Here is a 461,373-nt window from a genome sequence, read left to right as displayed (position 1 = left end):
CGAGAAACGGATCCAGATATCCACTGTTTTTTTAGCGAGGCACAACGATGATCGCTGGCTGGTCTCTTTTCTTTAATGACCTGACTGAACAACTGCCACTTGTTGTGGACGGTATTAAAGAAACCTGTAAACTTGCGCTGATTGTTTCCATCACCGGTTTTTTGTGGGGAATTATTATTTTCTTTCTGAGCCTGAGCCATCGCCCCGTGGTAAAAGCCATAACTCGGCTGTACATGGATTTTTTTATCGGTACGCCACTCATTCTTATTCTGTTTGTTATCTATTATGGTTTACCTCAATCTGGCATTCACCTGTCCTCTTTTACCGTGGCGGTTACAGGTTTTACCTTGAATGTCGGCGCATATAATGCCGCGTACATGACAACGGCCTATAACGCATTGAATAAGTATGAAACGGAGGCAGCAGTCGTTCAGGGGTTGAACAAACGGCAGGTCTTTTTGTGGATTATACTGCCTCAGGTATTGCTGTCTTCCATTCCAGCCTTAACGAATCAGGTGATTAATAACCTTAAAGACAGCACCATCGTTTTTCTTATCCAATATACTGAGTTTTTCGCGCGAATTCAGGAGGTTGCTGCAACTAGCTTTAAATTCTTCCATGCTTACCTTTTTGCCGCCATAGTGTATCTTATTGGCGTTACCTTTATCGTCGGTTTGACCCGGTTTTTAGAGCATAGACTGCTTCGCCATTACGGTCAGGATGACTGAGTTGCACTGCACTATTCTGATTAATTCATCGCTGACATTATCAAAGTTATTTTTATTTAGTGTTGGTTAAGATTTTAACCTTCATTATTGCGTTAGGTGTCCATTCTGGTCTAAGTCTTACTCCATTGAGGATATTATGGCGCTACCACAACTATCAATATGGCAGCCCGGAGATGGGTTAAGAAAAATAAAGTATAAATATCATATTTGTCTCATTGTCATATTCTCCGTCCTTATACGGTTGCTGTTTTTAACTGACCGCTACCTTTGGTGTGACGAAGCGTCCAGCGTGCTGATTAGTCGACATAGCGTAGATAATCTGCTATTCCATGCCGCTTTTGACGTGCATCCCCCGCTTTATTATCTGTTACTGCATGACTGGATGATATTATGGGGTGATAGCATTGCAGCGGTACGCTCTCTCAGTCTACTCTTTGGGATCCTGACAGTTGTGCTGGTTATCGCACTTACGCGATGGCTGGCAAATGAACGTACAGCCTTATTGGCGGGATGGTTCGCCGCCCTGATGCCGATGGCAGTTCATTACAGTCAAGAAACGCGCATGTACGCGTTAATGGGAATGCTAACGCTCGCTGCCGCGTTAGCATTGATGATGTGGATAAAAACACCCACCCATAATCGCTATCTTGTCGCGTATGCTTTACTTATGACGTTCAGCTTTTACACCCATTATTTCACCCTATTTGCACTTATTGCCCACTGGATCGCAGTAACAATATTATCCTGCCAAAGCCATAAAACGGTCTGCTACCTTAAACTTCCTGGCTGGTGGTTTGCTAACCTGGCGATTGCTGTCGCTTATCTCCCCTGGTTGCCCGTATTGTTTAATTTACTGACTCATCTGGCGCAGTTGAGAGCCGGTAATGATATCGGTTGGATTCCCCCTGTAACCTGGCGTGATCTGCCTGCGATGTACTGGCATTTTTTTACCGGAAACAACGGACAGGGTTTTCCGTCGTTCATTCTGTGGCTGGCTGTGGGAGGTTTTATCGGTACTGTGGGGCGAATATCTTTATGCAACGGAGAATATGAAAGATATCAGCTGATATTATTTTGTAATCTGGTCATCCCTGTAATACTGGTCTTTATCATTTCCTGGTGGATGCCGTTATTTATCGATCGTTATTTTTTCTTCTCATCGCTGAGCATTCCCCCCCTGCTCGCGGTATTACTTACCCGCGCAAAAAAAGCGGTTTGTGGCTTCTGTTTTATCTTATTCACCTTATTATTCGGCTATGGTTTCTATCATAATAACCCTGAGCACATAGACGAGTTTAAACCACTGGTAAACTATATTAATACCCGTCACCAGCCTAATGATGCCGTGGTAGTCAGTAAAATGTTCGATTATTTAAGTTATGTGTATTATAATAAGCGAGATTATCGTACGTTTCTTTATACACCGCCTAACGCACACGGAACATCAGGCAGACCGAATGCCTATGGCTTTGGTTCACTGTTTTATGCGCAAGCCGATCAGACATATATTGATACTCTGACAACGCTTTCAAAAAGTTACCATCGTGTCTGGTTGGTAAGCGGCGGTAACTTTAGTCAGGATTACCCCTTGCCGTCAGAATGGCAAAATATCGCAAAATTCAGAAGTGGTAGATTTCAGGTACAATTATTTGTAATACCAACTCAACAGGCGCGTCAAATGCAATGATTACCGTTTTCTATCCAGTGCAGTGATAAACAGTACTGCCACTGCCAGACCGCCTAAAAGTAAGGTCCAGCCAAACGCTTCAAAAACCTCAATCATATCGCCTCCAGGTAGGTGATATTAAATAAAGATGGCTATCTCAGCGTAACATTTAAAATATCAATTAATGTGCAATAATCGCTTTATGTGTATGAATAAATATTGTTCCTCATGCATTTAATTGCATTGCTATTATCATAAGGCTTAATATATTTATATTAACGATTATTAATTATCAACTTATAACAATATGACTGTCCAATTCATTTATCAGCTATTATTATCCTCTATCTTCTTTAAGATAACCGCTTAATTCATAATATCGCCTTTATTCGTCGCATTAAATTACTCACTCACCTGATTAATGCTTGCCTAACGATTGCTTCGTTGTTTTAATTCCAGCGCGAAATTATTTAGTGAGAGAACAATGAAGCATACACAACAATCAGGCGCAAAAGTCTATAACCCATTCACGCTTAGCTTATATGACTGGTGGGTACTCAATATCTCAAACAAATATGCCTGGAAGTGTCCTACTGATACGCGACTACTTCCTTTCTTCCTGCATCACATGGGCGAGACTCACCTGGATATTGGCGTAGGTACAGGTTATTACCTGAAACATGCACCTGCGACTCATGCCATTTCGCTGATGGATTTAAATCCGGATAGCCTGAAAATAGCCGCCAGCCGAGTGGGTAATACGAAAATCCGCGCCACACTACAACACGATGTTTTCGACACGTTCCCGGCGGACTGGCACGGGCGCTTCGATTCCGTTTCGATGTACTATCTTCTGCACTGCTTACCCGGTGAGATGACAACAAAAGCGAAGGCAATTAAAAATGCCGGTATGGCGCTTAAACCCGGCGGCACACTTTTTGGCGCCACGATTCTGGGCAAAGAGGTTCCTCACAATGCTTTTGGTAAGAAATTAATGGCTGTTTATAACAAGAAAGGAATATTCAGTAATACCAATGATTCAGCCGATACGTTACGCAGCGTGTTGGACGAACATTTCGCTAAGGTGACTTTGGAGCAACATGGCGCCGTTGCGCTATTTTCCGCCACTACGCCACGCTCATCGTAAGTACAGGCAGTTCCGAGCGGTCGGCAGCGCGATCATGTGGGTTTAACCCGTTGATTAAACATTGGATTACGGAATAGCAATTGCTTATTTTATTTGTCATACAAATAAGTATAATACCCGCTTCCGATGTAGACCCGTCCTCCTTCGCCTGCGTCACGGGTCCTGGTTAGACGCAGGCGTTTTCTGTATGGAATACGCCATCCCCTCTGATAGATGCCTTGTTTGCCTGAAGCAGTTAACCCCGCCTGTAGCAAACGTCATACAGGACGGTCAGTTACGCTTACGCGGCATCATCCGTAACAGCGTATTGTCTTTCCAGAAATAGTGATGCATCAAAGCAGCGATGGCATGAAGTCCAATAACAAAATAGCCCAGATTCGCCAGCGTGACGTGCCAGGATTTCAGCATATCTACACGTTCAAAGTTAGCTTCGGCGGCATGCGGCATAGTAATGCCAAATGCGACCCAGGGATTGCCGCGGTTATACATCATGACCAGACCAATAACAGGCAGCGCGATAAATAACAGGTAAATCACCAGATGTCCCAAATGCGCCATTCCGGTCATCATCGGTTTTGGACGAGGAACAATGGGCGGCGTGGGATATTTCAGCCGAATAATCAAGCGCGCCACCATTAAAAGCAAAATAGTGATGCCACATGAAACATGCGTCATATTAAACCAGGGCCGATAACTACGCGGCGCAAAACCGCGTAGCTCCATCGCGGCGTAAGCCACAATAACCAGAAAAAAGACTAACCAGTGAATACCAATTTGCAGGCCGGAATACTTATTGCCCATAGCGCGTCCTGAATGAAAACCGTAAAGCGACAACATAACCAGCTTTTATAAATAATTCATCAAATTTATGAAATGGTGGTCGCACTTGCCCGTTCACCCTCGCAAACGGGCGATTTTTAGCGTAAAGCTCTCTGTTCTAACGCACTGCGCAGCGTCGTATCTGCCTGCAATACCTGCCATGCCTTTTCAATATCGCGTGGGATATCAACGTGAATGATAAAATCTTTACCACGCGGTCCATACCCTGTTTCATCGTCACGCAAACGTGGCAGCTCGCCGGCAATCAGAGACAGATAACGCTCCACCGTCCAGATGCCCTCTTCAACGTTGGCAAAACGTGTACCTCCGTTAAGGTGGCGCAGTACCGGAACAAAACCAGGAAAACTCAGCCAGCGCGGCGCATCGGTGTCGTCGTTTGTCACGCGCCGAAACGCCGCGATAGTGCGCCGCTGCATGGTGGGGTCTTGCACAACGATAGCCGTGTTAATGTTTTCTTTCGCCTGACGGATCAGTGCGCAGGAGAAACGGGCATTTTCGCCGCAATTAGTTGACCGATCTTCCAGCCAAATTTTCTCAGCCGGAATATGCCAGAACTGGTTCGCGATATCCGCGAGGATAGCGGCTTCAGCGCGTCCGGTTGTGCGAATAGTATGGTAGCGCGGATGCCGGGCAATCACGGCGTACAAAAACGGCGTTGAATGACCTATACCGCCGCTAATCAGTAAAGGAACGCCTTGCGCTTTGGCGATGCGACAGGCCGCGTCGATAGTGGGGATCACCGCATTGCCCGCCAGGACGACGCAATCCGACGAATAAGGTTGTTCGCCGGAAAAATCATTTTGCGCCAGCCACTGTCCGACGGTATTCACCGCCAGCAATGTTTCCGCAGAGAGCGCCGGAAATGGCGTTGTATTCATAATTCCTCCTTTTTGTTCCGAACTTGTACCGGATCTCTTTGAAAGACATCGTCGCCTGGCTTTTTAGGCCGTAATCTGATCCATGGCCTGTAAAATACGCTTATCGGAAATAGGATAAGGCGTACCGAGCTGTTGGGCGAAATAACTGACACGCAGTTCTTCAATCATCCAACGGATCTCTTTAACATCATCATCTTCGCGACGCGCTGGAGGCAATTTATTTATCCATTGTTGCCACGCCTGCTGGACGCTTTCGACTTTCAGCATTTGCGCCCGATCGCGGTGCGGATCGACAGCCAGTTTCTCCAGCCGCTTTTCAATTGCCTGCAGATAACGCAGCGTATCGCCGAGACGTTTAAAGCCGTTGCCAGTCACAAAACCACGGTATACCAGACCGCTCATCTGCGCCTTGATATCGGAAAGCCCCAACGCCATGCTCATATCCACCCGCCCTTTCAGACGCTTATTGATATTGAATACGGTCGTCAGGATGCGCTCAACCTGCTTCGCGATATCCACCACAGTATCATTCAGCTCGGCGCGTACCTTTTCGTGCAGCGCGGTGAAACCTGCTTCGCTCCACACCGGCCCGCCGTTGGCATCTATCAGTTTATCTACCCCGCAGGCAATACAGTCATCAATCAATTCCAGTACTTTGCCGTACGGGTTAAAGTACAGCCCCAGCTTGGCTTTATTCGGCAATTTCTCATGCAGATACTTAATCGGTGAAGGAATATTGAGCAACAGCAGACGGCGTAAACCGCACCACATCGCCTGTTGTTGTTCCAGCGGATTATCAAACAATTTGATAGCGACGCTGTCACGCTCATCCACTAACGCCGGCCACGCCTTCACTTTATAATTACCGCGTTTCTGTTCGTAGCTTTCCGGCAGCTCGCCGAAACTCCAGATATGCAGCCCGCTCTGCTCAATGCCGTCATCCGCCACCGCCGAGAGCGTCTCCTGCACTTTGCCTTTCAGCGCATTTTTAAGCTCGGCGAGCGAACGCCCTTCCTGCAGTTTCTTGTTTTTGTCATTCACCACGCGAAACGTGATTTTCAGATGCTCGGGCACCTGATCCCAATGCCAGTCTTCCCGGTCGACCGTGACGCCGGTCATCCGGCGCAGTTCACGCTCCAGAGCGTCCAGCAGCGGCAGCTCCAGCGGCGTTACGCGACCTAAAAAAGCTTCAGCATAGTTTGGCGCCGGAACAAAGTTGCGACGTACCGGTTTTGGCAACGATTTAATCAGCGCAATAACTAATTCACGGCGCAGCCCTGGGATCTGCCATTCAAAACCGCTCTCGTCAACCTGGTTAAGTAGCGGCAACGGAATATGGACGGTCACGCCGTCAGCATCCGCGCCCGGTTCAAACTGATAGCTCAAACGCAGCTTGAGATTGCCCTGGTGCCAGAAATTCGGGTAATCCAGTTTGCTGATTTTTTCCGCGCCTTCTTTAATCAGCATACTTTTTTCAAAGTTGAGCAGATCCGGCGTCTCGCGGCTGATTTTTTTCCACCAACTATCAAAGTGGCGGGCGGAAATAACGTCATGGCTAATACGCTGGTCATAAAACTCAAACAGGGTATCGTCATCCACCAGGATATCGCGGCGGCGAGATTTGTGCTCAAGTTCCTCGACTTCCGCACGCAATTTTAGATTCTCACGGAAGAAGGCGTGACGGGTTTGCCAGTCCCCCTCCACCAGCGCATGGCGGATAAACAACTCGCGACACAACGCCGGGTCAATCTGGCTGTAATTCACCTTGCGTGCGGCGACAATCGGCAGACCGTAGACAGTAACCTTTTCCGTCGCCATCACCGCGCCTTGCGCCCGCTCCCAGTGCGGTTCGCTATATGAACGTTTAATCAGGTGCTGGGCTACCGGTTCCACCCATTCTGGCTCAATGCGGGCAGCGATGCGCCCCCACAAACGGCTGGTTTCCACCAGCTCGGCGACCATTGTCCATTTCGGCGGTTTTTTGAATAAACCGGATCCGGGGAAAATAGAGAATCGGGCGTTACGCGCGCCGGTGTACTCTTGTTTATCGGCATCTTTCATCCCGATATGCGACAACAGCCCCGTTAACAACGCAACGTGAATTTCCCGGTATTCTGCGGGTTCGCTGTTTACCGGAATCCCCAGTTCTTTTACCACCTGACGCAGTTGGGTATAGATATCCTGCCACTCACGCACGCGTAAATAGTTCAGATAGTCGGTGCGACACAGACGGCGGAATTGATTCGACGACAGGGCCTTTTGTTGCTCGCCGAGGTAATTCCACAGGTTAACAAACGCCAGAAAATCGGATTCCTTATCATGGAAACGCCGGTGTTTCTCATCGGAAGCCTGCTGCTTATCCACTGGGCGCTCGCGCGGATCCTGAATAGAGAGTGCGGAAGTAATGATCATCGCTTCGCGCACACAGCCATGTTTTTGCGCTTCCAGAACCATACGCGCCAGGCGCGGGTCGACCGGCAGCTGAGATAATTGTCGGCCCAGCGGCGTCAGCTTATATGCCGTTTGCTGTTCGTCGGCGGTAATCGCCCCCAGCTCTTCCAACAAACGTACGCCATCCTGAATATTGCGCTTATCCGGTGCTTCGACAAACGGGAAGGAGGCGATGTCACCCAGCCCCAGGGCGGTCATCTGCAAAATAACCGACGCCAGGTTGGTACGTAGAATTTCCGGGTCGGTAAATTCCGGACGTGACAAAAAGTCATCTTCCGAATACAGACGAATGCAGATCCCTTCCGATACGCGTCCGCAACGCCCTTTACGCTGGTTGGCGGAAGCCTGTGAGATCGGTTCAATCGGCAGGCGCTGCACTTTAGTGCGGTAGCTGTAGCGGCTGATGCGCGCAGTGCCAGGATCGATCACATACTTGATACCCGGCACCGTTAGCGACGTTTCCGCCACGTTAGTCGCCAGCACGATACGGCGTCCGCTGTGCGACTGGAAAACGCGGTTCTGTTCGCTGTTCGACAAGCGTGCATACAGCGGCAACACTTCGGTATGCCGTAAGTTCAGCTTGTTCAGGGCGTCGGCGGTATCGCGGATTTCCCGCTCTCCGCTCATAAAAATCAGAATATCGCCGGGACTTTCACGCCCCAGTTCATCGACAGCGTCGAAAATTGCCTGTAGCTGATCGCGTTCAGTGTCGTCAGCCTCTTCCACAATGGGGCGATAACGAACTTCTACGGGATACGTTCGGCCAGAGACTTCAATAATCGGCGCGTTATTAAAGTGGCGCGAGAAGCGTTCCGGGTCGATGGTCGCAGAGGTAATAATCACTTTCAGATCGGGGCGACGCGGCAGAAGCTCTTTCAGATAGCCGAGCAAGAAGTCAATATTCAGGCTGCGTTCATGCGCTTCATCAATAATGATGGTGTCATACTGCATCAATAGCCTGTCCTGCTGGATTTCCGCCAGCAGGATACCGTCCGTCATCAGTTTGACCATGGTGTTGCTACTGACATGATCGCTGAAACGAACTTTATAGCCGATGCAGCCGCCAAGCTCCGTTTGCAACTCTTCGGCAATACGGTTAGCGACGGTGCGCGCCGCCAGGCGACGCGGCTGAGTATGTCCAATAAGTCCTTTAATTCCGCGTCCCAGTTCCATACAAATTTTCGGCAACTGGGTGGTTTTACCGGAACCGGTTTCCCCTGCTACGATCACCACCTGATGATCGCGGATCGCTTCCAGAATGTCCTGTTTCTTCTGGCTAACAGGCAGATTTTGCGGATAAGTGATTGAGGGGCGCGCCGCTTCGCGGAGGGCGACCTGCGCCGCAGCCTGTTCAATTTCTTTCGCCATCGTCTGGAAAATGGCCTGTTGCGCATCAGGATTTTTTACTTTCTTTACGCCATGCAGGCGGCGCGCAAAGCGCTGTTTGTCGCGCAGCATCAGTGCATCCAGCCGCTGCTGTAACACCTGAAGCGTCAACATAGATTGTTCAGTCATAAAGCTCTTGGGCAGCATTCTGCCTGTTTAAAATCGTTTTAAATGATAGGTATAGAGTACCACATTGGGGCTTTTTTTGTGTTGTTCAATAATTTCGAACAAAGGGTTCGATATATTGCGCTATCCCTGCGACATATTTGTGAATAAAGTGTCAACAAGCAACGGGGCACGCCCCTTCAAACACATAAAAGGAAACACCCATGAGCAAGGTATTAGTTCTTAAATCCAGTATTCTGGCAGGGTACTCTCAGTCTGGTCAGTTGACTGACTATTTTATTGAACAATGGCGCGAAAAACACGTCGCAGATGAAATTACTGTCCGCGATCTGGCGGCCAACCCTGTTCCGGTGCTGGATGGCGAGCTGGTGGGCGCGATGCGTCCGGGCGATGCGCCTTTAACGCCACGTCAGCAGGACGCTCTGGCGCTGTCTGATGAACTCATTGCTGAACTGAAAGCCCACGACGTCATCGTTATTGCGGCGCCGATGTACAATTTCAATATCCCGACGCAGCTGAAAAACTACTTTGATCTGATTGCCCGCGCCGGTATCACTTTCCGCTATACCGAAAAAGGCCCGGAAGGTCTGGTAACCGGTAAACGCGCGGTGGTTCTCTCCAGTCGCGGCGGTATCCATAAAGACACCCCGACGGATTTGATTGCGCCTTACCTGAAAGTGTTCCTTGGTTTTATCGGTATTACCGACGTGAATTTTGTCTTTGCCGAAGGCATCGCCTACGGGCCGGAAGTGGCGGCTAAAGCTCAGGCTGATGCAAAAGCCGCGATTGACAGCGTCGTGGCCGCTTAAATATTTTTGCCTCCCGTTTCGACGGGAGGTGACTTCTTCGGTTCGTAGCGCAAATATCCTACCACGCCGCTACTGCCGCCATCGCTGGGATGCGTTACCCCATCATTGACTTCAACGCAGGCGAAATCAAAAGGCGACACATTTTCGATGCACGCCACATTGACCCCATATTGATCGGGATTGGATCGGCGCTGATGAAAAGTATATATCCCGCATACCGAACAGAAAAAATGCACCGCCTTGCCCGTATTGAAGCGATATTCGGTAAGCTTATCCTGCCCTTTTAGCACTTTAATACCCGACAGCGGCGCAGACACTGCCACCGCTCCGCGCATCCGGCAAAACGAACAGTTGCAGCGCCTGGCGGTATGAAAGCCATCGCTAAGTTGAACGGTAAACACGACGCTGCCACAATGGCAGGCAGCAGATAACTTTTCAGACGTCATACCTGGTTACTCTCGCGAATAGTGATACCAGCCAACAGTATAGAAATAGCCTTCCGGTTCGCCTAATGTAAATACGACCTTCGTATTCAAAAATTACCCATATAAAAATGCATTCTGCGGTAAAAAAATTGTCGGGAAGCGGTTATTTACGCATCCATTTGCCATTAATTCCCTGGACATATTCTCCCGGCCTGGCGCGCTCAACCAGTTTTTGCCCTGCCATCTTCGCCACCTCGTCCACGGGAAGATGATTGCTATCCGCTAACTGCTGATAACTGGCGCGGCGGGCATGATTAATATCAAGCACCAGTTTCTGGGTTTCGGCATCATTCTTTAAGGCCACCAGATAGCCATTCAGCGTTTCCCCGACCCGGCCCTGCGTGCGCGCTTCGTCCAGGGTTAAGGCCCACACAGAAGGTGTGAGCAAGCTCAGCGTCAGCACCCATAGCATTAAATACTTTTTCATTATGGCCTCAGAATAGATCGCTGCGTGATTTCAGGAGTTCTTCAACATCTTTATCGACTTTGATATGTATTTCATGCTCGATCTTTACATTCATGTTGATGGTAATCGGCTGTTCCGGCGCGGCGACTTCAATACGTGGCGTGCAGCCCACCACGATAAATGACGCAAGCGCTGACAGCATGGCAATACTCATTTTCATTATTTATCCTCACAGTCCTTGTCTTTCCGGCAAGGAGGTTGCGGCAACGCTGTATTTTGTTCAAGCCATGCCTGTAAATTGTCGCCAAAACGCAAACTGCGCCACAGCGTAAACACATTTTCTTCATGGGTATAGTTCAAGTTAACGATCGCGGTTTTACCATCTACCCGGCTTTTGCCGGTAATAGCCGCCTGCATCGTTAGTACGCCCAGGTTATCAACGTTAATTTTCGTCCACGAATGCGTAATCTCCATATAACGTAGCCAGTTGATCGCCGAGCCTGCCGTGACATTATCCTTCACCACCGCATCCGCAGTATCTTTATCGATGCGCAACGTCATTGGCCCGGGATTCGTAAGCCAGCCATCTTTGATTATCCATTTTTCATTGTTCAGCCACAGCGGCAGCGCGCCGCTGACCGGACCAGACATGGCGAATTGCTTTGGATTTATGGCGCTAATCAATTCGCTGGATGAAATATTTTGCACCCGCAAAAGCGCCGGGTCGTGCTGCGGCATTCGCAACTGTTTCATAATGATTTGACCGCCCAGCACGTCTACGCTGACATCGCTTAGCAGTAATGGATTCGACTCGCTCCAGGGATAACCGCCCTGTAAATCAGCGGTGATATTTTTCGCCGTGACCTGGTTAACTATCCCGGCAATACGCAGCGAGACAGGCCCGCGCGTCCCCAATTGCCACGCGCCGTTGTGGAAGCGAAATGGCAGAATGAAATCGACGCCGTTGATTTTGTTATCCGGCATCCAGGCGCTACCGCCTTTTAACACGCCGTGTCCACCTGCTTCAAACCCCTGCCCCTGTGCGGCGGAAAAAGCCACCTGCGCATACAGTGAGCCTTCGCGCAGCGTCATTTTCCAGTCCGGTGGAAGCAACGGCTGAAAAACGATAAGCGACTGCTTCGGCCACCAGGCCTGTCCGCGAAGGCGTTCGCCATCCCAGCGCCCATTCAGCCGTACCGGCCCTATCGCCCCCGCCCGAAGGTCGCCTTTAAACTGGAACAGGGTTGGCTCGCGCCCTTCAACGCTAAAATTAATGGTAGAAGGCGGCAGCACGCTCCCGCTGGTAAATACGGTTTTTCCCGCCTCCAGAGACAGCGCGCCCTGTAGCGACGGCGTTGTGGCGTCGCGAACCCAGACAATAGGTTTATTCAGCGCCAGTCTTGGCGATGTGACGGTCATTGCGCCATAGTGCAACTGATCAAAACCGGTGGACAAACTGGTCAACCTGATGGTGTTATCATGCCATTCGCCCTGTCCGGCAATATCCCAGCGGGCGCGCATTGGCGTAAAGCTTCCTTGCCCCCAATAGCGCCACCGCCAGCGACCAGCATCAGGGAGAAAATCATTCGCCAGGCCATCAAGATGAAGAACGAAATCGCCCATCTCATTTTCGTGCGCCCGTAAAATAGCCTGTAATCGACCATCAACGCCGCGCGGCGTCACCTTAACGCCCGCCAGCGGCCAACGAATTTCATCAATATCTAACGCATCAATCACCCGTCCGCGCGAGCGTAGCAATGCGCCAGGTGCAAAGGTGAGCTGCGGATCGGCCAGACTGCCGCGGAACATAGCGGGCAATACGGCATAAAAGATTAAATCCTTCTGTTTAGCCTCGCCGGTAAGCTGTAGAGGCATCTCACTGCTATCCATGCTGAGTTTTCCCGGGCCGATAGTCAGTACAGCGTTCGCTTTACCGGCATCGCCCTGGGTCAGAATATTCAGGCGTCCGCTGACTCGCGCATTATCCGGCCCGGCTTGCCAGTTATCGATATTAAAAGCCAGACGTCCGCTCAAGGGGAATCCCTGATATGGCCAGTTCCAGCGGCCATCGCTGATGGTAAGCCGCTGACGCGTTACCGCCCAGGGGAGATCGAGAATCGGATCAGGATTACCTCGCGCCATCACGATGAGCTGTCCGGCATTATCACGCCACTCCAGTTCCGCATCCATCAGCGACGGTTCCTGCGGCAGACGCAAGGTCGCTGCCGCATGACCGCTGACCGGCAGGCCATCCGGTACCAGCGGCAACACAAATTCCCCCACCAGGCTAACGGGAGGCTGGTTGGCCAGCGCGGCGATCTCCAGTTGGCTCACCGTCAATGCCTGACCGCGTAGCTGCCCTTGAAATTTTACTTTTTCGCCCTGATAACGTATCTGCTGAATGATCGGCGTCATGGAGATCGCCAGCTTGCCCTGCCATTCCGGCCAGGGCGCGAGAATAACATTATCGATGTTAATCCAGGTATTGGGCAGCATTGACTGCCACTGCGCCAGCGTACGCGGCGCGGCGGGAGAAGCTTCCGTAGCGGGCAGTTTCGCCAGGCACGCGGCATCCAGTTTGAGGCTTTTAATATTCAGCAACCAACGGCTGGGATGCGTCAGTTCCGCCTGGGTAATATGCGCTAACGAACAATCATTGACCAGATAGCGAAGATCGGGAATCACTAACCCATGACGTGTCAGGCGTGGACTTTGTTCCAGAGCGATACGGGTACCGACGGGTAGCCAAATTCCCGCCAGAGTGGGAACCCACAGCCCGAGGGTCATCAGTAGCGTCAGAGGGACAAGAATCAGCAGTAACAGTAGCGCAAGGGCGGCTTTATATTTACCCTTCATGGGCCATTAATTTCCTGATTTAACGAAAAATTCAGTCGGCTATCTCTTTATTTTGGCATGATTGCCCGTACATAGCCTAATAGTTCATGTTGCAGGGGCGCCCTCCGGCTATTTGAGGCGTTGTGGAGAATGATAACCTAAAATTATTCATTATATGTATGACTATCAATTATTTTTGATTTTTTGTAAGATAATTTTATGCATATTTGTGTGATTCAAACATCACTGGAGAAGGTCATATGAAACTCGCCGTCTATAGTACCAAACAGTATGACAAGAAATATCTACAGCAAGTGAACGAAGCGTTCGGTTTCGAACTGGAGTTTTTTGATTTTCTGCTGACCGAGAAAACGGCGAAAACCGCCAATGGATGTGAAGCAGTTTGTATCTTCGTGAATGACGACGGGAGCCGACCGGTACTGGAAGAGCTGAAAAAACATGGCGTGAAATACATCGCGCTGCGTTGCGCCGGATTTAATAATGTCGACCTGGATGCCGCTAAAGAGCTCGGTTTGCAGGTGGTGCGCGTACCGGCTTATTCTCCGGAAGCCGTCGCTGAACATGCGATTGGCATGATGATGACATTGAACCGCCGTATTCACCGCGCTTATCAACGCACCCGCGACGCTAACTTTTCCCTTGAGGGACTGACCGGCTTTACCATGCACGGAAAAACCGCTGGCGTCATTGGTACCGGTAAAATCGGCGTCGCCGCGCTGCGTATCCTGAAAGGCTTCGGAATGCGTTTACTGGCGTTTGATCCCTATCCCAGCACCGCCGCGCTTGACCTCGGCGTCGAGTATGTGGATCTGCAAACGTTGTTTGCCGAATCGGATGTCATTTCTCTGCACTGCCCGCTCACGCCGGAAAACTACCATTTACTGAACCATGCGGCATTCGACCAAATGAAAAATGGCGTTATGGTCATTAATACCAGTCGTGGCGCGCTGATTGATTCCCAGGCGGCTATCGAAGCTCTGAAGAATCAGAAAATCGGCTCGCTGGGGATGGATGTGTATGAAAACGAACGCGACCTGTTCTTTGAAGATAAGTCAAACGATGTTATCCAGGATGATGTTTTCCGCCGTCTGTCGGCCTGCCATAACGTACTGTTTACGGGGCACCAGGCATTCCTGACCGCAGAAGCGCTGATCAGCATCTCTGAAACCACGTTACAAAACTTAAGCCAGCTTGAGAAGGGCGAAGCCTGCCCGAACGCGCTGTTCTAATCCTGTCGCTCCCCTGCGCTCAGGGGAGCATTTTCGGATAACCCCTGAAGATCTATCCGGTCATATCATTACTATAGTCAGTGTTAACTATCAGATTACAGAGAATATCAATGAAGAAAATCGTCACGCTGGTCGCCCTGAGCATCATAATCACAGGGTGCGTGAGCAGTGGAAAAGTGTCCGTCAAACGCGAGCAACTGGAGCACCACCGCTTTGTTCTGGAAAGCGTAAACGGTAAAACGGTCACCGGCCCGGAGCTCAGCTTTGGCGAGGACATGACGGTATCCGGCAAAATGTGCAATCAATTCACCGGCGAAGGAAAACTGTCGGACGGCGAATTAAAAGTGAAAAATTTAGCGATGACCCGAATGATGTGCGCCGATCCGCAGCTTAATGCGCTGGACGGCACCCTCAGCGAGCTCTTCAGCAAAGGCGCGCAGGTCGATTTAACCGCGAACCAATTAACGCTGGCGACGGCAGAAACAACGCTAATGTATAAACTGGCGGATTTAGCGCACTAAGCCATTAAGTGAAAAGTTATACGCGTCAGGCGAAACGCCGCGCTTAATAACTCCCGCAATTTCCGGCAGCAAGCGACTGTTCGCTACAACGTTTGCCGTTGGGTAGCGCGCACATACCAATTACTGAACCATCAAGCTGCCGGGCCGCTGAAAGCGAACCGCCAATCATAGCGCAATTCGCTTCGCCGGCGCTGGACATCGCCGCTTTCATCCCTGGCGAAACATGCGCCGCAGTTGCCTGCTGAACAGGCTCGCTACTGCAAGCCGACAATAATAACGCGGCACATCCCACCCAAAACGCTGCGCGCATTTCTCTCCCCTCTGTTTATTCATCCAAACGACACCGCCCTAAATAATAGGCAGCAGAAACTGACGCGTCGAGAGGCAAAGCGCGCATTTATGCGCTTCATTAACATTTATTGGCAATTTTTTACGTCTTTTCGGCAAGAAATCGCCATTCTCCTCCCGCCAGGGACACAAAAGCGAAAATGGGGCTTGAAGGGCTTTGCTAAAATAAAAGGATAACTACAGGATGCGCTCACGATTATGCGTGTCCCTCTTTTTTGCGCAATGTAAGGGTGTCATATGCAAACAATTGACGGTAATGGCGCGGTAGCGTCGGTGGCGTTCCGTACCAGCGAGGTTATCGCCATTTACCCGATTACGCCCAGTTCAACAATGGCTGAACAAGCGGATGCCTGGGCCGGTAATGGGCTTAAAAATGTCTGGGGCGATACGCCGCGTGTGGTAGAGATGCAGTCGGAAGGCGGCGCGATCGCCGCCGTTCACGGTGCGCTACAAACCGGTTCGCTTTCTACGTCATTTACATCATCGCAGGGACTGCTGCTGATGATTCCAACGCTGTATAAACTGGCGGGGCAGCTCATGCCGTTTGTACTGCACGTTGCCGCGCGCACCGTCGCCACACACGCGCTTTCTATTTTTGGCGACCATTCCGATGTGATGGCGGTCCGCCAGACAGGCTGCGCGATGTTATGCGCCGCCAGCGTTCAGGAAGCGCAGGATTTTGCGCTGATCGCGCACAGAGCTACGCTGAAAAGCCGCGTTCCGTTTATTCATTTTTTTGATGGCTTCCGTACATCGCATGAAATCAACAAAATTATACCGCTAACGGATGAAACCATTCTGAACCTGATGCCGCAGGCGGAGATCGACGCTCACCGCGCCCGCGCGCTGAATCCGGAACATCCGGTGATTCGTGGAACTTCAGCGAATCCGGATACCTACTTCCAGTCTCGCGAAGCGACCAACCCGTGGTACAACGCCGTTTATGATCATGTTGAAGAGGCGATGAAGGCATTTGGCGACGCTACGGGCCGTCAGTACCAGCCATTTGAATATTATGGCCATCCCCAGGCTGAACGCGTCATCATAATGATGGGCTCCGCCCTCGGCACCTGCGAAGAGGTCGTGGACGAGCTACTGATACGCGGAGAAAAGGTCGGCGTTCTGAAAGTCCGTCTGTTCCGCCCCTTCTCCGCCAAACATTTGTTACAGGCATTACCGGAAACCGTTCGCGCTATCGCCGTGCTGGATCGCACCAAAGAGCCTGGCGCGCAGGCCGAGCCGCTTTATCTGGACGTGATGACCGCACTGGCGGAAGCCTTTAATAATGGCGAGCGCGAAACGTTGCCGCGCACCATTGGCGGCCGTTATGGACTATCATCCAAAGAGTTCGGCCCGGCGTGTGTACTGGCGGTCTTTAATGAACTCAGCCGTGCGAAACCCAAGCCACGGTTTACGGTGGGCATTTATGATGACGTTACTAACCTCTCGCTGCCATTACCGGAAAATACCCTGCCCGGCAGCGCTAAACTTGAAGCGTTATTTTACGGTCTGGGAAGCGACGGCAGCGTATCCGCCACGAAAAATAATATTAAAATTATCGGTAATTCTACGCCGTGGTATGCGCAAGGTTATTTCGTTTATGACTCTAAAAAAGCTGGCGGGCTCACGGTATCGCACCTGCGCGTCAGCGAAAAACCCATTCGTTCCGCTTACTTAATTGCTCAGGCGGATTTTGTCGGCTGCCATCAATTACAGTTTATCGATAAATATCAGATGGCGGAGCGTCTAAAGCCCGGCGGTATCTTTCTGCTTAATACGCCGTACAGCGCCGACGAGGTCTGGTCGCGTCTGCCGCAAGAAGTTCAGGCGGTGTTGAATCAGAAAAAGGCGCGTTTTTACGTGGTTAACGCGGCGAAAATCGCCCGCGAATGTGGACTTGGCGCCCGCATCAATACCGTCATGCAAATGGCTTTCTTTCACCTGACGCATATTCTTCCGGGCGATAGCGCCCTGGTTGAGCTGCAGGGCGCGATTGCCAAAAGCTATAGCAGCAAAGGTCAGGATCTGGTTGAGCGTAACTGGCAGGCATTGGCTCTGGCGCAGGAATCGCTGGCGGAAGTGCCGTTGCAGGCGGTTAATCCGCACAGCGCGCATCGCCCGCCGGTCGTCTCCGACGCCGCGCCGGATTTCGTGAAAACCGTTACCGCCGCCATGTTGGCGGGCCTCGGCGACGCACTGCCTGTTTCCGCCCTGCCGCCGGACGGAACATGGCCGATGGGCACCACCCGCTGGGAAAAGCGCAATATCGCCGAAGAGATTCCTGTCTGGAAAGAGGAACTGTGTACACAATGTAATCACTGCGTCGCCGCCTGCCCTCACTCGGCAATTCGTGCGAAAGTCGTTTCCCCGCAGGCGATGGAGAACGCGCCAGCCAGTCTGCATTCGCTGGACGTGAAGTCCCGCGATATGCGCGGCCAGAAATATGTGCTGCAGGTCGCTCCGGAAGACTGTACTGGCTGTAATTTATGCGTAGAGGTCTGCCCGGCTAAAGATCGGCAAAATCCACAGATCAAGGCGATTAACATGATGTCGCGCCTTGAACATGTGGAAGAAGAGAAAGTGAATTATGACTTTTTCCTCGACTTACCGGAAATCGATCGCAGCAAACTGGAACGAATTGATATCCGCACATCGCAGCTTATTACGCCGCTGTTTGAATATTCCGGCGCCTGTTCCGGCTGCGGTGAAACGCCGTATATTAAACTGCTGACTCAGTTATATGGCGACAGAATGTTAATCGCTAACGCCACGGGGTGTTCCTCTATTTACGGCGGTAATTTACCCTCAACGCCTTATACCACCGATGCCAACGGACGCGGCCCGGCATGGGCGAATTCGTTATTTGAAGATAACGCGGAATTTGGCCTCGGTTTCCGTCTGAGCGTGGATCAGCACCGGGCGCGCGTCATGCGTTTACTGGCGCAATTCGCCGATCGCATTCCGGCGGAATTAAACGATGCGCTGCATGCCGAAGCAACGCCTGACGTTCGGCGTGAGCAGGTCGCCACATTACGCCAACATCTGAAATCGGTTGCGGGCGCAGAGGAACTGTTAAAGGATGCTGATGCGCTGGTAGAAAAATCAATCTGGCTGATTGGCGGCGATGGTTGGGCATACGACATCGGCTTTGGCGGTTTAGACCATGTGTTAAGCCTGACGGAGAATGTCAATATTCTGGTTCTGGATACGCAGTGTTACTCCAATACTGGCGGCCAGGCGTCGAAGGCGACGCCGCTTGGCGCGGTCACCAAGTTTGGCGAACATGGCAAGCGTAAAGCCCGTAAAGATCTTGGCGTCAGCATGATGATGTATGGTCATGTTTATGTCGCGCAAATTTCGCTGGGCGCGCAGTTAAACCAGACGGTGAAAGCCATCCAGGAGGCCGAAGCCTGGCCAGGGCCGTCGCTGATCATTGCCTATAGCCCCTGTGAGGAACATGGCTACGATCTGGCGCTAAGCCATGACCAGATGCGCCAGTTAACGGCGACCGGTTTCTGGCCGTTATACCGCTTTGATCCCCGCCGTGCGGATGAAGGCAAGCCGCCGCTGGCGCTGGACTCTCGGCCACCGTCTGATGCCCTGGCGGAAACGTTGCTTAATGAACAGCGTTTCCGTCGCCTGAATGCGCAACAGCCTGAAGTAGCTGAACAATTATGGCGAGATGCCGCATTGGATTTGCAAAAACGCTATGACTTTCTTGCCTTGCTGGCAGGAAAAGCGGAAAAACCCGGCGCAGATTAAAAAATATTCTAAGGATTAGCCTGGAAACAAAAAAAGCCCGAACATCCGTTCGGGCTTGTCAATTTATACGCTGGAAAGCAAAGGTTAACGCAATGGCCCAGCGACAAAATGAATATGTGACAATAAAGGCATATAACAGGCGTAGAATATCGTAACCGAATGATATTGTATAATTTTTATTTCGTATAATACTCCCAAAAGCATTCGTATAAATTATATCTATTTCACTGCGAATTATTTCATTAATTATTGAATTAAACGGTAACATCTCTTTTTAGGTCTTTCCTGACAAGGCAGAAATAACGTTTTAACGTCAACTCGCTGATTATTTACGGGGAATGCGCTTAATATTACGCCGTCCTCCCCTGTTGGTAGTCCCCGCAGAGTATCGTGGAGCAGCACCTAAAATGTGACGTATGTCATTGTACATAAAGTGCCTTTAGGGAGTAGAATTTCAGTGGATACTTAAACAGGAGGTTTTATGAACAGAACGATTCTTGTACCCATCGATATTTCAGATTCAGAATTAACTCAACGCGTGATTTCACATGTTGAAGCCGAAGCAAAGATTGACGACGCTAAAGTGCACTTTTTGACTGTAATCCCGTCTTTGCCCTATTACGCTTCACTGGGACTGGCTTATTCAGCAGAGCTCCCCGCAATGGACGATTTGAAAGCCGAAGCCAAATCTCAACTGGAAGCGATTATCAAGAAATTCAACCTTCCCGCGGACCGCGTGCAGGCGCACGTTGCAGAAGGCTCTCCTAAAGATAAGATTCTGGAAATGGCAAAAAAATTACCGGCCGATATGGTGATTATCGCCTCGCATCGTCCGGATATTACTACCTATCTGTTGGGTTCCAACGCCGCAGCCGTTGTGCGTCATGCGGAATGCTCCGTACTGGTGGTGCGCTAAATACCCGAGCCCGCATAAGAGAGTGCGGGCTCAAATCAACCATCATCATCGCCTAGTGACTGACGCTTTTTGAAAACAGATTGATTACGATTACGCCGCAGATGATAAGCAACATGCCAATAATAGCCGGCACATCCAGTTTTTGGCCAAGAAACAACCATCCTATCAATCCAATAAGAACAATCCCTACCCCAGACCAAATGGCATAAATGATACCAGCAGGGATGGTTCGCATTGGGATGGTAAGGCACCAGAACGCGATACAATATCCGATGATGGTAACGAGGCTCGGTACCAGACGCGTAAAACTATCCGATAATTTTAATGAGATCGTGGCGATAACTTCTACCACGATGGCGATAAATAGAAAGATTACAGCTTCTTTAGTCATACATCTCTTCGTTCCGATATTTTTCGGGTCGTGGTGACATCTTAATTAATACGGATGACAGAATAAAGACGCTTTTGACCCGTTGCGTATCTCGCCATAACATACTTCAGGTTGCATGTGCTGCGGCTGCGTTCCCTTACCCCAGTCACTTACTTGAGTAAGCTCCTGGGGATCCGCTCGCTTGCCGCCTTCCTGCAAGTCGAATTATTTAAAGTATAAAAGCAATCTTTCATACACAAGAGATAAAAACAATAAACTTGTTCAGGATTTATGATTACTTAGAAGCGTTTGCCTGCCCCGTATTTTCTGCTTTACCATATGTCCTGTCAATTATACCAACAGGGTCCACTGGTGTGTTTTTTGGCATAACCCAGCCGCTTTCGCTGACACTACCTCGTGTAAGATATCTGACTTTTACCTTAACGATAATAAGAAAATGCTCCCTGCTGAACCTGTCTGCAACACTAAGTTCCGTGGTATATTCAGGTACGATTCTTCCACTTCTAACCTGCTCTTTGGCTATTTCAGCAGAGACAGGCAATACCTCTACATCGCCCCCCTCAATACCGCCTGCTGTTTTAAAACTAACAATATTTTCAGCCTGCGGACCTATTGTACCTCGGCATAATACAACTTCGGTCTCCCCTGCTGCTACATCCCCACTCCGGTATTTCTTATAAATACTTTGTACATTTTCTTCTGATGTAGGGTATAAATCTTCTGACAGGGAGGCCAGTATATCTTCCAGTAAGGGGGAATCATCCGTTATATCCAGCAGTTCTTCATCATAACCCGCGTCTCCTTCTCTTAACTCTGAATAAGGCTTATCAATATGGCGAATAAGCCCCCCACCTTTCAGCCCTGACGCTTGATAAAATCTTCCATCAGAAGATCGGTAAAATGTCATGGCTGAATTTTTTCCGCTATCCGAATAGGTTGCCTGATACGTTTCTGAATTTGGTTCTTTAGTTAAAACGAGCTCTCTGTCGCCATATTTTATCGTATTAGGCGCTTCCGATGACAGCGGTGGATATGAGGCCTGTTTTCTGTAAAAGCCTTCTCCTGACGGTTTGTAATAACCATACGTTTCTTTATCAAAACCGGTAGCGCGATAGAGCCCATCGTTTCCCGCTGGACCTAACTCAAGAACTTTCTGATTAGTTTTTTGATAAATAAAATCTGTATTTTCTATTGACTCTATAATTTTATAATTACTCCCCTTTTGAATCGGCGCTCGTACTACACCTCTTTGTATTTTATTTTCAACAAATCGGAGGCCCGTATACTTTGCATTTGCCGCTCTTTCTGTGAACTTCGCTCCAGCAACAGGAACAGCCTCCATACCGATACGAATAATATCCTGTACGTAACCGCATACATCCGCAGAGTTTTCCACAACAGCCCGGTTAAGAATACTGCTGGTACCAGCCAGAGCGTTAAAACCAGGGATAAGCCCCATTACAATATTCCAGACCGTTCCTAAGAGGTGAAGTCCTGCTCTTGCAGCCGGACTTAATGAGGAAGTTGTGCGATGATGTATAGTATCATCAAGATCAAAACTCAGCTCAATTAATCCTCCCAACCCCTCCTGAATAATCTTATTAAATGCATAAACGAATTCTTGCCCGCCATTCATGGAGGAAAGCTTCTCCTTGAACGATTCGAGAGCCTGAACCTGTCTCTCATGTTGTTCTTCTAATGTCAGCCAACTGCTTTGCGCAATATCACTGATCTCGTGAATAAGCCCAACAACGGCCTCTTGCACCATTTTGTTGATGTCCATTAGTCCTAAGATATCACACTCCTGCATATGTTCCTTCATATGAGTCTCTGCTCGATAATATTTCTCCGCCCAGTTTAGCTGTTTATTGATCGCAGCTTTCATTAACAATATTAAAGGATCGTTACTTTTGGGAAGTGTTGATTTAACACCTTTGGTAAATTTATTATTAACCACAATTTTTCTTGCTATTGTGTCTATTTTTTCATCATTAATTGGCCCCGTTATATTTGCACACCAAAAAATAATATTACGCATAATAATAAAATTATTTTTTATGCCTTCAGGGCTAAGCAATACTCTATCACCACCATTGCTGGATAAATGGTGTATCACTAATTGAATCAGCTTAAAAAGATGATTCATCCTTTTTTTATTAAAAGCGCTCTTTCCTCTTTCCTGTCTATTGAAAGATACTATTTCTAATGCTGTAATAATAGCATCCTTACCATAGAAAACGTCAAAGCTTGAACCAGAAATAGCAGGAAACTTTTCATACAGGACTTTCGCATAGTGGCTTTCCCTTGTCCATAAAGGCCTGTCTATCATGAGTGGTTCAGGCTCAGTACTGAAATGCATAGGATGAACCAGCATATCACGCGCCATTAGCTCATATATTTTATATTGATGTTGAATATTTTCTCTTACAAAAGATAGAACAGAAATGAAACTTCCCTCACCGAGAACAATGAGACGATCACTTAAATGAACTAAAAGACCTTTGAACATATATTCAGCGGCAATAGCTCTCCCATCATGCGTCCACTGCCCAGTTTGAGAAAACGCAAGTAATTCATGATAGCCTCTTTTATAACTATTTGCCTCTTGTTCTTTTACCAGTAGTTTGAGTATTGAGATAAGGCGTCCTCCCGCCATAGATGTAAAGTGTTCAAATAGGCCATCTAACACCTTACCTGCCAGGTTAGGCTCCGTAGTTGGGGCAGGATGATCCTCCGGGAGAGCCCTTTCATATCTCTGTAATTCTTTAACGGGTAAAAAATTATTCTCACCTTCTGAATTACCATTTTTTATCCTATAATCACCAGATGTTACTGCTAATCTTGATGATAATAACAAACCAGTTACTGCAATGTTTTTAATACTCCTGTCCATTTTATGAATGGTTACTGGCTGAAGATGATTGCTGCTATGGGAAGATAAGAAAATTTGCCTTTGAATTTCCTTTCCCTCAGATATAATTTGCTCAGTACTTTTAGGTGGAACAGTTACGCTATCTACATTAAATAGCTCATGTTCACCACTCATCGTTACCTGAGAAAAACACGACGATGTATGTGCAATTGCAGCAGGATCAATCTCTTTATAAATAACATTGGCGTAAACGTTTGTAACTTCACCGTTTGCATTTAAATGATCGTGCAAAATATGTTTTAGAAATAGATCTAACAACAATTTTTCTGATGTGATTCCATTCACACAGTTGTGAAAGTCAGGGGGAATTGGATAGCCGTTTTGATCAAATGGAAGCGATAAATATCCTCGCCCCCCATCAATATTTTCGTAACTGTAATTTAGAGATATCTTTACCTCGCATTTATTGGTATCTACATCGTCATTGATACTGCGCTCTACTTTATAATTAACCAGCCTACGGAAGGTTGCGCTATTTGAATAATAAAAATCCAATGTTGACTTAATATCTTCATATATAATTTCATGTGTTGGCTCAAAGAAGAAGTCGTAAATATTTAATCTGTTCTTTTCTTCATCTTTGGCCATCTCATCCAGCTTAATATATTCTCCTGGTAAATTAGACACTTGCTCATGAAAGATATCGTCCTGATAAAGTCCATCCAACATTGAAAGGTACGGTATGGTATCCCAACTTCTGATAGCTTGTATCTGTACCGTCTGCTGTGATTCTCTGGTTGATATATCACTTACTGTTATACGCATTACGTTCTCCAGCCAGAATTATGGTATGCTTCATAAGGTGTAGATATCAGGTAGCAATTCTCATCGCAAATAATTTGTCTGAACTGTACATATGATACAGGCTATTTTTAATTCAATACGACCACCAGAATAAACAAGAAAATTTTAAATAGTATACGGTAAAATGATCTTACCCAACGATAATTAAACACTCTGCACTATCTCATTAGATAATAAAATACTGATACGTTATTTTATATCACCAATAAAAGAGCAAAAAGGGTGTGCCGAATATCATTTTACACCAGTCCCGGTTCACTCCACGAAACCACTTGAAACGTACCATCATCAGGACGCAGCAGCGCCTGAATTTCAGTTGAGCCCGTCACTTCTTAACGGACCTGGCTGCATGATGTATACAGTTGACAATATCCGAAGGTACTATCTCTATTAAAACGTGCTGGCATTCGTCGCCGTAATCCGTACCATACGCGACATACTTTTGCCTGCTGGCTGTTGACGGCAGGAGCGAACCCGGCATTTATCGCCAGCCAAATGGGGCATGAAACTGCGCAGATGGTGTATGAAATTTACGGTATGTAGATTGATGACATGAACGACGAACAAGTAGCGATGTTGAATGCGCGGTTATCGTAGTTGCAAAGTTCGCCCCATTTAGTACCAGAGAACTGAAATAATGCAAGAAATTCAAAAGAATACAAAAAAAGAGCAATACAACCTCAACAAGTTGCAAAAGCGCCTGCGCCGTAACGTTGGCGAAGCGATTGCCGATTTTAATATGATTGAAGAAGGCGATCGCATTATGGTTTGCCTTTCTGGCGGCAAAGATAGCTATACGATGCTGGAAATTTTACGTAATTTGCAGCAAAGCGCCCCGATCAATTTTTCACTGGTCGCCGTCAACCTCGATCAAAAGCAGCCAGGTTTCCCGGAACATATCCTGCCAGCCTACCTTGAGCAGCTGGGCGTAGAATATAAAATCGTCGAAGAAAACACCTACGGCATTGTGAAGGAGAAGATTCCGGAAGGAAAAACCACCTGCTCGCTGTGCTCGCGTTTGCGTCGGGGTATCCTGTATCGTACGGCGACTGAACTGGGCGCGACTAAAATCGCCCTGGGCCACCATCGCGACGATATTCTGCAAACCCTGTTTCTGAATATGTTCTATGGCGGAAAAATGAAAGGGATGCCGCCGAAGCTGATGAGCGATGACGGCAAACATATCGTGATCCGTCCGCTGGCTTACTGCCGCGAGAAAGATATTATCCGTTTTGCTGAGGCCAAAGCCTTCCCTATCATTCCTTGTAATCTGTGCGGTTCGCAACCCAACCTGCAACGCCAGGTGATTGCCGACATGCTACGCGACTGGGATAAGCGCTATCCTGGACGGATCGAGACGATGTTTAGCGCCATGCAGAATGTCGTGCCGTCTCACCTTTGTGACACTAACCTGTTCGATTTCAAAGGGATCACTCACGGTTCCGAGGTCGTCGACGGCGGCGATTTAGCGTTCGATCGTGAAGAGATTCCCTTGCAGCCCGCTGGCTGGCAGCCGGAAGAAGATGACACCGCCTTAGAGGCGTTGCGGCTTGATGTTATCGAAGTGAAATAATCTGCAGGCGTCTCAGCACTCCGCTGAGACGCCATACTATCGATCATTTTAATAGTCGTACCCGGCATGACTTGCCTTTGATCTTCCCGTTTTGCAACTGCTTCCAGGCTTTTTGCGCTACTGCTTGACGTACGGCGACGTAAACGTGCATGGGATGCACGTTAATTTTGCCGATATCCGTCCCGTCTAATCCAATATCGCCGGTCAGCGCGCCCAAAATATCTCCCGGACGCATTTTCGCTTTTTTGCCGCCGTCAATGCATAGGGTAGCCATCTCTGCGGCCAGAGGGAGTAACGACTGCCGGGCGGGCGCATTCAGCCAGTTCAGCTTGAGTTGCAGCATTTCTGAAAGAATATTCGCCCGCTGCGCCTCTTCCGGCGCGCAGAAACTGATCGCCAGGCCGCTGCTTCCCGCGCGCGCCGTACGGCCAATACGATGGACATGCACCTCCGGGTCCCAGGCCAGTTCATAGTTAACCACCAGTTCGAGCGATTTAATGTCTAACCCTCGCGCGGCAACGTCGGTGGCAACCAGAATGCGCGCGCTGCCATTTGCAAAACGCACCAACGTCTGGTCGCGGTCGCGTTGTTCCAGATCGCCGTGGAGCGCCAACGCGCTTTGTCCTACCGCATTAAGCGCATCACAAACGGCCTGACAATCTTTTTTGGTATTGCAAAACACCACGCAGGACGCTGGCTGATGCTGGCTAAGCAACGTTTGTAGCAGCGAAATTTTTTCATGCGCAGACGTTTCGAAGAACTGTTGTTCGATAGCCGGTAGCGCATCTACCGTATCGATTTCAATACGTATTGGCTGCTGCTGTACACGACCGCTAATCGCCGCAATGGCGTCAGGCCAGGTTGCTGAAAACAATAACGTCTGGCGCGTCGCAGGCGCAAAGCGGATCACCTCATCAATGGCGTCACTGAATCCCATGTCCAGCATTCGGTCTGCTTCATCCATTACCAGAATGTGCAGCGCATCCAGCGATACGGTTTCTTTTTGTAAATGATCCAGCAGGCGCCCCGGCGTCGCGACAATGATATGCGGAGCGTGCTGAAGCGAGTCGCGCTGTGCGCCAAAGGGTTGCCCGCCACACAAGGTCAGAATTTTGGTATTTGGCAGAAAACGGGCCAGGCGACGTAACTCTCCGGCAACCTGATCCGCCAGCTCCCGCGTCGGACAAAGCACTAACGCCTGTGTCTGGAACAAAGTGACGTCAATTCGATGCAAGAGCCCAAGACCAAACGCCGCCGTTTTGCCGCTACCGGTCCTGGCCTGCACACGCACATCATTTCCCGCCAGAATGACGGGTAATGCTGCGGCCTGAACAGGTGTCATCTCAAGATAGCCCAGCTCAGTAAGGTTATTGAGCTGGGCGGCGGGCAAAACATTCAGGGTTGAAAAAGCGGTCACAATTTACTCTCGCGGTAACGACTCATAGTCAGCAGGCGCGTATCCTCGCAGATCCGGGCGTTTGATGCGACATTTTAATCGGTTCTTCGTCCGGCGGCGGGTCGGGCATCGGCTGAGGACGGGGAAGCGGCTCAGGAATGGGAACAGGGTCAGTGGGAATCGGGTCCGACAAGGACGAGTGTAGATATAATAAGGTCAAAAGACAGCTCATATTACCCTCCAGAATGTCATTCAGACTCTTAAAGGGTAGACGCAGATAGTCTACAGGCAAAAAAAAGCCGACTAATCTAAGTCGGCGTCGTACGAATCAATTGTGCTATGCAGTAATTCAAAAAAGGAAGTAAGACAATATGGAGCGCAACGCCCATCGCTTGACGTTGCATTCACCTGCGAGAGAGATATTGCCCCGAATAGGTAGATGGTTTATTGACTTCGCTCAAATTTCTCGGCGTTTTTTCACCCGAAATGGTCTGAAAAGCGCTTTTGTTACAACCATTTACTGCGATGCAACCATAAAGTAACACCACCGATCAGGACAACTAACAGAATACAAAACAGAGAAAAGCCGAACCGCCATCCGCCGCCGGGAATACCGCCCAGGTTAACGCCAAATAACCCCGTTAAGAAGGTGCTGGGCAGAAAAACCATCGCCATAAGCGACATGGTATAAGTTCTGCGCGCCAGAGACTCCTGCATCACCTGGGCAATTTCATCCGCCATGATACCAGTACGCGCGATACAAGCGTCAATCTCATCCAACCCCCTTCCCAGCCTGTCGGCGATATCCTGCATTCTGCGCCGGTGATCGTCGCTCATCCACGGCAGCCGTTCACTCGCAAGCCGGGCATAGACGTCGCGCTGCGGCGCCATATAGCGGCGCATAACAATTAGCTGTTTACGTAGCAATGCGAGGAAACCGCGCGGTGGGATTTGCTGGTCGAGAAGATTATCTTCCAGATCGATAATTTTATCGTGTAGCTCTTCAATAAATTCACTGGCGTGATCGGTTAACGCATCGCACACATCCACTAACCAGCCGCCGCAATCTACGGGCCCGGTGCCCTCCTGCAAATCACTGACCACATCGTCCAGCGCCAGAACCTTTCGCTGACGGGTAGACACAATGAATCGCTCGTCCATATATAAACGCATTGCCACTAATTGATCCGGGCGTTCGTCAGTACTGCCATTAATACAGCGCAGCGTAATGAGCGTCCCTTCCCCCATACGACTTACGCGCGGGCGCGAGCTTTCACCAGCCAGCGCATCACGCACGTTATTGGGGAGTAAAGGCGTTGAAGCCAACCAGCGGGCGCTGTCCGGGTGGGTATAATTAAGATGTAGCCAACAGGGATGCTGACTATCGATCACATCATTATCTTCGAGCGGTTTTACTCCACCACGACCATCCAGTAGCCATGCGAAAACGGCATCCGGCACGTTCACATCCGATCCCTTAATGGCTTCCACAGCGCCTCCACGTTACAACTCTCATGCCGTTAGTCTAGCTTTCGGGAAAGGTTAAGCAATCTCTCATTTTCTCATTGCGCAAAAAGAATGACGGGAACGTGCGAAAAAAGCGCCTTAGCAACAGGCGCTTACCAAACATGTATTATCAGGCCTGGCCGCGCCTGGTGATGGTCGAAAGAGGTGATACATGAGAGCGCGACAGAACATGTTCACTGTAACCCGGCAGGCTTAAACGAAATTTGTCAGTTTTAGTCTGTAACTCGATCACCTGCGCCTTTAAAACATCCGAAGAAGCAGATAACGCTTCAACCATTAAAACATTGCTATGGGTTGCGCTTTCCAGATCGCTCAACGCCAGGGTTATCTGGTTAATGCCTTTTTCCTGCTCCCGCGTAGTGGTGGAAATTTCACTCATCAGCACGTTTAATTGCCCGGAGCCGCCAACAATCTCCCGCATATTTTTTTCAGCCTCCTGCACTATGGCGGCCCCCTGCCGCACATTGTCATGCGTAACGTCGATCAGCGCCTTGATACTTTTTGCCGCCTCGGCGCTACGATGCGCCAGATTACGCACTTCCCCGGCCACCACGGAGAAACCTTTTCCATGATCGCCCGCCCGCGCAGCCTCTACCGCCGCGTTAAGCGCCAGAATATTAGTCTGGAATGCGATACCGTCAATCAATGAAATAATCTCCGTCATCTGCGAGGCACAGTCGGTAATAGAACGCATATTTTCTGTAACCCGCACCATTAATTCACCGCCTTTACGGGCGCATTGGGTTGCACAATCCGCCTGTATGCTCGCCATTCGGGTATTATCCGCATTGTTTTTGGTACTCGCCGCCATTTCATCCATACTGGCGGCAGTTTGAATTAGCGAGGCCGACTGCTGTTCCGTCTTTACGGATAGCGACAGACTGCGCGCCGCCAGTTGTTCGGAAAGGGTCATTGCCGTTTGCGAAGAGGATCTGATTTCACGTACCAGCGCGGAAATATTCTCCGACAGGCTATTAATCCCGGGGATGAGTCGTCCGGCGCAATTATTGCCAAATTCGGAGATATGAATAGACAAATTTCCTGCTGCGACCTCTTCAATACTTTTCTTCACCGTATTAATCGGCACTACCAGATAGCAGGTCATATACCACCAAAGCAGTAATGCCGAGATCAGATAAATGATATTACACGTAATTAAAATAGGGAAATCGTGCAGAAAAGCTATTTGTAAAGTATCCACTAAAAGAAACGTACATACCATGAATAGAATAATGCATGTCCTGACGCTGATATTTCTCAACATTTTTGACGGCCTACAACCAGGATAGGAGACAGGTTTTATTTTTATAGCATTTCAGATATCTATTGCCATTCGTTTCTTTGACATTCTCCATATTCAATACCAGACCATCGCCATTTCCCTTAGTGCAACAGATAAAATCACCTATATTCGCTATGCCAGGATATTCATCCATCCATATTGACAAGTGATGTACTTATCACCATTTTCTGCTTAATAGTTAAGTCGAAAGCCAGTATATTTTAATAGACGCTTAAATAAGCGAATGACTGTTTCTCCGTGTTATTACCGCGGACAGCGTTATCGCCCGTTCTCTTGCAGAATCCTGAGCGTTTGGATGAGGCGTTATATCAGGCATAAAATCGGGTTCGCGCGAGCTTGCGCTGGCGGTCCTGTCCGCCAGCGGCAACGATTTACCGACTACGCTTCGCATGGCGCTCCCAGTTATCCTGTTTAGCCTGCACTGTTTTACGTAACGCGACATAACATGCCCCGCCGCCGCCATGGTGCGGCAGCGCCGAACAATAAGCCTGTACATCCTCAAACTCTGTCAACCAACGGGCCACATAGCTTCGGACGATATTGGCATGCGACTTCGCCTCTCGCCCTTTACCATGAATGATCAGGACATTACGCAACCCCTCTTTCTGCGCCTCCAGGATAAAACGAAACAGCATTTTTCGGCACGTTTCGACCGGCTGGCGTAACAAATTGAGGCTGGCTTGCTGAGGGTATTTCCCACTGCGTAACTTGTCGATGACACCCTGCTGCAATCCTTCCCGACGAAATTCCAGCGGTTCATTCAGCGGCAGAATATCCAGAAAGCCCGTCGTCAGGAAATTATCAAGCTGAAGCGTGTCGATACGCTGGGGCGTTTTAAGATTACGCGTTGGCTGCCAGTGTACATCAGTATGGCGTTTCAGCGGCTGGACATCCTCCATGGCGTCAAGAAACAGCGCTTTATCGTCAAGGTTCATGGTTCATCCTCCAGCGTTTTTGCGACTGCCGTTATCATAACCGTGCCCTGTTATACCGACAACGGTTTACAGTTATTTCCAATAACAGCGACAATGTCAGGCAATTAACCGCCTCGCCCGGCTCTCTTTTTCTCCACCAACGATATTACTGGCGCTAAATGTGTTATCCCTGACTATCTTTTAAGGAGTATGGTTGCGGGTATTCCTGGCATGATATCTTGTCTCTTACGTTAGATTAAGACGATGTGAGAGAACGGATGCTGAGATTACTTGAAGAGAAGATAGCCACGCCATTAGGTCCGTTATGGGTGGTTTGCGATGAGCAGTTTCGACTGCGGGCCATTGAGTGGGAACAGTACCGCGATCGTATGGAGCAACTGCTAAATATCCACTACCGTCACGAAGGCTATGAACGCGTTTCCGCGACTAACCCCGGTGGACTCAGCGATAAGCTTGCAGATTATTTTGCAGGCAATCTCGCCGTAATTGATACCCTGGAAACCGCCACGGGGGGCACACCTTTTCAACGGGAAGTATGGCAGGCGTTGCGCGCTATCCCCTGTGGGCAAGTGATGCACTATGGTCAGTTGGCGGCGCAACTGGGACGACCGGGCGCCGCACGCGCAGTGGGTGCTGCGAATGGCGCTAACCCCATCAGTATTGTTGTTCCCTGCCATCGCGTCATTGGGCGTAACGGCACTCTGACCGGATACGCAGGCGGCGTGCAGCGAAAAGAGTGGCTATTACGCCATGAAGGCTATCTTTTATTATGAAAATACAGGCAAAAAGTGCCTTATCGGTCACACTTTTATGTAAAGCAACAACAAATAAATTACGTGTTTTCAAATAGATAAAAGTATTCATCAAACTTATACTTGAATTATTCCTTCTCCGGGATAGCTCAGACTTACGCGCTCACCAAAAAGATGTTAAAATTGACAAATATCAATTACGGCTTGAGCAGACCTATGATCCCGGAAAAGCGAATTATACGGCGCATTCAGTCTGGCGGTTGTGCTATCCATTGCCAGGATTGCAGTATCAGCCAGCTTTGCATCCCGTTCACACTTAACGAGCATGAGCTTGATCAGCTTGATAATATCATCGAGCGCAAAAAGCCCATTCAGAAAGGGCAAACTCTGTTTAAAGCAGGTGATGAATTGAAATCGCTCTATGCTATCCGCTCCGGAACGATTAAGAGCTACACCATTACCGAGCAAGGCGATGAGCAGATTACTGGATTCCATTTAGCAGGCGACCTGGTGGGTTTTGACGCCATTGGCAGCGGTCATCATCCGAGCTTTGCACAGGCGCTGGAAACCTCAATGGTATGTGAAATTCCCTTTGAGACGCTGGATGACCTGTCCGGCAAAATGCCTAACCTGCGTCAGCAAATGATGCGCCTGATGAGCGGTGAAATTAAAGGCGATCAGGATATGATCCTGTTATTGTCGAAGAAAAACGCCGAAGAACGTCTGGCTGCGTTTATTTACAACCTGTCCCGCCGCTTTGCGCAGCGTGGTTTTTCACCGCGTGAATTCCGCCTGACGATGACCCGTGGCGATATCGGCAACTATCTGGGCTTAACAGTCGAAACCATTAGCCGTCTGCTGGGGCGTTTCCAGAAAAGCGGTATGCTGGCGGTGAAAGGTAAGTATATTACTATTGAAAACAGCGATGCGCTGGCGGCCCTCGCCGGTCATACCCGCAACGTCGCTTAAACGTCAGCTAAACCATTGATGTTATCTTCTGCCATATCGTTAAATTTTTCTCATTTATTGATCTGGCAGAAGCGCTTCCTCTGTTTCATTCACCATATTTGAGTTACTCTTTAGTTACAAACTGCGATGACAGTTGTAAGGAGACCCTGTATGGCTATGTATCAAAATATGCTGGTGGTCATCGATCCCAATCAGGACGACCAACCCGCATTACGGCGAGCAGTTTATTTGCATCAACGGATTGGCGGCAAAATTAAAGCTTTCCTGCCTATTTACGATTTCTCGTATGAGATGACCACCCTGCTTTCTCCTGACGAACGCACCGCAATGCGTCAGGGCGTAATAAGCCAACGCACAGCCTGGATACGTGAGCAGGCGAAATATTATCTTGAAGCCGGTGTCCCCATTGAAATTAAAGTGGTCTGGCACAATCGTCCCTTTGAGGCCATCATCCAGGAGGTCATCGCCGGCAGTCACGATCTGGTGTTGAAAATGGCGCATCAGCACGATCGACTGGAAGCGGTCATTTTTACCCCTACCGACTGGCATTTGCTGCGTAAATGCCCAAGCCCCGTGTGGATGGTCAAAGATCAGCCGTGGCCAGAAGGCGGCAAAGCCCTGGTTGCCGTGAACCTGGCAAGCGAAGAGCCCTATCACAATGCTCTCAACGAAAAGCTGGTAAAAGAGACCTTACAATTGGCGGAGCAGGTTAATCATACCGAAGTACACCTGGTCGGCGCCTACCCCGTTACGCCAATCAATATCGCCATTGAGCTGCCGGAATTTGATCCCAGCGTGTATAACGACGCCATCAGAGGCCAGCATTTACTGGCGATGAAAGCGCTGCGCCAGAAATTCAGCATTGATGAAAAAGTTACGCATGTAGAAAAAGGCTTGCCGGAAGAAGTTATCCCGGATCTTGCCGAACACCTCCAGGCGGGGATCGTTGTGCTTGGCACCGTTGGACGTACCGGACTCTCGGCCGCGTTTCTGGGGAACACGGCCGAACAGGTCATTGACCATCTGCGCTGCGACCTGTTAGTCATTAAGCCTGATGAGTATCAAACACCGGTTGAACTGGACGACGAGGACGATTAATCCCTCTTCCGTCCTGCCGGATGGCGCAGCCATCCGGCCAATACCCTATTCCTGTTACTCATCTCCACCGAGGAAATAGATCCCCAAAGGAATCGCCAGCAGAATAGTGAACACCAGACTGTAAACGAAAATCATTGCCGACTGAATGGCATACATAGAGCTTGTCCACTCGGACAGTGGAATATGATATTGCTCAATCACACCGCCGATAGTCGCGCGCGTTACCACCGATGCCGCAACGATAAACACTGCCAGCAGGCATAACAGAAATTTTTTCCCCTTCGCCGATTTCAGCTTCATCATGATCATAGTATTGTCCTTTACAGATGACTTTGTTACCTGATAGCAACAATACCATGACAATCACGCGATGTCTGCCCCATAAAACGTGACATTGTATTTACATAAAAAGTAAACCGCTGAGATTAAAGCTGATAGCACTATTTCTTCTTTTTACTTATCGATGATCTACGCGTTTATCCTGGGTAAAATACCTGTTAATCAGGTCATTCTGAGCTGTTATCGTAGGAAGGAGCGGAAAACAATAATGTTCACTGAATTTTTTCTCAAAAACGCATTTAATCTGGCGATACTTTTCAGTTGCGGTATGGCGTTGCTGGTCGTGAGATTTTGGCTCAGCCGTAACGTACAGTGGAAGAAAGGATTCACGTTCCATGCGGCACAGTTTTTTATTTACGCGATTATTATTGGAACCATCGGGAGCATCCTGAATAATGCTATTGAAGATTATAATTTGCGTTTTATCTCTTCCGGGGTCATTGATTTTATCTGCACCTCGCTCATTGCGCTTATTCTGACGATAAAACTTTTCCTGATTATTAACCAATTTGAAAAAGCACAGGTCAATAAAGGTAGAGATGTGACCAGTACCCGTATTCTGGCACGGGTCATAAAAATAACCATTATTGTCGCGATTGTCTTACTGTATGGCGAACATTTTGGCATGAGTCTGTCCGGTCTGCTGACCTTTGGCGGTATCGGCGGTATCGCTGTTGGTATGGCGGGCAAAGATGTCCTGAGCAATTTTTTCTCCGGTATTATGCTCTATTTCGATCGCCCCTTCAGTATCGGAGACTGGATTCGTTCTCCTGACAGAAATATCGAAGGTACGGTCGCCGAAATCGGCTGGCGAATTACGCGAATTAACACATTCGACCACCGCCCGTTGTACGTGCCTAATTCCGTCTTTTCATCCATTAGCGTTGAGAATCCGGGACGGATGACCAACCGTCGAATAAAAACGGTTATTGGATTACGTTACGAAGATGCCGACAAAATTGGCCTCATTGTTGACGCTATCAGAAACATGTTGCAGGCGCACAGAGATATCGATCAGAAACAGACGCTGTTGGTCTATTTTAATGAATTCGCCGACTCTTCGCTGAATATTATGGTGTATTGCTTTACCAAAACAACAGTATGGCAGGAATGGCTTGCCGTACAGCAGGATGTTTACCTGAAAATTATTGCGATTGTCCAGGAAAACGGCGCTGACTTCGCCTTCCCAAGCCAGACGCTCTATATCGATGACCCGGAGGCCGCGCCTGCGACAAAATAAAAGATAGCCGGTGCCCGATAACGCTTATCGGGCACCGAGGCTTCCCTGTCCGGATGACGGGTTGTTAGCGCCTTACGGTGATCAACGGCTCTTTTCATTCACCGTCATGGTAAATTCAAGCACCTCATTAGTGTCGTTAACGTAGGCATGAGGCATGTCGGTTCTGGCTACAGCGGAGCAGCCCTCCCGAATAATAAAGCGTCTACCATTAACTGTTAATGTCAGTGTTCCCTGATTAACAAACAGTAATTCACAGGTGTCTGCCGGATGCCCTGGCGATTCAAACTGTTCACCAGGATGCATTATCCATTGCCAGAGTTCCAGCATATCCGGCCCGCTGGTTCCCGCCATCAGTTTTGCGCTGCCGCCTTTCTCGCCGCGCCACAACACCGGAATAGCATCCCGGTCGATAAGATGGACCATCGGCTCGCTGGCGACGTTGACAACATCCGCCACGGACACTCCCATTGCCGCCGCGATCTTACATAACAGCGCAATGCTTGGATTGGCTTTACAGCCTTCAATTTCCACCAGCATTCCTTTACTGACGCCGGAACGCCGCGCAAGCTCATCCAGCGACATCTTTTTTTGGCTACGAAATTGTTTGATACGTTGGGAAACAGCTTCATTTATTGTGCTGACGTCGGCGCCCGCCGTGGTCGATAAGTTGACTTTTTTGGTCATTGGTCGATATCATAGAATAAAATAGTCATTACAGGATTATGCGATGTCTTCTATGTTACCGTCAATCAGCCCGGAACTGGCCCGTATCGCTCCCGGCTTTCGTGCATTAAGTATTAATGTTATTGCCGCTCCGATTCGCGATGCGCAGGTCGGAGAAATCGCGTTAAAAGAGGCCTGTCAGGCCGTAATTAACGGCCAACCGGCGTGGGCACAGGCGCATATAGACGCCTGGAATGCGGTGTTTAAAGCATTCGGCGCAAAACCAAAGCGCACCCCCTGCTCGGCTGAAGCGCTACGAAAACGCGTGCTGAAGGATGGAACAATGGCGTCGCTGGACCCGGTCGTTGATCTTTATAACGCCGTGAGCCTGCGCTATGCCGTACCGGTAGGCGGCGAAAATAGCGCGGCTTATTGTGGATCGCCGCGGCTGGTTTTCGCAGACGGTAGTGAAACATTTGATACCCTGAAAGAAGGACAACCCGCCACCGAGTCGCCAGAACCGGGCGAAGTTATCTGGCGCGATGACAGAGGCGTCACCTGTCGGCGCTGGAACTGGCGTCAGGGAGTACGTACCCGACTAAGCGCTTCAGATAAAGCGATGTGGTTTATCCTTGAAAGCTTGCCGGAAATGCCGGTTGATGAATTGTACGCGGCAGGAAACATGCTGACTGACGGCCTTGAAAAAATGATGCCGGGTTTACGTTTTGAATCCACGTTGATGGGTGTTTGATTGATATTGCGTAACAGGAGAAATACCATGTCGCTGTTTCTGACAAGTTTTATTTTCGAAAAAAAAGAGTATGACGAAGAGTTTTATCAACTGGATGGCTGGATTGAGCGCTATACGCAGTCTATTGATGGCTATATTGGGATGGAAAGCTATACCGATGCCGCCAGCGGAAGAATGGTTAATAATTATTACTGGCAGACCCGCGAATCAATGGAGCTATTGATAAATAATTTACAGCACCAGCAGGCCAAATCACAAAGTCATAAGTGGCTTTCCGGTTACCAGACGATTATTGCAGAAATTCAGGGGTGCCATAACGTTAACCTGCCCCATCCGCTGGCATCATTTTCAGTTCCTTATGCGTGATGCAATAGCATATATATTAAATGTGGGGGCACACAAGAGAATGCCTGCGCCCCTGCATTGCCGGTTATTCGGTTCTCTGTGCAGGGGCGGTGCTGATATAAGTGATTAGTAAACAGGAAGATGAGTGATATCTCGTGGTACACTAACACGCGTAACCACATTGTTTTCATCGCACTCTATCAACGCTCTGGCAAAAATACTGAGCTCATTAATTTTCAGCCCGGAATTATCCAAAAACTGGCGGCAAGCGTAGTCAGAAACAAAAATTATGCCAGGATGAATATCATGTTCCCGAATAAAACGGGCCTGAGCAAATGGCGTATCCATACTCAGCACATATACCGCCCGGTTTGAGTGGCTACCCGCTGATTTAAGGCGGTCACTATAGTCTTTTACCTGCCATTCACAAACCGGCGTATCCAGTGACGGGACGACAATAATCCGCTTTTTTATCCCCGGGATACAGTAACCCGGTAATAAATTATGGCTCACCAGCCCCTTTGTGCAGGGTAATGGTTCGCCTTCAGCCAGTATACCGGGTTTGAGGGTCAGTTGCGTTTTGCCAAAGGTGACAGCGTGTTCCTGACCCAATGAGATATAATCCTGTGTTGTTGTTGGCGTCATAAAAACTTCTCCTTTTAACGTTTGTATTATTTTAGCCATAATAATTATTTAGCAATCCGCTAAAAAACCAGGTGAACATCCATAATAAGATGATGGTGATAAAAAGAATTATATTAGACATAATAATTAATATAGTTTTATAGTCTTCCTCTGATGGAAATTTCTTTCGTGAAACTCATTGCATATTGAAAAGATATGTCAATACGTTCATTACTATGCCCACGATAGGTTATAACTTGTGTATATTTACCTGGAACATTTTCTTTCTTAAGAGGGCCATAATCCCATAAGCCTTTTAAATTTTCACGCGCTACAGTCTTATTAATGTGAACTTCATTTACAGGATTCCCGTCGATATCCTTAACAATAGTTGTGATGGTGGCACTTTCACCCGGCGATAATACAGACTTATCTATACTCATAACTGTTAAATCTGGGCTTAGCGTATTAGATATAGTTTCTGTTTCAATATACTGGAACTCAGATACCGATGGCACAGGCGTGTACCCTGACGCTGAAGCCATATCCGTTTCATTATAAATTTCTAGTTTAATCTTTGAACCCCGATGTTCCTTTTGGATATTAAATTTATGCTCACATGGCTTTTCACGTTTAAGTATATGCTGAGAGTTATCTTTATTGATCTGATAATACGTACATACTGTAGTAAAAGTTTCCGCAGACTGATAGTTATTATCCGGATCTCTGATGCCTACATTTCTGGCATTCCTCGCAATAGTCATTCCCGGAAAAGGTGTATACTTTTCAATAGAAAAGCCAAGTCCATTAAACCGCAATTCGTAGGTATCACGAGGTGTTCCAGGCCTGTGCCCAACGCTCGGCGCCGTAGGAGGAGAAAACATCCCGACGGTTGCCGCGGACGTTGTTGGCGAATCCGCCAAGACGCTTATCGGCGCAGCCGCCAGAAGCAGGCTATAGATAATAAGATTATGTTTCGACATACACACTGTTGATCCTTTTTAAAACATTAATTCGCATCAGATGCTGCGGTAGAACTCTTGGCATTTTCTTTATCAGAAATAATTCTGACGCGGATATATTTATTCTGAAGCGATTCCCCATTAAGACTATAAGGAAGAAGCCAGGTGGCCTTTGTCGCCCCCGGTACGGATTGCCAGGATTTCATTTCATCCGAGATTTCCCACTGATAATTAAACGCATCAGTACAGTCCGTGTTATTTACACAAAGCGTTCTGGCTCGCATTTCTGTTCCGACGACTGGCGCAGTAACGCTTCCGTTGGCTTCTTCAGTACCCGGCGTAAAAAGCACCTCCACAGAAGTGACCTTCCGCGCAATACTGTCTGACTGCGCTTGTAGTAGTACGGTACCCTTCACCGGATGTTTATCGTCTGGTCCGCTTGCTTCAATATGTAATTTGAGCGAGCGGGCATCATCGCCGATATGGGTCACCAGAACCCGTTCAACCCAATGGCCGTCACGCTCTGTACCACCGAGCGCTTTAAATGCCAGACCCGGCATATCTGATTGATACTTAATATGACGTGGTTTGAGCGACGCCCACTCCTCTTCAGAACGCTCGCGCACGTAGTGCCACTCAATAACCTTCCCCTCTTCTCCGGCAGGAAGCGGCGTACTGATAACAAAGTTGCCGTCCTCAACCTGAACATCGTCATTGATAACATTTATCCAGGAACGGAAACTGGTCTCATCCTGTGTCACCCTTACCGGGATACGCTCGGAGGTCACGCGAGTACCCCGGCTGTCAGTCACCGTTAAATAAAGGCTATACTCCTGACCGTCGGTCGCCGTCAGCGGAAGTTGAGGAAGGATAAGGCCGCTGCCCAGACTCCCCTGAAGCTGAAGTCCGGCGAGAAGCTCCGCATCACCCGACCACTCAACTTTCTCAATCGGGTAACGGCTATCTACCGTCGCCATTAATGTCACCAGCGTCCCGGACAGGCCTGACACCGGCATTGCCATAATGCGGATTTTACTGGTCTGCTCCCGATACGCCATGACGATATCGTAATTACGATCGACAAAGGCATGCCGGTTAGTCGTATTCGACGGCGCCCCAACGTTGCGGTAATCAAGCTGTTCATGTAACGGCGTACCGAAGGAATAGTTGACTCTCAGACCGCCCTCTGCCTGCGATCCGCCGTTACCGGCGTCCCGATATCCTGCTCTGACCTCAAGCAAGGGGACAGGATTCCAGACCAGAGCCGCACCTGCGGCGCGGGGATTCCGGCTTAATGTACCGTTACCCAATAGATCAACTTTATCCCCGTAATACTGTTCATATGTCAGCTCGCCACTGAACCAGGGAAAATCGGGAAGCGTGCCTTTTGTTCGCAGATCAAAGCCATATGCCGGACGCTCATCATGTAACTCATGCGCTGCTGACGTTTTCCAGCCGGTGAGAGGGAAATAATAGTTGCCGGAAAAGGCCAGACTGTCTTTATAGACTTCCCCGCCAATGCCGCCACGTAAGTGGGAATAACGGATGTCGGCATCCAGAAACGTATTGACGCCGAGCAGCCATCCATTGACCTCCTGGCGGTAACCCATACCAACGTTAACATAGGTGCGGCCATCGAAACTGCTGCTGTCGTGGTCGCGAAAGCCAAGCTGGCCAAAGAGTAAAGACGATGTCGTTTCCTCGACGGGAATAAACATATCGAACTCTGATGAGCGATATTTCGCGCCATCTTCAAGATTGACGCCACCACGGAAAATAATCTCCGGAAAAGCGCTCTTCATCCCCTCGTTCACCAGATGATTAGCGGCTTGCCCTGGTAATGCCTTTATTTTTCCTTTGACATAATCCTCCAGCGTCCCCTCCTGCAGATGCGGAGAAATAGACGATGCCGTCCCTGCAATCCATGACTGAATTTCATTATCGCTATCAGCGATGACCGGGAGTGAAATCTGACTGGTAACAATGGCCCAGGTTATATATTTAGTAATAGGTTTTTTAGAAAAAACCACTTTATTGTCTCCTGCTATATCCCCCTGCCTGGCAGAGGGAGTATTTAAATAAGATGTTTATTTGGCGATAACCATCAGCGACGGATAGCGCGTTTATTCTCCGGCGTGGCTTTCGTCGTTTTAGGCGTAACGTGGACACGGAACAGTTTATTCTGCTCAGTTCCCTTAATAATATATTTATGTTTTTCAGCGTTGGTATTATTCAGATCGGTGAACTTATCTGGTGTCCCGGCATCCGCCATCTGCCAGGTAAAGTTATAATTACTGACCTCACACTCAGCCGCCGCTGTGGCGGCACATTCCAGTACCGCTTCAAGGGTGCCGCCTACCACTGGAGTGTTGGCGTCATTGGTACCGTTGAGTTCTGGAGTTGGCTTGTTGTTTTCGTTCACGACTTTGATAGTGACAGAACGTAGCTTATTAGAAATCGTACCGTCTGCGGCGGAGTCGCCGCCCACCCCAGAAGATGCAGAAGTTAATAAGACAGTGGCAGGCAAGAATGCACTATCCGGCGTCCCCGTTGCCGTCTTAATCCGGTAAACGATTTTAATTTTTTTACCGCCTGCATCAGCAGGAATGGTAAAAACCGTCCCGGTTGCCGCCGGGGTTCCAGAAGGATCGGCGGCCTCATTATCCACCAGATACCATTTAATATCGTCGGCATTATTCATTTTATCCAGCGATAAGGGATCCCCATCCTCATCCCCAATAAAAACATCCGCTATCTGGAGAGTTGAACCGGTGGTCAGTTCCCCAGACACTTCTATTTTTTTTGTATCCTTGGTTACCACAGGACGGTGACCAACAGAAGCAGGTGTAGCAGAAGAAGCCATATCATTGGCTCTGCTATTCGCCACCGCCTCTACTGAGACCACGGATGCACAAATCGCTAACGTTAATAAAGATCTTTTGAAGTACAAAACAATTCCCTTTTATTAAATCATTAGAAATAATTACGAGATTTATAATCTCACGGGCTAAAAATTCAGGATTATTCAATCATTTTAACCGCCTGTGAAATTATGCCCTTCGCCATGCTAATTACTTAGCTTTACTGGCAAAAGCCGATCTCCAAGTGTAAAGTTTATTCAGAAACGTCAAGCAATTTAAATCTTTCTTGTTTTGCCAGAAAAGCTAACACCCCCCCACTGGTTTAATAACACAGTATGTCAAACACCTTAAATGTTTATATTTTCGGCTTCAACAAAGAGGAATGATGATGAAAAGAGCCATAATAGTCTCAGTATTAGAGCAAATAGAAAAAAATCTTGAAGAAAGGATTGATATTGAAAAGTTGGTTGTTATAACAGGTTATTCGCGAAGGAGTTTGCAGGATTTTTTTAAAGAAAAGTGTGGCGTCTCTATCGGAAAATATATCAGACAACGCAAGTTGAGCAGAAGCGCCACTCTGCTAAAGCTGACCTCTCAGTCGGTCACAGATATCGCGTTCAGAATGGGGTTTGATTCAGTGCAGTCCTATAGTCGAGAGTTCAAAAAAACATTTGGCGTCAATCCCAATAACTATCGCAAGGCTGATTTCTGGGATCTCAGAAACCTACGGCCTCCCTACTGGCTTGACTGTGATGAGCATTATCAGTTCGAAATTTGTCAGCTTACGTCAAAAGAAATTTTCGGATTTCAAACATCTCATCAGATCGCAACAAATGACCTTCCTAAAAAAGCGTCGCCTATAAAATGGAAAATCATTCATGAGACGCTCAGAACGTGGGGCGAAAATGTGTATTGTCTCTCGTCTTTTAAGCCGGATAATACCAAAGACCAGGTCATCGCCGTAAGCAGTTTTTTTGGTATGGAACATAATTCCGTCGATGGAGGCAAAATCCCCATGTCGAGGGTAATAAAATGTGGTAAATATGCAAAATTCCATTTCGTTGGTCATAAGGAACAATATCAACAATTTTCCAATACAATATATATGTGTATATTGCCAAAACTGAATCTTATCAGGAGAGAAGGAGAAGATATTGAATACTTCCATTTGGCATCCGTACAAAAGCAACAGAATAATGAATCCATTGTCGATCTTTATTATTACATCCCTGTACTGTAATGACTTCGTACCATCCACGCATTTCATCTGAAAAGTCTTCTCTTTTCAGAACGGTAATAAAACTCTCAGTATTGATTCTGGTAAAATAAGTGACTATTAATATAGTTAACGTTTTGAAAGAATTGAAAAAAATAAATTGCGTGCACGCGCCACCGGAGACAGATTACTGACAGTACTGTACGGTGTAGTGATCAGGTAATATTAGCTACAGTTTACGGTAAAAGCAAAGTCCATACTTTAACTATTAATGGGAGTATGCTGGCCGGGCGGCTTGCGGGGCCTTCATGCTCCCACATTTACAATGTTGGTATGATTACATTCTCTCTATACTTTACTGTGCTAACCTTTTATCTCGTTGAGATAACGTTTAATTAAAATGCTCTCTTTTTGATGTACATTATAAGAGGAGACATTATTCATATTTTCGAAATCAGGGCAGACGATATGTATACAACCATCAGAAACACAACGCTAGCAATGGTAGCTTGTTTTTCGTATATCGCACATGCCAGTACCCACCCTCCTCTTATTATCACCAGGGGAGCCGGAGGAGACGCCTCCGGAGCCGCAGTCATTCATGATAATTGGCGGCATGGCACTCCTGACCTGGTCAATCTTACCGATATCCCCATAGATAAAATCAGACCAGAAAAATACCGTTGCGTACTGATTATTGGGCAAGGAGCTATAAAAGAGATGCTTCTTGCGAACAATGCCTCAGCAATACTTTCCGGAAAAACGGTTGGTCTTTATACTCATCTGATCGATCAGAACACGCTCAGATTACTTCGGCAATTGCAGAACAAAGTGAGATTCAATCTCTTTTTTACCCGCTCGCAGATAACTCTACTAAAACTAAGGAACATTTCAGAATATAATTTTTTGAGTTCTAAAGTAAATAATGTCTGGGGACAAGACTCACTAGCAATTGAAACAGTGGCACCTGACAGGGGTAATATACCGGAAAAAGCGCTTCCCCTCAAAACAACGGATTATGTGATCTGGCTGGGTGGAAACTATACTACCTCTTCTGGTACGCAGCGTATCTTCACAAACGATCAGATTGTTGTAGCCCTGAAACCACTACATAATGTTATTTCATCAAATGCATCGATTGCTATTATGCTTTCACCACGTTTTTTCGATAATAGCATGAGTAAAGAAGCAAAAGTTAAACGACTGAAGGCAGTGCTTAACACCTTTTCGCGAAACAGGGTCACATTTTATATGAGTAAGGAGATGCTTGCTAATCTGAAAGAATTTGATTTGCCTGTTCAACTATCCCCTTCTTACGCAGAGCTGATGCGAATGCCCTGGGCCAGCGCTACCCAGCATTTTGCCTCTGTGGATCAATATAACCTCTTTGCTGATCTCATACCTAAAGTCACGCCGTTTCTTCTTGAACCGAATGATGCCGATCAAGCTCTCTATGCGACGGATTATCTTAATACCCGGCGTGTAAGTCTGACCCAAAATATTCTTAACCACGGTTGTGACTAAATAAAACGCGCAGAATCCGGGATAGTTAACAATCCAAAACAGACCGTTAGCCATGAGTACTGTTTACCTTCAATATACAGGGAACAACCAAATAACTGACGACACAAATCAAGCCGAGACCCGGAATTCGGCTATACAGGCACTCTATTCAATTCAGGCCCAGAAACTGTCCGGTACCCATACAGGACACGGCCTCCCAACTGCTTTAGCGCATTACCAGTCCAGTTTCGATGCGCCGTCTGTCGTCTGCACTATTTCACTGGTTTTAATGACGCGATGATAACCATAAGCATCAGCGTATTTCGTCATTCCGGTTGCGGTGTCAACCTCCGGCTTACCCTGCGTTTCAATAATCTCTCCCGTCCGGGTCGTCATGGTATAGGTCGTTGTACATCCGGCTAGCATCAACACTGATAAGCTAAGTACCGTAATAAGACTACATTTTTGCATTTCTCGTTTCCCTGACACCTCTATTTTTGATGTACTTTACCGAATACCGCAACGGCAAGATGGATGATTAGGGCTATTGCTCTCTGTTTGCCCGTATCTGATTGGCTCAGGTTTTTTGATGCGCTGCGTTAATCCGGCAGTAATCGCTCCAGCACATCCCCAGCCAGAAGCACGCTCTCCTGAAGACGCTCCAGGCTATACCCCGCTCGCGCCTTGGCGGAAAGTCCCGCCATTAACGTCCCCATAAAGTCCGTCGTCCGGTCAGCCTCTTGCGGATACCGCATGGCGACATAAGTGCGAATCAGGTTTTCAGCAGCGATGTAAAACTCGCAGGCGGCCTCTCGTGCCGGTTTATCGTTACAATGAGCGCCCTCCAGAACCAGACACCCAGTGGCATCAGGATCGGCAGCGTAACGTCTTGCCGCTTCCATCAGCACATCGATAAGGCACTTCGCGGTCGGGCGATCGTGACGCAGAAGCGCCCCGAGTGGAATCGCGTCGGTCATCCTGTAACGCTTTAATACGCGAGTATACAGCCCCAGCTTGCTGCCAAACGCCGCATAGAAACTGGGAGGATTGATCCCGAACGCTTTTGTCAGATCTGCTACGCTCACCGCGTCGTAGCCGCGCGAATGAAATAAGTGTTGAGCGGTTTCAATGGCTTGCTCCGGATCGAACTGGCGAGGGCGACCCGGCGTTCGGCTATGTTTTGTAGTCATTACTACATAACTCCTTGACGGCATGATTTCATTACGCATATTGTAGTGGCTACTACAATATCATAAAGGACATCCTGATGATGCTATTTCGCAACAAATCTGTACTGGTTTTAGGGGGAAGTCGTGGTATCGGCGCGGCTATTGTACGACGCTTTAGCGCTGACGGCGCATCGGTCGTTTTCAGCTACGCCGGATCGCGTGAAGCCGCCGAAAAACTGGCAGCGGAAACCGGAAGCACCGCCATCCAGACGGATAGCGCCGATCGGGATGCCGTCATCAGCCTCGTGCGTAAGTACGGACCACTGGATATTCTGGTCGTCAATGCGGGCGTGGCTCTCTTCGGCGATGCGCTGGAACAAGATAGCGATGCGATAGATCGTTTGTTCCGTATTAATATCCATGCGCCTTACCATGCGTCAGTCGAAGCAGCCCGCAATATGCCGGAAGGTGGACGCATTATTATTATCGGTTCCGTGAATGGCGATCGGATGCCCGTACCGGGAATGGCCGCGTACGCCGCCAGTAAATCAGCCCTGCAAGGGCTGGCGCGCGGCCTGGCCCGTGATTTTGGCCCCCGCGGGATTACGATAAATGTGGTGCAGCCAGGTCCCATTGATACCGACATCAATCCGGAAGATGACCCCATGAAAGAGCTGATGCACAGTTTCATGGCGATCAAACGACACGGAAGACCTGAAGAAGTGGCTGGAATGGTGGCATGGCTTGCCGGTCCGGAAGCTTCTTTCGTCACTGGCGCGATGCACACCATCGATGGTGCCTTCGGAGCCTGACGGCCAGGCGAATATCACACGGTTGCCGTCTACGCTCCGGCAACCGTGTTAGAAGCTGTTCATGCGAGAAAACATCCGCAAGCGCCGGGATCAATCGTGGATTTTAACGCCAAGACAACCGCGAACAAATTCAGGATTAAAATGCTTCACCGCTTCGCCAACGTAGCCTAAATCAAGGGCGTTGATTTGAGCCATTTCATTATCCGTTAGTGAGAAATCCCAGATGGCAAAGTTCTCTTCAATGCGTTCCTGTCGAGTGGATTTAGGAATAACCGTGACGCCACGCTGCACGTTCCAACGCAGGACAACCTGCGCGATGGTTTTTTGATGGGCATCGGCAATCCTTTGAAGCATGACATTTTCATACGGTTTATGTCTCCCGCCGCCTAACGGCGCCCACGCTTCAGGCTGAACGTTATAATGCTTCATGGTTTCCAGCGCGGCGGGTTGTGCAAAGTATGGATGCAATTCGACCTGGTTTACCATTGGCGTAATTCTGACGGTTTCACAGAAGTTGGCTAACACATGCGCATAGAAGTTGGACACGCCAATGGCTTTTAGTTTACCGGCTTCATAAGCGTCTTCCAGCGCGCGCCACGCGCTAAAATAATCGCCCATTGCCTGATGCAATAAATAGAGATCAAAATAATCTAACCCGGATTTTTTCAGCGACGCTTCAATACCTGCTTTGGCCAGATCGTAGTTAGCCATATCTTGCACCCACAGTTTAGAAGTAATAAATAACTCCTCACGGGTACACAGACCTGTCGCGATGGCTTCACGAACAGCGTCACCAACGGCATCTTCATTGCCGTATACCGCAGCGGTATCGATAAGACGATAACCGCTGCGAATAGCGCTTAACACTGACTGCTGACATTCTTCTTTGTCGGTTACCTTAAAAACGCCAAAACCCACCATAGGCATTTTAAGGTTGTTACTTAATATTGAATATTCCACGCTAAAGCACCCTTTCGTCGTAAAGACGCCATGATAAGAGCAAAATACAGGTACAATGAGTATTGTTAAATCCGATTATATTTATACAAAAAGTTCATTAATAACAGTTGTACAGATTTTTTATTGCATCCAAACGTTCAGTGCTTGCTATATCCTCGCCGTGTAGCCCCCTGTTTGATAATGCCTTTTTCTTATGCGTCAAAACCAGTACCGTCATTTTGAACGTCTGTGGAAAAGTTTTCTGAACAGGCAATGCGATATCCGGAATAATATTTTTTAGCGAAGAGGCTCCGACTGGCTCAGCGCCGTTTTGCACCAGTCATAAAAAGCGCGTACCGCAGGCGGCAGAAACCTGTTTTGCGGATAGACCAGCGCAAGCGGCAAATCATAAGAAGGGTTGTCCATGCAGGTCACCAGCGCCCCGCTGTGCAGATACGGCGCAACCAGATAGCTGGCGACGCGAATTAACCCCAGCCCCTGTATTCCGGCCTGAATATAAGCGTCCGTATCATCGACAACCAGCGTCTCCTGCATCCGCATCGCGTAATCCTCCCCCTCACGCGTAAAAAACCAGTCGGTGGTACGCCCGGTGCGGTGGTTCAGGTAGCCGACCGCATGGTGTTTTTGCAGATCATCTAAATTTTCAGGGCTACCGTAACGCTCAATGTAAGTGGGCGATGCTGCTATCACCCAGTTAAAACTGGCGAGCGGACGGGCAACCAGCGTGGTGGAATCATCGATCCTGCCGGCCCGAATCACGCAGTCATACCCTTGAAGGATAATATCCTCCACGCTATCGCTGGAACAAAGTATCAGCTCCAGCTCCGGATACTGGCGCAAAAAGGCCGGGAGCGTAGGAATAATGCAATGCCGGGCGAGAGATTGCGGCATCCCCACTTTAAAACGCCCTTTGGGTTGTGCCGCCCGGCCGGGAAATGACGACTCCATGGCCGCGATATCTGACAGCACTCTTTTGCACTCTTCGTAGTAACGCCGCCCCTCTGCGGTCACGCTAAGTTTGCGGGTTGTACGTTGCAAAAGTTGAATCTTAAGCCAGGATTCCAGTTCTTTAACCACTCGCGATACCGTTGAGCGCGGCACGCCCAGCACTTCGGCGGCTCTGATAAAACTATGGGTATCCACCACGCAAACATAGACCTGCATCGCTTCCAGCTTGTCCATTTTCCCCCCGCCAATTATCCCATTTATCAGAACAGTCTAACCCGTCTTCGGCGTCTTATCGAACGCAGATCCCTGACGTAATCTCTATCTACAGGTGAATTAACACAGAGAGGGGCAAATGAAACAATCCAATAATCAGGTGGGTGAAAAAGTATTGGTGCTGGGCGCGGGACAACTGGGGGCGTCAGTGCTGGCGTCGTTGGTTCCGGCGGTCACACAGCGTAATGGTTCCGTTTGCGTTATTGTGTCAGGGCGATCCAGGGATAAACAGAGCAAACGACGTTCCAGCATTCATCAACAACTGGCGGATGCCGGTGCGCGGTTTATCCCGGTCGACATCGCAGACAGTTCGGTTGCAGCGTTAAAAGATCAATTCCACGGTTTTGATACGATCATCAATTGTATGGGGTTTGTCGCCGGTGCGGGTACCCAGATAAAAATCACCCGCGCGGTACTGGAGGCGGGCGTTAAGCGCTATTTCCCCTGGCAGTTTGGCGTGAATTACGATGTGGTCGGCAAAGGCAGCGGCCAGCCGGTGTGGGACGAACAGTATGACGTCAGGACGCTTTTGCGCGAGCAAAACGTCACAGAGTGGGTGATTGTTTCAACCGGTTTATTTACCTCTTTTCTCTTCGAACCGGCCTTTGATGTGGTCAACTTAGACCAAAAAACCATCAATGCCCTCGGCGGATGGGAAAGGCAGGTCACCGTCACGTCGCCTGCGGATATTGGTCGCCTGACCACTGAAATTTATCTGCATCAGCCGCGTATCACTAACGAAGTCGTCTTTGTTGCGGGGGAAACGACCTCTTATGCAAAACTGGCGGAAACGGTCGAACGCGTGACGCAGCAAACCTTTACCCGAGGTGTATTGACGCTACCTGACTTACAGGAGCAACTCCGTTTACATCCGCATGACCCAATGCTGCGCTATCGCGTCGCCTTCGCGCGTGGTGACGGTATGTGGTGGCCGATGAGTGACACCTGGAATGCACAACATCATCTGCCGACACAGGATATTGCCGCCTGGCTGAAAACACAGCAATGAGAACGGCGGCATCAGGCGCTCGCTTAATCCCCATGCCTTCTGCCAGCATCAGGCGGCGGGCGTGGCTACCTTGAGTTAACAAGAAACCAGTACGCATCAGTGCCTGGTTATGTGCTCCTGCTGTAACACCATGTCTGATAATGCTTTTTTTTATCTGCAAAAACTGATGCCGACATTTTTACCGTAGGGAAAATAGTTTTCCGTTTTGTGATCTAACGATGCTTTTAACAAAACGCTTTAATCCATAGAGATAGCGTCACGAATAGCTTCCGGTTCCGGCCCAAAACTGAATGCGCCCTCAAGAATAAAGGAAAGAATGATACTAAAGTGCTCTCTTGTTCTCATCACCCCAGAGATAAACACTAAAAAGCCACAGCTTGAATTGCGATTGCGGGTGTCGTTCCTCTTATTTTGCCATAACTTACACCGGTTACCTTCCTGACACTGAGGTAAATATTACTCATGCTTTACGACAACTGTCTTGTGACTCCTTTTTAAGATACACAGAAATGCAATGCCAACAGGGATAAGTGACCCCCATAATACGGCATTCCAGCCATAAAGATTCAGCAACGCACCGGATGAAAACGACCCGACAATCATTACGCCAAATACCACAAAATCATTCAGGGACTGCACCTGAGTCTTCTCTTCGGGGCGATGATAATCAATGATCTTCGCTGAAGCGCCGGTAAAGCCAAAATTCCAGCCAACTCCCAGTAATATCAAAGAGAGCCAGTAGTGGAAGATATCTGTTCCGCAGAGCCCGGCAAGAACAGAACCTGCCGTAATAAGCAATCCAGTTGCGGAAATCCGCAGCGCGCCGAAACGGTTAATTAACCTACCGGTGAAGAATCCAGGCCCATACATAGCAATAACGTGCCATTGAATACCCAGATTGGAGGCTTGTTGAGAAATTCCATGCATATGCATTGAAAGGGGAGCTGCGGTCATCAGGAAATTCATCACCATATACGCAACCGCGCCGCTAAACACGGTCTTCAGGAAACCCGGCTGCCGAACAATTTCCTTCAGAGAACGCCCTCCTGATTTGGCTGCCACGGCTGGCTCGGCAGGAATTACGCCCTTAAGAATGAAAGCTGAAATGGTTGCTACCAGAGCCTGAGCTATAAAGGTAATAACAAATGTGTGTGGTGGCAGAAGATTCATTGTTCCCGTCACCAGCATTGGTCCAATGACACCAGCTACCACACCGCCCCCCATTACCAGGGATAATGCACGCGCTCGCCTTTCGGATGTCACTCCATCCGTTGCAGCAAAGCGAAAACTAAGTGCCACTGCAGCGTAAGCCCCTCCCAGGAAAGCGGCAAGGCAAAATAGCAAAAATGAACTAATAAAAACCGCAAGGGCAGCAATCAAGCCAGTAATCACTCCGGCCCCCGTCCCGACCATAAATGCGGCTTTACGTCCCTTTTTTTTCGCCAGTGCGCCAAAAGGAAGAATGCAGGCGGCCATGCCCAGGACAAATATAGTGATGGGGAGTGTGGACAGAGCACCACTGGGAGCTATGGCATTACCAACAATGGCACCGGTAGCGTAGAAGACTACAGAGTTAGCCCCGGCAAGCGCCTGAGCTAAAGATAAGCGAATGATATTATTATTCTGCGCAGCTACTGGCAGCGTGTGTTCCAATGTCATTAGTTAAATTATCCTGATTCATGGCGAGTACAATTTGATAACGTTCCTTTCCTGCTTTTAGCTTGTAAAGTGCGTCTTTGCCCCAGCTCGGAATTAAATCGCCCTCAATGTTATGTTTTGTGTCACAAACCATCTATTTAGTGAGGCATTAATAACCCAGTAATGGCTCTCCTCAAACTAATGGATATTTCCACAGACACGAATAACGTACTTAATCTTGTTAGTGTTATTTTCTGCGTATGATTGGCAACATATGAATAAATTTATCATGCTTCCTCCGCCCAACACTTCTGGTTCATCCGCATCAATGACATAATGTGAACAGGATTGAATCTGCTCCCTAATAACCACACACGGTTGTCCGCGTGCGGCCTTGTTATCAGGCGTTACGACCAGCCATCACACCACCGTCGATATCCCAAATCGCGCCACTAACCCAGCCTGTCTTGTCAGACAGCAGGAATGCTACCGTTTCAGCTATATCAACCGGTGTCCCCACACGACCAATCGGATGGAAGCTATCAAAGCTGTTCATTACATCCTTCACATCGTCTTTAGGGATAAAACCTTCGTAAATCGGTGTATGTACGACCGCAGGAGAAACTGCGTTCACACGAATCCCGTTACTGCCCAACTCAATCGCCAGATTTTTAGTCAACGCATGAAGACCCGCTTTTGCCATGGAGTAAGCTGAAGACGGTGTAGCGCCTATAGCTTGCCGTGCCCACATAGAGCCAATATTGACGATAGATCCCTTAATACCTGCCTCAACCATATTGCGCACAACATCACGGGTAATGAAGAAAGTGGCACGGTTAATGCTCATATACATGTCGTAATCGGAAGGTTCGTGCTCGGTAAACGGTTTTGGGAAGAACACGCCAGCCGCATTCACCAGCAAGCTAACGTCTTTATGCTCCGCATTGATGGTATCCAGCACATGTTTCATTCCTTCTTCTGTCATCAAATCGGCAACAATAATGGCAACCTGACCTTCTGTCGCCAGAGCCTGACGGGCTTGCTCTGCTTTGTCCTGGCGATTGCCAATCAGCACCACGCTACCACCGTTTTTCAATACCCGTTTCGCTGTTTCGAAACCCATACCGCTGGTACCACCTACTACTAACAATTTTTTACCTGTAAATAATGCGCTCATCGTTAACCTCTTAAATAATTGATTACTGCTTTTATGTGAACTAATGATGGCTTCAACGACGAGGACTGACGAATCAGAAGATTTTGCTGGCCGCTAAAGAAAATCTATCTCGCAATTAGCAACATCTAAGAGCCAGATTCTCTCTTAGATGTTATACCGTTTAATGACTTGTAAAACCTTTATTTTTCAAGGAGCTTAAATAATGGCGATACCACCAGCATAAAGCCCATTAGTGATACGAAAATTACCGCAGGGGATTTATATTTTTGTAAAGATGGCACTCGCCAGATCAGATAGCACGGAATAAGGCAAGAAACTAATCCAAAGGTTCCCACAGTCCATTGGAGTAATGCCATTGTAGACACATCGGCAACAACCCATCCCCAAAGAAGCACGATCGCAGTAAGTGTAACCAAATAAGGGAGAAAATTATTAAATTTCTTACCACGTACAATGAAGCGGTCTGCAATATTAATAATAATTCCTGATAATGCATCGTAAAAACCGAGATAAATACCAAAAAAAGAAGTTAAAATAGCAGAAATGCTTAGTAAAACCGAAAGTACTGGTATAAATCCGCCAGTGTTTTCAGGGATAATCTTTGCCATCAGCGCCAGCGCTGATGTATTTTGAGAAATCCCCATCTTTGCTTGTTCCGGGGTGGTTGAAAACATAAATGAAAACGCAAAAAACAGAACAGACACAACAAGGATAATATATGCTATCCGACTTGCCCTAAGAGCGCGAAATGTTGCGACTTTAGGGTCTGATTCAATTTTCCTGAATGCAATATTCATTGGATTAAGAACCTGAATAAATACAATCGAAAATAATGCAAAAGGGAGAGAAACCAAAACATCTCTCATTAAATCAATTAAACTGTCAGGGCTTGCCATGCTGACATTATTCATGTTCCAATAAGGGACCATCAATGCACCTAACACAATTATAATCATGAGTTTAAATACAATAAATGGCCCGGAAATTTTAAAGAGCAAACGTTCCCCACGGGAGGCAACCAGAACCATTGCTACCAACAATACCAGAGGAAACCATAACGTATCGGATAGTGAATGTTGAGTAACACCAAAACGCTGCAAATAACTGGAAGTATCATTAGTTATAGTAGCCGCATAACCCAGCATCCCCTTCAATATTGTAAAAAAATAGAGGAAGCTCAAAAAAGCCCCCCAGTTTCTCCCTAAATATTGCGTTATAGTCCCCGCATAATCTGTCTGTTTCGTTTCTGAAAGAGAGGTAATATACAATTTTGTTAATAGATAAACTATAGGATATGTAATAAGTAATGCAATCGCAGTTGCCCAAAAACCTTTAACACTCATTTGCAATGGCATAAATACAATTCCGGAGCCAATTGCCATGCCGATACACATTATTACCCAACCGACATCATAAGAAGTAAATGGGATTTTATTTTTTCCAACATTTTCCTTAACATTGTCTAATGCCATTTCTTGTTTCATTTATTGATAAACTCCATGACAGATGTTCAGTAGGCAAAGCTTTATATTAGATCTTATTAGTTAGATCATATGGGAAGAAAAGATTCTGCTGTCAGATCTATTTCCCCCATACTATTTAGTTAGTAGAATTCATTTCACCAATAATTATTTTTCACAGATAGTTACTATATTCATCCGTTTTTCAGCATCTTTTCTAAGTGTCATACCAAAACCGGGTGTTACAGGAACAGCAATTTTTCCATTTACTGGCTGTAAATCTTCTTCAAACAACTCCCGGTTACAAGATTTAAGATTAAAAGAGTGGTGCTCATGGATCTCAAAATTTGGAATAGCTGCTTCAAATTGTAATGCCATCGCGATAGCAAGTGGCGAACCACAATTATGCGCCTGAACCCCGACGTCAAAAGCATGTGCCAAATGAGCAATCTTCATACCTTCTGTGATACCACCAACCAGGCCAATATCAGGTTGAATCATGTCGATGGCACCTTGTTGTAGATACGGCAGGAATCCCCATCGGGTATATAATCGCTCCCCTGTTGCAACAGGAATGGATGACTCCCTGGAGACTTTTATTTGCGCCTCTGGACTATTGTAGTGGGTAGGTTCTTCCATGAACAAAATATTTAAATCAGAAAAGTAATCGGCTAGCTGTAACGCTCCGGAGGTTGAAGTAAGTGAATTCCATTCGATAATGATGTCACACTCCTCACCAATTCCTTCACGGACCGCCTCCATACGAGAACGCGCCAGTTTGCGTTCGGCTGGAGTAAACACTCCCCGTTTACGAATACGTTCCCCATTAGCATCAACATAAACAGGACAAAGCTTCACGCAATCATAGCCTTCAGCTCGCGCAATTTGTGCTGTTTCTCGAAATTCAGCAGGATCGTTAAGCATCAATGATTCATCGGTCCAACCAAAATGAAGCTGGCTCGCATAGCAACGCAAAGGTGCTGGTGTTTTTGCTCCCAGCAGGCGATGAACCGATAAGCCTGCGGCTCTGCCTTTTATATCCCAAAGTGCCGCATCCAAAGCGCTCATAGCCCCAAATATCACGGGGCCTCCCCCTAAGGCCCAAAATGAACGCTGTCGCATGATTTCCCATAGTGTTTCAGTATCATTAGGGTCCTGTCCCAGAAGAAAACGTTCAGCAAGTATACGAATCATCGGAGCAATAGCCTCTGATGCCGTACCATAAGCAAGGCTCGCTTCCCCCATACCAGAGATTCCTTCATCGGTATGTATTCGCACGTAAATTGGTCGCCACAAATCAAGTCCATTTTGCCCGGACAGATCAATTTCAAGTGTTTCTATCTTCGTAATCTTCACTCTAAAAACTCCTTTAGATAAATTTTTTCATCTGGCCGAATTTATCGCCCTGACTTTTGTTATTACTAAGTTCTTTCATTTATATATTATTTGGTACCGAAAATTCTATACGCCTGATAGCTAGTTTGTCATTTCTAAAAAAAGACAAATGATGTAGAGTAGCCGCCATTTATGTTACAGCGAAAAATATAAAAATTAACATACTTATTCAGTGAGTGAGGTAAGTCACATTTATAAAATAAAACTAATACCTTCTCTTCATATAATCCAGAGGAGCATGTCCCATAGTAAGATGAAATGCATAAACAAATGCAGAACTCGAGCTATATCCTAAGTCTATAGCTATTTCTGTTACTCCTTTACCACAGTCGAGTAACTCAATAGCTTTCATTAATCGCAGGCGTTTTTTCCAGGAACGTAAACTCATTCCTGTTTCGATAGTAAAACGTCTTGATAATGTACGCCCCGACATTCCCAGTTCATGGCACCATTCTTCCTGTGATCGTGTATCCGACGGGTTTTCGCATAATGATTCACATATTTTTACCAATGATCGATTTTGAGGCCAGGGTAAAATAAATTGAGCGCTACGAACATTTCCCAGATGGTATAAAATTAACTGTATTAGTTTCTCTATATAAACTTCATCATTTATTCTTCTGTCTGATATTTCTAAGATAAGCGCCTTAAGGAATGGGGAAACATCAAAAATGGTAGGTTCCGACATGTCAAATTGATTATGAGCATCGTTAGCTATCCATAAGCTATTAAAATAAGCCCCTTGTGATGAGCCAACCTGATGTTGAGTTCCCGCAGGCAACCAGACAGCCTGTAATTTCGGTGAAATCAAAAATGATTGTTCAATTGTTTTAACCATTAAATCACCTGCTGTTGCATAAACGACCTGATGCCATTTATGCTTATGTTCAGGAAAACAATGAGCTGCAGGTATAAATTCTTTCCGTATGGCTAACGGATTCGGAGCGGTGATATGGTGCGCTATATTCAGTGAAGTCCATTCCATAATATCGCCTAAAATATAAAATTATTACATTAAATATACTGTCACTGTTAATGAATGAACACCAATGAAAAAATATTTCAACATCAAATAGAATAAATTCCTTGACGGAGCAAAAAAAACACGCTAAAGAGATTTTTGTATCGGCATTACTGATGCCAGAAAAAATCATCATAAACAAAGAAATAAATCATCAGCTTATTATCTTATTCAAGATAAGCAAAACAACGTTTATCCGGTTCCGCATGAGTATTTACATTGAAAATTGAGGAAGAAAATCTATCTCGATCACGTATACTAGTTCCATTGTATGAGATGGAGAATAAAATGCGTTCGCTTAATCGCTTGAAATGGCTGCACGCTTTTGAAGCAACTGCGCGTCATGGTAGCTTCACAGGTGCAGCCAAAGAGCTAGGCGTCACCCCGGCAGCCGTAGGACAACTGGTTCGGGCACTTGAAGACTGGGTAGGCCACCCCCTTTTACACCGTACACGTTCTGGTAAAGAAAGGCTCACGCTCGTGACTGAGGCTCAGGATGCGCTAAAAGAGATCACTCAAGGGCTCGATAGCCTTGAGTCAGGACTTAATAAACTGCGCGGTCGTCAGGCTCGATCCGTCGTCATTCTCACGGCCTCACAAGTTCTGGTGATGAACTGGTTAATGGAAAAATTAAATCGTTTTTCCGAAACGCATCAAAATATCGAGCTACGCCTGAATGTGACGGAAAAACTCATGGATGTGGCTCACGGAGAGGCAGATATTGGTGTTCGTTGTGGCAAAGGAGACTGGTCGGGAGTAAATAAGACATGGTTAATGGATGAGGAAGCTGTTCTGGTATGCAGCCCACGCATTGTACCGCCTGAGAAAATTACGTGCGGCGAATGGCTGGCAGAACAAAAACTCATCCATGATGATACCCTGCACCCTGGTGCAAATTTTCCTTCATGGGAAGAAGTCTTAGCCGCAACGCAAGCTCCAGCTACGCGTTATACAGGATTGCATATTAACTCTACCTCAGCGGTTATTATGGCTACGCTTAGCGGCCAGGGTGTAGCAATTGTCCGCCGTGCGCTGGTTGAACAGTTAATTGCAACAGGACAACTGATACAACTTCATCCAAATATACGCTGGCCGCTAACATGGTCCTATTACATTGTTACACCACAAAAAGCAGTGATGCGTCCTGAAGTAAAAGTTTTTCATGACTGGTTAATTAATGATATTTTGATTAAAAATAGCCCAACCTCCTGAATTTCAGGAGGTCATCCTTTTAATTTTAGTGACTAAAGCCATCAAAGGCTATTTTTCATACACTTAAGATAGAAAATCTTTACTGCTACTAAAGTTTATCTCCCTTGCCCGTGCCATTATCCACTTCGATAATACCCACAATGAAGTAAAGGGTTCGTTTTCAGAATAGAGAAAAATTTGAATTTTACCCGTCAGGTAAATAGCTCAAACTTTCTTCGCCCTTAACTCATATATATTATATAAAAGCCAGCCTAATGTTAATTAATATCATTCATTATTACACAAAAATGAATATTCATATTTTAACACTGGCTATTTTTGTATGCTTTTTAAACAATATCATAATAACAGGTGAACGTAATGGATCGTTGCGAGGAAGAACGGTTAATCGAAGTTCCTGTCTCCCGGAGAAAGCTAATTCAGGCTGGGGCAACAACAGGACTAATGGCCGCAGTGGGAGGATTATCATTACCATTCAGTTTCACAAGTCAAGCCGCGAACAAAACCGCTATCGTCGAAGATAAGGCCGTCTGGAGTTCCTGCACAGTAAACTGTGGAAGTCGCTGCCTGCTTCGATTGCATGTAAAAGATGATTCTGTTTATTGGGTAGAATCTGATACCACAGGCAACGATGAGTACGGAAACCATCAGGTCCGGGCCTGCCTTCGTGGACGCTCCATTCGTCGTCGTATGAATCATCCTGATCGATTGAAATATCCCATGAAACGCGTTGGTAAGCGTGGTGAAGGTAAATTTGAGCGGATATCCTGGGATGAAGCACTGGATACTATCGCGGATAATCTGAAACGAATTATTGCAAACTATGGCAATGAAGCAGTACATGTTATTTACGCCACAGGTGTCGCTGGCGGAAATATTACTAAATCATCAATGCCCTTCCGCCTGATGAATTCCTGCGGTGGCTTTTTAGGTCGTTACGGTACCTATAGTACTGCACAAATCACAGCGGGCATGAATTATCTCTATGGTGGCAGAAGCGGAAACAGCCCGGATGATATCGCTAATACTAAATTGGTTGTAATGTTCGGAAACAATCCAGCCGAAACACGTATGAGCGGCGGTGGTGTTACCTATTATGTTGAACAAGCGCGCGAACGCTCCAATGCGCGGATGATCGTTATCGATCCTCGCTACAACGATACCGCAGCCGGACGAGAAGATGAATGGTTACCCATTCGTCCTGGAACGGACGCCGCCTTAGCTGCAGCACTTGCCTGGGTTCTCATCACCGAAGATATGGTCGATAAACCTTTCCTTGATAAATATTGTGTAGGCTATGACGAGGTTACGTTACCAGCAAGCGCACCAAAAAATGGTCATTATAAAGCTTATATACTCGGCGACGGTCCGGATGGTATAGCAAAAACACCTGAGTGGGCAGCTCAAATCACAGGTATTCCGACAGACAAAATTATTAAGCTGGCGCGTGAGATTGGCCAGGCGAAACCAGCCTATATTTGCCAGGGATGGGGGCCACAGCGTCAATCAAACGGAGAACAAACGTCAAGAGCCATTGCAATGCTCGCCATTTTGACCGGCAATGTCGGTATTTCTGGCGGCAACTCTGGCGATCGAGAAGGCACCTTTGATCTCGGTGTTGAAATGTTTTCCCCTCTAAAAAATCCTGTTAAAACTGAAATATCCTCCTTTACCTGGACCGAAGCTATTGAGCGCGGAACTGAAATGACCTCTACTCGTGATGGCGTACGAGGTAAAGACAAACTGGATGTGCCAATAAAATTCATGTGGTGCTACGCCAGCAACACGCTGATAAATCAGAACAGCAATATTAGTCGCACACATGATATTTTGCAGGATGAAAATAAGTGCGAAATGATTGTCTGCATTGACCATTTCATGACTGCCTCAGCAAAATATAGCGATATTTTACTCCCTGACCTGATGCCTACTGAGCAGGAAGATCTTATCCCGCATGAAGAGGCCGGGAATATGGCATATGTTATTCTGGGACAACCATCAACATCGCCAAAATTTGAACGCAAGCCTATTTACTGGACAATGAGTGAAATAGCAAAACGTCTTGGACCTGATGTTTACCAGACTTTTACCGAAGGCCGTACACAACATGAATGGGTTCAATATCTTTGCGCCAAAACGAAAGAACGTCATCCCGATATGCCGGCTTATGAAGAGATGAAAACGGCAGGTATTTATAAACTTAAATGTCCGGATGAGCATGTTGTCGCATATAAGGATTTTCGCAAAAACCCTATTGCCAATCCCCTTAAAACACCATCGGGAAAAATAGAAATCTATTCTGAACGACTGGCCAATATCGCAAAAACATGGGAACTGAAGCCTGATGAAGTCATCGATCCTTTACCCATTTACACTCCAGGCTTTAATGGCTGGGAAGATCCAGCCCGTCGCGAGTATCCATTGCAAATGACCGGGTTCCACTTTAAAGGCCGCGTGCATTCCAGCTACGGCAATATTGATGTTCTGAAACAGGCCTGCCGACAGGAGATTTGGATAAACCCTATTGATGCCCGGGATCGCGGAATCAAAAACGGAGACACCGTTCGGGTATTTAATCAGTATGGCCAGACGTTGATTCCCGCAAAAGTCACACCTCGTATCATGCCTGGCGTTACTGCTATGGGCGAGGGAATGTGGCTGAATGCCGATATGTTTGGTGACAAAGTCGACCACGGTGGCTCAATTAACATTCTGACAACACATCGCACTTCACCGCTGGCAAAAGCTAATCCTTCGCACAGTAATCTCGTTCAGGTCGAAAAGGTATAAGGAGTAACCGATGACAACCCAGTATGGATTTTTTATTGATTCCAGCCGTTGCACCGGTTGTAAAACCTGCGAACTGGCCTGCAAAGACTACAAAGATTTGACCCCGGATGTCAGCTTCCGCCGCATTTATGAGTATGCGGGTGGTGACTGGCAGGAGAATAACGGCGTCTGGCATCAGAATGTCTTTGCCTATTATCTCTCCATTTCGTGCAACCATTGTGCCGACCCGGCATGTACCAAAGTCTGTCCGAGCGGAGCGATGCATAAGCGGGAAGACGGTTTTGTGGTGGTGAACGAAGAGGTCTGTATCGGCTGCCGCTACTGCCACATGGCCTGCCCGTACGGCGCGCCGCAGTACAACGCCGCCAAAGGTCATATGACCAAGTGCGACGGCTGCCACGACCGGGTGGCGGAAGGCAAGAAGCCGATTTGCGTCGAATCCTGCCCGCTGCGCGCGCTGGACTTCGGGCCGATTAACGAGCTGCGTAAGAAACACGGCGAGCTGGCGGCGGTAGCGCCATTGCCGGGTGCGCACTTCACCAAACCGAGCATAGTGATTAAACCTAATGCCAATGCACGTCCGTGCGGCGATACCACTGGCTATCTGGCCAATCCGAAGGAGGTGTAAAATGGGAAATGGATGGCATGAATGGCCGCTGGTACTGTTTACGGTACTGGGACAGTGTGTCGCGGGTGCGCTGGTTGTCAGCGGACTTGGTTGGCTGGCGGAAAAAAACGATCTGCCCGCCAGGCAGCGTATTGTACGCGGTATGTTTTTTCTTTGGGTGGTGATGGGGCTGGGCTTTCTGGCGTCAATCATGCATCTGGGTTCACCCATGCGGGCGTTCAACTCGCTCAACCGCGTCGGCGCGTCCGGATTAAGTAATGAAATTGCCGCAGGGTCGATCTTTTTCGCTGTCGGCGGTTTCTGGTGGCTGGTGGCCGTTCTGGGGAAAATGCCAGAAACGCTTGGTAAACTCTGGCTGCTGATCAGTATGGTGCTCGGTATCATCTTCATCCTGGCGATGACCCGCGTTTATCAGATTGAAACCGTCCCCACCTGGTATACTGGGTATACGACTCTCGCCTTTTTCCTGACTGCATTCCTCGGCGGCCCACTGTTTGCCGCACTCCTGTTCCAGGCATCCAGAGTCCCCTTTAACAGCACGATATTTTCCAGCATCAGCTTACTTGCTCTATTGGTCTGTATTGCTGTCATCGCGTTACAGGGTATGGCTCTGGCCAGCATTCATAGCTCAGTACAGCAGGCCAGCAGTCTGATACCGGATTATGCTGTATTGCAGGTCTGCCGTGTGGCACTTCTTGTCATCGGCCTGGGCTGCTGGATCTGCCCATTGGTACGTCGCAAAGAGCCACATATTGTTGGGTTACTACTGGGTCTTATCCTGGTGCTTGGCGGCGAAATTTTAGGCCGCGGCCTGTTTTATGGGCTACATATGACTGTCGGTATGACAGTGGCAGGTTAACAAATTAGTGCGGGGGAACCCGCACTTTACGGAATGGTTTTATGACTGATTTCACACAATGTGACAATTTTTCCATGACGGCACGCGTACTGGGCGCCCTCTTTTACTTTGCGCCAGAGAGTGCTGAAGCCTCTCCGCTGGTTTCAGCATTCACATCTGATGAATGGCAAACACAATGGCCGCTGCCGTCGGAGGAGTTGCCTCAACTGGCAAGAATGTTTAAAGATGGCGGCGATGACTCTCTTACTGAGTCCTTTCAGCGTTTATTTATCGGGCCTTATGCCTTACCGTCACCGCCATGGGGCTCCGTCTGGCTGGATCGTGAGAACGTTTTATTTGGTGAATCCACACTGGCGCTGCGCCAGTGGATGCGGGAGAACAGTATTCAGTTCGAGATGCAACAAAATGAGCCAGAAGATCACTTTGGTTCTTTATTACTGATGGCAGCCTGGCTTGCAGAGCAGAGTCGACACAGCGAATGTGAACAGTTACTGGCATGGCATCTGTTCCCATGGTCATCCCGTTTCCTCGGGGTGTTCATTGAGAATGCCGGACATCCTTTTTATCTGGCTTTGGGAAAACTGGCGAGTTTAACACTGGCAAAGTGGCAAACCATGTTATCAATCAATACTAAAAACCTACCTCTCCACCGCTAATATTGCCTATACAGGGGGCTTTATTCAAAACAAATATTCTAATGAGGCCTCCATATTCCAGACTCACCCAAGTGAATTAAGTCCTCGTCAGGACAATACACAACATAGAAAATCTTCTCCGCAACACAAGAATATGTGATTTGTTAGATCAGACGGTCATGTTGATAATTTCCCTACTGTCATTCGTCAATGACTGTGAATACTCTGCTTATCTCGGTCCCTTTTGAAGGAGAATACTATGGCTTACTTACAAATCACCCTGAATATCAGCAACCACAACCGCCCTGCCGCAGCAAATGTTTATCAAAAATATAAAGCGCCATTTTTAAATACCATTGCCGGAGCGACCTCAAAAGAATTGCTTATTCGGGATGAAGACGTGCAAGTTTTACATGGCTTTGAAACTACTGCTCAAGCGCAGGCGTATCTTACCAGTGAATTATTTACAAAAGACGTTGTGGAAGAATTGAAGCCTTTTCTGAACCAGGCACCAGATATTCGCATTTATTATGTGATCTGAATACACAATCCTCTAATATAAAACAGGAACAGATATGCTTTCAAACTGGAATGAGTATCGTAGTGGCCTGCTGGCTGCCATTGGTAAATTTGCCACATTGCAGCCGGAGTTCATGAAAGGCTTTCAGCAAATGGACAAGGGGACTTTAGAAAATGGGCATCTGGATCCCAAAACACAGGAATTGATTGCGCTGGCCGTGGCGGTTACTACCCGTTGCGATGGTTGTCTGGCAGTGCACGTCGATGCGGCCGTGAAACATGGCGCAACCCGGGAAGAGATTTCTGAAGCATTGTCCGTGGCTATAAAAATGAACACTGGGGCAGCCCTCACCTACACAGCACGCGCACTGGATGTGTACGACAACCTGCCGAATAAATAACGGTATCTCTGCTCTAAGCTACCGCCATTTTAGGGGAAATGGATGGTACTATTCGTAATTTAGTGCAACCGTTTTTCCTTGAATACGCCAGTAATACTGTCAGGAAAGTACAGTTTCAACTTTAGCAGGAGATGGTCAGAAGAAGAAACTGGCGCTGCAAGCCGCGCCAGTTCTGAGTTTGGCAGTGGTTACCTTTCATCAAAAGGTAACCAGTACGCATCAGTGCTTCACGATATACATTGTACGGCTATAGGCCACATCTTCCGGGTTAGTAATGGGGTATCCCTTTACCCACGGTTTAATTAACCGGCCATTGGTATACTGATAAATAGGCGCTATAGGCGCTTGTTCCGTTAAAATTTTCTCCGCTGCATTGTAATCCGCGTTACGTGCTTCGGCGGTATTTTCCATCGTCGCTTGCGTCAGGATTTTGTCATAAGTCGGATTAGTAAAGCGTGAAATATTCCCCGTATGCGTGGACGTTAATAAGGATAAGAAAGTCGACGGTTCGTTGTAATCACCCACCCAGGAGGCGCGAATAACATCAAAATTACCGGTATTACGGCTGTCGATATACGTTTTCCACTCCTGGTTTTGCAATTTCACATCCACCCCCAGATTTTTCTTCCACATTGACGCCACCGCAATCGCGATTTTCTGATGGTTTTCTGAGGTATTGTAAAGCAGAGTTAATTTAAGCGGCTTCTGCGATCCGTAGCCTGCTGCACGCAGCAATGTTTTCGCCTGGGCGTTAAGTTCTTCCTGGCTCATTTGTTCAAACGGTGAAGGATCGGGCTTAAATCCTGCCGTAACATCCGGTGTAAAATGCCAGGCCGGTTTTTCACCGGTACCTAAGACTTTTTCCGCCATCAAACGGCGATCAATGGTCATACTTAGCGCCAGACGAACGCGGGAATCCGCCGTCGGCCCTTTCTGCGTGTTAAACGCATAATAATAAGTCCCTAATTGCGGCGGCGTATAAACTTGCCCTGGAATATCCTTTAATAATTTCTGGTACATATTTTTAGGGAAAGATTCGGTGATATCAATATCACCGGCAAGGTAACGTTTCGTCGCAGCCGATTCCTGGTTAATGGGTAAAAATGTCACTTTTTGCAGTACCGTTTTCGCGTTATCCCAGTAATGCGTATTAGGCTCGACCACCAGTTTTTCATTTACCACGCGCTCTTTAAGCACATACGCGCCATTGCCGATCAGTTTTCCCGGCTTCATCCAGTCTTTGCCGCTTTCAACATTCGCTTTTTGGACCGGATAAAAGGCAAAACTGGCGGTCAGACTGGCAAACCAGGGCAACGGCTTGTCAAGCTGAACACGCAAAGTGTGCGCGTCCACGGCACTGACGCCAAGCTGATCCGGCGTGACTTTACCGTCGATAATGGCTTGCGCATTAGTGATGCCAGCCAGAGCGGCAAACCAGGCGAAGGGGGAAAGCGTTTTGGGATCAACGAGGCGTTGCCAACTATAGACAAAATCCTGGGCGGTCACCGGCGTTCCATCGGCCCATTGCGCATTATCCCGCAACGTAAACGTCCAGATACGATTATCATTGCTCTTCCACTGGCTGGCGACGCCAGGAATAATTTCACCCTTTTCGTTCTGGTTAACCAGCCCTTCAAACAGATCGCGGATCACCTGAATTTCAGGCAGCCCAACGGCTTTCGCTGGATCTAACGAAGCGGGCTCATCTTTGATATGACGCACCAGTTCTTGTTTCTCTGCCAGTACCGTTCCGCCGGGAACATCCGCAGCATATGCCAGGGAAAAGCTGCTAACCAACAGCGCACAACAGGTTACTGAAACAGAATGCCTCATAGAAGTTCCTCAAAGATGAGTTAAATGACAACGTAATTATTTGTTTCAGCAGAAAGAAATGCAATTATCTTCCGCCAGAAAGTTGATATCGCGCCATACAAGAGGGTAAATAGAAACCATTTGATAATCGGCGGGTTTTACACAACACTACGATGATTACCCTACTGGTCTCAGCTTCGGGAAACGCGTATGACTGTCACCCGCCCCCGTGCCGAGCGCGGCGCATTTCCGCCAGGCACTGAACATTATGGACGTTCGCTACTAGGCGCGCCGCTAATCTGGTTTCCGGCGCCTGCCGCCAATCGCGAAAGCGGTCTGATACTGGCTGGCACCCACGGGGATGAAACCTCATCCGTGGTGACGCTCTCCTGTGCGTTACGCACCTTAAATCCAACCCTTCGCCGTCATCATGTCGTACTTGCCGTTAATCCTGATGGCTGTCAACTGGGGTTAAGGGCAAATGCGAATGGCATTGATCTAAACCGTAACTTTCCCGCCGCCAACTGGAAAGCGGGTGAGACAGTTTATCGCTGGAATAGCCGCGCGCAAGAGCGTGATGTCGTGCTGCTAACCGGCGACCATCCCGGCTCAGAACCGGAAACCCAGGCGCTTTGCCAGTTAATTCATCGACTCCAACCCGCCTGGGTCGTCTCTTTTCACGATCCGCTAGCCTGCATTGAAGATCCACGTCGCAGCGAGCTAGGCGAGTGGCTGGCCGATGCTTTTGCGTTGCCGCTGGTGACCAGCGTAGGTTACGAAACGCCCGGTTCGTTTGGCAGCTGGTGCGCCGACCTCAACCTGCACTGCATTACCGCCGAGTTTCCCCCTGTTTCCGCCGATGAAGCCAGCGAAAAATACTTGCAGGCGATGTCGAATCTGCTCCGCTGGCATCCTAAAGATGGAGTTGACCCGTCGTAAAGCGTAGCGCGGGCTCAACATCAACCGCCAGCCATGTTGGGCCATCAAGATCGGCGAAGCTCACCTGCGGCATAAGCGGCAGCGCGGCGCTAATCGCTCTTGATGTACAGAGCATACAGCCCAGCATCAGGCCGAATCCTTGCTCCCGCGCCTCCGTTGCCAGCGCCAGCGCCTCGGTCAGACCGCCGGTTTTATCCAGCTTAATGTTGATCATATCGTAGCGCCCCGTCAGGGCTTTCAGACTACTGCGAGTATGGCAGCTCTCATCTGCACAAATGGGCAACGGATGAATAAAATTTTCCAGGGCGGCGTCATCCTGCGCGGGCAGCGGTTGCTCCAGCATCGCGACATTCAGATCCGCCAGTAACTGGCAACGCGCCGCCAGCCCCTCCGGACGCCACGATTCATTGGCGTCCACAATGAGCGTCGCCTCCGGCACCGCCGAGCGGATCGCCACCATACGTTCGCTAATCAGACGAGCATCGAGTTTGATTTTCAGCAACGTCGCCCCTTTTTCCCATAGTGCCGCCGCACTGGCTGCCATCTGTTCCGGCGTACCTATCACTACCGTTTGCGCGGTAGTAAAAACCGGGGCCAGCGTCACGCCGAGCAGCCCGGCAAGGCTTTGCTGCCGCTGGCGGGCCTGCAAATCCCATAAGGCGCTATCCACCGCGTTGCGCGCCGCGCCTGCCGGCAACAGTTTCTGCAATGCTTCGCGAGTCAGCCCGTTTTCCAACTGAGGCACAATACTCATGATTTGCGCCATGACCGAGGCATCACTTTCACCATAACGTGGATATGGCGTACATTCCCCGATGCCTTTTACGCCCTCTTCTTCCAGTTCGACAACGACAACATGCGCTTCGCTTCGGCTACCACGCGCAATAACAAAAGGCGTATGTAACGGCCAGGTTTCCTCATATACCTTAACAGATCTCATCTCTTCCCCTCTGATAGCGCCGGACGCGGCTTGCTACAAATAGTATTTGCCGTGTTAATGAATAATGACTTAAACTGGATTTCGACGTTAACTATAAGTAAATAGGAACATAATTATGTCACAGACTGTACATTTCCAGGGTAACCCGGTCACCGTTGCCAACGTTATTCCGCAGGCTGGTAGCAAAGCACAGGCTTTTACTCTTGTCGCAAAAGATTTGTCTGACGTTTCCCTCAGCCAATATGCAGGCAAACGCAAAGTGCTGAATATTTTCCCAAGCATTGATACTGGCGTATGCGCCGCATCAGTTCGTAAGTTTAATCAACTGGCCACAGAAGTGGAGAATACCGTCGTATTGTGCGTTTCTGCTGACCTGCCTTTTGCACAGTCGCGTTTTTGCGGCGCGGAAGGCCTGAGCAACGTTATTACGCTTTCCACTCTGCGTAATAACGAGTTTCTGAAAAACTACGGCGTCGAAATCGTTGACGGCCCGCTGAAAGGTTTGGCGGCGCGCGCAGTCATCGTGCTTGACGAAAACGACAACGTTATTTTCAGTCAGTTGGTGGATGAAATCACCCACGAGCCGGATTACGACGCCGCGCTTAATGTCCTGAAGGCATAAGCCAGCGCCTGCTGGCGCTACGTTTGTCAGTGCTACAGGCGGTGCTCTTTTGTCACAAGAAGGCCTCTATCCGGAGGCCTTCTTTTTTTCTACTCTTCACCCTTCTTCTGGCTCAGACCATATTCACGCAGCTTATTGGCAATCGCGGTGTGCGATACCCCCAACCGTTTCGCCAGTTTACGCGTACTCGGATAGCTACGATAAAGCTGGGTCAGGACAGAACGTTCAAAACGACTGGTAATGTCATCCAGCGAACCTTCCATCGAATCCTCGCCGACTGCCACCGTCGCGGCATCGTAGTCAGGCAGCAGGATATCCTGCGGACGCAGCTCATACCCTTCCAGTTGCGTCAGCGCCCGGTATATCGCATTTTTAAGCTGGCGAACGTTACCCGGCCAGCCGTAACGAGTGAGGACCGTACTCAGATCGGCAGACAGTTTCGGTCGCGGAACGCCCTGTTCGTCGGCAAAACGCGCCACGAACAGTTCGGTCAACGGCATAATATCCTGCGGACAATCGCGCAACGGCGGCAAATTAAGCGTCAGAACGTTAAGTCGATAATAGAGATCTTCGCGGAACAGTCCTTTTTGCACCAGCTCCACCAGATTTTTCTGCGTGGCGCAGATAACGCGGACATCAACATGAATTTCGTGATCTTCGCCGACGCGACGGAACGTACCATCATTGAGAAAACGTAGCAGCTTCGCCTGCATACGCGGCGACATTTCGCCAATTTCATCCAGCAGCACCGAACCGCCATTCGCCTGTTCAAAAAAGCCTTTTTTACCTTCCGGCGCATGGCCAAATAGTTCGCTTTCTACCGCATCTTCCGGGATTGAAGCGCAGTTGAGCGCCAGATACGGCTTCGCTGAACGAGGGCTTGCCTGGTGACAGGCATAGGCGAAAAGATCTTTGCCGGTTCCCGTATCGCCGGTAATCAGCAGCGGCGCGCTGAGCATCGCCAGTTTGCGCGCCTGCTCAACGACGTGCTTCATCTTTGCGCTCACGGCAATAATCTGACTAAACGCGCTCAGATCCTGCGTGGACAAATTCTGTAGCTGCTGCCCCATACGAATCGTGGAACGCAACATCACTACCGCCCCGGTCAACACGTATTCGTCATTTTCGTTTTGTAAATGTACCGGCGTAATCTCCATCAGGAAGTTTTGCCCGTTGATCACGACATGTTCGTTATGGGAGCTTTGCGGGTTACCGTCCAGCCAGCGCTGAAAATTGAAGCCGTTGATTAATTGTGCGGCGGTATGGTGCCGCATTCGCTCCTGGCTCTGGGCAAAAAGCTGACAACTCGCCGGGTTCGCCATCTCCACTTTACTCTTCATATCCAATGAGAGCACCGGCTCCGGCAACGCCTCAAGCAGCGCGCTCAGGGCCAGATGTTCACGTTCGGACGGCATCCAGGGAACGGTACGGACATCCGTTACGCCGGAAATACGGCGGATTTCGGCCATCAGGCTGCTGAAGTCGGTGAATTCCAGCTCAGCAAAATTAAGATAAATTCGCCCAATGGGATCAATCTCGATTCCGCGTAAATCAATGCTACGTAACACCAGTAAATCAAGTAATTCGCGGGTCAGACCAAGTCGGTCTTCACAAAAGACTTCCAGACGCATGGGAACCTTCACCTGAATAATGAACCATTAAATAGATGATAAGCCACTATTCGGCTGGCAGGAAGGATTCTGTCAACAAATATTGACAGCATGACGGAAAAACGGGCGCTGCGGCGTAAAGCCAGGCAATCAGCGCCCTGTGGAAGGTCATTTCTCAGGCGACGACTTACTCTTTTGCAGCGTCTCTTTTAGCTGACCGATAAGCTGACGACGAAAATCACCGAGACGTGGTTTATCGTTATCGATCCACGGCAATGGTCGACATAGCTCCATCGCTTTTATTCCCAGTCGAGCGGTAAGGAGGCCTGCGCCAATCCCCTGCGCCGCGCGCGTGGACAAGCGTGCGGCCAGATCCTGAGACATCCAGTCCATACCGACTTCACGCACCAGCTCACTGGCCCCCGCGAACGCGATATTCAGCAACACCAGACGGAACAGACGAAGGCGGCTGTAATAACCAAGTTCAATGCCATACAGCGTTGCGATACGGTTAATCAGGCGTAAATTACGCCAGGCAATAAACGCCATATCCACCAACGCTAACGGACTGACGGCGATCATCAGAGTCGATTCCGCGGCGAAACGGCTAATCTCACGTCGCGCCTGCGCGTCAAGTACCGGCTGTACCAGATGCGCATACAAACCGACGATTTCCCTGTCGTTTTGCGTTTCGTGAATAGCGGCATACCAACGTTGTAATGCCGGATGTGATTGATCAATCCCCGCCTGCTGCGCCAGTTTTTCGCAAAATGCGCGACCTTTCCCGACGCTATGGCTATGTAACAGTTCACGCGCTTCATCGCGTTCATGCGCTCGCTGGCGCAAGCGCCATAATCGCCGCCACTCCGTGACCACCGATCCCACGCCAGCGCCAACGATCAGCGCGCCTGCGGCACAGCCGCCTAAAGCGACCCAGTCCTGAGTTTGCCAGGCATTCATTGTCCACTGTACGCCTTGCCCGACCACGCTCGCGCCAAACAGCGCCAGCCCTCCCATCACCATTTTACGCCACAGGCTGCGTTTGGGGCGCAGCGCGGCATCGACCGCCGCTTCTGCCACGCCTTCGTCTTCCGGGCGCTCATCGATAGCCGCAGGCGCAAATGTACGCGACTCCGCTTCGCTGAAAGTTTGCTGCGCTTTGAAGGCCGACGTAGGCTCCTCCTTTAGCGGTTCTGCAAAATCAATACGCGGTTTTAACGGTTCGCTCATCGCAGCTTATCTCCTATTAAAAACTCCAGCGCAGCGTCCAGACGAATATGCGGTAACGGTTTATCAACATCCATCACCTGCGGACGAAAAGCTTCGAACTGAAAACCCTGACTATCCCAAAACGCTTGCCCCGGCAAACGCGAAGGCACTTCGCCGGGGTACACGGTTAACGGCGCGCCGTCACTCAAACGGTTTCCACGTAAAGCCGGGATTTTTTCGCCGTTGACCTCAATCACGCCGCTGGTGGTCGCCTGTACCGACGCCAGCCCCAGGCAATCCATACTAATGCCTTCAAACGCGGCATTTTGCCAGGCATCCTGAATAAGCTGCTGGAGCAAGGCCACCATATTGGCATGTTGGTCGAGGGTGACATGGTCGGCTTTCGTCGCGGCGAACAGCAATTTATCAATCACCGGCGAAAACAAGCGGCGAAACAGAGTCCGCTGGCCATAGTGAAAACTTTGCATCAGCTGCGTTAAAGCGAGACGCATATCATTAAACGCCTGCGGCCCGCTATTAAGCGGTTGCAGACAGTCGACCAGCACAATCTGGCGATCAAAGCGTAGAAAATGATTTTTGTAGAACCCTTTGACCACTTTTTCGCAATAGTAGTTAAAGCGTTCGCGCAGCATTCCAGCGTTGGTCTGTTTATCCGCCTGCGCCAGTTTTGACTCGCCGAAGGCGTCCACATCCGGCCACGGGAAAAACTGCAACGCTGGCGCGCCCGCCATATCGCCCGGCAAAACAAACCGTCCAGGCTGAATAAAATGCAATCCCTGCGATTTACACTGATGCAAATAATCCGTCCAGGCGGCGGCAATCTCCGCCAGCCGGTTTTCATCGGCGGGCGCCAGCGGATCGAGCCCGTCGCAAAGTTGCCGCCATTTTGCGGCCCACTCAGCGCGTTGCCCTTGCAACAAGCCGTTCATCTGACGGGACCAACTTAAATAATCCTGAGCCAGCATGGGCAGATCGAGTAACCATTCCCCTGGATAGTCCACAATCTCCAGATACAATGTCGAGGTATCTTTAAAATGGCGCAGCAGCGAGTCGTTTGAGCGATAGCGCAACGCCAGCCGAATCTCACTGACGCCGCGCGTCGGTGTGGGCCATGCGGGAGGATTGCCATAAAGCTGAAGTATCCCCTCATCGTAGGTAAAACGGGGAATACCAAAATCACGTTGAGGCACGCGCTTTACGCCAAGCAGGCGTTCTTCGCGTACCGCGCTGAGCAACGGTAAGCGCGCGCCCGCGTGGACATTAAGCAACTGGTTAACCATCGCCGTGATAAACGCTGTTTTACCGCTGCGGCTCAACCCGGTTACGGCAAGACGCAAATGCCTGTCTACCCCACGATTGACCAGCGCGTTGAGTTCAGTTTTAAGTCGCTTCATTGACATCCTGTTGAGCCTGAAGAGAAGAAAAAATAATAACGAGCCTGCGTTATAGATATGTGCAAAAACGTTATTATCAACTACCCGGAGAGATCAACAACGGCGCATTAAGCGCCGCGGTTAGTATGAGTATTGAGCAATAGATTATCTATTTTTTTACTTTCGGCATATCAAGACGACTGATGCCGCCCATATTCATCGCGTGCGTATACCCCATATCAAGCAACATTTGTTTTGCCATGCCCGACTGTCGTCCGGAGTTGCAATATAACTTTACCGTATCGTTCCTGTCTGGAACTACCGTTTCGATATGAGATTTAATCTCCTGCAATGGGATATTAATCGCGCCCTGAATATGCTCTCGCTGATATTGTTCCGGAATGCGGACATCTATCCAGTATTCTGCGGCATAAAGCGGCATGGCTATGAATAACGCTAACGCAAATATTCCTTTTTTCAACATACTTCCGTCCTGACACGTAATGTATTTCGCACACACTATACGCCAGAGCTTAACGAAATATTATGACCAGACTCGCTATTTGTAACGCTGCGAAATTTTATTCGCCGCCTTACGAAGTACTGGCTCCAGCGCAAACGCCAGCAACATTTTTAGCGGACGACGGGCGACGGATTTTACCGCCCATCCCGCCACGCCGGCAGGCCCGTAGCGTAACGCGGTCAACAGAACCAGCTTACCTGCTATTTTGAAGCCGGGCTTCACCTTCTGCCCGGCGCGTTGCCAGCGAGTATTCATCTTCACCTTCCCGATATAACACTTAAAGTTGACGGAAACGACTACGCAGTGTGAACGTATCTGACGTGACGTAGCGTTCCATTTCTCGCAAACGCTTTTCGCCTGCGGCAAGCTCTCTGTCTACGGTATCCAGCAGTTCGCCGCTGGTCGGCTGCGGTTTGCCTGCGGCCAGATTATCCGGCATAGGGTCCAGTACAAAAGACAGAACGATATAGGCCACTACGGTAAAAAACGCCAGCCCAAAGAAAATCGACAGCACGACCAGAATACGCACCAGTTTTACCGGTACATCAAGGTAGTCGGCGATCCCGGCGCAAACGCCACGCACCATGCCCTTTTGCGGCATACGCCATAGTTTTTTATTCAGATTGATTCCACCCATTAGCGCTCTCTCCAGTTCGGATGCTCTGCATCAAGAATGTCTTCCAGCGCCTGAATGCGCTCGCGCATACGTTGCGCATCGTCTGTGAGTTGCAGTAAGCGTTGCTGCTCGCTTTGCGACAGTTCTCCCCGACCGGCACGGTTGCTGTAATGCAGCCACAGCCAAATCGGTAACACAAACAACACAAAAATGGTTAACGGGATGGCCAGAAATAGCGCGCTCATGCGTTCTCCTTACACCTAAAGCTGATGAGCGACGGCGCGTACCGGCGCCGCCATTGTCATTATTGATTATCTTGCTTCATTTTGGCTTTCAACTGCGCCAACTGCTCGCTGATTTCATCATCGGCTTTCAGGTTGGCAAACTGTTGGTCCAGCGATTGCTGCTTACCAAAACGATGGCTTTCCGCTTCCGCTTCCATTTGATCGATACGACGTTCAAAGGATTCAAACCGCGCCATGGCTTCATCCAGTTTGCCGCTGTCAAGCTGACGACGGACATCGCGGGAAGAACTCGCCGCCTGATGACGCAGCATCAGCGCCTGCTGGCGAGCGCGCGTTTCGCTGAGTTTGTTTTCCAGCTCGCCAATCTCTTTCTTCATGCGCGCCAGCGTGTCATCCACCAGCGTGACTTCCTGTTCAAGCGTAGCAATTAAATCAGTCAGCTTTTGTTTTTCAATCAATGCGGCGCGCGCCAGATCGTCTTTATCTTTGCGCAGAGCCAGTTCCGCTTTTTCCTGCCACTCGATCTGCTGAGCCGTAGCCTGTTCAATACGACGGGATAACTGTTTCTTTTCCGCTAAAGCACGCGCGGAGTTCGAGCGAACCTCCACCAGCGTATCTTCCATCTCCTGAATCATCAGGCGCACCAGCTTCTGCGGATCTTCCGCTTTTTCCAACAACGCATTGATATTGGCGTTCACGATGTCGGCAAAACGAGAAAAAATACCCATAATTCAATCCTCACATAATGTTCTGATAACGGGCGATGCCCTGCTACATGGTTAATACAATTTGCGTGCCAACTTTTTATATCACTGATAGTAAAGGAATTATTTCGTTTTACCTCGCCAGCAAAAAAGGATAAAGTGGTGAAAAACACTAACAAGTGGCGATTTTCATCATGGCTGAATTTAAAGATAACCTGCTCGGCGAGGCAAACCGTTTTCTTGAAGTACTGGAACAAGTCTCCCGGCTCGCGCCGCTGGATAAGCCAGTGCTGATTATTGGCGAACGCGGTACGGGTAAAGAACTTATCGCCAATCGCCTGCACTATCTCTCTTCACGCTGGCAGGGGCCGCTTATCTCGCTTAACTGCGCGGCGCTTAACGAAAATCTGCTGGACTCCGAACTGTTTGGTCATGAAGCGGGCGCTTTTACCGGGGCGCAAAAACGTCATCCCGGTCGCTTTGAACGCGCCGATGGCGGCACGCTGTTTTTGGATGAACTGGCGACAGCGCCGATGCTGGTACAGGAAAAGCTACTGCGGGTGATTGAATATGGCGAGCTAGAGCGCGTCGGCGGCAGCCAACCGTTACAGGTTAATGTGCGATTAGTATGCGCCACCAACGCCGATTTACCCGCCATGGTGAAGGAAGGGACATTTCGTGCCGATCTGCTCGACAGGCTGGCTTTTGACGTTGTACAACTGCCGCCGCTGCGCGAACGCCAAAGCGATATCATGCTGATGGCCGAGCATTTTGCTATTCAGATGTGTCGTGAGCTACGTCTGCCCTTATTTCCCGGTTTTACCGATCGGGCAAAAGAAACGTTGTTGCATTACGCCTGGCCGGGTAATGTCCGCGAGCTGAAAAACGTAGTCGAACGTTCAGTGTATCGCCACGGCAGCAGTGAACATCCTTTGGATGAAATTGTTATCGATCCTTTTCAACGCCATCCCGCCGAACCGCCCGCGCCCGCCCTGCCATCGGCATCCGCCACGCCTGACCTGCCGCTCAACTTGCGGGAGTTTCAACTGCAACAGGAAAAAGCGCTGCTGCAACGTAGCTTACAGCAGGCGAAATTTAACCAGAAACGAGCCGCCGATTTGCTGGCGCTCACCTACCACCAGTTTCGCGCCTTGCTTAAAAAGCATCAGCTTTAGCTATTTCTCCGGCTAATTGACGACATTTACGCCAGTTATCCACCGACATTTTTACGTGGCGGGCCGAAGTGCGATACACTTTGCAAATTGAACTTCAAAAACTTAACTATTATGCGCCTGGTTTTATCGTCTCTGATCGTGATAGCGGGTCTACTGAGTAGTCAGGCTACGGCTGCGGCTGCGCCCGAACAAACTGCGAGTGCAGATATTCGCGATAGCGGCTTTGTGTATTGTGTCAGCGGGCAGGTCAACACCTTTAATCCGCAAAAAGCGAGCAGCGGCCTCATCGTCGATACCCTGGCCGCCCAGTTATATGACCGTCTGTTGGATGTCGATCCCTATACTTATCGTTTAGTCCCAGAGCTGGCAGAAAGCTGGGAAGTGCTGGATAACGGGGCAACGTACCGTTTTCACCTGCGCCGAGACGTTTCCTTTCAAAAAACCGCCTGGTTTACGCCGACCCGAAAACTCAATGCTGATGATGTCGTCTTTACCTTTCAGCGGATTTTTGATCGTCGGCATCCGTGGCATAACATCAACGGCAGTAGCTTCCCCTACTTTGATAGCCTACAGTTCGCCGACAATGTAAAAAGCGTGCGTAAGCTGGACAATAACACCGTTGAGTTTCGCCTGACGCAGCCAGACGCCTCCTTTTTATGGCATCTGGCCACACACTACGCTTCCGTCATGTCCGCTGAGTACGCCGCGCAGCTTAGCCGAAAAGATCGCCAGGAACTGCTAGACCGCCAACCGGTCGGCACCGGGCCTTTCCAGCTTTCGGAGTACCGTGCCGGGCAGTTTATTCGTCTCCAGCGCCACGATGGGTTTTGGCGCGGCAAACCGCTGATGCCGCAAGTGGTGGTGGATTTAGGCTCCGGCGGTACCGGGCGTTTATCGAAATTACTGACCGGTGAATGCGATGTTCTGGCCTGGCCCGCCGCCAGCCAGCTAACTATTTTACGCGACGATCCGCGTTTGCGTCTGACGTTGCGCCCGGGGATGAATATCGCCTATCTGGCCTTTAACACCGATAAGCCGCCGTTGAATAATCCCGCAGTGCGCCATGCGCTGGCCTTATCGATCAACAACCAGCGCCTGATGCAGTCGATTTATTACGGCACGGCGGAAACCGCAGCCTCCATTTTACCGAGAGCCTCATGGGCTTACGATAACGATGCCAAAATTACGGAGTACAATCCGCAAAAATCGCGCGAACAGCTAAAAGCGCTGGGCATTGAGAATCTTACGCTGCATCTCTGGGTGCCGACCAGTTCTCAGGCCTGGAACCCAAGTCCGCTAAAAACGGCGGAGCTTATTCAGGCGGATATGGCGCAGGTTGGCGTAAAAGTGGTCATTGTGCCGGTTGAAGGTCGTTTTCAGGAGGCGCGCCTGATGGATATGAATCACGATCTGACCTTATCCGGCTGGGCCACGGACAGCAACGATCCGGATAGCTTTTTCAGACCGCTGTTAAGCTGTGCGGCCATCAATTCGCAAACCAATTTCGCCCACTGGTGTAACCCTGAATTTGACAGCGTGCTGCGTAAAGCACTGTCGTCGCAGCAGTTGGCTTCGCGCATAGAAGCGTATGAGGAAGCGCAGAATATCCTGGAGAAAGAGCTGCCGATACTGCCGCTGGCATCATCACTACGCCTGCAGGCTTACCGCTACGATATTAAAGGGCTGGTGTTAAGCCCGTTCGGCAATGCGTCTTTTGCCGGCGTCTCCCGCGAAAAACACGAAGAGGTGAAAAAACCATGATTATCTTCACCCTGCGTCGGTTATTGCTGTTGCTGGTGACGCTCTTCTTTCTGACCTTTATCGGCTTTAGCCTGAGCTATTTTACGCCGCACGCGCCGCTACAAGGCGCATCATTATGGAATGCCTGGGTTTTCTGGTTCAACGGTCTGCTGCACTGGGACTTTGGCGTGTCCAGCATTAACGGCCAACTGATTTCCGAACAGCTTAAAGAGGTGTTTCCCGCCACGATGGAGCTGTGCATTCTCGCCTTTGGTTTCGCGCTGATGGTCGGCATCCCGGTCGGGATGCTGGCTGGCGTGACGCGTAGCAAATGGCCGGATCGTTTTATCAGCGCGCTGGCGCTATTAGGTTTCTCAATTCCGGTTTTCTGGCTGGCCCTTCTGCTCACACTGTTCTTTTCGCTCACGCTGGGGTGGCTGCCGGTATCCGGGCGCTTTGACCTGCTTTATGAAGTTAAACCGGTTACCGGTTTCGCCATCATTGATGCCTGGATTTCAGATTCGCCGTGGCGTGATGAAATGGTGATGAGCGCCATACGACATATGGTTTTACCGGTGCTCACGCTTTCCGTCGCGCCGACCACAGAAGTGATCCGCCTGATGCGAATCAGCACTATTGAGGTCTACGATCAGAACTACGTTAAAGCGGCGGCCACGCGCGGCTTGTCGCGCTTTACGATTTTACGCCGTCACGTGTTGCATAATGCGCTGCCGCCGGTCATTCCCCGTCTTGGTCTGCAATTTTCAACCATGTTAACGCTGGCGATGATTACCGAAATGGTTTTCAGCTGGCCAGGGCTGGGACGATGGTTAATTCACGCCATTCGTCAGCAGGACTATGCCGCTATTTCCGCTGGCGTGATGGTCATTGGCTCGCTGGTTATTGTGGTCAATGTGATTTCCGATATTTTGGGTGCTATGGCTAACCCTCTGAAACATAAGGAATGGTATGCCTTACGATAGCGTATACAGCGAAAAGCGCCCGCCAGGCACCCTGCGCACTGCCTGGCGCAAATTTTATAGCGACGCGCCTGCGATGGTGGGTCTGTATGGATGTGCCGGTCTGGCGTTGCTGTGTATTTTTGGCGGCTGGATCGCGCCCTATGGTATCGATCAGCAATTTCTGGGCTATCAGCTACTGCCGCCCTCCTGGTCACGCTATGGCGAAGTCTCCTTTTTTCTGGGGACTGACGATCTGGGGCGCGATGTGCTGAGCCGCCTGTTAAGCGGCGCGGCGCCCACGGTCGGCGGCGCGTTTATCGTAACGCTGGCGGCTACGCTATGTGGATTAGTCCTCGGCGTAGTGGCAGGCGCGACTCACGGTTTACGCTCTGCCGTACTGAACCATATTCTGGACACGCTGCTTTCCATCCCTTCGCTCTTGCTGGCGATTATCGTCGTGGCATTTGCCGGCCCACATCTGTCACACGCGATGTTTGCCGTCTGGCTGGCCCTGTTGCCGCGAATGGTACGTTCCGTCTACAGCATGGTGCATGATGAACTGGAAAAAGAGTACGTCATTGCCGCCCGTCTGGATGGCGCGACAACGCTGAATATTCTGTGGTTCGCCATTTTACCGAATATTACCGCCGGTCTGGTCACCGAAATTACCCGGGCGCTGTCGATGGCGATTCTGGACATCGCCGCGCTGGGATTTTTAGATCTCGGCGCGCAGCTTCCCTCTCCTGAATGGGGCGCCATGTTGGGGGATGCGCTGGAGCTAATCTATGTCGCGCCGTGGACCGTTATGCTACCCGGCGCGGCGATAACGCTCAGTGTTTTACTGGTAAACCTGCTCGGAGATGGGATTCGTCGTGCGATTATTGCGGGGGTGGAATAATGCCGTTACTGGATATCCGCAATCTCACCATTGAATTTAAAACCAGCGAAGGTTGGGTAAAAGCGGTCGATCGCGTCAGTATGACATTAAGCGAAGGCGAAATTCGCGGCCTGGTAGGTGAATCGGGTTCCGGAAAGAGCTTGATTGCTAAAGCTATTTGCGGCGTCGCGAAAGACAACTGGCGAGTCACTGCCGACCGTATGCGTTTTGATGATATCGATCTGCTGCGCCTCTCCTCTCGTGAACGGCGTAAGCTGGTCGGGCATAATGTGTCGATGATCTTCCAGGAGCCGCAGTCGTGCCTTGATCCTTCCGAACGCGTCGGCCGCCAGTTAATGCAAAATATTCCCGCCTGGACCTATAAAGGCCGCTGGTGGCAGCGTTTAGGCTGGCGTAAACGGCGTGCTATTGAATTACTGCACCGGGTGGGAATTAAAGATCATAAAGACGCGATGCGCAGTTTTCCCTATGAACTGACCGATGGCGAGTGTCAGAAAGTCATGATCGCTATCGCGCTGGCGAATCAACCGCGACTCCTGATCGCTGATGAACCCACCAACTCAATGGAACCGACGACGCAGGCGCAAATTTTTCGCCTGTTGACCCGACTGAATCAAAACAGTAATACCACCATTCTGTTGATTAGCCACGACCTGCAAATGTTGAGTCAGTGGGCTGACAAAATCAACGTTTTATACTGCGGCCAGACGGTAGAAACCGCGCCAAGTAAAGATCTGGTGACGACGCCACATCATCCTTATACGCAGGCGCTTATCCGTGCGATTCCGGATTTTGGCAGCGCGATGCCGCATAAAAGCCGTCTCAATACGCTGCCGGGCGCGATCCCGCTACTGGAGCAGTTACCTATAGGTTGTCGTCTGGGGCCGCGCTGCCCTTATGCGCAACGAGAATGCATTATCACGCCACGCTTAACCGGCGCGAAAAATCATCTCTATGCCTGTCATTTTCCGCTGAATATGGAGAGAGAGTGATATGGTGGAAACTCTGCTTGAAGTGCGCAACCTGAGTAAAACCTTTCGCTACCGGACAGGATGGTTTCGCCGCCAGACCGTCGACGCCGTGAAACCATTAAGCTTTACGCTTCGTGAGCGTCAGACTCTGGCCATTATCGGCGAAAACGGTTCCGGCAAATCCACGCTGGCAAAGATGCTGGCCGGCATGATTGAACCCACCAGCGGCGAGCTTCTTATTGACGATCATCCCCTGCATTACGGCGACTATTCGTTTCGAAGCCAACGTATTCGAATGATTTTTCAGGACCCCTCAACGTCACTGAATCCACGTCAACGTATTTCACAGATCCTTGACTTCCCCCTGCGCCTTAATACCGATCTGGAGCCGGAACAGCGGCGCAAACAGATTGTCGAGACGATGCGTATGGTGGGTCTATTGCCCGATCACGTGAGCTACTACCCGCATATGCTGGCACCGGGGCAGAAACAGCGTCTGGGCCTGGCCCGCGCGCTGATTTTACGCCCTAAAGTCATTATCGCGGACGAAGCGCTGGCTTCGCTTGATATGTCCATGCGCTCGCAGCTCATCAATCTGATGCTTGAATTGCAGGAAAAGCAAGGCATCTCCTATATCTATGTCACGCAGCATATCGGCATGATGAAACATATTAGCGATCAGGTATTAGTGATGCATCAGGGGGAAGTGGTTGAACGCGGCAGCACCGCCGATGTGCTCGCCTCTCCGCTACATGAGCTTACCCGCCGTTTAATCGCAGGCCATTTTGGCGAGGCGCTGACCGCTGACGCATGGCGAAAGGATCGCTAAGCGAAACAAATACCCTCAGTTCGATTCTCTGAGGGTGTTCATGCGACTGCCCAACAGCAATGTTTCAACCTCTTCTAACGCAACGGAAGGAAATAACGTGCCCTGGGTTGCCCAAATGCCTGCCGTTTTTAACGCCGACAAATAGCGTGCGTTTTCCTGGCCACCCACCACAATCTTGTCACAATAATGCCGGATATGTTTGACGAGCAGCGGAAACGTCATTTTTTCAATTTGTGAGACAAAAAAGCTGCGGTCAAGTTTTACGCCGCTAAAACACCCGCAAACTAATGGCGCAGCGGTTGCGTTCCCTACGCCCAGGTCGCCCAGCCATAATGGATTAGGTTGCTTATGAAGCGCGTGTATTAAAGGATCGATTAAGGCGTTATCTTGACATGAAAAATGTTCAGCGACCTGCAGCTCCACAAATAGCATGGCGTGTAGTAATGCGCGAATATCTTTGTCCTGAAGGACAAACTGCGCCATACCCCGATCGATATTTATGATACAGAACAGGCCGTGGCGTAGAAACCAGCCATGTTTGGCCGCGATTGCCCGCAACAGATCAAGCAGAAAACGGCGCTTCTGCGAATTGTCCCATGACGAGATAACAAACTCAGGGTGTAGCGGACGAGCTGGCGACGATGCAAAATGGGTAATAATTTCGACACCCAGTAACTCCCCCTCCATTGCCCTTATCGGCTCTGCCATAAAAAAATAGCGCATGTGACCACTCCACTTGATCTTAACTCCCTGATAATGCGCTTTTAACGCAAATCAATCAATAAAAACGATCAATATATAAAAAATGATCGAAAAAAACAATATATGTTAACTTCATGATAACTTGCTAATTTTATGTTTTGAGAATGTTCTTCTATTGCTATAAGGAAATTTACATACTACGCCGAACAACGCTAATACGACGGCATGAGACCATCCGTAAAGCCAGGTTTTTCTTGTCAGGCAGAGGGGAAAAATCAAGGCGAGTTAATGGTGTTGCACCATCGCGTGGCATTTCACCCACTATGGCAGCGCGGCATCGCCAACCCTAATGGCGAGTTGCATCTCCGCTACAGGCTGTCCAGATCCCCCGAACGACCTTTAAGCGAATAGCAACTCTCAATAATTGATCGGCAAATCTGTAGCGAATGAGCCCCCGGCGATTCGCAGAAAAGAACTGAACTAAATGCTATTTTTTTAATTCATTCTTTAATACCTTAGCCACAAGAGTCCCTTCCTCAGGCGCGGCTAGTTTAAAACGTCTTCCTGGCGCAGGTGTCTGTTCTTCCTCTCCGATTAACGCATCAAGATCCGCAATAAGTGACTTATAATATTCAATATCTTCAGTATTTTCTTCGGTCTCTGCCCGCTTTAATTTTATCAGGTGATGGGCCTTAATTTGCTCTTCCAGTTGCCTTGTTGCAAGAGAAACGCTTCGCTGTTGCCGGGATTCTTGTGACAACACGATTTGATCGCCATCCACAAAGAAAAGAACCCCTTCTTTAATCAGAATATTACCTAAGATATTTATATCATGCATATAACCCCCCCGGGATTTAAGAAGCGCCTCCGCCATTCGATAGTTATCTTCATCTTCAACATCTAACTCCCGACCTTGAATATATTTTGAAACTAAAACCGTAACGTCTTTACCATTAATATTCATGATGGCCGAACGAGAAAAATTCTTGTCGCCATTGGCCATATTCAAATACTTACTGACACGATCAGGATGACAATTACGATGTTCCGGAGAGTTAACATCCACTTTTATTCCCCGCTCATTAATTGGAATTTTAACAACAAAGTCTTCATGTAACCGATAGACTGTCCCATAACTTCCGCTACCTATTTTATTTTTTTCAATATCACGCATGCGAATATTTTTCTGAAACTCCGGCGAGTTAATAAACGCCTCTATTGCCGCTGGTTGTGATGCATCCGTCTGATCAGTAGCGCAGCTCTCATCACCAGACGCCGTGGCGGGCGTGGTCAGGAAGTCTATCAAACGATGCTCAAAAGCCTCATAGATCCCATTACTACCAGCTTCGCTCGGCGTCAGGTGATTATTACCCAAAGCGGCAAGCGTAATTTCCCCGGAATTATAATTAAACATCGTTTCTTTTAAAAAATCGACGCAACGCTCAGAACACTCCGTCTCGGTCACTAATACTCCATCGTAAAACAGTTTTAGTAGTAACGTATTTTCTTGATACGCTAATACCTCTACAGTGTATTTATCTATTGTTTCAGGTCTGGAGGCATCAATAAGTTTAATATATCCAAGAAGGGGGCGCCATCGTGTACAGTCTTCATCTCGCCTCGAAAATGGTCGTAGCGAGAAAGGCTTCGTAATATCTGGACGCTCGTTTTTTTGGCACAGTAGATTATATATCTCTCTATAATCAGAAATTAAACTTCGACTGGTAAATATATTTCTGAAAAAATCTATGAATTTCTCATACGTTGAAAAAACATGCTCTCTTTTATTATCGATGATATCTCTTAAATACTTTTCTGATATCTGACAACTATGATTTCCGATATGAAATGTAAACGGCATATGTCTCATCCTCTGAAAATTTATTATAATACACATGCAAACATATAAAAACCTGATTTGTAACTACTGTAATCACCTGATTTCCAAAATTTTTCATATCCAGTATTACTCTGCATCAATAAATAGAGAAAACTTACAGCGCCTAAAAAAGAAATTATTTTTGTTAAGCATTTGCTGGTTAAAATTACATGTCTATACCCAAAATAATTCGAGTTGCTTACAGGCGGCAAGGGAGTGAGTCCCCAGGAGCATAGATAACTATGTGACTGGGGTGAGCGAGTGTAGCCAACACATAAGCAACTTGAAGTATGAAGGGTATATAACATCGCTAATAGGTGAGGTAAACCATTCGGATGAATATTCTGGCTTCCTACAGAACCTTTATTTGTCTGGTGGAAGGCGCATCGCTATCGTACTTGCTATCCGTCCCTGTGTCTCTGGTTGGATGAGGCGAACCTTACACCAGCTGGTATACTGCACCGTAGGGCCTGTCCCATTAGACTCTTTGATTTGCCAGTTTGGCCCTGGGGAGTGCTCAAAATCCTCAGGGACTTTGTTACCGTGTGGTTTTAGAACGTCACCTGCCGGAGATAGCGGCGGAAAAATAGCGTGACACACGGGGCCAGGAGTGGGATATAATTTCAGACTAATTTCGAATAATGTTGAAAAGTTGCTGTTAACCATTGTTCGTAAAAGCAAAAAATAAGCAATGACTATAAGGATTAAAGCTATGGGTTTTCTTTCCGGTAAGCGCATTCTGGTCACTGGCGTGGCCAGTAAACTGTCCATCGCCTACGGTATCGCACAGGCGATGCACCGCGAAGGAGCTGAACTGGCGTTCACCTACCAGAACGACAAACTGAAAGGCCGCGTAGAAGAATTTGCTGCCCAGCTGGGTTCCAGCATCGTTTTACCGTGTGATGTCGCTGAAGATGCCAGCATTGACGCTATGTTTGCGGAGCTGGGTAACGTTTGGCCGAAATTTGACGGTTTCGTACACTCGATCGGTTTCGCGCCTGGCGATCAGCTGGACGGCGATTATGTTAATGCGGTTACCCGCGAAGGCTTTAAAATCGCTCACGATATTAGCTCTTACAGCTTTGTTGCCATGGCGAAAGCCTGCCGCACCATGCTGAATCCGGGTTCTGCGCTGTTGACCTTGTCTTATCTGGGAGCGGAGCGCGCCATCCCGAACTACAATGTCATGGGTCTGGCGAAAGCCTCTCTGGAAGCCAACGTGCGTTATATGGCAAACGCTATGGGACCGGAAGGGGTTCGCGTCAACGCCATCTCTGCGGGTCCAATCCGCACGCTGGCGGCGTCCGGTATTAAAGACTTCCGTAAAATGCTGGCGCATTGTGAAGCCGTTACGCCAATTCGTCGCACCGTGACCATTGAAGATGTGGGTAACTCAGCGGCGTTTCTGTGCTCCGATCTCTCGGCAGGCATTTCTGGCGAAGTCGTCCATGTTGACGGCGGGTTCAGCATTGCGGCAATGAATGAACTGGAACTGAAGTAAGCGCATTAAGTTTATTAGCGGGCAGCACGGCTGTGCTGCCCCATTCCCCTCACTCACCGCTCATCTCGTTATATAGCGTTCTGATATTTGTTATCACCTAACAATCTTTCATCCCTTTCCCGCATACGCTAGGATAATCCAGCATAAACGATCCGACGCCGAATCATTATCGATCGCCATTTCATCCTCGGGAAACCCTATGGAACAATGCCGAAAAGCGGGTAAAAGCCACTGGTATCATGAAACACAATCCACTATGTCGTCACAAACCCCGCTTTCGCTAATGCCGGAAGCCGCGTATGTTAACGATCGATTTTTACTGGATTTAGCGGTAGCAGAAACCGCGTTGACGCCTTTTGAACCATGGTTAAAGCCCGCTCGCCAGTTGGCGGATGTCTTATTTCCCCGCACGGTTCTCAACGACCGGCTTCATACGTTTAGCGCCTATGAACGTATGAGCACCGCGCTGACCGCCGCTCAGGTATTTGGGGTTCAGCGTTTGTGCCGCTATTATGCCGCGCGTCTGGCGCCGCTACCTGGCCCTGACGCCTCAAGAGAGAGCAATCAACGGCTGGCGCAAATTACGCAATACGCTCGTCAGCTTGCCGGCTCCCCCTTCGTTATCAATACGCGGGCCCGCGAACAGCTTGCAGAGGTGGGATTAACCGCCCGGGATACCGTACTCATCAATCAGATCATTGGGTTTATCGGTTTTCAGGCGCGGGTAGCGGCGATATTTCAGGCGTTTTGCCGTCTGCCCGTGCGCGAACTGCCCGGCCAGGAGATGCAGCGCTTTGCCAGAGCCGCGCGGTTTCAAAACCCCCAGACGACATGGCGGCCCGCCGCCAGTCTGGTAGAATATCCTCCCGCCCATACCAAAGTTCGGCGGCAATATTCGTCTTCACAATGCCAAATGATGGCGCCGGTACTCATCCGCGATCCGTCTTCATTCGCGTTACTCGAACGCATACTGACCAGCACATTACACACCTCGTCGCCCCCTTCTTTACTTCCACTTATCACGCTCCTCACATCACGTATCAACGGCAGCGCCGCCTGCTTTAACGAACAGGCAACCCAACCTGGCGCGTGGCGCCGCGCTGTTATCACGTTACGCCAGGAAGACGACGATATCGCTCGTTGGGAGCTTGAGCCTGCGCTGACACAGGCGATACAATGGCTCACCAGAGCGCCCGATCGCTTTAGCGCCGCGCATTTTTTCCCGCTACTCACCAGGGGAGTTTCATCGGAGCAGGCCATTAATATGTTAGGCTGGTGCGGCGTGTGCGGATGGTTAAATCGTTTAAAAATCGCGTTGGGCGAAACCTATTAACTCATCCATTACAGAAAGAGCGCTTGCTGCGCCAGGCAGAATCGCGTAAAACTGTCAGCCGCTCTTTTGGCTACGAAAATAGACGAATATGTTTCAGGACAACCCGCTGCTAGCGCAGCTTAAACAGCAACTGCATTCCCAGACGCCACGCGCTGAAGGGGTCGTAAAAGCCACGGAAAAAGGCTTTGGCTTCCTTGAGGTTGACGCGCAAAAAAGCTATTTCATTCCTCCGCCGCAGATGAAAAAAGTGATGCATGGCGATCGTATCGTCGCGGTCATCCACACGGAAAAAGAACGTGAGTCTGCCGAGCCGGAAGAACTGATCGAACCGTTCCTGACGCGCTTTGTGGGAAAAGTTCAGGGTAAAAATGACCGCCTGTCCATCGTGCCGGATCATCCGTTGCTGAAAGACGCGATTCCCTGCCGCGCCGCGCGCGGCGTTCAGCATGAGTTCAAAGAAGGTGACTGGGCGGTTGCCGAAATGCGCCGCCATCCGCTTAAAGGCGACCGTTCGTTTTACGCCGATTTAACGCAGTACATCACCTTTGCCGACGATCACTTTGTTCCCTGGTGGGTTACGCTTGCTCGCCACAACCTGGAAAAAGAAGCGCCGAACGGCGTAGCGACGGAGATGCTTGACGAAGGGCTGGAGCGTCAGGATCTGACCGCGCTGAATTTCGTCACTATCGATAGCGCCAGCACTGAAGATATGGATGACGCGCTTTATGCTGAGGAATTAGCGGACGGCAGACTCCAGCTTACGGTGGCTATCGCCGATCCTACCGCCTGGATTGCCGAAGGCAGTAAGCTGGATAACACAGCGAAAATTCGCGCCTTCACCAACTACCTGCCGGGCTTCAATATTCCTATGCTGCCGCGTGAGCTGTCTGACGATCTGTGCTCACTGCGCGCCAACGAAGTGCGTCCGGCGCTCGCCTGTCGCATGATAATCGCCGCGGACGGCACCATTGACGATGATATCGCCTTTTTTGCGGCCACCATCGAATCGAAGGCCAAGCTGGCGTACGACAATGTCTCCGACTGGCTGGAAAATAACGGCACCTGGCAGCCGGATAACGAAGGCATTGCCCAGCAGATTCGTCTGTTGCACCGTATTTGTCTAAACCGCAGTGAGTGGCGTCATCATCATGCGTTAGTCTTTAAAGACCGCCCGGATTACCGCTTTGTGCTTGGCGAAAAAGGCGAAGTACTGGATATTGTGGCGGAACCGCGCCGTATCGCTAACCGTATCGTAGAAGAGTCGATGATCGCCGCTAACCTTTGCGCCGCGCGCGTACTGCGCGATAAGCTCGGTTTCGGTATTTACAACGTACATACGGGCTTCGATCCCGCGAATGCCGACGCGCTGGCCGCACTGCTTAAAACGCATGGTCTGCATGTCGATGCCGAAGAGGTGCTGACGCTGGAAGGCTTCTGTAAACTGCGTCGCGAACTGGATGCGCAGCCCTCCGGTTTCCTTGACAGCCGCATTCGTCGCTTCCAGTCTTTTGCGGAAATCAGCACCGAGCCGGGGCCGCATTTCGGTCTTGGCCTTGAGGCTTACGCCACCTGGACCTCTCCCATCCGTAAGTATGGCGATATGATTAACCATCGCCTGCTGAAAGCGGTCATCAAGGGGGAAGCTATTGCGCGTCCGCAGGAAGATATCACCCAGCAAATGGCGGAACGCCGTCGCCTGAACCGCATGGCGGAGCGCGATGTCGGCGACTGGTTATATGCACGCTTCCTTAACGATAAGGCGGGGACAAATACCCGTTTCGCGGCAGAAATTATTGACGTCAGCCGCGGAGGTATGCGTGTGCGACTGGTCGATAACGGCGCTATCGCCTTTATCCCTGCCCCGTTCCTGCACGCCGTTCGCGATGAACTGGTATGCAGCCAGGAAAACGGTACGGTACAGATTAAAGGTGAGACGGTTTATAAAGTGACGGATGTCATTGATGTCACTATTGCGGAAGTTCGCATGGAAACCCGCAGCATTATTGCCCGACCGGCAGCGTAACCACGTTGAGCTCGCTTAACGGCCTTTGCTGAGAAGGCAAAGGCCGTTTCTTTTCTTCTTCTCCCTTCCGTCATGCTCTAAGTTTAATCTTATTCAAGCGCCCCATTTCTTGTTATTTTTAGCTGGCGACTATGCTTTTTCCAGAATCTGGATTACATATGAATACATAGATAAAACAATACGTTCAGCCATAATTACCCTTATTTATAACATGGCTAACCTTTCTTTTCGGGCACCTGGCGCTTAAATGGGATGGTACGCATGATGAAACAGATTCAGGAACAAACGGCGCTAAATCCCCTTCACTCTCACTGGCGTCTGGCTGATGACCGCAACGTGCTGTATCTCTCCCCGACAGGTGAAACGGATGCAGAAAAAACGGTTGAGCTATCGCCGGAGCAAGCCGGGCGTATCCGGGAAATAACGGCGATTACGTCCAGTCTGCTGATAACGTTGTTGATAGAAAAACAGGTTACCGCTGTGCACCTGGTAGGCCGTAAGATTAATAACCGTGAATGGGCTGGCAGCCTGGCAACCTGGCCTGATACGCCTGCCGTCGCGCCAACGCAGGCGCAGGAACTCTCTTTTGCCGAGCAAATCGTATCAGAAGCCAACTCAGTCATTGCGATACTGGATAGTCGGGGAAAAATCTGTCGATTTAATCGGTTATGCGAAGAGTACACGGGCTTAAAAGAGCGAGATGTAATTGGTCAAAGCGTCTTTAAATTATTTATGAGCCGCCGGGAGGCGGTTGCCTCCCGGCACTACATTGAGAATTTTTTTCGCAATGGCAATGCCTATGAAATCGAACGCTGGATAAAGACCCGTAAAGGCCAACGCCTGTTCTTATTTCGTAATAAATTCGTCCATAACGGTAGCGGAAAAAACGAAATTTTCCTGATCTGCGCAGGCACGGATATCACCGAAGAAAGGCGGGCTCAGGAGCGTTTACGCATACTGGCGAATACAGACACCGTCACCGGCCTGCCCAATCGCAATGCTATTCATGAATTTATTAATCATGCTATTGCCTCGGCTGGCGAGTCGCAAGTGGGTATCGTTTATCTCGATCTGGATAACTTCAAGAAAATTAATGACGCCTATGGGCATATGTTTGGCGATCAGCTCTTACAGGCCGTTTCGCTGGCGCTGTTGAGTTGTCTGGAGGAAGATCAATTGCTGGCCAGACTGGGGGGAGATGAATTCATTATCCTCGCTGCCCATACGTCTCAGGCCGCGCTGGAAGCAGTAGCCTCACGAATCCTTACCCGTCTGCGGCAACCGTTTCGTATTGGACTTATTGAAGTTTACACGGGATGCGCCATTGGCATTTCGTTGGCCCCCCGGCACGGACAGGACAGCGAAAGTCTCATTCGCACTGCCGACACCGCAATGTATAACGCCAAAGAAGGCGGCCGCGGTCAGTTCTGCGTTTTTTCGCCGGAAATGAATCAGCGCGTATTTGACTATCACTGGCTGGATACAAACCTGCGAAAAGCGCTGGAAAACGACCAGTTACTTATTCACTATCAGCCCAAAATTACCTGGCGCGGCGAAGTACGTAGCCTGGAAGCGCTGGTACGCTGGCAATCGCCGGAACGCGGATTAATTCCGCCGCTGGAGTTCATCTCATACGCCGAAGAGTCAGGACTCATCGTCCCGCTGGGCCGCTGGGTGATTCTGGATGTAGTTCGCCAGATTGCGAAATGGCGCGATAAGGGGATTAACTTGCGCGTAGCCGTTAACTTTTCGGCGCGACAACTGGCCGACCAGACGCTTTTTACTGCGCTTAAACAGGCTTTGTACGATCTGAATTTTGAGTATTGCCCGATCGATGTCGAGCTAACGGAAAGCTGCCTGATCGAAAACGACACGCTGGCGCTATCGGTTATCCAGCAATTTAGTCAGCTCGGCGCCCAGATTCATCTGGATGATTTTGGCACCGGGTATTCTTCGCTTTCTCAGCTCGCCCGGTTCCCTATTGATGCCGTTAAACTGGATCAGGCTTTCGTCAGAGATATCCATAAGCAACCGCTGTCGCAATCTCTGGTTCGGGCGATTGTCGCGGTGGCTCAGGCGCTAAATTTACAAGTGATTGCCGAAGGCGTAGAAAATGCTAAAGAAGATGCCTTCCTGACAAAAAACGGCGTCAATGAACGACAGGGCTTTTTATTCGCCAAACCTATGCCCGCCGTTTCTTTTGAACGCTGGTACAAACGTTATCAGACGAAAAAAATGCGTTAATGGCGGCGATAATAGGGAGAACAGCCTGTGCAGACAGGCATAGCCCTATTTTTCCCTTCTCTTTTCAGATTAATTTCTGCATCATGAATTGAAACCTTTTCTGACATTAAGGATGACAAACATGTCTGATATCGAAGCACAACGAATTGCCGCACGCATTGATACCGTGCTGGATATCCTTGTTGCTGGCGATTACCACTCGGCCATCAATAACCTTGAAATATTGAGAGCAGAGCTGTTAGATCAGGTTAAAGACGGTATCTCGCCATCCCAGGCTCCCGGGTCGCCCTGGGAAATCTGATAGCGATTATTTGTCCGGGATGGCCGTTAGCCCTTCCCGGCTCTCTGACTGTCTGTTGACTCCTCTTAACGTATAAAATTAATACTATGAACTCCCGACAACAATCAATTTTGCAAATGGTGGTTGATAAAGGCCAGATGAGCGTTGCTGAACTGGCGAAAATTACCGGCGTATCTGAAGTCACGATTCGTCAGGATCTGAATACCCTGGAAAAGCAGAGCTATTTACGCCGTGCGCACGGTTTCGCCGTTTCGCTTGAGAGCGATGACGTAGAGACTCGCATGATGACGAACTACACGCTAAAACGCCGACTGGCGGAGTTCGCCGCCTCGCTGGTCAGTCCAGGGGAATCCATTTTTATTGAAAATGGCAGCAGCAATGCGCTATTGGCCCGGACGCTGGCGGAACAAAAAGATGTCACGATCATCACCGTGAGCAGTTATATCGCGCACCTGCTCAAAGAGACCCCTTGCGAAGTCATTCTCCTCGGTGGAATCTATCAGAAAAAAAGTGAAAGCATGGTAGGGCCGTTGACGCGACAGTTTATCCATCAAGTGCATTTCAGCAAAGCATTTATCGGTATTGATGGCTGGCAGGCTGATACCGGCTTTACCGGACGCGATATGATGCGATCGGATGTGGTTAACGCTGTTCTGGAAAAAGGCTCAGAAGCGATTGTCCTCACCGACAGCTCCAAATTTGGCTGTGTGCATCCCTATCCCCTGGGCCCGCTTTCTCGCTTCCATCGTGTCATTACGGATTCCAGAATTTCCGCCAGCGCTCAAATGCAGTTAGAACATGCGGGGCTGCTAGTCAATGTTATTGGCTCATCCGTTTAAAATATTTCCCGATGGTTTGCCCTATGGCAAATCATCCTCTCTCTAAGACTTTTCTGACATCCCAATTAAGACTATTTACCTGTTGTAACGAGCGTAACGTCGTAAAATTAATATTAGCGAAATAACAGGAAGTGACTATCACCTGCGTGATATACCCCTGCGCAATCAGGTTTTACGGAAAATCTCTTAACAGGTTTTATTTTAACTATAGTTATAGTGAGCTTAATTCCGTGAATCGTTAATTCAGGAGAGAGTATTATGTTTATGACGAGCAAAAAAATGGCCGCTGCTGTGCTGGCAATCACCGTAGCAATGTCTCTGAGCGCCTGCTCAAACTGGTCCAAGCGCGATCGCAACACGGCTATTGGCGCAGGTGCGGGGGCGTTAGGCGGCGCAGTGTTAACGGACGGCAGTACATTAGGCACCCTGGGCGGCGCGGCGGTCGGCGGCGTGATTGGTCACCAGGTTGGAAAATAATCCAGACGTTTAAATATTGAACGGCTCAAAATAATACGTTTATTCTTTTCAGGTCTGGATTACAAAAATAGACAAAGTTGACTTTTACGCCACGGTAATTTACAACCGTGGCGTTTTCATTAGCCGCCAGCTAATTTTACTTTCATTCCTTTAGCTTCCAGCAATGATTTTATCAAGTCGCGTTTATCACCCTGAATTTCAATAATCCCTTCTTTTACTGCCCCGCCACAGCCGCATTTTTTCTTCAATTCAGCCGCCAGTTTGGTTAATTCCGCATCATTCATCTCGATACCGGTAATCAAACATACGCCTTTACCCTTACGGCCACTGGTTTGACGCTGAATGCGAACGATACCATCCCCTTTGGGACGAACCGGCGCCGTTTTAGGTTCTTCAATGCGCCCCGTCTGTGTTGAATAAACCAGACGACTATTGGAATCGCTCATCATGCCTCCCGTTTTAGTGACGCGTTAATATCCTTCAGCGTTTGCGCCGGATCTACCGATTGCGTAACCGGGCGGCCAATCACCATATAGTCGACGCCGGCGGATAATGCCTGTTCGGGCGTCATAATGCGTCGCTGGTCGCCTGCCTCGCTGCCTGCTGGCCGAATGCCCGGCGTCACCAGCTTAAATGCAGCGCCAAAGGCCTGTTTAAATCTGACCGCTTCCTGAGCGGAACAGACCACGCCATCCAGCCCGCATTGCTGCGTCAGGCGCGCCAGCCGCTCCGCATGTTCCGCCGGTGACAACGTCACGCCCAGATCGCACAGATCGCTGGTTTCCATACTGGTCAACACGGTCACGGCAATGAGCAACGGCGAATCTTTACCGAATGGCGCCAGCGCGTCGCGCGCTGCGGCCATCATTCTCGCCCCGCCAGACGCATGAACGTTTACCATCCAGACGCCCAGGTCTGCCGCTGCGGCGACCGCCCGGGCCGTGGTGTTGGGAATATCATGAAATTTTAGATCAAGAAAGACATCAAACCCACGTTGCTGGAGATCCCGAACGAGCTGTGGACCAAACAGCGTAAACATCTCTTTGCCCACTTTTAAGCGACAATCGCGAGGATCGATTTTATCGACAAACGCCAGGGCTTTATCGCGTTCATGGTAATCCAACGCCACAACGACAGGCGATTCAGTAATAGCGCAGGAAGAAGATGAAGCAGTAAACGTCATGACCAGACCTTCTTGATGATGGGCACCGGAAGTGGCGCAAATTGGATAAACGGCGTGCATTCTACCTGCGGCGCAGGGAAATTAACAGGTTCGATTGACAACCTGATAAGCCCTGGCCGCCGATGCCAGCGTCGTTTCTAGTTTTACATCATCAAGTATGTTGTAACTAAAGCGAAGCTTTTTTTATATACTACTGCCCATCAAGTCCGCGAATAGGTTTAATGGTCGACCATGCCCGGCAGGACGGACAGTGCCAGTACAAGGTATAGGCGGTAAAACCGCATTTCTGACAACGATACCGCGGTTTACTGCGCACCTGCTCGCCAACCATATCACGCAGTACCATCAGGCTTTCTTTCGCTCGCCCTTCTTCCGCCTCGTTGAGATGGTAATCCATCAGCTTATGGAACACCCGCATGGTAGGATGTCGCTGTAGCTGACGCGTGATATAGACTTGAGCTGCGTCACTACCTTCACGCGCTTCCAGAATATCGGCAAGCATTAACTCAGCGCCAGCACCGGTATTCTCCTCAACGGCGCGGCGTAAAAACTCCGCCCACTCGGCATTTTTACCGAGCTGTTGATAACAGGTTTGCAGCATCTCCAGCGTTTCGCTGACCAGCTCTTTATCCTGAACGATCACACGTTGCAAGCTTTCGACCGCTTTGGCGTAATCCCCTCTCGCCATATAAACGCGACCCATCATGATAGACACCCGGGCGCTATTTTTATCTGCGGCGGCACCTTTTTTCAGTAACGCCATCGCGCGATCCATGTCGTCGTTGCCCATCTGCTGTAACGCTAACTCACAGTAAAAGTGGGCGATTTCGATACGTTGTTTATCTTTGCCCAGTTTCACCAGCCGTTCTGCGACTTCGATCGCCTTTTGCCAGTCGCTGGTTAGCTGATAGATTTGCAAGAGCTGCTGTAACGCGCCTACGCGAAATTCCGTTTCGTCGGTAAGTTGGTTAAACATATCTTCCGCGCGGTCATATAAACCGGCGGCCATATAGTCGCGCCCCAGTTGCTGAACAGCCAGTAAACGCTGTTCATAGGTCAATGAAGCGCTTTCCATGAGCGTTTGATGAATACGAATGGCGCGATCGACTTCGCCGCGAGAGCGAAACAGATTACCGAGAGTGAGATGAGCCTCAACGGTGCCCGTATCCTCTTTAAGCATATCGAGGAACAGATCCACCGCTTTATCTTGTTGGTTACTCAGCAGGAAGTTAACCCCTGCGACATAATCGCGCGACAGGCGGTTAGCTTCATCCTGTTTTGTTTGTTGCGCACTTCTGCGACCCATATACCACCCATAGGCAGCGGCTACAGGCAACAGCAGAAATAACAACTCCAACATAAATGATTATTCCTTTACAACCGACGAATCGGCAGGGACCGCAACGTCGGTTGCTGGCGAAAGCTTGTTTTCCAGTCGTTTAATTTTACGTTCAGCACGGGCAAGGGAAACGCGGACCCGCAGCCAGAACAGGCCGCAAATCAGCCAGCCAATCGCAAAACCGACGGCGAACAACACAGCAAGCAACGTGGAGATACGATACTCCCCTTGCGCCAGCAGGTAGTTAAACGTCACCTGTTGATCATTCTGCGCGCCCAGCGTCACCGAAATAACAAAAATCGCCAATACCAGTAAGAAAATGAGTAAATATTTCACATTACTTCCCGTTATGTGGTTTGCGCGAATAAATCGTGTCCAACTTACCGCATCCAGCCTTCTAAATTACCATTTTCCCGCCTCGCGCGAAATGGAAATGCGCCCGCCATCAGATGATTTAAGGGCAATAGTCAGAAAATCAACCGTTGTCAGCTTTCCTGCTCGCGTTCAGCAATTTCTTGCGCTTCTTCACGAGGCGGCATAAGCGGCCCGCAAATTCGCTGCGCCAGCCAGGTCGCCAGGGTAACTAATAGCCAGGAGATAAGCGTGGCGACCACTAAATCTCGCGGCCAGTGCATTCCCAGAAGCAAACGGCTGCCCATTACGCCGGTCGCCCAGACTAACAAAAACGCGATGGTGAAAGTCCGTCTGCGCGGCCATAACAGACCCACGGCCAAAAGCGCCCAGCTCGCTGCAAACATGGTGTGTCCGGAGGGAAACGCAAAGCCCGTCTCTTTTTGCCAGTGCTGACGCAGGAAAACGGGGATGTTCTGTTGCCCGGCCAACTGCTCTTTCACTAAATGTCCGCGTTCTGTACGCTTTAAAGTGTAGAACTCATCGACGGGAATATGGTGCGTTTTTTCAAGCCAGACCACAAATGGCCGCGGCTCCTGTACGCGCTCCTTTACCCATGACTTCACGCCCTGCCCGACGATAATCGCCCCACCGAGAATCGCAAACAGCATAATGGCGGCGCGCAGGCGAAATCGCAGGCACCATAAGAACCATCCACAAAGAATCACATGCGTGATAACGCCCCAGGGTTTGGTCACGGTTTCCGTTATCCAGAATAGCGTTTTTAGCCACCAGACCTGATGTCCTGGCTGCCACTGCCAGCCTGATACCCATACGGCAAGCGGCATGATAAGCAACAGGGCGGCGCCTGCCGCGGTGCGCCTCGCAATTGAAAGCATGGATGCTCCTTTTATAAGTAAGTATCACAATCATAACTGAAAATTCTCGCCGGACTGGAAAATTGACAAATTTGTGCCATTCCTGAGCAATTACGTGGTAGTGATTAGGTGATGTCCGCCGCCTTATGGCAAAATAGCGGGATACAAGCCAACAGGCGACGACACCGCAGGCGTCAGCATAATCTGGAGAAATACATGCAGCTTAAACGTGTGGCAGAAGCCAAACTGCCAACCCCATTGGGTGACTTTCTGATGGTGGGATTTGAAGAACTGGCAACCGGACACGACCATGCCGCGCTGGTTTTTGGCGATATTTCAGGTAAAACGCCAGTACTGGCTCGCGTTCATTCCGAATGTCTTACCGGGGACGCGCTTTTTAGTCTGCGCTGTGATTGTGGTTTTCAACTGGAAGCCGCGCTGACGCATATTGCGGAAGAAGGACGCGGTATTCTGATTTACCACCGTCAGGAAGGCCGCAATATCGGCCTGCTTAATAAAATTCGCGCTTATGCGTTACAGGATCAAGGCTATGACACGGTGGAGGCCAATCATCAGCTCGGCTTTGCCGCCGATGAGCGTGATTTCACCCTGTGCGCGGATATGTTCAAATTACTCGGTGTAGATGAAGTTCGCCTGCTGACCAATAATCCGAAGAAAGTCGAAATACTGACCGAGGCGGGAATTAATATCGTCGAACGCGTTCCGCTCATTGTGGGTCGTAATCCAAATAATGAGCATTATCTCGATACTAAAGCGGCCAAAATGGGCCACCTACTAAGCAAGTAAGCCACCGGTATTAAAGCGCGGGCCTGCCTGTTTACGGCAGGCCCGATAAACGGCTTTAGTTCAGCATATTTCTAATGACATAGTGCAATATGCCGTCATTCTGGTAGTAAGTCAGCTCGGTGGCGGTATCAATGCGACAGCGGCAAGGCACCGTTTCTTTGCTGCCGTCCGCTCTCGTTAACATAACCGGAATGGTCGCGCCAGGGCGCAGATTTTGCAGATCCGCGATATCAATCACCTCTTCCCCGGTCAGTCCCAGCGTTTTACGCGTTACGCCCTGTGGAAACTCCAGCGGCAGGATCCCCATCCCAATCAGGTTTGAGCGGTGGATACGTTCGAACGACTCGGCGATCACCACGCGAATACCTAACAGCCGCGGACCTTTTGCCGCCCAGTCACGGCTCGATCCCGACCCATACTCTTTCCCGGCAATTACCGCCAGCGGCGTTTTTTCCTGCTGGTAGAGCATCGCGGCATCATAAATCGACATCGCTTCCGTACCCGGCAAATGCCGCGTCATCCCACCTTCGACGCCGGGCAGCATTTCGTTGCGAATACGAATATTGGCGAACGTACCGCGCATCATCACTTCATGGTTGCCGCGCCGTGATCCATAAGAGTTAAAATCCTTCCGCTCAACGCCGTGGTTTTGCAGATAACGTCCGGCGGGACTGTCCGGCTTGATACTGCCGGCCGGAGAAATATGGTCGGTCGTTACCGAATCCCCCAGCATCGCCAGGATACGCGCGCCGTGGATATCTTTGACTGGCGCAGGCTGGGCCTGCATTTCATCAAAGAAAGGCGACAGGCGAATATAGGTTGAATCCGACTGCCAGCCGTAGGTATCGGACGATTCAACCTGAATCGATTTCCATTCTTCCGTGCCCTCAAACACTTCCGCATACTCTTTACGGAACATATCCGATGATACCAGTTCAACGGCGCGGGCAATTTCCTGCGCTGAAGGCCAGATATCCTTCAGGTATACCGGATCGCCTTTACGATTGTACCCCAGCGGGTCTGTCGCGAGGTTAATATTCATGTTTCCGGCCAGCGCATACGCGACCACCAGCGGCGGCGACGCCAGCCAGTTCGTTTTCACCAGCGGATGGATACGCCCTTCAAAATTTCGGTTACCGGAAAGCACGGCCCCTACCGTCAGATCGCCTTTTTTAATCGCGGTCTCAATAGGCTCCGGCAACGGACCAGAGTTCCCGATACAGGTCGTACAGCCATAACCGACCAGGTTAAAACCGAGCTCATCCAGATAAGGCGTAAGTTTGGCCTGCGCCAGATAGTCAGATACCACTTTTGACCCCGGCGCCAGAGAAGCCTTGACCCACGGTTGACGCTTCAACCCCAGCGTTACTGCTTTTTTCGCCAGTAATCCCGCCGCCATCAGCACGCTGGGATTCGAGGTATTCGTGCAGGAGGTGATGGCGGCAATGACGACAGCGCCATCCGGAAGCTGATATGGCTGTCCGTTCATCGTATAGTCAACCGGCTGGCGATCTCTTTGCGCGGTATTCAGCTCCAGCTCGGCGCTGGCGGCAAAGGCTTTCGGCACATCGCCTAACGCCACGCGATCCTGCGGGCGTTTCGGCCCGGCCAGGCTGGCCTCGACATCGCCCATATCCAGTTCCAGCGTACTGGTAAATACCGGTTCGTCTCCGGGATTACGCCACATTCCCTGCGCCTTCGCGTAGGCTTCAACCAGCTCGACCAGATCGTCGCTACGCCCGCTTAATCGCATATATTCCAGGGTGATGGCGTCAATGGGGAAGAAACCACAGGTGGCGCCATATTCCGGCGACATATTAGCGATGGTCGCGCGATCCGCCAACGGCAGCGAATCCAGACCATCACCATAAAATTCAACAAATTTACCCACGACGCCATGCTTACGCAGCATTTGCGTGACGGTGAGCACCAGGTCAGTGGCGGTGATCCCCTCCCGAAGTTTACCGGTTAACTTAAAGCCGACGACATCCGGGATAAGCATCGACACGGGCTGACCAAGCATCGCCGCTTCCGCTTCGATACCGCCCACGCCCCACCCCAATACGCCCAGACCATTAATCATGGTCGTATGGGAGTCAGTCCCCACCAGCGAGTCCGGGTAAGCAATCCACTCCCCGTCCTGTAATTCGCTCCAGACGGCTTTACCCAGGTATTCCAGGTTAACCTGATGGCAAATGCCGGTGCCGGGCGGTACCACGCTGAAACGGCTGAATGCCTGCTTTCCCCATTTCAGGAACATATAACGCTCATGGTTACGTTCCATTTCCAGCCGCACGTTTTCTTCAAACGCATCGTCATCGCCGAAATGATCGACCGTCACAGAGTGGTCAATAACCAGATCAACCGGCGATAACGGGTTCACTTTCGACGTATCGCCGCCGAGGCGTTTAACGGCTTCACGCATCGCCGCCAGGTCGACAACGGCAGGCACGCCGGTAAAGTCCTGCATCAGGACACGGGCGGGCCGCCAGGCAATTTCACGATCGGCATGGGCATTTTTAAGCCAACCGGCCAGCGCCTGAATATCTTCATCAGTCACAGATTCGCCGTCCTGCCAGCGCAACAGGTTTTCCAGTAACACTTTAAGTGATTTGGGCAAACGGGCGATATCGCCCAGGGATTTGGCAGCCAGCGGCAGACTGTAGTAATGATACGTTTTATCTTTGGCCTGCAATGTATCCTTACTGGCTTCTCGTAGGGTTGACGACATAGCTCCTCCTTAAATGACAGGGTTGCGTTACCCTGATTCTCCACAGGGTTGTATTAAAGATAACACAAACAAAATGTAACGTTTTGATAACAACCCAAATTGCTAAAAGAGGAGAAACCTAACAGGCGAGGAACGAAGATGAAAAAGCCCGATAAATAACGCATTATCGGGCTTTGACGAGATTAGACGGCAATCCAGATTAACTCGGCCCAGAACAGTAGCGATAATATAAACGCGCCAGTCCATGACCAATACTTTATATTTGACGTTAACATAGGCGACACCAACTGTGTTTAATCAATACTGAGAAGCGCTCAGCACACGGTTGCTGCGGTGTAATAAGACAGCGTTAATAAAACAGTAACGCCAATAAAAAGACGAATATTATTTTTGTGACACCTCGTCAGCAAAAGCATCAATAAATGCCCGCTGCTGCGGTGTGAGCGTCCAGTGTTGCGGAACAGACCGAAAAACGGTCGTATCCGGGGTGTTATCATCGTCACCAGATTGAATCGGGGGCGCGACCACGCGCTCGCGTTCCGACGTAATGCTCACTTAGCCCCACCAATGCCAGATAACAAGCGCTACCACTACCCAGAACAACGCAGAACCCACAAAAACCGCCAGCCATGCTTTACGTTTGAGCTCAGGGTCGCGGCGCGGTTCCTGGTTTTCAGAAGGCATTACTAACCTCATGCTATCGGTATCACTTATCATTTCAGCACCAAACAATCGGTACAATTAATCATCAGATGAGACAAATCCTAAATAAACTTTAGTCAAAAATCCAGTCAATTTACGAATCGTTGCCAGTGAATAAATCAATCTTTTGACTCAAGATAACTATTTGGAAAAAGAAACTGGCGGGACGGGTAATTCAACACTATTTTGCTGATCATTACCCGTAATACTTCGAGGGATATTGCAAAAGGCGGCTTTGTCTGCCATGCCACTACGGCGCAAACCGACGGTGATATTACTTTTCAGGCAGCTTTATATCCTGAAACATCGCTTCAATTTCTTCATTAGAACGCAACGCCACCGCCGTATCCACCACATCACGCGTCAGATGCGGCGCAAAACGCTGGATAAAATCATACATATAGCTGCGTAAAAAAGTACTACGACGAAAACCAATTTTTGTGGTGCTGTGGCTAAAAATATCGTGCGCGTCAATCCGCACTAAATCAGGATCGGCAAGCGGATCGACCGCCATGCTGGCAATGACGCCAACGCCCAGTCCCAACCTGACATACGTTTTAATCACATCCGCATCGGTTGCAGTAAAGACGATCCGCGGCGTTAATCCTGCGCGATTAAAAGCGGTATCCAGTTCGGAACGCCCGGTAAAGCCGAAGGTATACGTCACCAGCGGATACTGCGCCAGCGCTTCAATCGTTACGGAAGACGTTGCCGCCAATGGATGATCCGGCGTCACCACTATCGAACGGTTCCAGTGATAGCATGGCAACATCACCAGATCGTCATATAAATGCAGCGCTTCCGTGGCAATCGCGAAATCGGCGTTCCCTTTCGATACCGCTTCCGCAATCTGCGTTGGCGACCCCTGGTGCATATGCAGCGAAACGCGCGGGTAACGCTCGATGAAGCCTTTAATCACGCCTGGCAATGCGTAACGCGCCTGAGTATGGGTAGTGGCAATATAGAGCGAGCCTTTATCCGGCCAGGTATGCTCGCCGGCGACCGACTTAATGGCATCGACTTTGGAAAGCACCTCACGCGCAATACGAATAATCTCCTGACCTGCGGGCGTCACCTGAGTCAGATGCTTACCGCTGCGGGCGAAAATCTGGATGCCAAGCTCATCTTCCAGCATCCTAACCTGCTTACTGATCCCCGGCTGGGAAGTATACAACCCCTCAGCGGTAGAGGAGACGTTAAGGTTATGATTAACCACTTCAACAATGTAACGAAGCTGCTGCAATTTCATAATACATCATCCAGATTAGCGCCATCAGGCCATCGTTTATCTGCAGACATCATTGGGCTGCTAATACGATTTAATAATAAAAAAGGTGTTAACTATAACCACTATATCATTTATATCTGAACTGTATAGCCGACGCGATAAAATAATAAGCCCGCTATACCCAAAATAATTCGAGTTGCTTAAAGGCGGCAAGAGAGTGAGTCCCAAGGAGCATAGATAACGATGTGACTGGGGGGAGCGACAAATCTGCCGGGAGCAGATTTGAACGCCGCGTGCGACGGCCCGTCAGGGCGAGGCCCATGGATGGGGCGAGTAATCCGTAGCCAACACATCAGCCACTTGAAATATGAAGGGGATATAAAAAAGGGCCGCTTACGCGGCCCGCTTGACTATAGTGACGACAGGCAGGGGTTATTTCTTGCCTTCAACCCACTTGCCGTCGACGAAGAACGCTGACCATCCCGTCGCCTTCCCGTCTTTTTCCGCCGCAACGTACTGCTGTTTTGTTTTGCGGCTAAAGCGAACAACGGTTTTATTACCTTCCGGGTCCTGCTGCGGCGCATCCGCCAGATAACGCAGTTTTTCCGGCAGGCGATCGCGGAACCGGTAAAGCTCCTCGACTAATGGCGCGCGCGTTTCACGTGATTTCGGGAACGTATTGGCCGCCAGGAATATCCCTGCGGCGCCGTCGCGCAGCACAAAGTACGCGTCCGATTTTTCACACGGCAGTTCCGGTAATGGAACAGGATCTTCCTTCGGCGGCGCAACTTCGCCGTTACGCAAGATCTTACGGGTATTTTTACATTCGTCGTTAGTACAGGCCATGTACTTACCAAAACGCCCCATTTTCAGGTGCATTTCGGAACCACATTTCTCACACTCAACGATCGGGCCGTCATACCCTTTGATGCGGAACTCGCCTTCTTCAATCTCGTAGCCGTCACAGGTCGGGTTATTACCACACACATGCAATTTACGCTTCGGATCGATCAGATAGCTGTCCATCGCCGTACCGCACTTCTGGCAGCGACGCTTGGCGCGCAGGGCGTTGGTTTCGGCGTCGTCGCCTTCCAGCACGTTCAGAACTTCATTTTCCGGCACCAGGTTAATGGTCGTTTTACAACGCTCTTTCGGCGAAAGCGCATAACCTGAACATCCAAGGAAAACGCCCGTACTGGCAGTACGAATTCCCATTTTACGGCCACAGGTTGGACAGTCGATGCTGGTCAGCACCATCTGGTTAGGACGCATCCCCCCTTCTTCCGGATCTTTCTCGGCTTTATCGAGCTGCTGAGTAAAATCGCTGAAGAAGTTATCCAGTACCGCTTTCCACTCGGCCTGGTGATTCGCAACCTGATCCAGACTATCTTCCATCTGCGCGGTAAAATCGTAGTTCATCAATTCGCGGAAGTTTTCTTCCAGCCGATCGGTGACGATTTCACCCATTTTTTCCGCATAGAAGCGACGGTTTTCAACGCGAACATAGCCGCGATCCTGAATGGTCGAGATAATCGACGCATAGGTAGACGGACGACCAATACCGCGCTTCTCAAGCTCTTTAACCAGAGAAGCCTCGCTAAAACGGGCTGGCGGTTTAGTAAAGTGCTGAGCAGGCGTCAATTCAAGTAGCGTCAGCGCATCGCCCTTATTCACGGCAGGCAATGTGCGATCTTCATCGCCTTTACGCAGCGCCGGCATCACTTTTGTCCAGCCGTCAAAGCGCAAAATACGCCCACGCGCTTTCAGACGGAATTCGCCTGCGCCAACGGTAAGCGTAGTGGAGTCATATTGTGCTGGCGTCATCTGACAGGCGACAAACTGACGCCAAATTAGCTGATACAACTTCTGCGCGTCAGCCTCCATGTCTTTCAGCGACTCCGCCATGACAGCAACGTCGGAAGGACGGATCGCTTCGTGCGCTTCCTGAGAGTTTTCTTTGCTGGCGTACTGGTTCGGGTTATCCGGCAGGTATTTCTTGCCGAAATTATCGCCAATATAACCGCGCACCATGTTGACCGCATCCTGACTCAGGTTGGTGGAGTCTGTACGCATATAGGTGATGTAGCCCGCCTCATACAGACGCTGCGCCATCATCATGGTTTTCTTCACGCCAAAGCCCAGCCGGGTGCTGGCCGCCTGTTGTAGCGTGGAGGTGATAAACGGCGCGCCAGGTTTGCTGCTGGTCGGTTTGTCTTCACGCTCCAGTACGCTATAGCGCGCTTTTTCCAGCAAGCTGACGGCGGCAAGCGTCTGCTCGCGATTTACCGGCCGGAATGGCTTGTCGTTCTGATGCGTCACCTGTAGCGGTAGCGCCTCGCCAGACGGCGTCGTCGTATTAGCGTCAATTTCCCAGAACTCTTCCGGAACAAACGCTTTAATCTCGCGCTCGCGTTCAACGACCAGACGGACCGCGACAGACTGAACGCGACCTGCCGACAAACCACGGGCGATCTTTTTCCACAGCAGCGGCGAGACCATATAGCCTACCACGCGATCCATAAAGCGGCGCGCTTGCTGGGCATTGACCCTGTTAATGTTCAGCTCGCCCGGCTGTTCAAACGCCTGGCGAATGGCATTTTTGGTTATTTCGTTAAAGACTACGCGACTGTAGCGCGCGTCATCGCCGCCGATCACTTCCCGCAGGTGCCATGCAATGGCTTCCCCTTCGCGGTCAAGGTCGGTTGCGAGATAGATGTGGTCGGCTTTTTCCGCCAACTGTTTCAGTTCAGAGACGACCTTCTCTTTACCGGGCAGCACTTCATAGTGCGCATCCCAGTTGTGCCACGGGTCAACCCCCATACGGTTGACGAGAGCGCCACGTTCATCCTTTTTGGGCTTTTTAGCCGTTTTGGTGGAGGTAGAGTCGGCGCTCTTTTTAGCTGCTGAGCCACTGGTCGGCAAATCACGGATATGACCCACGCTGGATTTCACCACGTAGTCATTACCCAGATACTTGTTGATCGTTTTGGCTTTTGCCGGGGACTCAACGATGACAAGAGCTTTACCCATATTCACCTTTACCTAAGTTGATTCTTCCAGGAATGCGTCGCACGTTGATTCACCTTCCACTGGCGACGAGACAACGATATATGGTCTCTGCGTCTGCGGATATCAACCCCTTGTACTGGCTTTGTGTACGAAATGTAACCCTCAGGTGACTGAGTTAACAGGCTTTTTTGCACACACGCGCTATAGCACGACGGAATTTTGGTCGAATGTCAAGCAATTCTGTTGCCAGATTGACGAAAGCGTCACACTGTACCTGATAAAATTCGATACGCAACTTTATTAGCATGCAAAAACAAATCTTGCCAGTGAACGCAACATGACAAATCCATCAATTTCCTGTGAGAATATTTGCCCATCAGAAGTGCTCAGCGTAGACTAATCTCCTTGTTTAAGGAGTAAAAAATGCATAAAGAGACGCAACCTATCGATCGCGAAACACTGTTGCTTGAAGCCAACAAAATTATTCGGGAACATGAAGACACGATGGCAGGTATTGTCGCCACCGGCGTAACGCAGAGAAATGGCGTGCTGGTTTTCAGCGGCGATTACTTTTTAGACGAGCAAGGGTTACCGACCCCTAAAAGCACCGCGGTATTTAACATGTTTAAACACCTGGCGCATGTGCTGTCTGAGAAGTATCACCTGGTGGATTAATCCATGCCGGATGGCGCTGAATGCCATCCGGCAATAGCGGTTTACATCAATGGCTTTTGTCCACGCTGCCACCAGCGCAGCAGCAGCCGATCCGCGCTTTCCGCCGCGCTGCCGGTAACACGATCGATCAGTTTTTTACGCTGCATATAGCGCACATTCAGCACCTCGCGCCCTTCCATCAGGCCGAGGATAACCTCATCGCTGGTGTTAATCTCATCAACCAGTCCTTTCTCCAGCGCCTGCTGACCGTACCAGTGTTCGCCCGTGGCGACCTGTTCAATGTCCAGAGCCGGACGCATCCGCTGCACAAACTCTTTGAACAGATGGTGCGTTTCGTTGAGATCTTCACGAAACTTCTGCCGCCCTTCTTCCGTATTCTCGCCTAACAATGTCAGGGTACGTTTGTACTGCCCTGCGGTATGCAGTTCAATATCAATGTCTTTACTTTTGAGAAAGCGGTTAAAGTTCGGAATTTGCGCGACAACACCAATTGACCCCACAATAGCGAACGGCGCCGCGATAATTTTTTCCGCCACGCAGGCCATCATGTAACCTCCGCTTGCCGCGACTTTATCCACCGTCACGGTCAGCGGAATATTTTTATCGCGCAGGCGCTGCAATTGCGATGCCGCCAGGCCATAGCCATGCACAACGCCACCGGGGCTTTCCAGACGCACAACCGCCCGATCGCCGGGTTTCGCCACTGCCAGCACCGCCGTGACCTCTTCGCGTAACGCATTAACTTCGTGAGCATCCATACTGCCTTTGAAATCTATCACCCATACGCGCGGTTTGTCCGATGTCGCAATGTCCCCCAGCTTCGCTTTCGCTTTGGCGGCTTTCGCCTCCTGCTTATGCTTTTTTTTCTGCGCTTTATGCCACAGTTTTTGCTGATGGCCATCCATCAACGCCGCAGCAAGGTCATCCTTCATCTCCTGATACTGCTCGCTCAAATTGGTCACGCGCAGCTCGCCGCGCTGACGTTTGCGTTGCGTAGCATTCACGATCAGCAGCACAATGACGGCAATGGCCACCACAACGGTGACGATTTTTGCCAAAAATAAGCCATATTCAGACAACAATTCCACGACTCCCACCTTGATTAAATAACGCGACTTGCGCTCAGTGTACAACAGGCATCGAAGTCAGTCTCTCTTCATCCGTATGCCTGTTGAGGAAGAAAAAGTATGACAAGACGTTCATTTTACGGCGTTATCGCCCCTGTCTGATTGAAAAAAAAGGCGCTTTCAGGCATAAACCCGAAAAGTTAACGCGAAGATAAGACAACCTGGCAGGACGGTGCACCACGCCGTTGAGGAGTAGCCATGCATTACCAACCGAAACAAGATCTATTGCAAAACCGCATTATTCTGGTCACTGGCGCCAGCGATGGCATTGGGCGGGAAGCCGCGCTCACGTATGCGCGTTACGGCGCAACGGTGATTCTGCTGGGACGTAACGAAGAGAAACTGCGTCGGGTCGCGCAGCACATTGCTGACGAGCAACATGTCCAACCACAGTGGTTTACGCTCGATCTGCTGACCTGCACCGCTGAAGAGTGCCGGCAAGTGGCCGACCGCATCGCCGCGCACTATCCCCGCCTGGATGGCGTCCTGCACAATGCCGGGTTACTGGGGGAAATCGGTCCAATGAGCGAACAAGATCCGCAGATCTGGCAGGATGTCATGCAGGTAAACGTTAACGCCACCTTTATGCTCACCCAGGCGCTGTTACCGTTATTGCTGAAGTCCGATGCCGGCTCGCTGGTCTTTACGTCATCAAGCGTTGGCCGTCAGGGACGCGCCAACTGGGGCGCCTATGCCACCTCGAAGTTTGCTACTGAAGGAATGATGCAGGTGCTGGCGGACGAATACCAGAATCGTTCTCTGCGTGTTAACTGCATTAACCCGGGCGGCACGCGCACCAGTATGCGCGCCAGCGCCTTTCCGACGGAAGATCCACAGAAATTAAAAACGCCTGCCGATATTATGCCGCTTTATCTGTGGCTTATGGGCGACGACAGTCGCCGTAAAACCGGTATGACCTTTGACGCCCAACCGGGCCGTAAACCAGGAATCGCCCAATGAGTGATGAACGTTATCAGCAGCGCCAGCAGAAGGTAAAAGATCGGGTTGACGCCCGTGTCGCCCAGGCACAGGAAGAGCGCGGTATTATTATCGTGTTTACTGGCAATGGTAAGGGCAAAACCACGGCGGCTTTCGGGACTGCCGCCCGCGCCGTAGGACACGGTAAAAGCGTAGGCGTGGTGCAATTTATTAAAGGCACCTGGCCCAACGGCGAGCGTAATCTGCTGGAACCGCATGGCGTCGAATTTCAGGTGATGGCAACGGGATTTACCTGGGAGACGCAAAATCGCGAGGCGGACACCGCAGCATGTATGGCCGTTTGGCAGCATGGGAAACGGATGCTGGCCGATCCGCTGCTTGATATGGTGGTCCTGGATGAGCTGACCTATATGGTGGCGTATGACTATTTGCCGCTGGAAGAGGTCATAAGCGCGCTAAACGCGCGCCCTGGTCACCAGACGGTGATTATTACAGGTCGCGGCTGTCACCGGGATATTCTTGATCTTGCGGATACCGTCAGCGAACTGCGTCCGGTTAAACATGCTTTCGACGCGGGCGTAAAAGCCCAGATGGGAATTGATTATTAACCGTAGGCCGGATTAAGGCGTTTGCGCCGCCATCCGGCACAAACCCTCTTGTCTGATGATTCTCGGCCTATAGACCGCGGTAGAGATTACCCGTTGTTATTACGCCCACCGGAGCGGCGTCCGCCAGCTATCTGGCTGTGGCGTTTTACCGCCCGACGGATCTGGTTCGCTTTCATACGACGACGGTCTTTTTCGACGGCAACCTTCGACGAGGTTTCCGGCGGGAGCTCTACCAGACCACGCAGATAGTTCGTTTGCGCGAGGTCGAGCTCAGTCCAGCCGCCGCGCGGCAGGCCTTTCGGCAGCGGGATATCGCCGTAACGAACGCGGATCAAACGGCTGACCTGAACGCCTACCGCTTCCCACAGTCGGCGAACTTCGCGGTTCCGCCCTTCCGTCAGCGTCACGTTATACCACTGGTTAATGCCTTCGCCGCCGCTGAATTTAATGGTCTTAAATGCCGCCGGACCATCTTCCAACTGTACGCCACGGCTTAAATCACGCAGTTTCGATTCATCCACCTGACCGAACACGCGCACGGCATATTCACGTTCAACTTCGCGACTAGGATGCATCAGGCGGTTCGCCAGTTCACCGTCGGTGGTAAACAACAATAGCCCGCAGGTGTTGACATCCAGACGTCCTACCGCAATCCACCGCGCGCCGCGCAGTTTCGGTAAGCGATCAAAAACGGTTGGCCGCCCTTCAGGGTCATTGCGGGTACACAGTTCACCTTCTGGTTTGTAATAGGCCAGAACGCGGCAAATTTGTTCCGCCGACTCTTTCACCGAAATCAGGTGACCGTCGATACGGATTTTCAAACCGGGAGTGACTTCAACACGATCGCCAAGCGTGGCGATTTTACCGTCAACGCTGACACGTCCCGCTTCAATAATGGATTCGATTTCACGGCGAGAGCCGTGGCCAGCGCGCGCCAGCACTTTTTGTAACTTTTCGCTCATAGAGCTTCCTTCAGGTGTCGCCTTCACAGGCGTCGAACAGGAGAATGAACGGCGCGTTGCCGCGCCATTTTAAGGCCGCGTAGTATACAGGCTTACGCCCTTATAAGAAAGGTGTAACGTCGCCGACGCCTTCGCGCAGCACCACCGGGGAGTCATTGGTCAAATCAATTACCGTGGTAGGCTGTTGACCGAGGTAACCGCCGTGGATGATCAGATCCACCTGCTTCTCCAGCCGATCTTTAATCTCCTCCGGGTCCGACTCGGTAAAGTCGCTGCCAGGCAGCATCAACGACGTCGAGAGCATCGGTTCGCCCAGCGTATCCAATAACGCCAGCGCAATCGGGTTTGACGGTACGCGCAGGCCGATAGTTTTACGCTTTTCCTGCAACAGACGGCGCGGCACCTCTTTTGTCCCCTTCAGGATAAAGGTGTAATTACCCGGCGTATTGTTTTTCATCAGACGAAATGCCACGTTGTCGACGTAGGAGTAGGTCGACAACTCGGACAAATCGCGGCACATCAGCGTGAAGTTGTGGCCGTCCGGCAGATGACGGATGCGGCAAATGCGCTCCATTGCGCCTTTGTCTTCAATTTTACAACCAAGGGCATAGCCGGAATCGGTTGGATAAACAATAACACCGCCTTTACGCACAATGTCGACGGCCTGATTAATTAGCCGTTGCTGTGGGTTATCCGGATGGATATAAAAAAACTGGCTCATACTTCCCTCACTGTGATATTTGCGGCTGTTCCCATGTCTGCCATACGCCTTCAACGCCAGCGGGCAGCCAGAGTTTACGCCCCAACTCAATCCACGGGCAGGGCTGATGGAAATCAGATCCAAGCGATGCCCATAAATGATGCTGACGCGCAAGCGTCGCCAGTTGGGTGCGTTCATTGGGCGATTGTTGGCACTGCGCCACTTCCATCGCGTCGCCGTGATGGTCGGCAAAATATGCCACTAATCTTTTCAGCCACTTAGCGCTAAGATCGTAGCGTCCCGGATGGGCCAACACCGCCTTACCGCCAGAATGATGAATGACATCAATAGCTTGTTCTATTGTACACCACTGCGGCGGAACGTAACCGGTTTTCCCACGCGCGAGATATTTTTTAAAAACATCCGCCATGGTCGCGGCTTTGCCGCACTCCACCAGAAAGCGGGCGAAGTGGCCGCGCGTCACCGCGCCGCCATTGGCCAGTCTCAATGCCCCTTCCCACGCGCCGGGAATATGGGCTTTTTCCAGACGCTCCGCAATGAGCCGACCACGCGCCTGACGCCGCTCTGTCTGCTGCGCCAGAAAATCGCGCATTGCCGGGTGCGCAATATCAATATTCAGACCCACAATGTGAATCTCATGATTCTCCCAGACCGTTGAAATCTCCACGCCGGAAATAAGATTCAGGGCCAGCCCGCAACGTGAAATTTCTTCTCTTGCCGCAGGAATCGCGGCTGTGGTGTCATGATCGGTAATCGCCAGCGTGCCGACTCGCATCTCTACCGCACGGTGTACTAATGTTTCTGGCGTCAACAGTCCATCGGACGCCGTGGTATGACTGTGCAGATCGTAAATCACTGCGTAATTCGTGTCGCTCAAGGCGGCTCCCATAGAGATAAAGGTATGTCATGTACATCATAACGGTTCCGGCAAATATACTGAAATAGGTGTTGACATTATTCCATCGAACTAGTTAACTAGTACGAAAGTTCACATGAAGAGGGTATCTAAAATGGCAGCGACATTTGCATTACACGGTTGGTGGCGCACTTCCTGATAGCGGGCGGTGTATGAACAGCTGTAATCAGCCAAACGATACCCGGCCCGCCTGTTAAGCGGGCTTTTTTTTGAACAAAATAATGAGAATAACCATGCAAACACCAAAACCCACGCTCGAACTATTGACCTGCGATGCCGCCTACCGGGAAAACCCAACGGCGCTTTTTCACCAGGTCTGCGGCGATCGCCCGGCAACGCTGCTGCTGGAATCCGCGGATATCGACAGTAAAGACGATTTAAAAAGCCTGCTGCTGGTAGATAGCGCGCTGCGCATTACCGCTTTAGGTGACACCGTCACTATTCAGGCGTTATCTGATAATGGCGCCTCGTTATTGCCGCTACTGGATACCGCCCTGCCCGCTGGCGTGGAGAACGAAGTCCTGCCTGCCGGTCGCATTCTACGCTTTCCGCCCGTCAGCCCATTATTAGATGAAGACGCCCGTTTATGCTCTCTGTCGGTATTTGATGCGTTCCGTCTGTTACAGGGAGTGGTGAACATACCGACGCAAGAGCGGGAGGCTATGTTTTTCGGCGGTCTGTTTGCCTACGACCTGGTCGCTGGCTTTGAAGCGCTGCCACACCTTGAGGCTGGCAATAACTGCCCGGACTACTGCTTTTATTTAGCGGAAACGCTGATGGTGATAGATCATCAGAAAAAAAGCACCCGTATTCAGGCCAGTCTGTTCACCGCCAGCGACCGGGAAAAACAGCGTCTGAACGCCCGCCTGGCGTACCTTAGCCAACAGTTAACCCAGCCTGCGCCGCCGTTGCCGGTGACGCCGGTGCCGGACATGCGCTGCGAATGCAATCAGAGCGATGACGCGTTCGGCGCGGTGGTACGCCAGTTGCAAAAAGCCATCCGCGCGGGGGAGATATTTCAGGTGGTGCCGTCGCGCCGCTTTTCACTGCCCTGCCCGTCGCCGTTGGCTGCCTACTACGTGCTGAAAAAGAGCAACCCCAGCCCGTATATGTTCTTTATGCAGGATAATGATTTCACGCTTTTCGGCGCGTCGCCGGAAAGCTCGCTGAAATATGACGCCGCCAGCCGTCAGATTGAGATTTACCCCATCGCGGGTACCCGTCCACGCGGTCGCCGCGCTGATGGTACGCTGGACAGAGATCTCGACAGCCGTATTGAGCTGGATATGCGTACCGACCATAAAGAGCTTTCCGAACATCTGATGCTGGTCGATCTGGCGCGCAATGACCTGGCGCGCATCTGTACGCCGGGCAGTCGCTACGTTGCCGATCTGACAAAAGTTGACCGCTATTCGTACGTGATGCATCTGGTTTCCCGGGTGGTGGGCGAACTGCGTCACGATCTCGACGCGCTGCACGCCTATCGCGCCTGCATGAACATGGGCACCCTGAGCGGCGCGCCGAAAGTACGCGCCATGCAGTTGATTGCCGATGCGGAAGGACAGCGCCGCGGCAGCTATGGCGGCGCGGTCGGTTACTTCACCGCCCACGGCGATCTGGACACCTGTATTGTTATCCGCTCCGCGCTGGTGGAGAACGGTATCGCCACCGTACAGGCGGGCGCCGGAATTGTGCTGGACTCTGTTCCGCAGTCTGAAGCCGATGAAACCCGTAATAAAGCGCGCGCCGTATTGCGTGCTATCGCCACCGCGCATCATGCACAGGAGACCTTCTGATGGCTGATATTCTGCTGCTCGATAACATCGACTCGTTTACCTGGAACCTGGCAGATCAGCTACGGACCAACGGTCATAACGTGGTGATTTACCGTAACCATATTCCGGCGCAGACGCTTATCGATCGCCTGGCGACAATGAAAAATCCGGTGCTAATGCTCTCCCCCGGTCCGGGCGTTCCCAGCGAGGCAGGCTGTATGCCGGAGCTGCTGACCCGACTACGCGGCAAGTTACCGATCATCGGCATTTGTCTGGGGCATCAGGCGATTGTCGAAGCTTACGGCGGTTATGTCGGTCAGGCGGGAGAAATCCTGCATGGCAAAGCCTCCAGCATTGAGCATGACGGTCAGGCGATGTTCGCCGGGCTGGCGAATCCGCTACCGGTCGCGCGTTATCATTCGCTGGTCGGCAGTAATGTTCCTGCCGGGCTGACCATTAACGCCCATTTCAACGGCATGGTGATGGCGGTACGTCATGATGCGGATCGCGTTTGCGGTTTTCAATTTCATCCTGAGTCCATCCTGACGACGCAGGGCGCGCGTCTGCTGGAGCAAACATTAGCCTGGGCGCAGCAAAAGCTGGAACCGACAAACACCCTACAGCCGATTCTGGAGAAACTCTATCAGGCGCAAACTCTGACGCAACAAGAGAGCCACCAGTTGTTTTCGGCGGTCGTCCGCGGCGAACTTAAGCCTGAACAGCTCGCCGCCGCGCTGGTGAGCATGAAAATTCGCGGCGAGCATCCCAATGAAATTGCCGGCGCCGCCACTGCGTTGCTGGAAAATGCCGCCCCGTTCCCGCGCCCGGACTATCTGTTTGCGGATATCGTTGGTACCGGCGGCGATGGCAGTAACAGTATCAATATCTCTACCGCCAGCGCCTTTGTCGCGGCGGCCTGTGGACTGAAAGTGGCGAAACACGGCAACCGTAGCGTGTCCAGCAAATCGGGGTCATCCGATCTGCTGGCGGCGTTCGGTATTAATCTGGATATGAACGCCGATAAATCACGTCAGGCGTTAGATGAACTGGGCGTCTGTTTCCTGTTCGCGCCGAAATATCACACCGGATTCCGTCACGCGATGCCGGTTCGCCAACAGTTAAAAACGCGAACCCTGTTCAACGTACTCGGCCCGCTGATCAACCCGGCGCATCCGCCGCTGGCATTGATTGGCGTCTATAGCCCGGAACTGGTGCTGCCGATTGCGGAAACCTTACGGGTACTGGGCTATCAGCGCGCGGCGGTGGTACATAGCGGCGGCATGGATGAGGTTTCGCTCCATGCGCCGACGATTGTCGCGGAGCTGCATGACGGCGAAATTAAAAGCTATCAACTTACGGCGGAGGATTTTGGCCTGACGCCTTACCATCAGGATCAGTTGGCTGGCGGCACGCCGGAAGAAAACCGTGACATTCTGACGCGGTTATTACAAGGTAAAGGCGATGCCGCGCATGAGGCCGCCGTCGCCGCCAACGTGGCGATGCTGATGCGTCTGCATGGTCAGGAAGATCTCAAGGCCAACGCGCAAACCGTGCTTGATGTTCTGCGCAACGGCACCGCATATGACAGAGTCACCGCACTGGCGGCAAGAGGGTAAATAATGCAAACCGTTTTAGCGAAAATCGTCGCAGACAAGGCGATTTGGGTAGAAGCCCGCAAACAGCAACAGCCGCTGGCCAGTTTTCAAAATGAGATCCAGCCAAGTACACGCCATTTTTATGATGCGCTCCAGGGCGCGCGTACCGCCTTTATTCTGGAGTGTAAGAAAGCATCGCCATCAAAAGGCGTGATTCGCGATGATTTCGATCCGGCGCGTATTGCCAGTATTTATCAACATTACGCCTCGGCAATCTCGGTGCTCACCGACGAAAAATATTTTCAGGGGAGCTTCGATTTTCTGCCGGTCGTTAGCCAAAGCGCACCGCAGCCGATTCTGTGTAAGGATTTTATTATCGATCCCTATCAGATCTACCTTGCCCGTTACTATCAGGCCGATGCCTGTTTACTGATGCTCTCGGTTCTGGATGACGAACAGTATCGCCAACTCTCCGCCGTCGCGCACAGTCTGAAAATGGGCGTGCTCACGGAGGTCAGTAATGACGAAGAACGGGAGCGCGCGATAGCGTTAGGCGCAAAAGTGGTAGGTATCAACAATCGCGATCTGCGCGATCTGTCGATTGATTTGAATCGCACCCGCCAGCTGGCGCCAAAACTGGGCCACGGCGTGACTGTCATCAGCGAGTCCGGGATTAACACCTATGGTCAGGTACGCGAACTGAGCCACTTCGCCAACGGTTTTTTAATTGGCTCCGCGTTAATGGCGCATGACGATCTTAACGCCGCCGTCCGTCGCGTGCTGCTTGGCGAGAATAAAGTCTGCGGCCTGACCCGCGCCCAGGACGCTAAAGCTGCCTGTGACGCTGGCGCAATATATGGCGGGTTGATTTTTGTGCCCTCATCTCCACGCGCGGTGAGCGTTGAGCAGGCGCGAGAAGTGATAAGCGGCGCGCCATTGCAGTATGTCGGCGTTTTCCAGAACGCTGATATCGCCGATGTTTGCCAGAAAGCCGCCGTCCTGTCGCTTTCTGCCGTACAGCTACATGGCAGCGAAGACCAGGCGTATGTCAACGCGCTGCGCGAGGCGTTGCCGCGCAATGTGCAAATCTGGAAGGCGCTGAGCGTTAGCGATGCCCTTCCCGCACGCGATTATCACCATGTCGATAAATACATTTTCGACAATGGGCAAGGCGGCAGCGGGCAGCGCTTCGACTGGTCACTGCTACAGGGGCAACCGCTGGATAATGTGTTACTGGCGGGCGGGCTGGCGGCCGATAACTGCGTCCAGGCGGCGCAAGTCGGCTGTGCCGGTCTCGATTTTAATTCAGGTGTGGAGTCACAGCCGGGCATCAAAGATGCTCGTCTTCTGGCCTCGGTTTTTCAGACACTGCGCGCATATTAAGGAAAAAACATGACAACACTTCTCAACCCCTACTTTGGTGAATTCGGCGGCATGTATGTGCCGCAGATCCTGATGCCTGCGCTGAACCAGCTTGAAGAGGCCTTCGTCAGCGCGCAAAAAGATCCTGAATTTCAGGCGCAATTCGCCGATCTGCTAAAAAACTACGCGGGACGCCCCACCGCGCTGACGAAATGCCAGAACATTACCGCCGGTACGCGTACCACGTTGTATTTAAAGCGCGAAGATTTACTGCACGGCGGCGCACACAAAACCAATCAGGTACTGGGTCAGGCGCTGCTGGCCAAACGGATGGGTAAAAGCGAGATTATCGCTGAAACCGGCGCCGGTCAGCACGGCGTCGCCTCTGCGCTCGCCAGCGCCCTGCTGGGTCTGAAATGCCGTATCTATATGGGCGCCAAAGACGTTGAGCGCCAGTCGCCGAACGTCTTCCGTATGCGTCTGATGGGCGCTGAGGTTATCCCGGTTCATAGCGGCTCCGCTACGCTAAAAGATGCCTGTAACGAGGCGCTGCGCGACTGGTCCGGTAGTTACGAAACCGCGCACTATATGCTCGGCACGGCGGCAGGACCGCATCCCTATCCCACCATCGTTCGCGAGTTCCAACGCATGATTGGCGAAGAGACGAAAGCGCAAATCCTCGACAAAGAGGGCCGTCTGCCAGATGCCGTTATCGCTTGCGTCGGTGGCGGCTCAAACGCTATCGGGATGTTTGCGGATTTTATTAATGATACCAGCGTCGGGCTAATAGGCGTTGAACCTGGCGGTCACGGTATTGAAACCGGCGAGCATGGCGCGCCGCTTAAACATGGTCGCGTTGGCATCTATTTCGGGATGAAAGCGCCGATGATGCAAACAGCGGACGGGCAAATTGAAGAGTCCTATTCCATTTCCGCCGGGCTCGATTTCCCATCCGTTGGGCCGCAACATGCGTACCTGAACAGCATCGGACGCGCGGATTATGTCTCCATTACCGATGATGAGGCGCTGGAAGCCTTCAAAACGTTGTGCCGCCATGAGGGAATTATCCCGGCGCTGGAGTCCTCCCACGCGTTGGCGCACGCTCTGAAAATGATGCGCGAGCAGCCGGAAAAAGAACAACTGCTGGTGGTCAATCTCTCTGGCCGCGGAGATAAAGACATCTTTACCGTACACGATATCCTGAAAGCGCGAGGGGAAATCTGATGGAACGCTACGAAAATTTATTTGCACAGCTCAACGATCGCCGGGAAGGCGCTTTTGTCCCCTTCGTAACTCTGGGCGACCCTGGCATTGAACAGTCACTGAAAATTATCGACACACTGATTGACGCTGGCGCCGACGCTCTGGAACTGGGGGTTCCCTTCTCCGATCCGCTGGCCGATGGCCCTACCATCCAGAATGCGAACTTACGCGCCTTCGCCGCTGGCGTCACGCCGGCTCAGTGTTTTGAAATGCTGGCGCTGATTCGTGAAAAACACCCGACCATTCCGATTGGCCTGCTAATGTACGCGAATCTGGTGTTCAATAACGGCATAGATGCATTCTATGCCCGTTGTGAACAGGTTGGCGTAGATTCCGTGCTGGTCGCAGATGTCCCGGTTGAAGAGTCGGCCCCCTTCCGCCAGGCGGCGTTACGGCATAATATCGCGCCGATCTTCATCTGCCCGCCAAATGCGGATGACGATCTTCTGCGCCAGGTCGCATCTTACGGCCGCGGTTATACCTACCTGCTTTCGCGTTCGGGCGTCACCGGCGCGGAAAACCGTGGCGCATTGCCGTTGCATCATCTCATTGAGAAGCTTAAAGAGTACCATGCCGCGCCTGCGTTACAGGGCTTCGGTATCTCCTCTCCGGAACAGGTGTCTGCGGCCGTGCGTGCCGGGGCGGCTGGCGCTATCTCCGGCTCAGCCATTGTCAACATTATCGAGAAAAACCACGCGTCTCCCGAACAGATGTTGGCGGAGCTCAGGTCCTTTGTCTCAGCGATGAAAGCCGCCAGCCGCGCATAACGTGTTAAGCCGTCAGCATAACGCTGGCGGCTTAATGAGAGCTTGGCGCCGAACCAGAATCACGATTCAGACGTAGATCATCAATCTTTTTGGTGTTGTTCCCTGTCCAGCTTTCAAAAAGTCTGAAGTCAATTTTTGCTAAGAAAACTCCTAATCACGCCGAAAAATTTAGCGTTTTCACGTCAATTTCCCCCGCCTTTATGTAAAGAAATGTCAATAAACAATGCATTAACGTTTCTATGGCCGCAGATAGTGACGCTTGTTATTAATAGTAATGCAAAGCATTTTCTGTTAAATCGCTTATTCTAAAAGAAAATATAGAATATATTATCTCTAAACCATTTTTTGTGCGTTATTTACGCGGTAAATCACAACTATTTCCGTCAATTTGACTAATCGGTTTAACCAACTAATTTTAATAGGGTGTCGACACGGTTAAAACCGATTTTTTCAGCAAGCAACGAGACAGGAGAAATAATATGGCCGAACATCGTGGTGGTTCAGGAAATTTCGCCGAGAATCGTGAAAAAGCATCTGAAGCGGGCCGCAAAGGCGGTCAGCATAGCGGTGGGAATTTCAAAAACGATCCGCAACGAGCTTCTGAAGCCGGTAAAAAAGGTGGTCAGAATAGTCACGGCGGACGTAAATCCGATAATTCCTGATTTACTGTAATGTAAATATAACACATGCTTTTATCAAGCAATCTGCGAGTCTTCTGGCTCGCAGTATTTTGCCCAGGAGAATTAGATTTATGAATATTAAAACCGTTGAAGACCTTTTTATCCATCTACTTTCAGATACCTATAGTGCAGAAAAACAATTAACCAAGGCTCTTTCTAAACTAGCCAGAGCCACGTCCAATGAAAAATTAAGCCAGGCCTTTCAATCTCATCTTGAAGAAACCCAGGGTCAGATTGAACGTATTGATCAGATCGTCGAATCTGAATCTGGCATTAAACTGAAAAGAATGAAATGCGTCGCTATGGAAGGGCTGATTGAAGAAGCCAATGAAGTCATCGAAAGTACGGAGAAAAACGAAGTACGCGATGCAGCGCTTATCGCCGCGGCGCAAAAAGTCGAGCATTACGAAATCGCCAGCTACGGCACGCTAGCCACCCTGGCCGAGCAGCTCGGCTATAGCAAAGCATTAAAACTGCTCAAAGAAACCCTCGACGAGGAAAAACAAACTGATTTAAAACTTACCGATTTAGCAGTCAGCAATGTTAATAAAAGTGCTGAACGCAAATCGAAATAATATTTTTAATTATCAGCTTGCATGATTCCGATTTTATTATCGGAGCAGATTATCACGCATTGAGGAATGTAAAATGAATTATACTGAACATTATCATGACTGGCTTCGTGACGCCCATGCCATGGAAAAACAGGCAGAATCGATGCTTGAATCTATGGCCAGCCGTATTGAAAATTATCCTGATATAAAAGCCAGAATTGAACAACATATTAGTGAAACCAAACATCAAATTACCATGCTCGAAGAAGTGTTGGACCGTAATGGCATTTCCCGTTCGGTGTTGAAAGACTCCATGAGTAAAATGGCAGCAATGGGGCAATCTATCGGTGGCATGTTCCCTTCCGATGAAATTGTCAAAGGTTCAATTAGCGGTTATGTTTTCGAGCAGTTCGAAATTGCTTGTTATACCTCCCTGCTGGCGGCGGCAAAAAAAGCTGGCGACACTGCCTCAATTCCAACGATTGAAGCCATTCTGAAAGAAGAAATGCAAATGGCTGACTGGCTTATCAAACATATTCCGCAGACAACGGAACAATTTTTGCTGCGATCTGAAGCAGATGGCGTTGAAGCCAAAAAATAAATAATAAGCAGGAGGCAATATGTTTCGACACGTAAAACAACTTCAATATACTGTGCGAGTGAGCGAACCTAATCCTGGATTAGCGAACCTGCTGCTGGAACAGTTTGGCGGCCCGCAGGGCGAACTGGCGGCCGCCTGCCGCTACTTCACGCAAGGTTTAAGCGATGATGATGCCGGTCGTAGAGAGATGTTAATGGACATCGCCACCGAGGAGCTGAGTCATCTGGAAATTATCGGCTCACTGGTAGGAATGCTTAATAAAGGCGCTAAAGGCGAGCTGGCGGAAGGCACCGAAAGCGAAGCGGAACTTTATCGCTCGCTGACGCAGAATGGTAATGACAGCCATATCACCTCTCTGCTGTATGGCGGCGGCCCTGCGTTAACAAACTCCGGCGGCGTACCGTGGACCGCGGCTTATATTGATACTATCGGCGAAGTTACAGCCGATCTACGCTCAAACATCGCGGCAGAGGCGCGAGCGAAGATTATTTATGAACGCCTGATTAATCTGACCGATGATCCTGGCGTAAAAGACACGCTCAGTTTCTTAATGACCCGTGAAGTCGCACACCAGCTCTCTTTTGAAAAGGCGCTGTATTCGATTCGTAACAACTTCCCGCCGGGTAAATTACCGCCGGTAGAACAGTATACCGACGTGTACTACAACATGTCGCAAGGCGACGATCCGCGAGGTAGCTGGAATAGTGATGAGAACTTCAACTATGTCGCAGAACCGATGCCTGCTGTTGATGGCGGCGATGGCCTGGCGACAGTGAAATTGCCGCGCGAGCAGTTGGCGCTGCTCAAAGCGATGGCAGAAAGAACGAAATCGGACCCCACCGTTGATCCTCTCACTGGCGCAGAACTAGGCTGCGGCGAACCGAAAGAAGACAAGTGAGTTCCGACAAGTAAAATCCGTGTGTCATGTCCTTTTTTGACCCCGCCTGGCGGGGTCTTTTTTCGTCACAACATCACGCGATTAGAAACGATAGCCTGCCGAGAACATAAATACCCATGGGTCCAGACGCACGCTGTCATGCTGCTGCCACGCCGCCCATTTTATAATTGGCGGTAGTATCAATATCCATGTACCAGACAGAGGCGCCAATTAACCAGTCGCGGTTAATCAGGTAATCTACCCCAACTTGCCCTGCCGCGCCCCAGGAATCCTTAAAGCTCAGATCGGACAGCCCGGTCTTTTTACCATTATCGTTAAAGTCGTTATCGAAGAAGGTGGTGTAGTTCACCCCCACGCCGACATAAGGACGCACTTTGCTGCTGGAATCGCCGAAGTACCACTGCGCCATTAACGTTGGCGGTAACAGGTGGACCGTGGCGATATCGCCCGTCGCGCCCGTACCCACCTTATGGCGGAACGGCGTAGCCGCCAGCAATTCAACCCCGATATTGTCCGTCGCCATGTAAGTGAATGTCAGGCCGAGTTGCGTGTTATTACTCACATCAAACCCGTTTAAATGCCCCAGCGTACCACCCGCCCCTTCTGTAGGTCTGACGGTTGCCGGACCTGCACGCATAAAGAATTCTCCGGCTTCGTGCGCGAACGCGCTGCCTGAGAGAAGAGTTGTTAACGCCAGTGCCGCCACTGTAAATTTTTTCATACCCGCTCCATCGTTATGGTTATAAAAGCGTGATGAATATACCCACAATGAAGTAATAAGTGATCTAACACAGATCACATTTGTTCTTATAATTTAACATTTATTGATCCAGATTAATTTAGAACTTGTATTGAAAATCCTGGTTATAGGAATTCAGATCAATTTTGACATATTCACGCTATGCAAATATTTGTCTGCTCCTGTTGCCCTGGCGATAAAGGCTGGCTAAGGTAATCAATGTCCCGCAATGGCGCGTGGCGTTAAGATTCGCGAACACTGCGGGACAGATTAATTTCCGTTGTAATCTATTGATACGTGAGTTTTTTGCAGGTGAATCATGAGCGTTCTTAACCCATGCATGACATGCGGTGCCTGTTGTGCCTATTTTCGTGTCTCCTTTTATTGGGCGGAAGGCGACGACGCCAGCGGACGCGTTCCGGCGTCATTAACCGAGCCTGTTACCCCTTTTTTACGTTGTATGGCCGGCACCAACCAAAAACAGCCGCACTGTAAAGCGCTAATTGGCACGCCGGGTGAAAACGTCAGTTGCGCTATTTATGAAAACCGCCCTTCAACCTGTCGCGAATTTTCGATATCGGGCGAAGGAGGCGAAGTGAATGAGGCGTGTAATCGCGCCCGCGCGCGATACGGATTACCGCCGCTTTACAAAGATATGCTTTTCCATACAACTGCTGATGCTGCCACTGTAGAGTTATCCAGGGTACAATTGCCCGCAAATTAACACCTGCAAAACTCAAGGAGAGTGCATGTCTATCACGGCGAAGTCCGTTTACCGTGACGCCGGAAATTTTTTCCGAAATCAATTTATTACTATCTTGCTGGTTTCGTTGCTGTGCGCATTTATCACGGTGGTCTTAGGTCATGCCTTTTCACCCAGCGATGCGCAAATCGCGCAACTCAGTGAAGGAGAACATCTGGCAGGCAGCGCTGGCCTGTTTGAGCTGGTACAAAATATGACGCCGGAGCAGCAGCAGATCCTGTTGCGCGCCTCTGCCGCCTCGACGTTTTCCGGGCTTATCGGCAACGCTATTCTGGCCGGCGGTATCATCCTGATGATTCAGTTAGTTTCAGCGGGACATCGGGTTAGCGCGCTGCGCGCTATCGGCGCCAGCGCCCCTGCATTGCCTAAACTGTTTATTCTCATTTTTCTGACTACCCTGTTAGTGCAAATCGGTATAATGCTGATTGTCGTTCCGGGGATTATTATGGCCATTGTGCTGGCGCTTGCGCCAGTGATGTTGGTTGAAGAGAAAATGGGCGTGTTTGCCGCAATGCGCAGCAGTATGCGTTTAGCCTGGTCTAACATGAAACTGGTCGCGCCCGCGGTGATAGGCTGGTTACTGGCTAAAACATTGCTATTGCTGTTCGCGCCCAGCTTCGCTGTACTGACCCCAAATGTAGGCGCTGTACTGGCGAATACGTTGAGCAATCTGATTTCCGCAGTATTGCTTATCTACTTATTCCGCCTGTATATGTTGATTCGCCAATAATCCGCAATGCGCCGTTACGCGGCGCATTCGACGCTCGTTGATGATGGAATCGAAGAATGAAGCAGTTTCTGGATTTTTTACCGCTGGTTGTCTTTTTTGCGTTTTATAAACTTTATGACATCTATGCGGCGACCTCCGCACTGATTGTCGCGACGGCAATCGTGCTGATTTATAGCTGGGTGCGCTATCGGAAAATAGAGAAGATGGCGCTGATTACCTTTGTTCTGGTTGCCGTCTTCGGCGGTCTGACGCTCTTCTTCCATAACGATGAATTTATTAAATGGAAGGTGACGGTTATTTATGCGCTGTTCGCCGGCGCGCTGTTAATAAGCCAGTGGGTGATGAAAAAACCGTTAATCCAACGTATGTTAGGTAAAGAACTGGCGTTGCCGCAGCAGGTCTGGTCAAAGCTGAACCTGGCGTGGGCGCTGTTTTTTATTGCGTGCGGTCTGGCTAACATTTATATCGCCTTCTGGTTGCCGCAAAATATCTGGGTCAACTTTAAGGTCTTTGGACTCACGGCGCTGACGCTCATTTTTACCCTGCTGAGCGGCGTCTATATCTACCGGCATCTGCCACAGGAAGATAAATCATAACCCTCCCGTGACTTATCATCGCCAGACTGCGAACGCCTGGCGATATTTTCTCCGCCTTTACGCCCTGCGCTTTCCCGTCAGTACCTTTATTCCCACTATTCTCCACACAAAATTCATAGTAGCATCGCGGCTGTAATTTTTTCTGATAGTCGGTTTTACAATGACAACAATGGATAATACTCCTCAGGGCGAGCTGGTTTTACGTACATTGGCCATGCCTGCCGATACCAATGCGAACGGCGATATTTTTGGCGGCTGGCTGATGTCGCAAATGGATATTGGCGGCGCGATACTGGCCAAAGAGATCGCGCACGGTCGGGTTGTAACCGTACGCGTGGAAGGAATGACATTTCTGCGCCCCGTCGCGGTTGGCGATGTCGTATGCTGCTACGCGCGCTGCGTTAAACGCGGTACGACGTCTATTAGCATCAATATTGAAGTCTGGGTGAAAAAAGTCGCGTCAGAACCGATTGGACAGCGCTACAAGGCCACCGAGGCGCTGTTTATTTATGTTGCCGTCGATCCGGACGGTAAACCTCGCCCGCTCCCGGTTCAGGGTTAAGTATACCCGCTTACGCCGCCAGCAGGTGATGGTATATTCCTGGCTGGCGGCGCCAGAGATTACTCAATCTGCGCCGTACCGTTCAGACGGAAGATAATATTGACCACCAGCCCGGAACCCGGCTTGCCTGCTTCATAGCGCCATTTGCGCATCGCATTCTTAACTTCACGCTCAAACATATTGGCTGGCTGCGCGGACAGAATCTGTACATTTTCCACTCGCCCAGCAGAGGTCACGTCAAACTTCACCTTTACGCGGCCTTCAATACGTAACGCCTGTGCTCGCGCCGGATACTGCGGCTGGTTACGGCTCAGAGCGCGAGGTCCAGTGGGCACGCTCACCGCCGGCTTGCTGGTCGCCGACGCGGTGCTGCTTGTTGGCCGCGCCGGGGCGCTATTTTCAAACGGTGAGGCAGGACGCGGCGCGGCCGGTTTGACTTCGCGCTTCGGCTGCTCTTCAACCTTTTTCACCGGTTTCGGCTTCGGCTTGGGTTTTGGCTTAGGTTTGGGTTTCTCAATCACCACGGGCGCTTCTTTAGGCGGTTCAGGGATCGGCTCTGGCTCCGGTTCGGGTTCAACCACCGGCTCCGGCGGCGGCTGAACCGCCTGGGGCGGCTCCAGGTCGGCGGGTGAAACCATTGTCACCGTGATAGGCTGCGCTGGCGCAGGCAATTCAATAACCTGATGTACCGAGGTATAGAGCAAACCTGCCACTACAGCACCATGAATGCCTACGGAAAGGAGTGTCGGCCAGGGAAAGCGACGAGGTAAATCAAGGGTCATTGAAGTCATAATCGTTTCAGTTGAAAAACCAGAGCTGAATTTTAAATGCAAATAGCAATCATATTCAATAAGGCATTGCCGATAGCGACATTTAAAAGATGATATCGCGCAAAAACACCACACAAAATGTGCATGTTTAACAAAGTCGGTATCTTTACATTGCAGTTAAATGCCCTTTCCAATAACGTAATCAGCAACTTTTACCGATTAAGGAGCTCTACCCGTGCTGTATGTTAATTACGCTCAGGATAATGCCAACTCGCTTGAAAAACGCCTCTCGGTACGGCCCGCGCATCTGGCGCGCCTGCAACTTCTGCATGATGAAGGGCGATTATTAACTGCCGGGCCGATGCCCGCAGTGGACAGTAACGATCCTGGGGTAGCCGGATTTACCGGGTCAACGGTGATTGCTGAATTTGAATCTTTAGAAGCGGCGCAATCCTGGGCTGATGCGGACCCCTACGTCGCAGCGGGCGTCTATGCGCAGGTTTCGGTCAAACCGTATAAGAAGATCTTTTGAAAAGGATGGCCTGTTGGGCACCGCATACGGTGCCCTTTCTGGCTCACACACCGTGAATCGCAAAGAGTAATGAATTACGCTGACGATTAAAGATGCATTTCCTGATAGTATGGATACGCATATTACGGCGTGATTGCCCTTCAAGCCAACGCGCTTTACGGCGGCTCGCCTGACGTAGCATTCGCCAGCGCCCCACTTCCGTTCTACTACGCTTCATGTTTACGACTCTCACTGTAACAGAAGCGCCATTATACCCCCTCGCCGGATGCAGACCAGCGCTTTTCCCGTGTTTTTATTTGCCATGTGAATCCTGACGCGTAAACTCTTAACAACACGCTTTCTAAAGGATTTTTAAAGTTATGACAACCTTCTACACCGTGGTGAGTTGGCTGGTCATTTTGGGATACTGGGTTCTCATTGCCGGCGTCACATTACGTATTCTAATGAAACGGCGCGCAGTTCCCTCCGCAATGGCCTGGTTGTTAATCATCTATATCCTTCCGCTGGTCGGGATCATCGCCTATTTGTCCGTGGGCGAATTGCATTTAGGCAAACGTCGCGCCGAGCGTGCCCGCGCCATGTGGCCGTCTACCGCCAAATGGTTGAATGACCTCAAAGCCTGCAAACACATTTTCGCGCAAGAAAACAGTAGCGTCGCATCGTCCTTGTTTAAGCTGTGCGAACGACGTCAGGGGATTGCGGGCGTCAAAGGCAACCAGTTGCAATTGCTTACCGACTCCGATGATGTCATGCAGGCGCTTATTCGCGATATCCAACTGGCGCGGCACAATATCGAAATGGTGTTTTACATCTGGCAGCCAGGCGGCATGGCGGATCAGGTCGCTGAATCGTTAATGGCCGCCGCCCGCCGCGGCATCCACTGCCGGCTTATGCTGGATTCCGCGGGTAGCGTCGCTTTCTTCCGCAGCCCCTGGGCGGCCATGATGCGTAACGCTGGCATTGAAGTCGTAGAGGCGCTGAAGGTGAATCTGATGCGCGTCTTTTTACGCCGTATGGATCTTCGCCAGCACCGTAAAATGGTGATGATTGACAATTACATCGCCTATACCGGCAGTATGAATATGGTGGACCCGCGTTTTTTCAAACAGGATGCCGGCGTTGGGCAATGGGTCGATTTGATGGCGCGGATGGAGGGCCCCGTGGCGACAGCAATGGGGATTGTTTACTCCTGCGATTGGGAAATCGAGACGGGTAAACGCATTCTGCCTCCCCCGCCGGACGTGAATATTATGCCGTTTGAGCAGGCCAGCGGGCATACCATTCATACCATTGCTTCCGGTCCTGGTTTTCCGGAAGATCTCATTCACCAGGCACTATTAACCGCCACCTATGCTGCGCGCGAATATTTAATTATGACCACGCCATATTTCGTCCCCAGCGACGATCTGCTGCACGCCATTTGTACCGCTGCGCAGCGCGGCGTGGATGTCAGTATTATCCTGCCCCGTAAAAATGATTCACTGCTCGTCGGCTGGGCCAGTCGCGCCTTTTTCAGCGAGTTACTGGCGGCGGGCGTGAAAATCTATCAGTTCGAAGGCGGGCTGTTGCATACCAAAAGCGTGCTGGTCGATGGCGAACTGAGCCTGGTCGGTACCGTGAATCTCGACATGCGTAGCCTGTGGCTTAATTTCGAGATTACGCTGGTCATTGATGATACGGGTTTCGGCGCCGATCTGGCTGCGGTACAGGACGATTATATTTCGCGCTCCCGCCTGTTAGATGCGCGTTTGTGGGTAAAACGTCCGTTATGGCAGCGTATTACCGAGCGATTGTTTTACTTCTTTAGCCCATTGCTGTAAAACGTGACCAACATGAGTAAACAGGTAGTCACTATGGAAATGGATCTGAACAATCGCCTGACTGAAGACGAAACGCTTGAGCAGGCTTACGATATTTTTCTTGAGCTGGCGGCGGATAATCTTGATCCGGCTGATATCATTCTGTTCAATTTGCAATTCGAGGAGCGCGGCGGCGCGGAGTTGTTTGATCCCGCTGAAGACTGGCAAGAGCACGTCGATTTTGACCTGAATCCAGACTTTTTTGCCGAGGTGGTGATTGGCCTGGCGGATACCGAAGACGGCGAAATTAACGACATTTTTGCCCGCGTTCTGCTGTGCCGGGAAAAGGACCACAAGCTGTGCCATATTCTCTGGCGCGAATAAGCGGTTCAGGCCGGATGGCGTTTGATTGCGCCCTCCGGCAAGCCTGTTTAATCCGGTAGCTTACTGCCGCATCGGTTACAATATTGCGCGCTATGTTCATGCTGACTTTGCTGGCACTGCGGACATTTTCGCTGCCAGTGACGTTTTTGAAACGCGCTGCTCATGTGCGTGGTAATCAGTCCTGTAGGAATCGCAATCACCGAATAACCAATCAAAATAAGCACCGACGCGACAATACGTCCCAGCGGCGTATGCGGCGTAATATCACCGTACCCCACGGTTGTGACTGTCACTATCGCCCAATACACCGAGGCATTAAGCGTCGTAAAGCCATATTTCGGTCCTTCAATAAGATACATCAGGGCACCGAAAATAATCATCACGATCGCAATAAATGAATAGAACAGAATAAGCTGATGACGCGCGCTAATAATGGCGCTCCAGAATACCCGCAGAGATGGCATAAAGCGTAGCAGTTTAAGAATACGCAGCACGCGAATCGCTCGCATTGCACGCCAGGCAAACATATAGTTCAGGCTAATTTCCGGCCACAGCCACATGACGTACAGCGGCAAAATCGTCACCAGATCAATAAATCCCCAGAAACTAAAAACGTATTTTGCCGGTTCGGGCCAGCTAAACAGTCTGAGCAAGTATTCACCGGTAAATATCAGGGTAACGCAGAGCTCCAGCCAGACAAAAATATGCCATTCATCAAATGTCAGGTGATATTCCGTTCCTACGCCTGATTCAACAAAAATGACCAGTACGCTAAGCAGCGCAAACAGCGCGCATAACCCTTCAAAACGGCGACCTGAGCGCGTAGTCAAATCGAACAGATTATGATAAAGACGACGGCGAACCGACGACAAAGAAAGTGACACGGTAACCTCACCTAAAAGAAGGGCTGACGAATTGTCAGCCCTTGCGATTATAACGGGTCTACTTTAAGGCAGGAAACGGCATGGCGAAAACTCCCTTCCAGCACCGGTCGCGTTTGCGCGCATTCTGGCCCGGCTAGCGGACAGCGTGTACGGAACACGCAGCCGGAAGGCGGGTTAATGGGCGAAGGTAATTCGCCCTCCAGCAATTGTATCTTCTTATTTCGCTCCAGATCGGGATCGGGAATCGGTACCGCCGACATCAGCGCTTTGGTATAAGGATGCAGTGGATTATGGTACACCTCATCATAGGTGCCCAATTCTACTGCATGACCGAGATACATCACCAGGACACGATCGGATATGTGCTTTACGACCGCCAGATCGTGCGCAATAAAAATCAACGACAGCCCCATCTCTCGCTGTAACTGCTGGAGCAAATTCACCACCTGCGCCTGAATAGAAACGTCCAGCGCCGACACCGGCTCATCGCAAATAATGAGCTTAGGTTCCAGGATCAATGCCCGGGCGATACCGATGCGCTGGCACTGCCCCCCGGAAAATTCATGGGGATAACGGTTGATGAGATTCGGCAACAGCCCCACTTTCAGCATCATGGCTTTCACGCGGTCACGCACGTCCTGGCGCGAAAGTTTAGGATGATAAGTGCGCAGCGGTTCAGCGATAATTTCGCCAATCGTCATTCGCGGGTTGAGTGACGCCAGCGGGTCCTGGAAAATCATCTGGATATCGCTGCGCACTTCGCGCCACTCATCCGCTTTCATGCCCAACAGATCTTTTCCCAGCCAGGCGACTTTACCGTCTGTCGCCTTCACCAGACCAATAATGGCGCGCGCAAACGTCGACTTGCCGCAGCCGGATTCGCCCACCACGCCCAGCGTTTCGCCTTCATACAGGCGTAGCGTAACGCCGTCCACCGCTTTCAGGGTTTTCGGCGGTTGCCAGAACCACTGCTTCCCTTCTTTGATATCAAAATGTACTTTCAGATCGGCGATTTCGAGGAGAACTTTACGTTGTTCAATCACAGCATTCATAGCAGTTCCTCCACCGGTTTAAAACAGGCGCGCAAGCGACCAGGACTGAACGCTTCAAGTGGCGGCGCATTATTGCAGATCTCCATCGCATGAGGACAACGCGGCTGGAATGGACACCCTTTAGGCAAACGCAATAAATTGGGAGGATTGCCCGGAATCGTCAGCATTTCCGCCCCCTCGCTATCCAGACGCGGCACCGCATTAAGCAGGCCTATCGAATACGGATGAACGGGCTGATAAAAGACATCGCGCGCCTTACCGTATTCCATGGTACGCCCGGCATACATTACCAGGACCTTATCGCAAATACCCGCGACCACGCCCAGATCGTGGGTAATCATGATAATGGCGGTATTAAATTCGCGCTTTAGCTCATTAAGCAAGGTCATAATCTGCGCCTGCACGGTAACATCAAGCGCGGTGGTAGGCTCATCGGCAATAAGCAGTTTTGGCCTGCACAACAGCGCCATCGCAATCATCACACGTTGACGCATTCCGCCGGAAAATTCGTGCGGGTACATTTTCATCCGTTTGCGCGCTTCCGGCATTTTTACGGCATCCAGCATTCTGACGGACTCTTCAAAAGCTTCCGCTTTGCTCATCCCTTTATGCAGCATCAGGACTTCCATTAACTGCTCCCCAACGCGCATATAAGGATTTAGCGAGGTCATCGGGTCCTGAAAAATCATCGAAATCTGTTCTGCGCGCAGCGTATTCAGTTCGCGCTCAGGTAGATTAAGAATTTCACGTCCGTTAAAGGTCGCGGAACCGCCGATTCGACCATTCGTCGCCAGCAGTCCCATTAATGCGAACGCCGTTTGTGATTTCCCCGATCCAGACTCGCCAACAATACCTAACGTTTCTCCAGCGCGAAGCGTAAAGTTCAGATCGTTGACCGCCGTCACATCGCCATCAGGCGTAGCGAACGTAACACGAAGATCGTTTACCTCCAGCAGTACATTCGCCGATTGCGGCGCCTGAGTTGCGGTTTCTGATAAGCTCATGGCTGTACTCCTTAACGATCTTTCGGGTCGAGGGCATCACGCAGGCCATCGCCAATAAAGTTAAAACAGAATAACGTCACCACGAGAAAGCCAGCCGGAAACAGCAGCAGCCACGGTGAGACTTCCATTGAATTTGCGCCATCGCTCAACAACGCTCCCCAACTGCTTAACGGTTCCTGCGTCCCAAGCCCCAGGAAACTGAGGAAAGACTCAAACAGAATCATGCTGGGCACCAGCAACGATGCATACACTACCACTACGCCCAGGACGTTAGGCACAATATGGCGGATCACAATGCTGGCGGTCGACACACCACCCACCTGCGCGGCTTCGATGAACTCTTTACGTTTAAGACTTAGGGTTTGGCCACGCACGATACGCGCCATATCAAGCCAGGAGACCATGCCGATGGCGACGAAAATCAACAGAATGTTCTGCCCAAAAAACGTCACCAGCAAAATCACAAAGAACATAAACGGGAACGAGTTGAGGATCTCCAACAACCGCATCATCACAGAATCAATTTTGCCGCCCAGATAGCCGGACAGCGAGCCATACAGCGTTCCGACAATGACCGCCACCAGCGCGGCGGCAATCCCGACCATTAATGAGATACGCCCGCCGATGGCAACGCGCACCAACAGATCGCGCCCGGAAGAGTCAGTGCCGAAATAGTGACCGGACGCCATATCCGGCGCGCTGGACATCATGCCCCAGTCGGTATCGAAATAGGTAAATTGCGACAGCATAGGCGCCACTGTCACGAACAGGGCTATCAGAAACAGGACAATAAGACTGGCCACCGCCGCACGGTTATGCATAAAGCGTCGGCGGGCATCTTGCCAAAGGCTGCGACCTTCCACCTCCAGCTTTTCACTGAAATTTTCCAGCGTCTCGCTGTTTTTCTTACTTAACATCATCGCGAGCTCCAGTATCAATAGCGAATTTTCGGGTCGATAACGGCATAGAGCACATCGACAATGGCGTTAAACAATATGGTCAGCGCCCCAACTAAAATGGTCAAACTTAACACCAGCGAGTAATCGCGGTTGAGCGCGCCATTAACGAAAAGCTGCCCAATGCCCGGTAAGCCATAAATCGTTTCAATCACCATTGAGCCGGTAATAATGCCGACAAAGGCTGGCCCCATATAGGATAAAACCGGCAGCAGCGCAGGTTTTAACGCATGGCGGAAGATGATTCTGCGCATCGGTAATCCTTTTGCCCGCGCGGTACGAATAAAGTTCGAATGCAGAACTTCAATCATTGAGCCGCGCGTAATACGAGCGATGCTGGCAATATAGGCCAGTGAAAGCGCGACCATCGGCAGGATCATAAATTTCAACGCCCCGCCGTTCCAGCCGCCGCCAGGCAGCCATTGCAAGGTTATTGCAAAGACCATCACCAGTAGCGGCGCTACCACAAAACTGGGGATAACGACGCCGGTCATGGCAAATCCCATCACCGTATAATCCCATCGCGTATTTTGCTTTAGCGCAGCAATCACGCCAGCGCTGACACCAATAATGACCGCCAGCAAAAAAGCGGCGGCGCCAAGTTTCGCCGAAACGGGGAAGCTGGCGGCAACCAGATCGTTGACCGTGTAATCTTTATATTTAAACGATGGTCCAAAATCGCCATGCGCCAGCTGCTTCAGGTAGCTGAAGTACTGCGTCATGATGGGATCGTTCAGATGATATTTTGCTTCAATATTGGCCAGCACTTCCGGCGGCAATGCGCGCTCGCCGGTAAAAGGACTCCCCGGCGCGAGGCGCATCATAAAGAAAGAGATGGTAATAAGAATAAACAGCGTCGGAATCGCTTCCAGACAGCGGCGTAAAATAAATTTCAACATTGCCCGTACCTTCTGGCCTGTGCCTTTACTTCCCGGACGTGACAAAAGATCCGCCAGGGAAAGTTATAGTGCGATGAAAAAAGACACCATGGGACAACCGCAGTTGTCCCATGTCTTGCCATTAATGTTTGATAATATATAAGTTTTTCACATAAATATTATCCAGCGGGTCTTTACCGGTATACCCGCCCACCCAAGGTTTCACCAGGCGCGCGTTAACGTAGTAATACACCGGCACAATAGCCGAGTCTTTATCTAACTGCTGCTCCGCTTTAGCGTAGAGTTCGCTGCGCTGCGTATCGTCCGCCACTTTCAGCGTGTCGGCAATCAGCTTATCAAACGCCGGGCTCTTATAATGCGCGGTGTTATTTGAACTGTCGGACAACATGGTATTCAGGAACGAGGTCGGTTCATTATAATCTGCGCACCACCCGGCTCTGGCGACATCAAAGGTGCCCTGATGACGGGTATCCAGGAAGGTTTTCCATTCCTGATTCTCCAGATTCACATTGACGCCCAGATTTTTCTTCCAGATAGACGCCACGGCAATGGCCAGTTTTTTATGCAGATCGGAGGTGTTATACAGCAGGTCGAATGTTAAGGGCTTATCCGCCGTAAAGCCGGCTTCAGCCAACAATTTCTTCGCTTCTTCATTACGCTTTTGCTGGGACCATTTGAACCACTCAGGCTCTACCAGTTTTGCGCCATCGGTATACGGCGGCGTGTAGCTATAAGCGGGTAAATCGCCCTGATTTTTAACCTTATTAACAATAATGTCGCGATCTAACGCCAGTTTCAGCGCGGTACGCACGCGGACATCGTTAAACGGCGCTTTTTGATTATTAATTTCGTAATAATAGGTACACAAATAAGGGTCTACGCGGACTTCATTCGGGATCTCTTTCTTCAGTTTCTGGAATAATTCGATCGGCATATTGTTATAAGTCATATCGATCTCGCCGCTGCGGTAGCGGTTGACATCCGTCACCTCCGAAGAGATCGGCAAATAAGTTACCTGATTGATGACGGTTTTGGCGTTATCCCAGTATTGCGGGTTACGCTCCAGCACGATACGTTCGTTCACCACCCAGTTTTTTAACTTATAAGCGCCGTTAGTGACAATATTGGCTGGTTGTGTCCATTTATCGCCAAATTTTTCGACCGCCGATTTCGGTACAGGAGACACTGAAGGGTGGACCAACAATTTGTAGAAATAAGGCACCGGCTCACTTAAGGTCACTTCAAAGGTGTGATCATCAAGCGCTTTTACCCCCAGATCGGTGGCGGGTTTTTTACCGGCGATAATGTCATCGATATTAGCGATATGACCGTATTGCAGATAGCTGGCGTACGGCGATGCCGTATTAGGATCGGCCAGGCGTTGCCAGCTATAAACGAAATCATGGGCGGTGACGGGCGTACCATCTGACCATTTCGCATTTTCACGTAGATGGAATGTCCAGACTTTAAAATCTTTATTTTCCCATTTTTCCGCGACGCCCGGTGAAGGATGCCCCTCGACATCACTAATTAATAAGCCTTCGAAGAGGTCACGGCTGACGTTCGATTCCGGCACGCCTTCAATTTTATGCGGGTCGAGAGACTGCACTTCTGATCCGTTATTACGTACCAACGTTTGCTTGTCGGCTAACTGAACGCCGGCGGGCACGTCTGCCGCAGTCGCGGCGCTGGCGGCGATGAGCGCAGTGAGTATTCCCGCTGCAATCAAACTTTTTTTCGTGATGTTAGACATTGTGTTTGTACTCCACTCATTATAATTACTGGTTTTTACCAGCCTGTTTAATCCCGTCAGGGGTCCTGTACAGCACTGGTGGTGTACTGCCAGGTCTGTCACTGCTTTTGCTATCACCGACTTTATTTATTCTGACGATTCGTTCGATCGCCTGTCGTCGATTCGGTATACGACGTACCTTCCCACGTCGCATGTTATTTCTGACAACCATCTAAATGAAAATAGTTATCAACAATGTGAAATCTTCTGCAAAATGTTTGGCCGAAAAGTATCAAATGCGTTTCTGAACCGCCAATTCATTTTACAATTTTGTTAACCAATTCTCTTTTATGGAAAATTTCCTGCTCAGAAAAACAGTTAAAGAATGTTAAAAATATTTTATTTATTCTTTATAATCAATAAGTTGAAAGAAAAATATTTCTCTGTCGCATCGTAGGTTATGCCTGCGCCAGAAAACACACACAAATTTAACAAATGCTCATTATTTAGCACATTCATCTACGATGGAGCTGAAACAACTAATAACATTTCAATAATCCTTCATCAAGCCCCAGAGTATGGTGTGAATAAAATAACAGACCTACCGCTTCTCACGGACTCAGTAATGTTCATAATAGTTTGATTAATAAAAATAAATAGCGTTAAATTATATTAGTATTTTTTATCATTTAAACGCTGAATGCTTATCAAAGTAAGAAGTGTTACGTGGGAATGTCACTGGGAATGTCACAAGGCGGCCCCCTTACGGCGCCGCCTGTAAATCAACAGGTGGGAGTTTAGTTGAGCAAGCCGGGGAAAATGCCTTTTATTCCTGTGACAATAAATTCGATGCCGAGCGCCATTAACAACAACCCCATGATTCGGGTAATAACGTTGATACCGGTTTGCCCCAGCAAACGAACCAGCCACGGCGCCATACGGAACACGCCCCAGCAGCAAAGCGCAAAAAGCGCAATGGCAACTGAAAAACCAAGCAAATGCGCGATGCTGTGATAACGCGTCCCCCAGACGATAGTGGAGCTAATCGCCCCAGGCCCCGCCATTAACGGCAGCGCTAACGGCACAACGCCAATGCTCTCGCGTATGGCCGTCTCTGACTTTTCTTGCTTGTTTTGTTTATCTTCCCCCAGCTTCCCGCTGATCATCGACATTGCAATGGTGACAACCAGAATACCGCCCGCAATTCTGAACGAGTCAATAGAAATACCAAACAGCTGCAGGATGCCATCGCCGAGGAATAAGGAACTCCACAAGATAATCGCAACCGACAGATTCGCGGTGAGGTTAGTTTTATTACGCGCCGTGGCCGTCTGGTAGCTGGTCATGCTGATGAAAACGGGGATAATCCCCACCGGGTTAACCAGCGCAAAGAGCCCGATAAAGAACTTAAAGTAAACAGGAAAATCAAAAAGCGGTTGAATCACGGTTAGCTCCGAAGCGTTAGCCGGATGAAGTCAATGTTCGTTAATGATCAAAACGCGCAGAAGATACGCCTTTTATTCGCATAGTTCACCTCTTATCTACACCTAATTTCATCCATTCATCGCTGTTATTTATATGTACTCGTTATGCTAATCCACTTACTCTTCATGATAACGATTTCTTAACAATTTACATAAAAGGCTAAAATGGCCTGCTGAAAGGTGTCAGCTTTGCGTAATCTTGATTTAGATCACACAATCGCTACTCAGAAGTGAGTAATCTTGCTTACGCCACCTGGACGTAACGCGTTAGAGTTAAATGATACTAACGCAGAAGCTCTTTTAGTAAATCAGAGCGAAACGGACGTTAAGTAACCACCTGAATTTCAGGCATTTATACAAAGTATCGTCGATCTGTCTATACTCACGTATCGCGCAGATGATTTACTAAAAAAGTTTAACATTATCAGGAGAGCATTATGGCTGTTACTAATGTCGCTGAACTTAACGCACTCGTAGAGCGTGTAAAAAAAGCCCAGCGTGAATATGCCAGTTTCACTCAAGAACAGGTCGACAAAATCTTCCGCGCCGCCGCTCTGGCAGCCGCTGATGCCCGCATTCCGCTGGCCAAAATGGCCGTCGCCGAATCCGGTATGGGCATCGTGGAAGACAAAGTGATTAAAAACCACTTCGCTTCTGAATATATTTACAATGCTTATAAAGATGAAAAAACCTGCGGCGTGCTGTCTGAAGACGACACCTTCGGGACCATCACCATTGCTGAACCTATCGGCATTATTTGCGGTATCGTTCCAACCACTAACCCAACCTCTACCGCGATCTTCAAGTCGCTGATTAGCCTGAAGACCCGTAACGCCATCATCTTTTCTCCGCATCCGCGCGCTAAAGAGGCAACCAACAAAGCGGCAGACATCGTTCTGCAAGCGGCTATCGCTGCCGGTGCGCCGAAAGATCTGATTGGCTGGATCGATCAACCTTCCGTAGAACTGTCTAATGCGCTGATGCACCACCCGGATATTAACCTGATCCTCGCCACTGGCGGTCCAGGCATGGTTAAAGCTGCATACAGCTCCGGTAAACCGGCTATCGGCGTAGGCGCAGGCAACACTCCGGTTGTCATTGATGAAACTGCGGATATCAAACGCGCTGTGGCGTCTGTTCTGATGTCTAAAACCTTTGATAACGGCGTAATCTGTGCTTCTGAACAGTCTGTTGTCGTTGTTGATTCCGTCTATGATGCCGTTCGCGAACGTTTCGCCAGCCACGGCGGCTACATGCTGCAGGGCCAGGAGCTGAAAGCGGTTCAAAACGTTATCCTGAAAAATGGCGCTCTGAACGCCGCTATCGTCGGTCAGCCAGCCTACAAAATCGCTGAACTGGCAGGCTTCTCCGTACCAGAAACCACCAAGATTCTGATCGGTGAAGTTACGGTCGTTGATGAAAGCGAACCGTTCGCACACGAAAAACTGTCTCCGACTCTGGCGATGTATCGTGCGAAAGATTTCGAAGAAGCGGTAGAAAAAGCAGAAAAACTGGTCGCTATGGGCGGTATCGGTCACACCTCCTGCCTGTACACTGACCAGGATAACCAGCCAGAACGCGTTGCTTACTTCGGTCAGATGATGAAAACCGCGCGTATCCTGATCAACACCCCGGCCTCTCAGGGTGGTATCGGTGACCTGTACAACTTCAAACTCGCACCTTCCCTGACGTTGGGTTGTGGTTCCTGGGGTGGTAACTCCATCTCTGAAAACGTTGGTCCGAAACACCTGATCAACAAGAAAACCGTTGCTAAGCGAGCTGAAAACATGTTGTGGCACAAACTTCCGAAATCTATCTACTTCCGCCGTGGCTCTTTGCCCATCGCGCTGGATGAAGTGATTACTGATGGCCACAAACGTGCGCTCATCGTGACTGACCGCTTCCTGTTCAACAACGGCTACGCAGACCAGATCACCTCTGTGCTGAAAGCGGCTGGCGTTGAAACCGAAGTCTTCTTCGAAGTTGAAGCCGACCCGACGCTTTCCGTTGTTCGCAAAGGCGCTGAGCTGGCTAACTCCTTCAAACCGGACGTGATTATCGCGCTGGGCGGCGGTTCCCCGATGGACGCCGCGAAAATCATGTGGGTCATGTACGAACACCCGGAAACTCACTTCGAAGAACTGGCGCTGCGCTTTATGGACATCCGTAAACGTATCTACAAGTTCCCGAAAATGGGCGTGAAAGCGAAAATGATCGCCGTCACCACCACTTCCGGTACCGGTTCTGAAGTCACACCGTTTGCGGTTGTGACCGACGATGCAACCGGTCAGAAATATCCGCTGGCTGACTACGCCCTGACCCCGGATATGGCGATTGTCGACGCCAACCTGGTGATGGATATGCCGAAGTCCCTGTGTGCGTTCGGTGGTCTGGATGCGGTAACTCACGCCCTGGAAGCTTACGTTTCCGTACTGGCTTCTGAGTTCTCTGACGGTCAGGCTCTGCAGGCCCTGAAACTGCTGAAAGAAAACCTGCCGGCGTCTTACCACGAAGGGTCTAAAAACCCGGTTGCGCGTGAACGTGTTCACAGTGCAGCGACTATCGCCGGTATCGCGTTTGCCAACGCCTTCCTCGGTGTATGTCACTCCATGGCGCACAAACTGGGCTCTCAGTTCCACATTCCGCACGGTCTGGCGAACGCCCTGCTGATTTGTAACGTTATCCGCTACAACGCGAATGACAACCCGACCAAGCAGACCGCTTTCAGCCAGTACGATCGTCCGCAGGCACGCCGTCGTTACGCTGAAATTGCTGACCACCTGGGCCTGAGCGCGCCGGGCGACCGTACCGCCGCTAAGATTGAAAAACTGCTGGCATGGCTGGAAAGCATTAAAGCTGAGCTGGGCATTCCTAAGTCTATCCGTGAAGCAGGCGTGCAGGAAGCTGACTTCCTGGCCCACGTTGACAAACTGTCTGAAGATGCCTTCGATGACCAGTGCACCGGCGCTAACCCGCGTTATCCGCTGATCTCCGAACTGAAACAGATTCTGCTGGATACCTACTACGGTCGTGATTTCACCGAAGGTGAAGTTGCAGCGAAGAAAGACGTCGTTGCCGCACCGAAAGCAGAGAAAAAAGCGAAAAAATCCGCTTAATTCGTTATCTGCTTTAGCATGACAATAACGGCCTCAATTGAGGCCGTTTTTTTGTTTTACCTGTTTATCTGATGCCTGAAGGCGCTATGCTGATCATCTGGCCTACGTGCTCACGGCACGCCCTTCGTCAGGAGGCCTGAATAATGACCTCCAAAGCGCTACAGGGCGTTTTATAAGCCGATCGTTACCTCGGTATCATATGTGCCGATGACGCTCCTGAATCGCCGTCAGTGAGCCCTCCTCCAACGCGTCCTTATAATGCTTACGGCAAACTGAAACGTAGCGTTCATTCCCGCCAATAACCACCTGTTCGCCTTCGTTATAAGGCCTGCCGTCCTGATCAAGGCGCAGCACCATACTGGCTTTACGACCGCAGAAACAGATAGTTTTTAATTCCACCAGCTTATCTGACCATGCCAGCAAGTATTGGCTACCGACAAAGAGCTCCCCACGAAAGTCTGTTCGTAGCCCATAGCAAAGTACTGGAATATCTAATTTGTCGACAACCTCGGATAATTGATAAACCTGCTGGCGAGTCAAAAACTGGCTTTCGTCGACTAACACGCAATGTATTGTCTGCCGCGCGCTCTCGGCACGAATCTCTTCAAACAAGGATGTATTTTGGTTAAACAATTTTGCCGGCGACGACAAACCGATACGAGAACTGACTTTGCCTGCGCCGAAACGATCGTCGATTTCCGCCGTATATACGACGGTACGCATCCCGCGTTCCTGATAATTGTATGAAGATTGCAGCAGTGCAGTCGACTTACCCGCATTCATTGCCGAATAGTAGAAATATAGCTGTGCCATTGGTCGCAGGACCTCACCTGAGTGAAATAAAGATTGGCGGGATTGTACCATAATTTACCGACGCGACGGCGCGGCTCGCGCTCCGGTGAGTATTAAGAATTGTACAAACATCGCTCACTATACCCAAAATAATTCGCGTTGCTTAAAGGCGGCAAGGGAGTGAGTCCCCAGGAGCATAGATAACTATGTGACTGGAGTGAGCGAGCGTAGCCAACGCATAAGCAACTTGAAGTATGAAGGGTATATACACATTCCTTCACAAATTATGCCGTTAAAATTCATCAACAATGCTTATCATCACCCGCCAATATGAAAACCTTGTACTTATTGTTACCGTTACTCATACCCGATGCAAAGTAATAGGGGTTTCTTGTAAGGAAAGCTAATACAAGAGATTGATATCTCTGCAATGAGATCGTATTTCATCATGATAAAATGTGACCTGACTCCTAAATTTTTAGCGACAGACGGTGAGTATCCCCCCTGCCAATAAGCTCTTTTTTGTGCGGCGCCTCAAGGAAAATTTAAGTTGAGATAATTAAAACGTGTGCTTAATAAAGCGTAATTTTGAATTCCTTACATTCCTGGCTATTGCACAACTGAATTTATCGCTCTATTATTAGCTCAACAAACCACCCCAATATAAGTTTGAGATTACTACAATGAGCGAAGCACTTAAAATTCTGAACAACATCCGTACTCTTCGTGCGCAGGCAAGAGAATGTACTCTGGAAACGCTTGAAGAAATGCTGGAAAAATTAGAAGTTGTCGTTAATGAGCGTCGTGAAGAAGAAAGCGCTGCTGCTGCTGAAGTGGAAGAACGCACTCGTAAACTGCAACAGTATCGTGAAATGTTAATTGCCGACGGCATTGACCCGAATGAACTGCTGAATAGCATGGCTGCCGCTAAATCCGGTACCAAAGCTAAACGTGCAGCTCGTCCGGCTAAATATAGCTATGTTGACGAAAACGGTGAAACTAAAACCTGGACTGGCCAGGGTCGTACACCGGCTGTAATCAAAAAAGCAATGGAAGAACAAGGTAAGCAACTGGAAGATTTCCTGATCAAGGAATAATTTACTTCCTGGATGCTTAAAATCCCGCCGCTGGCGGGATTTTTTTTGCCTGAGTTCTCCGCTGACGACCCCAGGCATAAAAAAAGCGCCGGATTTACCAGCGCTTCTGTTAAAAAATTTATAACGTATCGTTACTTCTTAATACCCATTTCTTCTTCAAGCCAGGCTTTAAATTCAGCACCCAGCGAATTATGACGGATGCCATATTCAACGAATGCCTGCATATATCCTAACTTATTACCACAGTCATGGCTTTTACCCTTCATGTGGTAGGCTTCAACCGTTTCTTTTTCGATCAGCATATCGATAGCATCGGTCAACTGAATTTCATCCCCGGCGCCCGGAGGGGTTTTCGCCAGCAACGCCCAGATATCCGCGCTCAACACATAACGCCCGACAATCGCAAGGTTAGACGGCGCGACATCCGCTTTTGGTTTTTCAACCACGCCAACCATCGGCACACTTTCGCCCGGCGCCAGCTCAACGCCTTTGCAATCGACCACGCCGTATGCAGTCACATCTTCTACTGGCTCAACCATAATCTGGCTATTGCCGGTTTCGTCGAAACGGCGGATCATTTCAGCCAGGTTATCCTGAGACAGGTCGGACTCATATTCGTCAAGAATAACGTCTGGCAGAATAACAGCGACAGGTTCGTTTCCGACAACGGGATGCGCGCACAATACGGCATGGCCCAGGCCTTTTGCCAGCCCTTGACGTACCTGCATAATAGTGACATGCGGAGGGCAAATAGACTGAACCTCCTCCAGAAGCTGACGCTTAACGCGTTTTTCCAGCATCGCTTCCAACTCAAAACTGGTATCAAAGTGGTTTTCAATAGAGTTTTTAGACGAGTGCGTAACAAGCACGATTTCAGTAATGCCAGCAGCGATACATTCGTTCACGACGTACTGAATTAATGGCTTATCAACCAGCGGCAGCATCTCTTTCGGGATAGCTTTGGTCGCTGGCAGCATCCTGGTTCCCAATCCCGCGACCGGGATAACGGCTTTTTTGACTTTCGAATTAAGGGCAGCCATTTAAAATTCTCCTGGACTGTTCATGTATTGAACGTGTTCATTAATCTGTATCGTGTTCCAGTATATCAGTACCAGAACAAGCCTCAGGTCCAAAAAGGACTTATATTGGTATAATTAAGACAAATACTTATAAATCTGCCGCAGATAGTAACACTCGTCGGGAAAGGCCGGTAAAGCAATTTCCGCTCACTCTTCCGTTTGGTCATTCCGCAGACAACATCAATCGCAGACGCCCTCCTGCGCCCCATATTTGACACTGCCACGAGTCGCAACGCTGGCTTAATTGGTTAAGGTAGGCGTTACCCAATGTTCCTAGCGGCACGCCGCTGCTAATTTGAACCTGATGAGCGCCCGTATTTAAGGTGGCGTTCAATCCGGCGGAGACGAGAATCAAATTTTTGAGCTCACTGTGATAGTAGCCGACAAATAGCGGGAATTGCCCAGGTAAATTGGCTTGTCTGAGCAGATGATTTACCTGTTTTAATAGCGCGCCTAACTCCGGTAAACGGTGCTTTTGTTGGCCGAGCAGATCCTGCAATAAGCCGTTAAATAGCGCCCGCAGCAACAATGCGGCTAACACGCCGTTATCGCCCGCCCGGGTGACATCCAGGCAATAAAATGCCAGTTCGTTATCAGATAGCGGCGCAATATCCAGCACCAGTCCAGGCTGATCGGCGGAGACGAGCTGCCGATAATTAATGCGGCAATGGGAAATCACCTGCTGTACCGGGGGCTGCAATTCCTGCAACAATTGTGCTGCGGCGGTTGGATTACTCACCATTGCATCCCAGTCACGAAACAGGCGTTCTTCTTCTTCAACCCGCGAGTTAAACATATTAGGGTATAAGCAAGCGAATACGGTTTCCCGCAAGCGGTTGAGATCTTTTACCGGCTTCAGCAGGACATCTTCAACCCCAAGGCGTAACGCTTTGGCGATATCCGCCATATTTTCTGTTGCGGAAATAACCAGAATAGGCGTCTGGTCTCCGCGATTACGTAAGTTTTCTACCAGTTTGAGACCGTTCATTCTCGGCATCGCGATATCACATATCATGAGATCAGGGGTAAAACGCCCCATCAACTCCAGGGCATCCACCCCGTCGCCTGCCAATGCCGTTGTCGCTCCCAAAGAGGAAAACCACGAATCCAGAAGCGAGCGAAATACAGGCTCGTCTTCAACAATAAGAATCTGTTTTCCGACCAATGGCTGCGTCATGTTCTCTCCCCTGACTGGCTTTAATCAATAGTGGCATGGTATTGCCGCTTGCGCCTGTCAGAATTTGCTTAAGTGATCGTAAAAGGTACATTAAACGTCGGTACGCACCAAGGGTATAAGTTCGTCCATCTTTTTCTCTACGGCTAACTGACCCGCCGCAATAGCGGCATGGGCGCGATGAAAATCCAGCGTAGAGATTTGCGGACAGAATGGTTGAATGAGAATATCAGGCGGATCGCCAGCCATACGGTTACGTTTAAGACGATTTTCCAACACCTGAATGGAGGTTGTCATGATTTCCATTGCCCCAGGCGAACTCACGCCACGGCGTGAAGTCAGGCTACTGAAACGTTCTTTTAAACGCTTATGCCAGGGCAGCGCATCATCGCTCTCTTCATTGATATTCCCGACATTTACAGAGAGTAAATCTTGCTGCATGAGGTGGGCATCATGTTGCAGGTCTACCGCAATAACGATATCGGCCCCCAGCGCCCTGGTTAACGAAACAGGTACCGGATTAACGACTGCGCCATCTACCAGCCAGTAACCGTTATGCTCAACCGGAGACATCAGCCCTGGCATACTGCACGACGCGCGTACGGCAAGGTGTAGATCGCCTTCAGTAAACCATAGCTCTCGTCCAGTGCTAAGATTCGTCGCGACCGCGCCAAAACGTCTTGAACAGTGGTCAAAATCCGTGACGGGCATAATATCCCGATAGTGATTAAATACGCGTTCGCCGCGAAGCAACCCTCCTCTGCCCCAGGATACATCCATCAGGCGTAAAACATCCCAGTAGCGGAATGAACATACCCACTGTTCAAGCGCCGATAATTTATTACAGGCATACGCGGCGCCGACCAGTGAACCTATTGAGCATCCTGCAACGATATCAATATCAATGCCTGTTTGCTTGAGGGCTTTGATGACCCCAATATGAGACCATCCTCTCGCTGCGCCAGATCCCAGCGCCAGCCCTATTTTCATTTTTCTCATCGTACTTAACGACTTCCCCTGGCTTCAAGACGTAGCAACATCGCCACTGCTCAGTTAACATAATGCCACCCTGGCGTTCAACGCCGTTTTTTATATTCAGGGAGATTATTGTGTCTCAGCCTTGTCCCTGTGGTAGCGCTGACGAGTATAGCCTATGTTGTGGTCGTATTGTGTCCGGAGAACGAGTAGCACCCGATCCGTCACATCTCATGCGCTCTCGTTACTGCGCTTTTGTGATGAAAGACGCAGATTACTTAATTAAGAGCTGGCATCCAACCTGCAATGCGGCCGCGTTTCGTGATGATATCATCGCTGGATTTGCCAATACCAGGTGGCTCGGCCTGACTATTTTTGAACATACCTGGTCAGAAGCAGAAAATACAGGGTATGTTAGTTTTATCGCGCGTTTTTCCGAACAAGGGAAAACCGGGGCGATTATCGAACGTTCTCGTTTTATCAAAGAAAACGGTCAGTGGTATTATATTGACGGTACCCGCCCGCAGTTGGGTCGAAATGATCCCTGCCCGTGCGGTTCAGGCAAAAAATTTAAAAAGTGCTGCGGCCAGTGACGCCTGACAGTATCGATACAGCAAACACTCTCAACAGGATTTTTCCGGCAATGCAATCACTACAACGTAAAGTTCTGCGTACTATTTGTCCCGATCAAAAAGGCCTTATCGCGCGGATTACCAACATTTGCTATAAGCACGAGCTTAATATTGTGCAAAACAATGAATTTGTGGACCATCGCACCGGACGCTTTTTTATGCGGACCGAGCTGGAAGGCATCTTCAATGATTCCACTCTTCTGGCCGATCTGGACAGCGCCTTACCGGAAGGCTCTGTTCGTGAACTCAATCCCGCCGGACGCCGTCGGGTAGTGATTCTGGTTACCAAAGAGGCGCATTGTCTGGGCGACCTGCTGATGAAAGCCAACTATGGCGGGCTGGATGTTGAAATCGCCGCGGTCATTGGCAACCATGAAACGTTACGCTCGCTGGTTGAACGTTTTGAGATCCCTTTCGAACTGGTCAGCCATGAGGGATTAACGCGTGAAGAGCATGACACGAAGATGGCGGACGCCATTGATGCCCATCAACCGGACTATGTAGTGCTGGCCAAGTATATGCGTGTTTTGACGCCAGGTTTTGTGGCGCGCTTCCCGAACAAAATTATCAATATCCACCACTCATTCCTGCCGGCGTTTATCGGCGCGCGTCCTTATCATCAGGCCTATGAGCGCGGCGTGAAAATCATCGGCGCTACCGCGCACTATGTGAATGATAATCTGGATGAAGGCCCAATCATTATGCAGGACGTGATTCATGTCGATCACACCTACACCGCAGAAGATATGATGCGTGCCGGGCGCGACGTTGAGAAAAACGTATTAAGCCGCGCGCTGTATCAGGTTCTGGCGCAGCGGGTCTTTGTTTACGGCAATCGGACGATTATTCTTTAATCGTCAGTAATATGAATTGATTAGCTTTAATCCGTTACGGATGAAAAGTACGCAAACAGTTCATTTCAGGCAAAGGAATGCTTTACAGCGGCGTGTCATTTGATATGATGCGCCCCGCTTCCCAAAAGGAAGCGGGCCAGTATTAAGCATTACCCCGTGGTGGGGTTCCCGAGCGTTCATAAGGGAGCTGACTGCAAATCTGCCGTCATCGACTTCAAGGTTCGACTCGAGCAATAGTGAGAGAACGTTGCCGCAGGCAACGGCCCGAAGGGTGAGGAGCTTTAGCTCCGAATAATCCTTCCCGCTATAGAATGCAAGCAGCATAATGAATTTATCCCGTGGTGGGGTTCCCGAGCGGCCAAAGGGAGCAGACTGTAAATCTGCCGTCATCGACTTCGAAGGTTCGAATCCTTCCCCCACCACCATTATTCACTACAGCGATGTAGTTAACTCGATGAGCAATGCAGAAGTTTGCACTTGTCGGGGAAGGGTGAGAACCTTCGATTAAGGTTCGACTCGAGCGAAAGCGAGAGAATGTTGCCAACGGCAACGGCCCGTAGGGTGAGGAGCGAAGCGACGAATAATCCTTCCCCCACCACCATCTTCAAGCTTTACCTACAATTTGAATTACCCCTGGTGGGGTTCCCGAGCGGCCAAAGGGAGCAGACTGTAAATCTGCCGTCATCGACTTCGAAGGTTCGAATCCTTCCCCCACCACCATCACTCCCGTCGCGTATCTTATCCCCGCTAAGCACAGTGCCTTATATCTCTCTGTACGGGAAGGATGAGAAGCTTCGACTAAGGTTCGATTCGAGCGCAGCGAGAAAGCGTTGCCGCAGGCAACGACCCGAAGGGCGAAGCGCGCAGCGCTGAGTCATCCTTCCCCCACCACCATCACTCCCGTCGCGTATCTTATCCCCGTTAAGCACACTGTCTCATATCTCTCCGTACGGGGAAGGATGAGAAGCTTCGACTAAGGTTCGATTCGAGCGAAAGCGAGAAAGCGTTGCCGCAGGCAACGACCCGAAGGGCGAAGCGCGCAGCGCTGAGTCATCCTTCCCCCACCACCATTACTTCATAAAGCACCAATTTCAAATCAATCAGCACTGCCCCATATCCTTACCCCACAGGCAGACTTCACACCATGGCGCCATAGCTTATTGGTTATCTTATCAATACTTCTTCCTGGCAATCTTTTTCGCCTCCTTTGATTGGTTGATTTTTCGCCTGATGAGATCAAAGGCGGCATATGTCTCGCTAAGTTGATCTGGGGTGAGCGTTCCCTTGAGTCGGTTTCTTTCGGCAATGAGCGCTGAACAATCATTCTTAGATTTTTCCGTATATATACTTGCCATGTAATACCAAATATAGGCCTGCTTATTATCTTTAGGCACACCCTGGCGCCCATGAGCATAAATTTCCCCAAGCGCTGATTGTGCCGGAGCAAACCCCTGCTCTGCCGCTTTAAGGTACCACTTCAGTGCATTCCGGCTATTTTCAGGCACGCCTCTTCCCGTGCTATATGCCACGCCAAGCTGATATTGCGCTTTCGCAAAATCCTGTTTTGCTGCTTTTCGATACCATGCGATAGCCTGTCTGTCGCTTTGCGCGACGCCGCGACCAAATGCAGACATGATGCCCAGATGCGTTTGCGCAGCAGGCAGCCCCTGGCGAGCGGCTTTGCGATACCACGCCAGCGCCTGTTGGTAGTCCTGAGAAACGCTCTCGCCCTGCATAAACATCACGCCGATCGCATCCTGCGCCTCGGCCAATCCCTGCGCTGCGGCTCTGCGATACCACTCCAGCGCCAGATTGTGATCTTTCAATAAGTGATAACCGTTGTAATACCATACGCCAAAATTGTACTGTACCTTTGCCATCACGCGTTGCGCTGTTTTTCGATACCACGTCTGAGAGTAAACCCGGTCAGCGGGATGCGCTTTATCATAGAGCACATTCAGCGGAATGTGGCCTGGCGCATAGCTGCTTGGTATACCTTTATTAAGCCAGTAAACTGCCTGACGATAATCCTGAGGCACGCCTTCACCATAAAAATAGGCAACGCCGAGATAAAGTTGCGCGGGGTAGTACATATTTTCCGCCGCTTTACGCATCAAGATCGCCGTTTGCTGATAATCCTGAGGAACGCCCTGACCGTGGGCGTACATTACTCCAAGCTTAAATTGTGCTGACGAAGCTGAGCCCTGTCCGCGGACAACGCCCGCATCATTGGTTGGAGAGGCGGCTTTTCGATACCACTCCAGCGCTAGCTGGGTATTTTGGGGAAACCCATCGCCATACATATAGGCGTCACCGAGAATTTCTTGCGTACTACTATCCCCTAGCTCTGCCGCCTTGCGATACCACTCCAGCGCTTTTTGTCGACTAAGTGGAAAATTTTCACCATAGTTGTAATGATAGCCAAGGATGAAATAGGAAAAATCAGAACCTTGTTTACCCGCTTTCTCCAGCCATTTTATGGCTAGTTTATAATCAGGCTTAACATATCGCCCCTCCGCATACCAGCTTCCAAGCGCGAACTGCGCGCTTTCATCTCCTTGTTCTGCTTTTTGCTCTAATTCCTGAACGTACTGGCATTCTTCCGAGTCGGGGGGATAGCGCTCCTCGCAGACAGCAGCGTGAGACATTTTTGAAATAAATATATTTAATATTATTATTTTGAAAATTGATGAAAAACGCATACAACTATCCTTATTGTCGTTTATAGCGTGATTATATGCTGCATCATCCTTTTTCTGCTTACAAAAAACTCGCACAGATGCTGAATAAACCCAGAAACAAAAAGTACGGATTCAGATGCCAGACATGGCAGACCCGCTGTAAACGAAACAAAGCGGCGGTCGATAAGGCATTTATGCCGCATTTCGGCAAACAACCATAAAAAAACTCCGCCGAAGCGGAGTTTAGAGCATCGAGAGAAAATCAGTGACGCGCACGTACAATCTGGTATTTGCGGGTCAGGTACTCGACCGGCACGCTCCAGATATGCACCAGACGCGAGAACGGGAATAACAGGAACAGCGTCATCCCCAGTACCAGGTGCATACGGAAGATAAAGGCCACACCGTCCAGATGTGCGGATGCGCCACCGTGGAAGGTCACAACTGACTGCGCCCACCCGACCAGCTTCATCATTTCACTCCCGTCCATATGCTGGGCGGAGAACGGAATGGTCAGCAGGCCCAGCGCGCACTGAATCACCAGCAGCGAGAGAATCAAAATATCTGCGCCGGTAGTGGTGGCGCGGACACGTGGGCTAAACAGACGACGCTTGAGCAGTAAAATACCGCCAACCAGCGTCAGCACGCCGCAGGCGCCGCCGGCAATCATCGCCATCTTCTGCTTCACGTCGACCGGCAGAAAAGCTTCATACATCCAGTGCGGCGTTAACATGCCCAGGAAGTGACCGGCGAAAATACCCAGAATCCCAATGTGGAACAGGTTTGACGCCAGGTTCATTCCTTTGCGATCCAGCATCTGACTGGAAGCCGCCCGCCAGGTGTACTGGCCGTAGTCGTAACGTAACCAGCTACCGATCAGAAATACCGATCCGGCAATGTACGGGTAGATATCAAAGAAGAACATATTCAGGAAGTGCATTAGTGCTGTCCTCCGGTGGTGATATTCAGATATTGCGGCGCCACGGCACCGGCAAAACGACGCTGGTGAGCGGAGATTTCCGACTCGCCACACCCTTGATCGGCGAAGAATTTCACCTGCTCTTCTTCCCAGACCGCATCCAACGCCTGCGGGGTATCATCACGTGCTTCATTCGCAATTTTTTCAGCCACTTTATCGCTGTCGATAACGGTATTCGCCAGTTTTAACAGCAGATCGAACAGCACCGCATAACGGCTGTCACGCTGTTGCAAACGTGCGCTGAGCAGCGCCAGAATCGGCGCGATATCCTGTAAACCCCCTAACGCTTCGCTTTTCGGCAATTGCGCAAGGTATTCCAGATACAGCGGCAGATGATCGGGAAGTTCGCGACTGTCGAGCTGCAAACCGTGCTGCTCATACTGTGCCATCAGGTCAACCATCGCCTGACCGCGATCGCGGGATTCCCCGTGTACATGTTCAAACAGCAGCAGCGATGTGGCGCGACCACGGTCAAACAGTTCGCTATAAGCGGCCTGTACATCCAGCATGTCCTGCGCGGTTAAATCGCGCAGGAAAACGCCCAGAGTCTGGGCATCCTCTTTATCCAGGTTCTCAGATGACGCGAGCGCATCGAACAACTCCTGCTGATGCTGCCACAGGGCAGCATCCGGGTACTCGAGCAGACGCGAAACAATGACGAGTTCAATCATGCGTGCGGCTCCGTTTTGCTGGTCACATCAACAGCGTCGATGCGGCGGCTGTTGAACAGATTGAATTTGGTATCAGACCCGTGGCAACCATCGCCGAAGGTAAAGCCACAACCGCTTTTCTCCGGGAATGCGTCACGCGCCAGTTCACGATGGCTGCTCGGTACCACAAAGCGATCTTCATAATTAGCAATTGCCAGGTAACGATACATTTCCTGCGCCTGGGCTTCGCTTAAACCCACCTCTTCCAGCGCGCGGGTATCCACTTTACCGTCTACGGTTTCCGCACGTTTGTAGTGACGCATCGCCAGCATCCGTTTCAGCGCCAACAGTACCGGCTGGGTGTCGCCAGCGGTCAACAGGTTCGCCAGGTACTGTACTGGGATACGCAGACTGTCTACATCCGGCAGAATACCGTTGCTACCCAGTTCACCCGCGTCGGCGGCAGACTGAATCGGCGACAGCGGCGGCACGTACCAGACCATCGGCAGCGTGCGGTATTCCGGATGCAGCGGCAGCGCCAGCTTCCAGTCCATCGCCATTTTGTACACTGGCGATTGCTGCGCCGCATCGATCACGCTCTGCGGCACGCCGTCCTTCAGCGCCTGCTCAATGACAGCCGGATCGTTTGGATCGAGGAACACGTCCAGTTGACGCTGGTACAGATCTTTTTCGTTTTCCGTACTGGCGGCGCTTTCAATGGCATCTGCGTCATACAGCAGTACGCCAAGGTAGCGGATACGGCCCACGCAGGTTTCGGAGCAAACGGTCGGCTGACCGGCTTCGATACGCGGGTAGCAGAAGATGCACTTCTCGGACTTGCCGCTCTTCCAGTTGAAGTAGATCTTCTTGTACGGGCAACCGGTGATACACATCCGCCAGCCGCGGCACTTGTCCTGGTCGATCAGCACGATGCCATCTTCTTCACGCTTGTAGATAGCACCGCTCGGGCAGGTCGCCACGCACGCCGGGTTGAGACAGTGCTCGCACAGGCGCGGCAGGTACATCATGAAGGTGTTTTCGAACTGGCCGTACATCGCCTTCTGCATGTTTTCGAAGTTCTGGTCTTTGGCGCGTTTTTCGAACTCACCGCCCAGAATCTCTTCCCAGTTTGGCCCGCTGGTAATTTTGTCCATCCGCTGGCCGGTAATCAGCGAGCGCGGACGCGCGATCGGCTGATGTTTGCTTTCCGGCGCGGTATGCAGGTTCTGGTAGTCGTAATCAAACGGCTCGTAGTAATCGTCGATGCCTGGCAGATGCGGGTTAGCGAAGATTTTACCCAGCAGCAGCGCCCGGTTGCCCATGCGCGGCTGTAGTTTGCCGTTGATTTTGCGGATCCAGCCGCCTTTCCATTTTTCCTGATTTTCCCAGTCATTCGGAAAACCAACGCCAGGCTTACTTTCTACGTTGTTAAACCACGCGTATTCCATACCTTCGCGACTGGTCCAGACGTTTTTACAGGTGACTGAACAGGTATGACAGCCGATGCACTTATCGAGATTCAGCACCATGCCGACTTGTGAACGAATTTTCATTTTACGCTCTCCTGTACCTGGTCATTGCCTTCGCCATCCAACCAGTTAATGTTCTTCATCTTACGTACCACCACAAACTCATCGCGGTTGGAGCCGACGGTACCGTAGTAGTTAAAGCCGTAGGCTAACTGCGCATAGCCGCCGATCATATGGGTCGGTTTCGGCGTAATGCGGGTCACCGAGTTGTGGATCCCACCGCGCTGCTGGGTAATTTCCGACCCCGGCAGGTTTACGATACGTTCCTGCGCGTGGTACATCATGGTCATGCCCGCCGGTACACGCTGGCTGACCACTGCGCGTGCGGTCAATGCGCCGTTGCTGTTGAAGACTTCGATCCAATCGTTATCTTCAATGCCCAGCTCTTTGGCGTCGGTTTCGCTCATCCATACAATCGGGCCGCCACGCGACAAGGTCAGCATCAACAGGTTATCGCTGTAGGTCGAGTGGATACCCCATTTCTGGTGCGGCGTCAGGAAGTTGAGCGCCTTCTCCGGATTACCGTTGGATTTACGCCCCATCACCGCTTTCACCGAGCGGGTGTCGATCGGTGGGCGATACACCAGCAGACTTTCGCCAAAGTCGCGCATCCACTGGTGATCCTGATACAACTGTTGGCGACCAGACAGCGTACGCCACGGGATCAGCTCGTGAACGTTGGTATAACCGGCGTTATAAGAAACATGCTCATCTTCCAGACCAGACCAGGTCGGGCTGGAGATAATTTTGCGCGGCTGGGCCTGAATATCGCGGAAGCGGATTTTCTCTTCTTCTTTATTGGTCGCCAGATGCGTATGGTCGCGACCGGTAAACTCGCTCAACGCCGCCCAGGCTTTCACCGCCACCTGACCGTTGGTTTCCGGCGCTAACGTCAGGATCATCTCTGCCGCGTCAATCGCCGTGTTGAGCATCGGCTGGCCTTTCGCCGGACCGTCCGCTTTGGTGTAATTAAGCTTACGCAGCAAGTCCATTTCGCTCTGCGTGTTCCAGGCAATCCCTTTTCCGCCGTTGCCGATTTTCTCCATCAGCGGGCCGATAGAGGTAAAGCGTTCGTAAGTCGCCGGGTAATCGCGCTCAACGGTCATGATGTGCGGCGCGGTTTTCCCTGGAATCAGATCGCATTCGCCTTTTTTCCAGTCTTTCACGTCCAGCGGCTGCGCCAGTTCAGCGGCAGAATCGTGCTGGATCGGCAGCGTCACGACGTCAGTCTCTTTACCCAGGTGGCCTACACAGACTTCGGAGAATTTCTTCGCAATGCCTTTGTAGATTTCCCAGTCGCTTTTCGATTCCCAGGCCGGATCTACGGCGGCAGACAGCGGATGAATAAACGGATGCATATCCGAGGTATTCATATCGTCTTTTTCATACCAGGTGGCGGTCGGCAGTACGATATCGGAGTACAGGCAGGTGCTCGACAGGCGGAAGTCCAGCGTCACCACCAGATCCAGTTTGCCGTCCAGGCCATTGTCACGCCACTCCACTTCTTCCGGCTTCACACCGCCCTGCTTGCCGAGATCCAGCCCCTGAATACCATGCTCAGTACCCAGCAGATATTTCAGCATGTACTCATGGCCCTTACCGGAAGAGCCAAGCAGGTTAGAACGCCAGATGAACAGGTTACGCGGGTGGTTTTTACCGTTTTCCGGCTGCTCGGCGGCAAAGCGAATCGAACCCTCTTTCAGGGATTTGACGGTATAGTCTACCGGCGTCATACCGGCTTTTTCCGCTTCACGCGCAATATACAGCGGGTTAGTGCCTAACTGCGGCGCCGACGGCAACCAGCCCATACGCTCGGCGCGCACATTGAAGTCAATCAGATGACCGCTATAGCGGGATTTGTCCGCCATCGGCGACAGTAATTCCTCGGCGGTCACCGTCTCGTAGCGCCACTGGCTGGAGTGGTTATAGAAGTAAGAGGTGCTGTTCATGTGACGCGCCGGACGCTGCCAGTCAAGGGCAAACGCCAGCGGCTGCCAGCCGGTCTGCGGACGCAGTTTTTCCTGGCCGACGTAGTGCGCCCAGCCGCCACCGCTCTGACCAACGCAACCACAGAACACCAACATATTGATCAGCCCGCGATAGTTCATATCGAGGTGATACCAGTGGTTCAGACCGGCGCCAACGATAATCATTGAACGCCCGTGCGTTTTGTCCGCGTTATCGGCGAATTCCCGTGCGACACGGATGATCTGCGCCCGCGGCACGCCGGTGATCTGCTCGGCCCATGCTGGCGTATATGCTTTGGTATCGTCATAACTGGCGGCACAATTTTCATCGTTCAGGCCGCGTTCCAGACCATAGTTAGCCATGGTCAGATCGTAAACGGTAGTAACTAACGCGGTAGAACCATCGGCCAGTTGCAGACGTTTAACCGGCAGTTTATGCAGCAGGACGTTATCCAGCGCCACATGATTAAAGTACTCTGAACCTTCGCCGCCGAAATACGGGAAGCCCACGTCAGCAATCTCATCCTGGCTGCCCAGCAAGCTGAGCTGCAATTCAGTTTCTGCACCGGTAGTCCCGTCGCGCTGCTCGAGATTCCATTTGCCTTTTTCGCCCCAGCGGAAACCAATTGAACCGTTTGGCGCCACCATTTCACCGTTGCTGTTAATGGCGACGGTTTTCCATTCCGGGTTATTTTCCTGCCCCAGCGAATCAACGAGATCGGCAGCGCGCAGCATACGACCTGCGGCATAATAACCATCACGCTCTTCAAGCATCACCAGCATTGGCATGTCGGTATAGCGACGGACATAATCGGTGAAGTACTGGCGCGGGTTGTCGAGGTGGAACTCGCGCAGCATGACGTGGCCCATCGCCAGCGCCATCGCCGCATCGGTCCCCTGCTTCGGTGCCAGCCACAGATCGCACAGTTTGGCGATTTCGGCATAGTCCGGCGTCACCGCGACGGTTTTAGTGCCTTTGTAACGTACTTCGGTAAAGAAGTGGGCATCCGGCGTACGGGTTTGCGGCACGTTAGAGCCCCAGGCGATAATATAGCTGGAGTTGTACCAGTCAGCGGATTCCGGCACGTCGGTCTGCTCGCCCCAGGTTTGCGGGGAGGCTGGCGGCAGGTCGCAGTACCAGTCGTAGAAGCTCAGGCAGGTACCGCCAATCAGCGAAAGATAACGTGCGCCGGAAGCGTAGGAAACCATCGACATCGCCGGGATGGGTGAGAAGCCCGCGACGCGGTCAGGGCCATAGGTTTTCACGGTGTACACGTTGGAAGCGGCGATCAGCTCGTTCACTTCCTGCCATGAGGAGCGAACAAAGCCGCCACGACCACGCGCCTGTTTGAAGCTTTTGGCTTTATCGGCATCTTCAATGATGGAGGCCCATGCCTCTACCGGATCGCGATGCAGTTTTTTCGCCTCGCGCCACATCTTCATCAGACGTTTGCGCATTAGCGGATATTTCAGTCGGTTAGCGCTGTAGAGATACCAGGAGTAGCTTGCCCCGCGCGGGCAGCCGCGAGGTTCATGGTTTGGCATGTCAGGACGGGTGCGCGGGTAATCGGTTTGCTGTGTTTCCCAGGTCACCAGACCATTTTTGACATAAATTTTCCAGCTACAAGAACCGGTGCAGTTCACCCCATGGGTTGAGCGCACAATTTTGTCATGCTGCCAACGTTGGCGGTATCCGTCCTCCCAGTCCCGGTTTGTTTCGAGAAGCTGGCCGTGCCCATCGGCAAAGGTTTCGCCCTTCTGCTTGAAGTAGCGAAACCGGTCCAGGAATTTACTCATCGGGTTTCTCCTGTGTGGAACCTTACGGCTCTCTGATAAATCGACATTGCTTAACTAAGGGCGAAGGTAACGCGCTGAATGGGCGTGAGAATTGATAACGATCAAGGCGGACAGGGATGCAAATGGCGCGCAAACCTCCTGCATACTCCTTTTGGAGGAGGAGTTTTATTTATATATATTACTGATTTAATTACATAAAATTAAATTTACGCACGACGTGAATGTTAATTTTTCAACAAGTGGGTATTAAGGGGTATCCCCCTGGATGACCGATAAAGATGTGCGTGGTTAGCCCTGTCGCGCCTCTCTTCTTGACTATAAGTATGTTGTAACTAAATGCGGGTAAAAAAAAGCGCGGTCTAACGCCGCGCAAAGGATAATCAAAAGTTACTTTTTATTTTCAGAATGACGTCCATATACCGCCCAGGTAATAACGACGCAGGCGATATAGAAAATAAGAAAGACCTTCATCGCGCCGACTGGCGAACCGGTTAATGCTAAAGATGAACCAAACGCTTTCGGAATAAAAAAGCCGCCAATCGCGCCAATCGCGGAAATAAAGCCCAGCGCCGCCGCCGTATCGGTCGCCGCTTCACGCATGGCTCTTTCGTCCGACCCGCCTTCCGCTTTAACCCGGTCCATCGTCAGTTTACGGAAGATAACGGAGATCATCTGGAAGGTAGAACCACTCCCCAGCCCCGCCGTCAGGAACAGCGCCAGAAATACCCCGTAGAACGCGATAAAGCTACCGCCAACGCCGCCAGTAGGTAATGTCAGGAACAGCAGACCGCTGAAAATCGCCATCAGGACAAAGTTGATAAGCGTGACGCGAGTCCCCCCCAGACGGTCAGAAATTGCGCCGCCTGCCGAACGTGCCAGCGCGCCGATAAACGGACCGAAAAACGCATAATGCAGGATCTGCACATCCGGGAATTGCGTTTTAGACAGCATAGCGAACCCCGCGGAGAAACCGATAAACGATCCGAAGGTCGCCAGATACAGCAGACTCATGATCCACAGATGACCACGTTTGAGCACCGGCAGTTGCTCTTTTAGCGAGGCCTTAGACGTCGCCAGTTCGTTCATGCCGAACCACGCCGCCAGCGTAAAAATGGCCAGGAAAGGCACCCAAATCCAGGCTGCGTTCGCCAGATAGAGCTGAGAACCGTCCGGCTGCTCTACACCGTGGCTGCCAAAGGCGGCAAAGATAGAGAGCGAAACCACCAGCGGCGCAACCAGCTGCATCACGCTCACGCCCATATTGCCCAGACCGCCGTTCAGACCCAGCGCGCCGCCCTGCTTTTGTTTAGGAAAGAAAAAGCTGATGTTCGCCATACTGGAGGCAAAGTTCGCGCCGGCAAAACCACACAGCAAGGAAATAATAATAAAAGTGCTAAATGGCGTACTGGTATCCTGAACCGCAAAGCCTAACCATACGCAAGGCACGATGAGGATACCGGTACTGAACGCTGTCCAGCGACGTCCGCCAAATAGCGGCACCATAAAGGAGTAAGGCACCCGTAGCAGCGCGCCGGAAACAGATGGCAGCGCAGTCAACATAAAGAGCTGATCGGTCGTAAAATTAAATCCCACTTTCGGCAGGTTCACCGCCACTGCGCTGAATAGCATCCAGACGCAAAACGCCAGCAGTAAACACGGGACAGAAATCCACAAATTACGGCTGGCGACACGATGGCCGCGCTGCTGCCAGAATGCCGGATCTTCCGGACGCCATTCCGTGATAACAGCGCCAGTTGCCCTTTCCGGGGCGGATGAGTGACTCATAGACACCTCTGATTCTTGATTTGATGTCTGCCACATTAGGGTTTACTGCCGAAGGTAAGTTGATATAAATCAAAGGAAAAGTCGTCATCACCGGCGACTAAAAATAGTTATTACCCTTAGTGAGTAGGCTATTTTGGTAAAAAAGCTGTGGTTTTTCACCATGCTGTGTCTGCCTACTCCTTCCCGTCGCAGATACCTCTCTACAGCGGCAATTAAGGAGTAACTCGTTATGGGTATGGGTATACTCCGCTGTATCGTTGAGAATAGCGGCACAGCCGATTGACGCCCCTTTTTTGCTACGTTTTTTCGGCGACATTACCCCGAAGAAAGAAGGTAACATGTTTAAACGGTGTTTCTCTCCTCTTACGCTGGTTAACCAACTGGCGCTGATTGTCATGCTCTCTACCGCAATCGGCGTGGCGGGGATGGCGGTTTCCGGCTGGCTGGTTCAGGGCGTACAGGGTAGCGCTCATGCGATTAATAAAGCGGGCTCATTGCGTATGCAAAGCTATCGACTACTGGCCGCTGTCCCGCTGGATACTAAAGATCAAAAGCTGCTGGATGAGATGGAGCAAACGGCATTCAGCCCGGAACTGACCCGCGCCGCTGAGCGAGACGGGCAGCAGAAGCAGCTTAAAGCGTTGCAGGATTACTGGCATAACGAACTCTCGCCAGGGCTACAGCACGCGCAAAACGCGCACGCGGTCGCAGAAGATGTCACGCGCTTTGTAGCGGGCCTGGATCGCCTGGTGACGTCGTTCGACCATACTACTGAATTGCGTATCGAACGCGTGGTATTAGTTCACCGGGTAATGGCGATCTTTATGGCGCTATTGCTGGTATTTACGATTATCTGGCTACGTGTTCGCCTTTTGCAGCCCTGGAAACAGTTATTATCAATGGCGCGCGCCGTCAGTCAGCGCGACTTTACCCAACGTGCCAATATCAGTGGACGCAATGAGATGGCCGCGTTGGGTTCTGCGCTCAATAATATGTCTGAAGAACTGGCCGAAAGTTATGCGGTACTGGAACAGCGCGTACAGGAAAAAACAGCCGGTCTGGAACATAAAAACCAGATTCTCTCGTTTTTGTGGCAAGCCAACCGCCGACTGCATTCACAGGCTCCGCTATGTGAGCGTCTTTCACCGGTACTGAATGGCCTGCAAAATTTAACCCAGTTGCATGATATTGAGCTGCGAGTCTATGACCTGGAAGATGAAGATAATCACCAGGAATTTACCTGTCAGTCGGACATCAGTTGCGATGATAAAGGCTGCCACCTTTGCCCACGTAGCGCCCTGCCGATGATTAACGGCGGCACCACCTTAAAATGGCGGCTCACCGACTCTCACACCCAATACGGTATTTTGCTGGCGACGCTGCCCTATGGACGCCATCTCAGCCACGATCAGCAACAGTTGGTGGACACGCTGGTTGAACAGCTTACCGCGACTCTGGCGCTCGACAGGCATCAGGAGCGCCAGCAGCAGTTGATTGTCATGGAAGAGCGTGCCACCATTGCCCGCGAACTGCATGATTCTATTGCCCAGTCGCTCTCTTGTATGAAGATGCAGGTGAGCTGCCTGCAAATGCAGGGCGACGTGTTACCGGAAAGCAGCCGTGAGTTACTCAGCCAAATTCGCAATGAGCTAAACTGCTCCTGGGCGCAACTGCGCGAACTGTTAACCACTTTCCGGTTACAGTTGACGGAACCCGGGCTACGTCCGGCGCTGGAGGCAAGCTGCCAGGAGTTCAGCGCCCGGTTTGGCTTTACGGTAAAACTGGATTATCAGCTTCCCCCCCGCCTGGTGCCTTCACACCAGGCGATACACCTGTTGCAAATTGCCAGGGAAGCCCTCAGCAACGCCCTTAAACACTCTCATGCCGACGATGTGGTGGTGACAGTGACGCAATGTGGCAAACAGGTCAAACTAAAAGTGCAGGATAATGGCTGCGGCGTCCCGGAAAACGCCGAACGCAGTAATCACTACGGCATGATCATCATGCGCGATCGGGCGCAAAGTTTGCGCGGCGATTGCCAGGTACGCCGACGCGAGACTGGCGGAACAGAGGTCACTGTTACTTTTATTCCAGAAACAAACTTCACAGAAACCCAGGGAGATACCCATGAATAATCAGGAACCGGCAACTATCCTGTTAATTGACGACCATCCGATGCTACGCACGGGTGTAAAGCAGCTTGTGAGTATGGCGCCCGATATCAGCGTGGTCGGAGAAGCCAGCAACGGTGAGCAGGGTATTGACCTGGCGGAATCGCTCGATCCCGATCTGATCCTCCTTGATTTGAATATGCCGGGAATGAATGGTCTCGAAACGCTGGATAAATTACGCGAAAAAGCGCTGTCAGGACGTATTGTCGTTTTCAGCGTATCCAACCATGAAGAAGATGTCGTCACGGCGCTAAAGCGCGGCGCGGACGGTTATCTGTTGAAAGACATGGAGCCGGAGGACTTGCTCAAAGCGTTACAACAGGCCGCCGCCGGCGAAATGGTATTAAGTGAAGCGTTAACGCCGGTACTGGCGGCCAGCCTGCGGGCCAACCGCGCCACCACCGATCGCGATGTAACGCAACTCACCCCGCGTGAGCGCGATATTCTGAAGCTCATCGCGCAGGGATTGCCAAATAAGATGATTGCCCGGCGTCTGGATATCACCGAAAGTACGGTCAAAGTGCACGTGAAACATATGCTCAAGAAAATGAAGCTGAAATCGCGCGTGGAGGCCGCCGTCTGGGTGCATCAGGAACGCATCTTTTAATTATTGCTCCTGGAACGGTTGCCAATGCGGATTATCGTCCGGCATCGTGATAAACGGTTCAGTCAGCGCGAGCGTGATCTCATTGGAAGAGACACGCTGACCTTTTTCATCCTCAACCACCACCGATAAACGCCAGCGATTTGCCGCGCCTTCGCGGTGATCCCAGGCCGGCATAATGATTGTCCAGCCCTCGATACTGCGGGTGTCCGTTCCTGCCGTCAAACTTAAGGCCTGTGTATCGCCCTGCCAGCTCAAATGACGAATACCGTGCACGCTGCGCACCTGCAATTTTAACGCAACCGTCTCACCAGGCGTAAGATCCCAGGGCGGCGTCGCCAGAAAAACCGTTAACGTTTTACGCTGCCGATACTCCATTGTCGGCAGCGAGTTACGTTGCGGCGTATCATAGCGGCTACCGCGTAATGACTGGCTTTGCGCCACTTCACTGGCGGCAAGCTGCTTTTTGAGCGGCACGCCGAAGCGGTAGTTAAGCGTCAGCCCCAGGTTATTTTGACTGACCCCGCTCTCGCCCTGTTTGTGCTGGGCGGTCATGGTAAGCAAAGGTACTGGCGTATAGTTGAGACCCAGTTTTAACGCGACAGGATTGTGATACCCCGTTCCGGAGTCAAACAGATCCACGCTATCGCCAAAGTACTGCTCCAGACTAACGCTGGTATTGATATGCTGGTAAAACGGCAGCCGCATTTGCGCGTTGATATCATATCCGCGCGCCATTCGCTGTTCTAAGGTCGCCGTATGCGTCTGCCAGTCGGCAAAAGGCTGATAATAGTTGGCGGATAAACGCAAATATTCTCCCCACGCCTCCGCGCCAAAGCCGGCGCGCTGCAGATTTTCATCCAGCAGATTATCGTAAAAGGTATTATAGCCAAGAAGCCAGCCATCCTGCGCCCAGCGCTGTCCTATGCCAACGTTGCTTACCAGTCCGTCAGTCTGTTGCGTAAGACCAAGCTGGCTCCAGGTCAGATAGCGCTGTTTATCCTGTAAAGGGATAAACCAGCTTCCGCGACTGCCGTTAAAATGACCTTCGTTATCGACGTTAATATCCACGCTGGCGCTGCCCCAGGCTGATAGCCAGCTTTCAAGCTGCTGGTTAACCTGCTCGCTGACCACATCGCGTACCTGTCCGAAAGCGAATTGCCGCGCCTGTTCACCAGTATCCAGATCGTTATTTTTCATGCTGGCTTCGCCAAACGCTTTGGCCATCTCGGCAAAATGCTTTTCCCCTTCGTGGGATTCCGGCATCATGCCTAAATCCGGCAGACGGTTTTGATCGAAAGGGTCTTGCGCCTGCGCACGGATCGTACCGCTGGCAGCCAGCAAGAGAAGCGAGAGTGAGAATGAACGAAAAACAATACGGCTCAACGTGTCGGCAACTTCTACAACAAAAGATAAGAGGAATGGCATCAGAGTAAACCATAACGTGTCCGGACAGGTTTTGCAGCCTTTTCTCGTGCTTCCAGGAATATCCTTATTTTTTCCGCAGAGCGTCCCGGGATTTTATCCACGCATTTGGCGGTACCCGGTTCCCGAGGTAACATAACGCCATTGCCGACAAAATTTCTCGAGGAGAAGGGTTATTCATGCAAAATATCGTCATTATCGCTAACGGCGCCGCCTACGGCAGCGAATCATTATTTAATAGCCTGCGTCTGGCCATTGCGCTGCGCGAGCAGGAAAGCCATCTCGATTTACGCCTGTTTTTGATGTCAGATGCCGTAACCGCAGGGTTACGCGGTCAAAAACCAGCCGAGGGCTACAATATTCAGCAAATGCTGGAAATTCTGACCGCGCAAAACGTACCGGTAAAATTATGCAAAACCTGTGCGGACGGACGTGGTATCACTCCCCTGCCGCTGATTGACGGTGTGGAAATCGGAACGCTGGTCGAGCTGGCGCAATGGACGCTGGCGGCGGACAAAGTGCTGACATTTTGAATCTGTACGCGGGAAAAGCTCCCGCGTCAGGATAGACTTCCGGCAAGAAAATCAGGCCAACACGCGAGTAATACCGCGTTTATTTTTTCTTATGCCATTTATCATCCTCGCCTTTTTCATAATCGTTTTTAACCGCCGCCCAGGCGACTTTGTGTGCGGTTTCCTCGCGGCTGGCGTCATCACGACGATCGGCTTTATCTTTATATTGCTCCCAGGCGCTATTAAAGGCTTCTTTGTAAATGTCCTGGGCATGGGTTGGAAGAACATTCCGCACATTATCGGGTAAATCACTTTTGGCTTTATACGGCATCAGCGCCTCCGTCTTCAGGGAAAACATTAAGTGTGGTAAACAATGCGTTATTACGCCAGTCGAGGAGGATTTTTGCTTTTTACGGAAATTAACTTTTTGTTATTTAAACACTGTTAAAACAAGATCGTTGTTTTACTGACCTTGAAAGAAAAAAATCGTCTACGCCGTAAAACTACGTAAAAAACCACTAAAAAAATACAAATTTCTGCTATTTTTACCTTCTTTACTCTTTCCAAAATATTAACACCTGCACAAGGGAGACCCTCATGACACATGCCTGTGAGGCGGTGAAAACCCGCCATAAGGAGACTTCGCTTATTTTCCCGGTTCTTGCGCTGGTAGTGCTGTTCCTTTGGGGAAGCAGCCAGTCACTACCAGTGGTTATTGGCATCAATATCCTTGCACTTATTGGTATTTTAAGCAGCGCATTTAGCGTGGTCCGTCATGCCGATGTATTAGCGCATCGACTCGGCGAACCCTATGGATCGCTTATTTTAAGCCTGTCCGTCGTTATTCTTGAGGTGAGTTTAATTTCAGCGCTGATGGCTACCGGCGATGCTGCGCCAACGCTTATGCGCGATACGCTCTACTCTATTATTATGATTGTCACCGGGGGACTGGTCGGTTTCTCGTTGTTGTTGGGCGGGCGTAAATTCGCAACGCAATATATGAATTTATTCGGGATTAAGCAGTATCTTATCGCGCTGTTTCCGCTGGCGATTATTGTGCTGGTTTTTCCAATGGCATTGCCGCAAGCCAATTTCTCTACCGGTCAGGCATTATTGGTCGCGTTAATTTCCGCCGCGATGTACGGCGTATTTTTGTTGATTCAAACCAAAACGCACCAGAGCTTATTTATCTATGAACATGAAGATGAAGGTGATGATGACAATCCACACCACGGTAAACCCTCCGCGCACAGTAGCGGCTGGCATACGGTCTGGTTACTCATTCATTTAATTGCGGTCATTGCCGTTACCAAAATGAATGCCAGCCCGCTGGAGGCGTTGCTGACCAGCATGAACGCCCCGGTCGCCTTTACCGGTTTCCTGGTCGCGTTGTTAATTCTCTCGCCGGAAGGACTGGGCGCGCTGAAGGCGGTACTGAATAATCAGGTTCAGCGGGCAATGAATCTGTTCTTCGGATCGGTGTTGGCGACGATTTCATTAACCGTGCCGGTCGTCACGCTCATCGCCTGGGCGACAGGTAATGATCTGGTGTTTGGTTTAGGCGCGCCGGAAATGGTAGTGATGGTGGCCTCGTTAGTACTGTGCCATATTTCGTTCTCTACCGGACGCACCAACGTGCTAAACGGCGCGGCGCATCTGGCTTTATTTGCCGCCTATCTGATGACGATTTTTGCCTGATATAAAAAAGCCGGATAGTATCTTATCCGGCCTACACAAGCTAAAACCGCAATCAGTTCTCGGTATCCAGCTCGTCGAAGCTTTTCACCAAATCATCAATCGCTTTTATCTGGGTCAGGAACTGCTCCAGTTTCGCCAGCGGCAGCGCGGAAGGACCGTCGCACTTCGCGTTAGCCGGGTCCGGATGCGACTCCAGGAACAGGCCCGCCAGACCGACAGCCATACCGGCGCGCGCCAGCTCGGTCACCTGACCACGACGACCGCCAGAGGCGGCGCCAAATGGGTCGCGGCATTGCAACGCATGAGTAACGTCGAAAATCACCGGCGAGTTGCCGGAGACCTTTTTCATCACGCTAAAGCCCAGCATATCCACCACCAGGTTGTCATAACCGAAGTTCGCGCCGCGGTCGCACAGAATCACCTTATCGTTACCGCCCTCATGGAACTTATCCACGATATTGCCCATCTGACCCGGGCTTACGAACTGCGGCTTTTTCACGTTAATCACAGCGCCGGTTTTCGCCATCGCTTCCACCAGGTCGGTCTGGCGCGCCAGAAACGCCGGGAGTTGAATCACGTCAACCACATCAGCAACAGGCTGCGCCTGGCTGGCTTCATGGACGTCAGTGATCACTTTTACGCCAAATGTCTGCTTGAGTTCCTGGAAGATTTTCATCCCTTCTTCCAGACCCGGCCCACGGTAAGAGTGAATAGAGGAACGGTTGGCTTTATCAAAAGAGGCCTTGAACACGTAAGGAATACCCAGCTTCTGGGTAACGGTTACGTAGTGCTCACAAATGCGCATTGCCAGATCGCGTGACTCCAGCACGTTCATACCGCCAAACAGCACAAACGGCAGGTCATTTGCCACCTTAATGTCGCCAATGTTAACCACTTTTTGTTTCATAGGATCGCCTTACACTTATAGGTAAAATGTCGGTTAATTAATGTAGAACAATTTGCTTGTGCGCAATGGTGTTGATCTGCGCACGAATCATTTCGCTGATCGGGTCTTCCGGACACTGTTCAACGAAGTAGCTTAAATCAGTCAGCGCAACGTGTTCACACTCAAGCTGCGCGTAGATCAACCCGCGGTCACGGATTTCGTAAGGATCTTCCGGGTTAAATTGCAACAATGCTTCGCTAACGCGCAGCGCCAGCTCCATTTGCCGTTCCTCCATCAGCGAGGATTTCAGCGTATCCAGTAGCTTACGAATCACTTCGGCGTTATCCGCCTCGTCCAAATCTTCGTTAAACAACTCGGCGACCGGGCTAATATTGCCTTTTAACCAGACTTCCAGAGTATGTTCATCAAGCGTTTCACCGTTGAACGGGTTAATCAGCCACATTTCCCCTTCCAGCGATTCAATACGCAAAATCAACTGCGTTGGGAAGATAACGGGCACCAACGGCAAATCAAGACGGTTTGCTATCCATAATAAAATAGCGCCCAACGATACCGCGCTCCCCTGGCGTTTTTTCAGGACTTTATCGAGCCATAAAGCATCAGAAAGACGGTAGACGCCACGGGAGTCCGTGAACCCCCACTCGCCGTAAAAAAGTGCCAGCAATTTTTCCAGTTGCTCATCCTGAGACAGGAGCTGGCTAATTTCTTCCTGCGCCAGACTGACCAGACGTTCCAGTTCGTCGTAGACAAACTGCGTGGGAAAATCCAGGCGAATCATCTCTGATGCCAGGATCATGCCATCACACAGCGGCGCATTGTTAAATTCGAAATCAGCTAACGACCTCATGACTTACCCCAGTAACGGTATTTTTGTGGTGGCGAGTTTAATGATGATGTACAGCACCACCAGCGCCAGCGGGAAAGCGATAAAACGCGCCTGCTGGCTGCGCGCCTGACGATAATCAAGCGCAATAAAACCCAAAACGATGTAGATGATAACGCCAAACAGTTTTTCAGTCAGCCATGAGCCCGACTCCGTGAATGGCAGGATGTGCGTTTTAACGATTAACCCAATACCGCTAAGCAGTAACAGGGTATCTATGACGGGAGGCACGATTCGTGTCCAGCGTGCGGCGGCCAACGCATGGCCGCAATAGCGCCACCAGTAACGAGCGACAAACAAACTGACGGAGAGCGCAACACAGATAAGATGGAGCGTGAGCAACATTGCAATTGTCATGGCGTAAAACGTCCGCAGGTCACGCGTTCATTGCCACCATAATCACGACACGTTTCTACATCCGAGTAACCAGACCGCCTGAAAACCGCTCTTACCGCTTCGCCTTGTTGCCAACCGTGTTCCAGCAGCAGGAAGCCGCCGGGCGTTAACATCTGGCGGGCGTTATCGATAATATGCGTAAGATCCGCCATACCGTTTTCGTCCGCCACCAACGCCGAGCGCGGTTCAAAGCGTACATCGCCTTCGCTAAGGTGCGGGTCCTGCGCATCAATGTAGGGCGGATTGCTGACAATCATGTCGAACTGCTGCCCCGATAGCGCGCTGAACCAACAACTTTGCAGTATACGCACATTCCGGATAGCCAAATGTTCCGCGTTGCGTATCGCCAGCGCAACCGCATCAGGCATACGATCGACCGCAGTCACCTCGCAATCCGGTCGCTCGCAGGCCAGCGCCAGCGCAATCGCGCCGGTTCCGGTGCCTAAATCCAGAATACGACAGGTTTTTACCGGCAATCGCGCCAACGCCTGTTCAACCAGACATTCGGTATCCGGGCGCGGGATTAGCGTGGCGGGAGAAACGAAGAGCGGCAGCGACCAGAATTCGCGTAAGCCCGTCAGGTACGCAATAGGTTCGCCCTGTTTACGCCGCTGCAGCAGGTCCGCGAGCTGTTGTTGCTGGACGTCGGTAAGCGGCGTTTCGCCAAAGGCCATGATATACGTCCGTCCCTTGCCCGTAACGTACTCAAGCAGGATCTCGGCGTCGCGCCGGGGGCTGTCGCTGTCCCGGAGCTGGTTTACCGCCTCATGCAGCCAGTGCTGAAAATCCATTATTCCTGCTCGGATAAGGCGGCTAACAGGTCAGCCTGGTGTTCCTGAACAATCGGCTCAATCAGCATATCCAGCTTACCTTCCATCGTTTCATCAAGGCGATATAACGTCAGATTAATACGATGATCGGTCACTCGCCCCTGCGGGAAATTATAGGTCCGGTTACGATCGCTGCGATCGCCGCTGCCAAGCAGATTGCGTCGCGTTGACGCCTCGGCCTGCTGGCGTTTTGCCGTTTCGGCGGCGTGAATGCGCGCCCCGAGCACCGAGAGCGCTTTCGCTTTGTTTTTATGCTGCGAACGTTCGTCCTGGCATTCCACCACGATGCCGGTCGGCAAGTGGGTAATACGAATAGCGGAGTCGGTGGTGTTAACGTGCTGACCGCCCGCGCCGGAAGAACGAAAGGTATCAATGCGCAGATCCGCCGGGTTAATATCCGGCAGCTCGGCTTCCGGCAGCTCCGGCATCACGGCGACGGTGCAGGCGGAGGTATGGATACGTCCCTGCGACTCGGTCGCCGGAACACGCTGTACGCGGTGTCCGCCGGACTCAAATTTCAGCCGGCCATACACGCCGTCGCCGCTGATTTTGGCGATGATCTCTTTATAACCGCCATGCTCGCCTTCGCTCATGCTCATGATCTCCACGCGCCAGCGGCGCGCTTCGGCATAACGGCTGTACATGCGGAACAAATCGCCGGCAAACAGCGCGGCTTCGTCGCCGCCGGTACCGGCGCGAACCTCAAGGAACGCGTTTCGTTCATCGTCCGGATCTTTCGGCAACAGCAGTACCTGTAACTGTTGCTCAAGTTGTTCGCTTTTTTCTTTCGCTTCGCGCAGTTCTTCCTGCGCCATTTCTCGCATTTCAGGATCGTCGAGCATCATCTGAGCCGTCTCGATATCGTCCTGAACCTGTTGCCAGTCCGTAAAACAGCGAGAAACGTCGCTTAATTGCGCATATTCGCGCGACAATGCGCGAAAGCGGTCCTGGTCGGCGATAATTCCCGCATCGCCCAGCAACGCCTGAACTTCCTCATGGCGTTCGTGCAGGGCTTCCAGTTTGGCAACGATAGAAGGCTTCATAGGCGTAAATTCACCCTGTAAAAAAGTGTGGTGTGTGCTGCTACTCCAGCCCGAGGCTGTCGCGCAGAATATTCAGGCGTTCGTCATCCCCGTCACGGGCAGCCTGTTGAAGTGATTTCGTTGGCGCATGAATCAGGCGGTTGGTCAGTTTCCATGCCAGATCCTGCAAGATGGCTTGCGCATCACCGCCCTGTTGAAGGGCCGACAGCGCTTTGGTAGTCAGTTCGTCACGAATCTGCTCCGACTGACTACGGTATTCCCGAATGGTCTCGCTGGCCCCCTGGGCGCGTAGCCAGGCCATAAACTCGCTGGCTTCCTGCTCAACAATCGTTTCCGCTTCCACCGCCGCAGCCTGACGCTGCGCCAGATTATGCGAAATGATGCTCTGTAAATCATCGACGCTATAAAGATAAGCGTTCGCCAGTTTGCCGACTTCCGGCTCAACGTCGCGCGGTACGGCGATATCCACCAGCAGCATCGGCTGGTTGCGACGACTTTTTAATGCGCGCTCCACCATGCCTTTACCGATAATCGGCAGCGGGCTGGCGGTCGAACTGATGATAATATCGGCATCCTGCAAACGGGCGTCGATATCGCTGAGCGAGATAACCTCAGCGCCAACCTCATCCGCCAGGGCTTGCGCGCGCTCGCGGGTTCGGTTGGCGATAATCATCTTTTGTACTTTATGCTCGCGCAGGTGACGCGCCACCAGTTCAATGGTTTCGCCCGCGCCAACTAACAGTACAGTAACCGTGGACAGCGATTCAAAGATTTGGCGGGCGAGCGTACAGGCGGCAAACGCGACGGAGACGGCGCTGGCGCCGATATCGGTTTCAGTCCGCACTCGCTTGGCGACGGAAAACGACTTCTGAAACATTCGCTCCAGCGCGCTGGCGTTAAGGTGGCCTTTTTGCGAATCCGCAAACGCTTTTTTCACCTGACCGAGGATTTGCGGTTCGCCCAGCACCAGTGAATCCAGACCGCTGGCGACGCGCATCAGGTGGCTGACGGCGTCATTGTCCTGATGCCAGTACAGACTGTTGCGCAGATCGTCCTCGTTCAGGTTATGGTAATCGCATAACCAGCGGATCAGCGCTTCCTGCAGGTTATCCTGCTCTTCCACGCTCAAATACAGTTCTGTACGGTTACAGGTTGACAGCACGACCCCGCCCTGCACCATTGGCTGCGCAAGCAGGCTGTCCAGCGCCTGATCAAGCGTGTCCGGCGAAAACGTTACGCGTTCTCGCAGCGATACAGGTGCCGTTTTATGGTTAATACCGAGCGCTAAAAGGGTCATGTCTGCGGGAGTAGTACCAGCGTTGATATGGTTAGTCTGCTTGCATCATACAGGATGCGCGTGGTCAATAAAAGAGAGAGCCCCCTTTTGGAGTAATTGGCAGCGCTCGCTAATTTGATGATTTAAGACAACTTGAAAGTAGACGATGTCACCAGGCGGCGCTAGCATTAAAGGCTATAACTGTAACCGATAGCAAAAATTTGCCGAATCGCGGCGCGAACGTTTTTACAGCCTGCAGGTTCAGTTTTCAGGCCTGATAAGCGTAACGCCATCAGGCAATTATTGCACCGTATCACAAGGATTCGTCATCACTATGACCCTGCCCGATTTTCGCCTGATTCGTCTACTGCCGTTAGCAAGCCTGGTTCTCACCGCCTGTACGCTTCCTGGGCATAAAGGCCCGGGCAAGAGCCCGGATTCCCCTCAGTGGCGCCAGCATCAGCAAGAGGTGCGTCATCTGAATCAATACCAGACGCGCGGCGCCTTTGCTTACATCTCAGATGATCAGAAAGTCTATGCGCGCTTCTTCTGGCAACAGACCGGACAGGATCGCTACCGCCTGCTGCTTACCAACCCGCTGGGCAGCACCGAGCTGGAGCTTAACGCCCAGCCGGGCAACGTCCAGTTGGTGGATAACAAAGGCCAGCGTTATACCGCCGATGACGCCGAAGAGATGATCGGCAAACTCACCGGGATGCCGATTCCGTTAAACAGCCTGCGGCAGTGGATCCTCGGTCTGCCTGGCGATGCCACCGACTACAAACTGGACGACCAGTACCGCCTGAGCGAAGTGAACTATCGCCAGGATGGTAAAAACTGGAAAGTGGTTTACGGTGGCTATGACAGCAAAACGCAGCCTGCCATGCCTGCCAATATGGAGCTTTCAGACGGCAGTCAGCGCATTAAGCTGAAAATGGATAACTGGATTGTGAAATGATGACCCATTGGCCTTCTCCGGCAAAATTAAATCTGTTTTTATATATCACCGGACAGCGTGCAGACGGCTACCACACGCTGCAGACGCTGTTTCAGTTTCTGGATTATGGCGACACACTCCACATCGAACCGCGTCGCGATGGCGAAATCCATTTATTAACGCCGGTAACCGGCGTTGAAAATGAAGACAACCTGATCGTCCGCGCCGCGCGGCTGTTGATGAAAGTCGCCTCGGAGAGTGGACGCCTGCCCGCCGGAAGCGGCGCGGATATCAGCATTGAGAAGCGCCTTCCCATGGGCGGCGGTCTGGGCGGCGGCTCGTCTAACGCCGCGACCGTTCTGGTGGCGCTCAATCATCTTTGGCAATGCGGGCTTTCCATTGATGAACTGGCGACGCTCGGCCTGACGCTCGGCGCCGACGTCCCGGTCTTTGTTCGTGGCCACGCCGCGTTTGCCGAAGGCGTAGGCGAAATATTAACGCCGGTGAATCCGCCGGAAAAATGGTATCTGGTCGCGCACCCTGGCGTAAGCATTCCGACGCCGGTTATCTTTAAAGATCCTCAATTGCCGCGTAATACGCCAAAAAGGTCAATAGATACGTTACTAAAATGTGAATTCAGCAATGATTGCGAGGTTATCGCAAGAAAACGTTTTCGCGAGGTTGATGCGGCGCTTTCCTGGCTGTTAGAATACGCGCCGTCGCGCCTGACTGGGACAGGGGCCTGTGTCTTTGCTGAATTCGATACAGAGTCTTGTGCTCGCCAGGTGCTTGAGCAAGCCCCGGAATGGCTCAATGCTTTTGTGGCGAAGGGTGTCAACCTCTCCCCATTGCATCGAGAGTTACTCTAACGCATTCGGGTTTCAGGAAGATGGCGAAATGACGAGTCGCCGGTCATATATGCCGTATTTGACCGGTGTGAGGCATTGATACCAGCGCACATGAAACGTGAATGAAGACGAGTAAGCCGGGCAAGCTGAGCTTCGGTGACAACGTCACCTTGTTCCAGACGTTGCATCGCGCTCTTTAATACACCGCCTGGATAGGATTTTGCCTGGCCCGCACAGTTTTCGGCAGATTCTTTCCACCAATGGACGCATGCCTGAGGTTCTTCTCGTGCCTGATATGAAGCTTTTTGCTGGTAACGCCACCCCGGAACTAGCACAACGTATTGCCAACCGCCTGTACACTTCTCTCGGCGACGCCGCCGTAGGTCGCTTTAGCGACGGCGAAGTCAGCGTACAAATCAACGAAAATGTACGCGGTGGTGATATTTTCATCATCCAGTCCACTTGTGCCCCAACCAACGACAACCTGATGGAATTGGTCGTTATGGTTGATGCCCTGCGTCGTGCTTCCGCAGGTCGTATCACCGCCGTTATCCCCTACTTTGGCTATGCACGTCAGGACCGTCGCGTACGTTCCGCCCGTGTGCCGATTACCGCAAAAGTTGTCGCTGACTTCCTGTCCAGCGTCGGCGTTGACCGCGTTCTCACCGTAGATCTGCATGCTGAACAGATCCAGGGCTTCTTTGACGTTCCGGTTGATAACGTGTTCGGTAGCCCAATCCTGCTCGAAGATATGCTGCAACTGAATCTGGATAACCCGATCGTGGTTTCCCCGGATATTGGCGGCGTGGTTCGTGCCCGCGCTATCGCTAAGCTGCTGAACGATACCGATATGGCTATCATTGATAAACGTCGTCCGCGCGCGAACGTTTCTCAGGTGATGCACATCATCGGCGACGTCGCTGGCCGTGACTGCGTGCTGGTTGATGATATGATCGATACCGGCGGTACTCTGTGCAAAGCAGCAGAAGCATTGAAAGAACGTGGCGCTAAACGCGTGTTTGCCTACGCGACGCACCCGATCTTCTCAGGCAATGCGGCAAACAACCTGCGCAACTCCGTCATTGATGAAGTCGTTGTCTGCGACACCATTCCGCTGACCGACGAAATCAAAGCGCTGCCGAACGTGCGTACTTTGACCCTGTCAGGTATGCTGGCCGAAGCGATTCGCCGTATCAGCAACGAAGAATCGATTTCCGCCATGTTCGAGCATTGATCGAACCCGGATCTGAAACCCGCTGCGGCGGGTTTTTTTGTCTGTAACACCCTTTTGTATGACTTATGCCTCCTTCACCTGCCATTTAGTTGACAGATGATGCGCTCATGGATGAAACATTATTGTGAACAAATTATTTTCCTCACATGTGATGCCTTTCCGCGCTCTCATCGATGCTTGCTGGAAAGAAAAATATACCGCCTCCCGGTTCACCCGTGATGTGATAGCCGGGATCACCGTCGGGATTATTGCTATCCCGCTGGCGATGGCGCTGGCAATTGGCAGTGGCGTTGCGCCGCAGTATGGCCTCTATACCTCCGCTGTCGCCGGGATCGTGATCGCGCTAACCGGCGGCTCGCGCTTTAGCGTTTCCGGCCCTACCGCCGCGTTTGTGGTGATTTTGTATCCGGTATCGCAACAGTTTGGTCTGGCGGGCCTACTGGTCGCCACGCTGATGTCGGGCTTCTTCCTGATCCTTTTCGGCCTGGCGAGACTGGGGCGATTGATTGAATATATCCCGGTGTCGGTCACGTTGGGTTTTACCTCAGGGATTGGTATTACCATCGGTACCATGCAGATTAAAGATTTTCTTGGTCTGCAGATGGCCCATGTGCCAGAGCACTATTTGCAGAAAGTCGGCGCGCTGTTTATGGCGTTGCCCACCGTCAATATTGGCGATGCCGCCATTGGCGTGGTAACGCTGGGAACGTTGATTTTCTGGCCGCGTCTCGGTATTCGTCTGCCAGGACATCTTCCCGCGCTGCTGGCTGGTTGCGCCGTGATGGGGATCGTTAATCTGCTGGGCGGCAATGTGGCGACTATCGGCTCACAGTTCCATTATGTTCTGGCTGACGGCACTCAGGGCAACGGCATCCCGCAGCTCCTGCCGCAACTGATGCTGCCGTGGAGTCTTCCTGGCTCCGATTTCACGCTAAGCTGGGATTCACTGCGCGCGCTGCTGCCAGCGGCCTTCTCGATGGCAATGCTGGGGGCAATCGAATCATTGCTCTGCGCCGTCGTGCTGGACGGCATGACCGGCACCAAACATAAAGCTAACAGCGAACTTATCGGCCAGGGGCTGGGGAATATGGTCGCGCCGTTCTTTGGCGGCATCACCGCCACCGCCGCGATTGCCCGCTCTGCCGCCAACGTCCGCGCTGGCGCGACCTCTCCCGTCTCAGCGGTAATTCACGCTATCCTGGTTATTCTGGCGCTACTGGTCTTAGCCCCGCTACTCTCCTGGCTGCCGCTTTCCGCAATGGCGGCGCTACTGCTGATGGTGGCATGGAATATGAGTGAAGCCCATAAAGTGGTGGATCTGTTACGCCATGCGCCGAAAGACGACATCATCGTTATGCTGCTGTGCATGTCATTAACGGTTCTGTTTGATATGGTCATCGCCATCAGCGTGGGGATTGTCCTTGCTTCCCTGCTGTTTATGCGCCGTATTGCGCGAATGACTCGACTTGCGCCGGTCAATGTCGATGTGCCTGATGATGTGCTGGTGCTGCGTGTTATCGGTCCACTCTTTTTCGCCGCGGCGGAAGGGCTGTTTACTGACCTTGAGTCACGTATTAAGAGCAAACGTATCGTCGTTCTGAAATGGGACGCAGTACCAGTGCTGGATGCAGGCGGGCTTGATGCTTTTCAGCGTTTTGTGAAGCGTCTGCCGGAGGGTTGCGAATTGCGTATCAGTAATCTGGAGTTCCAACCGCTGCGCACAATGGCGCGTGCCGGTATCAAACCTATTCCTGGGCGTCTGACCTTCTTCCCGAACAGGACGGAGGCGTTAGCGGATTTACTCAGTTAATGGACAATGCCCGGTGGCGATAACGCTTACCGGGCCTGAACCGGTTAGCTATGACGACGATTGTCGTTACGGCGGCAACGTTTGTCATAGTGACGTACCCACCAATATTTGTCGCTCACCTGCTCATGTCCCCCTACACGAGCCCCTGCCAGCCAAAGAACTGCCCCGACAAAAATACTCAGTATTGCGCCATGCGCAAAAAATTGCGGCAAATTAAACTGCGGCAGTTGGTTTAAAATAGAGTAACCCACGCCGACAACCATCACGACCAGCCCCAACCCCATCAGCACGTTACCGAATAACGAAGCGTTTTTGCGTTTCATATGTCACCTCCGGAACTTTTGGGTTGTTTTTAGGAAATCCCCCTAAACTTTATGTGTAAAGTATAGACAACACTTCCGTTTGTAAGTGCGGCTGTGATCACAAATGTAAAGTTTCATTTAACAAAACTTTACAAATAACACACTGAACAGTTTACATTTTTAATAATCAATGCTGGCAATTATTTAATTTACTCCAGAGTGTCGCTGTGTTTTGTCAAGCGGGCAGACAGACAGTAAACTACGCGCCAGTTATGGATCTACTCAGGACAAAAAACGTGGCAATTAAATTGATTGTTGGTCTGGCGAATCCCGGTGCGGAATATGCCGCGACGCGACACAATGCAGGCGCATGGTACGTCGATTTACTGGCGGAGCGCCTGCGCGCGCCGTTGCGTGAAGAGCCTAAATTCTTTGGCTATACCTCACGCATCACGCTGGAAGGGGAAGATGTTCGCCTGCTGGTCCCCACCACGTTCATGAACCTCAGTGGTAAAGCAGTTGGCGCAATGGCCAGTTTTTACCGTATTCAGCCGGACGAAATTCTGGTCGCTCACGACGAGCTGGATCTCCCTCCGGGCGTGGCGAAATTTAAACTTGGCGGCGGCCACGGCGGCCACAATGGTCTGAAAGACATCATCAGCAAGCTGGGTAATAATCCCAACTTTCACCGCTTACGCGTTGGAATTGGTCATCCAGGCGATAAAAATAAAGTTGTTGGTTTCGTGCTGGGTAAACCCCCTGTTTCTGAACAAAAATTAATTGATGAGGCCATTGACGAAGCGGCACGCTGTACGGAATTGTGGTTCAAAGAGGGTCTGGCCAAAGCAACAAGCCGTTTGCATACCTTTAAGGCGCAATAACCAGTGATGTGCGGCATTTTTGCCGCACGCCGTGTATAATAGGCGAAGTTATTTCCATTTCTGCAATCTGTTTTCTATAACAGGTTGATTATTAAGATATTAAGGTGAGTTAAATCATGGGATTCAAATGCGGTATCGTCGGTCTGCCCAACGTCGGGAAATCCACCCTGTTCAACGCGCTGACAAAAGCCGGTATTGAAGCGGCAAACTTTCCGTTCTGCACTATCGAACCGAATACCGGTGTCGTGCCGATGCCCGATCCGCGTCTGGACCAGTTGGCTGAGATTGTTAAACCGCAACGCATTCTACCAACCACGATGGAGTTCGTGGATATCGCCGGTCTGGTAAAAGGCGCATCCAAAGGCGAAGGGTTGGGTAACCAGTTCCTGACCAATATCCGTGAAACCGAAGCTATCGGTCACGTGGTTCGCTGCTTTGAGAACGACAATATCATCCACGTGGCGGGTAAAGTAAATCCGGCAGAAGATATTGATGTTATCAATACCGAACTGGCGCTGGCTGACCTCGATACCTGCGAGCGCGCTATCCATCGCGTACAGAAGAAAGCCAAAGGCGGCGATAAAGACGCCAAAGCGGAACTGGCCGCGCTGGAAAAATGCCTGCCGCACCTGGCCGAAGCGGGGATGCTGCGTTCGCTGGACCTGACGGACGAAGATAAAGCGGCTATCCGTTATTTAAGCTTCCTGACGCTGAAGCCGACAATGTATATCGCTAACGTCAATGAAGACGGTTTTGAAAATAACCCGTATCTGGACCAGGTTCGCGAAATCGCCGCGAAAGAAGGTTCGGTCGTGGTTCCGGTGTGTGCCGCCGTCGAAGCTGATATTGCTGAGCTGGATGATGACGAGCGCGACGAATTTATGGCTGAACTGGGTCTGGAAGAGCCGGGGCTGAACCGCGTTATTCGCGCGGGTTATCGCCTGCTGAACCTCCAGACCTACTTTACCGCCGGGGTGAAAGAAGTTCGCGCATGGACCATTCCGGTTGGCGCAACCGCGCCGCAGGCAGCAGGTAAAATCCATACCGACTTCGAAAAAGGCTTTATCCGCGCCCAAACTATCGCCTTTGACGACTTTATTACCTATAAAGGTGAACAAGGCGCGAAAGAAGCCGGTAAGATGCGAGCGGAAGGCAAAGATTACATCGTTAAAGATGGCGATATAATGAACTTCCTGTTCAACGTCTAATTAGTTTCTGTTGTCTCATGCGATCTCAGCGAATCGCATGAAGACTGGAAAACCCCATAAAATCCACGCACTTGCGTGGATTTTTCATTTCATAATGCCTCAACTCATCTCGTAACAATGCTGTCAAAAATGAGTACAACATTTTTCCATCTTCATTTTAAGTAAGTACAAGAACGGTATAATAAATAAACAAGGCCCCGTTATGCTCACTGATACGCAATGCCGCACTGCCAGGGCCATAGTGTGAATGTTGTTTCGTCTAAGGTTTTGACTCTATACCAACTAAAAGCTTTTTAGAAAGGTATAGATACCGTATGGCCTGTTTGGGTTAACTCATATCACAGTATCGTACATAGCCTCAGATCTTGTTCAGGCGTTCCCCCTACACTCACCACCGAGGATCTTAGGCCAACTGCATGAACTACAAAATTATAATCATTTTGCAATTCTGAAACTAAATATAATTTGCGATTGCTCTGCCATTAATTTAATACGCATAATGAATGAATAAAAAATCATTAAAATCGTAGACTGTAATACTCCAGAATCGCGTGAAGGAATTCATATTAAAATATTGAGATGATTTTTTAACAAAGAATCAACTCTGTTTGCTCTGTGACTATAGAGAAATACCGAAAGTTTTATTTTAGATCAAATCCAACCGGTTGGACGCACTATCATCAAATTTATATTGACATTCATTAATAATAGTAGAATAGTGACCATGGAAATTTCGGTAGATATACAGGATGATGCCGTGGATAGTTTTATTTCTAATTTAATCATTTTCTTATTTATTGCCTTTTTGATAGCATTTTTTATATTCACACAAAGAATAAAAGCTAAAGCAATAAATAAAATTGACAATAGTTTGACGCTTTACAGCATTATCTTTAACAAGGGCGTTCAGGACCATGTCACATCTCCTCAGAATATCATATCACATTTAAAAATCGATCGTTTTTACCCGTTGGTCACTTACCTCCCTGCAATCCCACTCTTTTGTCTTGTTTTATATTGCCTGGAAGGCTTGTCATTAGCAATATTAACAATTTCCATCATTGCATTACTTTCATTTGCTGCATTGAGTCTTACAATCTCACTTGATATATATGAAAATGCTATTGTTCATAATACTTTGCTAAGGAAAAGAGTCTTTTTATTTAGCCAACTTGACTCTATTGATGAAAAAATAGACTATGACGGTGTTCCAAACACAAAAGAAGAAGCGCTAATGTATCCAAGATATTATGCCATAGTAAAAAATGGGCGAGTCATCTTTTGCATACCGAAAACACTTAGCAATTACTCCAGTTTCAAAAAAAATTTCAAAGAATCGTCTATGTTTATAAAAGAAATAATAGGCAACGAATATTAACCAGATAATTAACCCATTATTTATCAGGAAGGTATAAAATGTTTCAGAATTCAGGCGAAGTGATTATGTACTTCGGTTGTTTTTTATTTTCCTTACCATTTATTCTTGTTTTAATCAGAAAAGTGCTTTTTTTTGTTGGGCTACCATATAATTTTCTTCATAGCCACAAAGCAGGTGTCGCTTTTGGATTGCTACTTATATATGGACTTATCATCGCATACATAGGGCAGTCGTATAAAGACAGGATCTGCAATGATGTGATGCTTTCTTATTATGAACAAGGTATAAATTATTCTGAGCTAACGCCATCGCAGAGAATAAATATATTATATGCGAGTATTCATATGCCTATAGATTTCAAAAAAGGTAACGACGTCTCTAAGTACTTACCTGCGTTAGAAAAATACACATACCAATCAAAAATATATAAACATAAATCAATAGAAGAGGCCAAAGAAGAGACAAATCAATTTATGAAAACATTCACACAATAATTATACACACTGCATACCAAGCCACAAGTGCGGTAAACACATCGACCTTTGGTGTATTGGTGTACATTAACACTAAGAGCCGATCCCACCAGGCGTTATTGGCGCAGCCAGTTTGGACACGGACAGCGCGCAAAAACCGGAGCGTACACGTAGTACGTGAGGTTTGACTCGCTACGCTCGCCCTTCGGGCCGCCGCTAGCGGCGTTCAAAACGCTAACGCGTTTTGGCGAGCACTGCCAGGTTCAAAATGGCAAGTAAAATAGCCCTAATGGGATAGGCTCTAAGCGTCAATCCCTCTTACATAGTTATAGCAGCGCACCAGGTACAATGCATTGATACTTAAAGACTGGTGTAGAAATTCATAATTGGAAACATCGAAGATTCAGGGTTTTCGTCAGAGATCGGGCCAGGATCAATCTGGCCGGGATCTCAAAAATGCATGGAACTAAAACGAGTCTATTTACAGTAAGTTCTTTTCTTAATTACCAGTCGACATTCACTGTATGATTATAAAAAGGATGCTGGTCCTTTAGCGGCGTCTCATAACTTGGGATCGCATCATAATCATCTTTTCCCCAAACGGAATACCTTCCCGCTTCGATATCAAAACGATGTTTTAGCCATCCCGCAACATGACTTGCGAAAGCTTCTTTTCTTCTTAATGGCCAATCAACAGAAGCCAAATTAACATCTAATAAGTACCGCCCTTCTTTATTAACGTTGATCATTCCAGCCTGCAGTAACGCCCGTACCACCTGGGATTGGTTATCATGAATCCAGACCCAAGCATTTCCAAATTCCATTGCATAACTATCATTTAGAAAATCTTTTTTTGAGTATAATTCATTTACATAATCATTGATAGAATCAGCATAATTTTTTACTTTAGATGCAGATAAATCAAAAAAAGATTCAAATCCGAAAGTATTATCATTAATACAAGACAGTAACGCGCCCGGTTCCGAGAGCTGGGTCCATGATTGTAAACTCTCTACAGCTATAATGAATTTGAAAGTATTTCTTCCAATGACACCCCGGTCAATTAAAGTTAAAATATCGTGAGCTACGGTAGAGATATCTTCTGCAAATGGGACTATTATTCCCGCACCACTTATTTCGCTTGATCTAAAATCAAACCCTGGGGTACTTTCAATGTTTTCCGGAATACCATACTCTTTAATATGATTAAGGAAATTTTTAATATCGCCACGATATGGCCATCGCCATTCGCGTTCATGTGTCCAGTCAATCTTACCTGGAACATAAGTAACATATCTATATTGTTCAATCAAAGGAAGAGCAGTTTCATCAAGAATACGTTCCCCTTTTCTGCCTTGCGAGCATCGAGCATTGTTATGCTCATCCAACCCATATATGACTGGCCTTGCCCCATAATTAAACATTTGCTCTTTAGGTAAAACGATTGCATATAAACCGATTTTTTCATTTCGTTCTAATCGGCGAACACCAGTTTCTAAATAAGCTGCAATCGGCATATCTGTAAAGCATACCACCGGGGAGTCACCATATACGGTTCGTTGCCCATTTCGGTATGACCAGGACGAGAAAATTTTATGACTGCGTAAAGATAATCGAAGTAAATATTTAGCATCAATGAAACAGGCGTGGTGCTGATTATTAAAACCACAGTGTTCAGGCAAATAAATATGGCTACCGGTCTCTAAATTAACGTCCCGAAAAAAATGAATCAAATAATCGGATAAGTCAAATCTGATGTTATTTTTCATGGGGCGCCCTCTTTCAAATGGTCTCTTTTTTGCATTCCTTTAAAACCAGCACCATCATTTTATATAAAAATCATCACGAAGTATGCTTCTTTTAACGATGACATCAAACCCTCCCTCCTTTTGCGTCAACTTACGTATCCCTGAAATGGCGAGACCAGGCTAAATCTACCCGAGGTTGCTCACTGAAAACCTCATCCTGGAACAAGCTCAACCGTCCTTCCCCGCCACGGCCCTTTCGCCGAAAAACCGATAATGGGTATAAATATACCGCTATAAGCTATACCCACACACTTCACATTGTTTCTTATCGTTAATCCGATACGCTTTTTTTACATTATTTCTGGCGATATACGCCGGTGCAAAGTGAATCGGGCTCGTTTCCGCGCTCGCGCGTAACCCAATGATTTGCCTTGCTGGCGGAACGTCAACGGACCCGCAAAAGCGCCTTATGCCCCTGGCGGAGCGTGGTGCAAAAAGGAGAAAAAATACGCGTTATGAATAACGAGGAGACCTTTTATCAAGCCATGCGTCGTAAGGGAGTGACCCGACGCAGCTTTCTCAAATTCTGTAGCCTTGCCGCCACATCGCTGGGACTGGGCGCCGGAATGACGCCAAAGATCGCCTGGGCGCTGGAAAATAAACCGCGGATTCCGGTGGTCTGGATTCATGGACTGGAATGCACCTGCTGTACCGAATCCTTTATCCGTTCCTCGCACCCGCTAGCCAAAGATGTGATCCTCTCGCTGATTTCCCTCGATTATGACGACACCCTGATGGCCGCCGCCGGCGCACAGGCCGAAGAAGTCTTTGACGATATTACCACTCGCTACGCCGGGAAATACATTCTGGCGGTGGAAGGCAATCCACCGTTAGGAGAACAAGGGATGTTCTGTATCAGCGGCGGTCGCCCGTTTATTGAAAAACTGAAGAAAGCCGCCGCGGGCGCCAGCGCTATTATCGCCTGGGGAAACTGCGCTTCCTGGGGTTGCGTCCAGGCCGCCCGCCCCAATCCAACCCAGGCAACGCCTATCGATAAAGTGATCACCGACAAGCCGATCGTGAAAGTCCCCGGATGTCCGCCAATCCCGGATGTCATGAGCGCCATTATCACCTATATGGTGACGTTTGATCGTCTGCCGGAACTCGATCGCATGGGCCGTCCACTGATGTTCTACGGTCAGCGTATCCACGATAAATGCTACCGCCGCGCCCATTTTGACGCCGGTGAATTTGTCGAGAGCTGGGATGATGACGCCGCCCGCAAGGGATACTGCCTGTACAAGATGGGCTGTAAAGGGCCAACCACCTATAACGCCTGCTCCTCCACACGCTGGAATGACGGCGTATCCTTTCCTATCCAGTCCGGTCACGGATGTCTGGGATGTTCAGAAAATGGTTTCTGGGATCGCGGCTCGTTTTATAGCCGCGTGGTGGATATTCCCCAGATGGGTACCCATTCAACCGCCGATACGGTGGGGCTGACCGCGCTGGGCGTGGTCGCGGCGGGCGTTGGCGGTCACGCTGTCGCCAGCGCGCTCAACCAACGTAAACGCCACAAACAACAGTTAGCGCAAGCCGAACAACAGCCGGACAATGAGGATAAACAGGCATGAGTAACCAGTATCAAACCCAGGGTTATACCGTTAACGACGCCGGCCGTCGTCTGATCGTGGACCCGATTACCCGCATCGAAGGGCATATGCGCTGCGAAGTGAACATTGATGAGCAAAACGTCATTACCAATGCCGTTTCCTGCGGCACGATGTTCCGCGGGCTGGAGATCATTCTGCAAGGCCGTGACCCGCGTGACGCCTGGGCGTTTGTTGAACGTATTTGTGGTGTATGTACCGGGGTACATGCTCTGGCATCGGTGTACGCTATCGAAGATGCGATTGGTATCCAGGTGCCGGATAACGCCAATATTATACGTAACATCATGCTGGCTACGTTGTGGTGTCACGATCATCTGGTCCATTTTTATCAGTTAGCCGGTATGGACTGGATTGATGTTCTGAATGCGCTGAAAGCCGATCCGCGCGCCACCTCGCAGTTGGCGCAAAGCCTTTCCGCCTGGCCGATGTCATCGCCGGGCTACTTCTTTGACGTACAAAATCGATTAAAGAAATTTGTCGATGGTGGCCAGCTTGGGATATTCCGTAACGGCTATTGGGGACATCCACAGTACAAACTGTCGCCAGAGGCTAATCTGATGGGGTTTGCCCACTATCTTGAAGCCCTCGACTTCCAGCGCGAGATCGTCAAAATCCATACCATATTTGGCGGTAAGAACCCCCATCCTAACTGGATCGTCGGCGGAATGCCGTGCGCGATCAATCTCGATCAAAGCGGCGCGGTCGGGGCTATCAATATGGAGCGCCTCAACCTGGTGCAGTCGATCATCACCCGCACCGCCGACTTCATTAACAACGTGATGGTTCCGGACGCGCTGGCTATCGGCCAGTTCAATAAAGCATGGAGTCAAATTGGCACCGGTCTGTCGGATAAATGCGTGCTGAGCTACGGCGCATTTCCGGACATTGCCAACGACTTCAGCCAGCAAAGCCTGTTAATGCCGGGCGGCGCGGTGGTCAATGGCGATTTTAAAAATGTCATGCCGGTAGATTTGGCCGATCCGCAGCAGATACAGGAGTTTGTGGATCACGCCTGGTACCGCTATCCGGACGATCGGCTGGGGCGTCATCCTTTTGACGGCATTACCGATCCCTGGTACAACCCGGGTGATGTCAAAGGCAGCGATACGCATATCCAGCAGCTCAACGAGCAGGAACGTTACTCCTGGATTAAAGCGCCGCGCTGGCGGGGTCATGCCATGGAAGTCGGCCCGCTTGCCCGAACGCTTATCGCGTACCACAAAGGGGACGCCGCCACCATAGAGTCGGTAGATCGCATGATGTCCGCCCTTAAACTGCCGCTCTCCGGTATCCAGTCTACGCTTGGCCGTATTTTATGCCGCGCGCACGAAGCGCAATGGGCCGTCGGTAAGCTGCAGTATTTTTTCGACAGGCTTATGACCAACCTGAAAAACGGCGACCTGGCCACCGCCAATACCGAGAAATGGGAACCGGCCAGTTGGCCGCAGCACTGCCGCGGCATCGGTTTTACCGAAGCGCCTCGCGGAGCGTTGGGGCACTGGGCGTCAATACGCGATCAGAAGATTGAACTCTATCAGTGCGTGGTCCCCACCACCTGGAACGCCAGCCCGCGCGATCCTAAAAAACAGATCGGCGCCTATGAAGCGGCATTGATGGGAACGCAAATGGCGATTCCCGACCAACCGTTAGAAATCCTGAGGACGCTGCACAGCTTCGACCCCTGCCTCGCCTGTTCAACCCACGTGCTCGGCGACGACGGCAGCGAACTGATTGCCGTCCAGGTACGCTAAGCGTTAAGGAAAAGAACGATGACTGGAAAGCTATCTCCACGCGTCGGGGAGGCGCGTGATACTGCCGTCAGCCACTATGTGTTTGAAGCGCCGGTACGCCTGTGGCACTGGCTAACGGTGGCCTGCATGTTGGTACTGATGGTAACAGGCTACTTCATTGGCCGACCGCTGCCGTCGGTGAGTGGCGAGGCGACCTATCTGTTTTATATGGGCTATATCCGGCTGATCCACTTTGCCGCCGCGATGATCTTTACCGTGTTACTGTTGGGGCGAATTTATTGGGCCTGTGTCGGCAACCGCTATTCACGAGAGCTGTTTATCGTCCCGGTCTGGCGTCGTAGTTGGTGGCAAGGCGCTTTCACCGTGGTCCGCTGGTATCTGTTTCTGGAGAAAAAACCGGGGAGCGACATCGGACATAACCCTGTCGCGCAGGCCGCGATGTTCGGCTATTTCCTGTTGTCGGTATTTATGATCCTCACCGGTTTCGCTCTGTTTGGCGAGCATAGCCAGTACGCCATCTTTGCGCCGTTCCGCTATGTGGTTGAATTTTTCTACTGGACCGGCGGCAACTCCATCGATATTCACAGCTGGCACCGACTGGGCATGTGGCTGATCGCCGCCTTCATCGTCGGGCACGTTTACCTCGCTATCCGGGAAGACATTATGTCCGACGATACGGTGATCTCCACCATGATCAATGGCTATCGCAGCCATAAATTCCCCAAACCGCACGACAAGGAGCCCTCATGAATGCGCAACGCGTAGTGGTGATGGGGTTAGGAAACCTGCTGTGGGCCGATGAAGGATTCGGTATCCGGGTCGCGGAGCGTTTGTATGCCCGATATCACTGGCCTGAAGAGGTGGAAATTGTGGACGGCGGTACGCAAGGGCTAAACCTGTTAGGTTATGTAGAGCAAGCCAGCCATCTCCTGCTCCTTGACGCGATCGATTACGGCCTGGCGCCGGGCAGCCTGCGAACCTATGCCGGCGAGAAAATCCCCGCGTATCTCAGCGCCAAAAAAATGAGCCTGCATCAAAACAGTTTTTCCGAAGTTCTGGCGCTGGCCGACATCCGCGGGCATCTGCCCTGTCACATAGCGCTGGTCGGTCTGCAACCGGCGCAACTGGACGACTATGGCGGTAGCCTGAGCGAAATAGCTTGCGGCCAGCTACCGGCGGCGGAACAGGCCGCCCTGGCGCAACTGGCCGCCTGGGGGATCGTGCCGCAGGCAAATGAGGTCGCTCGCTGCCTGAACTATAAATGCCTGTCGATGGAAAATTATGAGGGAGTGCGCATACGTCAGTATCAGACACGTCTGGAGGGCAAAAGAAGTGGCGAATGACACCCCGTTCTCTGCGCTATGGCAACGCCTGTTAACCCGTGGATGGCAACCGGTAGAGGCTTCCACGGTAGACGACTGGATCAAACGGGTTGGAGATGGCGTCATCCTGTTAAGTAGCGATCCGCGGCGTACGCCGGAAGTCAGCGATAACCCGGTGATGATTGCCGAACTCCTGCGTGAGTTCCCGCAGTTTGACTGGCAGGTGGCGGTGGCCGACCTTGAACAAAGCGAAGCTATCGGCGATCGCTTTAATGTTCGTCGATTTCCGGCGACGTTGGTTTTTACAGACGGCGAGCTACGCGGCGCGCTCAGCGGCATTCATCCCTGGGCTGAACTGCTCACGCTGATGCGTTCGATGGTTGATACTCCCGCAGCGCAGGAGACAGTACAATGAGCAACGCCTTTTTTCATCTGCTGGGGCCAGGTACGCAGCCTGATGACGCCAGTTTCTCGATGAATCCCTTACCGCTCGCCTGTCAGGTCAATGGCGACCCAAGTATGGCGGCGCTGGAGCGCTGCGCTCACAGCCCGGCGGTGATGGCATTGTTGACCGATCTGCGAGGTCAGCTTGCCCGGCGCATCCCGGAAGTCGGCGACGTGCTGGGATGGGAGTTATCTCCCCTGAATGCCGATGATCTCTCATTCCTCAATACGCTATTGGGCGAAGGCGAAGTCTCGGTACGCATTCAGCATCCGGACGGGAGTGAAAGCGAGATCCAGGAGACCATCTTCTGCGGCCTGTGGCGGGTACGCCATCTGCATAACCGACGTCTGCTGACGGATCGTCTGGAAGCAGGTAGCGCGCCCCTGACATTGTGGCAAGCGGCTACCGCCGATACGCTGCCTGACGACTCTCTACTGCCTCCGCCTGTCGCTGGTCTGATGAATGGACTGCCGCTGGCCCATGAATTATTGGCGCACGTACGCGATCCGGCGTTGCAACCTCACAGCATCAATTTGACCCAACTGCCGCTCAGCGAAGCCGATCGTCTTTTTCTGGCGCGTTTATGCGGACACGGGAACATCCAGATTCGCATCTCCGGGTATGGCGAAAGCCAAATCAACGCCACAGCATTGCGCCATCTCTGGCATGTGCGCTGTCTGGACGCCCTTAAAGGGCCGTTGCTCGATAGCTATGAGATTTGTCCTTTGCCGGAGCTGGTACTGGCGGCCCCGGAAGATCTGGCCGATTCGCGCCAGCGCCTGGATGAAGTCTGCCGATGGCTGGAGACGCGCTAACGCTCTCAACAGGAACGTCACCGGTGTCCGGTACTGATTAAGCTTTTTACTCTCTTTCTGCCTACAGGAGTTAGCATGTGGGATGTCATTGACTTATCGCGCTGGCAGTTTGCGCTGACCGCGCTGTATCACTTTTTATTTGTTCCTCTTACGCTTGGGCTGATTTTTTTGCTGGCCGTCATGGAGACGATCTATGTGGTGACGGGGAAAACCGTCTACCGCGATATGACGCGTTTCTGGGGCAAGCTCTTCGGGATCAATTTTGCTCTCGGTGTGGCTACCGGCCTGACCATGGAGTTTCAGTTCGGGACTAACTGGTCGCTCTATTCCAACTATGTGGGCGATATTTTCGGCGCGCCGCTGGCGATGGAAGCGTTACTGGCCTTCTTTCTCGAATCCACTTTTGTCGGTCTGTTCTTTTTCGGCTGGCAGCGGCTGAATAAATACCAACACCTGCTGGTCACCTGGCTGGTGGCCTTCGGCTCCAATATTTCAGCATTATGGATTCTGAATGCCAATGGCTGGATGCAGTATCCTACCGGCGCTCATTTCAACATCGATACGTTACGGATGGAAATGAGCAGCTTCAGCGATCTGGTCTTTAACCCGGTGAGCCAGGTGAAATTCGTCCATACCGTCATGTCCGGTTATGTCACCGGCGCCATGTTTATTATGTCCATCAGCGCCTGGTATCTGCTACGTGGCCGCGAGCGTGAGGTGGCCTTGCGCTCGTTTGCTATCGGCTCAGTATTCGGCACCCTGGCCATTCTGGGAACCCTGCAACTGGGCGACAGTTCGGCCTTCGAGGTCGCCCAAATTCAGCCGGTGAAGCTGGCGGCGATGGAAGGCGAATGGCAAACCGAACCCGCGCCCGCGCCGTTTCATCTGATTGCCTGGCCGCAGCAGGAACAGGAGCGTAATGCGTTTGCCGTGAAGATCCCTGCTCTGCTGGGTATTCTGGCCACCCATTCGCTGGATACGCCAGTTCCGGGGTTAAAAAACCTGATGGACGACGCTCTGCCGCGCCTGAAGCGTGGCCGGGAGGCCTGGCTACTCATGCAGGAGATAGCGCAAGGCAATCGCTCGCCGCAGGTACTGAATGCGTTTCACGCCGTTGAGGGCGATCTGGGGTACGGCATTCTGCTGGCGAAATATGCCCCGGATATGAACCATGTGACGCCGGAGCAGTATCGTGCGGCCCAGCGTGGCGCTATTCCTCAGGTGGCGCCGGTGTTCTGGAGTTTCCGTATTATGGTCGGCTGCGGTTCGCTGCTGTTAGTGGTGATGTTGATTGCGTTGATACAGACGCTGCGAATGCGTATCGACCAGCATCGCTGGGTATTGCGTATGACGCTCTGGAGCCTGCCGTTACCGTGGATTGCCATTGAAGCCGGTTGGTTTATGACGGAGTTTGGCCGTCAGCCCTGGGCGATTCAGGACATTCTGCCGACCTGGTACGCTCACTCCGCGCTGACGCCGGGCCAGTTGGCCTTCTCAATGGGGCTTATCCTCGGACTTTACACCCTGTTTTTAATCGCGGAAGTCTATCTGATGCAGAAGTACGCGCGTCTTGGGCCGAGCGCCATGCAACATCAACAACAAGCGCAACAACAGGGATAAAGGAGACAATCATGTTGGATTATGAAACGTTGCGGTTCATTTGGTGGCTGCTGATCGGCGTCATCCTGGTGGCATTTATGGTAACTGACGGGTTTGATATGGGTGTCGGTTGCCTGCTCCCGCTGATAGCGCGCAACGATGACGAACGCCGGGTATTGATCAATAGCGTCGGCGCCCACTGGGAAGGAAACCAGGTATGGTTGATTCTCGCGGGCGGGGCATTATTCGCCGCCTGGCCACGGGTCTATGCCGCCGCGTTTTCCGGTTTTTATGTGGCGATGATCCTGGTGCTGTGTGCCCTCTTCTTTCGCCCGCTGGCCTTTGATTATCGGGGTAAAATCACCAATGCCCGCTGGCGCGCGCTGTGGGATACCGGTCTGGTTATCGGCAGCCTGGTGCCCCCCGTCGTATTCGGTATCGCGTTCGGCAACCTGTTTTTAGGCGTGCCGTTTGCCTTCACGCCGCAGCTTCATGTTGACTATTTTGGTACCTTCTGGCAGTTACTCTCGCCCTTTGCCCTACTGTGTGGATTATTGAGCCTGTCGTTGGTGATTATGCAAGGAGGCGTCTGGTTACAGTTGAAAACGGAGGGCGTTATTCGTCAACGGGCTCTGTCGGCCACCCGCCACAGCGCGCTGCTGATCGTGATCTGCTTCCTGCTGGCCGGTTACTGGCTGTGGGCTGGCGTTGATGGCTTTGTCTTGCTCACGCAGGATGCCAACGGCCCTTCCAATCCGCTCTTAAAAGGCGTGGCGATACTCCCTGGCGCATGGATGAACCACTTTATACGCTCGCCGCTACTGCTCATCATCCCGTTGCTCGGTATGATCCTGCCGATTCTGGCTTTCTATGCCTGCCTTCGCGGTCAGACTATTCGTGGATTTCTGTTCGCTTCCCTGACCCAGGCCTGCGTCATCTTTACCGCCGGAATAACGCTATTTCCTTTTGTGATGCCGTCGAGTGTTAGCCCTCTCTCCAGCCTGACGGTGTGGGACAGCACCTCCAGCCAGATGACGCTCGAAATCATGCTGGTGATTGTGCTGATTTTTCTGCCGATCGTACTGCTCTATACGCTATGGAGCTATTACAAAATGTTGGGGCGTATCAACCTGGAGACCCTCCGCCGCAACGATCATGAACTTTATTAGGGAGCGGGAGCGATGTGGTATTTACTGTGGTTTGTCGGCATTCTGCTGATGTGCTCACTGTCGACGCTGGCGCTGGTATGGCTTGAGTCGCGTCAACAATAAAGAGGTAAACCGGGGTCAGCGCCGTCTGACTCCGGTTATTTTTATCTTTTTACGCGCCTGGTGAAGACGTTTCCCCGCCGACAGGACGACATAACATTGATACATGTCGTTATCATAATGTTTACTTTTAGAGGTGCGTCATAATTATGACAAATAGCCGCCTTGCACATATCACGCATATTTAAGCAATTAATTGCATAATTAGCGATATTTCACCTCTTATATCGGATAGTTAACCACTTCTCATCCAAAATCATAACAAAAATCTAACTGCCTGCCATTTTTGATCTGAGTTAATTGTTTAAAAAAGTGTTAAATTTATCGCTACATGGTGTGATCTACTATGTACCACGGTCAATTAAAGAACATATTACTTTTATCACTAAGGTTTATCATGGATAAGTTATCTTACGCTTCAGATAGCAGCACATCTGCCTGGAATACCTACCTGCAACAAATCGAGCGTGTGGCCCCTTATCTGGGCGAGTTATCTCCCTGGGTGGATACTCTGCGCCACCCAAAACGCGCTCTGATCGTCGATATTCCGGTACAAATGGATGATGGCACTATTCGTCATTTCGAAGGATATCGCGTGCAGCACAACCTCTCCCGAGGTCCGGGTAAAGGCGGTGTTCGCTACCATCCTGACGTTGATCTCAATGAAGTGATGGCCCTGTCAGCATGGATGACCATCAAATGTGCCGCGCTGAATCTGCCGTACGGCGGCGCCAAAGGCGGCATCCGCGTCGATCCGTTCTCGCTGTCGGAAGGTGAACTGGAGCGTTTGACCCGCCGCTATACCAGCGAGATCGGCATTATCATCGGGCCGCAGAAAGATATTCCTGCGCCGGATGTCGGCACCAACGGTAAAGTGATGGCCTGGATGATGGATACGTATTCCATGAATCATGGCACGACGGTCACTGGCGTCGTCACCGGTAAGCCAATCCATCTTGGCGGTTCGCTGGGTCGTGAAAAGGCGACGGGGCGCGGCGTTTTCGTCAGCGGGCTGGAGGCCGCGCGTCGGGCGAATATCGCCGTTGAAGGCGCTCGCGTTGCGGTTCAGGGTTTTGGTAACGTCGGCAGCGAAGCCGCGCGTCTGTTTGCAGGCGCTGGCGCCCGTGTCGTGGCGATTCAGGATCATACCGCAACGCTGTTTAACGCCACCGGTATTGACATGAAGGCGCTCACGGCATGGCAGACAGAACACAAACAGATAGCCGGTTTCCCGGGCGCGGAAACTATCGCCAGCGATGCGTTCTGGCGTCTGGAGATGGATATTCTGATCCCGGCGGCGCTTGAAGGCCAGATAACTCGTCAGCGCGCGGAAGCCCTGACGTGTAAGCTGGTGCTGGAAGGGGCTAACGGCCCGACCTATCCGGATGCTGATGATGTTCTGGCCAGCCGTGGTATCCTTGTGGTGCCTGACGTGGTCTGTAACGCAGGCGGCGTAACCGTCAGCTACTTCGAATGGGTACAAGATATGGCCAGCTTCTTCTGGAGCGAAGAAGAGATCAACGCGCGCATGGACAAAATCATGACCGACGCGATCGTCCATGTCTGGGAGAAAGCGACTGAGAAATCCTGTTCTCTGCGCACCGCAGCCTATATTGTCGCCTGTGAGCGCATTCTGTTGGCCCGTAAAGATCGCGGTATCTATCCGGGTTAAGGCTACAAGTTATTGCGCTAAAATCCACGTCCCGGCGTGGATTTTTTATCTGTATACCCCGTTTTCCACGCGCGCGCCGATAAATTCTGTCTCAATAAAATGTCTGTTTGTTCGCAAAATAGCGGTTCAATCACGCGTATCTGGTCATCGTAGACTAAGGTTTTGTCATGGTAAATGCCGTTGGCTTTGGCTCACCGCTAAGGAGATAACTTGATGATACCCCCAGAGATTCGCCGTTCTGTTCTACTGCAGAAAGCCATAAAACTGGCGCTGGCAGGAACGCTGCTGACGTTTGCATCGTTTTCGGCGACTGCCGCAGACCCGTCTTCCGACACTGAAACTCCGCAGCCGCCGGATATTTTGCTTGGCCCGCTCTTTAATGATGTCCAGAATGCAAAACTCTTCCCCGATCAGAAAACCTTTGCTGACGCCATACCTAATAGCGATCCGCTCATGATTCTTGCGGATTATCGTATGCAGCGGAACCAGTCCGGCTTCGATTTGCGTCATTTTGTTGATGTTAACTTCACCCTGCCGAAAGCGGGTGAAAAATATGTCCCGCCTGCCGGGCAGTCATTGCGTGAACATATTGATGGCCTGTGGCCGGTGCTGACCCGTTCAACTAAAAACGTCGAAAAGTGGGACTCGCTCTTGCCGTTGCCTGAATCCTATGTCGTACCGGGTGGGCGATTCAGAGAGATTTACTACTGGGACAGCTACTTTACGATGCTGGGGCTGGCGGAAAGCGGGCACTGGGATAAGGTGGCGGATATGGTGGCGAACTTTGGTTACGAAATTGACGCCTGGGGGCATATTCCTAACGGCAACCGTACCTACTACCTGAGTCGTTCGCAGCCGCCTTTCTTTGCGTTTATGGTTGAGTTACTGGCGCAACATGAAGGTGACGATGCGCTGAAAGAATACCTGCCGCAACTGCAAAAAGAGTACGCCTACTGGATGGAGGGCGTTGAGACATTGCAGCCAGGGCAACAAAACCAACGCGTCGTCAAACTGGAAGACGGTAGCGTTCTCAACCGCTACTGGGACGATCGGGATACGCCCCGCCCTGAATCCTGGGTTGAAGATATCGCTACCGCCAAAAGCAACCCCAACCGCCCGGCAACGGAGATCTATCGAGACCTCCGATCTGCCGCCGCCTCCGGCTGGGATTTCAGCTCCCGCTGGATGGATAATCCGCAGCAGCTCAGTACCATTCGTACCACCACGATTGTCCCTGTCGATCTTAACGCTCTGCTGTATCAGCTGGAGAAAACCCTCGCCCGCGCCAGCGCTGCGGCGGGCGATCGGGCCAAAGCCTCGCAATATGACGCGCTGGCCAACGCGCGGCAAAAAGCCATTGAAATGCATCTGTGGAATAACAAAGAGGGTTGGTATGCCGACTACGATCTGCAGAACAATAAAATCCGCAACCAACTCACCGCTGCCGCGCTGTTCCCGCTCTATGTAAACGCCGCCGCGAAAGATCGCGCCGCGAAAGTGGCGGCGGCGGCCCAGGCGCATCTGCTACAGCCTGGCGGGCTGGCTACCACCTCGGTTAAAAGCGGACAGCAGTGGGATGCGCCAAACGGCTGGGCGCCGTTACAATGGGTCGCTGCCGAAGGATTGCAAAATTATGGGCAGGATGACGTGGCAATGGAAGTCACCTGGCGCTTTTTAACCAATGTGCAGCACACCTACGATCGCGAGAAAAAACTGGTCGAAAAATATGATGTCAGCAGTACCGGAACCGGCGGTGGCGGCGGCGAATATCCCCTTCAGGACGGCTTTGGCTGGACCAACGGCGTGACGCTGAAAATGCTCGATCTGATTTGTCCGCAGGAAAAACCGTGCGATAGCGTACCGTCTACTCGTCCGGCATCGTTAAGCGCAACGCCGACAAAAACGCCGTCTGCAGCGACGCAGTAACGCGTGTTTATAGTAGGTTGACCCGGCGCTGACCGGGTCAACGCTTACACGTTTTGCAGCGGTTAGCCGCGTCGCAGAAGGCGGAAAATCACCAGCACCACGATCGCGCCCACCACGGCGACCAGGAAACTGTGCAGATTAAAGCCGCTGATACTGCCGCCAATACCAAACATCGTCGCCAGCCATCCGCCAACGACCGCCCCGACGATACCGAGAATACAGGTCAGGATAAATCCCCCGCCATCGCGCCCCGGCATAAGCAATTTGGCGATAACGCCGGCAATCAAACCAAAAACAATCCAGGCGATAATTCCCATTTGCAAACCCTCTTTCCAGTAAAAACGTTTTAAGTATAGGCAAAGTCGAGCGTCGCATTTCTGAACACTGATTTATCTCGCGGACATAAAAATTTATTTATCGCTATTAAGTTCTTTCTACCAATGCCGATAACCCAACGATAGTCTGCGTATCAGGGGTTATTTCGTGTGAGTGGTTACAATGAGCAGTTCCTGAAAAAAAATCCATTAGCGATATTAGGCGTGCTACGGGATTTAAATAAAAATCAGGTTCCACTGCGTATTTCATGGGCGCATGGTCAATTCATCAGTAAAATTTTGGCGGTAGACCCGGAAAAACTCATCGTGGATTACGGCAGCCAGGAATATGAAAATAGCGCCGTATTACGTGCCGGGCAGGTAGCCATTATCGCAGAAACGCAGGGCGCAAAAGTCGAGTTCACGTTGCCGCAACTCGTTACAGGTGAATATCAGCGGCTGCCGGCCTTTATCACGCCCCTGCCGTCATCACTGTGGTTTGTCCAGCGCCGGGAGTATTTTCGCATTGGCGCGCCGCTGTATCCGCCTTATTACGGCGTCACCACGCTACCGGACACCCGTACGTTACGTTTTCGCCTGTTTGATCTTTCCCTGGGCGGCATGGGCGCGCTACTGGAATCCGCCATCCCCGACGGACTAATCGAAGGCGCACGCTTTTCGCAGGTTGAACTGAACATGGGGCCATGGGGGATTCTTCACGTTGACGCCCAGCTTCTCGCCATCAGCGAGCGTAAGGTGATTGATGGGAAAAATGAAACGATCACCACTCCCCGCCTGAGCTTTCGTTTCCTTAACGTTAGCCCGGCGGTGGAGCGGGAGTTGCAGCGGATTATTTTTTCGCTTGAGCGCGAGGCCCGAGAAAGAGCGAATAAAGTGCGAGAATAATCTTCACGCTAAACTACATGGCGTCCAGCGCCTGCTGAAGCTTCCAGATATAGCGCGGCGCCTGCGGCGCGGGATGATTATCAACAACATGTTCAAAAAACTCGTCCGCATCCAGATCGTTAATTTTTTCTATCGCCTTCTTCCTGTCGGATGAAAAAGTACGCAATAACGCGCCTGCGCCGTTAGCATAAGAGACGACCAGCGCATATTGCATCACCTGCGGATCTTTGATGCCGGCCAGCGGCCCATTTTCCAGAATGCTCAGATACGCCGCGCCCATTGAGATGTTACGCTCAGGGTTTTTCAGCTCGCTGGTGGTCGGTTCGCCACGCCAGCCCATACGACGGTAAACGTCGCGCCCGGAGGTCGACGCCTTTAACTGCATCAGGCCAATCGCATTGGACTTACTGACCGCGTTAGGGTTGCCGCCGGATTCAATGGCGATAATCGCGGTGATTAAATGTGGATCAACCCCCCATGCCGCCCCGGCTTTTTCACTGATGGGCATCCACTGCATCGCACGCTTTACAGGCACTTCGGCATTCCACGGCGGATTCCTGTAATCCTGTTTTGAGCTACAGCCAGCCAGTATTACTACCAAAAAAGCAAACCATCTTAATTTCACGTCATCTATCCTTATAGCCGTAACTTATCTGCCGAAGAGGTCATACCGCCCCGGCCAGGTACTTAGGTTGCCTCCCTGGTGCGCATCCAGAAACGTCGCACAACGAGGGACATCGCCTAATATATGCGGCATGATATACATTTGCATTCTATTGTCAGCAAGGAATTACCATGTCTCTGTTTCATTTAATCGCCCCCTCGGGCTACTGTATTAACCAACAGGCCGCGTTACGCGGCGTTCAGCGCCTGACTGACGCGGATCATCAGGTGGAGAATGACGAGGTGATTCGTCGCCGCTATCAGCGTTTTGCCGGTACGGACGCGGAACGGCTGGCCGATGTTAATTCGCTGGCCTCGCTAACTTCGCCGGATACGATCGTCATGCCGGTTCGCGGCGGCTATGGCGCCAGCCGCTTGCTGGATCGTATCGACTGGCAGGCGCTCGCCTCCCGGCAACAGCGCGATCCCTTACTGATTTGCGGTCATAGCGATTTTACGGCGATTCAGGCTGGACTCCTGGCGCAGGCCAATATCATCACCTTTAGCGGTCCTATGCTGGCGGCAAATTTTGGCGCCGAAACGCTGAATACGTTCACCGAGCAACATTTCTGGCTGGCGCTACGCAAGGCGCAATTTACCGTAGAGTGGCAAGGCGACGGCCCTCAGTGCGACGCACAGGGCACCTTATGGGGCGGAAATCTGGCGATGTTGATTTCCCTTATCGGTACGCCCTGGATGCCGACTATCGATAAAGGAATTTTAGTGCTGGAAGATGTCAATGAGCATCCTTTCCGGGTGGAGCGTATGCTTTTGCAACTGGAGTACGCCGGAATTTTAAACCGCCAGAGCGCCATCGTTCTCGGCAGCTTTAGCGGCGCGGCGCCCAACGAGTATGACGCCGGCTATTCTCTGGAGAGCGTCTACGCGTTTTTACGTTCCCGTCTGTCCGTTCCGCTGATTACCGGTCTCGACTTCGGGCATGAACAGCGTACGGTGACGCTCCCTATCGGGGCAAACGCGACGCTTAAAAATACGCGCCAGGGGACTCAACTCACTTTATCTGGCCATCCTACGCTGCAATTGTAAAAAAAGTCCCCGACAGGCTAAGTAAAACGCTGCCCTGGCCGTTATTATGTTAATGTTAAATAATACGAAGTCGTGTGAGTCAGGAGATATAAAACGTTGGATGCTGCAACAATTATTAGTCTATTTATTTTAGGTTCCATCCTTGTAACCAGCAGTATCCTGTTAAGTTCATTCTCATCGCGACTGGGTATCCCGATTCTGGTCATTTTCCTCGCCATTGGGATGTTAGCGGGTGTGGATGGCATTGGCGGTATTCCTTTCGATAATTATCCTTTCGCTTATATGGTCAGTAACCTGGCGCTGGCGATTATTTTACTCGATGGCGGCATGCGCACCCAGGCCAGCTCTTTCCGGGTAGCGCTGGGCCCCGCGCTGTCGCTGGCGACGCTCGGCGTGCTGATCACGTCGGGGTTAACAGGTATGATGGCCGCCTGGCTGTTTCATCTGGATCTTATCGAAGGTCTGCTTATCGGCGCGATAGTCGGTTCCACTGACGCCGCAGCAGTCTTTTCTCTGCTTGGCGGCAAAGGGCTAAACGAACGTGTAGGCTCCACGCTGGAGATCGAATCGGGAAGTAACGACCCGATGGCCGTTTTTCTGACCATTACATTAATTGAGATGATCCAGAAACATGAAACCGGTCTGGACTGGATGTTTGCCATCCATATTATCCAGCAGTTCGGTCTCGGTATTGTTTTTGGTCTCGGCGGCGGTTACCTGCTACAGCAGATGATCAACCGCATTTCTCTGCCCAGCGGCCTGTATCCGATGCTGGCGCTCAGCGGCGGTATTCTGATTTTTGCTTTGACAACCGCGCTTGAAGGCAGCGGCATTCTCGCGGTCTATCTGTGCGGATTCCTGTTAGGAAACCGTCCGATTCGCAACCGTTACGGCATCCTGCAAAACTTTGACGGATTGGCCTGGCTGGCGCAGATCGCGATGTTCCTGGTCCTGGGGCTGCTGGTGACGCCTTCCGATCTGTGGCCGATTGCCGTCCCTGCGCTTATTCTCTCTATCTGGATGATTTTCTTCGCCCGCCCTCTGTCGGTGTTTACCGGCCTGCTGCCATTTCGCGGCTTCAATCTTCGGGAGCGCATTTTCATCAGTTGGGTCGGACTGCGCGGCGCGGTGCCGATTATTCTCGCCGTTTTCCCGATGATGGCCGGGCTTGAAAACGCTCGCCTGTTCTTTAATGTCGCTTTCTTTGTGGTACTGGTGTCGCTGCTCCTGCAGGGAACATCGCTGTCATGGGCGGCGAAGAGAGCCAAAGTGGTCGTGCCTCCGGTTGGCTGGCCAGTATCGCGCGTGGGGCTTGACATCCATCCTGATAATCCGTGGGAGCAATTCATCTATCAGTTGAGCGCCGACAAATGGTGCGTCGGCGCGGCGTTGCGCGACCTGCATATGCCGAACGAAACCCGCATTGCCGCGCTATTTCGCAATAATGAACTGTTTCACCCCACGGGTAGCACTCGCCTGCAGGAAGGCGACGTACTCTGCGTGATTGGCCGGGAGCGCGATCTGCCAGCGCTGGGCAAATTGTTTAGCCAGTCGCCGCCGGTTTCGTTAGATCAGCGTTTCTTTGGCGATTTTATCCTCGAAGCGAATGCGAAATTCGCCGACGTGGCGCTTATCTACGGGCTGGAAGAAGGAACGGAATACCGGGATAAACAACAAACCCTGGGTGAAATCATACAGCAACTGCTGGGCGCTGCGCCGGTCGTTGGCGATCAGGTGGAGTTTGGCGGCATGATTTGGACGGTAGCTGAAAAAGAAGATAACGTGGTACGCAAGATTGGGGTACGCGTCGCCGAAGACGAAGCAGAATAAGGTCGCCGGACAACGTCGACCCGCCCCCGGTGGACCGGTCGACGCCTTAGCCTGAGTTAGGTTACGTTGTCACAAACGGCACGCGCGGCGCTACGGCGCACAGTAGCTCATAGCCCAGCGTGCCTGCCGCAGAGGCGACATCATCGACCTTAATTTCTTTGCCCCATAATTCAACCGGCGTGCCGATTCCCGCCTGCGGACACGGCGTCAAATCCACCGCCAGCATATCCATTGAAACGGTGCCTACTGTTCTGGTACGGATACCGTCCACCAGCACAGGCGTCCCGGTCGGCGCATGGCGTGGATAGCCATCGGCATAACCCGCCGCGACGATGCCAATGCGTTGTTCCTGAGTCACAGAATACCCTCCGCCATAGCCTACTCTTTCACCTGCGCTCAGCGTCTGCACGCCAATAATTTCGCTACTCAGCGTCATCACGGGTTTTAGTCCGGTATCGGCAATATCCCGCCACTGTCCTGACGGCGACGCGCCGTACAAAATAATGCCCGGCCTGACCCAGTCATAATGCGCCTGGGGATGCCACAGCGTCGCTGCCGAATTTGATAACGAGTATGAACATTGAAGGCCTTCCGTCGCCAGCGCAATTCGTCTCATCGCCTCCCCGATACCTTCCGGATGATCGGCCTGAGCAAAATGTGACATCAGGGTCATTTCACCGACATTGCGCATTGCCCGCAATTGCTGCCAGACGGTCTGCGCCCGCTCAGGCTGAAAACCGAGTCGGTTCATGCCGCTGTTGACTTTGACATAGATATCCAGCGGCGCGTTAAGCCGCGCATTTTGCAGCGCTTTCAACTGCCAGTTACTGTGGATGCAGGTAGTCAGCCGATAAGTGTCATACGCCTCCAGGTCTTGCGCATGGAAAAACCCCTCCAGCATCAATATCGGCCCTTTCCACCCGCGCTCACGCAGGGTAATCGCCTCTTCAAGGTTGAGCATAGCGAAACCATCTGTGGCGCCCAGCGCGCTCCAGACGCGTTCAATACCGTGGCCGTAGGCGTTGGCTTTCACTACCGACCAGACGCGCGCCTCTGGGGCCGCCCGGCGCACAATAGCCAAATTTTGTTTCATTACCTGTAAATCAAGGCTGGCCTGTATAGGGCGGGTCATTTCACTTCCTTTATCAGTTATGCGCGCTATGCAAACGTTGCGGGCGGGTGGGCGTAAAATCGGAACGGTATCGCGCCACGCTCAGATCGTCGTAGGGTATCGCTGGCGTACGACCCGACAAGATATCGCTTAACAACTGGCCTGAACCGCAGGCCATCGTCCAGCCTAAGGTGCCGTGTCCAGTATTAAGCCACAGATTTTTATAACGGGTACGTCCTACTACCGGCGTGCCGTCCGGCGTCATGGGGCGCAGGCCGGTCCAGAATGTGGCCTGCTCAATATGACCGCCGCGCGGAAAGAGATCGCGCACAACCATCTCCAGCGTCTCGCGGCGCGGTTGCAGTAAGTCGGTATTAAAGCCCACGATTTCCGCCATTCCCCCCACGCGAATACGCTTATCAAAACGCGTAATAGCGATTTTGTAGGTTTCATCAAGAATCGTCGATACCGGCGCGCCGTCTGGCTCGACGATTGGGATGGTTAATGAATAGCCTTTCAGCGGATACACCGGGATATCAACAATGCCTTTAAGCATCGCCGTCGAATACGATCCAAACGCCATGACATACGCATCTGCTTTAATGATCTCATCGGCGCATTTCACGCCGTAAATCTGATCATTTTCGTACAGTAATTTTTCCACGGGAGTATTAAAGCGAAAGGTTACGCCCGCCTGCTCCGCCATGCGCGCCAGACGCTGGGTAAAGAGCTGGCAGTCCCCGGTTTCATCATTCGGTAAGCGCAGTCCGCCGGTTAATTTATGCGCAACCTCAGCCAGAGCGGGTTCAACTTCCGCCAGTCGGCTGGCTTCCAGGAGCTGATACGGCACCCCGGCATCTTCCAGCACGGCGATATCAAGGGTGGCGTTCTCATACTGTTGCGCGGTGCGGAAAAGTTGTAGCGTTCCCCCCTGGCGGCCTTCATATTCGATACCGGTCGCGGCGCGTAGCGTTTTCAGGCAGTCGCGACTATATTCCGCCAGACGCACCATGCGGCCTTTATTTTCCATATAATGCCGGGTATCGCAGTTACGCAGCATTTGCCACATCCACTTCAGTTGAAACGGGGTGCCATCCAGACGCACCGCCAGCGGCGCATGGCGCTGGAACATCCATTTTATCGCCTTCAGCGGTACGCCAGGGGCCGCCCAGGGCGCCGCATATCCCGGTGAAATTTGTCCGGCATTCGCCGCGCTGGTTTCTTGCGCCGGGCCGGATTCGCGATCGATGACGGTGACATCATGCCCCGCCTGACTCAAATACCAGGCGCTGGTCACGCCAACTACGCCACTCCCCAGGATGACAACTCGCATAGCCACTCCGTTAATAGTAAAAGAACAATCTTCTGATTACATCTTGATAACCCAGATGAAAATATTATTCAACATATGACTTTTTTATGGTGACGTGCTTCACATATACCCTAAAGACAAGCGATCCCACTGGTTTGGGATCTCCTGCTACGCGGCATGGCTATACAGCATAAAATGATGCCAATACCCGTTTTTTTGCCGTTCAGATTGGAGGAAATCGCAAAGAAAAGTTTTCACGATCAAGTCGTTTTTTAACATGGTGTTCTATGCTTGAAAGGAGGCGCTCCATACAGAGAGCGTCGCCAACAATGAGGGTGCGCGAATGGCAACGATTGATTCCATGAACAAGGACACCACACGTTTGAGCGATGGACCCGACTGGACATTTGATCTGCTGGATGTCTATCTGGCAGAGATAGACCGCGTGGCGAAACTCTACCAACTGGATACTTACCCGCACCAAATTGAAGTCATCACTTCCGAACAGATGATGGACGCCTACTCCAGCGTCGGGATGCCGATCAACTATCCGCACTGGTCTTTTGGCAAAAAGTTCATTGAGACGGAACGTCTGTATAAGCATGGTCAACAAGGACTGGCTTATGAAATTGTGATCAACTCTAATCCCTGCATTGCCTACCTGATGGAAGAAAACACCATCACCATGCAGGCGCTGGTCATGGCGCACGCCTGTTACGGCCACAACTCCTTTTTTAAAAATAATTATCTCTTCCGGAGCTGGACGGATGCCAGTTCTATCGTCGATTACCTGATTTTCGCCCGGAATTACATTACCCGCTGTGAAGAACGCTACGGAGTGGATGAAGTAGAAAAACTGCTCGACTCCTGCCACGCGCTGATGAATTACGGCGTCGATCGCTATAAGCGCCCGCAGAAAATCTCGTTGCAGGAAGAGAAAGCGCGACAAAAAAGCCGGGAGGAGTATCTACAAAGCCAGGTGAATATGCTGTGGCGCACGCTGCCAAAACGCGAGGAAGAAAAAACTGTCGCCGAAGCACGCCGCTTTCCCGCTGAACCGCAGGAAAACCTGCTCTATTTTATGGAGAAAAACGCCCCGTTGCTCGAGCCGTGGCAGCGCGAAATTCTGCGCATCGTGCGTAAAGTCAGCCAGTATTTTTATCCGCAGAAACAGACGCAGGTCATGAACGAGGGCTGGGCGACCTTCTGGCACTACACCATCCTGAACCATCTGTATGATGAAGGCAAAGTGACGGAACGCTTTATGCTGGAGTTTTTACACAGCCATACCAATGTCGTATTTCAGCCGCCCTATAATAGCCCCTGGTATAGCGGAATTAACCCCTATGCGCTCGGCTTTGCCATGTTCCAGGATATCAAACGTATTTGTCAGTCGCCCACGGATGAAGATAAATACTGGTTTCCGGATATTGCCGGTTCCGACTGGCTGGAAACGCTGCACTTCGCCATGCGCGATTTTAAAGATGAAAGCTTTATCAGCCAGTTCCTGTCGCCAAAAGTGATGCGTGATTTCCGTTTCTTCACGGTACTTGATGATGACAGGCATAATTATCTGGAGATCTCCGCCATTCATAACGAAGAAGGTTATCGGGAGATTCGATCAAAACTGTCGTCACAGTATAACCTGAGCAACCTGGAGCCGAATATTCAGGTCTGGAATGTGGATTTACGCGGCGACAGATCGCTGACGTTGCGTTATATCCCGCATAACCGCGCACCGCTGGATAAAGGCCGCAAGGAGGTACTGAAACATGTGCATCGGTTATGGGGCTTTGATGTGATGCTGGAGCAACAAAATGAGGATGGCAGCGTAGAACTGCTGGAGCGTTGTCCGCCGCGCATGAACACGCTGTAATCGAGATGCTGCCCGGTAGTGTTTGCGCTTACCGGGCATCGCGGGATTATCGTCCCTGAATCGCTAAATCGCCGGGAAGATTTTTCTGCATCCGATGCCAAATCTCGCCGCTGTCATGCCCGTAACGCCGCACCGTTTCATACACCTGGTCGTGCGCGCCCTGCTCGCATAACGACGATAATTTATGATAGAAACCCAGTGCCAGACTGCGCGCTTCCGGATTGGCGAAATAGTGGCGACCAATGCGGGTGTATAACCCTTTCATGCCGTTCAGGATCAAGCCGTAAATAGGATTGCCGGAGGCAAATGCCAGACCACGAAAGATGTTATAGTCCAGATCGGCGAATGCATCGGCATGGTCGGCCACTTCGTGAGCAGTGGCCAGCACTTCCTGCGCCTTATCCGGGTGTTGACGCAACGCGGTACGAATAAAGATAGTAGAAATATTGGTACGCACCGACAACAAATTGTCGATCAGTTGCGGAACGCTTTCATGATCAAGGCGGGCCAGCGTTTCAAGGATATTCAGCCCTGACGTTTCCCAAAAATTATTAACCTTTGTCGGTTTGCCATGCTGAATGGTCAGCCAGCCATCTCGCGCCAGCCGCTGTAACACCTCGCGTAATGTCGTGCGCGTCACGCCGATCAGTTCGGAGAGTTCTCGTTCTGCCGGTAAGATCGTGCCAGGAGGAAAGCGGTTATTCCAGATACTTTCAATAATATACTCTTCCGCGAAACCCGCCGGGCTCTGCGCCTTAATGACCATAGTGAGATTTCCATTACACAGCAAAACATAGTTGTACTCATCATACCAGACGGGCGTAACACCTGATAGCGGACGCAATGAAGAAAAAGGGGATCAAGGCACCATTTCTGATATCGCCTGCCAATATCGTTAAGGACTTGCTTGCATTCGTCGCGCTCGCTACTCTCTGTGTTTAAACATAAAAACGCTATTTCATTTTTCTAGGTAAGGAAAAATTTCATGGAGATCTCATGGGGTCGCGCCATGTGGCGCAACTTTTTAGGCCAGTCGCCCGACTGGTACAAACTGGCACTACTTGTCTTTTTAATTGTTAACCCATTCATTTTCTTAGCTAATCCCTTTATTGCCGGTTGGCTGCTGGTGGCAGAGTTTATCTTCACTCTGGCGATGGCGTTAAAGTGTTACCCCCTGCTGCCCGGCGGGTTACTGGCCATTGAAGCCGTTATCATCGGCATGACCAGCGCCGCCCATGTACGTGAAGAGGTTGCCGCCAACCTGGAAGTCTTGCTGCTGCTGATGTTTATGGTGGCAGGCATCTACTTTATGAAGCAGTTATTGCTGTTTATTTTTACCCGTCTGTTACTCAGTATCCGCTCGAAGATGGTTCTGTCGCTGGCCTTTTGCGTCGCCGCCGCGTTCTTGTCGGCTTTCCTTGACGCGCTTACCGTCGTTGCGGTGGTGATCAGCGTCGCCGTCGGTTTTTACGGGATTTACCATCGTGTGGCCTCATCGCGCGGCGAAGAGAACGATATGCTGGACGACAGCCATATCGATCCGCATTACAAAACGGTGCTGGAGCAATTCCGCGGATTCTTGCGTAGTCTGATGATGCATGCAGGCGTGGGGACGGCGCTGGGCGGCGTCATGACCATGGTCGGGGAGCCGCAAAACCTGATCATCGCTAAAGCGGCTGGCTGGCATTTCGGCGACTTCTTTTTGCGGATGTCGCCTGTCACCGTCCCGGTACTGGTATGTGGACTGTTAACCTGTATGCTGGTCGAGAAAATGCGCTGGTTTGGCTATGGCGAAACGTTGCCCGAAAAAGTCCGCGATGTTTTACAGCAATTCGACGATCAAAGCCGTAAGAAGCGCACCCGCCAGGATAAAATTAAACTAATAGTCCAGGCGGTTATTGGCGTCTGGCTGGTTACCGCCCTCGCCCTCCATCTCGCGGAGGTGGGACTGATTGGTCTGTCGGTCATTATTCTGGCCACCGCGTTAACGGGTGTCACCGATGAACACGCCATCGGCAAAGCGTTTACCGAGTCGCTGCCGTTTACTGCGCTGTTAACCGTTTTCTTCTCCATTGTGGCGGTTATTATCGATCAACATCTTTTCGCGCCGATTATTCAGTTCGTCTTGCAAGCCTCTGAACACGCGCAGCTAACGCTGTTCTATCTCTTTAACGGCCTGTTGTCTTCCATCTCAGATAACGTCTTTGTCGGCACCATTTATATCAACGAAGCGAAGGCGGCAATGGAAAACGGCGCAATCAGCTTAAAACAGTTTGAGCTGTTAGCCGTGGCCATCAATACCGGTACTAACCTGCCATCGGTAGCGACGCCAAATGGTCAGGCGGCATTCTTATTCCTGCTGACCTCCGCGCTGGCGCCGTTAATCCGTCTCTCCTATGGCCGTATGGTCTGGATGGCGTTACCGTACACTATCGTACTGACCCTGATAGGGCTACTGTGCGTCGAATTCACTCTTGCGCCGGTCACCGAATGGATGACTCAGGCAGGATGGTTAGCAACGCTTTCGTAACGTTTGGCCGGGCAATACACCGCCCGGCTCCGATTTTTGCCTGATAATTATCCAATTACACATTATTTCATTTCCCGCTAGTGGCGCACGAATTGAATTGGTTTACACTGCGGTCTCTACGCATGTTGCAGGGAAATTATTATGTTGCGATTTTTAAACCAGTGCTCACGGGGTCGGGGCGCATGGTTACTGATGGCGTTTACCGCCCTGGCGCTGGAAATGGTGGCGCTGTGGTTCCAGCACGTCATGTTACTTAAACCTTGCGTGCTATGTATTTACGAACGTTGCGCCCTGTTTGGCGTGATGGGCGCGGGTCTGGTCGGCGCAATAGCGCCGAAAACGCCGCTGCGATACGTGGCGATGGTTATCTGGATTTACAGCGCCTGGCGGGGTCTACAACTGGCGTATGAACATACGATGATTCAGTTGCATCCCTCGCCGTTCATGACCTGTGACTTTATGGCGCGCTTTCCAGACTGGTTGCCGTTGGGTAAATGGCTGCCGCAGGTGTTTGTGGCATCCGGTGATTGCGCCGAACGCCAGTGGTCGTTTTTAACGCTGGAGATGCCGCAATGGCTGTTGGGGATCTTTGCCGCTTATCTTGTAGTGGCGATAGCCGTCGTCATAGCCCAGGCATTTAAGCCTAAAAAACGCGACCTGTTCGGTCGTTGATACACACGCTCCTTCGGGAGCGTTTTTTTTGCCCGAAGCGTTGTTTGCCAGTGATTAAAAGGTGTATATTAAATGCATCTTTTAATCACCACATCAGGGAGATGTCTTATGTCCCACTTACGCATCCCGGCAAACTGGAAAGTTAAACGCTCTACCCCCTTTTTCACCAAAGAAAATGTTCCGGCGGCACTGCTCTCTCATCACAACACAGCGGCAGGCGTTTTCGGACAACTCTGCGTGATGGAAGGCACCGTGACCTACTATGGCTTTGCGAATGAAACCGCGACAGAACCAGAAGTGAAAGTGGTAATTAATGCCGGGCAATTCGCCACCAGTCCGCCGCAATACTGGCATCGGGTAGAACTGAGCGATGATGCGCGGTTCAACATTCATTTTTGGGTAGAGGAAGACCATCAGGGCGAGGAAATGTATCAACAGAAAAAAGCCTGACATCGGTAAACCAGTCACCACTGGGCGGCGTCCCGCCCAGTAGCCAGGTGATTAATGGCGCTAATTAAACGCTAGAGTAGTTTAATTTTAACGTGGTATCCCTCAAGCCCTTTCATCGTTTCTCGCGGCGCGAACTCTATTTCGGAAACCTCTTGCCCGGTTTTCTTCCGTAGTTCGGCAACCTTTTTGCTAATGAGTGCCGCGATTTCCTCTTCTGCTTTATGTGTCAACTCTTCGCTGTTCATTGATTTCCTCCTTTGAACTCGCAAACGGCTAAGCGCAATAAGACAGTGTCGTCATGGACGCGCTACTATTTTAACGTACAAAAAATTATAGGCTATCTTTCTGAGAGTTATCAGGATGTTTCGCTTTAGAAGATGTAAAAAAACCGCCTGGCACAGGAGCTGCATCAGGCGGTTGGTTAATAGCACAAGTCGCTATCTACGAGGATCTTCAACCTCATTCTGGGTATCCGGGTCGAGAGGATCGTCTCCCTCTGGCGTATCCGGAATATTTTCACCAGGAAGCGGGTCATCCTCTGGTAATGGATCGACTAAATCAGGACGTTCAGACATAAAGCCTCCAACGAACCATAGTTATTAAAGATACCCTACAGCACTACTTTTGGTTTTTCTTTGGATTTTTTCCTTCGTCTTCGGGTGTCTTATCAGGCTTCCTGGGCTGATCCTTTGAAACGCGCAACGGTTGGTTATTCATGGGGTAACTCCTCAGGATAGGCAGCGATATACTGCTTTGAAAGTATAGAGTCGCCGCCATACGTGCGCGAGCGCAGCGACAAGGCGCGTCAGGGAAGAATAGAAGGCAGTGATAACGCCAGGTGACGGAATTTGCACGCAATTCCTGATTTCAGGGGTCGCCCGGCGTAAATTAAAGAATTGTAAACAATCAGCCGTTTTGCCGAAGACTTATTCTGCCCACGACGGTTTATTTAAAATATGATCCTGCCAGTCCCGTACTTCAGATTCTTTAACCGCGATATGACGGACAGAAATTCGCTCGCCATGCATAGCGGCTTTCGATCCAGTCAGCAGCGGATGCCACGTCGGCAAGGGCTTACCTTCCGCCAACAAACGGTAGGCGCAGGTCATCGGCAACCATTCAAAGTCTGGCAAGTTTTCGCGAGTGAGTTTGATACAGTCGGGTTCAAATTCAAAACGGCGTTCATAATGACGGCACTGGCACGTTTTGATATTTAATTGCCTGCACGCCACGTTGGTGAAGTAGATTTCATCTGTATCTTCATCCATCAGCTTATGCAGGCAGCATTGACCGCAGCCATCGCACAACGACTCCCACTCGGCATCGGTCATTTCATCCAGGGTTTTACGTTGCCAGAAAGGTGTATCGCTCATTAAAGTATCCGCCATTGCACTAAAGCTGCACCTTATAACCAGTCTGGCCTGCAGATGCAAGTTTTACCGCCGCTGAAGGCGGCAAGCAGATTTTACAGAACGCGGGTAGACAACGTTTCGCCATTAAAACGAATGTCCAGCTCATCGCCGCTTAATAATGGCCCCACGCCTGCCGGCGTGCCGGTTAGCACCACGTCCCCGGCTTTGAGCGTAAAATAGCGGCTCATATAGGCGATAAGGGGCACAATAGGATGAATCATATCCGCGGTCGACCCTTGCTGGCGAACCTCGCCATTAACGTTAAGCCCGATAACCGTATTTTGCGGATCGCCGCAGAAGGCCGCGACAGGGATGAAGCCTGAAATCGGACATGCGTTATCAAAACCTTTGGCTTTTTCCCAGGGCTGTCCGGCCTTTTTCATTTTCCCTTGAATATCGCGCAGGGTTAAATCAAGCGCCACGCCATAACCAGCTATCGCTTTACGTACATGATCTTCGGTCGCCTGGCGGAGCGTTGCGCCAATCAGCACAGCAAGCTCAACTTCATGATGAACAGCGCCCATATCCGCCGGAATCGCCAGCGGCTGGCGAATATCACACAATGCGGTTTCCGGCTTGATAAAAAGCACGGGTTCTTCCGGCGTCGCGCTGCCCATCTCCTTGATGTGATTTGCGTAATTACTGCCCACGCAGACCACTTTACTTACCGGGTAATCAAGCAAGGCACCTTGCCAGTTACGATGTTGATACATATTTTCCCCTAAGATCATGATGGAATTCAGGCGCGGCGCCGAATACCGTTTAACGGTCAGCGTGCGACGTATTTTGTCCCACCGAAGAAAGATGTTGTTTCAGCAAATCTTCCGGCGGCGGCGGCAATTGTAAATAATAGCCCTGCTCGCTTAACGCCTGTTTTACTTTTTCGAGCTCGGCATTGACTAATTTTTTACGTCCATCAAGCGGCAGCATCATCGCTAACTGCGGCTGACCGAATCCTTTCATCAACGCTTCAGGCACCCGCGAAAAATCGTCTTTTTTTTCGACATACAAATAGGTTTGATCGCGCTTGCTACTTCTATAGATCACACAAAACATACTTTTACTCTGAATTAACGGGATGGTGACTTGCCTCAATATAATACTGACTATAACATGCCTTCTGGACTTCGGAATATCACTCCGTATCGGAGATGATAAATAGCAAATTGAGTAAGGCCAGGATGTCAAACACGCCAATCGAGCTTAAAGGCAGTAGCTTCACCTTATCAGTGGTTCATTTGCATGAAGCGGAACCAGAGGTTATTCGTCAGGCGTTAGAAGACAAAATAGCGCAGGCTCCTGCGTTTTTAAAACACGCCCCTGTCGTTATTAACGTTAGCGGTCTTGAAAGCCCGGTAAACTGGCCGGAACTGCATAAGATCGTGACCTCAACCGGCTTACGCATTATCGGCGTGAGCGGCTGTAAAGACGCCAGCCTGAAAGTAGAAATCGATCGGATGGGTCTTCCTTTACTGACTGAAGGTAAAGAGAAAGCGGTTCGGCCTGCGCCCGTTGAGCCGGCAACGCCCAGCGAACCGCCGCAAAACGCTAATCCCATCACAAAAACGCGATTAATTGATGTTCCGGTTCGTTCCGGTCAGCGCATTTATGCTCCACAATGTGATCTGATTGTTACAAGTCACGTCAGCGCTGGCGCAGAGCTTATCGCTGACGGCAATATCCATGTCTATGGCATGATGAGAGGTCGCGCGCTGGCAGGAGCGAGCGGCGATCGGGAAGCGCAAATTTTTTGTACCCATCTGACGGCAGAACTGGTCTCTATCGCAGGTGTTTACTGGCTGAGTGATAAAATCCCGGCAGAATTTTATGGCAAAGCGGCGCGCCTGCGTTTAGCAGACAACGCTTTGACAGTTCAACCGTTGAATTGATCCCTTTTTAACAAGGAATTTTTATGGCACGCATTATTGTTGTTACTTCGGGTAAAGGGGGCGTTGGCAAGACCACCTCCAGCGCGGCCATCGCTACAGGTTTGGCCCAGAAGGGAAAGAAAACTGTCGTCATTGATTTTGATATCGGACTGCGTAACCTCGATCTGATTATGGGGTGCGAACGTCGTGTCGTTTACGATTTTGTAAACGTCATTCAGGGCGATGCGACACTGAATCAGGCGCTGATCAAAGATAAGCGTACTGAAAATCTCTTCATTCTTCCGGCGTCGCAGACCCGGGATAAAGACGCGCTAACGCGCGAAGGCGTCGCTAAGGTACTGGACTCACTGAAAGCGATGGACTTTGAGTTCATCGTTTGCGACTCGCCAGCGGGTATCGAAACCGGGGCGCTGATGGCGCTCTATTTTGCCGATGAAGCGATCATCACGACTAACCCGGAAGTCTCTTCTGTCCGTGACTCGGACCGTATTCTGGGTATTCTGGCATCGAAATCTCGTCGCGCAGAAAATGGCGAAGAACCGATTAAAGAACATCTTCTGTTGACGCGCTACAATCCAGGCCGCGTAAATAAAGGCGACATGCTCAGCATGGAAGATGTACTGGAGATTCTGCGTATTAAACTCGTCGGGGTGATCCCGGAAGATCAATCCGTACTGCGCGCATCGAACCAGGGCGAACCGGTGATTCTTGACGCCACTGCGGATGCGGGTAAAGCCTATGCAGATACCGTAGATCGTCTGTTGGGAGAAGAACGTCCTTTCCGCTTCATTGAAGAAGAGAAGAAAGGTTTCCTCAAACGCCTGTTCGGAGGATAAATTATGGCATTACTGGATTTTTTTCTCTCGCGGAAAAAGAGTACCGCTAATATTGCAAAAGAGCGGCTGCAAATCATTGTCGCGGAACGTCGCCGTAGCGATGCCGAACCGCATTATTTACCGCAGTTACGTAAAGATATTCTTGAGGTCATTTGTAAATACGTACAAATCGATCCGGAAATGGTTACCGTCCAGCTTGAGCAAAAAGATGGTGATATCTCCATCCTTGAACTTAACGTAACGCTGCCGGAAGCCGAAGAGTCAAAATAAGCTCTTTTATGGGAAAATTCCTGGATTAAAAAAGGCAGAAGAATCTGCCTTTTTTATTTTTTTACATTATTCCGAATACGGACATTTATTTCACTGGCCGTTTTCCCGGCAATTACCGCCGTTAACGCGGGTACTCCTGCAACAGAAGAGTTAACTTCTCCGCCATCAGTTCGGCGCGCCAGCCGGAAATCAATTCCGGTTGCCCATTTTGCGGTTTTAATTTCCAGTGCCAGTTAAGCAACTGATTAATCTGCCGACGCGATGCCAGTAGCTCGCCGCTGACGTGATGCGACGCGCTCACCTCCGCCACCAGCGCTTTGATGGCCTTAAACGCTTTGCGATAGCCCGGCATGTCCATCAGATTCAACAGGGGCTCCGGCAATGCCTCTTCCGGTAACGCCTGTGCTTTCGCCACCAGCGATATCAACGTCTTGCCGTGAAAACGAATCTCGCTGCCGGAAAGCCCCAGGCTATCCAGCTCACCGAGACTGCCCGGCATATAACGCGCGACCGCCCACAGGTTTTCTTCACGCACAACAAAGTTCACCGCCATATCGCGCTCACGCGCCTTACGCAGCCGCCAGTCAGCTAAAAGTTGCAGACAGGCTAACTGGCGGGTACGCAGTTGCCAGGCATTAGTGATATCCCGCCATGCCTCTTCCGGCGCCTGAATCTCCTGACGACGCTGCTGCATCAATCGGCATTCATCAAGCGCGGCAGGCAGCCATCCTGCGGCTTCAGTTTCAATCATCAGCTTTTTGGCGATCGGTAACAGATACCAGACATCCGCCGCCGCGTATTCACACTGACGCTCGCTTAAAGGCCGGGCTAACCAGTCGGTACGAGATTCGCTTTTATCCAGCGCCACGCCCGTATACTCTTCTACCATCGCCGCAAAACCCCACGACAGCGGACGCCCGCAAAACGCCGCCAGAATTTGCGTATCAATCAGGGGTTCCGGCAGTTCGCCAAACGCATTCAGAAATACTTCCAGATCTTCGCTACCCGCGTGCAGAAATTTGGTGATTCCCGTATCGCGCAGCACCGCTTTTAACGGCGACCAGTCGCTGATGCCGAGCGGATCGATCAGGGCGACATTTGCCCCGTCAAATAACTGGATCAATCCTAACTGCGGGTAATAGGTGCGGGTACGGACAAATTCCGTATCTAAAGCAATAGCCGGACATGCGCGGACAGCTTCACACAGGCTCGCCAGCGCATCGTCCGTTTCAATCATTTGGTAATTCAAATCGTGTTCTCTTTGGTTCGCGCCAAAAAAAACGCCGGCTTAACCGGCGTCTCTCGTTAGCTGACTTAACGCTCAGGCTTTATTGTCTACTTTGCCACGGGCTTCGTCACGCAGTTCTCGTCGTAAAATTTTCCCAACGTTAGATTTTGGTAATTCCTCGCGAAACTCTACCTGTTTGGGCACCTTATATCCGGTCAGATGGCGACGGCAGAAGGTGATCAACGCATCGTCAGTCAATGCCGGATCTTTCTTAACCACAAAAAGCTTCACCGCTTCGCCGCTACTACCGGAAGGCACGCCAACCGCCGCAACTTCCTGCACGCCAGAATGCTGCATCACCACATCTTCAATTTCGTTTGGATAAACGTTAAAACCAGAAACCAGAATCATATCTTTCTTACGATCGACAATCCGCAGAAAGCCCTCTTCATCCATAACCGCAATATCGCCCGTATGCAGCCAGCCATCTTTAATGATTTCATCCGTCGCGTCAGGACGCTGCCAGTATCCCAGCATAACCTGCGGACCTTTCACGCAAAGCTCTCCGGCCTCACCCGGCGCGACTTCGTTGTCATCGTCATCCACCAGTTTGGCTTCTGTTGACGGTACTGGCAGGCCGATACTGCCGCTGTGATAATCAATATCATGCGGGTTGACGCTCACCAGCGGGGCGCACTCGGTCAGCCCGTAGCCTTCCAGCAGGTATTGCCCGGTCAGCTTTACCCAACGTTCCGCAACGACGTTTTGCACCGGCATCCCGCCGCCGGCTGACAGATGCAGCGAAGAAAAATCCAGCTGTTGAAACTCTTTATTATTGAGCAGAGCGTTGAATAGCGTATTAACGCCAGTCATCGCCGTAAACGGATATTTCGCCAGCTCCTTGACCAGGCCGGGGATATCACGCGGATTGGTAATCAGCAGGTTTTGCCCACCCAGCTCGATAAAAAGCAGACAGTTCATGGTTAAGGCAAAAATGTGATACAGCGGCAGCGCGGTCACTACCAGCTCTTTCCCCGGGTGCAGCAGCGGCCCATAGGTCGCTTTCACCTGCTCCAGATTCGCCAGCATATTGCGGTGGGTCAACATCGCGCCTTTCGCCACGCCCGTCGTACCGCCGGTATATTGCAGGAAAGCCAGATCTTCAGCGACAACCTCGGGTTTTACATACTGCATACGGTAGCCATGCTGTAGCGCGCTGCGAAACGAGATCGCATCTGGCAAGTGGTATTTTGGCACCAGACGCTTGATGTATTTCACGACAAAGTTAACAACCGTACCTTTGGCGGTAGAAAGCTGGTCGCCCATCCGCGTCAGAATAACGTGCTGTACCGACGTTTTCTCGACCACTTTTTCCAGCGTATGGGCAAAGTTAGAAACAATAATGATTGCCGCCGCGCCGCTATCGTTAAGCTGATGCTCAAGTTCACGCGGCGTGTACAGCGGGTTAACGTTCACCACAATCATGCCGGCGCGTAAAATACCAAATAGCGCGACGGGATACTGCAACAGGTTTGGCATCATCAGTGCCACACGGTCGCCTTTTTTGAGTCCCAGCCCTTGTTGTAAATAAGCCGCAAATGCCCGACTACGTTCTTCTAATTTGCGGAAGGTCATTACCTCCCCCATATTGACGAACGCAGGCTGATCGGCATAGCGCGTCGCCGCATGTTCAAACAGTTCAACCAGGGATTGATAACGGTCAGGGTTGATCTCCGCCGGAACATCAGCAGGATAACGGTTAAGCCAAACCTTCTTCAATGCATCACCTCTAAAATGAGTGTTCGTCGTCATCACAACCCCAGTTAATAAACAAGTCGTTAACATTATATTAACTCAGCGTACCAGTTTATTAATTACGCAACTGAAAGGTTGCGAAGCGCGTCACTATTTATTTTTATTATGTCTCTATGAATGCAGAAACAGCGGACCAGCCGCTGTTTCTTTTATTGATAAAACAAAGAGTTACTCTGTTACTATCGTCTGAACCTCTGCGGGTCCAGGGTTATACCACCCCCAACCGCCATAGCCATAAGGCCAGGCGCGTCCGCCGTAAAACCACGGATCGATCGGCTGTGGAGGCATGACGACCTGCTGAACAAGATGCCAGCGTTTATAGCCGGTAGCCTGCATCAGCATAAATTTATACGGCGTATTGCCGATTTTACCGTCAACCGTGCCGGTTATCGGGCCGACAACGGTAACTAACTGGCCACGGAAGTCCACCGGGTCCAGAAAACCGTTCACATCGGCAAAAATTCTGCCGCGCGAGGCTTCGCCCAGAACAGGACGCGCGCCGCTGTCGAGCGGTACGGTCGCGATTTCAAGCCGGGTTTTTCCCTGCTGATTTTGTACCGCCACAACTTTGCCGCCAAAACGCGCCTCTTGCCCGATATAGAGCTGCGGCGCATTCATCACCCGCACCAAATCCTGCTGCGGCGTCGGACTCGAACCTTTAATGGCATCCGGGATAGTCACGCAACCGCTCAGCATAAGCGCAAAAGCGCACGCCAGCGCCCCTTTTATTAACCGTTTTTGAACCGCCATGATGCGACTCCTTTTTCTCGACCTCTATTCCACCCCACAGCATAAAGTATGGGGGGTAATAGTAGTGAGAGTCATTCTTTGCCGGGAAGTTTCTTCCACGCCACTTCGTTACGCAAATAAACCGGCTCGGCATGTTCCACGGCAACGGTCTCTCCTGCCGCCAGCTTTTGACTGGCGATGGGCAACATATCTTCCGCTGCCGGGAGCGACACCTCCCCATCATGAAGCGTCAGACCGCACTCCTTCGCCAGATCGGGCCACGCGGACCAACCCGTTCCTACCGTCGCCCACTCGCCGGAAAGCTGTTTCAACCGCTCGCCGACCCGTTCCGGTTTCAGCACCGCTTCCGTCTCTTCGCCCTGCCAAACGCCCTGCGCATCACGCTGGTATTCCGCCCAGTACACTTCGCCCATCCGCGCGTCAATCGCGGCGAGTACGCGGGTCGCGCCGGTTTTACGCCACGCGCCCTGCGCCATCGTGGCAAGCGTCGAAACACCGATCATCGGCAGATTTGCCCCTAACGCCAGCCCTTGCGCAATACCAATGCCGATACGCACGCCGGTAAAGCTGCCCGGACCGCGCCCAAACGCCAGCGCATCTATCTCATTGAGCGAGACGCCGCTGGCGGCCAGAATCTCCTGCACCATGGGCAGGATACGTTGAGTGTGTTCTCGTGGACAAAGCTCAAAGTGAGCATTGATAGTACCGTTGTTCCACAGGGCGACAGAACAGGCCTCTGTGGCGGTATCGATAGCCAGAATTCGCATGAGGTTTCGTGCTTAGATCAATAAAATAGCGCGCATCTTACCATACTCCGTAACAAATTACTCGGCGGATGGAATCGCAAGAAAGCGAACGGCACGGGCGATATCACGCGTGCGCGGCGCAGGAGGCAGGCTGGCGAGAAACGTGGCGCCATAGGGCCGCATCACCAGCCGGTTATCACAAATCACTAACACCCCGCGATCGTCCGCATCGCGAATTAGCCGCCCCACCCCCTGCTTCAGCGTAATCACCGCATCGGGCAGTTGAACCTCATCAAACGGATCGCCGCCGCGCAAACGACAGTCTTCCATTCGCGCTTTTAACAGCGGGTCGTCCGGGGAGGTAAACGGCAATTTGTCGATAATCACCAAAGATAACGTATCGCCGCGCACGTCCACCCCTTCCCAGAAGCTGCTGGTGGCGACGAGCAGCGCGTTGCCGGCGCTAACAAATTGCTGTAACAGTTGGCCTTTACTGGTTTCCCCTTGCAACAATACCGGCAGCGTCATGGTGGCGCGAAACTGCTCCGCCAGATCGCGCATCATGGCGTGCGAGGTGCACAGCATAAAACATCGCCCGTTATTGGCTTCGATAATCGGCCTGAGCATAGCCGCCAACTGTCGCGCCGCGCCGGGCTGGTTGGTTTGCGGTAGGTTACGCGGTACGCAGAGTAACGCCTGGCGCGTATAGTCGAATGGGCTGGGCAGCAGCATGGATTCTGCCTGTTCAATTCCCAGACGGGCGGTAAAGTGGTGAAGATCATCATTTACCGATAACGTGGCCGAGGTAAAAATCCAGCTACCGGGCTTCTGTTCCATCACCTCTTTGAATTTGTCCGCCACGGTGAGCGGCGTCAGCGCCAGGGTGAAATGGCGCGAGGTGCACTCATACCAGTAGCTGTATCCCGGCTGATTGATCTCTTTTAAGCGTTTCAGCCGTGAACGGTATAGCGTGGCGCGTTCAAAAGCCGCATCCAGCAGCGCCGAACGGCCCAGCGACAGCTTCGCCACGTCGTAACAAAGCTCCAGCGTATCATCCAGCAGTAAAAATGCCCGTTGGATACGTGGGTCGGCTAACAGTTCACGCAAATTTCCCCGGTAGCCGGGCTCCCCCAGTTGCAGACGAAAATCCTGGGCGCTCTGGGCAAGGCGATCGGCGCATTTTTGCAACTGTTGAGTGTCTTTCAGTTCCGTCCGGTAGGCGATGGTGATGTCTTTTGCTAAATCCAGCAACTGACGGCTGGAGAGCGATTGTCCGAAATACTGGCTGGCGATGTCAGGCAGTTGGTGGGCTTCATCGAAGATCATTACTTCAGCCTGAGGGATAAGTTCGCCAAACCCGCTCTCTTTAACCACCATATCCGCAAGAAAAAGGTGGTGGTTTACAATCACCACATCCGCGTCCATCGCCTTTTTACGCGCTTTCACCACAAAGCACTCTTTGTAGAGCGGGCAATCGCTGCCAAGGCAGTTGTCGTTGGTACTGGTGACCAGCGGCCAGGCCTGGGAATCCTCCGCCACGCTGACGCAGGTGCTGATATCGCCATCCCGCGTCTGATTTGACCAGGAGCGCAGCAATATCACGTCGCTTAACGTTTGTACCGGTAAATCGCCGCCCGCCAGCGCTTGTTGTTCCAGCCGCTCCAGGCAGAGGTAGTTTGAACGTCCTTTCAACAGGGCCGTCTTACCGGTAAACGCCAACGCTTTTGCTACCGTCGGCAGATCGCGGCTGTAGAGTTGATCCTGCAACGCTTTCGACCCGGTCGAAATAATGACTTTTTTCCCGGCGCGCAACGCCGGAGCGAGGTAAGCATAGGTCTTCCCGGTTCCGGTGCCGGCTTCAACAACCAGAGGCTGCGCATTTTCAATCGCTTGTGTTACGGCAACCGCCATTTGTCGCTGTGGTTCGCGCGGTTTAAAGCCGGTTATCGCTTTGGCCAGTTGGCCATCTGCTGCAAAATCGTCCGTCACACTGCCCCCTGTTAATTTGCACAGGGGATTATGTCAGGGTAGAAAGGCTTACGCCAGTTACAGAGGTGACGGCGGCGCCACATTGTGGCAGTCTTGAGCCATTCAAATGGAAAGCAAATGAGGAATAAGTGATGTCTATCGTGCGTATTGATGCCGAAGATCGTTGGTCAGACGTGGTGATCTACAATAATACGCTGTGGTATACCGGCGTGCCGGAAAACCTGGACGCCGATGCTTTTGAGCAAACGGCGAATACTCTGGCGCAAATTGATGCGGTGCTGGAAAAACAGGGCTCCAGTAAGTCACGTATTCTGGATGCCACTATTTTCCTGAGCGATAAAGCGGATTTTGCCGCCATGAATAAGGCGTGGGATGCGTGGGTCGTCGCAGGCCATGCGCCGGTACGCTGTACCGTACAGGCCGGGTTGATGAATCCGAAATATAAAGTTGAGATTAAGATTGTCGCGGCGGTATAAGCCGGTTATTCGTCTTCATCCTCAAAACGCGCCACTATCCGTTCGCCGGTATGGTTGGCGCGAAGTTCGCCCGCCACCTGGGCAATCGCTTCTCCGCTACTCATACCTTGCGACATCAATTCCTGGATACGTTCTACGGCTTTTTGCTGTTGTTCATGACTGAGTGAAGGTAAACCTGCAAACATGATTAACTCCTGCTAAATTGTTAGCGCTAATTATTTCACGCTACCCGGCGGTAAGCCAGTAGTGTTGTCACGAGTCAGGAATGATGAAGACGTTATCTCCCACTGTTATCACCTTACCCTGGCGTCCGGACGCCGCCGAACACTATTTTGCGCCCGTAAACCATTTGCCCTGGGCGATGCTGCTGCATTCAGGTGATGCTATTCATCCCTATAACCGCTTTGATATTCTGGTCGCCGATCCTGTCACCACACTGACCACGCGCGCGCAGGAAACCACGGTATGTACTGCGCGCACGACTACCGTCACTCTCGACGATCCGTTACACGTTTTGCAGACTCAACTGGAGGCGCTGCCTTTTCATCCTCAGCCTGACCCTGACTTACCCTTTCAGGGCGGCGCGCTGGGTCTGTTTGGTTACGATTTAGGACGGCGTTTCGAAATTCTGCCCGATACTGCTGCGCGCGATATCGTTTTACCCGATATGGCGATTGGCCTTTACGACTGGGCGCTGATTGTCGATCACCATAAACAGGTAGTGTCGCTGATAAGCTATCACGATGCAGACGCCCGATATCGCTGGCTCACCGGCCAGCGCGCGCCAACCCGAACGCCCTTCAGGCTTACCTCGGTCTGGCAATCCAATATGACGCGTTGCGAGTATGGCGAGAAGTTTCGTCAGGTGCAGGCCTGGCTGCACAGCGGGGACTGCTATCAGGTCAATCTTTCCCAGCGTTTTCAGGCGAGCTACGAGGGTGATGAGTGGCAGGCTTTCGAACGCCTTAACCGCGCAAATCGCGCCCCGTTCAGCGCCTTTCTTCGTTTACATGACGGCGCCATATTGAGCCTTTCTCCCGAGCGTTTTATCCAACTGGAGAATGGTCATATCCAGACGCGCCCGATCAAAGGTACGCTTCCACGGCTTAACGATCCGCAGGCGGATCGTCAGCAGGCGCAGAAACTGGCCAACTCAATGAAAGATCGCGCTGAAAATTTGATGATCGTCGATTTGATGCGTAACGATATTGGCCGGGTCGCCGTACCAGGTTCGGTGAAAGTGCCGGAACTGTTCGTCGTCGAACCATTTCCTGCCGTTCACCATCTGGTTAGCACCATTACCGCCCGTTTACCGGACTCGCTTCATGCTACCGACCTGCTGCGCGCGGCTTTCCCCGGCGGCTCCATTACCGGCGCGCCTAAAGTGCGGGCAATGGAAATTATCGACGAACTGGAGCCGCAGCGACGCAACGCCTGGTGCGGTAGCATCGGTTATCTGAGTTTCTGCGGCAAGATGGATACCAGTATTACTATCCGCACCGTCACGGCAACGCAGGGCCAACTCTATTGCTCAGCCGGCGGCGGTATCGTGGCCGATAGCAACGAAGAAGCGGAATATCAGGAAACTTTTGATAAAGTTAATCGTATCCTGCACCCACTGGAGAACTAATACGTGGATACCAGCCGTCTGACGCTCGATCATTTCTTATCGCGCTTTCAGCTTTTGCGCCCGCAGATGCCCCATGAAACGTTGAATCAACGTCAGGCCGCCGTACTGATCCCTGTGGTTCGCCGCCCCCAACCGGGGCTGCTGTTGACCCAGCGGGCTATTCATTTGCGCAAACACGCCGGACAGGTCGCCTTTCCCGGCGGGGCCGTGGACAGTACCGATGCTTCGCTTATCGCCGCAGCGCTTCGCGAAGCGCAGGAGGAAGTCGCCATCCCGCCGCAAGCCGTGGAAGTGATTGGCGTTTTACCGCCGGTAGACAGCGTGACCGGTTTTCAGGTCACCCCGGTGGTCGGCATTATTCCGCCAAATCTCCCCTGGCGCGCCAGTGAAGACGAAGTGTCTGCGGTGTTTGAAATGCCGCTGGCGCAAGCGTTGCAACTGGGCCGATATCACCCGCTTGATGTTTACCGTCGCGGCAATTCGCACCGCGTATGGCTCTCCTGGTATGAGCATTATTTCGTCTGGGGCATGACCGCAAACATTCTTCGTGAGCTGGCGCTGCAAATCGGCGTAAAGCCCTGACTGTACACAACGCCATTCACGTTGCCTCAAGGCGGTAACAATCGCCTCCCCAAAGAGGCAGCCTGAAGGGCAACGTGTATATACTTAACTTTACGCGCGTAAGACACGACTTGAGATTACTGTCGCAATATTAGTAAAAACGCGGTTATTCATTAGTTTAATTCATGTGAATAGTTAAGCTGATGCCAGCGTTCCCTCTTACACTATGCGCAGTTATAACATCGTAACCGGAAGCCCCGGTTGCCCTGTCAGGAGTATTATCGTGATTAGCCTATTCGACATGTTTAAGGTAGGGATTGGTCCCTCCTCTTCCCACACTGTTGGCCCGATGAAGGCCGGTAAACAGTTCGTCGATGACCTGGTCGAAAAAGGATTACTGGATAACGTTACCCGCGTCGCTGTCGATGTCTACGGCTCGCTGTCGCTGACGGGGAAAGGTCACCATACCGATATCGCCATTATTATGGGTCTGGCGGGTAATGAACCCGCTACCGTGGATATTGATAGTATCCCCGGTTTTATTCGCGACGTCGAAACGCGCGAGCGTCTGTTACTGGCCCAGGGACGTCACGAAGTCGACTTCCCGAAAGATGACGGAATGCGTTTTCACAACGGCAATTTGCCGCTGCATGAAAACGGGATGCAGATCCACGCCTGGCATGACGACACGGTCATTTATAGCAAGACGTACTATTCCATCGGCGGCGGCTTTATCGTTGATGAAGAGCATTTCGGCCAGGAAGCGACGAATGAGGTTACTGTACCTTATCCGTTTAAATCGGCGAAAGAAATGCTGGAGTATTGCAACAGTACCGGCCTTTCACTCTCCGGCATGGTGATGCAAAACGAACTGGCGCTGCATAGCAAGAAAGAGATTGAAGAGTATTTCGGTCACGTCTGGCAAACCATGCAGGCTTGTATTGATCGCGGTATGAATACCGAAGGCGTTCTGCCGGGGCCGCTGCGCGTACCGCGTCGCGCCTCCGCGCTGCGTCGTATGCTGGTTTCCAGCGATAAGCTTTCCAACGATCCGATGAACGTCATTGACTGGGTGAACATGTTTGCTCTGGCGGTGAACGAAGAGAACGCCGCAGGCGGCCGCGTCGTGACGGCGCCAACCAATGGCGCGTGCGGCATCGTTCCTGCGGTACTGGCTTACTACGACCATTTTATTGAATCAGTCAGCCCGGATATTTACACCCGCTACTTCCTGGCGGCAGGCGCTATTGGCGCGCTGTATAAGATGAACGCGTCTATTTCCGGCGCGGAAGTCGGCTGTCAGGGAGAAGTCGGGGTCGCCTGTTCGATGGCGGCGGCAGGCCTTGCTGAACTGTTGGGCGCCAGCCCGGAACAGGTTTGCGTTGCCGCTGAAATCGGCATGGAGCATAACCTGGGGCTGACCTGCGACCCGGTTGCCGGTCAGGTGCAGGTGCCGTGTATTGAGCGTAACGCCATTGCTTCGGTTAAAGCGATCAACGCTGCGCGTATGGCCATGCGTCGAACCAGCGCGCCGCGCGTCTCGTTGGATAAAGTCATCGAAACGATGTACGAGACCGGAAAAGACATGAACGCCAAATACCGCGAAACGTCGCGCGGCGGGTTGGCTATTAAAGTCCAGTGTGATTAAACGCCGTTTCCCCTCCCTTCGCCCATCTGCTACGGATGGGCGAAATTTTTATCTCTTCCTCGTCGACTCCACGTTTCCCCACTACACTTGCTGTGTCGCGGTTGGCTTTTGTCGCCAACGCTTATTGGGCGGCCCGCATGCAAACAGCACAACGGATCATCAATCATTATCGCCGTAATCGTTTCATTGTTTGCACGATTTGTGCACTGGTCACGCTCATTCTTACGCTGAGCATCCGATTTATTTCGGAGCGGAACTTAAATCACCATCGCACGGTTGCATTCGCGAATCATGCCGTTGATGCGCTGGATAATGTGCTGCATCCTCTCCTGGTCGGACGAAACATACTGCTACCCTTGCTTGAGCTTCCGTGCGCGACCGCGCATTTGCCGTTGCGTAAGCAAGCCGCGCGCCTGCAAACCATTCGTTCTATCGGGCTGGTAAAAGAGGGAATTCTCTACTGCTCAAGCATTTTTGGCGCCCGTAATACTCCCATACGCCAGCTTCAACCCGATCTTCCCGCAGCTGGCGATCTGCTGCTACTTTCCACGGATCAATCGTTACTCAAGGGAAGCCCGATCCTCATTCAGTGGTATCCCGCCTCTGCCGATGGCCAGGATGGCGTGATGGAAATTGTGAATATTGACTTGCTGGCGACTATGCTACTTGAGCCGCAGCAGCCGCAAATTACCAGCGCCAGCCTGACGGTCGGCAAACGGCACCTGTTATATGGTCGGGGCGTGGTCGATACTCTTCCGGAATTAAAAAAAGATGAAGAGCGTTACCAGCTTTCATCGCGGCATTTCCCTTTTACTATCAGCGTCAGCGGGCCGTCGGCAGGCGTACTGGCGTTCAAACATCTCCCGACGCAGTTACCGCTGGCCGTATTGCTTAGCCTGTTGATCGGTTATATCGCCTGGCTGGCAACGGCCAGCAGAATGAGCTTTTCCTGGGAGATTAATCTGGCCCTTGCCGAACGGGAGTTTGAGCTATTTTGCCAGCCGTTGCTTAATGCCCGCACGCAGCAGTGTACCGGCGTTGAGATCCTGTTACGCTGGAACAACCCGCGTCAGGGCTGGATCTCACCGGATGTTTTTATTCCTATCGCCGAAGAGCATAACCTGATAGCGCCGCTGACCCGCTATGTGATTGCGGAAACCATTCGGCAGCGGCACTACTTCCCCATCAATCATCAGTTTCATATCGGCATCAATGTGGCGGCAAGCCATTTCCGACACGGCGTGCTTCTCAAGGATCTTAATCAGTACTGGTTTAGTGCGGAACCTGTTCAGCAACTGGTGCTGGAGCTCACGGAACGCGACGCGTTGCTTGACGTTGATTACCGCCTGATGCGCGAGCTGCATCGTAAAGGCGTGAAGTTAGCCATCGATGATTTTGGCACAGGAAACAGCTCGCTCTCCTGGTTGGAAAAACTGCGGCCGGATATTTTGAAAATCGATAAATCCTTCACCGCGGCCATCGGTACCGATGCGGTCAATTCAACGGTGACCGATATTATTATCGCGCTAGGGCAGAGACTGAATATTGAACTGGTGGCGGAAGGGGTCGAAAACCAGACGCAGGCACAGCATTTGCGCCAGCATGGCGTGCAAATGTTACAGGGCTATCTCTATGCGAAGCCGATGCCCATTAGCGAATTTCCACAGTGGCTGGCGGGCAGCGCGCCGCCGCCCGCCCGGCATAACGGACAGATTATGTCCGCGATGCCGCATCTATAGACTTGATTCCTGCGTGTGACGTTATTCCTCTTCGTCGTGGGCAGGCTGTTCTTTAACAATCCGAACCAGATCGACACGGTAGTCGTTGGCCTCGACAATGGTGATCCGCAGTGGCGGAACATCAATGACATCGCCTACACGAGGAATATGGCCATTAGCGGCGATCACTAACCCCGCGACCGTCGCAATATCGCCCTCTTCGTTCACCAGATGGTCAACTTCCAGCGCCTGCTGTAACGCATGAAGATCGGTGCCGCCCTTCACTATCCAGCCCTCGGCATCGGCAACGATTTCCGGCGTTTCATCGGCATCCGGGAACTCACCGGCAATCGCTTCCAGCACATCCAGCGGCGTAACCAGCCCCTGCACCACGCCGAACTCGTTAGTGACGATAACGAAACTGCCGCGCGCGCGACGCAAAACGCCTAACAGATTGATAGGATCAAGCGTTTCCGGCACCACTATCGCCGGAGAAGACGCGGCGATAGCCGCAACGTCCGCGCCCTCTTCCAGCGCCACCAGCAACTCTTTCGCCCGAACGATACCGATAATTTCATCCAGCTCGCCCCGACATACCGGGAACAGGCTATGCGGAGAAGAGAGTAACTGCTGACGGATTTCAGCTACGCTGAGATTCGCATCCACCCAACTAATTTCGCCTCGCGGCGTCATAATGCCGCGCAGGGAGCGCGACGCCAGAGTCAGTACGCCGTTAATCATGTAGCGTTCTTCTTCGGCGAAGGCGCCTTCCGACACCGATATCGCGGCCGGGCTATCCGTCTCATGTTGCGTACTCGCCTGACGTTTACCGCCCATCAGACGCAGGATAGCGTCCGCAGTACGCGCGCGCAGCGGCAACGTGGACTGATGACGAATAAAGTTGCGGCGCGCAATCTGGTTAAACACCTCGATAACTATCGAGAAACCAATTGCCGCGTACAGGTAGCCTTTCGGAATATGGAAACCAAACCCTTCCGCCACCAGGCTCAAGCCGATCATCAGCAGGAAACTCAGACAGAGCACCACTACCGTCGGATGCTGGTTGACAAAACGGGTCAGCGGTTTTGACGCCAGTAGCATCACCGCCATCGCAATTACCACCGCCGCCATCATAACCGGCAGATGGTTTACCATACCTACCGCCGTAATCACGGCGTCCAGCGAGAAGACCGCATCCAGGATGACAATCTGCGTGACTACCACCCAGAAGCTCGCATAGCCTTTACCGTGTCCGGTGTCATGCTCGCGGTTTTCCAGACGTTCATGCAGCTCGGTGGTCGCTTTAAACAGCAGGAATATACCGCCCAGCAGCATAATTAAATCGCGGCCGGAGAAGGTAAAATCCCAGACGGTAAAGAGCGGCTTTGTTAAGGTCACCAGCCACGAAATAATGGACAGCAGCGCCAGACGCATAATCAGCGCCAGCGAGAGCCCGATAAGACGCGCTTTGTCACGCTGCTTTGGCGGCAATTTATCGGCGAGGATCGCGATAAAGACCAGGTTATCGATACCCAGGACAATTTCCAGGACGACGAGCGTGAGTAAACCCACCCAAATTGAGGGATCCATTAATAATTCCATGACAAGCTCCTGCTTAAGGAATGACTAAACGGCGCCCACAACATCTCAAAGGATGCAGGCGGTAACGCAATAAACAAAGTAAGGCTATGGCAAGATATGCCAGATTGACAGGCGCAAAACGGCCAAAGAGTGAAATGACGTCGGTGACGATCCATACAACGGGCTGCTGCCCTATACCCCATTCTAATTAAACGGAAGCTAAACATAACAGAGACAACTGGTTTTTGGCAAAGATTTACCTTCCTTTGCAAAGAGATGTAACCGGGATATTTTACACTTCGAAATTTCTCATTATCGAAAACAAAATTACGGATCTCCATCACACAAAATATTTTTTTCGATATCTAAAATAATTCACGAAAATCATGCGTTTTTCGTTGTAACCCTCATCTGAATCGATTCGCTTGCGGACGGCGATTCAAAAAATACATCTGTCAAATTGATGTGTTGACAATAATAAAGGAGGTAGCAAGTGACCATTGCTATTGTTATAGGCACACATGGTTGGGCTGCAGAGCAGTTACTTAAAACAGCCGAAATGCTGTTAGGCGAGCAGGAAAACGTCGGCTGGATCGATTTCGTTCCAGGCGAAAATGCCGAAACGCTGATCGAAAAGTACAACGCTCAGTTGGCTAAACTCGATACCAGTAAAGGCGTGCTATTTCTCGTTGATACATGGGGAGGCAGCCCGTTTAATGCTGCCAGCCGCATTGTCGTCGATAAAGAGCGCTATGAAGTTATTGCCGGCGTCAACATCCCGATGCTGGTCGAAACGTTTATGGCTCGTGACGACGATCCGAGCTTTGACGAGCTGGTCGCACTGGCGGTAGAAACCGGTCGTGAAGGCGTAAAAGCGCTGAAAGCGAAACCGGTAGAAAAAGCCGCGCCAGCGCCAGTCGCCGCCGCGCCAAAAGCGGCCACGCCGGCAAAACCGATGGGCCCGAATGATTATATGGTTATCGGGCTTGCCCGTATTGATGACCGCCTCATTCACGGTCAGGTCGCTACCCGTTGGACCAAAGAGACCAATGTCAGCCGTATTATTGTTGTGAGCGATGAAGTCGCGGCGGATACCGTACGTAAAACGCTGCTGACGCAAGTTGCGCCGCCGGGCGTTACGGCGCATGTGGTTGACGTCGCGAAGATGATTCGCGTCTACAATAACCCGAAATACGCCGGTGAACGCGTGATGCTTCTGTTTACCAATCCTACCGACGTCGAGCGCATCGTTGAGGGCGGCGTGAAAGTCACTTCCGTGAACATTGGCGGTATGGCCTATCGTCAAGGTAAAACGCAGGTGAACAACGCCGTTTCCGTCGATGAAAAGGATATCGAAGCCTTTAAAAAGCTCAACGAGCGCGGCATCGAGCTTGAGGTGCGTAAAGTTTCCACCGATCCGAAACTGAAAATGATGGATTTAATTGCCAAAGTGGCGAAATAACCGCCGGCATTTAATTAGCTTTCACACTTAAGATAGCAATAGGAGAAGTACAATGGAGATTACCACTCTTCAGATTGTGCTGGTGTTCATCGTCGCATGTATCGCGGGTATGGAGTCGGTACTTGATGAATTTCAGTTCCACCGTCCGCTGATCGCCTGTACCTTAATCGGCGCCGTTCTGGGGGACATGAAAACCGGTATTATCATCGGCGGTACTCTGGAAATGATCGCTCTGGGCTGGATGAACATCGGTGCTGCCGTTGCGCCTGATGCCGCACTGGCATCCATCATCTCTACCGTTCTGGTCATCGCCGGGCATCAAAGCATTGGCGCCGGTATCGCGCTGGCGATTCCGCTGGCGGCAGCAGGCCAGGTACTGACCATTATCGTACGTACCATCACCGTGGCATTCCAGCACGCGGCGGACAAGGCGGCTGAAAACGGCAACCTGACGGCGCTCTCCTGGCTGCACGTTTCTTCTCTGTTCCTGCAGGCAATGCGTATCGCTATCCCGGCGGTTATCGTTGCCATCTCCGTAGGCACCAGCGAAGTACAGGGAATGCTGAATGCGATTCCTGAAGTCGTCACAGGCGGTCTGAACATCGCCGGCGGCATGATCGTCGTGGTTGGTTATGCGATGGTTATCAACATGATGCGCGCAGGCTACCTGATGCCGTTCTTCTACCTCGGTTTCGTCACCGCGGCTTTCACAAACTTCAACCTAGTCGCACTGGGTGTCATCGGCGCAGTGATGGCTATTCTTTACATCCAGCTGAGCCCGAAATACAACCGTGTAGCGGGCGCGCCTGCAGCGGCTGCTGGCAATAACGATCTCGACAACGAACTGGACTAACAGGTGAGCGAAATGGTTGATATGACTAAAACTACCACCGAGAAAAAACTCACTCCGAGCGATATTCGCGGCGTATTTCTTCGTTCTAACCTGTTCCAGGGGTCATGGAACTTCGAACGTATGCAAGCGCTGGGCTTCTGCTTCTCTATGGTGCCGGCGATTCGTCGCCTGTATCCGGAGAATAATGACGCGCGTAAACAGGCGATTAAACGTCACCTGGAGTTCTTTAACACCCATCCTTACGTTGCGGCGCCGGTACTGGGCGTGACCCTGGCAATGGAAGAAAAGCGTGCGAACGGCGCAGAGATTGACGATGGTGCTATCAACGGTATCAAAGTCGGTCTGATGGGACCGCTGGCAGGCGTCGGCGACCCTATCTTCTGGGGTACCGTCCGTCCGGTATTCGCGGCGCTGGGCGCAGGTATTGCAATGAGCGGCAGCCTGCTTGGTCCGCTGCTGTTTTTCATCCTGTTTAACCTGGTGCGTCTGGCGACCCGTTATTATGGCGTGGCTTATGGCTACCGCAAAGGCGTCGATATCGTTAAAGATATGGGCGGCGGCTTCCTGCAAAAACTGACTGAGGGGGCGTCAATCCTCGGCCTGTTTGTCATGGGGGCATTGGTTAACAAGTGGACGCACGTGAATATCCCGCTGGTGGTCTCCACCATCACCGGTCAGGATGGTCAGACACGCGTTACCACCGTGCAAACCATTCTCGACCAGCTGATGCCGGGTCTGGTTCCGCTACTGTTGACCTTTGCCTGTATGTGGCTGCTGCGTAAGAAAGTTAACCCGCTGTGGATTATCGTGGGCTTCTTCGTCATCGGTATCGCCGGCTACTCCGTAGGACTGCTGGGCCAGTAAGGCTGTTGTACACTACCGGGGCCAAACGGCCCCGTTTTTTTATTTCTCTGGAGGATAAATGACTATCACGGACCTGGTGCTGATTCTCTTTATTGCCGCATTATTGGCTTACGCTCTCTACGATCAGTTCATCATGCCCCGTCGCAATGGCCCCACTCTGCTTTCTATAGCCCTGCTCCGCCGTGGTCGCGTAGACAGCGTTATCTTCGTTGGGCTGGTCGCCATCCTTATTTATAACAACGTAACCAGCCACGGAGCGCAGATGACCACATGGTTATTAAGCGCGCTGGCGTTAATGGGGTTTTATATATTCTGGATCCGCACGCCACGGATCATCTTTAAACAACGTGGCTTTTTCTTCGCCAATGTCTGGATAGAATATAACCGTATTAAAGAGATGAATTTATCGGAAGACGGCGTACTGGTGATGCAATTAGAACAACGACGCTTGCTTATCCGTGTACGCAATATCGACGATCTGGAAAAAATATATAAACTTCTTATTGAAAATCAATAAACTAAGATATAGCCTCAACTATGTTTTTCGAATTTTATTTCGAATCATAATATAGCTAAGGCTATATTTCCTATTGACCAATTGTTATTTAATTTAACGTTTTATTGATGAACAAATCTAAATGAAAATCGTTTTCAATTAGAAGACAAATAATATTTTATCGCTGTTGTTTTATATTCTAAAAATATGTTAATGTTGCGCCGTCAATTGGGGAGTAGCCGATTTCCAGACTCCGGAAATGTACGCGTCAACATACTCGTTGCAAAACGTGGCGCGTACGGACCAGCCGCCGCTGGTCAGGCGAGACCATAGGCGCATCAACTGCTGTGTATTTCGTCACAGAATGGCGACATGCATGTTTGCTGGGGGCAGTGATGTGTTTAATGGATACCCCGGTCAGGACGCTGTCATGCACTTTACTGCTACTGTTCTTCTCGCTTTCGGCATGTCGATGGATGCTTTCGCGGCATCAATTGGCAAAGGCGCCACCCTACATAAACCCAAATTCTCAGAAGCGTTGCGTACCGGCCTTATCTTTGGCGCGGTTGAAACGCTGACCCCGTTAATCGGCTGGGGGCTGGGGATATTGGCGAGTAAATTCGTTCTGGAATGGAACCACTGGATAGCCTTTGTTCTGCTGATCTTTCTGGGCGGACGCATGATCATCGAAGGTATCCGCGGCGGTAGTGATGAAGATGAAACACCGTTACGTCGCCACAGCTTTTGGCTATTAGTCACGACGGCTATCGCGACCAGCCTTGATGCGATGGCGGTTGGCGTCGGTCTGGCGTTTTTGCAGGTAAACATCATCGCTACCGCATTAGCTATCGGTTGCGCCACGCTTATCATGTCCACCCTCGGGATGATGATCGGTCGCTTTATCGGCCCAATGTTGGGTAAGCGTGCTGAAATTCTCGGCGGGGTCGTACTGATAGGAATTGGCGTCCAGATCCTCTGGACGCATTTTCACGGTTAACGGTTACGCTGCCAGAGATGAAGGTTGAAATCCGTCTGGCAGCTAAGTCCGGCGCTGGCGGCCAGTTGTTCCCACACTTCTGGCCTGGCGCGCCAGGCAAATGGCGTCATTTGCAACAGTGCTACAGCCGCTTCGGCGGTGAGCTGCATGTGATAAGCAAGGCGGGTACTCTGCTGCAATGTGAATCCGTCGAGCTGCTCGGTATACGGCGCATGTAAACGCACCTCATCATAAATGAGCCCTTTTAGTTCCATCAGATGATGAGGTCCCGGCGTGGCGGTAACAACCCAACCACCAGGCTTCACCACGCGCGCCAATTCCTGCGCCTTACACGGGGCGTAGATTCTGATCACCGCATCCATTGACGCATCGGCAAAGGGCAGTCGATGGCTTGACGCCACACAAAACTTCACCTGCGAATAGCGCTTCGCTGCCGCTTTGATCGCCGTTTTAGCAACGTCCAGTCCAAACGTGGTGGCTCCCGGCAACGCCTCGGCAAAAGCATGAGTGTAATACCCCTCGCCGCAGCCGATATCCAGAATCGCCGTGGCCGACTGATCCAGCCGCTCGCGCAACAGGTTAATCACCGCATCGCGCAGCGGCTGATAATGGCCCGCATCAAGAAACGCTCTCCTCGCCTGCATCATTTCGGCGCTGTCGCCCGGATCGCGCGAACGTTTATGCTGTACCGGCAGCAGATTGATGTAGCCCTCTTTCGCCACATCAAACTGATGGCGCTGTGGACATATAACGCTGTTATTAATCTGCGTAAGCGGCTGATGGCAAAGCGGACAGGTAAACGACATGACAACTCCGGACTGGGGCGCTAAAGGGCGCAAGTGTAACGCGAATTGCGCCCCGGGAAAATCCTTTACGAGCCCGGAACCGCAACGTGGCTGCCATGCATCACCAGAAGGTGATCTGAATCGGCTGGCATACCGTCTGGCTCAACATTTTCCAGCCGCAGCACATCGCCCATGATCTGGCTGAATACGGGCGCAGATACCGCGCCGCCATAATAAGCCCCATTTTGCGGATTATTAATCACCACCACCAGCGCAAATCTGGGATTACTTGCCGGCGCGACGCCTGCGGTATATGCCACATACTTATCGACGTATTTACCATCATCGCCAATTTTTTTCGCCGTCCCGGTTTTGACCGCAATACGGTAGTCTCTTACTGCGGCTTTTGTTCCGCCGCCGCCAGGCAACGCGACGCTCTCCATCATATGTTCCACCTCGTGCACCAGTTCTTCCGGCATTACTCGCGTGCCGATCACGGGCGGATCAACTTTGGTGATCGATAACGGACGGTAGATACCAAAGCTGCCAATCGTGGCATAAACATGCGCCAGTTGCAGCGGCGTCACCATTAATCCATAGCCAAAAGCGAAGGTAGCGCGATCTAAATCACTCCAGTAACGGCGTTTCGGTAATAACCCGCTGCTCTCTCCGGTGAGACCCAGTCCGGTAGGCACGCCGAAACCAAAGCTTTTATAAGTATCCATTAATTTCTGCACCGGCATCGCCAGAGAAAGGTGAGAAACGCCGGTATCGCTGGATTTTTGCAAAATGCCGGTTAATGTCAGTTCCGGATAGTAACCGACGTCGCGGATACGGTGTCCATCGAGAGTAAAAGGATGGGTATCGATAACGCTGTCCGGTTGCACGATACCCTGCTGTAACGCAGTCATAATGACCAATGGCTTCACAGTAGAACCGGGTTCGAAAGTGTCGCTAATCGCGCGGTTACGAAAATCGTCCAACTGCGCGCCTTCACGGTTGTTCGGGTTGAAATCCGGGTAGCTCGCCATCGAGAGAATTTCACCCGTTGGGATGTTAATCAATACGGCAGCGCCGGATTCCGCTTTGTTCCAGATGACGGCGTTATCCAGCGCATCTTCGGTAACCGTTTGCAGACGTTCATCAATGCTAAGCTGAAGTTCATGAGCAGGAACCGGATTCACTTCCGTAATGTTCTCAATAACGTGACCAAATTTATCTTTACGCACCAGTCGGGAGCCCGGTTTTCCCGTCAGTTGCGCGTTAAAGCTTTTTTCAATACCTTCTATTCCCTGCCCGTCGATATTGGTAAAGCCGATCAAATTGGCCGCTACGTGTCCGGCAGGGTAAAAACGGCGCGACTCTTCCCGCAGGTTAATACCCGGTAGATTCAGTTTATCTATCCATTCGGCTTGCTGGGGTGAAACCTGGCGCGCGAGGTAGATAAAACGACCTGCCGGGTTACTGTTTACCCGTTCCGCAAGCGTACTGAGAGACAGATGTAAGGCGCTGGCCAGCGCCTGCCAGCGCTCATTGTAGCCAACGCCGCCTTTGCTTATGATAGTCTTCGGATCGGCCCAGACAGCATTAACCGGAACGCTCACCGCTAAGGGTCGCCCTTCTCTGTCGGTGATCATGCCGCGTGGAGAGGCCGTGGTCACTTCACGAAGCGAGCGCATATCTTCTTGTTTCACCAGTTTCGACGGCGTAACAATTTGCAACCATGCCACCCGCCCTAACAACAATGCCATGCTGAGCAGAATGGCAGTGCAAAGTAGTGCAAAACGTATGGGCGTAAAATTACGGGTATCGCCGTCGCTTTTCTTTTTCACCTGATCTCCAGCCGAATCATTTTTCAGGTGATTGATTTAACGGGAAACGGACGGAAAAACCAGAAAAAACAATGCTAATAACCTCGTGCCTTTGCAACAAATCGCTAACGAGAGCGCATCCAGACACATTTTGAAGGATATTGAATTAAAAAGCCCCGCTTTTAGCGAGGCTTTATATCTGAGGCTGACGCGACAAACGCATCAAATCAGTGGTGTCGATCAGATAGCCGTTACGTTAACAGCAGCCGGACCTTTCTGGCCGTCCTGAATTTCGAACTCAACGTTCTGGCCTTCAGCCAGAGTTTTGAAACCATTGCCCTGGATAGCGGAGAAGTGTACGAACACATCTTTGCTGCCGTCAGCCGGAGTAATGAAGCCAAAACCTTTGGATTCGTTGAACCACTTAACTTGACCTTTAATCTTTGCCATTTGCAAAATTCCTTAGAGTGTTTTCTTTGCCCGTAGGCATAACATAGATAAAACTGAGACATTACTGCTTGAGGCACTAATATAAGGTTCGGCAGAGAAGCGGTATTCAACGTCAACGTGTTTACTCAGGACTTCTTTACTGAAAATGCCACACATAAACAGAACTGTACCTCGTTTAACCCAAAGCCTGTTATCACATACAACGTTAATTATGGCAAGCCATTTTTAAACGTGTCTCGATCCGTCGCACAAATTACGAGAACCTTCACAAATTGACAGCACGTTTATGCAACAAAATTGCGAAAGATATATCCTCACGCGCTGACGGACTCCTGACAACGTCACTGCTGAAAAGCCATTTTTCTACCATAGCTCAATAACTTCGCTTCTTCCAGTGCATCAAATCACATTTAAAAGCTGTATTTTTCATATCACTTTTTATGCTGAGTTATGCATAAATTGTCACAATGATAAAAAACACCTTTTAATCAAAATAATAGAAAAGAAAAGCGATTTTCGACACCGCTTTTTGTGATGTTCTGCGTCTTTACAGAATGCCTTAAAATAATGAACAAACAATGACAATCCATAAAGAGAGAGAAACGTTTCGCTTTTAATAGAGAATGAGCAGTATCACAAAAATGCCATATGTCCATTTGTTATACATATAAAACTATGTTGCATATAAAGCCATATATTATGTAAGGTGTTGATGCTGTAGTATCAGTTGCAAACGGCAACGCGGAGAGATCCGACGGGGAAATGGGGCGTATGGCACTGGCGCCATTTGCGCCCCGGTAAGCATTATCGTTCTGCAACCAGACGAATGATGTCCTCATCCTCTTTCGGTTCGCTTGCCGCTGTTGCGGGTTCCGCTTCTTTTTCTGGTTCGTTTGCTTCGCAAAGGCGGCGTAACAACGCGTTTTGCCGCTTCTGTTGATCCAATAACGCTTCGAGCAATTCTATCTGCTCGTTGGCACGGGAACTTGCCCGGTTGACAAAGAACCAGAGCGCCAGCCCCACCACCAGAACCACCATTGATACTATTAAAGATGCAAGAGAAAACGCACCAGAGTTTAAAACGTCGTTCATTTCACCACCTCAATGTAGAGACGTCATTCTACCACTGCTACATGGGAAGGAAATCTCTGGTGTAAAACGTTTACCAGGGAATAAATTTATTGATGGCGCAAATACCGCTGAAAAATTGTACATCCTGATCGCACATGATATTAAACACCTGCGCCCACAGCAACAGGCATACTACCACCACGATGCCGAGAACGACCCATCGAAATTTTTTCACTCCACTCTCCGATCTTACATCTTATGTCGCTAAATTATCATGAGTTACTTAAACCAGGAGTAACTGTAGCGGCATTATATGTTTTTAGGAATGATTCACTTGTTTCAATCAATGTACACGCTACTCTTATTCTAACTAAAAAAGAAAAGAGGTAGTAATGCGTTTGATCATTCGCGCAATTGTATTGTTTGCCCTGGTGTGGATAGGCCTGCTGATGAGCGGCTATGGCATCCTGGTGGGAAGTAAAGTGAACGCTGCGGGGCTGGGTTTACAGTGCCATTACCTGACCGCACGCGGCACCAGCACGGCGCAATATCTCCATACCAACAGCGGCATTATTGGCTTTTCCGACTGTCCCATTTTCAGAAAAATCGCCACCGTGGTGGATAATGGCTAAGCGGCAATAAATAATTTCACAGTGAAACTATCACCAATAATTCCCCTATATTGGCTGTTGTTCATAAGTACTGTTAAATAATATTTTAATAACCGTTAAATAAGCCGACAGATATTATCTACTTTTACGATTTCATCCCACCCGATGTTATAAAAAAAGCAGCTACATTTTTCGTAGCTGCTTTTTTTTAACGTCATGCAAATAACGTTGCTTAGAAGGGATAATCGTTGTAACCCATTTGTTCAGAAATTTTACGCGCGGCGGCGTGTAACATAGCCACATATTCCTGTAGGCGTTCTTCTGAAAAACGCAGCGTCGGGAACGAAATGCTTAACCCTGCGATGACTACGCCAAAACGGTCAAATACCGGTACGCCGATACAACGTAACCCTTCTTCCTGTTCTTCGTTATCTTCACCGTAGCCTTGCGCACGCACTTCATCCAACAGCGGCAGCAACGCTTCAGTGCTGGTAATCGTGCGTCCAGTGCTTTGCTTATACTCTACGCCGTCGAGAATCTGCTTAACCTCATCACGGTCGCGCCAGGCCAGAAGCACTTTACCGATGGCCGTACTGTACAGCGGATTACGACGCCCAATACGTGAGTACATCCGCAGATTGTACATAGAGTCAATTTTATGGATATAGACAATACTGTCTTCATCCAGCGCGCCAAGATGGATAGTTTCTTTTGTCAGACGAGACAGTTCGCGCATCTGAATGTCCGCACTGCGGATGAGATCAACATTTTGCAACGCTCGTGCGCCCAGCTCAAACAGCTTTAGCGTCAGAGAGTATTTTTCAGACTCCCCCTCCTGAGCCACGTAGCCCAGCGTTTTCATGGTTTGCAAAAAGCGATAAACGGTGCTTTTCGACATCATGACGCGCTGCGATAGCTCGGTAATCCCTATTTCACGCTCTTCACCCAGCGCCTGCAGAATGCCGAAAACTTTCAGCACAGAAGATACAGAATCAGGCTGCTTATCCAGATCTGCGTTTGCCATTTATCACCTCATTACGAGCGTTTTATAAAATTCAGAACGAGTTTTTATTATAATTTCACGCCAGGTCGCCCGCAATCCATCTTTGCTTACTTCGTTACAAATCTGCGACATAACAACTCAGTATTAATGCTAACATTATTATTCAGCTCATAATTCCCCTTATTACAAAATACTTATGGAAAAAACACGGGCCGATGGCCTGCCCCTCCCGCAGAGATACGGCGCTATCCTGACGATTATTATCGGTATTTCGATGGCGGTTCTGGATGGCGCAATCGCTAATGTCGCGCTGCCAACCATTGCGACTGATTTACATGCCTCCCCTGCCAGCTCTATCTGGATTGTCAATGCGTACCAAATCGCCATTGTCGTCTCACTGCTTTCCCTGTCTTTTTTAGGCGACATGTTTGGTTATCGCCGGATCTACAAATGTGGTTTAGTGGTATTTCTGCTTTCATCATTGTTTTGCGCGCTTTCAGACTCGCTGCAGATGCTGACGCTGGCGCGCATCGCGCAGGGATTTGGCGGTGCGGCGCTAATGAGCGTAAACACGGCGCTGATTCGTCTTATCTACCCCCAGCGTCATCTGGGACGAGGCATGGGAATTAACTCTTTTATCGTCGCAGTCTCTTCCGCCGCGGGTCCGACGATCGCCGCGGCGATTTTGTCCATCTCATCATGGAAATGGCTGTTTCTGATTAATGTCCCGCTAGGTATCATCGCGTTAATTCTGGCCATACGCTTTTTACCAGCAAACATCGCCCATGACACTAAGCCGCGCTTTGACTTACCGAGCGCGGTAATGAATGCGCTCACATTTGGCCTGCTGATTACCGCATTGAGCGGATTTGCCCAGGGACAGTCGCTAACGTTGATTGGCGCAGAGCTGCTCGTTCTGGTCGTGGTCGGGTTTTTCTTCGTGCGCCGCCAGCTTTCTTTGCCCGTCCCTTTGTTACCCATCGACTTGTTACGCATTCCGCTTTTTTCACTCTCGATCGGCACGTCAATTTGCTCGTTCTGCGCGCAAATGTTAGCCATGGTCTCGCTACCTTTTTATCTGCAAACCGTGCTGGGCCGTAGCGAAGTAGAAACCGGCCTGTTATTGACGCCCTGGCCGCTGGCAACGATGGTGATGGCGCCGCTGGCGGGATACCTGATAGAACGTCTTCATGCCGGTTTGCTGGGGGCGCTGGGAATGGTGATAATGGCAGCCGGGTTGTTTGCGCTGGTCATGTTGCCAGGCTCCCCCTCCGATCTGAATATTATCTGGCCGATGATCCTTTGCGGCGCAGGGTTTGGCCTGTTCCAGTCGCCGAATAATCACACCATTATCACTTCCGCGCCGCGTGAGCGCAGCGGTGGCGCCAGCGGGATGCTTGGCACGGCGCGACTGTTAGGCCAAAGTACTGGCGCCGCGCTGGTAGCGCTGATGTTGAACCAGTTTGGCGATAGCGGTACGCATCTTTCGCTGCTCGCAGCGGCGATCCTGGCGACTCTCGCGGCGGTAGTGAGCGGTTTACGTATTACGCAACCACGCGTTCAGGCGTAAAAAAAGCGCGTCATTCGACGCGCTTTTCATACTTGCCAGTGGGCTTATTATTTCAGGTACTCGCCGCTACGCAGCGCTTCAATGCGTTTATCCAGCGGTGGGTGCGTCATAAACAGCTCGCTTAACGATTTCGATTTACCGTTAATACAAAACGCCATCATGCTGGTCGCTTCTTGCGGCTCGTAGCTGGTTTTCAGGCGCTGCAGCGCGGCAATCATTTTTTCACGGCCAACCAGCTTCGCCGATCCCGCATCGGCATGAAACTCACGGTAACGGGAGAACCACATGGTGATGATGCTCGCCAGAATACCGAAGACCAGTTCCAGCACCGTCGCAACGGCGAAATAGATTAGCGGATTACCGTTACTTCCTTCGCCTTCATCGCGGTTGCCGCCCAGAAAACCAGCAGCAATTTGCGCGATAATGCGCGAAATAAAGATAACGAAGGTGTTAACCACCCCCTGAATCAACGTCATCGTCACCATATCGCCATTGGCAATATGGCTGATTTCATGCGCAATGACGGCTTCCGCTTCGTCAGGGCTCATGTTTTGCAACAAACCGGTGCTCACAGCGACCAATGAGGCGTCACGGCGTGCGCCCGTCGCAAACGCGTTAATGTCCGGCGCATGGTAGATAGCAACCTGCGGCATGGCGATACCGGCCTGGCGCGCTTGCGTTGCTACGGTGTTCATCAACCAGCGTTCTCTTTCATTGCGAGGCTGTTCAATAACTTCCCCTCCTACGGATTTTAACGCCATCCATTTGGACATCAGCAATGAAATAAAAGAACCGCCAAAACCAAACAGCAGCGCCATGATCAGCAAGCCTTGCACGCTGCTCGACTGTATCCCTGTCAGGCTCAGAACCAGCCCGAAAACGACCATCACGGCCAGGTTCGTCAGCAGGAAGAGCGCGATTCGCATCATAATTTTCTTTTAACCTCAATTTAACAAAGCGCACTATGCGATTACCCACATCGTATGGGTCTTATGGCTATTTTCAAGCATCACCAGGCGGTAAGTCACGAGAAAAACACAACTTTACATTTTGTAGCATTATCCTGACGACTTCTGCGCTTGTTAAAAAAAAACAGGCACAATTTTTTGTGCCTGTTTAGCGTTACTTATTGGCTGCCGCCTGCTCCGCTGGTTTTTCTTTTTCAAGATGCGCCAGGTCCAGAGCAATCTTCACCGTTTCATCAAGGTACGGGTCCGGCTCCTGGTAATCCTTTGGCAGATCGTCCAGTTTCTTCAGCAACGGTTTACCCTCACGTTTAAACCGATCGTTAATACGCGCCAGACGCAGAGCGTCTTCTTCATTGTTCTCTTTCTCACGCTGCGCATAATTCAGAGAGACGATGTTGCGCTTATCCTTCATGGCATTGAAACGTGCGATATCCTTCATGATGTACTGAAACTCAGGATCTTTGGCGATACGCGCGTTGTGTTCTTTCAATAATTCCGGGCCAAACGGGGCCAAATCGTCCGATTTCACGTATTTCGCCGCATCAATGCTATCCCACGGCAAGGCGTTATCTTCAAATTTTTCTCCGGTTTCCGTCTCTTCATTGCCAGTCGGCATGATGATATCCGGCGTGACCCCTTTACGCTGCGTACTACCGCCGTTGACACGGTAAAACTTCTGAATGGTGTACTGCACCGAACCCAGCGCAGGCCATTCCGGGCGAAGCATCTGATCGTAAATTCGGTTTAGCGAACGATATTGCTGTACCGTACCTTTACCGAAGGTCGGCTCACCGACAATCAGCGCGCGCCCATAATCCTGCATCGCGGCAGCAAAGATTTCCGATGCCGAGGCACTGAAACGATCGACCAGCACCACCAGCGGGCCTTTGTAGTAGACCACGCCGTCGGTGTCGCTATCCTCACGCACTTTGCCGTTATTGTCGCGCACCTGAACTATCGGACCAGAAGGGATAAACAGACCGGAAAGCGAAACGGCTTCCGTCAGCGCCCCACCGCCGTTTGAACGCAGATCGATAACGATGCTGTTAACGTTCTGTTTTTCCAGCTTCTGAAGCTGAACTTTGACATCATCGGTCAAGCCAACATAGAAGCCTGGAATATCCAGTACACCAACTTTTTCCTTGCCGACGGTTTTCACCGACATTTTAACCGCGCGATCTTCAAGACGAATCCGCTCACGCGTCAGCGTGATAATACGCGTTTTCGTCCCTTTGCCAGCCGGCAGTATTTCCAGTCGAACCTTGCTGCCTTTCGGCCCTTTGATCAGCGCCACCACATCGTCAAGACGCCAGCCAATAACGTCGACCATCGGTTTTCCGGCCTGCCCTACGCCGACGATACGATCGCCGACGCTAATCGACTTGCTCTTCGCTGCCGGGCCGCCGGCAACCAATGAGTTAATGACAGTATAATCGTCATCCATTTGCAGCACCGCGCCGATACCTTCCAGAGACAGGCTCATTTCGGTATTAAACTGCTCGGTATTGCGGGGAGAAAGATAATTCGTATGCGGGTCGATTTCACGCGCAAAAGCGGTCATCGCCAGCGAGAACACATCTTCACTGTTGGTCTGCGCCAGGCGACGAATAGCGAATTTGTAGCGACGCGTCAGCGTTTCGCGAATTTCTTTGTCGCTCTTGCCGGTGAGTTTCAGACTGAGCTCATCGAATTTCACTTTACCATCCCACAGCGCATTTAGCTCAGCCTCATCTTTCGGCCAGGGCGCTTTACTGCGGTCCAGGTTAAACGTATCGTTTCCGGTGAAATCCATTGGCCGTTCCAGCACTTTTAGCGCGTACTGGTAACGTTCAAACCGGCGCTTTTGCGCCAGGTTATAAAGATCGTAAAAAACATCCAGCTTACCCGTGCGCAGCTCATCGCCCAACACGGTTTTCTTTTTCGCAAACTGCTCGACATCGCTCGCCAACAAAACGTTGTGGCTATAGTCGAGAAGATTCAGATAGCGATCAAAAATCTTTGCCGAAAATGCCTCATCCAGATCGAACTGGCGATAGTGGGAGCGGGTAAAACGCGACGTTACGCGCTCGCTCACCGTCGCATGTTGCGTCTCTTCCTTTAGTACGGGAATTTGATCGGCACGCGTAATATCTTCCACGGCGAAGGACTGGCCTGCTAATGCAAGCAGGCCAGCTAACGCGGTAAGCCTAAAAAAAGTGTTCATGCCAGGCCTGGCCTCCGTTTCAGAACACCAGGTGTTCTGCGCGTACAATCAAAGACATACCCGAATTCAGCTGTACACGGACACCATCTTTGGTGATTTCTAATACGGTGGCATCCATCGCATTATTACCCGCTTTCACCTTGAGGGACTGCCCTACGGTCAATACTGAAATATCAGAAACCGGCGTGTGCTTCTCTTCGCGAGGCGCACGCGGCGCTTTCGTCGTCGGTTTATCAGCGCGAGGTTTACGTTCAGCGCCTTCTTTACGACGCGCTACCGGGCGAGGTTTACGCTCGCGTCGCGGCGCGTCTTCTTTTTCGCCAGCCGCCGCGGCAGCTTCGCGTTTTTTCGCTTGCTGCTCTGCGCGCTGCGCCTGAACACGGGCTTTGGCTTCTTCAAGCTGCTTACGCGCATGTTCGACATGCTGTTCTTCCAGCTCGCCGCACGGATTGCCATCAAGGTCGACGCGCGTTGCGCCCGGCTTAACGCCGTACAGGTAACGCCAGCTTGAAGTATAAAGACGTAAAGCGGAACGAAGTTGCGTTTTGCTGAGGTTCATTTCGCCCCCAACTCGCTCTACCAGATCCTGAAAAATACCAATTTTCAGCGGGCGAGCTTCGCCTTCCGCACTAAAACAGTGAGGAAAACGCTCGGCCAGAAACGCGATAACTTCTTTACTGCTATTCAACTTAGGTTGATTTTCCATGAAATTTCCTGATTACAACGGACGTAGCCAACAAGCAGCAGGCATGAACAGGCGTCATTATAATGACGCCATCAGTAATTGCTACGTTATCCGTTGATTATCCTGCGACGCTCGCAAAGAATTTTTTGTAATCCGTCGTTGCAAGCACGGTTTCAAGCTGTGCGACCAGCGTACGCAGGCCGTGTTCATCTTCTTCGGTAAAACGGCCAAACGCCGTGCTATCTACATCCAGCACGCCGATAATCCGTTCGCCAACCGTGACAGGCAGCACAATTTCGGCGTTGCTGGCGGCATCACAGGCAATATGGCCGTCAAACGCATGAACATCATCAATACGTTGAACCTTATTCTGCGCTACCGCTGCGCCGCACACGCCGCGACCAACCGGAATCCGCACACAGGCGATTCGCCCCTGAAACGGCCCCAACACCAGCGTATCGCCTTCGAGGAGATAAAATCCCGCCCAGTTCACCTCGGTAAGACGTTCGAACAGTAGCGCGCTGGTATTCGCCAGCGTGGCCAGAAAGCTGGTTTCACCTGCCATTAACGACTGAAAATCGCGGTTTAACGCCGCGTATAGTTCTGTTTTGCTCATTATATAATCACTTCGTGGTCTTACTCCTAAACACAGGCTATTAAAATAAGCATTAAATGCGTTCTTGCTCAAGATTATTCCTGTCATGAGTTAAGATTACATTATTCTAACACTTTGATTCACGATACATGGCTCTGAACACCTCACACGTCACGCCAACAAAAAAGCTAACGATCAGGTCAATTAGCGAAGCGCTGCCGCGCAGCCACTACCAGCGCTGCCCTGAATGCGACATGCTGTTCAGCTTGCCGGAGATGAGCGCTCATCAAAGCGCTTATTGTCCTCGTTGCCAGGCCAAAATTCGCGATGGGCGCGACTGGTCGCTGACGCGGCTGACCGCGATGGCAGTAACCATGCTGCTATTGATGCCGTTTGCCTGGAGCGAACCGTTACTCCATATCTACCTGTTGGGCGTACGCATTGATGCCAATGTGATGCACGGCATCTGGCAAATGACGCAGCAGGGCGATCCGTTAACCGCCGCAATGGTGCTCTTTTGCGTGGTGGGCGCGCCGCTTATTCTGGTTTTTTCAATTGCTTACCTGTGGTTTGGCAGCCTCCTCGGCATGAATCTGCGTCCAGTCCTGCTGATGCTGGAAAAACTGAAAGAGTGGGTGATGCTGGACATCTATCTGGTCGGTATTGGCGTTGCCTCTATCAAAGTGCAGGACTATGCCTTTCTGCAGCCGGGCATCGGGCTTTTAGCGTTCGTCTCGTTGGTGGTTCTTAGCATTCTGACTATGATTCATCTGAATGTGGAGCAACTATGGGAACGATTTTATCCGCAGCGCCCTGCTCAACGTGCGGACGAAAGATTGCGCGTCTGTCTTGGCTGCCACTTTAGCGGCTATCCGGATGCGAAAGGACGCTGCCCGCGTTGTCATATTCCGCTACGGTTACGCAGAAAACAGAGCATACAGAAGTGTTGGGCGGCCTTGCTGGCGTCTATTGTCTTTTTGCTGCCGGCAAACCTGCTGCCTATCTCGGTAATCTACATTAATGGCGGGCGTCAGGAAGATACTATCCTGTCGGGCATTATGTCGCTTGCCAGCAGCAATATCGCCGTCGCCGCCGTCGTTTTTATCGCCAGTATTTTGGTGCCGTTTACCAAAGTCATCGTGATGTTTACGCTACTGTTGAGTATCCATTTTAAATGCCAACAGGGACTGCGGACGCGAATTCTGTTGCTGCGTCTGGTGACATGGATAGGCCGTTGGTCGATGCTGGATCTTTTCGTTATCTCGTTAACCATGTCTCTGATTAATCGCGATCAGATTCTGGCTTTTACTATGGGACCGGCTGCGTTTTATTTCGGCGCAGCGGTAATTTTGACTATTCTTGCAGTGGAATGGCTGGATAGCCGCTTACTTTGGGATGCACATGAGTCAGGAAACGCCCGCTTCGAAGACTGAAGCGCAAATTAAAACCAAACGCCGTATTTCACCTTTCTGGCTGCTACCGCTTATCGCGCTAATGATCGCGGGGTGGCTGGTATGGGATAGCTACCAGGATCGCGGCAATAGCGTGACTATCGATTTTATGTCGGCGGATGGTATCGTACCGGGCCGGACTCCCGTTCGTTATCAGGGAGTAGAAGTCGGCACCGTGGAAGATGTCAGTCTGAGCAAAGATCTGCGCAAAATTGAAGTTCGCGTCAGTATCAAATCAGATATGGAAGATGCGTTGCGCGAAGAGACGCAATTCTGGCTGGTGACGCCCAAAGCCTCGCTGGCGGGCGTTTCCGGCCTGGATGCGTTGGTCGGCGGGAATTACATCGGTATGATGCCAGGTAAAGGCAAGCCCAGAGATCATTTCGTCGCCCTGGATACACAGCCTAAATACCGGCTTAGCAACGGCGATCTGATGATTCATCTCAATGCGCCGGATCTCGGTTCGCTTAATAGCGGTTCACTGGTCTATTTCCGTAAAATCCCTGTCGGACGGGTGTATGACTATTCGATTAACCCTAACAAACAAGGCGTAACGATTGACGTTCTGATTGAGCGACGGTTTACCGATCTGGTGAAAAAAGGCAGCCGTTTCTGGAATGTCTCCGGCATTGACGCCGATCTAAGCCTGAGCGGCGCGAAGGTGAAACTGGAGAGCCTCGCGGCCCTGGTCAATGGCGCGATTGCGTTTGATTCGCCGGACAACTCCAAACCCGCCGCCCAGGATGACACGTTCGGCTTATATAAAGATTTAGCCCACAGCCAACGAGGGGTAATCGTTAAACTTGAGCTGCCCAGCGGAGACGGTCTGAAGGCGGAATCTACGCCGCTCATGTACCAGGGACTGGAGGTGGGTGAGCTTTCTAAACTGACGCTCAACCCTGGCGGTAAAGTCACCGGAGAGATGACCGTCGATCCCAGCGTTGTTCCGCTGATGCGGGAAAATACGCGTATTGAGTTACGCAATCCCAAACTGTCGCTAAGTGACGCGAATATCAGTTCGTTGTTAACCGGAAAAACCTTCGAGCTGGTGCCGGGCGACGGCGAACCGCGCAGTGAATTTGTGGTGGTGCCGGGTGAAAAAGCCCTGCTGCATGAGGCGAATGCCTTAACCCTGACGCTGACGGCCCCGGAAAGTTACGGCATCGAACCGGGCCAGCCGTTAATTTTACATGGTGTAAAAATTGGCCAGGTCATTGAGCGCAACTTATCCAGTAAAGGCGTGTCATTCACCGTCGCGATTGAACCGCAGCACCGGGATTTGGTACAGGGCGACAGTAAATTCGTGGTCAACAGCCGGGTGGATGTCAAAGTCGGCCTTGACGGCGTAGAGTTCCTCGGCGCCAGCGCCAGCGAGTGGATTGACGGCGGAATTCGTATTTTACCCGGTACGAGCGGGAAGATGAAATCCACCTACCCGCTCTATGCTAACCTGGAAAAAGCGCTGGAAAATAGCCTCAGTGACTTACCGACTACCACCTTAACGCTGACGGCCGAAACGTTGCCGGATGTCCAGGCAGGTTCCGTCGTGCTGTATCGAAAATTTGAAGTAGGCGAAGTCATCACCGTTCGCCCACGCGCCAATACCTTTGACATCGACCTGCATATTAAGCCGGAGTATCGCCACCTGTTAACCAGCAATAGCGTGTTCTGGGCGGAAGGCGGCGCGAAAGTGCAACTTAACGGCAGCGGCCTAACGGTACAGGCCTCGCCACTCTCCCGCGCGCTGAAAGGGGCCATTAGTTTTGATAACCTGAGCGGCGCCAGCGCCAGTCGGCGCAAAGGCGATAAACGCATTCTTTATGCTTCAGAAACTTCCGCCCGCGCGGTAGGCGGACAAATTACGCTGCACGCGTTCGACGCTGGAAAATTGGCGGAAGGGATGCCAATTCGTTACCTCGGTATTGATATCGGCCAGATCCAGACGCTGGAATTGATCACCGCACGTAATGAAGTGCAGGCAAAAGCCGTCCTTTATCCGGAGTACGTACAGACATTTGCCCGCGCCGGGACACGTTTTTCCGTTATTACGCCACAAATTTCCGCGGCGGGCGTCGAGCATCTGGATACGATTCTCCAGCCCTATATTAACGTTGAGCCAGGACGCGGCGCGGCGCGGCGCGACTTTGAACTGCAGGAAGCCACGATTACCGACTCACGCTATCTGGATGGGTTAAGCATCGTCGTGGAGGCGCCAGAAGCCGGCTCGCTTAATATTGGCACCCCCGTCCTGTTCCGCGGTATCGAAGTGGGAACGGTCACCGGAATGTCCCTGGGGTCGCTCTCCGATCGCGTGATGATCACCTTGCGTATCAGTAAGCGTTACCAATATCTGGTGCGTAATAACTCCGTATTCTGGCTTGCCTCCGGCTATAGTCTCGACTTTGGTCTGACAGGCGGCGTGGTGAAAACGGGGACATTTAATCAGTTCATCCGTGGCGGTATCGCCTTCGCTACTCCACCAGGTACGCCGCTGGCGCCAAAAGCGCAAGCCGGTAAGCATTTCCTGTTACAAGAGAGCGAACCGAAAGAGTGGCGTGAATGGGGCACCGCTCTGCCACGTTAAACACCCGGCTCCGGCGTACTCGCGCCGGAGCGTTTTATGCTACACTGCGCGCCTGTTTTTTTGCCGGCGATACACCTGTGGCTCAACACGCTGTCTATTTTCCTGACGCTTTTCTGACGCAAATGCGTGAAGCAATGCCTTCCACGCTCTCTTTTGATGAATTTATTTCGGCCTGCCAACGCCCGTTGCGCCGTAGTATACGCATCAATACGCTTAAAATCTCCGTGGCTGATTTCCTTGCCCTAATCGCGCCCTACGGCTGGTCGCTCACGCCAATTCCGTGGTGTCATGAAGGATTCTGGATCGAGCGCGATGATGAAGAGGCATTGCCGCTTGGCAGTACCGCTGAGCATTTAAGCGGCCTGTTTTACATTCAGGAGGCCAGTTCGATGCTGCCGGTCGCGGCCCTGTTCGCCGATGATAATCATCCGCAGCGGGTCATGGATATGGCAGCGGCGCCTGGCTCAAAAACCACGCAGATCGCTGCCCGCATGGGGAACCGCGGCGCCATTCTGGCCAACGAATTTTCGGCCAGCCGCGTCAAAGTTCTGCACGCTAATATCAGCCGATGTGGAATCGCCAATACCGCACTGACGCATTTCGATGGTCGCGTATTTGGCGCTGCGTTACCGGAGATGTTTGACGCTATCCTGCTGGATGCGCCCTGCTCTGGCGAAGGCGTAGTACGTAAAGATCCTGATGCGCTAAAAAACTGGTCGCCAGAAAGTAATCTGGATATCGCGGCGACACAGCGGGAACTGCTCGACAGCGCTTTTCATGCTTTACGACCCGGCGGCACGCTGGTCTACTCCACCTGCACGTTAAATCGCCAGGAAAACGAAGAGGTCTGCCTCTGGCTGCAAGAGACCTACGCCGACGCCGTTGAATTTTTGCCGCTGGGTGATCTGTTTCCTGACGCTGACCGCGCCCTCACCCCGGAAGGCTTCCTGCACGTCTTCCCACAAATTTACGACTGCGAAGGATTCTTCGTCGCACGTCTGCGTAAAATGTCATCCCTTCCAGCCATGCCCGCGCCGGGGTATAAAGTGGGGACGTTTCCTTTTACCCCCCTCAAAGGCCGCGAAACATTACACGTTACCCAGGCGGCCAACGCCGTCGGACTGCTATGGGATGAAAATCTCCATCTTTGGCAGCGTGAAAAAGAGGTCTGGCTGTTCCCGGCAGAGATTGAATCACTGATCGGAAAAGTCCGTTTTTCCCGGCTCGGCATTAAACTGGCCGAAAGTCATAATAAAGGCTATCGCTGGCAACATGAGGCGACGATAGCCCTTGCCTGCCCGACTCATGCTCACGCGTTCGAACTCTCTGCGCAAGAGGCGGAGGAGTGGTATCGCGGTCGGGATATTTATCCGCAAACACCCCCTGCCGCTGATGATGTCCTGGTGACGTTCCAGCGTCAGCCGCTTGGTCTGGCAAAACGTATCGGCTCAAGAATAAAGAACAGTTACCCGCGTGAACTGGTACGTGATGGCAAACTCTTTACTGGTAATAGCTAAAAGCGCACAAAAAAACCGCACTTTTTGACTGGCGCTTTTGCGTACGTTGACTACGCTGAAAAATGGACGGCTAAACTGGTCGTACCACAATTAGCGTATTAACGGAGAGCACGATGATGAAAACCAGTGTGCGCATTGGCGCTTTTGAAATCGACGATGCCGAATTACATGGCGAATCGCCGGGGGAGCGAACGTTAACTATCCCCTGTAAATCCGATCCGGATTTATGTATGCAACTGGACGCCTGGGATGCCGAAACCAGCGTTCCCGCCATTCTCAACGGGGAACATTCCGTTTTGTTCCGTACTCATTACGATCCTAAATCTGATGCCTGGGTCATGCGTCTTGCCTGACTCAAAAAGAACCCGTCGCCAGGCGGGTTATTTATTCTTCCTTTTCTCATTTCCCCCCTGCGCTAACCTCTCCTACACTATCGTGTAAAGTAGTTAACATTGAGGATGTAATGTTCGCGCTGGTACTTTTTGTATGTTACCTGGATGGAGGATGCGAGGATATTGTCGTGGACATCTACGATACCGAGCAGCAGTGTCTTTATTCGATGGACGATCAACGGATTCGCCATGGCGGCTGTTTTCCGGTAGAGGATTTTATCGACGGCTTCTGGCGACCTGCGCAGCAATATAGCGATTTTTAACCCTGGTCGCTGATACCGCTATTGTATCCGCGCTAACGTCAATTGCCCGCCAAATACCGCGCCCGTATCAATATAGTGTACGTTGGCGAAATCCATGCGCCGACGCAACGGCGTATGGCCAAACCAAAAATGATCGGCACCGCTAATCCCGCCGCGCTTATTTATGAGTCGTTCGCGGCTCCAGAGAACCTGATGTAAATCGACCTTTTTTTGCCATTGATAGGTTGACGCGGGGTAATCAGCATGAGCGATCACATGCGTGCTATGGCGGCAGCGAACTTCCAGTATCCGGGGCAGTCGCTGACAAAGGATAAAAAGCGCTTCAGCTTGCGCAGCGTGTTCAGCCGTCAGGCGGGTAAACCAGTCGCCACCATTCATCAACCACAGCGTCGACTGCGATGAGGCCCGCGCATCCAGCGCCATTTGTTCATGATTGCCGCGAACCGCCGTCATCCAGGACTCACGCAGTAAAGCCAGGCAACCCAGGCTGTCCGGGCCTCTATCAATGAGATCGCCCACAGAAACTAACAAGTCTTGTTGCGGATCAAATCGACACTCACGTAACTTTTTCATTAACATTGAAAAACAGCCGTGGATATCACCGACCACCCAGACATGCCGCCAATTCTTTGCCTCTATTCGCTGATAAATCTCTTCAGGCCGCATCATATTTTTCCTGTCGTTCATTATCCAGGACAGATATAAAAGGATAGCGTGTGCAGATTTTCTTGCTTAGTAAATGTGCTCTGTTGTAAATAGCGAATTTCATCAGTAGCGAGTAAATACTTTGTTATTATCGCAATAAAATATAACTGGCTGCGCCAGGGGAGTGTTATCCCCTGGCGCAGCGAGCTACTCACTATCGCCTGTTCACGTTCAATATTCTCCCTCCTTAAAAGCATGCCAAAAACATAAACCACATATCGACACCACAGGCTTCAGCACACTCTTGAGCTGAGTGAGTTGCAAGGCAAACCAGCGCCAATGCAGGTGTCGTTACCGTGGCGACCATCGCCCCCACAAACAGGAGCAGCATAATTTTTTTTAAAGGCGGCATAACCTCTCCTGACAGTTAACAGACCATTAATCCTTATCGAGACATCATCCGTGCGCGGGTATCATAGACTTAACAACACGCAGCGTTACAAAAAAAGCTGTCTGGTTATGCCGGTATTTAGAGTAATAACAATTATTTTAAGTTTTAAGGGTATCCATTTGATTTTTATATTAAAATAAAGATGACGACGTTTTGTTAAAAGCGTCGCCATAAAAATGAATATATACTTTCAGAAAATCTGCTATTAATTCATATGGTTAATAGCAGTATTGTGTTTGCTATCTTCAGGAGGCATTCTGAAGATACTTATTCGCGATATTTTCTATAGTTAGCTGAAATTGTTGTGGCGTCGGCATCGTCCCCTTATTAAACAGCGGCGCAACCTCTTTCATAACGATTTTCTCAGCATACGCTTTAAAAGACACCTGCTGATTATGATTTATAAACATATGCGGATATTTAATGCTCGCTGCAGCAATGAGGGGGACGACAAAAGGATTCGCTCCTGCCCCACCTGGAGTAAATACGCCGTTTTTTATCTCCCCAGGTAGCCCCGCATTCTGCGCAGCCTCTCCTATCTCTTTCAGAAAGGGGGTAATACTGACCCCTTTACTGATGAGTAATTTACAACAGTGATCTTTATTATTACTGTACACGGCTGATAACATGGCTTCGCATGTCTGACGAGCATAGGCCGGATCTTTACTCGCATTACCTTTGATATCCAGGCTATTAAGCTTTTGCAGCATAAAATCTTTAACAGTTTTACTGGTTAATACTGCCCTACCCTCAGAGGCGTTCCCACGATGAAAATGGGTAGTCGGTATGTCTGTTTGCAGATGCAGGCTAAAGCGATCTGACAAACTCGTCGACAGGCTGATAAAGCTATTTCTAACGGCAGTAATACTTTTTGCAAAAATGTCCTTCTCCGTTGTTTTTTCTTTTACTGGTTCAACGTCACTTCTATGGATTCTGTAGTGCTGGGTGGATAGGGTTATATTAGTCACGGTAGTTCTCCTTTTAGATAACTATGCATAGCTACACTTTATTTATATTTCTTGCTTTCAAAAAATAGCCACCTTCGCCACAACCATTTTTATTCATTGATCTGTATAAATTTTATTTTCCTGATGAATTTTGTTCTTCTGTCACTTAGCCTGTTTTTTTTCGGCACAAGGTGATCGACTTTTATCGAGGAACATTTTTATCGGGACAATCCTGAACAGGCAAAACATCACTTCAATTCAACTGCTGCGTCACACAAAACATTCATGAATATTATTATTTATGCTGATGTTGTTACGATTTTGCCCCCATTCAAACGCTGACTGTCAGTTATCCTGCCAGCGAGTTAGCTGCTTTTTCAAAACCTATAAAGTCTCCACGCCAAACCTCTCCACCACTGTAATCCTTATCTAAATATCAATTAATTAACTGATTTTTATATATTATGACTTTTCATGGCGTTCAGAAAAACTACAAATGAAATGGATTGACTCATCTATTAGTGGTCAAAAAAACGCGCTACGAGAAATAATCAGTAACAATTGCAACACTATTCCAATCATAACGTAAACTATATGATACCAGGCGATTATTATTGCTTTTAGGTAACATCTTTGTATGGCTGCTTTTAAGCAACAATACTCTAACACAACATATAACATTATAACTTACAATAGGTTAACAAATGGAATTACAGCTTATGCTTAACCACTTTTTCGAGCGCGTCAGAAAGGATGCAAATTTCAACGCATTTCTAATCGATCTGGAATATAATAATATCGCTTATTACATCTATTTTGTTGCTACCGGCAATGTGAAAATTATCACTCATGCAGGCCACTTCATTTCTATTAAAAGCAATAGAAAGCTGATTAAAGTCAATTCAACACCAAATACGCAATTAATAAAATTGACTTCAGCTAAACACTTTTCGGGCGAGCATTCCTATGAAAAATACTGTACCGATCTGGCAACAGCAGGCGTTTTTAAATGGATTGTGGAATTAAACCAAAAAACTCGACAATACTGGTCGAAAGACAACCAATTATTATATATAGAAAATGTGGTCATGCCGCTTTAACAAGCCAGGGTAATAATAGCGTCAGTCGTGACATTCGGCGTGTTACGACTGCGGGTTATCCATTTAGAGACCATAATGAGAGTCTGACTGCGAGAGTTACCCTGTGCAGTCCGACCGACGCGGCAACGTTTGACCCGATTCTCGACAACAGCATCTCCTGGATCAGGAGAAATGATATTCAAAGCGATATCGACTAAAAGCTCAAAATATTTGCCTGCTATTTATATTCCATCTAATTAATACCCTCCAGGAAGTGTGGCATAATTGCAGAATCTGTCAGGATTCCGGGAGCATACCGGAGCGTAATCGAAAAACCATCTGGAGATGTATGAGCAAGGATGAAATCAGTTATCAAATTCTTTACCGGTACTCTCTGGAAAAGCTATACAGTACTCTTACCAGAAGAGTAGATAACGTGCTGTCATTCGCTCTCGTTTTTCTCGGGGTCGGCGTCACCATAAACGTCGGGAGTCCCTTTATTCTAGGGCCAGGCATTGTGGGTATCACCATACTAAAAAGAGCACTCCGCTTCGGCACGCGATCAGCACAGGCCGACCGGCAGTCCCGCGCCTGGCTGAAACTTTTTAATACTCAGCACCGCTTTCCTTCAGATAAAACACTGTTCCTTGCCTTCACATCGCTTGAGCAAGACGCGAGCGAAGCATGGTCCATGCTTATTGGTCCTGCCATCGTCATGACTGAGACCGCCCTCGGAAAAACGCCCATTGAGCCATTGACGGCGTGTGAAAAACTCTGCGCATTTTTGAGTGGCGCGACGAAATCCCAGCCAGCAGCTCGCAATTGACCTGTCTTCTAAACGTCTGTGCCATACCACAGAGATTTAGTACAAAATTAATTACGTTTATGTGGAGTGATCTCCTCCTAATATCGAACTGTATGAGCGCGACATACTGGTGAAGTTAAATCCTGAGCAGACGTGGAATGAGCTGCACCTGTTGATGGGGAATGTGGAGCCGGTGCTGCTGTGCTGGGAAAAGCCTGGGGAGTTCTGCCACCGGCAACTGGTCTCACGGTGGTTCCGGCGTGAGCTGGGAATTTCGGTTGAAGAGGATGATCCTCGGGCCACGCCGCAGTTTGATTTTTTTTGAGCCAGCCCCGTTTCGGCGGGGCTGGCTTTTGCGGGAATACCCTAACTTCAATTCAGGGTAATTTTTCTCGGTAAGTCACTCAATAGAAAAAAATCGACTGCAAATAAAAAATTATAATTCAATGAGCATTATTATAGATGAGATCAATGCCAACTCAGGTTTACTTACCTTACCTGCAACAAATTGGGCACCTTTAATTCGAAGGTTTTCTAACTCTTCTTTTAATTCTGAATTATTATGTTGCTTCAAATAAATTACACCTCTCATATCTACTTCAATACTTGCTTTCAAAAATTCTTTCCTATGCTTACACTCCGGATCTTTAGAAAGATCTTTTGGTAGGCTTATCAAACATTGTTGATAAGCCACCAATGTATCAATCAATTGAAGTCTTGAATTTTCCTTATATTGTGGCTTCCATTGATGTAATGATCTCCACGCTACACCTATACCAACAATCGTTGCAAAACACGATATACATGCAGCAATAGCGGCAACACCAGCCCACTTTGCTGCTTGCTGAGTCGCCACCAATGTGTCTAAGCTTATAAAATCAGTATCTACTTGCACTAAAAAACTCTCCCAAGTAAAAAGGCTTGAATTTACTTACTTTGTCTCAATATTGCAAGCTAATATAAACCTAAAAATATTTTATCCCTTACAGTCATTAAAATTCTAAATAGTTATTCGAAATAGCCCTATACCTTTTATTTCACTTGTAAATCGGAGGGTTGTTGCCACTCCATTAATAAACATCACAGCGTCTGCTCTGCTTTTTACCATTGAGTTACTTCATGTGTCAATAAATTGAAAAATTTAACAACATTCAAACTCGGTTATTTAATTGAAGTTCTGAAGAACATTCCTTATACCCATTTTAATTTTTTCTATTGCGGCTTCTACATTAGTAGCCTCCTTGTCAAAGATAGTTAAACCCTTATCCCGATCCAATGCCCCGTTGATTACCGCATGGTAAATTTTATGTCCTTCTGACAAATGTTCTCGAACTTCCTTCATAAATTTATCCAATGATGGGAAGTAGAGATATAACAATGCATCCATTCTGTCGTGAACATCGCCACCAGTTGAAAGCTCAGCCGCAAGCGAGTGTAACTGGTCCTCTGTTAATACTCCCTTAATCACTCGAAGTTGGTAAAGCTGGTAATTAATAGTCGCCTTTCCCCATTTTGAGACAAGGATGTGTAATTCCTCACCCTTTTCCCGAAGCATCGCGATACGCTCTTTCTCTTTTTCAAAAGAAACCTGTTTGTACCATCTGTTTTCGGCAAATTTATTTGCCAGAAATGCACCACCAAGTGCACCAGATAGCCCAGCAATAGCAGTAATCAACGCAGCCCAGGGAAACTGGACAGCAATAGAAGTAATCTCGGTAGCCATAAATCCCCCATATTATACAGGGATAATTTACCATTATCGAAGCCCCTCGTCGAAGAGCTTCTGTAATGCTTAAAAAACCATCGTCAAACTTAGCGGATGTTTATTATTCGGCCTGTTGTGCTGGCTGCTGCTCACACACTCCACCACCAGAATTAATACACCCACCGTTCGCTATAACCGCACTGGTTTCCGGCGCCACAGCAACATGCTTCACCGTCGTCCCGTTAGGGCCAGTTGCTTCGGTGTAAGTCGAGTACGCCGATAACGCGCACAGCGAAACCGCTGCGAGTACAGCTAATACGGTTTTTTTCATTTGGATTTCCTCGGTCAGAATTTACAAGATCACTTTTTCGCGATCATCGTCATTACCTTGTGCTCAACAGCCTGAACGAACCGGCCACCGGCCCAGCCAGCGATTGAACAGACACTCCCCGCTGTTTCAGCGCTCCAGTTAAAGCGGATGGCAATGAGGATTGCCAGCAGCCCGGCGAACGACGCGACGATCAGTTGCAGAATGACACCAATGACAGTGACATCATCACCCACGAGCACACAAAACGCTGAATGTGCAATAGAGCCAAGCCAGATACAGCCGAGCCAGAAGTATGCGGCCCAGGGCCAGTTAAGTTCAGGAAGTTTCATTGTCTGTCCGTTGATGGAAAGCGCCTCACCCACGGTGTCAGGGTATGTGATATGTAGGTGGCTGATTGGGCGGATGCGTAATTGAAGTGTGTTCAAAATTAAACCGTTCACATATTGTAAACGGAAAGCATCACTGGTATAATGTTCACATAATGTAAACAGGCAGGTTTAACGCATAATGCATGTCATATCAAAAGAGCCTTTTGATGAAGCGGCAAGACGATATCCCAATGACTCGTTAGCCATAAAAGCCCTGTATCGCTTAGTCCGCGAAAAAGATTTCTCTTCTCCGGCAGAGCTACGAAAGGTCATACCGAGTCTCGATAACTTTAAGTACCGTAACAAGTGGTGGGTACTGGATGTCGGAGGCAACAACCTGAGGGTGATCGCTTACATCAACTTTATAAACAAACGCTTTTATGTGAAACACATCGCCACTCACGCTGAATATGACAAGCTGACCCGCTACTACAGGGAGAATAAAGAATGATTGCCAACACCGCAAAAGCTATCGAAGCCACAAAGGCGCTGGTCGCCGCCGTTCCTTTCCTGGGTGGCAGCGCGTCAGAGAAAGATTATCGTGATGCGCTGGCGCTGGTTGATTATCTTATCGAAAATGACGATGAAAACCCGCTGATTGACTTCCTGGCAAGCAAAATTGCCGAGTACGAAGATAACAGCAAGCAGTTCGCCGAGTTCAACAAATCTGTTGCTGAAATGCCGGTTGGCGTTGCCCTGCTGCGCACGCTAATTGACCAGTACAAACTCTCATACTCAGATCTTAAAGAAGAGATCGGTTCCAAATCACTGGTAAGTCAGATCCTGTCCGGACAGCGCTCGTTAACGATTACGCACATCAAAGCGCTTTCAGCACGATTTGGCGTGAAACCTGAGTGGTTCTTATAAAACAACGCTTAGCAGTGGAAGCTGCTATTTGCCCTCACTTCCATTGGATGGTTTTGATGTGATCTGCAGAAAAAGATTGCCGCCAGGACATTTTCTGGCGGCGTATTACCTCGCCTGATATCGTTGCGATGCGAAAGTAACCAGATAAAAGGAGAGATAGATCATGAACGATATACCAGTAGATGGCCCGGTTATTCCTTTGAATATCGACGAAGTTAAAAAGGTAGAATTCTCCCCGGAAACAAAATCACTAACATGTTTTTGAAGAAGCATTATCAGGCGTACCTGCCGGATGCTGATATCGCTATCGTCCCTAATGGTATTGACCTGGAGGCCTATCAGAAAAACGCTGTACTACTGCAAAAGTCTGACCAGGGAATAACTCCGGAGAAAAAAACGATTTTCTTTGCAGGCCGTATATCACCGGATAAGGGAGTGACTTTGCTTTTACAGGCGTTCGAACAACTCCTCAAGGAACGCAACAATATAGAGTTAGTTGTCGTTGGTAACTATATGAGTAAAAGTAAAGGTGAAAAAGCAACCTATCAGCGTGAGGTGCGGGAATTAGCAGTACGGCTAAAACCACACTGTCATATGGTTGGAGGTGTAACGCCTGAAGAGATATACAACTACTATTCGTTAGCAGATCTGGTTGTTATTCCCTTTCAATTCCAGGAACCGTTCTGCATGGTTGCAATTGAAGCAATGGGGGCAGGAAAGCCTGTACTGGTCAGTACACGCGGCGGGATGACTGAGCTCGTAAAAGAGGGGGATACCGGCTTCCATTTGCAGGAGCCAATGACCCCGGAGACCATTGCCAGGGACATTAATAAAGCGCTGGCATCCCCTGATTTAAACAATATTACCTTACATGGACAACGTTGTGTGGAAGATAAATTCCCGTGAGAAAAAGTAACCCAGCGGTTTGAGGAAGTGGTTAATAACTGGTTTAGATAATTAATGTGTATTAGCTCAAATGTGAGCTGACATATCTATGGCACAGCGCCAAACCTAATCTGACTGTCCGCCCTGTGCCAGAAGCGGACGCTGATCATAGTGTGTACAGGCCAACAATACGATATATTTTAAAGCTACCTGATTGCAGCTTTCATAAAACTATGGGTATTCAAATGCAGCAAAGCTATAAACCAGGCTTAATTAAATAATGCCTTTGCGAACCTACTTTAGGAAAGTCCGGTAGCGACATTTGAAGTATATAACCCTGTTTTTCATAAAAAGGGAGAGCCTGGAAGCTAAAGGTATCTACAAGTCCATGAACACAGCCTTTGCGCAAACCTTCTTTTTCGGCCATCTCCATAAGTTTGCTCCCCAGACCGTTGCTCCTTGCAGATTCACTTACCCAAAGATAGTCGATGCAGAGCCACGGACCTTTTCTGTCAGCAATTAATCCGCCTACCATTTCGCCGCTTTCGTTTCTGCAGTAGACCCCAAGCTGCCCATTTTTACTAAAATCGACGAACTGAGCATTGTAGCTTCTTAATCCGGCTAATAGTTCTTCTTTATCAAATTCAGTAACTTGATGTGTAATTTGAATGTCCATACATATCCAATTGAACAAGTTTGCATTTGGAATATAACGTTATAAATAAGTTAATTAAATGTATCAATAGAAAATTTGTTTTTACTCCTGGGGGCAGGTCACGTCCGCTACTCGCTTAAAGCAGACTGTCAGTTGGAGTCTGAGCTGGTACAATTAATGTGCCACTGGTTAGAAATCAGTAATACGATTTTATCAGGCTGGTGCTCTGGCCTGTCAGGATTTGAGGTATCCACCCGGTTTACCAGCCCCCTGTATTTGGCACCAGTGGAACCCACTTCCCGATCCAGGATATCCAGTACCCACCGCCGAACCTCTTTCCCCAAAACATATGAGCAACCTCAAGCGCCTTGTCTGGATGATAACCACGGTATGAAGTTTGATAACGCGTGGAATCAGGGCGTATGGTTCGCTCTCCGTGCAGCAACTGGACGCCCTTCTCCCCAGCCTTTCAGCGTTGAAGATTTGCCAGCGCTGGGTGAAGAGTGTAGGCGAATTATGAAAATCACTTCTGCCGTTTATACTTCGAAAAAGACGTTATCAGAAAGGTGGTTCGCAAGCGCGGAGTTATTAAACCTTTACTTAACGAAATACGGTTTAAGTTGCTTGAATTGCAGCAGAAAGAAAACGACGGCTTGATGATGCTGGACAAATTAAGCGAGCATGGCATCAATGGACTGATACGCCGTCAATAAAAGGAAGGGTGCATGGACGATCCCGTCACATCACCAATCATAACAGAAGAGCACAAAACAACATTTCACAGCGTAAAGGATAAAACACGATGCCATTTTCAATCAAAAACATATGTTCAGGTCCACAAGGACACTACCCAGAAATCTCCGGACCTATACAGAACAAGCCAGTACCGAGGAATTGCACACTGATCTCAACAACATGCAAAATACAGGAGTATACAGTATTCAGCAGATGTTCCTGCAGTTTTGAAATGCGACCACCCGGTACAGAAGAAAGAACCCCACGACTAAAACTCTCAGCAACGGAGCTCTTATGGCTATCTAAAACAATAGAAACAGAGATGCGCAACACAAAAGAATGAGCCTATCAGTAATTCTGTGTAACTGCCCAGTTATTAAAGGTGATCGCTCAGGCGGTCACCGAACTCGATAATAAAACGGCTCATCGCCAGCCACCAGTTCTGGATCGGCATACTCCATTTTTTTGACGCATCCTTGATTGCCAGATAAATAACTTTTCGTACTGAGTCATCCGTTGGGAACACCTTGCGTTTCTTAATCGCGGCACGGATCACGCAGTTCAGGGATTCGATTGCGTTTGTCGTATAGATGGCCTTGCGGATATCCGGCGGATAACTGAAGAGCGTATTGAGGTTTTCCCGGTGCGCACGCCAGCTTTTGCTGATTTGCGGATATTTATCGTCCCGGACTTTCGCGAACGCATCCATCGCCATCAGTGCCGCCTCTTCGGTCGGGCCTGATAGACCGTCTTCAGGCCGCTGGTGACAGCTTTGTAGTCTTTCCAGGCTACGTATTTCAGGCTGTTACGCACCATATGAATGATGCACAGCTGGATATGGGTTTGCGGGAAGACGTTGTTTATCGCATCCGGGAAGCCCTTCAGACCATCCACACTGGCAATCAGGATGTCCTTAACATCAGGAAGAAGCAGGTCTTCATAGCCCACTGTTGCGGCATCCCCTGCCCGGCGAAGTACAACGTCCCCCATTCGCCTGGCGCGGTGAATATCATGTTCAGTTAAGGCGCTAGATAGCTACCCAGCATCTCCTCCACAAGAGGTCGCAGGCCATCCAAAAATGTCTTTTTCGCGCTCTCCATCGCTCTTGCTCCGATAGTGCGCTCTGCATCGGTATTACCGACAAGCCCAAACGGTCTCAGCTCTGTGTCAGACAGCATCCGGTACGTTTCCTCATAATCCGATATTTGCTTTTCACGAAGCGCGTTAACGCGTTCCGGCGCTTTGCGCTCCAGCACGCTGTGTAACGGCCCCCACTGCAGTATCCACTCCCTGAGCTCGCTTTTTTCAGCGGCTTTCACCTGAAGCTCCGCAGCCTGAAGGTCTGAAACCGTCACGCCGGATACGCCAAAGAAACGCATTTCTGCCGTCACGCTGGTCAGCCCGAGTGCTTTCTTCAGCTTATTCTGATACGCCAGATAGACTTCAACATCATCGGCCAAGGCCAGCGTTCCGGCCTTTTCCCGGGCAATCTGTTCCAGTTTTTCCAGACGGAACATCTCACGCCCCGTGGCAACCAGCGCCGCGAGATTGTTATCGTATTGCCCTTTTTCTGCATCATGTACCAGTTGTACGTTCTTCATCTGGTGCAGAGCAAGTGTGACCCGATCCTGGCAGCTTGCTGTTGCCTCTGTTGCCATGGCAAAGGTTTTTGCTCTCAGCGCCTCATCTTCAGCCAGTTGTACCAGCCAGGACGATATCTGTGCCTTAAACCCCGCGTCCTTCATGAAGTTTTCCGTCTCACTCAGTCTGTCCAGGAAGAGGCTGAAGGCAGCAGCGTTATCTTCCTGTCCGAACATATGCCATCTGTCTGCAGGAGCCGGTTCGCCCTCCCGGGCAGGCACCAGCCAGCCAGCGGCCGCCAGGTGCAGTGCCCGGGCTTCCCGGGGGGCTGAGGCTCCCGCCATATCGAATAGTATCCTGGGGCCTGAATAGCCTGGCGCGCTGGTGATCTCCCGCAGCGCCTGCAGAGTGCGTTCAGACAGAGGATTGCCTTCCAGATTTACGCTTGCCTCTGAAGACAGACCCGTGATGCTTTCCGGCAGGCGGGTCAGTTGGTTATTGCGGGCATACAACCGTTGTAGGCCTGACGGCAGCGCCGGCAGGCGGGTCAACTGTGGGTTAGCATCAACCGACAGCGTCTGTAGTCCTTCCGGCAACGGCGGCAGGCGCACCAGTTGTGGATTGCGCTCGAGCGTCAGCAACTCCAGTCCTGCCGGCAACAGCGGCAGGCTGGTCAGTTGATTATCTGATACCGACAGCACCTGTAGTCCTGCCGGCAACGGCGGCAGGCTGGTCAGTTGGTTACCTGCTACCAACAGCCTCCGTAGTCCTGCCGGCAACGGCGGCAGGCGGGTCAGTTGATTACCTGCTACCGACAGCATCTGTAGTCCTGCCGGCAACGGCGGCAGGCTGGTCAGTTGGTTACGTGCTACCAACAGCATCTGTAGTCCTGCCGGCAACGGCGGCAGGCTGGTCAGTTGGTTACCTGCTACCGACAGCGTCTGTAGTCCTGCCGGCAACGGCGGCAGACTGGTCAGTTGGTTACCTGATACCGTCAGCACCACCAGTCCTGCCGGCAATGGCGGCAGGCTGGTCAGTTGGTTATCTTCGACAGTAAGCACCTCCAGTCCTGACGGCAACGGCGGCAGGCTGGTCAGTTGGTTATCTTCGACAGTAAGCACCTCCAGTCCTGACGGCAGCGTCGGCAGGCTGGTCAGATAATTATTATGAGGAATAACCAATGTTGTTATATGCGCTGGTAAACGGTCTGGTAAGGCGGTAAGGCCTGACTCTCCCACATTAAGCTCTCGACTGCCGTTATTCAGGCAGGTACATATTCTCTGTACCGTCGCAGCACGACCGCGTAACTCTTCTGCTGGCGCAGCCCCCTTCCATTCTGACCAGACAGCATCATACTCTGCTGGTGTCTGTGGAGCCGCCGGAGCCGGAAGGGGGGATACCTGGAGTGTCCCGGATGCCCCTTCCGCATGTTCTGTACATTCCTCTCCCTGTTCTATGTCCATGGTGAAGCGATATGTTTCATTGTGCCCCTGGCAATTCACGGAATAGTTCCCGGCGTCATCAAGGGTGACCGACAATATCTCCTGGTTGTCTGCATCCAGGATACAGAAGTGGCTTTCCCCGTGGCGGCCGGAGTGAATGCTTTCCTCGTATCCGGCATACGCGAGCATCCTGAGCTGTTCAAATCTGCTGACCACATCCTCCCGCGTCGTTCCGACCGAAGGGTGGCAAATCGTCCAGATACATTCCTGCGCTTCAGTCTGGTGCGTTGAGCAGAAAAACTCCTTAATTTTTTCCCATAAGCTCATTTCAGGCGGGGTTGCAGATTGGGCTATACAGTTAATACGAAGGTTAGTGATTGTGGCGGGAAGACATCCGCTTCCAACATGCAAGGGCATAATAAAAAACCTTTATAAATTTACACATAATGTCTGTCTGGCGGACATCCTCTTTCCCTGGTCTTAATTTCACAATAAGGTTATCGACGGATTCATGGTCGTCCTGCCATGGCGGGCTTCAGTAGGTGCAGAAGAAAAATCCGTTATGATGACCGGATGGCGGGACTGTCATTTTGCAGCTAAAGGTGTCGATTTTTTCAGGGGCGCTTTCTACGATGACCAGATCATCCGGCATCAGCGCCCGGGCGTTCAATTTTGGCAGGCAGATCCCTGACCCTTGAGGTGCCAGGGTTACGTCCGGGAACGGTTATCGATCGCTGCCGGCTGGTAAGCAGAACTGATTTCATGATCAGTGCAGGAATCAGGAAAAATAGCCCGACCGGGAATATTCACCCGGATGGGCTGACAAAGAAATTTGTAAAAGCCAGAAAAATTTCAGACGTTAAATGTAGTGATAACCCACCGACATTTCACGAGATCCGTAGCCTGGCTGGTCGGCTGTACAAAGACGAACTCGGCGAGGAATTCGCTCAAAAACTCCTGGGCCACACCTCAGAGAACACCACGAAACTCTATCTCGATGAACGCGATAATAAAGCTTACGTGATGCTCTGATTTTGTTGTAAAAGAAATGTTAAACTGGATTTGGATGTGATATAACCAAAAAGACCGGAATACAGAAATTCGAGGAAATTTCGAGGAATTTCGAGGGGAAACACATAACCCATTGATTTATAATCTAAATAAAAAGAGACCGAATACGATTCCTGTATTCGGTCCAGGGAAATGGCTCTTGGGAGAGAGCCGTGCGCTAAAAGTTGGCATTAATGCAGGCTAAATCGCCTTGCCCTTTAAGAATAGATGACGACGCCAGGTTTTCCAGTTTGCGACGAAGGTGATTGAAAAAACCTGGCGTTTTGTCTGTTATCAGAGATAAAAAAACCGTAAGCCTTTTCGTGAAGGTTTACGGTTTTTTATTAAAAATCAGTCAGCTATTGGATGGATCACAAAGCTTTTGCGCACGTTCGATAAACGGCGCCAGACTCATTTTCTCACCGGGCTTCGCCGGGTTATCGATTTGAATGACGGCGATAGGCTGAGCGCGCGTTTTACCCTCCGCTACTTGCTGTTCGGCAATGGCATTCAAAGGATACTGCACCAGCGTACTGGGATTGATCACATAGAGCGCCTGGCCAGGCCGACAGGTCAACATGACCTCTTCCCGATTAAACGCCCACTTGTCTTTTCCTACTTCAAAACGACTTACGGTAATCACCTGCGGCGCCGCCAACGCTACGCCCGAAGTGGCCAGCAGAAGCGCCGGAAGGAGTATTTTTTTCATTCGTTATGCCAGTCCATCAGAAAGGTTCGAGGGTTGCAAACAGGCTGACGATCGCCAGAACTATGCCTCCAACTCCCCATTCAATTTGCGTCATCCTGACAAACCATAGGTCAGTCCGGGGATTTTCCTGTCGCATACGTGGTACGAGAACATACCGATTCGTCAGCGCAATTGCTACCATAAGCACCACCAGCGCACATTTTAACAAAAGCAACTGTCCATAGGTGGTCTGCCAGATGGCGGTAAATCCCGTGATAAATAGCGTGTTGCCAATGCCTGTGAGCAATACGCCCGCCACAAAAAAGTGACCATAACGAGAAAAACGCATCATGGCGCTAATAGCATGTTGACGCCAGCGTCCCTGAGCCATGCGCATACAATAAACCACTGGCAACAGCCCACCAAACCAGGCTGCGGCACAGAGTAAATGCAGAGCATGGTTAATCTGCTGTAATGTTCCCGCTACACCGTCGCGCATCGTCGCATGTCCAACGCCTGCCAGCAGGATAAACTGAGCAACGGTGAGAATAAGAAGCCGTCGTTGCATTTTTACCGGCGCAATGACTACCACCGCCAGCGTGACCAGCGCGAGGATAATTTGCCATATCCAGACCGCGCCAAAGCGGGTTTGCAGTACCGCGCTCCACACAGAGACGGAAAAAACATCGGGCCAGCCGCCACCCATCAGTCCGCCCTGAATTGCCAGCATAAAAGCCGCGCTGATAACGCTCCAGGCGGCGGCATGTCGTTGCAGATGTAAAAATCGACGCGTCATTAAACGACGAATTGATGCGGGTGCCAGCCAGGCGCCGTAAAGCGCGCAGCCGTAGACCAGCATCAAACTAGCAAAATGAATAAATCGGAGAGTTATCCAGACGAATGTCAGCATCATTTATTTCACGCTGAAGGTGTATTTCCCTTTTGTTTTATGTCCATCCACCGACACAACGTGCCAGTCTACCGTATAAGCGCCAGATTTTAACGGCTGCTCAAGCGGGATAATCAACTGCGTTTTATCCTGTTCATTTCGCTTTGCCGGGCGCGTTTTGATGAGCTCTTGCTGAGGGCCAGTAATGGTTGCGCCGCTGAACCCTGGCTCAATCCCTTCAGAAAAATTCAGAGTCAGCGCCTGTGGCGAGGCCGTAACGGCAGCATTCGCCGCTGGATACTGATGCGTCAGGTGCGCATGTGCCCAGGCCGCTGGCGTCGCAAATGTCGATGCCAGCAGCACTAAAGCTAAACGTCGCGATGGTGCAGAAGAAGCCATATTCACTATTCCTTTTTGTTATACCTACGTTACAAAGAATAACCTTCAACAATCAATGAGTCGAGGATCATCATTTCCATCTTGCCATTACCGCGGACTCTTAGTACCTTCTGGCGGCAACAAAAAAGGAGACACGTATGAAAACAAATCTGGCTCAGCTTGAACAAGCGGAAATGGATAAAGTCAATGTGGACCTGGCGGCAGCCGGGGTGGCATTTAAAGAGCGCTACAATATGCCAGTTGTCGCGGAGGCGGTCGAACGTGAGCAGCCAGAGCATCTACGCGCCTGGTTTCGCGAGCGGCTGATTGCCCATCGTCTGGCTTCCGTATCACTATCCCGACTCCCTTACGAACCCAAAGTTAAATAAAAATTATATAACGTTACACTTCCTTACATGCAGACGACTACATTATAAGGCGATTCTTAACCTATGCTTTTTAGAATGGCTGTAGAGACTATGAAAAGGAAGTCATTATGTCCTCCTGGAAAATTGCTGCTGCGCAGTATGCGCCCCTGAACGCCTCGCCGGCGGAGCATGTCGCCCATCATCTGGAATATATTGAGCTTGCGGCTCGTCAACAGTGCGAACTGCTGGTCTTTCCGTCACTGTCGCTATTAGGCTGCGACGAAAGAAATAAATCGTTGCCCGCCCCGCCTGACGAGGCGCTTTTACAGCCGCTCACTCATGCGGCCGATACCCACCATATGACTATCATTGTGGGTATGCCTGTTGAGCATAACTGCCGCTTCGTAAAAGGCATCGCTATTTTTGCCCCATGGCTGACGTCACCGCTCATGTTTCACAAAAGTCATGGCGCCTGTATTGCCAGGCAGCGAAGCGCTATCAACGTGGTGGATGAGCAGCCAGAAGGTGGTGATATAGATCCCTCATTTACGTTATTCACAACCAGTCAATGTCTTAACGAACCTGAACTCCATGCTTCTACCTCACGCTTACAACGTTTTTCGCATAAATATGCGCTGGCCGTACTGATGGCCAATGCCTGTGGCAGTAGCGCGCTGTGGGATGAAAGCGGGCAACTTATTGTTCGTGCCGATTGCGGTTCGCTATTACTGACGGGTCTGCGCACAACCGAGGGTTGGCAAGGCGATATCATTCCATTACGCTAAGGTCTTTCGGTGAGGAATGAATCATGTTGCGGATTATAGACACGGAAACCTGCGGGCTGCAGGGCGGGATCGTAGAGATAGCCTCTGTAGATGTCATTGATGGCAACATTGTCAATCCCATGAGTCACCTGATACGCCCCGATCGCCCTATTACGCCGCAGGCGATGGCGATACACCGTATTACCGAAGCCATGGTCGCCGATAAGCCGTGGATTGAAGATGTCATACCGCTTTATTACGGTAGTGAGTGGTATGTCGCTCACAATGCCAGTTTCGACAGACGCGTATTACCTGAATTGCCGGGTGAGTGGATCTGTACCATGAAGTTGTCGCGACGCCTGTGGCCGGGAATAAAATACAGCAATATGGCGCTCTATAAATCGCGCAAACTAAGCGTACAAACGCCACCGGGGCTGCACCATCACCGGGCGCTTTATGATTGCTATATCACCGCCGCCTTGCTGATTGATATTATGCGAACCACCGGCTGGACCGCGGAAGAAATGGTCAATATCACGGGCCGTCCTGCGCTGTTAACCACTTTCCCGTTCGGTAAATACCGCGGTAAGGCGGTATCTGAAGTCGCAAAACGCGATCCGGGCTATTTACGCTGGCTTTTTAATAACCTTGATAATATGAGCCCGGAACTTCGCCTGACGCTTAAACACTACCTGGAAGATGTTCAGGCTGGCGAGCAACGCAGCAATGGAACACCACAATAACCCGCGACGCTCACAAGCCGTTGCGGGCGCGCGTCTATGCGCTATGTAAGGTTCCCTGCGCCAGGCCGATTAAAAAGGCGAACTCCAACGCGACGCCTTCGTAGGATTTAAACCGCCCCGACTTACCACCGTGCCCGGAGTCCATATCCGTACATAACAGCAGCAGACGTTGGTCCGTTTTTAGCTCGCGTAATTTTGCCACCCACTTCGCTGGCTCCCAGTATTGCACCTGAGAATCGTGCAATCCTGTTGTCACCAGCAGGTGCGGATAGTCCTGCGCTTTGACATTGTCATAAGGACTATAGCTTTTCATATAGTCATAATACTTAATATCCTGCGGGTTCCCCCACTCTTCAAACTCTCCTGTCGTTAGTGGGATCGACTCATCCAGCATCGTGGTTAATACATCAACAAAGGGTACCTGGGCAATAACGCCGTGGAAAAGCTCGGGACGTTCGTTGATAGCGACGCCCATTAGCATTCCGCCCGCGCTCCCGCCCATCCCATAACACAGCGACGGTGAACCGTAACCCAGTTTTAATAAGGCATCGCAGGCATCAAGATAGTCATTAAAAGTATTCCGCTTTTTGAGGAATTTACCATCTTCATACCACTGCTGCCCCAGCTCACCGCCGCCGCGAACGTGTACGATTGCGTAAACAAAGCCACGATCCAGCAAGCTCAGTCGGCTGCTGCTGAAGTCGGCGTCAATACTGGAACCGTAAGATCCGTAGCCGTAAACCAGAAGCGGATTTTGCCCTTTACGAAAATACTTCTGATGATAAACCAGCGATACCGGCACTTCGACACCGTCGCGTGCGGTGATCCACAGGTGTTCGCTCTGATAACAGCCAGAATCAAACCCAGGCACTTCCGTCTGTTTAAGTACCCGTCGCTCTCCGGTATCCATATCCAGTTCAAACAAGGTATCTGGCGTCGTCATTGAAGAATAGCCGTAACGCAGCCGGGAGGTCTCAGGTTCGGGATTATAGGCAAGCCAGGTCACGTAAGCCGGATCGTCAAAGGCGATGCCTATCACTTCACGGGTTTTACGGTTAATTTGCCGCAGGCTGGTAAGCCCCCGTTGACGCTCTTCTACTACTAACCAGTCGGTAAACAGGGTAAACCCTTCCAGCATAATATGCTCGCGCGGAGGGATCAGCTCTTCCCAGGCATTTTCATTGCGCACGCGGGTACGGTACAACCCAAAGTTTTTACCGTTCCGGTTAGAGCGCAGGTAAAACTTATGTTGATAGTGATCGAGACTATATTCATGGTCTTTGCGGCGCGGTAAAAATGAAAACGGCTCGGCATCGGCCAGTTCCGCGTCAAGTAACAGCACTTCGCTAGTGGTGGCGCTGGCAAGATGAATCACCACATAATGCTGCGAAGTGGTTTTATGCAGGCTGACATAAAAGGTATCGTCTTTCTCTTCATATACCAGTTCATCTTGCGATGACGGAGTGCCAATCGTGTGTCGCCAAACCTGATAGGGCAGCAGCGTCTTCTTATGCTTACGCACGTAGTAAAGGGTCAGGGAATCATTGGCCCAGACAAATTCAGGCGCAACGTTATCCAGCAGTTCCGGATACCAGTTACCGCTTTCGAGGTTACGAAAACGCAACCCATACTGACGACGGGATAAATAATCTTCCGCCAGCGCCATGATGGTATTATCCGGCGTAATGGCAAGTCCGCCGAGCGTATAAAATTCGCTGTGCGCGGCCCGCTGGTTCGCATCGAGCAAGGTTTCCCACACATCCCACTCTTCGCTTAACGCCGATTGTCGTTGATAGATGGCATATTCGCAGCCGGGTTCATAGATATAACGGTAGCGATAGCCGTTTTTCACATACGGAGCGGAAACTTCTCTGGGCGGGATGCGATCGATAATTTCTTTTAGAATGCGGTCCTGTAACGCCTGCTGAGAGGACATGACCTTCCGGCCATACTCATTTTCCTGATGCAGGTAATCAAGGACTTCCGGCTGCGAGCGAGTGTCATCTCGCAGCCAGTAATAATTATCAATGCGCGTATCGCCATGTACGGTCATGGCATAGGGAATTCGATTGGCTTTTGGCAACATGTCGTTTTTTCTTTTGCGTTAATATTTGTTATATATCACGCGGCAAACACAGCGGCTTAGCATGGTAGTCCCGGTCCGCTCACCTCGGTAAGCGCCTGAGATGTCACTGCTTCGCCGCTATCCTGCAACATGAATGACGTAAACTATCCATCCTATAAGGGTGGCAAAAGACACGCATGATGCAAGCGAAACATGTTACTTAATGGCAGGTTATCAGCCTGGTAGCGCCTGTTTTTGCTGCTGCAAGTCCTGCTCGATACCGTCCCGAACCTCCTGAGGAATTTTTAGTGCGTCTCCTAACGCATTCAGATAGCTACGTTCCATAAAGTGGTCAATATCAATGGCGGCGCAGCTCAGGAAGTAGATTTCCAGGGCTTCTTCTTCATTGCGAACACCCTGTGCCAGACGTTGTGGATCAAGCGGCTGCTCAATAGCTTTTTCGATAAACACACGCCCTTGCTCTTCCACACCTGATTCTCGCAGTTGGTGCTCAATCGCCGCGCGTTCTTTGGCATCAATATGCCCATCGCTTTTTGCAGCAAAAACCAGCGCCAGGATCAGTCGCTCAGTGCGAACATCCAGCGGCGTACTTTGGCTGCCGAATTGCGGCTCCCCCTGATGCGCGGCGCGTACTTTATCTTTGTACTTATTCCACAATACGGAACCCGCCACCGCGCCGCCGCCCACCAGCAAAGCGCCAGTACCGTATTTGGTTAATAATTTGCGCGAAGACTTATTGGCGACCAACAGTCCAGCCAGACCGCCCAGCGCGCCGGGAACCAGCAGTTTATTTAACCCCTGTTCACCGGAAGGCGATGCAGAAGCGCCTTTTTGCCCAAGAAGTGATTGTAATTGGTTCAACCAGTTAGCCATAGTACCCCTCAAATACAGACCAATAATGGTCAAGCGTACCTGAGGGGATGTCAGGAATTGTCTGTTCCGGCAAAAGAAGCGCAAATTACGCTGCTAGCGGGGCTTATATTCCGCCTTGCCGGCTTTGCAATCAACGATGACCTGATAATGAACATCGGCGCTTTTACCGCGAACAGTTAGCGGAACTGTCCATTTATCATTTTGACCCACAACGTCCTGCACATTAACCCACGCGACCGGGTCAGCCTGCCCGACCTTTTTTTGGTCGTCTGCCCACCGCACGATACGATTTTGCTGGTAGTCGCGCTTCACGCTTGCCGCAATCCCGGCAGCATCCAGCCCTTCGCACTGCGGAAACTTAACCGATTTACTCTCGGTGGATGCCGCAAATGCCGATATGCTGGCGGATAACAACAGCAGGCTCAACAACGCTCCTCTTTTATTCATACTTTTCTCCTTAGCACAATGATTCAGGAAAAGCATGGTACAAAACGCCGGGAGCGCAAGTGTGGGTTCAGGCGGCTTGCTTTTTCGTTTTACTCACGGCGTCCTTTTCAACCGCCTGCGGAGAAGGCAACTTACCGGTTTTGAGGATAGTGCTTAACACCTCTTTATGTTCCGCCAGCCACAGCGACAACGCCTCGCGCTGCCCATCTTCCAGCACGACTGGCGACTGCTCAAGCCAGGTATCAAGAAGATCGGCAGTATCGAGCATTTTGTCCCAGGCGTCGGCTTCCTTTTTACTGGTAAATGACATCTTCTCCTCACCCTCGCGAATGACTACGTATTTAACTTCAACCGCCATTTTGCAGCCCCTTATTTACCTGTGTTTATATACAGTATATTGCAAGGCAGCAAGAAAAGCAATTTATTCGAAAAGACATACGCAAACGTTTTCGTATATACTGCGCGCAGGTAAATAAGGGGACAGAAATATGACGCTATTAGGCACTGCGCTGCGTCCGGCAGCAACGCGGGTGATGTTATTAGGGGCAGGAGAATTAGGAAAAGAGGTGGCGATTGAATGCCAACGCCTGGGGATCGAGGTTATCGCCGTCGATCGCTATCCTGATGCTCCCGCCATGCATGTGGCTCACCGTTCACACGTCATTAATATGCTGGACGGCGAGGCGCTACGTCATGTGATTACAGAGGAAAAACCGCATTATATCGTGCCGGAAATAGAAGCGATCGCCACCGATACGCTGCGCGAGCTGGAGGGCGAAGGGCTGAATGTCGTGCCTTGCGCCCGTGCAACGCAGCTCACGATGAACCGCGAAGGGATCCGTCGCCTGGCCGCAGAAGAATTAGGACTGCCGACATCGACGTATCGCTTTGCCGACAGTGAGGCCAGTTTTCATGATGCGGTAGCCGCAGTGGGTTTTCCTTGCATCGTCAAACCGGTCATGAGCTCTTCCGGCAAAGGCCAGAGCTTTATCCGCTCGGCCGAACAGCTCGCGCAGGCATGGGAGTATGCTCAACAGGGCGGACGCGCTGGCGCGGGTCGCGTGATTGTGGAAGGCGTGGTTAAATTTGATTTTGAAATCACGCTGCTCACCGTTAGCGCCGTCGATGGTGTGCATTTCTGCGCGCCGGTCGGTCATCGTCAGCAAGATGGCGACTATCGCGAATCCTGGCAGCCACAGCAGATGAGCGAACTGGCGCTGAAGCGGGCGCAAGAGATTGCCCGTCATGTGGTACTGGCGTTAGGCGGTCATGGCCTGTTCGGCGTTGAACTCTTCGTCTGTGGCGATGAAGTCATTTTCAGCGAAGTCTCCCCTCGCCCGCACGATACCGGAATGGTCACGTTGATTTCTCAGGATCTCTCTGAGTTTGCGCTGCATGTGCGCGCCTTTCTGGGAATGCCCGTAGGCGCTATTCGCCAGTATGGTCCCGCTGCCTCGGCCGTGATTCTGCCGCAGCTTACCAGTCGAAATATGACGTTTGATAATGTACACGCGGCGGTAGGAGCTGGAGTGCAGGTACGGCTGTTTGGTAAGCCTGAGATCGACGGCACCCGTCGTCTTGGTGTAGCGTTAGCGACAGGTGAAAACGTTGAAGAAGCGGTGATAAGAGCGAAAAAGGCCGCCAGCCGCGTGACGGTAAAAGGCTAATGCGCCATCGCCTGATGGCGACGTTAGCGCATTTTTATCAGACCTGTCTGATCGCCACTCGTAAGCCCGATAAGCAAGCGCCATCGGGCATTTAACGGCTTACTGCTTCGCGCCTTCTACCGCTTCGCGCGCCAGTTTGGTGATGCGATCGTAATCACCCGCTTCCAGCGCGTCGGCCGGCACCAGCCAGGAACCGCCGATGCACAACACGCTTTTCAGCGCCAGATAGTCACGATAGTTTGCCGGAGAGATGCCGCCAGTTGGGCAGAAACGTACCTGAGAGAACGGGCCGGCAATCGCCTGCAACGCTTTAGTGCCGCCATTCGCTTCCGCCGGGAAGAATTTGAACTCTTTCAGACCATAGTCCATGCCCAACATCAGTTCAGAAACGGTGCTAATACCGGGAATCAATGGGATAGTGCCTGCCGTCGCGGCTTTCAGCAGTGGCTCAGTCAGTCCCGGGCTAATCGCAAACTGCGCGCCCGCTTCCGTCACCTCCGCCAACTGCTGCGGATTGAGAACGGTTCCGGCGCCGACAATCGCTTCCGGCACTTCTTTAGCGATAGCGCGAATAGCATCCATCGCGCAGGCCGTACGTAAAGTCACTTCCAGAACGCGAACGCCCCCGGCCACCAGCGCTTTAGCCATCGGCACCGCGTGCTCCAGTTTATTGACTACAATGACCGGGACAACCGGGCCGGTGGTCAGGATTGCTTCTGCACTTGTTTTCCAGTTTTTCATCGGAATTCTTCTCTCGCCTGATTACTAGTGTGTCATCTTAAAAAGTGATACAGGTTGCGCCCTGCTCCGCACCCGACAGCTTTTCGCGCAGCGCGCCAAACAACTCACGCCCTGTTCCGACGCGCGACGCGCTCAGGTCCGGAATATGAGGCTGACGAGCGGCAAGTTCCGCCTCGTCGACCAGCAGAGTTAACTCACCTGTCTGCCCATTCACGCGAATGATGTCGCCATCGCGCACTTTTGCCAGTAAGCCGCCATCGTAGGCTTCCGGCGTTACGTGGATAGCTGAAGGCACTTTACCCGAAGCGCCTGAAAGTCGTCCATCAGTAACTAACGCGATTTTGAAACAGCGGTCCAATAATACACCAAGTGGCGGCATGAGTTTATGTAATTCTGGCATTCCATTCGCTTTTGGTCCCTGATGACGCACGACAACGACACAATCCCGGTCAAGCAGGCCCGCGTCAAACGCAGGCAGCACATCATGCTGACTTTCAAATACCATGGCAGGCGCTTCAATGATCTGGTTTTCAACCGGTACCGCAGACGTCTTCATTACTGCGCGCCCCAGATTACCGCTTAGCACCTTAGTACCGCCGTGAGGAGAGAACGGCTTATCAAAAGAGGCAATGACATCGTTATCCAGTGACCTTTCCGCGCCTTCACGCCAGTCCAGCTCGCCGTTGTTGAGCCAGGGCTCCAGCGTATAGCGTTTCAGGCCGAAGCCTGCGACAGTATTAACGTCTTCGTGCAGCAATCCGGCATTGAGCAGCTCACGCATCAATACCGGTACGCCGCCCGCCGCCTGGAAGTGGTTAATGTCCGCCGGACCGTTCGGGTACAGACGTGCCATCAACGGAACCACTTCCGACAAATCCGAGAAGTCATCCCAGTTGATCAGAATGCCCGCCGCGCGCGCCATTGCAACCAGATGCATGGTGTGGTTGGTGGAGCCGCCGGTAGCCAGCAGCGCGACAATGCCGTTCACCACGACTTTTTCGTCGATCATTTTACCGAGTGGCATCCACGTATTGCCGTTGCCGGTAAGACGTGTTACCTGACGTGCGGCAGCGGCAGTCAATGCCTCGCGCAGCGGCGCATCCGGATGCACAAACGAAGAACCCGGCAACTGCATTCCCATAAACTCCACCACCATCTGGTTGGTGTTGGCGGTGCCGTAAAATGTACAGGTGCCCGGCGCATGGTAAGAGGCGGCTTCTGACTCCAGCAGCGCCATTCTGTCTACTTTTCCTTCCGCATATAGCTGACGAATACGGACTTTTTCTTTATTCGGCAGGCCGCTCGCCATCGGGCCTGACGGAACAAAAATCGCGGGTAAATGACCAAAAGAGAGCGCGGCCATCGCCAGCCCCGGAACGATTTTGTCGCATACGCCGAGGAATAACGCGCCGTCAAACATATTGTGAGAGAGGCCTACTGCTGCCGACATCGCTATCACTTCGCGGCTGAGTAATGACAACTCCATGCCATCCTGACCTTGCGTAACGCCATCGCACATTGCCGGTACGCCGCCTGCGACCTGACCTACCGCATTCACGGAATGCAGGGCCTGACGAATAATCTGCGGATAATGTTCATACGGTTGATGCGCAGAGAGCATGTCATTGTAGGAGGTAATAATGGCGATATTATTGCGCAACATACTTTTCAGCGAGGCTTTGTCCTCTGGCTGACAGGCGGCGAAGCCATGCGCCAGGTTGCCGCAGGCCAGTTGAGATCGGTGGACCGTGGCGGTTTTCGCCTGCTCAATGCGGGCAAGATAGGCTTTTCGGGTCTGCTGCGAGCGTTCGACAATGCGCTGTGTTACGCGTAACAAATTAGGATTCATAGAGGCTCCTGAAATTTATCTGTCCGGCTACCGGGTTTACCATGCGTTTCATCAATGTGGAAAGACAGTGAAATACATGATGTCCGGGGATAATGGGGCAAAATCGTTTCAGGCAGTGTAATAAAAAAAGCCTCGCAGGTGAATCCACACGAGGCTTAAAAGTGCAAAAATGATTCTACAATCTGTGTTAGATCATGTTACCGGTAAAATACCACCTAAGAGTGAGTGGCAAATTTACTCAAACTCATTCCACGAACGACCGTCACGGGTAATCATCGCCACGGACGCTACCGGTCCCCAGGTGCCCGCCTGATACGGCTTCGGCGCGTCGTTGTCCATCGCCCATGCTTCGGTAATGGAGTCCACCCACTTCCAGGCTTCTTCCACTTCGTCACGGCGGACAAACAGCGCCTGAATGCCACGCATCGTTTCCAGCAGCAGGCGCTCATATGCATCCGCCAGGTGCGTCTGATTAAAGGTCTCGGAGTAGCTCAGATCAAGCTTCGTGATCTGCAGATTATGCTTATGATCCAGCCCCGGTACTTTGTTAAGCACCTGAATATCTACGCCTTCATCCGGCTGCAGGCGAATCGTCAATTTGTTCTGCGGCAGGTCTTGCCAGGACTCTTTAAAGAGATTCAGTTCAGGCGTCTTGAAATAAACCACGACTTCAGAGCACTTGGTTGGCAGACGCTTGCCGGTGCGCAGATAGAATGGCACGCCCGCCCAACGCCAGTTATCGATGTCGACGCGGATCGCGACGAAAGTTTCGGTGTTGCTGCTTTTATTCGCGCCCTCTTCTTCCAGATAGCCCGGCACCTTTTGCCCCTGCGCAAAGCCCGCGGTGTATTGACCACGAACCGTTTTTTCACGCACGTTGGAGCGATCAATACGGCGCAGCGATTTCAACACTTTGACTTTTTCATCGCGAATACTGTCGGCGCTCAGGTCAGACGGCGGTGACATGGCAATCATGCAGAGAATTTGCAGCAAGTGGTTCTGGATCATATCGCGCATCTGACCGGCCTGGTCAAAATATCCCCAGCGCCCTTCAATCCCCACCTCTTCCGCTACGGTAATCTCAACGTGATCGATAGTGCGGTTATCCCAGTTATTAACGAATAACGAGTTGGCAAAACGCAGCGCCAGCAGGTTGAGAACCGTTTCTTTGCCCAGATAGTGGTCGATACGATATACCTGGCACTCTTCAAAGTATTCGCCGACCCGATCGTTAATCTCACGCGAGGTCGCCAGCGAAGTACCCAACGGTTTTTCCATCACGACGCGCGCCGGTTTGGCGTTGAGTTTAGCCTCCCCTAACCCTTTGCAAATAGCGCCAAAGGTGCTGGGCGGCATCGCAAAATAGTTAATGGTGGTGCGGTTTTTTTGATCCAGCATATCGCCCAGGCGACTGAACGCAGGCGTATCGTTAACGTCAAGATTACAAAAATCCAGACGGCCGCTCAGCGTATCCCACAAGCCTTCATCAATTTTTTCCTTCATGAAGGTTTCCAGCGCCTCACGCACGACGTGGGTATAAGCTTCTTTATCCCAGTCCGCGCGCCCCACCCCAATGATCCGGGTATCCGGATGGATCTGGCCGGCTTTCTCAAGCTGATACAGGGAAGGCAGCAGTTTCCGGCGCGCCAGGTCGCCTTTCGCGCCGAAAATGACCAGGTCACATGCCTGGGCTGTTTGCGTTACCGCCATGTCATTCTCCTCAGTTAATCTCCTGGTACTTTAGCCAGGATATCGTTGTAATTTTATTACACAGCACTGTACTGCTTTTACGAGATTACGGAAACCGTAAACGCCTTTTCATAGGTGAACCGGCGTTTGATTGGCAATATAATCGGCAAAACGCCTAATAAAATTGTCGCTTTTCCACACAAGCTGGAACTTAAAATCCGACGTCGGTCATGTAATGAAAAAAAACGACACCTTTTTTAGCCATTTTGCCCCCTTTGACAGCCGCCAGGAGTAATATCTAACAAAACGCGCTCGGTTTCGCGCATCATTGAAATCGCTAATACCCATGAGCCTTGCTAATCATGAATATGCTGGAAAAAGTCCAGTCTCAACTGGAACATTTAAGCAAATCTGAACGAAAAGTCGCCGATGTTATTCTGGCCGCCCCAGGCAGATCGATTCACTTAAGCATTGCCATGCTGGCCCAGGAAGCTAACGTTAGCGAGCCAACGGTGAACCGTTTCTGTCGCAGCATGAATACCCGCGGCTTTCCTGATTTTAAACTGCATCTGGCGCAAAGTCTGGCAAATGGCACCCCCTATGTTAATCGCAATGTGGATGAAGATGACAGCGTTGAGGCCTATACAGGAAAAATCTTCGAGTCCGCCATGGCCAGTCTCGACCATGTTCGTCAGTCGCTGGATAAATCGGCCGTCAACCGCGCCGTCGATTTACTGACCCAGGCAAAAAAAATCGCCTTTTTTGGTCTTGGTTCCTCCGCCGCGGTCGCGCATGACGCCATGAATAAGTTTTTTCGCTTCAATGTGCCGGTGATTTACTCCGACGATATCGTGCTGCAACGGATGAGCTGTATGAATTGTAACGATGATGACGTCGTCGTGCTCATTTCGCATACTGGCAGAACCAAGAGCCTGGTGGAACTGGCGCAGTTGGCGCGGGAAAACGATGCGATGGTGATCGCCCTGACCTCCGCTGGAACGCCGCTGGCGCGCGAAGCCACGCTGGCCATTACCCTCGACGTACCGGAAGATACAGACATTTATATGCCCATGGTCTCTCGACTTGCTCAGCTGACCGTGATAGATGTGCTGGCAACGGGATTTACTTTGCGTCGCGGGGCGAAATTCAGAGATAACTTGAAGCGTGTCAAGGAAGCGCTCAAGGAATCGCGTTTTGATAAAGAATTACTCATCAGGAGTGATGACCGCTAAAAGCAATAACAATGTTCTACCCTTTTCGTCATCCGGGGACGTTCATTTTATACCGTTAAGGTTTCAGAACGACCGGATCAATGTTCACGCAACACCAAGTTGTTTTAGTCAACGGAGTATTACATGTCCAGAAGGCTTCGCAGAACCAAAATCGTTACCACGTTAGGCCCGGCAACTGACCGCGATAACAACCTTGAGAAGGTTATCGCCGCGGGCGCAAACGTAGTACGTATGAACTTCTCTCACGGCTCGCCGGAAGATCATAAAATGCGTGCTGATAAAGTCCGTGAGATTGCCGCCAAATTGGGGCGTCATGTGGCTATTTTAGGCGACCTGCAAGGGCCAAAAATTCGCGTTTCCACTTTTAAAGAAGGCAAAGTGTTCCTCAATATCGGGGACAAATTTCTGTTAGACGCTAACCTGGGTAAAGGCGAAGGCGATAAAGAAAAAGTCGGCATTGATTACAAAGGGTTGCCGGCAGACGTCGTTCCTGGCGATATCCTGCTGCTTGACGATGGTCGAGTGCAGTTGAAAGTGCTTGAAGTCCAGGGCATGAAAGTCTTTACCGAGGTCACCGTCGGCGGCCCGCTGTCTAACAATAAAGGCATTAACAAGCTCGGCGGCGGGCTTTCTGCTGAAGCGCTGACCGAAAAAGACAAAGCCGATATTCAAACCGCTGCGCTGATAGGCGTTGACTATCTGGCCGTATCCTTCCCGCGCTGCGGCGAAGATCTGAACTATGCACGCCGCCTGGCGCGCGACGCCGGCTGCGACGCGAAAATTGTGGCTAAGGTCGAACGCGCCGAAGCGGTATGCGATCAAAACGCCATGGACGATATCATTCTGGCCTCTGACGTTGTGATGGTCGCACGTGGCGATCTGGGCGTTGAAATCGGCGATCCGGAGCTGGTTGGTATCCAGAAAGCGCTGATTCGCCGTGCGCGTCAGCTAAACCGCGCAGTCATCACCGCAACGCAGATGATGGAGTCGATGATCACCAACCCGATGCCGACCCGTGCGGAAGTGATGGACGTGGCGAACGCCGTCCTGGATGGCACGGATGCGGTTATGCTGTCTGCCGAAACCGCAGCCGGTCAGTATCCTTCTGAAACCGTTGCCGCAATGGCGCGCGTCTGCCTGGGCGCAGAAAAAATCCCCAGCATCAATGTGTCTAAACACCGTCTCGACGTGCAGTTCGACAACGTTGAAGAAGCTATTGCCATGTCTGCGATGTATGCGGCAAACCATCTGAAAGGCGTTACCGCGATCATCACCATGACGGAATCCGGTCGTACCGCGCTAATGACTTCCCGTATCAGCTCCGGCCTGCCGATTTTCGCCATGTCGCGCCATGAACGCACGCTGAACCTGACCGCGCTCTACCGCGGAGTAACGCCGGTGCATTTTGATAGCGCGGCTGATGGCGTTGTCGCGGCGCATGAAGCTGTTAATCTGCTGCGCGATAAAGGGTATCTGGTTTCCGGTGACCTGGTTATCGTGACCCAGGGCGATGTCATGAGCACCGTCGGTTCAACCAATACCACGCGTATTTTGACCGTTGAGTAAAGCTCCCCCACACCTGTTCATCAGGTAATACAGGGTTTGTCAGCATAAAGCCTCTCTTACGAGAGGCTTTATTTATTTGATGGGATAAAGATCTTTACGCTTATACGGCTGAATCTCGCCTGGCTTGCGGGTTTTGAGCAGCTTCAGGATCCAGGTGTACTGTTCCGGATGCGGGCCGACAAAAATTTCGACCTCTTCGTTCATCCGTCTGGCGATTGTGTGATCGTCAGCCGTGAGCAGATCGTCCATTGGCGGGCGAATCTGGATAGTCAGGCGATGCGTTTTACCATTATACACCGGGAAAAGCGGTATCACGCGTGCGCGGCACACTTTCATCAGCCGACCAATTGCAGGCAGCGTCGCTTTGTATGTCGCAAAGAAATCAACGAATTCACTATGCTCCGGGCCGTGATCCTGGTCCGGCAGGTAGTAACCCCAGTAGCCCTGACGAACAGACTGAATAAAGGGTTTAATCCCGTCATTACGCGCATGCAAACGTCCGCCGAAACGCCGACGCACTGTGTTCCAGATATAGTCAAAAACCGGATTACCCTGATTATGAAACATCGCCGCCATTTTTTGCCCCTGAGAGGCCATCAGCATGGCTGGAATGTCGACGCCCCAGCCATGCGGTACGAGAAAAATGACTTTTTCGTCGTTACGACGCATCTCCTCAATGATTTCCAGACCTTCCCAGTCAACACGCTGTTGAATTTTTTTCGGACCGCGCATCGCCAACTCAGCCATCATCGCCATTGCCTGTGGCGCGGTGGCGAACATCTCATCGACAATCGCTTCGCGCTCAGCTTCGCTACGCTGCGGAAAGCACAACGACAAATTAATTAGCGCCCGGCGACGAGAACTCTTCCCCAGCCGTCCGGCAAAACGCCCCAGCGTCGCCAGCAAAGGGTCGCGGAATGATGCCGGTGTTAATGCGATCCCCGCCATTGCCGCAGCGCCCAACCAGGCGCCCCAATACTGCGGATAGCGAAAGGATTTTTCGAATTCAGGGATATACTCACTATTATTTTTTTTGGTTTCCATGCTTTTCCAGGGTCTGCTGACGCGAAAAGGAATTGTGAATAGTGTAGCGACGTCTGCGTCTCACACAAAACAAAAAAGCCGGCACACATCGCGTACCGGCTCTGTCAGCGCATTTGTTAATCGAAGCGCAGTTGCGGCAGAACCTCTTTCACCTGTGCCAGGTATTCACGACGATCTGACCCCGTCAGACCTTCCGTGCGCGGCAATTTTGCTGTCAGAGGGTTAACGGCTTGCTGGTTGATCCATACCTCATAATGCAGATGCGGCCCTGTGGAACGCCCGGTGTTACCAGAAAGCGCAATACGATCGCCACGTTTCACTTTTTGCCCCGGTTTCACCAGCAGCTTACGCAAGTGCATGTAACGTGTGGTGTAGGTGCGTCCATGACGAATCGCAATGTAGTAACCGGCAGCGCCGCTACGTTTAGCGACCACGACCTCGCCATCCCCCACCGACAGCACCGGCGTCCCCTGCGGCATCGCAAAGTCAACGCCACGATGCGGCGCAACGCGTCCGGTAACCGGGTTCAGACGGCGCGGATTGAAGTTGGAGGAGATGCGGAACTGTTTGGCGGTCGGGAAGCGTAAAAAGCCTTTTGCCAGGCCAACACCGTTACGGTCATAGAATTTACCGTCAGCGGCGCGAATGGCGTAGTAATCTTTACCATCGGAACGCATCCGCACGCCCAACAACTGACTCTGTTCACGCTTGCCATCCAGCATCTCGCGCGACATCAGAACCGAAAATTCATCGCCCTTTTTCAGCTTGCGAAAATCCATCTGCCACTGCATGGCTTTTATCACTGCGCTGATTTCGCTGCTGGTTAAACCGGCCTCTTTCGCGCTGGCGACAAAGCTACCCCCTACCGTACCTTTCAGCAGACTGTTGACCCAGTCCCCCTGCTGCATTTCACTGCTCATTTTAAAACCGTTGGCAGTGCGATCGTAGGTACGCGTTTCACGGCGGGAGACTTCCCATGTCAGACGCTGTAAATCGCCATCGGCGGTCAGTGTCCAGGAAAGCTGTTGGCCAATTTTCAGATTGCGCAGCTCCTTATCAGAAGCGGCAAGTCGGCTAATATCGCTCATATCGATGCCGTACTGATTCAGAATGCTGCTTAACGTATCGCCTGTGGAGACGACGTATTCATGGACGCCGACTTCGCCTGCGGTTTTATCGTCCAGCTCATCCTGAGGAATAGCTTCATCTTCCTGCGCGGCCTGATCGATGGGTTCGCTGGCCTCCGGTAAGAGGGAACGAATCTCGCTTTTCTCCAGTTCAATAGTTTTAACGATTGGTGCGGATTCTGGGTGGTAAACATAGGGCCGCCATACGGCGACGGCCAGTGTCAGAACGGTAAGTGACCCCAGCATAACGCGGTGGGGTCGGGGCAGATTATTAAATGCCAGGGCGACAGAGCGGGCTATCTGTTGCACGTATTCACTTCCTCGTTAATCTCCTTTCAGGCAGCTCGCATACTGGTTGGCTAATTGGCTTAAAAACGCTGAATAGCTTGTTTTACCCAGTTTAATGTTCGTCCCGAGGGGGTCCAGTGTTCCCATTCGAACGGATGTCCCTCTCGCCACGGCTTCCACGACCGCTGGCCTGAATTGTGGCTCAGCAAAAACGCAGGTTGCTTTTTGCTCAACCAACTGTGTTCTTATTTCATGTAAACGCTGCGCGCCAGGTTGTATCTCAGGGTTCACGGTAAAGTGACCGAGCGGGGTGAGTCCGTAGTGTTTTTCGTAGTAACCGTAGGCGTCATGAAAAACGAAATACCCTTTCCCCTTGAGCGGCGCGAGCTCGTTACCGACCTGTTTATCGGTTGCGGCTAATTGTGCCTCAAAATCCTTCAGGTTGGCGTCGAGTTTGGCTCGACTTTGCGGCATAAGTTCCACTAATTTTTCATGGATTGCAACCGCTGTAGCCCGCGCTATCTCTGGGGAGAGCCAAAGATGCATGTTATATTCGCCGTGATGGTGATGTACGTCACCTTTTTCCTCATCGGCGCCCGTATGCGCATGTTCATCCTCATCATCATCCGCGCCCTTCATGAGTAACGGTTTTGCATCGGCAAGTTGCGCAATGGTAACCTGCTTATTATCAGGGATATTCCTGACCGACTTCTCCATAAAGGCTTCCATTTTCGGGCCAACCCAGACGACTAAGTCCGCGCCCTGTAAGCGTTTTACGTCTGATGGACGCAATGAATAATCATGCTCGGATGCCCCATCCGGAAGTAATACTTGCGTATCCGTAACGCCATCAGCAATGGCGGAAGCGATAAACCCAAGTGGTTTAAGCGAAGCGACAACGGCGGCGTCGGCAGCCTGGGTTGCACTCCCCCAAAGCGCGGCGGATAATGCTGCGAAAAGAAGCGTATTTTTCTGTAACATAATGCGACTAATCATCGTAATGAATGTGTGAAATGTGATATTATAACATTCTATCACTTCTGCAAGCCTAAAATTAACATGACAAGTTTAGTTTCACTGGAAAACGTCTCGGTCTCATTTGGTCAACGCCGCGTCCTCTCTGACGTGTCGCTTGAATTGAGCCCCGGAAAAATTTTAACGCTTCTCGGCCCTAACGGCGCGGGGAAGTCAACGCTTGTACGCGTGGTTTTAGGACTGGTAGCCCCTGATGAAGGGGTGATCAAGCGCAACGGGCAACTCCGTATCGGCTATGTCCCGCAAAAGCTCTATCTCGATACCACGCTTCCCCTGACGGTAAACCGGTTTTTACGTTTACGTCCCGGCACGCAAAAAACGGATATTCTCCCGGCGCTTAAACGCGTTCAGGCCGGACATTTGATTGACGCGCCCATGCAAAAACTCTCCGGCGGTGAGACACAGCGCGTACTGCTGGCGCGTGCTCTGCTTAACAGGCCGCAGTTGCTGGTACTTGATGAGCCGACGCAAGGCGTGGATGTCAACGGCCAGGTCGCGTTATACGACCTGATCGATCAGCTGCGCCATGAACTCGATTGCGCCGTGCTGATGGTGTCGCATGACCTACATCTGGTCATGGCAAAGACGGATGAAGTGTTATGCCTGAACCATCATATTTGCTGTTCCGGCGCGCCGGAAGTGGTGTCTATGCATCCGGAATTTATCTCTATGTTTGGCCCGCGAGGCGCGGAGCAATTAGGGATTTATCGCCATCATCATAATCATCGCCACGATTTACAGGGTCGTATTGTACTGCGCCGGGGAAATGGTCACTCATGATTGAATTATTACTGCCCGGCTGGCTGGCCGGGATGATGCTGGCGTGCGCCGCTGGTCCTTTGGGCTCATTTGTGGTCTGGCGTCGGATGTCCTATTTTGGCGATACGCTGGCTCACGCGTCGCTTCTGGGCGTGGCTTTTGGCCTGTTGCTGGACGTTAACCCCTTTTATGCGGTAATCGCCGTTACGCTGCTGCTGGCCGCCGGTCTGGTATGGCTGGAGAAACGCCCTCACCTCGCGATTGATACCTTACTGGGCATTATGGCGCACAGCGCCTTATCTTTAGGACTGGTCGTGGTCAGCCTGATGTCCAACGTCCGCGTTGATTTAATGGCTTATCTGTTTGGCGATTTGCTGGCCGTCACGCCGGAAGATCTTATCTCGATCGCTATTGGGGTCGTTATTGTGCTGGCCATTCTCTTCTGGCAGTGGCGCAACTTGCTGTCAATGACTATCAGTCCGGATCTTGCCTTTGTCGATGGCGTGAAGTTACAGCGCGTGAAGCTGCTATTGATGCTGGTAACGGCGTTAACCATTGGCGTAGCGATGAAGTTTGTCGGAGCGCTGATCATTACGTCGCTGCTGATTATCCCCGCCGCAACCGCGCGTCGCTTTGCCCGTACGCCGGAGCAGATGGCGGGCGTCGCCGTTGGTGTAGGTATGATAGCGGTTACAGGTGGACTGACCTTCTCAGCCTTTTATGATACCCCGGCAGGGCCATCCGTAGTGCTGTGTGCCGCGCTGCTGTTTATCTTCAGTATGATGAAAAAGCAGGCAAGCTAAGCGTGTGTTGCCCGGTGGCGCTGCGCTTACCGGGCCTACAAAATCGCCCAGGTCTGATGAGCGCAGCGACTTCAGGCGCTAAGGCATCTCTGGCGGCGTGATCCCGAAATGGTTCCAGGCGCGCACCGTTGCCATACGCCCACGCGGCGTGCGCTGCAAAAAGCCTTGCTGAATCAGATACGGCTCCAGCACATCCTCAATGGTTTCACGCTCTTCGCCAATCGCCGCCGCCAGGTTATCCAGGCCGACCGGTCCACCGAAGAATTTATCAATAACCGCCAGCAGCAGCTTGCGATCCATATAGTCAAACCCTTCCGCATCGACGTTCAGCATATCCAGCGCCTGCGCGGCAATTTCCGCTGAAATAGCCCCGTCATGCTTCACCTCGGCGAAATCACGCACACGTCTGAGCAGACGGTTGGCTATACGCGGCGTACCGCGCGCCCGACGCGCCACTTCCAGCGCGCCGTCATCGCTCATCTCAAGCCCCATGTGCCTTGCGCTGCGCCCGACGATGTGCTGCAGATCGGGCACCTGGTAGAACTCCAGGCGCTGCACAATACCAAAACGGTCGCGTAGCGGCGAGGTCAGCGAACCTGCTCGCGTCGTCGCGCCAATGAGCGTAAACGGCGGCAGATCGATCTTAATTGAACGTGCAGCAGGCCCTTCGCCAATCATAATATCCAACTGGTAATCTTCCATCGCCGGATAGAGTACCTCTTCCACCACCGGTGAAAGCCGGTGAATCTCATCAATAAACAGCACATCATGCGGTTCAAGATTGGTGAGCATAGCCGCCAGATCGCCTGCTTTTTCCAGCACCGGGCCGGACGTGGTTCGGAGATTGACGCCCATTTCATTGGCAACGATATTCGCCAGAGTCGTTTTACCTAACCCTGGCGGGCCGAAAATCAGCAAGTGATCTAGTGCGTCGCCACGCAGTTTTGCCGCCTGAATAAAGATCTCCATCTGGGAGCGCACCTGCGGTTGGCCGACATATTCCGCCAATAACTTCGGGCGAATGGCGCGATCGGCGACGTCTTCTGCGATCGTGGCGCCTGCTGAAATCAGGCGATCTGCTTCTATCATCCTTTACCTCATAACGCGGCGCGTAACGCGTCGCGAATCAGTGTTTCACTGCTTGCATCCGGACGGGCGATCTTGCTTACCATCCGACTGGCTTCTTGCGGTTTATAACCCAGCGCCACCAGCGCAGCAACTGCTTCTTGTTCTGCATCTTCCGAGGTTGGGCTGGCCGGCGACGTCAATACCAGATCGACCGCTGGCGTAAAGAGATCGCCATGTAGCCCTTTAAAGCGGTCTTTCATTTCGACAATCAGCCTTTCGGCGGTTTTCTTGCCGATACCCGGCAGCTTCACCAGTGCGCCAAGCTCTTCGCGCTCAACCGCATTGACGAACTGTTGCGCCGACATGCCGGAGAGAATCGCCAGCGCCAGCTTAGGCCCGACGCCATTCGTTTTAATTAGCTCTTTAAACAGCGTGCGCTCTTGCTTATTGTTGAATCCGTACAGCAACTGCGCATCTTCACGCACCACAAAGTGGGTGAAGACGATTGCCTCCTGCCCGGCCTCCGGCAGCTCGTAAAAGCAGGTCATAGGCATATGTACTTCATAGCCTACGCCCCCTGTCTCCAGCAGCACGATCGGGGGTTGTTTTTCGAGAATAATGCCTCTGAGTCTGCCTATCACATGACGCTCCTGCGTAAAGGGCTGAAAAGATAATGCACTATCATAAAAAAAGACTGGATGTTTATCCAGATGAAAAACACGTATCCCGATATTTCTCTACTCCGACAACCCGCGATGGTTAACGACGGGTACGCTCCCCGCTGCGTACAAAATAAGTCGTACACTCATTGACAACTTTTTGCGTCCTACGCGAATAACTTTTTGCCAACATGCCGTGGCGCACGTTCGGTAGTCTTCAATAATGAGTATCCTGATAATACTAATAATGTATCCAGTACGAATGCCAACAGCGGAACATCGGGCCTCCAAAAAAACAGACCCGAGAATAGATTTAATAATATTAACCACTAGCGCTGAATTTAATCGCATGTTGTTTTATCGTCGCGCGCAACAGATTTTAATTCGCCATGACACAATAAATATTGTACAAACTCATTTTTCATGCCATCGAAATTCACGGCTGGCATCCCTTCTGAATAACTATAATAAATATTCACATACTCTTCGCTACTAAAAAATGCCTGTCGTTTTGCTGCTAACCCACGGCCTTTTGCTGCAATATACTGGAAGCAGTGGCCGCTGGCGCCACAGCTCCGCCCATCATCAACAATATATATATCGGCAGCGTTAAACAGCTGTTCCAGCCAGCACTGGCGAATCGTTCCGGCCGCACAAACCAAAAATAATGATGCGCTAATCATCCACCCGGATTTTTTTACCGATGTCATAGCCAGGAAAGCCATAAAGCACGCTGCCTGCAGGCACAAAACCAGTTCTTTATTCCCGGCAACCAAATGCCACTGGTTAAATACTAAGGTAATGAAAACTGAACTCAATGTTGCCAACAGTCTGGTCCTGAACCGCCTGGCAGGGAGAAGTAAAAATAATAATGAAATCGTCCCTGGCTTTAATAAAAAAACAACGGTATTAGCCTCTGCCATATCAATACTCAAACAATAACAAAAGCTAATAAACAGATGAAAGATAATAGCAACAAAAATATAAGGAAAATAAAATACCCAACCTATTCTCATTGGTTTATCATCAACCACGTCATACTCCCTGTCAATATGAGAGATCAGATGATGAGAAATTTACCACCTTAATTCTCCCCCAAATATATTTGCGACATTAATTCCAATAAATGAAATATTCACCATACATATTTCGATGACACTAAAGCTTGTCATTTATCTGGTATAATGCTAACTACCCTGTAGAATAAATAAAAGGAATTTATTTCAAATAATGGAATGCAGAGATGAAAAAACATTATTCTGTCCAATATGAAACCGGGGATATCGTCTTTACCTGTATAGGTGCCGCGCTTTTCGGCCAGATATCCACCGCTTCACAGTGCTGGAGCAACCATGTTGGGATTATTATTGGTCATAATGGTGATGACTATCTGGTGGCGGAAAGTCGCGTCCCCCTATCAACCGTCACCACGCTGTCACTGTTTATACAACGTTCAGCCGGACAACGTTACGCCGTTCGCCGTCTGCGCGGCGGCCTGACGGTCGAGCAGAAACTCGCCATCATGGAGCAGGTTCCCGCCCGGCTGAATAAGTTTTATCACACGGGGTTTAAATACGAGTCATCGCGCCAGTTCTGCTCGAAATTTGTGTTTGATATCTATAAAGAAGCATTGTGTATTCCGGTAGGCGATATTGAGACATTCGAAGAATTACTTCACAGCAATCCTGATGCGAAACTCGCCTTCTGGAAGTTCTGGTTTTTAGGTTCAATCCCGTGGGATCGTAAGACGGTGACGCCCGCCAGCCTGTGGCAACATCCCAATTTAGAATTAATTAGCGCCTGTGGAATTGAAACCCCTCAACGCGAGGCTGAGGGAGAATGATTTAGCGCAACCTTCCCCGCGCCAGATTGAGTCGGCTCTCGCTCATTTGCATCGCGTTCTGGCTAACGTGGCAATGCGTAATGGCGATAGCCAGCGCATCTGCGGCATCGGCCTGCGGGTTAGCGGGGAGCTTTAGCAACGTACGAACCATATGCTGTACCTGGCTTTTTTCCGCGCTACCAATACCGACGACGGTTTGCTTCACCTGACGCGCCGCGTATTCAAACACGGGCAGTTCCTGGTTGACCGCGGCGACAATCGCGACGCCGCGCGCCTGTCCCAGCTTGAGGGCTGAATCGGCGTTCTTCGCCATAAACACCTGTTCGATAGCAAAATAGTCCGGCTGGAACTGCGTGATGATTTCCGTCACGCCTGCGTATATGAGCTTCAAACGAGACGGCAAATCATCGACTTTGGTACGAATACATCCGCTGCCCAGATAGGTCAGTTGTCTGCCTACCTGGCGAATAACGCCATAACCGGTAATGCGCGAGCCGGGGTCAATACCGAGAATAATCGACACGCTATACCCCCTGCCCGCCGGCGTTTAACAGCACCATTACAGGGTCGCCGCCACCTCATCAGAGATCTCACCGTTATGGTAGACTTCCTGAACATCGTCACAGTCTTCCAGCATATCGATCAGACGTAGCAGTTTCGGCGCGGTTTCCGCATCCATATCCGCTTTGGTTGACGGGATCATGGACACTTCGGCGCTATCCGCTTTCAGACCCGCCGCTTCCAGCGCGTCACGCACTTTGCCCATCTCTTCCCAGGCAGTGTAAACATCAATCGCGCCATCATCATAGGTCACAACATCTTCCGCGCCAGCTTCCAGAGCGGCTTCCATGATGGTGTCTTCATCGCCTTTCTCAAAGGAGATGACCCCTTTCTTACTGAACAGGTATGCCACTGAGCCATCGGTACCCAGATTACCGCCGCACTTGCTGAAAGCATGACGCACTTCCGCTACGGTACGGTTACGGTTGTCACTCAGACACTCAATCATAATGGCCGTGCCGCCAGGACCATAACCTTCATAGATGATGGTTTCCATGTTCGAGTCTTCATCACCACCCACACCGCGAGCGATGGCACGGTTCAGAGTGTCGCGGGTCATGTTGTTGGCCAGCGCTTTATCTACAGCCGCGCGCAGACGCGGGTTGGCATCCGGATCGCCGCCGCCCAATTTAGCTGCCGTTACCAGTTCACGAATAATTTTAGTGAAGATTTTACCGCGCTTGGCATCCTGCGCAGCTTTACGATGTCTGGTGTTGGCCCATTTACTATGACCTGCCATAAATATTTCCTCAAAAAAAGCGCGCCTTTTCAGGCGACGTTAATGACAAACTCTTCAATCGCTTGCCGGTTACTCCAGGACTTGGTAAGCGCCGCCGCGTCAGGCGCATCAAGCCACTGGTACGTCAGATGTTCAGTGAATATCACCTGCCGCTCATGCGGTAACGCAAGGCAGAACCAGAATTCTGTATTGTGCATGACGCCCGGCGCATAGCGATGACGTAAATGTGAAAAAATTTCAAACTCCACCGTACGTTGGCAGTCGATTAAGGTCAGTTGCTCTGCCGCAACATCAATCGTGACCTCCTCTTTGACTTCACGTACGGCGGCCTGCAACGCGGTCTCCCCTTCTTCTATGCTGCCAGTCACTGACTGCCAAAAATCCGGGTCGTCGCGTCGCTGCAACATTAGCACCCGTTTCGTATCCTGCGCGAAAATAACCACCAGGACCGAAACGGGGCGCTTGTACACTTTATCCTTCACGCGACCTCGTTGTTGGCTGTTGAGTGACGCCGCGCATTGATGAGACTCGCCCCTGCGGGCCGCCGCGATATCACGCGAATGATGTCGTGTACATTGTTCATATCAGTTATTCTCGGCTTTCTTTACAACCTGAATCCCCAACTCCGTCAACGCTGCCTGGTTGGCGAAACTCGGCGCTTCGGTCATCAGACACGCGGCGGCGGTCGTTTTCGGGAAGGCGATAACATCACGAATATTATCGGTGCCGGTCAACAGCATGGTCAGACGGTCCAGACCAAACGCCAGGCCCGCATGCGGCGGCGTACCGTATTTCAACGCATCCAACAGGAAGCCGAACTTCTCGCGCTGCTCCTGCTCATTGATACCGAGAATACCAAATACGGTTTGCTGCATTTCACCGTTGTGAATACGCACCGAACCGCCGCCCACTTCATAGCCGTTAATCACCATATCGTAAGCGTTAGCGACGGCTTCTTCCGGCGCAGTTTTCAGTTCAGACGCCGTCATGTCACGCGGGGCGGTGAACGGATGGTGCATCGCGGTCAGACCGCCTTCGCCGTCGTCTTCGAACATCGGGAAGTCAATCACCCACAGCGGCGCCCATTTGTCTTCGTCGGTCAGGCTCAGGTCTTTGCCCAGTTTCAGACGCAGCGCGCCCAGCGCATCAGCAACCACTTTTTTGTTATCTGCGCCGAAGAAGATCATGTCGCCGTCCTGCGCGCCGGTACGTTCAAGGATAGCCTCGACGATGTCGGCGGTCAGGAACTTGGCCACCGGACTGTTAATCCCGTCCAGACCTTTCGCGCGCTCGTTAACTTTGATATACGCCAGGCCTTTCGCGCCGTAGATCTTAACAAAGTTACCATAATCGTCGATCTGCTTACGGCTAAGCTGTGCGCCGCCAGGCACACGCAGCGCTGCCACGCGGCCTTTCGGATCGTTAGCCGGGCCCGCGAAGACCGCGAACTCTACCGATTTCAGCAGGTCAGCGACATCTACCAGCTCCATCGGGTTACGCAGGTCTGGCTTGTCGGAACCGTAGCGACGTTCCGCTTCGGCAAACGTCATGACCGGGAAATCCCCCAGATCCACGCCTTTCACTTCCAGCCACAAATGGCGCACCAGCGCTTCCATCACTTCGCGCACCTGTGGCGCGGTCATGAAGGAGGTCTCGACGTCGATCTGAGTAAACTCCGGCTGACGGTCAGCACGTAAGTCTTCATCACGGAAGCATTTGACTATCTGATAGTAACGGTCGAAACCGGACATCATCAGGAGCTGTTTGAACAGCTGCGGCGACTGCGGCAGCGCGTAGAATTTACCTTTGTGCACGCGCGAAGGCACCAGATAGTCGCGCGCGCCTTCCGGCGTGGCTTTGGTCAGCATCGGCGTTTCAATATCAAGGAAACCGTGATCGTCCATAAAACGACGCACCAGGCTGGTAATTTTGGCGCGGGTTTTCAGGCGCTGCGCCATTTCCGGACGACGCAAATCCAGATAGCGGTACTTGAGACGCGCCTCTTCGGTATTAACGTGGTTAGCGTCAAGCGGCAGTGAGTCTGCGCGGTTGATGATAGTGAGAGAGGACGCCAGCACTTCAATTTCGCCGGTCGCCATATCCGCATTGACGTTTTTCGCGTCACGCGCACGCACGGTGCCCGTAACCTGAATGCAGAACTCATTACGCAGTTCAGAGGCCAGCTTTAACGCGTCCGCACGATCCGGATCGAAGAACACCTGCACAATACCTTCGCGGTCGCGCATATCGATAAAGATCAGGCTGCCAAGATCACGACGACGGTTGACCCAACCACACAGAGTCACCTGCTGCCCCACGTGGGACAGACGTAGCTGTCCGCAATATTCTGTACGCATGAGATATCCCTTAACTTAGCCGCAGGCGGATTGTTGCCTGCCATGCAGGCGACGAAGTCGCAGCTTTAGCTGTATGTCACAACTGGATGAAAAAAGGCGGCTATTATACTGGAAATTCTGCCGCACGATAAGAGTCAATCCAGCATGGGAGCGATAACTTGCCCGTTTCATGCGGTATCGACACTTGGTTCATACTGACTGTACCCGGGTTTTTCACGCGGGTATTGCGTATGCTCACAAAAATTAACAATATTTGTCGCCGCTTTCCTCTTTAATCGCGCTTAAGGTGTAGTGAAATCCGCTATTTTTAGGAGAGTGATTATCATGCTGAAACTCAACGCGACCACAACCGCCCTGGTGGTTATTGATTTACAGGAAGGAATTCTTCCGTTTGCCGGCGGCCCGTATACGGCAAATGAGGTGGTCGCCCGCGCCGCGCGGCTGGCGGAAAAGTGTCGTGCCAACGGCTCGCCCGTGGTTATGGTACGCGTTGGATGGTCTGATGATTATGCCGAAGCGTTAAAACAGCCGGTGGATGCCGCAACGCCTGCGCACGCGTTGCCGGAAAACTGGTGGACCTGGCCTACGGCATTGGGTAAAAAGGACAGCGATCTGGTAGTGACTAAACGCCAGTGGGGCGCGTTTTACGGCACCGACCTGGAATTACAGCTTCGCCGCCGGGGTATCGACACCATCATATTGTGCGGGATCTCAACCAATATCGGCGTCGAATCCACAGCGCGCAACGCCTGGGAGTTAGGATTTAACCTTATTATTGCCGAAGATGCCTGTAGCGCAGCCAGCAGTGAGCAGCATCAGAGCAGTATGACGCATATTTTCCCGCGCATTGGCCGGGTACGCAGCGTAGAGGATATTTTAAACGCCTTATGATCTACATTGGCCTGCCGCAATGGTCGCACCCGAAATGGGCGCGGCTCGGCATCACCAGTCTGGAAGAGTATGCCCGCCACTTTAACTGCGTGGAGGGCAACACCACGCTTTACGCGCTGCCGAAAGCGGAAATTGTCGATCGCTGGTATGCGCAAACTACGGACGATTTCCGTTTTTGCTTTAAATTTCCCGCCACCATTTCTCACCAGGCCGCTCTGCGCCATTGCGACGATCTGGTACAGGCGTTTTTTACCCGCCTGGCGCCGCTGGAAACGCGTATTGGCCAATACTGGCTGCAGTTGCCCGCCGCCTTTGGACCGCGCGATCTCCCCGCCTTATGGCAGTTTCTTGATGCGCTCCCCGCCACGTTTACCTATGGCGTAGAAGTTCGTCATCCGTGTTTTTTTGACAAGGGTGAGGATGAACAGCGGCTCAATCGCGGGTTACACGCGCGCGGCGTAAACCGCGTGATCCTGGATAGTCGTCCGGTACATGCCGCCCATCCCCACAGCGAGGCCGTCCGTGACGCGCAGCGAAAAAAACCCAAAGTCCCGGTACATGCGGTCGTGACGGCCAGCCATCCGATGGTGCGTTTTATCGGTAGCGATAATATGTCGCAAAACCGTGAGTTTTTCGCTGCCTGGTTGCAGAAACTCCCGCAGTGGTGGCAGACCACCACGCCTTTTCTGTTTTTACATACTCCGGATATCGCGCAGGCGCCGGAACTGGTGAATACGCTTTGGCATGATTTACGCAGCGTCTTACCGGAAATCGGCACTGCTCCGTCCATTCCACAGCAATCTTCTCTTTTCTGAAAATGCCCCCTATCATAGACAGTGCCATCAGCCATTTTAAAAGGGAGTTTGTATGGTAAGCGCGCTGTATGCCGTTTTGGGTGCGTTATTATTAATGAAGTTCTCTTTTAATGTCGTTCGCTTGCGAATGCAGTACCGTGTCGCCTATGGCGACGGCGGTTTTAGCGAATTGCAAAGCGCCATCCGTATTCATGGCAACGCGGTGGAATATATTCCTGTCGCGCTGGTGCTGCTGCTGTTTATGGAAATGAACGGCGCCGAAACGTGGATGGTGCATATCTGCGGCATCATTTTAATCGCCGGTCGGCTGATGCATTATTACGGTTTTCACCACCGCCTGTTCCGCTGGCGGCGGGCGGGGATGAGCGCGACCTGGTGCGCATTGTTGCTGATGGTGCTGGCAAACCTGTGGTATATGCCCTGGGAGTTGGTTTTCTCCCTGTATTAGCGCACAATATGCGCCTTTATTTTTCCCGGATGTATACGTTATGTCTCACCGCGACACGCTTTTTTCTGCGCCTATCGCCCGTCTCGGCGACTGGACTTTTGATGAACGAGTAGCCGAAGTTTTCCCCGACATGATTCAGCGTTCGGTACCAGGCTACTCCAACATCATCTCCATGATCGGCATGTTAGCTGAACGCTTTGTGCAGCCGAACACGCAGGTCTACGATCTGGGCTGCTCGCTGGGCGCCGCGACGCTGTCTGTTCGGCGTAATATCCGCCATGAGCATTGTCGCATTATCGCCGTCGATAACTCCCCGGCCATGATTGAACGCTGCCGCCGTCATATTGATGCGTATAAAGCGCCTACGCCGGTTGAAGTCGTTGAAGGCGATATCCGCGATATCACTATTGAAAACGCCTCGATGGTGGTGCTGAATTTTACCCTGCAATTCCTTGAACCTGCCGAACGCCAGGCATTGCTGGATAAGATTTACCTGGGGTTGAATCCCGGCGGCGCGCTGGTACTGTCGGAAAAATTTAGCTTTGAAGATGCGAAAGTGGGCGAGCTGTTATTCAACATGCACCACGATTTTAAACGCGCGAATGGGTACAGCGAACTGGAGATCAGCCAGAAGCGCAGTATGCTGGAAAACGTGATGCTCACCGACTCGGTGGAAACACATAAAGCGCGCCTGCGTCAGGCGGGTTTCGAACACAGTGAACTGTGGTTCCAGTGCTTTAATTTCGGGTCGCTTGTCGCGTTAAAAGCCGGAGTTGCCGCATGATCGAGTTTGGTAACTTTTATCAGCTCATTGCTAAAAATCACCTCTCCCACTGGCTGGAAACATTGCCCGCGCAGATTGCCGCCTGGCAACGCGAGCAGCAGCATGGCTTGTTTAAACAGTGGTCGAACGCGGTAGAATTTTTACCGGAAATGACGCCCTGGCGGCTGGATTTACTGCACAGTGTCACGGCGGAAAGCGAAATGCCGCTCAGCGAAGGTCAGCTAAAGCGTATTGATACATTGCTGCGTAATCTGATGCCGTGGCGTAAAGGCCCGTTCTCGCTTTATGGCGTAGATATTGATACCGAATGGCGCTCCGACTGGAAGTGGGATCGCGTACTGCCGCATCTGTCAGATTTAACCGGCCGGACGATCCTTGATGTCGGCTGCGGCAGCGGCTATCACCTGTGGCGGATGATTGGCGCGGGCGCACATCTGGCGGTCGGCATCGATCCTACACAGCTTTTCCTCTGCCAGTTTGAGGCGGTGCGTAAACTGTTGGGTAACGATCAGCGCGCGCATCTGCTGCCGTTGGGCATTGAACAACTCCCGGCACTGAAAGCATTTGATACCGTCTTCTCGATGGGGGTGCTTTATCACCGTCGCTCGCCGCTGGAACATCTGTGGCAGTTAAAAGATCAGTTGGTCAACGAGGGTGAACTGGTACTGGAAACGCTGGTCGTCGACGGCGACGAAAATACCGTTTTGGTGCCGGGTGACCGCTACGCGCAGATGCGTAACGTCTATTTTATTCCTTCCGCGCCGGCATTAAAAAAATGGCTGGAAAAATGCGGCTTTGTTGATGTGCGTATCGCTGACGTTTGCGTCACTACCACCGAAGAGCAGCGCCGTACCGAATGGATGGTTACCGAGTCGCTGGCCGATTTCCTCGACCCGAACGATCGCAGCAAGACGGTGGAAGGCTATCCCGCCCCGCAGCGCGCGGTGCTGATTGCGCGTAAACCGTGATGGATTGCCGAATGACCGTTACGTATAGCACCGTTTCTCCAAAATAGTTCAAGTTGCAGCAAGGCGGCAACGCAGCAAATCCCCGGGAACGTAGGTAGCTACGTGACCGGGGTGCGCGAGGCGGCCAACGCTGCTGCGGCTTGAAATATGAAGGAGAAAAAAAGGCCCCTGTTGAATTGGCAGGGGCCTGGTACGAGCAAGCATCATATTGGGCGACATGATGCAACGGTAAAAATCATTTGGCCTGATGGCGAACAATGATTCCTTTCATTTCAGCGACCGCCGCACCCTCTACTCTATAGCGAGAATACTCGTCCGCCTGAATATCGGCAGACATCGATAACCCCTGATTGCGATAGCGCATCGGCGAAGGCAGTAAGACTCCGGCGGAACTGTGTACTTCCCGTACTCCGGCATCGAGGAAATTCTGCAGGTTATTTGCACGAACCCCCGCACCAGCCATAATGGTTGGAGCATCCCCCCGGGCAATAAGTTCCATAATTATTGATAAACCTTGCGCCGCATCGGCTTTTTGTCCGGAAGTCAGTACTCTTGCTACGCCTGCGTCAGCCAGATTCTTTAGCGCATTGAAGGGATTAGCGCACATATCGAAGGCGCGGTGGAATGTCACCGCCAGCGGTCCGGCCGCCGCCATTATTTTTTCCATTCGCGACATATCGACATCCCCATCAACGGTCAACACGCCAGTAACCAGCCCGGGAAACCCCAACTCTCTGACGAGGCGGATATCTTCCAGCATGGCGGCAAATTCGCCGTCAGTGTAGTAAAAATCCCCGCCGCGAGGACGAATAATCGGATGTACGGGAATCGTAATATGCTCGCGTACGCTGCGTAAGACGCCGAAAGAAGGCGTAAGCCCCCCTTCTTTCGGCGCGGCGCACAGTTCGATACGATCCGCGCCGTTTCGCTGCGCGGTGAGCGCGCATTCCATGCTGTAACAACAGATCTCAAGTAACGCCATATTCACTCCGCTCGGCAGGTTAATGGGCCGCCTGTTCGCTGGCGACAATCGCTTCAATCGACCATGGATGAAATTTTACCGTGACGCGGCCATCGGTCACAGCCAGCGTAGGGTTTGGCAAACGTTCATGCTCGCCCTGTGGCGAACTGGTTTTAACCACGATCCCCGGCTGACTAAGCCCCTCATCCGACAACAACGCCAGAGCCCTCGCGTTCAAGGTCTCCGGCTCGCCGGGCAGCACGATTTCAATATGCTCCCACCCTTCGTGTGGATAGCGTTTTTCTCCCGGCCACGGTAATTCAATAACAGAAAACCGCCAGTGTTCCACACATACCGGTTCATGCAGTTTAAACAGACAAATCGGCCTGCCGTTGATGATATTTTCCGACAGTAGCTCACCGCATTGTTCAAAACCGCGACGCCAACGCTCCGCCGTCGTATTTTGGTGACAGCGCAATGAAATGTGATCGGCCTCAAGGGCGCTAATCTGCAGACCAAGGCGAGTGGAAAGTTCTCTGAACGCCAGAGTGAATCGCGGTAAATCTGCGGAAATATCATGCAGTTCATCAATGTGTTGCCAGTTCGCCATATCAGGACGCTCTTCTTGCTGTGAAAACCGCTAATTTACGCTGTTGCGCCCCGGCAACCAACTTTTGATTTGATTGGGCGTTTATTGAATGCTTATGCAGATTATTGTTGCGTATATTTCAGGCGACGCGCCGCGCGCGCAATGCTGACGCCAACGGGCATTTGCAGTATACTCCCGCCCTAATTCTTAAACTGGCGCGGGCAATACAGCCCGCTTCATAAACGTAAGGTATTCCGGTGAATATTCAGGCTCTTCTCTCAGAAAAAGTTAGTCAGGCCATGATTGCTGCAGGCGCGCCTGCAGATTGCGAGCCCCAGGTTCGTCAGTCAGCCAAAGTTCAGTTCGGCGACTATCAGGCCAACGGCATGATGGCAGTTGCGAAAAAACTGGGTATGGCCCCCCGACAACTTGCAGAGCAGGTGCTGACTCATCTGGATCTCAGCGGCATCGCCAGCAAGGTTGAAATCGCCGGCCCTGGCTTTATCAATATTTTCCTCGAACCGGCTTTTCTCGCTGAACAGGTGCAACAGGCGCTGGCCTCCGATCGTCTGGGCGTTTCTCAGCCGACTCGTCAGACAATTGTCGTCGACTACTCCGCGCCCAACGTCGCGAAAGAGATGCACGTCGGTCATCTACGCTCCACGATTATCGGCGATGCGGCAGTACGCACGCTGGAGTTTCTGGGCCATCATGTTATTCGCGCTAACCACGTCGGCGACTGGGGTACCCAGTTCGGTATGCTTATCGCCTGGCTGGAAAAACAGCAGCAGGAAAACGCGGGCGACATGGCGCTGGCGGATCTCGAAGGATTTTACCGCGATGCGAAAAAGCATTATGACGAAGATGAAGCGTTTGCCGAGCGCGCGCGTAACTACGTCGTCAAATTGCAGAGCGGTGATACCTATTTCCGTGAGATGTGGCGTAAGCTGGTTGATATCACGATGACGCAAAACCAGATCACCTATGATCGCCTGAACGTCACTCTGACGCGTGACGATGTGATGGGCGAAAGTCTGTATAATCCGATGCTGCCGGGCATCGTCGCCGATCTGAAAGCCAAAGGCCTGGCGGTTGAAAGCGAAGGCGCAACGGTGGTTTTCCTTGATGAGTTTAAAAACAAGGAAGGCGATCCGATGGGCGTCATTATTCAGAAGAAAGATGGCGGTTATCTGTATACCACTACCGATATCGCCTGCGCCAAATACCGTTACGAAACGCTGCACGCCGACCGCGTGCTCTACTACATTGACTCCCGTCAGCACCAGCACCTGATGCAGGCCTGGACCATTGTGCGTAAAGCCGGTTATGTGCCGGATTCCGTTCCGCTGGAACACCACATGTTCGGCATGATGCTGGGTAAAGACGGTAAACCGTTTAAAACTCGCGCGGGCGGTACGGTGAAGCTGGCGGACCTGCTGGATGAGGCGCTGGAGCGCGCGCGTCGTCTGGTGGCGGAGAAGAACCCGGATATGCCGGCTGACGAGCTGGAAAAACTGGCTAACGCCGTCGGTATTGGCGCGGTGAAATACGCCGATCTGTCAAAAAACCGCACCACTGACTATATCTTCGACTGGGATAATATGTTGGCTTTCGAAGGCAATACCGCACCTTATATGCAGTATGCCTATACGCGTGTGCTGTCTGTTTTCCGTAAAGCGGACATCGACGAGCAGGCGCTGGCGAGCGCGCCGGTTATCATTAGCGAAGATCGCGAAGCGCAGCTCGCTGCCCGTCTGCTGCAGTTTGAAGAAACCCTGACGGTGGTCGCGCGTGAAGGTACGCCGCACGTCATGTGCGCGTATCTGTATGACGTCGCCGGGCTGTTCTCCGGCTTCTACGAGCACTGCCCTATTCTCAGCGCCGAGAATGACGCGGTTCGCAATAGCCGCCTAAAACTGGCGCAACTGACGGCGAAGACGCTGAAACTGGGTCTGGATACGTTGGGTATCGAAACCGTAGAACGCATGTAAACGCGCCGTCGTTAACATCATCAGGCCTGACTCCGGGTAACGGACTCAGGCCTTTTTATTGCCACAGCGGTATATCTGTAACAAATCACAAGGAATGACACATTTCTATAGAGAGATGGAACATCTTTTACCTGTGCTGGCGCTGACCGCCCCGTATCATTAGGCGGCGGATTGTTCAGGTACAGGTAATGACTTTTAAAGACTTTGATGCGGAAGAGAAACTCTTCCTGAGACGTGTGATTGTGGCGTTTGGTGTAGTGGTTGTCTGCTTTGGTATCCTGATCTTCAACCTCTATAACTTGCAAATCCGTCAGCACCACTACTACACCACCCGTTCGAATGAGAACGATATCAAGATGCTACCCGTCGCGCCCACGCGCGGCATCATTTACGATCGCAACGGCATTCCGCTGGTGCGTAACGTAACCTGGTATGATATCGCGGTTACGCCCTATAAAATTGCCGATATGGATGCGCTGCTAAAACAGCTCACCCCTATTGTTGATCTCTCCCCCGATGATATCGCCGACTTTCGCCATGCGCTAAAATCCAGTAGCCGCTATCGTCCGGTGGTGCTCAAAAACGCGCTAACGGATGTTGAAATCGCACGCTTTGCGGTCAATCAGTTTCATTTCAACGGCGTCACGATCAATAGCTATCAGGATCGGCAGTATCCTTACGGCGCGGAGCTGGCGCATGTTCTCGGTTACGTGTCAAAGATAAACGATAACGACCTTAAAGCGCTGGATAAAAAAGGGCTGGCAGAGAATTACGCGGCGGACCATAACATCGGTAAACAGGGGATTGAGCGTTACTACGAAAACGATCTTCATGGCAAAACCGGTTATCAGGAGGTCGAGGTGGATAATCACGGGCGTATTGTCCGCCTGCTGAAAGACGTTCCTCCCATCGCGGGTAAGAACATTCACCTGACGCTGGATCTCCATTTACAAGAGTACATTGAAAGTTTGCTGGCCGGGCAGCGTGCTGCCGTACTGGTTGAAGATCCGCACGATGGTTCAGTGCTGGCGATGGTATCTATGCCCAGCTACGACCCGAACCCCTTTGTAAAAGGCATTAGCTATCAGGATTACGGCAAACTGCTGCACGATAAAAATCTGCCGCTGATCAACCGCGTGACGCAAGGGCTTTATCCCCCGGCATCAACGGTTAAACCCTATATGGCGATGTCCGCGCTGTTATGCGGGATTATTACGCCGCAAACCACCTTTTTTGGCGCGCCAACCTGGACGCTTCCCGGCACGCAGCGGCATTACCGGGACTGGAAAAAAACCGGACACGGTATGCTGGATGTCACTAAAGCGATTGAGGAATCTGCGGATACCTTTTTCTATCAGGTCGCTTATATGATGGGTATTGACCGTATCGACACGATGTTGTCTCAGTTCGGCTATGGCAAACCGACGGGCATCGACCTTAATGAAGAGTATGACGGGCTGCTTCCCAGCCGCGCATGGAAACAGCGGGTCCATAAAAAAGCCTGGTATCAGGGCGATACCATCTCTGTCGGCATCGGCCAGGGCTACTGGATTGCCACCCCCATCCAGATGGTAAAAGCGATGGTGGCGCTCATCAACAACGGTAAGGTGATTGCCCCTCACCTGTTACTCAATGAAGAGAGCGGCAAAACGGTGGTTCCGTATCGTCCTTCAGGAACACCGGCACAGATAGCCGATCCGGCGTCGCCATACTGGGGACTGGTGCGTCAGGCGATGTACGGCATGGCGAATGCACCCAACGGAACGGGCTATAAGTTCTTTCACACCGCGCCCTACGGCATTGCGGCCAAAAGCGGCACGTCGCAGGTATTTAGCCTGAAAGAAAATCAGACCTACAACGCGAAAATGATCCCCATTCGCCTGCGCGATCATGTGTTTTATACCGCTTTTGCACCGTATAAAAACCCTAAGGTCGCTATTGCCTTGATTCTGGAAAACGGCGGAAGCGACGGCGTTACCGCCGCGCCCATCATGCGAAAAATCCTTGACCACCTGTTTGATCCACAGGCTGATACCACGCAGCCGGGTCAGGCGCCATAGTCAAATAAGCAAAGCGCCATCAGACAAGGATACGCCCGGAATATCCGCATACATCAGAAATAGTTACGCAGATATTCCGTCAAACACAGCATTGCCATCGCCTGCCCGTAAGGCATAGAGGTCAACGGAATATGACGGTAAAAATCGAGATCGTGGCCCATGCCAGTGCCAAATGACGTTTGCAGCAGTTCGCCTTCCGGCGAGATATGTTTCACTATCCCCCGAATAGCTTTTTCCGCCACCTGCGCATAGTGCCGTTCGACATAGCGTTTGCGCACCGCTTTAAGAATACCGTAGGCAAAACCCGCCGTCGCCGACGCCTCAAGATAAGAGTGCGGATCGTCAAGCAGCGTATGCCACAAACCGCTTTCATCCTGACATTTCGCCAGCGCGGCGATCTGCGCATTCAGTACCTGGACCAGATAACGGCGCACGGCATTATTTTCCGGCAAGTCCAGCAGTTCAAGAAAATCCGGGATCACAATGGTCAGCCAACTGTTGCCACGCGCCCAGCGAGCGTTAGCGAAGTTATGATGACCGTCATAGCTCCAGCCGTGGAACCACAGCCCCGTCTCTTTATCCATCAAATTTTGCACGTGTAGCAGGAACTGATAGGTTGCCTCTTCCACGTATTCCGGCCGGTTCAACAGTTTACCGATTTTCGCCAGCGGCAGCACCGTCATCATTAGCGTGTCGTCCCACATCTGCTGATGATTTTCCTCCGCCAGCGTGATGTGCTGCATTCCGCCGTGATCGGTTCGGGGCATTTCATTCATCGCCCATTCGGCCCACGTTTCCAGCCACGGTAAATACGCTGGATTACGCGTCTCTTCATAGCGATACGCCAGCGTTAAAAACGGCGCCATCGTATTAACGTTTTTCGTCGTCGCGCCTTCCGCAAAACGATCGGCAAACCAGTCATCAATGATCTTACGCATCGTCTGGTCGCCGGTCTGTTGGTAATAGTGATACATTCCGTACAGGCCCACGCCATGCGTCCACTCCCATCCGGCCCAGCCTTTAGTATCGATCACGCGTCCGTCGTCCAGTCGCAATAAAAATTCGCCTGTCTCATCTTTAATATTGACCAGGTTATGCGTCACCTTTTGCACCAGGGCTTTTAGTTCATCTCTGGCGATAAAATGCTCAGGCTGACGCAATAGCGGACTGTGTTTGACTGGATAAACCATCATTTGCTTAACCTCTGTGTAATGTCGAATTCAGTGCTGCGTGCAGTTTTACCGCCGACGCAGTCGATTCGCTACAGTAAAAGCTAAGCTGGGCGGAAACCTTTTTGTTTCTGCCATTGCCAGAGCGTAAATGGCAAAAACGCAAAGAGTCCGGCAACCTACCTCACCATTTTATAAAACGGCGTTTCTATTTATTCAAAAAGAGAGTCAGGTCTGCTACCTGGCAAAGAAAGGGGCGGTTAGCGGTAGTTCACAATCACCTGGTTGCTCCGCACTTTTAACGCCGGGATAAGCCGGCCGCCGCCGGGGACTTCCCAGACAAAGCGGAGCGGCTCGACTGCGGGAACATGAGCAAAACCGTGGGTCGTGCCACTCTGACCATCAAGTTCTACGCAACGGGACTGGGAACATAAACGTACCCGTAAGCCCGCGGGGGTCGGGCCATTCAGTTCATAACGCCAGGCGACCAACGTCATCACACCGGAAACCGGCTGACGCGCCGACAATGGCGAAGACGATGCGGAAACACCCCGGTAATTTAAGGTTACGCCCATACCGCTATCCTGCCACGCGCCTTCGCCTGCGGCCTGAACCGTCAGGGGAAAGAGCAACAATGCCAGCCATTTACGCATTATTTTCCTCCAATGGTCGCCGTCATGCGGATATGACGGTTATCGGAAAGCTCAAGGTTCGACAACACCACCAGCTGCGGTAAACTGCGCCGCAAAAAGCGGGACAATAATGGACGTAGCGCATGGTTAACCAGTAATACCGGCGGCGCGCCAAGCATCTCCTGGCGAGAAAGCGCCTCTTGGGTCTGCGCCAGCAGGCGATCCGCCAACCCAGGCTCAAGTCCACCGCCGCCCTGCAATGCCTGAAGCAGCAAACGCTCCAGCGCGGTATCCAGGCCAATCACCTGCACTTCTTCATTACCGGGGAACCACTGTTGCGTAATCGCTCGCCCTAATGCCACGCGTACCACGGCGGTTAATTCATGCGGATCGCTTTGTAACGGCGCATGTTCCGCCAGCGTTTCCAGAATGGTGCGCATATCGCGAATAGGGACTTTTTCCGCCAGTAAGTTTTGCAGGACTTTGTGTAAAGTCGTGAGGGTCACGACGCCTGGGACCAGATCTTCCGTGAGTTTAGGCATCTCCTGAGAGACACGATCCAACAGTTGCTGCGCTTCCTGGCGGCCAAACAGTTCGGCGGAGAATTGGCCAATCAAGTGGTTAAGGTGCGTCGCCACAACGGTACTGGCTTCCACGACGGTAAAGCCCTGAATTTGCGCCTGCTCTTTCAGGGCGCTTTCAATCCAGATGGCATCAAGGCCAAAAGCTGGATCGACGGTTTTCTCGCCCGGTAGCGTTCCCGCCGCCGTGCCGGGGTTAATAGCCAGCCAACGTCCCGGATAGGCGTCCCCGCTGCCAATCTCTACCCCTTTCATCAAAATACGGTAGCGCGCAGGCTGTAAATCCATATTGTCGCGAATATGGACCACCGGCGGCAGGAACCCCATATCCTGCGCGAATTTTTTACGAATGCTGCGAATACGTCCGAGCAATTCGCCATCCTGTTGAAAATCCACCATCGGGATCAGGCGGTAGCCCACTTCCATTCCCAGTGAATCCTCAAGCTGTACGTCATTCCAGGTGGCTTCGACCACCGAGTTATTTTCCGGCATTTTTACCGGCTGCGGCTCCTCTGGCGCTTTTTCTTCACGCCCGCGCAGCCACCATGCCAGGCCGAGCAAAGCGGCGGTAAAAAGTAAAAATACCAGGTTAGGCATTCCTGGCACCATGCCAAGCAGCCCCAGCACCGCCGCTGCCAGCAGCATCACCCTTGGATTACTGAACAGTTGGCCAACCATCTGCTCGCCTACATCCTGATCGGTACTGACGCGGGTCACAATGACGCCCGCCGCCGTGGAGATAACCAGCGCCGGGATCTGGGCGACCAGGCCGTCGCCAATGGTCAGCAGGGTGTAGCTTTCCGCCGCGCTGCCCATGCTCATTCCGTGCTGCAATACGCCGACCAGCAGCCCGCCGACCACGTTAATGACCATGATGAGAATACCGGCGATGGCGTCGCCGCGTACAAATTTACTTGCCCCGTCCATCGAGCCGTAGAAGTCGGCTTCCTGAGTGACTTCCGAACGCCGTTTTTTGGCCTCGTCTTCACCAATCAGACCGGCATTAAGATCGGCGTCAATCGCCATTTGCTTGCCGGGCATACCGTCCAGCACAAAGCGCGCGCCGACTTCGGCAATACGTCCGGCGCCTTTGGTGATGACCATGAAGTTGATAATGACGAGGATGATAAAAACCACAATCCCGATCGCGAAGTTACCGCCGACCAGGAAATGACCGAACGCCTCCACTACCTTTCCCGCCGCCGCCGCGCCGGTATGCCCTTCCATCAAAATAATGCGCGTTGAGGCTACGTTAAGCGCCAGACGCAGTAGCGTGGTAAACAGCAGGATGGTCGGAAACGCGGCAAAATCCAGAGTGCGCTGGGTAAACATTGCCACCAGCAGCACCATGATTGATAGCGCAATATTAAAGGTAAACAATAAGTCGAGGATAAAAGCAGGCAGCGGCAGCACCATCATCGACAAAATCAGCAGAATGAGGATCGGCCCGGCAAGAATTTGCCATTGCGTCGATTTCAGGTTGCTGGGCAGGCGCAGCATCGCGACCAGATTAGCCATCAGTATTCTTCTCGTTCATAAAATCCAGCGCTTCTGGCACCGGAAGGTTCTCAGGTTGTGGAGGACGTTGCCCGCCAGCAAGCCGCCAGCGTTTAAGCTGCCAGACCCAGGCCAACACTTCCGCAACGGCAGCATATAACTGCCCGGGAATTTGCTGACCGATTTCGGCGTGGCGATATAATGCCCGCGCCAGCGGCGGCGCTTCTAAAGTGGGAACCCGATGTTCAGCGCCGATCTCGCGAATGCGTAGCGCTATTAATCCAGCCCCCTTCGCGACCACTTTCGGCGCGCTCATTTTGTTTTCGTCATACTGCAGCGCCACGGAATAGTGCGTCGGGTTAGTGACAATGACGTCCGCTTTCGGCACATCTTCCATCATGCGGCGCTGCGCGGCGGCGCGTTGCATCTGGCGAATTTTGCCCTTAACATGCGGATCGCCTTCGCTCTCTTTAAATTCGTCGCGAATGTCCTGCCGCGACATGCGTAATTTTTTCAGGTGGCTAAAGATCTGGAAAAACACGTCAAATCCCACCATCGGAATCACGCCCAGTACCACCAGTAACGCGCAGAGTCCAACCAGATCCAACGCATTCCCCATTGCGACGATCGGCGACTCCGCCATCAGGCGCATCATTTGCGGCCAGTGATGCCAGAGATAAAAGCCGGTAACGCAGCCGACCAGCGTGGATTTCAACACCGCCTTTAGCAGTTCCGCGCCGGTCTGCGCCGAAAACATGCGCTTAATTCCCGGCAGCGGGTTTAATTTAGAAAATTTTGGCTGTAGCGACTTACCGCTAAAAATCAGGCCACCAAGCATAACCGGCGAGATTAGCGCCACCAGCACCACGCCCGCGATGAGCGGTAGCAGTGCCATCATCGCCGCTTTAATCAGCAAAATTATCTGCGCCAGGATCAGGTTAGGATCGTTCACCATACGGTGATCGAAGTGCAGGCCTGCTGAGAGCATTCCCGCCAGTTGCCGCGCTAACGACTCGCCGCCGAACCAAATAATACAAACGCCCACCAGCAATATCAGCAGTGAGGTCAGTTCTCTGGAACGGGGGATCTGCCCTTCTTCCCGCGCTTTTTCAAGTCGGTGGGGTGTGGGGGCTTCTGTTTTGTCGTCGTCGCTCTCTTCTGCCACGCAGCAAACCCTGGATAGATTGATAAGCGAGAATGATGCCAGAACCGCTTTACGCCAATGGGCAGAGTAAGCGGTAAAAAAGGCGGGGTTTATGGCGTTAATAGAGATAGCCGGATACGATAAGAAAGTATCGTATCCGGCCGGGTTGACGGATTCGAACCCGATAAGCGCAGCGCCATCAGGTCAAAAAAGCTTAAAACCCAAGACTGTCCAGCAGGTCGTCCACCTGATCCTGACTGGCGACGACGCCAGCTTTCGAGGTATCCACCTGCGGGCCGTTGAGTAAGCTTTCGTTCTCGCGTTTTGGTCGTGCGCTCTGTTCCGGGATGTTTTCCAGCAGTACCATTAATAACTGGCGCTCAATCTCCTGAATCACGTCCATCATGCGTTTGATCACCTGACCCGTCAGATCCTGGAAATCCTGCGCCATCATGATGTCCAGCAGTTGCGCGTTAGTAAAGCTGGTATGGCCCGGGACATCCCTGAGAAACTGGCGCGTATCCGTCACCAGTTCACGGGCGTCGGCAAGCTCGATCGGATTGTCAAACCACTCGTCCCAACGTTGGGTTAGCGCTTTCGCCTCTTTTTCCATCGCATCCTGATGCGGCTGCGAGGCTTCGACACTGTTTAGCGCGCGTTCCGCCGCCTGCGCCGTCATCTGGACGACGTAATCCAGACGGTCGCGCGCATCAGGGATCGCCTCCGCCGCTTCGGCAATCGCCTGGTCCAGCCCCAGTTCACGCAGGCTGTCGCGCAGCATTCGGGTCAGACTACCGATGCGCGCAATGATGTCTCCTGCTGAGCCTTCATCAGCAGGCTTGATAGATGGTTGCATCATCATCGCATCCTCACATGCCCAGTTTCTCAAAGATTTTGTTGAGCTTCTCTTCCAGAGTCGCTGCGGTGAACGGTTTTACGACATAACCGCTGGCGCCAGCCTGTGCGGCGGCGATAATATTCTCTTTTTTGGCTTCCGCCGTGACCATCAACACGGGTAACGCCGACATGGCGCTATCGGCGCGAATGGTTTTCAGCAGCTCCAGGCCATCCATGTTCGGCATGTTCCAGTCGGAGATAATAAAACCAAAGCCGCCCGCCTGGAGCTTGTTCAGCGCATCGACGCCGTCTTCGGCCTCTTCCACATTGTTAAATCCAAGCTCTTTTAAGAGGTTGCGCACGATACGACGCATGGTCGAAAAGTCATCCACAACCAAAAATTTAAGCTCTTTATCCGCCATAAAATACTACTCCTGGTTCAAATACGTATCGCCTGTCCGGCACTGATTTTCGCCAGCATCTGCTGGCTTACCTGGCTAAGATCGACCACTTCGCTTACGCCACCCATATTGATGGCCTCGCGCGGCATGCCGAACACCACACAACTTGCTTCGTTTTGCGCAATGGTCCAGGCGCCAGCCTGGTACATCGCTAACATTCCAGCGGCGCCATCGTTGCCCATCCCCGTAAGAATGACGCCTACGGCGTTGCGCCCCGCGTGTTTCGCCACCGAATGAAACAGCACATCCACGGAAGGCCGATGCCGGTTTACCGGCGGGCCATCATGAATTTTGATTTGATAATTCGCCCCGCTACGCGCCAGCTCCATATGCTTGTCGCCGGGCGCAATGTAGGCATGACCTGGCAATACGCGTTCGCCGTCCTCGGCCTCCTTCACGCTGATTTGACAGAGTTTATTCAGACGCTCGGCAAACGAGCGGGTAAAGCCAGGCGGCATATGCTGCGTAATAATCACTGCCGGACTGGAAAGCGGCAGCGGTTGCAGCACATGTCGGATAGCTTCAGTACCGCCCGTTGAAGCGCCGATAGCAATCAGTTTTTCCGAACTGAGCAGCGGACCGGCTTTTAAGGTTGTCGGGGCCGCCATCGGTTTATGTGCGGCGATGCGGGCCCGCGCGGCGGTACGCACTTTTTCGGCGATCATCTCGCTATACGCCAGCATACCTTCACGAATGCCAAGCTGCGGTTTGGTGACAAAATCGATGGCCCCCAACTCAAGCGCCCGTAGCGTCACTTCGGAACCTTTCCCGGTCAGCGAAGAGACCATCACCACCGGCATCGGTCGCAGGCGCATCAGTTTTTCCAGAAAATCGAGGCCGTCCATACGCGGCATCTCAACGTCCAGGGTCAATACGTCCGGATTAAATTTTTTGATGAGATCCCTGGCGACCAACGGGTCCGGCGCAGTCGCCACCATCTCCATATCGCTATGGCTATTAATAATTTCAGTCATGATTTGGCGCATTAGCGCGGAATCATCAACTGACAATACCCTGATTTTACTCATGCTTTATCCTTACTTAGCGCATACACCGTCTGTCCGCGCAGGCTAAACTCGCGCACGAGGTTGCTAAAGTTTTCTGAGTGACCGGCAAACAACAGTCCGTCAGGTTTAAGGAGTGGAACAAAACGGCGCAGAATGTCCTCCTGAGTCGTTTTATCAAAATAGATCATGACGTTACGGCAAAAAATCGCGTCAAAGGGACCGGGTACGTTGTACTGCTTTTCCAACAAATTAACGGAGGAAAATTCAACATAATTGGCCAGTTCCTGACGCACGCGCACCAGTCCTTCATGCGGCCCCGTACCGCGCATGAAGTAACGTTGTAGCTGCTGCGGCGATAACGTTTTCAGTTCGCTGAGGCGATAAATACCGCTTCTCGCTTTTTCCAGCACTTCAGTATCAATATCGCTGGCGAATACTTTCCAGCGACCGGGGGCCATCCCTAACGCATCCGCCAGCGTAATGGCGATACTGTAAGGTTCTTCTCCTGTCGATGCCGCCGCACTCCAGACGCGATACTCGCCGTGGCGGCGACGCGCATGTTCCGCAAGGATGGGAAAATGGTGCGCCTCGCGAAAAAAAGCGGTCAGGTTGGTAGTCAGAGCGTTGATAAAAGCCTGCCACTCAGCGCTGTTTTGATTAGCCTCCAGCATACTGAGATAACGGCCAAAATCATCCAGTCCCAGGGCACGCAGCCGACGGACCAGGCGGTTATAAACCATATCCCGCTTATGGTCGGCCAGCACGATCCCTGCGCGCTGGTAGATTAATTGACATATCCGACGAAAATGCGCGTCGGACAGCGCGAGGCGCTGTGTCATCTGTAACAATACTGACGTTTGCCCGGAGGGCAGAGATGATGTCATAGCGCCTTCTTAATCACATTCAAAGTACAACGGGCGCGCCCTGCGGCAGCGCCATGCTTCCCGTATTACACATTTTTTGCTTTTATCTATGCGAACCAGACGAAAGGGATCGGCGGGTTCGCAAATTAATCGAGAACCGACAGCGCACGTCGATCAGAAGGTTTCCCAGTTCGCATCATCCCCGGCGGCTAAGGGCCGCGGCGTATTGCCGGACTGAGCGTCCGCTGATAAACGCATCTCAGGTTTATTTACCGCCAGCGGTCGCGATGCCAGGCGGAAAGCCGATACCGCCTGGGTCAGACGGCTGGCCTGCTCTTCCAGCGCGGCGGCGGCCGCTGCGGATTCCTGAACCAGCGAGGCGTTCTGTTGCGTTACGCGATCCATTTCGGAAACGGCCAAAGCGACCTGATCGATACCCCGGCTTTGCTCATCCGAGGCGGAGGCGATTTCGCCCATGATATCCGTGACGCGCGTAACGGCATTGACGATGTCAGTCATGGTTTCCCCGGCGCTTTCCACCAGCACAGAACCGGTATCGACACGCGAGACGGAATCTTCAATCAACGCTTTTATTTCTTTCGCCGCCTGGGCGCTGCGGCTGGCCAGATTACGCACCTCGCCTGCCACGACCGCAAAACCGCGTCCCTGCTCTCCCGCGCGCGCTGCTTCTACCGCCGCGTTCAGCGCCAGAATGTTAGTCTGGAAGGCAATACCGTCGATAACGCTGATAATGTCAGCGATTTTTTTCGAACTGTCGGCAATTTCGTGCATAGTGTTTACTACGCCGTCGACCACTTTGCCGCCATGACGCGCGGTCTCGGAGGCGCTTTGCGCCAGTTGCGAAGCCTGGCGGGCATTATCGGCGTTTTGCTTCACGGTGGCCGTCAGTTGTTCCATGCTGGCCGCCGTCTCCTCCAGAGCTGAGGCTTGTTGTTCGGTACGGGAAGAGAGGTCGGTATTACCGGCGGCAATTTCACTGGTGCCGGAATAAATCGCATCCGAACCTTCACGAACCTGCGTCACGGTGTCAATCAGCGAGCGTTGCATATGTTCAACCGTTCCCGCCAGTTCGCCAATTTCATTACGTCCTGAGACGGTGAGCGTTTTCGTCAGATCGCCGCTGGCAATTTCACGGATATGAGTAATCACTCGCGCTAATGGGTTAAGCAAGGCATGACGAATGCCGAACCAAACCACCATCAAAATCAGCACCAGCACGACCGCAAGCCCCCCCAGTTGCCATTGCGCAAAACGGTAGTCATGAGCGCTTTGATCAAATGTCTGGCGGTACAGGTTTTCGCTCACCCGGGCGTAATTGCCCAGCGCCTCGCCCAACGCGTTTTGCATTCCCTGGGTTGGCTGGGCGAAGTAGGCATCCATATTGCCATTGTCCAGAAACTGAATAAGTTCGGCTAATGCGGCCTGATAGCGCTGATATTTTTCATCGACGTTCGCGCTGGCCTCCGCCATCGCTGGCAATGGCGTCATGTTTTTGAAATTGGCGTAGTGCGCCGCCGCCTGTGCGAGGGTCGTTTTTGCATTCTGGAGTAAATCCGTTTTGGCGCTGCTCTGCTGGTTAGAAGCGTCCATCATCATGCGTGCGGCGGAGCGGCTCAGGTTAATGCGCGTTTGCAGCATTAAGTCCCATGTCGACGTGAGTTCGCTTTGTTGCTGACGTAATTCGTTAGAAATAACAAAACCTTGCTGGTTATGCTGTAATGAAGAAAACAGCAAACCACCGGAAACAAGCTGTAGCAGTGCGAAAACCCCCAGCACCATCATCAGCATTGTGACAACGCGGATACGGTTAAACATAAGGCACCTTCCTGATAACGAGTTATCAACGTTATCGGCACCTGCGGTGATAACTTTACTTTTGCAAAAAGGAAATACGCTGTTCCGGAAGACGATATTGACAATAACAGTGTCGCAGCGGCGATGTCGGCGCAAAATGCAGGGGCTGAGCGCGAGCGATGAACAGGCACTCTCACCGTTGGTGGAAGCATAACGGTGAATATTGCCGAATGGCGCGACGCCATCCGGCAACGTTATTACGCGACGTGTGATGCTGCGATATCCAGCAGCGCCATCTCTTCGCTGTTAAGCAGTTTTTCGATATTCACCAGAATCAGCATACGCTCGCCGAGCGCGCCCAATCCCGTCAAATATTCTGTTGACAAGGTCACGGCAAATTCTGGCGCCGGACGGATCTGTTCCGCCGTTAACGACAGTACGTCAGACACGCCGTCTACCACTATCCCGACGACGCGTTGCCCCAGATTCAGTACGATCACTACCGTATTGTCATCATACTCAACGTCGCCTTCGCAGAATTTCACGCGCAGATCGACAATGGGGACAATCACGCCGCGCAGGTTAGTCACCCCTTTTATAAAGGCCGGTGTATTGGCGATGCGCGTCACCTGGTCATAGCCACGGATCTCCTGTACTTTCAGGATATCGATGCCGTACTCTTCATTTCCCAGTGTAAACACCAGGAATTCCTGACCTGACGGCTCGCCGGCCAGTTTGCTTACATTACTCATACCGGTCATATTATTCCCTTCTCACTCAATCAGGCGGCTGTGATCGCCATACGTTGTTCGCGGTTTAAACCCTGCAATGCGGAAACATCAACAATCAGCGCGACGCTGCCGTCGCCCAGGATCGTCGCGGCGGAAATCCCCGGTACCTTGCGATAATTGCTTTCCAGATTTTTGACCACCACCTGGTGCTGACCGATGAGCTGATCGACCAGCAGCGCGTAACGGCGTCCCGCGCTTTGCAGGATCACAACAATGCCCTGCGTGGCTTCGGTTTTCGCCCCGTCCACGTCAAACACTTTCCACAATTCGACCAGCGGCAAATACTCGCCGCGAACTTCCAGAACCCGTTCGCCGCCCGCCAGCGGATGAAGATCCTCTTCACGCGGTTGCAGCGACTCCATCACCGCATTTAACGGCAGGATAAAAACTTCCCCCGCCACGCGAACCGACATCCCATCGAGGATGGCCAGCGTCAGCGGCAGCAGAATACGAATCGTGGTGCCGGAGCCTTGTTTTGACTGGATCTCAACATGACCGCCCATTTCCTGAATGTTACGTTTCACCACATCCATGCCAACGCCGCGACCGGAGACATCTGTGACCTGTTCCGCAGTTGAGAATCCCGGCGCGAAGATCAACATGCCTACTTCATCGTCGGTCATGTTTTCATTCACCGCCATCCCCTGCGACATGGCCTTCGCCAGGATACGCTCACGGTTAAGCCCCGCGCCGTCATCGGTCACTTCAATACAAATATTCCCGCCCTGATGTTCTGCGGAAAGAATCAGGTTGCCGACAACATTTTTCCCCGCCTCAAGGCGTTTTTCCGGCATTTCAATCCCGTGGTCGAGACTGTTGCGCACCAGGTGCGTCAGCGGGTCGATAATGCGTTCGATCAGGCTTTTATCAAGTTCAGTGGAGCTCCCCACCAGCGTCAGCTCTACCTGCTTGCCCAGTTTGCCCGCTAAATCGCGTACCAGACGCGGGAAACGGCTGAAGACGTACTCCATAGGCATCATACGAATCGACATCACCGACTCTTGTAAGTCGCGGGCGTTACGTTGTAACTGCCCCATACTGGTAATGAGATCGCCGTGGTTTACCGGGTCCAGCTCGTTAGAACGCTGGGCCAACATTGACTGGGTAATCACTAACTCGCCGACCAGGTTTATGAGCTGATCCACTTTCTCTACCGCCACGCGAATGCTGGTGGACTCGCGTTCACGCGCAGGTTTTTCACGCCCCGCATGATGTTCATGGGCCGTGCTTTTGGCGGCTGGCGCAACGACTGCCGGAGGCGCTACCGGCGCTACCTCGGTTTTCTCTTGCGCTTTTTCAACCGGCGCGGCGACCACTTTTTCAAAAGCGATCTGATCGGCCTCAATGACAAAACAGAGCACCGCGACAATGTCATCTTCCGCGACGCTGCCATCCAGAGTTGCCGACAGTGAATCCGCCCCCTTAACGACATCCGTCAGAGTAGCCAGATTGCCCAACTCTTCTTCAAGCAGATCGACCTCATTGGCTTTCAACCGTGAAAGTACAATGCGCAGTTTACTCTCGTCACGAGGCGATTCGGTTTCGGCTACGCTCTCTTCCTGGATCGCCGCGCTTAGTGCCGCGGTTTCTACGACCGCCGGCGTGGTTTCGCCTTTCGCCTCTAGCGCCAACTGGCGTAGCGCATTGCAGATATATTCGAAGCTTGCGGCATCCGGCTCTTCGGAGTTTTTATAGGCGTCGAGCTGTTCCTGCATAATATCTTTCGTTTCCAAAAACAGGTTGATAATGTCGGTATTGAGCTGCATTTCACCGCGTCGGGCTTCATCCAGCAGGTTTTCCATTAAATGTGTGGTTTCCTGCAGAATAGTGAAGCCGAATGTGCCCGCGCCGCCTTTAATGGAGTGCGCCGCGCGAAAAATGGCGTTCAGTTGTTCAGCGTCCGGGGATTCCGGCACCAAATCCAGCAGATGCTGCTCCATATCAGCCAACAGCTCGTCAGCTTCATCAAAAAATGTCTGATAAAAATCGCTAATATCCATGCTCACGCTATCACCTCGGTTCCGCTTTTGGCGATGTGGGTACGCTTGCCGGCGGGGCTGCCGCAGGCTGTTGTAATACACTTACCGGCTCATTCTGGCTTTCAGCGTTTTCATGCAAAATGGCCTGTTCCGCCTGTTTGTTTAACACCAGCAGGCTTATACGGCGGTTGATGGCGTCATCAGGACCGCGATCGCTCAGCCGCATCGTGGCGGCCATGCCAACCACCCGTAATACTTTCCCGTTATCCAGCCCCCCAGCGACCAGTTCGCGACGCGAGGCATTGGCGCGATCGGCGGATAATTCCCAGTTGCTATAGCCTTTTTCGCCGTTCGCGTAGGGAAAGTCATCGGTATGGCCGGCCAGGCTAATGCGATTAGGTATACCGTTTAACACTGGCGCAATCGCACGCAGGATATCGCGCATATACGGCTCAACTTCGGCGCTGCCGGTTTTAAACATCGGGCGGTTCTGGCTGTCGATAATCTGGATGCGCAACCCCTCCTGAACTAAATCAATTTTCAGATGCGGACGTAACGCGCGCAGTTTGGGATCGGATTCGATCAGTTGATCCAGATCGCCGCGCAGTTTGTTTAAGCGACTCTGCTCCATCCGTTTTTTCAGCTCGTCGATATTCGGCTGCTTTTCCACTTCACCCTGCTGTTGGGTGTAATCATCGCCGCCGCCTGGTATCGGGCTCTCGCTATTGGCAATCCGATTCCCCCCCGTTACCGCGGTGGCCAACGGCGTACGAAAATATTCGGCAATCTGAATTAATTCTTTAGGGCTGGAGATGGAAATCAGCCACATCACCAGAAAAAAAGCCATCATCGCCGTCATAAAATCGGCGTAGGCAATTTTCCAGGAACCGTGCGCCCCGCCGCCGTGCGGTTTGTGCCTGCGGCGTTTTACGACGACAATGGGATGAGCCTGATTTTTCATGCTTCCTCAGTCGTCTGCTGCTGGTTTGGGTTTCTCACTGCGCGAACGTGTTCTTCCAACTCAATAAACGATGGACGCTCACTGGAATAAAGCGTTTTACGACCAAATTCCACGGCAATCGGCGGCGCATAGCCGTTCAGATTAGACAGCAGTGTAATTTTTACGCACTGCATCATCTTGGTGGTTTCGGCGCTCTTCTGGCGCAAAACGGTCGCTAACGGTGAAATGAATCCATAAGCCAGTAAAATACCGAGGAACGTACCTACCATGGCATGGGCAATCAGCGCCCCCAACTCCGCTGCCGGACGATCGGCTGAAGCCAGAGCGTGAACCACCCCCATTACCGCCGCGACGATACCAAAGGCAGGCAGCGAATCCCCCACCATCGCCAGACTGTTGGCCGGGACTTCCGCCTCGCTTTCATGGGTTTCAATCTCTTCATCCATCAACGCTTCAATTTCGAACGTATTCATGTTGCCGCTGATGATCAGGCGCAGATAATCGACAATAAAATCAAGCATTACCGCATCGGCCAGAATACGCGGATAACTGGCGAAGATTTCACTCTCTTTCGGATTTTCAATATCGCGTTCAAGGGAGAACATCCCCTGCTGGCGTGATTTGGCCATCAGGCGATAGAGCAACGCCAGCAAATCCATGTACATAGATTTTGTGTATTTCGAACGACGAAATAACAACGGGATCGCTTTCATCGTGCCTTTGATGGCCTTCCCGTTGTTGCCGACAATGAACGCCCCTATCCCCGCGCCGCCAATGATGACCAGTTCAGCAGGTTGATAGAGTGCCCCAAGGTGTCCGCCGGTCATGACATAACCGCCGAAAACTGTACCGATAACCACCAGGTAACCTAATAAGATAAGCACGACATCATCCTTCCGCTGTTGACTATGACAGGATGCGCAGTCGGGCGATTAACGCGAAGGCAAGGCAAAAAAAAAGCAGCGGTAATAACTTACCGCTGCTGGAGTGTTTGTCCACACCGTTTCGGTTAAACAGCCTGTTCGATCTGTTCATCCAGCAGTTGTGGAATAATATCGGCAGCATCTCGGGAAAGTTTACGTCTTTTTACTGCGCGGGATGGCGGCTGGCATAAACTACACGCAAAGCTGCCTACGGGCTGATGCGCATGGGTAATAAAGTTCCCACCGCAGCAGTTACAGCTCGACAATTCGAGCAACCCACTTTCAACAAAACGCACCAACGTCCATGCGCGAGTCAGCGCCAACAACGGCCCTTCAGGCGGTTGCGGACACTGCTCAAGGTAAAGCCGATAAGCTTTAATCACCGCATCCACACCGCTGCATAAGCCGGTTTTCAGTAAAAATTGCCAGGCGTTGCAGAACATGGAGGCATGAATATTTTGCTCCCAGGTCATAAACCAGTCTGTCGAAAATGGCAGCATCCCTTTAGGCGGCGGGCTACCGCGTAATTCTTTGTACAGCCTGATGAGGCGACCACGGCTGAGCTGTGTTTCGCTTTCCAGCATTTGTAGACGAGCGCCAAGATTAATCAACTCCATCGCCAACTGGATATCGCGAGCTTCCTGAACAATGCTTTTTTCACTCATTATCATGCCCTTTTCTTACGCGCCGTATCGTCCACTTCATTGAGCAAACGCGTTGAAAGCATGATACCTGTGTGAATCTGCTGTAAATCATCGACGCGCGAATCCTGAGTCAAACGGGTGATCGTCTGATGATCGTCAAACCGGAAATGACAAACTAACTGGTTCGTCTCCGCCAGTTTGACCATCTGCGGCAGGGTCAACGCGCCCAGTGTGTTTGCCATCTCTTCGTTGATACCGAGGCGGAACATCGCAGATGCTTTGTCCTGGACGATCAAACGCTGTGCAAGGAGTAAATATGACAAATTGATGTCATAAATGTGTTTTAGCAACTCGGATGTATGCATTGTTCCCATCCAGAATAACCAACTTTATTTTTGTGCGACGTAGCCGCACCCCGTGATGTCGCCGGGAAGGCCCGGTAAAAGAAGCAAAAAGGTCAAATGCATAGCAGCGCTCAGACATTATGGACATTGTGACGTATAACGCAGCCTCCCACTGAGATTCGCCTTACACGTTTACATCAATTTTTACAAATGCCTAAGATTTTTCCTAATTCGACGCAACTCTACTCGTCAGCTTCGTGACATACAACGGAGCGGGACGGCGATTTTAGAAAATATGTGATGTAGATCACATAATTTAACGGAATACTTACGATAAAACCATCAGCATGGCTTTTACTTTGTTTAATTAATAACCTAATGTTCACTTTTTCTATTCCACACTGCTGAATAGGGGGACGTCAACACCAAATTCTTTTTTGTTTCTCTCTGTTAAAATAACGCCAGGATAATAGATAACAGGCTATTATTTCTATTTTAGAAACGCTTTTATTTTACCTTTAGTAAACAGTAGCTTAAATATTAAACGTTATTAATTAATCTCGTCACAGCATACGCCCTCCGCTGTTAAAAATAAGCTCATTTGATTTAACTTTTAGCTTTCATTGTTCACCCATTTAAATGAAGCATCCTGGTGGTGTGTAAAAAGTGTCTTATGCCACGATTCTTTACATAAGAATAATTAATGATTAATTATGATGTCCTTCACATTAATGTGGCATTAGCGCATTGCAGAAATGCGATAAACAGAGTAAAGCTAAAGCACAATCTCATATTCTTGCAATCAAGGAGCGAGTTATGAGCTACCCCCATATTCTTGTCGCCGTTGCCGTCACCCCGGAAAGTCACCAGCTACTGGCTAAAGCGGTCTCTATCGCCCGCCCTGTTCAGGCGAAAGTAAGCCTGATTACTCTCGCTTCCGATCCTGAACTGTATAACCAGTTCGCCGCGCCCATGATGGAGGATTTACGCGCGGTTATGCATGAGGAAACCGAGAATTTTCTTAAGATGCTGGGGGAAAAGGCGGATTATCCGATTGAACAAACTTTCATCGCATCAGGTGAGTTAAGCCAGCATATTTTGGCTGTGTGCCGCAAACACCATGTTGATCTGGTCATTTGCGGCAATCATAACCACAGTTTCTTTTCGCGCGCGTCCTGCTCGGCAAAAAGTGTCGTCAGCGCCAGCCAGGTAGATGTGTTGTTGGTACCGTTAGCGGGCGACTAGTCGCCGCTCGCGATATTTCAGGCCAGCTTAGGGAACGTCGCCACGTTGTTCTGCTGCTGACGCTCAGGGCTACGCGGCGTGACCTCCTTTAGGTCATGAATAAAACGTTCCTGCCAGCGGTTAATGTCATTTTTAACGATCACGTCCAGCATTTCCGCATGGCGCGAAATACGCTCGGCAAGGGGCATCGTTAACGCACGATTGAGCGCCGCCGCCACGTCATCCCGATCGTAAGGATTGACGATTAACGCCGACGTCAGTTCATTCGCCGCGCCGGCAAACTGTGACAGTACCAGTACGCCAGGATTAGCGGGGTCCTGCGCGGCGACAAACTCTTTCGCCACCAGGTTCATCCCGTCACGCAACGGGGTGACGAGCCCGACGTCTGAATAACGGAATATCTTCATTAACAGTTTACGGTCGAAATGCTGATTCAGATAATAGAGCGGCGTCCAGCCCAATTGTCCATATTTCCCATTAATCCGGCCTGCTTCCGTCTCAAGCTGGTGGCGAATATCCTGATATGCCTGTACTTCGCCGCGTGACGTAGGCGCAATTTGGGTATAACGAATTTTTCCCCGATGCTGCGGGTAGTTTTCCAGTAGCGCTTCATACGCCAGAAAACGTTCCGGCAGCCCTTTCGAATAATCCAGCCGCTCAACGGAAAAAATATTCTTCACATTTTTCAGTTCCGCCTTGAGCTGCGCCAGTTTAGGCGGCAACGGCCCGGCAGCCTGCAGAGCAATCTCATCGGGCTCAATACCGATGGGATACACTTCTGTCTGGAAGTCTTTACCCCACGCGATATGCTGCTTGCCGCTGCGAGTCGTGACTCGCGTTTGACTCGAAAGGCTATCCAGAAAAGCCAGGCGATCATTTTCGGTCTGGAACCCTAGCAGATCAAAGTCACACAACTGCTCCAGCAGTTCATCATGCGGCGGTAAAGCGTTAAAAATCTCCGGGGTCGGGAATGGAATATGCAGGAAAAAACCAATTCGGTTGTTCACGCCGCGTTTACGCAGCTCGCTGGCGAACGGTAACAGGTGGTAGTCATGCACCCAAATGATGTCGTTCTCTTTAATGAGGGGCAATAACTTATCCGCTAATAACGCATTCACCCGCATATAGCCTTCCCATGCAGGACGCTGAAACTGTACCAGGTCCAGACGATAGTGGAACGCAGGCCAGAGAACCGCATTGGAAAATTGACAGTAATAATCTTCGTAATCTTGTTCGCTCAGGTTAAACGATGCCCAGGTAATATTACCTTTTGTCACCTTTTTTAATGGCTCATCCTCGTTACCTGTCTCGCCACTCCAGCCGAACCACAACCCGCCAGCCGCTTTTAGCGCGCCAAGCACGCCAACGGCGAGGCCGCCGGCGCCGCCTTTATTATCCGGGGGGGCAATTCGATTAGATACTACGACTAAACGACTCATAGCCATCTCTCCTGTTATTCATTACTTGTTGTTCTTGTTGTGGATAATTGATTTGTTCCAGCCAGCGCCAGACATCGGGTACGCTTTCCAGCCGCCATGCCGCCTGGGTTGCCCCGACGCCCACTTTTACGGAAATTCCGCCAGCGTGATTCACCACGCCAAAGCCAGCCTCATCGGTCAAATCGTCGCCCACAAAAACGGGAATCCGTCCCGCAAAGGGCGCCTCCTGCATAAAGGCGGCAATCGCTTCGCCTTTATTGGTTCCCTTAGGTTTGATTTCCACAACACATTTACCAGGCTGCAACGCCAGTTGCGGCCAGTGCTGCGTAACGTGTTGCGCAAGCGCCAACAGCGCCGCTTCATGTTCCGGAGCCTGACGGTAGTGCAGCGCAAACGCCATCCCCTTCGTCTCCAGCTCCGTTCCGGGCAGCGCTACAAGCGTCGAACGTAATAACGCCTCCACCTCACGGACTACCGCTTCAGGAAGGCGCACGATATGGGTTTTACCATTGATGTCACGACGCTCTGCCCCGTGAACGCCAGCGAGCGGAAAGCGAAAAGGCTTCGCCAAAGCATCCAGCTCAGTCATTGAGCGCCCTGAAATCAATGCCAGTGCCCCTGCGTTGTGCGCCGCGAGACGGTCTAACAACTGAAGGATTTTATGCGGTACCACTACCTGATCGGGATGAGGCTTTATCTCTGCCAATGTGCCATCAAGGTCAAAAAAATACGCATAGTTCGCAGTGAGTTCGGGGGATACGGTTAACGGTTCTGCCACCCTGGTCTCCTCCTTATCATCATATTGAGACTCACAAACGGTCTCATTAGTCATGTAAGTATAGACAGTGTGACGCTGCTCGCCATTTAGAAAGACCATCGCCAGCCGGGGTAGCGGCTGGCGATGACGTGAAGCTATACTGTTTAGTTGAGTGTTAATTCATCAAATCATACGCTTCGCTTTTTGCTTATAATGGTCGAAGATAACTGCTGCCAGAAGGATTCAGCCGCGAACCACGTACTATGCAAAAGGTGAAATGTTGAGCAGGTTCATCGCATTCTCCACCGTTCCTGATATCAGTACGCTCGCCACCACATATGAGACTTTTCCGAGGCCGCCTTTCAGGAATCCCCCCCCTAAGACACACGCAGAAATAACGATTAACTCATAACCCAGGGAAGTCATTAGCCAGCATGACATAACCCAGAGCGAATTCATCAGCCAAAAGGCAGGAAAGCCAGCACATTAATCCATAACATCAGCCAGCTAATCCTTACGGCCCTGGGTGAATAACGATTACCAGGGATAATAGATATGTTCAGCCTGTTCGCGAACCGGCGCATCGTCTCCCAGCAGTCTGGCGGAAAGGGTTAGCGCGAAATCAAAGACATGACCCAACCCTTTGCCGCTAATTAAATTACCATCTTCAACCACGGGCGCATCCACATAGACACCTTCCGGAACCGCTTTCCACAGGTCGCCGGAACAGACATAACGACGCCCCTTCAACAATCCGTGAGCACCCAGCACCCTTGCCGCCGCGGAACAGATAGGACAAATAAATTTGCCTGCCGCATCATGACGCGCAACGAAAGCGATCACCGCCGGATTAGCCGCCAGATTAGCGCTCCCCTGCGGACCGCCCGGCAGCACTACCGCATCAAAAAGCGCCTGCTGGCGTTCACTCAGCGTGCTGTCCGCAACCATAGGAATATCATGGTAACTCACCACCGCCCGTGATTCAGCACACGCCAGCGTTTCGACGTCGATATGCAAACGTCGCAGAATATCAAGAGTAACAATGGCCTCTGCTTCTTCAAATCCTGGCGCCAACAGCACCGCGACCTTTTTCATTGACTGCTCCTTGTTAACGAGTCACCCATCAAAACTGCGCTTAACCGAATAACGTGCTCGTATGATTAATGACATTAAAAATGATCTACCGCAAAATCGGCTAGTTTATAAAAACAGGCATATTTGCTCTCAACCGTTTATGCGTGTGATATCCAGACTGACTAATGTTTATTTTATTGAAATTAACATACTTGAAAGGCTTAACCCATGATCTGAAACAATGTTTCATAAATTACAAATCTATATAATATCATTTAACTTTCAAATAGTTGCAACTGCTCCTCATCCAAAATCATTACACCTGAAAAAATCACACCGCTGAAAATGTAAAAAAAGATAAACAATTGCATTTAAGGATTTTCTTATTTTTATTGACGCGCTATTCTCATTACCGATCGATAAACAGGAAATGAGATCGCATAAGGGACTGGCGGAACGGAGTTCTTCTGCTAAGAGTATTTATTGTGCATAGAGGTAAGAATGTGACAACGGCCCGTTGCATTCTCGTCTGTCATGCACATCAACACTTTCTGGAAATAAGGATATTGTTATGGCAGCTGTAGGAATGGTTCAAAAGCTCAACACGCCAATGAACCTTGAGTTTTACGCATCAAATCTTTACCTCCATCTAAGCGAATGGTGTTCTGAACACAGTTTAACAGGCACCGCCACCTTTCTTCGTACCCAGGCGCAAGGCAACGTGACGCAAATGATGCGCATGTTTAATTTTATGAAAAACGCTGGCGCCACCCCTATCGTTAAAGCCATTGACGTTCCGGGTGAAGAGCTCTGCTCTCTGGAAGAATTGTTCCAGAAAACCCTGGAGGATTATCAGCAACGCGCCAGCACGCTGTCGCGTCTGGCAGATGAAGCGAAAGCGCTGAATGATGCCTCAACGCTTGATTTTCTCCATACCCTGGAAAAAGAGCAGCAGCAGGATGGCGTACTTTTACAAACTATTCTCGAAGAAGTTCGCAGCGCTAAACGAGCAGGGCTATGCCTGGCGCAAACCGATCAGCATCTCCTTAACGTCGTGACCTATCAGCATCACTGATAGCGGCACCCCGAGCGACAATATTGAGACGTTATTAGCCGGATAGCAACGCGAAGCCGCTTATCCGGCCTACACCGTTTCTGATCTGTTTGCCAGAGGTGGTGCCTGTCGCTACTGGCGTATTATCGGCACATCATGCCAGCCGACAGGCGCGAAACGCCTCTGTCTTGTCCAGGCATTACCCCAGCATCTCACGTACAAACGCTTCTATTTCTTTATTCTGGCCGTTTTCAAACAAACATTGCTGGAAACGCGGCCCTGAAACCGCCGTTTTAACCAGTTCAGGATCGATAGCCCGTAGTGTATCCAGATAATTCTCTTTGACGACCGCGGCCTTAACCTGATTCAAAATGCCCGCATTGCGTACCTGCGGCGCTTTGCGCTCAGGCGGATACCCCTCGCCTTTACGCCCGGTAAACGCTTTTTCAAAGATGAAACGCACGTTCAGCTCAGCGCCCCAGCCAAAGCCTTTCGCAAATGGCAGGGACAACGCATTGCCGTTGTTGATCTGCGCAAACAGAAAAGCATCTGCCGGATCGATGCAATAGCCACAAATGACACCTGGATGAATATTTAACGACATCAGCGCGCCCTGACCGGTGCCACAGCCAGTAACCACAAAATCAACCGCGTTTGCATTAAGCAGAATACTCGCCATGATGCCTAAATGAATGTACGTCAGGTGATGGTCATTTTCGTCGCACATGCCAACGTTAAAAACGGGAAATCCCTTTTCATTGGCGACGGCGCTAAGTTCGTTATAAATGATGGCATTTTTGCTGGCCTGGCTATTTTCCATCATCAGTGCAATTTTCATCGTGTTCCTCCTGAATGCAAACGGTCGCGTCTGCGTAAATCATGACGTTTTGCCCACACTACACACTTAAGAACACGCATTCAAATTTAATGAAACCAAGTTTCATTAAATGAAGAGACGCTCACACATTTTCTGTTCCCGCTGTAAACCTCCTGCCGTTACCTTTAATCAAGGCGAATCCGTAAGTTATTCCAGCCATTGACGGTGCAAGACACGAGGTAGCATGGTCTGATACCGAATTGTCGGAGCGATTTTATGAAGCCTCTTATTTTTACTCTTTCACTGCTAGCCCTGACGGGATGCACCATTACTCGACAAGCGCAGGTCAGCGAAGCCAGCCCGATAAGCGGCATCGTGCGCCTGACGTATAACCAGCCGCTATTTTTTACTTCACGGACAGATGATTATGTATCTCACGGGACCGCAACACGCGAATGCCAGCAGATGGGCTATGCCGATGCCGTTTCGTTTGGTCAGCCGGTAGGAACCTGTAGCATTTATGCGGGCTCGTTGTGTCTGAACACCCGATTTACCCTCTCCTGGCAGTGCCGGGGCGTTGCCGTCCCGCAAATCATGCCGCTTTATTATTAAGGCGGCTGGCTTAATGCCGACACCATGTACAATGGAGGAGAGCGCAGGGTCGCTATTGCCAGCATGAAGGTGCTGGCTTTCCTTTATTTTTATACCCTATACACTGGCGTTAATGCGTTTTATTCCCATTCGTATTTTTAATAATTAAATTTAATATTTTACCTTTTGCAAATAATAAAATAACAAATTATAGTGGCGCCACATTACTGTATATCTTTTGCTATTTGTGGAGCGGAACCATGCTGAAAACAGAAATGATCGACAAACTGAATGAGCAAATGAATCTGGAGTTGTACTCCTCCCTGCTCTATCAACAAATGAGCGCGTGGTGCAGCTATCACAGTTTTGAAGGCGCGGCCGCATTTCTTCGTCGCCATGCGCAAGAAGAGATGACGCATATGCAGCGCCTGTTTGACTACCTTACCGATACCGGAAGCCTGCCGCGCATTAATACCGTTTCTTCGCCCTTCGCTGAGTACACCTCACTGGATGAACTGTTCCGCGCGACCTATGAGCATGAGCAGCTTATTACGCAAAAAATTAATGAACTGGCTCATGCCGCAATGACCAGCCAGGATTATCCGACATTTAATTTCTTGCAGTGGTATGTGGCAGAACAGCATGAAGAAGAAAAATTATTCAAATCTATTATTGATAAATTAACGCTGGCGGGAAAAAGCGGCGAAGGGCTTTATTTCATTGATAAAGAACTCTCCACCCTGGATACGCAAAATTAATCCAACACGTCCTTACACGGTGAGACGCGCTCTCACCGTGGCGTATTAATGGCGGCAGATTTTACTCTCATGCGTTGAAAAACCGTCCTCCACGGCAATAAACTTTCCTTTCGCCGCCAGAAACGCGACCAGTTCTGCCGCCGTCATATCTGACGCTGAACAGGTGTGAAATCGTGCCCGCTCGCCAAAGCGCGCTTTTATTGCCGCCTCCAGCGAGGTATGCGTGTACTGCTCGCCAGACTCAATCATCATGTTGAGCACTTCGTGACCGTGAATGGAATCCATAACCCCTCCTGAATAAAACTCGTAGCCTAATGTGTCCGTGTGCGAGCGACTTTGCGCTAGCGCAGGTTTGCGGCGGTTGTCCGCGTCTCCTCTCATATTCGCTTTTATGCCCGAAACTGTAAATTTTACAGTACACCCATTGTAACGACCATTTGACGAAAATAGCGTAATGCCTTACCCTGCGCCGCGGATATCACCGTTCTTTGTTACCGGGGTAGTAGAAAGCGTGAAAAACAGAACTCTGGGCAGTATTTTTATCGTGGCAGGCACCACTATCGGCGCCGGGATGCTGGCAATGCCGCTGGCAGCGGCTGGCGTTGGTTTCAGCGTCACGCTGGGATTGTTGATTGGCCTGTGGGCGCTGATGTGTTATACCGCGCTACTATTACTGGAGGTATATCAACACGTTCCGGCGGATACCGGGCTGGGCTCGTTGGCAAAACGCTATCTTGGACGTTACGGACAGTGGCTTACGGGATTCAGTATGATGTTCTTAATGTATGCGCTCACCGCCGCCTACATTTCCGGAGCCGGAGAATTACTGGCATCCAGTATTAATAACTGGCTTGGCGCCACGCTCTCGCCCGCTGCCGGGGTGCTGCTGTTCACCTTTGTTGCCGGTGGGGTGGTATGTGTGGGAACCTCGCTGGTCGACCTTTTTAACCGCTTCCTGTTTAGCGCGAAGATCATTTTTCTGGTCATCATGCTTGCGTTGCTCACGCCACATATTCATAAAGTAAATCTTCTTACGCTTCCTTTACAGCAGGGGCTGGCGTTATCCGCCATACCGGTCATTTTCACCTCGTTTGGTTTTCACGGAAGCGTACCGAGTATTGTGAGTTATATGAACGGCAACATTCGCCGGCTGCGTTGGGTCTTTATGACGGGTAGCGCCATTCCGTTAGTGGCCTATATTTTTTGGCAGCTCGCCACGCTGGGAAGTATCGACTCGCCGACATTCAGAGGGCTACTGGCCAGCCATGCCGGGTTAAATGGCCTGCTGCAGGCGCTCAGAGAAGTGGTCGCTTCGCCACATGTCGAACTGGCGGTCCACCTGTTCGCCGATCTGGCGCTGGCGACCTCTTTTCTGGGCGTAGCGCTAGGATTATTTGATTACCTGGCCGATCTATTCCAGCGCCGCAGTACGGTGTCCGGACGCCTGCAAACCGGGCTGATTACCTTTCTGCCACCGCTGGCGTTTGCGCTTTTCTACCCACGTGGATTTGTGATGGCATTAGGCTATGCCGGCGTAGCGCTGGCAGTGCTGGCACTGCTCATCCCTGCTATGCTGGTCTGGCAATGCCGTAAACAGAGCCCTCAGGCGGGATATCGTGTGGCAGGCGGCACGCCAGCGCTGGCGCTGGTGTTTATCTGCGGCATTGTCGTGATTGGCGTCCAGTTTTCGATCGCACTGGGGTTTCTGCCCGATCCAGGTTAATGCCAGGCAAAGATTACCGGGCCCGGACGCCGTCCAGGCTCGATAATCGTCACGCTATGGCCGTTTACGAGCCATTAATGCAGGCAGCACTGCTTAAATTTTTTGCCGCTCCCGCATGGACAAGGATCGTTACGCCCCACTTTCACCTCTGCTTTTATCGGCATCTGTAGCGGCGTCGTGTGCGGATGCGCCATCCACCAGGCATGCAGCTCAAGCGCCGCGATACGGATAGCATCAACGCTTTTATCGAACGCTTCCGGGCTCATTTTATCCAACAGCGCAAAGTTTTCTTCAGTGCCGTGTAAGGCAATCGCTTCCAGCGCCGGTTTTAGCGTATCCGGCAAGTCAGACCAGTCGGACAGCGACACTCCGCGCATGTAACCAAAGCACCATTCTTCAACAATCGTTAATTCATGGCCATCAACTTCTCGCAGGCCAAACAGCGGCTCGAACTGTTCTGGATAGTCTTCAAGCCGGGCGGCTGTGTCCGCCATGTGCTGGAACACCAGCTCCATAAATCGCGTCATTTCTTTTTCAGATGTCCAGCGCGGTACGTACGCGGGTCCCCCCCATATCGCGACCAGCCACTGTTCCGGCTCGATGGGACGCGGAGAACTTAGTACCGCAGTAATCAGACCGTCCAGCTCCGCGACATCCAAAATGGCCTGATCGGTATTGTATTTCGTCAGCACATCATCCAGCCATTCCAGCTCGTTCTCGTTTAATGGTTCCATTTTCATAACGCTTTTCCTCAGTGATGACTTCCGCCTGTAGGCCTCTTACATTGCAGCGGATAAAAATAATTTTTTTGCAGGCAGTTTGGATGGCAACCATCAGGGGCCAGATTAACACGAAATGAGGAGGATTCCGGAAGTTAACGCACAAAAGGAGGATCAGGGCGCAGATTTTCCGCCAGGAAGCGCTCGCCCCACACAAAAGAGAGAGATGGGTTTCTCGCTATATTATACTCATGCTAACTTATACCACCGCCGCGGACAGATAAAACCGCCCTCTCAAATAGAGCTTATTTTCAGTAAAAAAGTGTTTAATGAGTTCGTCTACCGCTTCTCTGTCAGCAGAAAAGGTTATTTCCATAAACAGCGTATCGTACCCTATTTTGATATTTTTTTTCTTACAGTAAACACGGATATCATCCTGCACACTCAGCAACGGCAGGCTAAATGTGTATAGCGGTTGCGGTTCTTTTTTCGCCGCTTTCTCAAAAACTTTAGTGACCAGATCCCCAAGATCGCGCTCTGACCGGGCACCGTTATTAAAATGCAATAAATTACGTCTTTTTACCACCCAGCCTCCAGCCAGATACCGCCAACAATAACTCTCACTTCAATGTGTGAGGCACATAATCACATCCAGAATCAGCTCCAGATAGTATTTCAAATAAACAGCCCGCACTATAGCGCATACTTTTTTCAGACACAGTTTACAGGGATACTCTCTTTATATCCACGCGCACGGTTGCCTTAATCATGTCTTCCGCGATAACACAGTTTGTCAACCTATTCTATATAACCAAGCTTAAACAGAACCTTACCAGCCAGCGATATCAGCTCAGGATTTTCAGGATAAAAACGCAGTAACGGCAAAAAAACCGCCTCACCGATAATGCTCCGGCTATTAGCATGGTTTGGGCGCAATCCCCAGATATTCTGATAAGTCATCGGCACGACCTGCCCATTCATGGTTGTGTTACCGATATACAGCATAATATGCCCTGGAATATAGACCAGCGTAGTAAACGCTTTTCCGTATCTGGTGAGATAATCGATCCGCATTTGGGGATTTTTATGACTAAGATCGACCACCCGTCCAGCAGCCTCTACCTGCGCGGATGAATGTCTGGGCAGGAATATGCCAAACGGCATTAACAGGCTGCGGACTTCGGCTGAACAATCATTATAAAAGTTAAAATTTCCCCAACCGTAGGGGGCGCCGTGCATTGCTTTCATTAGCACGGCGATATTTTCCGGCGTCATTTTCCACGGCATAGCCGTAAACTCGTTACCGCTTAGCCAGACCCAATGGATAAACGCGCGACCATTGCTGCCGCGAACTGGCGCCGCAATCAGGAACTGGCCCGCCCGTTGATGTCGGAACGGTAAAATAGTGCCCGGTCGCCCGGTGAAATAATAGACGCCTGCGGCATGGACAGAAACCGGCGCGTTGATAAATGCCCCCAGTTGCTTGTGAGCGAGCAAAACCCACTGTGTTATAAATTTCTGATCCGTACTGGCAATATCTTCACTATGAACCCAGCCAGTTACCGCTGGTGAAACGACATATTGCCAGCGTTGGTCTTTGCTCTTCGTCAGCGTATAGACCGGCGTACCGGGACGCAGCGAAGACATTTGTAAATTATCAAACGGATACCCCTCGCCCGCCTGACGGGGATCGTTAAAGAGCGGGTCGTCCGTTGGCAGCGCTCTGACTAAACTTTCTCTGACCATAATGCCTCGCCGGGAGGCATGATAGATATTGTCAATCTGCGTATCCGTATTCCCTCTAACCTCCTCTTTCCAGCGAGAGGTATAAAGTCTGAAGTTTTCCCCCCAATAAGCACTGCCGTCGCTAAGAAACTGCTTAATACTGGCATCCCGGGCCTGTGCTGCATTTTTTTTCAGCAATGCGGTAATATAAAAACCATTCCACGGCGAGTGCGCTTCACTGTCCATTCCGAAATAATGAGATTTTAGTGCGTGAAAGTAGCGTTGTTGGGTAGCACTATCAATAACCGGAATAGTGTAATCAGCCGAGTCCGGAGGTATCCATTTATCAACCGACTGTGAATAATCCGCTAACGGAAAGCGTGTTTTTGTCGGGTCAATATAGCTCCCTGCGACAATTTCATCTTTGGCTGTTGATCGGTAGGTCGTCTGGTGGCAAGCGGTGAGGCACAATGGTATCAATAAAACGGCCCAGGTTTTCTTTTGCATCATCATCTCCGTAAAGCGGGGAAAGCATAATATAGAGACTGACCAAAACCGCCATTCACGAAAACCCGAAATTATCTGTAGTTGACCTGTTATTAAGACAATATTGCAAAACGTGATTAAAGCATGATGCAGATCACATTACCTTATGATCAATATTAGTTCGCTATCTACCTTTAGTTAAATTGTGCAGAAAATAACCCTGAACAGTTATATACTCGTTTAATTTGCATAAATACTCCACTGACCCGCCCCTGTTTTTTTCAGACAATACATACTGTAGCGCGTCAGTTCTACTTTTTTTATATACTCTGCAAAGTCATTTTCATCGACGTAGCCAATAAAATTACGCGCATCACATGTTGAAGAGGAAAGCTCTCCTGGAAGAGAGTAGGTTACGATTGCACTCTCAGGCTCATACAAAATAAAAAAAAGTAAAAAAGCGCAACCTACAATCCCAATATTAATGAAGCTAATAAATAATTTTGCATTATCGGTATATTTCACTGGCAGACCTACTCTCTTTAATAAAGCAGGCATAAAACATATCAGCATTTTTTATAGAGATTAATGGATTTTATCGGCTGATTTACCCGACGTTTAGTATTTACCAGGCATAAGTTCTTGCGGGTCGGTAGCACATAACTGTTGTACTGGCAGAAATGCCGCTACCGATGTTTTTTACTGTATATCGCACTGGAGAGTTCACGCTCGCGGTCGGCATACAAACTGAAGGCACAAAAAAACCACCCGTAGGTGGTTTCACGACACTGCTTATTGCTTTGATTATTCTTGTCTTTCCCATGGTACCCGGAGCGGGACTTGAACCCGCACAGCGCGAACGCCGAGGGATTTTAAATCCCTTGTGTCTACCGATTCCACCATCCGGGCTCGGGAAAAATTGGAGGCGCGTTCCGGAGTCGAACCGGACTAGACGGATTTGCAATCCGCTACATAACCGCTTTGTTAACGCGCCAAATTTTTTTGGCTTTTCAGCCAGCATTCGCTTTACGCCAATGCTTTTAAACTGGAGCGGGAAACGAGACTCGAACTCGCGACCCCGACCTTGGCAAGGTCGTGCTCTACCAACTGAGCTATTCCCGCAGTATCAAGCAACTTTGTTAATCACTTGATTTTGTTATCGTCTGGCAATCAGTGCTGCCGTTCGATGCGTTGCATTCTACTTACCTGACGCACTGAGTCAACGATATTTTTCGTCACTCACGATCGTTTGCTGAAATTTGCGGCGAAACGATCACTGATCAAGCAAATCTCCGCGTGCAGCGCTCAAATATTGCAACATGGACCACAACGTTAGCACCGCTGCGACAAAGAAAAGCGCGATCCCGGCATACTCTACCCAGATATTCGGACGCCACAAGAGCCACGCCAGCGCCACCATCTGCGCGGTAGTTTTGACTTTACCGATCCAGGAGACCGCTACACTACTGCGTTTGCCCAGCTCCGCCATCCATTCACGCAGAGCAGAGATAATAATTTCGCGGGCTATCATCGTCGCCGCAGGTAACGTCACCCACCAGCTATGATAATGCTCGGTGACCAGCACCATGGCGATCGCTACCAGCACCTTGTCGGCGACGGGGTCGAGGAAAGCGCCGAAACGCGTACTCTGGTTCCAGCGTCGCGCCAGAAAGCCGTCAAACCAGTCGGTAATAGCGGCAATACAGAAAATCAGCGCGCTGACCATCGGCGCCCAGGCGAACGGCAAATAAAACACCACGACAAAGAATGGAATCAGGATGACGCGAAACAGCGTGAGCAACGTAGGGATATTAAATTGCATAGTGACGGGTAACTATCTGTTGTCAGTGAAATTACCCCTATGTTGCTACAGTGGCCTCAATGTTTCAACGACCAGAAGATCTTTTCTGCCAGACCTTGCGAAATACCCGGCACTTTTGCAATTTCTTCTACGCTGGCGTTACGTAGTCCTTGCAAACCGCCCATATATTTCAGCAGCATCTGGCGACGTTTAGGCCCAACGCCTTCAATAGTTTCCAGCGTACTGGTATTTTTAACCTTCGCGCGTTTTTTACGGTGCCCGCCGATCGCGTGATCGTGCGACTCATCGCGAATATGCTGAATAACATGCAGCGCCGGCGAGTCCGGCGGCAGGCTAAACCCCTCGCCTTCCGGTTCAAAAAAGAGTGTTTCCAGACCGGCCTTTCTGTCCGCGCCTTTGGCGACGCCGAGCAGCAAAGGACGATGCTTATCCCAGGGGACATCCAGCTCAGCGAAAACGGCTTTCGCCTGGGCGAGCTGCCCTTTTCCGCCGTCGATCAGAATAACATCCGGAATCTTACTTTCTTCTATGGCCTTGCCATAACGCCGACGTAGCACCTGATTCATCGCCGCGTAGTCATCACCCGGCGTGATACCCGCGATATTATAACGACGATACTCGGCGCGTAACGGCCCGTTAGCGTCAAATACCACACAGGATGCGACCGTTTGCTCCCCCATGGTATGGCTGATGTCAAAACACTCCATCCGCTTGATCGCAGGAAGTTTTAATACCGCCGCCAGCGCAGTCAAACGCTGCGTGATGGTGGACTGCTGCGAGAGTTTAGTGATTAAGGCCGTTGCCGCGTTGGTCCGCGCCAGCTTGAGATAACGGGCGCGATCGCCGCGCGGTTTTGTCTGGACATGAATACGCCGTCCGGCAAGTTCCGACAACGAATCGGCCAGCAGCGTTTTATCACTAAGATTAAAATCGAGCAGTATCTCGCCCGGTAGCGTGCGCATCTGGCTACCCTGCAGGTAAAACTGCCCGACAAAGGTTTCCACCACTTCGCCCAGTTCCGTACCGCCAGGCACTTTTGGAAAATAGCTGCGGCTGCCCAGCACCTTACCCTGGCGAATAAACAACACATGCACACAGGCCATACCCGCATCAAAAGCCACACCGATCACGTCGAGATCGTCGCCCGCATTGGAGACAAACTGTCTCTCCGTGACCCGGCGTACCGCCTGGATCTGATCGCGAATACGCGCCGCCTCTTCAAATGCCAGATCCTGGCTGGCCTTTTCCATCCGGGCAATCAGCTGTGTTAAGACCTGGTCGTCCTTGCCGGACAAAAACAACCGGACATACTCCACCTGTTGCGCATACTCCTCCTCGCTGACCAGTCCTGCAACGCAGGGGCCTAAGCAGCGGCCAATCTGGTATTGCAGGCAAGGACGCGAGCGGTTGCGATACACGCTGTTTTCGCACTGGCGGATAGGGAAAATTTTCTGTAACAGCGCCAGCGTTTCCCGCACGGCATAGCCATTAGGAAATGGGCCGAAGTACTCGCCTTTCGCATGTTTAGCGCCACGGTGCATCGCCAGACGCGGATGGGTATCGCCGCTCAGAAAAATAAAAGGATAGGATTTATCATCACGCAACAACACGTTGTAACGCGGTTGATACAACTTGATGTAATTATGCTCAAGCAGCAGCGCTTCCGTTTCGGTATGCGTTACCGTGACATCAATGTGTTGAATTTGCGCAACTAGCGCTTCGGTTTTACGCGAAGCCAGGTTGCTGCGAAAGTAGCTGGAAAGACGCTTTTTCAGGTCTTTTGCTTTACCGACATAAATAACCGTACCGCCGGCGTCATACATACGATAGACACCGGGTTGGCTGGTAACGGTTTTCAAAAACGCCTTTGCGTCAAATATTTCACTCACTGGCTTGTTAACGTCTCCGCATTACACAGGCCATGGCGGATTGCCAGGTGAGTCAGCTCAACATCACCATGAATGTTTAATTTACTGAACATACGATAGCGATAGCTGTTCACCGTTTTAGGACTGAGATTCAGCTGTTCTGAAATCTCATTGACCTTCTGACCCTTGGTGATCATCAGCATAATCTGCAACTCGCGTTCAGACAAACTGGCGAACGGCGTTTCCGTTTTTGCAGGCTCAATCTGACTGAGCGCCATCTGCTGAGCGATATCGGAGGCGATATAACGTTGTCCGGAATACACCGAACGAATAGCGCTCACCACCTCCTGAGGCGCAGCGCCTTTGCTGAGATAGCCAGCTGCGCCAGCCTGCATCACTTTGGCGGGCAACGGGTTCTCCGTATGGACGGTCAGCATGATCACTTTGATATCCGCTGTCGAGCGGGCAATTTTACGCGTCGCCTCAAGGCCGCCAATACCGGGCATGTTCATATCCATCAGCACGACGTCAACGGCGTTAGTACGGCACCATTTTACCGCATCCTCTCCGCAGCACGCTTCACCGACAACTTTAATGCCCTTTATATCTTCAAGAATGCGTCGTATCCCTGCGCGCACCAGTTCGTGGTCATCAACAAGAAGAACGTTGATCAAAGGAATATCTCCAGAATAGGGATAACGCTACTGATAGTTAATCGCCCTTATATTAGCTGGTTTTATCTCAACTTTGAAACGTAAAAAAACACCGGGTATTCGATTTTGCTCTCGTTTTTGGAAATTATGTTGTACGTCATGTGGCAACTGCCAACGTTGTAGCCCCTTCTGACGCCGCTGTCCCGGGCTGCCATTTCATAATGGTGACAAAAATTTCACGTTCCGCTGTCTAAACACTAATTAGGGAATCAACTTTGTAACAATAATTAACGAGTAAAATACGCGTAATAAACAAAGAATGAAGAAAATATATGCATCACGCGGCAACGTTTATTTTGTGGGTAACCCCCTCCGCTTTTTGATCAAAAAACAACCACTGCTATTTTTAGCGTAGCTTATGGTATACTCCGCCGCCTTAACATCTGCTATCGCACATTTTCACTGAAACATAACGAGGAAAATAAATGAGTACGCCTGATTTTTCCACCGCTGAGAATAATCAAGAACTGGCTACTGAAGTCAACTGCCTGAAAGCCATGTTAACGCTGATGCTGCAGGCGATGGGCCAGGCCGATGCAGGGCGCGTGATTCTTAAAATGGAAAAACAGATCGCGCAGATGGATGATGAAGCACAAGCGGCGGTATTTTCCAGTACGGTTAAGCAAATTAAACAGGCTTACCGCCAGTAGTAAAAAACCGGCTGTTAGCATCGCTTTCAGCCGGTTTCGCGTCTGGCGTGAAGCATCGTCAGCACGTCATATCAGACCTGTCGCCGCAGCGTAGCAGGCAATCTGTGTTTTATTGGGCGCATTGAATTTCTTCTGCATGTTTTTCTGATGGAAGTTAACGGTATTTTCAGAAATCGACAGAATAATGGCGATCTCCGATGAGGTCTTCCCTTCCGCCGTCCACTTCAGAATCTCTTTCTCACGTTTACTGAAACGCATCTCAGGCGCCATCACCATGTCGTCTTCAAATCTTGTCAGCGCTGAAAGACTCTCCCGCGCCAGCAGTTGCAACCTCAGCTCCACTTCATCGTAGGTAAACGAGGAGCAGCGTAAACTGCTACGGGAGAAAGATAAAAAGCCCAGCGCCCGGTTCGGCAACATCACACACTGGGTTACGCCTCTGCGTAATCCGAAACGCTGGGCGGCATCCCACATCGCCTGCGCTTCATGAAATAGCACGTCATCCCAATGTAAATGACCCTGCCTGAAATTCTCCGGCTTTAATACCGGATCGATCGCGAAATAGTTTTCGGACTGGTAATGCGTTACCCACGCCTGAGGATAGGTGGTACGAAGCGATATTTTAGGCCGGGTAAAGGGAACGGGATGGCGAACACACAGGGCATAATAATCAAATTCCAGCCGCTGTGTCTGATATTGCAATTCAGTATAAACATCCTCTGCTGCCGCCATCTCCTGAAAGCGTAACAACATTGCGCGTCGCCAGGTGAAGAAATCATTTTCCTGCATATTTTATGGTCACGCCTTTGATATTGATAATCATTATTATGAATGACTTAAATTAACACATAAATAGTGTTTATATATAAGAAATATCGGACGAAACGTAGAATACTTGAGCGGCATTACACTTTTTTGGCTTCCGCCTGAGAGCGAGGTTAATAATCTGGCAGAATGACTTCATAATTATTCATTGCGCTCGCCCGAGGCACGGCTAATTCGGGCGAGCGTTGAAAAGGTATTATTTCACTAAAAATTTCTCAAGGAACTGGCGGGTACGCGGATGCTGAGGATCGGCGAACAAGGTTTTCGCCGGCCCCTGCTCGACGATTTGCCCCTGATCCATAAATATCGCCCGGTCAGCCACGTCACGCGCAAAGCCCATTTCGTGAGTAACGATCACCATCGTGCGCTTTTCCTGCGCCAGCTGGCGAATCGTATTAAGCACCTCGCCGACTAATTCAGGATCAAGCGCCGACGTCGGCTCATCAAACAGAATCACTTCCGGGCGCATCGCCAGCGCGCGCGCAATCGCCACGCGCTGCTGTTGCCCGCCCGACAGGCGGCGCGGATAACGGGTCTCTTTACCGGCCAACCCGACTTTGGCTAACAGTTCCCGCGCCAGCGCCGTCGCCTCGGCTTTCGGCTCTCCCTTTACAATCACCGGACCTTCAATGATATTTTCCAGCACGGTACGATGCGGAAACAGGTTAAAACTCTGAAAGACAAAGCCGACATGCTGGCGTAGCTGGCGAATCAACCCTTTTTGCTGGCTGAATGGGCGGGTGGTATCGATGATAATATCGCCTACTTTAATGGTGCCCGCTTCCGGTTGTTCCAGCAGGTTAATACAGCGTAATAATGTTGTCTTCCCTGAGCCGCTCGGGCCGATAATGGCGACGACTTCTCCGGGCTTCACCTCAAGGTCGATACCGTGCAGCACCGTTTGACCATGAAATTTTTTGACCAGGTTGGTGACTTCGATAGCACTCATTTTGGCTCTCTCTCCTGGCGGTTAAGCTGGTTTTCGAAATAGTTTTGCAGTGCCGATAAGACGGTCGCCATTACCCAGTAGATTAACGACGCGGCCAGATACATGGTAAACACCTCCAGCGTTCGCGAGGTAATTAACTGCGCCTGGCGAAACAACTCCGGCACCTGAATCGTCGCGGCGAGCGACGTATCTTTCACCAGGCTGATAAAGCTGTTGCTCAACGGAGGAAGCGCGACGCGAGCCGCCTGCGGCAAAATAGCGCGACGTAGCGTTTGCCACGGCGTCATGCCAATGCTCGCCGCCGCTTCCCATTGTCCCTTGTCGATAGCCGAGATCGCCGCGCGCAGCGTCTCGGACGTGTAAGCCGCGGTATTGAGCGATAAACCAATCATCGCCGCCGGGATAGGGTCCAGCTCAATACCAAATTGCGGCAGGCCGTAATAGATCATAAATAACTGGGCGATAAGCGGCGTACCGCGAAAAATCGAGATATAAAAGCGCGCCAGCCAGCGAACCGGCCATAGCGGAGACATCCGCATCAGCGCCAGCACAAATCCCAGCAGCAGACCAAAAAACATACCGCCAATACTCAGTTGCAGGGTAAAGGCGGCGCCTTTAAGCAAATACGGCAGCGATTCAATAACCAGTTGGATACTTTCTTGCATTCGCGTTGATTACCTGGAGGTTATACATGAGGATGGTAGGCAAACAGCGCAGGCGCCCCACCGGTGTGAATAAAGAGAATCGGCCCGTCATCGTTAAAGCGTTTCTGGCTGATGCCGTCTATCAGACCCGCCATCGCTTTACCGGTATATACCGGATCCAGCAGCACTCCCTCCAGGCTCGCCAGCAGTTTCACCGCCTCCATCCCCGCGTCATTTGGCACGCCGTAACCCGGGGCAAAATAGTCATCCCATAAATGAATATCCGCCGTCGCCGTCAGCGCCAGCTGACCGGCAATAGCCTGCTGCAAGGCAATCACTTTGGGTTTCTGCTCGGCGACAGAACGTGAAACGGTCACGCCAATCAGTTCGACATCCGGCATCAGATGTTCCAGCCCGACAGCTAACCCGGCGTGCGTTCCGGCGCTGCCGGAGGCCACCACCACCGAAGAGAGCCCGACAACTTCTTCACACTGCTGGGCGATTTCCAGGGCGCTCTCTACGTATCCCATTGCCCCCAGCGCGCTGGAGCCGCCGACCGGAATCACATAGGGCCTGAACCCTTGCGCTTCAATGCGCGTCGCCAGCGTTTGCAGCTGCGCATCCGGATCGGTTAGCGCATCGCACATCTCAATTTGCGTATTAAATAAATCCAGTAACAGGCGATTACCATTCGTCAGGTAATTTTCCGCGGTGGTACCGATTGGATTTTCCAGCAAAGCGACGCAATGCAGTCCCAATTTGGCCGCGACTGCCGCCGTCTGACGGACATGGTTCGACTGAATCGCCCCTGCGGTTATCAGCGTATCCGCCCCTTCTCGCAGCGCATCGGCCACCAGAAACTCCAGCTTACGCAGTTTATTACCGCCCATTGCAATGGGCGTAACGTCATCGCGCTTAATGTAAATCTCACGGCCAAGATAATCAGACAATCGCGGCAGGTATTCGAGCGGGGTCGGCGCGCCAATAAGCTCCAGGCGAGGAAAGCGCGTTAAGTGATGTAGTGGCATTGAGCCTCCGGTAACGTTGTGGTGTGTTCTTTTTATTATGCACGTTGATCCAACGGAAATAAAAAAGGCGCCGATTCACGCGCCTCCGTTTGCTGACATAGTATGAGGTTGATATTGCCCGGCGGCGCTCTGCCTGCCGGGCAACGTAGAGCATTATTGGGTCACGTCAGCGCCAAACCATTTTTCAGAGAGGGCTTTTAAGGTGCCATCTTTTTGCATTTCCGCAATGGCGTTATCTACCGCCTTCAGCAAGTCTTCGTTGCCTTTACGTAACGCAACGCCGGACTCCTGACGCGAAAACGCATCACCGGTGACGGCCAGCGTACCTTTGGTTTTTTTCACCAGATCCAGCGCCGCCAGACGATCGACTAAAATCGCGTCAATACGGCCTACGCGCAGATCCTGGTATTTTGTAGGATCATCGTCATAAGTACGGATATCCACGCCCTGAACATGTTGACGTAGCCACTCTTCATAGTTAGTCCCCAGCCCAACGCCAACTTTTTTGCCCTGCAGATCGGCAGCCGTTTTGATCGTGCCTTCATTGCCTTTTTTCACCAGCGCCTGAACGCCGGAGACAGTATAAGGCGTAGAGAAATCATATTTTTTCTTGCGGACGTCTGAAATCGTGACCTGGTTTATCACTACATCAATGCGTTTAGCGTCCAGCGACGCCAGTATTCCGTCCCATTTGGTCGGCTTCAACAACGCTTTAACGCCCAGATGTTTTGCCAACGCCTCGGCGAAATCGACTTCAAAACCGGTTAATTTGCCGTCTTCGCCCTGAAAGCTAAACGGCGGATAGGTACCTTCCAGCCCTACCAGCAGCGTGCCGCGTTCTTTAACTTTGTTCAGCAAACCCTCATCGGCAAAGCTCTTCGCGCTCATTCCCGCCACCAGCGCTACAGCCATTACTCCCATCAGTGCCTGACGTCCCAGTAGTGCTAATTTCATAGTAACCCCGAATATTGCCGTTAATGACCATAGACTGTGTCCCGCCATGGCGCATCGTCACGTCTCGCGAACCTTTGGGGGACTCAGCCTAATGTAGAAGGTTTGCCACGTTTCACCAACACGACTCTGCTACATCTTATGCTTTTTTAATATATATCAGAACTGGCGGTAAAGGGGGATTTCTGTCTGGGCGCAATCTGCTGATGCGCTTTATATTGCTGGTATTTACGTAGTGCGATACGGTAATTATTGGTGCTGGTTTCCGGCAACCATGGCGCCAGGCTTTCATCGAGAAAACCGTCCTGCAGCAGATCGTGGGAAATGTTTTGCTCGCTGAGGTAATTGCCAAGACGCCGTAAACGCACGACATATTCCCGCACCGTGCCATGGCTCATCTCGGTTTGTTCAAACAAATACTGCTTGAAACCGATAATATCGAAAAAATCACTCTGCTTTTTGCAGTGCAAATCGCCGCAAAAGCGACACAGCGCCACCCACTCCTTCTGCTCCCGCTGCCAGGCAGCGTCGTCAAGTAGCATATCCAGCTGTGAAATAGCGATTTTATTAACGATCTTGCCACGGCGAACCAGCGTAATGCGGTCGAGCAGTTTGTGACAATGCGCGCAATGCGTCTGGCTGTGTTTAAAGTCTTTAAGATAGCGGCTCAAGGGCCGCCTTTTAGGTTGCTGCACCGTCATGAGAACTCCTGGTAGTCTATACGTTGTGCGGCACTTTTCGGGTACGACCATGCGCGACCTATAACTTACCCAGTTTGGTGCGTAATCGTTTGATGGCCTGACTATGCAACTGGCTGACCCGCGATTCGCCAACTTCCAGTACCGCGCCAATCTCTTTGAGGTTGAGCTCTTCCTGGTAATACAGCGTTAACACCAGTTGCTCGCGTTCCGGCAGCGATTCAATCGCGTCCATTACCCGCTGTCGCAGGTCGCCCTCCAGCAGTTGATGTAACGGGTTTTCCTGTTGATGTTCTTCAGTCACCAGTTCGATGCTATCGCCATGCTCTTCCCGCCACTCATCATAAGAGAAAAGTTGGCTGTTGTTGGTATCGAGCAACATCTGACGATACTCCGCAACAGGGATGCCAAGACGTTCCGCCACTTCGGTTTCCGTCGCATTACGCCCCAGTTCCTGCTCCAGTTGTCCCATCGCCTGCGCCACTTCGCGGGCATTACGCCGGACGCTACGCGGCACCCAATCGCGGCTGCGTAATTCATCCAGCATCGCCCCACGAATACGCTGCACTGCGTAAGTGGTAAATGCCGTTCCTTGCAAAGCGTCATATCGGTCGACCGCATTTAATAACCCGATGCCGCCCGCTTGTAGCAGATCGTCCAGTTCCACGCTCGCCGGCAATCGCACCTGCAGGCGCAATGCTTCGTGACGCACCAGCGGTACATAACGCTGCCACAGCGAGTGTTTATCCATTACACCTTCAGCGGTATACAGTGAATTCACGATAAACAGCCCTGCGTTAAATGAGTTATCGGCATGATTATCCGTTTCTACAGAGGGTTCTATCGAAGGAATAAGGCTATAAAAGAAGGGTTATTTCACTTATGTAACCTGTAGCGCCTTTTTAGCGGCTAAAAGAGCAGAATAAAATCAGCCAGATAGGATAAACGGGATGCGCAAAAGCCCACCCCGAACAAAACTATGTCAGAAGATGAATCATCGACAGATCGTCGCCAGTACGCACCGTTTCTATATGGCGATGAAAATTCGCCGCCACCTCGCTGTTATGCTGGCTGCGGGAGTGAAAACTATACACAATATTGGTAACGTCATCCCACTCAAGCCGCCCGCGCTCATGCACGCTGGCTGCCGTTAATAGCTTAATAAAGGCATATTCCGCCACGATAATATACAGCGCGCGTAACGGGTCGACATTCGGCTGGTTGGGGAAATTATTTTCCCAAATTTTATAGAGAATTAAATTTCTGAAAGCCCAGTTCTTCTGCTGCTCATCCGCCTGTAAACAGCGCGCTAATGAGGACTCAATATCGCTCACCTTCTGCTCCATTGAAACGCCCTCTTCCGCCGTCAGCACCCGCAGAAGACACTGGATGTAGTGATCGAGGATAACACTGCCACGATTAAGCGGGAGCGAGCGGAAATAGTCCTGCATCTGCAATACCAGCGAGGTTTTTACCTTGCTATCCGGCGCGATATTCATCAATTCCTGCGCCAGCACGCCGGTCTGCAACTGTTCAAGTAGCGCGGCATACACCTGTTCCAGTTCACCCAGCGCGGCATCATCAATTTTGGCAAATTTCTGTGCATACATGACGAATTTAATCAACGCATAGAGCGCGGCTTCCGTACTGCTGTTGGCATGGTTGATCAGACTCAGGCAAAACAGATTGAGTAACTTTTGCTGCGCTGGGAATAACGGCGCAGTATTGAATGTCTGCTGAATGATTGTTTTTTCGCCGAGCGCCATCGCGTCAGGATCGTTTAAAATACGCGACGTTACCTCCGGGCAGGCAAGACTCAGGGAGTTACGTACCTCATTTTTATAGGTATGGTGCGCCCGTGGGAAAGAGGAACAGGTATGACTTAATGCCTTTGCGCCTAACGTTTTTTGTACCCGGCACAGACGGTCCTCATCCAGATAAGGGCAATTCCCCAGCGCCGAAGGCAGCTTAATTTCGCCCCAGTGGCTGTTGTTCTTTTTCAGCAGAATAATATTATCTTGCGCGATGGTACGAATCGTCGCGTCTTTACTGGCGAGATACTTTTTGACCGTCGTCTTATCCAGCGTGATTTTCCAGCCCTTACAACAGTGGTCGCGACAGGCCGAGCCAGAACAGGAAAAGCGGGTGACAAAGGCAGGTTCAGTGACGGTGATTTCTTTCATTACACAGGCTCCGGAATTAAAAAAGGCAGCTTTCGCTGCCTTGATTGTGTACCACGTGTCGGTGAATCAATCGCCGGATTAACGCAATAAAGAGAGGACGTTTTGCGGAACCTGGTTCGCCTGCGCCAGAACGGAGGTACCGGCCTGCTGCAGAATCTGCGCGCGAGACATGTTGGAGACTTCGGTCGCATAGTCGGAATCTTCGATACGGCTACGGGCTGAAGACAGGTTATTTACGGTATTGCCCAGGTTGGTGATAGCGGAGTTGAAACGGTTCTGAACCGCACCCAGGTCAGAACGCAGCGCATCCACCTGCGCCAGCGCGGCATCAATTTTAGCCAGCGGGTTTTCAGTGGTTGTAGCAGCCGCTTCAGCCAGCTCTGGCTGTGCTTTGAAGTTGTGACCAGCAGCTTTGCTGGCATTATAGGTTTTACCGTCGATAGAAACGACTTCAGTTTTACCGTCTGCGCCACCCAGTTGGTTCAGTGCAGTTTTAGTGTTGCCGCCTTTATCGGTATATTCAGTGGTGTTAATGCTGAACGATCCATCTTTATTTTTTGTTGCAGCATAAATATTAGCCCCAACTTTAACACCGAAACCGCCATCAATAGTCTTACCGTTTTTATCCGTATAAGACATCGTAACTAATTGACCTTTTGCAGCATCAGCAGCACTAATACCACTGTCGGTCAACTGATCTTTAACTGCTGTACTGAGAGCTACAGGTTTTGGCTGCGTTTCGGTTACTGCCGTCGCCGTGGCTGGCATGCCTCCTGTCACTTTCGTGGTTGTCGGCATTGTAACAGTGCCATCATCTGCAACACTAACTTCATAAACACCATTTTTAGTAGCGTCGCCAGCGGTTAAACCTTCTACTTCAATAAAATATTTATTATCAGTTGCATCGAAGAAGACTTTACCATCCTTAATTGCAGCAGTACCGTTTGTTGCACCACCAACACCCGTTTTAAGAGCTGCATCATTAAGACCAGTGGTATTGAGTGTTGCCCCACCGCCGCTTTTAACTGCTTCGCTCTTCACATCATATTTTTTCTGCACATTCAGCGTATCCAGACCCAGGGTCTGAGAGTTGATCTGTTTCAGATCGATATCGATGGTTTCACCGTCGTTAGCGCCGACCTGGATGGTCAGGGTGTTGTCCTGCGCCAGGACTTTCACGCCGTTGAACTGGGTCTGGCCAGAAACACGGTCGATTTCGTTCAGGCGCTGGGTGATTTCAGCCTGGATGGAGTCGAGGTCAGACTGGGAGTTGGTGCTGTTAGCAGACTGAACCGCCAGTTCACGCACACGCTGCAGGTTGTTGTTGATTTCGTTCAGCGCGCCTTCAGTGGTCTGCGCAATGGAGATACCGTCGTTAGCGTTACGGGAAGCCTGAGTCAGACCTTTGATGTTCGCGGTGAAACGGTTAGCAATCGCCTGACCTGCCGCATCGTCTTTCGCGCTGTTGATACGCAGACCGGAAGACAGACGCTCGATAGCGGTACCCAGAGCGGACTGGGATTTGTTCAGGTTATTCTGGGTCAACAGCGACAGGCTGTTTGTATTAATGACTTGTGCCATGATCTTTTCCTTATCAATTACAACTTGATGTTATTGGGCTGTTGCCCACGGTTTCTCACCGTAACCCTTGTATCGGCACCTGAATTTCGAACTTTAGAAAATTTTTCACTTCCCCCGATCTTTTTCTTAGGCGGCGAAATAGCCGCTTTATGCATCATTATTCCGCGCATTATTTTTGCAAAATTATCATTAAACTTTGCCTCCAGATTGCCGATAACGCGCTTAACTACTGTTTGCAATCAAAAAGGAAGAAGGCATGGCTTCAATTTCATCATTAGGTGTGGGATCAAACTTACCGTTAGACCAGTTGTTGACAGACCTGACAAAGAACGAAAAAGGACGCTTAACGCCAATTACCAAACAGCAGAGCGCGAATTCGGCAAAGCTAACCGCCTATGGCACATTGAAAAGCGCATTAGAAAAATTCCAGACGGCAAATACCGCGTTAAATAAAGCGGATTTATTTAAGTCTACCGTGGCGTCCAGCACGACAGAGGACCTCAAAGTCAGTACTACCGCAGGCGCTGCCGCAGGGACTTATAAGATTAGCGTAACCCAGCTTGCCGCCGCGCAGTCGCTGGCGACAAAAACCACCTTCGCAACCACCAAAGAGCAGTTGGGCGATACGTCGGTCACGTCCCGGACAATTAAAATTGAACAGCCGGGACGTAAAGAGCCGCTGGAAATTAAGCTGGATAAAGGCGACACCTCCATGGAGGCGATCCGTGACGCCATCAATGACGCCGACAGCGGTATCGCCGCCAGCATCGTTAAGGTCAAAGAGAACGAATTCCAGTTGGTGCTTACCGCCAATAGCGGTACCGACAATACGATGAAGATCACGGTGGAAGGCGATACAAAACTTAACGATTTACTCGCTTATGACAGCACCACCAATACCGGCAATATGCAAGAGCTGGTGAAAGCAGAAAACGCGAAGCTGAACGTAAACGGCATCGACATTGAGCGTCAGAGCAATACCGTAACCGACGCCCCTCAGGGAATTACGCTCACCCTGACGAAGAAAGTGACCGACGCGACCGTGACGGTAACAAAAGATGATACCAAGGCGAAAGAGGCGATTAAATCCTGGGTGGATGCCTATAACTCGCTGGTGGATACCTTTAGCTCGTTAACCAAATATACCGCCGTTGAGCCGGGCGAAGAAGCCAGCGATAAAAACGGCGCGCTGTTAGGCGATAGTGTGGTTCGTACTATCCAGACCGGGATTCGGGCACAATTTGCCAATAGCGGCAGTAATTCTGCGTTCAAAACAATGGCGGAAATTGGCATCACCCAGGATGGGACTTCCGGCAAACTGAAGATTGATGATGATAAGCTGACCAAAGTACTGAAAGATAACACAGCCGCAGCGCGTGAGCTGCTGGTAGGCGATGGTAAAGAAACGGGTATCACCACCAAAATTGCCACCGAAGTGAAAAGTTATCTGGCGGATGACGGCATTATTGATAATGCGCAGGACAACGTTAACGCCACGCTGAAAAGCCTGACGAAACAGTACCTGTCCGTTAGCAACAGCATCGATGAAACCGTTGCCCGTTACAAGGCCCAGTTTACCCAACTGGATACCATGATGAGTAAGCTGAATAACACCAGTAGTTATTTGACCCAGCAATTTACAGCTATGAACAAGTCCTGATAACAGAGGTCACCATGTACACCGCGAGCGGTATCAAAGCTTATGCGCAAGTCAGCGTGGAAAGCGCCGTGATGAGCGCCAGCCCGCATCAGTTGATTGAAATGTTGTTTGATGGCGCGAATAGCGCTCTGGTGCGCGCTCGCCTGTTTTTAGAACAAGGCGATGTTGTCGCGAAAGGTGAAGCGTTAAGCAAAGCCATCAATATTATCGATAACGGGCTGAAAGCCGGCCTCGATCAGGAAAAAGGCGGTGAGATTGCGACGAATCTTTCCGAGCTATACGACTATATGATTCGCCGTTTACTGCAGGCTAATTTGCGTAACGACGCTCAGGCCATCGAAGAAGTGGAAGGGTTACTCAGCAATATTGCAGAAGCCTGGAAGCAGATTTCACCGAAAGCATCTTTCCAGGAGTCTCGTTAATGACCTCAACCGTGGAGTTTATCAACCGTTGGCAGCGTATTGCGCTGCTCAGTCAATCGCTGCTTGAACTTGCGCAGCGAGGTGAATGGGATCTCTTACTGCAACAAGAGGTCTCCTATCTGCAAAGTATTGAAACGGTGATGGAAAAGCAAACTCCACCGGGCATTACGCGAAGTATTCAGGATATGGTCGCCGGATACATCAAACAAACGCTGGATAATGAGCAGCTCCTGAAAGGGCTGCTGCAACAGCGACTGGATGAACTGAGTAGTTTGATCGGACAATCCACCCGCCAAAAATCACTCAACAACGCGTATGGCCGTCTTTCCGGTATGTTACTCGTGCCAGACGCGCCTGGCGCCTCATAATATTTTCCCGTCTCGTATGAAAATTCTTCCATACTCCAGAGGTCGGCTAAACGACTTCTGGAGCACGGAAGATGAAAAACCCCACGTTATTGCAGTACTTCCACTGGTATTATCCCGACGGCGGTAAACTCTGGTCTGAGCTGGCGGAACGTGCTGATGGGCTGAATGATATTGGTATCAATATGGTCTGGCTACCGCCCGCCTGTAAAGGCGCCTCCGGCGGCTATTCCGTAGGCTATGATACCTACGACCTGTTTGACCTCGGCGAATTTGACCAAAAAGGAACTATCGCGACAAAGTACGGCGATAAACGCCAGTTACTGACGGCGATAGACGCGCTCAAAAAAAATAATATTGCGGTGCTGCTCGACGTCGTCGTGAACCACAAAATGGGCGCAGACGAAAAAGAACGTATCCGCGTTCAGCGCGTGAATCAGGATGACCGCACGCAAATCGATGACAACATCATTGAATGCGAAGGCTGGACGCGCTACACCTTCCCTGCCCGCGCGGGCCAGTATTCCAACTTTATTTGGGACTATCACTGTTTCAGCGGCATTGATCACATCGAGAATCCCGACGAAGACGGCATTTTTAAGATCGTCAATGACTATACCGGCGATGGCTGGAACGATCAGGTTGATGATGAGCTGGGTAATTTCGACTATCTGATGGGGGAAAATATCGATTTTCGCAATCACGCGGTTACGGAAGAGATTAAATATTGGGCTCGTTGGGTCATGGAACAAACCCACTGTGACGGCTTTCGCCTGGACGCGGTAAAACATATACCCGCCTGGTTTTATAAAGAATGGATTGAGCATGTACAGGCGGTTGCGCCAAAACCGCTGTTTATTGTCGCAGAATACTGGTCGCATGAAGTGGATAAACTGCAAACGTACATCGATCAGGTCGACGGGAAAACCATGCTGTTCGACGCGCCGTTGCAGATGAAATTTCACGAGGCCTCGCGCCAGGGCGCGGAGTATGACATGCGCCACATATTCACCGGCACTCTGGTAGAAGCCGACCCTTTTCATGCGGTGACGCTGGTCGCTAACCACGATACACAACCGTTACAGGCGCTGGAAGCGCCGGTAGAACCCTGGTTCAAACCATTGGCCTATGCGCTGATCCTGCTTCGTGAAAACGGCGTACCGTCAGTGTTTTATCCCGATTTATACGGCGCCAGCTATGAAGATAGCGGCGAAAATGGCGAGACCTGTCGGGTCGACATGCCGGTGATTAACCAACTGGATCGGCTGATCCTCGCTCGTCAGCGTTTTGCGCACGGTATACAAACACTCTTTTTCGATCATCCTAACTGTATCGCCTTTAGTCGCAGCGGTACTGAAGAGAATCCAGGCTGTGTGGTTGTACTTTCCAATGGCGACGACGGTGAAAAAACCCTCCTGCTCGGCGACAATTACGCTAACAAGACCTGGCGTGATTTTCTGGGAAACCGCAGTGAGCATGTTGTAACTAATGATCAAGGCGAAGCGACGTTCTTCTGCAACGCAGGCAGCGTCAGCGTGTGGGTCATTGAGGACGTGTGATGAGCGTTCCCGGCGGCAGAGCGCTGCCGGGAAGCGAAATTACGGCAGCGGCGTCGGCAGCGGCGTTTTTTCTAACGCGGCGGCGCACTCCGGCGTCGGACGAGCGACCCGTTGCAGCGTCATGCCATCATATTCCAGGGTATTCCCGTCGCGCTCAATCTCATAGAGCTCACGCTTAACCGTAACATTGGTTAAGTCATCGGAGAGCATGGTCAGCTTGCCCGGCAGAGCAATAACGCGCTGCCACTGGCGGCAGTCCAGCGTATCGCCTTCTTTAGTCACCACCAGGCTGGCGATAGCTTCAGGACTCACCAGCTTACGTTGCGGGCCTTTTGACTGCCAGTACCCTTCCAGACCGGCCGGCGCGGGCGTTTTCACCACATCATTATAGTTTTCCACCTCGGCGCATCCGGCCAGAACCAGCAATGCGCCAACGATCGCTACTTTTTTCATCATTCATCCTGCATCAGAAGAAAGAGGAATTGTGGCATTAAAGCCCTGACGCCGCCAGCCTTTCCAGGCGCTGGCCGCAATTTGATCCAGTCGGTATTACCGCTTATTAGGTGTAGGCAAATTCTGTGATCGGTGTAGTATGCGCACTTCTTGTTTCACACCTTCTGAGTTCAGAGGCTAAACACATGTCATGGCAACACTTCAAGCAAACCTGGTTAATTAAATTCTGGGCGCCGGCCCCTGCGGTGATCGCAGCCGGTATTCTCTCTACCTATTATTTTGGCATCACCGGCACGTTCTGGGCCGTGACGGGCGAATTTACCCGCTGGGGCGGGCAAATTTTGCAGCTTTTTGGCGTTCATGCCGAACAGTGGGGCTACTACAAGCTGATTCATCTGGAAGGTACGCCGCTGACGCGTATCGACGGCATGATGATCCTCGGCATGTTCGGCGGCTGTTTCGCCGCGGCGCTGTGGGCCAACAACGTAAAACTGCGTATGCCGCGCAGCCGAATCCGTATCGTACAGGCGGTGGTCGGAGGCATGATCGCTGGCTTCGGCGCGCGTCTGGCGATGGGGTGTAACCTGGCCGCCTTTTTTACCGGAATCCCGCAGTTCTCCCTACACGCGTGGTTCTTTGCGCTGGCGACCGCTATCGGCTCCTGGTTCGGCGCCCGCTTTACGTTGCTGCCGATGTTTCGCATACCGGTGAAAATGCAAAAGGTCTCCGCGGCTTCGCCACTGACGCAGAAACCGGATCAGGCAAGACGGCGTTTCAGGCTCGGTATGCTGGTCTTTATCGGCATGATTGGCTGGGCGTTATTAACGGCAATGCATCAGCCGAAACTGGGGCTGGCGATGCTGTTCGGCGTCGGGTTTGGGCTGCTGATCGAGCGCGCGCAAATCTGCTTTACTTCGGCCTTTCGCGACCTGTGGATCTCCGGACGCGCCCATATGGCGAAAGCGATTATTTTCGGCATGGCGGTCAGCGCCATTGGTATTTTCAGCTACGTGCAGTTGGGCGTTGCACCTAAAATTATGTGGGCTGGCCCGAATGCGGTCATTGGCGGACTGCTGTTCGGTTTTGGCATCGTGCTGGCGGGCGGCTGCGAAACCGGCTGGATGTACCGCGCCGTAGAAGGCCAGGTGCATTATTGGTGGGTGGGCCTCGGCAATGTCATCGGTTCAACCATCCTGGCTTACTACTGGGATGATTTCGCGCCCGCGCTGGCGACCAGTTGGGATAAAGTTAACCTGCTGAATACCTTTGGTCCGCTGGGCGGTCTGCTGGTCACCTATCTGTTGTTATTTACCGCGCTGATGTTAATCATCGGCTGGGAAAAACGTTTTTTCCGCCGTGCGGGGCTGACGCCTGCTAAGGAATCTGTATGAAAAATATCGTCCCTGATTACCGTCTGGATATGGTTGGCGAACCTTGCCCGTACCCGGCGGTCGCCACTCTGGAAGCGATGCCGCAGCTAAAAAAAGGTGAGATCCTGGAAGTGGTGAGCGACTGTCCGCAGTCCATTAATAATATTCCACTGGATGCGCGCAATCACGGTTATACGGTGCTGGATATCCAACAGGATGGCCCGACAATTCGTTATCTGATTCAAAAATAAGCGCATACTCCCGCTGTACGTTACGGCGGGAGACCTTTTACGGCATAACCGGCAAAAATCTAAAACGCATAAAAGAAATCAGACAAGGTCGTCTTGTGCGCCGTGGCATAAATCTATTATATAACGTATACCGTTTTAATTTTGTTTGAGCCGATGAAAAACCCATGACTATTTTAAGCAAAACATAAAATAATTATTATTTTCCCTCTACGTCATAAAAGACTATCAGGTATTTATATTTTTACTCACTGACATTATCAGGTGATGATTTATTTATGCACAGCAGAAGCCAAAAAAATGATAAAAATTATTTTCATCTCCATTATTGGAGTCGTCTGTCTTGCCGCTGCCCGTTACTCACCCGTCACAGTGGTCAATGCACATCCGAGCGCCATTGCCCGCTGTCTCGCTGATAATCTGTCCCCGTATGGGTATATACTGGATCTCCATGAAACAGATATTCCAGGCATTAATAAAGAATTTACCGTGTATTATCGCAACGGCGCATATATTGCAGGAACATTCTGGATTGCAAACTCAATGACAATAGCGTCAGAACGAATAGTAGGAATGAATGGCGTCAGTAAACAGGCGTACCCTATTTTTAATAAGTCCCTGCAACAATGTGCAACCCGCTTATCAATAAAATGAGCGCGCCTCGCAAAAATAAGCCCACATAATCACGCACTGGTTGCATGGGCGTCGCGTTCCCCGCCGCTGACTTAGGTAAGCGCCCGGGAGTTCGCTGCGGATGTGTTGTCAGCCCTGGCTTAAACCTGCATGGACATGACTTCCTGATACGCGGCGACCAGCTTATTGCGCACCTGAATCCCCATTTGCATAGAGACGGACGCTTTTTGCATATCAGCCATCACGTCATTAAGCGCAATGCCCGGCTCACCCAGAGTGAATTTTTCCGCCTGAACGCGCGCCGCCGTTTGTCTGTCGCTAATACGATCCAGCGCAGCATGTAGCTGGCCGGCAAAACTCACCGTCGACTGCGAGTGTGTTTCTTGCCCGCTTGCGGCCATCGCCGTCGCCTGTAACTGGCTAATAACCCCTTCAATCCCCTGTATTGCTGCCATGTTATTCCCCTGGATGATTTTTTACGCAGCAGAGATTACCAGTTTGTCAATAAGATAAAGGCGTTAAATAACGATAAAAAACCTCGGTTTTTAGCGCATAGAAAAATTCGAAACCACAAATAATGAGACCGTCAATTTTTCGAGTTTGCTGACCCGGGAGTGAGTCTTGTTCCACTTTGCAAAAAACGCCGTCCACGATCAGTCACGAGGTGCGAGATGAGTGCGACTGCATCGACTGCAACCCAACCTAAACCTCTCGAGTGGCTTAATCGCCTACGCGCGAATCCCCGAATTCCGTTAATTGTGGCGGGTTCCGCTGCCGTGGCGATCGTCGTTGCGATGGTGCTGTGGGCCAAAACGCCCGATTACCGCACGCTATTTAGCAACCTTTCCGATCAGGACGGCGGCGCGATCGTCGCGCAGTTGACCCAGATGAATATCCCCTATCGCTTTGCCAATGGCAGCGGCGCGATTGAAGTGCCCGCCGACAAAGTGCATGAACTGCGTCTGCGTCTGGCGCAGCAGGGGCTGCCTAAAGGCGGCGCGGTAGGCTTTGAACTGCTTGATCAGGAAAAATTCGGTATCAGCCAGTTCAGCGAGCAGGTGAATTATCAGCGCGCGCTGGAAGGTGAACTGGCCCGGACGATCGAGACGCTGGGGCCGGTAAAAAGCGCCCGCGTTCACCTGGCGATGCCAAAGCCGTCGCTATTTGTGCGGGAACAAAAATCCCCTTCCGCCTCCGTCACCGTCACACTGGAACCGGGACGGGCGCTGGATGAAGGACAAATTAGCGCCGTGGTACATCTGGTTTCCAGCGCTGTCGCCGGTTTGCCGCCAGGAAACGTCACTCTGGTCGATCAATCCGGTCATCTGCTCACGCAATCCAATACCAGCGGTCGCGACCTTAATGACGCGCAATTAAAATTTGCTAATGATGTGGAAAGCCGCATCCAACGCCGTATCGAAGCCATTCTGTCGCCTATCGTCGGGAACGGTAATGTTCACGCTCAGGTAACCGCCCAGTTGGATTTTGCCAATAAAGAACAGACGGAAGAGCACTACAGCCCGAACGGCGATGCGTCGAAGGCCACCCTGCGTTCACGTCAGTTGAATATTAGCGAACAAGTAGGCGCGGGCTATCCCGGCGGTGTGCCTGGCGCGCTGTCGAACCAACCAGCGCCGCCTAACGAGGCGCCGATCGCCACGCCGCCGACCAATCAACAAAACGCGCAGAATACGCCACAAACCAGCACCAGTACCAACAGTAACAGTGCTGGCCCGCGCAATACGCAGCGTAATGAAACCAGTAACTACGAAGTGGACCGCACCATTCGTCACACCAAAATGAATGTGGGCGATATTGAGCGTCTCTCCGTGGCCGTCGTGGTGAATTACAAAACGCTGGCAGATGGCAAACCGCTGCCATTGACCGCCGATCAGATGAAACAGATCGAGGATTTAACCCGTGAAGCGATGGGTTTTTCTGATAAACGCGGCGATACGCTAAATGTGGTGAATTCACCGTTTAGCGCAGTGGATAACACCGGCGGCGAACTGCCCTTCTGGCAACAGCAGTCCTTTATCGATCAGTTGCTCGCGGCAGGTCGCTGGTTGCTGGTGCTGGTGGTGGCCTGGATTCTGTGGCGCAAAGCGGTACGTCCGCAGTTGACGCGCCGCGTTGAAGAAGCGAAAGCGGCGCAGGAACAGGCACAGGTTCGCCAGGAAACCGAAGAAGCCGTGGAAGTACGCCTTAGTAAAGACGAGCAGCTCCAGCAACGCCGGGCTAACCAGCGTCTGGGCGCCGAGGTGATGAGCCAGCGTATTCGCGAAATGTCAGACAACGATCCGCGCGTGGTGGCGCTGGTCATTCGCCAGTGGATGAGTAACGATCATGAGTAATCTTAGCGGTACCGATAAAAGCGTCATTTTGTTGATGACCATTGGCGAAGACCGGGCGGCAGAGGTGTTTAAACACCTCTCCACCCGCGAAGTACAGGCGTTAAGTACGGCGATGGCTAACGTGCGTCAGATCTCCAACAAACAACTGACGGACGTACTATCAGAGTTTGAGCAAGAAGCGGAGCAGTTCGCCGCGCTGAATATTAACGCCAACGAATACCTGCGCTCCGTACTGGTTAAAGCGCTGGGCGAAGAACGCGCCTCCAGCCTGCTGGAAGATATTCTGGAAACGCGCGATACCACCAGCGGTATCGAAACGCTCAACTTTATGGAACCGCAGAGCGCCGCCGACCTGATTCGCGATGAACACCCGCAGATTATCGCCACCATTCTGGTCCACCTCAAACGCAGTCAGGCCGCCGATATTCTGGCGCTGTTTGACGAACGTCTGCGTCATGATGTGATGCTGCGTATCGCGACATTTGGCGGCGTACAGCCGGCGGCGCTGGCGGAATTGACCGAAGTGCTGAATGGCCTGCTCGACGGTCAGAACCTGAAACGCAGTAAAATGGGCGGCGTAAGAACCGCGGCGGAAATTATCAACCTGATGAAAACGCAGCAGGAAGAAGCGGTTATTACCGCTGTGCGCGAATTCGACGGCGAACTGGCGCAGAAAATCATCGACGAGATGTTCCTGTTCGAAAATCTGGTGGATGTGGACGATCGCAGTATCCAGCGTCTGTTGCAGGAAGTGGATTCCGAATCGCTGCTGATCGCTCTGAAAGGCGCCGAACCGCCATTACGCGAGAAGTTCCTGCGCAATATGTCCCAGCGCGCCGCCGATATCCTGCGCGACGACCTTGCCAACCGTGGCCCGGTTCGTCTGTCTCAGGTGGAAAACGAGCAGAAAGCGATTCTGCTTATTGTGCGTCGTCTGGCGGAAACCGGCGAAATGGTGATTGGCAGCGGCGAGGATACCTATGTCTAATGAATTGCCGTGGCAAGTCTGGACCCCCGACGATCTCGCCCCGCCTCCGGAGACGTTTGTGCCGGTTGAGGCTGATAACGTGACCTTGACAGACGATACGCCGGAGCCCGAACTCACTGCCGAACAGCAGCTGGAGCAGGAGCTGGCGCAGCTAAAAATACAGGCCCATGAACAAGGTTATAACGCCGGGCTGGCGGAGGGACGGCAAAAAGGACACGCGCAGGGATACCAGGAAGGGTTAGCGCAGGGGCTGGAGCAAGGACAAGCCCAGGCGCAGACGCAGCAGGCGCCGATTCATGCCCGTATGCAGCAGTTAGTGAGCGAGTTTCAGAACACGCTTGACGCGCTCGATAGCGTTATCGCCTCACGGCTGATGCAAATGGCCCTGGAGGCTGCGCGTCAGGTCATCGGCCAAACGCCGGCGGTGGACAACTCGGCGCTGATTAAACAGATCCAACAACTGTTGCAGCAAGAGCCGCTCTTTAGCGGCAAGCCGCAGTTGCGCGTGCATCCGGACGACTTACAGCGGGTGGAAGAGATGCTGGGCGCCACGCTCAGTCTTCACGGATGGCGGTTACGCGGCGATCCAACGTTGCATCACGGCGGGTGTAAAGTCTCTGCCGATGAGGGCGATCTGGACGCCAGCGTCGCTACTCGCTGGCAAGAGTTGTGTCGCCTGGCGGCGCCGGGAGTACTCTGATGACCACGCGTTTGACCCGCTGGCTTACCGCGCTCGACAACTTTGAAGCCAAAATGGCGTTATTGCCGGCGGTGCGTCGTTATGGACGTTTAACCCGCGCCACGGGCCTGGTACTGGAGGCCACCGGTCTCCAGCTTCCGCTGGGCGCCACCTGCATTATTGAGCGCCAGGATGGCCCTGAAACCAAAGAGGTGGAATCGGAAGTCGTCGGTTTTAACGGCCAGCGTCTGTTTTTAATGCCGCTGGAAGAGGTCGAAGGCATTCTGCCCGGTGCCCGCGTTTACGCCCGTAACGGACATGGCGACGGTCTGCAAAGCGGCAAACAGCTACCGCTCGGCCCGGCCCTGCTTGGTCGGGTGCTGGATGGCGGCGGTAAACCGCTCGACGGACTGCCTGCGCCGGATACGCTGGAAACCGGCGCGTTAATCACGCCGCCGTTTAACCCGCTACAGCGAACGCCAATCGAACATGTGTTGGATACCGGCGTACGCGCTATCAACGCGTTGTTAACCGTAGGGCGCGGTCAGCGTATGGGACTCTTTGCCGGTTCCGGCGTTGGTAAATCGGTTCTGCTTGGCATGATGGCGCGCTACACGCGGGCGGACGTGATTGTCGTGGGACTTATCGGCGAACGTGGCCGCGAAGTTAAAGATTTTATCGAAAATATTCTCGGCCCCGACGGTCGCGCGCGTTCGGTGGTGATTGCCGCCCCGGCGGATGTCTCGCCGCTGCTGCGGATGCAGGGCGCCGCCTATGCCACCCGTATCGCCGAAGATTTTCGCGATCGCGGACAGCATGTGTTGCTGATTATGGATTCGCTGACGCGCTATGCGATGGCGCAGCGTGAGATTGCGCTGGCAATCGGCGAACCGCCAGCCACCAAAGGTTATCCGCCTTCGGTGTTCGCAAAGCTGCCGGCGCTGGTCGAGCGTGCCGGTAATGGCATCCACGGCGGCGGCTCTATCACCGCGTTTTATACCGTGTTGACCGAGGGGGACGACCAACAAGATCCCATTGCCGACTCGGCACGCGCAATCCTCGACGGGCACATTGTCTTGTCCCGCCGTCTGGCGGAGGCCGGGCACTATCCGGCCATTGATATCGAGGCGTCAATCAGCCGGGCGATGACCGCGCTCATTACCGAGCAGCACTATGCGCGGGTACGGCTATTTAAACAGTTGCTTTCCAGTTTCCAGCGTAACCGCGATCTGGTCAGCGTCGGCGCCTATGCCAAAGGCAGCGATCCGATGCTCGATAAAGCCATTACCTTATGGCCGCAACTGGAAGCGTTTTTACAGCAAGGCATTTTTGAACGGGCCGACTGGGAGGACTCTCTGCAGGCGCTCGATTTAATTTTCCCGACGGTGTGATAAAGCAGGAGGGCGACGATCATGGCACAACATGGCGCTCTGGAAACACTCAAAGATCTGGCCGAAAAAGAGGTAGATGACGCGGCGCGTTTACTGGGCGAAATGCGTCGCGGCTGCCAACAGGCGGAAGAACAGCTCAAAATGCTGATCGATTATCAGAATGAGTATCGCAGTAATTTGAACACCGATATGGGCAACGGCATCGCCAGTAATCGCTGGATCAACTATCAGCAGTTTATTCAGACACTGGAAAAGGCGATAGAGCAGCATCGCCTCCAGCTTACGCAGTGGACGCAAAAAGTCGACCTGGCGCTGAAGAGCTGGCGTGAGAAAAAGCAGCGACTTCAGGCCTGGCAAACCTTACAGGACCGACAAACCGCGGCAGCGCTGTTAGCTGAAAACCGCATGGATCAGAAAAAGATGGATGAATTTGCTCAGCGTGCAGCAATGAGGAAACCCGAATGATCACCCTGCCCCAACTGATCACCACCGATACCGACATGACCGCGGGTCTGACGTCAGGAAAAACCACCGGTTCAGCCGAGGACTTTCTGGCGCTCCTGGCGGGCGCGTTAGGCGCAGACGGCGCACAGGGCAAAGACGCCCGCATCACGCTGGCCGATTTACAGGCGGCAGGCGGCAAGTTATCGAAAGAGCTACTGACCCAACATGGCGAGCCGGGCCAGGCGGTGAAGCTTGCCGACCTGCTGGCGCAAAAAGCGAATGCGACGGATGAAACGCTTACCGATCTGACACAAGCGCAGCATCTACTGTCTACGCTAACGCCATCGTTGAAAACCAGCGCTCTGGCCGCATTGAGTAAAACGGCGCAGCATGATGAGAAAACGCCCGCGCTGAGCGATGAGGATCTTGCCAGTCTGAGCGCCTTATTCGCCATGCTGCCCGGACAACCTGTCGCGACGCCTGTCGCCGGAGAGACGCCGGCTGAAAATCACATCGCCTTGCCGTCACTGTTGCGCGGCGACATGCCATCGGCGCCGCAGGAAGAGACACATACGCTCTCTTTTAGCGAGCATGAAAAAGGGAAAACCGAGGCATCGCTTGCGCGCGCCAGCGACGATCGCGCCACGGGTCCAACACTGACGCCGCTGGTGGTCGCTGCCGCCGTGACCAGCGCGAAAGTGGAGGTGGATAACCCGCCCGCGCCAGTAACGCATGGCGCGGCAATGCCGACGCTCAGCAGCGCCACGGCGCAACCGCAACCGCTACCTGTCGCCTCAGCCCCGGTACTCAGCGCGCCGTTAGGCAGCCATGAATGGCAGCAAACGTTCAGTCAGCAGGTCATGTTATTTACGCGTCAGGGACAGCAGAGCGCGCAGCTTCGATTGCATCCGGAAGAGTTAGGTCAGGTGCATATTTCGCTCAAGCTGGATGACAATCAGGCGCAGCTCCAGATGGTATCGCCGCACAGCCATGTCCGCGCCGCGCTGGAAGCCGCCCTGCCCATGTTGCGCACTCAGTTGGCGGAAAGCGGCATCCAGTTGGGACAAAGCAGCATCAGTAGCGAAAGCTTTGCCGGACAGCAGCAGTCTTCATCGCAACAACAGTCTTCCCGCGCCCAACACACGGACGCGTTTGGCGCTGAAGATGACATAGCGTTAGCGGCGCCGGCCTCGCTTCAGGCCGCCGCGCGCGGCAATGGCGCAGTGGATATCTTCGCCTAACGCCAGAGGTAGCATGATTATCCGCGTCTTTTCCACGCTTTGTCGTGGACAGGACACGGGATAATCAGCCAATAAGCAGTACCGAAACAGGAAGCCCGTATCAGATGACTGACTCCGCGATTAACAAAAAGAGCAAACGCTCGATTTGGATACCTTTGCTGGTGTTGATTACCCTCGCCGCCTGCGCGACCGCCGGTTATAGCTACTGGCGTATGCAGCAGCAACCGACCACGAACGCTAAAGCGGAACCGGCTCCGCCGCCCGCGCCGGTATTTTTTGCGCTGGATACGTTTACCGTCAATCTGGGCGATGCGGATCGCGTGTTGTATATCGGCGTGACCCTGCGTCTGAAAGACGAAGCGACGCGCGCGCGATTAAATGAATATCTGCCGGAAGTGCGCAGCCGTCTGCTGTTGTTGTTTTCCCGTCAGAATGCCGCCGAGCTCTCAACAGAAGCTGGCAAACAAAAACTGATTGCCGCCATTAAAGAGACACTGGCCGCGCCGCTCGTTGCCGGACAACCAAAACAGGTCGTCACTGACGTGCTTTATACAGCTTTTATTCTGCGGTAACGATATGGGCGATAGTATTCTTTCTCAGGCTGAAATCGATGCGCTGTTGAACGGCGACAGCGACACCAAAGACGAACCCACTCCCGGTATCGCAAGCGATAGCGATATTCGCCCTTACGATCCCAATACCCAGCGTCGCGTCGTGCGTGAACGCTTGCAGGCGCTGGAGATTATTAACGAGCGTTTCGCACGCCAGTTCCGGATGGGATTATTTAACCTGCTGCGCCGCAGCCCGGATATTACCGTGGGTGCCATACGTATTCAGCCGTATCACGAATTTGCGCGTAACCTGCCGGTACCGACCAACCTGAACCTGATCCACCTGAAGCCGCTACGCGGCACCGGGCTGGTGGTGTTCTCGCCGAGTCTGGTGTTTATTGCCGTCGATAACCTGTTCGGCGGCGACGGTCGTTTTCCGACCAAAGTCGAGGGCCGCGAGTTTACCCATACGGAACAGCGTGTCATCAACCGTATGCTGAAACTGGCGCTGGAAGGCTATAGCGACGCATGGAAAGCCATTAATCCGCTGGAAGTGGAGTATGTGCGTTCCGAAATGCAGGTGAAATTTACCAATATCACCACCTCGCCGAACGATATCGTCGTTAATACGCCGTTTCATGTGGAGATCGGCAATCTGACCGGTGAATTTAACATCTGTCTGCCATTTAGCATGATCGAGCCGCTGCGTGAGCTGCTGGTGAATCCGCCGCTGGAAAACTCGCGCCATGAAGATCAGAACTGGCGTGATAACCTGGTCCGCCAGGTTCAGCACTCTGAACTGGAGCTGGTGGCCAATTTTGCCGATATTCCGTTGCGTCTTTCCCAGATTTTGAAGCTGAAACCCGGCGATGTACTGCCGATTGAAAAACCCGACCGCATTATTGCTCATGTGGACGGCGTTCCGGTACTCACCAGCCAATATGGCACCGTAAACGGACAGTATGCGCTACGCGTAGAACATTTGATCAACCCAATTTTGAATTCGCTGAATGAGGAACAGCCCAAATGAGTGACATGAATAATCCGTCCGATGAGAATACTGGCGCATTGGATGAGCTGTGGGCTGACGCGTTAAACGAGCAAAAAGCGACCACCAATAAAAGCGCCGCCGACGCGGTTTTCCAACAGCTTGGCGGCGGCGATGTCAGCGGTGCTATGCAGGATATCGATCTGATTATGGATATCCCGGTCAAACTGACCGTAGAGCTGGGCCGCACGCGAATGACCATTAAAGAACTGCTGCGTCTGACGCAGGGGTCGGTCGTCGCGCTGGACGGGCTGGCGGGCGAGCCGCTGGATATCCTGATTAATGGCTACCTGATTGCCCAGGGTGAAGTGGTCGTCGTGGCGGATAAATACGGCGTACGTATCACCGATATTATTACGCCATCCGAGCGTATGCGTCGTTTGAGTCGTTAATGATGAAGACAGAGGCCACGGTTTCTCAGCCCACCGCGCCAGCCGGATCGCCGCTCATGCAGGTGAGCGGCGCATTAATTGGCATTATTGCGCTCATTCTGGCGGCGGCCTGGGTGATTAAGCGTATGGGATTCGCGCCAAAAGGAAATAGCGTCCGGGGACTGAAGGTGTCAGCCAGCGCCTCGCTTGGCCCGCGCGAACGCGTGGTGATTGTCGAGGTCGAAAATGCGCGTCTGGTACTGGGCGTGACCGCCTCGCAGATCAACCTGCTGCACACCCTCCCGCCCGCGGAGAATGACACGGAAGCACCCGTTGCCCCACCGGCGGATTTCCAGAACATGATGAAGAGCTTACTCAAGCGTTCCGGGAGATCCTGATGCGCCGTTTGTTATTCCTTTCTCTGGCGGGTCTGTGGCTTTTTAGTCCCGCCGCTGCTGCGCAACTGCCGGGGCTTATCAGCCAACCATTAGCGGGCGGAGGCCAAAGCTGGTCATTATCCGTCCAGACGCTGGTTTTCATCACCTCGCTGACGTTTCTGCCGGCGATTTTACTGATGATGACGAGCTTCACGCGTATCATCATTGTTTTTGGCCTGTTGCGTAACGCGCTGGGCACGCCCTCGGCACCGCCAAATCAGGTGTTACTCGGACTGGCGTTGTTTTTGACCTTTTTTATTATGTCGCCCGTCATTGACAAGATTTACGTGGATGCTTACCAGCCGTTTAGCGAGCAGAAAATTTCTATGCAGGAAGCGCTGGATAAAGGCGCGCAACCGTTACGCGCGTTCATGTTGCGCCAAACCCGCGAAGCCGATCTGGCGCTGTTTGCCCGTCTGGCCAATAGCGGTCCGTTACAGGGACCGGAAGCAGTACCGATGCGTATCCTCCTGCCCGCTTATGTCACCAGCGAATTAAAGACGGCGTTTCAGATCGGTTTTACGATTTTCATCCCTTTTTTGATTATCGACCTGGTGATCGCCAGCGTATTGATGGCGTTAGGGATGATGATGGTGCCGCCAGCGACAATCGCCCTGCCGTTTAAGCTGATGCTGTTTGTGCTGGTCGATGGTTGGCAATTGCTTGTGGGGTCGCTGGCCCAAAGCTTTTACAGTTAGAGGCGCAAAATGACTCCTGAATCCGTCATGATGATGGGGACCGAGGCGATGAAAGTCGCTCTCGCCCTGGCTGCGCCGCTGTTACTCGTCGCGCTGATTACCGGCCTCATTATCAGTATTTTGCAGGCCGCGACTCAGATTAATGAAATGACGCTGTCGTTTATCCCTAAAATCGTCGCGGTATTCATCGCAATTATCATTGCCGGCCCGTGGATGCTCAACCTGCTGCTGGACTACGTACGCACTCTGTTCAGCAATTTACCTTATATCATCGGATAAACAGAACGATGATACAGGTTACAAGCGAGCAATGGCTATACTGGCTGCATCTCTATTTCTGGCCTTTGCTGCGCGTACTGGCGCTGATTTCAACGGCACCCATTCTCAGCGAGCGCGCTATTCCCAAGCGGGTAAAACTGGGGTTGGGAATAATGATTACCCTCGTTATCGCGCCGTCGCTACCGGCAAACGATACGCCGCTTTTTTCTATTGCCGCCTTATGGCTGGCGATGCAACAAATTCTGATCGGTATTGCGCTGGGATTTACCATGCAATTTGCCTTTGCGGCGGTGCGTACCGCAGGTGAGTTTATCGGTCTGCAAATGGGGCTTTCCTTTGCCACCTTCGTCGACCCGGGCAGCCACCTGAATATGCCGGTTCTGGCGCGTATTATGGATATGCTCGCCATGCTACTATTTCTCACCTTTAATGGCCATTTATGGCTTATTTCGCTGTTGGTCGATACCTTCCACACTCTGCCCATCGGTAGTAACCCGGTGAACAGTAATGCATTTATGGCGCTCGCTAGGGCCGGAGGGCTCATTTTCTTAAACGGACTGATGCTGGCATTGCCGGTCATTACCCTCCTGCTTACGCTCAACCTGGCGCTGGGGCTATTAAACCGCATGGCGCCGCAGCTCTCGATATTTGTTATCGGTTTCCCGCTTACCCTCACCGTCGGCATTATGCTGATGGCCGCGCTAATGCCATTAATTGCGCCGTTTTGCGAACATTTATTCAGCGAAATTTTCAATTTGCTTGCTGATATTGTTAGCGAGATGCCGATAAATAATAACCCATAATTTTTATCCTGTTTTACTAAGGTTTATCCGAAAATAAATTTTAAAAAACATTCACCAGGATATATCCGCTGCCCCTTATTTGTTTTTACTTCACTCACATAACGCAACATTCACTTTACTTTAAGATGATTCCTGGCAAATTATATGTAACTTTACGGGATAGTAAGTTCGCCTGAAAAACCGCGTAAGCGTTGTCTAAGGTGACTATTCGTGTTCCGTCTGATTATGGTGAGTTATTCAGGTAAGGGGAATTATCGTTACGCATTGAGTGAGGGTATGCCATGTCAACGATTATTATGGATTTGTGCAGTTACACCCGGCTAGGGTTAAGCGGGTATCTGGTCAGCAGAGGGGTGAAAAAAAGGGAAATCAACGACATCGAAACCGTTGACGAACTCGCTATCGCTTGTGGCGCGCATCAGCCTTCGGTGGTGTTTATTAATGAGGACTGTTTCATTCATACGCCTTCAGACAGTCAACAAATAAAGCAAATCATTAATCAACATCCTGACACGTTATTTATTGTTTTTATGGCAATTGCTAATGTGCATTTTGATGAATATTTATTAGTAAGAAAAAACTTATTGATTAGCTCGAAATCGATTAAACCTGACTCGCTGGATACCCTTCTTGGCGATATTCTGAAAAAAGAGTCGGGTATTTCAGGAACCATAAATTTACCAACATTATCGTTAAGTCGAACTGAATCCAGCATGTTGCGAATGTGGATGGAAGGTCAGGGAACCATTCAGATTTCTGACAGAATGAATATTAAAGCAAAAACAGTATCCTCCCATAAGGGGAATATAAAAAGAAAGATAAAAACGCATAATAAACAAGTGATCTATCACGTAGTGCGGCTGACAGATAACGTCACTAACGGCATTTTTGTTAACATGCGCTGAGAAATCCGGACTGGCAATGTACCTCCAGTCCGGCTCAATTAGTCCTGCTCCGCCTTCTCGACAAAAATACCATCCTGGTGACCTGACTCATTGAAGAACCAGATGCCGAGCGGGTAATCCTCCAGCGAAACCAGGTACATTGTGCCTTCACTAAATTCTTCCACTGCCAGTACCACGCCCGGTCGGCGGGGACCGCCGTCCGTTTTAACGGTTACCCGATCATTCACCTTCATCGTTTTCCTCCTGTCGCTTTGTGCCAGTGTAGAACAATTTTCTGCGTCTGACAGCGCCTTGCCGGCGTGTTTGCTGGTTTTCTCAACGGTCTATACTTAGGCTGTCAGGAACCCGTGAGGTAGTGAAGATGAAAACGGCAAAAGAGTACAGTGATACGGCCAAGCGCGAAGTGAGCGTCGATGTAGATGCGCTACTGGCGGCCATCAATGAAATCAGCGAAAGCGAGGTTCACCGTAGCCAGGAAGATCCTGAGCGGGTGAGCGTAGACGGACGGGAATATCATACATGGCATGAATTAGCTGAAGCATTCGAGCTGGATATTCATGATTTTAGTGTAACAGAAGTAAACCGTTAAAAATGGCCGAAAAAAATCCCGGCCCTACGGGTCGGGATCAAACTTGCTTATGCAAGAAGCACTTGAAAATTCGTTACACCAGGAAATCTGATGTGAGATTTACCTTATCTGCAATTTTTTTGCATGACAAGTAAATATTTTTTACATGAATGATTAAGCGCGCTAATAGTTTGGTAGCAAAAGTGTGACAACGCATGTGCTGCCTGGAAGCGACGGGATCGGTTCCAGTTAGCGTTCGACTTCTTTCGGGTGTGCTTTAGGACTTTTCCTGGAAATAAGCCCGCCGTTGCAACGGAAAATGAGGAAAAAATGCTCTCAATCCATGACCCCTTGCTGATTTTTACCGATCTGGACGGCACATTGCTGAACAGCCACACTTTTGAGTGGCAGCCCGCGGCTCCCTGGCTTACACGCCTGCATGAAAGCGGCGTGCCCGTGATCCTCTGTAGCAGTAAAACCGCGGCTGAAATGCTCCAGCTCCAGACGACGTTAAATCTACAGGGACTGCCGCTGATTGCGGAAAACGGCGCGGTGATCCAACTGGACGTTCATTGGGAAGACCATCCCAACTATCCCCGCCTGATAGCCGGTATTTCTCACAACGAAATCCGCCTCGTCCTGCATAAATTGCGTGAAAAGGAACAGTTTAAGTTCACCACGTTTGATGACGTTGACGATCAGGTGATAAGCGAATGGACGGGCCTAAACCGGGCACAGTCTGCCCTAACCCGTCTGCATGAAGCGTCGGTGTCGCTGATCTGGCGCGATAGCGATGAACGCATGGCGCAGTTTGTCGCCCGTTTAAATGACCTGGGACTGCAATTTGTCCATGGCGCCCGTTTCTGGCATGTGCTGGACGCCTCCGCTGGTAAAGATCAGGCTGCCAACTGGCTGATTGAAGCATATCGTCGGCAGTGGCGCGCGCGTCCTCTGACGTTGGGACTAGGAGACGGCCCCAATGATGCGCCGTTACTGGATGTGATGGATTATGCGGTTGTCGTCAAAGGGCTAAACCGGGAGGGCGTACATTTGCGTAACGACGATCCTCAGCGCGTCTACCGTAGCCAGAACGAAGGGCCGGATGGCTGGCGCGAAGGAATGGACTATTTCTTTTCCCGCTCCTGAGTCGCGTCGCTGGCGCAAATACGGTTACGTCCGGACTGTTTGGCGTAATAAAGCCGTTTGTCGGCCAGCGACTGCAACTGCTCAAAATCATAGTCGCCGTATTCCTCCGCGCTACTGATCCCCATTGACGCGCTGATACGAAGCGTCGTGCTTTTCGTCACCAGAATCTCTTTGTCATTAATGCGCTGGCGTATGCGTTCGGCAATCTGCAGCGCCTGCGCTTTCGTCGCGCCGGGCAGCACGATACAAAACTCTTCGCCCCCTACCCGTCCGGCGATGTCGTGCGCTCGAATGGTGCTGCCAATGAGCCCAGCGGCATGGGACAACACGCGATCGCCTGCCTGATGACCAAAGCGATCGTTAACGCTTTTAAAATAATCTAAATCCAGCTGTATCACAGAAAATGGCTGGCGGGCTTCCCGGTAGCGCTTTGCCAGCCTGGACGCTTTTTCAAACAGCGCGCCACGGTTATATAGCCGGGTCAGCGGATCGTGCCATGCCTGCCATTGCAGCGAATTTTGCAGAACAAACATGTTTTTGACCATATGTCGAATAACGCCCCAGGAGATCAACAGCATCGCCGTAAAAAGCACCCATAACAGCGTCAGCGCGATACTAATACTGCCAAAATTCCCTTGTATGCCTTCACGTAATGTATGCACGCGCAGCAGGACGCCATCAAAATGATCCAGCCGCTCCCAGCTTACATAATGCGTTCCTAAACGCAGCCCGCCCAGGGTATCTTTTTCTATTTCACGCGCCAGTAAGGCGCGCTCACGGTCATTTAACGTATTCGCGGTTTGTTGTTCTGGCGCGGAGTCCGTCAACAAACGGAGATGGTTATCGTATAGCTGATATTCCCCTTCAATATCCTTTTCGGCCGCATCGCGCAGGAACCGCTGTAATGACGCGACGGGAATATCCATTGCCAGTACGCCATACCAGTAATTATCGTGATCCAGCGGTAGACTGGCTGTCACTTTTTTCTGCTCGTCAGTAACATAGGGCTGTGCGGAGGTAAACCACCGCACGCCGCGCTGTGGGTTACGCCGTTGGCTTTGCTCGATAAACCAGGGCTGGGTCACGTACTGATAGTAACGGGAGACAATATCGCTACCGTACGCCGTAGGGAGAGTTGAGAGGTAAAACCCTGAGCGAGAAACATACATCGTCTCCAGCGTCAGCATGGCGGATGAGCGCGCCAGACGCGCCAGATACCCTAACTCCAGCGTGGCGGTTAATTCATTTGCCAGGTCACGACTCTCCCGCGAAAGAAGCGTCGTCCGGGCGACAAATTGATCGGAAACGCCATACAACGGCAATGTCCGCCGCTTATCCAGCTCCAGTTGCCAGAAATGTCTGACGCGTCGTTGCTCAAACTGCGTCACCGCGCTCTGCAATGCGGAAAAAGCCAGCGGCGCCACCAGCGCTTCATGCATACCGTTGCGTAAAAAGATCAACCTGTCCATGTTGAATTGCAGTTGGCGGTCAAGGACATTCGCGACGCTCCCCAGATGATTGCGCTGACTGGCGACATACGCGTCTTTCAGTATCATCACTTCCCGCCAGGTAAGTAGCGTCGAGAACAGCATCACGATCAGAAAACAGGTGTTGACGACATGACCGGGACCAAAACGCCGCGCCAGCTTTTTAAACCAGCCTTGATTATCTAACAGTGTTTCGTGCGGCACCCTGGTAACTCCTGGTTATTGATACAACGCCCCCTGATGGCTTACGGTAGCCAGACCTCATCAAGGGATACCACTCAATCCTGGCATAACCAGGTAGCAGCATGTCGCAGCGCGACGACTCTTTTTCTCCACAGCAAAACGCCCGGCATTAACCGGGCGTTTTGTCATCGGGCTTCGTCCCGCCCGCGCCTTTCCTTGCCTGGCACGAGCTCATTCTCATGGAATGCCTCCCGCTTTACGCCAAAACCATCATACCAGCGACACTCTACCATTCCGCTGGAATAACCGGTGACGATCATCCGGGGTCCACCTTCTTTCACGGTAACTTCCTCACTGACAGAAAAGACCATACCTGCCTCCTGTATCAGATGAAACGTTTTCACCTTAGACGAGGATGGGCAATTTTGCATAATTCATTGTAGAAAATCAGTGCGAAACACCGCGAATTTTCGCCACACCTTTCACCAGCGCCACCACAATGGCGCCGATAATAAAGCCGAGCACCAGATTCAGCCCCGCAGGGATCGTATGCGCCATGAAAGCTCCCTGCTGCTGCGCAAAATGTTCAATGGCATGGTGTAGCGGCGCAATACCGTGTACGACAATCCCGCCGCCGACCAGAAACATCGCCAGCGTACCGACAATGGATAATGCTTTCATTAACCAGGGCGCGATAATCAGTAATCCTTTACCGACGCCCTGCGCCAGCACGCTACGCTTTTCCGCCAGCCAGTACCCCATATCATCCAGTTTGACAATAATACCCACCAGGCCATACACGCCAATGGTCACAATCAACGCAATCCCCGCCAGCACCAACACCTGATTAAGCAGCGGCGCCTGCGCGACAATCCCCAGGGTAATGGCCACAATTTCAGCGGAAAGAATGAAATCGGTACGGACCGCCCCTTTTACTTTATCTTTTTCAAAGGCCAAAGGATCTTGCGCAGCCAGCGCCTCAAGACGTTTTTGCCGCTCCGCCGGGTCTTCTTTGTGTTTTCGCGCCTCAAAGGTATGCAGGACTTTTTCTACCCCTTCAAAGCAGAGAAACGCGCCGCCTAACATTAATAAAGGCGTAATGGCCCACGGGATAAATGCGCTTATCAGCAGCGCCAACGGCACCAGAATAACCTTGTTGATTAATGATCCTTTCGCCACGCTCCATACCACTGGCAGCTCGCGATTAGCGCGAACGCCGGTCACCTGCTGCGCATTGAGCGACAGGTCGTCCCCCAGTACGCCCGCGGTTTTTTTCGCGGCCAATTTGCCCATAACCGAAATATCGTCCAGCAGCGTGGCGATATCGTCGAGTAATGTCAGTAAGCTACTTCCTGCCAAAATGATTTCCTCGGTCTTTTCTTCTAAGACGTTAAGTATGTAGCAAAACGCGCAATGCCGAAACCGGCGGCGCGGGTCAACGCCTTTTTATTCCAAAAGGACAATTATAATGCTCGCCAGCATAATAATTTTGACGTTTACTATATTCACCCTTTTTATTTCACCGTGAGTGATTATGCGTTTCCGGCAGTTATTACCTCTTTTTGGCGCGCTTTTTGCCTTGTATATCATTTGGGGGTCTACCTATTTTGTTATCCGCATAGGCGTTGAAAGCTGGCCGCCGCTGATGATGGCAGGCGTACGTTTTCTCTCGGCGGGGATGTTGCTCATGGCGTTTTTGCTGTTGCGCGGCGAAAAACTTCCGCCGCTGCGCCAGACCATCAACGCCGCGCTGATTGGTCTACTGCTGCTGGCGGTGGGTAACGGCCTGGTGACGGTGGCGGAGCATCAAAACGTGCCATCGGGCATTGCTGCCGTCGTGGTCGCCACTGTCCCGCTATTTACGCTGTGCTTTAGCTACTTTTTTGGTATTAAAACGCGCAAATTAGAATGGGTGGGGATTGCCATTGGACTTGCCGGGATTATTCTGCTGAACAGCGGCGGCAACTTAAGCGGCAATCCGTGGGGCGCGATTTTGATCCTGATAGGTTCGATGAGCTGGGCATTTGGTTCCGTTTACGGCTCGCGCATCGCCCTCCCTGTGGGCATGATGGCGGGCGCGATTGAAATGCTGGCGGCGGGCGTGGTATTGCTTTGCGCGGCGTTTCTTTCCGGCGAAAAGCTCGCCACGCTGCCTGGCTTATCGGGGTTTATGGCCGTCGGCTACCTGGCGTTGTTCGGTTCTATTATCGCCATTAATGCCTATATGTACCTGATTCGCAACGTCAGTCCGGCGCTGGCGACCAGCTACGCCTATGTGAATCCGGTTGTCGCCGTGTTGCTTGGCACTGGCCTGGGCGGCGAGAGGTTATCGCCCGTTGAATGGGCCGCGCTGGGTGTGATTGTGTTTGCCGTAGTGCTGGTGACTCTGGGTAAGTACCTGTTTCCCGCCAGGGCGGTGGTCACGCCGTGTAAAACGGAAGATTCACGCCAGTAGATGAATCCCCTGGGTGTCGATCTGCGCGCTGGCGCCGCCGCCGCAGATCCACTCTTCCAGGCGCTCCGCCAACGCCGCGTCGCTCAATTTCGCTCGCCCGCGCAAGGCGCACTCCCAGACGATCAGCACCCGCCAGCCAAGCGCCTGTAAACGCTGAATATCGCGCTCATCGCGCTCAACGTTCTTACCGATTTTTTCCAGCCAGAAAGCCGTTCGCGTGGCCGGTACTTTGAACAGATAACAGTGGTGATGATGCCAAAAGCAGCCGTGAGTAAAAATCACACAATCATAGTCATTCACCACAAAGTCCGGCTTGCCCGGTAATGTCGCGTCCTGAGTATGAAACGTAATCCCCTGCGCGCTTAGCAGGCCAGCAAGACGTTTTTCAATAGCCGTATCGCGGGTTGCTATCGCGCGCATATTTTTACTGCGCGTGGCTTTATCGTGAACGTCCGCCATCTACCGTCTCTCTCTGACGCAGCGTCACCGCCTGGTGAATTTTGGGTTCCAGCAGCTTTGCTACCGCGGCAAATACCGGCACCACCACGGAGTTGCCAAACTGGCGATAGGCCTGCGTATCCGAGACAGGTATCCTGAACTGGTACGTTTGCGGCGCCTCAAATCCCATTAAACGCGCGCACTCTCTCGGCGTGAGTCGGCGGGGACGATGTTGTTGGTTGCCAGCATCGTCGAAATTCACTTCGCCTTTCGCCATATCCCAACCACGATCGATCAGAATTTCGGCGCCATCTTTGTAGTAGCGAGCAGATAACGTGCGCGCCACACTTTCCGGATTGTCAGGATAAACCATGCCATAGCCAAAACCGTTTCCCCGCGCCTGGTGCTTTTTCGCGTAGCGATATAAATATTTCCACAGCACCGGCGTCAGGATATATTTGGCTTCGACGACGGGCTCCAGCAGTTCTGCCAGCGTCGGACGGCGCGGTGGATAACAACGGGCGATATTGCGTAACGTAAAATCGGTTTTCAGGTTTAAATCGCGACGGAATCCCACTAACACAATACGTTCCCGATGCTGAGGAAGAAAGTGCTGCCCGTCGATAATTTTCGGATCGTCCGGGCCATTGTCAGCGGCATCCGCCACGTCATATCCCAGTTCATCGAGCGTTTGCATAATAATGCGGAAGGTGTTGCCCTGGTCGTGACTTTTAAGGTTTTTCACGTTTTCCAGCACAAACAGCGCGGGGCGGCGAGCGTCGATAATTCTTACGACATCAAAAAATAACGTCCCCTGAGTCTCGCAGGCAAAGCCGTGGGCGCGGCCCAGCGCATTTTTCTTGGAAACGCCCGCCAGAGAAAATGGCTGACAGGGAAAGCCCGCCAGCAGGACATCATGTTGCGGAATATGCTGGCGAATGTGTTCCGCCGCCTCATCATCGCTGACCCCTTCCCGGTGGCTCAACGTGATATCGCGGATATCTTCATTAAAGCGATGTTGCAGCGGATCGCAAAAATAGTTCGCTTTATATGTCCGTACCGCGTGCTTATTCCATTCGCTGGTAAACACGCACTGTCCGCCTATCGCTTCAAATCCGCGGCGAATGCCGCCGATGCCCGCGAAGAGATCAATAAAACGAAAGGCGTAATGCGGATGATGCGCTGGCGGCGTCGGCAACCCTGTTTTAAGACAGGTGAGTTCATTGTCGCTCAAGCGATGCCATGCCGCGTTCATCATTACGCGCTTGAAGATGGCCGGGCTCCAGTGCTGTTCGCCCAGGCCGTTAAGGTGCGCCACCAGCGTTTTAACATCGTAGATTTCCAGCAATTGACTCAGCATCGCCTGGATCTCGCTTCCGGCGTCGTCGGCGATGAGGTTCCGGGCGTGTGTTACTGAAATATTTTCCTGCATACATTTAACCGGCCAAAAATAATTGCCGACAGACTAACATAAAATGACGCGGTTTACGTTTCAGCGACAGGGGTTACTGATGCGTAGCAAACATCTGGATGACCGCCTCATCCCGTGTTTCATAGTCGCCTTTCAGCTCAGCGCTCAGTTTCGCCATGTACGACACCAGAAAATCCGCATTACGCTGCGCCAGGTACTTGCCCCGTTCAGTCTGCATCGTCAGCGGCAGTTTCAGCAGCTTGGTTTGAAAATGGTCGAGCGCGAATTGCTTATCGTTAAGAGGCCGTCTGTCGGCAAAGGGATCGTCGGCATCAAACAGCGCGACGCCCAGCGCGCCGGAGACCGCGAAGACCCGCGCCAGACCAATGGCGCCCAACGCCTCCAGCCTGTCTGCATCCTGTACGATTTTTGCCTCTGGCGTGGTAGGCGCAATTTTTGCGCTGAAGCTATGCGCTTCGATAGCATGACAAATGCCCGCCAGTTTTTCTGCCGGAAAGTCAGGAAAATCCCGCAGAAAAATACGCCGGGTTTCTGCCGCCGCCAGAATGGAAGAACGATGCCGCTGCGGATGATTTTTCGCCAGGCTGACGATGTCATGGAAATAACATGCCGATAGCACCACCAGCCAGTCGACAGGACTGTTTTCCCCGAGCGTTTGCGCGGTTGCCCAAACACGACGAAAATGGAAGATGTCATGGGCGGCATCCTGTTCCTGGTGGTGGTGACGTAGCCAGTCTTCAAACTGCGATTGCCAGTATCCTGAGTCCATACGCCCTCTCTTTATAGCAGACCATTTTTATTACATGCCTGAGCACAGGGTTCGCTATCCTGACATATCCGCCACCACTTTACATCCTTGCGTGCTTGCGCGTTTCTGGCTGAGTGTCGGCGGGATACCCCCTGTTTTTGCGAGGCCGGGTGTACCAGGCAATACTCCCCAGAATAAGCCAGACGACGCCCAGCGAAAGCGCGTTAAGCCATTTTTCCGTTGCGCTGCCAGGAGTGCTGATTGGGCCGAGAACCGGCTCGGTTTGTATGGCGGACATCAGCCACACGCAACGCGCCATCGCCCAGATGAAGTAGCCGCAAAAGGTATAAAAAACCCATAACGCTAATTTGCCGCCCATGCTACGGGTGGCGTTGTCCTCCCTGGTACTCAAACTTTACTCCGCTTTTGTGATGTAAGTCATATGACATTAATTACATTATAATGTGACATTAGTCACATTTCGACCATAAAATACCTTATCCACCTGTTCTGGTTATTCATTCCACAAATAGTTTATTCTCAGATAATGTTACGCCTGGCGCTGAACCTGCTGTTAAATAAGGGAATGGTGATTGAATCGCACTCTAATGCAGAATAACCCATAACCAGAACAACTTATTTTTACGCACCGCGATAGCGTTTTATTTTATTAGCATTAAGTGTCAGAATGATTCGGTTATTAGCCTTTTATCATTTATTTTATCATTACCCACATTACCGGCATTTATGCCGGTTTTTTTTTATGCTTTTTCATAATCAAAGCTTCAAATACATATAAAAAACAAATTATATTCACACCAGAAACCATCAAATCAAAACACATAACTCATTGATAAAAAATGATAATCATAGAATATATATTCTTAGTTATTTATATGGCCAGTATTATAAAAAACCAAACGGAAACAAATTGAAATATTTTAAATACCTTTGTTACATGTTATTTTTTAAATTCCATGAACTTCATAGAATAGTATCAATTTGTAGTTTTGTTGAAGTGGCTACATATTCATATAAATTATTATCATAAGGGAATACATAATGAACAGAAAAGTTCTGGCACTGCTTGTCCCGGCGTTATTAGTGGCAGGCGCAGCAAATGCGGCTGAAGTTTATAATAAAAATGGCAACAAACTCGACCTGTACGGCAAAGTTGATGGTCTGCGTTACTTCTCTGACGATGCAGGCAGCGACGGCGACCAGTCCTACGCCCGTATTGGCTTTAAAGGCGAAACGCAGATCAACGATATGCTGACCGGCTATGGTCAGTGGGAATACAACATGCAGGCGAGTGGCACTGAAGGTAACAGGGATACGTCCTGGACTCGTCTGGGCTTTGCCGGTCTGAAATTCGGCGAGTACGGCTCTTTCGATTATGGCCGTAACTATGGTGTTATCTACGACGTTGAAGCCTGGACCGATGTGCTGCCGGAATTCGGCGGCGACTCTTACACCCAGACAGATGTATATATGCTTCAGCGTGCTAACGGCCTGGCCACCTATCGTAACACCGACTTCTTCGGCCTGGTGGAAGGCTGGAACTTCGCGCTGCAATACCAGGGTAATAACGAAAGTGGCAATAACGGATTTGGCCAGGAAGGCTCCGGTAATGGAACTAACCGCGGTACAAATAAAGAAAACGGTGACGGTTTCGGCCTCTCTACCTCTTATGACTTTGACTTCGGGTTAAGCCTGGGAGCTGCTTATTCAAATTCTGACCGTACCGATGCCCAAGTAGGTAATGGATATGGTGATGGTCATCGTTACTATGGCAACAATGATGCCGGCGGTGAAACTGCCGAAGCCTGGACCGTAGGTGTCAAATATGACGCCTATAACGTATACCTGGCGGCGATGTACTCTGAAACCCGCAATATGACCTCTTATGGAGACAGCGACTATCACTCTGCAGACGGTAAGTTGGGTGGCGGCGGTATCGCTAACAAAACCCAGAACTTTGAAGTGGTTGCACAGTATCAGTTCGATTTCGGTCTGCGTCCGTCCATCGCCTACTTGCAGTCTAAGGGCAAAGATTTAGGCGGCCAGGATATGGATAGCCATGGTAACTATCGTTACACCGACAAAGATTTGGTTAAATATGTTGACGTCGGTATGACTTACTACTTCAACAAAAATATGTCCACCTACGTTGATTATAAAATCAACCTGCTGGACGAAGATGATGACTTCTACGCAAACAACGGTATTGCAACCGATGATATCGTAGGTGTTGGTCTGGTCTACCAGTTCTAAGACGCTTTATGTTATTCAAGCCCGTGCTTAGCGCGGGCTTGTTATTATAGGGCAAGAATTAAATAACGGATAACGGCACAAAGACAGGTTGACCTGGTTTCATCGGATAGATGAAGACAACATCGCTTTTTTCAGGCGCTGTCTGCAAGAGAAATAACACCTTTGGGGAAAGGTAAGCCACTATAGATGATGGATGTCAGCGTCTATAGATGATAATCATCCGGGCATAAAAAAGCTCCGATACGGAGCTAATATGAATTATTTTCTAAAATCTGGCGGAACCTGCCCTGAGCGAATATATAATCCAACATTATCAAAAGTGATCATGGTTGACTTACAAAAAATACATTTCGCGCCAAACGGGTTTTGCTCAGTAACATCGAATGTCGATGTTCTGTATTGTGAACCATGGCAACATGGACACCGGAAGTGAATTTTATTAGTAATATCAGTTGCCTTAAAGCGCCACAACGTTGACCGCTGATGGACCTTTTGGTCCCTGCTCTACTGAAAACTCCACTTCCTGATTTTCATTCAGAGTGCGGAATTCATTACTTTGAATGGCGGAAAAATGCACAAACACATCTTTGCTGCCATCTTTAGGCGTAATGAAACCAAAGCCCTTTTCAGGGTTAAACCATTTTACTAAACCAGTGATTTTCGTCGTCATAATATTGTTACCTTTTGAATGAGCCCTTGGGCAAAATGGCCTGAAGAAAATTATCAGAGAGAAAAAAACCTAAAGGAGATCTCAAGAGGAACAAATGATGAGAAATATTACAATCACTACTTCAGATAAGTTTGTATCAAACCGCACAACCATTAACGCATGGTTAACTTCACATAGCAAGCTTTAGTTTTGTTAAAAAAATATTAATTGTTTTTTAGCATTATCACGCTGATTGCCATACTCTTTTTATCCATGCCCGTCGCTACGGCTGAAACCTGGCGTAAATAAGTGACGTCTCACAACGCCTACCTGGCAATAAACGCGCCACATTTCCTGATGTCGTAAACCAGGATACATGCGCCTCATCGTGAGAGGTTCCTGTGATCTTGTGTGACCAGTTTATAAGGGTGGTCAAGCAGAGAATTAGTGTGTTCATTATGTTTACAGGCAAGCCATAATAACCGCGACAGCGGCGTTGAAATCTGTGTTGATGGCTTAGTCTGAGAGGAATAAAACCGACTGATGAATGACTCAAGATGCTACATTTTTACAACGAAACAGGTGTAAGTATCCCGCATAATCGTGCCATTCACATTTAGAGATCCTCCGGCATAATCAATCTGCCAACAAAGGCGATCGCTATGCGTAAAGCCCGTTTTACTGAGCATCAGATCATTGCCGTAATTAAATCGGTTGAAGCCGGACGAACCGTTAAAGATGTCTGCCGGGAGGCCGGTATATCTGAAGCCACCTGATACAACTGGAAGTCCAGATACGGCGGCATGGAGGCTTCTGATATTAAAAAGATCAAGGATCTTGAGGACGAGAATCGGCGTCTCAAACAGATGTTTGCCGACCTGAGCCTTGAGAACCGGGCCCTGAAAGACGTTATCGAAAAAAGCTTTAAAACCAGCCTTTAAGCGTGAGCTGGTCACTCATCTGATAACGACATTTGGACTCAGTATCCGTCAGGCCTGCCGGAGTCTGAACCTGAGCAGAACGGTTTACCATTACCGTCCGGATACCACGCGTGACGAACCCGTTATTGTCGCGTTGCAGGCAGTGGCAGAGCGATACCCACGGTACGGTTTTCCAAAACTTTTCCAGGTTCTGCGGCGGCAGGGATACCCGTGGAATCACAAAAGGATCCATCGTATTTATTGTCTGCTGAAGCTGAATTTTCGCCGTAAAGGCAAACAACGATTGCCGGTGCGTAATCCCTCGCCACTGGCCACACCGGAAGCGCTGAACCAGAGCTGGTCTGTCGATTTTATGCATGATGCTCTGGTCTGTGGCTGTCGTTTTCGCACGTTCAATGTCGTTGATGGCTTTAACCGTGAGGCATTGTCGATTGAAATCGATCTGAATCTGCCAGCTTTGCGCGTGGTCCGTGTACTCGACAGGATCGCGGCAAATCGCGGCTATCCGGTCATGCTACGCATGGATAATGGTCCGGAATTTATCTCACTTGCACTGGCTGAATGGGCAGAGCAACATGCAGTAAAACTGGAATTTATTCAGCCGGGTAAGCCGACGCAGAACGCTTTTATTGAGCGCTTTAACTGAACATACCGTACAGAAATACTCGATTTTTATCTGTTCAGAACGCTGAATGAAGTGCGGGAAATCACGGAAAGATGGGTGTCAGAATATAACTGTGAACGCCCTCATGAATCACTGAACAATATGACGCCGGAAGAATATCGGCAACACAATCATTTGGCCGGGATCTCAAAAAATGCCTGGAACTAAAACGGGTCTATTTACAAAAGGGCTTAGAAGTCAGGGGGAAATATTATGCGAGATCAAGACATTAGTTACTTCATTGAGAAATTTGGAGAAGCTACATCTTATAGCGCTGTTCCAGAGAAAAGTATGACAAAATGGAAAGGTATTCTTCCGGATAAACTTCTTTCTTACTGGAAAACAGAGGAATGGGGAACGTATAAAAATGGATTGTTTAGTCTTGTCAATCCTGATAAGGATGAAGTTGTACTGGATATATGGCTAGAAGATACTCCATTTAAAGAAATGGACGCATACCATGTCATAGCCAGGAGTGCCTTTGGCGAATTATATGTTTTTGGTGAGTCTACCGGAAGAAATATTACGATTCAGCCTTTATTTAATCAAATAATTTTTGTCGAAAATGGTTTCATGGTAAAAACAATAGATGAATTAAATAGTGAAATTGAATCTTTTCTTGCATTTTCAAATGTTGAAGAGTTTGATTTATTTGATTGTAATGATAATTACATTTTTGACCGGGCAGTTAAACAACCAGGCGTATTAGCTGATAATGAAATGTTTGGTTTGGAACCTGCATACATTTTGGGCGGACAAATAAAAATTGAAAACTTGAGTAAAGTGGACTGTCAAATACATTTGATGATTCTTAGAGAGTTATCTCCCTCTAATATTATAGGCTTCTAAAGGAGGGAGTTATCAATTCTGGAAATGGCTTGAAATATGTGATGGACGCCCTTCCTAAAGTAATCAGTGTCATACTTTTACTGACTGCATTACGCTTTGTTGAATAAATCGAATTTCAGTGGATTTTGGGTTGCCTGATACCCTATATCCTCTTGTAACTATTAGGTGGAGGCATAGAAATTCAGTTTGATCCTTTTGTGTCCCCTTCGGTGGGTGGCACTGGAGCTGTCATTACAGATTTTTCAACGGTGATTATCGGAGACTAAAATGAGTCAATATAACAAAACAGTTAGGATGTTATTTGGAGTGATAGCTTTCCTGTTATTTTCAAAAGTTAGTATTATGCTTGGAACTACTGGTTGGAAAGATGTGTGTTTTCTTATTGGCTGTTATTTGTTTTTGTATTTTTTTATTTTCTCCCTTATCGATTCAGCTGTCGGAAAAATATCATCATTCCATCAAGAATATAATAAAGAAAATATCAAAAAACCATTTCTTAAAAATTTTATTGGAAACAGAAACTTAGTATCCAGAGGATATAAATTAATATTCAATTTGGGATTTTTACTTATTTTATTTCTCAGATTGAAGAAGGAATTATTATCATAAATAAATATAATAATAAGCCATCATTACAGGGTCAGTGACATATAGTTTTGAATACCAGAAAGAACATTTTGGCGATGTCGTTATACATCCTCAAAGGGAAACATATCATCATTCCAAAATGGTAATATTTCCATCACCACGAAACAGACTCCTCTCACAGCATCAAACGAGGATGTAGAAGGGTATGATGTTAAAGCTATTATCACCATCAAAGTAAGAAATGAGGAAAAACATCTTGATATGTCCGGATACTGTGGCGTTTAGGTAATGAGAATGACATTAAACAATGAGTAATGTATCGCGGGTGTGGTGAAATAAAGCACCAGGTATTGGAATTGACCTGGAGGAAGATATACAAACAGGCCTCTTGACTGAACCCCCAGGCCAGTACAACCAGAGTTGGCAGGTTCAACATCGGGGGGCTATATTGACCGGGAAAGCAAATGTTAACACTGGTGGATAATGGTATCTTATGAAACTGTCAGGCAAGATTATCAAGGTGTATCATAATAATTTTTTAGATTTTTTTGGCATCGTAATGTCCTCGCTAATTTGTTTTTTATTGATCAGGAATATAAATAATATACATGGCATTATATTTATTAAGTTCCTTGTAGCATTATCAGGATATATATTCTTTTATTATAATGCATTTTCATTAGTAGACATTGGGATTGGGGGGGATACACTACTTCCACATTAAATACAATAATAAAAACATTAATAAACAGCCAATACTCTTATTAATGAAACATAAATATACGATAAGTTTCTCTTTAGAGATTCTTATTGCTATATTTTATTCCTACATGGCTATTAAATTTATAATGTTCGAATATTAGAAAAAGTTTTAATATAAAATGTTTAAGTTTTCTAGTTGTGATGTATTTTATGTTAAAAAATAAAATGTAGATAATCCAGAGAAAGTTATTGTAATGAAAGGAAGCAATAATAAACCATCCTTCCTGTGGGCAGTGACATGTAGTTTTAAATACCAGAAAGAACATTTTTAGCGATACCGTTATACATCCTCAGAAGTAACAAATTTATATTACAAGATATTACCCCCACCAGATGTAAAACCGGGCAGTATTAAACCTGAGCTAATCGCAGTGACCAATAATCTTTATGCTACTGGTTGCTATAAGACCATTTCAGAAGCAAAATCCTCCTTTACAGAACTTGATGTAGTCTATGAGCATATAAATAAGGCCCCATGCGCGTGAGCGTCCGGCGATCCGCAGATACAATCCGTCAACACCACTTACAGCATAGCGACCTTCCGCTTTAAGCCTGGAAACGGCTAAGGCGGACAGTTCTCTGGCTTTCTTTGGCATAATCCCCACTCTTTTGTCATGCATCCTGTACTGCATAAAATGACGATTTTACGAAAGATAGCAATACGCCAGCGAACAAAGAATAATGGCAACGCATTGTATATAAAGAAATAATTATGATTAATGCGAATGATAATGAACGTAAATATGGCAGCCCTCTCACCGCCATCTTCAAGAAGGAGCTCGTACGAAAGTACGGGCTTTTTTTCGTATTAAGTCACCTGACCGGGGATAGACAACAAAGCCCGGTCTCCCGGGCTCTGAAAGTCAATGCTATATTAGCTGTATGCGTGAAGCGTTCGCTGACAAAGCGCCGAGCGCACGCAGTCGTCTTTGTTGAAATGCACAATCCCTACCATTTCATCTTCTTCAAAGCGTTCCAACGCATCGCTCAACCCGGAACGCACGCCGCGCGGCAGGTCGCATTGCGTAATATCGCCATTGACAATGACCGTGACATTTTCGCCTAGTCGCGTCAAAAACATTTTCATTTGCGCCGCAGTCACATTTTGCGCCTCGTCGAGGATCACGACCGCATTTTCAAAAGTACGCCCACGCATATAGGCGAACGGGGCAATTTCTACCTTACCGATTTCCGGGCGCAAACAATATTGCATAAAGGACGCGCCCAACCGTTTAAGCAGGACATCGTAGACGGGACGAAAATAAGGCGCGAATTTTTCAGCGATATCACCGGGCAAAAAACCAAGATCTTCATCAGCCTGCAATACCGGACGCGTCACAATGATCCTCTCGACGTCCTTATGAATCAATGCTTCTGCCGCCTTTGCCGCACTGATCCATGTTTTTCCGCAGCCGGCTTCGCCGGTCGCAAAAATAAGCTGTTTACTGTCGATAGCGTTCAGATAATGCGCCTGTGCTTCATTTCGCGCCTTAACAGGAGAGGTATCGCGACTATCGCGCGCCATGCCAATGGCTTCTACTCCGCCCATCTGTACCAGTGACGTGACCGATTCTTCTTCACGTTGCTTATGACTACGCGAATCTCGTCTCAACACACGCTTTGCTTCACGACGAGCTTTGATCACTGCTTTTTGTCTTCCCATGGATAGCACCTTGAGTTGTAGGTATACATCACCCGCGTTCTCTTGAACGCGATTATGCGCACACACATCTGAGGGTTGGCTTCCTTGTAAGCCTTAGCTTGCTTTTTGAAACGACGCCACACACGGCTACGCGCACCACATATGACGTCATGGGTATGGACAGTAAGAGAAATGATGAGAGCTTTTAAGGTGACAAGACCACCACCGGAGAGAGAATGTCCGTACAGGGTGTTGTAACTACTGTAAACAATGTGTCCTGGTGCGGACATTACCATTCGCGATCTCCATAGTGAGTGACCATCACTGCCGGGGAACTACCGCTATTACTACTAAGTACAACACAAAACATCAATAATGCAACAATATATTCACCAAGTATTAACCAAACATTATTGCGTCATTGTCAGTCTCTTACAGAAAGATTACACGATTATTTCATCGGCAGGAGACTAAAAAAGATAATCATTAGCTACTGCGGGAATTAATGGTGAAACTACCCATAAGTCATTGAATATTCAACATATAAAAGGTTAAAATGGAGTAATTAACGTATCCTCTCTCCCATCACTAAAACGGCATTATTTATGCAAAATTTTGTGCGGCATACTTACGCCAGTAACGCTGACTCGTTTTAATTTTTGTCATTACCCTATTGCGTCAAGGCTATTGGTACCATTAACAGGCGATTTCATATATGGCCAGTTAGTGATTACTAGAGACGTATTACGCCCGCGTTAACGGCGCTCAAGGGCTAAAAATAGTTTGAGAGTGCGTCCTCATTTACCTGAACATCTTCAGTCAATCGGTCCGGGACTTATCAGAGAACCAGGCGGGCGTATAACGCCGCCTGGTAAAATATGTCCGATGGCAATAATGCTATCGGACATGTCGGTTATTCCGCCTGTAGCTTCGACGGCGGCGCGGAATGATAATGCGCGTCCGCTTTTGCAAAGCGTTCCTGCATCGCTGCTGTCGGCGCTTTGCCAAGCAGGCTAAAGATTACGATCCCCAGGCTGCCGAAAATGAAGCCAGGGATGATCTCATACAGATCCAGCCAGCCATATTGTTTCCAGACGATAACCGTCACCGCGCCAATAATCATTCCCGCCAGCGCGCCGTTACGTGTCATACGCGACCACATCACAGAAAACAGGACAACAGGTCCAAATGCCGCGCCGAATCCAGCCCAGGCGTAGCTCACCAGCCCCAGCACACGGTTATCGGGGTTCGCCGCCAGCGCAATGGCGATCAGCGCTACCACCAGCACCATCACTCGCCCTACCCATACCAGCTCTTGCTGGCTGGCGCTTTTACGCAGAAAAGCCTTATATAAATCTTCCGTAATCGCGCTGGAGCATACCAGCAACTGACAGCTCAACGTCGACATCACCGCCGCCAGGATAGCAGACAGCAAAATACCGGCAATCCACGGGTTAAACAGGATCTGCGCCAGTTCAATAAATACGCGTTCTGAGTTTTGGTTCACCGCCCCGGCCAGCGCGGGGTTATTGTTAAAGTACGCAATGCCAAAGAAGCCCACCGCCACCGCGCCCGCCAGACACAGAATCATCCAGGTCATACTGATACGACGCGCATGAACAATACTGTGATGTGAATCCGCCGCCATAAAGCGCGCCAGGATATGCGGCTGACCGAAGTAACCCAGTCCCCAGCCCATCAGAGAAATAATAGCGACAAAATTCAGCCCCTTGAGCATGTCGACATTCTCGATGCTCCTTTGCTTGATCACCTCCAGCGACTCGCTAAAACCGCCTACGCCGACAATAACCATCACCGGCGTCAGGATTAACGCAAAAATCATCAGGCTGGCCTGAACGGTATCCGTCCAGCTAACGGCAAGAAACCCGCCGATAAAGGTATAAATAATGGTTGCCGCGGCCCCCGCCCACAGTGCGGTTTCATAGCTCATACCGAAGGTGCTTTCGAACAGTCGTGCCCCAGCGACAATACCTGACGCGCAATAGATAGTGAAAAACAGCAGAATGACCAGCGCGGAAATAATACGCAGGACTCGGCTCTTATCCTCAAACCGACCGGTAAAATAGTCCGGCAACGTGAGCGCGTTATTGTTAAATTCGGTATGCACGCGCAGGCGCCCGGCCACCAGCTTCCAGTTAATCCATGCGCCTAACGTCAGGCCAATGGCGATCCAGCTTTCAGAGATCCCCGACAGAAAGATAGCGCCAGGCAGCCCCATTAACAGCCAGCCGCTCATATCCGACGCGCCGGCTGATAAAGCCGTAACAAACGGCCCCAGGCTGCGACCGCCAAGAATATAGTCATCAAAGTTTTTGGTTGAGCGCCAGGCGATAAACCCAATCAATATCATGCCAAAAATATAGACACAGAATGTCACCAACATCGGTGTGCTAATAGCCATCAAGGTTCTCCAAATTTATTTATTGGCACTACCGTAGCGTGCCGTTTTGTACCCTGCCGGAACGTGGCAAGGGTGTTATGTTTACCAGGGCGACCGTATCCTGCCGGAAGCGGTGGTTATTCACAATCGATTTAACACACCATTTACATCAAATTTGATTGCAGAGGGATACTATTTTTCTCCAGGTTGCACTCTCTCACATTTTTTGCGGTTGCACCTTTTAAAAGTGTTAACTACCGCAGAGAAAATAAATCCAGATGGTTTTCCCCGTCAGACTCCCACTTTCTTTTTTTAACAATTTATTCATTTTTAAGCTTGCAACGCAGGTCACATTTAACGCGGTTGCACAAAGTTGCAACATAGTGGATATTTTCCGCTAACTATTGGTTAGCAGATAGAGCGAATAACAGGAGTAGAGGGTATGGGAACCACCACGATGGGGGTTAAGCTGGACGACGCCACGCGCGAACGGATCAAAATGGCCGCCTCGCGTATCGATCGCACGCCGCACTGGTTAATAAAACAGGCAATCTTTAGCTATCTGGACAAGCTGGAAAATAGCGATACGCTACCGGAGCTACCTGCGCTGTTTGCCGGCGCGGCAAATGAAAGCGAGGAGCCGGTCGCGCCGCAGGATGAGCCGCATCAGCCCTTTCTGGAGTTTGCCGAACAGATTCTTCCCCAATCCGTCTCTCGCGCCGCCATCACCGCCGCCTGGCGCCGCCCGGAAACCGATGCGGTGTCAATGCTAATGGAACAGGCGCGCCTGTCGCCGCCTGTCGCTGAGCAGGCGCATAAACTGGCGTATCAACTGGCGGAGAAATTGCGCAATCAAAAATCCGCCAGCGGTCGCGCGGGTATGGTGCAAGGCCTGTTGCAGGAGTTTTCCCTCTCTTCGCAAGAAGGCGTTGCGCTGATGTGTCTGGCGGAAGCGCTGCTGCGTATTCCCGACAAAGCTACGCGCGATGCGTTAATTCGCGACAAAATCAGTAATGGCAACTGGCAGTCGCATATTGGCCGTAGCCCGTCGCTGTTTGTAAACGCCGCCACCTGGGGGCTGCTCTTTACCGGCCGACTGGTCTCAACGCATAACGAAGCCAATCTTTCGCGCTCGCTGAACCGCATTATCGGCAAGAGCGGCGAGCCGTTAATCCGCAAAGGCGTCGACATGGCGATGCGTTTAATGGGCGAGCAGTTCGTGACTGGCGAAACCATTGCTCAGGCGCTGGCGAATGCCCGAAAACTGGAAGAGAAAGGGTTCCGCTATTCTTACGATATGCTGGGCGAAGCCGCGTTAACCGCCGCCGATGCGCAGGCCTATATGGTTTCTTACCAGCAAGCGATTCATGCCATCGGCAAAGCGTCTAACGGTCGCGGTATTTACGAAGGGCCAGGCATCTCGATTAAGCTGTCCGCCCTGCATCCACGCTATAGTCGCGCGCAATACGATCGGGTAATGGAGGAGCTTTATCCGCGCCTGAAATCCCTGACGCTGCTGGCGCGCCAGTATGATATCGGTCTCAATATCGACGCCGAAGAGGCGGATCGTCTGGAGATCTCACTCGATCTGCTGGAAAAACTCTGCTTCGAACCCGAACTGGCGGGCTGGAACGGCATTGGCTTTGTGATCCAGGCTTACCAGAAACGCTGCCCGCTGGTCATTGATTATTTAGTCGATCTGGCCTCCCGTAGCCGCCGTCGGCTGATGATTCGTCTGGTGAAAGGCGCCTACTGGGATAGCGAGATCAAACGCGCGCAAATAGAAGGGCTGGAGGGCTATCCGGTTTATACCCGCAAAGTGTATACCGATGTCTCTTATCTGGCCTGCGCGAAAAAACTGCTCGCCGTCCCTAATCTGATCTACCCGCAGTTCGCGACCCATAACGCACACACACTGGCGGCGATTTATCATCTGGCCGGGCAAAATTACTATCCGGGTCAGTACGAATTCCAGTGCCTGCACGGCATGGGCGAACCGCTGTATGAACAGGTCACCGGTAAAGTGGCGGACGGAAAACTTAACCGTCCCTGCCGTATTTACGCGCCGGTGGGAACGCACGAAACCCTGCTGGCCTATCTGGTACGACGCCTGCTGGAAAACGGCGCCAACACCTCTTTTGTCAACCGCATCGCCGATGCCACCCTACCGCTCGATGAACTGGTGGCCGACCCGGTCGAGGCCGTGGAAAAACTGGCGCAGCAGGAAGGTCAGGCTGGCATACCGCATCCGAAAATTCCGCTGCCGCGCGATCTGTACGGCGAAGGTCGGATAAACTCCGCCGGACTTGATTTAGCGAATGAACATCGCCTCGCCTCGCTTTCTTCTGCCCTGTTAAGCAACGCCATGCAGAAATGGCAGGCCAAACCTGTGCTGGAACAACCGGTGGCCGACGGTGAGATGACGCCGGTTATCAACCCGGCGGAACCGAAAGATATTGTCGGCTGGGGACGCGAAGCGACAGAAAGCGAGGTTGAACAGGCATTGCAAAACGCGGTCAATCAGGCGCCGGTTTGGTTTGCGACGCCGCCGCAAGAACGCGCCGCCATTTTGCAGCGGGCGGCGGTATTAATGGAAGACCAAATGCAACAGTTGATTGGCCTGTTGGTGCGCGAAGCGGGGAAAACGTTCAGCAACGCCATTGCCGAAGTGCGCGAAGCGGTAGACTTCCTCCATTATTATGCCGGTCAAGTGCGTGACGATTTCGATAACGAAACGCATCGCCCGTTAGGGCCGGTAGTCTGCATCAGTCCGTGGAACTTCCCGCTGGCCATTTTCACCGGCCAAATCGCCGCCGCGCTGGCGGCAGGTAACAGCGTTCTGGCGAAACCGGCAGAGCAGACATCGCTGATTGCCGCCCAGGGCATTGCTATTTTGCTGGAAGCGGGCGTACCACCGGGCGTCGTGCAACTGTTACCAGGACGGGGAGAAACCGTCGGCGCCCAGCTTACCGCCGATGCGCGTGTACGCGGCGTGATGTTTACCGGCTCCACGGAGGTCGCGACGTTGTTGCAGCGCAACATCGCCACGCGTCTTGACGCCCAGGGCCGCCCTATTCCGTTGATTGCGGAAACCGGCGGTATGAACGCTATGATTGTCGACTCTTCCGCGCTCACCGAGCAGGTGGTCGTGGATGTGCTGGCTTCCGCTTTCGACAGCGCCGGACAACGCTGTTCCGCACTCCGCGTGCTGTGTTTGCAGGACGATATCGCCGAACATACGCTGAAAATGTTACGCGGCGCGATGGCGGAGTGTCGGATGGGGAATCCAGGCCGTCTGACGACCGATATCGGGCCGGTGATCGATAGCGAGGCCAAAGCCAACATTGAACGTCATATCCAGACGATGCGCGCCAAAGGCCGCCCGGTTTTCCAGGCCGCGCGTGAAAACAGCGATGACGCGCAGGAATGGCAGACCGGTACGTTTGTTATGCCCACGCTTATTGAGCTGGAAAACTTCGCAGAACTGGAAAAAGAGGTCTTCGGGCCCGTGCTGCACGTCGTGCGTTATAACCGTAACCAACTGGCGGAGCTTATCGAACAGATTAACGCTTCCGGCTACGGGCTAACGCTGGGCGTACATACCCGTATTGATGAAACCATTGCGCAAGTCACCGGTTCCGCCCATGTCGGCAACCTGTACGTTAACCGTAATATGGTGGGCGCGGTCGTCGGCGTCCAGCCGTTTGGCGGCGAAGGCCTGTCCGGCACCGGGCCAAAAGCGGGAGGGCCGCTCTATCTCTACCGCCTGCTGGCACACCGCCCGCCCAATGCGCTCAATACGACGCTGACTCGTCAGGATGCGCGTTACCCGGTGGATGCGCAGCTTAAAACCACGCTACTCGCGCCGTTGACCGCTCTGACGCAATGGGCGGCGGATCGCCCGGCGCTACAGACGCTCTGCCGACAATTCGCCGATCTGGCGCAGGCCGGCACGCAGCGCCTGCTACCGGGGCCGACCGGCGAGCGTAATACCTGGACGCTGTTGCCGCGTGAACGGGTATTATGCCTGGCTGATGACGAACAGGACGCGTTGACGCAGCTTGCCGCCGTTCTCGCCGTCGGCAGTCAGGCGCTATGGTCAGACGACGCCTTCCACCGCGATCTGGCGAAACGTCTCCCCGCCGCCGTTGCGGCGCGTGTCCAGTTTGCGAAAGCGGAAACGCTGATGGCGCAGCCGTTTGACGCGGTGATTTTCCACGGCGACTCCGACAAGCTGCGGACCGTGTGCGAAGCCGTCGCCGCCCGCGAAGGCGCGATAGTGTCGGTACAGGGGTTCGCCCGCGGCGAAAGCAATATACTGCTGGAACGGCTCTATATTGAACGTTCGCTGAGCGTAAACACTGCCGCCGCTGGCGGTAATGCCAGCCTGATGACAATTGGCTAATACTGTGGTTAATTAAGGCTCCGTCAATGGAGCCTTTTTACTCGCGTCAGAGGACCGTATGAAACGAATTTTCCTTACCTGCGCGGCGTTGTTGTTCAGCAGTCAGGCGTTGGCCGATGAGTGTGCCAGCGCCAGTACGCAGCTGGAAATGAATCGCTGCGCCGCCGCGCAATACCAGGCGGCAGATAAAAAGCTGAACGAAACCTATCAAAGCGCGATTAAGCGTGCGCAACCGCCGCAACGCGAGCTGTTGCAAAAAGCGCAGGTGGCATGGATTGCACTGCGGGACGCCGATTGCGCTCTGATTCGCTCAGGTACGGAGGGCGGTAGCGTGCAACCCATGATCGCCAGCCAGTGCCTGACCGATAAAACGAACGAACGCGAAGCGTTTTTAGCCTCGCTACTGCAATGTGAAGAGGGTGATTTGAGCTGCCCACTGCCGCCAGCCGGTTAACGCACGCGAATCCCTTCAATAATAATGCGCTGAACGCTTTCGACCGTTTGGTTGAAAAAGGCTTCATCGCGAAGCGTCGCGCCGGTTACCGCCTCAACCTGAGGGGCAAAATCGACGTAATGTTGCGTGGCGGCCCAAATCATGAAGATCAAATGGTGCGGGGAAATGGGCGCCAGTTTCCCGCTGTGCACCCATCCGGCAATCAGCGCGGATTTTTCATCTATCAACGCTTTTAGATCGCCGGTCAGTTCCTCCATTAAGAGCGGCGCGCCCGCCAGCATCTCCATGCAGAAGAGCCGCGACGCCTGCGGATAATCACGCGAAACCTCCAACTTGAGACGGATATACTCTTTGATGGCCTCCAGAGGGGAAAATTCTGCGCGAAACGCCTTGAGCGGCGCCAGCCAGACATCCAGGATCTGTCGCATTACCGCGACATACAGCGCCTCTTTCGAGGGATAATAATAAAGCAGATTGGTTTTGGAGACGCCTGCCCGCTCGGCGACCTGCTCAAGACGCGCGCCATGAATGCCATACTGGGAAAAAACAGCAAGCGCGGCGGTTAAGATAAGCTGCCGTTTTGCACCGGTGGCCTGCGAGCGTTTCCCGATTTTCTTCTCTGTGCGTTGCGACATGCGCCCTCTCCTTTTCGTCAGGACGCAAGCATACCAAATCCGGCTTATAAACAAAAAAACCGCCGGAAATCCGGCGGCGGTGGCGCATGACGCTTTTTAGCGCGAAACGCTCAGCGTCTTGCTGTTGTGACGCAGGCTAGCTATTACGGTTACTGCTTTTGCCCCCTTTTTTGCCTGCTTCGGATGCACGCTGCGGGTCATTCTTAAAATTGCCCCCGCTGTGCTGACCACCTTTACGACCTGCTTCTGATGCTCTTTCGCGGTCTTCCGCAAAATTACCGGAACCGCCACGATGGTTTGCCATTACTGACCTCCGTCATAGATTAGACATCATATTGCATAGGTAATGAGGAGTATCTCCTCGCGCAGCGTATGAACGGTATCATCAGTAACGCCGCGTAACATTAAGCATAGTGAAAAACGCCGTGGTAGGCCGCTTACCGAAATATTCTGCAACATCAGAAGCCGAATACGCAGAATAATAACCATAAGAAATAAATAAGTTATTCTTATATTTAGAAAAATCAAAGCGCTTAAAAATGTATCATTTTGCAACAAAGGTCGCCAAATTAATTATTGTTATAAATCAAAGAAATGGCGCTGAAATTTGCACTCTTCACAGGAGGGCATATCTTTAAATAGACGTAGCGAATCGCTACACACCTGATTAATCTGAGGAGTAGTACAAATGGCAAAGATTCTGGTGCTCTATTATTCCATGTACGGACACATTGAAACCATGGCGCATGCGGTGGCGGAAGGGGCAAAGAAAGTCGACGGCGCAGAGGTCATTATAAAGCGTGTGCCAGAAACAATGCCGCCTGAAATCTTCGCAAAAGCTGGCGGTAAAACGCAAAACGCACCGGTTGCCACCCCACAGGAGCTGGCGGATTACGATGCCATTATTTTTGGTACGCCAACCCGGTTTGGCAATATGTCAGGCCAGATGCGTACCTTCCTGGACCAAACCGGCGGACTGTGGGCATCCGGCGCGCTATACGGCAAGCTCGGCAGCGTGTTCAGTTCTACCGGAACGGGCGGCGGCCAGGAGCAGACCATCACCTCGACCTGGACTACTCTTGCCCATCATGGGATGGTGATCGTCCCGATAGGCTATGCCGCACAGGAACTCTTTGACGTCTCCCAGGTTCGCGGCGGCACGCCTTACGGCGCAACGACTATCGCCGGAGGCGACGGTTCACGTCAACCAAGCCAGGAGGAACTCTCTATCGCTCGCTATCAGGGGGAATACGTCGCCGGTCTGGCAGTCAAACTCAACGGCTAATCTTCAACAGGAGGATTCGAATGCCAACTCAAGAAGCAAAAGCGCACCGCGTCGGCGAATGGGCAAGCCTGCGTAATACGTCGCCGGAAATTGCCGAAGCCATTTTTGAAGTCGCTCACTATGACGAGAAACTGGCAGAAAAAATATGGGAAGAAGGTAGCGATGAGGTGCTGATCAAAGCCTTTGAGAAAACGGACAAAGACTCGCTCTTCTGGGGCGAACAAATCATCGAACGTAAAAACGTATAACACAAACGCCCCCGCCTGCGCGGGGGCATATGGCTATTTTGCGGCAGTGTTCATGACGTTATCAAACTTATCCAGCGGACAGAAGCCGTTCGCATCCACCGGACATCCTTTCAGTTCCAGGGTTACCCTTTGCGCGGGCGATTTGAGCGTTAACGCTTCCGCATTGCGTAACTGCCGGGCGCTCTGGTAGACATACTCGATTTTCATCAAATCCCGGTTAGCGTTGCCGTCATGCCAGCGTTGGAAGACAAGCTGACCGCCAATCGGCGTTCTCTCATACTGGTCATGGAGCTGATAGGGTTTAAAATCCAACGCCGTCAGCAGCGACGCGATATTGGAATCATGCCCCACCAGCACGGTAACCTTCGGCGCGCTAACGCGATCGGCAACCAGCACCTTATCGATATATTTCACCAGCGGCGCAGCGACATTGCGCGCCACCGTGGGTGAGGTAAACAGGCTGTCCTGGTAGCCGTTTTTCAGTTTTGACAGCACCTTCCACTGCCGATCGGTGTGGATGCCGCCCCAGGCGACCTGATCCATCGGAAACCCTTCGTAATATTGCAGGGTAAACGCATCCACCAGCGAGTTCCCTACTTTAAGCGGCCCCTGCACGCCAGGCTCTTGCTGATAGTTCGCGCTGAAGGTATCTTTCGCGTCGATTAGCGAACACTGATGCTTCTCTTTGCAGGACGGCGAGTCCTGATAATGCGTTATCTGCTCAAGCAGTTTATAACTCTCATCAAGATGTAGCTGACTACGCGCCTTTTCCATCGCCTGTACGGCCTGTTGCCGGAACGCGGCGGAATCATCGGTAATTACCGGATTGAAGGTAGGGTCCATAGTGCCCATTTTTTCCTGATGATGAACAGGAATATCACAGCCGGGGAAAGCGCCGGTAATGAAAAATTGCGCGGTGGCGACGGTGCGCTGCAAACTATTCGCATAGGCATATACCGTGTCGGGCGCCGGACATTCTCCCGACGGTATCAGCCCCTGCGCGACCAGCCATTCACGTGTGTAGTGTCCCATATAGACTTCCAGCACGCCGCCTTTCGTCGTCAGTTCCCCGCCGGGAACGTCCCACGCCGGCCAGGCGTTCGGCGTCGACTGCGCCAGTACGCTGCCATTATTCGCCAGCGGCGCCCGCAGATTATGGCGGCTCATCATCAGCACCTGTTGTAATTGATAACCCTCCGGCGTTGTCTGCGCCTGTACGGCGGATGACAACAAAACAGCCCCTGCCACAGCAACAGCGAGTAATGATTTTTTCATCCCTATGACCTCTTGTTGTTATCAAATCGTTCTGAGTGTGACAGAAATGGATCATTTTTCCGGGAACGATTTCGCAAAACGGGGGTTTTTCTTACAGTAAACGCGTTAGCGCCGGGAAACCCCGGCGCATATTCAGAACGTTTTTGCCCACCACAGCCGAAGCTTCATGCCCCAGTAGCTGGTCCAGCCGCTGGTGGTGAACACAACCCGACCTTGTGAAACCACCACCAGCGTTGGCGTCACGCTGATTTCCCATCCAGCGGATAAGGCGCCGTTAGCATCATTGATGACCGGGAAGTCAACGCCCTTGCGCGCCAGCCAGCGGGCAACCTCAGCGTCATCGCCGGAGCGGAGCGCAACGGTCATGACGTTTTCCCCTTCCGCCGCCAGGCGAGCGACCGCAGGCGTAGTAAAGCGGCATACCCCGCACCAGCTGGCCCAAAAATAGAGCAGTACGGGGCGTTCTTCGCTCAATGTCGCCAGAGTTGTCGACTCTCCCGTCAGCGTACGTAATGGTGTCGCGGCAAACGCCGGAGGCGCCTGCGGCGCGCGCCAGACGTCCATGACCACCATTATCGCGATGAGGAGCGCCAGAAAAACCGCGGCTTCACGCAGCCAACGCCGCAGTTTACCCGCCATTGGCAGCCGCCAGTTTTTCTTTCACCACCGCTTCCAGCGTATCCCAGGGCACTGCGCCCGGAATCAGCTCGTCGCCAATGATCGTCGCTGGCGTTCCTTGCACGCCGACCAGCCTTGCCAACTGCAAATTAGTGCGTATCGTTTCCATGCTTTTTTCATCCAGAGTCACTAGCGTAGCCCCTGCTTTCTGCTGGGCCTGTTTAATACTGTCATCCGTATGGTAACCGCGCTTTTGCATGAGTTTTTCATGTAGCGCGAGGAACTGTTGCGGATGCTCGCGCCAGGTGGTCAGCGCAATACGCGCCGCCAGTATGGAACTCTCTCCTTTAAATGGCAGCGGTTTAATAATGACCGCAACGTCAGGATATTTCTGCACAATCTTTTCCAGCATCGGATCGAGCTGTTTGCAGTACGGGCAGTTGTAATCCGTAAAGTTCACCAGCGTCAGCTTAGGGTGTTTAGCGCCTATCCGCGGGCTGGCAGGATCGTTAAACAACGCCGCATGGATCAGATTTTCAATCTGCTTTTCCTGATCCGGCGTAAAAGGAGCGGTTTCTTGCGCGATGCTCAGCGTCGAAAACAGCGCCAGCAGCAAAACAATCATGTATTTCATTGGGTTATTCCTTTCGCTTTTTTCAACGTTTGTAATACCGCATCGCGGGTCAGCAAAGTGGGCAGTGCCTCCCCTTCCGGCAAGCCGGGGCCATATACCTGATTAAACGGCACGGCGACCTGGCCGCGCGTTTTCAGAAAATCTGTAATGGCATCGGACGGCAGCGTCCAGTCTCCCCGCAGCGCCACAACATCCGGCTGTTGCAAGGCGGCCTGCACATCCTCTTTTTGCAGGACGTTGTATTTATTCACTTTACAGGTAATACACCAGTCCGCAGTGACATCGACAAATACCCGCTTATGCTGCGCCAGCGCCGACTGGATTGCCTGTTCACTCAACGGTTGCCACTGAACCGTGTCTTGCGCGCTCTTTGACGCAGTGAAGCCGAAATGCGGCAGGAGTAACGTCGCCAGCCAGATAGCCGACCCCAGCATCATCAGACCGAGGATCCTGCGCAGGACATTCATCCAACGCCCGGGGCGCGGTAAACGTAGCGCAAGCCCTGGTCGTATCGCGACCAGTAGCCACGGCGCGCTCATCCCCAGGCCTAGCGCAAGGAACAGCCCCCACAGCGTCGGCAACGACGCCGTGAGCGCCACGGCGACCGCCGTGCCCAGAAACGGCGCGCTACAAGGCGTCGCCAGCAGCGTGGCGAATGCCCCCTGCCAGAAATGTCCCGACATACCGTTACCGCCGTAAGTGGCCAGTTTCGTGGTCATAGATGAGGGAAGCCTGAACTCAAAAAGCCCGAACAGGCTGGCGCTAAACAACAACATCACCAGCGCCATAAAACCAATAAACCATGCATTCTGGAACTGGACTCCCCAGGCCAGCGCATGGTTTGACAGGCGAAGGAGGGTCATAAACGCCGCCAGCGCCATAAATGACGCAATGATACCGGCGACCGAAGCCAAAAATTGTCGCCTGATGTGAGAGCGGCTTTTTTCCTCTACCAATAAAATAGAGCCAAGTTTCATGCCCAGAACCGGCAGTACGCAGGGCATTAAATTAAGAATCAGTCCGCCGATCAGCGCCATCATTACAACTTGCCAGAAAGGTAGCGCCGCATTGTCCGGCGTTTGCGCTGGCGCAGCGCCAATGGTTTGCGTGCTCTCCTGGGCGATAGCGCCATCGGCTAACACGAGGGTCAGCGATTTGTTGCGCAAATCGGGCGCCTTTTCGCCCCAACTGTCCGTCACCGGCACCGTCGCCTGTAACCTGTCGCCCTCTACGCGCAGGCGAGGCTTCGCAAAATCGACGTCATCTATGGTGTCAAGATAGAGCCCGGGCGATGACCAGCCCGCCGCTCGCGTAGCAGTGACCACCAGTTCTCCCGGGCGATAGCCGACGTCAAGCGAGTCCGTTAGTCCACTGCGGAGCGGAACTTTACCCATCGCCCGCGCATAGTCATGGGCAAAATCGGCATTCTGCACAGTAGGCGTCACGGAAAAGGGGTAATCGGTCAACAGACAAACATTGCTGCAGGTTGATAACGTCAACACACCGCGCAAGGTCGCCGGCGGCGTACCGCGCACGATCATCGGAAAGGTCACCTCGTCGTGATATCCCTGGGTGGTGATATTCGCCACATCAAAGCGCGAGGGGGTTGGCCAGAACCAGCTTACCTCAGGCATGTCGCCTTTCCAGGCGATAGAGGGCGCCACGCCCCCTTCCCCCGGCGCGCGCCAGTAGGTTTTCCAGCCGTTTTCCAGTTTGACATCCAGCAACAGCCGGGTCTCACCGTTAGCGGACGTATCGGCACGTAGCCGTATGCTGGCATGGTCGTTATCGGGCGAACGCAGCCAGCCGCTTTCCGCCGCCCAGGAGACGGGCAGCCAAAGCCATAACAGGCAGAACAGTATCCGCCTGAACAAAATCATCATATTTTTTCTCCGTGAATGAGTAATTAACCGTTAGCAATAACCGGTCTGTCATTCACGGAAGACACAAAATCGTAGATGTACCCGTAATGTGGGCGGCGAAATAGCCCGTGGAGGCGAAAACGGCAGGCGCATGATCCGGACAGGCGCCAGTAAGGAAAGCAGTAGACAAAGCGCAAGGATAGCGCCTTCAAAGAGTACCGGAGGCGCCGCCAGCAGCGACTTGGCGCTTAATTCGCAGGGAGTGACCGGCGAGCCGTCATCTGTCGAGGAGGGAGCGCTGACCACCGCAGCAGAGGCCGTCGCCTGCATCTGCAAGGCGTGCAAGCCCGCCATGCGTTGCGCGGTACAAACCATTACCACGACACATGCAAGGCAAAGAAACCACCACCCCATCCGTTGTTGTTTCGCCATTGCGCCCTCACTGTTTAACGCGAGTTATCTTAGCCACTGGCGCGGTTTTGGCAACCTTTCCCCTGTAAAGTTATGTCGGCGCGCTGCGCAACCTTCTGATAGTCGAACAACGTAATTTATTCTTACTAATGATATAACTGGTGTTTTCATACGCACTTTTCAGGTTTACCCTACACTTAGTGGAGAAACCTTTTTGGGGTCCCTTCTGTATGTATTGATTTAGCGAGATGATGCTATGGAACTTAAGGATTATTACGCCATTATGGGCGTGAAACCGACGGACGATCTCAAGACGATTAAGACCGCCTATCGCCGACTGGCCCGCAAGTACCATCCAGATGTCAGCAAAGAACCCGATGCCGAAGCCCGTTTCAAAGAGGTTGCTGAAGCATGGGAAGTGCTGAGTGATGAGCAACGGCGCGCCGAGTATGACCAGTTATGGCAACACCGTAACGATCCACAATTTAATCGCCAGTTCCAGCAACACGAAGGCCAGCCGTATAACGCCGAAGATTTTGATGATATTTTCTCGTCTATTTTTGGTCAGCACGGTCGCCATTCGCACCACCGCCACGCCGCACGCGGTCATGATATCGAAATTGAAGTGGCGGTATTCCTGGAAGAAACGCTGGAAGAGCACCAGCGTACGATTAGCTATTCCGTCCCCGTTTATAACGCGTTCGGCCTGGTGGAGCGGGAAATTCCCAAAACATTGAATGTGAAAATCCCGGCTGGCGTCAGCAACGGGCAACGAATCAGACTGAAAGGCCAGGGCACGCCGGGGGAAAACGGCGGACCTAATGGCGATTTATGGCTCGTTATCCATATTGCCCCGCATCCGCTCTTTGATATTGTCAATCAGGATCTGGAAGTCGTCCTTCCGCTTGCCCCATGGGAGGCGGCGCTCGGCGCTAAGGTGTCTGTGCCAACGCTTAAAGAGCGTATTTTGCTGACCATTCCCCCCGGCAGCCAGGCTGGTCAGCGGCTGCGTATCAAAGGAAAAGGATTAGCCAGTAAAAAGCACACTGGCGATCTCTATGCCATCATCAAAATCGTTATGCCGCCGAAACCTGACGAGAAAACAGCTGCCCTGTGGCAACAACTGGCGGACGCGCAGTCGTCCTTTGACCCACGCCAGCAATGGGGGAAAGCATAATGGCTAACATCACTGTCACCTTTACCATCACCGAATTTTGTTTGCACACCGGCGTGACGGAAGAGGAACTAAACGAAATCGTCGGACTTGGCGTAATTGAGCCTTACGAAGACGATAACGCCGACTGGCAATTCGACGATCGCGCAGCGAGCGTGGTACAACGCGCGCTACGCTTACGCGAGGAGCTGGCGCTCGACTGGCCTGGGATCGCGGTCGCGTTAACGCTGCTGGAAGAGAATTCACGGCTGCGCGAAGAAAACCGGTTACTACTGCAACGCCTTTCTCGCTTTATCTCGCATCCCTAATCCACGATAAAGGCAATAAACCGAGGGTGGGCTTTCTGCCCACCCCGGATTTACATGCACCCGGTATAATACCAGAATGCCTCTGACATACTTCCCCCAACGGAAGAAATATAGCCTTTCACCGCGCACAACCCGATCAACGAACCGCCAATGTCAGCCATTAATGCGCCATTGCGAAGATCATCGTTTAAATAAAGACCAGCCACACGTTCACATTTTTTAGATACGTCGGTTATTTTTACACGTTAGCGATCATTTATTGCCTGAAGAATATATTCTTTCACTGTTTTGTACTCTCTGGTTGATACGTACCTTCTCCCTGTCAATGCCGGGTAAAATGTACCGCTGCGCTTACAGGTTGCGGTATTTATAAATAAGAAATACAACAGTCACTTACAGTTTAATAATTGAGCGTTATAACATCCACTACCGCCCAATATTTACACCACGTATAAAATACAAAAATGTAATAGAATGTAAACAAAATAAGAGCATAAAATAAATAACTTATTAAAAAATCAATATAAATAGAGTGGTCAATAAAAAACGATCGTTTTCAACGAGTTATGTTTCTCAGATTTTCATCTATCCTGAATAGGCTTGCGGAAAATGTAATTTACACCATTGACTATTTCACTTAAAAGGTTTCTGTAATGGAATGGAAGGTCGTTGATACAGTTATAAGTCCCTCTACCGGAGTGTCGTTCTCATGCATACATAGCCTAAAAAATCTTAGATTGACCTTATGGTATCAGGCAGATGTTTACATGCCTCCAGGTAGCATTATCATCCCCTTTAATAAGGGGGTCTTAATAAACGATAAACTTTATCCCGTTACTGTTTACAACGTTACCAGGTTTAATCCTGTTCTATGGAAATCGCTTAAAGAAAATAGCCACTGTCCTGGTAACTGCAATCCTAAACCAGAAGCCTGCAGTTATCCTTTCGAGTGTCTGGTATCCGTTTGTCCATTTGGTTTAACCAGAAATATTCAAATAGATAATAAGAAAGTTTAGGAAATAAAGTATGCATTAGCCATACTACTGATTAAGTGTATTCGCGCACGTTTGCAGTATTTTGCAGTTAAATATGTTTGATATAAAAATTGTACAGTTCGGATATTTTTTGATTCGTTTAATCTAACCTTCACTTTGGCAACGAGGAGCCGGTACAGAGGATATTACTGATGGCCGGCAGACAAAGAAACGCATTGCTTTTAACACTGTATAAATTCCATCCGTGACATTCTTATTTAGTAATATTTCACCAGAGCAATCATCTTACCTTTATTGTGCATAAAAATCAGCAAGTAGTGTTTAGAAAAAATAATGTTTTAGACAAAAGCTCTGCGCGTCATGCTGATCGCCAAAAGCATAACAGGCTGACATCATGTCAGCCCGTGGGTTTACCCCTGCCCTGATACTTACGGTACGCTTATCGTCATATTGTCATGACCGACAATGACAGGGCCCGAGTAATTTTTCATGGCTTCCTGTTGCCAGACGTCATCCGCAACCGTCGCAGGCACCAGATGACTTAACACCAGTTTTTTCACGTGGGCCTCGCGAGCAATCTTACCGACATCTTCAATCGTGGTGTGATGCGACGCAATCGCTTCAGCCAGCGTTTTTCCGTTGCCAATACTATTAGCCAGTTTTGCTACCGAGGGGACATGTACCGCCTCATGTACCAGGATATCCGCCCCTTGGGCAAACGTTGCAAGCGGCGGAAACCAGGACGTATCGCCAGAGAAGACGATTCGCTTACCCTGGGTATCAAAACGGTAAGCAAACGCTTCACCGTCCGGGAAAGGGGAATGAGGCACTTTCAGCGCGCTTATTGTGACCAGTTCATCTTTATAGATGACGCCCTGGCCAATATCGGTCGCCTTAACCAGGTTGCGCGGATCGGGTTTCCCCTCTTCCTCCATGCGTAGCGTGATATCCCTGTCAAAAACCTTCCAACTAGCCTTCGTCATCGCCTGGGTTCCCGGCGGGCCATACACCTGTATGGTATGGTCTTTCAGACCACTTGCCCAGGCATTCATCAGCAAGGAAGGATAATCCAGTATGTGGTCGCTGTGCAGATGGGTGAGCAAAATAGTATTGATGTTGCGCAGTGGAATGCCGTTTTTCACCAGTTGCAGACTGGCGCCGTAGCCGGCATCTATCAGCCATATTTTATCGCCGATAGTGAGCGCCGTCGCTTGCGGTAGTCTGGCTGTATTGAGCAAAGAAGGCCCGCCTTTGGTGCCCAGTAAAACAATGTTGATCTCTTGAGGCGCAGGAGCACTGGCAGCAATGGCAAGGTGGCTTTGCGCCAGCATACAAACCGCCAGCATAGCGACGCTTTTTTTCATCATGTTTTTACTCTTCTTAGTTGAGAAAAGAGGGAACTTCACGTTGGCGAAACTGCGAAGGAGAACAGCCAGCAAGGCGATTAAAGAAACGGGCGAAATAAGCCGGATCTTTAAAACCTAATTGCCAGGCGATCTCGTTGACAGCATTGTCGGAAAAAAGCAGCAGTCGTTTCGCCTCGCGTAATTGCCGATCAAAAATCAGGCGTTTAGGCGGGCGATTAGCAAAACGTCGGCAAATATCGGTCAAACGAGATTCGGTAATATGCAACTCGCAGGCATAATCGGGCACCGTCCAGTGCTGATGGAAGTGGTTGTCAATTAACAGGGTAAAGCGCTGAAAAAGTTTCAGTTCACCGCGCATCCCGGTTGCGGCGTGATCGTCCAGCTTCGCATTACGCAACAGCAAGGTAAATACCGCCTGCGCCAATAGCACCAGGGTATGTTCGCAGCCAGCCAGTTGTTCCGTGGACTCCCGCTCAATTAGCTGCCAGTAATGTTTGAGCGCCGCCAGCTCGTTGGGTTTATCCGCCAGCGACAGACAGATTCCCGGCAGGCCGAAGGCCTCTCTGGTGCCGGGATAAAGTACTTCCAGCAGCGGCCAAACCAGCTCTTCGCGTACCGTCAGAACATGGCCATCGCTATCCGATTCGGTAATAAAAGCATGTGGCACCGAGGGCGGCGTAAGCACAAATAGCGGCGCCTGCACCGAATAGCGATGATCGTCGAGCTGTAGCTCAATCTGCCCGGTATCAAGAAAGTGCATTTGAAAAAACTGGTCGTGGCGATGCGCCTGCATATCACGACCAAAGAAATTCGCCATACGAGCAAACGACTGATAATGCACATCGTTACTGCCCATGCTTTCGTCATACTCTTTGCTGATATCAATATTGGCGATCGCACGTTGGCACATAGTATCTCCTCAAGGGGTGGCGCGCGGACGCGATGCTTTCATGGGAATGAGCCAGATAATGGCGGCGCCGACGACTAACAGAGAAGCGACAAACCAGAGTCCGCTATTGAAGCTACCGGTGATATCTTTTAGCCAGCCAATCATAAACGGGCTAAGTGCGGAGCCAATATTGCCGGTGGCATTGATGACCGCAATGCCTATCGCCCTGGCGCGTAAACTGATCGACTGATCCGGCGTGGTCCAGAAGATCGCCATCGCGCTAAAGGAACCCGTGGATGCCATCACGATCCCCAGGAGCTGGATCAGGTTATGGTCGGTCGCCGACGCCAGCAGCCAGCCCGCGGCGGCAAACAGGAATGGCAACGCCGTGTGATGTTTACGTTCCTGATGTTTGTCCGAATGGCGGCTCCAGTAAATCATGCCCAGAATAGTACAAATCTGCGGGATCGCCGCCAGCAGGCCGATGGTGATATTGCTGCTGCCTTCATTAAAACTTTTCAGGATTTGCGGCGTCCAGATACTAATGGCGCTAAGCGTATTGGTAAGGCAAAAATAGGCCAGCGTATACATCAGTACAATTGGCGTGAATACTTCGCGCCACAGACTACGCTGCTGCATGGCGTTATGGCTGATGGCCCCCTCCGGCTGAACCAGCGTCAGGCGGTCATTATCCATCATCTCCTGCAAACATTTTTTATCCTCTGCCGTCAGCCATTTGGCTTTTGCCGGGGTATCATCCAGGTAAAACCAGACCATAATGCCTAACAAAACTGACGGAAATCCTTCCAACAGGAATAACCACTGCCATCCATGCAGATTGAATATGCCGTCCAGCGATAAAATATAGCCGGAGACAATCGACCCCAATGCGGTAGTGGCCGGCATGGCAATCATAAATAATGCATTGGCGCGGGCGCGGAAAAATGCCGGGAACCAGTAGGTTAAATAGAGCAATATTCCTGGCAAAAAGCCCGCTTCGGTAATGCCCACCAGCATTCGCAGCACATACAGGCTTTTCGGTCCCACCGCGAACATCGTAGCGGTAGATGCAATGCCCCATAGCACCATAATGGTCGCAATCCAGCGGCGGGCGCCGACGATGCTCAACATCACGTTGCTGGGAATGCCGAAAATGACGTAGGTGGCGTAAAACAGCGTCGTGGCAAGACCAAACATGGTGGCGCTTAACCCCAGATCCTGCCCCATCGTCAACCCGGCAAAACCGATGTTGATACGGTCTAAAAACGAGAAGATAAACAACACGAATAAAAATACGATCAGTCGGCGGAACAGTTTATTTATGACGGTTTGTTGACCCGTGCTGAGCGCGTTGTGCGAACGGACAGACTCGGGGCTTTCCGGAAGTGCAGATGATGTGTCGCTCATTTTTTTTCCTCTGATGGGAATTTTTGTAGGGTACTACGGTTGCCCGGTAGCGCTACGCTTACCGGGCCAGGCTTAATAGACGCCGGACGCACCGGACAGTTTTTTTTCTGCGCCAAAGCGCGCCGCCAGCGCCTCCGCGCCGCGCGCCAACAGCGTGGTGTCAACGCCGACGGCGACAAATAGCGCCCCCAGTTCCAGATAACGTTTCGCCAGTGCTTCATTGGTCATCAGAATCCCCGGCGCTTTCCCCGCCGCGCGTATCTGCACGATGGCGTTCTCAATCGCCGCCTGCACTTCCGGGTGCTGCGGATTGCCGGCAAAGCCCATATCGGCGCTGAGGTCCGCCGGACCAATAAACACGCCGTCAATGCCATCCACGTCGAGGATTGACGCCAGATTGCTCATCGCCTCACGCGTTTCAATCTGCACCAGTACGCACATGGCGTCGTTGGCCTGGTGGAGATAGTCCGGAATGCGGTTCCAGCGCGATGCCCGCGCCAGCGCGCTGCCCACGCCGCGAATACCAGCAGGCGGATAACGAGTAGCCGCCACGGCGTTTCGCGCTTCATCGGCATTCTGCACCATCGGTATCAGCAGCGTTTGCGCGCCGACGTCGAGCAGTTGCTTAATCTGTACCGGATCGTTCCATGACGGACGCACCACCGGCTGGCTGGGATAAGGCGCAATCGCCTGCAACTGGGTCAACACCGTCTGCACGTTGTTTGGCGCGTGTTCACCGTCGATCAGTAGCCAGTCGAAGCCGGCGCCCGCTAACAGTTCAGCGCTGTAACTGTTGGCAAGCCCCAGCCACAAACCGATTTGCGGGCGCCCCGCTTTTAACGCGTCTTTGAAAGCATTTTTCATCGTTTTTTCCTTACACAAACCGGCAACTGATCGCGCCCATGTTGCCGTAATCGACATGGAAGGTGTCGCCCTTGCGCGCCGGCACCGGGCGGGTGAACGAGCCGCCGAGGATGATCTGCCCGGCTTCAAGCTGGACATCGTAGGGGGCAAGCTTGTTCGCCAGCCACGCTACGCCGTTGGCCGGATGATTCAGCACGCCTGCGGCGACGCCGGTCTCTTCGATCACGCCGTTGCGATAGAGCAGCGCGGAGATCCAGCGCAGATCCAGCTCGTCTGGTTTGATGGGACGACCACCGAGGATCACCCCGGCGTTGGCGGCGTTGTCAGAAATGGTGTCGAACACTTTGCGCGGGCGCTGGGTTTCCGGGTCGATGTTGTGGCTGCGGGCGTCAATCAGTTCCAGCGCCGGAATCACATAATCCGTGGCGTTGTAGACGTCGAACAGCGTGCAGTGAGGGCCGCGCAGCGGTTTCGCCAGCACGAACGCCAGCTCCACTTCAATACGCGGGACGATAAAACGGTCGGTGGGGATATCGCCGCCGTCATGGAAGAACATATCGTCAAGCAGCGCGCCGTAATCCGGTTCGCTGATTTGCGAGCTGGCCTGCATCGCTTTTGAGGTCAGGCCGATTTTGTGGCCTTTGAGCGTGCGCCCTTCGGCGATCTTGATATTGACCCATTCACGCTGTACGGCATATGCATCTTCAATAGTGATGTTGGGATAATCCAGCGACACTGCGCGAATCTGTTCACGCTGTTTTTCAGCCTGATTAAGTCGCTGAGCGATCAGGGTATGGGTCTGTTTATCGAGCATAGTTGCTTCCTGTTACGTCATTCGGTGCTGCTGCGCCGGGTGGCGACGCGGGTGCGTCTTACCCGGCCTACAGTTCGGTATTGCTTCGTGCATTGTTTTTTTGTAGGCCCGGTCAGCGCAGCGCCACCGGGCGAAAGAGTGTGCTATTTAAACAGCGCGTGTACGTTGTTTTGTTTGTAATTGAGCGTCGGATGTAGCTCGGCAATCTCAAACGACAGCGCCAGATAGCGGTTCTCCATCAGGTCGGCGAAGTGGGCTTTAATCAGCCCAAACAGCATTTCGCCGACTTCCTGACGGCTCTCCAGGCTGCGCCCGGCGCCGATTTTCAGCGTCATATGTACAAACGCGTAATCATGCTTACCGTCAGCCATCTGCCAGGTATCCAGCCAGTGGGCGCGACTGCGGATACCGCCGATGGGGAAAATTCCGGTGGCGGCCAGCGCCTCGTTTACCTTGCTGAACAGGCCGGGTAAATCAGCCTGCTCGCGAATATTTTCAGTACATTCAGCAATAAAGTGCGGCATAACCCCCCTTACGCAGGCAGCGGGAAAACAGCGTTCACCTGGCCGGTACCGGAGCTGGCGAACAGGTCGGTGATGAACTCCACCTTGCCGTCGTATTTGTCCCAACCCAGCATTCCCAGCAGCATGACCGTGTCGTGCATGTTGCCTTCGCCGTAGCAGTAGTCGGCGTACTCCGGCAACATGGTGCAAAACTCCTTGAATTTGCCCTCGCGCCACAGCTTGACCACGCGCTCGTCCATCTGATGATCAAACTCGCGGGTATAGCTGTTCATCCCCTCTTCCGCCCGTTGGTCGTCAATAAAACGGTGCGACAGAGAACCACTGGCGAATACCGCTACGGTACCGTCATATTTCTCAATCGCCTTGAGAATGGCTTCGCCCAGTCTGCGGCTGTCGGCAAAATCATGCACAGTGCAGAACGCCGAGATGGAGACCACTTTGAAGTGCTTGTCGCTGTTCATGTAGCGCATCGGTACCAGCGTGCCATACTCCAGCTTCAGGCTCGGGATGTTATGCGCTTTAGCGCGCACGCCCAGTTTGACTGCCTCGTCGGCGATCAGGTGGCCGAGCTCCGGATTACCGTCATAGTCATAGGTCATGTCGCGAATAAAGTGCGGCAATTCGTTGCTGGTATAGACGCCCTGGAAATGGTCGGCACAATTAATGTGGTAAGCGCTATTCACCAGCCAGTGGGTGTCGAATACGATAATGGTGTCAACGCCCATTTCGCGGCAACGCTTGCCAATTTCAATATGCCCATCAATGGCTGCCTGACGACAACCGTGATTTTTTCCCGGCAGTTCAGAAAGATACATCGACGGCACGTGGGTAATTTTTGCTGCTAACGCTAACTTGCCCATATCAAACTCCCCATTTTGGGATAGGATGGTCGCCCATTGAGATGCAGACGTTTTTCATTTCCGCAAACACTTCGAAGCTATATTCGCCGCCTTCGCGCCCGGTACCGGAGGCTTTCACGCCGCCGAACGGCTGGCGCAGGTCGCGGACGTTCTGGGTGTTGACGAAGACCATGCCGGCTTCAATCCCACGCGCCAGGCGCAACACTTTGCTCACGTCCTGGGTCCAGATATAAGAGGCCAGACCGTATTCCACGTCGTTCGCCAAACGTAACCCTTCCGCTTCGTCTTTGAATGGCAGCAGGCAGGCGACCGGCCCAAAGATCTCTTCCTGCGCGACGCGCATACGGTTGTCGACATCGGCCAGCACGGTTGGGCGCAGGAAGTTACCGCCTTTCAGATGCGCAGGCAGGTCAGTGGGTTTTTCCGGGCCGCCCGCCAGCAGCGTTGCACCTTCTTCAATGCCGAGGCGGATATAACCGGAGACTTTCTCCCAGTGCTGTTGGCTAATCAGCGCGCCGACCTGGGTGTTCGGGTCGGTCGGATCGCCGACACGCAGGCGATTCGCGCGTTCGGCAAAGCGCTTCACGAACTCAGGGTAAATGCTCTGCTGGATAAAGATGCGCGACCCGGCGGTACAGCGTTCGCCGTTGATCGAGAAGATGGTGAACAGCGCGGCGTCCAGCGCGCGCTCAATGTCGGCATCTTCAAAAATCAGCACCGGCGATTTGCCGCCCAACTCCATCGAGTATTTTTTCAGGCCGGCATTTTTCATGATATTGCGACCGGTGGCGGTACCGCCGGTAAACGACACCGCACGCACGTCATGGTGGCGTACCAGCGCATCGCCAGCAGTGGCGCCATAGCCCTGCACCACGTTCAGCACCCCTGCCGGAATTCCTGCCTCCAGCGCCAGCTCGCCCAGCCTGTCGGCAGTCAACGGCGACAGCTCGGACATTTTGAGCACCGCGGTGTTACCCAGCGCCAGGCACGGCGCGACTTTCCAGGTCGCGGTCATAAACGGCACGTTCCACGGCGACACCAGCGCGCAGACGCCGACGGGCTGCACCAGCGTATAATTGAGCATTTTATCGTCAACCGGATAGGTCTTGCCGTTCATCTGCTGGCACACTTCGGCGAAGAATTCGAAGTTATGCGAGGCGCGCGGGATCAGCACGTTTTTAGTCTGGTGAATAGGCAGACCGGTGTCGGCGGTTTCCATCGCCGCGATTTCCGGCACATGCTGGTCAATCAGGTCGCCAAGGCGGCGCATCAGGCGCGCACGCTCTTTCATCGGCAGGTTGGCCCATTTCGGGAACGCCTCTTTGGCCGCCGCGACAGCCTGGTTCACTTCTGCTTCACCGCCGGAGGCCACTTCCGCCAGCACGTCACCAGTCGCCGGGTTAGTGGTCTGGAAGTAGTCGTTACCTGCAACATTTTTGCCGTTAATCCAATGATTTATTTTCTTCATTTTGCGCTCTCCTCACTGACGATTCGGTTAACCAGGCGACCCACGCCTTCTACTTCCACGACAACTTCATCCCCCGGCACCACATCGGACAACCCTTTCGGCGTACCGGTGGCAATCATGTCGCCCGGTTGCAACGTCATAAATTCGCTCAGATAAGAAATCAGGAACGGGATGCTGAAGATCAGATCGGCGGTCGTCCCTTCCTGGCGCAGCTCACCGTTGACAAAGGTGCGTAACGTCAGGTTGTGCGGATCAGAAACCGCCTCTTTATCCACAATCCACGGGCCTATCGGCGTCAGGCCGTCGCGGCTTTTTACCCGCAGATTCGGACGGTAGTAGTTTTCCAGATAGTCGCGGATCGCGTAGTCGTTACAGACGGTGTAACCGGCCACATACTCCATGGCTTCGGCTTCGCTCACCTTACGCGCCGTTTTGCCAATCACCACGACCAGTTCGGCTTCATAGTGCATATATTCGACGTTGTTCGGGCGCACCGACGTTTGGTGATGTTCGGTAAAGGTGTTTGGCGCTTTGATAAATACCAGCGGCTCTTTCGGCGGCGTAAATGCCAGCTCGCTGGCGTGATCGGCGTAGTTCAACCCCAGCGCAAATAACGTTCCCGTCGCTGACAGCGGCCACGTAAACGTCTGGTGGCGGGCGAATTCATCTTCTGCGACAACCGGATTTTCCAGAGCGGGTAAACCTTTCGCCAGAATACGCACCCGATCGCCGGGACGCAGCGCAACGCGATTCTGCGGCGTACCGAGTAAGATCGCATCGCCAGGGTTAAGCGTAGCGAACTCACTTAACGCGCTAAGCAGTTGTGCGGCGCTACGCTGTAAATCGGCAGTATTCCAGTGGTCCGCTTCTCGTCCGTTGATTTCAGTGATAATGGTGAGGTTATCCACATCACTCAGCGGCGCCATTTCACCCAACGGGCAAAAGCCATCGCGACATTTCGCTTTAATCGCCGGGCGATAAAAGCTCTCTTCCGGCAGGCTGACCTCGTTAGCCAGCGCATACCCGGCGATATAGTCCGCCGCCGCTTCAGGGCGTATCCGGCTGGCGGTTTTCCCCACAATGAGCGCCACTGTCGCGCCGCTCAGTACCTTTTCTCCCTGCGGATAAGGAATGGGTTCGCCGTGACGAATCACCGTATTACGCGGCTTGATGAACCACACTGCGGTTTTAGGCGGCGCATTATAGGGAGGCTGAGAGAAAGCCTCTTGCCAGGCATCAAGCTGACTGCGATGGTTTAACGCAACGGCGAAAACAGTACCCTTCATACATAAACTCCTCAGGCCGATTTAACGGGCTGTGATTTCATTAATATATTAATGATTAGATTTATGCTTTCGCTGTACATTTAGCAAGCTGAAGTAAAGTATTTGTGATGTGATTAACAATATTTTCACAAATTTATTATTAAATGCATACATATCAAAGAGTTAAATAAAACCCCTTGTTTCTGTTAAACTTTGGACATAAAACAGATGTCATAGCTCACATCGGTAAACACGATTATTCAGGTATTAATAATTCTGCAAAAGAGAAACGCTTATGCATGATTCATTAACCATCGCCTTGCTTCAGGCGCGCGAAGCGGCAATGACCTATTTCCGCCCCATCGTTAAAAGCCACAATCTGACCGACCAGCAATGGCGCATTGTGCGAATCCTGGCCGATAGCCCCTCTATGGATTTTCACGAGCTGGCCTTTCGTACCTGCATTTTGCGTCCAAGTCTGACCGGAATATTGACGCGCATGGAGCGAGACGGACTGGTGTTGCGACTCAAGCCGGTTAACGATCAGCGTAAGTTATATGTCATGTTGACGGAGCAGGGACAAACGCTGTACGCCCGTGCCCGGAGCCAGGTAGAAGAGGCTTATCGAAAAATTGAGGCCGATTTCACGCCCGAAAAAACACAGCAATTGATGCTGCTGCTGGACGATCTTATTGCTCTGGGGCGCCAGCATCCTGATAGCGAAGCGGAAGCATAGTATTCTTACCTTCCCACGCCGCCGACACGGGAATCCCCTCCCGCTTACAACGTTGACGGCGATCGCATTTTACTCTTCTTCTTCGACGTTCATCTGAAAAGTACCCGCCGTTGTCCTGAAAGTCTCTTCACAGTTTACGCTTCTGCCTATTCAATTAAACAACAAATAAGAAACATATTATTAACAAAACATTCCGATTAACGAGGAAGAGGCCGCAATGAAACCTGAAGATTTTCGTACTGATAACAAGCGTCCGTTAACGGGCGAAGAGTATTTAAAAAGCCTGCAGGACGGGCGGGAAATTTATATTTACGGCGAACGCGTTAAAGATGTTACGACACATCCGGCATTCCGCAATGCCGCAGCCTCTGTCGCACAACTGTATGACGCATTACATAAACCGTCGATGCAAGATACCCTGTGCTGGAATACTGATACCGGCAGCGGCGGTTATACGCATAAATTTTTCCGCGTGGCGAAAAGCGCAGACGATCTGCGCCAACAGCGTGATGCTATCGCCGAGTGGTCACGCCTGAGTTACGGCTGGATGGGACGCACACCGGATTACAAAGCCGCCTTTGGTTGCGCTCTGGGCGCTAACCCAGCCTTCTACGGCCAGTTTGAGCAGAACGCCCGCAACTGGTACACCCGTATTCAGGAGACCGGCCTGTACTTTAACCATGCAATCGTCAACCCGCCCATTGACCGCCACAAACCTGCCGACGAAGTGAAAGACGTCTATATCAAGCTGGAGAAAGAGACGGACGCCGGGATTATTGTCAGCGGGGCGAAAGTCGTCGCCACTAACTCCGCCCTGACTCACTACAACATGATTGGTTTCGGCTCAGCCCAGGTGATGGGCGAAAACCCGGATTTTGCTCTGATGTTTGTCGCGCCAATGGATGCCGAAGGCGTAAAACTTATTTCGCGCGCCTCGTATGAAATGGTCGCGGGCGCGACGGGCTCGCCGTTTGATTATCCACTCTCCAGCCGCTTTGATGAAAACGATGCCATTCTGGTGATGGACAAGGTGCTGATCCCGTGGGAAAACGTATTAATTTACCGTGATTTTGATCGTTGCCGTCGCTGGACGATGGAAGGCGGTTTTGCCCGTATGTATCCACTGCAAGCCTGTGTTCGTCTGGCGGTTAAACTTGATTTCATTACCGCGCTGCTGAAAAAATCGCTCGAATGTACGGGTACCGTAGAGTTCCGGGGCGTGCAGGCCGATCTCGGCGAAGTCGTAGCCTGGCGCAATATGTTCTGGGCATTGAGCGATTCTATGTGTTCTGAAGCAACCCCGTGGGTAAACGGCGCCTGGCTACCGGACCACGCCGCGCTGCAAACCTATCGTGTCATGGCCCCAATGGCCTACGCGAAAATTAAAAATATTATTGAACGTAACGTTACCAGCGGCCTGATTTACCTGCCTTCCAGCGCCCGCGATCTGAATAATCCGCAAATCGACCAGTACCTGGCGAAATACGTACGCGGCTCTAACGGAATGGACCATGTTGAACGTATCAAAATTCTTAAATTGATGTGGGATGCCATCGGCAGCGAGTTTGGCGGTCGCCATGAGCTGTACGAGATTAACTACTCGGGCAGCCAGGATGAAATTCGTCTGCAGTGCCTGCGTCAGGCCCAGAGCTCCGGCAATATGGATAAGATGATGGCAATGGTCGATCGCTGCCTCTCCGAATACGATCAGAATGGCTGGACGGTTTCGCATTTGCACAATAACGACGACATCAATCAACTGGATAAGCTGCTGAAATAACGCGGCAGGAGGTTCTCATGCAAGTAGATGAACAACGTCTGCGTTTTCGCGATGCGATGGCAAGTCTGGCGGCAGCGGTCAACATCGTAACCACGGCGGGTCACGCCGGACGCTGCGGTATCACCGCAACAGCGGTCTGCTCCGTCACCGATACGCCGCCCTCCGTGATGGTATGTATTAATGCCAATAGCGCCATGAACCCCGTTTTTCAGGGCAACGGCAGGCTGTGCATTAATGTACTTAACCATGAGCAGGAGCTGATGGCGCGCCACTTTGCCGGTATGACGGGGATGGCGATGGAAGAGCGTTTTCACCAGCCATGTTGGCAAAACGGGCCGCTGGGCCAGCCGGTACTTAACGGCGCGCTGGCCGGTCTTGAAGGCGAGATCAGCGAGGTACAAACCATTGGCACGCATCTGGTGTATCTGGTGGCGATCAAAAATATTATTCTTAGCCAGGATGGGCATGGCCTGATTTATTTCAAACGCCGTTTTCATCCGGTCAGACTTGAGATGGAAGCGCCTGTTTAACCGTCACTCATGCCCACAAGCGGGATAACCACCGCTTGTGGGAGAAGAGTCGATACGCTGAAGATTTTTATTCCCGCCGCGATGTTTGCTCGCCATAAATCGCGGCGATTAATACAATCTAAGAGCCTATCCCACCAGGCGTTATTGGCGCAGCCAGTTTGGACACGGACAGCGCGCAAAAACCGGAGCGTACACGTAGTACGTGAGGTTTGACTCGCTACACTCGCCCTTCGGGCCGCCGCTAGCGGCGTTCAAAACGCTAACGCGTTTTGGCGAGCACTGCCCTGGACCAAAATGGCAAGTAAAATAGCCCTAATGGGATGGGCTCTAAATTAGCTCCCGCGATAGGTTGAATAACCATACTGACTTAATAACAGCGGCACATGATAGTGCTCATTCGTTTTGCTGATATGAAACTCGACGGGAATCTCCGGGAAAAATGTGTCCAGTTTTTTACTTTCAAAATACTGGCCGGTTTTAAAAATAACGCGATAATCCCCCGGCGCGGCAGCTTTTTCGGGCCACAGTGCTTTAATTCGTCCATCCTGGTCGGTATGCCCGGTGTTTAATTGCGTCCATCCGTTATCCTTTTTCTGCTCCAGTACCACCTCCACGCCGGGCGCCGGTTTGCCTGTTTGCTGATCGAGAATATGTACGCTGAGAATATTGTTGCCAGCGGCCAGCGCCATTGCCGGGGCTGCAACAAGAGATGCTATCACGGTAGCCAGTATATATCGTTTCATGCTTCACTCCTTTACGGTATTGATGCAGGAAAATATATCTGGCGCGTCCAGGATTAACCTTACACGGACATGACAATTATGTCATCTTGTTGGAGATTTACAGATTCGCTAACAAGCCTATGGCATACTGCGTCGATGAAGATTTTATTGATTGAAGATAACCAGAAAACCATTGAGTGGGTACGTCAGGGACTCACGGAGGCAGGCTATGTGGTTGATTATGCCTGTGATGGACGAGACGGATTGCACCTGGCGCTTCAGGAACATTATTCATTGATTATTCTTGATATTATGCTGCCGGGGCTTGATGGATGGCAGGTTTTACGCGCGTTACGCACTGCGCATCAGTCCCCTGTTATTTGCCTGACGGCGCGCGACTCGGTTGAGGATCGCGTCAAAGGTCTTGAGGCGGGCGCTAATGATTACCTTGTTAAGCCTTTTTCCTTCGCCGAACTGCTGGCCCGGGTGAGAGCTCAACTCAGACAGCATGTCCCTGCCTTTACTCGACTGACGATCAATGGTCTGGACATGGATGCCACAAAGCAATCGGTGTCACGAAATGGCAAACCGATTTCCCTGACCCGCAAAGAATTCCTGCTCCTCTGGTTACTGGCGTCCCGGGCAGGAGAAATCGTGCCCCGAACCGCGATCGCCAGCGAAGTTTGGGGAATTAACTTTGATAGTGAAACCAACACCGTTGATGTCGCGATTCGTCGGCTGCGCGCCAAAGTAGACGATCCATTTGAAAAGAAGCTCATTATGACCGTCCGGGGGATGGGTTATCGATTACAGGCGGAAACGTCGCAGAATGGTTAAGTTATCAATGACGCTGCGCCTGACAATTTCTTTTATCGCCATCCTTATCCTCGCCTGTACCGGCATTAGCTGGACGCTCTATAACGCGCTGAGCAAAGAATTAACGTATCGGGATGATATGACGCTAATAAATCGGGCGGCGCAAATGCAGCAACTGTTACTGGATGGCGCCAGGCCGGAAAATCTGCCGCTCTACTTCAATCGGATGGTGGATACGAAGCAGGATATCTTATTGATCCATTCAGCAACAGGCCACAATGTTGCGATTAATCATAGTGGTATCCCCGACCAACGCTTTAACGAGATTCCGCTGGCTAAAAACATCACCCGCGAAACCTTATTTCGCCAGGCGGTACAAGGCACGGAGCTGACCGCGGTACGAGTAAATGCCAGAAGCGGCGATGACCCGCTGACCCTTACTATTGCCAGGCTGGCGACGGAAAGGCGGCAAATGCTGGCGCAATATCGCCGCAACAGTTTGCTGATTAGCCTTATCGCGATCCTCGTCTGTTCGGCGCTCAGTCCATTAGTCATCAGAAACGGGCTGCGGGCCATTACGTCGCTCAGCCGACTCACCGCGGCGACAGATAGCGGCACACTTCGCCAGCCGTTGGCGGAACAGGCGTTACCCGTTGAGCTCAGGCCGCTTGGACAAGCGCTAAATACCATGCGCCAGAAGCTTTCCGACGATTTTGAACGCCTGAACCAATTTGCCGACGATCTGGCGCATGAGCTGCGCACGCCGGTTAATATTTTACTGGGGAAAAACCAGGTGATGCTGAGTCAGGAACGCAGCGCCGAAGAGTATCAACAAGCCCTTGTCGATAATATTGAAGAGCTGGAGGGACTGTCGCGACTGACAGAAAATATTCTCTTTCTGGCACGCGCGGAGCACCAGAATATAGCAGTAAAAAAACAGCCTGTTTCGCTCAATGCGCTGGTCGAAAATATGCTGGATTATCTTAGCCCCCTTGCCGAGGAGAAGCGCATCTGTTTTATAAATCAATGTCAGGGAACGGTATGGGCTGACGAAATATTATTACAAAGAGTGCTCTCAAACCTGCTGACGAATGCCATCCGTTATTCTGATGAAAACGCCGTGATACGTATTGAAAGCGCTTATGATGATAACGTTGCAGAAATTCGGGTCGCTAATCCGGGCAGCCACCCCGCCGATGCGGATAAGCTTTTCCGGCGTTTTTGGCGAGGAGATAATGCCCGCCACACTGCTGGTTTCGGCCTGGGGCTATCGTTGGTTAACGCGATTGCTCTATTGCACGGTGGCTCTGCATCTTACCGCTATGCCGATGAACATAATATCTTTTCGGTTCGTCTGCCTGATAGCGGTGATAGCTAAGGTCAGTACAGGTTCTGTTCCCCTTCCCTGCCACAGGGCTGTGGTTATCAATACAACCTCAATAAAGAGAAAATAAAGGATGCCGGCAAAGAATATTGCTGGCTCGATCACTTTCTCGGTTTCCAATCCAGGGTCAATTCATCCCATAACGCGTTATTCAGTGGGAACCTTTATGAAAAAGTATCTTGCATTCGCCGTTACGCTGCTGGGTATGGGCAAAGCCATCGCCTGTACTACCCTTTTGGTAGGCAATCAGGCTTCGGCTGATGGCTCCTTCATTATCGCGCGCAACGAGGATGGCTCGGCAAATAACGCCAAGCATAAGGTTATTCATCCCGTCGCGTTTCATCAACAAGGCGAGTATAAAGCACATCGGAACAATTTTAGCTGGCCGCTTCCGGAGACAGCGATGCGCTATACGGCGATTCATGACTTTGATACTAACGATAACGCCATGGGTGAAGCCGGTTTCAATTCGGCGGGCGTCGGAATGAGCGCAACGGAAACCATTTACAACGGCAGAGCGGCGCTGGCTGCCGATCCTTACGTGACAAAAACGGGAATCACGGAAGACGCCATTGAGTCCGTGATCCTGCCAGTGGCGCAATCGGCGCGTCAGGGCGCCAAATTACTGGGCGACATTATTGAACAAAAAGGCGCGGGCGAAGGTTTCGGCGTCGCGTTTATTGATAGCAAAGAGATATGGTATCTGGAGACGGGAAGCGGTCATCAATGGCTGGCAGTACGACTTCCGGCAGATAGCTATTTCGTTTCCGCCAATCAGGGACGTTTACGCCATTACGATCCGAATGATAACGCGAATTATATGGCGTCACCAACGTTAGTAAGCTTTGCGAAAAAGCAGGGATTATATGATCCGGCCCGCGGCGAATTCGACTTCCATCAAGCCTATTCGCAGGATAACAAAAACGATACCACCTATAATTATCCGCGCGTCTGGACGCTACAACATCAGTTTAATCCGCATCTGGATACGGTCGTTAGCGAAGGGGAAACATTTCCTGTTTTTTTAACGCCAATAACGAAAATTAGCGTGGCGGCAGTAAAAAACGCGTTACGCAATCACTATCAGGGAACGTCACACGACCCTTATGCCAGTCATAACCCACAAGAACCATGGCGACCCATATCCGTTTTTCGTACCCAGGAGTCACATATTTTACAGGTCAGACCGAAATTACCGCAGGCTATCGGTAACGTAGAATACATCGCCTATGGAATGCCATCTCTTAGCGTCTATCTCCCCTATTATCAGGGAATGCGTCATTATCAACCCGGAGATGATAAAGGAACCGATCGGGCGAGCAACGACTCTACCTACTGGACATTCCGCACGCTGCAAACGCTGGTTATGCAGGACTACAATACGTTTGCGCCAGATGTGCAACACGCCTGGAAAACATTTGAACAGCAAACAGCTAAGCAGCAGTATAAGATGGAGCAGAGCTATCTGAGATTATATGCGTCGCATCCGAAAGAAGCGCAACGCTTACTGCAAAATTTTGAAGATAAAACGATGCAAAATGCGCAGACGCTCGCCCGTCGCCTGACCAATAATATTATTACGACAATGACTTACCGCACAGATATGAAATATCACTTTTCAAGTACGCAACCATAAATTTAATGACAATCTATTAGCCACTCATACACAATAAGATAAAGCGGCACCAGAATTAGCCAGATATAAAAGACAATAATTATTATGGATTCATAGAGAGGATAGTTTATGACACTCCAGGCAAATATCAGCAGAGAGACAAAAGCGGCAAAAACCCAGGAGGTATATAAGCACGTTGTTCTTTTCAAAATGGCCGCCTCCTCTCGCATAAAACGATAACTACAGCTTATGTCCCGTGTTACATAACTTTTCCCGACAGGCCTCTTTTACCCATGCTGAAAAATTCCGCGTCTTTTCAGATTTCAACGCGAATTCTATCTGTTCAAGCATGGAATAGGAAAAACGAATATTCTTCGTCACGGTCTTACTTGTCCGGGGCTTTGCTGGCATACACACACCTGTATAACATTTGATGTAACGCCGTTACTTTACGCAGGAGTAAATCGGTGAATTTGATCTGAGTCAAGAAGGTGGGTTTTCAATAAAAGTTGTGCCCTAAATTGTGAAGTTTGTAGATTTTATGAACATTTGATGTACCGATCTCCCCCCATGATCGCCACTACGTATGGACGTCAGGATGCCTCCCCGCCTGATCAGAAGCGTTTCCTCATTAAAAAGGACATTTTTTTAAAGTTCCTGGCGCATAAAAGTCACATCCTTTTAAAGGGTTGTTAACCCTGTTGAATGTTCCCACTCCCCTATTCAGGAATATTAAAAACGCTATGCAAATACAGAGCTTCTATCACTCAGCTTCACTAAAAACCCAGGAGGCTTTTAAAAGCCTACAAAAAACCTTATACAATGGAATGCAGATTCTATCAGGCCAGGGCAAAGCGCCGGCTAAAGCACCCGACGCTCGCCCGGAAATTATTGTCCTGCGAGAACCTGGCGCGACATGGGGGAATTATCTACAGCATCAGAAGACGTCTAACCACTCTCTGCATGACCTCTATAACTTACAGCGCGATCTTCTCAACGTCGCGGCAACCGTTTTGGGTAAACAAGACCCAGTCCTGGCGTCAATGGCAAACCAAATGGAGTTAGCCAAAGTTAAAGCGGACCGGCCAGCAACAAAACAAGAAGAAGCCGCGGCAAAAGCATTGAAGAAAAATCTTATCGAACTTATTGCAGCACGCACTCAGCAGCAGGATGGCTTACCTGCAAAAGAAGCTCATCGCTTTGCGGCAGTAGCGTTTAGAGATGCTCAGGTCAAGCAGCTTAATAACCAGCCCTGGCAAACCATAAAAAATACACTCACGCATAACGGGCATCACTATACCAACACGCAGCTCCCTGCCGCAGAGATGAAAATCGGCGCAAAAGATATCTTTCCCAGTGCTTATCAGGGAAAGGGCGTATGCAGTTGGGATACCAAAAATATTCATCACGCCAATAATTTGTGGATGTCCACGGTGAGTGTGCATGAGGACGGTAAAGATAAAACGCTTTTTTGTGGGATACGTCATGGCGTGCTTTCCCCCTATCATGAAAAAGATCCGCTTCTGCGTCAGGTCGGCGCTGAAAACAAAGCCAAAGAAGTATTAACTGCGGCACTTTTTAGTAAACCTGAGTTGCTTAACAGAGCCTTAGCGGGCGAAGCGGTAAGCCTGAAACTGGTATCCGTCGGGTTACTCACCGCGTCGAATATTTTCGGCAAAGAGGGAACGATGGTCGAGGATCAAATGCGCGCATGGCAATCGTTGACCCAGCCGGGAAAAATGATTCATTTAAAAATCCGCAATAAAGATGGCGATCTACAGACGGTAAAAATAAAACCGGACGTCGCCGCATTTAATATGGGTGTTAATGAGCTGACGCTCAAGCTCGGCTTTGGCCTTAAGGCATCTGATAGATATAATGCCGAAGCGCTACATCAGTTATTAGGCAATGATTTACGCCCTGAAGCCAGACCGGGTGGCTGGGTTGGCGAATGGCTGGCGAAATATCCGGATAATTATGAGATCGTAAATACATTAGCGCGCCAGATTAAGGATATCTGGAAAAATAACCTACATCATAAAGATGGCGGTGAACCCTATAAACTCGCACAACGCCTTGCCATGTTAGCCCATGAAATTGACGCGGTGCCCGCCTGGAATTGTAAAAGCGGCAAAGATCGTACAGGGATGATGGATTCAGAAATCAAGCGAGAGATCATTTCTTTCCATCAGACCCATATGTTAAATGCGCCTGGCAGTCTTCCGGATAGCGGTGGACAGAAAATTTTCCAAAAAGTATTACTGAATAGTGGCAACCTGGAGATTCAGAAACAAAATACGGGCGGGGCGGGAAACAAAGTACTGAAAAATTTATCGCCAGAGGTGCTCAATCTTTCCTATCAAAAACGAATTGGGGATGAAAATATTTGGCAGTCAGTAAAAGGCATTTCTTCATTAATCACATCTTGAGTCTTGAGGTAACTATATGGAAAGTCTATTAAATCGTTTATATGCCGCGTTAGGCCTGGATGCCCCAGAAGATGAACCACTTCTCATCATTGATGATGGAATACAGGTTTATTTTAATGAATCCGATCATACACTGGAAATGTGCTGTCCCTTTATGCCATTGCCTGACGACACTCTAACTTTGCAGCATTTTTTACGTCTTAACTACGCCAGCGCCGTCACTATCGGCGCTGACGCAGACAATACTGCTTTAGTGGCGCTTTATCGCTTGCCGCAAACCAGTACCGAAGAAGAGGCGCTCACTGGTTTTGAATTATTCATTTCAAACGTGAAGCAATTAAAAGAGCGTTATGCATAATTAACACGTCACATGCTTTTTTAATGAGATAAAACGCAATACGTATGCCCTTTACAAGAGACAAGGCCAGAATCTTTGGTGGAAATGTAAGGGGCAAACGTTCCTCTCTCTCATTTTGCTCTGTTTGCGGGAGCATTTTTAGTGTGTAAGTATTCCTGCTCATCAGGTTTTTACGCCATCTACGCGCATTTATTCTGCTATAAGTTGAAATACTGCAAAAAATATTAGTGCTTATTATTTTTTCTTTAAGTAAATTTTCGTTCAACAAACTCAATTGTTTGTTCAATAATGATGAAGCGTGAGTTATGCTGGAAATGAAGGAAACCAATAGCAAGGATAATCTGATTATTCACGGGTGATATTATGAGACATCGTATATTTTTACCATTGCTTCTGGTGTTGTCGGCTACAGCCTTTTCGGCATCGGCGATGGCTGCCAGTGATTCCCCTCCACCACCAGATAATACAAAACACGCCTCCCGTGGCTGGCCACCAGACCCCGAAGCATTGATTCGCCCACGCTGGTGTGACAACTGGCCATCAGATATAGATTTACCCCCGAATTGGTGTCAAGTATGTGGTTGTTAATTTTTTACAGAAAGCTATAACAACCATATCAGGATTGAGAGTATTTCTGATCATTATGTTTCATCAGTTCCTGATGAACTGAATATGACTTCAGGCTGGCGTGTTTTATTAACGTCAGCCTGATTTTTTACAACATCATATTACTGACTTACAGGCGCAGCCAGTGCGTTCTATATCTAAGCTGGTGATTGTAACGACCCCGACAGTACTTCTGCTTCACCGTTATGGCAGAAATCATCGCCTCTTGTCAGATGCCAGACACCTACTCATCCCCAACCAAAGCTCTAAATACAAAAATCACCTTATATCTTTTTTTATTATTCCTTGTATAAATGTGACTTGTCTCACACCTATAAGGAATCGACTCACTTCCATAAGAAGGAATCAAAATGCCAATAACTAACGCGTCCCCAGAAAGTATATTAAAATATTTGTATGCGGCCGGTACCGGTACGAAAGAAGCAATGAAAAGTGCAACTTCACCACGCGGTATACTGGAGTGGTTTGTCAATTTTTTTACCTGTGGTGGAGTAAGAAGAAGCAATGAAAGATGCTTTCGGGAGGTAATTGTAAAACTGACCACATCATTATTATATGTAAATAAAGATGCTTTCTTCGATGGTAATAAAATATTTCTGGAGGATGTCAACGGGTGTACTATATGTCTGTCATGTGGAGCAGCATCCGAAAATACGGATCCCATGGTCATTATTGAAGTGAACAAAAATGGAAAAACTGTAACGGATAAAGTTGATAGCGAGAGATTTTGGAATGTATGTCGAATGTTAAAGCTGATGAGTAAACATAATATACAACAGCCTGATTCACTTATAACCGAGGATGGTTTTCTGAACCTGCGCGGAGTAAACCTGGCTCATAAAGATTTCCAGGGGGAAGATTTGTCAGAAATAGATGCTTCTGATGCAGATTTCCGTGAAACAAATCTTTCTAATGTAAATTTAGTCGGTGCAATTTTGTGTTGTGCAAATCTACACGCTGTAAATCTAATGGGTTCAAACATGACTAAAGCAAACCTGACTCACGCAGACCTGACTTGCGCTAACATGTCCGGTGTAAACTTAACCGCTGCAATTCTATTCGGCTCAGACTTAACTGACACCAAATTAAATGGTGCAAAATTAGATAAGATAGCTCTAACTTTAGCGAAAGCATTAACAGGAGCCGATCTGACAGGTAGTCAACATACCCCTACTCCACTCCCGGATTACAATGATAAAACGCTTTTCCCCCATCCAATATTTTAGTCGAGATAAAGGGATTTTATAAACAAGAAGTATTCAAACAGAAGCCCCCCTTGTTTTATTAAACAAACCCCGCCCCTAAGCTTCATTATAAATAACATTTTCAGCGTATTACTTGTTGGTTTTGTCTGAATCATAGCGTTATCTGTATATGGCACATTAACTAAAAACACTATTATTATTTAATTTAAATAATTCATAATTGTAGTCAGGGAATAAGAAATTATGCTTCCGGTCACCTACAGATTAATACCTCAAAGCGGAGTATCCACATATGGATTAAATACCGCAGATACACCTGTTTTCCCCGATATTCCCGAACATGCACCAAACCCCTCACGGCTACGCCTTGCTCATGACAGACTTGCCATAAACAGTGAATTCCGTCTGGAGCCAGAGTGTGTGGTGGAGTACCTTATCTCAGGCGCGGGTGGAATAGACCCTGATACAGAAATTGATGACGACACTTATGACGAATGCTACGATGAACTATCCTCCGTACTTCAAAATGCGTATACCCAAAGCGAAACATTCCGCAGACTGATGAATTACGCATATGAAAAAGAACTACATGATGTGGAGCAGCGCTGGCTACTGGGGGCAGGCGAAGCCTTTGAAACTACCGTGGCTCAGGAACACTTCAAACTTTCAGAAGGCAGGAAAGTTATTTGTCTCAATCTGGACGATTCTGATGATTCATATACCGAACATTATGAAAGTAACGAAGGAAGACAACTTTTTGACACAAAACGTTCATTTATTCATGAAGTTGTACATGCACTGACCCATCTTCAGGATAAAGAAGAAAATCATCCAAGAGGCCCTGTTGTCGAATATACCAACATTATTCTGAAAGAGATGGGGCATCCTTCACCTCCCAGAATGGTCTACATCTTCAATAAATAGACACATCAGGAAACGAAAAGAAACTAAAAACCCACGTAGTCCGTTTTTTCGGGAAATGTTCTGGCAGTATTTTCTAACTATATTCTAAGCGCCCAAAAAACAAAGGGGCTACCTTTCGGTAACCCCTTGTTTAATCTGGCGGAAGCGCAGAGATTCGAACTCTGGAACCCTTTCGGGTCGCCGGTTTTCAAGACCGGTGCCTTCAACCGCTCGGCCACACTTCCGGAATGAGGCGCACTATAAACATCCCGGTGCGTCATGTAAAGACCGAATGTATTCGTTTGCGTGAAAAACAGGCAAAATTTCGTTAATTGCCTGAAATAGCGGCACATTGACCATTTCTTCAACACAAAAACTGGCTGAATACGTGTTGATCGCCTCCACTGTTTCACCGCTGTGATTAGCGATTTTTTTATCGGTAACGCGTGGTTGGCGCTGCCGCCTGTTTTATGGCGTAGCGCCAGGCATGAGCAGACCGTTTTAACGACGGTAATCACCTGAAATCTCTAAAGGAAACTAAACGTAAACGAATGCGTAAAGATGGGTAAAACCACTGGGTGACAGTGACTGTTTTTATTATTCTCCTTTATTAATTACATCTGTCATAAGAGAGTGACTAATGGATCGTATCATTACATCATCGCGTGATCGTAGCTCGCTACTGAGTACGCACAAAGTACTGCGCAACACCTATTTTCTGTTGAGCCTGACGCTGGCTTTCTCCGCAATTACCGCGACAGCCAGTACGGTACTGATGCTGCCCTCCCCCGGCCTGATTCTGACGCTGGTCGGTATGTATGGGCTGATGTTCCTGACCTATAAAACCGCCAATAAGCCGGTCGGTATCCTGTCTGCTTTTGCGTTTACCGGCTTCCTCGGCTATATCCTGGGCCCGATTCTTAACGCCTATCTGTCAGCAGGCATGGGCGATGTCATTGGCCTGGCGCTGGGTGGGACCGCGTTAGTATTTTTCTGCTGCTCCGCTTACGTTCTGACCACCCGTAAGGATATGTCTTTCCTGGGCGGTATGTTAATGGCCGGGATCGTCGTCGTGCTGATTGGTATGGTGGCGAATATTTTCCTGCAACTGCCTGCATTGCACCTGGCGATTAGCGCGGTGTTTATCCTGATTTCCTCGGGCGCTATCCTGTATGAAACCAGTAACATCATTCACGGCGGTGAAACCAACTATATTCGTGCGACCGTCAGTCTGTACGTTTCGCTGTACAACATCTTTGTCAGCCTGCTCAGCATTCTGGGCTTCGCCAGCCGCGACTAATCGACATTCCCCTCTTCCAGCCCTGCTTATGCAGGGCTTTATTTTTTGCTACACTGCCGTCCGTGTTGATTACGCAGTGAAACGTTATGTTGATCTTTGAAGGTAAAGAAATCAGTACTGATAGCGAAGGCTATCTGAAAGAGACGACGCAGTGGAGTGAAACGCTGGCAGTCGCAATCGCCGCCAATGAAGGCATTGAGCTCTCTGCGGAACACTGGGAAGTCGTGCGCTTCGTGCGCGAATTTTACCTGGAGTTTAATACCTCTCCCGCCATCCGAATGCTGGTAAAAGCGATGGCGAATAAGTTCGGCGAAGAAAAAGGCAACAGCCGCTATCTATATCGTCTGTTCCCGAAAGGCCCGGCAAAGCAAGCGACCAAAATCGCCGGTCTGCCCAAGCCGGTAAAATGTATTTAATACCGAATACTAAAGCCTGTTAGCGTCTCGCGAGGGCTGTGCGGTTCAGTGAGGATTTTGTCCACACGAGCAGAGCGCGGCCCGCCCTCTTTCAGCCACTTGATGAGTTTTTCCACCTGCGCCGCGTCGCCACAGGCCACCACTTCTACGCTTCCGTCATCCATATTCTTCGCATAGCCGGTTAACCCCAGCCGCTGCGCCTCATGCTGCGTGGTATAGCGAAACCCGACTCCCTGAACGCGACCATAAACCCAGGCAATAATGCAGACGTTCGACATGATGGTTCTCCTTTCATAATCAGTGGTGGAGGCTCATACAGGACATACTTAACGTACCTGACTGGGCAGACACCCATAATGTTGGCGGAATCTGGCCGTAAACCGCGACCCCGACAGGTAGCCGCACCGTAGCGCTATTTCGCCGATCGGCAGCGTCGTCGATTGCAGTTGAGAAAGCGCGCAGGACATGCGCACCTCTTCAACAATTTGTCGATAACTCTGCGATTCGCGCTGCAAACGCCGACGCAGCGTCGATGTTCCCATAGCAAGACGGCGGGCTATCTCCTGGGCTGTCCATAGCTTAGCAGGCGAGAGCATAATCAGTTGCCGCACCTGCTCCGTGAGGGTGTAACCCCGTTCAATAAGCAGCGGTCCTGCCGCGCCATCATGCAAAAGCGCTAACAGTAACCCCATCGCCTGATGTTCCTGTAGCCCAACGGGCAACCCCTGGCGCACAGCATCCAACACGTTCTCCCACATAAATGTCAGGCTACGGCTCATCGGCGTACACAGCGATGTCAGGTTTGCCGGTGGATAATCCTGAACGTACATCGTTTTAAAGCGAGCAATAATCTCCGGTGAAAGTAACAACAGGTCGGAGCGAAAACCGTTCTGCGCAGGCTGATTAATAATCTCCAGCGGCGTGTTCGCCGGAATAATAATCAACTCGCCCGGCCCGGCGACAAGGCGGCTATCATCCTGAATGATGACTTTACTGCCCTGCGTAATATGGCAGATAGCGGCGGAAAAAAGCGTAACACGATGCAAACGGTGCAGATGACTGGAACGCACCTCTGCCGTCGTAAGATCCTGATGTCGAATATGCATCTCCTGCACCGTGCCGTCCTCTGTTTTATCTTCCGTATGTGGCCGTGAATTGTGCTTTCGCAATCACATGCGCGTTAAGCATAAACCCTACCAACGCGCCACTCGACTCACTGTCGAGCGGCAGTGTTGCCGTATTCAGCGCCCACACAGTAAACTGATAGCGATGAGGCTTATCGCCCGGCGGCGGACAGGCGCCGCCAAAGCCAGCATAACCGAAATCATTCCGTCCCTGCACCACTCCAGCGGGTAACGTTTTTTTATCAGCCCCCGTCGGCAGGTCGTGAATCTGCGCAGGAATATTCACCATCGTCCAGTGCCACCAGCCGCTTCCGGTGGGCGCATCAGGATCGAAGACGGTAATAGCGTAGCTTTTGGTTCCGGCAGGCGGATTGCGCCAGCTCAGCTGCGGCGAAATATTTTCTCCGCTACAACCAAATCCTTTAAAGACATGCTGTTGCGTTAAACGAAAATCCGCCGGAATATCCGCGCTACTGAGGCTAAACGCCGACGCGGCAGATACGCCGCCACTCAATGCCATCATTGCGGCTGCGGTCAAAGAGAAGACTGTTTTCATTGTATTTCCTTCTTCATATAAAGAAATAACACTATAAAAAGCGCCCGCTGAAGAAACTGTGCCTTTACGATTCTATTTTGTGCAGAAACGCTCACCACCATACGCTGGTGATTGCCCCTCTTATCTGTGCTACCCTACGCGCCATTTCGTTTTCACGGTCCCTGGCTGGAGCTATCATCCGGCTCGCGTCACTGTTTGTGAGAGGTTACTCCGCATGACTGAATCTACATTTCCGCAATATCCCCGTTTAGTCCTCAGCAAAGGGCGAGAAAAATCTTTACTCCGCCGCCACCCATGGGTCTTTTCCGGCGCTGTCTCCCGCCTGGAAGGCAAAGCCAACCTCGGTGAAACTATCGATATCGTCGACAATCAGGGAAAGTGGTTAGCACGCGGCGCCTGGTCGCCAGCATCCCAGATCCGCGCGCGCGTCTGGACATTTGATAAAGCAGAATCCATTGATATTGCATTTTTCACCCGCCGCCTGCGCCAGGCGCAGCAGTGGCGCGACTGGCTGGCGAAAAAAGACGGCCTGGATAGCTATCGTCTGATCGCCGGTGAGTCCGATGGCCTGCCTGGCGTCACTATCGATCGTTTTGGTCATTTTTTGGTGCTGCAACTGCTCAGCGCCGGGGCCGAATATCAACGTGCCGCATTAATTAGCGCTCTGCAAACATGCTATCCGGATTGCGCTATTTACGATCGCAGCGACGTCGCCGTGCGGAAAAAAGAAGGGATGGCGCTGACGCAAGGTCCGGTCACTGGCGAACTGCCGCCTGCGCTTCTGCCAATTGAAGAACACGGTATGAAATTACTGGTCGATATCCAGGGCGGCCACAAAACCGGTTATTATCTTGATCAGCGCGACAGTCGTCTGGCGACGCGCCGCTACGTGGAAAATCAGCGGGTACTGAACTGCTTCTCTTATACCGGCGGTTTTGCCGTGTCGGCATTAATGGGCGGTTGTCGCCAGGTTGTCAGCGTGGATACCTCACAGGATGCGCTGGATATCGCCAGGCAAAACGTTGAACTGAACCAACTGGACTTGAGCAAAGCCGAATTCGTGCGCGATGACGTGTTTAAGTTGCTGCGCGCTTACCGTGAACACGGCGAAAAATTCGACGTCATCATCATGGACCCGCCCAAATTCGTCGAAAATAAAAGCCAGTTAATGGGTGCCTGCCGGGGCTATAAAGACATTAACATGTTAGCGATTCAACTGCTCAATCCGGGCGGCATACTGCTGACATTCTCTTGCTCCGGACTGATGACCAGCGATTTATTTCAGAAAATCATTGCCGATGCCGCAATAGATGCCGGTCGTGATGTACAATTTATAGAGCAGTTCCGTCAGGCCGCCGATCACCCGGTGATCGCCACCTACCCGGAAGGGCTGTATCTGAAAGGGTTTGCCTGTCGCGTCATGTAACTTGAAAAGTGGAATAGTATCCTCATATAAAGGATATCTATTTCCCGGGAGGTGACTATGATAGCCAGCAAATTCGGTATCGGCCAACAGGTCCGCCATTCCCTGTTAGGTTACCTCGGAGTGGTCGTCGATATCGACCCGGAATATTCGCTTGATGAACCGTCGCCTGATGAACTGGCGGTTAACGACGAACTTCGCGCCGCTCCGTGGTACCACGTGGTAATGGAAGATGATGATGGTCAGCCAGTGCATACTTATCTGGCCGAGGCCCAGTTGCGAAGCGAAATGCGGGACGAGCATCCAGAACAGCCATCGATGGATGAACTGGCGCGTACCATTCGCAAGCAGCTTCAGGCGCCGCGACTACGTAACTGATTGTATGTAAAAGGCCGGAGAGCGATATCCGGCCACTTAAACTTTTATTTCGCCAGCCCCAGGCGAGGGATCTCAATCGCCGGGCAGCGATCCATCACCACGGTCATGCCTGCATCCCGCGCCAGTACCGCCGCCTGTTCGTTGATCACGCCAAGCTGTAGCCACAGCGTTTTTGCGCCGATGGCGATAGCTTCCTGCGCGACGCCCCATGCAGCTTCAGAGTTGCGAAAAACATCCACCATATCGACTTTTTCGGGAATATCCGCCAGCGTGGCATACCCCTGTTGCCCCAGCAATGTCTTACCCGCGACTTTTGGCGCAACCGGAATCACATGGTAGCCCTGTTCAAGCAGGTATTTCATTACCCGATAACTTGGACGATCGGGTTTATCGCTCGCACCTACCAGCGCGATAGTGCGAGTGGACGTCAAAACATCAGCAATATCGGTCTCTTTCATCATCTTTCTCCTGGCTGTTTTGCAAAGTGTACGACAAACCTGACATAGCAACCATTCATCCCATACCGATGTATGAGAGCAAAACGCCAAAATATGTCTATATGTTAGTAAACATGATCTAAGAAAAATTTCGATACATTATTAGCCAGACGGCCTTTGGACAGGAGAACCTTATGAAAACCGGCGCGCTAGCCACCTTCCTTGCTCTCTGTTTGCCGGTGACTGTTTTTGCCACAACGCTCCGTTTGTCTAATGAGGTTGATCTGCTGGTGCTGGACGGCAAAAAGGTGTCCAGCTCTTTATTACGCGGCGCAGAGAGCATTGAACTGGAAAACGGGCCGCATCAACTCGTTTTCCGGGTGGAAAAAACCATCCGCCTGCCCGGTAATGAAGAGCGGCTTTATATTTCTCCGCCGCTGGTGATAAGTTTCGATACCCAACTGATAAGTCAGGTCAATTTTCAGCTCCCGCGGCTGGAAAACGAGCGCGAAGCCTCGTATTTTAACGCGGCGCCGCGTCTGGCGCTTTTGGACGGCGACGCCATGCCCATTCCGGTAAAACTCGATATTCTGGCCATTACTTCTACGGCTAAAGTGGTCGATTATGAAATAGAGACCGAGCGTTATAATAAATCGGCGAAACGCGCCTCGCTTCCTCAGTTCGCCACGATGATGGCAGACGACAGCACATTACTTTCCGACGTCTCAGAGCTTGATACCGTACCGCCGCAATCACAAACTCTGACAGAACAGCGGCTGAAATATTGGTTCCGACTGGCCGACCCGCAGACACGCCATCATTTTCTGCAATGGGCGGAAAAACAGCCGCCCTCTTGATATGAGTTGTCCCAGCACGCAATTTTTTTGTCTTTCTCTTGCAGCATCAAGCGCTTCCAGTAATCTGTAGACAGGTTAACTACGGAATCGAATTATGGAACTGACGACTCGCACCTTGCCGACGCGCAAACATATCGCGTTGGTTGCTCACGACCACTGCAAACAGATGTTAATGAACTGGGTGGAACGCCATCAGCCGTTGCTGGAAAAACACGTTCTTTATGCAACCGGCACCACGGGGAATCTGATCCAGCGCGCAACCGGTATGGACGTTAATGCGATGCTGAGCGGCCCGATGGGCGGCGACCAGCAGGTTGGCGCGCTCATTTCAGAAGGGAAAATCGACGTGTTGATTTTCTTCTGGGACCCGCTTAACGCGGTACCGCACGACCCCGATGTCAAAGCGCTACTGCGTCTGGCCACCGTATGGAATATCCCTGTCGCCACTAACGTCTCAACGGCGGACTTTATCATCCAGTCCCCGCATTTTAATGACGCTGTAGATATTCTTATTCCGGATTATGCGCGTTATCTGGCCGAGCGCCTGAAATAACCGCTACGCGGGCGGGATGCTGTACCGCCCGCGCTTTAGGGCTTCCTCGCCACCGGCACATCCAGCTGTTTAAGCGCCTCCACAAAGCGCGAGGGATTATCTTTATTGAAAAGCAGCCAGACCCGCGCGCGCGCGCGCGTCAACGCCACATATAACAAACGCCGCTCTTCAGCGTCCGGAAAATCCTCAACCTGAGGAAGAAGCGCACTTTCCATAATGGATTCTCGCGCCGGGGCGGGGAAACCGTCGTTACCCTCCTGCAATCCGACAAGAATCACGTAATCGGCCTGTTGGCCTTTGCTGGCATGGATAGTCATGAAGTCTATCTGTAACTTCGGCCAGCGAGTCGCCGCTTTTTGTAGACTCGCGGGTTTCAGATGATGATAGCGCGCCAGCACCAGGATACGTTCATCTTCCTTAGCATAGCCGGATAATTTATCCAGTAACGCGTCCAACTGGCTTTCATCCAATAACGTCACCGCTTTTTTATCGCCTGGGGTCAGACTATTTAACGGTTTTTTAAGCTGGTGCGGATTCTGCTGTACAAAGCGATTGGCAATATCGCCAATCCGACTGTTAAAGCGGTACGTGGTGTCCAGGTGGCAATGCTCGCCCTCGCCGAACGTCTGATGAAACGCCGTCGTTAAGGAGAGCTGCGCCCCGCTAAAACGGTAAATCGCCTGCCAGTCATCGCCAACGGCAAACAGCGTAGTCTGGCTATTCTGCTTGCGCAGCGCCTCTAACAGCGCCGCCCGTTGCGGGGAAATATCCTGAAATTCATCGACCAGAATATGCTTCCACGGGCTGATAAAACGCCCTTTTTCGAGGATTACCATTGCCTGATGGATCAGCCCGGAGAAATCAACGGCATTTTCCGCTTTCAACGCACTTTTCCAGGCCTTTAGCAGCGGCGCCATCAGCTTAATGCGTTTGCCAAACAGCTCGCGGCACTCCTCTGGCGCGCCAGCGATCATTTCTGCCTGCGCGCCGCCGTGCATACGCATCAAACTGACCCAACGATCCAGGCGAGGGGCCAGACGCCGCTGCAATGTCTCATCGTCCCAGAAATTACCTTCCGGCACTACCCACTGCATCTCCTCTTCCAGCCACTGACGCCAGCCTTTGGCCTGCGCTTTTTTCTCGCTACACTGCTGACGCCAGGTGCGCAGAAATAGCTGATGCCGCGCGGTGGCGTCACTTTCCAGCTTACTGATAACCGGCGCTTTTTTACTGCCTTGCTGAATAATATACAGCGCCAGCGAATGGAACGTACGGGCAGTAATCTCTTCCGTATGTAAGCGCTCGCGGATACGCTCATCCATCTCCTCTGCCGCCTTGCGACCAAACGCCAGTAAAAGAATTTGCCCCGCATCTGCTTGTCCGCGCGCCAACAGCCAACCCGCGCGCGCCACCAGCACCGAGGTCTTACCGCTTCCCGCGCCCGCCAGTACCAGTAACGATGATTCGCCGTTAACCACCGCCCTGGCCTGGGAAGGATTAAGCGGAGAAGATTCTATCTGCGTAAAAAAGTCGGCATGCGCTTCCAGCATGGCATCAGCATACGCCTGATTATGCTGCTGCCGACTTCCCTCGCTATCCTGTAACCAGGCCAGACACTTACGCCATATCTCGCGACAGTGAGCAAACTCCTCCAGACGTGAGACCGGCAGCGGCAAGGCGGCAAACGTCTGGCGAATTTCGTGTTCCAGCCCCCGAACGCGTTCACGGGTAAGCCATTGGTTTTCGCCCGTTCGCTCACTAATACGCGCCCATTGCTCTTGTAATGCCTGCGCGGCGACATCACTCATCTCCTGGCTCCAGCGACGCCAGTGCGCGTCCAGATAGCGATGGAATTGCTGGGTTTCCGACCACTCGGTACCGTGCAAACGCACGACTTTATCCTCCGGCAGGACAAACTCCAGCTCGCCCCATACCAGCCCACGCTTACAGTGAATCGCCAATAACTGATTGAATGGAATAAGATATTCATGCCTGTCGCCAGACACTTTCACCCCAGCGTTGAGGATCTCGGCACGATCATACGGGTGTTGCGCCAGACGTTTTCCAAGAGAAGTTGCTTTCAGTTCCATGACTCAGCGAATCCAGACGTAAAGATGTGCTTATCAGTGTAACCGCCAGAGAAAACGTGCTCCAGTCTAAAAAAACGTTACAATTGCCCGCAGTGATAGAAAACCGGAATGAACTGAGGGTTTATGCGTACCGTTCTGAATATTTTAAACTTTGTACTGGGCGGCTTTGCCACTACGCTGGCCTGGCTGCTGGCGACGCTTGTCAGTATTGTGCTTATTTTTACCCTGCCGTTGACCCGCTCCTGCTGGGAGATAACCAAACTGTCCCTGTTCCCTTACGGTAATGAAGCCATTCACGTTGACGAACTTAATCCGGCGGCGAAAAGCGTATTAATGAATACTGGCGGTACCTTGCTGAATATTTTCTGGTTACTTTTTTTCGGCTGGTGGCTATGCCTGATGCACATTGCCTCCGGTATCGCGCAGTGTGTCACTATCATCGGGATACCTGTCGGTATTGCGAACTTTAAAATTGCCGCGATTGCGCTTTGGCCTGTCGGTCGCCGCGTCGTCTCTGTAGAAACCGCTCGCGCCGCGCGAGAAGCTAACGCGCGCCGCCGTTTTGAATGATCGGGACAAATAGCCTTTATGTTAAGTCCGTTGATTCGCCGTTATACCTGGAACAGTACCTGGCTGTATTACATCCGCATTTTTATCGCTCTGTGCGGCACCACCGCCCTGCCCTGGTGGCTGGGCGACGTCAAACTTACCATCCCGCTCACGCTCGGTATGGTTGCCGCGGCGCTAACCGATCTCGACGACCGCCTTGCCGGACGCTTGCGTAATTTAATCATTACCTTAATTTGCTTTTTTATCGCGTCGGCTTCTGTGGAGCTGCTCTTTCCCTGGCCGTGGCTATTTGCGTTGGGCTTAACGTTATCCACCAGCGGGTTTATTCTGTTGGGAGGACTGGGGCAACGCTATGCCACCATCGCGTTCGGCGCGTTACTCATTGCCATCTATACGATGCTGGGTACCTCTTTATACGATCACTGGTATCAGCAACCACTGCTCCTGCTGGCAGGCGCAGTATGGTATAACCTACTGACGCTAACCGGGCATCTGCTATTTCCGATCCGTCCGTTGCAGGATAATCTGGCACGCAGTTACGAACAGTTAGCGCACTATCTGGAACTGAAATCACGTCTGTTTGATCCTGATATTGAAGATGAAAGCCAGGCGCCGCTCTATGATTTAGCGTTAGCGAACGGGCAGTTAATGGCGACGCTGAACCAAACGAAAGTGTCGTTATTGAGTCGCCTGCGCGGCGATCGTGGTCAACGCGGTACGCGCCGCACTCTCCATTACTATTTTGTGGCGCAGGATATTCATGAACGCGCCAGTTCTTCGCATATTCAATATCAGACGCTGCGCGATTATTTTCGCCATAGCGACGTCATGTTCCGCTTTCAACGTCTGATGTCGATGCAGGCGCAGGCCTGTACGCAGCTGGCGCGCTGTATCTTACTGCGTACGCCGTACCAGCATGATCCGCGCTTTGAACGCGTCTTTACCCACATTGACGCCGCGCTTGAACGTATGCGCGCCAGCGGCGCTTCTTTAGAGCTGCTGAATACGCTTGGATTCTTATTAACCAACCTACGCGCCATTGATGCGCAACTGGCGACGATCGAGTCGGAGCAGGCCCAGGCAATGCCGCGCAATGAGTCAGAAAACCAGTTGGCTGATGATAGCCTGCACGGGTTTAGCGACATCTGGCTGCGTCTGAGCCGTAATTTTACCCCGGAGTCCGCTCTCTTTCGCCATGCGGTACGCATGTCGCTGGTATTGTGCATCGGTTATGCTCTCATCCAAATTACCGGGATGCGCCACGGGTACTGGATATTGCTCACCAGCCTGTTCGTTTGCCAGCCTAACTATAACGCGACCCGCCATCGCCTTGCGCTCAGGATTATCGGTACGTTGGTAGGCGTTGCGATCGGCCTGCCGATTTTATGGTTTGTCCCTTCGCTTGAAGGACAGTTAGTTCTGCTGGTGATTACCGGCGTGCTTTTCTTCGCATTCCGTAATGTGCAGTATGCCCATGCGACGATGTTCATCACCCTGCTGGTATTACTCTGCTTTAACCTCCTGGGCGAAGGCTTCGAGGTAGCGTTACCGCGCGTCGTCGACACGTTAATTGGCTGCGCTATCGCCTGGGCTGCGGTCAGCTTTATTTGGCCGGACTGGCGCTTTCGCAACCTTCCCCGGGTACTCCAGCGCGCCACCGATGCTAATTGCCGCTACCTTGATGCGATCCTTGAGCAATATCACCAGGGACGGGATAACCGCCTGGCCTATCGCATTGCCAGACGCGACGCACACAACCGCGATGCAGAACTGGCATCCGTGGTTTCTAATATGTCGAGCGAACCCGACGTCACGGCTGAAACCCGGGAGGCGGCGTTCAGGCTGCTTTGCCTCAATCACACTTTTACCAGCTATATCTCCGCCCTCGGCGCGCACCGCGAAAAGCTCAGTAATCCGGACGTGTTGGGGCTTCTGGATGACGCGGTCTGCTACGTTGATGATGCGCTTCATCATCAACCTGAAGACGAACAGCGCGTACACCAGGCGCTGGAGGGTTTAAAGCAGCGAGTTCAGTCGCTGGAAACACGTCCGGACAGCAAAGAACCTCTGGTTGTTCAACAAATTGGTTTGCTCATTGCCTTACTGCCCGAGATTGGACGCTTGCAACGGCAAATTTCACCGTCGACTTCTACATTAATTACCCAGCCGTAAGCGAATGAGCCCAGTCGGCAAGCTCCTGGCGACGACTCGCCGGGAGCGCCGCTTCATGTACGCCGACAATTGCGCCTTCCAGGGCATACAAAACTTTCACCGTCAGCAAGGGATTGCTTTGTCGCAACCTTAGCCAGCACATTTTCGCGCCCAGTATGCGTAACATATTTTCGTCCTTTATCCCTGACTCATTGAGCAATGTTTCCAGATGGAAGGTCATATTGGGGAGATCTTTGAGTCTGTGCTGTAAAATACGGCTGTGTTTTTCCTTCATTGCCGCGTCAAGAGAATACTTCGATAAACGCACCAGCTGCTGCTGATCGCGCCACAGGCTTTCATCCACCCGGTAATAGTTGAGCATAACGGGACGTCCACATTTCATAAACATGAGCCAGGCGGGAGGATGCTTCACACAGTAGGGTACGCTTTCTTCACAGGCGCGGAGATAAAGCTCGCCATTAGCCACCATCGCAAAGACGGTATCCTCCACGGTCAGACTATAGCTACCGAATAAAGATCGATACTGGATCGTCCCCAAAGAGGCCAAATATTCTTGCGATTTATAGATCCTGTCATAAGAGAGTGCTCTCATAAAATTCCTTTTAAATCATAAAGTAAAAGAATGATTTGCAGTAACGGATCCGTTAATGACGAAAATAGGCAACTTATACTCCGCGAGCAAGATGATTTTTATTTTTGACGCCACTAAGAATAAAAATTGCGAGACAGTTTCCGAAAATAGAGTTGATCTTTCATCGCCACAGGGGTACTGTATGAATATACAGTAACTCACAGGGCTGGATTGATTATGTACACTTCAGGTTATGCAAATCGTTCTTCGTCATTTCCTACCACTACCCACAACGCTGCGCGCACCGCTACGGAAAATGCCGCGGCAGGACTGGTCAGTGAAGTTGTCTACCACGAAGACCAGCCCATGATGGCGCAACTCCTGCTTTTGCCTTTACTCCGTCAGTTAGGCCAACAATCACGATGGCAGCTCTGGCTCACGCCGCAGCAAAAGCTCAGCCGTGAATGGGTACAGTCTTCAGGTTTGCCATTAACGAAAGTGATGCAAATTAGCCAGCTTGCGCCTCGTCATACGCTGGAGTCGATGATCCGCGCTTTGCGTACAGGAAATTACAGCGTGGTAATTGGTTGGATGACTGAAGAACTGACAGAAGAAGAACATGCCAGCCTGGTTGAAGCAGCGAAGGTAGGTAATGCGGTAGGGTTTATCATGCGCCCTGTACGTGCGCACGCTTTACCCAGGAGACAGCATTCCGGGCTAAAAATTCACTCTAATTTGTATCATTAAGTAAAATTAGGATTTATCCTGGACTTTTTTTTACGCGAACGTATCTCCTTTGAGTGCTAACGTTTTTTTTGCGAGAACGCTTGCCAGAAGCGGTTTCCGCAATTTTTGCTGTACGATTTATCATCTGAAACTGTTAAATGATGTGTATATCCGTCATGTTTTTTTCACATGTCTGACGGAGTTCACACTTGTAAGTTTCCAACTACGTTGTAGACTTTACATCGCCAGGGGTGCTCAGCATAAGCCGTAGATATCGGTAGAGTAACTATTGAGCAGATCCCCCGGTGAAGGATTTAACCGTGTTATCTCGTTGGAGATATTCATGGCGTATTTTGGATGATAACGAGGCGCAAAAAATGAAAAAGACAGCTATCGCGATTGCAGTGGCACTGGCTGGTTTCGCTACCGTAGCGCAGGCCGCTCCGAAAGATAACACCTGGTACGCTGGTGCTAAACTGGGCTGGTCTCAGTACCATGACACCGGCTTCATTAACAATGATGGCCCGACTCATGAAAACCAACTGGGCGCAGGTGCTTTTGGTGGTTACCAGGTTAACCCGTACGTTGGCTTTGAAATGGGCTACGACTGGTTAGGCCGTATGCCGTACAAAGGCGACAACATCAATGGCGCTTATAAAGCTCAGGGCGTTCAGTTGACCGCTAAACTGGGTTATCCAATCACTGACGATCTGGACGTTTATACCCGTCTGGGTGGTATGGTATGGCGTGCAGACACCAAGTCTAACGTCCCTGGCGGCCCGTCTACTAAAGACCACGACACCGGCGTTTCCCCGGTATTCGCGGGCGGTATCGAGTATGCTATCACCCCTGAAATCGCAACCCGTCTGGAATACCAGTGGACTAACAACATCGGTGATGCCAACACCATCGGCACCCGTCCGGACAACGGCCTGCTGAGCGTAGGTGTTTCCTACCGTTTCGGCCAGCAAGAAGCTGCTCCGGTAGTCGCTCCGGCACCAGCTCCGGCTCCGGAAGTACAGACCAAGCACTTCACTCTGAAGTCTGACGTACTGTTCAACTTCAACAAATCTACCCTGAAGCCGGAAGGCCAGCAGGCTCTGGATCAGCTGTACAGCCAGCTGAGCAACCTGGATCCGAAAGACGGTTCCGTTGTCGTTCTGGGCTTCACTGACCGTATCGGTTCTGACGCTTACAACCAGGGTCTGTCCGAGAAACGTGCTCAGTCTGTTGTTGATTACCTGATCTCCAAAGGTATTCCGTCTGACAAAATCTCCGCACGTGGTATGGGCGAATCTAACCCGGTTACCGGCAACACCTGTGACAACGTGAAACCTCGCGCTGCCCTGATCGATTGCCTGGCTCCGGATCGTCGCGTAGAGATCGAAGTTAAAGGCGTTAAAGACGTGGTAACTCAGCCGCAGGCTTAAGTTTCCGTCTGATAAAAAACCCCGCGTCGCGGGGTTTTTTGCTCTGGTCTGGGTGACAACGCCTTTCAGCGTTACTTCTTGCCTAATAACGCCTGTAAATCCTGCTTTAACGTGGTCATTTGCGTGGCATATTTCTCTTTATGCTCCGCGTCTTCTATCAGTTGCACTATCGTTTCGGATAATGTTTTACCGCGTCGCTGCGCAAGGCCCGCCAGACGCTGCCAGACCATAAACTCTAAATCGATAGATTTTTTGCGCGTATGCTGATGTTCCGCATTGAAGTGTCGTTTGCGTCTTGCCCGAATGGTTTGTTTCATCCGATTAAGCAAGGCAGGATTCATATGCCTGTCTATCCAGACATTTACCCGCACCGGTTCATTTTCGAGGGCCAACAACAAATTGACGGCTTCCTGGGCAGCACTGGCTTCCACGTAGCGGGTGATCAACTCCCCTTCGCGGTGCTTTTTCACCAGATATTTCCATTTCCAACCGCTTTCAAGATTTTCAAGTTGTTGATATTTCATTGCGATCCCAACGTTACCGTGTAACTGTTATCAGAATATCAGTTTTTTAGCCATCTGAAGAAAAGAATCTCTAACCTGTGAATGGTTACACGTCTTCATATTACTTTGCATTCGCTTTCCGCGTGTGCAGCGTGACGGGTTAGGCTATAATCCCCCCTTTTACAACAGACTAAAAAACCTCAACTTTGACCATTACGAAACTTGCATGGCGTGATCTGGTGCCGGATAGCGAAAGCTATCAGGAGATATTTGCACAGCCACACGCGACTGACGAAAACGACACCTTACTCAGTGATACTCAGCCACGACTGCAATTTGCGCTTGAGCAGCTTATTCAGCCGTGGAGCTCATCCTCTTTTATGCTGACTAAAGCGCCTGAAGAGCAAGAGTATCTCACTTTACTTTCAGATGCCGTCCGCGCTCTGCAAACCGATGCCGGACAATTAACCGGCGGACATTATGACGTTTCCGGGCATACTGTTCATTACCGCGCCGCGCAGAATGCGCAAGACAACTTTGCCACCGTCACACAAGTCGTCAGCGCGGACTGGGTCGAAGCCGAGCAGCTCTTTGGTTGCCTGCGGCAGTATAACGGCGACATTACCCTGCAGCCGGGACTGGTTCATCAGGCGAACGGCGGCGTGCTGATTATTTCCTTACGAACCCTTCTGGCGCAGCCGTTACTGTGGATGCGTCTGAAAGCCATCGTTAGCCGCGAGCGTTTTGACTGGGTGGCCTTTGACGAGTCGCGTCCATTACCGGTCTCCGTGCCATCAATGCCGCTCAAACTGAAGGTGATTCTGGTTGGCGAACGTGAATCACTGGCTGATTTTCAGGAGATGGAACCGGAGCTCGCGGAGCAGGCTATCTACAGTGAATTTGAAGACAATTTACAGATAGCGGACGCAGAAGCTATGACCCTGTGGTGTCAATGGGTGACGCGTATCGCTTTACGCGATAATTTGCCCCCTCCGGCTCCGGACGCCTGGCCCGTTCTGATACGCGAGGCTGTGCGCTATACCGGCGAACAGGATACGCTGCCTCTTTGCCCACTGTGGATAGCCCGCCAGTTTAAGGAGGCGTCGCCTTTATGCGAAGGCGATACCTGCGGCGCAGAAGCGCTCAGCCTGATGCTTGCCCGACGCGAATGGCGAGAAGGCTTTCTGGCGGAACGGATGCAGGATGAGATTCTGCAAGAGCAGATCCTGATTGAAACCGAAGGCGAACGCGTTGGACAAATCAATGCGCTTTCCGTCATTGAGTTTCCCGGGCATCCTCGCGCCTTTGGCGAACCGTCGCGAATTAGCTGTGTTGTGCATATCGGCGATGGCGAATTTAACGATATTGAGCGCAAGGCCGAACTTGGCGGAAATATCCACGCTAAGGGAATGATGATTATGCAGGCCTTCCTGATGTCGGAGTTGCAGCTGGAGCAACAAATTCCCTTCTCTGCCTCGTTAACCTTTGAGCAGTCCTACAGCGAAGTGGATGGCGATAGCGCCTCAATGGCGGAATTATGTGCGCTCATCAGCGCGCTGGCCAATGTGCCGGTGAATCAAAACATTGCGATTACCGGCTCGGTCGATCAGTTTGGTCGCGCGCAACCGGTGGGTGGGCTAAACGAAAAAATTGAAGGTTTCTTCGCCATCTGCGAGCAGCGGGAATTAAACGGTAAACAGGGCGTGATTATCCCTGCCGCCAATGTCCGCCATCTCAGTCTTAAATCTGAACTGCTGCAAGCGGTTAAAGAAGAGAAGTTCACTATCTGGGCGGTAGACGACGTGACCGACGCCTTACCGTTACTGTTAAATCTGGTGTGGGATGGCGAAGGTCAAACGACGTTGATGCAGACTATCCAGGAGCGTATCGCGCAGGCGACGCAACAGGAAGGCCGTCATCGTTTCCCGTGGCCATTACGTTGGCTGAACGCTTTTATTCCGAACTGATCGGACTTGTTCAGCGTACACGTGTTAGCTATCCTGCGTGCTTCAATAAAATAAGGTTTACATAAAACATGGTAGATAAACGCGAATCCTATACAAAAGAAGACCTTCTTGCCTCTGGTCGTGGTGAACTGTTTGGCGCTAAAGGGCCGCAACTCCCTGCACCGAACATGCTGATGATGGACCGCGTCGTTAAGATGACCGAAACGGGCGGCAATTTCGACAAAGGCTATGTCGAAGCCGAGCTGGATATCAATCCGGATCTATGGTTCTTCGGATGCCACTTTATCGGCGATCCGGTGATGCCCGGTTGTCTGGGTCTGGATGCTATGTGGCAATTGGTGGGATTCTACCTGGGCTGGTTGGGCGGCGAAGGCAAAGGCCGCGCTCTGGGCGTGGGCGAAGTGAAATTTACCGGCCAGGTTCTGCCGACAGCCAGGAAAGTCACCTATCGCATTCATTTCAAACGTATCGTAAACCGTCGCCTGATCATGGGTCTGGCGGACGGTGAGGTTCTGGTGGATGGTCGTCTGATCTATACCGCACACGATTTGAAAGTCGGTTTGTTCCAGGATACTTCCGCGTTCTAAGTGTTGAATTGATATTCCTCGCTATCGGTATCATGCTTGCAAAACCCATAAAGGCGAAACCTCCGCACTGCGGAGGTTTCTTTTTCTAAAGAGACAGAATCAGGCCATTACCGCCCTGTCCTCCATGGCTTGTCGCCAACCTCCCAACCAGTATGACCGTTGATTCAGCGTCTGATAGGGACACATTTCTTTTGATCGTCCGGCGATGCCGGCCTGATATCCACGTTGATGTGCCCGTTCCAGGCGATCTCGTTTTTGTCTCTTCATGCCTCGTTTCCCTCATATTTGTATCTGGTGGAAAAGAAAACAGTGATTACAAAATGTGCAATCACACTACACGAATACCTCTAAATGGATCGCCCGTCAATGCGCAAAATTCACACCAATGTCATATTTGTGAGCTATACGGTAAATCATTTGTACAAAAAATGTGAGCCATAACAACTATTTTTCCGGCGTCAAAAATAAAAAAACCGCCTCAGGCGCACGACCTGAAGCGGTTAAATTTACATTACTTTTATCTCAGGGAAGGCGCTTTATCTCATCTGCGATAGCGGCTGCTTCCTGACTCCATGCGCTTGCCAGTACTTTGACCATCTCATCATAGCCATCTTTCTGCTGACTGGCTTCGATATGGAAAGGCCGCTTAATCAGCTGTCCATTGTGGTTTAATAACCACTCCCCGCTGACGATAACCTTACCATCGTAGCGTCCATGGAATCCGGTTACGGTAACGTTTAACGTATCCTGGGTGGTTCCCAACGGCTGGGAAGCGACGACCCAGCCAGGAAGCCGGGCGCTAAGATTCGCCACCAGCGTGTTACGTAATTGCTGGTCCAGCGGGCTGGCCCACAGATTGTTATTGGCAATCACATACTGAACATCACTGGTTTGATACACCACACCGTTACCTGCCAGATAGTCAGGTACGGAAACCTGCTCTACCCATAAGAGACGGTTGCCCTGACTTGCGGTGCTTTGCACACCGCTTTGCGCTATCGGGAGCTGATAATAGCTTTTATTCTCTCCGCCGGAGCTACATGACGCCAGCCAGAACGCCATTATCACGACTAGCCATTTTTTCATTGTTTCGCCCTCTTAGGCTCAGGATCTTTTTTATCCTTCGCTTCAAATACCAGCGCGTTGCTCTTCTCGTTCAGAGTTTTCAACACCGGTTGTAACTCACGAAGCACCTGATCGAGACGCTGCATATCCGCCACCATTTTGTTATACGCCGCCGATCCAGGCTGGAAGCCTTGCATACTGCGGTTAAGTTCGCGTAACGTCGTTTGCATATCTGCCGGAAGCTGCTGCATCGACTGACTGGAGGTAATCTTGTTCATATTATCCAGCGTGGTTTGCAGCCGACGCATAGTACGCTGGCTTTCAGACAGCGTATTGGTCGCTTGTTCAATCATCGGATTCAACGGCAGGTTGTTGATCTTATCCAACGTTTCCACCAGTCGCTGTTGAATTTGCGCCAGGCCGCTGCTGACAGTGGGAATAATTTCATAACCATCAAATTCGCGTAGCCCGGTGATCGGCGGCTCCTTAGGATAAAAGTCCAGATCGACATACAGCGCCCCGGTCACCAGGTTGCCGGTTTTAAGCGAAGCGCGTAAACCGCGCTTAAGCAGTTCCGTCAAATGCGCGCCAACATCCGCATTTTCTCCCAGTTGCGCTTTCAGACGCTCCGGTTCAATGCGCACCAGCACAGGAATACGGTAATCGTCGTTAAATACCTGGCGCATTTTAGACGCAAAGAAAGGCACTTTGCTTACCGTCCCCAGACGAATACCGCGGAACTCCAGCGGCGCGCCGGGTTGTAATCCGCGCACCGAATCTTTAAAGAACATCAGGTAATCGATATGATCGGTATACAGCGAATCCTGAATACTTTTTTGATCGTCGTAGAGATTAAACGCCGTTTTTTCGGCGACGGGTTGCCCCTGCTCAAGTCCTTCCGGCACATCAAAACTCACGCCGCCGCCAAACAACGTCGTCAACGATCCCATTTCCACGCGCATTCCCGCCGATGTCAGATCCACAGCGATACCGCTATCTTTCCAGAATCGGACATTACTGGTGACCAATCGATCGTTTGGCGCCTTAATGAACAACTGATAACTCATTGTCCGTTTTTGCGGATCGAAAGAGCTGGTTTCAACGGATCCTACCCGATAACCCCGGAACAGAACGGGATCGCCAGGACTGAGCTGACCGGCCTTTTTGCTGTCCAGAATCACACGAATACCTTTGGCATCGGGCGGCGCCAACGGCGGTGAGTCAAGAAGCTGATAGCTTTCCGGCTGACTGCCCTTACTTCCTGGTTGTAGTTCAATATACGCGCCTGATAGCAGCGTCCCAAGCCCGCTGATGCCTTCACGCCCCACCTGCGGTTTTACGACCCAAAATACCGAGTCTTTATGCAGCAACTTTTCCATACCGGAATGAAGCCGCGCTTTGATTTGTACATGGGTCAGATCGTCAGTCAGCGTCGCGCTTTCAACCACGCCGACATCCACGCTGCGACTTTTGATCGTCGTTTTTCCGCCTTCAATGCCTTCCGCATTGGTGGTAATTAAGGTAACTTCCGGTCCCTGGTGGCTGTAGTGATAAAACAGAATCCAGGCTCCGATAAGCGCAGTAACAATCGGGAATATCCAGACAGGCGACCAATTTTTCACCTTTTGTACTTTGGCTTCCCCTTTTTTAGGTTCCATGCTATCAGGACTCCTCATGGCCTGGTTCGTATTCACGATCCCACGACAGACGCGGATCAAAGGTCATCGCAGAAAACATTGTCATTATGACGACTAAAGCAAACATCAACGCACCCATCGCAGGATAAATATTCATTAACCCTCCCATGCGCACCAGCGCAGAGAGTACGGCAATGACAAAGACATCAATCATTGACCAGCGCCCCACAAACTCCACTACTTCATAAATAAAATGCATCCGTTCACTGTCGCGCTTACCGTGGCCTTTCGCATCCCAACAAAGCCAGGCAATGGCGATCATTTTTAGCGTCGGCACCATAATACTGGCGAGAAAGATAACCGCCGCCACCGGATAAGACCCCTCGCTCCACAGCAAAATCACGCCAGCCAGAATGGTCGACGGCATTTTCGAGCCCAGTAAGTCGGTAATCATAATCGGCAAAATATTGGCGGGCAGATAAAGCATGATCGAGGTAAATAATAACGCCAGCGTCCACTGCAAACTGTTTTTACGCCGGACATAGCCTTTCGTATGGCAACGCGGACAGACGAGACTCTCCGCAGGCAGGATCGCCGTACAGCAGGCGCAAGAACGCAAAGACTGCCGGATACCGGTAATCCCCGGCGTTAACGGCTGCGCCAGTGCAGGCTGCGGGGCGATATCATCCCACAACCAGCGGCGATCGACACACTGGAACGCCCGCAGTTGAACGAGACAAAATAAGCACCAGGGAATAAAACTGCTGCCGATGCCGATATCGCCGTAGGCCATCAGCTTAACAAAACTGACCAACACCCCGGCGAGAAATATTTCTGCCATTCCCCACGATTTGAGGAGGAAAAAGATCCTTGCCAGCGTTTTTTTTACCGACAACGGCAGACTGGCGCGGTTGACAAGTAATAGAATGGTCACCAGGCAAAATGCCGGCACCAGTTGGACAAATAACAAAAAGAACGTGCCGAGGCTGGCGTAATCTTCAGAAAACATGACGCCGGGGATTTCCAGAAGCGTGACTTCGCTGGTGACGCCCGCGACATTCATATTCACGAAGGGAAAAAGGTTAGAAAGCAGCAACATAAATAGTGCCGCTAACGCATAGGCGGTAGGACGCTGCCGGGGCGCGTCCCACTCGGTCGTTAACGTTGCGCCGCATCGTGGACATGCTGCTTTTTGCCCATGCGAGAGGCGGGGTAAAGCCACCAGCATGTCGCATTGCGGGCACAATATGTGCTTCGCAGCATGGTGATGTTCACACATAGGCGCTCCTTTCGTTATGCCCCGTTTTTCAGGCCTTCAAGATACTCCCAACGTTCGAAGGCTTGCTCAAGTTCTTGCTCCGCCTGACTTAAATCGGCCAGAACTTTTTGCGTTTGCTCATGGGGTTGGCTAAAAAAGGCCGCATCCGCAACCTGCGCCTGTAGCGCTTCCAGCTTCGCTTCCAGGTCTTCAAGCTGACCGGGTAACAGCTCCAGCTCGCGCTGCAGTTTATAGCTTAGTTTGCTACTGCCACGTTTTACAATTTCTGCTTTAGGGGCAATAACTTCCTCATTTTTTTTCGCCATCGGCTGTTTCGTCGCCAGATGCTGCTCTTGCTGCGCACGCGCATCATGGTAGCCGCCGATATAACGTCCGATTTTGCCGCCGCCCTCGAAAATCCAGCATTCCGTCACGGTATTATCGACAAATTGCCGATCGTGGCTGACCAGTAGTACCGTGCCCTGATAGCCATCAATTAATTCTTCTAATAGTTCCAGCGTTTCGACGTCAAGATCGTTCGTTGGTTCATCGAGAATTAAAAGATTGCTCGGCTTGAGGAACAGTCGCGCCAGCAGCAGACGGTTACGTTCGCCGCCGGAAAGCGCGCGAACGGGCGTCATCGCCCGTTTGGGATGAAACAGGAAGTCCTGCAAATAGCCCAGTACATGGCGCGGCTTACCGTTTACCATCACCTCTTGCTTGCCTTCCGCAAGGTTATCCATCACGGTTTTTTCCGGATCCAGTTCGGCGCGATGCTGATCGAAGTAGGCGACTTCCAGCTTCGTTCCCACGTGAATGCGCCCGCTGTCAGCCTGAAGCTGTCCCAGCATCAGTTTCAGTAGCGTGGTTTTACCGCAGCCGTTCGGGCCAATTAACGCAATCTTGTCGCCGCGCTGTACCTGAGCGGAGAAATCTTTTACCAGTTGTTTTCCTTCTACCTGGTAATCGACGTTTTCCATCTCAAAAACGATTTTACCGGAGCGCGTCGCCTCTTCGACCTGCATCTTCGCCGTGCCCATCACTTCCCGGCGCTCGCTGCGTTCACGACGCATCGCTTTTAACGCCCGCACGCGCCCTTCATTACGGGTGCGGCGCGCCTTGATACCCTGGCGAATCCAGACTTCTTCCTGCGCCAGTTTGCGATCAAATTCCGCGTTTTGTAATTCTTCTACGCGCAGCGCTTCTTCTTTCTCCAGCAGGTATTGATCGTAATTTCCCGGATAGGTAACCAGTTTGCCACGATCGAGATCGACAATGCGGGTTGCCATATTGCGAATAAACGAACGATCGTGAGAGATAAAAATAATCGTTCCGTTAAAGGTTTTCAGAAACCCTTCCAGCCAGTCGATAGTTTCGATATCCAGATGGTTAGTCGGTTCATCCAGTAACAATACGCGCGGATTGCTGACCAGCGCCCGACCCAGCGCGGCTTTACGCAGCCAGCCGCCGGAGAGCGACGACAGCGCGGCGTTAGGATCGAGTCCAAGCTGCTCCAGCACTTCATTAATACGGTTTTCCAGCTGCCACAGATTATGATGATCGAGCTGTTCCTGTACGCGCGCCATTTCATTGAGGTTTTTCTCGCTGGGATCGGTCATCACCAGACGGGAAATCTCATGATAGCGCTTGAGGTATTCCGCTTGTTCTTCGATACCTTCGGCGACAAAGTCATAGACGCTGCCCGCAATATTACGGGGCGGATCCTGTTGCAGACGCGCGACGATCAGATCCTGCTCATAAATAATACGCCCATCGTCCAGACCCTGTTCGCGGTTGAGGATCTTCATCAAGGTGGATTTCCCGGCGCCGTTACGCCCCACCAGACAGACGCGTTCGTTATCTTCGATATGCAACTCTGCGTTATCGAGAAGCGGCGCGTCGCTGAACGACAGCCATGCGCCATGCATACTGATTAATGACATTTACTTTTCCTTTCAGGCGGCGCGGATCAGCCAGCAGTTATGAATCTGACGGTTACGGGCAAAATCCGGGGAGAGCGTTTTTTGCGTAATTTCTTGTGCAGTAAGCCCCAGCTCAGCCAGCCCTTCCAGATCCATACGGAATCCGCGCTTATTATTTGAGAACATGATGGTGCCGCCTTTACGCAGCAGACGTTTTAAATCTTTCATTAACGCGACATGATCGCGCTGAACATCAAACGACTCTTCCATACGTTTTGAGTTAGAGAACGTCGGCGGATCGATAAAGATCAAATCGAACTGTTCATTCGCCTCGCGCAGCCAGCCCAGGCAGTCGGCCTGAATCAGGCGATGCGCGCGGCCGCTCAGTCCGTTCAGACGCAAATTACGTTCGGCCCACTCCAGATAGGTGCGGGACATATCCACCGTTGTGGTGCTGCGCGCGCCGCCCAGACCCGCATGTACGCTGGCGCTGCCGGTATAAGAAAAGAGATTCAGGAAATCTTTGCCTTTGCTCATTTCTCCCAGCATTCTGCGGGCAATACGGTGATCGAGGAACAGACCGGTGTCGAGATAATCCGTCAGATTTACCCATAAGCGCGCATTATATTCGCTGACCTCAAGGAACTCGCCCTTCTCGCTCATTTTCTGATACTGGTTTTTTCCTTTTTGCCGTTCACGGGTTTTTAACACCAGTTTATTCGGCGGAATACCGAGCACTGACAAGGTTGCCGCAATAATATCGAACAGACGCTGCCGCGCTTTTTGCGCATCCACCGTTTTCGGCGGCGCATATTCCTGAATCACCGCCCAGTCGCCGTAACGGTCTACCGCCACGTTATATTCCGGCAGGTCGGCATCATACAAGCGATAGCATTCAATCCCTTCCTGGCGCGCCCATTTCTCCAGCTTTTTAAGATTTTTACGCAGGCGATTAGCGTAATCTTCCGCCACCGTCGCCGGCTTACTGTCCGCCGTGGTTTCCGCAATATGATAGTTTTTCTGCACGCAGTCCAGCGGGCCATTCTTGGCTTTAAACTGTTTGTCGGCACGTAATTGCAGGCTGCCCAGCAGATCGGGCGAAGCGCTGAACAGCGACAGGTTCCAGCCGCCAAACTGATTTTTCATGGTACGGCCCAGCAGGCTGTGCAACGCAATCAGCGCCGGTTCGCTGTCCAGACGTTCGCCGTAAGGCGGGTTACTGATCACCGTACCATACGGGCCTTTCGGCAATGGATTACTCAGTTGCGCCACATCTTTCACTTCAAAGGTGATAAGCTCGCCGATACCGGCGCGACGGGCGTTGCTGCGCGCCCGCTCAATGACGCGCGCATCGCTGTCGGAACCGTAGAAATGAGAGGAATACTCCGCCAGTCCCTTACGCGCCCGGGTCTGCGCTTCGGCTTTCACTTCCTGCCAGATAGCCTCGTCATGCTGCGCCCAGCCGCTAAATCCCCAGTGACCACGGTGCAGGCCCGGCGCGCGATCGGTCGCCCACATCGCGGCTTCAATCAACAGTGTCCCCGAACCACACATAGGGTCGAGCAGCGGCGTACCTGGTTGCCAGCCGGAACGCATAACAATCGCTGCCGCCAGCGTCTCTTTAATTGGCGCCAGCCCGGTGCGATCGCGATAACCGCGCAGGTGCAGGCCATCACCACTGAGATCCAGCGCAATGCTGGCAGTTTCTTTATTCAGCCAGACGTTAATACGGAGGTCCGGCGATTCGCGGTCCACATTTGGCCGCGGAAGATTTTTCCGCGTAAACGCATCGACAATCGCGTCTTTAACTTTCATCGCGCCATACTGACTATTACGGATGGTGTCGTTCAGGCCGCTGAAATGCACCGCAAACGTCGCGCCAGGATTAAAAATCTCTGTCCAGTTTATCGCCTGAACGCCGAGGTAAAGATCGAGATCGCTGTAGACCTTGCACTCACCCATCGGCAGGATAATACGCGAGGCCAGGCGGCTCCACATCAGGCTCTGGTAAATAAGCCGCGTGTCGCCCTGAAAATGGACCCCACCCTGAACAACCTGACACCCTACGGCGCCCAGTTTTTCCAGTTCAGTTTTTAACAGCTCTTCCAGCCCGCGGGCCGTACTGGCAAACAGAGAATTCATATTGTCACTTTTACGCTAAGAAAATTGTTGCGCATTATAGCTAATCTCACGCCCATGTCATAAAGTTGAAGGCTTATTTTCATTTGAGGGACTGTACGGTGGCGACGTTATCACGGCTCTTTATTCATCCGGTCAAATCCATGCGCGGCATTGGCCTCACTCATGCGCTGGCAGATATCAGCGGCCTGGCTTTTGATCGCATCTTCATGGTGACCGAGCCTGACGGCACATTTATTACCGCCCGCCAGTTTCCACAAATGGTACGTTTTACCCCCTCTCCCTTACACGACGGCCTCCATTTGACCGCGCCAGACGGCAGTAGCGCGCTGGTTCGCTTTACGGATTTCACCCCGCAGGATGCGCCGACCGAGGTCTGGGGAAACCATTTTACCGCTCGCGTCGCCCCGACGGCGATTAATCAATGGTTGAGCGGCTTTTTCTCCCGCGATGTCCAGTTGCGCTGGGTTGGGCCGCAGTTGACGCGCCGGGTCAAACGACATAACGCGGTGCCGCTGGGATTTGCCGATGGCTACCCGTATTTATTGACCAACGAAGCCTCGCTGCGCGATCTGCAACAGCGTTGTCCAGCAGGCGTACAAATGGAGCAATTTCGCCCAAACTTAGTGGTTTCCGGCGTAGCGGCCTGGGAGGAAGATAGCTGGAAAGTGCTTCGCATTGGCGATGTGATTTTTGACGTCGTGAAGCCCTGTAGCCGCTGTATTTTTACAACCGTCAGCCCTGAAAAGGGGCAAAAACATCCTTCCGGAGAACCGCTGGCGACACTGCAAGCTTTTCGTACCGCCCAGGACAATGGCGATGTGGATTTCGGTCAGAATCTGATTGCCCGCAATAGCGGCGTTATTCGCGTCGGCGATGAAGTGGAGATTCTGGCGACAGCCCCGGCAAAAGCTTATGGCGCCACAATGGTCGACGACAGCGTTACGCCAGATAAACACCCGGACGCGAGTGTAACCATCGACTGGCAGGGGCAAACCTTCTGCGGGAATAATCAACAAGTACTACTGGAACAGTTGGAGAATCAGGGGATTCGTATTCCGTATTCTTGCCGGGCTGGTATCTGTGGTTGCTGCCGGATACGTTTGCTGGAAGGCGAAGTAAGTCCGCTGAAAAAATCGGCTATGGGTGACGATGGTACGATTCTGAGCTGTAGCTGCGTGCCTAAGACCGCGTTACGACTGGAAAATTAAACCGCTTGTTCAAGGCTGAAACTGTGACAGTGAACCTGCGGTTTCAGCCTGTCGTTCATAATTTTAATCGCATCGCCAAGCTGCATGGTTCGGCCTGCTATCACCACGCCCGGCTGGGCCAGCAGACACAGCGCGGCATTTTCTCCCGGCTCAACGACCAGCAAATTAACCTGTTCCGCCGTATCGCTTAACCAGACGCTTGCGGCATCGCCCGTTCCCGGGGTCCACATTTCGCCATGCGCCACAAAATGCCAGCTTTTTGGCATCTGCGGTTTGAGATAGCGAATCGCCACCAGCGCATTCAACACCAGCTCCGCGCGTTGCTCTTTGGTTAATTCGAAATCCCGGCATTTTTCTTCAAAGGAAAAATAGAGCGCGGCATCATCCACACAAAAACCGGTCGGGCAAAACGCGTCCGGCGTAAGCATTTTACGAGAGAAGCGCGAGCGAAAAAGCATACCATTGGCGAGATCGAGCATCATACGATCGTGCTCTTCATCATAATACCAGCGCCAGTTATCGTCAGGTTTAATTCGCATTACCTCTCTCCCGCTTTTAAGCAACTCGTAACAGCATTGTCCTTTTGCCGCTTCGTTTATTACCCCAATAATAAAAGCCTAAAATGTCTAAATAAGCAACAGTGGAGAAATATAAAACAACCAGCGCCGGAAATAAAGCCCTGGTTGTCTGATAAAGGCTAAAGTTTAGATGTGCGTTACGATTTCTTTAATCAATGGCGGGCCTTTAAAAATAAAGCCGGAATAAATTTGTACCAGCGTAGCTCCTGCCGCTATCTTCTCGCGCGCGGCGATAACTGAGTCAATGCCGCCGACGCCGATAATAGGCAATTGTCCCTTTAACTCCTGGGATAAACGGCGAATAATTTCTGTGCTTTTTAATTGTAATGGCCGGCCACTTAATCCCCCCGTTTGCTGGCAATTTTTCATTCCTTGTACCAGAGAACGATCGAGGGTGGTATTTGTCGCAATCACCCCATCAATATTATGACGAAGCAGGCTATCGGCAACCTGGATCAATTCTTCTTCACAAAGATCCGGCGCGATCTTTACTGCCACCGGCACATATTTATGGTGGATCGCCTGAAGATCGTTTTGCTTATTTTTAATGGCAGTTAACAGATCGTCCAGCGCATCGCCATACTGGAGCGTACGTAGCCCTGGCGTATTCGGCGAAGAAATATTAATGGCGATATAACCCGCATAAGCATAGACTTTTTCCATACAAATCAGGTAGTCATCTTTGCCATTTTCGACAGGTGTATCTTTATTTTTACCGATGTTAATTCCCAGAATACCATCAAAATGGGCTTTTTTAACATTCTCGACCAGGTTATCGACGCCCAGATTATTAAAGCCCATCCGATTGATGAGACCTTCAGCATCCACCAGACGAAAAAGACGCGGCTTATCGTTACCCGGCTGTGGGCGCGGCGTCACGGTGCCGATTTCCAGGGAGCCAAACCCCATCGCGCCTAACGCGTCGATGCACTCCCCGTCTTTATCCAGACCGGCAGCCAGCCCCAGTGGATTTTTAAAGGTAAGTCCCATGCAGGTAACCGGCTTTGTCGGTACTTTCTGGCGCACCAGCGCTTCCAGTGGCGTACCTGTAATGCGGCGTAATTGTTGAAATGTAAATTCATGAGCGCGCTCTGGATCGAGCTGGAAAAGGGCTTTACGAACGAAGGGATAGTACATGAACTCTCCTGGATTCCCGGTGTGCAAACCGGGGGCGTATTATGGGCGATAACAAGGCAAAAGGGAATTGACCTACGGCAATAAATAGCAATCGTTTTCCTTCATTCTCACTTCACGTTTCGCCAGCGAGCGTCATCGTCCGGCAAAAAAATACCCGGCAGCGCTAACGCTTACCGGGCATGTCTTACCTCTTTATAACGGATACTGTCAGGCTAACGCTTTAGTTATCTTCTCGTACAGATCGCCGGAAAGATTCTCCAGTCCTTTTAACTGCTCCAGCGCCGCGCGCATTTTCTCCTGACGCTTATCATCATAACGTTTCAGACGAATCAGCGGTTCAATGAGGCGAGATGCTACCTGCGGGTTACGGCTATTCAGATCGGTCAGCATCTCGACCAGGAACTGGTATCCGCTACCGTCTTGCGCATGGAACGCCGCCGGGTTGCTGCCAGCAAACGCGCCAATTAATGAACGGATGCGGTTCGGGTTGCTCATACTGAAAGAACGGTGTTTGAGCAGGCCGCGTACGGTCTCCAGTACATTTTCCGCCGGGCTTGTGGATTGCAGGATAAACCATTTATCCATCACCAGGCCGTCCTGATGCCACTTATCGTCATACTCCTGCATCAGCATATCGCGGCACGGCAACTGCGCCGCCACCGCAGCAGACAGGGCCGCCAGCGCATCGGTCATATTATTAGCGTCGCGATACTGTTTGCTGACCAGCGTATTAGCCAGCTCCGTCTCGCCAAACGCCAGGAAGCGCAGGCAAGCATTGCGCAGCGTGCGCTTACCGATATCGCCGTGATCAACACGATACTCATCCAGATGATTGGCGTTATAGATAGCCAGGAACTCATCCGCCAGTTCTGCCGCCAGCGTACGCGTTAGCGCTTCACGAACTTGCGCAATGGCGATCGGGTCAATGACCTCAAACAGCTCCGCAATTTCATTGGCCGAAGGCAGCGTTAAAATTTCTGCGGCCAACGCCGGATCGATTTTCTCATCCAACAGTACTGCGCGGAACGCATCAGCGACATGCACCGGAAGCGATAGCGGTTGCCCCTGCTGATGACGCGCCACATTCAGTTTAATGTATGTGGCCAGCAGGCTTTGCGCCGCATCCCAACGGGAGAAATCATTGCGCGCATGGCGCATCAGGAACGTCAACTGCTGATCGCTCCATTTATATTCCAGCTTCACCGGCGCTGAAAACTCGCACAGCAAGGCCGGAACAGGCTGGAAGTAGACATTATCGAAGGTAAATGTCTGCTCCGCCTGCGTGACGTTCAGCACGGCATTGACCGGATGACCACCTTTTTGCAACGGAATGACGTTGCCTTCGTTATCGTACAGTTCGATGGCGAATGGAATATGCAGCGGCTGCTTCTCCGCCTGATCCGCCGTCGCAGGAGTGCGCTGGCTGATGGTCAACGTGTACTGCTCGGTTTCCGGATTATAATCATCTTTTACCGTTACAATCGGCGTGCCGGACTGACTGTACCAGCGGCGGAAATGGGACAAATCGACATTAGAAGCATCTTCCATCGCCTGTACGAAGTCATCACACGTCGCGGCGCTGCCGTCATGGCGCTCAAAATAAAGCTGCATCCCCTTCTGGAAATTTTCCTCACCCAGCAACGTGTGGATCATGCGAATGACTTCCGCACCCTTTTCATAAACGGTGAGGGTGTAGAAGTTATTCATTTCGATGACTTTATCCGGGCGGATAGGATGCGCCATCGGGCTGGCGTCTTCCGCGAATTGTAAACCGCGCATGGTACGCACGTTACTGATGCGGTTCACCGCGCGTGACCCCAAATCAGAGCTAAACTCCTGATCGCGGAACACGGTTAGCCCCTCTTTCAGGCTCAACTGGAACCAGTCGCGGCAGGTGACGCGGTTGCCGGTCCAGTTGTGGAAATACTCATGGCCTATCACGCGCTCAATATCGAGATAATCTTTATCCGTCGCGGTATCGGTTCGCGCCAGCACGTATTTGGAGTTAAAGATATTGAGACCTTTATTCTCCATCGCGCCCATATTAAAGAAATCCACCGCGACAATCATATAGATGTCAAGGTCATATTCGAGCCCAAAACGCGTTTCATCCCATTTCATGGAATTTTTCAGCGAGGTCATTGCCCACGGCGCGCGATCCAGATTGCCACGGTCAACGTACAGTTCTAATGCGACTTCACGCCCGGAGCGGGTGGTAAAGGTATCGCGCAGCACGTCAAAATCACCGGCCACCAGCGCAAACAGATAACACGGTTTCGGGAACGGATCTTGCCACTGAACCCAGTGACGGCCATTCTCCAGTTCACCCTGCGCAACACGGTTGCCATTGGAAAGCAGGAACGGATATTTGCTTTTATCGGCAATAATTTTGGTGGTAAATCGCGCCAGTACGTCCGGGCGGTCAAGATACCAGGTAATATGGCGGAAGCCCTCCGCTTCACACTGGGTACAGAGCGCATCGCCGGACTGGTACAATCCTTCCAGCGCCGTATTCGCCGCCGGACTTATCTCGTTGACAATGCGTAACGTAAAACGCTCTGGCAGGTCGCTGATGATAAGCGCGCCCTCTTCTTCCTTATATGCTGTCCACGGCGCATCGTTGACGTGGATAGATACCAGCGTTAAATCTTCCCCATCAAGGCGAAGAGGCGCATCAGGCGCGCCATGACGAACAGCCTGGCTTATTGCGGTGACCACGGTTTTTTCGGCATCGAGGTCAAAGGTCAAGTCAATATCAGTAATCTGGTAATCCGGCGCGCGATAGTCATGGCGGTATTTGGCTTGTGGCTGTTGTGTCATAAAAAACCTTTCGCATCTTTGTGTAGAGTGTCGACTCCAGTCTATTCCTGTTGCGCAAATCGCGCTACGCAGAATGTTCATCTTTTCAGGCACAAACGGCCTATTTGCTACATTTTTATAATATGTACTCATAGTTTTTAAAATCGATAAAGATCGTCCAGGAGCGCTTTAAACAAGGGATGAGCGAGATCGAGATGAAGCTTGATTAACGAACTTTAACGAACTTCACAGACCACTTTTGCCCCATCCATGCCCCACACATAATTTTAGTCAACGCCAGACCCCATCAGCCCTGCAGGGAAAATCGATAACAAACACGCCCGCAGTATGTTCCCCAAAATTTAAAAACAAGTGGTTCATGCCTTGACAGACAAAACCGCCAAAGCAAAAATACTGTATATACAAACAGTTATTAGCGAAACACGTATGTTCGTAGAACTGGTTTATGACAAGCGTAATGTTGAAGGACTCGAAGGGGCCAGCGAGATCATTCTGGCCGAACTGACGAAGCAGGTGCACCAGATTTTCCCTGATGCCGAAGTGAGGGTGAAGCCGATGCAGGCAAACTGCTTGAATAGTGATGCCAACAAAAGCGATCACGAAAAGTTGAACAGATGCCTGGTTTCAGATTAAACACATTGATTAGCCATTCTTAACCAGTAGAATCCGCCGCGACTGGCAACCATTCAATATTCGCACTATCGAACGATCGCCAGTTTGCCGCAGGCCGTTCCTGCATACGACGTGGCTGCGGCACCGATCATACCGGGCAGTCGTCAAACCTCCAGGATCGCGCATCGTCAACGATGCAGGTGATCGTGAACAAGATATAGTTTTCCACAGTTCGTACAGGATAGGCCTCCTTATTGCTGCCTTCGCAGTGACAGTAACTGTCCCTGTGTTTTCACATCCTAACCTACCATGTTCCCGATAAGTTAAGTATATGAGCGTAGAGGAGCTTTTCGACCATGGGCACAACCTCTAAATCTGAAGGGAGTTCATCAATAGATACAATAATGAACGTTTCTTTAAAGATCTTTGTAGTCAGTCCCTGTTAGGTTGTCGTGACATAAGAATATCGCTTAATTTTGAATACAGGGAAATGTAATTGATTATAAATGTTGGACATGTAGCTACAGAAAAATTCGACACAACTGGAGTGAGCGCCTGTAACAACCAACAGAGTACTTCAGTTGATTTATCCTCCTGTATTATTAATGCTGCTTCAGAATGTACCGTTTTTGTCAGAACAATAATAAAGAAATCGGACAGTTATGATGCTATGCAAATTGACAGGCTTAAAATTGATACGCAGGAAAAATACGACGCTCTTAATTTACAAAGAGAACATCACAAGAAATTTCTGCAAACTATAAAAGCAAACTCTTTTGACAGAGCTATGGCTGAAAGACCAGAAAACCCAATATCTCTGAGTCTAATATATTCTTCCATTGATTCAATAAAATATAACACAGGGAACTGTGCTGATATGTCGCTAATTTTAGGTGCGATTATTGCAAAATATATACCACAAAGACTAACCGGAATAGGATTTTCGAAAAATAATGTATTTGATGCCAGAATAAGCACATCCCTTATGTATAATAGCGCGTCAGGAGGGAATCATGTGGTCGTTTTTTTGACTTTTACTGATTCAAAAGGAATATCGGAATATATACTTGACCCTTGGCTGGATGCGCGCATTTTCAAAAAGGAAGAGTCATATGAAATTTATAAAAACAATAGCAGTGAATATATCAATGAAAATCATTGCTTCGAAGCATACGATAAATACACTGCTATAATGAATAGCGCAGAATATATAGACGCCATAACAAAGACAATAAATCTTTTATATAGAGTTAATCTTGATGAAATTCAATTAACAAATCCATTTAAGTTTATATAATTAACTCTTATGGCTGATTAAAGGAGTGTTATTTTCCCATGAATGGCATCAAAGGCATGTTACTCGCCGGAAATTTTCTGTACAACGTCGAAACGCCAACATCATAAATAATCGCTACCTGCTGTCGCGGTACTCCCGCCCCAATCAGGCGCCCGGCCTGCGCCCATTGTTCCTGTGATTATTATTTAATAACGATTACGAAAACAAAAACTCAACTAACTGAATTAAATAGAATTAAAAAAAGTGACATATAAAAATGTACTTAATTATGTACTTCTGAAATCGTCAGCATACGATCTGCTGATCAACATACGACGTTACATCACAATAGAGGTCTATACGATCTATAAACCTATAAACACGGTTACAGTCAGTCCTGACTAAACAGCAGCCGGCCTACCGCAGTCACGTTCTTGCAGACAACGTGACTGCGGTAATCCATCCCACCGGATTGTCTTCAAATTCTCCATGTTGCTGAATCGGCTAACAGCTTCTTAAACGATCGGTATTAGGCTAGGTTCTAAATCTTGCCTGAATGAAAATAAATGTAATAATGATAGCTTGGTATTGACATATAGATTGAAAAAGCGCATGAAAATAGGATTCCAACCAGCCATATTGCAATATGCATATACAAGTAACGAGGCGACATCAAACCTTGAGTTATTAAATAAATGGAGAATAGAATCCCCAGATATTGAGAAGGAGGAGCGTAATAGTATTTACGACAAAATAATAGAAGCAAATCATACCGGGAGCTTATCAATTACTGCTCATCATGTTACCTCTATTCCGGTATTTCCTGATAATTTATCCGAGTTGAATTTATCTTCATGCTATACACTGGAGTCTATTCCAAATCTTCCTGATGGGTTAAAAAGTTTAACTATATCTGGAAATCAGACCATTAAAATTTCATATTTCCCAGATAGCTTAGAGTCACTATCTATAGATATGCAGGCATATGAAGAAAATTATACTTTCCCCGCATTACCTTATGGATTAAAGAGTTTTACTGCGTGCTATGGTAAATTTTTGCCTCCCCTTCCTCCGCATCTATCTTCTTTGTCATTGCAAAATTTCCCTGAAATATTATGTGCTGAGTTACCATATAAATTAGATAAATTAGACTTACAAAATTGCCCTTTCTTGCCATTAATGAAAATGTTACCTGAGGGGTTAAAAGAACTAAGTATTGAACTTATACAAACAGTTCCCGGTACTGTTATAGATGATATTTTGCCTGATAAGCTAAAAAAATTAAGTATCAACTTTTGTGATAATATTAAACTTCCAGTTAAGCTTCCTGTTAATTTAAAGTCTATCAATTTATCCTCAAGGACCCCTATTGTATGGGAAATACCAACCTGCAATCTGCCTGCACATATAGATATTAGTACCGATGGTTATGTTAAGCTTAATCCTGAATTTCTTACCAGGAGTGATATTACCTTTAGTAACAAACCTGCAGGAGATGCGTTAAGTTTTCAGCCTGGAGATGTGGTTTATGGTTTATGTAAGGCAAGAGATCGAGTAAATACTTTAGTTAATTCGTTATATTATTTTTCAAAAAAAGATATTATTATTCAAAATACATTAACAGATGCGGTCTGGGACAGGAAGAATAGAGCCGTGTTTAATAAAGATGAGAAGATAGCAGAAAGATTGAATGATGTTCAGAGAGGGACTTTTTTTAGAGAATTTTTATCTCAACATAAAAAATACAATATTACCGAAGATAAATATTCAGACTTATCCAATGAGGAGTGCTGGATAAAAACAAGTAAAGCCGGTCTTGAATTCCAAACACGATTAAGGGAACGGTCAGTTATTTTTGTCATTGACAATTTAGTTGATGCTATAAGTGATATCGCAAATAAAACAGGAAAGCATGGTAATTCTATTACAGCACATGAGCTAAGATGGGTATATCGGAATCGACATGATGATCTGGTAAAACAAAATGTTAAATTTTTTCTTAATGGTGAGGCTATTTCACACGAAGATGTTTTTTCATTAGTTGGTTGGGATAAATATAAGCCTAAAAATGGAGTGTGATATTTAACGTGTGATTCATAGAAATCGTTGACTTTAAAAATAAAATATGCAATTAATATATTTATATATAGAGCAGTCCTATTGGAGTTAAGAATATATACTACCCCTAACTCTAGACTACATGCCAACTTTACTTAGTATCATATTTTCTTGCTACATATCTGTTTGGCAAGGGTATGAATAAAAAAACAAGATTAATTTAATTGATATCGCAACAGATAAGCACTTGCATTTATCTTTAAACCTTTTTATGGCCAACCAGATTTTTCACCATCTGCGCACGTTTATTCGGGCATGCGTTGAAAACCTGCAAAAAAGAAAAATATCGATGCTTATTATTTTTTCTTTAAGTAAATTTTCGCTCAACAAACTTAATTGTTTATTCAATGACGATGAAGCGTGAACTATGCTGGAAATGAAGGAAGTCAACAGTAAGGATAGTCTGAATATTCACGGGTGATATTATGAGACATCGTATATTTTTCCCATTGCTTCTGGTGTTGTCGGCTACAGCCTTTTCGGCATCGGCGATGGCCGCCAGTGATACAAAACCCCCACCAGATAATACAAAATCCGCCTCCAGTGGACTGCCGCCAATACCCGCCCCATTTATTCGTCCCCCCTGGTGTGACAACTGGCCACCAGATATAGAAAAACCACCAGAGTGGTGTCAGATTTGTGGTTGTTAATTTTTTACAGAAGGCTGTAACAACCATATCAGTACTGATGGTATATCTGGTTATTATGCTTCATCAGTTCCTCCTGAACTGAATATTACTTCAGGCTGGTGTATTTTATTAATGCCAGCCTGTTTTTTCACAACGTCATATTACTGGTTTACAGGCACTTCCGGCCAGTCAGGATTTGTGGTATCCACCCGGTTAACCAGTATCCTGTATTTTTTCCATTCGTCGAGCTGCGCTTTCTCATCATCTGTTGCGATATCAAGATCAACAGCATCCTGTAACGGCGCGATTTTTTCAGATGCTATTTGCAGGAGCCTGTTTTTGGTTTCTTCCGCCTGACGAAGCTGCGCTGCTTTTTCAGCCGCTTCGTCTTTTACCCAGACCTTAGCCTTACTATCCCATTTCTGGTATTCACCACCTGGTGAAACTGATGTGACATTTTCGGGCAACGGACCAGGAGCGGAGATATAAACCTGATTGCCGGTTGTTGTGTCGTAAACCATCTCGCCGCGGTGATCCTCATGCAAACTCCATGTCTGGGTTTCAGCGTCAAATATAGCAATATGACTGGCGGGAATATCAGGAGGGGCGATATCAGTACAGTTTGCCGGTAGTCCTGTGTGCGGCGGAATATACGCATCACCTGCACCAATAAATTCGTTAGTATCTGAACGCAGATTGAAAATTTTAATTGTCTGCGCCTGTTCGCTCATTTTAAAAGTCATTATGCCAGCCTCACTATGTAGTTAAATGCAATATTTTTAACCGTGGTTTCCGCATTACCGTCTGCGTCCACAATAACGACGTGACCGTGTGGACCGATATACATGGTGTGCTCGTGTCCTCCGATATAAACTGTATGCGCATGGTCGCCAGCGGCCTGTGTCCATGCACCACCTCCAGGCTGAAATGAGGTGTGATTGGAATCTCCCCAGTATGAATTGATATAACCGCCGAACTGGTGAGTATGATTGCCCGTGGTATTGGTCGATTTCGTGCCGTAATCAAAGGATGAGGTAGATTTTGTCCCTAAGTCAGTATCCTGCGCCCGCGCGGTGTGCGAGTGCGATTTGTTGCCGTCCATTTCTTGCGACAGTACAGCACGTCCACTGATGGGCTTACCCTTTATTGTCCAGCCTCGCATGTCAGGGATAATGCCGGACGGATACGCTACAGCCAATAACGGGTAAGCAGATTTATCAAATGTTTGCCCCTGCATCAGGGCGTAACCGGCAGGGATGGTGTCAGACGGCCACGGAAGGGGAACGCCGGGCGGACACGACATCAGGGGGCGCCAGGTAAAACTGGAACCATTGGTTGCGTCATAGCGTATGCCAGTCCAGGTATTACCGGCTGAGTCTGTTATCTGAACGACACAACCGTTTGCACAATCGCGCTTGGCAATCACTTCCAGGAAAACATAATCGTTTACCGGCAATATTGTTGCCGGAGCTTTATTGCTGGCAAACCGGCGTGCGCCAGATGGCAGGTTACTCAAATCATCGGCGGAGCTTATCCACATAACAGGCTGTTCAGCAAGACCGGTCTGGGTGTCGTCTATAGCTCTTTTGGCGGAGGAAATACGGATGTCGTCACCAGCGGCTACAGTGCCTAGCGTAGTGCCGACGTTGAGTGTAGCGCTGTTGCCAAGTTGGAGGGACTGACGGGCCAGCGCTTTATCTGGCACATCATTCAAGTTCTGGTCTTTTTGCATGGCGCCAGTGGCACGACTTATGGTTTCTCTTAAACCAACGTATTCGATAAGACCGTCAACGCTTTTTCCTGACAACGCCGTCAGGGTTTCGTCCAGCGGCTGCTTGCCCGCCAGTTTATTCAGTACTGTGGTGGCAAAGTTCGGATCGTTTCCCAACGCGTCAGCCAGTTCCTGCAGGGTGTCCAGCGCTTCCGGCGCAGAACCAACCAACTGTGCCACTTTCGCCGCAACAAACGCTGCTGTGGCAATTTCAATACCTGCAGCTGTGGTTTCCGGCGTTGGTGCCGTTGGCGTACCGGTCAGTGCCGGACTGTCCAGCGGCGCTTTGGTCTGTGCCTCAATCATGACAGCTTTGACCGCCTTTGGCGTGGCTGCCAGCGCTTCGCTGTCACTGTCCGTGGCGCTGCTTAACTTAACGATACCTTTTTTCGTCAGGCTGGCATCTTCCAGGGAAATCACGTCCGCAATGTCTTCTGCCCGTTTTGCGGCATCTTCTGCTCTGGTGGCTGCTGCTCCGGCAGCAGTACTGCTTTGCGCCGCCAGTGATGCGCTGGTATCAGATGCGGCGGCGTGGGTGGATGCCTCCGATGCTGATGACGAGGCGGCTGTTGCGCTGGCCGCTGCTGTACTTGCTGACGTTGCTGCGTTTGTCTCAGATGTTTTCGCTGCGGCTGCCGATGCGGCTGCCGCCTTTTCCGACGCTGCCGCCGCAGTGACTGACGCACCTGCATCACCGGCACTGGAAGCCGCCTGCGTTTCTGACGTCTTCGCGGCGGTTTCGGATGCTCCGGCGCGCGCTGCTGATGTCTGCGCCGCCGTCGCGCTGGCGGCTGCGGCAGCAGCTGAATCGCCGGCGGCAGTACGGGAGACATCTGCATTCGCTTCAGATGTTTTCGCTGCGGCTGCCGATGCGGCTGCCGCCGTTCTGGCTGTGTCAGCCGACGCCGCGCTAGCTGATGCCTCCCCAGCTTTTGTGGTCGCCGTACCTGCGCTGCTCTCCGCAGACGCTGCGGATGAGGCTGCCTGTGTGGCTGATGCTTCTGCCGCTCCGGCTGCATTCACTGCTGCCGTGGCGCTTTCCGCCGCCTGACCTGCTGATGTCTGCGCCTGTTCAGATGCCTGCCCTGCGACAGTGGCATTCCGCGATGCCTCCGATGCCTGGCGGGCAACTTCTTCCACCATCGCCTCAAAACGCCGCAGCGCCTCCGGGCGGACGTCGTCTTCCGTCATGGCCCCCAGAAAATCATTCAGGGTGCCCGGCTTTGAATCATCGTAGACCGTAATAACTCCGGCATGTGACGGGGGATATCCTTCCACCAGGAGCGTGACAGTGTACTGCCCCTGCTCCACATCCATGCTGTAGCGCCCGGCGTCATCCGGATTTTCCGATGCCACCGTATTCACGACCACCGTCGTACTGGTCCGGCTGGCTTTCAGCTGAATGGTGCAGTTCTGTATCGGCGTTCCCGTACCATCTTTCAGTACGCCGGAAATAAGTACTGGCATATTACCTCCATAAAAAAACCCGCCCGCAGGCAGGCTTCAGATTTATTCACATCTCAGCACTGATTATCCGGGTCACGTAAATATGCCGGCAGAGAACACTGGACGCTCCGCGTGATTGTTTTTCCCTTTGCCTCACGGTGCTGTTTCTGCCCACGGTCGGTGCCGGTATAAATCCGGGTCTGGTTTTCAATATTGCTGTTGCCGCTTCCTCTTCCGTTATCGGCAACGGCAGCAGTGGAAAATAAAACGGACAGGGAAAGCCCTGCCGCCAGAGAAATTACGCGCGACATAGTCATATCTGTTCCTTGTTAAACGAAAGGGACCGGAAATCCGGTCAGTTTGTGAAGTTGCTCCCAGAACGGGAAACCATCACCAGCGGCCAGACAGAAGCTTCAGTGGTGTACTGCCCACGGACCCTCAGAGAGACGCTGATATCCACGACAGGTGAAGTGGTGTAGACCGAAAAGACAACGGTCTGATACATGGCCGGAATCCCTGCGGTATACGGCATAACCTCCGCCGTTTTCACCTGTCCGTTAATATTTATCGTGACGGTGATGGCACCGGAGCCACCGTTACGCTCACAGTTAGCCATCACCGTGATGGTTTTCCCTATCTGATAGGTGGCGCTGTCGGTATACCGTGTTGAGGTGCTGCGTTCGTCGTTCGTCGCCCTGATGCTCACGCCCTGCATGACTTTTGAGCCGCAGATATCACCGACAAACTCTCTCGCTTCTATCACGCCAGAAAACTTACCGGAGGTGGCATTGATTTCTCCCGTAAACGAGCCAGATACAGCGTTGATATGCCCGCTGATATCCGCATTTTTCGCAGTCAGCTTTCCATCCGGCGTCAGGGAAAATGCCGGAGGATTCCCGCCACTGGTAATGGTCGGCGCGCTCAGATATTTCAGGAACGCCTCATTCATGATTATCTGGTCGCCCTGCATGACGAATCCGGGCGTCTCGTTTCCGTTTGCCGGGTTAATATAAGCAATGCGATCCGCCGCCACCAGGAACTGGCTTATCTTCCCGTCAGGCATGTCTTCCATGCTCAGTCCAAGTCCGGCCACATAATATTTGCCGTCTTTGGTCTGCTCTATTTTGATGCCCCACATGGCGTTCCATTTATCGTTAGCATCCTGCCACTCCTTCGAAAACTGCTGCAGTTTGCTGGCGTTATCCTCCGTCAGTTCCACCTTCTCCAGCAGTTCCTTACCCAGGTGACTTTCAGTTATCTGCCCTTTGAAAAAATCCAGATAGCCTGCGGCATCGTTGCTGGCCTGCCCGGTCGCCTCCACGAATGCGGATTTACCGACCTGATTTACCGCCCGGATATAAAAATAGTAATCCCTGCCGGGCCTGATATTCACACTGGCCGCTATCCAGTACAGCGCCTTTCCCAGATATCGTGCGGCGTTTTCCACCTGATGGATATCCGTAATCTGCGCGTCTGAAAACCAGAACTCATACTGCACCGTCGGGTCGTATACCGCCTGACGCGGTGTGGCTGTAATCTGGAAATAGCCAGGGGTGAGTTCGATAAATGATGGTGCCGCCGGCGCGGAGATGCTGAACTGTGTGCTGGCCGGGTCTCCCTGTTGTCCCTGGCTGTTCACCGCCCTGACGGACAGGGTGTAGCGCCCCGGCGTCAGCCCCCGGAACCGGTACTGCGTATCCGGCGTTCCTGCGCTGCTTACCAGCCGGTCACTGCCATCTTCCGCCGCCACGTTCAGGCGCAAAGAAAACGAGGCGCCCTTAACGACTCGCGGTGTGTCCCAGCGCGCCAGTACCTGATACTGTCCCTCCTCCGCCAGAATTTCTGTGGTCAGATGCTGTATCGCCGGGGGAACGGTGCCGTGAATCGTTCCGGGTTGCGGATCGAATGATGCCCCGTTGTCCACGATGGACTCTTTTTCCGGCACATGCTGTACGGCGGTGATGGCATACGTTCCGTCGTCGTTTTCCCGGACAGCCACACACCGGAAGAGACGCTGGCGCAGCGACGGCAGTTTCAGCCCCCAGACGCTGTATTCCGCCACGCCGTCCGGTATCCGGCTGACCTGAACCTGCACACCGTCGGTAACAGACTGCACGTCCACGCTGACCGGCAAGCCTTCGCCATCCATCAGGCTTATCAGCGTGGTGCCGGACGACGGCAGGGTAATCTCCCTGTCAAGGGTCAGAATGCGGCGGGCGCGGTCAACGGACAGAATCCGCCCGCCCAGGCTGATGCCGGCATAATCCTCGTCGCAAACCTCAATCACATCACCGGGAACGTGGCGCAGCCCCTCCGCACCCACACTAAAATCAACCGTCTGGGTTTCCAGCAGCTCCGTTTTTATCAGCCACAGCCCGGCGCGGTGCGCCTGCCCGCGACTGGTACAGCCAAACGCATCCATTTTTACCAGATTGCGTCCGTAGTGACTGATGGCGACCGTGTCTTCCACCAGTTCCGTGGATGTCTGCCAGCCATTATCAGGGTCGATCCAGTTCACCTCTACCGCATTATGGCGGTCCTTCCGCGCACTGAAGCTGTAACGGAACGGTGTGCCCTCATCCGGCATTACCACATTGCTGCGGGTATAGGTCCAGACTGTATCCGAGGGCCTGTCCTGCACGAAGGTCATCATCTGCCCGTTCCACACCGGCATACAACGCATGGCGGAGCAGAAGTCGGTCAGCACATCCCACGCCTTACGCTGCTGTGCCAGATACGCATTAAAGGTCATACGCGGCTCTGTCCCGCCGAATCCGTCAGGGACCATCTGGTCGCAGTACTGGCCTATTGCATACAGCGCCCACCTGTCCACGTCCGCCGCGCCGATTCGCTGTCCCATGCCATAACGGGGATGTGTCAGCACATCCCAGAGACACCACGCCGGATTATTGCTGTATGCAGGCTTGAACGTGCCGTCCCAGATGCCGCTGTAGGTTCGCGCTACCGGATCGTAATTCGACGGCACATGAATAATCCGCCCGAAAAAATGGTAATTTCGCGTCACCTGCTGGCTGCCGAACTGCTCAGACTCCACCTGCAGGCCAATTACGGCGGTGTTGGGATAGCGCTGCCGGACATCAATAATCTCGGTATACGACGACCAGACCGTGTTGTTCTGTAACTGGTCAGTGGTACTGTCTGCCGTCACTCGTACCATCCGGATACCAAATGGCCGGGGAGGGAGATTATCCACTATCACCGAGGCCAGATACTGTGTGGTTGTTTTCCCGGTAATCGTAATCTCTTTTTCCACCACCCACTGACCATAGCGCTCAAGATGGATTTGCAGCCTGACCGATGTCGGATTGCGGTCGCCCTTGCTGTTGGCCTCCACCAGTGACTGCACGCCGAACGTAAAACGCAGGCGGTCAATATTTGCAGCCGTGATGGTTCTGGTCACCGGATTGTCGTATTTGACCTGTACACCAAGCACCGTCTCGGCGCCGGACGATTCAAATCCCTCCAGCGGGGTCTGTTCCTGCTCACCGACGCGGTATACCACCTTCACGCCGTGGATATTCGTGTTACCGTCGCGGTCCACCACCGGCGTCTGGTTTACCAGAACACTGTGCAGACCGTTCACCGGGCCTTCTATCGGTCCCTCGCTGATGGCATCGATGACGCTCAGCAGCTGCGTGGATTTAAGGTTATCCGGTGCCTCGCGGGGCGTATGCCCTTTTCCGCCGCCCTTTCCCATTTATTACCCCGTAAAACGACAAAACCGCCCGGAGGCGGTTCTGTCTGAATCTGTTCTGTTGTCAGCGGCCAATCACCACAACCTGACCACCATCTCCTTCATCAGCGGTACTGACTTCCTGGGAAATCACGCGTGACCCCACCTGCATCTCGCCGTACAGCACCGGCAACATGTTACCGTTGGCAACCATATTATCCAGCGACGAGAAATACGTGTTCTGCCTGCCGTTATCGGTCTGCCTCATTTCGGACATTTTGGGTTTTGGTGCCAGCATCTGCGCCATACCGCCCAGAATCATCGACGCCCCGGTCATATACATGCCGGATACCGCCGCCGCTCCCAGCCAGCCTGCCGGGTTCCACCAGGCAACGGCAATCAGCGCCGCACCAAGCACCGCCTGAAACACCCCGCCAGATTTGGCCCCGGCCAGACGCGGCACAATATGAATCACCGCGCCAGGCGGCAGCGGGTCATGCAGGCTGGTTGTCAGGGTATCAGCCGTAACATCGTCTCCGGCTATGCGTACCTGATACCAGCCGTCGTTCAGTTTCTGCCGGAGACCGGGCAACTGTACCGCCAGTGCCCGGACAGCTTCAGCACCACTGGCTACCTGCAGGCTGACGCGGCGGCAAAATCGTTGCAGATCCCCGTAAAGGCAAATTCGCGCCATGCCCGGTGTCGCCAGATGGAGTGCGTGCGTCGTTGCCATTTGTCGGTATACCTCTCACGTTTACTCAGTTGTTCAGGAATATGGTGCAGCAGCTCTCCGTCGCCGCAGTAAATCGCTGCGTGGTTCGGAACGGAGGAGCCAAAGCAGCAAATCAGCACGTCGCCGGGCTGCGCACTGGCTGCGCTGACACGGTAAAATCCCGTCGTCTCCAGATTATCCAGATAGAGATTGTCACCATGCCGCCACCAGTCGTCGTCCCGGTGAAAATCCGGCATATCAATCCCCGCCAGATGATAGGCATCACGGAACAGCGTGTAACAGTCAAAAACCCCATGTTTAAACTGTCGTCCGGTCAGGTGTGGCACACAGCGGAATTTATGTACCTGGTCGGCGCATACCAGCCACCACGGCAGGTCGCTTTGAACCTGCAGCCTGCGGTCCACATCGCTCAGATACGGCTGGCCGCCAGGATGGCTGTGAACCAGCGCCACAATATCCCCCTGCGTTTCAGCCCTCAGCCAGTCCTCCGGCGCCATACGGAAATAATCCTCCGGCGCGGCAGAAATATTCACACAGGGGAGATACCGTTCTCCCGCCTGTGTTCTCACCACGAAGCCACACGACTCCGCAGGCGCACACCGTCGGGCGTGCGCCAGAATATCCTGTTCTTTCATGAAGATTTACTGTGAAAGTTTATTAATGGAGAGGAAACCGCCAAAGTTTCCGGTATTGTTACGCAGGGCGCATCCCCGGGCGCAGCGGCTGCAGGCATCTTTTGCCGGATCGGCGGTAGGGTTATCAAATTCATCCGCGACAGCTGGTCCCGTATAGCCGCATTCGTCAGAGCGGTATATCCATGTACAGGTATTGGCCAGCATAATCCTCCCGGGGAAGACACATCCGTCTGTTTCAGTCGGTGTTGCCAGGACAAATGTCGCACTTACCGCCGTCAGATCACTGCACTGCTCGATCACCCAGCGGCTTACAGACTCCTGCTCCGGGTCGGCCTCCTGGTTGCCGCTTTGAAAATTAACGGCATCGAGAAACCGGGCATACACTATCCTGCGGATGACCGTCGCTCCAACCAGGCTATGCAAATCCTCCACCATTCCGGTCACCATACCGTAAAGATTGGATACCTTCAGTGACGGGCGCGCAGCTGCGCCTTTGCCGTTCATTTCAAATCCGCTACCCTCTACAGGATAAACATCATATTTCTGTCCCTGCCAGGTAACCGCCTCCCCCTTTTCATTCGCCTCGTTACAAAAAAAATAACGATCACCGCCAGACTGTGTCAGATCGATTTCCCACAAAGTGATCCTGGCGGACTGCGCCAGTTTAGCGGCTTCGTTCAGCGTATCCTGCGAAATGTCCTGCATCACTCCTCCTCAGATAACAACCTGTTCAAAAGTCGTGGTCACAGTCACCCAAAGAGAGCCAACGCTAATCGACCATTTGCGGCAAATCACCCGAATTTGTGTCCAGGTATAAGGCGGTGTCCAGAGAAAGGATTTCACTCCACCGTGGCGGGATAAAAATGCCTCAAGATTCTGATGTTCTCCCTTACGAATCCGGACCGTTACGTTATACTTCGCCAGATGGTTGTTCAGCCCGGCTGGACGCCGTTGTTCATACCCGTCACCCAGTTTTATGGAGGTGACTTTTGGTTCTGATTCCACTGTCATATCAGGGCGGATCTTCCAGTTAAATGTTTCCATTGTTATCGCCCTCCTCCAGCAATACCCCCGTCACGCGACTGCTGTTGCCAGAAATCAATGGCGGCTTTTTTTCCAATGTTATATACGGCCTGTAATGCCTGCGGACCAATCTGTCCGTTGCCGGCGTCGTTGTGGATTTCAATGTTGTACTCAGGCGCAAACATCGCCATCCCTCCTGAACCGGCTGCCACGACACCCAGCTTACCGTCAGCACCACGACGAAGTGGTAATATTGCCTCCGGTCCTGCCTCGCCCATCACCCCGGCACCTTTGGCAAAAGCAAAAAATGTCGGGCGATTAACAATGCTGCCGCTGTACTGGCTGAGTCCTGCCGAACGGTACACGCCGCCGTCCGCATTCGGAATAACCGACAGCGCCGCAGAACTGTATGCCCCTGATGGTGTACTGCCGCCTGCCGATGTGCCAAAGCCGAACATTGCCAGCACTGAACCCAACAGTTTAGAAGCCGCAATACGTGCCTCCATTTTTGCAAGGTCAGCCAGGATGGAGACCGTCAGGCTCCGGAAACTGCCCTTTCCGGTCACGGCAAAATTCGCGATACTGTCCGCCATGCCGTTAAATGCGTTTGTGAAAACGTTCTCCGTCATGCCTGCCACATTGCCGCCCTGCGCCAGAAAGTTATCCAGCGCCCGCGACGCCCCCAGCGTCCAGTCTCCCTGCGCAGCGTCAACTTTCGCATTGTAATCCGCCCACTCAGCCAGCCGGCGATCGAGACTGCCCTTCAGCGCCTGCTCCGCCTGACGATATTCGTCAGAACCGTATGTCCCTTTTGCCTTGCTGTCGCGTTTAAGCTGCTCCAGTTGTTCCTGGTAGTGCTGCTGAATTTTCAGACGCTCTTCGTATCGGCCACGTTGCTGATCGCCCATACCCATTGTGGCCAGCGCCATTGCGTGCTGTTGCCTGACGCGGGATTCTTCGTCAGCGAGCTGGCTGGTCAATGTGAGCGTCTTTTTCTTCAGTTCATTAAGGGCATTCTGGTGTTGCAAATCCTGTTGTGAGATATCCAGCTTCTGTAGCGCAAGCGCGATTTCATCCTTATGTGCCAGTACGCTTTGTTCATCCGCCGTCAGTTTTTTACCGGACAAATCAGCGATGCGCTGCTGAAATGACAAAAGCTGCTTATGCGCTTCCGTCATTTTTTCGGTCGTGGAAAGCTTCGCGGCGGCAAGCTGCCCTTCAGTCTGCGCCTGTTGCTGGCTGTACTGCAAAAGCAGTCGCCTGGCCTCGTCGTTGTGGTAAGTCTTTGGCTTTTTCGCCTGTTGTGACAACGCCTTTTTATGACGTTCATTTTCGCGCTCCAGTGCGGCATTGCGTACAGCAGCATCGGCATACTGCATGGCGGTAATGCGCGCCACCTCCCGTTGGTGCCGCAGGGATTCAGTTTCATTATCCCGGTTCAGCGCGGCATTCTGCTCGTTCCGACGTTTCTGCGTTTCCTGATAATTACGCTCTGCCTGCGCCTTCGCATCCAGCAGGTCCTTCTGGCGTTTCTGTTCCTTAAGTTCGTTCAGCTGCTGCTGATCGTATTCAGTCTGGGAGGAAGACACCGTCCAGGGCGTTTTTCTGCCGCGCGCGATTTTTTCCTGCAGTGTCGCGATCTTTTCATCGAGCGTATCTTCCCGCCCGATATCCAGCATCCGATCCCATGCCCACTTCGCCGCATCACCGACAGCATTCCATGCTCTTTCAATCCAGCCCAGATTGTCGTGTACGTCTCCCATCCGCTTATTCATTTCTTCCGAATACGCGGACATGGCAATTTTCGCGGCATCAGCCACTCTTCCCTGCTCGCCCAGTACCCTGATTTGTTCAAGCTGGGTGGAGGTCAGAAAATGCAGTGTCCTGTCCAGTTCTTTCGCCGCATTCACCGGATCATCCCGCAGGCGTTTAAACTGGCGGATGGTTTCATCCACTGATTGTCCAACGTTTTCCTGCATTCTGGTCGCGGTACGGGATACCATTGCCACTGCCTGCCCGGTAAACGCTCCGCTACCGACCACCTGTGCCAGCACGCCTGCAGCGTCGTGCTGCGTGACGCCATTTCCGGCGAGCGACTTCGCCATCGCATTAAGCTGGCCTGTGGTTTTTCCGGCATAACTCCCGGTCAGAATAAGCTGTTTATTGAACGTCTCGCTTTCCTTAGCGCCTTCATAGTAGGCCTTGCCCAGCCCGTAAACAGCAGCAGCCACGCCGCCAGCCAGCCCGCCGAGCATCATGCCCTTCGGAGACATCAGTTGCTCGATCCACCCGGCGCGGTTAGCGAGCGTAATACCACTTCCCCGCAGTGCCCCGAAATTCCCACGGGCCAGCTCACCAGCCAGCACGCCCAGTTCACGACGGGCAGCAGCGCTTTTCAGTCCTAGCGTATGGGTGGCAGTTCCGGTACGCTCCAGTTTACGGATATAAATATCTGCGGCGCTGCTGACACCCAGTTCAGCCGCCTTCACCCGCAGCAGCTCGGTACGGGAGAGGCCCTGTACCGTCGTCTGCTCTTTCAGGCGGCGTATAAACTGTGCTTTTTTCTGCGTGGCCAGCGCTTCGGCATCGGTAAGCTCACGGGTCTTCCTGGCGGTTTCAGACACCAGCGCCAGATAATCGCCCTGTGAGATATCTCCGCGTCCTTTCGCCTGTCGTACCTGCGCCTGGATACGCTGCAGCTCCTGCAGACCACCGCTTAACTGTTTTACACTGTCAATCTGGCGGTAAAAAGCAGCACTTGTCCTGTCCTGTGCTGCCGCCACAGCCGCTGACTGCGCCTGTTCCTCACGCAGTTTCCTTCCCAGTGCCTCCACCCGCTGTCGCGTCTGATCCACATCCGCCGCCAGACGCGTACTGGCCGCTGCGCTTTTCTCCACAGCGGAACTGTACGCGGTACTGCTGGCAGTCACTTGCTCCAGACTGGCGGACGTCCGGCGCGTCGCCTCCGTCTGCTTATCCAGAAAACGCTGCATCCGGGCCGCTGAACGTTCTGAGTCACCAGCCGCATCG

The 461,373-nt window shown here is 51.1% G+C and carries 451 protein-coding genes, 6 tRNA genes, 4 other RNA genes, 11 pseudogenes, 1 riboswitch and 1 other annotated feature (2 of these 474 only partly in view); of the genes and pseudogenes, 223 read left to right on the top strand and 249 right to left on the bottom strand.

Annotation, left to right across the window (positions count from 1 at the left end):
• From EOS97_RS21155 to EOS97_RS21140, 4 genes are all read left to right on the top strand, one after another.
• Positions 1-51, top strand: partial view of an amino acid ABC transporter ATP-binding protein gene (locus tag EOS97_RS21155; RefSeq protein WP_001196336.1) — the final stretch only. The gene continues 681 nt to the left of window position 1, outside the view; 51 of the gene's 732 nt are visible here — the last part of the coding sequence; its start codon lies off the left edge, out of view; the stop codon is at positions 49-51.
• Complete coding sequence (locus EOS97_RS21150) at positions 48-728, top strand: amino acid ABC transporter permease (RefSeq protein ID WP_000560164.1); 681 nt, start codon at positions 48-50, stop codon at positions 726-728. The genes EOS97_RS21155 and EOS97_RS21150 overlap by 4 nt, the downstream gene beginning before the upstream one ends.
• A 136-nt stretch (positions 729-864) precedes the next feature.
• Complete coding sequence (locus EOS97_RS21145; protein WP_001805088.1) at positions 865-2,415, top strand: glycosyltransferase family 39 protein; 1,551 nt, start codon at positions 865-867, stop codon at positions 2,413-2,415.
• 463 nt (positions 2,416-2,878) lie between these two features.
• Positions 2,879-3,541 carry a class I SAM-dependent methyltransferase gene (locus EOS97_RS21140; protein ID WP_001520112.1) on the top strand — a complete coding sequence of 221 codons (663 nt, stop codon included), beginning with the start codon at positions 2,879-2,881 and terminating at the stop codon, positions 3,539-3,541.
• Between the two features lie 270 nt (positions 3,542-3,811).
• Here the strand turns inward: EOS97_RS21140 and cybB are convergent, their stop codons facing one another.
• From cybB to hrpA, 3 genes are all read right to left on the bottom strand, one after another.
• Positions 3,812-4,342, bottom strand: a complete 531-nt coding sequence (gene cybB, locus EOS97_RS21135; protein ID WP_000527278.1) for a cytochrome b561 — start codon at positions 4,340-4,342, stop codon at positions 3,812-3,814.
• Between the two features lie 116 nt (positions 4,343-4,458).
• Entirely contained in the window at positions 4,459-5,259 is an 801-nt protein-coding gene (locus EOS97_RS21130; protein WP_001098505.1) for a YdcF family protein, read from the bottom strand.
• A gap of 63 nt (positions 5,260-5,322) precedes the next feature.
• Positions 5,323-9,225 (bottom strand): ATP-dependent RNA helicase HrpA, encoded by a 3,903-nt coding sequence (hrpA, locus tag EOS97_RS21125; RefSeq protein WP_023221615.1) that lies wholly within the window; start codon positions 9,223-9,225, stop codon positions 5,323-5,325.
• Positions 9,226-9,425: 200 nt separating this feature from the next.
• On the opposite strand from hrpA, the gene azoR reads away from it, so the two are divergent.
• A complete protein-coding gene (azoR, locus tag EOS97_RS21120; protein ID WP_000048924.1) occupies positions 9,426-10,031 on the top strand; it encodes an FMN-dependent NADH-azoreductase in 606 nt (201 codons plus the stop codon).
• Here the strand turns inward: azoR and EOS97_RS21115 are convergent.
• From EOS97_RS21115 to EOS97_RS21100, 4 genes are all read right to left on the bottom strand, one after another.
• Positions 10,028-10,477, bottom strand: coding sequence for a GFA family protein (locus EOS97_RS21115; RefSeq protein WP_001518898.1), 450 nt, complete (start codon positions 10,475-10,477; stop codon positions 10,028-10,030). The two genes, azoR and EOS97_RS21115, sit on opposite strands and share 4 nt — an antisense overlap.
• A gap of 142 nt (positions 10,478-10,619) precedes the next feature.
• Positions 10,620-10,943 (bottom strand): YdbL family protein, encoded by a 324-nt coding sequence (locus tag EOS97_RS21110; RefSeq protein ID WP_000760414.1) that lies wholly within the window; start codon positions 10,941-10,943, stop codon positions 10,620-10,622.
• 7 nt (positions 10,944-10,950) lie between these two features.
• Positions 10,951-11,142, bottom strand: a complete 192-nt coding sequence (locus tag EOS97_RS21105; protein WP_000784063.1) for a YnbE family lipoprotein — start codon at positions 11,140-11,142, stop codon at positions 10,951-10,953.
• Positions 11,142-13,778, bottom strand: coding sequence for a YdbH family protein (locus EOS97_RS21100; protein ID WP_000677029.1), 2,637 nt, complete (start codon positions 13,776-13,778; stop codon positions 11,142-11,144). Before EOS97_RS21100 ends, EOS97_RS21105 begins: the two co-directional genes overlap by 1 nt.
• 239 nt (positions 13,779-14,017) lie before the next feature.
• Here EOS97_RS21100 and ldhA point away from each other — a divergent pair, with 239 nt between their 5' ends.
• Together ldhA and hslJ are read left to right on the top strand one after the other, a co-directional pair.
• On the top strand, positions 14,018-15,007 hold the full coding sequence (gene ldhA, locus EOS97_RS21095; protein WP_000762206.1) for a D-lactate dehydrogenase: 990 nt from the start codon (positions 14,018-14,020) through the stop codon (positions 15,005-15,007).
• A 110-nt stretch (positions 15,008-15,117) separates the two neighbouring features.
• Positions 15,118-15,528, top strand: a complete 411-nt coding sequence (gene hslJ / locus EOS97_RS21090; RefSeq protein ID WP_000725238.1) for a heat shock protein HslJ — start codon at positions 15,118-15,120, stop codon at positions 15,526-15,528.
• 43 nt (positions 15,529-15,571) lie between these two features.
• On the opposite strand, the gene EOS97_RS21085 is transcribed toward hslJ, so the two are convergent.
• Positions 15,572-15,838, bottom strand: coding sequence for a DUF333 domain-containing protein (locus EOS97_RS21085; protein ID WP_001200679.1), 267 nt, complete (start codon positions 15,836-15,838; stop codon positions 15,572-15,574).
• Here EOS97_RS21085 and EOS97_RS21080 point away from each other — a divergent pair.
• The 3 genes from EOS97_RS21080 to uspF all read left to right on the top strand — a co-directional run bounded on the left by EOS97_RS21080 (position 15,742) and on the right by uspF (position 20,554).
• Positions 15,742-16,053, top strand: a complete 312-nt coding sequence (locus EOS97_RS21080) for a hypothetical protein (protein ID WP_031606601.1) — start codon at positions 15,742-15,744, stop codon at positions 16,051-16,053. The genes EOS97_RS21085 and EOS97_RS21080 overlap by 97 nt on opposite strands.
• A gap of 60 nt (positions 16,054-16,113) precedes the next feature.
• Positions 16,114-19,638, top strand: coding sequence for a pyruvate:ferredoxin (flavodoxin) oxidoreductase (gene nifJ / locus EOS97_RS21075; protein ID WP_001193230.1), 3,525 nt, complete (start codon positions 16,114-16,116; stop codon positions 19,636-19,638).
• Between the two features lie 481 nt (positions 19,639-20,119).
• On the top strand, positions 20,120-20,554 hold the full coding sequence (gene uspF / locus EOS97_RS21070; RefSeq protein WP_001082296.1) for a universal stress protein UspF: 435 nt from the start codon (positions 20,120-20,122) through the stop codon (positions 20,552-20,554).
• A gap of 52 nt (positions 20,555-20,606) precedes the next feature.
• On the opposite strand, the gene EOS97_RS21065 is transcribed toward uspF, so the two are convergent.
• Both EOS97_RS21065 and EOS97_RS21055 read right to left on the bottom strand, forming a co-directional pair.
• Positions 20,607-20,945, bottom strand: a complete 339-nt coding sequence (locus EOS97_RS21065) for an SMR family transporter (RefSeq protein ID WP_000159242.1) — start codon at positions 20,943-20,945, stop codon at positions 20,607-20,609.
• A gap of 274 nt (positions 20,946-21,219) precedes the next feature.
• The gene (locus EOS97_RS21055) at positions 21,220-24,642 is read right to left on the bottom strand and encodes a DUF4765 family protein (protein ID WP_001223406.1); all 3,423 of its coding nucleotides are present in this window, start codon (positions 24,640-24,642) and stop codon (positions 21,220-21,222) included.
• 429 nt (positions 24,643-25,071) lie between these two features.
• Between EOS97_RS21055 and EOS97_RS21050 the strand changes: the two are divergent.
• A pseudogene (locus EOS97_RS21050) lies at positions 25,072-25,224 on the top strand (tyrosine-type recombinase/integrase); the annotation flags it as partial.
• Between the two features lie 94 nt (positions 25,225-25,318).
• The gene (ttcA, locus tag EOS97_RS21045) at positions 25,319-26,254 is read left to right on the top strand and encodes a tRNA 2-thiocytidine(32) synthetase TtcA (protein ID WP_001156208.1); all 936 of its coding nucleotides are present in this window, start codon (positions 25,319-25,321) and stop codon (positions 26,252-26,254) included.
• Positions 26,255-26,297: 43 nt separating this feature from the next.
• Here the strand turns inward: ttcA and dbpA are convergent, their stop codons facing one another.
• The 4 genes from dbpA to smrA all read right to left on the bottom strand — a co-directional run bounded on the left by dbpA (position 26,298) and on the right by smrA (position 31,415).
• Complete coding sequence (gene dbpA, locus EOS97_RS21040; protein WP_000123681.1) at positions 26,298-27,671, bottom strand: ATP-dependent RNA helicase DbpA; 1,374 nt, start codon at positions 27,669-27,671, stop codon at positions 26,298-26,300.
• Positions 27,672-28,157: 486 nt separating this feature from the next.
• On the bottom strand, positions 28,158-29,141 hold the full coding sequence (zntB, locus tag EOS97_RS21030; RefSeq protein WP_000387373.1) for a zinc transporter ZntB: 984 nt from the start codon (positions 29,139-29,141) through the stop codon (positions 28,158-28,160).
• Positions 29,142-29,286: 145 nt separating this feature from the next.
• Positions 29,287-30,441: a methyl-accepting chemotaxis protein gene (locus EOS97_RS21025; RefSeq protein ID WP_000945609.1), complete on the bottom strand. Its 1,155-nt coding sequence runs from the start codon at positions 30,439-30,441 to the stop codon at positions 29,287-29,289.
• Between the two features lie 410 nt (positions 30,442-30,851).
• On the bottom strand, positions 30,852-31,415 hold the full coding sequence (smrA, locus tag EOS97_RS21015; RefSeq protein ID WP_001046799.1) for a DNA endonuclease SmrA: 564 nt from the start codon (positions 31,413-31,415) through the stop codon (positions 30,852-30,854).
• A gap of 257 nt (positions 31,416-31,672) precedes the next feature.
• Here smrA and ogt point away from each other — a divergent pair, with 257 nt between their 5' ends.
• The 3 genes from ogt to uspE all read left to right on the top strand — a co-directional run bounded on the left by ogt (position 31,673) and on the right by uspE (position 34,234).
• On the top strand, positions 31,673-32,188 hold the full coding sequence (ogt, locus tag EOS97_RS21010) for a methylated-DNA--[protein]-cysteine S-methyltransferase (protein WP_000945036.1): 516 nt from the start codon (positions 31,673-31,675) through the stop codon (positions 32,186-32,188).
• A 195-nt stretch (positions 32,189-32,383) separates the two neighbouring features.
• Positions 32,384-33,136: a fumarate/nitrate reduction transcriptional regulator Fnr gene (gene fnr / locus EOS97_RS21005; RefSeq protein ID WP_000611914.1), complete on the top strand. Its 753-nt coding sequence runs from the start codon at positions 32,384-32,386 to the stop codon at positions 33,134-33,136.
• Between the two features lie 150 nt (positions 33,137-33,286).
• Entirely contained in the window at positions 33,287-34,234 is a 948-nt protein-coding gene (gene uspE, locus EOS97_RS21000; RefSeq protein WP_001262138.1) for a universal stress protein UspE, read from the top strand.
• A 54-nt stretch (positions 34,235-34,288) separates the two neighbouring features.
• On the opposite strand, the gene EOS97_RS20995 is transcribed toward uspE, so the two are convergent.
• Positions 34,289-34,543, bottom strand: a complete 255-nt coding sequence (locus EOS97_RS20995) for a DUF2534 family protein (protein ID WP_000605645.1) — start codon at positions 34,541-34,543, stop codon at positions 34,289-34,291.
• A gap of 238 nt (positions 34,544-34,781) precedes the next feature.
• Between EOS97_RS20995 and EOS97_RS20990 the strand changes: the two genes are divergently transcribed.
• Entirely contained in the window at positions 34,782-35,813 is a 1,032-nt protein-coding gene (locus EOS97_RS20990) for a mechanosensitive ion channel family protein (protein ID WP_000493665.1), read from the top strand.
• 81 nt (positions 35,814-35,894) lie between these two features.
• Here the strand turns inward: EOS97_RS20990 and EOS97_RS20985 are convergent, their stop codons facing one another.
• Positions 35,895-36,497, bottom strand: coding sequence for a helix-turn-helix domain-containing protein (locus EOS97_RS20985; RefSeq protein WP_000163373.1), 603 nt, complete (start codon positions 36,495-36,497; stop codon positions 35,895-35,897).
• 43 nt (positions 36,498-36,540) lie between these two features.
• Between EOS97_RS20985 and EOS97_RS20980 the strand changes: the two genes are divergently transcribed.
• Both EOS97_RS20980 and EOS97_RS20975 read left to right on the top strand, forming a co-directional pair.
• Positions 36,541-37,227 carry a B3/4 domain-containing protein gene (locus tag EOS97_RS20980; RefSeq protein ID WP_000097250.1) on the top strand — a complete coding sequence of 229 codons (687 nt, stop codon included), beginning with the start codon at positions 36,541-36,543 and terminating at the stop codon, positions 37,225-37,227.
• Between the two features lie 27 nt (positions 37,228-37,254).
• Positions 37,255-37,593 carry an antibiotic biosynthesis monooxygenase gene (locus tag EOS97_RS20975; protein ID WP_000051812.1) on the top strand — a complete coding sequence of 113 codons (339 nt, stop codon included), beginning with the start codon at positions 37,255-37,257 and terminating at the stop codon, positions 37,591-37,593.
• A gap of 105 nt (positions 37,594-37,698) precedes the next feature.
• Here the strand turns inward: EOS97_RS20975 and EOS97_RS20970 are convergent, their stop codons facing one another.
• From EOS97_RS20970 to zirU, 4 genes are all read right to left on the bottom strand, one after another.
• Positions 37,699-38,256 carry a redoxin family protein gene (locus tag EOS97_RS20970; RefSeq protein ID WP_001062626.1) on the bottom strand — a complete coding sequence of 186 codons (558 nt, stop codon included), beginning with the start codon at positions 38,254-38,256 and terminating at the stop codon, positions 37,699-37,701.
• A gap of 98 nt (positions 38,257-38,354) precedes the next feature.
• Positions 38,355-39,185 carry a two-partner-like secretion system exoprotein ZirS gene (gene zirS, locus EOS97_RS20965; RefSeq protein ID WP_072101388.1) on the bottom strand — a complete coding sequence of 277 codons (831 nt, stop codon included), beginning with the start codon at positions 39,183-39,185 and terminating at the stop codon, positions 38,355-38,357.
• A 20-nt stretch (positions 39,186-39,205) separates the two neighbouring features.
• Positions 39,206-41,188 (bottom strand): two-partner secretion translocator ZirT, encoded by a 1,983-nt coding sequence (gene zirT, locus EOS97_RS20960; protein WP_000232051.1) that lies wholly within the window; start codon positions 41,186-41,188, stop codon positions 39,206-39,208.
• A 74-nt stretch (positions 41,189-41,262) separates the two neighbouring features.
• Positions 41,263-42,108 carry a two-partner-like secretion system exoprotein ZirU gene (zirU, locus tag EOS97_RS20955; RefSeq protein WP_000273692.1) on the bottom strand — a complete coding sequence of 282 codons (846 nt, stop codon included), beginning with the start codon at positions 42,106-42,108 and terminating at the stop codon, positions 41,263-41,265.
• A gap of 293 nt (positions 42,109-42,401) precedes the next feature.
• On the opposite strand from zirU, the gene EOS97_RS20945 reads away from it, so the two are divergent.
• Positions 42,402-43,259 (top strand): GyrI-like domain-containing protein, encoded by an 858-nt coding sequence (locus EOS97_RS20945; RefSeq protein ID WP_077248414.1) that lies wholly within the window; start codon positions 42,402-42,404, stop codon positions 43,257-43,259.
• A gap of 390 nt (positions 43,260-43,649) precedes the next feature.
• On the top strand, positions 43,650-44,759 hold the full coding sequence (locus tag EOS97_RS20940) for a hypothetical protein (RefSeq protein ID WP_000275508.1): 1,110 nt from the start codon (positions 43,650-43,652) through the stop codon (positions 44,757-44,759).
• 213 nt (positions 44,760-44,972) lie between these two features.
• Here the strand turns inward: EOS97_RS20940 and EOS97_RS20935 are convergent, their stop codons facing one another.
• Together EOS97_RS20935 and EOS97_RS20930 are read right to left on the bottom strand one after the other, a co-directional pair.
• On the bottom strand, positions 44,973-45,209 hold the full coding sequence (locus tag EOS97_RS20935) for a YgdI/YgdR family lipoprotein (protein WP_001168015.1): 237 nt from the start codon (positions 45,207-45,209) through the stop codon (positions 44,973-44,975).
• 128 nt (positions 45,210-45,337) lie between these two features.
• The gene (locus EOS97_RS20930) at positions 45,338-45,928 is read right to left on the bottom strand and encodes a TetR/AcrR family transcriptional regulator (RefSeq protein WP_000208474.1); all 591 of its coding nucleotides are present in this window, start codon (positions 45,926-45,928) and stop codon (positions 45,338-45,340) included.
• A gap of 77 nt (positions 45,929-46,005) precedes the next feature.
• On the opposite strand from EOS97_RS20930, the gene bdcA reads away from it, so the two are divergent.
• Complete coding sequence (gene bdcA / locus EOS97_RS20925) at positions 46,006-46,719, top strand: SDR family oxidoreductase (RefSeq protein ID WP_127836192.1); 714 nt, start codon at positions 46,006-46,008, stop codon at positions 46,717-46,719.
• Positions 46,720-46,809: 90 nt separating this feature from the next.
• On the opposite strand, the gene EOS97_RS20920 is transcribed toward bdcA, so the two are convergent.
• Both EOS97_RS20920 and EOS97_RS20915 read right to left on the bottom strand, forming a co-directional pair.
• Positions 46,810-47,679, bottom strand: a complete 870-nt coding sequence (locus EOS97_RS20920) for an aldo/keto reductase (RefSeq protein ID WP_000456775.1) — start codon at positions 47,677-47,679, stop codon at positions 46,810-46,812.
• 276 nt (positions 47,680-47,955) lie between these two features.
• A complete protein-coding gene (locus EOS97_RS20915) occupies positions 47,956-48,861 on the bottom strand; it encodes a LysR family transcriptional regulator (RefSeq protein WP_000359216.1) in 906 nt (301 codons plus the stop codon).
• 118 nt (positions 48,862-48,979) lie between these two features.
• On the opposite strand from EOS97_RS20915, the gene EOS97_RS20910 reads away from it, so the two are divergent.
• Positions 48,980-49,909, top strand: a complete 930-nt coding sequence (locus EOS97_RS20910) for an aromatic alcohol reductase (RefSeq protein WP_000814348.1) — start codon at positions 48,980-48,982, stop codon at positions 49,907-49,909.
• A 456-nt stretch (positions 49,910-50,365) separates the two neighbouring features.
• Here the strand turns inward: EOS97_RS20910 and EOS97_RS20905 are convergent, their stop codons facing one another.
• From EOS97_RS20905 to EOS97_RS20885, 5 genes are all read right to left on the bottom strand, one after another.
• On the bottom strand, positions 50,366-51,568 hold the full coding sequence (locus EOS97_RS20905; RefSeq protein ID WP_000171323.1) for an MFS transporter: 1,203 nt from the start codon (positions 51,566-51,568) through the stop codon (positions 50,366-50,368).
• A gap of 379 nt (positions 51,569-51,947) precedes the next feature.
• Positions 51,948-52,724 carry an SDR family NAD(P)-dependent oxidoreductase gene (locus EOS97_RS20900; RefSeq protein ID WP_001274971.1) on the bottom strand — a complete coding sequence of 259 codons (777 nt, stop codon included), beginning with the start codon at positions 52,722-52,724 and terminating at the stop codon, positions 51,948-51,950.
• A 179-nt stretch (positions 52,725-52,903) separates the two neighbouring features.
• On the bottom strand, positions 52,904-54,208 hold the full coding sequence (locus tag EOS97_RS20895) for an aromatic amino acid transport family protein (RefSeq protein WP_000807034.1): 1,305 nt from the start codon (positions 54,206-54,208) through the stop codon (positions 52,904-52,906).
• Positions 54,209-54,352: 144 nt separating this feature from the next.
• Complete coding sequence (locus EOS97_RS20890) at positions 54,353-55,540, bottom strand: mandelate racemase/muconate lactonizing enzyme family protein (RefSeq protein ID WP_000704980.1); 1,188 nt, start codon at positions 55,538-55,540, stop codon at positions 54,353-54,355.
• A 244-nt stretch (positions 55,541-55,784) separates the two neighbouring features.
• Positions 55,785-56,564, bottom strand: coding sequence for a helix-turn-helix transcriptional regulator (locus EOS97_RS20885; RefSeq protein WP_001649234.1), 780 nt, complete (start codon positions 56,562-56,564; stop codon positions 55,785-55,787).
• Positions 56,565-56,888: 324 nt separating this feature from the next.
• Between EOS97_RS20885 and EOS97_RS20880 the strand changes: the two genes are divergently transcribed.
• From EOS97_RS20880 to EOS97_RS20850, 7 genes are all read left to right on the top strand, one after another.
• Complete coding sequence (locus tag EOS97_RS20880; protein WP_001257182.1) at positions 56,889-57,812, top strand: LysR substrate-binding domain-containing protein; 924 nt, start codon at positions 56,889-56,891, stop codon at positions 57,810-57,812.
• 360 nt (positions 57,813-58,172) lie between these two features.
• A complete protein-coding gene (locus tag EOS97_RS20875; protein WP_001805283.1) occupies positions 58,173-60,602 on the top strand; it encodes a DMSO/selenate family reductase complex A subunit in 2,430 nt (809 codons plus the stop codon).
• Between the two features lie 10 nt (positions 60,603-60,612).
• Entirely contained in the window at positions 60,613-61,230 is a 618-nt protein-coding gene (locus tag EOS97_RS20870; protein WP_000213088.1) for a DMSO/selenate family reductase complex B subunit, read from the top strand.
• A gap of 1 nt (position 61,231) precedes the next feature.
• Positions 61,232-62,089: a dimethyl sulfoxide reductase anchor subunit family protein gene (locus EOS97_RS20865; RefSeq protein WP_000526522.1), complete on the top strand. Its 858-nt coding sequence runs from the start codon at positions 61,232-61,234 to the stop codon at positions 62,087-62,089.
• 41 nt (positions 62,090-62,130) lie between these two features.
• On the top strand, positions 62,131-62,745 hold the full coding sequence (gene dmsD / locus EOS97_RS20860; protein ID WP_000129295.1) for a Tat proofreading chaperone DmsD: 615 nt from the start codon (positions 62,131-62,133) through the stop codon (positions 62,743-62,745).
• 238 nt (positions 62,746-62,983) lie between these two features.
• The gene (locus tag EOS97_RS20855) at positions 62,984-63,265 is read left to right on the top strand and encodes a hypothetical protein (RefSeq protein ID WP_000323820.1); all 282 of its coding nucleotides are present in this window, start codon (positions 62,984-62,986) and stop codon (positions 63,263-63,265) included.
• Between the two features lie 34 nt (positions 63,266-63,299).
• A complete protein-coding gene (locus EOS97_RS20850) occupies positions 63,300-63,644 on the top strand; it encodes a carboxymuconolactone decarboxylase family protein (protein WP_000950636.1) in 345 nt (114 codons plus the stop codon).
• A 219-nt stretch (positions 63,645-63,863) separates the two neighbouring features.
• Here the strand turns inward: EOS97_RS20850 and EOS97_RS20845 are convergent, their stop codons facing one another.
• Positions 63,864-65,477, bottom strand: a complete 1,614-nt coding sequence (locus tag EOS97_RS20845) for an ABC transporter substrate-binding protein (RefSeq protein ID WP_001216562.1) — start codon at positions 65,475-65,477, stop codon at positions 63,864-63,866.
• Positions 65,478-65,666: 189 nt separating this feature from the next.
• On the opposite strand from EOS97_RS20845, the gene mpaA reads away from it, so the two are divergent.
• Positions 65,667-66,395 (top strand): murein tripeptide amidase MpaA, encoded by a 729-nt coding sequence (mpaA, locus tag EOS97_RS20840; RefSeq protein ID WP_000219109.1) that lies wholly within the window; start codon positions 65,667-65,669, stop codon positions 66,393-66,395.
• Here mpaA and ycjG read toward each other — a convergent pair.
• Positions 66,370-67,335, bottom strand: a complete 966-nt coding sequence (gene ycjG, locus EOS97_RS20835; RefSeq protein ID WP_001258073.1) for an L-Ala-D/L-Glu epimerase — start codon at positions 67,333-67,335, stop codon at positions 66,370-66,372. The two genes, mpaA and ycjG, sit on opposite strands and share 26 nt — an antisense overlap.
• A 115-nt stretch (positions 67,336-67,450) precedes the next feature.
• Here ycjG and tpx point away from each other — a divergent pair, with 115 nt between their 5' ends.
• Positions 67,451-67,957: a thiol peroxidase gene (tpx, locus tag EOS97_RS20830; RefSeq protein WP_000084401.1), complete on the top strand. Its 507-nt coding sequence runs from the start codon at positions 67,451-67,453 to the stop codon at positions 67,955-67,957.
• A gap of 89 nt (positions 67,958-68,046) precedes the next feature.
• Here the strand turns inward: tpx and tyrR are convergent, their stop codons facing one another.
• The 8 genes from tyrR to pspA form a co-directional block, all read right to left on the bottom strand.
• The gene (gene tyrR, locus EOS97_RS20825) at positions 68,047-69,588 is read right to left on the bottom strand and encodes a transcriptional regulator TyrR (RefSeq protein WP_127836191.1); all 1,542 of its coding nucleotides are present in this window, start codon (positions 69,586-69,588) and stop codon (positions 68,047-68,049) included.
• Between the two features lie 147 nt (positions 69,589-69,735).
• Entirely contained in the window at positions 69,736-70,797 is a 1,062-nt protein-coding gene (locus EOS97_RS20820; RefSeq protein ID WP_001294472.1) for a TIGR01620 family protein, read from the bottom strand.
• Complete coding sequence (locus EOS97_RS20815) at positions 70,794-72,191, bottom strand: YcjX family protein (protein WP_000825860.1); 1,398 nt, start codon at positions 72,189-72,191, stop codon at positions 70,794-70,796. Before EOS97_RS20815 ends, EOS97_RS20820 begins: the two co-directional genes overlap by 4 nt.
• A gap of 148 nt (positions 72,192-72,339) precedes the next feature.
• Complete coding sequence (gene pspE / locus EOS97_RS20810; RefSeq protein ID WP_000913430.1) at positions 72,340-72,654, bottom strand: thiosulfate sulfurtransferase PspE; 315 nt, start codon at positions 72,652-72,654, stop codon at positions 72,340-72,342.
• 75 nt (positions 72,655-72,729) lie between these two features.
• The gene (gene pspD / locus EOS97_RS20805; protein WP_001097607.1) at positions 72,730-72,948 is read right to left on the bottom strand and encodes a phage shock protein PspD; all 219 of its coding nucleotides are present in this window, start codon (positions 72,946-72,948) and stop codon (positions 72,730-72,732) included.
• A 22-nt stretch (positions 72,949-72,970) separates the two neighbouring features.
• Positions 72,971-73,330 carry an envelope stress response membrane protein PspC gene (pspC, locus tag EOS97_RS20800; protein WP_000508938.1) on the bottom strand — a complete coding sequence of 120 codons (360 nt, stop codon included), beginning with the start codon at positions 73,328-73,330 and terminating at the stop codon, positions 72,971-72,973.
• The gene (gene pspB / locus EOS97_RS20795) at positions 73,330-73,554 is read right to left on the bottom strand and encodes an envelope stress response membrane protein PspB (RefSeq protein WP_001274953.1); all 225 of its coding nucleotides are present in this window, start codon (positions 73,552-73,554) and stop codon (positions 73,330-73,332) included. Before pspB ends, pspC begins: the two co-directional genes overlap by 1 nt.
• A gap of 59 nt (positions 73,555-73,613) precedes the next feature.
• Complete coding sequence (gene pspA / locus EOS97_RS20790; protein WP_000510996.1) at positions 73,614-74,282, bottom strand: phage shock protein PspA; 669 nt, start codon at positions 74,280-74,282, stop codon at positions 73,614-73,616.
• A 170-nt stretch (positions 74,283-74,452) separates the two neighbouring features.
• Here pspA and pspF point away from each other — a divergent pair, with 170 nt between their 5' ends.
• From pspF to sapF, 6 genes are all read left to right on the top strand, one after another.
• Complete coding sequence (pspF, locus tag EOS97_RS20785) at positions 74,453-75,433, top strand: phage shock protein operon transcriptional activator (RefSeq protein WP_001805275.1); 981 nt, start codon at positions 74,453-74,455, stop codon at positions 75,431-75,433.
• 111 nt (positions 75,434-75,544) lie between these two features.
• Complete coding sequence (gene sapA / locus EOS97_RS20780) at positions 75,545-77,194, top strand: peptide ABC transporter substrate-binding protein SapA (RefSeq protein ID WP_001241622.1); 1,650 nt, start codon at positions 75,545-75,547, stop codon at positions 77,192-77,194.
• Positions 77,191-78,156, top strand: a complete 966-nt coding sequence (sapB, locus tag EOS97_RS20775; protein WP_000583298.1) for a peptide ABC transporter permease SapB — start codon at positions 77,191-77,193, stop codon at positions 78,154-78,156. The genes sapA and sapB overlap by 4 nt, the downstream gene beginning before the upstream one ends.
• On the top strand, positions 78,143-79,033 hold the full coding sequence (gene sapC / locus EOS97_RS20770; protein ID WP_001146150.1) for a peptide ABC transporter permease SapC: 891 nt from the start codon (positions 78,143-78,145) through the stop codon (positions 79,031-79,033). The genes sapB and sapC overlap by 14 nt, the downstream gene beginning before the upstream one ends.
• On the top strand, positions 79,033-80,025 hold the full coding sequence (gene sapD, locus EOS97_RS20765) for a peptide ABC transporter ATP-binding protein SapD (RefSeq protein ID WP_001128869.1): 993 nt from the start codon (positions 79,033-79,035) through the stop codon (positions 80,023-80,025). The genes sapC and sapD overlap by 1 nt, the downstream gene beginning before the upstream one ends.
• A gap of 1 nt (position 80,026) precedes the next feature.
• On the top strand, positions 80,027-80,833 hold the full coding sequence (gene sapF, locus EOS97_RS20760) for a peptide ABC transporter ATP-binding protein SapF (protein ID WP_000230462.1): 807 nt from the start codon (positions 80,027-80,029) through the stop codon (positions 80,831-80,833).
• A 15-nt stretch (positions 80,834-80,848) separates the two neighbouring features.
• Here sapF and EOS97_RS20755 read toward each other — a convergent pair whose 3' ends face one another.
• Entirely contained in the window at positions 80,849-81,556 is a 708-nt protein-coding gene (locus EOS97_RS20755) for an EAL domain-containing protein (RefSeq protein ID WP_023165924.1), read from the bottom strand.
• 466 nt (positions 81,557-82,022) lie between these two features.
• Positions 82,023-83,396, bottom strand: coding sequence for an SPI-2 type III secretion system effector kinase SteC (steC, locus tag EOS97_RS20750; RefSeq protein WP_127836190.1), 1,374 nt, complete (start codon positions 83,394-83,396; stop codon positions 82,023-82,025).
• 34 nt (positions 83,397-83,430) lie between these two features.
• On the opposite strand from steC, the gene EOS97_RS20745 reads away from it, so the two are divergent.
• The 9 genes and pseudogenes from EOS97_RS20745 (at position 83,431) to osmB (ending at position 92,132) form a co-directional block, all read left to right on the top strand.
• Entirely contained in the window at positions 83,431-83,634 is a 204-nt protein-coding gene (locus EOS97_RS20745) for a hypothetical protein (protein ID WP_001518100.1), read from the top strand.
• Positions 83,635-83,715: 81 nt separating this feature from the next.
• Positions 83,716-84,009: a hypothetical protein gene (locus EOS97_RS20740; protein ID WP_031606599.1), complete on the top strand. Its 294-nt coding sequence runs from the start codon at positions 83,716-83,718 to the stop codon at positions 84,007-84,009.
• A 117-nt stretch (positions 84,010-84,126) separates the two neighbouring features.
• On the top strand, positions 84,127-84,915 hold the full coding sequence (gene fabI / locus EOS97_RS20735) for an enoyl-ACP reductase FabI (protein WP_000506501.1): 789 nt from the start codon (positions 84,127-84,129) through the stop codon (positions 84,913-84,915).
• A gap of 199 nt (positions 84,916-85,114) precedes the next feature.
• A pseudogene (locus tag EOS97_RS20730) lies at positions 85,115-86,092 on the top strand (CMD domain-containing protein); the annotation flags it as partial.
• Between the two features lie 244 nt (positions 86,093-86,336).
• On the top strand, positions 86,337-88,271 hold the full coding sequence (locus EOS97_RS20725; protein WP_000485053.1) for an exoribonuclease II: 1,935 nt from the start codon (positions 86,337-86,339) through the stop codon (positions 88,269-88,271).
• Positions 88,272-88,532: 261 nt separating this feature from the next.
• A complete protein-coding gene (pdeR, locus tag EOS97_RS20720) occupies positions 88,533-90,515 on the top strand; it encodes a cyclic di-GMP phosphodiesterase (protein WP_076606712.1) in 1,983 nt (660 codons plus the stop codon).
• 121 nt (positions 90,516-90,636) lie between these two features.
• On the top strand, positions 90,637-90,816 hold the full coding sequence (locus EOS97_RS20715) for a hypothetical protein (protein ID WP_001279854.1): 180 nt from the start codon (positions 90,637-90,639) through the stop codon (positions 90,814-90,816).
• An 86-nt stretch (positions 90,817-90,902) separates the two neighbouring features.
• Positions 90,903-91,655, top strand: coding sequence for a DNA-binding transcriptional regulator YciT (locus EOS97_RS20710; protein WP_023166005.1), 753 nt, complete (start codon positions 90,903-90,905; stop codon positions 91,653-91,655).
• 258 nt (positions 91,656-91,913) lie between these two features.
• Positions 91,914-92,132 carry an osmotically-inducible lipoprotein OsmB gene (gene osmB, locus EOS97_RS20705; RefSeq protein WP_000481166.1) on the top strand — a complete coding sequence of 73 codons (219 nt, stop codon included), beginning with the start codon at positions 91,914-91,916 and terminating at the stop codon, positions 92,130-92,132.
• A 119-nt stretch (positions 92,133-92,251) separates the two neighbouring features.
• Here osmB and yciH read toward each other — a convergent pair whose 3' ends face one another.
• The 5 genes from yciH to pgpB form a co-directional block, all read right to left on the bottom strand.
• Entirely contained in the window at positions 92,252-92,578 is a 327-nt protein-coding gene (yciH, locus tag EOS97_RS20700; protein WP_001285199.1) for a stress response translation initiation inhibitor YciH, read from the bottom strand.
• On the bottom strand, positions 92,578-93,315 hold the full coding sequence (gene pyrF / locus EOS97_RS20695; protein ID WP_001805272.1) for an orotidine-5'-phosphate decarboxylase: 738 nt from the start codon (positions 93,313-93,315) through the stop codon (positions 92,578-92,580). The genes yciH and pyrF overlap by 1 nt, the downstream gene beginning before the upstream one ends.
• 190 nt (positions 93,316-93,505) lie before the next feature.
• The gene (gene lapB / locus EOS97_RS20690) at positions 93,506-94,675 is read right to left on the bottom strand and encodes a lipopolysaccharide assembly protein LapB (protein WP_000891378.1); all 1,170 of its coding nucleotides are present in this window, start codon (positions 94,673-94,675) and stop codon (positions 93,506-93,508) included.
• A gap of 6 nt (positions 94,676-94,681) precedes the next feature.
• Positions 94,682-94,990 carry a LapA family protein gene (locus EOS97_RS20685; protein WP_000876301.1) on the bottom strand — a complete coding sequence of 103 codons (309 nt, stop codon included), beginning with the start codon at positions 94,988-94,990 and terminating at the stop codon, positions 94,682-94,684.
• Positions 94,991-95,139: 149 nt separating this feature from the next.
• Positions 95,140-95,904 carry a phosphatidylglycerophosphatase B gene (gene pgpB, locus EOS97_RS20680; RefSeq protein ID WP_000948651.1) on the bottom strand — a complete coding sequence of 255 codons (765 nt, stop codon included), beginning with the start codon at positions 95,902-95,904 and terminating at the stop codon, positions 95,140-95,142.
• A 195-nt stretch (positions 95,905-96,099) separates the two neighbouring features.
• On the opposite strand from pgpB, the gene ribA reads away from it, so the two are divergent.
• Positions 96,100-96,690 carry a GTP cyclohydrolase II gene (gene ribA, locus EOS97_RS20675; RefSeq protein ID WP_001176284.1) on the top strand — a complete coding sequence of 197 codons (591 nt, stop codon included), beginning with the start codon at positions 96,100-96,102 and terminating at the stop codon, positions 96,688-96,690.
• A gap of 55 nt (positions 96,691-96,745) precedes the next feature.
• Here the strand turns inward: ribA and acnA are convergent, their stop codons facing one another.
• From acnA to topA, 6 genes are all read right to left on the bottom strand, one after another.
• Positions 96,746-99,421, bottom strand: a complete 2,676-nt coding sequence (gene acnA / locus EOS97_RS20670; protein WP_023166004.1) for an aconitate hydratase AcnA — start codon at positions 99,419-99,421, stop codon at positions 96,746-96,748.
• A 182-nt stretch (positions 99,422-99,603) separates the two neighbouring features.
• Positions 99,604-99,696 (bottom strand): small membrane protein YmiC, encoded by a 93-nt coding sequence (ymiC, locus tag EOS97_RS27280; protein WP_223148964.1) that lies wholly within the window; start codon positions 99,694-99,696, stop codon positions 99,604-99,606.
• Positions 99,697-99,805: 109 nt separating this feature from the next.
• A complete protein-coding gene (locus EOS97_RS20665; RefSeq protein ID WP_000029027.1) occupies positions 99,806-99,976 on the bottom strand; it encodes a hypothetical protein in 171 nt (56 codons plus the stop codon).
• On the bottom strand, positions 99,977-100,117 hold the full coding sequence (locus EOS97_RS20660) for a YmiA family putative membrane protein (protein WP_213083417.1): 141 nt from the start codon (positions 100,115-100,117) through the stop codon (positions 99,977-99,979). It lies immediately after the preceding gene.
• A 280-nt stretch (positions 100,118-100,397) separates the two neighbouring features.
• On the bottom strand, positions 100,398-101,372 hold the full coding sequence (gene cysB / locus EOS97_RS20655) for an HTH-type transcriptional regulator CysB (protein WP_000776233.1): 975 nt from the start codon (positions 101,370-101,372) through the stop codon (positions 100,398-100,400).
• Between the two features lie 411 nt (positions 101,373-101,783).
• Positions 101,784-104,381 (bottom strand): type I DNA topoisomerase, encoded by a 2,598-nt coding sequence (gene topA / locus EOS97_RS20645; RefSeq protein ID WP_000513593.1) that lies wholly within the window; start codon positions 104,379-104,381, stop codon positions 101,784-101,786.
• Positions 104,382-104,783: 402 nt separating this feature from the next.
• On the opposite strand from topA, the gene EOS97_RS20640 reads away from it, so the two are divergent.
• Positions 104,784-105,035 (top strand): YciN family protein, encoded by a 252-nt coding sequence (locus tag EOS97_RS20640; protein ID WP_000548616.1) that lies wholly within the window; start codon positions 104,784-104,786, stop codon positions 105,033-105,035.
• Positions 105,036-105,076: 41 nt separating this feature from the next.
• Here EOS97_RS20640 and sohB read toward each other — a convergent pair whose 3' ends face one another.
• Positions 105,077-106,123: a protease SohB gene (gene sohB, locus EOS97_RS20635; RefSeq protein ID WP_000422082.1), complete on the bottom strand. Its 1,047-nt coding sequence runs from the start codon at positions 106,121-106,123 to the stop codon at positions 105,077-105,079.
• Between the two features lie 237 nt (positions 106,124-106,360).
• Here sohB and EOS97_RS20630 point away from each other — a divergent pair, with 237 nt between their 5' ends.
• Together EOS97_RS20630 and cobO are read left to right on the top strand one after the other, a co-directional pair.
• Positions 106,361-107,122 carry a YciK family oxidoreductase gene (locus tag EOS97_RS20630; protein WP_000559310.1) on the top strand — a complete coding sequence of 254 codons (762 nt, stop codon included), beginning with the start codon at positions 106,361-106,363 and terminating at the stop codon, positions 107,120-107,122.
• Positions 107,119-107,709 carry a cob(I)yrinic acid a,c-diamide adenosyltransferase gene (gene cobO, locus EOS97_RS20625; RefSeq protein ID WP_001278865.1) on the top strand — a complete coding sequence of 197 codons (591 nt, stop codon included), beginning with the start codon at positions 107,119-107,121 and terminating at the stop codon, positions 107,707-107,709. The genes EOS97_RS20630 and cobO overlap by 4 nt, the downstream gene beginning before the upstream one ends.
• An 86-nt stretch (positions 107,710-107,795) precedes the next feature.
• On the opposite strand, the gene rluB is transcribed toward cobO, so the two are convergent.
• The 3 genes from rluB to rnm form a co-directional block, all read right to left on the bottom strand.
• Positions 107,796-108,671, bottom strand: coding sequence for a 23S rRNA pseudouridine(2605) synthase RluB (gene rluB, locus EOS97_RS20620; protein ID WP_001291233.1), 876 nt, complete (start codon positions 108,669-108,671; stop codon positions 107,796-107,798).
• A gap of 100 nt (positions 108,672-108,771) precedes the next feature.
• Positions 108,772-109,392 (bottom strand): L-threonylcarbamoyladenylate synthase, encoded by a 621-nt coding sequence (locus tag EOS97_RS20615; protein ID WP_000077250.1) that lies wholly within the window; start codon positions 109,390-109,392, stop codon positions 108,772-108,774.
• 7 nt (positions 109,393-109,399) lie between these two features.
• Entirely contained in the window at positions 109,400-110,281 is an 882-nt protein-coding gene (gene rnm / locus EOS97_RS20610) for an RNase AM (protein ID WP_000500441.1), read from the bottom strand.
• Between the two features lie 121 nt (positions 110,282-110,402).
• Here rnm and trpL point away from each other — a divergent pair, with 121 nt between their 5' ends.
• The 10 genes from trpL to EOS97_RS20560 all read left to right on the top strand — a co-directional run bounded on the left by trpL (position 110,403) and on the right by EOS97_RS20560 (position 119,803).
• The gene (gene trpL, locus EOS97_RS20605) at positions 110,403-110,447 is read left to right on the top strand and encodes a trp operon leader peptide (protein WP_010989026.1); all 45 of its coding nucleotides are present in this window, start codon (positions 110,403-110,405) and stop codon (positions 110,445-110,447) included.
• Positions 110,424-110,519: a sequence feature (Trp leader region), on the top strand. (Overlaps the previous gene by 24 nt.)
• Positions 110,520-110,541: 22 nt before the next feature.
• The gene (gene trpE / locus EOS97_RS20600) at positions 110,542-112,104 is read left to right on the top strand and encodes an anthranilate synthase component I (RefSeq protein WP_001194376.1); all 1,563 of its coding nucleotides are present in this window, start codon (positions 110,542-110,544) and stop codon (positions 112,102-112,104) included.
• Positions 112,104-113,699, top strand: a complete 1,596-nt coding sequence (gene trpD / locus EOS97_RS20595; RefSeq protein ID WP_000763489.1) for a bifunctional anthranilate synthase glutamate amidotransferase component TrpG/anthranilate phosphoribosyltransferase TrpD — start codon at positions 112,104-112,106, stop codon at positions 113,697-113,699. Before trpE ends, trpD begins: the two co-directional genes overlap by 1 nt.
• Positions 113,700-113,702: 3 nt before the next feature.
• Positions 113,703-115,061 carry a bifunctional indole-3-glycerol-phosphate synthase TrpC/phosphoribosylanthranilate isomerase TrpF gene (gene trpCF / locus EOS97_RS20590; protein ID WP_001195300.1) on the top strand — a complete coding sequence of 453 codons (1,359 nt, stop codon included), beginning with the start codon at positions 113,703-113,705 and terminating at the stop codon, positions 115,059-115,061.
• 9 nt (positions 115,062-115,070) lie between these two features.
• The gene (trpB, locus tag EOS97_RS20585) at positions 115,071-116,264 is read left to right on the top strand and encodes a tryptophan synthase subunit beta (RefSeq protein WP_000209485.1); all 1,194 of its coding nucleotides are present in this window, start codon (positions 115,071-115,073) and stop codon (positions 116,262-116,264) included.
• Complete coding sequence (trpA, locus tag EOS97_RS20580) at positions 116,264-117,070, top strand: tryptophan synthase subunit alpha (protein WP_000443031.1); 807 nt, start codon at positions 116,264-116,266, stop codon at positions 117,068-117,070. Before trpB ends, trpA begins: the two co-directional genes overlap by 1 nt.
• A 479-nt stretch (positions 117,071-117,549) precedes the next feature.
• Positions 117,550-117,732, top strand: coding sequence for a general stress protein (locus EOS97_RS20575; RefSeq protein WP_000807657.1), 183 nt, complete (start codon positions 117,550-117,552; stop codon positions 117,730-117,732).
• An 89-nt stretch (positions 117,733-117,821) separates the two neighbouring features.
• Positions 117,822-118,325: a ferritin-like domain-containing protein gene (locus EOS97_RS20570; RefSeq protein ID WP_001022826.1), complete on the top strand. Its 504-nt coding sequence runs from the start codon at positions 117,822-117,824 to the stop codon at positions 118,323-118,325.
• A gap of 73 nt (positions 118,326-118,398) precedes the next feature.
• On the top strand, positions 118,399-118,905 hold the full coding sequence (locus tag EOS97_RS20565) for a ferritin-like domain-containing protein (protein WP_001109977.1): 507 nt from the start codon (positions 118,399-118,401) through the stop codon (positions 118,903-118,905).
• A gap of 19 nt (positions 118,906-118,924) precedes the next feature.
• A complete protein-coding gene (locus EOS97_RS20560; RefSeq protein ID WP_000488353.1) occupies positions 118,925-119,803 on the top strand; it encodes a manganese catalase family protein in 879 nt (292 codons plus the stop codon).
• Between the two features lie 81 nt (positions 119,804-119,884).
• Here the strand turns inward: EOS97_RS20560 and ompW are convergent.
• Positions 119,885-120,524: pseudogene (gene ompW / locus EOS97_RS20555) on the bottom strand (outer membrane protein OmpW).
• Positions 120,525-120,861: 337 nt separating this feature from the next.
• On the opposite strand from ompW, the gene EOS97_RS20550 reads away from it, so the two are divergent.
• The 4 genes from EOS97_RS20550 to yciA all read left to right on the top strand — a co-directional run bounded on the left by EOS97_RS20550 (position 120,862) and on the right by yciA (position 123,193).
• On the top strand, positions 120,862-121,266 hold the full coding sequence (locus tag EOS97_RS20550; protein WP_000114955.1) for a YkgJ family cysteine cluster protein: 405 nt from the start codon (positions 120,862-120,864) through the stop codon (positions 121,264-121,266).
• Between the two features lie 25 nt (positions 121,267-121,291).
• Entirely contained in the window at positions 121,292-122,035 is a 744-nt protein-coding gene (locus EOS97_RS20545) for a YciC family protein (protein ID WP_000028508.1), read from the top strand.
• A gap of 56 nt (positions 122,036-122,091) precedes the next feature.
• On the top strand, positions 122,092-122,631 hold the full coding sequence (locus tag EOS97_RS20540) for a septation protein A (RefSeq protein WP_000808682.1): 540 nt from the start codon (positions 122,092-122,094) through the stop codon (positions 122,629-122,631).
• Between the two features lie 160 nt (positions 122,632-122,791).
• A complete protein-coding gene (gene yciA, locus EOS97_RS20535) occupies positions 122,792-123,193 on the top strand; it encodes an acyl-CoA thioester hydrolase YciA (protein WP_000210317.1) in 402 nt (133 codons plus the stop codon).
• A 59-nt stretch (positions 123,194-123,252) separates the two neighbouring features.
• Here the strand turns inward: yciA and tonB are convergent, their stop codons facing one another.
• The gene (gene tonB, locus EOS97_RS20530) at positions 123,253-123,975 is read right to left on the bottom strand and encodes a TonB system transport protein TonB (RefSeq protein WP_001517937.1); all 723 of its coding nucleotides are present in this window, start codon (positions 123,973-123,975) and stop codon (positions 123,253-123,255) included.
• Between the two features lie 223 nt (positions 123,976-124,198).
• Here tonB and EOS97_RS20525 point away from each other — a divergent pair, with 223 nt between their 5' ends.
• On the top strand, positions 124,199-124,495 hold the full coding sequence (locus EOS97_RS20525; RefSeq protein WP_127836189.1) for a YciI family protein: 297 nt from the start codon (positions 124,199-124,201) through the stop codon (positions 124,493-124,495).
• Between the two features lie 43 nt (positions 124,496-124,538).
• Here EOS97_RS20525 and EOS97_RS20520 read toward each other — a convergent pair whose 3' ends face one another.
• A complete protein-coding gene (locus EOS97_RS20520) occupies positions 124,539-124,712 on the bottom strand; it encodes a YciY family protein (protein ID WP_001531561.1) in 174 nt (57 codons plus the stop codon).
• A 142-nt stretch (positions 124,713-124,854) separates the two neighbouring features.
• Here EOS97_RS20520 and cls point away from each other — a divergent pair, with 142 nt between their 5' ends.
• A complete protein-coding gene (gene cls / locus EOS97_RS20515; protein ID WP_000206886.1) occupies positions 124,855-126,315 on the top strand; it encodes a cardiolipin synthase in 1,461 nt (486 codons plus the stop codon).
• Between the two features lie 33 nt (positions 126,316-126,348).
• Positions 126,349-126,678: an HI1450 family dsDNA-mimic protein gene (locus tag EOS97_RS20510; RefSeq protein WP_000425070.1), complete on the top strand. Its 330-nt coding sequence runs from the start codon at positions 126,349-126,351 to the stop codon at positions 126,676-126,678.
• Between the two features lie 47 nt (positions 126,679-126,725).
• Here EOS97_RS20510 and EOS97_RS20505 read toward each other — a convergent pair whose 3' ends face one another.
• From EOS97_RS20505 to EOS97_RS20470, 7 genes are all read right to left on the bottom strand, one after another.
• A complete protein-coding gene (locus tag EOS97_RS20505) occupies positions 126,726-127,562 on the bottom strand; it encodes an ion transporter (RefSeq protein WP_000059074.1) in 837 nt (278 codons plus the stop codon).
• Positions 127,563-127,609: 47 nt separating this feature from the next.
• On the bottom strand, positions 127,610-128,614 hold the full coding sequence (oppF, locus tag EOS97_RS20500) for a murein tripeptide/oligopeptide ABC transporter ATP-binding protein OppF (RefSeq protein ID WP_000994698.1): 1,005 nt from the start codon (positions 128,612-128,614) through the stop codon (positions 127,610-127,612).
• Entirely contained in the window at positions 128,611-129,618 is a 1,008-nt protein-coding gene (locus EOS97_RS20495) for an ABC transporter ATP-binding protein (RefSeq protein WP_000058861.1), read from the bottom strand. The genes oppF and EOS97_RS20495 overlap by 4 nt, the downstream gene beginning before the upstream one ends.
• Before the next feature lie 11 nt (positions 129,619-129,629).
• Entirely contained in the window at positions 129,630-130,538 is a 909-nt protein-coding gene (gene oppC, locus EOS97_RS20490) for an oligopeptide ABC transporter permease OppC (RefSeq protein WP_000979653.1), read from the bottom strand.
• A gap of 14 nt (positions 130,539-130,552) precedes the next feature.
• Positions 130,553-131,473, bottom strand: a complete 921-nt coding sequence (oppB, locus tag EOS97_RS20485) for an oligopeptide ABC transporter permease OppB (protein ID WP_000911097.1) — start codon at positions 131,471-131,473, stop codon at positions 130,553-130,555.
• Between the two features lie 121 nt (positions 131,474-131,594).
• Entirely contained in the window at positions 131,595-133,226 is a 1,632-nt protein-coding gene (gene oppA, locus EOS97_RS20480) for an oligopeptide ABC transporter substrate-binding protein OppA (protein WP_001521098.1), read from the bottom strand.
• Positions 133,227-134,002: 776 nt separating this feature from the next.
• On the bottom strand, positions 134,003-134,650 hold the full coding sequence (locus EOS97_RS20470; RefSeq protein ID WP_000615840.1) for a YchE family NAAT transporter: 648 nt from the start codon (positions 134,648-134,650) through the stop codon (positions 134,003-134,005).
• A gap of 476 nt (positions 134,651-135,126) precedes the next feature.
• On the opposite strand from EOS97_RS20470, the gene adhE reads away from it, so the two are divergent.
• Positions 135,127-137,805 carry a bifunctional acetaldehyde-CoA/alcohol dehydrogenase gene (adhE, locus tag EOS97_RS20465; RefSeq protein WP_000301678.1) on the top strand — a complete coding sequence of 893 codons (2,679 nt, stop codon included), beginning with the start codon at positions 135,127-135,129 and terminating at the stop codon, positions 137,803-137,805.
• Between the two features lie 195 nt (positions 137,806-138,000).
• Here the strand turns inward: adhE and tdk are convergent, their stop codons facing one another.
• Complete coding sequence (gene tdk, locus EOS97_RS20460) at positions 138,001-138,618, bottom strand: thymidine kinase (RefSeq protein WP_000068097.1); 618 nt, start codon at positions 138,616-138,618, stop codon at positions 138,001-138,003.
• Between the two features lie 662 nt (positions 138,619-139,280).
• Here tdk and hns point away from each other — a divergent pair.
• Complete coding sequence (gene hns / locus EOS97_RS20455) at positions 139,281-139,694, top strand: histone-like nucleoid-structuring protein H-NS (protein WP_001287383.1); 414 nt, start codon at positions 139,281-139,283, stop codon at positions 139,692-139,694.
• A 131-nt stretch (positions 139,695-139,825) separates the two neighbouring features.
• Here hns and galU read toward each other — a convergent pair whose 3' ends face one another.
• The 3 genes from galU to rssA form a co-directional block, all read right to left on the bottom strand.
• Positions 139,826-140,734, bottom strand: a complete 909-nt coding sequence (gene galU, locus EOS97_RS20450; protein WP_000729450.1) for a UTP--glucose-1-phosphate uridylyltransferase GalU — start codon at positions 140,732-140,734, stop codon at positions 139,826-139,828.
• Between the two features lie 202 nt (positions 140,735-140,936).
• Positions 140,937-141,950, bottom strand: coding sequence for a two-component system response regulator RssB (rssB, locus tag EOS97_RS20445; protein ID WP_023166002.1), 1,014 nt, complete (start codon positions 141,948-141,950; stop codon positions 140,937-140,939).
• Positions 141,951-142,040: 90 nt separating this feature from the next.
• Positions 142,041-142,946, bottom strand: a complete 906-nt coding sequence (gene rssA, locus EOS97_RS20440; RefSeq protein WP_001230575.1) for a patatin-like phospholipase RssA — start codon at positions 142,944-142,946, stop codon at positions 142,041-142,043.
• Positions 142,947-143,056: 110 nt separating this feature from the next.
• Here rssA and EOS97_RS20435 point away from each other — a divergent pair, with 110 nt between their 5' ends.
• The 8 genes from EOS97_RS20435 to EOS97_RS20400 all read left to right on the top strand — a co-directional run bounded on the left by EOS97_RS20435 (position 143,057) and on the right by EOS97_RS20400 (position 145,478).
• Complete coding sequence (locus EOS97_RS20435) at positions 143,057-143,515, top strand: YchJ family protein (protein ID WP_001540172.1); 459 nt, start codon at positions 143,057-143,059, stop codon at positions 143,513-143,515.
• 50 nt (positions 143,516-143,565) lie between these two features.
• On the top strand, positions 143,566-144,408 hold the full coding sequence (gene purU / locus EOS97_RS20430) for a formyltetrahydrofolate deformylase (RefSeq protein ID WP_001191156.1): 843 nt from the start codon (positions 143,566-143,568) through the stop codon (positions 144,406-144,408).
• 170 nt (positions 144,409-144,578) lie between these two features.
• Positions 144,579-144,720, top strand: a non-coding RNA gene (locus tag EOS97_RS20425) — RtT sRNA.
• A gap of 28 nt (positions 144,721-144,748) precedes the next feature.
• Positions 144,749-144,833: transfer RNA gene (locus tag EOS97_RS20420), tRNA-Tyr, on the top strand.
• Between the two features lie 44 nt (positions 144,834-144,877).
• Positions 144,878-145,009, top strand: a non-coding RNA gene (locus tag EOS97_RS20415) — RtT sRNA.
• A 34-nt stretch (positions 145,010-145,043) separates the two neighbouring features.
• Positions 145,044-145,128 (top strand) — tRNA-Tyr (locus EOS97_RS20410).
• Between the two features lie 43 nt (positions 145,129-145,171).
• A non-coding RNA gene (locus EOS97_RS20405) (RtT sRNA) lies at positions 145,172-145,302 on the top strand.
• A 44-nt stretch (positions 145,303-145,346) separates the two neighbouring features.
• Positions 145,347-145,478, top strand: a non-coding RNA gene (locus EOS97_RS20400) — RtT sRNA.
• A 102-nt stretch (positions 145,479-145,580) separates the two neighbouring features.
• Here the strand turns inward: EOS97_RS20400 and EOS97_RS20395 are convergent.
• From EOS97_RS20395 to narK, 6 genes are all read right to left on the bottom strand, one after another.
• The gene (locus EOS97_RS20395) at positions 145,581-147,110 is read right to left on the bottom strand and encodes a tetratricopeptide repeat protein (RefSeq protein ID WP_023165969.1); all 1,530 of its coding nucleotides are present in this window, start codon (positions 147,108-147,110) and stop codon (positions 145,581-145,583) included.
• Between the two features lie 241 nt (positions 147,111-147,351).
• A complete protein-coding gene (gene narI / locus EOS97_RS20385; protein ID WP_000545594.1) occupies positions 147,352-148,029 on the bottom strand; it encodes a respiratory nitrate reductase subunit gamma in 678 nt (225 codons plus the stop codon).
• Complete coding sequence (narJ, locus tag EOS97_RS20380) at positions 148,029-148,739, bottom strand: nitrate reductase molybdenum cofactor assembly chaperone (RefSeq protein ID WP_000571668.1); 711 nt, start codon at positions 148,737-148,739, stop codon at positions 148,029-148,031. Before narJ ends, narI begins: the two co-directional genes overlap by 1 nt.
• Entirely contained in the window at positions 148,736-150,271 is a 1,536-nt protein-coding gene (gene narH / locus EOS97_RS20375; protein WP_000702629.1) for a nitrate reductase subunit beta, read from the bottom strand. The genes narJ and narH overlap by 4 nt, the downstream gene beginning before the upstream one ends.
• Positions 150,268-154,011: a nitrate reductase subunit alpha gene (locus EOS97_RS20370; RefSeq protein WP_000032895.1), complete on the bottom strand. Its 3,744-nt coding sequence runs from the start codon at positions 154,009-154,011 to the stop codon at positions 150,268-150,270. Before EOS97_RS20370 ends, narH begins: the two co-directional genes overlap by 4 nt.
• 387 nt (positions 154,012-154,398) lie before the next feature.
• A complete protein-coding gene (gene narK / locus EOS97_RS20365) occupies positions 154,399-155,796 on the bottom strand; it encodes a nitrate transporter NarK (RefSeq protein ID WP_000019847.1) in 1,398 nt (465 codons plus the stop codon).
• A 338-nt stretch (positions 155,797-156,134) separates the two neighbouring features.
• Between narK and narX the strand changes: the two genes are divergently transcribed.
• Positions 156,135-157,931, top strand: coding sequence for a nitrate/nitrite two-component system sensor histidine kinase NarX (gene narX / locus EOS97_RS20355; protein WP_000476262.1), 1,797 nt, complete (start codon positions 156,135-156,137; stop codon positions 157,929-157,931).
• Positions 157,924-158,574, top strand: a complete 651-nt coding sequence (gene narL, locus EOS97_RS20350; protein WP_001064598.1) for a two-component system response regulator NarL — start codon at positions 157,924-157,926, stop codon at positions 158,572-158,574. The genes narX and narL overlap by 8 nt, the downstream gene beginning before the upstream one ends.
• Here the strand turns inward: narL and EOS97_RS20345 are convergent, their stop codons facing one another.
• On the bottom strand, positions 158,575-159,999 hold the full coding sequence (locus EOS97_RS20345) for a YchO/YchP family invasin (RefSeq protein WP_001116347.1): 1,425 nt from the start codon (positions 159,997-159,999) through the stop codon (positions 158,575-158,577).
• 176 nt (positions 160,000-160,175) lie between these two features.
• Here EOS97_RS20345 and EOS97_RS20340 point away from each other — a divergent pair, with 176 nt between their 5' ends.
• The gene (locus EOS97_RS20340; RefSeq protein ID WP_001179794.1) at positions 160,176-160,529 is read left to right on the top strand and encodes a DsrE/DsrF/TusD sulfur relay family protein; all 354 of its coding nucleotides are present in this window, start codon (positions 160,176-160,178) and stop codon (positions 160,527-160,529) included.
• Between the two features lie 79 nt (positions 160,530-160,608).
• Here the strand turns inward: EOS97_RS20340 and chaB are convergent, their stop codons facing one another.
• Complete coding sequence (gene chaB, locus EOS97_RS20335) at positions 160,609-160,839, bottom strand: putative cation transport regulator ChaB (RefSeq protein WP_001519701.1); 231 nt, start codon at positions 160,837-160,839, stop codon at positions 160,609-160,611.
• A gap of 266 nt (positions 160,840-161,105) precedes the next feature.
• Between chaB and chaA the strand changes: the two genes are divergently transcribed.
• Entirely contained in the window at positions 161,106-162,206 is a 1,101-nt protein-coding gene (gene chaA, locus EOS97_RS20330; RefSeq protein ID WP_000148418.1) for a sodium-potassium/proton antiporter ChaA, read from the top strand.
• A 52-nt stretch (positions 162,207-162,258) separates the two neighbouring features.
• Here chaA and kdsA read toward each other — a convergent pair whose 3' ends face one another.
• Genes kdsA through hemA form a run of 6 tightly spaced genes read right to left on the bottom strand, consistent with a single transcriptional unit; the run spans position 162,259 to position 167,562 of the window.
• On the bottom strand, positions 162,259-163,113 hold the full coding sequence (gene kdsA / locus EOS97_RS20325; RefSeq protein WP_000811046.1) for a 3-deoxy-8-phosphooctulonate synthase: 855 nt from the start codon (positions 163,111-163,113) through the stop codon (positions 162,259-162,261).
• 37 nt (positions 163,114-163,150) lie between these two features.
• Positions 163,151-163,960, bottom strand: coding sequence for an invasion regulator SirB1 (gene sirB1 / locus EOS97_RS20320; RefSeq protein WP_001257065.1), 810 nt, complete (start codon positions 163,958-163,960; stop codon positions 163,151-163,153).
• A gap of 3 nt (positions 163,961-163,963) precedes the next feature.
• Positions 163,964-164,353 carry an invasion regulator SirB2 gene (sirB2, locus tag EOS97_RS20315; RefSeq protein WP_000150667.1) on the bottom strand — a complete coding sequence of 130 codons (390 nt, stop codon included), beginning with the start codon at positions 164,351-164,353 and terminating at the stop codon, positions 163,964-163,966.
• Positions 164,350-165,183 carry a peptide chain release factor N(5)-glutamine methyltransferase gene (gene prmC / locus EOS97_RS20310; RefSeq protein ID WP_000347310.1) on the bottom strand — a complete coding sequence of 278 codons (834 nt, stop codon included), beginning with the start codon at positions 165,181-165,183 and terminating at the stop codon, positions 164,350-164,352. The genes sirB2 and prmC overlap by 4 nt, the downstream gene beginning before the upstream one ends.
• Entirely contained in the window at positions 165,183-166,265 is a 1,083-nt protein-coding gene (gene prfA / locus EOS97_RS20305; RefSeq protein WP_000804703.1) for a peptide chain release factor 1, read from the bottom strand. The genes prmC and prfA overlap by 1 nt, the downstream gene beginning before the upstream one ends.
• 40 nt (positions 166,266-166,305) lie before the next feature.
• On the bottom strand, positions 166,306-167,562 hold the full coding sequence (gene hemA, locus EOS97_RS20300; RefSeq protein WP_000173208.1) for a glutamyl-tRNA reductase: 1,257 nt from the start codon (positions 167,560-167,562) through the stop codon (positions 166,306-166,308).
• A gap of 313 nt (positions 167,563-167,875) precedes the next feature.
• Here hemA and lolB point away from each other — a divergent pair, with 313 nt between their 5' ends.
• The 4 genes from lolB (at position 167,876) to dauA (ending at position 172,370) form a co-directional block, all read left to right on the top strand.
• Positions 167,876-168,499 carry a lipoprotein insertase outer membrane protein LolB gene (gene lolB / locus EOS97_RS20295; RefSeq protein ID WP_000174484.1) on the top strand — a complete coding sequence of 208 codons (624 nt, stop codon included), beginning with the start codon at positions 167,876-167,878 and terminating at the stop codon, positions 168,497-168,499.
• Positions 168,496-169,347 carry a 4-(cytidine 5'-diphospho)-2-C-methyl-D-erythritol kinase gene (gene ispE / locus EOS97_RS20290; RefSeq protein WP_000988260.1) on the top strand — a complete coding sequence of 284 codons (852 nt, stop codon included), beginning with the start codon at positions 168,496-168,498 and terminating at the stop codon, positions 169,345-169,347. The genes lolB and ispE overlap by 4 nt, the downstream gene beginning before the upstream one ends.
• Positions 169,348-169,612: 265 nt before the next feature.
• Positions 169,613-170,560, top strand: a complete 948-nt coding sequence (gene prs, locus EOS97_RS20285) for a ribose-phosphate diphosphokinase (protein ID WP_001518537.1) — start codon at positions 169,613-169,615, stop codon at positions 170,558-170,560.
• Between the two features lie 124 nt (positions 170,561-170,684).
• Positions 170,685-172,370 carry a C4-dicarboxylic acid transporter DauA gene (dauA, locus tag EOS97_RS20280; RefSeq protein ID WP_001037187.1) on the top strand — a complete coding sequence of 562 codons (1,686 nt, stop codon included), beginning with the start codon at positions 170,685-170,687 and terminating at the stop codon, positions 172,368-172,370.
• 44 nt (positions 172,371-172,414) lie between these two features.
• Here dauA and ychH read toward each other — a convergent pair whose 3' ends face one another.
• Positions 172,415-172,693 carry a stress-induced protein YchH gene (ychH, locus tag EOS97_RS20275; protein WP_000823878.1) on the bottom strand — a complete coding sequence of 93 codons (279 nt, stop codon included), beginning with the start codon at positions 172,691-172,693 and terminating at the stop codon, positions 172,415-172,417.
• Positions 172,694-172,968: 275 nt separating this feature from the next.
• Between ychH and pth the strand changes: the two genes are divergently transcribed.
• The 4 genes from pth to EOS97_RS20255 all read left to right on the top strand — a co-directional run bounded on the left by pth (position 172,969) and on the right by EOS97_RS20255 (position 176,633).
• Entirely contained in the window at positions 172,969-173,553 is a 585-nt protein-coding gene (gene pth, locus EOS97_RS20270) for an aminoacyl-tRNA hydrolase (RefSeq protein ID WP_000985595.1), read from the top strand.
• Positions 173,554-173,669: 116 nt separating this feature from the next.
• Positions 173,670-174,761 (top strand): redox-regulated ATPase YchF, encoded by a 1,092-nt coding sequence (gene ychF / locus EOS97_RS20265; RefSeq protein WP_000505850.1) that lies wholly within the window; start codon positions 173,670-173,672, stop codon positions 174,759-174,761.
• Positions 174,762-175,485: 724 nt separating this feature from the next.
• A complete protein-coding gene (locus EOS97_RS20260) occupies positions 175,486-176,139 on the top strand; it encodes a hypothetical protein (protein WP_001805267.1) in 654 nt (217 codons plus the stop codon).
• Between the two features lie 38 nt (positions 176,140-176,177).
• Complete coding sequence (locus EOS97_RS20255; protein WP_023138857.1) at positions 176,178-176,633, top strand: hypothetical protein; 456 nt, start codon at positions 176,178-176,180, stop codon at positions 176,631-176,633.
• A 482-nt stretch (positions 176,634-177,115) separates the two neighbouring features.
• Here EOS97_RS20255 and EOS97_RS20245 read toward each other — a convergent pair whose 3' ends face one another.
• Positions 177,116-178,381, bottom strand: a complete 1,266-nt coding sequence (locus EOS97_RS20245) for a DUF4427 domain-containing protein (RefSeq protein WP_127836188.1) — start codon at positions 178,379-178,381, stop codon at positions 177,116-177,118.
• 494 nt (positions 178,382-178,875) lie between these two features.
• Here EOS97_RS20245 and hyaA point away from each other — a divergent pair, with 494 nt between their 5' ends.
• From hyaA to EOS97_RS20190, 11 genes are all read left to right on the top strand, one after another.
• Positions 178,876-179,994 (top strand): hydrogenase 1 small subunit, encoded by a 1,119-nt coding sequence (gene hyaA, locus EOS97_RS20240; RefSeq protein WP_001058312.1) that lies wholly within the window; start codon positions 178,876-178,878, stop codon positions 179,992-179,994.
• Positions 179,991-181,784: a Ni/Fe-hydrogenase large subunit gene (hyaB, locus tag EOS97_RS20235; protein WP_000070982.1), complete on the top strand. Its 1,794-nt coding sequence runs from the start codon at positions 179,991-179,993 to the stop codon at positions 181,782-181,784. The genes hyaA and hyaB overlap by 4 nt, the downstream gene beginning before the upstream one ends.
• A gap of 18 nt (positions 181,785-181,802) precedes the next feature.
• Entirely contained in the window at positions 181,803-182,534 is a 732-nt protein-coding gene (gene hyaC, locus EOS97_RS20230; protein WP_000147036.1) for a Ni/Fe-hydrogenase b-type cytochrome subunit, read from the top strand.
• Positions 182,531-183,127, top strand: coding sequence for a hydrogenase 1 maturation protease (hyaD, locus tag EOS97_RS20225; RefSeq protein ID WP_000993805.1), 597 nt, complete (start codon positions 182,531-182,533; stop codon positions 183,125-183,127). The genes hyaC and hyaD overlap by 4 nt, the downstream gene beginning before the upstream one ends.
• Positions 183,117-183,521 carry a hydrogenase-1 operon protein HyaE gene (gene hyaE, locus EOS97_RS20220; protein WP_001262580.1) on the top strand — a complete coding sequence of 135 codons (405 nt, stop codon included), beginning with the start codon at positions 183,117-183,119 and terminating at the stop codon, positions 183,519-183,521. The genes hyaD and hyaE overlap by 11 nt, the downstream gene beginning before the upstream one ends.
• Positions 183,518-184,366, top strand: a complete 849-nt coding sequence (locus EOS97_RS20215) for a hydrogenase expression/formation protein (protein ID WP_000063363.1) — start codon at positions 183,518-183,520, stop codon at positions 184,364-184,366. The genes hyaE and EOS97_RS20215 overlap by 4 nt, the downstream gene beginning before the upstream one ends.
• 75 nt (positions 184,367-184,441) lie before the next feature.
• Entirely contained in the window at positions 184,442-185,986 is a 1,545-nt protein-coding gene (gene appC / locus EOS97_RS20210; protein ID WP_127836187.1) for a cytochrome bd-II oxidase subunit 1, read from the top strand.
• Between the two features lie 11 nt (positions 185,987-185,997).
• Positions 185,998-187,134, top strand: a complete 1,137-nt coding sequence (gene appB, locus EOS97_RS20205; RefSeq protein ID WP_000888120.1) for a cytochrome d ubiquinol oxidase subunit II — start codon at positions 185,998-186,000, stop codon at positions 187,132-187,134.
• A 12-nt stretch (positions 187,135-187,146) separates the two neighbouring features.
• Positions 187,147-187,236, top strand: a complete 90-nt coding sequence (gene cbdX / locus EOS97_RS20200; protein WP_000270301.1) for a cytochrome bd-II oxidase subunit CbdX — start codon at positions 187,147-187,149, stop codon at positions 187,234-187,236.
• A gap of 394 nt (positions 187,237-187,630) precedes the next feature.
• Positions 187,631-188,905, top strand: coding sequence for a Glu/Leu/Phe/Val dehydrogenase (locus EOS97_RS20195; RefSeq protein ID WP_001519734.1), 1,275 nt, complete (start codon positions 187,631-187,633; stop codon positions 188,903-188,905).
• Between the two features lie 213 nt (positions 188,906-189,118).
• The gene (locus tag EOS97_RS20190; protein ID WP_000612835.1) at positions 189,119-190,831 is read left to right on the top strand and encodes an alpha,alpha-trehalase; all 1,713 of its coding nucleotides are present in this window, start codon (positions 189,119-189,121) and stop codon (positions 190,829-190,831) included.
• Positions 190,832-190,893: 62 nt separating this feature from the next.
• Here EOS97_RS20190 and EOS97_RS20185 read toward each other — a convergent pair whose 3' ends face one another.
• Entirely contained in the window at positions 190,894-191,148 is a 255-nt protein-coding gene (locus EOS97_RS20185) for a GlsB/YeaQ/YmgE family stress response membrane protein (protein ID WP_000511323.1), read from the bottom strand.
• A gap of 168 nt (positions 191,149-191,316) precedes the next feature.
• On the opposite strand from EOS97_RS20185, the gene ycgR reads away from it, so the two are divergent.
• Positions 191,317-192,051, top strand: a complete 735-nt coding sequence (gene ycgR / locus EOS97_RS20180; RefSeq protein WP_000017419.1) for a flagellar brake protein YcgR — start codon at positions 191,317-191,319, stop codon at positions 192,049-192,051.
• A gap of 13 nt (positions 192,052-192,064) precedes the next feature.
• Here the strand turns inward: ycgR and emtA are convergent, their stop codons facing one another.
• Positions 192,065-192,676 carry a membrane-bound lytic murein transglycosylase EmtA gene (emtA, locus tag EOS97_RS20175; RefSeq protein ID WP_000776974.1) on the bottom strand — a complete coding sequence of 204 codons (612 nt, stop codon included), beginning with the start codon at positions 192,674-192,676 and terminating at the stop codon, positions 192,065-192,067.
• A 170-nt stretch (positions 192,677-192,846) separates the two neighbouring features.
• Here emtA and ldcA point away from each other — a divergent pair, with 170 nt between their 5' ends.
• Both ldcA and EOS97_RS20165 read left to right on the top strand, forming a co-directional pair.
• Positions 192,847-193,761 (top strand): muramoyltetrapeptide carboxypeptidase, encoded by a 915-nt coding sequence (ldcA, locus tag EOS97_RS20170; RefSeq protein ID WP_000051598.1) that lies wholly within the window; start codon positions 192,847-192,849, stop codon positions 193,759-193,761.
• 96 nt (positions 193,762-193,857) lie between these two features.
• Positions 193,858-195,591: a potassium/proton antiporter gene (locus tag EOS97_RS20165; RefSeq protein ID WP_000338372.1), complete on the top strand. Its 1,734-nt coding sequence runs from the start codon at positions 193,858-193,860 to the stop codon at positions 195,589-195,591.
• Positions 195,592-195,652: 61 nt separating this feature from the next.
• Here EOS97_RS20165 and dadX read toward each other — a convergent pair whose 3' ends face one another.
• Positions 195,653-196,723 (bottom strand): catabolic alanine racemase DadX, encoded by a 1,071-nt coding sequence (gene dadX / locus EOS97_RS20160; RefSeq protein WP_000197909.1) that lies wholly within the window; start codon positions 196,721-196,723, stop codon positions 195,653-195,655.
• A gap of 13 nt (positions 196,724-196,736) precedes the next feature.
• Positions 196,737-198,035 (bottom strand): D-amino acid dehydrogenase, encoded by a 1,299-nt coding sequence (locus EOS97_RS20155; protein WP_001266932.1) that lies wholly within the window; start codon positions 198,033-198,035, stop codon positions 196,737-196,739.
• Positions 198,036-198,357: 322 nt separating this feature from the next.
• Here EOS97_RS20155 and EOS97_RS20150 point away from each other — a divergent pair, with 322 nt between their 5' ends.
• A complete protein-coding gene (locus EOS97_RS20150) occupies positions 198,358-199,890 on the top strand; it encodes a SpoVR family protein (protein WP_000190832.1) in 1,533 nt (510 codons plus the stop codon).
• A 46-nt stretch (positions 199,891-199,936) separates the two neighbouring features.
• Here the strand turns inward: EOS97_RS20150 and fadR are convergent, their stop codons facing one another.
• Positions 199,937-200,656, bottom strand: coding sequence for a fatty acid metabolism transcriptional regulator FadR (fadR, locus tag EOS97_RS20145; RefSeq protein ID WP_000234826.1), 720 nt, complete (start codon positions 200,654-200,656; stop codon positions 199,937-199,939).
• Between the two features lie 219 nt (positions 200,657-200,875).
• Here fadR and nhaB point away from each other — a divergent pair, with 219 nt between their 5' ends.
• The 3 genes from nhaB to EOS97_RS20130 all read left to right on the top strand — a co-directional run bounded on the left by nhaB (position 200,876) and on the right by EOS97_RS20130 (position 203,542).
• On the top strand, positions 200,876-202,420 hold the full coding sequence (gene nhaB / locus EOS97_RS20140) for a Na(+)/H(+) antiporter NhaB (RefSeq protein ID WP_000406439.1): 1,545 nt from the start codon (positions 200,876-200,878) through the stop codon (positions 202,418-202,420).
• 141 nt (positions 202,421-202,561) lie between these two features.
• Entirely contained in the window at positions 202,562-203,092 is a 531-nt protein-coding gene (gene dsbB / locus EOS97_RS20135) for a disulfide bond formation protein DsbB (RefSeq protein WP_000943475.1), read from the top strand.
• Between the two features lie 108 nt (positions 203,093-203,200).
• Positions 203,201-203,542 carry a DUF1971 domain-containing protein gene (locus EOS97_RS20130; protein ID WP_000018967.1) on the top strand — a complete coding sequence of 114 codons (342 nt, stop codon included), beginning with the start codon at positions 203,201-203,203 and terminating at the stop codon, positions 203,540-203,542.
• Positions 203,543-203,613: 71 nt separating this feature from the next.
• Here the strand turns inward: EOS97_RS20130 and EOS97_RS20125 are convergent, their stop codons facing one another.
• The 5 genes from EOS97_RS20125 to EOS97_RS20105 all read right to left on the bottom strand — a co-directional run bounded on the left by EOS97_RS20125 (position 203,614) and on the right by EOS97_RS20105 (position 206,010).
• Positions 203,614-203,787: an addiction module toxin, GnsA/GnsB family gene (locus tag EOS97_RS20125; RefSeq protein ID WP_001083582.1), complete on the bottom strand. Its 174-nt coding sequence runs from the start codon at positions 203,785-203,787 to the stop codon at positions 203,614-203,616.
• 192 nt (positions 203,788-203,979) lie between these two features.
• Entirely contained in the window at positions 203,980-204,117 is a 138-nt protein-coding gene (locus tag EOS97_RS20120) for a hypothetical protein (RefSeq protein WP_001540194.1), read from the bottom strand.
• A 351-nt stretch (positions 204,118-204,468) separates the two neighbouring features.
• Positions 204,469-204,915 (bottom strand): YcgN family cysteine cluster protein, encoded by a 447-nt coding sequence (locus EOS97_RS20115; protein ID WP_001285703.1) that lies wholly within the window; start codon positions 204,913-204,915, stop codon positions 204,469-204,471.
• A gap of 92 nt (positions 204,916-205,007) precedes the next feature.
• Positions 205,008-205,667, bottom strand: coding sequence for a fumarylacetoacetate hydrolase family protein (locus tag EOS97_RS20110; protein WP_001519895.1), 660 nt, complete (start codon positions 205,665-205,667; stop codon positions 205,008-205,010).
• Between the two features lie 49 nt (positions 205,668-205,716).
• Positions 205,717-206,010 carry a YcgL domain-containing protein gene (locus tag EOS97_RS20105; RefSeq protein WP_001537109.1) on the bottom strand — a complete coding sequence of 98 codons (294 nt, stop codon included), beginning with the start codon at positions 206,008-206,010 and terminating at the stop codon, positions 205,717-205,719.
• A gap of 125 nt (positions 206,011-206,135) precedes the next feature.
• Between EOS97_RS20105 and minC the strand changes: the two genes are divergently transcribed.
• Genes minC through minE form a run of 3 tightly spaced genes read left to right on the top strand, consistent with a single transcriptional unit; the run spans position 206,136 to position 207,949 of the window.
• On the top strand, positions 206,136-206,843 hold the full coding sequence (minC, locus tag EOS97_RS20100; protein ID WP_000072527.1) for a septum site-determining protein MinC: 708 nt from the start codon (positions 206,136-206,138) through the stop codon (positions 206,841-206,843).
• Between the two features lie 23 nt (positions 206,844-206,866).
• A complete protein-coding gene (minD, locus tag EOS97_RS20095) occupies positions 206,867-207,679 on the top strand; it encodes a septum site-determining protein MinD (RefSeq protein WP_000101047.1) in 813 nt (270 codons plus the stop codon).
• Positions 207,680-207,682: 3 nt separating this feature from the next.
• Positions 207,683-207,949: a cell division topological specificity factor MinE gene (minE, locus tag EOS97_RS20090; RefSeq protein WP_001185666.1), complete on the top strand. Its 267-nt coding sequence runs from the start codon at positions 207,683-207,685 to the stop codon at positions 207,947-207,949.
• Between the two features lie 121 nt (positions 207,950-208,070).
• Here minE and rnd read toward each other — a convergent pair whose 3' ends face one another.
• The 5 genes from rnd to EOS97_RS20065 all read right to left on the bottom strand — a co-directional run bounded on the left by rnd (position 208,071) and on the right by EOS97_RS20065 (position 214,477).
• On the bottom strand, positions 208,071-209,198 hold the full coding sequence (gene rnd, locus EOS97_RS20085; protein ID WP_001109124.1) for a ribonuclease D: 1,128 nt from the start codon (positions 209,196-209,198) through the stop codon (positions 208,071-208,073).
• A gap of 72 nt (positions 209,199-209,270) precedes the next feature.
• Positions 209,271-210,956 carry a long-chain-fatty-acid--CoA ligase FadD gene (fadD, locus tag EOS97_RS20080; protein ID WP_001532413.1) on the bottom strand — a complete coding sequence of 562 codons (1,686 nt, stop codon included), beginning with the start codon at positions 210,954-210,956 and terminating at the stop codon, positions 209,271-209,273.
• A 204-nt stretch (positions 210,957-211,160) separates the two neighbouring features.
• The gene (locus tag EOS97_RS20075; RefSeq protein ID WP_000290594.1) at positions 211,161-211,742 is read right to left on the bottom strand and encodes a Slp family lipoprotein; all 582 of its coding nucleotides are present in this window, start codon (positions 211,740-211,742) and stop codon (positions 211,161-211,163) included.
• Between the two features lie 71 nt (positions 211,743-211,813).
• Positions 211,814-212,509, bottom strand: a complete 696-nt coding sequence (gene tsaB, locus EOS97_RS20070; protein ID WP_001221017.1) for a tRNA (adenosine(37)-N6)-threonylcarbamoyltransferase complex dimerization subunit type 1 TsaB — start codon at positions 212,507-212,509, stop codon at positions 211,814-211,816.
• Between the two features lie 57 nt (positions 212,510-212,566).
• Positions 212,567-214,477, bottom strand: coding sequence for an ATP-dependent DNA helicase (locus tag EOS97_RS20065; RefSeq protein ID WP_000128801.1), 1,911 nt, complete (start codon positions 214,475-214,477; stop codon positions 212,567-212,569).
• Positions 214,478-214,608: 131 nt separating this feature from the next.
• On the opposite strand from EOS97_RS20065, the gene EOS97_RS20060 reads away from it, so the two are divergent.
• Positions 214,609-214,953, top strand: coding sequence for a RidA family protein (locus EOS97_RS20060; protein WP_000029550.1), 345 nt, complete (start codon positions 214,609-214,611; stop codon positions 214,951-214,953).
• Between the two features lie 5 nt (positions 214,954-214,958).
• On the opposite strand, the gene EOS97_RS20055 is transcribed toward EOS97_RS20060, so the two are convergent.
• Entirely contained in the window at positions 214,959-215,138 is a 180-nt protein-coding gene (locus EOS97_RS20055; RefSeq protein WP_000457328.1) for a YoaH family protein, read from the bottom strand.
• A gap of 80 nt (positions 215,139-215,218) precedes the next feature.
• Between EOS97_RS20055 and pabB the strand changes: the two genes are divergently transcribed.
• From pabB to EOS97_RS20035, 4 genes are all read left to right on the top strand, one after another.
• On the top strand, positions 215,219-216,583 hold the full coding sequence (gene pabB, locus EOS97_RS20050; protein ID WP_000978465.1) for an aminodeoxychorismate synthase component 1: 1,365 nt from the start codon (positions 215,219-215,221) through the stop codon (positions 216,581-216,583).
• A gap of 3 nt (positions 216,584-216,586) precedes the next feature.
• Positions 216,587-217,165, top strand: a complete 579-nt coding sequence (locus EOS97_RS20045) for a CoA pyrophosphatase (protein ID WP_000381534.1) — start codon at positions 216,587-216,589, stop codon at positions 217,163-217,165.
• Between the two features lie 262 nt (positions 217,166-217,427).
• A complete protein-coding gene (gene sdaA / locus EOS97_RS20040; protein WP_000624276.1) occupies positions 217,428-218,792 on the top strand; it encodes an L-serine ammonia-lyase in 1,365 nt (454 codons plus the stop codon).
• 137 nt (positions 218,793-218,929) lie between these two features.
• A complete protein-coding gene (locus EOS97_RS20035) occupies positions 218,930-220,531 on the top strand; it encodes an EAL domain-containing protein (RefSeq protein ID WP_001192519.1) in 1,602 nt (533 codons plus the stop codon).
• Between the two features lie 21 nt (positions 220,532-220,552).
• Here EOS97_RS20035 and yoaE read toward each other — a convergent pair whose 3' ends face one another.
• The gene (gene yoaE / locus EOS97_RS20030; RefSeq protein ID WP_000421815.1) at positions 220,553-222,112 is read right to left on the bottom strand and encodes a CNNM family cation transport protein YoaE; all 1,560 of its coding nucleotides are present in this window, start codon (positions 222,110-222,112) and stop codon (positions 220,553-220,555) included.
• 472 nt (positions 222,113-222,584) lie between these two features.
• Here yoaE and manX point away from each other — a divergent pair, with 472 nt between their 5' ends.
• The 5 genes from manX to mntP all read left to right on the top strand — a co-directional run bounded on the left by manX (position 222,585) and on the right by mntP (position 226,763).
• Positions 222,585-223,553 carry a PTS mannose transporter subunit IIAB gene (manX, locus tag EOS97_RS20025; RefSeq protein ID WP_000150523.1) on the top strand — a complete coding sequence of 323 codons (969 nt, stop codon included), beginning with the start codon at positions 222,585-222,587 and terminating at the stop codon, positions 223,551-223,553.
• A 52-nt stretch (positions 223,554-223,605) separates the two neighbouring features.
• A complete protein-coding gene (manY, locus tag EOS97_RS20020; protein ID WP_000406918.1) occupies positions 223,606-224,406 on the top strand; it encodes a PTS mannose transporter subunit IIC in 801 nt (266 codons plus the stop codon).
• Positions 224,407-224,418: 12 nt separating this feature from the next.
• On the top strand, positions 224,419-225,270 hold the full coding sequence (locus EOS97_RS20015) for a PTS mannose transporter subunit IID (RefSeq protein ID WP_001518647.1): 852 nt from the start codon (positions 224,419-224,421) through the stop codon (positions 225,268-225,270).
• 58 nt (positions 225,271-225,328) lie between these two features.
• Positions 225,329-225,787 carry a DUF986 family protein gene (locus EOS97_RS20010; protein ID WP_000156280.1) on the top strand — a complete coding sequence of 153 codons (459 nt, stop codon included), beginning with the start codon at positions 225,329-225,331 and terminating at the stop codon, positions 225,785-225,787.
• 196 nt (positions 225,788-225,983) lie between these two features.
• Positions 225,984-226,085: riboswitch (yybP-ykoY riboswitch) on the top strand.
• A gap of 111 nt (positions 226,086-226,196) precedes the next feature.
• Positions 226,197-226,763, top strand: coding sequence for a manganese efflux pump MntP (gene mntP, locus EOS97_RS20005; protein ID WP_001518359.1), 567 nt, complete (start codon positions 226,197-226,199; stop codon positions 226,761-226,763).
• Here the strand turns inward: mntP and rlmA are convergent.
• The 6 genes from rlmA to mgrB form a co-directional block, all read right to left on the bottom strand.
• Complete coding sequence (rlmA, locus tag EOS97_RS20000; RefSeq protein ID WP_000010918.1) at positions 226,760-227,569, bottom strand: 23S rRNA (guanine(745)-N(1))-methyltransferase; 810 nt, start codon at positions 227,567-227,569, stop codon at positions 226,760-226,762. The genes mntP and rlmA overlap by 4 nt on opposite strands.
• 65 nt (positions 227,570-227,634) lie before the next feature.
• On the bottom strand, positions 227,635-229,380 hold the full coding sequence (gene ftsI, locus EOS97_RS19995; protein ID WP_000730322.1) for a peptidoglycan glycosyltransferase FtsI: 1,746 nt from the start codon (positions 229,378-229,380) through the stop codon (positions 227,635-227,637).
• 219 nt (positions 229,381-229,599) lie between these two features.
• A complete protein-coding gene (gene cspE / locus EOS97_RS19990; protein WP_001062678.1) occupies positions 229,600-229,809 on the bottom strand; it encodes a transcription antiterminator/RNA stability regulator CspE in 210 nt (69 codons plus the stop codon).
• A gap of 12 nt (positions 229,810-229,821) precedes the next feature.
• Positions 229,822-229,965: a DUF2627 domain-containing protein gene (locus EOS97_RS19985; RefSeq protein WP_001537930.1), complete on the bottom strand. Its 144-nt coding sequence runs from the start codon at positions 229,963-229,965 to the stop codon at positions 229,822-229,824.
• Between the two features lie 648 nt (positions 229,966-230,613).
• Positions 230,614-230,901 (bottom strand): YebO family protein, encoded by a 288-nt coding sequence (locus EOS97_RS19980; RefSeq protein ID WP_001000660.1) that lies wholly within the window; start codon positions 230,899-230,901, stop codon positions 230,614-230,616.
• Positions 230,902-230,971: 70 nt separating this feature from the next.
• Complete coding sequence (gene mgrB / locus EOS97_RS19975) at positions 230,972-231,115, bottom strand: PhoP/PhoQ regulator MgrB (RefSeq protein WP_000714547.1); 144 nt, start codon at positions 231,113-231,115, stop codon at positions 230,972-230,974.
• 157 nt (positions 231,116-231,272) lie between these two features.
• Here mgrB and yobH point away from each other — a divergent pair, with 157 nt between their 5' ends.
• Positions 231,273-231,512, top strand: coding sequence for an invasion protein YobH (gene yobH, locus EOS97_RS19970; protein WP_001236777.1), 240 nt, complete (start codon positions 231,273-231,275; stop codon positions 231,510-231,512).
• Positions 231,513-231,723: 211 nt separating this feature from the next.
• On the opposite strand, the gene kdgR is transcribed toward yobH, so the two are convergent.
• Positions 231,724-232,515, bottom strand: coding sequence for a DNA-binding transcriptional regulator KdgR (gene kdgR, locus EOS97_RS19965; RefSeq protein ID WP_001262195.1), 792 nt, complete (start codon positions 232,513-232,515; stop codon positions 231,724-231,726).
• Between the two features lie 175 nt (positions 232,516-232,690).
• On the opposite strand from kdgR, the gene EOS97_RS19960 reads away from it, so the two are divergent.
• Positions 232,691-234,064, top strand: a complete 1,374-nt coding sequence (locus EOS97_RS19960) for an MFS transporter (protein ID WP_000416142.1) — start codon at positions 232,691-232,693, stop codon at positions 234,062-234,064.
• Between the two features lie 47 nt (positions 234,065-234,111).
• On the opposite strand, the gene htpX is transcribed toward EOS97_RS19960, so the two are convergent.
• The 4 genes from htpX to EOS97_RS19940 form a co-directional block, all read right to left on the bottom strand.
• On the bottom strand, positions 234,112-234,993 hold the full coding sequence (htpX, locus tag EOS97_RS19955; protein ID WP_000984498.1) for a protease HtpX: 882 nt from the start codon (positions 234,991-234,993) through the stop codon (positions 234,112-234,114).
• A gap of 193 nt (positions 234,994-235,186) precedes the next feature.
• Positions 235,187-237,235 carry a carboxy terminal-processing peptidase gene (gene prc / locus EOS97_RS19950; RefSeq protein ID WP_001091237.1) on the bottom strand — a complete coding sequence of 683 codons (2,049 nt, stop codon included), beginning with the start codon at positions 237,233-237,235 and terminating at the stop codon, positions 235,187-235,189.
• A gap of 19 nt (positions 237,236-237,254) precedes the next feature.
• Positions 237,255-237,941, bottom strand: a complete 687-nt coding sequence (gene proQ, locus EOS97_RS19945) for an RNA chaperone ProQ (RefSeq protein ID WP_000431401.1) — start codon at positions 237,939-237,941, stop codon at positions 237,255-237,257.
• Positions 237,942-238,038: 97 nt separating this feature from the next.
• Positions 238,039-238,536, bottom strand: a complete 498-nt coding sequence (locus tag EOS97_RS19940; protein WP_001805171.1) for a GAF domain-containing protein — start codon at positions 238,534-238,536, stop codon at positions 238,039-238,041.
• 128 nt (positions 238,537-238,664) lie between these two features.
• Between EOS97_RS19940 and yebS the strand changes: the two genes are divergently transcribed.
• The 5 genes from yebS to EOS97_RS19915 all read left to right on the top strand — a co-directional run bounded on the left by yebS (position 238,665) and on the right by EOS97_RS19915 (position 244,722).
• Positions 238,665-239,948 (top strand): membrane integrity lipid transport subunit YebS, encoded by a 1,284-nt coding sequence (gene yebS, locus EOS97_RS19935; protein WP_001207294.1) that lies wholly within the window; start codon positions 238,665-238,667, stop codon positions 239,946-239,948.
• Positions 239,917-242,550, top strand: a complete 2,634-nt coding sequence (locus EOS97_RS19930; RefSeq protein WP_001529852.1) for a PqiB family protein — start codon at positions 239,917-239,919, stop codon at positions 242,548-242,550. Before yebS ends, EOS97_RS19930 begins: the two co-directional genes overlap by 32 nt.
• A 77-nt stretch (positions 242,551-242,627) precedes the next feature.
• Entirely contained in the window at positions 242,628-244,067 is a 1,440-nt protein-coding gene (rsmF, locus tag EOS97_RS19925; protein ID WP_023205015.1) for a 16S rRNA (cytosine(1407)-C(5))-methyltransferase RsmF, read from the top strand.
• A gap of 116 nt (positions 244,068-244,183) precedes the next feature.
• Positions 244,184-244,420 carry a YebV family protein gene (locus tag EOS97_RS19920; protein ID WP_024131108.1) on the top strand — a complete coding sequence of 79 codons (237 nt, stop codon included), beginning with the start codon at positions 244,184-244,186 and terminating at the stop codon, positions 244,418-244,420.
• A gap of 110 nt (positions 244,421-244,530) precedes the next feature.
• Positions 244,531-244,722, top strand: a complete 192-nt coding sequence (locus EOS97_RS19915; protein WP_000457838.1) for a YebW family protein — start codon at positions 244,531-244,533, stop codon at positions 244,720-244,722.
• 18 nt (positions 244,723-244,740) lie between these two features.
• Here the strand turns inward: EOS97_RS19915 and pphA are convergent, their stop codons facing one another.
• From pphA to sopE2, 4 genes are all read right to left on the bottom strand, one after another.
• The gene (gene pphA / locus EOS97_RS19910; protein WP_000986167.1) at positions 244,741-245,391 is read right to left on the bottom strand and encodes a protein-serine/threonine phosphatase; all 651 of its coding nucleotides are present in this window, start codon (positions 245,389-245,391) and stop codon (positions 244,741-244,743) included.
• Between the two features lie 17 nt (positions 245,392-245,408).
• Positions 245,409-245,624 carry a hypothetical protein gene (locus EOS97_RS27520; protein ID WP_024132346.1) on the bottom strand — a complete coding sequence of 72 codons (216 nt, stop codon included), beginning with the start codon at positions 245,622-245,624 and terminating at the stop codon, positions 245,409-245,411.
• Positions 245,615-245,779, bottom strand: a complete 165-nt coding sequence (locus EOS97_RS19900; protein ID WP_001134851.1) for a hypothetical protein — start codon at positions 245,777-245,779, stop codon at positions 245,615-245,617. The genes EOS97_RS27520 and EOS97_RS19900 overlap by 10 nt, the downstream gene beginning before the upstream one ends.
• Positions 245,780-246,063: 284 nt before the next feature.
• A complete protein-coding gene (gene sopE2, locus EOS97_RS19895; RefSeq protein ID WP_000182068.1) occupies positions 246,064-246,786 on the bottom strand; it encodes an SPI-1 type III secretion system guanine nucleotide exchange factor SopE2 in 723 nt (240 codons plus the stop codon).
• Between the two features lie 683 nt (positions 246,787-247,469).
• On the opposite strand from sopE2, the gene EOS97_RS19890 reads away from it, so the two are divergent.
• The 3 genes from EOS97_RS19890 to EOS97_RS19880 all read left to right on the top strand — a co-directional run bounded on the left by EOS97_RS19890 (position 247,470) and on the right by EOS97_RS19880 (position 248,974).
• Complete coding sequence (locus tag EOS97_RS19890) at positions 247,470-247,865, top strand: DUF1398 domain-containing protein (protein WP_000422887.1); 396 nt, start codon at positions 247,470-247,472, stop codon at positions 247,863-247,865.
• A 328-nt stretch (positions 247,866-248,193) separates the two neighbouring features.
• Entirely contained in the window at positions 248,194-248,670 is a 477-nt protein-coding gene (locus EOS97_RS19885) for a hypothetical protein (protein WP_000030951.1), read from the top strand.
• 109 nt (positions 248,671-248,779) lie between these two features.
• Positions 248,780-248,974 (top strand): hypothetical protein, encoded by a 195-nt coding sequence (locus EOS97_RS19880; protein WP_001805175.1) that lies wholly within the window; start codon positions 248,780-248,782, stop codon positions 248,972-248,974.
• Positions 248,975-249,085: 111 nt separating this feature from the next.
• Here EOS97_RS19880 and EOS97_RS19875 read toward each other — a convergent pair whose 3' ends face one another.
• The 4 genes from EOS97_RS19875 to EOS97_RS19860 all read right to left on the bottom strand — a co-directional run bounded on the left by EOS97_RS19875 (position 249,086) and on the right by EOS97_RS19860 (position 251,014).
• Positions 249,086-249,544, bottom strand: coding sequence for a hypothetical protein (locus EOS97_RS19875; RefSeq protein WP_001195655.1), 459 nt, complete (start codon positions 249,542-249,544; stop codon positions 249,086-249,088).
• Positions 249,545-249,814: 270 nt separating this feature from the next.
• Complete coding sequence (locus EOS97_RS19870; RefSeq protein WP_000179886.1) at positions 249,815-250,372, bottom strand: hypothetical protein; 558 nt, start codon at positions 250,370-250,372, stop codon at positions 249,815-249,817.
• Positions 250,373-250,475: 103 nt separating this feature from the next.
• Positions 250,476-250,685: a hypothetical protein gene (locus EOS97_RS19865; protein WP_000754426.1), complete on the bottom strand. Its 210-nt coding sequence runs from the start codon at positions 250,683-250,685 to the stop codon at positions 250,476-250,478.
• A gap of 29 nt (positions 250,686-250,714) precedes the next feature.
• Positions 250,715-251,014 (bottom strand): hypothetical protein, encoded by a 300-nt coding sequence (locus tag EOS97_RS19860; RefSeq protein ID WP_000775226.1) that lies wholly within the window; start codon positions 251,012-251,014, stop codon positions 250,715-250,717.
• 178 nt (positions 251,015-251,192) lie between these two features.
• On the opposite strand from EOS97_RS19860, the gene EOS97_RS19855 reads away from it, so the two are divergent.
• From EOS97_RS19855 to EOS97_RS19845, 3 genes are all read left to right on the top strand, one after another.
• Complete coding sequence (locus EOS97_RS19855) at positions 251,193-251,504, top strand: type II toxin-antitoxin system HigB family toxin (RefSeq protein ID WP_000558157.1); 312 nt, start codon at positions 251,193-251,195, stop codon at positions 251,502-251,504.
• Entirely contained in the window at positions 251,501-251,920 is a 420-nt protein-coding gene (locus EOS97_RS19850) for a type II toxin-antitoxin system HigA family antitoxin (protein WP_000561389.1), read from the top strand. The genes EOS97_RS19855 and EOS97_RS19850 overlap by 4 nt, the downstream gene beginning before the upstream one ends.
• A 255-nt stretch (positions 251,921-252,175) precedes the next feature.
• Positions 252,176-252,826, top strand: a complete 651-nt coding sequence (locus EOS97_RS19845) for a glycosyltransferase (RefSeq protein WP_000478867.1) — start codon at positions 252,176-252,178, stop codon at positions 252,824-252,826.
• A 235-nt stretch (positions 252,827-253,061) separates the two neighbouring features.
• Here the strand turns inward: EOS97_RS19845 and EOS97_RS19840 are convergent, their stop codons facing one another.
• Positions 253,062-253,481, bottom strand: a complete 420-nt coding sequence (locus EOS97_RS19840) for a GNAT family N-acetyltransferase (protein WP_000354401.1) — start codon at positions 253,479-253,481, stop codon at positions 253,062-253,064.
• A gap of 369 nt (positions 253,482-253,850) precedes the next feature.
• Here EOS97_RS19840 and EOS97_RS19830 point away from each other — a divergent pair, with 369 nt between their 5' ends.
• On the top strand, positions 253,851-254,117 hold the full coding sequence (locus EOS97_RS19830; RefSeq protein WP_077906534.1) for a hypothetical protein: 267 nt from the start codon (positions 253,851-253,853) through the stop codon (positions 254,115-254,117).
• A gap of 168 nt (positions 254,118-254,285) precedes the next feature.
• Positions 254,286-254,426 carry a hypothetical protein gene (locus EOS97_RS19825; protein WP_001640444.1) on the top strand — a complete coding sequence of 47 codons (141 nt, stop codon included), beginning with the start codon at positions 254,286-254,288 and terminating at the stop codon, positions 254,424-254,426.
• Between the two features lie 145 nt (positions 254,427-254,571).
• Here EOS97_RS19825 and EOS97_RS19820 read toward each other — a convergent pair.
• Together EOS97_RS19820 and sspH3 are read right to left on the bottom strand one after the other, a co-directional pair.
• A pseudogene (locus tag EOS97_RS19820) lies at positions 254,572-255,113 on the bottom strand (transposase); the annotation flags it as partial.
• A 101-nt stretch (positions 255,114-255,214) separates the two neighbouring features.
• The gene (gene sspH3, locus EOS97_RS19815) at positions 255,215-257,635 is read right to left on the bottom strand and encodes a type III secretion system effector SspH3 (RefSeq protein ID WP_024146377.1); all 2,421 of its coding nucleotides are present in this window, start codon (positions 257,633-257,635) and stop codon (positions 255,215-255,217) included.
• A gap of 267 nt (positions 257,636-257,902) precedes the next feature.
• Between sspH3 and EOS97_RS19805 the strand changes: the two are divergent.
• Positions 257,903-258,250 (top strand): annotated as a pseudogene (locus EOS97_RS19805) (tyrosine-type recombinase/integrase); the annotation flags it as partial.
• A 373-nt stretch (positions 258,251-258,623) separates the two neighbouring features.
• Here the strand turns inward: EOS97_RS19805 and EOS97_RS19800 are convergent.
• Genes EOS97_RS19800 through yobA form a run of 3 tightly spaced genes read right to left on the bottom strand, consistent with a single transcriptional unit; the run spans position 258,624 to position 260,244 of the window.
• On the bottom strand, positions 258,624-258,977 hold the full coding sequence (locus tag EOS97_RS19800; protein WP_000722368.1) for a YebY family protein: 354 nt from the start codon (positions 258,975-258,977) through the stop codon (positions 258,624-258,626).
• Between the two features lie 16 nt (positions 258,978-258,993).
• Positions 258,994-259,869: a copper homeostasis membrane protein CopD gene (gene copD / locus EOS97_RS19795; RefSeq protein ID WP_000979697.1), complete on the bottom strand. Its 876-nt coding sequence runs from the start codon at positions 259,867-259,869 to the stop codon at positions 258,994-258,996.
• Positions 259,870-260,244, bottom strand: coding sequence for a CopC domain-containing protein YobA (gene yobA, locus EOS97_RS19790; protein ID WP_000168396.1), 375 nt, complete (start codon positions 260,242-260,244; stop codon positions 259,870-259,872). It abuts the gene before it with no gap.
• A 137-nt stretch (positions 260,245-260,381) separates the two neighbouring features.
• Between yobA and EOS97_RS19785 the strand changes: the two genes are divergently transcribed.
• The 3 genes from EOS97_RS19785 (at position 260,382) to exoX (ending at position 262,098) form a co-directional block, all read left to right on the top strand.
• Entirely contained in the window at positions 260,382-260,612 is a 231-nt protein-coding gene (locus EOS97_RS19785; protein ID WP_000856224.1) for a DNA polymerase III subunit theta, read from the top strand.
• A 107-nt stretch (positions 260,613-260,719) separates the two neighbouring features.
• A complete protein-coding gene (locus EOS97_RS19780) occupies positions 260,720-261,376 on the top strand; it encodes a carbon-nitrogen hydrolase family protein (RefSeq protein ID WP_000100257.1) in 657 nt (218 codons plus the stop codon).
• Positions 261,377-261,399: 23 nt separating this feature from the next.
• Entirely contained in the window at positions 261,400-262,098 is a 699-nt protein-coding gene (gene exoX / locus EOS97_RS19775) for an exodeoxyribonuclease X (RefSeq protein ID WP_000944282.1), read from the top strand.
• A gap of 34 nt (positions 262,099-262,132) precedes the next feature.
• Here exoX and ptrB read toward each other — a convergent pair whose 3' ends face one another.
• The 4 genes from ptrB to yebG form a co-directional block, all read right to left on the bottom strand.
• Positions 262,133-264,184: an oligopeptidase B gene (gene ptrB, locus EOS97_RS19770; protein ID WP_000936991.1), complete on the bottom strand. Its 2,052-nt coding sequence runs from the start codon at positions 264,182-264,184 to the stop codon at positions 262,133-262,135.
• A 213-nt stretch (positions 264,185-264,397) separates the two neighbouring features.
• Complete coding sequence (locus EOS97_RS19765; RefSeq protein WP_000024707.1) at positions 264,398-265,057, bottom strand: tellurite resistance TerB family protein; 660 nt, start codon at positions 265,055-265,057, stop codon at positions 264,398-264,400.
• 93 nt (positions 265,058-265,150) lie between these two features.
• Positions 265,151-265,504 (bottom strand): protein YebF, encoded by a 354-nt coding sequence (gene yebF, locus EOS97_RS19760; protein ID WP_001042120.1) that lies wholly within the window; start codon positions 265,502-265,504, stop codon positions 265,151-265,153.
• Positions 265,505-265,571: 67 nt separating this feature from the next.
• A complete protein-coding gene (yebG, locus tag EOS97_RS19755; protein ID WP_000257726.1) occupies positions 265,572-265,862 on the bottom strand; it encodes a DNA damage-inducible protein YebG in 291 nt (96 codons plus the stop codon).
• A gap of 130 nt (positions 265,863-265,992) precedes the next feature.
• On the opposite strand from yebG, the gene purT reads away from it, so the two are divergent.
• Complete coding sequence (purT, locus tag EOS97_RS19750; RefSeq protein ID WP_000173432.1) at positions 265,993-267,171, top strand: formate-dependent phosphoribosylglycinamide formyltransferase; 1,179 nt, start codon at positions 265,993-265,995, stop codon at positions 267,169-267,171.
• Positions 267,172-267,270: 99 nt separating this feature from the next.
• Here purT and kdgA read toward each other — a convergent pair whose 3' ends face one another.
• The 3 genes from kdgA to zwf form a co-directional block, all read right to left on the bottom strand.
• Positions 267,271-267,912 (bottom strand): bifunctional 4-hydroxy-2-oxoglutarate aldolase/2-dehydro-3-deoxy-phosphogluconate aldolase, encoded by a 642-nt coding sequence (gene kdgA, locus EOS97_RS19745; RefSeq protein ID WP_000800497.1) that lies wholly within the window; start codon positions 267,910-267,912, stop codon positions 267,271-267,273.
• A gap of 37 nt (positions 267,913-267,949) precedes the next feature.
• Positions 267,950-269,761 (bottom strand): phosphogluconate dehydratase, encoded by a 1,812-nt coding sequence (gene edd / locus EOS97_RS19740; RefSeq protein ID WP_001069120.1) that lies wholly within the window; start codon positions 269,759-269,761, stop codon positions 267,950-267,952.
• Between the two features lie 234 nt (positions 269,762-269,995).
• Positions 269,996-271,471 carry a glucose-6-phosphate dehydrogenase gene (zwf, locus tag EOS97_RS19735; protein WP_000301711.1) on the bottom strand — a complete coding sequence of 492 codons (1,476 nt, stop codon included), beginning with the start codon at positions 271,469-271,471 and terminating at the stop codon, positions 269,996-269,998.
• Between the two features lie 341 nt (positions 271,472-271,812).
• Between zwf and EOS97_RS19725 the strand changes: the two genes are divergently transcribed.
• Together EOS97_RS19725 and pyk are read left to right on the top strand one after the other, a co-directional pair.
• Positions 271,813-272,682, top strand: a complete 870-nt coding sequence (locus EOS97_RS19725; RefSeq protein WP_001056719.1) for a MurR/RpiR family transcriptional regulator — start codon at positions 271,813-271,815, stop codon at positions 272,680-272,682.
• A gap of 123 nt (positions 272,683-272,805) precedes the next feature.
• Entirely contained in the window at positions 272,806-274,248 is a 1,443-nt protein-coding gene (gene pyk / locus EOS97_RS19720) for a pyruvate kinase (protein ID WP_000091156.1), read from the top strand.
• A 72-nt stretch (positions 274,249-274,320) separates the two neighbouring features.
• On the opposite strand, the gene lpxM is transcribed toward pyk, so the two are convergent.
• The 3 genes from lpxM to znuA all read right to left on the bottom strand — a co-directional run bounded on the left by lpxM (position 274,321) and on the right by znuA (position 277,688).
• Complete coding sequence (lpxM, locus tag EOS97_RS19715) at positions 274,321-275,292, bottom strand: lauroyl-Kdo(2)-lipid IV(A) myristoyltransferase (RefSeq protein ID WP_000448401.1); 972 nt, start codon at positions 275,290-275,292, stop codon at positions 274,321-274,323.
• Positions 275,293-275,408: 116 nt separating this feature from the next.
• Positions 275,409-276,728 carry a murein DD-endopeptidase MepM gene (gene mepM / locus EOS97_RS19710; RefSeq protein ID WP_001184028.1) on the bottom strand — a complete coding sequence of 440 codons (1,320 nt, stop codon included), beginning with the start codon at positions 276,726-276,728 and terminating at the stop codon, positions 275,409-275,411.
• Positions 276,729-276,743: 15 nt separating this feature from the next.
• Entirely contained in the window at positions 276,744-277,688 is a 945-nt protein-coding gene (znuA, locus tag EOS97_RS19705) for a zinc ABC transporter substrate-binding protein ZnuA (protein WP_000939601.1), read from the bottom strand.
• A 78-nt stretch (positions 277,689-277,766) separates the two neighbouring features.
• Here znuA and znuC point away from each other — a divergent pair, with 78 nt between their 5' ends.
• Positions 277,767-278,522 carry a zinc ABC transporter ATP-binding protein ZnuC gene (gene znuC, locus EOS97_RS19700; protein ID WP_000203019.1) on the top strand — a complete coding sequence of 252 codons (756 nt, stop codon included), beginning with the start codon at positions 277,767-277,769 and terminating at the stop codon, positions 278,520-278,522.
• On the top strand, positions 278,519-279,304 hold the full coding sequence (gene znuB / locus EOS97_RS19695; protein ID WP_000571508.1) for a zinc ABC transporter permease subunit ZnuB: 786 nt from the start codon (positions 278,519-278,521) through the stop codon (positions 279,302-279,304). Before znuC ends, znuB begins: the two co-directional genes overlap by 4 nt.
• 78 nt (positions 279,305-279,382) lie before the next feature.
• On the opposite strand, the gene ruvB is transcribed toward znuB, so the two are convergent.
• The 3 genes from ruvB to EOS97_RS19680 form a co-directional block, all read right to left on the bottom strand.
• Entirely contained in the window at positions 279,383-280,393 is a 1,011-nt protein-coding gene (ruvB, locus tag EOS97_RS19690; RefSeq protein ID WP_000568504.1) for a Holliday junction branch migration DNA helicase RuvB, read from the bottom strand.
• A gap of 8 nt (positions 280,394-280,401) precedes the next feature.
• Entirely contained in the window at positions 280,402-281,013 is a 612-nt protein-coding gene (gene ruvA / locus EOS97_RS19685; RefSeq protein ID WP_000580335.1) for a Holliday junction branch migration protein RuvA, read from the bottom strand.
• A 359-nt stretch (positions 281,014-281,372) separates the two neighbouring features.
• A complete protein-coding gene (locus EOS97_RS19680) occupies positions 281,373-282,065 on the bottom strand; it encodes a hypothetical protein (RefSeq protein ID WP_000227316.1) in 693 nt (230 codons plus the stop codon).
• 209 nt (positions 282,066-282,274) lie between these two features.
• Between EOS97_RS19680 and EOS97_RS19675 the strand changes: the two genes are divergently transcribed.
• Complete coding sequence (locus EOS97_RS19675) at positions 282,275-282,874, top strand: YebB family permuted papain-like enzyme (protein ID WP_000716753.1); 600 nt, start codon at positions 282,275-282,277, stop codon at positions 282,872-282,874.
• Between the two features lies 1 nt (position 282,875).
• Here EOS97_RS19675 and ruvC read toward each other — a convergent pair whose 3' ends face one another.
• From ruvC to aspS, 4 genes are all read right to left on the bottom strand, one after another.
• On the bottom strand, positions 282,876-283,397 hold the full coding sequence (gene ruvC, locus EOS97_RS19670; protein ID WP_000022509.1) for a crossover junction endodeoxyribonuclease RuvC: 522 nt from the start codon (positions 283,395-283,397) through the stop codon (positions 282,876-282,878).
• A 36-nt stretch (positions 283,398-283,433) separates the two neighbouring features.
• Positions 283,434-284,174 (bottom strand): YebC/PmpR family DNA-binding transcriptional regulator, encoded by a 741-nt coding sequence (locus tag EOS97_RS19665; protein WP_000907242.1) that lies wholly within the window; start codon positions 284,172-284,174, stop codon positions 283,434-283,436.
• A 29-nt stretch (positions 284,175-284,203) separates the two neighbouring features.
• A complete protein-coding gene (gene nudB / locus EOS97_RS19660) occupies positions 284,204-284,656 on the bottom strand; it encodes a dihydroneopterin triphosphate diphosphatase (protein ID WP_000653693.1) in 453 nt (150 codons plus the stop codon).
• A gap of 102 nt (positions 284,657-284,758) precedes the next feature.
• Positions 284,759-286,531 carry an aspartate--tRNA ligase gene (aspS, locus tag EOS97_RS19655; protein ID WP_001258633.1) on the bottom strand — a complete coding sequence of 591 codons (1,773 nt, stop codon included), beginning with the start codon at positions 286,529-286,531 and terminating at the stop codon, positions 284,759-284,761.
• A 324-nt stretch (positions 286,532-286,855) separates the two neighbouring features.
• Here aspS and EOS97_RS19650 point away from each other — a divergent pair, with 324 nt between their 5' ends.
• The 5 genes from EOS97_RS19650 to cmoB are packed head-to-tail and all read left to right on the top strand — an operon-like array spanning position 286,856 to position 290,437.
• Entirely contained in the window at positions 286,856-287,422 is a 567-nt protein-coding gene (locus EOS97_RS19650) for a hydrolase (protein WP_000916146.1), read from the top strand.
• The gene (locus EOS97_RS19645; RefSeq protein ID WP_000639228.1) at positions 287,419-288,237 is read left to right on the top strand and encodes a DUF72 domain-containing protein; all 819 of its coding nucleotides are present in this window, start codon (positions 287,419-287,421) and stop codon (positions 288,235-288,237) included. The genes EOS97_RS19650 and EOS97_RS19645 overlap by 4 nt, the downstream gene beginning before the upstream one ends.
• A gap of 52 nt (positions 288,238-288,289) precedes the next feature.
• On the top strand, positions 288,290-288,685 hold the full coding sequence (locus tag EOS97_RS19640) for an MAPEG family protein (RefSeq protein WP_000252975.1): 396 nt from the start codon (positions 288,290-288,292) through the stop codon (positions 288,683-288,685).
• A gap of 40 nt (positions 288,686-288,725) precedes the next feature.
• Positions 288,726-289,469 carry a carboxy-S-adenosyl-L-methionine synthase CmoA gene (gene cmoA / locus EOS97_RS19635; protein WP_000019609.1) on the top strand — a complete coding sequence of 248 codons (744 nt, stop codon included), beginning with the start codon at positions 288,726-288,728 and terminating at the stop codon, positions 289,467-289,469.
• On the top strand, positions 289,466-290,437 hold the full coding sequence (cmoB, locus tag EOS97_RS19630; RefSeq protein ID WP_000569032.1) for a tRNA 5-methoxyuridine(34)/uridine 5-oxyacetic acid(34) synthase CmoB: 972 nt from the start codon (positions 289,466-289,468) through the stop codon (positions 290,435-290,437). Before cmoA ends, cmoB begins: the two co-directional genes overlap by 4 nt.
• 235 nt (positions 290,438-290,672) lie before the next feature.
• Here cmoB and cutC read toward each other — a convergent pair whose 3' ends face one another.
• Together cutC and EOS97_RS19620 are read right to left on the bottom strand one after the other, a co-directional pair.
• Entirely contained in the window at positions 290,673-291,419 is a 747-nt protein-coding gene (gene cutC, locus EOS97_RS19625) for a copper homeostasis protein CutC (RefSeq protein ID WP_001185772.1), read from the bottom strand.
• A 19-nt stretch (positions 291,420-291,438) separates the two neighbouring features.
• Complete coding sequence (locus EOS97_RS19620) at positions 291,439-292,008, bottom strand: VOC family protein (RefSeq protein ID WP_000024796.1); 570 nt, start codon at positions 292,006-292,008, stop codon at positions 291,439-291,441.
• 236 nt (positions 292,009-292,244) lie between these two features.
• Here EOS97_RS19620 and argS point away from each other — a divergent pair, with 236 nt between their 5' ends.
• Together argS and mrdA are read left to right on the top strand one after the other, a co-directional pair.
• Positions 292,245-293,978, top strand: a complete 1,734-nt coding sequence (argS, locus tag EOS97_RS19615) for an arginine--tRNA ligase (RefSeq protein WP_001025360.1) — start codon at positions 292,245-292,247, stop codon at positions 293,976-293,978.
• Positions 293,979-294,166: 188 nt separating this feature from the next.
• A complete protein-coding gene (gene mrdA, locus EOS97_RS19610) occupies positions 294,167-296,038 on the top strand; it encodes a penicillin-binding protein 2 (protein WP_000142855.1) in 1,872 nt (623 codons plus the stop codon).
• Between the two features lie 53 nt (positions 296,039-296,091).
• Here the strand turns inward: mrdA and EOS97_RS19605 are convergent, their stop codons facing one another.
• The 15 genes from EOS97_RS19605 to flhD form a co-directional block, all read right to left on the bottom strand.
• Positions 296,092-297,231 (bottom strand): glycoside hydrolase family 105 protein, encoded by a 1,140-nt coding sequence (locus EOS97_RS19605; protein WP_000989908.1) that lies wholly within the window; start codon positions 297,229-297,231, stop codon positions 296,092-296,094.
• A 236-nt stretch (positions 297,232-297,467) separates the two neighbouring features.
• The gene (gene flhe, locus EOS97_RS19600; RefSeq protein WP_001233619.1) at positions 297,468-297,860 is read right to left on the bottom strand and encodes a flagellar protein FlhE; all 393 of its coding nucleotides are present in this window, start codon (positions 297,858-297,860) and stop codon (positions 297,468-297,470) included.
• Positions 297,860-299,938, bottom strand: coding sequence for a flagellar biosynthesis protein FlhA (gene flhA, locus EOS97_RS19595; RefSeq protein ID WP_000002392.1), 2,079 nt, complete (start codon positions 299,936-299,938; stop codon positions 297,860-297,862). The genes flhe and flhA overlap by 1 nt, the downstream gene beginning before the upstream one ends.
• Positions 299,931-301,082 carry a flagellar biosynthesis protein FlhB gene (gene flhB, locus EOS97_RS19590; protein WP_000797078.1) on the bottom strand — a complete coding sequence of 384 codons (1,152 nt, stop codon included), beginning with the start codon at positions 301,080-301,082 and terminating at the stop codon, positions 299,931-299,933. The genes flhA and flhB overlap by 8 nt, the downstream gene beginning before the upstream one ends.
• A 193-nt stretch (positions 301,083-301,275) precedes the next feature.
• Positions 301,276-301,920: a protein phosphatase CheZ gene (gene cheZ / locus EOS97_RS19585; protein ID WP_000983585.1), complete on the bottom strand. Its 645-nt coding sequence runs from the start codon at positions 301,918-301,920 to the stop codon at positions 301,276-301,278.
• A gap of 10 nt (positions 301,921-301,930) precedes the next feature.
• Positions 301,931-302,320 carry a chemotaxis response regulator CheY gene (gene cheY / locus EOS97_RS19580; protein WP_000763861.1) on the bottom strand — a complete coding sequence of 130 codons (390 nt, stop codon included), beginning with the start codon at positions 302,318-302,320 and terminating at the stop codon, positions 301,931-301,933.
• Between the two features lie 17 nt (positions 302,321-302,337).
• The gene (gene cheB / locus EOS97_RS19575) at positions 302,338-303,387 is read right to left on the bottom strand and encodes a protein-glutamate methylesterase/protein glutamine deamidase (protein ID WP_000036392.1); all 1,050 of its coding nucleotides are present in this window, start codon (positions 303,385-303,387) and stop codon (positions 302,338-302,340) included.
• Positions 303,384-304,250 carry a protein-glutamate O-methyltransferase CheR gene (cheR, locus tag EOS97_RS19570; RefSeq protein ID WP_000204362.1) on the bottom strand — a complete coding sequence of 289 codons (867 nt, stop codon included), beginning with the start codon at positions 304,248-304,250 and terminating at the stop codon, positions 303,384-303,386. Before cheR ends, cheB begins: the two co-directional genes overlap by 4 nt.
• Positions 304,251-304,403: 153 nt before the next feature.
• The gene (gene tar, locus EOS97_RS19565) at positions 304,404-306,065 is read right to left on the bottom strand and encodes a methyl-accepting chemotaxis protein II (RefSeq protein ID WP_000483264.1); all 1,662 of its coding nucleotides are present in this window, start codon (positions 306,063-306,065) and stop codon (positions 304,404-304,406) included.
• Between the two features lie 236 nt (positions 306,066-306,301).
• Positions 306,302-306,805, bottom strand: a complete 504-nt coding sequence (gene cheW / locus EOS97_RS19560) for a chemotaxis protein CheW (RefSeq protein ID WP_000147295.1) — start codon at positions 306,803-306,805, stop codon at positions 306,302-306,304.
• A gap of 20 nt (positions 306,806-306,825) precedes the next feature.
• Entirely contained in the window at positions 306,826-308,841 is a 2,016-nt protein-coding gene (gene cheA, locus EOS97_RS19555; protein ID WP_023193970.1) for a chemotaxis protein CheA, read from the bottom strand.
• Between the two features lie 4 nt (positions 308,842-308,845).
• Entirely contained in the window at positions 308,846-309,775 is a 930-nt protein-coding gene (gene motB, locus EOS97_RS19550) for a flagellar motor protein MotB (RefSeq protein ID WP_000795653.1), read from the bottom strand.
• Positions 309,772-310,659 carry a flagellar motor stator protein MotA gene (gene motA, locus EOS97_RS19545; protein ID WP_000906312.1) on the bottom strand — a complete coding sequence of 296 codons (888 nt, stop codon included), beginning with the start codon at positions 310,657-310,659 and terminating at the stop codon, positions 309,772-309,774. The genes motB and motA overlap by 4 nt, the downstream gene beginning before the upstream one ends.
• Before the next feature lie 125 nt (positions 310,660-310,784).
• Complete coding sequence (gene flhC, locus EOS97_RS19540; protein WP_000605987.1) at positions 310,785-311,369, bottom strand: flagellar transcriptional regulator FlhC; 585 nt, start codon at positions 311,367-311,369, stop codon at positions 310,785-310,787.
• A complete protein-coding gene (gene flhD, locus EOS97_RS19535; protein WP_001518146.1) occupies positions 311,366-311,707 on the bottom strand; it encodes a flagellar transcriptional regulator FlhD in 342 nt (113 codons plus the stop codon). Before flhD ends, flhC begins: the two co-directional genes overlap by 4 nt.
• Before the next feature lie 682 nt (positions 311,708-312,389).
• On the opposite strand from flhD, the gene EOS97_RS19530 reads away from it, so the two are divergent.
• Both EOS97_RS19530 and uspC read left to right on the top strand, forming a co-directional pair.
• Complete coding sequence (locus tag EOS97_RS19530) at positions 312,390-312,506, top strand: hypothetical protein (RefSeq protein WP_001617301.1); 117 nt, start codon at positions 312,390-312,392, stop codon at positions 312,504-312,506.
• A complete protein-coding gene (gene uspC / locus EOS97_RS19525; protein WP_058648969.1) occupies positions 312,503-312,931 on the top strand; it encodes a universal stress protein UspC in 429 nt (142 codons plus the stop codon). The genes EOS97_RS19530 and uspC overlap by 4 nt, the downstream gene beginning before the upstream one ends.
• Before the next feature lie 17 nt (positions 312,932-312,948).
• Here uspC and otsA read toward each other — a convergent pair whose 3' ends face one another.
• The 4 genes and pseudogenes from otsA to EOS97_RS19505 form a co-directional block, all read right to left on the bottom strand.
• On the bottom strand, positions 312,949-314,370 hold the full coding sequence (gene otsA / locus EOS97_RS19520) for an alpha,alpha-trehalose-phosphate synthase (RefSeq protein WP_000089042.1): 1,422 nt from the start codon (positions 314,368-314,370) through the stop codon (positions 312,949-312,951).
• On the bottom strand, positions 314,345-315,148 hold the full coding sequence (gene otsB / locus EOS97_RS19515; RefSeq protein ID WP_000840114.1) for a trehalose-phosphatase: 804 nt from the start codon (positions 315,146-315,148) through the stop codon (positions 314,345-314,347). The genes otsA and otsB overlap by 26 nt, the downstream gene beginning before the upstream one ends.
• Before the next feature lie 222 nt (positions 315,149-315,370).
• A pseudogene (gene araH, locus EOS97_RS19510) lies at positions 315,371-315,553 on the bottom strand (L-arabinose ABC transporter permease AraH); the annotation flags it as partial.
• Positions 315,554-315,664: 111 nt separating this feature from the next.
• Entirely contained in the window at positions 315,665-316,222 is a 558-nt protein-coding gene (locus tag EOS97_RS19505; protein WP_000754796.1) for a DJ-1/PfpI family protein, read from the bottom strand.
• 550 nt (positions 316,223-316,772) lie between these two features.
• Between EOS97_RS19505 and EOS97_RS19500 the strand changes: the two genes are divergently transcribed.
• Entirely contained in the window at positions 316,773-317,276 is a 504-nt protein-coding gene (locus EOS97_RS19500) for a non-heme ferritin-like protein (RefSeq protein ID WP_000741707.1), read from the top strand.
• A 178-nt stretch (positions 317,277-317,454) separates the two neighbouring features.
• On the opposite strand, the gene EOS97_RS19495 is transcribed toward EOS97_RS19500, so the two are convergent.
• Complete coding sequence (locus tag EOS97_RS19495) at positions 317,455-318,093, bottom strand: RpiB/LacA/LacB family sugar-phosphate isomerase (RefSeq protein WP_000684804.1); 639 nt, start codon at positions 318,091-318,093, stop codon at positions 317,455-317,457.
• A 255-nt stretch (positions 318,094-318,348) separates the two neighbouring features.
• On the opposite strand from EOS97_RS19495, the gene EOS97_RS19490 reads away from it, so the two are divergent.
• Together EOS97_RS19490 and ftnA are read left to right on the top strand one after the other, a co-directional pair.
• A complete protein-coding gene (locus EOS97_RS19490; RefSeq protein WP_000803229.1) occupies positions 318,349-318,684 on the top strand; it encodes a YecR-like lipofamily protein in 336 nt (111 codons plus the stop codon).
• Positions 318,685-318,923: 239 nt separating this feature from the next.
• Positions 318,924-319,421: a non-heme ferritin gene (gene ftnA, locus EOS97_RS19485; RefSeq protein WP_000920619.1), complete on the top strand. Its 498-nt coding sequence runs from the start codon at positions 318,924-318,926 to the stop codon at positions 319,419-319,421.
• Positions 319,422-319,466: 45 nt separating this feature from the next.
• Here the strand turns inward: ftnA and EOS97_RS19480 are convergent, their stop codons facing one another.
• Positions 319,467-319,706 (bottom strand): YecH family metal-binding protein, encoded by a 240-nt coding sequence (locus EOS97_RS19480; protein ID WP_000377238.1) that lies wholly within the window; start codon positions 319,704-319,706, stop codon positions 319,467-319,469.
• A 226-nt stretch (positions 319,707-319,932) separates the two neighbouring features.
• On the opposite strand from EOS97_RS19480, the gene tyrP reads away from it, so the two are divergent.
• The gene (gene tyrP, locus EOS97_RS19475) at positions 319,933-321,144 is read left to right on the top strand and encodes a tyrosine transporter TyrP (RefSeq protein ID WP_001562965.1); all 1,212 of its coding nucleotides are present in this window, start codon (positions 319,933-319,935) and stop codon (positions 321,142-321,144) included.
• Positions 321,145-321,218: 74 nt separating this feature from the next.
• Here tyrP and EOS97_RS19470 read toward each other — a convergent pair whose 3' ends face one another.
• From EOS97_RS19470 to uvrY, 10 genes are all read right to left on the bottom strand, one after another.
• Entirely contained in the window at positions 321,219-321,884 is a 666-nt protein-coding gene (locus EOS97_RS19470; RefSeq protein ID WP_000781526.1) for a YecA family protein, read from the bottom strand.
• Positions 321,885-322,122: 238 nt separating this feature from the next.
• On the bottom strand, positions 322,123-322,449 hold the full coding sequence (locus EOS97_RS19465; protein WP_000240832.1) for a glucose-6-phosphate dehydrogenase: 327 nt from the start codon (positions 322,447-322,449) through the stop codon (positions 322,123-322,125).
• A 212-nt stretch (positions 322,450-322,661) separates the two neighbouring features.
• Positions 322,662-324,101, bottom strand: coding sequence for an SH3 domain-containing C40 family peptidase (locus tag EOS97_RS19460; RefSeq protein ID WP_077946896.1), 1,440 nt, complete (start codon positions 324,099-324,101; stop codon positions 322,662-322,664).
• Positions 324,102-324,314: 213 nt separating this feature from the next.
• A complete protein-coding gene (locus EOS97_RS19455) occupies positions 324,315-324,647 on the bottom strand; it encodes a hypothetical protein (RefSeq protein ID WP_001556026.1) in 333 nt (110 codons plus the stop codon).
• Between the two features lie 249 nt (positions 324,648-324,896).
• A tRNA-Leu gene (locus EOS97_RS19450) sits at positions 324,897-324,983 on the bottom strand.
• Positions 324,984-324,994: 11 nt separating this feature from the next.
• A tRNA-Cys gene (locus EOS97_RS19445) sits at positions 324,995-325,068 on the bottom strand.
• Positions 325,069-325,120: 52 nt separating this feature from the next.
• Positions 325,121-325,196 (bottom strand) — tRNA-Gly (locus tag EOS97_RS19440).
• Positions 325,197-325,347: 151 nt separating this feature from the next.
• Complete coding sequence (pgsA, locus tag EOS97_RS19435) at positions 325,348-325,896, bottom strand: CDP-diacylglycerol--glycerol-3-phosphate 3-phosphatidyltransferase (RefSeq protein ID WP_001160192.1); 549 nt, start codon at positions 325,894-325,896, stop codon at positions 325,348-325,350.
• 56 nt (positions 325,897-325,952) lie between these two features.
• On the bottom strand, positions 325,953-327,785 hold the full coding sequence (gene uvrC, locus EOS97_RS19430) for an excinuclease ABC subunit UvrC (RefSeq protein ID WP_001289468.1): 1,833 nt from the start codon (positions 327,783-327,785) through the stop codon (positions 325,953-325,955).
• Positions 327,782-328,438 (bottom strand): UvrY/SirA/GacA family response regulator transcription factor, encoded by a 657-nt coding sequence (gene uvrY / locus EOS97_RS19425; RefSeq protein ID WP_000611323.1) that lies wholly within the window; start codon positions 328,436-328,438, stop codon positions 327,782-327,784. Before uvrY ends, uvrC begins: the two co-directional genes overlap by 4 nt.
• Before the next feature lie 311 nt (positions 328,439-328,749).
• Here uvrY and EOS97_RS19420 point away from each other — a divergent pair.
• Together EOS97_RS19420 and EOS97_RS19415 are read left to right on the top strand one after the other, a co-directional pair.
• Positions 328,750-328,906 (top strand): annotated as a pseudogene (locus tag EOS97_RS19420) (hypothetical protein).
• Positions 328,903-329,127, top strand: coding sequence for a DUF2594 family protein (locus EOS97_RS19415; protein WP_000106483.1), 225 nt, complete (start codon positions 328,903-328,905; stop codon positions 329,125-329,127). Before EOS97_RS19420 ends, EOS97_RS19415 begins: the two are co-directional and overlap by 4 nt.
• 66 nt (positions 329,128-329,193) lie before the next feature.
• Here the strand turns inward: EOS97_RS19415 and sdiA are convergent, their stop codons facing one another.
• From sdiA to EOS97_RS19370, 9 genes are all read right to left on the bottom strand, one after another.
• On the bottom strand, positions 329,194-329,916 hold the full coding sequence (gene sdiA, locus EOS97_RS19410; protein ID WP_001157172.1) for a transcriptional regulator SdiA: 723 nt from the start codon (positions 329,914-329,916) through the stop codon (positions 329,194-329,196).
• A gap of 232 nt (positions 329,917-330,148) precedes the next feature.
• Positions 330,149-330,901: an L-cystine ABC transporter ATP-binding protein TcyN gene (gene tcyN, locus EOS97_RS19405; RefSeq protein ID WP_021000448.1), complete on the bottom strand. Its 753-nt coding sequence runs from the start codon at positions 330,899-330,901 to the stop codon at positions 330,149-330,151.
• The gene (gene tcyL, locus EOS97_RS19400; protein WP_023256747.1) at positions 330,898-331,566 is read right to left on the bottom strand and encodes a cystine ABC transporter permease; all 669 of its coding nucleotides are present in this window, start codon (positions 331,564-331,566) and stop codon (positions 330,898-330,900) included. The genes tcyN and tcyL overlap by 4 nt, the downstream gene beginning before the upstream one ends.
• 20 nt (positions 331,567-331,586) lie before the next feature.
• The gene (gene dcyD, locus EOS97_RS19395) at positions 331,587-332,573 is read right to left on the bottom strand and encodes a D-cysteine desulfhydrase (protein ID WP_001128188.1); all 987 of its coding nucleotides are present in this window, start codon (positions 332,571-332,573) and stop codon (positions 331,587-331,589) included.
• Between the two features lie 153 nt (positions 332,574-332,726).
• Positions 332,727-333,527, bottom strand: coding sequence for a cystine ABC transporter substrate-binding protein (gene tcyJ, locus EOS97_RS19390; protein ID WP_000761630.1), 801 nt, complete (start codon positions 333,525-333,527; stop codon positions 332,727-332,729).
• Between the two features lie 146 nt (positions 333,528-333,673).
• Positions 333,674-334,225, bottom strand: a complete 552-nt coding sequence (fliZ, locus tag EOS97_RS19385) for a flagella biosynthesis regulatory protein FliZ (RefSeq protein WP_000218080.1) — start codon at positions 334,223-334,225, stop codon at positions 333,674-333,676.
• A gap of 58 nt (positions 334,226-334,283) precedes the next feature.
• Positions 334,284-335,003: an RNA polymerase sigma factor FliA gene (locus EOS97_RS19380; RefSeq protein ID WP_001087453.1), complete on the bottom strand. Its 720-nt coding sequence runs from the start codon at positions 335,001-335,003 to the stop codon at positions 334,284-334,286.
• 196 nt (positions 335,004-335,199) lie between these two features.
• Positions 335,200-336,405: a flagellin lysine-N-methylase gene (fliB, locus tag EOS97_RS19375; protein ID WP_058805646.1), complete on the bottom strand. Its 1,206-nt coding sequence runs from the start codon at positions 336,403-336,405 to the stop codon at positions 335,200-335,202.
• 78 nt (positions 336,406-336,483) lie between these two features.
• Entirely contained in the window at positions 336,484-337,986 is a 1,503-nt protein-coding gene (locus tag EOS97_RS19370) for a FliC/FljB family flagellin (RefSeq protein ID WP_023212507.1), read from the bottom strand.
• Between the two features lie 256 nt (positions 337,987-338,242).
• Here EOS97_RS19370 and fliD point away from each other — a divergent pair, with 256 nt between their 5' ends.
• From fliD to amyA, 4 genes are all read left to right on the top strand, one after another.
• On the top strand, positions 338,243-339,646 hold the full coding sequence (gene fliD / locus EOS97_RS19365; RefSeq protein WP_000146806.1) for a flagellar filament capping protein FliD: 1,404 nt from the start codon (positions 338,243-338,245) through the stop codon (positions 339,644-339,646).
• 14 nt (positions 339,647-339,660) lie between these two features.
• Positions 339,661-340,068 (top strand): flagellar export chaperone FliS, encoded by a 408-nt coding sequence (fliS, locus tag EOS97_RS19360; protein ID WP_000287764.1) that lies wholly within the window; start codon positions 339,661-339,663, stop codon positions 340,066-340,068.
• Positions 340,068-340,436, top strand: a complete 369-nt coding sequence (fliT, locus tag EOS97_RS19355; RefSeq protein ID WP_000204899.1) for a flagella biosynthesis regulatory protein FliT — start codon at positions 340,068-340,070, stop codon at positions 340,434-340,436. The genes fliS and fliT overlap by 1 nt, the downstream gene beginning before the upstream one ends.
• Before the next feature lie 71 nt (positions 340,437-340,507).
• Positions 340,508-341,992, top strand: coding sequence for an alpha-amylase (gene amyA, locus EOS97_RS19350; RefSeq protein ID WP_000795481.1), 1,485 nt, complete (start codon positions 340,508-340,510; stop codon positions 341,990-341,992).
• A gap of 39 nt (positions 341,993-342,031) precedes the next feature.
• Here amyA and yedD read toward each other — a convergent pair whose 3' ends face one another.
• Entirely contained in the window at positions 342,032-342,445 is a 414-nt protein-coding gene (gene yedD, locus EOS97_RS19345; protein WP_000754694.1) for a lipoprotein YedD, read from the bottom strand.
• A gap of 185 nt (positions 342,446-342,630) precedes the next feature.
• Between yedD and yedE the strand changes: the two genes are divergently transcribed.
• The 3 genes from yedE (at position 342,631) to EOS97_RS19330 (ending at position 344,717) form a co-directional block, all read left to right on the top strand.
• Positions 342,631-343,836 (top strand): selenium metabolism membrane protein YedE/FdhT, encoded by a 1,206-nt coding sequence (gene yedE / locus EOS97_RS19340; protein WP_001669248.1) that lies wholly within the window; start codon positions 342,631-342,633, stop codon positions 343,834-343,836.
• On the top strand, positions 343,833-344,066 hold the full coding sequence (gene yedF, locus EOS97_RS19335) for a sulfurtransferase-like selenium metabolism protein YedF (RefSeq protein ID WP_000790504.1): 234 nt from the start codon (positions 343,833-343,835) through the stop codon (positions 344,064-344,066). The genes yedE and yedF overlap by 4 nt, the downstream gene beginning before the upstream one ends.
• 264 nt (positions 344,067-344,330) lie before the next feature.
• Entirely contained in the window at positions 344,331-344,717 is a 387-nt protein-coding gene (locus EOS97_RS19330) for a hypothetical protein (RefSeq protein WP_000639596.1), read from the top strand.
• A 119-nt stretch (positions 344,718-344,836) separates the two neighbouring features.
• Here EOS97_RS19330 and fliE read toward each other — a convergent pair whose 3' ends face one another.
• Positions 344,837-345,151 (bottom strand): flagellar hook-basal body complex protein FliE, encoded by a 315-nt coding sequence (gene fliE, locus EOS97_RS19325; RefSeq protein ID WP_000719042.1) that lies wholly within the window; start codon positions 345,149-345,151, stop codon positions 344,837-344,839.
• A 216-nt stretch (positions 345,152-345,367) separates the two neighbouring features.
• On the opposite strand from fliE, the gene fliF reads away from it, so the two are divergent.
• The 14 genes from fliF to rcsA all read left to right on the top strand — a co-directional run bounded on the left by fliF (position 345,368) and on the right by rcsA (position 356,885).
• Positions 345,368-347,050, top strand: coding sequence for a flagellar basal-body MS-ring/collar protein FliF (gene fliF, locus EOS97_RS19320; RefSeq protein ID WP_001276832.1), 1,683 nt, complete (start codon positions 345,368-345,370; stop codon positions 347,048-347,050).
• On the top strand, positions 347,043-348,038 hold the full coding sequence (gene fliG, locus EOS97_RS19315) for a flagellar motor switch protein FliG (RefSeq protein WP_000067735.1): 996 nt from the start codon (positions 347,043-347,045) through the stop codon (positions 348,036-348,038). Before fliF ends, fliG begins: the two co-directional genes overlap by 8 nt.
• On the top strand, positions 348,031-348,738 hold the full coding sequence (fliH, locus tag EOS97_RS19310) for a flagellar assembly protein FliH (RefSeq protein ID WP_000064158.1): 708 nt from the start codon (positions 348,031-348,033) through the stop codon (positions 348,736-348,738). The genes fliG and fliH overlap by 8 nt, the downstream gene beginning before the upstream one ends.
• Positions 348,738-350,108, top strand: a complete 1,371-nt coding sequence (gene fliI, locus EOS97_RS19305; protein WP_000213257.1) for a flagellar protein export ATPase FliI — start codon at positions 348,738-348,740, stop codon at positions 350,106-350,108. Before fliH ends, fliI begins: the two co-directional genes overlap by 1 nt.
• Positions 350,109-350,129: 21 nt before the next feature.
• Entirely contained in the window at positions 350,130-350,573 is a 444-nt protein-coding gene (gene fliJ / locus EOS97_RS19300) for a flagellar export protein FliJ (RefSeq protein ID WP_000046981.1), read from the top strand.
• Positions 350,570-351,793, top strand: coding sequence for a flagellar hook length control protein FliK (fliK, locus tag EOS97_RS19295; RefSeq protein ID WP_000631675.1), 1,224 nt, complete (start codon positions 350,570-350,572; stop codon positions 351,791-351,793). Before fliJ ends, fliK begins: the two co-directional genes overlap by 4 nt.
• 104 nt (positions 351,794-351,897) lie before the next feature.
• Positions 351,898-352,365 carry a flagellar basal body-associated protein FliL gene (gene fliL, locus EOS97_RS19290; RefSeq protein WP_000132169.1) on the top strand — a complete coding sequence of 156 codons (468 nt, stop codon included), beginning with the start codon at positions 351,898-351,900 and terminating at the stop codon, positions 352,363-352,365.
• A 4-nt stretch (positions 352,366-352,369) separates the two neighbouring features.
• The gene (gene fliM / locus EOS97_RS19285) at positions 352,370-353,374 is read left to right on the top strand and encodes a flagellar motor switch protein FliM (protein ID WP_000502811.1); all 1,005 of its coding nucleotides are present in this window, start codon (positions 352,370-352,372) and stop codon (positions 353,372-353,374) included.
• Positions 353,371-353,784: a flagellar motor switch protein FliN gene (gene fliN, locus EOS97_RS19280; protein WP_023255502.1), complete on the top strand. Its 414-nt coding sequence runs from the start codon at positions 353,371-353,373 to the stop codon at positions 353,782-353,784. Before fliM ends, fliN begins: the two co-directional genes overlap by 4 nt.
• Positions 353,784-354,161: a flagellar biosynthetic protein FliO gene (fliO, locus tag EOS97_RS19275; protein WP_000978276.1), complete on the top strand. Its 378-nt coding sequence runs from the start codon at positions 353,784-353,786 to the stop codon at positions 354,159-354,161. The genes fliN and fliO overlap by 1 nt, the downstream gene beginning before the upstream one ends.
• Entirely contained in the window at positions 354,161-354,898 is a 738-nt protein-coding gene (gene fliP, locus EOS97_RS19270; RefSeq protein ID WP_001253411.1) for a flagellar type III secretion system pore protein FliP, read from the top strand. The genes fliO and fliP overlap by 1 nt, the downstream gene beginning before the upstream one ends.
• Positions 354,899-354,907: 9 nt before the next feature.
• Positions 354,908-355,177 carry a flagellar biosynthesis protein FliQ gene (gene fliQ, locus EOS97_RS19265; RefSeq protein WP_000187354.1) on the top strand — a complete coding sequence of 90 codons (270 nt, stop codon included), beginning with the start codon at positions 354,908-354,910 and terminating at the stop codon, positions 355,175-355,177.
• 8 nt (positions 355,178-355,185) lie between these two features.
• Positions 355,186-355,980: a flagellar biosynthetic protein FliR gene (fliR, locus tag EOS97_RS19260; protein ID WP_000616953.1), complete on the top strand. Its 795-nt coding sequence runs from the start codon at positions 355,186-355,188 to the stop codon at positions 355,978-355,980.
• A gap of 281 nt (positions 355,981-356,261) precedes the next feature.
• On the top strand, positions 356,262-356,885 hold the full coding sequence (rcsA, locus tag EOS97_RS19255; RefSeq protein ID WP_000103974.1) for a transcriptional regulator RcsA: 624 nt from the start codon (positions 356,262-356,264) through the stop codon (positions 356,883-356,885).
• 38 nt (positions 356,886-356,923) lie between these two features.
• Here the strand turns inward: rcsA and dsrB are convergent, their stop codons facing one another.
• Positions 356,924-357,118, bottom strand: coding sequence for a protein DsrB (gene dsrB, locus EOS97_RS19250; protein WP_000867218.1), 195 nt, complete (start codon positions 357,116-357,118; stop codon positions 356,924-356,926).
• Positions 357,119-357,246: 128 nt separating this feature from the next.
• Here dsrB and yodD point away from each other — a divergent pair, with 128 nt between their 5' ends.
• A complete protein-coding gene (gene yodD, locus EOS97_RS19245) occupies positions 357,247-357,474 on the top strand; it encodes a YodD family peroxide/acid resistance protein (RefSeq protein WP_000844798.1) in 228 nt (75 codons plus the stop codon).
• 309 nt (positions 357,475-357,783) lie between these two features.
• Positions 357,784-358,599 carry a mannosyl-3-phosphoglycerate phosphatase-related protein gene (locus EOS97_RS19240; protein ID WP_000948794.1) on the top strand — a complete coding sequence of 272 codons (816 nt, stop codon included), beginning with the start codon at positions 357,784-357,786 and terminating at the stop codon, positions 358,597-358,599.
• Here the strand turns inward: EOS97_RS19240 and dgcQ are convergent.
• The 3 genes from dgcQ to EOS97_RS19225 form a co-directional block, all read right to left on the bottom strand.
• A complete protein-coding gene (gene dgcQ / locus EOS97_RS19235; RefSeq protein WP_001119833.1) occupies positions 358,578-360,290 on the bottom strand; it encodes a cellulose biosynthesis regulator diguanylate cyclase DgcQ in 1,713 nt (570 codons plus the stop codon). The genes EOS97_RS19240 and dgcQ overlap by 22 nt on opposite strands.
• A 164-nt stretch (positions 360,291-360,454) precedes the next feature.
• Positions 360,455-360,640, bottom strand: a complete 186-nt coding sequence (locus EOS97_RS19230; RefSeq protein ID WP_001521741.1) for a YodC family protein — start codon at positions 360,638-360,640, stop codon at positions 360,455-360,457.
• A gap of 76 nt (positions 360,641-360,716) precedes the next feature.
• Positions 360,717-361,634, bottom strand: a complete 918-nt coding sequence (locus tag EOS97_RS19225) for a DUF808 domain-containing protein (RefSeq protein WP_086013476.1) — start codon at positions 361,632-361,634, stop codon at positions 360,717-360,719.
• Positions 361,635-361,803: 169 nt separating this feature from the next.
• Between EOS97_RS19225 and yedA the strand changes: the two genes are divergently transcribed.
• Positions 361,804-362,724, top strand: coding sequence for a drug/metabolite exporter YedA (gene yedA, locus EOS97_RS19220; RefSeq protein WP_001212263.1), 921 nt, complete (start codon positions 361,804-361,806; stop codon positions 362,722-362,724).
• Here yedA and EOS97_RS19215 read toward each other — a convergent pair.
• The 4 genes from EOS97_RS19215 to drpB all read right to left on the bottom strand — a co-directional run bounded on the left by EOS97_RS19215 (position 362,713) and on the right by drpB (position 365,754).
• Positions 362,713-363,183 carry a very short patch repair endonuclease gene (locus EOS97_RS19215; RefSeq protein WP_000785978.1) on the bottom strand — a complete coding sequence of 157 codons (471 nt, stop codon included), beginning with the start codon at positions 363,181-363,183 and terminating at the stop codon, positions 362,713-362,715. The two genes, yedA and EOS97_RS19215, sit on opposite strands and share 12 nt — an antisense overlap.
• Positions 363,164-364,594 carry a DNA cytosine methyltransferase gene (locus EOS97_RS19210; RefSeq protein ID WP_001157305.1) on the bottom strand — a complete coding sequence of 477 codons (1,431 nt, stop codon included), beginning with the start codon at positions 364,592-364,594 and terminating at the stop codon, positions 363,164-363,166. The genes EOS97_RS19215 and EOS97_RS19210 overlap by 20 nt, the downstream gene beginning before the upstream one ends.
• A gap of 73 nt (positions 364,595-364,667) precedes the next feature.
• Entirely contained in the window at positions 364,668-365,363 is a 696-nt protein-coding gene (locus EOS97_RS19205) for a phosphohydrolase (RefSeq protein ID WP_000377042.1), read from the bottom strand.
• Between the two features lie 79 nt (positions 365,364-365,442).
• Complete coding sequence (gene drpB, locus EOS97_RS19200; protein ID WP_000107435.1) at positions 365,443-365,754, bottom strand: cell division protein DrpB; 312 nt, start codon at positions 365,752-365,754, stop codon at positions 365,443-365,445.
• A 650-nt stretch (positions 365,755-366,404) separates the two neighbouring features.
• Between drpB and ompC the strand changes: the two genes are divergently transcribed.
• A complete protein-coding gene (gene ompC / locus EOS97_RS19195) occupies positions 366,405-367,616 on the top strand; it encodes a porin OmpC (protein WP_001080673.1) in 1,212 nt (403 codons plus the stop codon).
• 258 nt (positions 367,617-367,874) lie between these two features.
• Here ompC and EOS97_RS19190 read toward each other — a convergent pair whose 3' ends face one another.
• Both EOS97_RS19190 and EOS97_RS19185 read right to left on the bottom strand, forming a co-directional pair.
• The gene (locus EOS97_RS19190) at positions 367,875-368,063 is read right to left on the bottom strand and encodes a hypothetical protein (protein WP_024131109.1); all 189 of its coding nucleotides are present in this window, start codon (positions 368,061-368,063) and stop codon (positions 367,875-367,877) included.
• 10 nt (positions 368,064-368,073) lie between these two features.
• Positions 368,074-368,286 carry a cold shock domain-containing protein gene (locus tag EOS97_RS19185; RefSeq protein ID WP_000208509.1) on the bottom strand — a complete coding sequence of 71 codons (213 nt, stop codon included), beginning with the start codon at positions 368,284-368,286 and terminating at the stop codon, positions 368,074-368,076.
• A 641-nt stretch (positions 368,287-368,927) separates the two neighbouring features.
• Here EOS97_RS19185 and EOS97_RS27270 point away from each other — a divergent pair.
• From EOS97_RS27270 to EOS97_RS19170, 3 genes and pseudogenes are all read left to right on the top strand, one after another.
• Positions 368,928-370,038, top strand: a pseudogene (locus EOS97_RS27270) (IS3 family transposase).
• A gap of 45 nt (positions 370,039-370,083) precedes the next feature.
• Positions 370,084-370,719 (top strand): GAD-like domain-containing protein, encoded by a 636-nt coding sequence (locus EOS97_RS19175; RefSeq protein WP_001205575.1) that lies wholly within the window; start codon positions 370,084-370,086, stop codon positions 370,717-370,719.
• 267 nt (positions 370,720-370,986) lie between these two features.
• Positions 370,987-371,328, top strand: a complete 342-nt coding sequence (locus EOS97_RS19170; RefSeq protein WP_023165970.1) for a hypothetical protein — start codon at positions 370,987-370,989, stop codon at positions 371,326-371,328.
• 1,208 nt (positions 371,329-372,536) lie between these two features.
• On the opposite strand, the pseudogene EOS97_RS27265 reads toward EOS97_RS19170, so the two are convergent.
• From EOS97_RS27265 to putP, 3 genes and pseudogenes are all read right to left on the bottom strand, one after another.
• Positions 372,537-372,665 (bottom strand): annotated as a pseudogene (locus tag EOS97_RS27265) (integrase); the annotation flags it as partial.
• Between the two features lie 278 nt (positions 372,666-372,943).
• Positions 372,944-373,732, bottom strand: coding sequence for a phosphate starvation-inducible protein PhoH (phoH, locus tag EOS97_RS19150; protein ID WP_000533527.1), 789 nt, complete (start codon positions 373,730-373,732; stop codon positions 372,944-372,946).
• Positions 373,733-374,624: 892 nt separating this feature from the next.
• The gene (gene putP / locus EOS97_RS19140) at positions 374,625-376,133 is read right to left on the bottom strand and encodes a sodium/proline symporter PutP (RefSeq protein WP_001018470.1); all 1,509 of its coding nucleotides are present in this window, start codon (positions 376,131-376,133) and stop codon (positions 374,625-374,627) included.
• Positions 376,134-376,554: 421 nt separating this feature from the next.
• Here putP and putA point away from each other — a divergent pair, with 421 nt between their 5' ends.
• Together putA and EOS97_RS19130 are read left to right on the top strand one after the other, a co-directional pair.
• A complete protein-coding gene (gene putA / locus EOS97_RS19135) occupies positions 376,555-380,517 on the top strand; it encodes a trifunctional transcriptional regulator/proline dehydrogenase/L-glutamate gamma-semialdehyde dehydrogenase (RefSeq protein ID WP_000537487.1) in 3,963 nt (1,320 codons plus the stop codon).
• A gap of 58 nt (positions 380,518-380,575) precedes the next feature.
• Positions 380,576-380,971, top strand: a complete 396-nt coding sequence (locus tag EOS97_RS19130) for a lysozyme inhibitor LprI family protein (RefSeq protein ID WP_000821059.1) — start codon at positions 380,576-380,578, stop codon at positions 380,969-380,971.
• On the opposite strand, the gene rutR is transcribed toward EOS97_RS19130, so the two are convergent.
• Positions 380,968-381,606, bottom strand: a complete 639-nt coding sequence (gene rutR, locus EOS97_RS19125) for an HTH-type transcriptional regulator RutR (protein ID WP_000083127.1) — start codon at positions 381,604-381,606, stop codon at positions 380,968-380,970. The two genes, EOS97_RS19130 and rutR, sit on opposite strands and share 4 nt — an antisense overlap.
• A gap of 136 nt (positions 381,607-381,742) precedes the next feature.
• Positions 381,743-381,910 carry a general stress protein gene (locus EOS97_RS19120; RefSeq protein WP_001273663.1) on the bottom strand — a complete coding sequence of 56 codons (168 nt, stop codon included), beginning with the start codon at positions 381,908-381,910 and terminating at the stop codon, positions 381,743-381,745.
• A gap of 384 nt (positions 381,911-382,294) precedes the next feature.
• On the opposite strand from EOS97_RS19120, the gene wrbA reads away from it, so the two are divergent.
• Positions 382,295-382,891, top strand: coding sequence for an NAD(P)H:quinone oxidoreductase (gene wrbA / locus EOS97_RS19115; protein ID WP_001062898.1), 597 nt, complete (start codon positions 382,295-382,297; stop codon positions 382,889-382,891).
• A 20-nt stretch (positions 382,892-382,911) separates the two neighbouring features.
• Positions 382,912-383,139, top strand: a complete 228-nt coding sequence (locus tag EOS97_RS19110) for a YccJ family protein (RefSeq protein ID WP_001143125.1) — start codon at positions 382,912-382,914, stop codon at positions 383,137-383,139.
• 33 nt (positions 383,140-383,172) lie between these two features.
• On the opposite strand, the gene agp is transcribed toward EOS97_RS19110, so the two are convergent.
• The 5 genes from agp to EOS97_RS19085 all read right to left on the bottom strand — a co-directional run bounded on the left by agp (position 383,173) and on the right by EOS97_RS19085 (position 387,960).
• Positions 383,173-384,414 (bottom strand): bifunctional glucose-1-phosphatase/inositol phosphatase, encoded by a 1,242-nt coding sequence (gene agp, locus EOS97_RS19105; protein WP_000749193.1) that lies wholly within the window; start codon positions 384,412-384,414, stop codon positions 383,173-383,175.
• Positions 384,415-384,546: 132 nt separating this feature from the next.
• Positions 384,547-385,053: a protein disulfide oxidoreductase gene (locus tag EOS97_RS19100; RefSeq protein WP_000907528.1), complete on the bottom strand. Its 507-nt coding sequence runs from the start codon at positions 385,051-385,053 to the stop codon at positions 384,547-384,549.
• A complete protein-coding gene (locus EOS97_RS19095) occupies positions 385,043-385,666 on the bottom strand; it encodes a DsbA family protein (protein WP_000876683.1) in 624 nt (207 codons plus the stop codon). The genes EOS97_RS19100 and EOS97_RS19095 overlap by 11 nt, the downstream gene beginning before the upstream one ends.
• Positions 385,663-387,549: a protein-disulfide reductase DsbD gene (locus EOS97_RS19090; RefSeq protein ID WP_000972961.1), complete on the bottom strand. Its 1,887-nt coding sequence runs from the start codon at positions 387,547-387,549 to the stop codon at positions 385,663-385,665. The genes EOS97_RS19095 and EOS97_RS19090 overlap by 4 nt, the downstream gene beginning before the upstream one ends.
• A 48-nt stretch (positions 387,550-387,597) precedes the next feature.
• Positions 387,598-387,960: a copper resistance protein gene (locus tag EOS97_RS19085; protein WP_001118901.1), complete on the bottom strand. Its 363-nt coding sequence runs from the start codon at positions 387,958-387,960 to the stop codon at positions 387,598-387,600.
• A gap of 235 nt (positions 387,961-388,195) precedes the next feature.
• Here EOS97_RS19085 and cbpA point away from each other — a divergent pair, with 235 nt between their 5' ends.
• The 3 genes from cbpA to EOS97_RS19060 all read left to right on the top strand — a co-directional run bounded on the left by cbpA (position 388,196) and on the right by EOS97_RS19060 (position 390,437).
• On the top strand, positions 388,196-389,116 hold the full coding sequence (cbpA, locus tag EOS97_RS19075) for a curved DNA-binding protein (protein ID WP_000420603.1): 921 nt from the start codon (positions 388,196-388,198) through the stop codon (positions 389,114-389,116).
• Positions 389,116-389,421, top strand: coding sequence for a chaperone modulator CbpM (gene cbpM, locus EOS97_RS19070; RefSeq protein WP_001284251.1), 306 nt, complete (start codon positions 389,116-389,118; stop codon positions 389,419-389,421). Before cbpA ends, cbpM begins: the two co-directional genes overlap by 1 nt.
• A 653-nt stretch (positions 389,422-390,074) precedes the next feature.
• Positions 390,075-390,437 (top strand): anti-adapter protein IraM, encoded by a 363-nt coding sequence (locus EOS97_RS19060; RefSeq protein WP_001537781.1) that lies wholly within the window; start codon positions 390,075-390,077, stop codon positions 390,435-390,437.
• Positions 390,438-390,844: 407 nt separating this feature from the next.
• Here the strand turns inward: EOS97_RS19060 and EOS97_RS19055 are convergent, their stop codons facing one another.
• From EOS97_RS19055 to hpaG, 9 genes are all read right to left on the bottom strand, one after another.
• Positions 390,845-391,783, bottom strand: a complete 939-nt coding sequence (locus EOS97_RS19055) for an MBL fold metallo-hydrolase (RefSeq protein ID WP_000976567.1) — start codon at positions 391,781-391,783, stop codon at positions 390,845-390,847.
• Between the two features lie 13 nt (positions 391,784-391,796).
• A complete protein-coding gene (gene hpaA / locus EOS97_RS19050; RefSeq protein ID WP_000336607.1) occupies positions 391,797-392,693 on the bottom strand; it encodes a 4-hydroxyphenylacetate catabolism regulatory protein HpaA in 897 nt (298 codons plus the stop codon).
• A 9-nt stretch (positions 392,694-392,702) separates the two neighbouring features.
• Entirely contained in the window at positions 392,703-394,079 is a 1,377-nt protein-coding gene (hpaX, locus tag EOS97_RS19045; protein ID WP_001285795.1) for a 4-hydroxyphenylacetate permease, read from the bottom strand.
• 72 nt (positions 394,080-394,151) lie between these two features.
• Positions 394,152-394,943: a 4-hydroxy-2-oxoheptanedioate aldolase gene (gene hpaI, locus EOS97_RS19040; RefSeq protein WP_000785069.1), complete on the bottom strand. Its 792-nt coding sequence runs from the start codon at positions 394,941-394,943 to the stop codon at positions 394,152-394,154.
• 10 nt (positions 394,944-394,953) lie between these two features.
• Positions 394,954-395,757, bottom strand: a complete 804-nt coding sequence (hpaH, locus tag EOS97_RS19035; protein WP_000884795.1) for a 2-oxo-hept-4-ene-1,7-dioate hydratase — start codon at positions 395,755-395,757, stop codon at positions 394,954-394,956.
• Between the two features lie 143 nt (positions 395,758-395,900).
• Positions 395,901-396,281 (bottom strand): 5-carboxymethyl-2-hydroxymuconate Delta-isomerase, encoded by a 381-nt coding sequence (locus EOS97_RS19025; RefSeq protein WP_001119852.1) that lies wholly within the window; start codon positions 396,279-396,281, stop codon positions 395,901-395,903.
• A gap of 8 nt (positions 396,282-396,289) precedes the next feature.
• Complete coding sequence (gene hpaD, locus EOS97_RS19020) at positions 396,290-397,141, bottom strand: 3,4-dihydroxyphenylacetate 2,3-dioxygenase (RefSeq protein ID WP_000516978.1); 852 nt, start codon at positions 397,139-397,141, stop codon at positions 396,290-396,292.
• Between the two features lies 1 nt (position 397,142).
• Positions 397,143-398,609, bottom strand: coding sequence for a 5-carboxymethyl-2-hydroxymuconate semialdehyde dehydrogenase (hpaE, locus tag EOS97_RS19015; RefSeq protein WP_000723525.1), 1,467 nt, complete (start codon positions 398,607-398,609; stop codon positions 397,143-397,145).
• A complete protein-coding gene (gene hpaG / locus EOS97_RS19010) occupies positions 398,606-399,895 on the bottom strand; it encodes a 4-hydroxyphenylacetate degradation bifunctional isomerase/decarboxylase (RefSeq protein WP_000679210.1) in 1,290 nt (429 codons plus the stop codon). Before hpaG ends, hpaE begins: the two co-directional genes overlap by 4 nt.
• Positions 399,896-400,169: 274 nt before the next feature.
• Between hpaG and hpaR the strand changes: the two genes are divergently transcribed.
• The 3 genes from hpaR (at position 400,170) to EOS97_RS18995 (ending at position 402,920) form a co-directional block, all read left to right on the top strand.
• Positions 400,170-400,610 carry a homoprotocatechuate degradation operon regulator HpaR gene (gene hpaR / locus EOS97_RS19005; RefSeq protein ID WP_000543922.1) on the top strand — a complete coding sequence of 147 codons (441 nt, stop codon included), beginning with the start codon at positions 400,170-400,172 and terminating at the stop codon, positions 400,608-400,610.
• Positions 400,611-400,827: 217 nt separating this feature from the next.
• Positions 400,828-402,390: a 4-hydroxyphenylacetate 3-monooxygenase, oxygenase component gene (hpaB, locus tag EOS97_RS19000; protein WP_000801496.1), complete on the top strand. Its 1,563-nt coding sequence runs from the start codon at positions 400,828-400,830 to the stop codon at positions 402,388-402,390.
• A gap of 17 nt (positions 402,391-402,407) precedes the next feature.
• A complete protein-coding gene (locus tag EOS97_RS18995) occupies positions 402,408-402,920 on the top strand; it encodes a 4-hydroxyphenylacetate 3-monooxygenase reductase subunit (protein WP_001195556.1) in 513 nt (170 codons plus the stop codon).
• A 332-nt stretch (positions 402,921-403,252) separates the two neighbouring features.
• Here EOS97_RS18995 and hiuH read toward each other — a convergent pair whose 3' ends face one another.
• Positions 403,253-403,663, bottom strand: coding sequence for a hydroxyisourate hydrolase (gene hiuH, locus EOS97_RS18985; protein WP_000833188.1), 411 nt, complete (start codon positions 403,661-403,663; stop codon positions 403,253-403,255).
• A gap of 135 nt (positions 403,664-403,798) precedes the next feature.
• Here hiuH and hprR point away from each other — a divergent pair, with 135 nt between their 5' ends.
• From hprR to EOS97_RS18965, 4 genes are all read left to right on the top strand, one after another.
• A complete protein-coding gene (gene hprR, locus EOS97_RS18980; RefSeq protein ID WP_000698205.1) occupies positions 403,799-404,479 on the top strand; it encodes a response regulator transcription factor HprR in 681 nt (226 codons plus the stop codon).
• Positions 404,472-405,836, top strand: a complete 1,365-nt coding sequence (locus tag EOS97_RS18975; RefSeq protein ID WP_000240026.1) for a heavy metal sensor histidine kinase — start codon at positions 404,472-404,474, stop codon at positions 405,834-405,836. The genes hprR and EOS97_RS18975 overlap by 8 nt, the downstream gene beginning before the upstream one ends.
• A gap of 172 nt (positions 405,837-406,008) precedes the next feature.
• Positions 406,009-407,478 (top strand): C69 family dipeptidase, encoded by a 1,470-nt coding sequence (locus tag EOS97_RS18970; protein ID WP_023165767.1) that lies wholly within the window; start codon positions 406,009-406,011, stop codon positions 407,476-407,478.
• A 108-nt stretch (positions 407,479-407,586) separates the two neighbouring features.
• Positions 407,587-407,697 (top strand): hypothetical protein, encoded by a 111-nt coding sequence (locus EOS97_RS18965; protein ID WP_000174815.1) that lies wholly within the window; start codon positions 407,587-407,589, stop codon positions 407,695-407,697.
• Here the strand turns inward: EOS97_RS18965 and EOS97_RS18960 are convergent, their stop codons facing one another.
• The gene (locus tag EOS97_RS18960) at positions 407,698-407,868 is read right to left on the bottom strand and encodes a YlcI/YnfO family protein (RefSeq protein WP_001111006.1); all 171 of its coding nucleotides are present in this window, start codon (positions 407,866-407,868) and stop codon (positions 407,698-407,700) included.
• Between the two features lie 332 nt (positions 407,869-408,200).
• Here EOS97_RS18960 and sopB point away from each other — a divergent pair, with 332 nt between their 5' ends.
• Entirely contained in the window at positions 408,201-409,886 is a 1,686-nt protein-coding gene (gene sopB / locus EOS97_RS18955) for an SPI-1 type III secretion system effector inositol phosphate phosphatase SopB (RefSeq protein WP_023165768.1), read from the top strand.
• Between the two features lie 16 nt (positions 409,887-409,902).
• Complete coding sequence (gene sigE, locus EOS97_RS18950) at positions 409,903-410,244, top strand: type III secretion system chaperone SigE (protein WP_000444723.1); 342 nt, start codon at positions 409,903-409,905, stop codon at positions 410,242-410,244.
• Here sigE and EOS97_RS18945 read toward each other — a convergent pair.
• Positions 410,204-410,572 carry a hypothetical protein gene (locus tag EOS97_RS18945; protein ID WP_077906547.1) on the bottom strand — a complete coding sequence of 123 codons (369 nt, stop codon included), beginning with the start codon at positions 410,570-410,572 and terminating at the stop codon, positions 410,204-410,206. The two genes, sigE and EOS97_RS18945, sit on opposite strands and share 41 nt — an antisense overlap.
• A 35-nt stretch (positions 410,573-410,607) precedes the next feature.
• Between EOS97_RS18945 and EOS97_RS27515 the strand changes: the two genes are divergently transcribed.
• The 3 genes from EOS97_RS27515 to pipA all read left to right on the top strand — a co-directional run bounded on the left by EOS97_RS27515 (position 410,608) and on the right by pipA (position 413,000).
• Positions 410,608-410,832, top strand: coding sequence for a PagK family vesicle-borne virulence factor (locus tag EOS97_RS27515; RefSeq protein ID WP_071785272.1), 225 nt, complete (start codon positions 410,608-410,610; stop codon positions 410,830-410,832).
• 389 nt (positions 410,833-411,221) lie between these two features.
• On the top strand, positions 411,222-412,097 hold the full coding sequence (gene pipB / locus EOS97_RS18935) for an SPI-2 type III secretion system effector PipB (RefSeq protein WP_001123050.1): 876 nt from the start codon (positions 411,222-411,224) through the stop codon (positions 412,095-412,097).
• Positions 412,098-412,319: 222 nt separating this feature from the next.
• The gene (gene pipA, locus EOS97_RS18930; RefSeq protein WP_000938176.1) at positions 412,320-413,000 is read left to right on the top strand and encodes a type III secretion system effector protease PipA; all 681 of its coding nucleotides are present in this window, start codon (positions 412,320-412,322) and stop codon (positions 412,998-413,000) included.
• A 136-nt stretch (positions 413,001-413,136) separates the two neighbouring features.
• On the opposite strand, the gene EOS97_RS18925 is transcribed toward pipA, so the two are convergent.
• A tRNA-Ser gene (locus EOS97_RS18925) sits at positions 413,137-413,224 on the bottom strand.
• Positions 413,225-413,619: 395 nt separating this feature from the next.
• On the opposite strand from EOS97_RS18925, the gene yccA reads away from it, so the two are divergent.
• Entirely contained in the window at positions 413,620-414,279 is a 660-nt protein-coding gene (yccA, locus tag EOS97_RS18920; RefSeq protein ID WP_000374046.1) for an FtsH protease modulator YccA, read from the top strand.
• 86 nt (positions 414,280-414,365) lie between these two features.
• Positions 414,366-414,695 carry a sulfurtransferase TusE gene (gene tusE, locus EOS97_RS18915; protein ID WP_000904449.1) on the top strand — a complete coding sequence of 110 codons (330 nt, stop codon included), beginning with the start codon at positions 414,366-414,368 and terminating at the stop codon, positions 414,693-414,695.
• On the opposite strand, the gene yccX is transcribed toward tusE, so the two are convergent.
• From yccX to EOS97_RS18900, 3 genes are read right to left on the bottom strand one after another with little or no spacing between them, the layout of a single operon-like run.
• The gene (yccX, locus tag EOS97_RS18910) at positions 414,692-414,973 is read right to left on the bottom strand and encodes an acylphosphatase (protein WP_000072884.1); all 282 of its coding nucleotides are present in this window, start codon (positions 414,971-414,973) and stop codon (positions 414,692-414,694) included. The genes tusE and yccX overlap by 4 nt on opposite strands.
• A gap of 48 nt (positions 414,974-415,021) precedes the next feature.
• Positions 415,022-415,801, bottom strand: coding sequence for a helix-turn-helix transcriptional regulator (locus EOS97_RS18905; protein WP_000548079.1), 780 nt, complete (start codon positions 415,799-415,801; stop codon positions 415,022-415,024).
• Between the two features lie 25 nt (positions 415,802-415,826).
• Positions 415,827-416,375: a YbhB/YbcL family Raf kinase inhibitor-like protein gene (locus tag EOS97_RS18900; RefSeq protein ID WP_000859417.1), complete on the bottom strand. Its 549-nt coding sequence runs from the start codon at positions 416,373-416,375 to the stop codon at positions 415,827-415,829.
• A gap of 214 nt (positions 416,376-416,589) precedes the next feature.
• On the opposite strand from EOS97_RS18900, the gene rlmI reads away from it, so the two are divergent.
• A complete protein-coding gene (rlmI, locus tag EOS97_RS18895) occupies positions 416,590-417,801 on the top strand; it encodes a 23S rRNA (cytosine(1962)-C(5))-methyltransferase RlmI (RefSeq protein WP_000140486.1) in 1,212 nt (403 codons plus the stop codon).
• 57 nt (positions 417,802-417,858) lie between these two features.
• On the top strand, positions 417,859-418,176 hold the full coding sequence (hspQ, locus tag EOS97_RS18890; RefSeq protein WP_000561983.1) for a heat shock protein HspQ: 318 nt from the start codon (positions 417,859-417,861) through the stop codon (positions 418,174-418,176).
• Positions 418,177-418,220: 44 nt separating this feature from the next.
• Here the strand turns inward: hspQ and EOS97_RS18885 are convergent, their stop codons facing one another.
• Positions 418,221-418,634, bottom strand: a complete 414-nt coding sequence (locus tag EOS97_RS18885) for a CoA-binding protein (RefSeq protein WP_001537782.1) — start codon at positions 418,632-418,634, stop codon at positions 418,221-418,223.
• Positions 418,635-418,807: 173 nt separating this feature from the next.
• On the opposite strand from EOS97_RS18885, the gene EOS97_RS18880 reads away from it, so the two are divergent.
• Positions 418,808-419,470: a DUF2057 family protein gene (locus EOS97_RS18880; RefSeq protein WP_000847722.1), complete on the top strand. Its 663-nt coding sequence runs from the start codon at positions 418,808-418,810 to the stop codon at positions 419,468-419,470.
• Positions 419,471-419,564: 94 nt separating this feature from the next.
• Positions 419,565-420,023: a methylglyoxal synthase gene (gene mgsA / locus EOS97_RS18875; RefSeq protein WP_000424187.1), complete on the top strand. Its 459-nt coding sequence runs from the start codon at positions 419,565-419,567 to the stop codon at positions 420,021-420,023.
• A 35-nt stretch (positions 420,024-420,058) separates the two neighbouring features.
• Here mgsA and helD read toward each other — a convergent pair whose 3' ends face one another.
• On the bottom strand, positions 420,059-422,113 hold the full coding sequence (gene helD / locus EOS97_RS18870) for a DNA helicase IV (RefSeq protein WP_000420500.1): 2,055 nt from the start codon (positions 422,111-422,113) through the stop codon (positions 420,059-420,061).
• Positions 422,114-422,236: 123 nt separating this feature from the next.
• Between helD and EOS97_RS18865 the strand changes: the two genes are divergently transcribed.
• Both EOS97_RS18865 and yccS read left to right on the top strand, forming a co-directional pair.
• Positions 422,237-422,683, top strand: coding sequence for a YccF domain-containing protein (locus EOS97_RS18865; protein ID WP_001261222.1), 447 nt, complete (start codon positions 422,237-422,239; stop codon positions 422,681-422,683).
• A gap of 18 nt (positions 422,684-422,701) precedes the next feature.
• Positions 422,702-424,855 (top strand): YccS family putative transporter, encoded by a 2,154-nt coding sequence (gene yccS / locus EOS97_RS18860; RefSeq protein ID WP_000950877.1) that lies wholly within the window; start codon positions 422,702-422,704, stop codon positions 424,853-424,855.
• On the opposite strand, the gene EOS97_RS18855 is transcribed toward yccS, so the two are convergent.
• A complete protein-coding gene (locus EOS97_RS18855; protein WP_001202375.1) occupies positions 424,842-425,447 on the bottom strand; it encodes a TfoX/Sxy family DNA transformation protein in 606 nt (201 codons plus the stop codon). The two genes, yccS and EOS97_RS18855, sit on opposite strands and share 14 nt — an antisense overlap.
• A 216-nt stretch (positions 425,448-425,663) precedes the next feature.
• Here EOS97_RS18855 and sulA point away from each other — a divergent pair, with 216 nt between their 5' ends.
• Positions 425,664-426,173: an SOS-induced cell division inhibitor SulA gene (sulA, locus tag EOS97_RS18850; protein ID WP_000288732.1), complete on the top strand. Its 510-nt coding sequence runs from the start codon at positions 425,664-425,666 to the stop codon at positions 426,171-426,173.
• A gap of 356 nt (positions 426,174-426,529) precedes the next feature.
• Positions 426,530-427,582 (top strand): porin OmpA, encoded by a 1,053-nt coding sequence (gene ompA, locus EOS97_RS18845; protein ID WP_001670727.1) that lies wholly within the window; start codon positions 426,530-426,532, stop codon positions 427,580-427,582.
• Positions 427,583-427,653: 71 nt separating this feature from the next.
• On the opposite strand, the gene matP is transcribed toward ompA, so the two are convergent.
• Positions 427,654-428,106: a macrodomain Ter protein MatP gene (gene matP / locus EOS97_RS18840; protein WP_000877172.1), complete on the bottom strand. Its 453-nt coding sequence runs from the start codon at positions 428,104-428,106 to the stop codon at positions 427,654-427,656.
• A gap of 185 nt (positions 428,107-428,291) precedes the next feature.
• On the opposite strand from matP, the gene EOS97_RS18835 reads away from it, so the two are divergent.
• Both EOS97_RS18835 and fabA read left to right on the top strand, forming a co-directional pair.
• Positions 428,292-430,052, top strand: coding sequence for a Lon protease family protein (locus EOS97_RS18835; RefSeq protein WP_000156458.1), 1,761 nt, complete (start codon positions 428,292-428,294; stop codon positions 430,050-430,052).
• A 68-nt stretch (positions 430,053-430,120) separates the two neighbouring features.
• Complete coding sequence (fabA, locus tag EOS97_RS18830) at positions 430,121-430,639, top strand: bifunctional 3-hydroxydecanoyl-ACP dehydratase/trans-2-decenoyl-ACP isomerase (RefSeq protein ID WP_000227928.1); 519 nt, start codon at positions 430,121-430,123, stop codon at positions 430,637-430,639.
• Positions 430,640-430,738: 99 nt separating this feature from the next.
• On the opposite strand, the gene rmf is transcribed toward fabA, so the two are convergent.
• The 6 genes from rmf to rlmKL all read right to left on the bottom strand — a co-directional run bounded on the left by rmf (position 430,739) and on the right by rlmKL (position 438,663).
• A complete protein-coding gene (gene rmf / locus EOS97_RS18825) occupies positions 430,739-430,906 on the bottom strand; it encodes a ribosome modulation factor (protein ID WP_001537784.1) in 168 nt (55 codons plus the stop codon).
• 255 nt (positions 430,907-431,161) lie between these two features.
• A complete protein-coding gene (pqiC, locus tag EOS97_RS18820) occupies positions 431,162-431,725 on the bottom strand; it encodes a membrane integrity-associated transporter subunit PqiC (protein ID WP_000759136.1) in 564 nt (187 codons plus the stop codon).
• On the bottom strand, positions 431,722-433,362 hold the full coding sequence (pqiB, locus tag EOS97_RS18815) for an intermembrane transport protein PqiB (protein ID WP_000433414.1): 1,641 nt from the start codon (positions 433,360-433,362) through the stop codon (positions 431,722-431,724). Before pqiB ends, pqiC begins: the two co-directional genes overlap by 4 nt.
• Before the next feature lie 4 nt (positions 433,363-433,366).
• Positions 433,367-434,620 (bottom strand): membrane integrity-associated transporter subunit PqiA, encoded by a 1,254-nt coding sequence (pqiA, locus tag EOS97_RS18810; protein WP_000333152.1) that lies wholly within the window; start codon positions 434,618-434,620, stop codon positions 433,367-433,369.
• Positions 434,621-434,634: 14 nt separating this feature from the next.
• Entirely contained in the window at positions 434,635-436,542 is a 1,908-nt protein-coding gene (locus EOS97_RS18805) for an ABC transporter ATP-binding protein (RefSeq protein WP_000053050.1), read from the bottom strand.
• 12 nt (positions 436,543-436,554) lie between these two features.
• Positions 436,555-438,663 carry a bifunctional 23S rRNA (guanine(2069)-N(7))-methyltransferase RlmK/23S rRNA (guanine(2445)-N(2))-methyltransferase RlmL gene (gene rlmKL / locus EOS97_RS18800; RefSeq protein WP_001086481.1) on the bottom strand — a complete coding sequence of 703 codons (2,109 nt, stop codon included), beginning with the start codon at positions 438,661-438,663 and terminating at the stop codon, positions 436,555-436,557.
• A gap of 98 nt (positions 438,664-438,761) precedes the next feature.
• Here rlmKL and EOS97_RS18795 point away from each other — a divergent pair, with 98 nt between their 5' ends.
• Positions 438,762-439,871 (top strand): YcbX family protein, encoded by a 1,110-nt coding sequence (locus tag EOS97_RS18795; RefSeq protein ID WP_000224070.1) that lies wholly within the window; start codon positions 438,762-438,764, stop codon positions 439,869-439,871.
• Here the strand turns inward: EOS97_RS18795 and zapC are convergent.
• From zapC to pepN, 3 genes are all read right to left on the bottom strand, one after another.
• Positions 439,868-440,410 (bottom strand): cell division protein ZapC, encoded by a 543-nt coding sequence (zapC, locus tag EOS97_RS18790; protein ID WP_001220671.1) that lies wholly within the window; start codon positions 440,408-440,410, stop codon positions 439,868-439,870. The genes EOS97_RS18795 and zapC overlap by 4 nt on opposite strands.
• 165 nt (positions 440,411-440,575) lie before the next feature.
• Positions 440,576-441,586 carry a quinone-dependent dihydroorotate dehydrogenase gene (pyrD, locus tag EOS97_RS18785; protein ID WP_000291723.1) on the bottom strand — a complete coding sequence of 337 codons (1,011 nt, stop codon included), beginning with the start codon at positions 441,584-441,586 and terminating at the stop codon, positions 440,576-440,578.
• A gap of 207 nt (positions 441,587-441,793) precedes the next feature.
• On the bottom strand, positions 441,794-444,406 hold the full coding sequence (gene pepN, locus EOS97_RS18780; protein ID WP_000193774.1) for an aminopeptidase N: 2,613 nt from the start codon (positions 444,404-444,406) through the stop codon (positions 441,794-441,796).
• A 426-nt stretch (positions 444,407-444,832) separates the two neighbouring features.
• On the opposite strand from pepN, the gene EOS97_RS18775 reads away from it, so the two are divergent.
• Together EOS97_RS18775 and EOS97_RS18770 are read left to right on the top strand one after the other, a co-directional pair.
• On the top strand, positions 444,833-445,039 hold the full coding sequence (locus EOS97_RS18775) for a DinI-like family protein (protein WP_000497440.1): 207 nt from the start codon (positions 444,833-444,835) through the stop codon (positions 445,037-445,039).
• A gap of 475 nt (positions 445,040-445,514) precedes the next feature.
• A complete protein-coding gene (locus EOS97_RS18770) occupies positions 445,515-446,315 on the top strand; it encodes a hypothetical protein (RefSeq protein WP_001536069.1) in 801 nt (266 codons plus the stop codon).
• Between the two features lie 28 nt (positions 446,316-446,343).
• Here EOS97_RS18770 and EOS97_RS18765 read toward each other — a convergent pair.
• A pseudogene (locus EOS97_RS18765) lies at positions 446,344-446,493 on the bottom strand (helix-turn-helix domain-containing protein); the annotation flags it as partial.
• Between the two features lie 389 nt (positions 446,494-446,882).
• Here EOS97_RS18765 and gogB point away from each other — a divergent pair.
• The gene (gogB, locus tag EOS97_RS18760; RefSeq protein ID WP_010835411.1) at positions 446,883-448,373 is read left to right on the top strand and encodes a type III secretion effector GogB; all 1,491 of its coding nucleotides are present in this window, start codon (positions 446,883-446,885) and stop codon (positions 448,371-448,373) included.
• A 270-nt stretch (positions 448,374-448,643) separates the two neighbouring features.
• Here the strand turns inward: gogB and EOS97_RS27260 are convergent.
• From EOS97_RS27260 to EOS97_RS18715, 10 genes and pseudogenes are all read right to left on the bottom strand, one after another.
• Positions 448,644-448,802: pseudogene (locus EOS97_RS27260) on the bottom strand (hypothetical protein); the annotation flags it as partial.
• A gap of 400 nt (positions 448,803-449,202) precedes the next feature.
• Entirely contained in the window at positions 449,203-449,784 is a 582-nt protein-coding gene (locus EOS97_RS18755; protein ID WP_000143168.1) for a tail fiber assembly protein, read from the bottom strand.
• Positions 449,784-452,279: a phage tail protein gene (locus EOS97_RS18750; RefSeq protein ID WP_023193196.1), complete on the bottom strand. Its 2,496-nt coding sequence runs from the start codon at positions 452,277-452,279 to the stop codon at positions 449,784-449,786. Before EOS97_RS18750 ends, EOS97_RS18755 begins: the two co-directional genes overlap by 1 nt.
• Before the next feature lie 53 nt (positions 452,280-452,332).
• Complete coding sequence (locus tag EOS97_RS18745; protein WP_000178849.1) at positions 452,333-452,575, bottom strand: hypothetical protein; 243 nt, start codon at positions 452,573-452,575, stop codon at positions 452,333-452,335.
• 38 nt (positions 452,576-452,613) lie between these two features.
• The gene (locus EOS97_RS18740; RefSeq protein WP_000514902.1) at positions 452,614-455,976 is read right to left on the bottom strand and encodes a host specificity protein J; all 3,363 of its coding nucleotides are present in this window, start codon (positions 455,974-455,976) and stop codon (positions 452,614-452,616) included.
• 61 nt (positions 455,977-456,037) lie between these two features.
• Positions 456,038-456,685 carry a tail assembly protein gene (locus tag EOS97_RS18735; RefSeq protein ID WP_001750110.1) on the bottom strand — a complete coding sequence of 216 codons (648 nt, stop codon included), beginning with the start codon at positions 456,683-456,685 and terminating at the stop codon, positions 456,038-456,040.
• Positions 456,583-457,320, bottom strand: a complete 738-nt coding sequence (locus EOS97_RS18730; protein WP_000662738.1) for a C40 family peptidase — start codon at positions 457,318-457,320, stop codon at positions 456,583-456,585. The genes EOS97_RS18735 and EOS97_RS18730 overlap by 103 nt, the downstream gene beginning before the upstream one ends.
• Before the next feature lie 6 nt (positions 457,321-457,326).
• A complete protein-coding gene (locus tag EOS97_RS18725; protein ID WP_001152686.1) occupies positions 457,327-458,025 on the bottom strand; it encodes a phage minor tail protein L in 699 nt (232 codons plus the stop codon).
• 9 nt (positions 458,026-458,034) lie between these two features.
• Positions 458,035-458,364, bottom strand: coding sequence for a phage tail protein (locus EOS97_RS18720; protein ID WP_000447370.1), 330 nt, complete (start codon positions 458,362-458,364; stop codon positions 458,035-458,037).
• A 2-nt stretch (positions 458,365-458,366) separates the two neighbouring features.
• A protein-coding gene (locus tag EOS97_RS18715; protein WP_000372075.1) for a phage tail tape measure protein crosses the window boundary here: on the bottom strand, positions 458,367-461,373 show its 3' portion. It continues 89 nt past the right edge of the window; only the last 3,007 of its 3,096 coding nucleotides appear in the window; the start codon falls outside the window, past its right edge; its stop codon occupies positions 458,367-458,369.

The organism is Salmonella sp. SSDFZ54 (genome assembly GCF_004010735.1).
Taxonomy (GTDB): domain Bacteria; phylum Pseudomonadota; class Gammaproteobacteria; order Enterobacterales; family Enterobacteriaceae; genus Salmonella; species Salmonella enterica.
This window is presented reverse-complemented; position numbering and strand designations above follow the sequence as displayed.

Excerpts from the sequence above, each read along its gene's own strand:
- EOS97_RS21150 (WP_000560164.1), top strand. The coding sequence starts at position 48 with ATGATCGCTGGCTGGTCTCTTTTCTTTAATGACCTGACTGAACAACTG.
- EOS97_RS21145 (WP_001805088.1), top strand. The coding sequence starts at position 865 with ATGGCGCTACCACAACTATCAATATGGCAGCCCGGAGATGGGTTAAGA.
- EOS97_RS21140 (WP_001520112.1), top strand. The coding sequence starts at position 2,879 with ATGAAGCATACACAACAATCAGGCGCAAAAGTCTATAACCCATTCACG.
- cybB (WP_000527278.1), bottom strand. The coding sequence starts at position 4,342 with ATGGGCAATAAGTATTCCGGCCTGCAAATTGGTATTCACTGGTTAGTC.
- EOS97_RS21130 (WP_001098505.1), bottom strand. The coding sequence starts at position 5,259 with ATGAATACAACGCCATTTCCGGCGCTCTCTGCGGAAACATTGCTGGCG.
- hrpA (WP_023221615.1), bottom strand. The coding sequence starts at position 9,225 with ATGACTGAACAATCTATGTTGACGCTTCAGGTGTTACAGCAGCGGCTG.
- azoR (WP_000048924.1), top strand. The coding sequence starts at position 9,426 with ATGAGCAAGGTATTAGTTCTTAAATCCAGTATTCTGGCAGGGTACTCT.
- EOS97_RS21115 (WP_001518898.1), bottom strand. The coding sequence starts at position 10,477 with ATGACGTCTGAAAAGTTATCTGCTGCCTGCCATTGTGGCAGCGTCGTG.
- EOS97_RS21110 (WP_000760414.1), bottom strand. The coding sequence starts at position 10,943 with ATGAAAAAGTATTTAATGCTATGGGTGCTGACGCTGAGCTTGCTCACA.
- EOS97_RS21105 (WP_000784063.1), bottom strand. The coding sequence starts at position 11,142 with ATGAAAATGAGTATTGCCATGCTGTCAGCGCTTGCGTCATTTATCGTG.
- EOS97_RS21100 (WP_000677029.1), bottom strand. The coding sequence starts at position 13,778 with ATGAAGGGTAAATATAAAGCCGCCCTTGCGCTACTGTTACTGCTGATT.
- ldhA (WP_000762206.1), top strand. The coding sequence starts at position 14,018 with ATGAAACTCGCCGTCTATAGTACCAAACAGTATGACAAGAAATATCTA.
- hslJ (WP_000725238.1), top strand. The coding sequence starts at position 15,118 with ATGAAGAAAATCGTCACGCTGGTCGCCCTGAGCATCATAATCACAGGG.
- EOS97_RS21085 (WP_001200679.1), bottom strand. The coding sequence starts at position 15,838 with ATGCGCGCAGCGTTTTGGGTGGGATGTGCCGCGTTATTATTGTCGGCT.
- nifJ (WP_001193230.1), top strand. The coding sequence starts at position 16,114 with ATGCAAACAATTGACGGTAATGGCGCGGTAGCGTCGGTGGCGTTCCGT.
- uspF (WP_001082296.1), top strand. The coding sequence starts at position 20,120 with ATGAACAGAACGATTCTTGTACCCATCGATATTTCAGATTCAGAATTA.
- EOS97_RS21065 (WP_000159242.1), bottom strand. The coding sequence starts at position 20,945 with ATGACTAAAGAAGCTGTAATCTTTCTATTTATCGCCATCGTGGTAGAA.
- EOS97_RS21055 (WP_001223406.1), bottom strand. The coding sequence starts at position 24,642 with ATGCGTATAACAGTAAGTGATATATCAACCAGAGAATCACAGCAGACG.
- ttcA (WP_001156208.1), top strand. The coding sequence starts at position 25,319 with ATGCAAGAAATTCAAAAGAATACAAAAAAAGAGCAATACAACCTCAAC.
- EOS97_RS21025 (WP_000945609.1), bottom strand. The coding sequence starts at position 30,441 with ATGTTGAGAAATATCAGCGTCAGGACATGCATTATTCTATTCATGGTA.
- smrA (WP_001046799.1), bottom strand. The coding sequence starts at position 31,415 with ATGAACCTTGACGATAAAGCGCTGTTTCTTGACGCCATGGAGGATGTC.
- ogt (WP_000945036.1), top strand. The coding sequence starts at position 31,673 with ATGCTGAGATTACTTGAAGAGAAGATAGCCACGCCATTAGGTCCGTTA.
- fnr (WP_000611914.1), top strand. The coding sequence starts at position 32,384 with ATGATCCCGGAAAAGCGAATTATACGGCGCATTCAGTCTGGCGGTTGT.
- uspE (WP_001262138.1), top strand. The coding sequence starts at position 33,287 with ATGGCTATGTATCAAAATATGCTGGTGGTCATCGATCCCAATCAGGAC.
- EOS97_RS20995 (WP_000605645.1), bottom strand. The coding sequence starts at position 34,543 with ATGATCATGATGAAGCTGAAATCGGCGAAGGGGAAAAAATTTCTGTTA.
- EOS97_RS20990 (WP_000493665.1), top strand. The coding sequence starts at position 34,782 with ATGTTCACTGAATTTTTTCTCAAAAACGCATTTAATCTGGCGATACTT.
- EOS97_RS20985 (WP_000163373.1), bottom strand. The coding sequence starts at position 36,497 with ATGACCAAAAAAGTCAACTTATCGACCACGGCGGGCGCCGACGTCAGC.
- EOS97_RS20980 (WP_000097250.1), top strand. The coding sequence starts at position 36,541 with ATGTCTTCTATGTTACCGTCAATCAGCCCGGAACTGGCCCGTATCGCT.
- EOS97_RS20975 (WP_000051812.1), top strand. The coding sequence starts at position 37,255 with ATGTCGCTGTTTCTGACAAGTTTTATTTTCGAAAAAAAAGAGTATGAC.
- EOS97_RS20970 (WP_001062626.1), bottom strand. The coding sequence starts at position 38,256 with ATGGCTAAAATAATACAAACGTTAAAAGGAGAAGTTTTTATGACGCCA.
- EOS97_RS20945 (WP_077248414.1), top strand. The coding sequence starts at position 42,402 with ATGATGATGAAAAGAGCCATAATAGTCTCAGTATTAGAGCAAATAGAA.
- EOS97_RS20940 (WP_000275508.1), top strand. The coding sequence starts at position 43,650 with ATGTACATTATAAGAGGAGACATTATTCATATTTTCGAAATCAGGGCA.
- EOS97_RS20935 (WP_001168015.1), bottom strand. The coding sequence starts at position 45,209 with ATGCAAAAATGTAGTCTTATTACGGTACTTAGCTTATCAGTGTTGATG.
- EOS97_RS20930 (WP_000208474.1), bottom strand. The coding sequence starts at position 45,928 with ATGACTACAAAACATAGCCGAACGCCGGGTCGCCCTCGCCAGTTCGAT.
- bdcA (WP_127836192.1), top strand. The coding sequence starts at position 46,006 with ATGATGCTATTTCGCAACAAATCTGTACTGGTTTTAGGGGGAAGTCGT.
- EOS97_RS20915 (WP_000359216.1), bottom strand. The coding sequence starts at position 48,861 with ATGGACAAGCTGGAAGCGATGCAGGTCTATGTTTGCGTGGTGGATACC.
- EOS97_RS20910 (WP_000814348.1), top strand. The coding sequence starts at position 48,980 with ATGAAACAATCCAATAATCAGGTGGGTGAAAAAGTATTGGTGCTGGGC.
- EOS97_RS20905 (WP_000171323.1), bottom strand. The coding sequence starts at position 51,568 with ATGACATTGGAACACACGCTGCCAGTAGCTGCGCAGAATAATAATATC.
- EOS97_RS20900 (WP_001274971.1), bottom strand. The coding sequence starts at position 52,724 with ATGAGCGCATTATTTACAGGTAAAAAATTGTTAGTAGTAGGTGGTACC.
- EOS97_RS20895 (WP_000807034.1), bottom strand. The coding sequence starts at position 54,208 with ATGAAACAAGAAATGGCATTAGACAATGTTAAGGAAAATGTTGGAAAA.
- EOS97_RS20885 (WP_001649234.1), bottom strand. The coding sequence starts at position 56,564 with ATGGAATGGACTTCACTGAATATAGCGCACCATATCACCGCTCCGAAT.
- EOS97_RS20880 (WP_001257182.1), top strand. The coding sequence starts at position 56,889 with ATGCGTTCGCTTAATCGCTTGAAATGGCTGCACGCTTTTGAAGCAACT.
- EOS97_RS20875 (WP_001805283.1), top strand. The coding sequence starts at position 58,173 with ATGGATCGTTGCGAGGAAGAACGGTTAATCGAAGTTCCTGTCTCCCGG.
- EOS97_RS20870 (WP_000213088.1), top strand. The coding sequence starts at position 60,613 with ATGACAACCCAGTATGGATTTTTTATTGATTCCAGCCGTTGCACCGGT.
- EOS97_RS20865 (WP_000526522.1), top strand. The coding sequence starts at position 61,232 with ATGGGAAATGGATGGCATGAATGGCCGCTGGTACTGTTTACGGTACTG.
- dmsD (WP_000129295.1), top strand. The coding sequence starts at position 62,131 with ATGACTGATTTCACACAATGTGACAATTTTTCCATGACGGCACGCGTA.
- EOS97_RS20855 (WP_000323820.1), top strand. The coding sequence starts at position 62,984 with ATGGCTTACTTACAAATCACCCTGAATATCAGCAACCACAACCGCCCT.
- EOS97_RS20850 (WP_000950636.1), top strand. The coding sequence starts at position 63,300 with ATGCTTTCAAACTGGAATGAGTATCGTAGTGGCCTGCTGGCTGCCATT.
- EOS97_RS20845 (WP_001216562.1), bottom strand. The coding sequence starts at position 65,477 with ATGAGGCATTCTGTTTCAGTAACCTGTTGTGCGCTGTTGGTTAGCAGC.
- mpaA (WP_000219109.1), top strand. The coding sequence starts at position 65,667 with ATGACTGTCACCCGCCCCCGTGCCGAGCGCGGCGCATTTCCGCCAGGC.
- ycjG (WP_001258073.1), bottom strand. The coding sequence starts at position 67,335 with ATGAGATCTGTTAAGGTATATGAGGAAACCTGGCCGTTACATACGCCT.
- tpx (WP_000084401.1), top strand. The coding sequence starts at position 67,451 with ATGTCACAGACTGTACATTTCCAGGGTAACCCGGTCACCGTTGCCAAC.
- tyrR (WP_127836191.1), bottom strand. The coding sequence starts at position 69,588 with ATGCGTCTGGAAGTCTTTTGTGAAGACCGACTTGGTCTGACCCGCGAA.
- EOS97_RS20820 (WP_001294472.1), bottom strand. The coding sequence starts at position 70,797 with ATGAGCGAACCGTTAAAACCGCGTATTGATTTTGCAGAACCGCTAAAG.
- EOS97_RS20815 (WP_000825860.1), bottom strand. The coding sequence starts at position 72,191 with ATGAAGCGACTTAAAACTGAACTCAACGCGCTGGTCAATCGTGGGGTA.
- pspE (WP_000913430.1), bottom strand. The coding sequence starts at position 72,654 with ATGTTGAAAAAAGGAATATTTGCGTTAGCGTTATTCATAGCCATGCCG.
- pspD (WP_001097607.1), bottom strand. The coding sequence starts at position 72,948 with ATGAATACTCGCTGGCAACGCGCCGGGCAGAAGGTGAAGCCCGGCTTC.
- pspC (WP_000508938.1), bottom strand. The coding sequence starts at position 73,330 with ATGGGTGGAATCAATCTGAATAAAAAACTATGGCGTATGCCGCAAAAG.
- pspB (WP_001274953.1), bottom strand. The coding sequence starts at position 73,554 with ATGAGCGCGCTATTTCTGGCCATCCCGTTAACCATTTTTGTGTTGTTT.
- pspA (WP_000510996.1), bottom strand. The coding sequence starts at position 74,282 with ATGGGTATTTTTTCTCGTTTTGCCGACATCGTGAACGCCAATATCAAT.
- pspF (WP_001805275.1), top strand. The coding sequence starts at position 74,453 with ATGGCTGAATTTAAAGATAACCTGCTCGGCGAGGCAAACCGTTTTCTT.
- sapA (WP_001241622.1), top strand. The coding sequence starts at position 75,545 with ATGCGCCTGGTTTTATCGTCTCTGATCGTGATAGCGGGTCTACTGAGT.
- sapB (WP_000583298.1), top strand. The coding sequence starts at position 77,191 with ATGATTATCTTCACCCTGCGTCGGTTATTGCTGTTGCTGGTGACGCTC.
- sapC (WP_001146150.1), top strand. The coding sequence starts at position 78,143 with ATGCCTTACGATAGCGTATACAGCGAAAAGCGCCCGCCAGGCACCCTG.
- sapD (WP_001128869.1), top strand. The coding sequence starts at position 79,033 with ATGCCGTTACTGGATATCCGCAATCTCACCATTGAATTTAAAACCAGC.
- sapF (WP_000230462.1), top strand. The coding sequence starts at position 80,027 with ATGGTGGAAACTCTGCTTGAAGTGCGCAACCTGAGTAAAACCTTTCGC.
- EOS97_RS20755 (WP_023165924.1), bottom strand. The coding sequence starts at position 81,556 with ATGCGCTATTTTTTTATGGCAGAGCCGATAAGGGCAATGGAGGGGGAG.
- steC (WP_127836190.1), bottom strand. The coding sequence starts at position 83,396 with ATGCCGTTTACATTTCATATCGGAAATCATAGTTGTCAGATATCAGAA.
- EOS97_RS20745 (WP_001518100.1), top strand. The coding sequence starts at position 83,431 with ATGCAAACATATAAAAACCTGATTTGTAACTACTGTAATCACCTGATT.
- fabI (WP_000506501.1), top strand. The coding sequence starts at position 84,127 with ATGGGTTTTCTTTCCGGTAAGCGCATTCTGGTCACTGGCGTGGCCAGT.
- EOS97_RS20725 (WP_000485053.1), top strand. The coding sequence starts at position 86,337 with ATGTTTCAGGACAACCCGCTGCTAGCGCAGCTTAAACAGCAACTGCAT.
- pdeR (WP_076606712.1), top strand. The coding sequence starts at position 88,533 with ATGATGAAACAGATTCAGGAACAAACGGCGCTAAATCCCCTTCACTCT.
- EOS97_RS20715 (WP_001279854.1), top strand. The coding sequence starts at position 90,637 with ATGTCTGATATCGAAGCACAACGAATTGCCGCACGCATTGATACCGTG.
- EOS97_RS20710 (WP_023166005.1), top strand. The coding sequence starts at position 90,903 with ATGAACTCCCGACAACAATCAATTTTGCAAATGGTGGTTGATAAAGGC.
- osmB (WP_000481166.1), top strand. The coding sequence starts at position 91,914 with ATGTTTATGACGAGCAAAAAAATGGCCGCTGCTGTGCTGGCAATCACC.
- yciH (WP_001285199.1), bottom strand. The coding sequence starts at position 92,578 with ATGAGCGATTCCAATAGTCGTCTGGTTTATTCAACACAGACGGGGCGC.
- pyrF (WP_001805272.1), bottom strand. The coding sequence starts at position 93,315 with ATGACGTTTACTGCTTCATCTTCTTCCTGCGCTATTACTGAATCGCCT.
- lapB (WP_000891378.1), bottom strand. The coding sequence starts at position 94,675 with ATGTTGGAGTTGTTATTTCTGCTGTTGCCTGTAGCCGCTGCCTATGGG.
- pgpB (WP_000948651.1), bottom strand. The coding sequence starts at position 95,904 with ATGCTTTCAATTGCGAGGCGCACCGCGGCAGGCGCCGCCCTGTTGCTT.
- ribA (WP_001176284.1), top strand. The coding sequence starts at position 96,100 with ATGCAGCTTAAACGTGTGGCAGAAGCCAAACTGCCAACCCCATTGGGT.
- acnA (WP_023166004.1), bottom strand. The coding sequence starts at position 99,421 with ATGTCGTCAACCCTACGAGAAGCCAGTAAGGATACATTGCAGGCCAAA.
- ymiC (WP_223148964.1), bottom strand. The coding sequence starts at position 99,696 with ATGTTAACGTCAAATATAAAGTATTGGTCATGGACTGGCGCGTTTATA.
- EOS97_RS20660 (WP_213083417.1), bottom strand. The coding sequence starts at position 100,117 with ATGAGGTTAGTAATGCCTTCTGAAAACCAGGAACCGCGCCGCGACCCT.
- cysB (WP_000776233.1), bottom strand. The coding sequence starts at position 101,372 with ATGAAATTGCAGCAGCTTCGTTACATTGTTGAAGTGGTTAATCATAAC.
- topA (WP_000513593.1), bottom strand. The coding sequence starts at position 104,381 with ATGGGTAAAGCTCTTGTCATCGTTGAGTCCCCGGCAAAAGCCAAAACG.
- EOS97_RS20640 (WP_000548616.1), top strand. The coding sequence starts at position 104,784 with ATGCATAAAGAGACGCAACCTATCGATCGCGAAACACTGTTGCTTGAA.
- EOS97_RS20630 (WP_000559310.1), top strand. The coding sequence starts at position 106,361 with ATGCATTACCAACCGAAACAAGATCTATTGCAAAACCGCATTATTCTG.
- cobO (WP_001278865.1), top strand. The coding sequence starts at position 107,119 with ATGAGTGATGAACGTTATCAGCAGCGCCAGCAGAAGGTAAAAGATCGG.
- rluB (WP_001291233.1), bottom strand. The coding sequence starts at position 108,671 with ATGAGCGAAAAGTTACAAAAAGTGCTGGCGCGCGCTGGCCACGGCTCT.
- EOS97_RS20615 (WP_000077250.1), bottom strand. The coding sequence starts at position 109,392 with ATGAGCCAGTTTTTTTATATCCATCCGGATAACCCACAGCAACGGCTA.
- rnm (WP_000500441.1), bottom strand. The coding sequence starts at position 110,281 with ATGGGAGCCGCCTTGAGCGACACGAATTACGCAGTGATTTACGATCTG.
- trpE (WP_001194376.1), top strand. The coding sequence starts at position 110,542 with ATGCAAACACCAAAACCCACGCTCGAACTATTGACCTGCGATGCCGCC.
- trpD (WP_000763489.1), top strand. The coding sequence starts at position 112,104 with ATGGCTGATATTCTGCTGCTCGATAACATCGACTCGTTTACCTGGAAC.
- trpCF (WP_001195300.1), top strand. The coding sequence starts at position 113,703 with ATGCAAACCGTTTTAGCGAAAATCGTCGCAGACAAGGCGATTTGGGTA.
- trpB (WP_000209485.1), top strand. The coding sequence starts at position 115,071 with ATGACAACACTTCTCAACCCCTACTTTGGTGAATTCGGCGGCATGTAT.
- trpA (WP_000443031.1), top strand. The coding sequence starts at position 116,264 with ATGGAACGCTACGAAAATTTATTTGCACAGCTCAACGATCGCCGGGAA.
- EOS97_RS20575 (WP_000807657.1), top strand. The coding sequence starts at position 117,550 with ATGGCCGAACATCGTGGTGGTTCAGGAAATTTCGCCGAGAATCGTGAA.
- EOS97_RS20570 (WP_001022826.1), top strand. The coding sequence starts at position 117,822 with ATGAATATTAAAACCGTTGAAGACCTTTTTATCCATCTACTTTCAGAT.
- EOS97_RS20565 (WP_001109977.1), top strand. The coding sequence starts at position 118,399 with ATGAATTATACTGAACATTATCATGACTGGCTTCGTGACGCCCATGCC.
- EOS97_RS20560 (WP_000488353.1), top strand. The coding sequence starts at position 118,925 with ATGTTTCGACACGTAAAACAACTTCAATATACTGTGCGAGTGAGCGAA.
- EOS97_RS20550 (WP_000114955.1), top strand. The coding sequence starts at position 120,862 with ATGAGCGTTCTTAACCCATGCATGACATGCGGTGCCTGTTGTGCCTAT.
- EOS97_RS20545 (WP_000028508.1), top strand. The coding sequence starts at position 121,292 with ATGTCTATCACGGCGAAGTCCGTTTACCGTGACGCCGGAAATTTTTTC.
- EOS97_RS20540 (WP_000808682.1), top strand. The coding sequence starts at position 122,092 with ATGAAGCAGTTTCTGGATTTTTTACCGCTGGTTGTCTTTTTTGCGTTT.
- yciA (WP_000210317.1), top strand. The coding sequence starts at position 122,792 with ATGACAACAATGGATAATACTCCTCAGGGCGAGCTGGTTTTACGTACA.
- tonB (WP_001517937.1), bottom strand. The coding sequence starts at position 123,975 with ATGACCCTTGATTTACCTCGTCGCTTTCCCTGGCCGACACTCCTTTCC.
- EOS97_RS20520 (WP_001531561.1), bottom strand. The coding sequence starts at position 124,712 with ATGAAGCGTAGTAGAACGGAAGTGGGGCGCTGGCGAATGCTACGTCAG.
- cls (WP_000206886.1), top strand. The coding sequence starts at position 124,855 with ATGACAACCTTCTACACCGTGGTGAGTTGGCTGGTCATTTTGGGATAC.
- EOS97_RS20510 (WP_000425070.1), top strand. The coding sequence starts at position 126,349 with ATGGAAATGGATCTGAACAATCGCCTGACTGAAGACGAAACGCTTGAG.
- oppF (WP_000994698.1), bottom strand. The coding sequence starts at position 128,614 with ATGAATGCTGTGATTGAACAACGTAAAGTTCTCCTCGAAATCGCCGAT.
- EOS97_RS20495 (WP_000058861.1), bottom strand. The coding sequence starts at position 129,618 with ATGAGCTTATCAGAAACCGCAACTCAGGCGCCGCAATCGGCGAATGTA.
- oppC (WP_000979653.1), bottom strand. The coding sequence starts at position 130,538 with ATGATGTTAAGTAAGAAAAACAGCGAGACGCTGGAAAATTTCAGTGAA.
- oppB (WP_000911097.1), bottom strand. The coding sequence starts at position 131,473 with ATGTTGAAATTTATTTTACGCCGCTGTCTGGAAGCGATTCCGACGCTG.
- oppA (WP_001521098.1), bottom strand. The coding sequence starts at position 133,226 with ATGTCTAACATCACGAAAAAAAGTTTGATTGCAGCGGGAATACTCACT.
- adhE (WP_000301678.1), top strand. The coding sequence starts at position 135,127 with ATGGCTGTTACTAATGTCGCTGAACTTAACGCACTCGTAGAGCGTGTA.
- tdk (WP_000068097.1), bottom strand. The coding sequence starts at position 138,618 with ATGGCACAGCTATATTTCTACTATTCGGCAATGAATGCGGGTAAGTCG.
- hns (WP_001287383.1), top strand. The coding sequence starts at position 139,281 with ATGAGCGAAGCACTTAAAATTCTGAACAACATCCGTACTCTTCGTGCG.
- galU (WP_000729450.1), bottom strand. The coding sequence starts at position 140,734 with ATGGCTGCCCTTAATTCGAAAGTCAAAAAAGCCGTTATCCCGGTCGCG.
- rssB (WP_023166002.1), bottom strand. The coding sequence starts at position 141,950 with ATGACGCAGCCATTGGTCGGAAAACAGATTCTTATTGTTGAAGACGAG.
- rssA (WP_001230575.1), bottom strand. The coding sequence starts at position 142,946 with ATGAGAAAAATGAAAATAGGGCTGGCGCTGGGATCTGGCGCAGCGAGA.
- purU (WP_001191156.1), top strand. The coding sequence starts at position 143,566 with ATGCAATCACTACAACGTAAAGTTCTGCGTACTATTTGTCCCGATCAA.
- EOS97_RS20395 (WP_023165969.1), bottom strand. The coding sequence starts at position 147,110 with ATGCGTTTTTCATCAATTTTCAAAATAATAATATTAAATATATTTATT.
- narI (WP_000545594.1), bottom strand. The coding sequence starts at position 148,029 with ATGCACTTCCTGAATATGTTCTTCTTTGATATCTACCCGTACATTGCC.
- narJ (WP_000571668.1), bottom strand. The coding sequence starts at position 148,739 with ATGATTGAACTCGTCATTGTTTCGCGTCTGCTCGAGTACCCGGATGCT.
- narH (WP_000702629.1), bottom strand. The coding sequence starts at position 150,271 with ATGAAAATTCGTTCACAAGTCGGCATGGTGCTGAATCTCGATAAGTGC.
- EOS97_RS20370 (WP_000032895.1), bottom strand. The coding sequence starts at position 154,011 with ATGAGTAAATTCCTGGACCGGTTTCGCTACTTCAAGCAGAAGGGCGAA.
- narK (WP_000019847.1), bottom strand. The coding sequence starts at position 155,796 with ATGAGTCACTCATCCGCCCCGGAAAGGGCAACTGGCGCTGTTATCACG.
- narX (WP_000476262.1), top strand. The coding sequence starts at position 156,135 with ATGTTTAAACGGTGTTTCTCTCCTCTTACGCTGGTTAACCAACTGGCG.
- narL (WP_001064598.1), top strand. The coding sequence starts at position 157,924 with ATGAATAATCAGGAACCGGCAACTATCCTGTTAATTGACGACCATCCG.
- EOS97_RS20345 (WP_001116347.1), bottom strand. The coding sequence starts at position 159,999 with ATGCCATTCCTCTTATCTTTTGTTGTAGAAGTTGCCGACACGTTGAGC.
- EOS97_RS20340 (WP_001179794.1), top strand. The coding sequence starts at position 160,176 with ATGCAAAATATCGTCATTATCGCTAACGGCGCCGCCTACGGCAGCGAA.
- chaB (WP_001519701.1), bottom strand. The coding sequence starts at position 160,839 with ATGCCGTATAAAGCCAAAAGTGATTTACCCGATAATGTGCGGAATGTT.
- chaA (WP_000148418.1), top strand. The coding sequence starts at position 161,106 with ATGACACATGCCTGTGAGGCGGTGAAAACCCGCCATAAGGAGACTTCG.
- kdsA (WP_000811046.1), bottom strand. The coding sequence starts at position 163,113 with ATGAAACAAAAAGTGGTTAACATTGGCGACATTAAGGTGGCAAATGAC.
- sirB1 (WP_001257065.1), bottom strand. The coding sequence starts at position 163,960 with ATGAGGTCGTTAGCTGATTTCGAATTTAACAATGCGCCGCTGTGTGAT.
- sirB2 (WP_000150667.1), bottom strand. The coding sequence starts at position 164,353 with ATGACAATTGCAATGTTGCTCACGCTCCATCTTATCTGTGTTGCGCTC.
- prmC (WP_000347310.1), bottom strand. The coding sequence starts at position 165,183 with ATGGATTTTCAGCACTGGCTGCATGAGGCGGTAAACCAGCTCCGGGAC.
- prfA (WP_000804703.1), bottom strand. The coding sequence starts at position 166,265 with ATGAAGCCTTCTATCGTTGCCAAACTGGAAGCCCTGCACGAACGCCAT.
- hemA (WP_000173208.1), bottom strand. The coding sequence starts at position 167,562 with ATGACCCTTTTAGCGCTCGGTATTAACCATAAAACGGCACCTGTATCG.
- lolB (WP_000174484.1), top strand. The coding sequence starts at position 167,876 with ATGACCCTGCCCGATTTTCGCCTGATTCGTCTACTGCCGTTAGCAAGC.
- ispE (WP_000988260.1), top strand. The coding sequence starts at position 168,496 with ATGATGACCCATTGGCCTTCTCCGGCAAAATTAAATCTGTTTTTATAT.
- ychH (WP_000823878.1), bottom strand. The coding sequence starts at position 172,693 with ATGAAACGCAAAAACGCTTCGTTATTCGGTAACGTGCTGATGGGGTTG.
- ychF (WP_000505850.1), top strand. The coding sequence starts at position 173,670 with ATGGGATTCAAATGCGGTATCGTCGGTCTGCCCAACGTCGGGAAATCC.
- EOS97_RS20260 (WP_001805267.1), top strand. The coding sequence starts at position 175,486 with ATGGAAATTTCGGTAGATATACAGGATGATGCCGTGGATAGTTTTATT.
- EOS97_RS20255 (WP_023138857.1), top strand. The coding sequence starts at position 176,178 with ATGTTTCAGAATTCAGGCGAAGTGATTATGTACTTCGGTTGTTTTTTA.
- EOS97_RS20245 (WP_127836188.1), bottom strand. The coding sequence starts at position 178,381 with ATGAAAAATAACATCAGATTTGACTTATCCGATTATTTGATTCATTTT.
- hyaA (WP_001058312.1), top strand. The coding sequence starts at position 178,876 with ATGAATAACGAGGAGACCTTTTATCAAGCCATGCGTCGTAAGGGAGTG.
- hyaB (WP_000070982.1), top strand. The coding sequence starts at position 179,991 with ATGAGTAACCAGTATCAAACCCAGGGTTATACCGTTAACGACGCCGGC.
- hyaC (WP_000147036.1), top strand. The coding sequence starts at position 181,803 with ATGACTGGAAAGCTATCTCCACGCGTCGGGGAGGCGCGTGATACTGCC.
- hyaD (WP_000993805.1), top strand. The coding sequence starts at position 182,531 with ATGAATGCGCAACGCGTAGTGGTGATGGGGTTAGGAAACCTGCTGTGG.
- EOS97_RS20215 (WP_000063363.1), top strand. The coding sequence starts at position 183,518 with ATGAGCAACGCCTTTTTTCATCTGCTGGGGCCAGGTACGCAGCCTGAT.
- appC (WP_127836187.1), top strand. The coding sequence starts at position 184,442 with ATGTGGGATGTCATTGACTTATCGCGCTGGCAGTTTGCGCTGACCGCG.
- appB (WP_000888120.1), top strand. The coding sequence starts at position 185,998 with ATGTTGGATTATGAAACGTTGCGGTTCATTTGGTGGCTGCTGATCGGC.
- cbdX (WP_000270301.1), top strand. The coding sequence starts at position 187,147 with ATGTGGTATTTACTGTGGTTTGTCGGCATTCTGCTGATGTGCTCACTG.
- EOS97_RS20195 (WP_001519734.1), top strand. The coding sequence starts at position 187,631 with ATGGATAAGTTATCTTACGCTTCAGATAGCAGCACATCTGCCTGGAAT.
- EOS97_RS20190 (WP_000612835.1), top strand. The coding sequence starts at position 189,119 with ATGATACCCCCAGAGATTCGCCGTTCTGTTCTACTGCAGAAAGCCATA.
- EOS97_RS20185 (WP_000511323.1), bottom strand. The coding sequence starts at position 191,148 with ATGGGAATTATCGCCTGGATTGTTTTTGGTTTGATTGCCGGCGTTATC.
- ldcA (WP_000051598.1), top strand. The coding sequence starts at position 192,847 with ATGTCTCTGTTTCATTTAATCGCCCCCTCGGGCTACTGTATTAACCAA.
- dadX (WP_000197909.1), bottom strand. The coding sequence starts at position 196,723 with ATGACCCGCCCTATACAGGCCAGCCTTGATTTACAGGTAATGAAACAA.
- EOS97_RS20155 (WP_001266932.1), bottom strand. The coding sequence starts at position 198,035 with ATGCGAGTTGTCATCCTGGGGAGTGGCGTAGTTGGCGTGACCAGCGCC.
- EOS97_RS20150 (WP_000190832.1), top strand. The coding sequence starts at position 198,358 with ATGGCAACGATTGATTCCATGAACAAGGACACCACACGTTTGAGCGAT.
- fadR (WP_000234826.1), bottom strand. The coding sequence starts at position 200,656 with ATGGTCATTAAGGCGCAGAGCCCGGCGGGTTTCGCGGAAGAGTATATT.
- nhaB (WP_000406439.1), top strand. The coding sequence starts at position 200,876 with ATGGAGATCTCATGGGGTCGCGCCATGTGGCGCAACTTTTTAGGCCAG.
- dsbB (WP_000943475.1), top strand. The coding sequence starts at position 202,562 with ATGTTGCGATTTTTAAACCAGTGCTCACGGGGTCGGGGCGCATGGTTA.
- EOS97_RS20130 (WP_000018967.1), top strand. The coding sequence starts at position 203,201 with ATGTCCCACTTACGCATCCCGGCAAACTGGAAAGTTAAACGCTCTACC.
- EOS97_RS20125 (WP_001083582.1), bottom strand. The coding sequence starts at position 203,787 with ATGAACAGCGAAGAGTTGACACATAAAGCAGAAGAGGAAATCGCGGCA.
- EOS97_RS20120 (WP_001540194.1), bottom strand. The coding sequence starts at position 204,117 with ATGTCTGAACGTCCTGATTTAGTCGATCCATTACCAGAGGATGACCCG.
- EOS97_RS20115 (WP_001285703.1), bottom strand. The coding sequence starts at position 204,915 with ATGAGCGATACACCTTTCTGGCAACGTAAAACCCTGGATGAAATGACC.
- EOS97_RS20110 (WP_001519895.1), bottom strand. The coding sequence starts at position 205,667 with ATGTATCAACATCGTAACTGGCAAGGTGCCTTGCTTGATTACCCGGTA.
- EOS97_RS20105 (WP_001537109.1), bottom strand. The coding sequence starts at position 206,010 with ATGTTTTGTGTGATCTATAGAAGTAGCAAGCGCGATCAAACCTATTTG.
- minC (WP_000072527.1), top strand. The coding sequence starts at position 206,136 with ATGTCAAACACGCCAATCGAGCTTAAAGGCAGTAGCTTCACCTTATCA.
- minD (WP_000101047.1), top strand. The coding sequence starts at position 206,867 with ATGGCACGCATTATTGTTGTTACTTCGGGTAAAGGGGGCGTTGGCAAG.
- minE (WP_001185666.1), top strand. The coding sequence starts at position 207,683 with ATGGCATTACTGGATTTTTTTCTCTCGCGGAAAAAGAGTACCGCTAAT.
- EOS97_RS20075 (WP_000290594.1), bottom strand. The coding sequence starts at position 211,742 with ATGGCGGTTCAAAAACGGTTAATAAAAGGGGCGCTGGCGTGCGCTTTT.
- tsaB (WP_001221017.1), bottom strand. The coding sequence starts at position 212,509 with ATGCGAATTCTGGCTATCGATACCGCCACAGAGGCCTGTTCTGTCGCC.
- EOS97_RS20060 (WP_000029550.1), top strand. The coding sequence starts at position 214,609 with ATGTCTATCGTGCGTATTGATGCCGAAGATCGTTGGTCAGACGTGGTG.
- EOS97_RS20055 (WP_000457328.1), bottom strand. The coding sequence starts at position 215,138 with ATGTTTGCAGGTTTACCTTCACTCAGTCATGAACAACAGCAAAAAGCC.
- pabB (WP_000978465.1), top strand. The coding sequence starts at position 215,219 with ATGATGAAGACGTTATCTCCCACTGTTATCACCTTACCCTGGCGTCCG.
- EOS97_RS20035 (WP_001192519.1), top strand. The coding sequence starts at position 218,930 with ATGCAAACAGCACAACGGATCATCAATCATTATCGCCGTAATCGTTTC.
- yoaE (WP_000421815.1), bottom strand. The coding sequence starts at position 222,112 with ATGGAATTATTAATGGATCCCTCAATTTGGGTGGGTTTACTCACGCTC.
- manY (WP_000406918.1), top strand. The coding sequence starts at position 223,606 with ATGGAGATTACCACTCTTCAGATTGTGCTGGTGTTCATCGTCGCATGT.
- EOS97_RS20015 (WP_001518647.1), top strand. The coding sequence starts at position 224,419 with ATGGTTGATATGACTAAAACTACCACCGAGAAAAAACTCACTCCGAGC.
- EOS97_RS20010 (WP_000156280.1), top strand. The coding sequence starts at position 225,329 with ATGACTATCACGGACCTGGTGCTGATTCTCTTTATTGCCGCATTATTG.
- mntP (WP_001518359.1), top strand. The coding sequence starts at position 226,197 with ATGCACTTTACTGCTACTGTTCTTCTCGCTTTCGGCATGTCGATGGAT.
- rlmA (WP_000010918.1), bottom strand. The coding sequence starts at position 227,569 with ATGTCGTTTACCTGTCCGCTTTGCCATCAGCCGCTTACGCAGATTAAT.
- cspE (WP_001062678.1), bottom strand. The coding sequence starts at position 229,809 with ATGGCAAAGATTAAAGGTCAAGTTAAGTGGTTCAACGAATCCAAAGGT.
- EOS97_RS19985 (WP_001537930.1), bottom strand. The coding sequence starts at position 229,965 with ATGTGTGGCATTTTCAGTAAAGAAGTCCTGAGTAAACACGTTGACGTT.
- EOS97_RS19980 (WP_001000660.1), bottom strand. The coding sequence starts at position 230,901 with ATGAACGACGTTTTAAACTCTGGTGCGTTTTCTCTTGCATCTTTAATA.
- yobH (WP_001236777.1), top strand. The coding sequence starts at position 231,273 with ATGCGTTTGATCATTCGCGCAATTGTATTGTTTGCCCTGGTGTGGATA.
- kdgR (WP_001262195.1), bottom strand. The coding sequence starts at position 232,515 with ATGGCAAACGCAGATCTGGATAAGCAGCCTGATTCTGTATCTTCTGTG.
- EOS97_RS19960 (WP_000416142.1), top strand. The coding sequence starts at position 232,691 with ATGGAAAAAACACGGGCCGATGGCCTGCCCCTCCCGCAGAGATACGGC.
- htpX (WP_000984498.1), bottom strand. The coding sequence starts at position 234,993 with ATGATGCGAATCGCGCTCTTCCTGCTGACGAACCTGGCCGTGATGGTC.
- prc (WP_001091237.1), bottom strand. The coding sequence starts at position 237,235 with ATGAACACTTTTTTTAGGCTTACCGCGTTAGCTGGCCTGCTTGCATTA.
- proQ (WP_000431401.1), bottom strand. The coding sequence starts at position 237,941 with ATGGAAAATCAACCTAAGTTGAATAGCAGTAAAGAAGTTATCGCGTTT.
- EOS97_RS19940 (WP_001805171.1), bottom strand. The coding sequence starts at position 238,536 with ATGAGCAAAACAGAACTATACGCGGCGTTAAACCGCGATTTTCAGTCG.
- yebS (WP_001207294.1), top strand. The coding sequence starts at position 238,665 with ATGGCTCTGAACACCTCACACGTCACGCCAACAAAAAAGCTAACGATC.
- EOS97_RS19930 (WP_001529852.1), top strand. The coding sequence starts at position 239,917 with ATGAGTCAGGAAACGCCCGCTTCGAAGACTGAAGCGCAAATTAAAACC.
- EOS97_RS19920 (WP_024131108.1), top strand. The coding sequence starts at position 244,184 with ATGAAAACCAGTGTGCGCATTGGCGCTTTTGAAATCGACGATGCCGAA.
- EOS97_RS19915 (WP_000457838.1), top strand. The coding sequence starts at position 244,531 with ATGTTCGCGCTGGTACTTTTTGTATGTTACCTGGATGGAGGATGCGAG.
- pphA (WP_000986167.1), bottom strand. The coding sequence starts at position 245,391 with ATGATGCGGCCTGAAGAGATTTATCAGCGAATAGAGGCAAAGAATTGG.
- EOS97_RS27520 (WP_024132346.1), bottom strand. The coding sequence starts at position 245,624 with ATGCTTTTAAGGAGGGAGAATATTGAACGTGAACAGGCGATAGTGAGT.
- EOS97_RS19900 (WP_001134851.1), bottom strand. The coding sequence starts at position 245,779 with ATGCCGCCTTTAAAAAAAATTATGCTGCTCCTGTTTGTGGGGGCGATG.
- EOS97_RS19890 (WP_000422887.1), top strand. The coding sequence starts at position 247,470 with ATGGAATTACAGCTTATGCTTAACCACTTTTTCGAGCGCGTCAGAAAG.
- EOS97_RS19885 (WP_000030951.1), top strand. The coding sequence starts at position 248,194 with ATGAGCAAGGATGAAATCAGTTATCAAATTCTTTACCGGTACTCTCTG.
- EOS97_RS19870 (WP_000179886.1), bottom strand. The coding sequence starts at position 250,372 with ATGGCTACCGAGATTACTTCTATTGCTGTCCAGTTTCCCTGGGCTGCG.
- EOS97_RS19865 (WP_000754426.1), bottom strand. The coding sequence starts at position 250,685 with ATGAAAAAAACCGTATTAGCTGTACTCGCAGCGGTTTCGCTGTGCGCG.
- EOS97_RS19860 (WP_000775226.1), bottom strand. The coding sequence starts at position 251,014 with ATGAAACTTCCTGAACTTAACTGGCCCTGGGCCGCATACTTCTGGCTC.
- EOS97_RS19855 (WP_000558157.1), top strand. The coding sequence starts at position 251,193 with ATGCATGTCATATCAAAAGAGCCTTTTGATGAAGCGGCAAGACGATAT.
- EOS97_RS19850 (WP_000561389.1), top strand. The coding sequence starts at position 251,501 with ATGATTGCCAACACCGCAAAAGCTATCGAAGCCACAAAGGCGCTGGTC.
- EOS97_RS19845 (WP_000478867.1), top strand. The coding sequence starts at position 252,176 with ATGTTTTTGAAGAAGCATTATCAGGCGTACCTGCCGGATGCTGATATC.
- EOS97_RS19840 (WP_000354401.1), bottom strand. The coding sequence starts at position 253,481 with ATGGACATTCAAATTACACATCAAGTTACTGAATTTGATAAAGAAGAA.
- EOS97_RS19830 (WP_077906534.1), top strand. The coding sequence starts at position 253,851 with ATGAAGTTTGATAACGCGTGGAATCAGGGCGTATGGTTCGCTCTCCGT.
- EOS97_RS19825 (WP_001640444.1), top strand. The coding sequence starts at position 254,286 with ATGTTCAGGTCCACAAGGACACTACCCAGAAATCTCCGGACCTATACA.
- sspH3 (WP_024146377.1), bottom strand. The coding sequence starts at position 257,635 with ATGCCCTTGCATGTTGGAAGCGGATGTCTTCCCGCCACAATCACTAAC.
- EOS97_RS19800 (WP_000722368.1), bottom strand. The coding sequence starts at position 258,977 with ATGAAAAAAATACTCCTTCCGGCGCTTCTGCTGGCCACTTCGGGCGTA.
- copD (WP_000979697.1), bottom strand. The coding sequence starts at position 259,869 with ATGATGCTGACATTCGTCTGGATAACTCTCCGATTTATTCATTTTGCT.
- yobA (WP_000168396.1), bottom strand. The coding sequence starts at position 260,244 with ATGGCTTCTTCTGCACCATCGCGACGTTTAGCTTTAGTGCTGCTGGCA.
- EOS97_RS19785 (WP_000856224.1), top strand. The coding sequence starts at position 260,382 with ATGAAAACAAATCTGGCTCAGCTTGAACAAGCGGAAATGGATAAAGTC.
- EOS97_RS19780 (WP_000100257.1), top strand. The coding sequence starts at position 260,720 with ATGTCCTCCTGGAAAATTGCTGCTGCGCAGTATGCGCCCCTGAACGCC.
- exoX (WP_000944282.1), top strand. The coding sequence starts at position 261,400 with ATGTTGCGGATTATAGACACGGAAACCTGCGGGCTGCAGGGCGGGATC.
- ptrB (WP_000936991.1), bottom strand. The coding sequence starts at position 264,184 with ATGTTGCCAAAAGCCAATCGAATTCCCTATGCCATGACCGTACATGGC.
- EOS97_RS19765 (WP_000024707.1), bottom strand. The coding sequence starts at position 265,057 with ATGGCTAACTGGTTGAACCAATTACAATCACTTCTTGGGCAAAAAGGC.
- yebF (WP_001042120.1), bottom strand. The coding sequence starts at position 265,504 with ATGAATAAAAGAGGAGCGTTGTTGAGCCTGCTGTTGTTATCCGCCAGC.
- yebG (WP_000257726.1), bottom strand. The coding sequence starts at position 265,862 with ATGGCGGTTGAAGTTAAATACGTAGTCATTCGCGAGGGTGAGGAGAAG.
- purT (WP_000173432.1), top strand. The coding sequence starts at position 265,993 with ATGACGCTATTAGGCACTGCGCTGCGTCCGGCAGCAACGCGGGTGATG.
- kdgA (WP_000800497.1), bottom strand. The coding sequence starts at position 267,912 with ATGAAAAACTGGAAAACAAGTGCAGAAGCAATCCTGACCACCGGCCCG.
- edd (WP_001069120.1), bottom strand. The coding sequence starts at position 269,761 with ATGAATCCTAATTTGTTACGCGTAACACAGCGCATTGTCGAACGCTCG.
- zwf (WP_000301711.1), bottom strand. The coding sequence starts at position 271,471 with ATGGCGGTAACGCAAACAGCCCAGGCATGTGACCTGGTCATTTTCGGC.
- EOS97_RS19725 (WP_001056719.1), top strand. The coding sequence starts at position 271,813 with ATGAATATGCTGGAAAAAGTCCAGTCTCAACTGGAACATTTAAGCAAA.
- pyk (WP_000091156.1), top strand. The coding sequence starts at position 272,806 with ATGTCCAGAAGGCTTCGCAGAACCAAAATCGTTACCACGTTAGGCCCG.
- lpxM (WP_000448401.1), bottom strand. The coding sequence starts at position 275,292 with ATGGAAACCAAAAAAAATAATAGTGAGTATATCCCTGAATTCGAAAAA.
- znuA (WP_000939601.1), bottom strand. The coding sequence starts at position 277,688 with ATGTTACAGAAAAATACGCTTCTTTTCGCAGCATTATCCGCCGCGCTT.
- znuC (WP_000203019.1), top strand. The coding sequence starts at position 277,767 with ATGACAAGTTTAGTTTCACTGGAAAACGTCTCGGTCTCATTTGGTCAA.
- znuB (WP_000571508.1), top strand. The coding sequence starts at position 278,519 with ATGATTGAATTATTACTGCCCGGCTGGCTGGCCGGGATGATGCTGGCG.
- ruvB (WP_000568504.1), bottom strand. The coding sequence starts at position 280,393 with ATGATAGAAGCAGATCGCCTGATTTCAGCAGGCGCCACGATCGCAGAA.
- EOS97_RS19675 (WP_000716753.1), top strand. The coding sequence starts at position 282,275 with ATGAAAAAACATTATTCTGTCCAATATGAAACCGGGGATATCGTCTTT.
- EOS97_RS19665 (WP_000907242.1), bottom strand. The coding sequence starts at position 284,174 with ATGGCAGGTCATAGTAAATGGGCCAACACCAGACATCGTAAAGCTGCG.
- aspS (WP_001258633.1), bottom strand. The coding sequence starts at position 286,531 with ATGCGTACAGAATATTGCGGACAGCTACGTCTGTCCCACGTGGGGCAG.
- EOS97_RS19650 (WP_000916146.1), top strand. The coding sequence starts at position 286,856 with ATGCTGAAACTCAACGCGACCACAACCGCCCTGGTGGTTATTGATTTA.
- EOS97_RS19645 (WP_000639228.1), top strand. The coding sequence starts at position 287,419 with ATGATCTACATTGGCCTGCCGCAATGGTCGCACCCGAAATGGGCGCGG.
- EOS97_RS19640 (WP_000252975.1), top strand. The coding sequence starts at position 288,290 with ATGGTAAGCGCGCTGTATGCCGTTTTGGGTGCGTTATTATTAATGAAG.
- cmoA (WP_000019609.1), top strand. The coding sequence starts at position 288,726 with ATGTCTCACCGCGACACGCTTTTTTCTGCGCCTATCGCCCGTCTCGGC.
- cmoB (WP_000569032.1), top strand. The coding sequence starts at position 289,466 with ATGATCGAGTTTGGTAACTTTTATCAGCTCATTGCTAAAAATCACCTC.
- cutC (WP_001185772.1), bottom strand. The coding sequence starts at position 291,419 with ATGGCGTTACTTGAGATCTGTTGTTACAGCATGGAATGCGCGCTCACC.
- EOS97_RS19620 (WP_000024796.1), bottom strand. The coding sequence starts at position 292,008 with ATGGCGAACTGGCAACACATTGATGAACTGCATGATATTTCCGCAGAT.
- mrdA (WP_000142855.1), top strand. The coding sequence starts at position 294,167 with ATGACTTTTAAAGACTTTGATGCGGAAGAGAAACTCTTCCTGAGACGT.
- EOS97_RS19605 (WP_000989908.1), bottom strand. The coding sequence starts at position 297,231 with ATGATGGTTTATCCAGTCAAACACAGTCCGCTATTGCGTCAGCCTGAG.
- flhe (WP_001233619.1), bottom strand. The coding sequence starts at position 297,860 with ATGCGTAAATGGCTGGCATTGTTGCTCTTTCCCCTGACGGTTCAGGCC.
- flhA (WP_000002392.1), bottom strand. The coding sequence starts at position 299,938 with ATGGCTAATCTGGTCGCGATGCTGCGCCTGCCCAGCAACCTGAAATCG.
- cheZ (WP_000983585.1), bottom strand. The coding sequence starts at position 301,920 with ATGATGCAACCATCTATCAAGCCTGCTGATGAAGGCTCAGCAGGAGAC.
- cheY (WP_000763861.1), bottom strand. The coding sequence starts at position 302,320 with ATGGCGGATAAAGAGCTTAAATTTTTGGTTGTGGATGACTTTTCGACC.
- cheB (WP_000036392.1), bottom strand. The coding sequence starts at position 303,387 with ATGAGTAAAATCAGGGTATTGTCAGTTGATGATTCCGCGCTAATGCGC.
- cheR (WP_000204362.1), bottom strand. The coding sequence starts at position 304,250 with ATGACATCATCTCTGCCCTCCGGGCAAACGTCAGTATTGTTACAGATG.
- tar (WP_000483264.1), bottom strand. The coding sequence starts at position 306,065 with ATGTTTAACCGTATCCGCGTTGTCACAATGCTGATGATGGTGCTGGGG.
- cheW (WP_000147295.1), bottom strand. The coding sequence starts at position 306,805 with ATGACCGGTATGAGTAATGTAAGCAAACTGGCCGGCGAGCCGTCAGGT.
- motB (WP_000795653.1), bottom strand. The coding sequence starts at position 309,775 with ATGAAAAATCAGGCTCATCCCATTGTCGTCGTAAAACGCCGCAGGCAC.
- flhC (WP_000605987.1), bottom strand. The coding sequence starts at position 311,369 with ATGATAATGAGTGAAAAAAGCATTGTTCAGGAAGCTCGCGATATCCAG.
- flhD (WP_001518146.1), bottom strand. The coding sequence starts at position 311,707 with ATGCATACATCCGAGTTGCTAAAACACATTTATGACATCAATTTGTCA.
- EOS97_RS19530 (WP_001617301.1), top strand. The coding sequence starts at position 312,390 with ATGATTAATTATGATGTCCTTCACATTAATGTGGCATTAGCGCATTGC.
- uspC (WP_058648969.1), top strand. The coding sequence starts at position 312,503 with ATGAGCTACCCCCATATTCTTGTCGCCGTTGCCGTCACCCCGGAAAGT.
- otsA (WP_000089042.1), bottom strand. The coding sequence starts at position 314,370 with ATGAGTCGTTTAGTCGTAGTATCTAATCGAATTGCCCCCCCGGATAAT.
- EOS97_RS19505 (WP_000754796.1), bottom strand. The coding sequence starts at position 316,222 with ATGAAAAAGGTCGCGGTGCTGTTGGCGCCAGGATTTGAAGAAGCAGAG.
- EOS97_RS19500 (WP_000741707.1), top strand. The coding sequence starts at position 316,773 with ATGGCAGCTGTAGGAATGGTTCAAAAGCTCAACACGCCAATGAACCTT.
- EOS97_RS19495 (WP_000684804.1), bottom strand. The coding sequence starts at position 318,093 with ATGAAAATTGCACTGATGATGGAAAATAGCCAGGCCAGCAAAAATGCC.
- EOS97_RS19490 (WP_000803229.1), top strand. The coding sequence starts at position 318,349 with ATGAAGCCTCTTATTTTTACTCTTTCACTGCTAGCCCTGACGGGATGC.
- ftnA (WP_000920619.1), top strand. The coding sequence starts at position 318,924 with ATGCTGAAAACAGAAATGATCGACAAACTGAATGAGCAAATGAATCTG.
- EOS97_RS19480 (WP_000377238.1), bottom strand. The coding sequence starts at position 319,706 with ATGGATTCCATTCACGGTCACGAAGTGCTCAACATGATGATTGAGTCT.
- EOS97_RS19470 (WP_000781526.1), bottom strand. The coding sequence starts at position 321,884 with ATGAAAATGGAACCATTAAACGAGAACGAGCTGGAATGGCTGGATGAT.
- EOS97_RS19460 (WP_077946896.1), bottom strand. The coding sequence starts at position 324,101 with ATGATGATGCAAAAGAAAACCTGGGCCGTTTTATTGATACCATTGTGC.
- EOS97_RS19455 (WP_001556026.1), bottom strand. The coding sequence starts at position 324,647 with ATGCTGATATGTTTTATGCCTGCTTTATTAAAGAGAGTAGGTCTGCCA.
- pgsA (WP_001160192.1), bottom strand. The coding sequence starts at position 325,896 with ATGCAATTTAATATCCCTACGTTGCTCACGCTGTTTCGCGTCATCCTG.
- EOS97_RS19415 (WP_000106483.1), top strand. The coding sequence starts at position 328,903 with ATGAGTACGCCTGATTTTTCCACCGCTGAGAATAATCAAGAACTGGCT.
- sdiA (WP_001157172.1), bottom strand. The coding sequence starts at position 329,916 with ATGCAGGAAAATGATTTCTTCACCTGGCGACGCGCAATGTTGTTACGC.
- tcyN (WP_021000448.1), bottom strand. The coding sequence starts at position 330,901 with ATGAGTGCTATCGAAGTCACCAACCTGGTCAAAAAATTTCATGGTCAA.
- tcyL (WP_023256747.1), bottom strand. The coding sequence starts at position 331,566 with ATGCAAGAAAGTATCCAACTGGTTATTGAATCGCTGCCGTATTTGCTT.
- dcyD (WP_001128188.1), bottom strand. The coding sequence starts at position 332,573 with ATGCCACTACATCACTTAACGCGCTTTCCTCGCCTGGAGCTTATTGGC.
- tcyJ (WP_000761630.1), bottom strand. The coding sequence starts at position 333,527 with ATGAAATTAGCACTACTGGGACGTCAGGCACTGATGGGAGTAATGGCT.
- fliZ (WP_000218080.1), bottom strand. The coding sequence starts at position 334,225 with ATGACGGTGCAGCAACCTAAAAGGCGGCCCTTGAGCCGCTATCTTAAA.
- fliB (WP_058805646.1), bottom strand. The coding sequence starts at position 336,405 with ATGAAAGAAATCACCGTCACTGAACCTGCCTTTGTCACCCGCTTTTCC.
- EOS97_RS19370 (WP_023212507.1), bottom strand. The coding sequence starts at position 337,986 with ATGGCACAAGTCATTAATACAAACAGCCTGTCGCTGTTGACCCAGAAT.
- fliD (WP_000146806.1), top strand. The coding sequence starts at position 338,243 with ATGGCTTCAATTTCATCATTAGGTGTGGGATCAAACTTACCGTTAGAC.
- fliS (WP_000287764.1), top strand. The coding sequence starts at position 339,661 with ATGTACACCGCGAGCGGTATCAAAGCTTATGCGCAAGTCAGCGTGGAA.
- fliT (WP_000204899.1), top strand. The coding sequence starts at position 340,068 with ATGACCTCAACCGTGGAGTTTATCAACCGTTGGCAGCGTATTGCGCTG.
- amyA (WP_000795481.1), top strand. The coding sequence starts at position 340,508 with ATGAAAAACCCCACGTTATTGCAGTACTTCCACTGGTATTATCCCGAC.
- yedD (WP_000754694.1), bottom strand. The coding sequence starts at position 342,445 with ATGAAAAAAGTAGCGATCGTTGGCGCATTGCTGGTTCTGGCCGGATGC.
- yedE (WP_001669248.1), top strand. The coding sequence starts at position 342,631 with ATGTCATGGCAACACTTCAAGCAAACCTGGTTAATTAAATTCTGGGCG.
- yedF (WP_000790504.1), top strand. The coding sequence starts at position 343,833 with ATGAAAAATATCGTCCCTGATTACCGTCTGGATATGGTTGGCGAACCT.
- EOS97_RS19330 (WP_000639596.1), top strand. The coding sequence starts at position 344,331 with ATGATTTATTTATGCACAGCAGAAGCCAAAAAAATGATAAAAATTATT.
- fliE (WP_000719042.1), bottom strand. The coding sequence starts at position 345,151 with ATGGCAGCAATACAGGGGATTGAAGGGGTTATTAGCCAGTTACAGGCG.
- fliF (WP_001276832.1), top strand. The coding sequence starts at position 345,368 with ATGAGTGCGACTGCATCGACTGCAACCCAACCTAAACCTCTCGAGTGG.
- fliG (WP_000067735.1), top strand. The coding sequence starts at position 347,043 with ATGAGTAATCTTAGCGGTACCGATAAAAGCGTCATTTTGTTGATGACC.
- fliH (WP_000064158.1), top strand. The coding sequence starts at position 348,031 with ATGTCTAATGAATTGCCGTGGCAAGTCTGGACCCCCGACGATCTCGCC.
- fliI (WP_000213257.1), top strand. The coding sequence starts at position 348,738 with ATGACCACGCGTTTGACCCGCTGGCTTACCGCGCTCGACAACTTTGAA.
- fliJ (WP_000046981.1), top strand. The coding sequence starts at position 350,130 with ATGGCACAACATGGCGCTCTGGAAACACTCAAAGATCTGGCCGAAAAA.
- fliK (WP_000631675.1), top strand. The coding sequence starts at position 350,570 with ATGATCACCCTGCCCCAACTGATCACCACCGATACCGACATGACCGCG.
- fliL (WP_000132169.1), top strand. The coding sequence starts at position 351,898 with ATGACTGACTCCGCGATTAACAAAAAGAGCAAACGCTCGATTTGGATA.
- fliM (WP_000502811.1), top strand. The coding sequence starts at position 352,370 with ATGGGCGATAGTATTCTTTCTCAGGCTGAAATCGATGCGCTGTTGAAC.
- fliN (WP_023255502.1), top strand. The coding sequence starts at position 353,371 with ATGAGTGACATGAATAATCCGTCCGATGAGAATACTGGCGCATTGGAT.
- fliO (WP_000978276.1), top strand. The coding sequence starts at position 353,784 with ATGATGAAGACAGAGGCCACGGTTTCTCAGCCCACCGCGCCAGCCGGA.
- fliP (WP_001253411.1), top strand. The coding sequence starts at position 354,161 with ATGCGCCGTTTGTTATTCCTTTCTCTGGCGGGTCTGTGGCTTTTTAGT.
- fliQ (WP_000187354.1), top strand. The coding sequence starts at position 354,908 with ATGACTCCTGAATCCGTCATGATGATGGGGACCGAGGCGATGAAAGTC.
- fliR (WP_000616953.1), top strand. The coding sequence starts at position 355,186 with ATGATACAGGTTACAAGCGAGCAATGGCTATACTGGCTGCATCTCTAT.
- rcsA (WP_000103974.1), top strand. The coding sequence starts at position 356,262 with ATGTCAACGATTATTATGGATTTGTGCAGTTACACCCGGCTAGGGTTA.
- dsrB (WP_000867218.1), bottom strand. The coding sequence starts at position 357,118 with ATGAAGGTGAATGATCGGGTAACCGTTAAAACGGACGGCGGTCCCCGC.
- yodD (WP_000844798.1), top strand. The coding sequence starts at position 357,247 with ATGAAAACGGCAAAAGAGTACAGTGATACGGCCAAGCGCGAAGTGAGC.
- EOS97_RS19240 (WP_000948794.1), top strand. The coding sequence starts at position 357,784 with ATGCTCTCAATCCATGACCCCTTGCTGATTTTTACCGATCTGGACGGC.
- EOS97_RS19230 (WP_001521741.1), bottom strand. The coding sequence starts at position 360,640 with ATGGTCTTTTCTGTCAGTGAGGAAGTTACCGTGAAAGAAGGTGGACCC.
- yedA (WP_001212263.1), top strand. The coding sequence starts at position 361,804 with ATGCGTTTCCGGCAGTTATTACCTCTTTTTGGCGCGCTTTTTGCCTTG.
- EOS97_RS19215 (WP_000785978.1), bottom strand. The coding sequence starts at position 363,183 with ATGGCGGACGTTCACGATAAAGCCACGCGCAGTAAAAATATGCGCGCG.
- EOS97_RS19210 (WP_001157305.1), bottom strand. The coding sequence starts at position 364,594 with ATGCAGGAAAATATTTCAGTAACACACGCCCGGAACCTCATCGCCGAC.
- EOS97_RS19205 (WP_000377042.1), bottom strand. The coding sequence starts at position 365,363 with ATGGACTCAGGATACTGGCAATCGCAGTTTGAAGACTGGCTACGTCAC.
- ompC (WP_001080673.1), top strand. The coding sequence starts at position 366,405 with ATGAACAGAAAAGTTCTGGCACTGCTTGTCCCGGCGTTATTAGTGGCA.
- EOS97_RS19185 (WP_000208509.1), bottom strand. The coding sequence starts at position 368,286 with ATGACGACGAAAATCACTGGTTTAGTAAAATGGTTTAACCCTGAAAAG.
- EOS97_RS19175 (WP_001205575.1), top strand. The coding sequence starts at position 370,084 with ATGCGAGATCAAGACATTAGTTACTTCATTGAGAAATTTGGAGAAGCT.
- EOS97_RS19170 (WP_023165970.1), top strand. The coding sequence starts at position 370,987 with ATGAGTCAATATAACAAAACAGTTAGGATGTTATTTGGAGTGATAGCT.
- phoH (WP_000533527.1), bottom strand. The coding sequence starts at position 373,732 with ATGGGAAGACAAAAAGCAGTGATCAAAGCTCGTCGTGAAGCAAAGCGT.
- putP (WP_001018470.1), bottom strand. The coding sequence starts at position 376,133 with ATGGCTATTAGCACACCGATGTTGGTGACATTCTGTGTCTATATTTTT.
- putA (WP_000537487.1), top strand. The coding sequence starts at position 376,555 with ATGGGAACCACCACGATGGGGGTTAAGCTGGACGACGCCACGCGCGAA.
- EOS97_RS19130 (WP_000821059.1), top strand. The coding sequence starts at position 380,576 with ATGAAACGAATTTTCCTTACCTGCGCGGCGTTGTTGTTCAGCAGTCAG.
- rutR (WP_000083127.1), bottom strand. The coding sequence starts at position 381,606 with ATGTCGCAACGCACAGAGAAGAAAATCGGGAAACGCTCGCAGGCCACC.
- EOS97_RS19120 (WP_001273663.1), bottom strand. The coding sequence starts at position 381,910 with ATGGCAAACCATCGTGGCGGTTCCGGTAATTTTGCGGAAGACCGCGAA.
- wrbA (WP_001062898.1), top strand. The coding sequence starts at position 382,295 with ATGGCAAAGATTCTGGTGCTCTATTATTCCATGTACGGACACATTGAA.
- EOS97_RS19110 (WP_001143125.1), top strand. The coding sequence starts at position 382,912 with ATGCCAACTCAAGAAGCAAAAGCGCACCGCGTCGGCGAATGGGCAAGC.
- agp (WP_000749193.1), bottom strand. The coding sequence starts at position 384,414 with ATGAAAAAATCATTACTCGCTGTTGCTGTGGCAGGGGCTGTTTTGTTG.
- EOS97_RS19100 (WP_000907528.1), bottom strand. The coding sequence starts at position 385,053 with ATGGCGGGTAAACTGCGGCGTTGGCTGCGTGAAGCCGCGGTTTTTCTG.
- EOS97_RS19095 (WP_000876683.1), bottom strand. The coding sequence starts at position 385,666 with ATGAAATACATGATTGTTTTGCTGCTGGCGCTGTTTTCGACGCTGAGC.
- EOS97_RS19090 (WP_000972961.1), bottom strand. The coding sequence starts at position 387,549 with ATGATGATTTTGTTCAGGCGGATACTGTTCTGCCTGTTATGGCTTTGG.
- EOS97_RS19085 (WP_001118901.1), bottom strand. The coding sequence starts at position 387,960 with ATGGCGAAACAACAACGGATGGGGTGGTGGTTTCTTTGCCTTGCATGT.
- cbpA (WP_000420603.1), top strand. The coding sequence starts at position 388,196 with ATGGAACTTAAGGATTATTACGCCATTATGGGCGTGAAACCGACGGAC.
- cbpM (WP_001284251.1), top strand. The coding sequence starts at position 389,116 with ATGGCTAACATCACTGTCACCTTTACCATCACCGAATTTTGTTTGCAC.
- EOS97_RS19060 (WP_001537781.1), top strand. The coding sequence starts at position 390,075 with ATGGAATGGAAGGTCGTTGATACAGTTATAAGTCCCTCTACCGGAGTG.
- EOS97_RS19055 (WP_000976567.1), bottom strand. The coding sequence starts at position 391,783 with ATGATGAAAAAAAGCGTCGCTATGCTGGCGGTTTGTATGCTGGCGCAA.
- hpaA (WP_000336607.1), bottom strand. The coding sequence starts at position 392,693 with ATGTGCCAACGTGCGATCGCCAATATTGATATCAGCAAAGAGTATGAC.
- hpaX (WP_001285795.1), bottom strand. The coding sequence starts at position 394,079 with ATGAGCGACACATCATCTGCACTTCCGGAAAGCCCCGAGTCTGTCCGT.
- hpaI (WP_000785069.1), bottom strand. The coding sequence starts at position 394,943 with ATGAAAAATGCTTTCAAAGACGCGTTAAAAGCGGGGCGCCCGCAAATC.
- hpaH (WP_000884795.1), bottom strand. The coding sequence starts at position 395,757 with ATGCTCGATAAACAGACCCATACCCTGATCGCTCAGCGACTTAATCAG.
- EOS97_RS19025 (WP_001119852.1), bottom strand. The coding sequence starts at position 396,281 with ATGCCGCACTTTATTGCTGAATGTACTGAAAATATTCGCGAGCAGGCT.
- hpaD (WP_000516978.1), bottom strand. The coding sequence starts at position 397,141 with ATGGGCAAGTTAGCGTTAGCAGCAAAAATTACCCACGTGCCGTCGATG.
- hpaE (WP_000723525.1), bottom strand. The coding sequence starts at position 398,609 with ATGAAGAAAATAAATCATTGGATTAACGGCAAAAATGTTGCAGGTAAC.
- hpaG (WP_000679210.1), bottom strand. The coding sequence starts at position 399,895 with ATGAAGGGTACTGTTTTCGCCGTTGCGTTAAACCATCGCAGTCAGCTT.
- hpaR (WP_000543922.1), top strand. The coding sequence starts at position 400,170 with ATGCATGATTCATTAACCATCGCCTTGCTTCAGGCGCGCGAAGCGGCA.
- hpaB (WP_000801496.1), top strand. The coding sequence starts at position 400,828 with ATGAAACCTGAAGATTTTCGTACTGATAACAAGCGTCCGTTAACGGGC.
- EOS97_RS18995 (WP_001195556.1), top strand. The coding sequence starts at position 402,408 with ATGCAAGTAGATGAACAACGTCTGCGTTTTCGCGATGCGATGGCAAGT.
- hiuH (WP_000833188.1), bottom strand. The coding sequence starts at position 403,663 with ATGAAACGATATATACTGGCTACCGTGATAGCATCTCTTGTTGCAGCC.
- hprR (WP_000698205.1), top strand. The coding sequence starts at position 403,799 with ATGAAGATTTTATTGATTGAAGATAACCAGAAAACCATTGAGTGGGTA.
- EOS97_RS18975 (WP_000240026.1), top strand. The coding sequence starts at position 404,472 with ATGGTTAAGTTATCAATGACGCTGCGCCTGACAATTTCTTTTATCGCC.
- EOS97_RS18970 (WP_023165767.1), top strand. The coding sequence starts at position 406,009 with ATGAAAAAGTATCTTGCATTCGCCGTTACGCTGCTGGGTATGGGCAAA.
- EOS97_RS18965 (WP_000174815.1), top strand. The coding sequence starts at position 407,587 with ATGACACTCCAGGCAAATATCAGCAGAGAGACAAAAGCGGCAAAAACC.
- EOS97_RS18960 (WP_001111006.1), bottom strand. The coding sequence starts at position 407,868 with ATGCCAGCAAAGCCCCGGACAAGTAAGACCGTGACGAAGAATATTCGT.
- sopB (WP_023165768.1), top strand. The coding sequence starts at position 408,201 with ATGCAAATACAGAGCTTCTATCACTCAGCTTCACTAAAAACCCAGGAG.
- sigE (WP_000444723.1), top strand. The coding sequence starts at position 409,903 with ATGGAAAGTCTATTAAATCGTTTATATGCCGCGTTAGGCCTGGATGCC.
- EOS97_RS27515 (WP_071785272.1), top strand. The coding sequence starts at position 410,608 with ATGAGACATCGTATATTTTTACCATTGCTTCTGGTGTTGTCGGCTACA.
- pipB (WP_001123050.1), top strand. The coding sequence starts at position 411,222 with ATGCCAATAACTAACGCGTCCCCAGAAAGTATATTAAAATATTTGTAT.
- pipA (WP_000938176.1), top strand. The coding sequence starts at position 412,320 with ATGCTTCCGGTCACCTACAGATTAATACCTCAAAGCGGAGTATCCACA.
- yccA (WP_000374046.1), top strand. The coding sequence starts at position 413,620 with ATGGATCGTATCATTACATCATCGCGTGATCGTAGCTCGCTACTGAGT.
- tusE (WP_000904449.1), top strand. The coding sequence starts at position 414,366 with ATGTTGATCTTTGAAGGTAAAGAAATCAGTACTGATAGCGAAGGCTAT.
- yccX (WP_000072884.1), bottom strand. The coding sequence starts at position 414,973 with ATGTCGAACGTCTGCATTATTGCCTGGGTTTATGGTCGCGTTCAGGGA.
- EOS97_RS18905 (WP_000548079.1), bottom strand. The coding sequence starts at position 415,801 with ATGCATATTCGACATCAGGATCTTACGACGGCAGAGGTGCGTTCCAGT.
- EOS97_RS18900 (WP_000859417.1), bottom strand. The coding sequence starts at position 416,375 with ATGAAAACAGTCTTCTCTTTGACCGCAGCCGCAATGATGGCATTGAGT.
- rlmI (WP_000140486.1), top strand. The coding sequence starts at position 416,590 with ATGACTGAATCTACATTTCCGCAATATCCCCGTTTAGTCCTCAGCAAA.
- hspQ (WP_000561983.1), top strand. The coding sequence starts at position 417,859 with ATGATAGCCAGCAAATTCGGTATCGGCCAACAGGTCCGCCATTCCCTG.
- EOS97_RS18885 (WP_001537782.1), bottom strand. The coding sequence starts at position 418,634 with ATGAAAGAGACCGATATTGCTGATGTTTTGACGTCCACTCGCACTATC.
- EOS97_RS18880 (WP_000847722.1), top strand. The coding sequence starts at position 418,808 with ATGAAAACCGGCGCGCTAGCCACCTTCCTTGCTCTCTGTTTGCCGGTG.
- mgsA (WP_000424187.1), top strand. The coding sequence starts at position 419,565 with ATGGAACTGACGACTCGCACCTTGCCGACGCGCAAACATATCGCGTTG.
- helD (WP_000420500.1), bottom strand. The coding sequence starts at position 422,113 with ATGGAACTGAAAGCAACTTCTCTTGGAAAACGTCTGGCGCAACACCCG.
- EOS97_RS18865 (WP_001261222.1), top strand. The coding sequence starts at position 422,237 with ATGCGTACCGTTCTGAATATTTTAAACTTTGTACTGGGCGGCTTTGCC.
- yccS (WP_000950877.1), top strand. The coding sequence starts at position 422,702 with ATGTTAAGTCCGTTGATTCGCCGTTATACCTGGAACAGTACCTGGCTG.
- EOS97_RS18855 (WP_001202375.1), bottom strand. The coding sequence starts at position 425,447 with ATGAGAGCACTCTCTTATGACAGGATCTATAAATCGCAAGAATATTTG.
- sulA (WP_000288732.1), top strand. The coding sequence starts at position 425,664 with ATGTACACTTCAGGTTATGCAAATCGTTCTTCGTCATTTCCTACCACT.
- ompA (WP_001670727.1), top strand. The coding sequence starts at position 426,530 with ATGAAAAAGACAGCTATCGCGATTGCAGTGGCACTGGCTGGTTTCGCT.
- matP (WP_000877172.1), bottom strand. The coding sequence starts at position 428,106 with ATGAAATATCAACAACTTGAAAATCTTGAAAGCGGTTGGAAATGGAAA.
- fabA (WP_000227928.1), top strand. The coding sequence starts at position 430,121 with ATGGTAGATAAACGCGAATCCTATACAAAAGAAGACCTTCTTGCCTCT.
- rmf (WP_001537784.1), bottom strand. The coding sequence starts at position 430,906 with ATGAAGAGACAAAAACGAGATCGCCTGGAACGGGCACATCAACGTGGA.
- pqiC (WP_000759136.1), bottom strand. The coding sequence starts at position 431,725 with ATGAAAAAATGGCTAGTCGTGATAATGGCGTTCTGGCTGGCGTCATGT.
- pqiB (WP_000433414.1), bottom strand. The coding sequence starts at position 433,362 with ATGGAACCTAAAAAAGGGGAAGCCAAAGTACAAAAGGTGAAAAATTGG.
- pqiA (WP_000333152.1), bottom strand. The coding sequence starts at position 434,620 with ATGTGTGAACATCACCATGCTGCGAAGCACATATTGTGCCCGCAATGC.
- EOS97_RS18805 (WP_000053050.1), bottom strand. The coding sequence starts at position 436,542 with ATGTCATTAATCAGTATGCATGGCGCATGGCTGTCGTTCAGCGACGCG.
- rlmKL (WP_001086481.1), bottom strand. The coding sequence starts at position 438,663 with ATGAATTCTCTGTTTGCCAGTACGGCCCGCGGGCTGGAAGAGCTGTTA.
- zapC (WP_001220671.1), bottom strand. The coding sequence starts at position 440,410 with ATGCGAATTAAACCTGACGATAACTGGCGCTGGTATTATGATGAAGAG.
- pyrD (WP_000291723.1), bottom strand. The coding sequence starts at position 441,586 with ATGTACTATCCCTTCGTTCGTAAAGCCCTTTTCCAGCTCGATCCAGAG.
- pepN (WP_000193774.1), bottom strand. The coding sequence starts at position 444,406 with ATGACACAACAGCCACAAGCCAAATACCGCCATGACTATCGCGCGCCG.
- EOS97_RS18775 (WP_000497440.1), top strand. The coding sequence starts at position 444,833 with ATGTTCGTAGAACTGGTTTATGACAAGCGTAATGTTGAAGGACTCGAA.
- EOS97_RS18755 (WP_000143168.1), bottom strand. The coding sequence starts at position 449,784 with ATGACTTTTAAAATGAGCGAACAGGCGCAGACAATTAAAATTTTCAAT.
- EOS97_RS18750 (WP_023193196.1), bottom strand. The coding sequence starts at position 452,279 with ATGCCAGTACTTATTTCCGGCGTACTGAAAGATGGTACGGGAACGCCG.
- EOS97_RS18745 (WP_000178849.1), bottom strand. The coding sequence starts at position 452,575 with ATGACTATGTCGCGCGTAATTTCTCTGGCGGCAGGGCTTTCCCTGTCC.
- EOS97_RS18740 (WP_000514902.1), bottom strand. The coding sequence starts at position 455,976 with ATGGGAAAGGGCGGCGGAAAAGGGCATACGCCCCGCGAGGCACCGGAT.
- EOS97_RS18735 (WP_001750110.1), bottom strand. The coding sequence starts at position 456,685 with ATGGCAACGACGCACGCACTCCATCTGGCGACACCGGGCATGGCGCGA.
- EOS97_RS18730 (WP_000662738.1), bottom strand. The coding sequence starts at position 457,320 with ATGAAAGAACAGGATATTCTGGCGCACGCCCGACGGTGTGCGCCTGCG.
- EOS97_RS18725 (WP_001152686.1), bottom strand. The coding sequence starts at position 458,025 with ATGCAGGACATTTCGCAGGATACGCTGAACGAAGCCGCTAAACTGGCG.
- EOS97_RS18720 (WP_000447370.1), bottom strand. The coding sequence starts at position 458,364 with ATGGAAACATTTAACTGGAAGATCCGCCCTGATATGACAGTGGAATCA.